This is a genomic window from Streptomyces sp. NPDC102406 (genome assembly GCF_044765725.1).
Lineage (GTDB): Bacteria > Actinomycetota > Actinomycetes > Streptomycetales > Streptomycetaceae > Streptomyces.
This window is the reverse complement of sequence record NZ_JBIWKP010000003.1, coordinates 382,487-838,213: the sequence shown is the minus strand read 5'-3', so window position 1 is coordinate 838,213 and position 455,727 is coordinate 382,487. Positions and strand designations below refer to the sequence as shown.

The window sequence follows — 455,727 nt, the reverse complement described above, 5'->3', positions numbered from 1 at the left end:
GGCTACGAGGCCGTGCACCGCTCCGCCGAGCGGGGCACCCGCGTCGACGAGGACACCGCGCGGGACTACGAGGAACGCGCCGTGATGCTCTACCGGCCGCTGCCGGAGGGCAGGCTGACACCCTGGCGGCTGGCGCGGTTCAGCCTGCGCGCCGCCGCCCGTGACGTGCGCAGGCTGCTGCTGGCGGGCCTGGTGACCGTGGGGCTCGGCGCGCTCGTGCCCGTCGCGACCGGCAAGGTCCTCGGCACGTACGTACCGAACGCGCAGACGAGCCTGATCACCCAGGTCTCCTTGGCGGTGGTGGTCACCAGCGTCGTGTCGGCGGTCTTCATGCTGCTCCAGAACGTGACCGTGCTGCGGGTCGAGGGACGCGTGGAGAGCGTCCTGCAACCGGCGGTGTGGGACCGGCTGCTGCGGCTGCCCACACGGTTCTTCGCGGCGCGCTCCACCGGTGAGCTGGCGAGCGCGGCCATGGGGATCAGCGCGATCCGCAGACTGCTGTCCGGGGTCGGGCCCGTGGCCGTGCAGTCGGTGACGATCGGCGCGATGAACCTGGTGATGCTCCTCCTCTACAGCGTGCCGCTCGCGCTGGCGGCGCTCGGCATGCTGGTGCTCGTGGCCGGGATCTTCCTCACGCTCGGACTGTGGGAACTGCGCTGGCAGCGGCGGCTCGTGGAGCTCGGCAACAAGCTCAACAACCGGGCCTACCAGACGCTGCGCGGCCTGCCGAAGCTGCGGGTCGCCGGCGCGGAGAGCTTCGCGTACGCGGCCTGGGCGAAGGAGTTCGCGCTCAGCCGCGACCTCCAGCGCCGGGCGGGCCGCATCAAGAACGTGACGACGGTCCTCAACGCCGTCTATCTGCCGCTGTGCTCGCTGGTGATGTTCATGCTGCTCGCGGGGCCCGCGCGGGGCAGCCTGTCGGCGGCGGCGTTCCTCACCTTCAACACCTCGGTGACGATGCTCCTGACGTCCGTGACGCAACTGACGGGCGCGCTCGTCTCGGCCGCCGCCGTGCTGCCCATGTACGAGCAGATCAGGCCGGTGCTCGACGCGGAGCCCGAGGTGCGCGGCTCCGCGACCCAGCCGGGCGAGCTGAGCGGGGCCCTGGAGGCGCGCGGCCTGTCCTTCCGCTACACCGACGACGGCCCGCTCGTCCTGGACGACGTGTCGCTGGCGATCCGCCCCGGCGAGTTCGTGGCCGTCGTCGGCGAGAGCGGCTGCGGCAAGTCGACGCTGCTGCGGCTGCTCATCGGCTTCGACGCCCCGACGTCCGGCAGCGTCCTGTACGACGGCCAGGACCTCGCGGCGCTCGACCAGGCGGCGGTGCGGCGCCAGTGCGGGGTGGTCCTCCAGAACGCGCAGCCGCTGACCGGTTCGATCCTCGACTGCATCTGCGGCGCCGAGTCGTTCACGCAGGAGGAGGCGATGGCGGCGGCGGAGATGGCGGGCCTCGCGGAGGACATCAGGCGGATGCCGATGGGGCTGCACACGATGATCGCGGGCGGCGGCGCGATCTCCGGCGGGCAGCGCCAACGCCTCATGATCGCGCAGGCGTTGATCCGCCGACCGCGCGTCCTCTTCTTCGACGAGGCGACGAGCGCGCTGGACAACGAGACCCAGCGCATCGTGATCGACAGCACGCGGGCGCTGCGCGCGACCCGCGTCGTGATCGCCCACCGCCTGTCCACGGTCCTGGACGCGGACCGGGTCGTCGTCATGTCGGCCGGCCGCGTCGTGCAGCAGGGCACGCCCGCGGAGTTGCTGGCGGACACGGGCGGCCGGCTGCACGAGTTGGTGCGGCGGCAGCGGGCGTGAGTGGCCGGAGCCGGGACAGGGGGCACCTCGACCGGTTACGCTCACAGTGAGTGAACTCGCCTATGTACAGGTGGTGTTGATGCTGCGTCGGGGGATCAGCGATGACACAGTGGGTGACGGCCGCGCGCGTCCGGAGCGGGATCTGCGCAGCCGCCCGTTCCCCGCGGTCGCGGGCGGCACCCCGCGGGCGCGGCGCGACGCCCTCCTGGCGATCCGCGCCTGGGCCGAGCAGGAGGCGGAGAACACGGTCGACTGGTACCTGCGCGACCGGCGCCGCAAGCGGCAGGGCTCCCGCTTCATCCGCGGCCTGACGATCCTGCTGGCCATAGCGGGCACGGCCGTCCCCCTCGCGGGTTCGCTGCAGGGCGGCCCGCCGCAGGCGCTGGGGTACGTCCTGCTGGCCCTGGCCGCCGGGTGCAAGGGCTTCGACCACTTCTTCGGGCTCTCCGCCGCGTGGATGCGGGACATGGCGGCGGCGCAGGCGCTGCGCACGAAGCTGAGCGAGTTCCGGCTCGCCTGGTCGCGCGAGGAGCTGCGCGACGGCTCGGCGGAGGGGATCACGCCGGAGCAGCTTGAGCAGCGGATGGATCTGATCGGCGCGCTGGTCGCGGCCGTGCACCGCGAGGTCGAGGGCGAGACCGCGCACTGGCTGACCGAGTTCGCCGCGAGCGAGCAGCAGTTGAGGGCACAGACGACGGCACCCGGCCCCGCGCCGGGGCCGCCCGCGGGGGCCTGATCTTCGGACGGGGGCGAGGGGCATGGGGCGCATCTTCACGGTGGTCGCGCCGGACGGCGGGGAGCGGGACGTCGTGGTGGCGGCGGCCGGGGACACGCCGGTGCGGGCGGTCGCGCGGGCGCTGGGCCGGATGTGCGGGCTCGCGGAGGTGTCGTCCCTGTGCCTGCGCGACGGGCGCGAGGCGGCCGAGGTGGCACTCGACGTCTCGCTCGACGAGTCGCCGCTGCGGGACGGCTGCACGGTCTGGCTCGACCGGTCCCCGGCTCCGTCGGAGGCGGCCGGGCCTGACTTCACGGACCTCCCGCAGGAGCTGCTGGCGCCGGGGAGCGAGGGCACCCTGATGTTCCGCAAGCCTCCCCGGATGCTGCCGCACGAGCTGTCCGCCGAACTCGAACGGGCCCTCACCCGCGGGGTGTCGGGACGGTTCCGGATGCGCCGGACCATGAAGCGGGCGCGCGAACAGCACCAGGCGTACACGGAGTACCTGGTCCCGGGACCGGCCGGCATCCTGAGCGGGTGCTACGGCGAGACGGCCCGGCTCTGGGAGCGCCGGATCACCGACGGCGACCATCTGCGGCTGCGGCTCGGGGTCACCGGCGCGGGGCCGTACGCGGTGCCCGTGCCGATCGACCTGCCGACCACCGGCGTCCTCGGCATCGCCGGGCCCACCCAGGCGACCCGGCGCGTCGCCGCCTGGCTGGTCGCGCAGGTCGCCCTGGAGCACAGCCCGGCCGATGTCGGCGTGCGCGTGCTCACGACGCCCTCCGGCGCCGCCGACTGGCGGTTCGCCCGGTGGCTGCCAGGGCTGCGTTCGTACGACGGGGAGAGCCCGCCCCGCATCAGTTGCGACAGCACCGGCCACCACCGCCAGGTCTCCGAGGCGCTGACGACGCTGCGCGAGCGGCAGCGCGGGCCGGTGCCGTACGCGGACGGCACCCGCCGCAATCTGGTGCTGGTCCTGGACGGCGCCCGCCCGCTCAGCTCGCTGCCCGGCGCGTCGCAGTTGCTGCGCGAGGGCCCCGGCGCCGGGGTGTTCGCCATCTGCCTGGCCCCGGACAGCAGGTCGCTGCCCCAGGAGTGCGCGGCCGTCGTCGAGGTCGAGCAGATCCCGCCGCGGGCCGTGGCGGGGGCGCCGTCGGCCACCGCCTTCACGCTCACCGCGGGCGGGGACGCCGTCCTCACGGGGATCGCCGACACCGTGTCCGACGACTGGCTCGACCGCATGGCGCGGGCCGTCGCACCGCTGCGGGACGCCGCCGCCGACGACCTGCGCCCGCAACCCCACCGCCTCCTGGACCTGATCGGGCTGGGCACGCCCGATCCCCGGGAGATCGCCGCGCGCTGGGAGGCCTCGCCGCGCGGCACCGAGGCGCTGATCGGGCGCTCCACGCCGACTCCCGTCGCCCTCGACCTGCTCAGGGACGGGCCGCACGCGCTGGTCGCCGGGACCACCGGGTCCGGCAAGACGGAGTTCCTGTGCACGTGGATCGCCTCGCTCGCCGTGGCCAACCGGCCGGACGAGATGACGTTCATGCTCGTCGACCACAAGGGCAGCGCGGCCTTCCGCGACCTGGTGCGGCTGCCGCACACCGTGGCCGTCGTCAGCGATGTGGGGCCCGGCCTCGGCGACCGGGTCCTCGAAGGGCTCGGCGCCGAACTGCGCCGCCGCGAGCGGCGGCTCCTGGAAGCGCACGTCAAGGACATCCACGCGTACGCGGATCTGCGCGACGGGGAACCGGAGGGCCCCGAGCCGCTGCCGCCGCCGCTGCCCCGGCTCGTCATCGTCATGGACGAGTTCGCCTCGCTGGCCGCCGAGGAACCCGAGTTCCTGTCCGCTCTGGTCGACATCGCGCGGCGCGGACGCTCCCTGGGGGTGCACCTCGTCTGCGCCACACAACGCCCGTCCGGGGTGGTCAGCCCCGAGATCCGCGCCCTGACCAATCTGCGGGTCGCCCTGCGGCTCCTGGACCCGGGCGAGAGCCAGGACGTCATCGACGCGCCGGACGCCGCCCAGCTCACCAAGTCCTCCCCCGGCCTCGCCCTGATCAGGACCGGCACCTCCGACCCGCTGCTCGTCCAGACCGCCCGCGTCGGCGGCCTGTACCGGCCCGCGGGACGCGAGACGGTCGGCGTGCACGAGATCGCACCGTACGGTTCGCAGCCGCGGACGCCGCTCACCGTGCGGGCCGAACCGGACTCGGTCGGCACGACGGATCTCGCGCTGCTCGTGGACGCCCTGTGCCGCGCCACCGAACTCCTCGCCGTGGAGGCGCCGCCGACCCCCCTGCCGCCGCCGCTCAAGGAGGTCCTGCCGCTCACCGACATCCGGCCGCCGCTGCGCGGCCGGGGGCTCGCTCCCCTCGCCTTCGGCCTGGAGGACGCGCCCGAGGAGCAGACGCAGCGCCCCGCCATCCTCGACCTCGCGCGGGACGGCAACCTCAGGATCGTGGGCGCGCCCCGCACGGGCCGCTCGCAGTTCCTGCGCACGCTCGCCGCGGCGGTGGCCCGCCAGCACAGCACCGCGGACATCCACGTGTACGGCATCGACTGCGGCGACGGCGCGTTGCAGGCGCTGACCGAACTGCCGCACTGCGGCGCCGTCGTGCACCTGGGCCGCCCCGATCACATGGTGCGCCTGCTCGGCATGCTCACCGCCACCGTGCGCCGACGCCAGGAACTGCTGTCGCACGGCGGTTTCGCGGACATCGGCGCGCAGCGGCAGTCCGTGGCGGGGCCGCGCCGCATGCACTACCTCCTCGTCCTGCTGGACGGCTGGGAGGAGTTCTTGACCAGCATGGGCTCCACCGACGGCGGCGGTGCCGTCGACGATCTGTACGCGGTGCTGCGCGGCGGCCCGCAGGTCGGGGTCTGCACGGTCCTCGCGGGCGGCGCCCAGATCCTGAGCACCCGGCGCCTGGTCTCGCTGACCGAGCGGCTCCTGGTGCTGCGCCTGCCGGACCCCGACTGGTACGCCGGGGTGGGGCTGACCCGGCGCCGCGTCCCCGAGGTGCAGCCCGCGGGGCGGGCGCTGAGCGCGGAGAGCGGGCGGCTGCTCCAGATCGCGACGCTGCCGGGGCCGACGACGCGGCAGGGCCAGACCGACGCCCTGGCCCGGTACGCGGCCGAGGCGCGCGGCCGGGACACGGAGGTGCAGGGCAGTCAGCGCCCGTTCCGGATCGAGGACCTGCCGCTGGTGGCCGACCAGTTCCACGTGGGCACGGGCAAGGGGCGACCGGTGGGGCGCGAGGCGGAGCTGGCCTGGCTGCGCGACCGGCACGCCACCGGCGCCTCGGTGGCGCTGCTCGGGCCGCGCAGGGCGGGCAAGACCTGGGTCCTGGAGGAGCTGTGGCGGCGGCTGCGCGCGGACGGGGCGACGGCCGTCCAGCCGATCATGGTGCTGCCGTCGAGCGGGCAGGTCGACACGCCGGACGCGCTGGCGCACCTCCTGGACCGCAGGCTGCACGGGCCGGGCGCGGCCCAACGGCTGATCAACAAGGTGGGCAGGCGCTCGGGCTCCGACCGGATGGCGTTCCTGCTCGACGAGATCGGGCGGCTCGTCAACTACGACCCGGGCGTGGTCTCGTGGCTGCGCGACCTGGGGCAGGCCGGGGCCTGGTTCGTCTACACGGGCACCGAGAAGGACTGGCACCGGGTGGTGCGCTGGGCGCTGACCGCACCGGGTTCCAGCTTCGGCAACGACGTGAACGCCCGCGTCCTCGGCCCGCTGGACGACCAGTCGGCCCTGAAGTTCCTCACCGGCACGGCGGAGAACCTGGGGGTGAACATCGCGCCCGACCGGACCGGGCAGGCCGTCCTGGACCTGGTCGGCACCTGGCCGTTCTACCTCCAGGTCGTCGGTGACGCGGTGGTCCGCGCGGCGCAGGCCAACGAGGTCCGCCCGCTCAGCGACGACCGGGCGCTCGCCGAGCTGGTGGAGCAGCGCCTGATCGTGGAGTGGGACCACCACTTCCGGGCCCGCTGGGAGGAGATCGGCCCCGCCGGGCGGGCCGCGCTGCTCGCCGACCCCGGCGGCATACCGGTGGAGCCGGCCCGCGCCCAGCGCAACGATCTGCGGGAGGTGGGCCTGCTCCGGCACGACAACCGGTGGCTGTCCGACCGGCCGTTCCTCGCCTGGATCGGGCACAGCGAGAGTTCGCTGCGCGACGAGGAGTCCCGGCCGTGACCGCCGCCGTGGCCCCGCCCCCTCGCCCCCTTCGCACCCTTCTTGACGGATCACGGGACTGACGACGATGACCGACTTCCGGCCGAGCCAGGCCTACCGCCACGACCTCGACATCCGCTTCGCCGACGGGGCGGTTCCCGCGTGGGCGCGCCCACTGGTCGAGGGGCGGCAACCCAACAGCACCGCCTGGGTGGTCGTGATGGCGCGGCGCGCGGGCAAGAGCTGGCTGGCCCAGGCGGCCGAGCGGGCGCACGCGCCGGGCGGGGCGCGCCGGATCGATCTGCGGTCCGGTGAGGCGGCCGTGCGCCGGGCGGGCCTCGGCTGTCTCGTCGGCCGCCGTACGGCCCCCGCGGCAGCGCCGGGGACGGTGCTGTTCGTCGACGAGCCCGCGCTCTCCGCCGCGGACGGGCGGGGCCTCGGCGTCGAGCCCGCCGTGCTCGCCGCGGGGCTGGAACAGGCGCGGGCGGCCGGGATCGTTCCCGTGGTGCTGGCCACCCCGGCCGAACACGAGCTGCTCGTCCCGTACCTGGGCGCCGACCACCCCAAGGACGTGGTGCGGCCCCCCGCGCTCACGCCCGAGGAGTGCGCCCGTATGGCCGGACGCGCCCCGGGGTGGGCGCCGCGCGTGACGGAGCTGCTGCGGGAGAGCTTCCCGGGCTGGCTCCAGAGCCCGTTCCTCCTCGAACTCGCCCTGCACACGGCGGAGTCGCGGCCCGATCTGCGCGCGGACGCCGAGGCGCTCGACCGGGCTGCCTGCGACGCGGCCGTGCAGAACCACGCCTATGTCGAGCAGTGGTTCCACAACGGCACCTCGGTCTCGGGCCGTGCGCGGCTGCGTGCCCATCGCTGGCACCGGGCCGGGGTGACCGTCGCCGACGCCGGTGAGGGGGCCGGGCAGCAGCGGGCCGGGGCCGCGGACCCGGCCGCCGATCCGGTGCTCGCCCGCCATCTGCCCGACGTGCTCCGCATCCACCACGTCTCCGACCTGCACCACGGCGGCAGCCTGCGGTCCAACGTCGACGCGAAGGACGTCACCGAGGCGGGCCGCAGGCTGGCCTGCCTCGCGGGTGCGGGCTCCCCCATGGACAGCTATCTGGAGCATCTGCGGCGCCTCGGCGAACTCGGTCGCGCACCGCATCTGCTGGTCGTCACGGGCGATCTGGTGAACCGGCCGCACGACACCTTCGGCACCCTCGCGCTGAACTGGCTGCGGGACGCGGGCAAGAAGCTCGCGGACCATCCGGATCTGCGCCCGGACGATCCCCGCATCGTCCTGGTCGGCGGCAATCACGACGTGTCGTGGGACCTGTCGCTCGATCCCCGGCCCGCGGCGCGGCACGAGTGGTTCGCGCGGACCTTCGCCGAGTTTCCGCACCCCGACCTCCAGGAGCCCCGGCACGAGAGGCGCCGCCTGTACGTGCGCTACCCGGAGGCGGGGCTGCGGATCGCGCTGCTCGGCTCCGCGGAGTCGGGCGGCGAGGCGGCGCGCGACGAGGACCGGCACAAGCTGGAGGCCGCCCAGGAGGAGTTCTCCCACACCCTGGACGAGGCTCAACTGGCGGCGCTCATACAGGATTTCGAGCGGATCGATCCTGGTGTCGTCTCGCGCGGCGTACTGGACCGGCTCGCGCCCGACCGGGGCTGGACCACGCTCGCCGCCCTGCACCATCCGCTCTCCCCCGTGCCCTCGGTGGAGATCGCCCCGTACTCGGGTGTCGTCAACGCGGGGCAGGCCAAGGCGGCCCTCACCGCCGCCGAGACGGCCCTGGTCCTGCACGGCCACACGCATCTGGGGTTCCTGGCCGCCGAGCGGCTGCTCGGCGGCGCGCGGGCGTGGACGACGCGGATCGCCGGGGCGCCCGCGCTCGGCAGCCGGGAGACGGACGAGCACAACGGCTACAACGAGGTGTTCGTGGCCCGGGAGGGCGACGACCACACCCTGGCCCTGCGCACGGTGCGGCTCGCCGGGGGCCAGTGGGTGGCGGACCCGCTCGTCGCGTTCCGGCCGGGCGCCCCGGCCGAGCTCCCGGTCTTCGAGCTGTGCCGGGACCGGGCCCGCCCCTGACCCCGGCGCGGCCCTCGGCGCCTGTCTCAGCGCACGTCTCCGAACTCGCTCAACACTCCTTCCGGCGCGAGCGCGTTGACGTAGTTGCCCGGACCGTGGTCCTCGAAGGAGTACTTGAAGGGGAGCGTCCGGGTCAGCGCGAGCCGCGCCGCGAAGAAGGCGAGCGGGGCGACGACGGCGAGGCCCGCGAGGCTGTCCATCTGGGCGTAGGGCAGCGCCGGGTCGCGGCGCTCGACCCAGCCCCGGGCGCGGGCCCGGCCGGGGACCTCGGCGATCCGGCGCAGGCGGTGCAGCGGGTTGGCGCCGGCGAGCAGGTCGCCCGGGACCGAGACGGCCTCGGCCGCCGTGTCGGCCGCCGCCCCGAACAGGGCGTCCAGGCCCGCGCGGGGCCTGCGGTAGTGGAACTCGCGGCCGAACGCGGCGTAGGGGCCCACGGGGCGCGGCGGCAGGGCGGGCACGATGTCGCGGTCGTGGATGTAGCGCAGCAGCCGGTCGCGCAGCAGGTGCGTACCGTTGGTGTCGGTGGCGTCCTCGCAGGCGCGGGCCAGTTCGGGGCCGCCCAGCATGGGCTGGCCGAAGGTGTAGACGGCGCGCAGACAGCGGGCGATGCGGGCGTAGCGCGGTTCGTGGACGAGGGTGACCGCCATGAGCGCCGCCATGGCCGCGCCCAGGCTGTGGCCGGTGATGTAGAGCGCTTCGAGGCCGCCGCCCCTGGTGCCCTGTTCCTCGGGGTCGACGGACTCGCCGCGCACCGCCCGTTCGAGGGCTTCCAGGACGAGATGGCGGGTGGCGCGCATGTTGCGGTAGAACCCGGCGTGCACGGGGTGGCGGACGCCGTCGAGGTCGACGCGGAGGGTGTCGGGGTGCACGTCGGCGTCGGTGAGGATGCTGATGATGTCCTCGGGCTGGGTGCCGCGGTAGCAGAGGATCGCGACGCGGCGGTCCTTGTCCTGGATGAGGTAGGCGGCCGAGGCGATGTAGAGGGCGTCGACGCGCTGTTCGAGGAGGCGGCAGCGGTTCTCCGCCAGTCCGAGGCGGGTCGCCATCGTGGCCACCGTCCGGGCGTCGCCGCCCTGGTCGAACCCGGCGTACGCGTACGCCGAGCAGGTCGCGAGGGCGTGCGGAAGGACGCCGTCCGGGTCGGGATGGCCCTTGTCGTCCAGGAGCCGGTCGAGCAGGTCGGGGTAGACGGGGAAGGTCGTCCGTCCCGGCTCGACGAACGTCGGTTCCTTGAAGGGGCGCAGTGCGGCGAAGGTGGGGCCGTGCGCGGTCGTGTCCCGCATGGGACCTCCCTGGGCGGGCTGCTGAGCACACCACCGCGGCGGGGCGTCGTCAAGGCGTCGCTGACCGGCCATCGGCGGAGCCGTCGGGTGGGGTGGGTGGGGAGCGGGCGACGCGCGGTGCGTCGGCGCGCCGGAAGCGATTCCGGCATGTGCCCCTGACAGGCCGAAACCCCGTAGAGCGTACGGGAGTTCGGGCCCGGGTCGGGGTCGCGGACATGGCGGGAACGGGCGCTGCGGGGCATGTCGCGGCGCCACTAGCGTCACTGGCCCCTTCCCCTCCGCATCCGAGCACGACCTCCCGACGCACGGCACACGACAGGGACGGCAATCGATGGCCGAGACCGAACGCTTCGCACAGTACGAGCGGTACGAGGGCGGGAGCCCCGAGGCCGAGCGCCTCGTGTTCGAACGCCTCGCCCGAGAGATCATGAAGGTGCAGGTCGCGAACCGGCGGGCCTCCGGCGCCCCCGGGTACGAGCGGGCCTTCCACGCGAAGGCGGCGCTCGGCGTGGAGAACGCCCGGCTGCGCTTCTCCGACGACCTCCCGGACGCTCTGCGCGCCGGCTTCGCCCAGCCGGGCGCCGACTACCCGGCGACGGTGCGGCTCTCCAACGCCAGCGGGATGCGCGGCCCCGACGGCGCGCCCGATCTGCACGGCATCGCCGTGCGCGTCCAGGTGTCGGGCGACGAGAGCCATGACCTCATGGCGACCAGTTTCCCCGTGTCGCACGCCCGTGACGCGCGCGAGTTCGTGGCGTTCGCCAAGGCGATGGCCGGTGCGCGCACCCCGCTGCGGAAGGCCTTCGGGCTGTTCGTGAAGCTGCCGCTCGCGGTGGGGTTCGGCACGGCCGAACGGATGCGGCGCAACGTCCGCGCGGCGACCCGGCACACCGTCAAGACCCTGGCGCGCGAGACCTATTGGAGCCGCGGCGCGATCCTGTGGTCGCAGGCGGGCCCGGTCCGCTACCTGTTCCGGCCCGCCGCGGCCGGTGGGGGCGTCGAGCCGCACCCGGACCGCCGTGATCCGAACTTCCTGCGCGCGGAGCTGGGCCGGCGTCTGTCCCGGGACGACGTCGCCTTCGACCTGTGCGTGCAGCGCTACGTCGACGAGCGCCGCACGCCCGTCGAGGACGGCTCCGTCGAGTGGCAGGAGGCGATCACGCCGCCCGTCGTGGTGGCGCGGCTGACGATCCCGCGGCAGGACATCTCGACGGCCGAGGCCGGTTCGGCGGCGCGGCGGGTCGAGGAGCTGGCGTTCAACCCGTGGTACACGACGGAGGACTTCAGGCCGCTCGGCAACATCAACCGGGCCCGCAAGGTCGCCTACCGGGCGAGCGCCGCGCAGCGCGGCGACATCCGCTTCACCACCGAGGAACCGGTCAGGAACCGTGTCCTCGGCGCGCCGGTCGCGTACGCCTTCCGGGCCCTGAACCGTGTCGTGCCCTGGCACCGGTTGCCGCTGGAGGCGAGCCTGCTCAACCTGGTGTTCCTGCGCAAGGTGCTGCGGCGGTTCAACCTCATCGACACCGATGTGCCCGAGGCGCCGCCGAAGGCCGAGCCGGTCCCGGTCCCGGTCGACGAGCGGCTGCGTACCTCACGCTCGTACGACGGCACCTACAACGATCTGTCGGCGCCGACGATGGGCGCGGTCGGCGCCCCGTTCGGCCGCAACCTCAAGCCGGTGTACCGGCCCGACCTGTTCGACACGCCGAACCCGGTGACGGTCAGCCGCCAGCTCCTGACCCGGGACACCTTCGTGCCCGCGACCTCGCTGAACATCCTCGCGGCGGCGTGGATCCAGTTCCAGGTGCACGACTGGGTGAACCACCGGCGCCACGGCGAGGGCGGCAGGACGGTCGAGGTGCCGCTGCCGCCGGGCGGCGGCACGTGGGCCAACACGCCGGGCGGCCCGCAGGAGAACCTGATGCGGTTCGCCGAGAACGAGGGCATCGAGCTGCCCGGCGACCGGCCGCCGATCCTCTTCGGGAACACCGCCTCGCACTGGTGGGACGGGTCGGAGGTGTACGGCGGCGACGAGGCCACGGCGAAGCACCTGCGGGAACCGGACGGCGGGGCGCGGCTGCTGCTCGACGGCGGGCACATCCCGATCGACCGCGGCGGCATCCCGATCACCGGCTTCAGGGACAACTGGTGGATGGGGCTCAGCTCCATGCACACGCTGTTCGCCCGCGAGCACAACGCGGTCTGCGACGCGCTGCGCGCCGAGTACCCGTCGATGAGCGAGGACCGGATCTACCACACGGCCCGGCTGGTCGTCTCGGCGCTCATCGCGAAGATCCACACCGTGGAGTGGACCCCGGCGATCCTCGCGACGAAGGCGATCGACATCGGGCTGCGCACCAACTGGGAGGGCCCGCCCAGGAACTGGCTCAACCAGCTCGGCCTCTGGCTCCTGGAGGCGCACTCGCTGACCGGCATCCCGAAGACGCTCCCCGACCACCACGGGGCGCCCTACTCGCTGACCGAGGACTTCGTCACCGTCTACCGGATGCACCCGCTGATCCCGGACGACTACGAGCTGCGCGAGCACCACTTCGGGCAGCGTCTGGAGACCGTCGGCTTCCACGACATCCAGGGCGCGGCGGCGGAGAGCCAGATCCGCAAGACCGGGCTGGCCAACACCCTGTACTCGTTCGGCATCGCCCACCCGGGCGCGATCACGCTGCACAACTACCCGAAGTCGCTCCAGCGCTTCCAGCGCGACGGCGAGATCATCGACCTGTCGGTGGTCGACCTGGTCCGCACCCGCAGGCGCGGGGTGCCGCGGTACAACGACTTCCGCGCGGGGCTGCACAAGGAGCGCATCCGCCGCTTCGAGGACCTCACCCAGGAGCCGGAGACGCTGGCGCGAATGAAGGAGGTGTACCGCACGGTCGACGAGATCGACACGGTCGTCGGTCTGTTCGCGGAGAACCCACCGACCGGCTTCGGGTTCTCGGACACCGCGTTCCGCATCTTCATCCTGATGGCGACGCGGCGGCTCCAGAGCGACCGGTTCCTCACCGTCGACTACCGCCCGGAGATCTACACGCCGCTCGGGATCGACTGGGTGGAGAAGGGCGGCATGAAGTCCGTCGTGCTGCGGCACTGCCCGGAGCTGGCGAGCCTGATGCCGCGCGAGGCGAGCGCGTTCGCACCCTGGCGGCCGGTGTCGCCCAGCGGCAACGGAGGACACCACGATGACGTCGGCTGACGCGGGCTCGGGCGGCTCGGGCCACCGGGGGCTCGACGATCTGCTCGCCCGCCCGTTCCTGGAGACGGTCTGGCGGCGGCGCACCCACCGGGTCTCCCGGGGCGCGTCGGTGCCGGCCGGGTCGATGAGCTACGAGTCGCCGCACAAGGCGGAGCCGCTGACCGAGCTGGAGGAGGCGGTGCTGATCGCCGTCACCGGCTCGACCGGCCTGACCATGCCGGACCGCCCGTTCGAGGACCCGCGCGACCACAAGCCCATCATGGCCAAGCCGAACCTGACGATGACGGGCCGCACGGCGGGCAGCCCCGACAACGCGCAGGGCACGTACTTCTTCCTGATCAACGACGAGGGGACGTACTTCCTGCGCAGGCTGCCCGCGGCGCCGCAGGAACCGTTCGACGCGCGGACCCTGATCGAGCGGGCCCGGCGGACCAAGGTCAAGATCCTGGACCACCGGCTCGACGTGGCCGAGGGGCTGCGGGACTTCCCCGCCTACCTGGACTCGAACCGCTTCCTGTCCAATCTGCCGGGCACGACCGTCCTGTTCCCGGTGGTCGACCTGTCGCACCAGTACATCAACGCGCTGATGTATCTGCTGACCCAGCCGGACGGCGCGCGGCCCACCTTCGTCGACGACCGCAATCTGTACCGCCCGGCGGGCGTGAAGAAGTGGATGGCCAACGGGTTCCTCAACAAGGACCTGAAGCTGCCGCTCGGCGCGCTCGGCCCGATGCGCACCCAGATCGAGGCGGACCTGCTGCTCCAGACGGTCATGCTGACGGCGGAGGCGATGGGGCTCGGCGCCTGGATCCACGCCTCGCTCAACCCGCAGATAGCGCTCGGCGACCCGAAGTTCAGCAAGGTGTACGGGCGGATGCTCGGCTTCACGTTCGTCACGCCGCGCTGGCGCCTGGCGGACCTGTGGCGCTGGCACGTACCGCTGCCCAAGTACGCCACGCTGCGCTCGCAGCCGGTGGGCCTGACCGACCCGGCGACCGGTGAGCCCCTGATCGCGGCGGCCTGCCCGCCCGCGCACGCCTCCATGTCGGACGCGGTCGACGCGATCGTCGAGTCGAAGTTCGGCGCCGGTGGCACGTACGGCGACAAGGACGTCTTCGCCCGCATCTACAAGGAGGACTACGGACAGCGCTACCTCGCCGAGGCCAGCGCGTACGACGAGCGGGTCATCGAGTGCGCCCGCGACATCTGTACGTACATCCTGGCCACGCACCGCCGTTTCCCCGCGCACACGGACGCCATCCACGTGCCCGGGATCTGGCTCCAGGCCCACCATGTGGAGGGCGAGTACTACGAGCGGTTCTTCACCGACGGGCTGACGGGCGCGCACCGCGCCCACGACACGCTGTGGGACGGCGAACCGATGAGTTGAGAGCGGTCCGGCGGTCACCCTTCTCGTACGCACGACGCCTGCCGTGCCTGTCCTGGAGGGTGACCCCGATGTCCGAGACCACTGTGCGTGATGTTCTGCTGCCCCATGTCACCAAGGGGCCGGTGCCGGGAGCCGTGGGTCTGGTGGCCCACGGCGACCGCGTGGAGGTGGCGGCCGTCGGGTACACCGACACCGAGGGCACGACACCGCTCGCCCGGGACTCGATCTTCCGCATCGCCTCCCTCACCAAGCCGATCACGGCGGCGGCGGTGATGATCCTGGTGGACGAGGGCCGTATCGCCCTCGACTCACCGATCGGGCACTGGCTGCCCGAGCTGGCCGCGCCGGACGTCGTGCGCGACCCGGCGGGCCCGATCGACGACGTCGTGCCCGCGCTCCGTCCGATCACCGTGGAGGACCTGCTGACGTCCCGGGCGGGCTGGGGCTATCCGTCCGACTTCTCGCTGCCCGCCGTGCGCCCGCTGTTCGCGCTGATGGACCCGCACGGGCCGCAGCGCCTGCCGGAGCCGGACACCTGGCTCGCCGCCCTCGGCCGTATCCCCCTGCTGCACCAGCCGGGCGAGGCGTGGCTCTACAACACGTGCTCCGACATCCAGGGCGCCCTGGTCTCGCGGGTGGCCGGCCGGTCGCTGCCGGACTTCTTCGCCGAGCGGATCTTCGAGCCGCTGGGCATGCGCGACACCGCCTTCGAGGTTCCGGCCGCCAAGCGCTCCCGCTTCACCAGTTCCTACGTACCCACGGCCGACGGCGGCGCCGAGCGCGTCGACACCGTCGACGGCCAGTGGAGCGGCCCGCCCGCGTTCCCCTCCGGCGCGGGCGGGCTCGCCTCCACGGTCGACGACTGGTGGACGTTCGCCCGCATGCTGCTGGGCGGTGGCGGGTCCGTGCTGTCCGCCGAGTCGGTGCGCCTGATGACGACGGACCACCTGACCGCGGCCCAGCGCGCCGCGAGCGAGGTGTTCACGGTGGGGTCGGGCTGGGGCTTCGGCGGTTCCGTGGACGTGGAGCGCCGCGACCCGTGGAACGTGCCGGGCCGCTACGGATGGATCGGCGGCACCGGCACGGCGGCGCACCTGACGCCGTCGACGGGCACGGTCACCGTCCTCATGACCCAGCTCTCCCTCACCGGCCCCTCACCGCTGCCCCCGGTCATGCGGGACTTCTGGGCGTACGCGGCCACAGGCCGCTGACCCGTCCCGCGCGGCGAGCACCTGGGCCCGGCACTCGCCCGGCGTGCCCCACGCGCCGCGCAGCGCCCGCGCCTTCATCAGCCACAGGCTGAGGTCGAACTCGGCGGTGTAGCCGAGGGCGCCGTGCAGTTGCAGCGCCGTGCGCGCGGCGGTGTACGCGGCCTCGCCCGCGGCCACCTTGGCGGCGGCCAGGTCCGCCGGGCGCATCGTCAGGGCAGCGCCGAGCACCAGCGGGCGGGCGAACTCCAGGGCGACGAGGGTGTCGGCCAGCCGGTGTTTGACGGCCTGGAACGCGCCGACCGGCGTCCCGAACTGGGTGCGCCGCCGCACGTGGTCCACGGTCCGCTCCAGCAGGGCCCGGCCGACCCCGAGGGCCTGGGCGGCGGTGGCGAGGCGGGCCAGGGCCGCCGCGTGCGCAGCCGCTTCCCGTACGGCCCGCCCGGTGGCCAGGACGTCGCCGCCCGGCAGGGGCCGCGCGTGGCGGCGGGCCGCGTCGAGGCCGGGGTGGACGGGGCCGTGGCCGGGCGCGGAGCGCAGGGTCCAGGGATCGGCCGGGGCGTTGCCGGCGTCGACCACGAGGAGCGTGTCGGCGGCGTCGGCGTCCAGGAGGTACGGCCCGCCCCCCGGCACGCCGAGCGTGGCCAGGGCATCGCCGGTGAGCAGGCCGCGCAGGAGGTCCTTGGTCGCGCCGGTGCCCGCGAGCGCCGCGCACAGGGCCGCCGCCGCCACCGTCTCCACGTACGGGCCCGGTACGGCATGGCGGCCCAACTCCTCGAAGGCGACAGCCAGTTCGACGGGCCGCTCCCCGACGCCGTCGCACTCCTCGGGGACGGCGAGCGTGACCAGGCCGGTGTCGGCGACGCGGCGCCACAGGGCGCGGGCGGACGCGGGTTCGCCCCCGGCCCAGGCGCGCGCCGCCGCGGGGACGTCCGTGGCGCCGAGCAGCGCGGCGAGGGTGCGGCCGAACTCCCGTTGTTCGGTGTCGAGCAGGAAACGCATCAGCGCCTCCCTTTCGGCAGTCCGAGCAGCCGTTCGGCGATGACGTCCCGCTGGATCTCGTTGGTGCCTGCGTAGATCGGTCCGGCCAGGGAGAAGACATAGCCTTCCGCCCAACGGCCCGCCGCCAACTCCCCTTCGCGCCCTTCCAGTTCGAGGGCCGTCTCGTGCAGCGCCACGTCGTACTCCGACCAGAAGACCTTGTTCAGGCTGGACTCGGCGCCGAGGTCCTGGCCGTCGAGGGCGCGGGAGGCGTGGGCCCAGGTGAACAGCTCGTAGGCGCGGGCGCCGATCACGGCGTCGGCGACCCGGTCCCGCAGGGCGCTGTCGGCGGGGTCGCCCTCCTTGTGCCACTGCCCGGCCAGCCGCTCCGCGCTCGCCAGGAAGCGGCCCGGCGAGCGCAGGGTCAGGCCGCGTTCGGCGCCGGTCGCCGACATGGCGATGCGCCAGCCCTGCCCGGGCGCGCCGATGACGTCGGCGTCGGGGACGAACACGTCGTCGAGGAAGAGTTCGGCGAAGGCGGGTTTGCCGTCGAGGCGCGCGACGGGCCGGACGGTGACGCCCGGTGCCCGCAGGTCGAACATGAGGGAGGTGAGTCCTCGGTGCGGCTTGTCGGTCCCCGCGGTGGCCGGATCGCTCCGGAAGAGGCCGAAGGCCCGGTCGGCGAAGGCCGCGCGCGAGGACCACGCCTTCTGCCCGTTGAGCAGCCAGCCTCCCGTCGTGGGCGTGGCGGTCGACCGGAGCGCGGCGAGGTCCGACCCCGCCTCCGGCTCGGACCAGGCCTGCGCCCACACGGTCTCGCCGCTCGCCATGGGCGGCAGGAGTCGGGCGCGCTGCTCCTCGGTGCCGTGGTCGAACAGGGTCGGCGCGAGCAGGTGGATGCCGTTCTGCGAGACCCGGCCGGGCGCCCCGGCCGCGTAGTAGGCCTCCTCGAACAGCAGCCACCGTACGAGACTCGCGCCCCGGCCGCCGTACCGCTCGGGCCAGGAGACGACGGACCAGCGGTCCGCGGCCAGTTCGCGCTCCCACGCCCGGTGGGCGGCGAAGCCCTCCGCCGTCTCCAGGGAGGGCAGCGGCTCCGCCGGCACGTGCGCGGCGAGCCAGGTGCGCGCCTGTTCCCGGAACGCCGCGTCCGCGGCGTCGATCGTCAGGTCCATCGGGCCCGCACCCCTTCCCACCTAACAAGTGTTTGGTAGATTAGCCTCCGGTCCGACGCCCGTCGAGGGTCCCTGGGAGGTACCCGGATGAGCAGCCCGCCGCCCTACGAACCCGGTCACCGGCTGCTCGCCGGGCGCACCGCCGTGATCACCGCGGCGGCCGGCGCGGGGATCGGCGGGGCCACCGCCCGGCGCTTCCTTGAGGAGGGCGCGCGCGTCGTCGTGGGTGACGCGCACGCGCGCCGCACGGACGAGACCGTGGCGGCGCTCGCCGAGGAGTTCGGCGCCGACCGGGTGGCGGGGGCCCGCTGCGACGTGACCGACGAGGAGCAGGTACGGGCGTTGTTCGCGCTGGCCGGGCAGGTCCACGGCCGCCTGGACATCGTCGTGAACAACGCGGGCCTCGGCGGCACCGCCGAGCTGACCGAGATGACCGACGAGCAGTGGGCGAAGGTCATCAACGTGACCCTGACCGGCACCTTCCGCTGCACCCGCGCGGCGCTGCGGCTCATGAAGGAGGCGGGCCGGGGCGGCGTCATCGTCAACAACGCCTCCGTGCTCGGCTGGCGCGCCCAGGCCGGGCAGGCGCACTACGCCGCCGCCAAGGCGGGGGTGATGGCGCTGACGCGCTGCGCGTCCGTCGAGGCGGCCGAGCACGGCATCCGCGTCAACGCGGTCTCGCCGAGCCTCGCCATGCACCCGCACCTGGTGAAGGTGACCTCGCCCGAGCTCCTGGCGGAGCTGACCTCGCGCGAGGCGTTCGGCCGGTACGCCGAGCCGTGGGAGGTGGCCAACGTGATCGTCTTCCTGGCCAGCGGCTATGCCTCGTACCTGACGGGCGAGGTGCTCTCCGTCAGCGACCGGCACCCCTGAAAGGCCCTCATCCCCTGACCACACCAGGAGGCGACCATGCCCGAGGCGTACATCGTGGACGCCGTGCGCACCCCGGTGGGCCGGCGCGGGGGCGGGCTGTCCGCCGTGCACCCGGCCGATCTGGGCGCGCACGTCCTCAAGGCGCTCATGGGGCGCGCCGGGATCGACCCGGCCGCCGTGGAGGACGTCGTGTTCGGCTGCCTCGACGCGGTGGGCCCGCAGGCCGGTGACATCGCGCGCACCGCGTGGCTCGCGGCCGGGCTGCCCGAGGAGGTGCCGGGGGTCACGGTCGACCGGCAGTGCGGTTCCTCGCAGCAGGCCGTGCACTTCGCGGCGCAGGGCGTGCTGTCCGGCACCCAGGACCTGGTGGTCGCGGGCGGCACGCAGAACATGTCGCTCGTCCCGATCGCGTTCGCCTCGCGGCGGGCGGCCGAGCCGCTGGGCCTGACGCAGGGCCCCTTCGCGGGCAGCGAGGGCTGGCGCGCCCGCTACGGCACACGGCCGGTCGACCAGTTCCACGGCGCCCAGCTCATCGCCGAGAAGTGGGACATCTCGCGGCCCGCCATGGAGGAGTGGGCGCTGCGCTCGCACCGGCGGGCGGTCCGGGCGATCGACGAGGGGCGCTTCGCGCGCGAGACGGTCGCCTGCGGTGATGTCACCGTGGACGAGGGGCCGCGCCGGGACACGAGCCTCGCGAAGATGGCGTCGCTGGCCCCGGTCGTGGCGGGCGGCACCCTCACCGCGGCGTGCAGCTCCCAGGTGTCGGACGGCGCGGCGGCCATGCTCCTCGCCTCCGAACGGGCCCTGCGGGACCACGGGTTGACGCCCCGCGCCCGTGTGCATCACCTCTCCGTACGCGGCGAGGACCCGATCCGGATGCTGTCCGCGCCGATCCCCGCGACGGCGTACGCACTGAAGAAGACCGGCATGTCGCTCGACGACATCGATCTGGTGGAGATCAACGAGGCGTTCGCCCCGGTGGTCCTCGCCTGGCTGAAGGAGACCGGCGCCGACCCGGCGAAGGTGAACGTGAACGGTGGCGCGATCGCCCTCGGCCATCCCCTGGGCGCGACGGGCGTCAAGCTGATGACGACGCTGCTGCACGAACTGGAGCGCACGGGCGGCCGGTTCGGCCTCCAGACGATGTGCGAGGGCGGCGGCCAGGCCAACGTGACGATCATCGAGCGCCTGTAGGCGGCGCGCCCAGCCTCTCCAGTGTCCCGGCCGCCTCCGTCATGATCCGGTCCACCAGCGCCCGGCACGAGGGCAGGTCGTCGATGAGGCCGGCGACCTGCCCGGAGGCCATGACGCCGCCGCGCGGATCGCCGTCCACCATCGCGGACCGCAGCATCATGGGCGTGTTGGCCGCGAGGAGCACCTGGCTCCAGGTCAGCTCCCTGCCGTGCCGCATCGCGAGCCCGTCGCGGACCATCCGGGTCCAGCCGAGGCCGGACACCTCGCGGAACGCCGCGGCGTGCCGCACGGCGCGCAGCAGGCGGGCGGCCCGGCCGGAGCGTTCGAGCGCGGTGACGAGTTCGCTGCGCAGCATGCGGTGCGGGAGCCCGTCGACGGCGGTGGTGACGGTGATGTCCGTGACGCCCGCGGCGAGGTAGCGGGCCTTCACGGCGTCGGGCACGGTCGAGTCGGAGGTGAGCAGGAAGCGGGTGCCCATGGCGATGCCCGCGGCCCCGTAGGCGAGCGCCGCGACGAGGCCGCGGCCGTCGTGGAAACCGCCCGCGGCGATCACGGGGATGTCGACGGCGTCCACGACCTGCGGGAGCAGCACGGTGGTGGCCACCTCGCCCGTGTGGCCGCCGCCCTCGCCGCCCTGCACGACGACCGCGTCCGCGCCCCACGCCGCGACCTTCTCCGCGTGCCGGCGCGCCCCGACGGAGGGGATGACGACGACGCCCGCGTCCTTCAGCTCGGCGATCAGGTCCTTGGTGGGGGCGAGGGCGAAGGAGGCCACTTTCACGCCTTCGTCGACGATGACGCGGACGCGTTCGCGCGCGTCCCCCGCGTCGGCCCGCAGGTTGACCCCGAAGGGCTGGTCCGTGCGGTTCTTCACCTCCCGTACGGCCGACCGGAGCCGGGCGGTGGTCATCGTCGCGGAGGCGAGCACGCCGAGGGCTCCGGCGTTGGCGGACGCCGACACGAGCCGGGGCCCGGCGACCCAGCCCATGCCGGTCTGCACGATCGGGTGGCGCACGCCGGTGAGTTCGGTGAGCGCCGTGCTGAACACGGCGTCCGACGGGCCTGCCGCCCCGGTGCCACCGCTCACCCGGGCACCTCGCGCAGACGCGACCCGTCAGGGTCCAACTCGGTCCGGATCAAGTGGAGTTCATGTGCGCTCGGCGCGCGGGTGTACGGGATCTCGCCGGGCAGGGCCAGCTCGAACCCGGTCGCCTCGCGGACCTCCTCGACCGTGACCCCGGGGTGCAGGGAGGCGAGCCGCATCGTGTGGTCCGGGGTGTCGAAGTCGAGTACGGCGAGGTTCGTGACGACGCGGGGCAGGTGATGGAAGCGGGTCGCGGAGGGCCCGGCCGCGGCGGCGCTGTCGTAGCCGACGCCGCACACCATGTCGACCGTGGGCACGAAGACCCGACGGGAGTGTTTCGGCACCCAGTAACTCGTCGGGTTGTTCAGGGTGTTGACGGGAGCTCCGCGCACCCCGAGCAACTGGCGGGTGGGCCGGTGCCGGTCACCGACGCAGGAGATGTTCTGGTTGCCGAACCGGTCGAGCTGGCTCGCGCCCATCATCACGTGCCGACGCCCGCCCGTCACGAGCTCCAGGTGCTGGCGGTAGGGCAGCCAGCCCTCGGGCTCCCCGTCGGGGCCGATCAGCGTGGCCTCGCCGTCCGTCAGCAGCAGCCCGGGCGCGAACGTGCGGCGGGCGAGCCGCGCCCCGATGCCGGGGATCAGACCCATCGGGCTCGCCAGTAGCTCCCCGCTGCCGCGCCATGCCTCCGCGCAGGCGATCACACAGTGGTCGGCGCGGGTCACGAGCCCGGCCGCGGCGTCGCCCGCCGTGGCGCTCATCGACCCTGCCCGCCGTCCCGCGCACGGCGCCAGACCTCGACCGCGGCCTGGTACGCCTCCTCGTCCCCGTCGAGGAACCGGGCGCGCAGCTCGGCGAACGGCGTCGTCGCGTACAGCTTCTGGAACGCCTCGTCCCGGCCGTGGTCGGGCGCGCAGGACGTGAAGTGCGCCCCGTTCGGCGCCTCGACGACACCGGTGACCAGATGCCGCTTGATCAGCAGCGACTGCGCGGGGCCGCCCTTGGCGAGGTCGGCGCCGCCCACCACACGTTCGCAGGAGACGTACGCCTCCTGGGCCGCCGCGCAGAACAGGTCGTCGAAGTACGGGTCGGGCCCCAGGTACTGGCCGTTTCCCGACCGGTCCGCGCGGTTCATGTGGACGAGGGCGGCGTCCAGGCGCAGCGCGGGCATCGCGACGAACGTCTCCCCGTCCTCGTACGGCGAGGTGACCGTGCGCAGGCCGGGGTTGACGCGCATGACGTCCGAACCGAGGCCCGCCCGCACCGGCAGGAACGGCAGCCGGTTGGCGGCGGCGCGCAGTCCCCACATGAACATCGCCTCGTCGATCTCCGCCAGCTCGATGCGGCCCTGCTCGCGCGCGGCGCGGAAGTGCGGCTCCAGGGGGATGGAGTCGAGCGTGGCGAAGGGCGCCACCACCTTGCGCAGCTTGCCCGCGGCGGCGAGCAGGCCCACGTCCGGGCCCGCGTAGGAGACGACGGTCAGGTCCGTGAGGTCGCTGCGCAGCACCGCCCGCACGAGCGCCATCGGTTTGCGGCGCGAGCCCCAGCCGCCGATGCCGAGCGTCATGCCGCTGCGCAGGCGCGCGGCCACGTCGTCGGCGGTCAGCACCTTGTCGGGCCGGCCGGCCCCGTCGCCGCTCACCTCGCCTCCTGCTGCGGGGCGCCGAAGGTGGAGCGGACCCGGTCGGCGACGCCGCTGAGGTTGGCCTCGAAGGTGAAGCCCTGCTCGAAGCGGTAGCTGCGGCGTACGTCGACGGGGTCGATGCCGTTGAGCGCGGCCTTGGCGAGGCGCAGCAGGGAGCCGTCCTTGCGGGCGATCTCCGACGCCAACTGAACGGCGCAGGCGCGCAGTTCGTCGCGCGGGACGACTTTCCACACCGAGCCGTGCGCGTGCAGTTCGGCGGCGGTCACGGTCCGCGAGGTGTAGTAGAGGGCGCGCATCAGGTGTTGCGGGACCAGCCGGGCCAGGTGGGTGGCGGCGCCGAGCGCGCCCCGGTCCAGCTCGGGCAGACCGAACGTGGCGTCGTCGCTCGCCACGATCGCGTCGGCGTTGCCGACGAGCCCGATCCCGCCGCCGAGGCAGAAGCCCTGCACGGCGGCGACGACGGGTACCTCGCACTCGTACACGGCGGCGAACGCCGCGGCGCAGCCCCGGTTCGCGCCGATCAGCGCCGCGTGGCCGCTGTCGCGCTGCATCTCCTTGATGTCGACGCCCGCGTTGAACCCGCGACCGGCGGCGGTGAGGACGACGCAGCGCACCTCCGGGTCGCGGCCCGCCGCGCGCACGGTGTCGGCGAGGTCGTACCAGCCCTGCACCGGGAGGGCGTTGACCGGCGCGTAGTCGACGTCGACGACGGCGATCGCCTTGCCGGTCGGAGCGCTCTGCGAGCGTTCCGCGGCTTCCGCGAACGAGAGGGAGACAGGCATCAGCGACTCCGCCACCTTCCGACCAAACATTTGTTAGGTGCGAAGGTAGCAGCGGAGCCGCGGGAGCGACAGGCGCCTGGGCGTCGTCAGCGCGCGGACGGGTCCCGCTCGGACTCGTGCCACCCGGCGTGCAGCGCCCGGTACTCCTCGGCGGTCGCCTTCGGCACGTACGTGCCAGGACCGAACATCGCCTTGGCGAGCCGCGCCCGCACCCGCTGCCGCACGGTGAACTTCCGCGCCACCCCGTTCGCGTCGACCGGCGGCCCCAACTCGTACGGAACGGGCTGCTCATGGCAGTTGAGGGTGTACAACTCGGCGCGCGTGAGCGGTTCGTGGACCTCGATGTACTCGCCGTGCGGCAGCCGCTTGATGGTCCCGGACTCGCGGCCGTGCAGGGCCTTGTCGCGGTCACGGCGCTGAAGTCCGTTGCACACGCGCCTGGTGACGACGAAGGCGAGCACCGGGACGACGAACACGCCGATCCGCACGGCCCAGGTGATGGCGTTGATGGACAGATGCAGGTTCAGGGCCACGATGTCGTTGCCGCCCCCGACGAGGAGTACCGCGTACAGCGCCAGCCAGGCGACACCGAGTCCCGTCCTGACGGGCCGGTTGCGCGGGCGGTCCGCGATGTGGTGCTCGCGCTTGTCGCCCGTGACCCATGCCTCGATGAACGGATACACCGCGATCAACGTCATGACCAGCGGGAACAGCAGGAACGGGAGGAAGACACCCAGTTGCAGCGTGTGCCCCCAGGCGTTGATCTCCCATCCCGGCATCACCCGGATCAGCCCCTCGGAGAAGCCGAGGTACCAGTCGGGCTGGGCGCCCGTCGTGACGAGGTCCGTCCGGTACGGGCCGAAGGCCCACACGGGGTTGACCGTCGCGACCGCCCCCATGAGCGCGAGGACGCCGAAGACCAGGAAGAAGAAGCCGCCCGCCTTGGCCACGTAGATGGGCAGGAACGGCGCGCCCACCACGTTCTTCTCGGTGCGGCCCGGGCCCGCGAACTGGGTGTGCTTGTGGTAGAAGACCAGGATCAGATGGGCCGCCACCAGGCCCAGCATGATGCCCGGCAGCAGCAGGATGTGGACCGGGTACAGCCGGGCGATGAAGTCCTCCCCGGGGAACTCGCCGCCGAAGAGGAAGAACGACAGATACGTCCCGACGACCGGCACGGACAGGATGGCGCCCTGCGCGAAGCGCAGACCCGTGCCGGAGAGCAGGTCGTCGGGGAGCGAGTAGCCGGTGAGTCCGGTGATGATGCCGAGCATCAACAGGGTCCAGCCGAAAAGCCAGTTGGCCTCACGCGGCTTGCGGAACGCGCCCGTGAAGAAGACCCGCATCATGTGCGCGAGCATCGCGGCGACGAAGACCAGCGCGGCCCAGTGGTGCATCTGCCGGATGAGCAGACCGCCGCGCACCTCCATGCTGATGTCGACCGTCGACTCGTACGCCCGGGTCACGAGGACGCCCTTGAGCGGTTCGTACGAGCCGTTGTAGACGACCTCGGCGTTGCTGGGCTCGAAGAAGAGGGTCAGATAGACGCCGGTGAGGATGAGGATGAGGAAGCTGTAGAGGCAGATCTCGCCGAACATGAAGGACCAGTGGTCCGGGAAGATCTTGCGCATCTGGGTCTTGGCGAGCTGGTAGAGGCCGAGTCGGCCGTCCGCCCAGTCGGCGAGGCGCTCCCCGCCCCCCGGCGGGCTCGCCCGGCGGCCGTCGTCGTGGGTGCGCTCGATGCCATCGCTCATGCGACTCCCCCTCGAAGCCCGGTGAGGCACAGTCAGGGTAGAACCGCGCGGGCGCCGCCGACAGGGGGCAGCGGACGGCCGACCGGTTCCGGTGGCCACCCGGGCGCCCGGCACGTCCACGCGCTCCCCGGGCCCGCGCGGTCCGGCCGACCGCCGCGCCCCTGATCCGGGCGCCGGGTGAGGGAGGATAGGCTTTCGCGTCCGGTGGTCCGCAGGGGGCCACGGGGGCCGCAGAGGGCTCAAGCGAAGGCGATGTGGCCTGATCCCGGGGGTCTGCCGATGATGTTCGACGTGGGGGCGAGAATGACTGGTCCGCTGGTGCCGATCCGGGCTGCGGCCCGGCAGACGTGGTGACCCCCGTGGAACCCACCCGCAGCGACAGCACGAACCAGGACCCGGCCAAGTCCCCCCTGCCGGTACGCCGCCCCGACGAGACGCGCCGCAACCCGGGGACGGTCCGCCGCACATCACCGGCCAGGACGCCCAGGCAACCCGACAAAGCCCCCGCGCCGAAGCCACAGGAGAAGCCGGAGGCCAGGACTCCCGCATCGGCGACGGGGGTTGCCGCGCCCCGCCCGGAGCCGGGCCCGGTGCCGCAGGAGCCCGGCCCGGGCCCCGAGGTCGCCGCACCGCAGCCCCGCACAACCGTCACCGCACCGCCGTTCACCGGTGACACCACGCCCAGGCCGCTCCCGGCCCCGCCGCGGTCGCAGCCCGAGCCCGGGCCCGGGCCCGAGCCCGAGGACAGCGTGCCCGGGGTTGTGCCCGTCGTCCCCGCGCCGCCGATGCCGTCCACGCCGCCCACGGTGACGGGCGCGGTCCCCGTCGTACGACCCCGGCCAAGCATCGCGTTCCCCGCGCCCGAGCCCGTCCTCACTGTCGACCCGCGCCTCACCCAGGCCGCGGGCAAGCCGCAGCACGGCGACTCGGTGGCACGGCGTTCGGGGCAGTCGCTGCGCCGCATCACCCGCCCCTCGGCCAGGGCCGCCGGCGAAGAGGCGCCCTGGACGCGGGAGTTGCAGCACCCGGTGGCCAAGGGCCGGGTCATCGCCGTGACCTCGATCCGGGGCGGCGTCGGCAAGACCACCACCGCCGCGCTCGTCGCCCGCACCCTCCAGCGCGTCCGGCAGGACCCCGTACTCGCCCTGGAGGCGGACGCCGCGCTCGGCACCCTGGCGGTGCGGCTCGGTGCCCAGTCGGTGCGCTGGTCGTGCGGGGAACTGGCCCGGATCCTCAAGCCGTCGATGCATCTCCTCGACATCACCGGCTACCTGGTGCCGCTCCCGGACGGCGGCTGGCTGCTGCCCGCGAGCCAGGGCAGGGTCGGTCCCCCGCTCGACGTCCCCACCTACCGCACCGTCACCCTGGCGCTGCGCCGCCACTTCGCCATGACGGTCGTCGACTGCGAGACGCTGCCGGGCGATGTCGCGCGTACCGCCATGGACACCGCGCACGCCCGGATCGTCGTCGCCCCGATGACCGCCGAGGGCGTCGGCGGCACCCGCGTCGTCCTGGACTGGCTCGCCGGGCTGCCGCACTCCACGCTGCCGTCCACCGTCGTGGCCCTGACGTCGGGCGCGCCGGACCAGAACCTCGATCTGGCCGCCGCCACCGCCCACGTCCGCGAGACCGGCGTCGGCGTCGTCCATCTGCCCTACGACCGGCACCTCGCGGCGGGCGGCCCGATCCACACGGACCTGCTCGCCTCGGCGACCCGCCGCGCCGCCGCGCAGCTCGCCGCCGAGGCCGTGCAGCGGGCGGTACGGACCCCGTAGGCCGCCACCGGCACGTCCGCTGCCAGGCAGGACACAAAAGTCGACCATTGACGTCCTGACCTCCTACTGCGATCTTGGCAAGCGCTTTCCAGTCGCCTGGCGTCAAGGGGGACGCATGAGGGATTCCACCGCTCAGGACCGCACCACCGCCCCGCCGCACGAGCAGCGCCGCGCCCTGTTCTCCGGGCGTCACACCCACCTCTGGGGTTTCCTGCTCGCGGGCTGGCTGATCAGCTACGCGGACCGCACGGTCACGGGCCCGGTCGTCTCCTGGATGATCGAGAACAAGGCCGGTTTCATCGGCGACGCGTCCCATCCCGCGACGCTGGGCGGCCTCATCGGCTCGATGTTCTTCACCGGTTACATGCTCACGCAGTACGCGGGCGGCCGGCTGGGCGACCGGTACGGGCACCGCGAGATGCTCGTCGTGTCGCTGCTGTGGGCGGGCCTGCTGACGCTGGCGTCCGGGCTCGCCGGTGGCCTGATCGGGTTCGTCGTCGCGCGTGTGCTCACCGGTCTCGGTGAGGGCGTCTTCTACTCCAACGACCGTGTCCTGGTCATCGACCACACGCCCCCGGCCCGCCGCACCATCGGTCTCGGCGTCGTCCTGACGGGCCTGTCCATCGGTCTGACCGTCGGCATCGTCGCCACCCCGCACCTGATCGACCTGGGTGGCACGTGGGGCCTCGGCGACCGGGCGTGGAGCATGCCGCTGTACGTGTTCGGCCTCGTCTCCCTCCTGGTGGCGGCGGCCACGTGGTTCTTCTTCCGGGCGCGCGGCGACCGCCCGCTGCGGCTCGGTCCGCCCACGCTGCGCCTGATCGGCTACTCGGTGCCCGCGGCGGTCGCCGTCGTCGCGCTGTTCGTCCTGGCCGACGAGTTCGGCTGGCCGGACTGGCTGACGGCGATCGGCTCGGGCGTGCTGTTCCTCGCCATGGTGACGCTCGTGATCCGGGGCATCGTGCGCACCGGGCGCTCGCCTCAACTCCTCAACCGGAACGTCTGGTTGATCTACATCGGCTTCGTCGCGGTGATGTGGAACCTGTGGTTCTTCTCGTTCTGGTCGGTGCAGATCGTCGCGGAGAGCGCGCACAGCAGCCTCGGCGCCGCGGCCCTGATCGCCGCGTTCAACGCCGGCGCGGGCATCATCGGCTTCCCGGTCGGCGGCTGGATCGCGGACCGGCGGGTGCGCGCGGGCAAGGGCCGCAAGCCGCTGGCGGTGGCGTGCGCCGCCGTGCACACGGTGCTCGCCGTGGCGTTCGGCGTGAGCCTGCTGAACGGGCGCCCCTCGCTGCTCCTGCTCGGCCTCATCCTGTTCTGCTCGGGCCTGTTCTTCAACGCGCTCCAGCCGATCGTCCACAGCCTCCTCGGCGACCTCGCCGCCGACGAGGACCGGGGCTCGCTGTTCGGCCTGTTCAACCTGGTCGCCGAGATCGGCGCGGTGGCCAGCCCCGTCGTCAGCGGTGTGCTGCGCGACGCGACGGGCAGTTGGGCGCCCGGCGTGTTCACCGCCGCGGGCGTGATGGCCGTGTCGGTCGTGCTGTACGGGATGGTGAAGGAGCGGATACCCCGGGTCGCGTGAGTCCGGGCGCCCTCAGCAGCCCTGCGCGACGGGCTCGAAGGAGACCTTCGCGCGCGCGTCCGCCCCATGGACCTCGCTGTAGGTCGCGGGGCGGACGCGGTACCAGACGTCGTCCTTGCCGGGCGCGCCGTTCACGTCGTCGAGGCGTACGCACCAGCGTTCCCGGCGCACGACGCGCGTGTACGTCTCGGTGCCCCTGCGGACCTTCCGGCACTCCCGGTGCTTCTCGGTGGTGTACCAGGTGGTGGTGCGGCTCCTGCCGCGCCGGGTGTGCTTGACCTTGCGGGTCTCGGCCTCGCACTTCGTCACCAGGTGCGGCCGGGTGCCCCGGGCGGTCCGCCGGGTGACGTGCCGCAGAAAGTCGCGGAGCCCGGCGACCTCGACGGGCCGGTCCCCGTGCCTCTCGGTGGCGGAGCTGTCGCCCTTCGCCGGACCGGCCTGCGCCGACGCGCCCTTGTCCGCGCCGCCGCACGCCGCGAGCACGGCCACGAGCACCATCGTCAGCCCGGCCAGTGCCGGACGCCGCTTCCAGGACATAACTCCTCTTGCCGTACATGCCGTCGGGGACGGGCAGCCTAGCCGATCATGACCGGCCGCCGAGCCGGGGCGGCGTCATCCGGCGGTCGGGGTCCAGTCGCCGAGCCAGTCCGCGACCTCCTGCCCCGCCGCCTGCGCGTCGGTCAGTTGGGGCCGGTCGGCGCTCGCCGCACCGGCGCCCGCCCCGGTGTTCTTGTACTCGGCGAAGCGGTCGTCCTTCCAGGGGAAACCGCTCATGTCCGTCCACGGCGTCGACTTGATCGCGGCGCTCAGTGTCGAGTTCCGGACGGTGGCCTGCGGGTCGAGCGCCGCGTTGCCGCCCGCGTGCCAGTTGCGGCCGAGGTAGAAGCTGCCGTCGGAGACCTCACCGCTGATGGTGGTGCGGTTGATGAGGATGCCCTTGTCGGCGGCGGCGGTGCTCGGCGCCACGACGTATCCGGCGGAGGTGCCGTTCCACCGCTTCTTCAGTGTGATGACGGACCTGTCGACGACGGCGGTGGCTCCGCCGAAGATGAAGTCGACGTTGCCGACGACGTAGGAGTTGGTCAGGTAGACGCGCTTGCCGGAGCCGTCGAGCAGCAGGGTGTCCTGGTCGCCGCTGACGATGACGCTGTCGAGGAAGACCTTGTCGGCGTTGGTGCGCAGGGCGACGGCCTGCTGCCCGGTGACGGACTGGTTCGCGCCCTCGTCGAAGTCGTTGGTGACGCTGAGGTTGCGCAGTTGGGTGTCGGCGCCGAGGACGTGCAGGGTGGCACTGCCGGAGGTGCCGTACGTCGAACCGTCCGGCTTGGTCGATCCGGCGGCGTGCCCCTCGACGATGACGGTGTCCTTGCGGCTTGGACCCGTGCCGCGCAGGGTGACGTGCGGCTTGTTCGCCGGGATGGTCACGGTCTCGCGGTACGTGCCCGGCGCGACGAGGATGTCCACGCGCGCGGTGTTGCCCGCGGGAACGGCGTCGACGGCGGCCTGCACCGTCCGGTACTGCCCGCTGCCGTCCTTGGCGACGGTCAGCGTCGTGGCCGCCGCGGCCTTCACCGGGGTGGTCGTCGTGCCGATCGAACCGCGCGGCCCGGCACCGGACTTGAGGAGGGCGGGCACGTCGGCCGCCTTGTCGAGCGTGTACGGGTAGAACTGCTTCGGGTCGAAGGCCGTGCCCCCGCTCTCGTTCCTGCCGCTGGTCCCGGAGAAGACGCTGCCGCGCTGCACGACGGTGGCGGTCGCGTCCTTGGTGACGGGGTTGTTGACGCCCTGGAAGTAGCTGTTCTCCAGGACCATGCGGGTCCGGCCGCGCGAGTAGTTGCCGTACGACGACGTGATGGCCGTGTTCGGATCGTCCTGGAGGTAGTTGTTGTAGAGGTGCGCGTGGGCGGCGTTGTCGGTGGAGGGATTGCGCTGTTCGGTCTCCCGGATCCAGTTGTGGTGGATCGTGATGTCGGTGACGAGGTTGTCGGTCCAGCCGATGCCGAACGCCTTGTTGTCGTTGCTGAGCCGGTTCCAGGAGACGGTCACGTCCGTGCTGTCCTTGCGCACGTCGATGAGGCCGTCGGCCATGTGCCGCAGGTCGTTGTGGTCGATCCAGACGTGGTGCGCGCCGTCCATCTGGACTGCGTCGAAGTCGTGGTCCTTGTCGTTCCAGGTGCCCTGGTAGGTGTCGCGGATCGTCAGATTGCGGATGATCACGTTGTGCACGCCGGTGCCGAGGAAGAAGCCGCCGCCGACGATCTGCCCGGCGGTACCGGCGCCCACGATCGTCTTGTCGGAGGCGACCTTGATCTCCTTGCCGACGGGGTTCACGGTGATGGCCGCCGCGACGACGATGACGTACGGCTCGCTCGCGGTGGCGTACTTCTCCAGGTCGGCGAGGGTCTTGACGGTCACGGTCCGGCCGTCGCGCCCGCCGTACGTGCCCTTCTGCCCCTGGGAGTCGACGGAGGCGAAACCGTCGGCCACGTCCTCGGCCCAGGCCGCGGCCGTCACGGCCGGGGCGGCGGCGGCCGAGGCGCGGTCACCGCCGCCCGCGCCGAGGAGGCCGCCGCCGTGGGCGAGGGCGAGGGCGGCGGCCACCGCGAGCGGCGCCCCCACGGTGAGGGCGGGCTTGCGCCTGCGGTGCCGGGCCTTGCTGCGGGCGTCATTCATCTGCGACTGCGCTCCGTTACGGGTGGGGGGCGCCCGCGCCGGACGACACGGGCCGGTGTGCAGTCGCCGTAGGCCCCCCGAAAGGTTGCCGCCGCCCGTCAGCCGCCCGAGAGGGCCGAACGGATCGCGTCGTAGGCGGGCTTGTGCCGCAGCTCCTCGTCCCAGGGCAGGGCCGCGCCCTCCTCCGGGAAGACAGCCGGGATCCATGAGTGCCGGTCGGAGTAGCCCCACAGCGTGATGCCCACGCAGCGTCGCACGGCCAGGCACGCCTCGGTGATCCGGCCGTACCAGTCGGCCTGTTCGGCGAGCTTCGTCGCGTCGGCGGGCAGGATCATGCGGATGTCGAGTTCGGTGAAGGCGACGTCGAGGCCCAGGCCCGCGAAGCGCCGCAGGTTCTCCTCGACACCGGCCGGGAACCCGTACTGGAGCGCCAGGTGCCCCTGGAGGCCGAAGCCGTCGATGGGGACGCGGTCCGCCTTGAGCCGCTTGATCAGCGCGTAGTAGGCGTCGGACTTCGCGCCCAGGCCGTCGACGTTGTAGTCGTTGAGGTAGAGCTTGACCGTGGGGTCGGCGGCGCGGGCCCAGCGCAGGGCGTCGGCGATGTAGCCGGGGCCGAGGGTCGTGTAGAAGATGTTCTCCCGGTACGTGCCGTCCTCGTTCATGATCTCGTTGGCGACGTCCCAGGCGAAGACCTTGCCCCGGTAGTGCTTGACGACCTGCGTGATGTGGTTCCTGAGGATGGCGCGCAGCTCGGCGGCGGTCCAGGTGCCGGAGGTCAGCCAGTCCGGGAGCTGGCTGTGCCACAGCAGGGTGTGGCCGCGGACCTTGAGGTGGTGGGCGCGCGCGTAGTCGACGATCTCGTCGCCCGCCGTGAAGTCGAAGTCACCGCGCTGCGGTTCGGTGGCGTACCACTTCATGCCGTTGCCGGGGGTGGTGGTGCCGAACTCGCGGCCGAGGAGGTCGGCGTAGGCGGTGTCGGTCAGTTCGGGGTTGTCGACGGCCGAGCCGAAGTAGCGCCCGTGTTCGCGGGCCAGCTCGTGCAGCGTGGCCGGGCGGTGGTGGCCGTCGGCCGCCGCCCCGGCCGTGGGGGCGGCGGCGAGTCCGAGCAGCAGGGCGGAGGCCGCCGCCAGGGCGGCGGATCTGACGCGGGGGCGGCGTGCGGGTGCGCGCATGGTTCGTCTCCTCGTTCAGGTTGTGCGGGGCGTGTACGGGGTCACTTCACGCGGATCTCGCAGCGCATTCGCCGGTCCCGTCCGACCGTGCGCGCCGGGCCCGTCAGGGTGAGCGGCACGGTGTGGTGGACGTGGCTGCTGGAGGCCGAGACCCGCAGTTCGAGTGCGCCGGGTTCGACGACGCGGCGGCCGTCGGCTCCGGTGTACGCGGCGAGGTCCGCCGGGAACGTGGCGTGGACCTCCGCGCGGGCGCCGGCGTCGAGCGGGACCCTGGCGTGGCCGACGAGCCGGATCTCGGGGCGGGCGACGGTGCCGAGGGGGTCGTGGAGGTAGAGCTGGACGACCTCGGTGCCGGGGCGGTCGCCGGTGTTGCGGACGGTGAGCCGGATGCCGGTCTCGCCGTCGGTGGGCAGTTCGGGCGCGTCGCACTGCGGGGCGGACCAGGCGAACGTGGTGTACGACAGGCCGTGGCCGAACGGGTAGAGGGCGCTGGGGTCGACGTTGCTGGGGGCGCCCCGCAGGCCGAGCGGCGGGGCGAGGTAGGGGGCGGGCTGGCCGCCCGGGGTGCGGGGTACGCCGACGGGCAGCCGGCCCGAGGGCTCGACGCGGCCGGACAGGACGCCCGCGACGGCGGCGGCGCCCTCCTGGCCGGGGAAGAAGGCCTGGACGACGGCGGCGGCCCGGTCCGCCCAGCGGCCGAGCGCGTACGGACGGCCGCTGAGCACGACGATCACGGTCGGCGTCCCGGAGCCGACCGCCTCGTCCAGCAACCGGCCCTGCCCGTACGGCAGTTCCAGGTCCTCGGCGTCGCAGCCCTCCCCCGACGAGCCGCGCCCGAACAGGCCGGAGCGGTCGCCGACGACGGCCAGGCACACGTCGGCCGCCGCCGGGTCGTCGACGAACACGGCGCCCGGCAGCTCGGCGGGCAGCGCCTCGACGAGGGTCGGTACGTGGACACCGGCGGGCAGTTCGGGGTGGTTGACGCCGACGTGCCGGGGGAAGGTGTAGCAGCCGAGCATGGCGGCCCGTTCGGCGGCGAGGGGGCCGACGACGGCGATGCGCGGGCTGTCGCCGAGCGGCAGGACGCCGGAGTCGTTGGCGAGCAGGACGACGGACTCCTGCGCCACCTTGGCGGCCAGCTCCCGCAGGTGCGGAGGGTTCAGGTCGATGGGGGTGTCGTCACCGGCCGGTTCCTCGTCGGCGTCGAGGAGGCCCAGCTCGCATTTCTGGACGAGGACGCGCAGGGCCGCCCGGTCGAGCAGCTCCTCGGGGAGGTGCGCGGCGGTGGTGAAGCAGCGGGCCGTGGGCAGTTCGACGTCCACGCCGGCCGCGAGGGCGAGCCGGGCGGCGTCCGCCGCCGAACCGGCGACCTTGTGCGCGGACTCCAGGAAGGAGAGGCCGAAGTAGTCCGAGACGACGGTCCCCGTGAACTCCCACTCCTCGCGCAGAATGCCGGTGAGCAGGCCGGGGTGGGCGTGGGCGGGCAGGCCGTCGAGGTCGTTGTAGGCGGACATCACGGAGCGGGCGCCGCCCTCGCGCAGCGCCATCTCGAACGGGGGCAGGATCACGTCGGCGAGCTCGCGCGGGCCGAGCGCGGCGGGGGCGTGGTTGCGGGCGGCGCGCGAGGCCGAGTACCCGGCGAAGTGCTTGAGGGTGGCGACGATCCCGGCCGCCTCCAGACCGCGTACGTAGGCGGTGCCGATCGTGCCCACGAGGTACGGGTCCTCGCCGATCGACTCCTCGGTGCGGCCCCAGCGCGGATCGCGTACGACGTCGAGGACGGGGGCGAGGCCCTGGTGGATGCCGACCGCGCGCATGGAGGCGCCGATGCCCCGCGCCATCTCGGTCACGAGGGCCGGGTCGAAGGTGGCGCCCCAGGCGAGGGGGGTCGGGAAGACGGTGGCCTGCCAGGCGCAGAAGCCGGTCAGGCACTCCTCGTGGGCGAGGGCGGGCAGCCCGAACCGGTTGCCCGCGCGGATCCGCCGTTGCAGCGCGGCCAGCTTGGCGGCGCCGTCGGCGGGTTCGAGGGGGACGGTGCCGAAGGGGCGGGTGAGGTGGCCGAGGCCGTGGGGCAGCAGCGCGTCCAGGGCGGCGCTGTGGGCCGCGTAGGCGTGCTGGCCGGGGGCGACCGCGGCGTCGGCGGCGTCGATCTCGGCGCCCAGCCAGACGCTGGAGAGCTGGGCGGTCTTCTCCTCGGTGGTCATCCGGGCGAGCAGGTCCGCCGCCCGGACGTGGGCGGTCAGGGTGGTGTCCTGCCAGGGCTCGGCCATGGAACTCCTCGGGTCCGGGGTGGTCGTCGGGGTGGCTCAGCCCTTGGTGGCGCCCGTGGTGATGCCGCCGATCAACTGCCGTTCGGCCACCGCGTAGAAGGCGAGCGCGGGCACCATGGCGAGGACGAGGTAGGCGAAGACGCGCGCCACGTCCGTGCCGTACTGGCCCTGGAACTGCTGGACGCCGACGGGGATCGTCCACCAGCTCGGCTCGCTGAACACGAGCAGGGGCAGCAGGAAGTTGTTCCAACTGCTGACGACGGCGAGCACGGAGACCGTGCCGAGGGCGGGGCGCGCCATCGGCAGCAGGATGCGCCAGAAGAAGCCGAACGGGGAGCAGCCGTCGAGGGTGGCGGACTCCTCCAGCTCACCGGGGACGGCGCGGAAGAAGCCCCGCAGGACGACGATGGTCACGGGCAGCCCGAACGCGGCCTGCGGCAGGATGACGCCCCACGGGTTGTCGAGCAGCCCGAAGGTGCGCAGCAGCACGAAGAGCGGCAGGATCGCCACGGCGAAGGGGAACATCAGCCCCATCGTGAACAGGGTGAACAGCACTTCCCGCCCGCGGAAGGCGAACCGGGCGAGCGCGAAGGCGGCGAGGGCCGCCGTGCCGACGGTGAGCAGTGTCGTGCCGACGGCGATCAGCGTGGAGGAGCCGAGGGAGCGCCAGAATCCGCTGTCGCCGAGGATCGCCGTGTAGTTCTCCGTCACCCAGGGCGAGGGCGGTCCGAAGGCGTTGTCGGAGAGCTGGTCGGTGGATTTGAAGCCGGAGACGAGTGCGTACAGCAGCGGCGTCACCATGACCACGCCGATGATCCACACGGTCGCGTACAGCGGGACCGAGCGCAGTCGGCGGCGCGTGGCCGCTGTCGCCCTCATCGGGTCGCTCGGGTGTCGGCGCGCATGGTGGTGAGGGCTCCTTCGGTGTCGCGGCGCAGCACGAGGCGCTGGTAGGCGAGGGCGAAGACGAGGCTGATGAGGAACATGGCGATGCTGATGGCGCTGGCGTAGCCGACCTGGTAGCGCTTGAAGCCGAACTGGAAGAGGGTGACGGCCATGGTCTCGGAGTGGTGGTCGGGGCCGCCCTGCGTCACCACCCACACCAGGTCGAACAGTTGGATGGCGCCGATGACGGAGAGGAAGACGCTCATCCGGATCGTCGGTCCGAGCAGGGGCAGCGTGAGGTACCGGAACCGCTGCCAGGGTCCGGCGCCGTCGATGCGCGCGGCGTCGTGGAGTTCGGTCGGGATCCCTTGCAGGCCCGCGAGGTAGAGCATCATGTGGAAGCCGAAGTACTTCCAGGTCATGACGAGGAAGAGGGTCGGCAGGGCGGTGTTCTGCCCGGCGAACCACAGGCCGCCGACGCCGTCGAGGCCGAGCGCTCCGAGCGCCTTGTCGGCGAGTCCCGCGTCGGGCGCGAAGATCATGCTGAACAGGACGCCGGTGATCACCTCGGACAGGACGTACGGGGCGAAGAACAGCATCCGGTAGACGGCCCGGCCGCGCAGCCGCTGGTTGAGCAGGACGGCCATGGCGAGCGCGAAGGGCAGTTGCAGTCCGACGGAGAGCAGGACGAGCAGCAGTCCGCGCCACAGGTCGCCGAGGAAGACGGGGTCGTCGAGCAGGCGGCTGAAGTTGTCCAGGCCCGCGAAGTCCGAGGGCGCGCCGAAGCCGCCCCAGTCGAAGAGGCTGACGTAGAGCGCGTACAGGATCGGGGCGAGGACGAGCAGCAGGAACAGGACGAGGGCGGGCACCGTGAAGACGAAGGCGGTCAGCCAGTCGCGGACCCGGCGGGAGAACGGCGGGGCCGTGGCGGGCGCGGGCGTCTTCGCGGGCGCGGGGCGCGCGGGCGGCGCCGAGGTCGAGGGCGTCGTCATCTACTGGCTCTTGGCGACCTGGGTGACGGAACGGGTGACCTGCTCGGGCGACTTGGAGCCGGCGATGAGCGCCGCCACCGAGTCGTTGACCTCCTGCCCGACGGCCGGCGGGTAGGCCTGGTCGAGGTAGAGCTGGAAGCCGGTGGACTTGTTCAGCATGGTCAGGACGGCCTTGAGGTTGGGGTCGGTGAGCGCGTCCTGGGCCTTCTTGTTCACCGGGATGACGCCGGTGTCCTTGACCAGGATGCGCTGGGACTCGGGGCTGACGAAGAACTCCAGGAAGTCGACGGCCTCCTTCGGCGCGCCCTTGCGCAGGGCGTATCCGCCGCCTCCGCCGAACACGTCGCTGCCCTTGCCCTTGCCGCCCTCGACGGCGGGGAAAGGGAAGAAGCCGAGGTCGTCGCCGATGCCCTTGCCCGAGGCGGCCTGTTCCCTGGGCGCCCACTGGCCCATCAGCTCCATGGCGGCCTTGCCGTTGCCCATAGTGGCGGCCTGGCCGGTCGGGGAGGAGTACGGGGCGCCGAGGAAGCCCTTCTGGAACGGTGCCAGGTCGACGAGTTCCTTGAGGTGTTCGCCCGCCTTGACGAAGGGATCGCCGGTGAAGTCCTTGGCGTCGGCGGCCCGTTGCATGCCGTCGACCCCGGCGAGGCGCATCGCGAGGTACGCCCAGTAGTACATCCCGGGCCACTTCTCCTTGCCGCCGAGCGCGATCGGGGTGATCCCGGCGCTCTTGAGGCCGCGCACCGTGTCGAGGAGGTCGGCCCAGGTGGCCGGGGCGGAGGTGATCTTCGCCTTCTGGAAGAGTGCTTTGTTGTACCAGAAGCCGACGGCGCCGATGTCGTTCGGGACGGCGTAGGTCTTCTTGTCGAACTCGTAGGCCTCGCGCGAGGCGGGCACCAGCGTGTCGATCCAGGAACCGACGGACTCGGTGAGGTCCTCGACGAGCCCCGCGTCGATCTGCTGCTTCAGGACGCCCCCGCCCCAGGTGTGGTAGATGTCCGGGAGCTTCCCTGAGCTGGTCAGGGCCGTGAGCTTCGACTTGAACGCGTCGTTCTCCAGCGTCACGACCTTGATCCGCACGTCGGGGTGGGCCTTCTCGAACGCCTTGGCCCGGGCGTCCCAGCGGCTCCGCGCGGGCTCGGACGTCATGATGTGCCACCACTCGACGACGGTCCGGCCCGAGTCGTCCTTGGCCCCCGAGTCGGAGTCCCCGCAGGACGTGAGCACGGCGACGCCGAGTCCTGCCACCGAGACGGTGCCCAGGAACCTGCGGCGGGACGGCCCGGCCACGGCACCGGAGACGGACAGGTGAGCTCGTTCGGAGGTTGGCATGGGCGCACCTTCCGGAAGGGAACCGAAAAATATCGGGAGCTGGCCACGGAAGTTACGGACGCGCAGCGGGGGTGTCAACGCCCTTGTCAGAAAAGGGCGTTGACGCCCCCGCCGGGAAGAAGACGCGTTACGCCTGGCGCGGCGCGGCCGTACTGGCCCTGACCACCAGCTCTGTCGCCAACTCGACCCGCGAGGAGGCCGGTTCGACCGAGCGCGCCAGATCGAGCACCGACCGCGCCGCCAACTTGCCCATGTCCGCGAGCGGTTGACGGACCGTGGTGAGCGGCGGCGCCGACCACCGGACTTCCGGAAGATCGTCGAAGCCGACGACGCTCATGTCCTGCGGCACGCGCGCGCCGCGCCTGCGCAGCGCCTCGATCGCGCCGAGCGCCATCTGGTCGCTGGCGGCGAAGACCGCGGTGGGCGGTTCGGGCAGGTCCAGGAGGTGGTCGCAGCCCGCGAAGCCGGAGGCGTGGTAGAAGTCGCCGGGCACGATCAGCGCGTCGTCGACCGGCACGCCCGCCACGTCCAGGGCGGCCCGGTAGCCGTCGAGCCGGGCGCGCGAGCACAGCAGCCGGGGCGGCCCCGCGATGAAGCCGATCCGCCGGTGCCCGAGGCCGAGCAGATGCTGGGTCGCGGACATCCCGCCGGCCCAGTTGGTGGCGCCGACGGTCGGCGCCTGCGTGGCGGGCGAACCGGCCGGGTCGATCACCACCAACGGCACGCCCAGGCGCCGCAACTCCTCGTGCAGTCCGGATTCGAGGACCGACGTCACGAGGATCACGCCGTCCGACGCGCGGGCCCGCAGATTGGTCATCCACTGCCGGGCCGCGCCCGCCCGGTCGTGGATCGCGGAGACCACCGTGCCGACGCCCGCGTCGTGCGCGACCTCCTCGACCCCCCGGATGATCTCCACGGCCCAGGGGCTGTCCAGGTCGTTGAAGACCAGGTCGAGCAGGGCCGCCCGGGTGCCGGGCGCGGCCGGGCGGCGCCGGTAGCCGTGCCGGTGCAGCAGGTCCTCGACCCGGGCGCGGGTGGCCGGGGAGACGTCGGAGCGCCCGTTGACGACCCGCGAGACCGTCGGTACGGAGACCCCGGCCTCCCGCGCGATCTCGGTGATCGTCACCTTGGCCGGCCCGTCCGGGCTCCCCGTGGCTGCCTTGCGCTGGACGCCGTCCCGGGCCACGATCCCCACCTCCGTCGACAGGGGCACCCGGAAGTTCTCCGGGGCCCTTCCGGAAAACCGTAGGTCATGCCGGTGCCCGACCGCCGCTCAAGGCGTCTTTTCGTCCGGCCTGCCGAACATCCGGCCCCGCCCCGCCCGGGTCACGCCTGCGCCACATCCAGCGCGCTGATGCCGAACGCCCCCTGTGGTGTGCCCGGTCGGGCGCTGACGAGGTCGATCCGCAGGCGGCGGGTGCGGACCGCGTCGAAGGTGACGACGGTCGGCTCGCCGGAGACCGCGGCCCAGTCGATGTCCGCGTCGGGCACGGGAACATGGCGCTCACCGTCCCACGCCGACACGGTGACCGCCTTGGGCAGGGAGTGCCGGGCGTCGACGGTGAAGGACAGTTCGAGTCGGCCGATCGTCCGCTCCTCCTCCCACGCCACCGACACCCAGTCGCGCGGGCGGGCCCCGTCGAAGGCGGGCAGCAGCGCGGTGGCGGCCTTCTGGAAGGCGTTGGACCACTGGGTCGCCGGGTTCCCGTCGAGCATCGCCGCGGGCAGGGTGTTCGCCGCGCCCGAGTAACCGGCGTCCGCGTGCGGGTACGTGACGGCGGTGCCCGGGTCCGGGGCGAAGGGAGCGGCGGGCGTGACGGGCGCGCCGGCCGGTCCGGTCAGCCGCACGGACGTCTTTCCCGCGCGCAGCCCGTCGGCCCGCGCGGTGACGGTGAGCGCGCCGGGCCGGGTCCCCGAGCGGACCATGGCGAGGGCGAGACCGTGGAAGGCGGTGCGGGTACTGGCCTGGTAGCGCTCGGCGCTCTCCTGACGGCCGTTGTCCACGCCCGCCAACTGCCCTCCGCCGACCGCGAACTCGATGAGGTGCTCGGCGTCGGGCACGACCACACCGCGCGCGTCGACGACCTCCGCCGTGACGAAGACCAGGGAACGCCCGTCGGCCGCGAGCTTCTTCCGGTCGGGCGTCAGGCGCACGGCGTGCGCCGGGCCGGCCGTGCGCAGGACGTCGGTCGCCACGGTCCTGCCCCCGCGCCGCGCCACCGCCTTCAGCTCACCCGCCGCGAACGGCACCTTCCACGTCAGGTGCAGTTTGCCCGCGCTGCCGTTGGGGCTGGTGTAGCTGCCGGGGTAGGCGCCGGTGGTGACGGTCTTGTCGTCACCGGTCGCCTCCGTGGTCTCCAGGTGGACCCGGCCGTCGACGGTCTTCTTCTCGTCGAACGAACGCGAGCCCAGGGAGCGCCCGTTGAGGAACAGCTCGACCTCAGGAGCGTTCGCGTACGCCCACACCTCCACCTCCTGACCGGCCTCGTGCGTCGTCCAGTCCATCGGCAGCAGATGCACCATCGGTTCGTCGGACCACTGGCTGCGGAACAGGTGGTACATGTCCTTGGGGAACCCGGCGGTGTCGACCGCGCCGAAGAACGACGCCTTCACCGGGAACACGTCGTACGGGGTGGGCTCGCCGATGTAGTCGATGCCGGACCACAGGAACTCCCCCGCGAAGAAGCGCCGGTCGCGGTCCTTCTTCAGGCCGTACTCGCCGCTCATCGTCCAGGAGGCGAGGTTGTTGTCGTAACTGGAGGTGGCGCGCCGGCCGGGGGTGTGGTTCTCCCCCGTGTTGAGGTGTTCGGGCTCCTGGTACGTGCCCCGGCTCGACGTCTCCGACGACGACTCGGACTCGAAGAGGAACAGGTGCGGGTAGCGGGTGTGCAGGGCGTCGACGGACGCGGCCGTGTTGTAGTTCAGGCCGAGACCGTCCAGCTTGGCGAGGATCAGGTCGGCGGGCGATCCGACGGCGGGGAGCGAGCGGTACTTGTCGGAGCCGATGACGACCGGCCGCGTCGTGTCGAGGGCCTTGATGTCATCGATGAGGCGCTGCGCGATGGCGATGCCCTCGGTGCGGGTGGAGTCGGGGATCTCGTTGCCGATCGACCACATGAGGACGGCCGGGGAGTTGCGGGCGGCGAGCACCATCTCGGCGATGTCGGCGTCGCTGTGCTCGTCGAAGAACCGCCCGTAGTCGTAGGGGTTCTTGCCGGTGCGCCAGCAGTCGAAGGCCTCGACGAGCATGATGACGCCCAATTCCTCGCAGGCCTCGATCACCTCGGGCGCGGGCGGGTTGTGCGAGGTGCGCAGGGCGTTGACGCCCATGCTCTTCATGATGGTCAACTGGCGTCGCACGGCGTCGGGGTGGACGGCCGCGCCGAGCGCGCCGAGATCGTGGTGGAGGTCGACGCCCTTGATCTTCATGTGGGTGCCGTTGAGCGAGAGGCCCTGCTCCGGGTCGAACACGGCGTGCCGGACACCGAAGCGGGTGCGGTACGTGTCGACGGTGCGGCCGTCCACGCGCAGATCGGTGACGAGGGTGTACCGGTGCCCCGGGGTGTCGATGGACCACAACTGCGGGTCCTTGACGGTGAGCCGGTCGTGGGCCGTCCCCGGGGCGCCCGCGACGCCCTTGAGCACGGACTCGGCGCGGGCGACGCGGCGCCCCTCGGGGTCGCGGACGGTGGAGACGACGGTGACGTCCCGAGCGGCGCCCGCCTCGCCCACGACCGTGGTGCGTACGTCGACCGTCGCGTACCCCTTGTCGAGGGTGGCGGCCAGGTCCGGCGTCGTCACGGACGTGCCCCAGCGCTCCACGTGCACCGGCTCGGTGACCACGAGGCGGGCGCGGCGGTAGATGCCGCTGCCGGAGTACCAGCGGCTGCTGGGCAACCGGTTGCGGACCTCGACGGCGAGCACGTCGGGGGTGCGGCCGTCGGTGTGCACGAGGTCCGTGATGTCGTAGGCGAACCCGGTGTAGCCGTAGGGGTGGTTGCCGACGAGCCGTCCGTTGACGTAGACGTTCGCGTCCATGTAGACGCCGTCGAACTCGACGGAGATCCGCTTGCCCGCGTAGCCGCGCGGCACGGTGAACTTCTTGCGGTACCAGCCGAGTCCGCCCGGCAGGAACCCGGTGCCGCTCGTCGTGTTGTGCGCGGTGGTGGGGGTCTGCTCGATGCTCCAGTCGTGCGGGATCGCGACCGTGCGCCAGTCGGTGTCGTTGAAACCGGGCTGCTCGGCGTCGGCGTAGGCGCCCGTCGGGTCGGTGATGGCGCCCGGGTCGACGAGCGCGAACCGCCAGCCGTCGGTGAGTTCGACGGTGCGCCGGCCGACGGTGCCGGTGCGCTCGGCGGCGTGGGCGACGGGCGCGGCCGACACGCCGACGGCGGAGGCGGCCGAGGCGGCGGCGCCCGCGGCCAGCACGGTTCTACGAGTGACAGGCATGGGCGGATCCCCTCGAAGCGAACACGATTCACCAGAAAGCAACTGGCTTGCGGTAACGGATCCTTCGACTTCGAACACTGATTAGTCAAGGCTCTTACCGAATCGTGTTTCCGGGACCCCTGTGCTTCCTGAGGCTCTCCGCCACCGCGCGCGCAAGCAGCAGATGGCCGCGGTCCCCCGGATGCACACCGTCCACGAGGTGTTCCGCGCCGAGCAGAGGGCCGCCCGGCAGGAGGACGAGCCGCTCGTCACCGCTGTCGACGGCATCGCGCGCCGCCCGCTCGACCGCGTGGCGCAGTTCGGCCAGGGTGGCGCCGAGTGCGTTGGGTGTCGTCTCGGCGTCCGGGCGGAGCACCGGGGAGAGCACGAGCAGCGGGGCGTGCGGATGGCCGGCGCGGACGACGGCGAGGAACGCGCGGGCCGTCTCGTACAGCAGCGGCGCCGTATGCGGCGTACGCGTCCAGCAGTGCGTGCCGAACGCGACGGCCACCAAGTCCGCCTCCAGGGAGGCAAGTTGTTGGGCGGAGGCGAGTTCGCCGCGGGCGGCGCCCGCGTATCCGAGGTTCACGTCCTCGACACCGAGGGCCCGGCCCGCGACGGAGGGCCAGGCGAAGTGCGGGCGGGTCGCGGCCCAGCCCTCCGCGAGGGAGTCGCCGTACACGAGCCAGCGCGGACGGGGCGCGGACGGTTCGATCGCGCCACCGCCGAGCGCCCGCACCTCTTGGACCAACGGCCGCAGCGCCGCCGGGAGTTGCACGGTGTACGTGCCGTCGGGCCGGGGCAGCGGGAGCCGCGCCACATGGGTGCCGACAGCGGCGGGCACGTCCACGCCGCCGACCACGGTGAACGCGGCCGGTATGCCGCGGCGGGCGTCCACCTCCGACGGCTCCGACCCCTCGTAGGCGACCTCGACCGCGGTGACGCCGTGCGCCGTGAACTCCAGGCGCACCCCGGCCGGCACGAGGGCCCGTTCCCAGGTGTCGGCGGGCAGCCGGTCCCGGTCGGCGGGGTCCGCGCGCACGGGCCGGCCGTCCGGCGCCCACCAGGAGGCGCCGCGCACGTACTCCCTCACCGGGCGGCGGCGAGCGTCGGGGGGGGGGAGCCCGGACTCGGCGACCCGGCCGGGCGGGGCGTACTCGACGGCGACCGTGCGCACGAGTGACAACAGGTCCGCCTTCGGAGGGGCTCCCTCCCAGGGTTTCGGTACGTCGGTCTCGTACGGCACGTCGAGGTCCATCGCGTCGCTCCTCCGCAGGGTGCTGGGCGACCATGCGGGAGCCCTGACGAAGTGTCAAGGGAGCCGGACGCGGCCGGGCGGAATCCCCGGTCAACCGGAATGTCCGGCTTGCGGATAGCGTTGACCGCAAGGAGAAATGCGGCGGACACGGAACATCCGCGGCGAAAGGTGGCGCACAGTGCACGGCGAGTACAAGATCCCCGGCGGCAAGCTCGTCGTCGTCGACGTCGGTGTGAAGGACGGCGTGCTCCGCGACGTCCGGGTGGCGGGCGACTTCTTCCTGGAGCCGGACGACGCGCTCCCGGCGATCGACGCCGCGCTGGAAGGCGCCCCGGCCGACGCCGACCAGGCGACGCTCGCCGCCCGCGTGGAGGCGGCGCTGCCGCCCGGCACCACCATGCTCGGCCTGACCACCGACGGGGTCGCCACGGCCGTGCGCCGCGCGCTCGCCCAGGCCACCGACTGGCGCGACTACGACTGGCAGCTCGTCCACGACGCCCCGCAGTCCCCCGTGCTGCACATGGCGCTGGACGAGGTGATGACGGAGGAGGTCGCCCTCGGGCACCGCCCGCCGACCCTGCGCGTATGGGAGTGGGACCGCCCCGCGGTGATCATCGGCAGCTTCCAGTCGCTGCGCAACGAGGTGGACCCCGAGGGCGTCGCCCGGCACGGCGTCACCGTGGTGCGGCGGATCTCCGGCGGCGGCGCGATGTTCGCCGAGCCGAAGTCGACGATCACCTACTCCCTCGCCGTCCCCGAATCGCTCGTCTCGGGCCTCTCCTTCCAGGACTCGTACGCCTACCTCGACGACTGGGTGCTCGGCGCGCTGGCGGACATGGGCATCAAGGCCTGGTACCAGCCGCTCAACGACATCGCCACGGACATCGGGAAGGTCGCGGGCGCCGCCCAGAAGCGCATCGTGGCGGGCGCGGGCGCCGTCCTGCACCACGTGACCATGTCCTACGACATCGACGCCGACAAGATGGTCGAGGTCCTGCGCATCGGCCGCGAGAAGCTCTCCGACAAGGGCACCAAGAGCGCCAAGAAGCGCGTCGACCCCCTGCGCCGCCAGACCGGACTCCCCCGCGAGGAGGTCATCAACCGCATGATCGACTCGTTCCGCGGCCGGTACGGGCTGACCGAGGGCCGGGTGACGGAGGCGGAGATGGCCCGCGCGGAGGAACTGGTCCGCACGAAGTTCGGCACGGCGGAGTGGACGGCGCGGGTGCCGTGACCGTCCACCGCCGGCGTCGGGCTCAGGGGAGCCGGATGTCCCCGGAGCGCGTCGGTACGGCGTCGAGCGCGGCCAGCGTCTCCTCGTCGAGGACGATCGCGCCCGCCTCGACGTTGGCCCGCAGGTGCTCCGGGTCGGCGGTGCCCGGGATGAGCAGCACGTTCGGGGCGTGGTGGAGCAGCCAGGCGAGCCCGGTCTGCGCCGCGGTGGCGCCCACCGTCCGCGCCGCGGCGACGACGGCGGCCTCGTCGGTCACCTTCGGCATGCCGGGGAAGGCGCTGCCGAGCGGGAAGTACGGCACCCAGGCGATGCCCTCGTCCAGGCAGAGCCGGAGCATGTCCTCGTCCCCGCGCGACACGAGACTGTAGGAGTTCTGCACACAGGCGACGCCCGCGGGGAGCGCGGTGCGCAGTTGCTCCGGGCTGACGTTGCTGACGCCGATCGCGCCGATCTTGCCCTCGTCGCGCAGTTCGGTCAGCACGGCGAGCTGATCCTCGATGCCGACGATCTGGTCCCCTTCGGCGCGCAGCCCCGGGCCGATGTCGGCGCGGCGCAGGTTGACGAGCGGGATCCGGTCGAGGCCGAGGCTCTTGAGGTTGTCCTCGACACCGGCCCGCAACTGCTTCGGCCGCTGGGCGAGGCGGAGCGGGACGGGGCCGCCGTGGGCGGGTTCGGCGCCGACCTTGCTGACGACGATGACGTCGTCCTCGGGGCGCAGCGCCTCGGCGATGACCTCGTTGACGAAGCCGTGGCCGTAGAAGTGGGCGGTGTCGATGTGGTCGATGCCGAGTGCGACGGCGCGGCGCAGGAGCGCGACGGCGGCGGCGCGGTCGTCCCGGAGCCGTTCGAGCTGCATGGCGCCGAAGCCGATACGGGAGACGGTGCGCCCGGCGAGCGAACCGGCCCCGCCGGGGCGGGGCGCGCCGGTGGCGGTGACGTCGTCGGAGCGGTCGCCGGGGGTGCGGCCGGCGGAGGAGGCGTGGGAGCTGGTGGTGGCCATGACTGTTCCGCCCTCGTGAGACGATGAGGTAAACGGAGGGACTCCGTTATTGCGACCGTACCTTGAACGGAGGGCCTCCGCTTTGACCGCGTCCGCATCCGCCCGCCCCGATCCCGCGCACCAGCCCCCGGCAGGAGCCGCGCGCCCGGCCCGGGCCGACGCCCGGCGCAACCGGGAGAAGCTGCTCGCCGCCGCCCGCACCGCCTTCGCCGCGACGGACGGCGCCGCCCCCCTCGAGGCCGTCGCCCGCGAGGCCGGAGTCGGGATCGGCACGCTCTACCGCCACTTCCCCACCCGCGAAGCCCTCGTCGAAGCCCTCTACGCCGCCGAGCTCGACGCCGTCGTCACCAGCGCACCGGCGCTGCTCGCCGACCTGGCGCCCGAGGCCGCGCTGCACGCCTGGGTCGACCGGTACGCCGGGTTCCTCGCGACCAAGCGCGGCATGTCCGACACCCTGCGCGCGGGTTGGGCCTCGGGCAGCATCGCGACACCGGCCACCCGCGAACGGCTCACCGCGGCCATCGCGCTGATCCTCGACGCGGGGGCCGAGGCGGGCACGCTGCGCACGGACGTGGAGGCCGAGGAGGTCACGATGATGCTTCTCGGGGTGTTCCTCTCCACCACGGCGAGCAACTGCCCGGAGCGGACGGAACGGTTGCTGCACCTGGTGATCGACGCGCTGCGACCGGCCTGAGCGAGGGTTCCCGCAGGAGCCGTCCCCCGACCGTCGGGTCCGCTCCTCCAGCACGCAAAGATCCCCAGGTCAGCGAGGTGACCTGGGGATCTCAGTGGTGTCCGAGGGGGGACTTGAACCCCCACGCCCGATAAAGGGCACTAGCACCTCAAGCTAGCGCGTCTGCCATTCCGCCACCCGGACAAGGTGTCTGCCGTTCGCGGGGTGTTCCCCGCGGCGACATGGACAACAATACCAAGGTTTCGGAGTGGCTTTCACCTGCGTATCCGGTGCCCGCATCACCGGCCTGAGCTGCGGCTTTGGCGCCTCACCAGGAGTGACGGGCCGGTCACCGCGACGCGGTCACGGCATCAGGTGGTACTCCGGGAAGTTGCCGGGCAGCCGCTCCCCCGCCGGGCCCTCGGTGACGGCCCTGATCAACAGCTCGCCGCCGACGAACGCGCCGCGCCAGGACGCGCCGAACCCGCCGAACAACTCGTCCCGGTCACCGCGCGAGCGCGGCTTGCCGTGGCCGACCTTGAAGGCGCGGATCTGCGGGGCCAGGCGCTCGTACGTCGCGGTGTCGTCGGTGGAGAGGGTGGCGACCAGGGCGCCGTTCGAGGCGTTCATGGCGGCGAGCAGTTCCGCCTCGGTGTCGACCAGGACGATCGTGTCGACCGGGCCGAAGGGTTCGGCGTGGTGCAGGGGTGACGACGGGGGCGGGTTCAGGAGCGTCACCGGCTGGACGTAGGCGCTCGTGTCCTGGCCCGGCAGGAAGCGGTCCGGGTCGGGGGCGGAGCGGTACAGCGGGACGGCCCCGCGGTCGATGGCCTCGGCGACCTGATCGGTCAGCTCCTTGGCCTTCGCCGCGTTGATGAGCGGGCCGAAGTCCAGCTCCGGGTAGGGGTCCTCGGGGGCGGCGACCGCGAGGGGGTGGCCGACGCGCAGGGTGCGTACCGCCGGGAGGTACGCGGCGAGGAACGCGTCGAAGGCGTCACGCTGCACGACGAAGCGCGGGTAGGCGGTGCAGCGCTGCTTCCCGTAGTCGAAGAGCTTGGGGAGGGTCGCGGTGAGCTTGTCCCAGTCCGTGTGGTTCCAGATGCCCCAGGTGTTGAGTCCTTCCTGTTCGAGAATGTGCCGCTTGCCGAGGTCGGCGACGTCCGTGGCGACGGAGGCGCCGGTGTCGCGCCCGCCGACGAAGGAGACGCAGCCGATCTCGGGCGCCCGCACCAGCGCCTGGGACAACTGGCCGCCGCTGCCGCTGACGAGCGTGACGGGGATGCCCTCGCGGGCGGCGAGGGCACACGCCAGGGTGAGGCAGGAGACGCCGCCGTCGGTCGGGGCCTTGGCGATGACCGCGTTCCCTGCCAGTGCTTGGACCAGCATGGCGTGAACGAGCACGCTCATCGGATAGTTCCAGCTCGCGATGTTCGAGACCGGTCCGGCCAGCGGCGTGCGCCCACCGAGCATGGTGTCGATGCCGTCGACGTACCAGCGCACGCCGTCGATGGCGCGGTCCACGTCGGCCCGGGCGAGCCGCCACGGCTTGCCGATCTCCCAGACGAGGAGCAGGGCGAGCAGGTCGCGGTGGTGGGTGAGCGCGTCGAGGGTGGCGGCGACGCGGGCGCGCCGTTCGGCGAGGGGAATGTGCCGCCAGGCGCGGTGCTGGTCGAGGGAGGCGCGGACGGCCTGGTGGGCGGTGGCCGCGTCGAGGCGGGGCGGGCCGGCGATGGGGCTGCCGTCGACGGGGGTGGTGGCGGGCAGGGCGCGGCCGTCGGCGCGCCATCCACCGTTCCAGAGGTTGAGGACGCGGTCGTCGTGGAAGGCCTCGGGAGCGACGGCGAGGCAGCGCTGCCACGCGTCGTCCCAGGAGGTGCCTGCTTTGAGGGTGGTTGCCATTTCGGGGATCTCCGCTCACGGTGCACAGTCGGGGCGGGGCTGAGTCATGGCTGTTTCGTGCTGTGGACGGGAGGTGCCCACGCGGCGCCTCCCGTATGCCCAGGCCGTACGAGGACGGCCACTTGGCGCCTATGAGACGCGTCACTGTCCTTGCGCGAGCCGGTCGAGGACGAGGCGTGCCGTCTCCGTCGGCGTGGCTCCGACGCGCACCCCGGCGGCCTCCAGGGCCTTCCTCTTGGCCCGCGCCGTGCCGGACGAACCGGAGACGATGGCACCCGCGTGCCCCATGGTCCTGCCCTCGGGCGCGGTGAACCCGGCGATGTAGGCGACGACCGGTTTGGTGACGTGGTCCTTGATGTACGCGGCGGCCCGCTCCTCCGCGTCGCCGCCGATCTCCCCGATGAGGACGACGAGGTCGGTCTCCGGGTCGTCCTCGAAGGCGGCCAGGCAGTCGATGTGGCTGGTGCCGATGACGGGGTCGCCGCCGATGCCGACACAGGTGGAGAAGCCGATGTCCCGTAGTTCGTGCATGAGTTGGTAGGTGAGCGTGCCCGACTTGGAGACGAGCCCGATGCGGCCGGGTTTGGTGATGTCGGCGGGGATGATGCCGGCGTTGGACCGGCCGGGGGTGATGAGGCCGGGGCAGTTGGGGCCGATGACGCGGGTGCGCCGACGGCGGGCGTACGCGTGGAAGGCGACGGCGTCGTGCACGGGGATGCCCTCGGTGATGACGACGGCGAGCGGGATGCGTGCCGCGGCGGCCTCGATGACGGCCGCCTTGGCGAAGGCGGGCGGCACGAAGACGACGGTGGTGTCGGCGCCGGTGGCCCCGATGCCTTCCTCCACGCTGCCGAAGACGGGGACGGCGCGGTCGTCGAGGTCGACGGTGCGACCGGCTTTGCGGGGGTTGACGCCGCCGACCACGTCGGTGCCCGCGGCGATCATGCGGCGGGTGTGCTTCATGCCCTCGGCGCCGGTCATGCCCTGGACGAGGACCTTGCTGTCCTTGGTGAGATAGATGGCCATGTCCCGGCTCCTCACAGGGGGTTGGCGGCAAGGGCGAGGTCCGCCGCCTGCCGTGCGGCGCCGTCCATCGTGGCGGCCTGCCGGATCAGCGGGTGGGCGCGGGCGTCGAGGACGGCGCGGCCACGGGCGGCGTTGTTGCCGTCGAGGCGGACGACGAGCGGCTTGGTGAGCCGTACGCTGTCGAGGGCCCGCACGATGCCGTCCGCGACGGTGTCGCAAGCGGTGATGCCGCCGAAGACGTTGACGAGGACGGATCTGACGGCGGGGTCGGAGAGGATGACGTTCAATCCGTCGGCCATGGTGCGGGCGGAGGCGCCGCCGCCGATGTCGAGGAAGTCGGCGGGGCGGGCGCCGCAGGCGGCGACGACGTCGAGGGTCGCCATGACGAGGCCCGCACCGTTGCCGATGACGCCGACCTCGCCGTCGAGCTTCACGTAGTTGAGGCCCTTGGCGGCTGCCTCGGCCTCCAGCGGGTCGTCGTGGGTGACCTCCTGAGCGCCCCAACGCTCGCGCCGGAAGCGGGCGTTGTCGTCGAGGGTGACCTTGCCGTCGAGCGCGATGATCTGTCCGTGCGGGGTACGCACGAGGGGGTTCACCTCGACAAGGACGGCGTCCTCGCGCGTGAGGACGTTCCACAGCCGGACGAGGACGTCGACGGCCCGCGGTGGAAGTCCGGCCGCCTCGGCGATCTGTGCGGCCTTGGCGGTGGTGACGCCCTCGGTGGGGTCGACGGGGATGCGGGCGACGGCTTCGGGCCGGTCCGCGGCGACCTCCTCGATCTCCGTGCCGCCCTCGGCGGAGGCGATGGCGAGGAAGGTGCCGGCCGCGCGGTCGAGGACGTAGGAGACGTAGAACTCGGCGGCGATGTCGACGGGCCGGGCCAGCATCACCGTGCGCACGGTGTGGCCCTTGATGTCCATGCCGAGGATCCGGCGCGCCGCGGCCTCGGCGGCGGCCGGGTCCGCGGCGAGCCTGACACCGCCCGCCTTGCCGCGGCCCCCGGTCTTGACCTGTGCCTTGACGACGACCCGGCCGCCGAGCCCGCGGGCGATCTCCCGGGCCTCCTCGGCGGAGTCGGTGACCTCGGCTTGCGGCACCACGATGCCGTGTTCCGCGAAGAGTTCCCTTGCCTGGTGTTCGTACAGGTCCATTCCGGCTCCTGACTCGAAAGTGCCGCACGCCCCCTGGACACCACCCATCGGATGCGGGATAACAAGGTTCATACAGTATTCGTCGACTGTATGCAATGTACGAACGACGCGTGAGAGCCGTGCCGGAGCCGTGCTCACAGGCCTTCCGACCTGCTCTTTCTCATTCCCCTACGAAGGGACGGGACTTCGTCATGCCCCAGTCCGATGCGGACAACGGCCAGGAACAGATCTCCGGAGGGCATCTGGTCGCCAAGGCACTCAGAGCCGAGGGGGTGGAGGTCATCTACACCCTGTGCGGCGGCCACATCATCGACATCTACGACGGCTGCGTCGACGAGGGCATCGAAGTCGTCGACGTACGGCACGAACAGGTCGCCGCGCACGCCGCCGACGGCTACGCGCGCATCACCGGCAAGCCCGGCTGCGCCGTCGTGACGGCCGGGCCCGGCACCACCGACGCCGTGACCGGTGTCGCCAACGCGTTCCGGGCCGAGTCACCGATGCTGCTCATCGGCGGCCAAGGCGCCCACACCCAGCACAAGATGGGCTCTCTGCAGGATCTGCCGCACGTGGACATGATGACCCCGATCACCAAGTTCGCCGCGACCGTACCGGACACCGCGCGCGCGGCCGACATGGTGTCCATGGCGTTCCGCGAGTGCTACCACGGGGCACCGGGCCCCTCCTTCCTGGAGATCCCGCGCGACGTGCTCGACGCCAAGGTGCCGGTGGAGAAGGCGCGGGTGCCGCGGGCCGGCCGCTACCGGGCCTCCACCAGGTCCGCGGGCGACCCGGACGCCGTCGAGAAACTCGCCGACCTCCTCGTGCACGCCGAGAAACCGGCGATCCTGCTCGGCAGCCAGGTGTGGACGACACGCGGCACCGAGTCGGCCGTCGAGCTGGTGCGCACCCTGAACGTGCCCGCCTACATGAACGGCGCGGGCCGCGGCACCCTGCCGCCCGGCGACCCCCACCACTTCCAGCTCTCGCGCCGCTACGCCTTCTCCAACGCCGACCTCATCGTCATCGTCGGCACCCCCTTCGACTTCCGGATGGGCTACGGCAAGCGGCTCTCCCCCGACGCCACCGTGGTACAGATCGACCTCGACTACCGCACCGTCGGCAAGAACCGCGACATCGACCTCGGGATCGTCGGCGACGCCGGGCTCGTCCTCAAGTCCGTCACCGAGGCCGCATCGGGGCGGATCAACGGTGGCGCGGCCCGGCGCAAGGAGTGGCTCGACGAGCTGCGCGCCGCCGAACAGACGGCGATCGACAAGCGGCTGCCGAACCTGCGCTCCGACGCCTCCCCCATCCACCCCTACCGCCTCGTCAGCGAGATCAACGACTTCCTCACCGAGGACTCGATCTACATCGGCGACGGCGGCGACATCGTCACCTTCTCCGGGCAGGTCGTGCAGCCCAAGTCGCCCGGCCACTGGATGGACCCGGGCCCGCTCGGCACGCTCGGCGTCGGCATCCCCTTCGTCCTCGCCGCCAAGAAGGCGCGGCCCGACAAGGAGGTCGTCGCCCTCTTCGGCGACGGCGCGTTCTCCCTGACCGGCTGGGACTTCGAGACGCTCGTCCGCTACGACCTGCCCTTCGTCGGGATCGTCGGCAACAACTCCTCGATGAACCAGATCCGGTACGGCCAGAAGGCCAAGTACGGCGACGCGCGCGAACGCGTCGGCAACACCCTCGGCGACGTCCACTACGACAAGTTCGCCCAGATGCTGGGCGGCCACGGCGAAGAGGTCCGCGACCCCGCCGACATCGGCCCCGCGCTGCGCCGCGCGCGCGAGTCCGGCAAGCCGTCCCTGATCAACGTATGGGTCGATCCGGACGCCTACGCCCCCGGAACCATGAACCAGACCATGTACAAGTAGTGAGGTGAGTCCCTCATGACCAAGGCTCTCGAAGGCATCCGCGTCCTCGACATGACCCACGTCCAGTCGGGGCCCTCCGCCACCCAGCTCCTCGCGTGGCTCGGCGCGGACGTCGTCAAAGTGGAGGCGCCGACCGGTGACATCACGCGCAGGCAACTGCGCGACATCCCGGACGTCGACTCCCTCTACTTCACGATGCTCAACTGCAACAAGCGGAGCATCACCCTCAACACCAAGACCGAGCGCGGCAAGGAGCTGCTGACCGCGCTCATCCGCCGCTCCGACGTGATGGTCGAGAACTTCGGGCCGGGCGCCGTCGACCGCATGGGGTTCACCTGGGACCGCATCCAGGAGATCAACCCGCGGATCGTGTACGCCTCCATCAAGGGGTTCGGCGAGGGCCCGTACACCGACTTCAAGGCGTACGAGGTCGTGGCCCAGGCGATGGGCGGCTCGATGTCGACCACCGGCTTCGAGGACGGGCCGCCGCTCGCCACGGGCGCCCAGATCGGCGACTCCGGTACCGGCATCCACGCGGTGGCCGGCATCCTCGCCGCGCTGCTCCAGCGGGAGAGCACCGGGCGCGGCCAGCGTGTCAACGTGGCCATGCAGCACGCGGTGCTCAACCTGTGCCGCGTCAAACTGCGCGACCAGCAGCGCCTCGCGCACGGCCCGCTCGCCGAGTACCCGAACGAGGACTTCGGCGACGAGGTGCCGCGCTCCGGGAACGCCTCGGGCGGCGGGCAGCCCGGCTGGGCCGTGAAGTGCGCACCCGGCGGCCCCAACGACTACGTGTACGTGATCGTGCAGCCGGTGGGCTGGCAGCCGCTGAGCGAGCTGATCGGGCGGCCTGAACTGGCCGGCGACCCCGAGTGGGCGACCCCGGAGGCGCGGCTTCCCAAGCTCAACAAGATGTTCCAGCTCATCGAGGAGTGGTCCTCGACGCTCCCCAAGTGGGAGGTGCTCGAGCGGCTCAACGCCCACAACATCCCGTGCGGCCCGATCCTCTCCACCAAGGAGATCATCGAGGACGCCTCGCTCGTCGCCAACGAGATGGTCGTCGAGGTGGAGCACCCGCAGCGCGGCTCCTTCACCACCGTCGGCTCCCCGCTCAAACTCTCCGACTCCCCCGTGGACGTCACCAGTTCCCCGCTGCTCGGTCAGCACAACGAAGAGGTCTTCGTCGGTGAACTCGGGCTCGGCGACGAGGAGTTGCTTCTTCTCAAGTCGAACGGAGTGATCTGATTGATGGCCGAGGACCGTGAGCTGACGGTACGCGCGCTGCTCGACACGGTACGGGCCGAGGGCCGCACGGCGCTCACCGCGCCGGAAGGCAAGGTGATCGCCGACGCGTACGGGATCGCCGTCCCCGGCGAGGCCCTGGCCACCGACGTCGAGGAGGCGGTGGCGGCGGCGGCGCGCTTCGGCAAACCGGTGGTGCTGAAGATCGTCTCCCCGGACATCCTGCACAAGACCGACGCGGGCGGTGTCGTCGTCGGGGTGGAGGGCGCGGCCGACATCCGGGCCGCGTTCCACCGGATCGTCGACAACGCGCGCGCGTACGCGCCGGACGCGCGGATCGCGGGCGTGCAGGTGCAGGAGCTGCTGCCCACGGGGACGGACACGCAGGAGGTCATCGTCGGAGCCGTCACCGACCCGACGTTCGGCAAGATCGTCGCGTTCGGGCTCGGCGGCGTGCTCGTGGAGGTCCTGAAGGACATCACCTTCCGGCTCGCCCCCGTCAGCGCCGACGAGGCGGTCGGCATGCTCGACTCCATCCGCGCGGCGGAGGTGTTGCGCGGGGTGCGCGGCGCGCGCGGCGTCGACCGCTGGGCGCTGGCCGAGCAGATCCGCCGGGTGTCCCACCTGGTGGCGGACTTCCCCGAGATCGCCGAGGTCGACCTCAACCCCGTCATCGCCACACCGGAGGCCGCGGTCGCCGCCGACATCCGGGTGATCCTCGCCGAAGGGGCGCCGCGGACTCGGCGCACGTACACGCGCGAGGAGATCCTCACCTCGATGCGGCGCCTCATGGAGCCACGCTCGGTCGCCGTGATCGGCGCCTCGGGCGAGCAGGGCAAGATCGGCAACTCGGTCATGCGCAACCTTGTCGACGGCGGCTTCCCCGGAGAGATCCATCCGGTGAACCCCAGGGCCGATGACATTCTGGGCCGCAAGGCGTACAAGAGTGTCACGGACGTCCCCGGTGAGGTGGATGTGGCGGTCTTCGCGATCCCCGCCAAGTTCGTGGCAGCGGCCTTGGAGGAGGTGGGACGCAAGGGGATCCCTAACGCGGTGCTCATCCCGTCCGGCTTCGCGGAGACCGGTGAACAGGGCCTCCAGGACGAGCTCGTGGCCATCGGCGAGCGCTATGGCGTGCGGCTGCTCGGGCCGAACATCTACGGCTACTACTCGACGTGGCAGGACCTGTGCGCCACGTTCTGCACGCCGTACGACGTGAAGGGCGGGGTGGCGCTCACCTCGCAGTCCGGTGGCATCGGCATGGCCATCCTCGGCTTCGCGCGCAGCACCAAGACGGGCGTCTCGGCGATCGTGGGGCTCGGCAACAAGTCCGACCTGGACGAGGACGACCTGCTCACCTGGTTCGGTGAGGACCCCCACACGCAATGCATCGCCATGCACCTGGAGGACCTGAAGGACGGACGTGCTTTCGTGGAGGCGGCGCGGGCGACCGTGCCGAAGAAGCCCGTCGTCGTTCTCAAGGCCGGACGGACGGCCGCGGGCGCGAAGGCCGCCGGGTCCCACACGGGCGCGCTGGCCGGCGACGACGCCGTCTACGACGACATCCTCAGGCAGGCCGGTGTCATCCGGGCCCCGGGCCTGAACGACATGCTGGAGTACGCGCGGGCCCTGCCCGTGCTGCCCACCCCGCGGGGCGACAACATCGTCGTCATCACCGGCGCGGGCGGCTCCGGTGTGCTCCTGTCGGACGCCGTGACGGACAACGGCCTGCGGCTGATGGAGATACCGCCCGACCTGGACGCCGCCTTCCGGGCGTTCATCCCGCCCTTCGGGGCCGCGGGCAACCCCGTCGACATCACGGGCGGCGAGCCGCCGTCGACGTACGAGGCGACGATCCGCCTCGGCCTGGAGGACCCGCGCATCCACTCGCTCGTGCTCGGCTACTGGCACACCATCGTCACCCCTCCCATGGTCTTTGCGGAGGTAACGGCCCGCGTCGTCCGGGAGTTCCGCGAGCGTGGCATCGAGAAGCCCGTCGTCGCGTCGCTGGCCGGGGACGTCGAGGTCGAGGAGGCGTGCCAGTACCTCTTCGAGCGCGGCGTGGTCGCGTACCCGTACACGACCGAGAAGCCGGTGGAGGTGCTCGGCGCCAAGTACCGGTGGGCGCGCGCCGCGGGCCTGTTGAGGGGGCGGTCCATGACCTGATCCGAGGCGGGTCCGGGCGGCGGTGCGCGTCGCCTCGACCCAGGTCCCGTGCGCACACGAAAGCCATTTGGACAGGGGGCGCTGGCCAGATCTTTCGACGCAAGGGGTGCGACCGTCATGACAACCACCGAGCTACCCGCCTCCGTCCCGTACAGGGAGGTGGCGGACGTCAACGGCCGGGTGTACCGGGTCGGCGAGAGCGACATCGACATCATGGGCCGCAAGCGCAGGTGGATGGTGATCCTGCCCTGGGTGGGCATGATGGGGATCTCCTCCGCCGAATACGCGTTCGCGTCCGCCGAGGACACCTTGCACACCGCGCACGACTGGAACAGTCTGCACATCTTCTGGATGATGACCGTCTGGGTGTTCTTCCAGGCCGCGGTGGCCTTCCCCGCGGGCAGGTTGCGTGAGAGCGGCAGACTGCCGGCTCGCTGGGCCATGATGATCGGCGCCTGCGGCACCTTCATGGGGTACCTGTCGCTGGCTCTCGCGCCGCATGTCGTCGTCGCCTACCTCGGTTTCAGCATGCTCAGCGGTATGGGTGCGGGCATGGTGTACGCCACCTGCGTCAACATGGTGGGCAAGTGGTACCCGGAGCGCAGGGGCGGCAAGACCGGCTTCGTCAACGGCGGCTTCGCCTACGGATCGGTGCCGTTCGTCTTCCTGTTCACCGGCTTCATGGACCTCACCAACTTCCGCTGGGTGCTGCTGTCGGTGGGTGTCCTGCTCGCGGCGATGGTCGCGAGCGCCGGTTACTTCTTCAAGGACCCGCCGAAGAACTGGTGGCCCGCGACCATCGATCCGCTCAACCCTCCGGAGGACCCGCGCGCGCGGCGTTCCCTGGCGAAGAACCCGCCGGCCGTCAAGCAGTACACCCCCATGGAGGCGTGGCGGACCGGCCGGGTCGCGCTGATGTGGTGCTGTCTGGCGTGCACCTCCGGCGTGAACATCTTCGGTATCGCCTTCCAGGTGGACATCGGTGAGGAGGCGGGGTTCGCCGGCGGGATCGTGGCCACGGCCATGTCGCTGAAGGCGATCGTGAACGGCAGCGGGCGCGGTGTCATCGGCTGGCTCTCCGACCGTTACGGCCGCAAGCAGTGCCTGCTCGCGGTCTGCGCCATTCTGGGCGCCGCCCAGTTCGGCATCCTCTTCTCGGCCGAGGCCAAGAACCTTCCCCTGTTCCTGACCTTCTCCGCGGTGTCGGGCTTCGGCGGCGGCGCCATCTTCCCGATGTTCGCCGCCCTCACCGCGGACTACTTCGGCGAGAACAACAACGCGACCAATTACGGCATGGTCTACAGCTCCAAGCTCGTCTCCGGCCTCGGCGCGGGCATGGGCGCTGTCGTCGTCGGCGCGTGGGGGCATTCCGGCGCCTTCGTCCTGGCGGGCTGCATCTCGTTCTTCGCCGGCTTCATCGCGCTCTTCCTGTCGCCGCCCGGCAGGCCGAAATCCCGTGGCATTCGACCCAACCCGCAACCACTCGGTGAGGAGATGGCTTGATATGACGGCGGAGCCCATCGCCGCAGGAAACACCGCACGGACCACCGGCACGAGATACCGAGAGATCACCGACGAGAACGGCCGCGTCTATCGCGTCGGCGAGACGGACCGCGACATCCTCGGCCATTCCCGTAAGTTCATGGTGTATCTGCCATGGGTCGCGATGATGGCCATCAGCGTCTCCGAGTACGCGTACGGTTCGGCGGAGGACACCCTGTCCAGTGCGCACGGCTGGACGCAGTCGAACACCTTCTGGATCCTCAGTGTCTGGGTGTTCTTCCAGGCGGGCATCGCCTTCCCGGCCGGATGGCTGCGGGAGAAGGGCATCCTGACTGCCAAGAGAGCGACGATGACCGGCGCCTTCCTGTGCTTACTGGGGTTCCTCGCCCTGTCCCATATCGACGACGTGTGGCTGGCGATCCTCGGGTTCGGTGTCATCGGCGGCCTGGGCTCCGGCCTCGTCTACGCGACCTGCATCAACATGGTCGGCAAGTGGTTTCCGGAACGCAAAGGCGGCAGGACCGGCTTCGTCAACGGCGGGTTCGCCTATGGGTCGTTGCCGTTCATCTTCATCTTCAACTACGGCTTCGACACATCGAACTACCACCGGGTGCTCGACATGATCGGCGTGTACGTCCTCGTCGTCGTCCTGGTGTGTGCCTTCTTCTTCAGGGACCCGCCGAAGAACTGGTGGCCGGCCGAGGTCGACCCGATGGCCAAGAGCGGTTCGGGCAAGAGCGAGCGGAGCCTCGCCAAGAATCCCCCCGCGGTACGGCAGTTCACTCCGAAAGAGGCCATCAGGACCGGGATGCTGCCGCTGATGTGGCTGACTCTCGTGCTGACGGCCGGAGTGTCGATCTTCGGCATCTCCTTCCAGGTGGACTTCGCCAAGGAGGTCGGTTTCGGCCCGCTCGTCGCGGCGTCCTCGATGGGTGTCATGGCGGTCATCAACGGGGTCGGCCGTGCGGTCGTCGGCTGGCTGTCGGACATGCTGGGCCGCAAGGAGAGCCTCGTCTTCGTGATCGTCGTCCTGGGGCTCGCCCAGTTCGGCGTGATCTGGGCGGGCGACATCCGCAGCGAATGGCTGTTCCTGTTCTTCGCCTTCCTGTCGGGCTTCGGCGGCGGCGCCTTCTACCCGATGTTCGCGGCGCTGACCCCGGACTACTTCGGCGAGAACTACAACGCCACCAACTACGGCCTTGTCTACAGCGGCAAGCTCGTCAGCGGCCTCTTCGGCGGCGGGCTGGGCTCCATGGTGGTCGCCGCGTGGGGCTACAACGGGGCGTACGCGCTGGCCGGCGGGGTCTCGATGCTGGCGGCGGCCGTCGCCCTGCTTCTGCGCCAGCCGGGCCGGGAGCGGGACACCGCCGCTCAGTAGGTACGGGCGCGAACCGAGTGGGGCCCGGCCGTGAAGGCCGGGCCCCACTCATGCGACATGCGGTCAGCGCCTCTTGCGCAGCGCCGCCAGATTGTCGTAACCGATCTTGGCGTACTTCAGTGACTGGCCGAGGTCCGTGGAGCTCGGTGCGTTGTCCTGCTCGACCATGGGGTTGTGGTAGTTCTTCTCGCCGACCCTGCTGAAGAAGGTGCGGTAGTCGATGACCCCCTCACCGAAGGCCACCATGTCGTAGCCCTCCCCGCTCGTGTCGTTGCGCGTGCCGTCCTTGGCGTGGAACAGGGGGTAGCGCTTGTTGTTGCGGGCGACGAGCCCGGCCGGGTCGAAGACCTTCTCCTGCTGTGTCCCGTCGTGCGCGGTGTAGGTGTGGAACTTGTACTGGGCGACGTGCGCCCAGAAGATGTCCATCTCGAGCCAGACCGTCCTCGGGTCGGTCACCTCGAGGAAGTACTCCAGCTTGCGGATGCCGGAGCTGCGGGTCGGTCGTCCCTGCGCGTCGAGCGGGCCGCCGTCGAGCAGGAAGCCGTACGCCGCGTCGTGGTTGTGGGTGTAGAGCTTGATACCGGCCTTGCGCGCGAGGTCGCCCAGCGCGTTCCACTTGTCGGCGGCCACGTCCCAGTCCGCCTTGTACGCGCTGTTGGTGGGGTCGCCGCCGGTGCCCATGTGGGCCATGCCGAGGATGTTGGCTATCTCCAGGTGCTTCTTGAACGTGTCGGTGTCGGCCTGGGTCAGCGGCCACGACGACGGGATGAAGCCGTGGTTGCCCTGGGCCCGCAGGCCGTACTCGTCGAGCCAGGACCGCAGCAGCTTGGCGCCCGCGACGGATTCGAGGTTGGCGCCGCCCGGGGCGTTCGCGTGCTGTCCGTACCCCGCGAACTCGACCTGCTTGTATCCGTAGCGGGCCAGCTCCTTGAAGACCTCGCGGAAACCGGAGGGCAGGTCGCTGGTGAGCGGGTCGCGGCCCGTCGCGTCGCGCACGGTGTAGAGGATAATGCCGCGCTTGTCCGCGGGGACGAGTGCGCTGCCGCGGCCGTGTCCACCGTGGTCGTGGCCGTGTCCGTGGCCGCCGCCACCCCCGGTCTGCGCATCGGCGAAGGAGGGTGCGGCGCCGAACACGGGCGCGGCGATCGCACCCGCGGCGACGGCGGTGCAGGTGCTGAGGAAGCGGCGGCGGTCGATGCCGAGACGCTGTCGGAGGGCGTCGGCGGCGGGGGTGTCCTGGAAGTCGGTCACAGGTGCCTCTCTTCGACGTGCGGGTGAACGGTGCGGGGACCACTGGCGTGTTGTCAGTGGCGCGTGCTTCACTCTCTGTAACTGGTCCTGGTCAGGAGCGGGTCGGGTCGAGCTCTGTCTCGGCTCAGCTCAGTCCGGCCAGCTCCAGGAGCAGGGATTTCACTTGGGTGGCCGGGACTCGGCCGGGAAGTGCGTGGGGGGTGGAGCTGATGATGAGCGGACCGTCGTCGTCGCTCGTGGGGAGGCGGCCGTGGCTGCCTCGGATAGGTGAGGGGTCCAGGGGCACGACCGCCATGCGGTAGCGCATCCCGAGCTTCTTGCGGGCCAGCGCGCCCGCGGCCTTGACCTTGACGTACGGGTCGAGGGGGTCCATGAACAGTTCGACCGGGTCGTAGCCGGGTTTGCGGTGGATCTCGACGAGCTGCGCGAAGTCGGGCGCGTGGGCGTCGTCGAGCCAGTAGTAGTACGTGAACCAGGCGTCGGGTTCCGCGATCGCGACGAGTTCGCCGGAGCGGGGGTGGTCGAGGTGCTGGTCCTTCTTGCCCTGGTCGTCGAGGAGTTGCTCGATGCCGGGGAGGTCGGCGAGGGCGGCGCGGGTGGCGTCGAGGTCCTCGGGGCGCCGCACGTAGATGTGCGCGATCTGGTGGTCGGCGACGGCGAACGCCCGTGAGGTCATCGGGTCGAGGTACTCCATGCCGTCCTGCGTGTGCACTTCGAGCAGGCCGGCGCGGCGCAGGGCCCGGTTGATGTCGACGGGGCGGTCGACGCGCGTGATGCCGTACTCGGAGAGGGCGACGACGGTGCGTCCTTCGGCCCTGGCGTCGTCGAGGAGCGGGGCGAGCGCCCTGTCGAGTTCGGCGGCGGCCCGGTGGGCGCGGGGGTCGTCGGGACCGAAGCGCTGAAGGTCGTAGTCGAGGTGAGGGAGGTAGCAGAGGGTGAGATCGGGGTGGCGGGTGGCCATGACGTGGCGGGTGGCGTCGATGATCCACTGGCTGGAGACGATGTCGGCGCCCGGTCCCCAGAAGTGGAAGAGGGGGAACGTGCCGAGTTTGTCGGTGAGTTCGTCGTGCAGGGCCGGGGGCCGGGTGTAGCAGTCGGGTTCTTTGCGGCCGTCGGCGTAGTAGACCGGGCGGGGGGTGATGGTGATGTCGGTGTCGGCGCCCATGGCGTACCACCAGCAGATGTTGGCGACGGTGTAGCCGGGGTGGGCGCGGCGGGCGGCGTCCCAGAGTTTGTCGCCGGACACGAGGCCGTTGTGCTGGCGCCACAGCAGGACGTCACCGAGTTCGCGGAAGTACCAGCCGTTGGCGACGATGCCGTGTTCGGAGGGCATGGTGCCGGTCAGGAACGTGGACTGGGCGGCGCAGGTGACGGCGGGCAGGACGGTGCCGAGGGGCGCGCGGGAGCCGGACTGGCCGAGCGACTTCAGGTGCGGCATGTGGTCGAGGAGACGGGGGGTGAGGCCGACGACGTCCAGGACGAGGAGCGGGGTGGGGCCGGTGTTCTTCATGGCAGCTCCTTGAGGCCGAGGTCGGTCAACAGGTCGCGGGCGAGGGAGAGTTCGGCGGCGATGCCGTCGGCGAGCTGGGTCCTGGCGCGGGGCCGCAGTTCGGGGGGCAGCGCCTGCCAGGTGTACGTCTCGACCTCCAGGTGGTGGGTGAGCGGGTGGGCGCCGCCGACGAGCCGGGCCAGCGTGGAGGTGAGGACGGGCAGCGTGGAGGTGAGCGGTGCGGCGGGGGCCGCGTGCAGGGGGACGTGGAAGTGGGCGCGCCAGGGGGTGGCGTCCGGCAGGGCGGCGCCGTCGAGGGCGGGGCCGAGGTCGTCGGTGCCGTGCAGGCCGTCGGCGGTGACGGTGCGGGTCTGGTGCAGGAAGCGGGGTTCGTCGAAGGCGGCGAGCGCTTCGCGGACTTCGGGGAGATGGGGGTGTTCGGCGTGCAGGGCGGCGGAGAGCTGGGATTTGACGACGGGGATGTGGGCGGCTGCGAGGCCGTCGAGCGCGGTGTCCGGGTCCTCGAAGGAGGTGGCGAGGTGGCAGGTGTCGAGGCACAGGCCGATGCGGTCGGCGCGGGCCACGGCGGTGAGCGGGGCGATCGCGTCGGCGGTGGTCTCGACGGTGCAGCCGGGTTCGGGCTCCAGGCCGACGCGGAGGGACTTGCCGCTCAGTTCTTCGAGGGCGTCGAGGCGTTCGGCGAGCGTGACGAGGGCGGTGCGGGCGGTGACGGCGCGCCGGTCGTCGTAGGCGGTGCGCCAGGCGAGCGGCAGGGTCGAGATGGTGCCCTCGGTGACGTCGGCGGGGAGCAGAGCGGCAAGGAGACGGGCCAGGTCGCTGGTGTGGGCGAGGCGCTCGGGGTCGGCCCAGTCCGGCTTGTAGACGCGGTACTTGACCTCTTCGGCGCCGAACCCTTCGTAGGGGAAGCCGTTGAGGGTGACGACTTCGAGGCCGCGCCGGTCGAGTTCCGCGCGCAGGCCGCGCAGCGCGGCCGGGTCGGTGATGAGGGTGCGGGCGGCGTTCCTGGCGAGCCACAGGCCGATGCCGAGGCGGTCGCGGCCGAGGCGTCTGCGGACGGGTTCGCAGTGGTCGCGAAGCTGGGCGAGGACGCCGTCGAGCGTCTCGGCGGGGTGCACGTTGGTGCAGTACGCGAGATGGACGAGGGAGCCGTCGGGGTGGCGGAAGCGCATGGGTCACGCTCCCCCGCGCAGGATGGAGTTGCCCTCGTGGGTGGCTTCCCGGGGCGTGACCGCATCGAGTTGGAGTCGACCGCTCAGGCCGTAGAAGGCGACCGGGTTGCGCCACAGGACCTGGTCGACGTCGTCGTCGGTGAAGCCCGCGGCGAGCATCGCGTCGGCGACCTTGCGGGTCTTGAGGGGATCGCTCCTGCCCCAGTCGGCCGCCGAGTTCACGAGCACCTTCTCGGCCCCGTAGAGGCGCAGGATCTCGACCATGCGGTCCTCGTCCATCTTGGTGTCCGGGTAGACGGAGAAGCCGAGCCAGCTCCCGGCGTCCTTGGCCTCCTTGACGGTGGTCTCGTTGAGGTGGTCGACCAGGACGTGGTCGACGGGGAGCGCGGACTCGCGGACCACGTCGAGGGTGCGGCGCAGTCCGGCGAGTTTGTCGCGGTGCGGGGTGTGGACGAGGGCGGGCAGCCCGTGGTCGGCGGCGAGTTGCAGTTGGACGGCGAGGGCCGTGTCCTCGGCCGGGGTCATGGAGTCGTAGCCGATCTCGCCGACCGCGACGACGTTGTCCTTGACGAGGTAGCGCGGCAGCGCGTCCAGGACGGGGGTGCAGCGCGGGTCGTTGGCCTCCTTGGGGTTGAGGGCGATCGTGCAGTGGTGCGCGATGCCGTACTGGGCGGCGCGGAAGGGCTCCCAGCCGAGGAGCGCGTCGAAGTAGTCGAAGAAGGAGGCGGGCGAGGTGCGGGGCTGACCGAGCCAGAAGGAGGGTTCGACGAGGGCGCGGACCCCGGCCGCGTACATGGCCTCGTAGTCGTCGGTGGTGCGCGACGTCATGTGGATGTGGGGGTCGAAGATGCGCATCAGGACTCCTCCTTCACGGGTGCCGTCAGGGTGAGTACGCGGTGCAGGTCCTCGGGGACGGGCCGGCCCGCGGCGGTGCGCTCCTGGGCGAAGTCGTCGAGCATGCGGGCGAGTTCGGTGTCCCCGTCGGCGCGCCGGCCGAGCTCGGCGACGGCGTTCACGGAGACGCCGGTGAACAGGCATTTGAGGACGGCGTGCCGCCAGTCGTGGGCGGGCAGGTGCTCGGCGCCGTACGGTCCGACGGCGGCGGCGACGAGCCGGGTGTCGTTGGTGCGCAGCGCGTCCTCGACGAGGGGCAGGCCGTCGGGGCCCGGTACGAGGTGGGGCAGCGCCTCCAGGACGGCGCGGCGTTCGGCGGCGGTGCCCTGCGCGTACAGGCGGGTGAGGGTGGCCGTGTCGGCGCGGGCCGCGTGCAGCAGGAGGACGCGGGTGGCGTCGGCGTGGTCCTGGCCGGTGCGGCGACCGGCCTCGGCGAACCGCAGCTCCCATACGGGTGGGGCGTGTTCGTCGCGCGGCCCGGTGTGTGCCGCCGCTTCGGCGAGGGCCTGGTCGAGCCAGGCGCGGGCGGCGCCGGTCAGCGCCGTGTTGAGATGGGCGCGGAGTGCCGCGATGGTGGTGGGGCGGGTCATGCGCTGCCTCCTCGTGCTGCTGCTCGGAGGAACTCCAGGGAGCGGGCGGCCAGTTCGGGGCCCGCGTGGGAGTGCCGGGGCAGTTCGACCACGGTCAGGCCCTGGTAGCCGGTGGCGGCGAGCGCGTCGAGCACCGGTGGGAAGTCGATCTCCCCGTCGCCGAACGGCAGGTGTTCGTGGACGCCGCGGCGCATGTCCTCGATCTGGACGTGCCGCAGCCAGGGCGCCGCCGCGCGGACGCATGCGGCCGGCGGGTCCGGTTCCAGGCACTGGCAGTGCCCGATGTCGAGGGTGAGGCCCAGGGCGCCTGGGCTGCCGAGGGCACGGCGCAGGCGGTGGAAGTCGGCGAGCGTCGCCAGAAGGTGACCGGGTTCGGGCTCGATGGCGAGGGGGACTCCGGCGTCGGTGGCGACCTCCACGACCGCCCCGAGTTCTTCGGTCAGGCGCTTCCACGCGGTGTCCGGGTCGGTGCCGTCGGGGGTGATGCCGCTGAAGCAGTGCACCGCGTGGGCGCCCAGGTCCGCGCCGACCCGCACGGCACGGACGAGCAGCCGGGTGCGGGCCGCGCGGGCGTCCGGGTCGGGATCGAGAAGGGAGGGGCCGTGTTTGCGGCGCGGGTCGAGGACATAGCGGGCGCCGGTCTCCACGGTCGCCGTGAGGTGGTGCCGCTCCAGGGTGCGGGCCACCTGGCGGGTGCGGGCCGCGAGGTCCGGGGCCAGCGGATCCAGGTGCATGTGGTCGAGGGTGAGACCCACACCGTCGTAACCGAGGTCGGCGAGGAGAGCGAGGGCGTCGTCGAGCCGAAGGTCGGTGAGGCCGTTGGTGCCGTAGCCCCAGCGGGGGGCGGTGCGGCCAGCGGAGGCGGGGGCGGTGCGGCCGGCGGGGAGGGGGGCGGTGTGCGGGCTGCTCGGGGTGCTGTCAGGCGCGGCGCTGCTAGGAGCACCACCCGAAGCACCACCCGAAGCACCACCCGAAGCACCGCCCGGGGCGCTGCTCGGCGTACCGCTCCGGGTGTTCCGCGGTGCGTGAGGGCTCATGTCACGCTCACCTTCCTCGCGAAGCGGCGGGCCAAGGGGGCGAGGGCGGCGGTGGTCAGGGCCGTGGCCGGGGATCCCGCGCGGGCGGACAGGGCCGCCTGGAGCGGGATCATGGCGCGGATTCCGGCGCCGACGGCGCGTTGGGTCAGTGGCGGGGACGGGTTCAGGGTGGCGTGGAGGAGGGGGCGGACGGCGGTGGCGGCGTATGCGGTGGGACCCGGCAGGCCGAGGGGGGCTGCTGCGCCTCGGCCCACCGGGAGCTTGAGGAGGTGCACGGTCAGGGCGGCTGTGGTGGTGAGGGCCGCCGCGGGGGCGGCCGGTGTGCCGCCGGTCGTCTCGTTGCGGGACACCGTCGTCACGGCGGCGGTGTGCGTGGCGAGGGTCAGCGCGGAGGGCACGGCGGCCCGGAGCGCCCCGATGGGCCTGAGGCTCGTACCGCCACCGGCGGTCTCGGCACCGGCGGTCTCGGCACCGGCGAAGGCGGCACCGGCGAAGGCGGCACCGGTTCCGGCGGCGCGGGAGGCGGCGGCGCGGGAGGCGGCGGCGCCCAGCAGGAGGTCCAGGCCCCTGGCCGCGCCCATGGCCAGCGGTCCGGCGGGTGTTCGTTTCAGGCCCAGGTCGTACGCCCAGACCGTGGCCGCGAGCGCCGCGCCCAGCGCTCCCGGGACACGACCGGCGCGGCACGCCAGCCCCAGGCCCGCCGCGGTGAACGCGCCGGCGGCGACGAGCGCCGCGGCCGGGCGGATCCGTCCCGAGGGGATCGGGCGGTGGGGGCGGTCGACGGCGTCCTCGGCGCGGTCCGCCCAGTCGTTGAGCGCCATGCCCGCCTCGTACAGGCACAGGGAGGAGCCGAGGGCGAGGAGGGTGCCGCGACCGGGGCGGGCGCCGACCGCGGCGGCACCCGCGAGGGCGTCGCCGGGGACGGTGAACAGGGCGGGCAGGCGCAGGAGTTCGGCCCAGGCGCGTCGTCGCCCGCGGCTCATCGCGCGTCTCGCAGCCGCTGGGCGAAGTCCACCAGCGCGGCGAACTGCTCGCCGAGCGCCGACGAGGAGTCGCCGTCCGGGTCCTTGAAGTAGAACCCGAGTTCCGGGCGCGGGCCGGTCAGTCCGGTCTCGGCCGCGCGCAGCAGCAGCCGCGCCAGGTCGAGGACGAGGGGTGCGGCGAGGGCCGAGTCGCAGCCCTGCCAGGTGGTCTGCAGGACCATGCGGGCGCCGAGGAAGCCGTCGAAGGCGATGTGGTCCCAGGCGGTCTTCCAGTCGCCGAGTGCGGGCACGTCGTCGATGTGGACCTCGCCCTGGGGGGCGGCGCCGAGGGTGTCGACGAGGACGCGTTCCTTGCCGGCGTTCTTGGCGGCGGCAGCGGCGGGGTCGGCGAGGGCGGCGCCGTCGCCGCCGCCCAGGAGGTTGGTGCCGGACCAGGCGCGTACGGCGAGGGCGCGTTGCAGGAACATCGGGCCGAGTACGGAGCGCAGGAGGGTTTGTCCGGTCTTGCCGTCGCGGCCCGCGTAGGGGACGGAGGCGGCTTCGGCCGCGGCGGCGAGCGCCGGGTGGTGCAGGCCCGTGGAGGGGGTGAAGTTGACGTACGGGCAGTCGGCGCGCAGGGCGGCGGCGGCGTAGAGGGAGCTGGGCGGCAGGAGCCCGTCGGCCTCGGGTGCGGGTTCGGTCGAGGCGACGTTCACGACGACGGCGCCCGCGAGGCCCTGGTCGCGTACGAAGTCGCGTATGTCGGTGGCGAAGGTGGTGATCAGCTCGTCCTGTGTGCGGCCGTCGTCGCGGCCGGGCAGGGGGCCACCGGGTCTGATCCGGCGGTCGGCGGCGGCGAGTTCGGCGGCGACGGCCGAGGGCAGGCCGTGCGGCAGGACACCGCCGGCGGCGAGTTGTTCGGCGCGTTTGGGCAGCGGGCAGTCGACGGTGTCGTGGCCGCCGAAGACGAGCGAGGACAACGTTGGCAGACCCGCGTCCGCGAAGGGGGCGGTCTCGGTGACCATGCCGGTCGGTGGGTGCAGGCCAGCGGCGACGGCGGCGCAGCCCGCGACGGCGGTGGTGGCGACGGAGCCGCGTGCTCCGACGAGCCAGACACCGAAGCGCGGGGCCGGGGAAGAGGAGGACGGGGAGGGGGAGGAGAGGGGGGAAGGGGTGGACGGTTCGGCGGACATGGGCAGCCTCCTTGTCGAACACGAACCGGGGTCGTACGCGATACGGGTGCCGGATGTGGCCGGTGGAACCGGTGCGACTGGTGGGACTGGTACGGCTGGTGGGACCGGCATGCGGAGGGAACCGGCATGCCGGGTGGGACGGCGGGCGGAGGTCCGGCGTCCTCCGCCCGCCGTCGTTCTAGTCGCCCGTGGTGGGCAGTTCCTTGAGCTGGATGTCGCGGTAGGTGACGTGGTCGTCGGCGCCGTGGTTCTGGATGCCGATGTAGCCGTCGGTCAGGCTCCGCTCGGGGTCCTTGTTGGTGAAGTCGTTGATCTTGACTCCGTTGAGGAACACCTGGAGGCGTTCGCCCTGGACCTTGATCTCGTAGGAGTTCCACTGACCCGGCGGGCGCAGGACCTGGTCACGGGCCTTGATGTTCGCCGCCTTGAACGTGTAGACGGAACCCGTGGTGCGGTCCGCCGCGTCCGTGGCGTCGATCTGGATCTCGTAGCCCTTGTTCACCGCGGACCAGGGGTCGTCGGAGGCGGGGAAGCCCACGAAGACACCGGAGTTGTCGTCGCCGCGCATCTTCCAGTCGAGCTTGAGCGAGTACGACTTCAGCTCCTTGGCCTGGTACCAGAGGAGGCCCATGCCGCCCTCGGACTCCAGGGTGCCGTCCTTGACGACGAACTTGCCCGGGCCGGCCTGCTTCCAGCCGTCGAGGGACTGGCCGTTGAAGATCGGCCGGTAGTCCTTGCTCGGCTTGCAGTCCGCCTTGGCCTGGCCGCTGGCGTACTTCAGGCCGCCGAGCAGGTGGGCGCGGAAGGCGTCGTCCGCGTAGGACTCCTTGGTGTGGCCGAGGCCGGTGTAGAAGGAGCGACCGCCGCCGTAGCTCTGGCACCAGGCGATCGGGTGGTCGCCCTTCATGGTGCCGCCCTGGTACGTCGTCTCGTCCAGCGAGGCGAGGACGTGCACCTTGTCGCGCGGGTTGGTGCGGTAGTTGTACAGCTCGTCGGTGCGCTCCCAGGCCTTGCCGAGGTGGGCGGTGGCCGGGTTGGCGGAGTCCTCGACGCGCACGGTGGCCTTCTGGATGGCCGGGTGGGAGTCGAAGTAGGCGCCGACGAGGTTGCCGTAGTACGGCCAGTCGTACTCGGTGTCGGCCGCGGCGTGGACGCCCATGTAGCCGCCGCCCTTGGCGATGAACTCCTCGAACGCCTTCTGCTGGGCGTCATTGAGGACGTCACCCGTGGTCGACATGAAGACGACCGCGTCGTAGCGGGCGAGGTTGTTGGTGGTGAACTGGGCGGCGGACTCGGTGGCGTCGACGGTGATGTCGCTGCTCGCGCCGAGTTGCTTCAGGGCCGCGACGCCCTCGGGGATCGCGTCGTGGCGGAAGCCGCCCGTCTTGGAGAAGACGAGGACCCGTTTGGCGCCCTTCACCGGGGGCTCGCCGCTGATCTCGAAGTCGTCGATGTCATAGAGCGCGCCGGCACCGCCCTTGAAGACGAGGTACAGATCGGTGGTCTTCCTCGGGACGTTGCGCAGCGGCACGTCGACGTTCTGGAACGTGTCCCAGCCGCCGGTCACCGGGACCGTGGTGGAGCCGAGGAGGGTGCCGGTCGCCGATCCGGCGCGTACCTCGAGGAAGCCGCCCGCGCCGCCGGAGGAGATCCGGGCGGTGAGCTTCTTGGCTCCGGTGAGGTTGTAGGGGCTGAAGGAGATCCAGTCGCCGTCGTGGATGTCGCCGACGGTCCGGCCGCCGTTGGCCTGGGTCTTGTTCTGGAGCGTGGTGCCCTGCTGCTTGGTGTAGTGCTCGGCCTGGCGGTGGCGCGGCTGGAGCTGGACCTGGTCGTGGGTGGTGAGGGGGGCCTGGCCCCCTCCGCCGCCGTCGGTGTACTCGGCGTCGAGCACGCCGTAGATGTTGGCGTTCGGGTCGTGCTCGGCGTCGGCGGGCGCGGTGATGGTGCCTTCGCAGCCGTTGGCCGAGGTGATGGCGTGGGCGTGGTTGTCGTGCCCGAGGAGGTAGCGCACGGTGACCTTGGAGCAGTCGATCGTGCCGTCCTCCGGGTCGCTCACCGCGACCTTGAAGGGGATGGTGTCGCCGAACTTGAACAGCGCGCCGTTCGGCGGGTTCTGGAACTTCACCGACGGGGCGGTGTTGCCGACGACGATGCGGACGTTGGCGGAGCCGGTGCGTCCGGTCCCGTCGGAGCCGGTGACCGTCACCACGTACGTGCCGTCCGTGCGGTACGTGTGGCTGGGGTTCGCGCCGGTGCCCTTGGTGCCGTCGCCGAAGTCCCAGGCGTACGTGATCGGGTCGTTGTCGGCGTCGGTGCCGGTCGCCGTGAACGTGGTGCGCAGGGGCGACTGGCCGGACGTCCTGGTGGCCTTGGCCTCGACGATCGGCGAGTGGCCTCCGGTGGCGTTCTCGATGCGGTACAGCGCCGAGTGCTCGTCGCCGCCGAACCAGGAGAGGCCGTAGTCGAGGACGTAGAGCGCGCCGTCGGGACCGAAGGCGCTGTCCATGACCTGGGTGCCGGACCACGGGAAGTCGTTGATCTTCGAGACGTTCCCGGAGCCGTCCTGCTCGATCCGCTTGATCCACTGGCGGCCGAACTCACCGGCGAAGAAGTCGCCGTCGTACTCCTCGGGGAACTTCACCGGGGAGTCGAGGTTCGCGTCGTAGCGGTAGACCGGGCCCGCCATCGGCGACTCGGAGCCGGAACCGAACTCGGGCACGGAGGCGTTGTCGTACGGGATCCAGGCGGGCTGGGCCGGCGGCAGATCGGTGAGGCCCGTGTTGTTCGGCGACGTGTTCTTCGGCGCGTCGCAGTCGAAGGCGGCGCCGGACACCTTGGTGGCGAAGTCGTAGTCGACGTAGGCGTCGTTGGCGCCGGTGCAGTACGGCCAGCCGAAGTTGGCCGCCTTGGTGATCTTGGCGAACTCGACCTGTCCGGCCGGTCCCCGCTTGGGGTCGGCGGCACCGGCGTCCGGCCCGTAGTCACCGACGTAGACGGTGCCGGTGGGCTTGTCGACGCTGATGCGGAACGGGTTGCGGAAGCCCATCGCGTAGATCTCGGGGCGGGTCTTCTCGGTGCCGGGCGCGAAGAGGTTGCCGGCGGGGATGTCGTAGCTGCCGTCCGCCTTCACCTTGATGCGGAGCACCTTGCCGCGCAGGTCGTTGGTGTTGCCGGAGCTGCGCTGCGCGTCGAAGGCCGGGTTGCGCTCCGCGCGCTCGTCGAGGGGGCTGAAACCGTCGGAGGCGAAGGGGTTGGTGTCGTCGCCGGTCGACAGGTACAGGTTGCCGTCGGCGTCGAAGTCGATGTCGCCGCCGACGTGACAGCACGTGCCGCGCGAGGTCTTGACCTCAAGGATGTTCTTCTCGCTGGCCTTGTCGAGGGTGCCGTCCTCCTTGAGGACGAAGCGGGCGAGGCGGTTCACGCCGTCGAACTTGGCGAAGTCGGCGGCGGTGCCGGTCTCCGGGGCGTCACCGGCCGGGGTGTTCAGCGGCGGTGCGTAGAAGAGGTAGATGAACCGGTTGTCCTTGAATCCCGGGTCGACGCCGACGCCCTGGAGGCCCTCCTCGTCGTGGCTGTACACGTCGAGCTTGCCGGCGACGGAGGTGGAGCCGCCCGCGTCGGTCAGGCGCAGGGTGCCGTCGCGCGAGGTGTGCAGGACACTGCGATCGGGGAGGACGGCCAGCGACATGGGTTCGCCGGTCTCGTCGGCACCCTTGGCGAGGGTGACCTGCTGGAAGTCGGCGTCGGCGGCGGGCGCGTCGGGTTCCGGGTGCGCGCCGGCCGTGCCGGGCGCCGCCAGCACGAGCGACGAGCCGACCAGCACGGAGCCGGTGAGCACGGCGAGCGTGGTGCGGAGTCTGGAACGCCGGGTGGTACTGCCTTTGCTTCTGCTTCTGTGCACGAAGTCCCTCCGGGAACGGGGTGGGCCGTACGGAACGGGTGCGAAGACGTGCGGTGCGGGCGCCGGGGTGCGCCGTCACCCCGGAGATGCGTGTGACTTCAACGATTCAGTGGTGTGTCGGTGGCATTTCGGTGATGCTCCAGGGACCGTAGCCGCGTTCGTCCGGTGCGAACACCCCTTGCGTCGGCTTTGGTTGAGCTTTTTCCCAACGCAGGACAAAGACGGTCCAGAGACGGTCCCTGGAGTCGTTCACCTGTTGAACGCGGCGTCGAAGGACGCGCTCGGCGGTTCGAAATCGAGCGTGCGCAGGTGGCTGAGTGCCTCCGGAGCGCCCTGGAGGCGGTCCATGCCGGCGTCCTCCCACTCCACCGAGATCGGCCCCTGGTAGTCGATCGAGCGGAGCATCCGGAAGACGTCCTCCCAGGGCACGTCGCCGTGGCCCACGGAGACGAAGTCCCAGCCGCGGCGCGGGTCGCCCCAGGGCAGATGGGAGCCGAGGCGCCCGTTGCGGCCGTCGAGGCGGCGCCGGGCCTCCTTGCAGTCCACGTGGTAGATGCGGTCGCGGAAGTCCCACAGGAAACCGACCGGGTCCAGGTCCTGCCACACGAAATGGGAGGGGTCGAAGTTGAGGCCGAAGGCCGGGCGGTGGCCGACCGCCTCCAGTGCCTTGTGCGTCGTCCAGTAGTCGTACGCGATCTCGCTCGGGTGGACCTCGTGGGCGAAGCGCACGCCCTCCGCGTCGAACACGTCGAGGATCGGGTTCCAGCGCGCGGCGAAGTCCTCGTAGCCGCGTTCGATCATCGCCTCGGGGGCCGGCGGGAACATGGCGACCAGGTGCCAGATCGAGGAGCCGGTGAAGCCGATGACGGTGTCGACCCCGAGGGCCGCCGCGGCGCGGGCCGTGTCCTTGATCTCGGCGGCGGCCCGCTGCCGTACGCCCTCGGCCTCGCCGTCGCCCCAGATGCGGGCGGGCAGGATCGCCTCGTGCCGCTCGTCGATGATGGCGTCGCAGACGGCCTGGCCGACCAGGTGGTTGGAGACGGCCCAGCACTTGAGGCCGTACTTGTCGAGCAGCGCGTGGCGCCCCTTGACATAGTCGGGGTCGGCGAGCGCCTTGTCGACCTCGAAGTGGTCGCCCCAGCAAGCGAGTTCGAGGCCGTCGTAGCCGAAGTCGCGGGCCAGGCGGCAGACCTCTTCGAGCGGCAGGTCCGCCCATTGACCGGTGAACAGGGTGAACTGGCGTGGCACGGTCGTCAGCCTCCTCAAGCCTGGACGGGGGTGTAGACGGAGTTCTTCGCCGCGCTCTCCTCGACCGCGGCGAGGACGCGCTGCACCTGGAGCCCGTCGGCGAACGACGGTGTCGGCGCGGTGCGTTCGGCGACGGCGTGGACGAGATCGCGGGCCTGGTGGACGAAGGTGTGCTCGTAGCCGAGGCCGTGGCCCGGCGGCCACCATGCCGCCAGGTAGGGGTGCTCGGGTTCGGTGACGAGGATGCGGCGGAAGCCCGCGCTGACGCCGGGTTCCGTGTGGTCGTGGAAGAACAGCTCGTTGAGGCGCTCCAGGTCGAAGGCCAAGGAGCCGCGCTCGCCGTTGAGTTCGACCTTCAGCGCGTTCTTGCGGCCGGTCGCGAAGCGGGTCGCCTCGAAGGAGGCGAGGGCGCCGGAGGCGAAGCGGCCGGTGAACAGGGCCGCGTCGTCGACGGTGACCTGGCCGACCCCCCCTCCCCCGGTGGCCGTGAGCCCGCTCGACGCGCCGTCCGGGACGGGGCGCTCGCGGACGAAGGTCTCGGTGAGAGCCGAGACGCCCGCCACCGGCTCGCCCGCGAGGTACTGGGCGACGTCGACGGCGTGCGCGCCCAGGTCGCCGAGCGCGCCCGAGCCGGCGTACCGCTTCTGGAGCCGCCAGGTCAGCGGGAAGGAGGGGTCGACGAGCCAGTCCTGGAGGTAGCTGACGCGCACGTGCCGCAGGGTGCCGACGCGGCCCTCCGCGACCATGCGGCGGGCGAGCGCGATGGCGGGCACCCGCCGGTAGTTGAATCCCGTCATGGCGACGAGTCCGCGTTCGGCCGCCTGCTGGGCGACCTCGGTCATCGCCTCGGCCTCCTCGACGGAGTTGGCCAGCGGCTTCTCGCACAGCACGTGTTTGCCCGCTTCGAGCGCCGCGACGGCGATCTCGGCGTGGCTGTCGCCGGGCGTGCAGATGTCGACGAGGTCGACGTCGTCACGCTCGATCAGCACCCGCCAGTCCGTCTCGGCGGCGGCCCAGCCGAGCCGGTCGGCCGCGGCGCGCACGGCGGCGCCGTCGCGGCCGCAGACCGCGGCGAGCCGGGGGGTGAGCGGCAGGTCGAAGACCCGGCCCACGGTGCGCCACCCCTGGGAGTGGGCGGCGCCCATGAACGCGTAGCCGACCATGCCGATCCCCAGGGTCGGCTTCACCTCTGCGTCGTCGTCGCCCGTAACCCGAGCCGTCGTACCCGTGCTGCTGCCTGCCATGCGGAAGTCCTCCTCGTCCACGCGGTGATCGCCAGGTGCCTCGTGCCGGCGCCCGTCACTTGAAGCCGGTCGGCATGTACTGGTCGACGTTGTCCTTGTCGACGACCGCGGAGAACAGGGTCACGTGTGCGGGGATCTCGAACTCGGCCATGCCGCTGATGCCCTTGCCCTGGCCGAGCGCGCGGGCGAGGTCGATGGCGGACGCGGCCATGGTGGGCGGGTACAGGACGGTGGCCTTCAGGACGCTGTCGTCGGCCTCGATGGCCTGCATCGCGGAGAGCGCGCCCGCGCCGCCGACCATGAGGAAGCCGTCGCGGCCCGCCTGCTCGATGGCGCGCAGGGCGCCCACGCCCTGGTCGTCGTCGTGGTTCCACATGGCGTCGAAGCTCTTCTGCGCCTGGAGGAGCTGCGCCATCTTGGCCTGGCCCGACTCGACGGTGAAGTCGGCGGCCTGGCGGGCCACCTTCTCGATGTTCGGGTAGTTCTTGAGGGCGTCGTCGAACCCTTGCGTGCGCTGCTTGGTGAGTTCGAGGTTGTCGATCCCGGCCAGCTCGATGACCTTGGCGTTCTTCTTGTCCTTGAGCTTCTCGCCGATGTAGTTCCCGGCGCTCAGGCCCATGCCGTAGTTGTCGCCGCCGACCCAGCAGCGGTAGGCCTGCGGGGTGTTGAAGATGCGGTCGAGGTTGACGACGGGGATGCCGGCGCGCATCGCCTTGAGCCCGACCTGGGTGAGCGCCTTGCCGTCGGCGGGCAGGACGACGAGGACGTCGACCTTCTTGTTGATGAGGGTCTCGACCTGGCCGATCTGCGCGGCCGTGTCGTTCGAGCCCTCGGTGGCTTCGAGGGTGACGTCGGAGTACTTCTTGGCCCGCTCCTTGGCGTTCTCGTTGATGGCGTTGAGCCAGCCGTGGTCGGCCTGCGGTCCGGCGAAGCCGATGGTGACCTTCTTGCCGGGCTTGTCGTCGGCGACGGGCTGGTCGGCGGCCTTGCCGCTGTCGCCCTTGTCGCTGGGCTCGTTGCTGGTGCAGGCCGTGAGCAGACCGCCTGTGGTGACGGCCGCGGCCGCGCCGAACAGGAGTCCTCTGCGGCTCGTGATCTCTGGCATGGCGTCGTCCCTTCCCGGGGCGTGAGAGGTCAGGAGTGGGTGTTCGCTGTGCGTCGCTGGACCAGGACCGCGGCGACGATGATCGCGCCCTTGGCGATCTGCTGGACGTCGCTCTGGAGGTTGTTCAGCGCGAAGATGTTGGTGATCGTGGTGAAGATCAGGACACCGAGGACGGAGCCGACGATGGTGCCGCGTCCGCCGGTGAGGAGGGTGCCGCCGATGATGGCGGCGGCGATGGCGTCGAGTTCGTACAGGTTGCCGTTGGTGTTCTGGCCCGATCCGGCCAGCACGATCAGCAGGAACGCGGCGATGCCGCAGCACAGGCCGGACAGCAGGTAGAGGTACAGGCGCTGACGGCGTACGTCGATGCCGGCGAGCCGGGCGGCTTCCGCGTTGCCGCCGACGGCGACCGAGCGGCGGCCGAACGTGGTGCGGTTCAAGGCGAGCCAGCCGATGACCGTGACGGCGGCGAAGACGAGGACCAGCGGCGGGATGCCGAGGATGTAGGAGTCCCGCTCGCCCAGCTCCAGCACGCTGTCGACGGTGACCACCTGCGTCTTGCCGTCGGTGATCTGGAGGGCGAGGCCGCGGCCCGAGGCGAGCATCGCGAGGGTGGCGATGAAGGGCACGAGGGAGCCGTAGGCGATGAGGACACCGTTGACGAGGCCGCAGGCCACACCGACGACGATCGCGGTGAACAGGATGCCGAGGAAGCCGTACTCCTGGGTCGCGACCGTGGTGGCCCAGCAACTGGCCAGGGCGACGATCGCGCCGACGGAGAGGTCGATGCCGCCGGAGATCATCACGAAGGTCATGCCGACGGTGACGACGCCGATGACGGAGGCCTGCGTGAGGATGAGCTGGACGTTGTCGGTGTCCAGGAAGGAGTCGGGCTGGGTGATGCCGCCGATGACGGCGAGGGCGGCGAGGACGCCGAGCAGGGAGAGGGTGCGGACGTCCAGGCGGACGGCCCTGACGTTCTTGGGGGCCGCGGCGCGCTGGGGCTCCGCCGGGCGGGTCGGGGTGGCGGGCTGCGTCATGGCGCCTGGGTCCCTTCTGGTCGGGGTCGTACGTGCGAGAGGGCGGGTACGGCGCTTCGCGTCATGCCGGCGCTCCTTCCATGACCAGGTCCAGGACCCGGTGTTCCGTCAGTTCGCGCGCCGGGGCCTCGTGGACGACGCGGCCCTCGCGCAGGACCAGGACGCGGTCGGCGAGGCCGAGGACCTCGGGGACCTCGCTGGAGACCATGAGGACGGCGAGGCCGTCGTCGGCGAGGCGGCGGATGACGGCGTACAGCTCGGCGCGGGCGCCGACGTCGACGCCGCGGGTCGGCTCGTCCAGGAGCAGGACCTTGCAGCCGCGGAGCAGCCAGCGGGCCAGTACGGCTTTCTGCTGGTTGCCGCCGGAGAGGGTGCGCACGGGGACGGAGGGGTTGTCCGGGCGCAGCGACAGCTCGCGGGTGGCCCGGTGGGCGGCCTCGTTCTCCCGGCCCCGGTCGACCCAACCCCCGTGCGCGAAGCGGGACATGGAGGAGACGGAGACGTTGCGTGTCACCGACTCCAGCATCAGGAGCCCTTGGGCCTTGCGCTCCTCGGGTGCGAGGCCGAGCCCCGCGCGGACGGCGGCGCGGACGCTTCCCGGCCGCAACTGCCGCCCGTCCACGCTGACCTGCCCGGTCGTGGGTTTGCGGGCGCCGTAGATCGTCTCCAGGATCTCGGAGCGGCCCGAGCCGACCAGTCCGGCAAGGCCGACGATCTCACCGGGGCGGATCTCCAGGTCCAGTGAGGCGAACTCGCCCTCGCGGGACAGGTCCTTGACGCGCAGGACCGGCTCGGCCGTCGGCGTGGACGGCGGGCGGTCCGGGAAGACGTACTCGACGTTGCGGCCCGTCATCAGGGCGACCACGTCACGGGTGGGCGTGTCCTTGGCCGGGAGTCCCCCGGCGACGGCCCGGCCGTCCTTGAGGACGGTGACCCGGTCGCCGATGCGCCGGATCTCCTCCAGGCGGTGCGAGATGTAGACGACGGCGACGCCGTCCGCGGTGAGGTCGCCGACGATGCGGAAGAGGTTGTCGACCTCGTCGGGGTCGAGCGCCGCCGAGGGCTCGTCCATGACGATGAGCCGTACGTCGTGGGAGAGGGCCCGGGCCATGGAGACGATCTGCTGCCCGGCGGCGGAGAGGTCCCCGACCAGGGTGCCGGGGGCGATCTCGCCGTGCCCGAGGCGGGCGAGCAGGGCCGCTGTCACCGCCCTGGCGTCCCGGCCCCGTACGACGAAGCCCGCGGCGGTCGGCTCGTGTCCGAGGAAGACGTTCTCGGCCACCGAAAGGCCTTCGACCAGGTCGAGTTCCTGGTAGATGGTGGCGATACCGAGACGCATCGCGGCGATCGGCGAGCGCAGGGTGACCGGTTCCCCGCGCCAGGTGATGGCGCCCGCGTCGGGCTGGTGGGCGCCGGCGAGGACCTTGATGAGCGTGGATTTGCCCGCGCCGTTCTGGCCGAGCAGGCAGTGCACCTCGCCGGGCCGGACGTCGAGGTCGACGCCGTCGAGGGCGCGTACGCCGGGGAACGACTTGGTGATGCCGTTCATGGTGAGCAGCGGTGAATCTGGTGCCGAAATTGCCATGGCGGTTCCCCCAGCAGCGGGTGCGGGCCGGTTTCAGGGCAGGGCAGAGCAGGGCGGGGCGCTGTGCGGTGGTGGTGCGGGTGGTGCTACGCGGGTGAGAACAGGTGGTCGCTGATGAGGCGGGCGCCGCCGATGACTCCGGCGGTGGGGCCCAGCTCGCCCAGGACGATGGGCAGGTTTCCGGTCGCCAGGGGGAGCGACTGGCGGTAGACCTGGGTGCGCAGGGCGGCGAGGAGCGTATGGCCGAGGCCGGTGACGCCACCGCCGATGACGACCAGGCCGGGGTTGAAGAAGCTGACCAGGGAGGCGATGACCTGGCCGGTGCGGTTGCCGCCCTCACGGATGAGGTCGAGGGAGGTTCCGTCACCGGCGGCGGCGGCCACCGCCACGTCGGCGGCGCTGAGCTTTCCGGCCACGTCCAGGCGCCCGGCGAGTTCGGGCGAGCGCCCGTCCCGGGCGGCCTCCTCGGCGTCGCGGGCGAGTGCCGCGCCGCTGAAGTAGGCCTCCAGGCAGCCCCTGTTGCCGCAGGCGCACTGCCTGCCGTCGGGTTCCACCTGGATGTGCCCGATGTCGCCGGCCGAGCCGGTCGTGCCGCGGTAGACCTCACCGCCGACGACGATGCCGCAGCCGATACCGGTACCGATCTTGACGCAGAGGAAGTCGCGTGCGGAGCGGGCGACGCCCGCGTGCTGCTCCCCCACCGCCATCAGGTTCACGTCGTTGTCGACCATGACCGGGCAGCCCAGCTCCTGGCTGAGTGCCTCGCGGACCGGGAACCCGTCCCAGCCGGGCATGATCGGCGGGGCGACCGGGACGCCCTCGGGGAAGCGGACGGGCCCCGGCACGCCGATGCCCGCTCCGTCGAACCCCTCGGCGAGCCCTGACGCCTTCAACTTGGCTGCCATGGCGAGGACTTGCTCGAAGACCGCGACCGGTCCCTCGCGTACGTCCATGGGCTGGGTGATGTGCCCGAGGACCTCCAGCTCGGCGTTGGTGACGGCGACGTCGACCGAGGTCGCGCCGATGTCGACGCCGAGGAAGCGGAGGCCGGGCGCGAGCCGGATGTTGTGGGAGCGGCGGCCACCGCGCGAGGCGGCGAGTCCGTCCGCGACCACGAGTCCGGTCTCCAGGAGGCGGTCCACCTCGACGGCCAGCTTGGAGCGGGACAGATCGATCTGGTCGCCGAGCTGGGCCCGGGAGTTGGGCCCTCCGTCGCGCAGCAGTCGCAGCAGGCGCGCCTGGTGCGCGTTGGCGGGTCGAGCCGTCATACGTCTCACGTGCCCCTCCCCGCCTCTTCGGGCTCCGGTGCCTTCGCCGTTCTTTCGATGGGGAACGTAGCAGTGCCTGCCGGGTGTGGGAAGAAGTTGCGCAGGAATTACCCATGACTTTCTCCAGTCACAGGACAAAGATGCGCCGTCCCGTAGTCTGGCCGCCGCACACGACAACACGGCACGAAGCAGGGGGAGTTCGGGCATGACGTCGCAGACGGCACCACGACAGGACGGGGAGGGGACCGGCCGGGCGGAGCCCGTGGTCCCGCAGCGGGTCACCTCGCTGGAACTCTTCTTCGACCTGGTCTTCGTCTATACGCTGACCCAGCTCACCGTGCTGATCGCGCACGACCTGTCCTGGGCCACCGCGGGCCGCGTCGTGCTCATCTTCATGGTCCTGTACTGGATGTACTCCGCCTACGCCTACCTCACCAACCAGGTGCCGCCCGACCGGCCGTCGCGCCGGACGCTGATGCTGCTCGGCATGGCGGCCTTCCTCGTCTGCGCCCTGTCGATCCCGCATGTCTTCGACCCCCACTCGAACGCGGGCGTCGTCTTCGGTCTCGGGCTGCTGCTGGTCGTCGTGGTCCACAGCGTCCTGTACACCCGCAGCCACGGCCATGACGTGATCTGGTACGCCGCGCCCAACTCCCTCGCCGCGCTCGCCGTGACCGGCGCGGGTCTGTGCACGGGGTTGCTCGCGGACGGGCTGTGGGTGCTGGCGATCGCCCTCCAGTTCGTGACGCCGCTGATGGCCGAGTACGGGCCGACGCGCGGGTCGGGCCGCGCCACCGCGGAACTCCGGGCCCAGATGGGCGCGTTGCACCCCGGGCACTTCGTGGAGCGGCACGGGCTGCTGCTGATCGTGTCGTTCGGCGAGTCGGTCATCGCGATCGGGGTCGGCATCGGCGATCTGCCGTTCACGGTGAGCGTGTTCACCGGTGTCTTCCTGGCGCTCGCCCTCGCCGGGGCGCTGTGGTGGACGTACTTCGTGCGCGACGAGGGCGGGGCCGAGCACGCGTTCGCCGCGACACCGGCCGACCGGCGCTGGCGCCTCGCGATGACCGCGTACTACTACGCGTTCCTGCCGATGCTGCTCGGCGTCGCGTTCCTCGCCGCGGGGATCAAGAAGTCGCTGGGGCACATCGGTGAGGAGCTGCACACCGGTCCCGCGCTCGCCCTCGCGGGCGGGGTCGCGTTGTTCCTGGCGGGGGACGTGGCGTTCCGGGCGGCCATGCGGCTGTTCCCGGTGGGCTACCGGGCGCTCGCGGTGCCGGTGGTGCTCGCGACGGCCCTGCTCGGCCTGCGCGTGTCCGCACTGGCCCAGCTCCTCGCGCTGGTCGTCGCGCTGGTGGCCATGCTCGCCGCCGAGGCACGCCGGTCCCCCGGTGCGGCACGGACCTGATCGCTGATCCGTTCCCGCCCGGCCGGGCGGGGACGGCCACGTGCACGATCCGATTGAGGGAGTGGGATCTTGAGTCCGATCGACGGATACAAACTGCTGGAGCAGGCGCACGACTTCCTACGGGCCGCCGTGCGCGGTGTCCCGGCGGACGGCTGGGACCGGCCGACGCCGTGCACCGAGTGGACCGTGCGCCAGGTGTTGAACCATGCCCGCCTCGACCAGCAGGCGCTGGTGATGCAGGTGGCCCCGATCGCGCCGGCCGGAGACCCGTTCGCGCCCGAGGACTCGCTCGGTCCCGACCCGGCAGGTGAGCTGGAGGAGGTGCTGCGCGCGGTCACGGCGGCCTGGGAGTCCGTCGGCCGGTCGGCGACCGACGTGCCGACGCCCTTCGGGCCCGTCCCGGCCTGGCTGGGCACGGCCGCCGCCGCCCTGGACGCGGGCGTGCACGCCTGGGACATCGCGCGGGCGACCGGTCAGGCCCTTCCCCTGACGGACGAGCTGGCCGCCGGGCTCCAGGTCCCGGCCGACCGGTTCGTCGACTTCGTCCGTGACACCTTCCACAAGTACGCCCCGGCCGTGCCCGTCACGGCGGAGGCGGGCGCGGCGGAGCGGCTGCTGGCGTTCACGGGCCGCGACCCGCACTGGCGGGCGGACGGCTGAGGGGACCGGCCCGCCGCCGACGGGTCTACTCCTGGTTGCGGTGGTGGTACGTCTCGCGGGTGTGTTCCGTGTGCGCCCGCATCACCGCTGACGCCCGTGTCTCGTCGCGGGCCGAGATCGCCGCGATGAGTTCGCGGTGCTCGATCCAGGACTGCTTGCCGCGCTGGCGGGCGACGGGCTGGTAGTACCAGCGGACGCGGGCGTCGACCTGGCCGGCCAGCTCGGCGAGGACCACGTTGCCCGCGAGCTCCATGACCTTCGCGTGGAACTCGGCGTTCGTCGCGACGACCAGGTCGACGTCCCCGTCGGCGACGGCCCTCTCGCCCCTGGCGCAGAGTTCCTCCAGGGCGCTGATGCCGGTCTTGCCCGCGCCGGCCGCGGCGAGCCGGGCCGCCTCGGCCTCCAACAGAGTCCGCACGGTGAGGAGTTGGTCCGCCTCCTCCTCCGTCGGCTCGTGCACGAACGCGCCCTGCGCCGGGCGCAGATCGACCCAGCCCTCGGTGTTCAGGCGCTGAAGCGCCTCACGGACCGGCTGGCGCGAGACCCCGAGGTGCCCGGCCAGCTCGCTCTCGACGAGGTGCTGGCCGGGCTGGAGGGCGCGGGTGGTGATGAGGGCGAGCAGCGCCTCGTAGACCCGCTCACGCAACGGGCCGGGGCGCTCCAGCTTGGGCACCGCCCCCTGCGGCAGTCCTGTGGACAACATCGCGGTCCCCTCCTGGGCTTCGAGCGTCCGGCGCGCCGATTCCGGTCCCGGATCGGGTGTCCGCGGCCCGCAACGGCGTCGGCACGGTGCGGAACACTCGATTGTCTTTGGAATACAGTTTACCGAGCACAATCGCTACCACCAGGGGCAGTCGGCCTCGTCACATCGCACGCGCCTCGGCTCAGGGACAGCGCACGACCTGGCCCGCGTACGAGAGGTTCCCGCCGAAGCCGAAGAGGAGCGCGGGCGCCCCGGTCGCCAGTTCGCCCCGTTCGATCAGCTTGGACAGCGCCATGGGCACGCTCGCGGCGGAGGTGTTGCCGGAGTCGACGACGTCCTTGGCCACCACCGCGTTGACCGCGCCGATCTTCTCGGCGAGGGGTTCGATGATGCGCAGGTTGGCCTGGTGCAGCACCACCGCGGCGAGGTCGGCCGGGTCGAGGCCCGCCTTCGCGCAGGCCTCGCGGGCGAGCGGCGGCAGTTGCCGGGTCGCCCAGCGGTAGACGGACTGGCCCTCCTGGGCGAAGCGCGCGGGTTCGCCCTCGATGCGGACGGCGTTGCCCATCTCCGGGACGGAGCCCCACAGGACGGGCCCGATGCCGGGCTCCTCGCCGTCGGCGCACGGCTCGATCACCACGGCGCCCGCGCCGTCGCCGACCAGGACGCAGGTGGAGCGGTCGGTCCAGTCGGTGACGGCCGACATCTTGTCCGCGCCGATGACCAGGGCGCGGGTGGCGGCGCCTGCGCGCAGCGTGTGGTCGGCGGTGGCGAGGGCGTGGGTGAACCCGGCGCAGACGACGTTGAGGTCGAGTGCGGCCGGGGACGGGACGCCCAGGCGGTGGGCGACGCGGGCCGCCATGTTGGGTGAGCGGTCGACGGCGGTGGAGGTGGCGACGACGACCAGATCGATGGCGTCGGCGGTGAGGCCCGCCGCGGCCAGCGCCTTGGCGGCGGCGTGCGCGGCGAGCTCGTCGACCGGTTCGTCGGGGCCCGCGATGTGCCGGGTGCGGATGCCGACGCGCGAGCGGATCCACTCGTCGTCGGTGTCGACCATGCCCGCCAGATCCTGGTTCGTGAGGACTCTGGCGGGCTGGTAGTGGCCGATGCCGACGATGCGCGAACCGTTCATGGAGGTCCCCTCGTGTAGCTGGCTCGCCCCCGTGCGAGCTGCGGACGTTCAAGTCTGCTCAGCGACCGGCGAGTACGAGGTGACGTAAGCAACAGGATTGTGGGGCCTTGGTTGGAGAGTTCCACCCGATCAGCCGGTGAAGAGCTGTGTCGCCTTTTGCACCAGTTCGTACAGGCCGTAGGCGAGCGGCGCCCCCACCCACAGCCAGGCGAGGGTGATCAGGCCCCGGCGCCTAGGCGGGCTGCTGGTGGTCACGGTCGGCGGTGGTGTCGGCGCTGTCATCGGCGGGCTCCCTGGGGGCGGGGACGTGGTGGCGGACGTGGACGGGGCGGATGAGTTCGTTGGCGACGAAGCCGACGACCAGCAGTCCGATCATGATCGTGAACGACAGGCCGTAGAGGGACGAGCCGTGCTTCCCCGCCTCCTCCTGGCTGTCGGAGACCCGGTTGACGATGAGCGGGCCGAGGACGCCCGCGGCCGACCAGGCGGTGAGCAGCCGACCGTGGACGGCGCCCACCTGGTAGGTGCCGAACAGGTCCTTCAGATACGCGGGGACGGTCGCGAAACCGCCTCCGTAGAAAGAGAGGATCACGAGGGCGCACAGGACGAACAGGGGCTTGGAGGAGTCGCCGTACAGGGCGATGAGGAGGTACATCAGGGCGCCCGCGCCGAGGTAGAGGCGGTAGACGTTCTTGCGGCCGACGAGGTCGGAGGCGGAGGACCAGCCGATGCGCCCGGCCATGTTCGCGGCGGAGAGCAGCGCGACGAATCCGGCCGCCGCGCTCGCGCTCACCGGGGTGTCGGTGTCCTGGAAGAAGTCGGTGATCATCGGTGCGGCCTTCTCCAGAATGCCGATCCCGGCCGTCACGTTCATGCACAGGACCAGCCAGAGGCACCAGAACTGCGGCGTGCGGATCGCCTCCTTCGCCGAGACCTGGGGGCCGCTGGGGGTCTGCCGCTCGGTCGCCCGCGCCTTCGGCGCGGCCTTCGGTACGCGGACCAGGAGCACGCCCAGCGTCATGAAGACCGCGTAGACGAGGCCGTGCACGAGGAAGGCGAGGGCGATGCCGTCGCTGTCCGCGCCGAAGGACTCCAGCATGTGGGCGCTCCACGGCGACGCGATGAGCGCGCCGCCGCCGAACCCCATGATCGCGATGCCGGTGGCCATGCCGGGCCTGTCCGGGAACCACTTGATCAGGGTGGAGACCGGGGAGATGTAGCCGATGCCGAGGCCGATGCCGCCGACGAAGCCGTAGCCGAACACGATCAGCCAGTACTGCTCGGTGGCGGCGCCGAGGGCGGAGAGCAGGAAGCCCGAGGAGAAGCAGACGAGGGCGACGGTCATCGCCCAGCGCGGGCCGTTGCGTTCGACGAGGGTGCCGCCGAACGCGGCGGACAGGCCGAGCATCACGATGCCGAGCTGGAACGGCAGCGCGCTCTGGGTGCCGCTCAGGCCGAGAGCGGATTCGAGGGGCGGTTTGAAGACGCTCCAGGCGTAGGCCTGGCCGATGGAGAGATGGACGGAGAGCGCGGCGGGCGGTACGAGCCAACGACTCCAGCCGGGGGGTGCGACGGGGGGCCTCATGATCGAGAACCGTAGGCAGGGACAGGAGTGTTGGGAAGAGGCAGTGGTTCGGTCCGTACCTGTGCGCGGAGTCTTGTCGACCCAAGTTCCATACTGTAGACAATATTCCATCGACAGTCTCGCTGCTTCTCTCTTCGGACCGCCACTGCCCGTGCGAGCGGGGCGGAGCCGAACCCTCGACGCGGACGGAGCCAGCCAGTGAAGGTCGCAGTCCTCGGCGCCGGAGCGATCGGCGCCTATGTCGGAGCCGCGCTGCACCGCGCGGGCGCCGACGTCCATCTCGTCGCCCGTGGACCGCACTTGGCGGCCATGAGGCACCACGGTGTCCAGGTCGTCAGCGCGCGCGGGGACTTCACCGCGCGGGCCCACGCCACCGACGACCCGGCCGAGATCGGGCCCGTCGACTATGTGTTCCTCGGCCTGAAGGCCAACTCGTACGCGGCGTGCGGGCCGCTGATCGAGCCCCTGCTGCACGACCGTACGGCCGTGGTCGCCGCGCAGAACGGCATTCCCTGGTGGTACTTCCACGGGCACGGCGGCCCGTACGACGGCCGACGGCTCGACAGCGTCGACCCGGGCGGCGCCGTGAGCGCGGTGCTCGCACCCGAGCGGGCCGTCGGCTGCGTCGTCTACGCGGCAACGGAGCTTGTCGCACCGGGAATCGTCCGCCACCTGGAGGGGACACGGTTCTCCGTCGGGGAGCCGGACCGTACGGTGTCGGCGCGCTGCGCCGCGTTCAGCGACGCGATGCGGGCGGGCGGCCTGAAGTGTCCCGTCGAGCCGGATCTGCGCTCCGACATCTGGATCAAGCTGCTCGGCAACATCTCCTTCAACCCGATCAGCGCGCTGGTGCGCGCCACGATGCGGCAGATGTGCCGGCACGGCGGCACCCGCCGGGTCATCGAGATCATGATGGCCGAGACGCTCGCCGTCGCCGCGGCCCTCGGCTGCACGCCCGACATCTCCGTGCAGCGCCGCCTGGCCGGCGCCGAACGGGTCGGCGACCACCGCACCTCCACACTCCAGGACCTGGAACGCGGAAAGCCCCTGGAACTGGACGTGTTGCTGGCCGCGGTCGTGGAGCTGGCGGACATCACCGGCGTCGAGGTGCCGACCCTGCGCACCGTGCACGCCCTCTCGGACCTGCTCGCCCACGGCATGAGGAGGGACGCCGCATGAGCATGAGGCAGCAGCGGCGCGACCGTACCCCGAAGACCTACACCCGGCTCACCCACCCACTCGTGCGCGAGACGCCGGGCGACCGCCGCTCCCCGTTGCGGCGCGCCACCTGGGACGAGGCCCTGACGGCGGCGGCCGACGGCTTCCGGCGCACCCGCGAGGAGCACGGCCCGGACGCCTTCGCGATGCTGTCCTGCGCCCGCGCCACCAACGAGATGAACTACGTGGCACAGAAGTTCACCCGCGTCGTCATGGGCACGAACAACGTCGACTCCTGCAACCGCACGTGCCACGCGCCGAGCGTCGCCGGACTGTCGGCGGTGTTCGGCTCGGGCGGCGGCACCTCCTCGTACGAGGAGGTCGAGCACACGGACCTCATCGTCATGTGGGGCTCCAACGCCCGCTTCGCGCACCCGATCTTCTTCCAGCACGTCCTGAAGGGCATCCGCAACGGGGCGCGGATGTACGCCGTCGACCCGCGCCGCACCTCGACCGCCGAGTGGGCGGAGGGCTGGCTCGGTATCGACGTCGGCACCGACATCCCGCTCGCGCACGCGGTGGCCCGCGAGATCATCGCCGCCGGTCTGCACAACAAGGCGTTCGTGGAGCGGGCGACGACCGGCTTCGAGGAGTTCAGGGCGCTCGTCGAGCCCTGGACCCTGTCCCTGGCGGAGCAGGTGACCGGCGTCCCCGCCGCCGCGATCAGGGAACTGGCGCACGCCTACGCGCGGGCCGAACGCGCCCAACTGTGCTGGACGCTCGGCATCACCGAGCACCACAACGGCACCGACAACGTCCGGGCGCTCATCAACCTGTCGCTGCTGACCGGCCACGTCGGCCGGTACGGCGCCGGGGTGCAGCCCCTGCGCGGGCAGAACAACGTGCAGGGCGGCGGCGACATGGGCGCCATCCCCAACCGGCTCCCCGGCTTCCAGGACCTCCTCGACGACGGGCACCGCGTCAAGTTCGAGCAGGCCTGGGACACCGTCATCCCGCCGCGGTACGGCATGACCCTCACCGACATGTTCGAGGCGATGGAGCACGGGCGACTGCGCGCCGTCTACTGCGTCGGCGAGAACCCCGCGCAGTCGGAGGCCGACAGCGAGCAGGCCGCCCGTCGCCTCGCCGCCCTCGACCACCTCGTGGTCCAGGACATCTTCCTGACCAGGACCGCCGGGATGGCCGACGTGGTGCTGCCCGCGACAGCGGCGTGGGCCGAGACCGACGGCACGACGACCAACAGCGAGCGGCGCGTGCAGCGCGTACGGGCCGCGCTCACCCCGCCCGGCGAGGCCCGCGAGGACATCGACATCATCTGCGACGTCGCCGCCCGCCTGGGCCACGACTGGAAGTACGCGGACGCCGAAGCCGTCTGGAACGAGCTGCGCGCCCTGTCGCCCGACCACTTCGGGATGACCTACGACCGCCTGGAGGAGCTCCAGGGCCTGCAATGGCCCTGCCCCGACATGGACGAGCTGCCCTCCTCGTACCTGCACGGCCGGCTGTGGGAGGCGGACCCGGCGCGGCGCGGGCGGCGCGCGCCGTTCGGGCTCGTCGAGCACGATCCGCCGGTCGACCTGACCGACGAGGCGTACCCGCTCCGGCTGACCACGGGGCGCCGCCTCGACTCGTACAACACCGGTGTGCAGAGCGGGAGTTTCGCCTCGCCGCTGCGGCGCGGCGAGTACATCGAGCTGTGCCCGGAGGACGCCGAACGGTACGGGGTCGCGGTCGGCGAGGAGGTGCGGGTCCGCTCGCGGCGCGGCACGGTCACCGCGCCGGTCTGGGTCGATCCGGGTCTGCGTCCCGGGCTCGCCTTCATGACCATGCACTTTCCCGACGAGGTGGACACCAACGCGCTGACCATCGAGGCGAACTGCCCGATCGCCGGGACGGCGGAGTTCAAGGCGTCGGCGATACGTGTCGAGAAGCTGACCGTGTGAGCGGGGAGGGGCTGAGGAACCGTGGATCTGCGCTTCGGTGACAGCAAGCCGACGGACGAGGAACGGGAGGCGGTCGACGCGCTGCTCGGCCCGCCGGAATCCGCCTGGGAGGGTGCCGAGAGCCGTACCGACGCCGAGGTGCGGTGGGCGCGGGGCGGACGCGCGGCCCGTGAGCGGCGGGATCTGCTGTTGCCGGGGCTGCACGCGGTCAACGACCGGGTGGGCTGGATCAGCGAGGGCGCGCTCGACTATCTGTGCCGGCGGCTGACGGTGCCGCCCGCGGAGGCGTACGGGGTCGCCACGTTCTACTCCATGTTCTCGGTGCGGGAGCGTCCCGCGACGGTGTTGCACGTGTGCACGGACCTTGCCTGTGCCCGGGTGGGGGGTGCGGAGTTGTGTGGCTCGGCGCGGTCCCGGGCCGGGGCTGATGTGCGGGTGGAGGAGTCGCCGTGTCTGGGGGCGTGTGAGCGGGCGCCTGCGGCGTTGCTGGTGCGGGCCGGGTCCGTTGCGTCGGCCGTGCCCCTCGCACCGTTTCGGGGCTCAGCCCCGGACCCCGCTCCTCGATCGCCGGAGGGGCTGGATGCAGCGGGGCTGGATTTCGCGGGGGCGGAGCCCGGCACGGCTGCCGCCGTGCCTCAAGCCGGTACCCCGGGGCTTCTCCTCCTCAAGCGCGTCGGTGTCGTCGATCCCTCCTCGCTCGACGACTACCGGGCCGAGGGCGGGTACTCCGCGTTGCGGCGGGCGTTCTCCATCGGGCCCGCCGCGGTCATCCGGGAGGTGACCGACGCGGGGCTCCTGGGGCGGGGCGGGGCCGCGTTCCCCACGGGACGGAAGTGGCAGGCCACCGCGGCACAGCCGGACGGGCCGCACTATCTCGTCTGCAACGCCGACGAGTCCGAGCCCGGCACCTTCAAGGACCGGATCCTGATGGAGGGCGACCCGTACGCGCTCGTCGAGGCCATGACGATCGCGGCGTACGCGACGGGCGCCCGGCACGGCTACCTGTATCTGCGCGGCGAGTACCCGCGGGCGCTCGCCCGGATGAGCCACGCCGTCGAACAGGCCCGTACGCGGGGGCTGTTGGGGGGCGACATCCTCGGGCAGGGGTTCGCCTTCGACATCGAGATCCGGCGCGGCGCGGGTGCCTACATCTGCGGGGAGGAGACCGCCCTGTTCAACTCCATCGAGGGGTACCGGGGCGAGCCGCGCTCCAAGCCGCCGTTCCCCGTCGAGAAGGGGCTGTTCGGCAAGCCGACCGCCGCCAACAACGTCGAGACGCTGGTCAACGTCCTGCCGATCCTGACCATGGGGGCGCAGGCCTACGCGGCCATCGGCACCGGGCAGTCGACCGGGCCCAAGCTGTTCTGCGTCTCCGGCGCCGTCGACCGGCCCGGCCTCTACGAGCTGCCGTTCGGCGCCACCCTCGGCGACCTCCTCACCCTCGCCGGCACCCCAGGTCCGCTCCGGGCGATCCTGCTCGGCGGCGCCGCGGGCGGATTCGTCCGCCCCGACGAACTGGATATCCCGCTGACCTTCGAGGGCACCCGCGCCGCGGGCACCACGCTCGGCTCCGGGGTGGTGATGGCCTTCGACGACGCGCTGCCCCTGCCCCGGATCCTGCTGCGCATCGCCCGCTTCTTCCGCGAGGAGTCCTGCGGGCAGTGCGTGCCGTGCCGGGTGGGCACGGTGCGGCAGGAGGAGGCGCTGCACCGGATCGCCGGGAAGAAGGGTGTCGCGGCCGACGACGACATCGCCCTGCTGCGCGAGGTGGGCCGCGCCATGAAGGACGCCTCGATCTGCGGTCTCGGCCAGACCGCCTGGAACGCCATCGAGTCCGCCATCGACCGCCTGGGGGCGTACGCGTCATGACCGTCACCGAGCTGGGCATCCCCCGCCGCCTGCTGAAGTTCACGATCGACGGCGAGCCGGTGCGGGCGGCCGAGGGTGCGACGATCCTCGACGCCTGCCGGGCCGCGGGGAGGGACATCCCGACGCTGTGCGAGGGCGACACCCTGACCCCGAAGAACGCCTGCCGCCTCTGCGTGGTGGAGGTGGCGGGCGCCCGGACCCTCGTACCGGCGTGTTCGAGGAAGGCCGAGTCCGGGATGGAGGTGCGCACGGACACCGAGCGCGCCCGGCACAGCCGCAAGGTGGTGCTGGAACTGCTCGCGTCGTCGGTCGACTTGTCGATGACTCCGCAGGTCGCCTCCTGGCTCAAGGAGTACGAGGCGAAGCCGGACCGGTTCGGCCCGGACGCGGCACGGGTCGACGAGGAACCGAGGATCGACAACGACCTCTATGTGCGCGACTACGGCAAATGCATCCTCTGCTACAAGTGCGTCGACGCCTGTGGCGAGCAGTGGCAGAACACCTTCGCGATCGCGGTCACCGGGCGCGGTTTCGACGCCCGGATCGCCGTCGAGCACGACGCGCCGCTGACCGATTCGGCGTGTGTGTACTGCGGCAACTGCATCGAGGTGTGTCCGACGGGCGCGCTGTCGTTCAAGTCCGAGTTCGACAGGCGGGCCGCCGGTACGTGGGACGAGGCGGCGCAGTCGCGGACGACGACGGTGTGCGCGTACTGCGGAGTCGGCTGCAATCTGACGCTCCATGTGCAGGACAATGAGATCGTGAAGGTGACGTCGCCGCACGACAACCCGGTGACGCACGGCAACCTCTGCATCAAGGGCCGCTTCGGCTACCAGCACGTACAGAACCGGGACTGATCAAGACATGGGACGAGTCACGGAACGGCGCAAGGTGATCCGGATCAGGGACGGGCGGGTCTCGACCCGGCCGGACACCCTCGTCGCCGAGGAGCCGCTGGAGATCCGGCTGAACGGGAAGCCGCTGGCCATCACCATGCGCACGCCCGGTGACGACTTCGCGCTCGCCGCGGGCTTCCTGGTCAGCGAGGGCGTACTGGGCGGCGCCGACGACCTCCAAACGATCGTGTACTGCGCGGGCGCGACCGCGGACGGGTCGAACACCTACAACGTGGTCGACGTCAGCACCGCGCCCGGGGTCGTCCTGCCCGACATCACGCTGGAGCGCAACGTCTACACGACCTCATCCTGCGGCCTGTGCGGCAAGGCGAGCCTCGACGCGGTGCGCACCACGGCCCGGTTCCCGATCGCCGACACTCCCCCGGTCCTGCTCACCCCGGAACTGCTCGCCTCGCTCCCGGACCGGCTCCGCGCGGACCAGCGCGTCTTCGACCGGACCGGGGGGCTGCACGCGGCGGCCCTGTTCGACGAGGAGGGCAATCTCGTCGACATACGGGAGGACGTGGGCCGGCACAACGCGGTGGACAAGCTCGTCGGCCGTGCCCTGCGGAACGGGGACCTGCCGCTGTCGCGGTCGGTCCTCATGGTGTCCGGGCGCGCCTCCTTCGAGCTGGCGCAGAAGGCGGTCATGGCGGGCATCCCGGTGCTCGCGGCCGTGTCGGCGCCGTCGTCGCTCGCCGTCGATCTGGCCGCCGAGACGGGGCTCACCCTGATCGGTTTCCTGCGGGGCACCTCCATGAACGTGTACGCGGGTGACCACCGGGTCGCCCTGCCGGCCTCGACGGCCGTTTCGCAGCGGCACGGCTGACCCGGCGGGCCCCGCGGCACGGCGGCGGGGGCCCGGACCGGCGGGGAGCGCCCCCTGCGCCGGCCGGGTCCCTACGCCGAGGTGCCGGACGAGGACGCCGACCGTGTCCTTGGGGTCGAGCCGGACGCTGTGCACCAGGTCGCCTGGTCGACGGGCTCCAGGTCGGCGAGGGCGCCGATGACCACGTGGTGCCACCTCTTCAGCCCCTGCTCGGCCAGTGCCTCGGCGACGAGGGCGCGGCCCCGGGCGGCGGCGCGCTCCAGCAGCCGGCGCGGTGATCGAGGAACCAGCCAACTCCGGCAAGGTGGTCCTGATCCCGTGAGCCGCCGGGTCCGCGATCCCCTGTTCCCGTGATGCGCGGTTCTTGTGGGGTGGCGATCGGCTTCAGTAGCGTCTGCGGCGCATACGTTGGACGTGGGATGTCCTGTTCGTCCCCATATCTTGTCCGTTCACCTGAAGGGTGTAACGCGCCATGCCACGAAGCACGCTCCGCGTACGTCTGAGATCGGTGGTGGCGGCGCTCGCCGTGGCCGCGGCCCTGCCCGCCCCGGTGGCCGCGCGCGCCGCCACCACCGCCGAGCCCCCTCCCCCGTTCGAACAGCAGGTGCTGTTCAAGGCGGACCAGGATCCGGGGTACGCCTGCTACCGGATCCCCGCCGTCGTGGAGACCACCGCGGGCACGCTGCTCGCCTTCGCCGAGGGCCGCACGAACGACTGCTCGGACGCCGGCGACATAGACATCGTGGTCAAGCGGTCCGAGGACGGCGGCCGGACCTGGTCACCGCTCCAGGTCGTCAACGAGGGCGCGGGCGACACCCACGGCAACCCGGCGCCCGTCGTGGACCGGCGGACCGGCCGCATCCTGCTCGCGGAGACCTACAACACGGGCCTGCCGGGCGGCGGGAACTGCCCCGTGCCGTGCGACCGCACCCCGCACCTCCAGTACAGCGACGACGACGGCCGCACCTGGTCCGCGCCGCGCGACCTGAGCGGCGAACTGCTGCCCCCCGACTTCAACTCCTGGTACGCGACCGGCCCCGTGCACGGCGTCCAGCTCACCAGGGGCCGCCACCGCGGGCGCCTGGTCTTCACGGTCAACGCCGAGACGTGGGACGGCAGCCGGATAACGACCAACCACGCCGCCCTGATGGTCAGTGACGACCACGGCGCCCACTGGCGGGTCGGCGCGAAGGACTCGTGGCCGGTCGCGGACGACGGCACGTTCCGCCAGAAGCCCTCCGAGATGACACTCGCCGAACTCCCCGACGGCACGCTCTACGTCAGCGGCCGCGAGCAGGACGGCACCGACCTCGGGCACCGCACGCACGCGGTGAGCCGCGACGGCGGGGAGTCGTTCGCCCGCCCCTTCGCCGCGCTCCCCGACCTGTACACGCCTCAGGTGCAGGGCTCGGTGCTGCGCGTCGGTGGCAGCGGCGGCAGGCGGCTGCTGCTCGCCTGCCCCGGCGATCCGGACCGGCGGCGCACCATGACCGTCCGGTCCTCCTACGACGGCGGGCGCACCTGGGACAGCTTCGACCGGGGCACCGTGGTGACCACGGACTGGTCCGGCTACTCGGATCTGGTGCAGGCCGACGCGGACCATGTGGGCCTGCTGTACGAGGGCGGCGCGGTCGACGCCCGTGACGAGATCCGCTTCGCCCGCTTCACGCTCGGCTGGCTGAAGGAGCGGCGCGGCGCCGATCCGACGACGGCCGACCGGGCGCGTCGTGCGCGGGGCGCCGCGGTGCTCGGCGGGGCGTCGGTGACCGAGGGCGCGGTCGGGCGGGCGCTCTCGTTCGACGGGGTCGACGACGCGGTCCGCTTGCCCTACCGGCCACAACTCCCGCTCGGCACACGGGACTTCACGGCGTCGCTGCGGTTCCGGTACACGGCGACCAGTGGTGAGCAGCCGTTCTTGTGGATGGGCGGGATCGGGACGTCGCAGCCGCAGGTGTGGCTGCGGGGCGAGCCCGCGTCGAACCGGATCACCGGCCTGATCACCGCCCGGGACGGCGCGGGCGCCCCGCGGAGCGTCTCGGTGCGCAGCACGTCCGCCTACAACGACGGCGCGTGGCACGAGGCCGAACTCGGGCGCGAGGGCGGCCAGTTGACGCTGTCCGTCGACGGTTCGGTGGTCGCGAGCGCGGCCGACGTGCCCGGTTCGGTGAGCCGGAACTCGCCGTTCGGGGTGCATGTCGGGCAGCGTATGGACAGCCGGGCCTTCTTCCGGGGCGACCTCGACGAGGTACGGGTCACCTCCGGCGGGCGGCCCGTTCTGTGGCTTCCGCTGGATCGGGTGCGCCCGGGAGGTTAGCGTCACCTCCTGTGGGCGGCCGTGAGGAAGCGCCGGCGTCTCGCGGCCGGTGGGCGCGGGCCGCGCGGTTCCCCGTGCCCCTGGTGGGATTGGTCCTGGTCCTCATCGGCGGGCTCGTGGTGGTGGCCGGCGTCCTTGCCCGGCGGGGGGACGACTCCTCCTGCGCGGCCCGGTCCGTGACGTCCTGGGCGCCGGATTCCGCTCTCGACCAGGAGTTCGCCCGCTACGGCAACGACGCCGCCCGCACCGACGACTGGACCGGGGGCGACGGGACGCACTCCGTGAGGCTGCCGGACGGGCGGGTGCTCTGGCTGTTCTCCGACACGTATCTGGGAGCCGTGCACCCGCCGCCCAACCCCGTGGGAGAGCCGTATTCCTGGCGCGGCCCCGACGCGCCGTTCGTGCGCAACTCCGCCGTTCTCATGGGGCGTTCGGGACGGATCGAGCGGACCGTGGCAGCGCCGCTGTTCCCCGACACGGGAGCCGGTGAGTGGCGGTGGCCGGTCGCCGCGCGGGTGGAGCCGCGCTACCCCGGCTCGCGGGAGCAGGTCGTACGCGTGCTGCTGTGGACGCGTACGGCGGGGACCGGCCCGTACATCTACGGGGTGCCGACGGCGACCGAGATGGCCACCCTGTCCCTGCCGGACCTGCGTCTCGTCGGCATCACGCAGGTCCTGGACCAGCGGCGGGTCCCGGACCCGGCCCGCCGGGTGCTGTACGGCACGACCATGGTGGACGACGCCGACTGGACGTACGTGTTCGGCGGCGACGACGGGCAGGCCGCCGTGCACCGCGCCTATGCGGCCCGGGTCCCCCGCGGGCGGCTCGGCTCCCCGCGCGCGTGGGAGTTCTGGGACGGCGAGCGCTGGCGGGCCGACGCGGGCGCGGCCCGTCCGGTGCTCGGTGACGGGCGGCGGCGGGGGGTGGGGAGCGCGTTCGCGGTGGCGGCGGTCTCGGGGACGTACGTGCTGTTCACGATGGCCGCGGGGAGCGCGGGGCTGACCACGGTGACCTCGTACTGGGCGTGCTCCCCCACCGGGCCCTGGCACGGGCCGGCGCGCGGGTTCGCGCCCGCGCTGCCGGACGGCACGGTCGCCGCGTACAACCCGCAGGTGCACCACAACCTGAGCGACGGCGGGCGGCTGGTGCTGAGCTACGACGTCAACTGGCTGGACGCGGCGCCCGCCACCGCTCAGGCGCACCTCAGCCGGAACGTGGCGCTGTACCGGCCGCGGTTCGTGTCGGCGCGGCTGGGCTGAGCGGCTGCCCGTCCGGCCCCTCGGGGTCCTTCGCGCGGCGCTTGGCGATGACCGCGCACACCATGAGCTGCATCTGGTGGAAGAGCATCAGGGGCAGCACGGCGAGGGAGGCGTGGGCGCCGAACAGGACGCTCGCCATGGGCAGCCCTGAGGCCAGGGACTTCTTCGAGCCGGCGAACTGGATGGCGATGCGGTCGGCGCGGTGGAAGCCGAGGGCTTTGGCTCCGTACCAGGTCGCGGCGAGCATCACCGCCAGGAGCACCGCCTCGACCGCGAGCAGACCGGCCAGGCGGACGGCGCTGACTTGGTGCCAGATGCCCTGCACCATGCCCTCGCTGAACGCGGTGTAGACGACGAGCAGGATCGAGCCGCGGTCGACGTAGCCGAGGACCTTCTTGTGGCGGGCGAGGAAGCCTCCGACCCAGCGGCGCAGCACCTGGCCCGCGAGGAACGGCACGAGCAGTTGCAGCACGATCTTGACGAGCGAGTCGGCGGAGAAGCCGCCGCCGCTGTTGCCCAGCAGCGCCGCCGCGAGCAGGGGCGTGAGGACGATGCCCGCGAGGGAGGAGAAGGAGCCCGCGCAGATCGCCGCCGGGACGTTGCCGCGCGCGATCGAGGTGAACGCGATCGACGACTGGATGGTCGAGGGGACGAGGGTGAGGAAGAGCAGGCCCTCGTAGAGGTTCTGCGGGAGCAGGACCGGGACGAGGCCGCGGGCGGCGAGGCCGAGCAGTGGGAACGCGACGAACGTGCAGACGAGGACCGTGACGTGGAGGCGCCAGTGCCGCAGGCCGTCCATCGCCTCGCGGGTCGACAGACGGGCCCCGTAGAGGAAGAAGAGGAAGGCGACCGCCCCGGTCGAGGCGCCGGAGGCGACGTCGGCGGCGGCGCCGCGGGCCGGGAGGAGCGCGGCGAGGCCGACCGTCGCGATCAACGCCACGATGTAGGGGTCGACCGGCATCCAGCGCGGCCAGTGCAGGCGTTTCATTGGTTCCTTGCTCTCGGTTCACGTCGTGCCCTCTCCATGGTCCACCAGGTCGGCGTGATCGGGAATCCTGCATACCGCTCTGACGGTGATCGTGTGGCGTCGGCCTGCGGCAGTCGACGGTCGGCCAGCAGGTGCGGCACCTGGAGGACACGGCCGGGCGCACCCCGTTCACGCGGGACACGCACTCCTAGGACTTCGTCCTGACCCGGCTCACCGAGATCCTGGAGTCGTTCCGGCACGCACACCCCGGGCACATCCCGCCGAACCTGGTCCGCATCCCCGACCGGGCGGGGCTGCCGGAGCTGGGGGACCGGGGCGGGCGCCGGTCCAGGCGATTCTGGCCGGCGGGGACCGGCTGCACCGGGCGGCCCGATGGTGCCCGTGTGGCGTCGCCCCCGCGCCCGGCGGCTCAGCGGACCGGCGGGCGGTACGTCAGTTGCTTCACCCGGCGCGAGAACGGGGCCGTCTCCACGTGCTCGACGCCCTCCAGGTGGCCGAGCTTTCCGCTGACGTACGCGTAGAGGTCGGCGGTGTCGCGGGCGACCGCGGTGACGACCACGTTCGAGGGGCCCGCGGTCGCGGCGGCGTAGGCGATCTCCTGGTGCTGGGCGAGTGCGCGGCCGACCGTGTGCAGGTGGCGCGGGGCCGCGGTGATCCACAGGACGGCCGCGACGCCGTAGCCCAGGCGTGACGTGTCGTACTCGATGTCGATGTAGCAGGCCCCGGAGGCGAGGAGCTGGGCGAGGCGGCGTTTGACGGCCGACTCCGATCTGCCGGTGGCGCGCTGGAGTTCGGGGTAGGTGGCGCGGCCGTCCCGTTTGAGGGCGGCGAGCAGGGCGGCGTCGTCCGGGGTGGGCAGTGCCGGTTCCGCCGTGGGCGGCGGCGGGCGCAGCGCCTTCGCCTGGGCGGCGGTGAGCAGCCCGTGCTTGCGCAGCCAGCCCTCGGGGCCGCCGAAGTACCGGTGCAGCATCTGCAGGGCACGGATCTCCACGATGTGGGGGGTGCGCGGCAGTTTGCCGAGGAGCAGGTCGTCGTGGTCGCCGGGGGTGCGCGGCACCGTGATGCAGACGACCTCCGTGCCACCGGACGTCAGGCCGATCCATGCCGTGTCCGGGCGGCGGGCCAGGGCCGCCGCGATGGTCTCGGCGCCCTCGGGGGCGCAGCGCAGGCGCAGCATCCAACTGTCGTGGCCGAGCAGGTGGCTGTCCTGGAGGCCGACGACGCGCAGGCCGCCGCTCGCGACGAGCCTGCGGTAGCGGCGGGCCACGGTCTGGTCGGAGACGCCGACGACCTCGGCGATGCGGCTGAAGGGGGCGCGGCCGTCGATCTCCAGGGCTTGGAGGATCTTCAGTTCGAGTGCGTCGAAGGGGGCGGAATCCATCTCGATACCCCCTTCTGTTGTCGGGTTCCGTCGATGCAGGGCTGCCGATCATGGTGTTCGGCCGTCATCGGCCCATCGTACGGAAGCAATGACGGACGAGGGAACGAGACGGAAGGCCGGAATCGAGATGCGTACATGGGGGACCCTGACCGCGGTCTGCCTGGGGACGTTCATGCTGCTGCTTGACGTGTCCATAGCCGTGGTCGCGCTGCCGGACATGGCGGGCGCGTTGCATGCCTCACTCAGCGATCTCCAGTGGGTGATGGACGGATACGCGCTGGCGCTCGCCGCGCTGCTGCTCGGGACCGGCGCGGCGGCGGACATCCTCGGGCGGCGCCGCACGCACGTGGTCGGCGTGGTGGTGTTCGCGCTCGCCTCGCTGGTGTGCGGGCTCGCGAACGGGCCGGGGATGCTCGTCACCGCACGGGTCGTGCAGGGCGTGGGCGCCGCGGCGATGTTCGCGACGACACTGCCGCTCATCGGCTCCGTGTACCAGGGGCGGCGGCGCTCCGTCGCGCTCGGTGTGTTCGGCGCGGTGAGCGGTGGCGCCGCCGCCGTCGGGCCGGTGCTCGGCGGGCTGCTGACCGAGGGGCCGGGGTGGCGGTGGATCTTCTGGGTCAATCTGCCGGTCAGTGTCGCCGCGGTGTGGCTGACGCTGAGGGTGGTGCCGGAGTCGCGCGGGCCGCGGGGCCGGCGCATCGACTGGGCCGGGACCGCGACGTTCGCGGCGTTCGCGGCGGGGGCGACGTTCGGCGTCATCCGGGCCGGGGAGCGCGGCTGGGGCGAGCGGGGCGCGCTCCTCGCGCTGGCGGGGGCCGCCGTGGCCCTGGTGGCCTTCGTGGTCGTGGAGCGGCGCTCCGCGCACCCGATGCTGGATCTGGCGCTGCTGCGCAGGCCCGCCTTCGTGGGGGTGATGGTGGGCGCGTTCGCCTTCAACGCGGCGGCGTTCGGCGTGCTGCCGTACACCTCGCTGTGGTTGCAGACACTGCTCGGGATGGACCCGGTCCACGGCGGCCTGGTGTTCCTGTCGCTGTCCGGGGCGTCGATGGTGGTGGCGATCGCCGGCGGGAAGCTGCTGCACGGGGTACCGGCGCGGATCACGGTCGGCGGCGGGCTGGTGCTGATCGGGGTCGGGCTGTGCTGCCAGGCGGTGCTCGACGCCGGTTCGACCTGGTCCGCGCTGGTCCCGGGGCTGCTGCTCACCGGTATCGGGGTCGGGCTCGTGTCCCCGGGGATCGCGGGCGCCGCCCTCGCCACGGTGGAGCCGGCCAGGGCGGGCATGGCGGGCGGCTCGCTCAACACCTTCCGCCAGCTCGGGTACGCGCTCGGCATCGCGGTCTTCGGCACCGTGGTGATCTCGCGGATGCAGGACACGCTGCCGCGCGGGGCGGCGCACGCGCTCGCCGGCGGCGGGGCGGACGGTCTGCGCGGGCGGCTGCCGGAGCAGGCCCTTCACACGGCCTTCGCACAGGGCCTCAACGCGTCTTTCGTGCTGGCCGGTTGCGTGGCGATCGTCGCGGGCCTGGCCGTGCTCGTCCTGGTACGGTCGCCCGCGGCGCCTCTTGCGGAAGCGACCACTCCGCCCAAAAAGGCGGTCGGCGCGCCTCGGTGACCTCTCCGTACAGATTCCGTGGAGGCCCGTGAAGAGGGCCGGGAGATTACGCCACCGAAACTTACTGGAGCGTAAGTATTCTGTCCCACACCTTCCCTTGTGGCCGCATTTAACCGGCTGACCTGTGCATATTCCGCGCGCTTCCGGCGACTTGCCACCCCTCCCGCCGGGACGCGCGGTCGGGTACCGTCACCGACCTGTGCGGAGCGCCACAAGGAGCAACTTTGCGCGAGTTCACCAACCCCGCCCTGGCGACGGCGCCGCCGGTGGGCGGCCTGGCCGACGCCGTCTTCGAGCACGCCCTGGAGGACCCCTCACACATCTCCTTCGGCCGCAAGGACAAGCAGAACCGGTGGCACGACGTCACCGCGGCCCAGTTCCGTGACGAGGTGCTGGCCCTGGCCAAGGGCCTGCTCGCCGAGGGGATCCGGTTCGGCGACCGCGTCGCGATCATGTCCCCCACGCGCTACGAGTGGACGCTGTTCGACTTCGCGCTGTGGACCGTCGGCGCCCAGGTCGTGCCGATCTATCCCACGTCCTCCGCCGAGCAGGTCTTCTGGATGCTCTACGACGCGCAGGTGACGGCCGCGATCGTGGAGCACGAGGACCATGCCATGACCATCGCCACGGTCATCGACCGGCTGCCGCACCTGCGGCGGCTGTGGCAGTTGGACGCGGACGCGGTCGGCGAGGTGACGGCGGCCGGCACCCACATCGACGACGAGACGGTGCACCGGCACCGCCGCGCGGTCACCCCGGACTCGACCGCCACCATCATCTACACCTCGGGCACGACGGGCCGCCCCAAGGGCTGCGTCATCTCGCACGCCAACTTCATGTTCGAGGCGGACACGATGGTGGCCCGCTGGGAACCGGTCTTCGCCTCCAAGCGGGACCACGTGGCGTCCACCCTGCTCTTTCTGCCGCTGGCGCACGTCTTCGGACGGATGGTGCAGGTCGCCGCGGTGCGCGGCGGTGTGAAACTGGCGCACCAGCCGCAGCTCAACGCGGCGGCGCTGCTCCCCGACCTCCAGGCGTTCAAGCCGACCTTCATCCTCGCGGTGCCGTACATCTTCGAGAAGGTCTTCAACGCGGCCCGCCGCAAGGCCGAGAAGGAGGGCCGGGCGGGCGCCTTCGACAAGGCCGTGGAGTGCGCGGTGAAGTACGCGGACGCGCAGGAGGCCAAGGCGTTCGGTACCGGGCCCGGACCCTCGGCGTCGCTGCGCATGCAGCACTCCGTCTTCGACAAGCTGGTGTACTCCAAGGTGCGCGAGGCGATGGGCGGCCGGGTGCGGCAGGCGATGTCCGGCGGCTCGGCCATGGACCGGCGGCTCGGCCTGTTCTTCGCGGGCGCGGGTGTCGCCATCTACGAGGGCTACGGACTGACCGAGTCGACGGCGGCGGCTGCCGCGAACCCGCCCGAGCAGACCCGCTACGGCACGGTCGGCAAGCCCATTCCGGGCACGACGGTCCACATCGCGGACGACGGCGAGATCTGGCTGTACGGCGCCAACATCTTCCAGGGCTATCTCAACGACCCCAAGGCGACGGACGCCGCCCTGCACGACGGCTGGCTCGCCACCGGTGACCTGGGCGCCCTCGACGAGGACGGTTATCTCACCATCACCGGGCGCAAGAAGGAGATCCTGGTGACGTCCGGCGGCAAGAGCGTCTCGCCGCAGCAGTTGGAGGAGCGGGTCCGTGACCATCCGCTCGTCGCGCAGTGCATCGTCGTGGGCAACGACCGCCCCTACATCGCGGCGCTCGTCACGCTCGACTCGGAGGCCGTCGAGCACTGGCTCGGCATGCGCGGCAAGCAGTTGATGACCCCCGCGGACCTGGTGCGCGACGGTGACCTGGAGATGGAGGTGCGGCGTGCGGTGGTCGCCGCCAACACCCTCGTCTCGCAGGCGGAGTCGATCCGCACGTTCCGCATCCTGGCCCATCAGTTCACCGAGGAGCGCGGGCTGCTCACACCGTCGCTGAAGCTGAAGCGGAAGTCGATCGAGACGGCGTACGCCACGGAGGTCGACGCCCTCTACCGGACGTGACCCCCACATTCACATACGTGACTGGCATGCTGGAAGGAATGCGGGTACGCCTGTGATCATTGACCATGGGAGTACCAACCGACGACTTAAGGATCGACACCTCGTGAGCAAGGTCCCCCCGATCATCCTGAACAACGGCACCGAGATGCCGCAGCTCGGTTTCGGCGTGTGGCAGGTACCGGACGACGAGGCCGAGCAGGCCGTGACGACGGCGCTGGAGGCCGGGTACCGCAGCATCGACACGGCGGCCATCTACGGCAACGAGGAGGGCACCGGCAAGGCGATCGCCGCGTCAGGACTGCCCCGCGAGGACCTCTTCGTCACGACGAAGCTGTGGAACGCCGACCAGGGCCACGACGCGACCCTGCGCGCCTTCGACACCTCGCTCGACAAGCTGGGCCTCGACTACGTGGACCTGTACCTGATCCACTGGCCGCTGCCGTCCAAGGACCGTTACGTGGAGACGTACAAGGCGTTCGAGAAGATCCACGCGGACGGCCGCGCCAAGGCGATCGGCGTCTCGAACTTCCTGCCCGAGCACCTCGACCGGCTGACCGCCGAGACCTCCGTCGTCCCGGCCGTCAACCAGATCGAGCTCCACCCGCACCTCCAGCAGCGCGCCTCCCGCGAGAAGCACGCGGAGCTGGGCATCGCGACCGAGGCCTGGTCGCCGCTCGGCCAGGGCAAGGGCCTCCTGGAGGTTCCGGCGATCGTGGCGATCGCGCGCAAGCACGGCCGTACGCCCGCGCAGATCGTGCTGCGCTGGCACATCGAGCTGGGCAACGTGGTGATCCCCAAGTCCGTGACGCCGTCGCGGATCAAGGAGAACATCGACGTGTTCGGCTTCGAGCTGGACACCGAGGACCTCGGCGCGATCAGCGCGCTCAACGAGGACCGGCGACTCGGCCCGGACCCGGCGACCTTCGACGTGGCCTGAGCCTTCGCCACCACTTTCCGGGGCCACCGGCGAGAACCTGTCGGGGTCTGCGCGCCGGTGGCCTCGTCAGGCGCGTACGGCCGTGTGCACCGTGTGCGCCGTCAGCAGGAACAGGTCGTCGCGTCGGTGCAGGCTCAGGGGGTCCGCAGGGTCGACGAGGCGGTCCAGCACCTCGGCGTCCCCGGGCGTCAGGAAGTCCTCGAAGCCGTCGCGGCGCCGCGTCCACAGTTCGACGAGGAGTGCGCGGGCGTCCGGCGACAACGGCGCGGGCAGATCGAGGAGGAAGGTGCGGCTGCTCGCCCCCGCCAGGCCCGCGTCCGTCAGCAGGGCCGCCCAGTCCTCCGTGTCCCTCCTGGCATCGGGCAGGGCGGACCGCATCCCGGCGAACCGCTCCTCCTCCAGGACGTCCAGGCGGGCCTGGAGGCCGGGCCGGCCGAGGCCGAAGTCGCGCGGCAGGCAGCGCCAGGGCAGACCGCCCTCGACGAGCGCGAGGGTGCCGCCCGGCGCGAGCCGCCCGGCGAGCGCGGCGACCGCGGTCCGCTGGTCACCGACGTGGTGCAGGGAACGGGCCGCCCAGATCAGGTCCGCTTCCGGCAACCGGGCGCTCTGCGCCGGGAGTTCGACCCGCAGGGTGCTGAGCCGGTCGGCGAGCCCTGCCTCCGCGGCGCGTTCGGCCGCGCGGGCCAGCAGTGCCTCCTCCGGATCGGCGGCGACGACCCGCGCCCCGGGGAAGGCCGCGGCCAGTTGCCGGGAGACGGCGCCGGGGCCGCTGCCCGCGTCGACGATCAGCCGGGTGCCGCCCGGCCGCGAGGCGCGCAGCCAGTCGAGGGCCTGCGTGTACAGCGGCGCGTGGACCTCCGCGGTGCGCTCCAGGTACGGGATCATGTCGGCCCAGTCCGGATGGGTAGCTGTGTGCGGGGAGTTCCCCTGCTGGTGGTGGCCGTGTGCCATGCGCCTTCGCCGCCCTTCGAGCCCGCGATGTGGCTCCAGCCTGCGCGGACGGCGGGCGTGTGGGCAAGTCAGCTTGCCGTTCGCGCAAAACGCTCCGCCGGGACCCGGGCGGGAGGCCCGGACCCCGGCGGAGCGCGAGGTGCCTACAGCGCGGGGTAGGCGTTCTTCATGAGCTCCTGGAACTGCGCGGAGAACCAGTGTCCCGCGACCGGCGCGTTCGGCAGCGCCCCGGACATGTTGTTGTTGTTGCGCGCGTTACCGGTGTACGTCGGGTCGCACATGCGGTCGAAGCCCTTGCCCTCGTCGTTGTCGATGGCGGAGCTCGAACCGTCGGACTCCCCCGGCGGCTTCATCCACACGTAGGCGTCGATCCCGGTGGCCGGGCTGGCCTTCGGCCGCTCACCGAGGCCCGCGCCGGACTGGTTGCACCAGTTGCCGAGGTGGATGCGCCGGTCGATGCGCCCGCCGTCGACGTATGTGTCGACCGTGGTCTTCACACCCGGACCGGCGGGCCGGGCGGCGCCGCCCCAGCCGTTGCGGGAGGTGTCGATCAGCATGCCGAGGTTCTGGTCGAAGCCGAGCGAGACCAGCTTGGTGCGCATGGCCTGGGCGTACGACAGCTCGTCCGTGTAGCGGTTCCAGTCGACCCACTTGGACTGGCGCACCGAGGTCCCGTTGACCGAGTCGTCGATGGTGAAGTTGGTTTCCTTGAGGGCGCTGTAGTTGGCCGTGTTCACGATGAAGCCGTGGACGTCGGACAGCTTGGCGCCGTTGCTGGAGGCCGTGCTCTTGAACAGTTCGGCGGAGGCGTTGAAGTTGTCGTCCCAGCCGAGCCAGCCGTGGTGACCGGCGTCGATGTAGTTGTAGACGTTCGGGATGTCCCCGAGCTTGTCCAGGGCGTAGCCGACGCCCTTCTGGTAGTTCCCGTTCGCCTTCATCACATCGCAGTTGGGCGTGGCCGTGGGACGGCCGCTGACGTTGGTGACGAGGTTGGGCAGCGAGTCGATCTCGATCGTCGTGACGATGCGCAGGCCCGCGTACTTCGGGTCCTTGAGGATCGCGGCGATCGGGTCGATGAAGTCGCTCTTGTACTTGTCGATCTCGGTCGGGCCGAGCTCGCCGTTGGAGGCGAGGGCGGCGCAGTCGCGGCCGGGAAGGTCGTAGACGACCAACTGGACGACTTCTTCGCCGCTGCCCTTCTGGCTGAGGGCCGCGTCGAGGTGGTCGCGCAGGCCCATGCCGTCGCCGACGCCGTTGATGGCGGCGATACGGTCGAGCCAGACGCCGGTGGGCTGGTTGGAGATCTTGGTGCCACCGGGTTCGGCGGCGGCCTTCTGCGACCACTCCGGGTTCACGTACACCTTGGCGCCGGCGTACGGGTTGTCGACCTTGGTGCCCGGGTCGGTCGGGTCCGTCGGGTCCGTCGGATCGGTGGCCCCGTTGCAGGTCACGCCGTTCAGCTTGAACGTGGCCGGGACGGCGTTGGTGCCGCTGTAGGACGCGTTGAAGCCGAAGGACGCGGAGGCGCCGGTGGCGAGGGAGCCGTTGTAGGAGGCGTTCTTGGCGGTGACGTTCGCACCGGACTGGGAGAGGTCGGCGTTCCAGCCGTTGGAGACCTTCTGGTCGCCCGCGAAGGTCCAGGTGAGGTTCCAGCCGTTCACGGCGGCGCCGTTGTTGGTGACGGTGACGGCGGTGGTGAAGCCACTGCCCCATTGGTTCTGCACCTTGTAGTCGACGCTGCACGCGGCTGCGGCGGCGCCCACGGCGACATCTGCGGGGAGCGCGGCGGCGGTGCCGGCACAGGCGGCGCCGGTGAGGGTGAGGGCGGCGAGCAGGGTGGTCCCGGCTCGCGTTCTGCTACGGCTCATGGTGTGCGGTGTCCCTTTCTGGGTGGTGAGGGGTTGTTGTGCGGGGATGGATCGGGGGGTCGGAGCGGTCCGTGGGGTGGGTGCGGCCGGTGGGCCGCCGGGTGGTCATCCGGACAGGCCGCGCAGGTGGTCGCGCAGGCCGATCCCGAACGGGGTCGGTGTGCCGTCGTAGGAGCTGATCAGGGACGGCCCGGAGGAGCAGTCCCAGGTGTTCCAGGTCCAGCCGAGGTACGACAGCTTCCGGTCGTCGAACCACTTCATGACGCGGTCGACGAAACCGTGCGAGCAGGTGTTCTCGCCGATCTCCCCCGCCACCAGCGGGACCTGCGCCGCGACGGGCGCGAGCGTGGAGTCCCAGCAGCTCTCGGTGGCGCAGGTGTTGAAGTTGTAGACGTGCCAGGCCGCGGCGAGATGGCCGGCCGGGTCGTCGGGCCGGTGGGCGAGCCACTGCCCGAGGTCGTTGGAGTAGGCGAGGCCGCCCGCGAGGATCACGTTCTTCGCCCCGGTGGCGCGTACCGCGTCGACAAGGTCCTGCATGCCGGCGACCTCGTAGCCGATGCCGGGGCAGGTCCCGCCGTCCTTCCAGCAGGCCCAGGCGTCCGCGAGGTTCGAGGTCGCGCGGTCCGGATACGGCTCGTTGAAGAGGTCGAGGACGACGGCCGGATCGTCCTTGTAGGCGGTTGCCACCGAGGACCAGAAACGGGGCGCGTAGCGGGCGTCCGGCATCGGCTTCTGGCAGGTGGCGTGGAGGTCGGTGCAGCCCGCCGAGTTCCCGGTGTACTGGCCGTAGGACCAGTGCATCTCCAGGATCGGCGTCATGCCGTGGGCTTTGACCTTGGTCACCAACTCCTTGATCGCGTTCTGGTAGTTGACGCCCCCGTACTCGGGCTTGATGTTGTCAAGGCCCAGCCAGCACTCCTCGTTGAGCGGGATCCGGACGGCGTTGGCCTTCCAGTCGGCGATCGCCGCGACGGACGCGTCGTCGACCGGGCCGTCGAAGATCCCGTAGCCCTGTACGCACATGAACTCGGCGCCGGAGCGGTTCACGCCGAGGATCCGGCGGGTGGCGCCGGAGGTGTCGACGAGCTTGTTCCCCGAGACCTTCAGGGCCGGGGCCACGCCGTCGCCACCCGGGTCCGTCGGGTCGGTCGGATCCGTCGGATCCGTCGGATCGGTCGGATCCGTCGGGTCGGTCGGATCCGTCGGGTCGGTGTCGTCGGTGGTGCACGTGGTGCCGTTCAGCTTGAAGCCGGTCGGCGCCGTGTTGGTGCCCGACCACGACCCGATGAACCCGGCGGACACGCTCCCGCCCGAGGGCAGCGCACCGTTCCAGGACTCGTTGGCCGCGGTCACGGCCGTGCCGGACTGGGACCACTTCGCGGACCAGCCCTGGGTGACCTTCTGCCCGTCGGCGAAGGAGAAGGTCAGACTCCAACGGTCTGTGGGCGCACCGTTGTTGACGACCTTGACCGCGCCCTGGAAGCCGTCGGCCCACTGCCCGGTGACGGAGTACTCCACCGTGCAGGCGGGGGCAGCCGCCGAGGCGGCGGTGGTCAGGGGGACGAGCGTGGCCGCCGAGACGGCACAGACGAGCAGAGTTGCACGTAACGCATGGAGCGGGGGGTGGTGCATGAGCGACTCCTTGCAGCTCGGGCGCGACCGGCACAGGCCGGCGCGTCCACTGATGGAACCGCTCCCACTGGTTGCTGCTGGACTGTAGAGAAGGAACTGCCGTCAAGCAACAGAGGAGTTACGAATTCTTGCTGTCGAATTAATTCGACTCTTCAACCCTCTTGACCCCCAATTACCTCGTCCCCATCCTTGGGAGCGCTCCCACTGGTTCACAGGTTGTGACGCCCACGTCACTTCCCGCCCCCTTCCGTCCCCGCTCCCCACGAACCGCAAGGAGGAACCAGGGCATGCCCAAGAGATCGGCCCGGCGGCTGTGGACCGCTGTCGCGGCCACCCTGGCACTACCGCTCGCCACCCTCGCGGCACTGCCAACGTCCGCTGAAGCAGCGGCAGTTGCGTGCAGCATCGACTACAAGACCAACGACTGGGGCTCCGGCTTCACGGCCGAGGTGACGATCACCAACCGCGGCACCGCGGCGATCGACGGCTGGACCCTCAGCTACAGCTACGGCGGAAACCAGAAACTGGCCAACGGCTGGAACGCGACCTGGTCGCAGTCCGGAAAAACGGTCAGCGCGAAAAGTCTCTCGTACAACTCCAAGATCGCGGTCGGCGCCGCCGCCTCGGCAGGCGCGCAATTCACCTACAGTGGCGCGAATTCAGCCCCCACCGATTTCGCGATCAACGGCACGACCTGCGCCGGTGCCCATCAACCCCCGGTCGCGGTACTCACCAGCCCGAAGGCCGGCGCGGTCTACGCGGCGGGGGACACGGTCCCGCTCGCGGCGACCGCGGCGGCGGCCGACGGAGCGACCGTCGACAAGGTCGAGTTCTACGACGACGCGGCCCTGCTCGGCACGGACACGACCGCACCGTACGAGCTGGGCACGAGCGGCCTGGCGACCGGAACGCACTCCCTGTACGCGAAGGCGTACGACAGCCAGGGCGCGGCCGGTGAGTCGACGCCGGTCGGCATCACGGTCGCGGCGGGTCCCGCCGTGGTCGCCACGCCGTCCCAGCTCGGCATCCAGCAGGGCAAGAGCGGCACCTTCGACGTGAAGCTGTCGACGCAGCCGGCGTCGAACGTCACGGTCACGGTGGCCCGCACGAGCGGCAACACCGGCCTGTCCGTCTCCTCCGGCGGGAGCCTGACCTTCACCCCGTCGAACTGGAGCACGGCGCAGAAGGTGACGCTCGCGGCCGACTCCTCCGGGACGGGCGCGGCCACCTTCACGGTGTCGGCCCTGGGCCACACCAAGGCCACGGTCACGGCCACCCAGCTCGCCGGGTCCAAGACGTACGATGCCCGTTTCCTCGACCTCTACGGGAAGATCACCAACCCGGCCAACGGCTACTTCTCGCCCGAGGGCGTCCCGTACCACTCCGTGGAGACACTGATCGTCGAGGCGCCGGACCACGGCCACGAGACGACGTCGGAGGCGTACAGCTACCTCCTGTGGCTCCAGGCCATGTACGGCAAGGTCAGCGGCGACTGGTCGAAGTTCAACGGGGCGTGGGGCCTCATGGAGAAGTACATGATCCCCACGCACGCGGACCAGCCGACGAACTCCTCGTACAACGCCTCGAAGCCCGCGACGTACGCGCCCGAGCACGATCTGCCGTCGCAGTACCCGGCCAGGCTCGACCCGGCGGTCTCCGTCGGCCCCGACCCGATCGCGGCGGAGCTGAAGAGCGCGTACGGCACGGACGACGTGTACGGCATGCACTGGCTCCAGGACGTCGACAACGTCTACGGCTACGGCAACGAACCCGGCAAGTGCGAGGCGGGTCCGACCGCCACCGGTCCTTCCTACATCAACACGTTCCAGCGCGGCGCGCAGGAGTCGGTGTGGGAGACGGTGCCGCAACCGACGTGCGACGCCTTCAAGTACGGCGGCAAGAACGGGTACCTGGACCTGTTCACCGGCGACTCCTCCTACGCCAAGCAGTGGAAGTTCACCAACGCGCCGGACGCCGACGCGCGGGCCGTGCAGGCCGCGTACTGGGCCGACGTGTGGGCCAAGCAGCAGGGTAAGGGCTCGGAGGTGTCGGCGACCGTCGGCAAGGCCGCCAAGATGGGCGACTACCTGCGGTACTCGATGTACGACAAGTACTTCAAGAAGGTGGGGAACTGCGTCGGACCGACGACGTGCCCGGCCGGTACCGGCAAGGACGCCTCGCACTACCTGATGTCCTGGTACTACGCCTGGGGCGGCGCGACCGACACCTCGGCGGGCTGGGCCTGGCGCATCGGCTCCAGCCACACGCACGGCGGCTACCAGAACCCCCTCGCCGCCTACGCGCTCTCCTCGGCCGCCGACCTGAAGCCCAAGTCGGCGACGGGACAGGCGGACTGGGCCAAGTCGCTGGACCGACAACTGGAGTTCTACCGCTGGCTCCAGTCGGACGAGGGTGCCATCGCGGGTGGTGCCACGAACAGTTGGGGCGGCAGCTACGGCACCCCGCCGTCCGGCACGCCCACCTTCTACGGCATGTACTACGACGAGGCACCGGTCTACCACGACCCGCCGTCGAACCAGTGGTTCGGCTTCCAGGCGTGGTCGATGGAGCGTGTCGCCGAGTACTACCAGCAGACGGGTGACGCCGACGCCAAGGTGGTCCTGGACAAGTGGGTCGACTGGGCCCTGTCCAAGACGACCGTCAACCCCGACGGCACGTTCCGTATCCCCTCGACGCTCCAGTGGTCGGGCAAGCCCGACACCTGGAACGCCTCGGCCCCCGGTGGCAACACGGGGCTGCACGTCACGGTCGCCGACTACACGAACGACGTCGGTGTCGCCGCGGCGTACGCGAAGACCCTGACGTACTACGCCGCCAAGTCCGGTGACACGGAGGCGAAGACGACGGCGAAGGCGCTGCTCGACGGCATGTGGGCGCACAACCAGGACGCGCTGGGCATCGCCGTACCGGAGACGCGGACCGACTACAGCCGGTTCGACGACCCGGTCTACGTGCCCAGCGGCTGGACGGGCACGATGCCGAACGGCGACGCGATCAACTCCTCGTCGACCTTCTCCTCGCTGCGCTCCTTCTACAAGGACGACCCCAACTGGCCGAAGGTCGAGGCCTACTTGGCGGGCGGCGCGGCACCGACGTTCACGTACCACCGGTTCTGGGCCCAGGCGGACATCGCGCTCGCCATGGGTTCGTACGCGGAGCTGCTCGAATAACGCCCCGCTGAACAGCGGCTCCGTGCACACGGGCCGGGCGGGCCCCCTCCCCGGGGTCCGCCCGGCCCTCTGTCCTGCTCCCGCTCCTCCCCCCTGGAGACCTCATGCGCAGACCCCGCTTGCTCGTGGCAGGCGTCCTCACCCTCGTGGCGGGCCTGTTGACGACCGGCGCGGCCACCGCGGCCGATCCCCCCGCCGCGCCCCGGGCCGCCGTGGCCGCCGACACGTACGCCTGGAAGAACGCCCGGATCGACGGCGGCGGCTTCGTCCCCGGCATCGTCTTCAACCGCGCCGAGAAGAACCTCGCCTACGCCCGTACCGACATCGGCGGCGCCTACCGCTGGGACCAGCCGACGAGATCCTGGACCCCGCTGCTCGACTCGGTCGGCTGGGACGACTGGGGCCACACGGGCGTCGCCTCCCTGGCCTCCGACGCCGTGGACCCGAACAGGGTGTACGCGGCCGTCGGCACGTACACCAACGACTGGGACCCCGGCAACGGCGCGGTCCTGCGCTCCGCCGACCGCGGCGCCACCTGGAAGAAGACGGACCTGCCCTTCAAGCTCGGCGGCAACATGCCGGGGCGCGGCATGGGCGAACGCCTCGCCGTCGACCCGCACGACAACAAGGTGCTGTACCTGGGCGCGCCCAGCGGCAAGGGCCTGTGGCGGTCCACGGACGCGGGCGTGAGCTGGTCGCAGGTCACCGCGTTCCCGAACCCGGGCACCTACCGGCAGGACCCGTCCGACACGTCGGGCTACGCCTCCGACCTCCAGGGCGTGGTGTGGGTGACGTTCGACGAGTCGACGGGCTCGGGCACGTCCCGGACACAGACGATCTACGCGGGCGTGGCCGACAAGGACAACGCGGTGTACCGCTCGACGGACGCGGGCGCCACCTGGCAGCGGCTGGCCGGCCAGCCCACCGGGTACCTCGCCCACAAGGGCGTCCTGGACAGCGAGAACGGCTACCTCTATCTCGCGTACAGCGACACGGGAGGCCCGTACGACGGGGGAAAGGGCCAGGTCCGGCGGTACGCGACCAGGACCGGCGAGTGGAAGGACATCAGCCCGGTCGCGGAGGCGGACACGTACTACGGCTTCAGCGGGCTGACCGTCGACCGGCAGCACCCGGGCACGGTCATGGTGTCCGGCTACAGCTCCTGGTACCCGGACACGATGATCTTCCGCTCCACGGACAGCGGCGGTACGTGGACGAAGGCGTGGGACTACTCCTCGTATCCGAACCGCACCAACCGCTACACGATGGACGTCTCCTCCTCGCCCTGGCTGACCTGGGGCGCGAACCCGGCACCGCCGGAGCAGTCGCCGAAGCTGGGCTGGATGACGGAGGCGCTGGAGATCGACCCCTTCGACTCGGACCGGATGATGTACGGGACGGGCGCGACGGTCTACGGCACCGAGGACCTCGGGAAGTGGGACACGGGCGGCACCTTCTCCATCACTCCGATGGTGAAGGGGCTGGAGGAGACCGCGGTCAACGATCTGGCGTCCCCGCCGTCCGGCGCGCCGCTGCTGAGCGCGCTCGGTGACATCGGCGGGTTCCGCCACACGGACCTGACGAAGGTTCCGTCGATGATGTTCACGAACCCGAACTTCACCACGACGACGAGCCTGGACTTCGCCGAGTCCAAGCCGGACGTGGTGGTGCGCTCCGGCAACGCCGACTCCGGTGCGCATGTCGCCTTCTCGGCCGACAACGGCGCCACGTGGTCGCCGGGCAGCGACCCCGCGGGGGTCACGGGCGGCGGCACCGTCGCGGTGTCGGCGGACGGCGGTCGGTACGTGTAGAGTCCGGAGGGCGCGGGCGTGCAGACGGGCTCGGGTGGATCGTGGACGGCGTCGAGCGGGGTGCCCGCGGGGGCGGTGGTGGAAGCGGACCGCGCGGACGCCAAGACCTTCTACGCCTTCAAGGCGGGTGTCTTCTACGCCAGTTCGGACGGCGGGGCGACCTTCACGGCGAAGGCGTCGAGCGGGCTCCCGGCGGACGGGCCCGTACGGTTCAAGGCGGTGCCCGGAGCGAAGGGCGACATCTGGCTGGCGGGCGGTTCGGCGCAGGGCGCGTACGGTCTGTGGCACTCGACGGACGGCGGGGGCACCTTCACCAAGCTGCCGGCCGTCGACCAGGCGGACACGATCGGCTTCGGCAAGGCGGCGCCGGGCGCCGGTTATCAGACGCTGTTCACGAGCGCGAAGATCGGCGGTGTCCGAGGGATCTTCCGCTCCACGGACGCGGGCGCGACCTGGACCCGGATCAACGACAGCGCGCACCAGTGGGGCTGGACGGGCGCGGCGATCACGGGCGACCCGCGCGTCTTCGGCCGGGTCTACGTGTCGACGAACGGGCGCGGCGTCATCTACGGGGACTCGGCGGACACGCCGGGGCCGGGCGACGGCGGCTCGGGATCAGGCGCCTGCACGGTCTCGTACAAGGTCACCAACGAGTGGCCGGGCGGTTTCCAGGCGGACGTGACGGTGTCGAACACGGGGTCCTCCGGATGGGACGGCTGGTCCCTGAACTGGACGTTCGCCGACGGCCAGAAGGTCACGCAGGCGTGGAACGCCGGTGTAGCGCAGACGGGTTCGGCCGTCACGGCGAAGAACGTGGGCTGGAACGGCAAGGTGGCGGCGGGCAGCTCGGTCTCCTTCGGCTTCACCGGAAGCCGATCGGCGACGAACACGAAACCCGCGGCCTTCACGGTGGGCGGCAAGGAGTGCGCGGCACGCTGAGCGGACCGTGACCATGACCGGCCGGGCGCCTCGCCGCGACCGGCCGGTCGCGGCCACTGTCACAAAACAGATACCAGTCCTCCATGCTCTCTACACACTTCGCGTGCGGCGCCCTAGGCTCGCTCCCCTCACCACCAGGGGGACACCATGACCGATCCGCACAGACCCGCGCCGAGATGGGCACGCAAGCGCATCGTGCTCCCCGCCCTGGGTGTCGCCATGTTCCTGGGCGTGGGCATCGGCGCCGCCGGTGACGGCGGCGAGGACGGCGACAGCGGCACGGTGGCGGCAGCGGGGGCGAAGCCGAGGACCACCGTCACCGCGACGGCGACAGCGACCGCGACGGCGACCGAGACCGCGACCGGCACTCCCGAACCCGCCCCGACCGTGACCGCCACGAAGACCGTGAAGGTCACGGCCACCGTCACCGCCAAGGCCGCCGCGGGGTCCGGCTCCACGGGCGGCGGCAGCGGCAGCGGCGGTGGCGGTGGCGCCGAGGCCGGGACGTGCTCGATCGTCTCGAACTCCGGCAACTGCTACGCGGCCGGCCAGTTCTGCCGCAACGCCGACCACGGTGCCTCCACCACCACCGCGAGCGGCACCGCCATCACCTGCCGGTTCAGCTCCGGCAGGTGGCGCTGGTCGTAGGGGGGCGCCGGAAGCGGGACGCCGGCGGGTCAGGGCGTCGTGATCGTGGGACGCGGGGCTGTCGGCATGCCCGCGCCGATGAAGAAGCTCGGGTGCGGTGGCTGGTTGTAGGCGGTGTTCTGCCAGGCCAGGGCCGTGCGGTACTGGGTGTCGTGGAGCAGGGTGGTGATGCGGGTCGGGGTCTCGGTCGGGGTCGAGTAGATGCGCAGGGCGGTGTTGTTCGTGGTCGGCCAGACGACCTCCTCGCGCCAGTCGCCGAGGATGTCGCCCGACAGGGCCGGGGTCGCCCTGGTGCCGTTGTTCGCGTGGACGCCGGAGCCGGTCAGCAGGCGGGTGTCGGACGACGTGCCGTACTTGTCGATGTGGGTGGAGTCGAGGAGTTCGCGGGTGGTGTCGCCGTCCCACCAGGACAGGAAGTTGGTGGAGGACGGCTTGCGGGAGGTGACGACCGTGCCCTTGGGGTTGCGGACGCCGGACTCGGACGACGACCAGGACTCGGCGCCCGCGCTGCCGGACCAGATGTCGCCGGAGACCCCGCGGCCGTTGTCGCCGTTGGCGGGTGTCGACCAGATGACGGCGCCGGTCCTCGCGTCGGCCATCCACGACGACGGCTTGGAGCTGTCCTCGTCGACCTTGAACTCCTCCAGGCCCGCCCGGGCCGGGTCGAGGTCGCCGACGTGCATGGCGTCGCCGTGGCCGTTCTTCGTGGTCCACAGGGCCGAGCCGTTGTCGTCGACGGCCATCGCGCCGTAGACGATCTCGTCCTTGCCGTCACCGTCGACGTCCGCGACGGAGAGCTGGTGGTTGCCCTGGCCGTCGTACCCCTTGCCGCTGTTGGTCGAGGAGCTGGTGTCGAAGGTCCAGCGGCGCGTGAACTTCCCGTCGCGCCAGTCCCACGCCGCGATCACGGACCGCGTGTAGTAGCCGCGCGCCATGATCAGGGAGGGCCGGGCGCCGTCGAGGTAGGCCGTGCCCGCGAGGAAGCGGTCCACGCGGTTGCCGTACGAGTCGCCCCAGGAAGAGACCGTGCCGCGCGCGGGGACGTAGTCGACGGTGCCCATCGCCGCGCCGGTCTGCCCGTTGAACATGGTCAGGTACTCGGGGCCCGAGAGCACGTAGCCGCTGGAGTTGCGGTGGTCGGCCGAGGAGCTGCCGATCACCGCTCCCCTGCCGTCGACCGTGCCGTCCGCCGTCTTCATGGCGACCTCGGCCTTGCCGTCGCCGTCGTAGTCGTACACCTGAAACTGGGTGTAGTGCGCGCCCGAGCGGATGTTCCTGCCCAGGTCGGCGCGCCACAGCCGGGTGCCGTCCAGCTTCACCGCGTCGACGATCGTGTTGCCGGTGTAGCCGGACTGGGAGTTGTCCTTGGCATTGGTGGGCTGCCACTTGAGGACGAATTCGAGGACGCCGTCACCGTCCAGGTCGCCTACGGAGGCGTCGTTGGCCTCGTAGGTGTAGGCGACGCCGTCGGGGGTGGTGCCGCCCGCGGGCGGGGTGATCGGTACGTCCTTGTAGCCGGTGCGGAACTGGATCGCGTGCGCCGAGTCGGCCTGCTCGGTGCCGTTGACGATCGCCCGGACCGTGTAGTCGGCGGAGTTCGGGGCGCCGGAGTGGAAGTAGTTCGTGGAGCCGGTGACCGGGGTCGCGTTGACCTTCGTACCGGCGCGGTAGACGTTGAAGGAAACGTTGTCGGGGTCGGTGCCGAGCCAGCGCCAACTGATCAGGTTTCCGGCGTCGGTGTGCACGCTGACCAGGCCGCGGTCCAGTTTCTCGGCCTGCCGGGCGGTGGCCGCGGAGGCCTGGTCGGCGGGCAGCAGGGTCAGTCCCGCGGCGGCGAGGGCGGCGGCCGTGGTGGTGGCGAGCAGGAGACGGCGCGCTCTGCGGCGGGCATGGGGACGCGGGTGCGGTCCGGGCATGTGGGGGCTCCTGGGGGTGGGGACGCGCGGATGGGTCACGTCCGTCAGTCGCCGCCCGGCCGGTGCGGGTTGCCGGTGCGACGCGCTTGACTTCGCGTGCGCTCCAACGCGTTGACTCCTCGCACAGCCCGGCCCGCACCCGGCGGCCGGGCCCCGTGAGGGGGAACTCCGCATGAAGTACCGCACCATCGGCACGGACCCGGCGACGCGCCGCGAGGTCAGCGTGCTCAGCCTCGGCGCCATGCTCTTCGGCACCGTCACGGAGGAGAGGACGGCGTTCGCGATCCTCGACCGGTACGTCGAGGCGGGCGGCACGTTCGTCGACACCTCGGACAACTACGCGTTCTGGCAGACGGGCAGCGTCGGCGGCGAGAGCGAGACGGTCCTCGGCAACTGGCGGCGCAGCCGCGGCATCGGCGACGAGGTCGTCATCGCCACCAAGCTGGGCGCGGCGCCCCTCGCGCCCGGCACCGGCTACGTCGACAACGCGGAGGGGCTGTCGGCGGCGGCGATCCGGTCGGCGGTGGCGGGCAGCACGGCCCGGCTCGGCATGGAGCGGCTGGATCTGCTGTACGCCCACATCCCGGACCCGAAGGTCGAACTCGCCGAGACGGTGCGGGCGTTCGGGGCGCTGGTGGACGAGGGGACGGTCGGGCTCCTCGGGGTGTCCAATCACTGGGCGTGGCAGGTGGAACGGGCCCGGGCGATCGCGCGGGCCGAGGGGCTGGCGGGGTACGAGGTGCTTCAGTACCAGCACAGTTATCTGCGGCACCGCATCGACACCCCCAGCCCGCTTTCCCCGGACGGCGAGCTCGGCACCGCCGACGGCAACCTGCTCTCCATGGTCCGCGCCGAGGAGGACCTCGCACTCGTCGCCTACTCCCCGCTGCTCGGCGGCGCCTACGTACGGGAGGACAAGCCGCTCGGCGCAGGGCACGACCACGGCGGCACACAGCCCCGGCTGGCGGCGCTGCGCGAGGTGGCGAAGTCGTCGGGGGCCACTGTCAACCAGGTCGTGCTGGCCTGGATGATCGGCGCCCAGGTCCCGGCGATCCCCCTCGTCGGGGCGTCGTCCGTGGCGCAGATCGAGGAGAGCCTGGCCGCGGTCGACCTGGAGCTGACGCAGGAGGAGCGGGCCCGGCTGGACGCGGTCTGACCGGGCCCGCTCCGTGGCTGCCGGGTGGGGGTCAGGTCGCGCCGTGCCCGGCGGCCGACGCCTCGACCCGGGTGGCGAGTTCGAAGTCCTTGCGGGTCACGGCGCCGCCCGCGTCGTGCGTGTGCACGGCGAGAGTGACCGTGTCGTAGCCGAGGGTGAGGTCGGAGTGGTGGTTCAGCTCCTCCTGGATCTGGGCGATGTGCACGACGAAGGCCGTCGCCGCGAAGTGCGAGCCCAGACGGTAGCTGCGGATGATGCGGTCGCCGTCGAGTGACCAGCCGGGCAGTTCGGCGAGGCGGTCCTCGATCTCCTTCAGGGAGAGCGGTTCTGTAGGCATGCCCCCAGCCTGCCACCCGCACCGCGTTACGGTCTCCCCATGACATCTGCGACGCGGGGGAACACGTCCGAGGTGGGCCGTCTGCTGCGCGGCTGGCGCGAGCGGCGGCGGGTCAGCCAACTGGAGCTGGCGCTGCGCGCGGACTCCTCGGCGCGGCACATCAGTTTCGTGGAGACGGGCCGCTCGCGGCCGAGCGAGGAGCTGATTTTGCGGCTCGCGGAGCATCTGGACGTGCCGATGCGGGAGCGCAACTCCTTGCTGCTGGCGGCGGGTTACGCGCCGAGGTTCACCCGGACGCCGCTCGACGACCCGTCGATGGGCGCGCTGCGCGAAGGTCTGGAGCGGCTGCTGCGCGGCTATGAACCGTATCCGGCGCTGATCGTCGACGCGACGTACGACGTGGTGGCGACCAACCGCGGGCTGGCGGCGCTGCTGGCCTCCCTGCCCGAGGAGCTGCTCGCACAGCGGCCGTTGAACGCGATGCGGCTGACGCTGCACCCGCGAGGGCTCGCGCCCCGGATCAGGAACCTGCGCGAGTGGCGCGGGCATCTGCTCGCGCAGATGGAACGGCAGATCGCGCTGGCGCGCTCGGCGGAGCTGCGGGCGCTGTACGAGGAGGTGGCGGCGTACCCGGTGCCGGACGAGGCGGCCGACGAGGAGCCGGCCGAGCCGGTGCCGTACTTCGCGCTGCCCATGGTGATCGAGCACGACGGGCATGTGCTGTCGTTCGTCTCGTCGATCTCCACGTTCAACACCCCGATGGACGTGACGGTCGCCGAGCTGGCCGTCGAGACCCTGCTCCCGGCCGACGCCGCGACGGCCAAGTACCTCCGGAGCGAGGTGGGGTGAGTGCGGTGAGCGGGGGCGGTGCGCCGGTTGGGCCGTACGGGTGACCCTCGTACGGCCCTGGTCGGCAGGTGCTCCCGCCCGGTGGCCCCTAGCGTGCGAAGGACGGCGACGCGAGGGAGCACACGGTGACAGACACGACGCACCCCCCGTCCGAGCCGGACGCCGCGCTGCTGCGCGCAGGGCGGTTCTTCCGGCGGGGGGCGGTCTCCGGCGATCTGCACAGTGTGCGGATCGAGGGCGGACGGGACGGGGACGTCTTCTACCGGGACCGGTGGAGCCACGACAAGGTCGTGAACTCGACCCACGGCGTGAACTGCACGGGGTCGTGCCGGTGGAAGGTGTACGTCAAGGACGGCATCATCACCTGGGAGACCCAGCAGACGGACTATCCGAGCGTGGGCCCCGACCGGCCGGAGTACGAGCCGCGCGGCTGTCCGCGCGGGGCGGCGTTCTCCTGGTACACGTACTCGCCGACGCGGGTGCGCTACCCGTACGTCCGGGGTGTGCTCCTGGAGATGTACCGGGAGGCGAAGGCGCGGCTGCGGGACCCGGTCCTTGCGTGGGCGGACATCCAGAACGACCCCGAGCGCCGCCGCACCTACCAACAGGCCCGCGGCAAGGGCGGGTTGGTGCGGGCCACCTGGGACGAGGCGGTGGAGATCTGCGCGGCCGCGCAGGTGCACACCATCAAGACGTACGGGCCCGACCGCGTCGCCGGGTTCTCGCCGATCCCCGCGATGTCGATGGTGTCGCATGCCGCCGGTGCCCGTTTCCACTCGCTGATCGGCGCGCCGATGCTGTCGTTCTACGACTGGTACGCGGATCTTCCGGTGGCCTCGCCGCAGGTCTTCGGCGACCAGACGGACGTACCGGAGTCGGGTGACTGGTGGGATGCCGCGTATCTGATGATGTGGGGCTCGAACGTGCCGGTGACGCGGACCCCGGACGCGCACTGGATAGCCGAGGCGCGTTATCGCGGGCAGAAGGTCGTGGTGGTGGCGCCGGACTACGCGGACAACGCGAAGTTCGCCGACGAGTGGCTGCATCCCCATCCGGGTACGGACGGGGCGCTGGCGTTCGCCATGGGGCATGTGATCCTCAAGGAGTTCTTCGTCGACCGGCGCACACCGTTCTTCACCGACTACGTCAAGAAGTTCACGGACCTGCCGTTCCTGGTGACGCTGGAGGAGAGGGACGGCGGCTTCGTGCCCGCGAAGTTCCTGCGGGCCTCGGATCTCGGGCAGGGCGGTGAGGGAGCCGAGTGGAAGACGGCCGTCCTCGACGAGGCGACCGGGCGGCCCACCGTGCCGAACGGGTCGCTGGGCTTCCGCTGGACCGAGTCGGGCAAGGGCAGGTGGAACCTGGAACTGGGCTCCGTCGCACCGCAGTTGAGCCTGTACGGCAGTGACGTCGCGGCCGGGGTCGAGGTGCTGCTGCCCCGCTTCGACACCGACGGGGGCACGCACGGGCAGGGCCGCGGCGAGGTCATCAGACGCGGGGTTCCGGCGACGCGGCTCGGCGGGCAGGACGGCCCGCTGGTCACCACCGTCTTCGATCTGCTCCTCGCCCAGTACGGCGTCGGCCGCGACGGGCTGCCGGGTGAGTGGGCGGCCTCGTACGACGACGCGGACGCGCCGGGGACGCCCGCCTGGCAGGAGGTCCACACCTCCGTACCGGCCGCCAAGTGCGTCAGGATCGCGCGGGAGTTCGCGGCCACCGCCGAGAGGTCGCGGGGCCGCTGCATGATCCTCATGGGGGCGGGCACCAACCACTGGTTCCACTCCGAGACGATCTACCGCAGCTTCCTGTCCCTGCTCCAGCTCACCGGCTGCCAGGGCAGGAACGGCGGCGGCTGGGCGCACTACGTGGGGCAGGAGAAGTGCCGTCCGGTGACCGGTTGGGCCTCGCTCGCCTCCGCGAACGACTGGTCACGGCCGCCGCGCCAGATGATCGGCACGGCGTACTGGTTCACCAACACCGACCAATGGCGCTACGACAGGTTCGGCGCGGACGTCCTCGCCTCACCGCTCGGAAAGGGCGCCTTCACGGGGATGACGGGCGCCGACTGCCTGGCCCTGTCGGCGCGTTCGGGCTGGATGCCGTCGTACCCGACGTTCAACCGCAGTCCGCTGGAGCTCGGCTCCACGGAGGACCCGGTCGCCGACACCGTCGCCGAACTCAAGGCGGGCACCCTGAAGTTCGCCTGCGAGGACCCCGACGCTCCGGAGAACTGGCCCCGGGTCCTGACGCTGTGGCGGGCGAACCTGCTCGGCTCGTCCGCGAAGGGTGCCGAGTACTTCACCAAGCACCTGCTCGGTACGCACTCCTCGCTGCGCGCCGAGGAGGCGGCGCCCGACGAGCGGCCCACGACGGTGACGTGGCGCGACGAGGCCCCCGAGGGCAAACTCGACCTGCTGCTGTCGCTCGACTTCCGCCAGACGTCGTCCACCCTGCTGTCCGACGTCGTGCTGCCCGCCGCGACCTGGTACGAGAAGCACGACCTGTCCTCCACGGACATGCACCCCTACGTGCACTCCTTCACCCCGGCCGTGGACCCGCCGTGGCAGGCCCGCACCGACTTCGACACGTTCAAGGCGCTCGCGGAGAAGCTCAGCGAGCTGGCCGCCGGTCACCTCGGGGTCGTCAAGGACCTGGTGGCGGCGCCGCTCCAGCACGACACGCCCGGTGAGGTCGCGCAGCCCGGCGGTGTCGTCCTGGACTGGCGCAAGGGCGAGTGCGAGCCGGTGCCGGGGAGGACGATGCCGAACCTCGTCGTCGTCGAGCGCGACTACACGGCGATCGGGGCGAAGTTCGCCGCGCTCGGACCGCTGGTCGAGCGGCTGGGCCTGCCTGCCAAGGGCATCACCCTCATGCCCGACAGGGAGGTCGAGGAGTTGCGCGGGCGCAACGGCGTCGTGCGCGGCGGCCCCGCCGACGGCCGGCCCCGGCTCGACACGGCGGTCAAGGCGGCGAACACGATCCTCGCCCTGTCCGGGACGACCAACGGCCGCCTCGCCACTCAGGGCTTCCACACCCTGGAGGCGCGTACCGGGCAGGAGATGGCGCACCTCGCCGCCGAGCACGAGGGCAAGCGCGTCACGTACGCGGACACGCAGGCCGCGCCCGTCCCGGTGATCACCTCACCGGAGTGGTCGGGCAGCGAGGCGGGGGGCCGCCGGTACACGGCGTTCACGCTCAACACCGAGCACTCCAAGCCCTGGCACACGCTCACCGGGCGCCAGCACTTCTTCATCGACCACGACTGGATGCACGAGCTGGGTGAGGCGCTGCCCGTCTACCGGCCGCCGCTCGACATGAACCGGCTGTTCGGTGAACCGCGTCTCGGCCCGGACGGCGAACGGGAGGTGACGGTCCGTTACCTCACTCCGCACAACAAGTGGTCGATCCACTCCGAGTACCAGGACAACCTGTTCATGCTGGCGCTGTCCCGCGGGGGCCAGTCGATCTGGATGGCGCCGCAGGACGCGGAGGCCATCGGGGTCCGGGACAACGACTGGATCGAGGCCGTGAACCGCAACGGCGTCGTCGTCGCCCGTGCCGTCGTCTCGCACCGCATGCCGGCCGGCACGGTCTACATGCACCACGCGCAGGAACGCACCGTGGGCGTCCCCAGGGCGGAGACCACGGGCAGGCGCGGCGGCATCCACAACTCGCTGACCCGGCTCATCCTCAAGCCGTCCCATCTCATCGGCGGCTACGCCCAGTTGTCGTGGGCGTTCAACTACCTCGGCCCGACCGGCAACCAGCGCGACGAAGTCACCGTCATCCGGCGCCGCTCGCAGAAGGTGGAGTACTGAACCCATGCGCATCATGGCTCAGATCGCGATGGTCATGAACCTGGACAAGTGCATCGGCTGCCACACGTGCTCGGTCACCTGCAAGCAGGCGTGGACCAACCGGGGCGGCATGGAGTACGTCTGGTTCAACAACGTCGAGACCCGCCCCGGGCAGGGCTATCCGCGCCGCTACGAGGACCAGGAGAAGTGGCGCGGCGGCTGGGAGCTGAACAAGAGGGGCGCCCTGAAGCTGAGGAACGGGGGCCGCTTCAAGAAGCTCGCGGGCATCTTCTCCAACCCCAAGCTGCCGGAGATGAAGGACTACTACGAGCCCTGGACGTACGACTACAAGAACCTGACCGAGGCGCCGCTCGGCGACGACTACCCGGTGGCGGAGCCCCGCTCGCAGATCACCGGCAAGCCGATGAAGATCGAGTGGTCGTCGAACTGGGACGACAACCTCGGTGGCGCCACGCAGTACGGCGACCTCGACCCGATGGTGGAGAAGACCCGGCAACAGGCCGCGGACAAGGTGAAGTTCGCGTTCGAGCAGACCTTCATGTTCTATCTGCCGCGCATCTGCGAGCACTGCCTGAACCCGTCCTGCGTGGCGTCCTGCCCGTCCGGCGCGATGTACAAGCGCGCGGAGGACGGCATCGTCCTGGTCGACCAGGACCAGTGCCGCGGCTGGCGGATGTGCGTGACGGGATGCCCGTACAAGAAGGTCTACTTCAACCACCGCACCGGCAAGGCCGAGAAGTGCACGATGTGCTATCCGCGGATCGAGGTGGGCCTGCCGACGGTCTGCTCGGAGACGTGTGTGGGGCGCCTGCGCTACCTCGGGGTGATCCTCTACGACGCCGACAAGGTGACGGCGGCGGCGCGGACGACGGACGACACGGCCCTGTACGAGGCCCAGTTGGGGGTGTTCCTCGATCCTCATGACCCCGCGGTGCAGCGGGCCGCGGAGGAGGCCGACATCCCGTACGACTGGATGGAGGCGGCCCGCCGCTCCCCGGTCCACGCGCTGATCAGTAAGTACAAGGTGGCGCTGCCGCTGCACCCGGAGTACCGGACGATGCCGATGGTCTGGTACATCCCGCCGCTCTCCCCCGTGGTCGACGCGCTCAACGAGACCGGCCACGACGGCGAGGACCACGCCAACCTGTTCGGCGCGATCGACACACTGCGCATCCCCCTCGAGTACCTGGCGGAGCTCTTCACGGCCGGTGACGTGGGACCCGTCCGCGCGTCACTCGAAAAACTCGCGGCGATGCGCTCGCACATGCGGGCCATCAACCTCGGTGACGCGCCCGACGGTTCGATCGCCGAGTCGGTCGGCATGACGGCCACCGAGATCGAGGAGATGTACCGGCTGCTCGCCATCGCCAAGTACGAGGACCGCTACGTGATCCCGACGGCGGCGGTCGGTGACGCGAAGCGCCTGGAGGAGACGGCGATCCCGGACTCGTGCAGCCTCGACCACGCCGACGGGCCCGGCATGGGCGGCGACGGCCCCTTCGGCGGCGACTCCGGGAACACCATGGCGGGCGGGCGCAAGCTGCTGCCCGTCGTCTCCTTCGAGAACTTCCACCTCACCAAGCGCCGGCAGACCGCCGACGACCCGAAGGAGAGCCCGTGAACGGCCCCTCAGCCCTTCTGCACCAGGCGGCGGCGCTCTGCCTCACCTACCCCGACGAGGACCTGTACGAGCGGCTGCCGCTGGTGCGGGCCGCCGCGCCGCGACTGGCCTCCTTCGTCGACCACGCCGAGGCCACGCCCCTGTCGGAGCTCGCGGCGCACTACGTCCAGGTCTTCGACTTCAAGAACCGGCACAGCCTGTACCTGACGTGGTGGCGCGACGGCGACACCCGGCGGCGCGGCATGTCGCTGGTCCGCATGAAGGAGGTCTACCGGGAGCACGGCCTGGAGTTCACCGGCGAGGAGCTCCCCGACTTCCTCCCCGCGGTCCTGGAGTTCTCGGCGCAGGCGGGTCCGTTCCTCCTGACCGAGCACCGCAGCGGTCTCGAACTGCTGCGCCTGGCCCTCACCGAGCACGGCACGCCGTACGCGCGCGTGCTCGACGCCGTCTGCGCCTCGTTGCCGGGCCCCTCCCCCAAGGACCGGGCCGAGGCGCTGGCGCTGGCCCGCTCGGGTCCGCCGCGCGAGGAGGTCGGCCTGGAGCCGTTCGGTGACCTCGGGGGCCGTGACCCCTTGCCGCTGTTCGTGAAGGAGCCGACCCCGTGACCACGCTGATCTGGGGCATCCTGCCCTATGTCGCCTTCGTCCTGCTGGTGGCGGGCACGATCTGGCGGTTCCGCTACGACAAGTTCGGCTGGACGACGCGCTCCTCGCAGATCTACGAGTCGAAGCTGCTGAACATCGCCTCGCCCGTCTTCCACTACGGCATCCTGTTCGTCCTCGTCGGACATCTCATCGGGCTGTTCGTCCCGATGTCGTGGACGGACGAGGCACACGTCAGCGAGCACACCTACCATCTGTTCTCGCTGTACGGCGGCACGCTCGCCGGTGTCCTGGCCGTCTGCGGCATCTTCCTCCTGGTGTACCGGCGCCGCACGAAGGCGCCCGTCTTCCGCGCGACCACCCGCAACGACAAGCTCATGTACGTGGTGCTGCTCGGCTCCCTGGTGCTCGGCATGGTCGCCAAGCTGGCGCACTCCTCGGGCGACGGCTACAACTACCGGGAGACCATCGGTCCCTGGTCCCGCAGCCTGTTCACGCTCAGCCCCGACACCTGGCGGATGGACGGGGTGCCCGTCCTCTATCAGATCCATGCGGTAGTGGGCATGTCACTCATCGCGCTGGTACCGTTCACCCGGCTCGTGCATATGTTCAGCGCGCCGGTGCAGTACCTGTTCCGTCCGTACGTGGTCTATCGCAGCCGCGATCCGCGGCAGTTGGCCTCGCGGCCGGAGCGACGGGGGTGGGAGCGCACCGGCTCCTAGCCGCCGCTCGTCGCGGTCCGGCACGTGGGGAGACGTGACGTGAGTGAAAGACGGCCCGCTCCCACGGTGGGCCAGGTCGTTCTCGGCCGACGCCTGCGTGATCTGCGGGAGGCCGCGGGGCTCAAGCGGGACGAGGCCGCCCGCGCCCTGCGCGTGACCGGGGCGACGATCCGCAGGATGGAGACGGCCGAGGTCGCCCTCAAGATCCCGTACGTCCAGATGCTCCTGGAGCTGTACGCGGTTCCCGAGCGGGAGATCGAGGCGTTCGTCGCGCTCGCCGAGGAGGCGAACCTGCCCGGCTGGTGGCAGCGGTACCACGACGTGCTGCCGGACTGGTTCAGCCTGTACGTGAGCCTGGAGGGCGCGGCCGAGATGATCCGCGCCTACGAACCGCACTTCGTGCCGGGCCTCCTCCAGACCGAGGAGTACGCGCGGGCGGTCTTCGACGCCGGCACCGTGGGCCGCTCCAAGCCGGACGACATAGACCGGCACGTGTCGCTGCGGCTGGCCCGCCAGTCCCTGCTGACCCGGGAGGACGCGCCGCACCTGTGGGTCGTCATGGACGAGACGGTGCTGCACCGGCCGCCCGGCGGGGCCGCGGTGCTGCGCGGCCAGCTCGACCGCCTCATCGAAGTGGCCGCGCTCCCCCATGTGACTTTGCAGATAGCGGAGTTCGCGAGCGGGCCGCACCCCGGCACGTTCGGCCCGTTCACCCTGTTCCGCTTCCCGGTGCGGGAGTTGCCGGACATGGTGTACAGCGAGTACGTCACCGGGGCGCTGTACCTCGACTCGCGCGACGAGGTCGGCATGCACCTGGAGGTCCTCGACCATCTCGTGGCGCAGGCGGCGGGCGCGGAGCGGACCATGGAGCTCCTGCGGAAGTGGCGCGCACGCCTGTGAGCTAGGAGGCCGTCCCCTTCTCGTTCTCGTCGTCGACGATCTCGGCTTCCACCACGTCCTCCCGGGGCTCCTGGGCGGCCTTCCCCGCGCTGTTCGCGTCCTGGTACATGGCCTGGCCCACCTTCTGGCTGACGGTGGCCAGTTTCCGGAGCCCTTCGCGCAGGGCGTGCGTGTCCGGCGGGTCGGCGGCCAGGTCGGTCTTCAACTCCTGCACTGCCGCCTCCACTTCGGAGCGGATCTCGTGCGGGACGCGCTCCTCGTTCTCCTGGACGAACCGCTCCGTGCGGTACACGAGCTGCTCGGCCTCGTTGCGCACCTCGGCGGCCTCCCGGCGTTCGCGGTCCTCCTCGGCGTGCGCCTCGGCCTCCCGCATCATGCGGTCGATCTCCTCCTTCGGCAGCGCCGAGCCGCCGGTCACCGTCATCTTCTGCTCACGTCCCGTGGCGAGGTCCTTCGCCGAGACGTGCATGATCCCGTCGGCGTCGATGTCGAACGTGACCTCGATCTGCGGGACGCCGCGCGGCGCGGGCGGCAGACCCGTCAGGTCGAAGACGCCGAGCTTCTTGTTGAAGGCGGCGATGTCCCGCTCGCCCTGGAAGACCTGGATGCCGACGGACGGCTGGTTGTCGGTGGCGGTGGTGAAGATCTCCGAACGCCGCGTGGGGATCGTCGTGTTGCGCTCGATCAGCTTCGTCATGACGCCGCCCTTGGTCTCGATGCCGAGGGACAGCGGCGTCACGTCGAGCAGCAGGACGTCCTTGACGTCGCCGCGGATGACACCGGCCTGGAGGGCCGCGCCCATGGCGACGACCTCGTCCGGGTTGACGCCCTTGTGCGGGTCCTTGCCGGTCAGCTCCCGCACCAGGTCGGAGACGGCGGGCATCCGGGTCGAGCCGCCGACGAGGATGACGTGGTCGACGGCCGACAGCTCCACGCCCGCGTCCTTCACGGCCTGGTGGAACGGCTTCCTGCACCGGTCGAGCAGGTCGCCCGTCAGCTCCTGGAACTGCGCGCGCGTCAGCTTCTCGTCCAGGTGCAGCGGGCCCTGCGCCGAGGCCGTGATGTACGGCAGGTTCACCGTCGTCTCACTGGAGGACGACAGCTCGATCTTCGCCTTCTCGGCGGCCTCGCGCAGCCGCTGCACGGCCATCTTGTCGGCGCCGAGGTCGATGCCGTGCCCGTTCCTGAACCGCTTGACGAGGTGGTCGACGACGCGCTGGTCCCAGTCGTCGCCGCCCAGTTGCGTGTCGCCGTTGGTGGCCTTGACCTCGATGACGCCGTCGCCCATCTCCAGGAGCGAGACGTCGAACGTGCCGCCGCCCAGGTCGAAGACGAGGACCGTCTGTTCGTCGCCCTTGTCGAGGCCGTACGCGAGGGCGGCGGCCGTCGGCTCGTTGATGATGCGCAGCACCCTCAGACCCGCGATCTCACCGGCCTCCTTGGTGGCCTGGCGCTGCGCGTCGTCGAAGTACGCGGGCACGGTGACGACGGCGTCGGTGACGTCCTCGCCGAGGTACGCCTCGGCGTCGCGCTTGAGCTTCTGCAGGACACGGGCGGCGAGTTCCTGGGCGCTGTAGCGGGCGCCGTCGATGTCACCGCTCGGCGGGAAGTACCAACCGCCGTCGCCCATATGGCGTTTGACGGAGCGCGCGGTGCGCTCCACGTTGGTGACGGCCTGCCGTTTGGCGACCTCACCGACCAGGACCTCGGCGTTCGCCGTCCTGGCGAAGGCGACCACGGAGGGGGTGGTGCGCGCGCCCTCCGCGTTGGCCACGACGGTGGGCTCACCGCCCTCCAGCACAGCCACCACCGAGTTCGTCGTACCGAGGTCGATCCCGACCGCACGCGCCATGTCGCGTCCCCTCTCACATCGCCGGGAAGTGGGCCCGCTCGGATCGCGGCGGACACCGGGTGGTCCGGGTATCCAGCACAGATCTCGGGCGGGCCCACGTCAAGGGAGAGGGCGCGTACGGTCAGGCCAGCTTGGCCGTGAGGGTGATCGTCGTCCCCGTGAGCGCCTGGCTGACCGGGCAGTTCTTCTTGGCGTCCTCGGCGGCGGCGATGAAGCCCTGCTCGTCGAGGCCGTCGACGGTGCCCTCGACGGTGAGGTGGATGCCGGTGATGCCCGTGCCGGGCTGGAACGTGACGTCCGCGGAGGTCACCAGCTTGGTGGGCGGGGTCCCCGCGCCGGTCAGGCCGTTGGAGAGCGCCATGGAGAAGCAGGACGAGTGCGCCGCCGCGATCAGTTCCTCGGGGCTGGTCTTGCCGTTGGCCTGCTCGGCGCGCGAGGGCCACGACACCGGCTGCTCGCCGATGCCCGAGGAGTCGAAGGTGACGACGCCGTTGCCCTCGAACAGGTTGCCTTCCCACACGGTGTGTGCGGAGCGCGTGGTTGCCACGATGGTTCCCTTCCGTGCGGCCCCGTGCGACGGGGCCGTTTCCGATGGTCTTCGAACACCATCCGACCACATGTGACTCCCGCGCACCCGCAGGACCGGGCGGCCATCACGGATCGTGAGCACCATGGCCGGAATGCGCGCTGGGCAAGACGGCACCGCGGTGACACTTTGAGGCCTCCATCACGGGGGTCCGCACGGGGTTTCACAGGGGGTTCGTTCCATGCGCATGATCTATTCGGACCGCGGTCCGTCACCACTGGAGACCGGGAAGCCCGGCGCGGCCGACCGTGACTCGACGTTCGGTTGGTGGGGCGCGTTCAGCATCCAGAAGTTCGTCAACCAGAACCCGCTCTCGCACACCCACGAGGACGCCACCGGCTGGCTCGCGTACCTCCAGCAGTTCTACGACCGCAACTTCTGGTTCGCGGACGCGGGCGCCCAGGTGTGGGCCTACGAGGAGACGTACGACAACTGGCAGGACCGGTACGGCATGGACGCCGTCGTCGCCGTGTACCACTCGGGCCACGGCGGCATGGACGGCAACGGCGTGTTCTTCGCGCCGCTGGGCGCCGCGTGGGACAACCGCTCGGACGCGGTCTCCAACCGGATGGCGTTCGGCAACGAGCGGGCCAACTACGTGTTCTGGTCGACGTGCAGTTCGCTGCGCGTCCTCGACGGGCACTCCCCCGTCCGTACATGGGCGGGGCCCAACCTGGGCTCCCGGATGATCTTCGGGTTCGAGACGACGAGCATCGACAGCGGCGACTACGGCAAGAAGTTCTGGGAAAAGTGGCGGGCCGGCCAGACGTACTGCGACGCGTGGCTCAACGCGAGCTGGGACATCTACCACGGCCAGGCGCCGTCCGTCGCGGCCACCGGCGCGACGCAGGCCGAGGCCACCAACCGCCTGAACGCCGAGCGGAACTTCTACCGCGAGCACGTCTCCGACGCCTGGTACGCGTGGCGCTGGTACTACGCCCGCGAGGGCCTGCGCGATCCGCTGACGCAGGCACCGTCGCAGCCGCAGACCGTGCAGCTCGCGCCGCGCGACCCGAGCCGGGAGCTGACCGGGCTCGGACAGCTCGCGCACTTCCCGCAGGCGGCGCTCCAGGAGGTCCAGGTCGAGCGGCAGGGCGTGCTGAGCGCGAACTCCGGCGACCGCTACATCTCGACGGCGCCGGGGGCCGTGCGCTGGGTGCGGCTGGCCGAGGCCAACCACCGCAACACGCGGCAACTGCCGACGGACCGCGCGGTCGAGCTGGCCCGGCGGTTCGTCGAGCAGCACGGTGACGTGACGGGCGGCGCCGAGCTGGTCGTCGACGGCGTGCACGACCTGATGCAGAACAGCGGCCAGAAGGACGGCTCGCGGATCGGTGAGCCGGTGTCGCTGGAGACGCACGTCACGTTCCGGCAGGCGTTCGGCGGCGTGCCGGTCATCACTCCGGGGCGCGGCGAGTTCCGCGTGGCGCTCGACAACGACGGCACCGTGGTCCAGGCGACGGTGTCGACCCGGCGGCCCACCGGTGAGACCCGCACGCCGAGTTCAGCGGTCACGCCGCCGTCCGGCCAGGGCACGCAGGCCGCGCCGTCGCCCGGCGCGCGCGACCCGCGCCAGGCCCTGGACGAGGCGCAGCGGCGTCGCATCGCGCATCTGACGGCGATGGCGTCGGACAGTGAGCACTCCGCGGCCGACATCGAGGCACGCATGGAGATCAGGGACGTCCCGGGCACCCTGGAGGTCGGTTACGAGATCGAGGGCAACGAGGCCTACCCGGCCGCCCGCAAGCTGATCGAGATCGGCTCGCGGGACAGCATGTACAAGAAGCTGCGCTGGGTGGTCGCTCCGCTCGCCAGGTGACCGGCGGGGGTCGGGTTCAGTGGGTGGCGGTCCGCTTCTTGCGGGCCGCCATCCACGCGTAGACGAGGACGCCGACGAAGAGGAAGAGCACGCCCTGGTAGACGGCCGCGTAGCCCGCGCCGCCGACCAGCCACATGGAGAACCCGAACGCGGCGACGGCGAGGACCATGTCGCGGGCCAGCCGTGAGCGCCGTACCCGGTGGCCCTGCCCGGACAGGAGGAAGTAGATCTGCGCGGCGGTGGCCAGCAGGTACGGGACGGTCGCGGTGAAGGTCGTGACGAGCACGAGCGTCTCGAAGACCCCGCTCGATCCCGCGGTGTAGTTGTAGACCGTCAGGAGCGAGGCGAGGGCGACGGCCACGAGCACGCCGACCGTCGGGACGCCGCGCCGCCTCTTCCCGAACGCCGGGGGGAACAGGCCGTCGCGTGCGGCGGCGTACGGGGTCTGGGCGCTGAGCAGCGTCCAGCCGTTGAGCGCGCCGACCATGGAGACGAGCGCGGCGACGGCGACGGCGGTGCCGCCCCAGGTGCCGCCGAACATCGCGTCGACGGCGTCGGAGAACGGGGCCGTGGAGTCCACGAGTCGGTCGTGCGGGACCGTGCCGAACACCGAGACGGTGCCCAGCAGATAGAGGAGCGCGGCGAGCCCGGTGCCGAGGACGGTGGCGCGGCCGACGTTGCGCTGCGGGTCGCGGACCTCGCCCGCGCTCACGGACGCCGACTCGACGCCCAGGTAGCTGAAGAGGAGGATCGCGGCGGACGCGGAGACGGCGCCGAGCGCGGAGTCGCTGGTGGCGCGGAAGGGGCCCGCGTTGTCCGCGTCGAAGAAGAACAGGCCGCCGACGGCGACGAGCAGCAGCGGCGCGAACTTCAGGACGGTGGAGACCAGTTGGACCGCGCCGACCCAGCGGGTGCCGGCGAGGTTGGCGAGCGCGGGCAGCCACTGGCAGGCCAGGGCGGCGACGATCGTCCAGAACGTCGAGCCGCGGATCGGCAGCAGGACGTCGAGGTAGCCGACGGCGGCGACGGCAAGCGCCGCGTTGGAGACCCAGGTGGTGATCCAGTACGACCAGGCCGCCAGGAACCCGGCGAAGTCACCGAAGGCCTCACGGGCGTAGACGTAGGGGCCGCCGGTCCGCGGGTGCCGGTGCGCGAGGCGGCCGAAGACGAGGGCGAGCGCGATGGCGCCGACGGTGAGGACGCCGAAGGCGACGAGGCTGATCGTGCCGTACGGGGCCACGGAGGCGGGGAGCAGGAAGATGCCGCCGCCGATGATGTTGCCCATGACGAGGGCGGTGGCGATGGGGAGTCCGAATCTGCGGGCGTGCCGGCTGTCCTGGTCGTCGTCCCTGGCCGGAGCCGTGTGTACCGCGGGCCCGGTGTCGTGCATGGGGTGGTGCGCCTCTCGGTCGTGCGGGCGCCGCACGGGATCGCCGGGCGGCGCTCCATGGTCGGACGACGGGGCGGCTCGCTCCAAATCAGGCTGATTTGTCCTGCGCCGGTGGGGGCACGGCCACAAATGCTGCGACGTCGGGGGTCTTCGGGAGGGAATTCTCCAGCGGTATCTGCGGGCCGTGGCTCTCGCGCAGCCAGCGGCGCAGCACGTGGTGGACCTGCTCCGCGCCGACGAGTTCACCGCCGGCCGGGACGGGCTCGGACAGGTCGACGGGCGAGAGGAGGAACGGGCGGCCCTGCGCGCCGCCGAGCCCGCCGTGCGAGCCGATCTGCTCCTCGAAGGCGAGGACCTCGCCGTCCACCGGGTCGTACCAGGAGTTGACCATGATGTCGGCGGTGTGCGGGAAGGAGTCGGTGCGGCGCACGGCCGCGGCGGCCCCCGGTCCGAAGTCGGCGAGCGGTCCCTGTCCGTCGGCCAGGTCGTCGATCGGTACCTCCGCGCCCCGCGCCCCGAGGACGACGGCCCCGTGCTCCTCGCTGCGTACGAGGAGGAAGCCGACGCCGGGATGGTTGGCGAGGGTCGGCAGCAGGGCCGGGTGGCGGGCGTCGATCTCCTCCTTGCTCATCCGGTGGTCCACGTCGGGGAAGGAGACGAGGCCGAGGTTGCCGGAGGCCAGCACGACCGGTTCGTGGTGCCTGCCCTTGCGGGTGGCCTCCGCGGACTCCTCGACGGGGCGGCGCAGCGCGGCCCGGACGGTGGAGCGGGCCTCGGCGCCGCTGTGGGTGCGCCGCGCCTTGCGCGGCACGGGCAGCCCGCAGCCGGCCCGGACGAGGTCCTGGAGGGTCAGTCCGTAGCGGGCGTGGAAGGTCTCGCCCGGGCTCTGGCCGTGGTCGGACAGGACGACGACGTGGTAGGGGCGCGGGGCGTGCTCGACGACCTTCTCGATCAGCGCGAGCGAGCGGTCGAGCCGGGCGAGGACCTTCTGGGCGTCGCGGCTGAACGGGCCCGAGTGGTGGGCCACCTCGTCGTAGGCGACGAGGTCGGCGTAGACGGCGCTGCGCCCGGCCAGCAGGTCGCCGATGACGGCGGCGACGACGACGTCCCGCTCGACGACGGTCGCGAAGGCGCGGATGAACGGGTAGAGGCCGCCGCGGCCGATCCGCGGTCGCTGCTTGCGCAGCCGGGCCCGGGTGGACTGGCCGATCTCGCGGCCGACCTCGGCGCAGAAGGACAGAGCGGTGCGGACCGCGTTCGCCGGGTCGCAGAAGTAGGCGAAGTAACCGGCCCTGGAGCGGTTCTCCCTGCCGCGCCGGGCGGCCACGGACAGGACGAGGGCGACCTGTTCGGCGCCGCCGCTGAAGAGGTTGCCGCGGCTCGCGCCGTCGAAGGTGAGCAGGCCGCCGTCGCCGGTGTGCTCGACGGCGCGGCGCTGGAGTTCGGCGGCGCTGGTGGGCCGGTTGGAGACCTGGATCTCGCCGGTGTCCTTCTCGTACCAGCGGAAGGCGGGGACGTCGTGGTTGGAGCCGTGCAGGATGCCGAGCTGGCTGGCGCCGGTCTGGCTCGACCAGTCGGTGCGCCAGGGCGTGAGCCGGTGGCGTCCGTCGCGCAACCAGGCGCCGACGGTGGGCATGACGTCGTCGCGGGCGGCGCGCAGCAGGATCTCGTGGCCGACGCCGTCGAGCTGGAGGAAGACCGTGCCGGGGGCGGGCGGCCCCACGTCGGCCGTCACCTCCTCCACGGCCCTGCGGCGTCTTCGGTCGGCGAGCCGGTACAGGCGCCGCCGGTAGGCGTCGTCGTCCCGGACGGCGAGGGCGCCGCCCGTCGCCGACGCCACGGCCGACATCACGGCGGCGACGACGACCGCGGTCTCCGGACCGGCCTCACCGCGGCCGTCGGGGACGAGGTGCAGGGCGAACAGGAACAGGGCGCCGTTCAGGAAGAAGACGACGAGGCCGAGGACGAGCGCGGGGACGAGGAGGAGCGCGCGCACCAGGAGCGGCCAGAACAGCGCGGACAGGAGGCCGAAGGCGCCCGCGCCGAGGGCCGCGGTGGTGGCGACGCGGGTGGCGCTGTCGCCGGTGGCGGACTGGAGCTGGAAGTCGGGCAGGAGACCGGCCAGGACCAGCATCGTCAGGGTGCTCGCCGCCCAGACCGTGAGCGAGCGCCACGCGGTGCTCGCCGCCCGCCGCCACCGTCTTCCGGCCACTTTCCGGCTCCCCTCGTCCCCGCGCTGCCTCGTCGACTGTCGGGGGTCAGGGTTTCACACGGTGCTGATGAGGGGTCCGGCGCCGCGTCCCGGGCACTCCGCCGCGGTCAGCAGCCGTCGTAGCCGGCCGTCGGCATCGACAGGCGGCGGTGGACGCGCGCCTTCATCTCCGTGTCGTACGACGGTTCCGCGAGACCCGCCGTCTCCAGGCGGACCCCGCGCCGCGCGCACTCCGCGGAGAACGCGTCCACCGAGCGGAGCGCCGCGCGCAGGACACGGTCGCAAGGGGCGACGAAGACATCGACCAGGCCCGCGTCGACGTCCCCCCACAGCACCTCGTGGTCGGGGCGTACGCCGTGCACGAGCAGTTCCCGGGTGATCACGTAGCCGCGCTCGGCGGCCCAGCGGGCGCACATCTGGTGCTGGCTGCGGGAGTCCACGAGGAAGGGGTCCGCGTCCAGTTCCTCCAGCGGCGTCAGGCTGGCGATCGCCGCGACCCGCACGGCGGCGTCCCCGTCCGGTGCGCCCATGGTGTCCCCTCTCACCTTCGCCCCACCTCACCCTCTCGGCGACGACCCTACCCCTGCACGTACGCTCAAGGCAGTCGCACGTAAGGAGGGCAACGGGTGCCGGTGGAGATCACCTGGTGGGGGCATGCCACCTGCACGATCGAGGACTCGGGCACCAGAGTCCTCACCGATCCGCTCTTCGCGCGGCGCCTGGCGCACCTGCGGCGCCGCCGCGGCGCCCCGCCGCCGCCCAGCGCCGCCCGCGCCGACGTGGTCCTCGTCTCCCATCTGCACGCCGACCATCTGCACCTGCCGTCGCTGGCCGGGCTCGCGCCCGGCACCCGGGTGCTGGTGCCGCGCGGCGCCGCCCGCTCCGTGCCGCGACTGCGCCGTCTGCGGAGCCTGGAGATCACCGAGGTCGAGCCCGGGGACGTCGTCGAGACCGGGAACGTCACCGTCAGGGCCGTGCACGCGGCGCACGACGGGCGACGGCTGCCGGTGGGCCCGCAGCGCTCCCCCGCGCTCGGCTACGTGGTCGGCGGCGAGGCCCGTACGTACTTCGCCGGTGACACCGGGCTGTTCGACGGCATGGCCGAGGCCGTCGGCGAGGTGGATGTCGCGCTGCTGCCGGTCGGTGGCTGGGGACCGCACCTCGGGCCGCACCACCTCGACGCGGCGCGGGCCGCCGAGGCACTGGTCAGGATCGCGCCGCGCAGCGCGGTGCCCGTGCACTACGGCACGTACTGGCCGATCGGGATGGACGCGGTGCGCCCGCACGAGTTCCACACGCCGGGCGAGGAGTTCGTCCGGCAGGCCGCGCTGCGCGCCCCCGACGTGGCGGTGCACTGTCTCGCCCACGGGGAGAGAGTCCGGCCGAAGGTGGCCCGCTGATGTTCGACGCCCTCGCGCAGGTGGTGCCGACCGAGTCGACCCAACAGGCCGCCGGCTACCCGACGTTGTTCCTCCTCGTCGCGGTCGGCGCGCTGGTCCCGGTGATCCCGACGGGCGCGCTCGTCAGCTCCGCGGCCGTCGTCGCCTTCCACCGGACGGCGCCGTTCTCGCTGCTGCTCCTGTTCGGAGTGGCCTCGCTCGCCGCGTTCCTCGGGGACATCGCCCTGTACTGGCTCGGGCGGCGCGGCATGCGGTCGGAGCACGGTTCGCGGTGGCTGGAGGCGCTGCGCTCCCGGGCCCCTCAGGAGCGTCTGGAGCAGGCGCAGGAGAAGCTCGCCGACCACGGCGTGATGGTCCTCGTGCTGTCGCGTCTTGTGCCCGCCGGGCGGATACCGGTGATGCTGGCGTGCCTGATGGCGAAGATGCCGCTGCGCCGCTTCGCCCGCGGGGACATCCCGGCGTGCCTCGCGTGGGCGGTGACGTACCAGATCATCGGGATCCTCGGCGGCTCCCTGTTCAAGGAGCCGTGGGAGGGCGTCGTCGCGGCCGTCGCGCTGACCGTGGTGGTCAGCGCGGCCCCCACGCTGTGGCGCAGGGTGCGGCGGCTGTCAGGCAGTCAGCACGCGTGACCCGCCGACCGGCAGGTCCCAGAGCGCGGCGCGCGGCAGCCCCGCCCGTTCCCAGGCGGCCCGCAGCCGGGTGAGCGGCTCCATGACGGGCTCCGCCGACAGCAGGAACGTGGCCCAGTGCATGGGCGCCATGGCGCGCGCGCCCACGTCCTGCGCGGCCCGCACCGCGTCCTCGGGGTCGCAGTGCACGTCGCGCAGCCACCAGCGCGGCTCGTAGGCGCCGATGGGCAGCAACGCCAGGTCGATGCCGGGGTGGCGGCGGCCGATCTCCGCGAACCAGCGGCCGTAGCCGGTGTCGCCCGCGAAGTAGATCCGCCGGCCGTCGCCGTCGGTGAGGACCCAGCCGCCCCACAGGGTGCGGCAGGTGTCGGTGAGCGAGCGCTTCGACCAGTGGTGCGCCGGGACGAAGTCGAAGCGGACGCCGCCCAGTTCGGCCGCCTCCCACCAGTCCAGCTCGGTGACGCGGGTGAAGCCGCGCCGGGTGAACCAGCGGCCGAGACCCGCCGGGACGAACACCGGGGTGGCGCGCGGCAGCCTGCGGAGGGTGGGCCAGTCCAGGTGGTCGTAGTGGTTGTGGCTGATGACGACGGCGTCGACGGGCGGCAGGGCGCTCCAGGCGACGCCGACCGGGGTGATGCGGGCCGGGGTGCCGAGGATCTTGCGGGACCACACCGGGTCGGTGAGGACGGTCAGGCCGCCGATGCGGATGACCCAGCTCGCGTGGCCCGCCCAGGTGACGGCGGCCGTGCGGGCGTCGACCTCGGGCAGCGGGCCGGGTTCGAACGGCAGGTTCGGGATGTCGACCAGGCCCTCGGGGCGCGGGCGCAGCGCGTTCTCGCGGGCGAACCGGGCGAAGGCGCGCAGCCCCGGCAGGGGCGCGGTCAGACGGTCGGCGAAGGACCGCGGCCAGCGGCGCGGCGGTGCTTCGGTGGTGCTTCCCCCGCCGAGCGGCCGCGGCTCGACGGGGGGTCTGCCGGACGCCGGGGCCTCGGCTCGCCGCGCTGTCGTCGGTTCGGACGCCTGGGTCATCGCTCGGACTCCCATCCTTCGCCTGCCGGTCCGTTGCCGTCGGTCCTCACCGGGCCCGCGTCGTCGCGGAGGTCGTCGAGGACCGACCCCACCCTGGTCAACAACCGCGCCACATGCGGCAATTCCAGGGGCTCCGGCGCGTGGAGAGACGCCCTGCGCTCGTCCTGGGTCGATCCGAGCAGCGGGCCTGTCGACAGACGGACGCGCAGCGCCGCCGGGTCGTCGCCGAACCGGTGGCCGCCGGGGGCGGCCATGCCGAGGCGCTCGGTGAGGTGGTCCTCCAGGTCCTGGGCGTCGGTGACCCCGCGGGCGGCGAGCGCCGGGCGCAGCGGGTCGAGGTCGACGTAGAGGTGGCGGCCCGACCGCGGGGGCAGGGCCAGGCCGCCACCGGCGAGCACGGTGCGGTACGCGGCCCCGGCCACCCGGGCGTGCAGCGCGGCGGCGGCCGTGCGCCGGTCGGCGACGGCCTCCGGTTCGGTCAGGACGTACGTCGCCGCGGCGGCGACCGGCGCCGCGAGGACGGCGCCGGTCGCGGTGAGGAAGTCCAGGACGCGGTCGGCGAGGCGGTCACCGTGCCCGGTTCGCGGGAAGCGCGCGCAGGCCGCGGGCAGCGACGGGGGCAGGTAGCCGCCGGTCAGGTCGGTGACGACCGTGACCTGGGCGGGGAACATCTCGGCGGGGCTGAACAGCACCGTGTCGCTGCCCGGGTGCAGCGTGTCGCGCCAGGTCTCGTCGCTGACCACGTGCAGGCCCTCCCCCGCGGCGGCCTCCACCGTCTCGTGCAGGACCTCGGGCGGTGGCACGGTCGCGGTCGGATCGTCGGCGACGGACAGGACGAGCAGCCGGGGGTCGCCGCCCTCGGCTCTGACCCGCCGGACGGTCTCCAGGAGCGCGTAGGGGTCGGGGACGCCGCCGCACTCGGCGGGCGTCGGCACGTGGAACACGTCGTGGCCCAGGAGGCGGGCCTGCGGCCCCCACCAGGCGGAGCAGGGGCGCGGTACGAGGACGTCGCCGCCGAGCGCCGCCGTCAGGGCGAGGAGCAGCGGGGCGCCGCCCGGGGCGGCGGCGATCCGGGCCCGGTCGTCGGTCAGGCCGCGGCGGTGCCAGTAGCCGCGGGCGGCTTCGAGGAGCGCGGCCGGTCCGCCGGGCGGCTCGGCGCACGGGCGTGCGGCGGCGCCGGCGACGACGCCCGCCAGTTCGGGCAGGACGGGCAGTCCCGGTTCGGGCAGCGGTGGTCCGTACCGCACCGGGCCGCGGCCTTGTGGTGCGGGTCCGCGCGCCTCGTGGGCCGGGTCCGCGCGGGATGCCCGGGCCGTGGGGTCCGATGGCCGCATGCTGCCTCCGTGCCGAGTGTGGTCGCCGTGCCGTCGCGGGTGCGCTGTTCCCAGCGTCACATCACCGCGGGCACCTGCGCGCGCCGTGCGGGTGCCGGGTGTGCACCTCTGCGGCTACCCGCGGGGACGGCCCGACAGACGTGTGACCTGGTACGGGCATTGCGCCGGACGGGTGAGGAGGGGCGTACCGGGGCCGGCGCGGGGCGGCGGGGGCCGGTGGTCAGGGGGTCAGCGCGGCGAACTCCCGCTCAAGACCGTGCCCGCGCCGCTCGACGACGGCATGGGCCACGTCGGCCAGCTTCCGGTTCGTGGTCTGCGAGATGCGGCGCAGCACGCCGAACGCGTCGCCGGGGTCGCAGCCCAGCACGTGCATGACGATGCCGCACGCCTGGTCGACCACGGGTCGCGTGCGCAGCGCCGTGCCCAGTTGGTCCAGCTCGGTCAGGGCCGCCTGGTAGGAGCGGTCCCGCGCCAGGCACGTGGCGGCCAGGTCGCCGAGGGCGCTGACCGGGCCGCGCGGGGCGTCGCGCAGGGCGTCGGCGTGGAAGCTGTAGAGGCTGAGGGTGACGGTGAGTCCGGCGTTGCGGAACGGCATGGTGACGCTGGAGCGCACCCCGGAGTCGAGTGCCAGGGCCCGGTAGCGCGGCCACCGCCCGTCCTTGAGCAGGTCGGCGGTGTCCACGGGGGTCCCGGCCTCCTCGGCCGTCGGGATGGGGCCCTCCCCGGAGCTGAGCTGCACGAGGGCCAGGGCGGCGAGGTCGGGGTGGGTCGCCGCGGACGTGCGGTCGCCGCCGCCGCCGGACGCGGTGGCCACGGCGCCGCAGCAGTCGGGCATGCAGTGGGCCGCGCCCTCGGCGAGTACGGAGAGGCGGCGGCTGGGAGGGGTGGCACCGGTGTCGTGCTCGCCGGTCCTCGCCCGCGCGTCGGAAGGTCGGGGCTGTCGCATCGGTCAACGCCTCCTCCTTCAGCGGGTTCCCCGGGCCGCCCCCGGAAAACGGGTGCGCAGGATAGGTTCTCGGCATGCCGCAGATGGATGCGTTCGGTGAGGAACTCGCGGACTTCGCCCGCCGGGTCGCCGAGCTGAAGGCCGCCCGGTCCGTCCCGGCCGAGGAACTGTCCGCCGTGCTCGACGCGGCGCTCTTCGAACTCGACCACGCGGTACGGGACCTGTGGCCGCGCCAGGAGGACCGGCGGGCCGTCGACCCGGGCGCGGGGCCCAGCCGGTCGGCCGCGGCCGACCGGCAGGAACAGCAGTTGTTGCGCGCCGTCTTCCAGCGGCTGCCGCTGCCGGTGGCCCTCGTCGACCGCGAGTCGGTCGTACGACGCCTGAACTTCGCCGCGACGACGCTCACCGGGGTCCGCACCGGGTACGCGACGGGCCGCCCGCTGACCGCCCTGTTCGCCCACGCCGACCGGGCCGCTCTGCGGTCGCAGGTCGCGGCGGTGGCGCGCGGCGAGGGCGACCGGGGGTTGACGCTGCATCTCCAGCAGAGTCCGCAGACGGCGATCCGTACGACGCTGACGGGTCTGCGCCCCGGCAGTGAGCGCCACACCACGGTCCTGGTCCTGCTGCGGCCCGAGGAGGACACGGCGCTGGTCGCGCCGCCGCGCGCGGGCGGGTCCGTGCCCGTGCCCGACCTCGCCGAGACGACGCACCACACGGCGCTGATGGATCTGGTCGACGTGATGGCCCGGGAGTTGATCGGGGCGCCCGCCGGGGATCCGGCCGAGGCACTGCGCCGCGCCGCGCGGGTGCTGCACGGGCGGTTCGCGGACTGGGTGATCGCGGACCTGGGCGCCGCCCGGCCGGTCCGTACGACCGTGCTCGGCGGCGACGCCGACGCGGTCCGGGACATCGCCGCGCAGGACCCCGCCGCGAGCCCCCTCGTCGTCGAGGCCGCTCGCGGCGGTTCACCGGCGCTGCTGGTCCGCCCGGAGGACGCGGGCGCGCTCGGCGAGGACGCGTGCGGCGCCCCCGTCCTGGTGCGGGCGGACGTCACGTCCCTGTTGTGCGTGCCGCTCGTCCCGGCCCCGGGCGAACCGGTCCAGGGCGTGCTCACCCTGTGCCGGTCCGCGGGCCGCCCGGCGTACTCCCTGGCGGAGGCCAGGGCGCTGGACGTGATCTCCCGTCACCTCGCGCTCGCCATGCGCAGGTGAGGGGCGCCGCCGCGGTCAGGCCGCGTCGGCCAGCACCTCGGCCCGCAGCCGGTGGCAGCACCGGGTGATGAGCCGGGACACGTGCATCTGGGAGATGCCGAGCTGTTCGGCGATGCGGCTCTGCGTCATGTCGCCGAAGAAGCGCATGTACAGGATCTGCCGCTCCCGCTCGGGCAGCGCGGCGATCCGCGGTTTGACGGCCTCCCGGTCGATGACCACGTCGAGCGCGGGGTCGGCGGCGCCGAGCGCGTCGGACAGCGAGTAGCCGTCGTCGCTGCCGGGCGTCTCCGCGTCGAGGGAGAGAGCCGTGAAGCTCTCCAGGGCCTCCAGGCCCGTGTGCACCTCGTCCTCCGTCAGGTTCGCGTGCTCGGCGATCTCGGCGGTGGTCGGGGCGCGCCCCGTGATGGTGCCGGCGAGTTCGTGCTGGGCGAACCGGACCCGGTTGCGCAGGTCCTGGACGCGGCGCGGCACATGCAGGGTCCACATGTGGTCGCGGAAGTGCCGCTTGATCTCACCGGTGACGGTGGGTACGGCGTAGCTCTCGAAGGCGTTGCCGAGCGACGGGTCGTAGCGGTCGACGGCCTTGACCAGGCCCATCGCGGCCACCTGGCGCAGGTCGTCGTAGGACTCACCGCGGTTGCGGAAACGACCGGCGAGCCGGTCGGCCATCGGCAGCCATGCCTCGACGACGTCGTGGCGCAGTTCGTCACGGGCCGGTCCGTCGGGCATGGCGGACAGTTTGGCGAACGCTTCGGCCGTGTCGGGTGCGTCGTCGTGCGGGTGGCGTCGGCCGGGCTTCGCCGGGTTCACGGGCGCGCTGGTAGGCGTACGCATGGATCGCAACTCCCCTGGAGGTGCATGGGGTTCGGTGGTCACCGTGGGAGTCACGCCTCGCTATGGCGTCGGACACACCCGGGGTGGATACCGAGCGGCATCTCTCCCACGGACGTGCCTCCAGTCCGAAGCACTTCACCTACGCCTGCCCCCCGACCGAGGGAGCAAACGCATAGGTCTCGGGGAGAGGGGTACTGCGGCCGGGCATGGTGTCCCCGCCCGGCGCGTCCCAGCAGGAAGGGCCCACGGCCATGGCCGATCTGGTGAGAGAAGTCATGACGCCGGGCGTGGTGGCGGTCCGCCCCGACGCGTCGCTCGTCGAGGCGGCCCAGCTCATGCGGGCGCAGGGCACGGGCGATGTCCTCGTGGCGGCGGACGGCCTTGTCGTCGGGGTCCTCACGGACCGGGACATCACGGTGCGGGCCGTCGCCGAGGGGGCGGATCCGCTGACCGTCAGCGCCGACGCGGTGTGCACGCCCCTGCGGGCGACGATAGGCCCCGACGAGGCGGTGTCCGCCGCGGTGGCGCTGATGCGGGCCCACGCGGTGCGGCGCCTGCCGGTGGTGGAGGGCGGGCGCACGGTGGGCACGGTGAGTCTCGGCGACCTCGTACGGCCGCGGGAGGCGTCCTAGCGCAGGCGCTCCACGCGGCGTTCGTCCCAGACCGGCTCCGGGGTCTCGCGGACGCGGCCGTCCGTGCCGAAGACCAGGTAGCGGTCGAAGGAGCGGGCGAACCAGCGGTCGTGAGTGACCGCGAGGACCGTGCCGTCGAAGGACTCCAGGCCCTCCTGGAGCGCCTCGGCCGACTCCAGGTCGAGGTTGTCCGTCGGCTCGTCCAGGAGCAGGGCTGTGGCTCCTTCGAGCTCCAGGAGCAGGATCTGGAAGCGGGCCTGCTGGCCGCCCGAGAGGCGCTCGAACTTCTGCTCGGCTTGCGCCGTGAGTTCGTAGCGTCGCAGCCGGGACATCGCGGCGCCCTTGTCCTTGGCGTGGTCGCGCCAGAGGATGTCGAGGAGCGTGCGGCCCTGGAGCTCGGGGTGGGCGTGGGTCTGGGCGAAGTGGCCGGGGACCACGCGGGCGCCCAGCTTCCACCGGCCGCTGTGCGCCACCGACTCGTCCCCGGCGAGCAGCCGCAGGAAGTGGGACTTGCCCGAGCCGTTGGAGCCGAGGACGGCGACGCGCTCGCCGTAGAACACCTCCAGGTCGAACGGTTTCATCAGGCCGGTCAGTTCCAGCCCCTCGCAGGTGACGGCCCGCACCCCGGTCCGGCCGCCCTTGAGCCGCATCGTGATGTCCTGCTCGCGCGGTGGCTCGGGCGGCGGCCCGGCCTCCTCGAACTTGCGCAGCCGGGTCTGCGCGGCGGCGTACCGGGACGCCAGCTCATGGCTGACGGAGGCCGCCTGCCGCAGGCTCACCACGAGCTTCTTCAACTGCGCGTGCTTCTCGTCCCAGCGGCGGCGCAGCTCCTCGAACCGGGCGAAGCGCTCACGGCGGGCCTCGTGGTACGTGGCGAAGCCGCCGCCGTGCACCCAGGCGTCGGCACCGCCGGCGGCCGGCTCGACGCTGATGATCTTCTCGGCGGAGCGGGCGAGCAGTTCGCGGTCGTGGGAGACGAACAGCACGGTCTTGCGGGTCTCGCGGAGCCTCTCCTCCAGCCAGCGCTTGCCCGGTACGTCGAGGTAGTTGTCCGGCTCGTCCAGGAGCAGGACCTCGTCGCCGCCGCGCAGCAGCGCTTCGAGGACGAGCCGCTTCTGCTCACCGCCGGAGAGCGTGCGCACCTCGCGGAACTGCGCCTTGTCGTAGGGGACGCCGAGCGCGGCCGTCGTGCACATGTCCCACAGCGTCTCCGCCTCGTAGCCCTGCGCCTCGGCCCAGTCGGAGAGGGCCTGCGCGTACGCCATCTGCGCGGCCTCGTCGTCGACGGTCAGGATCGCGTGCTCGGCCTTGTCGACGGCCTCCGCGGCCTCGCGGATGCGCGGCGGCGCCACGGAGACGAGCAGGTCGCGCACGGTCGTCCCGTCGCGTACGGAGCCCACGAACTGGCGCATCACCCCGAGGCCGCCGCTGACGGTGACGGAGCCGCCGTGCGGCTGGAGCTCGCCGGAGATCAGCCGCAGCAGGGTCGTCTTGCCCGCCCCGTTCGGACCGACCAGGGCCACGACGGCGCCCTCGCCGACGCGGAAGGAGACATCACCGAGCAGCGCCCGCCCGTCCGGCAGGTGGTACTCGAGGTGCGCAGCTTCCAGATGTCCCATGGTTGCGCATTGTTCACGCCCGTGCGGGTGACGGGCAAACCATTAGGGGGCGCGGACCTGGGTGCGGGGCCCGGCCCGGGGTAGTCGTCGTGGCATGTGTGCCGACTTCGACGTCTCCAAGCTGCCGGCAGCCGCGGAAGAAGCGCCCCGGCCCGGCCCCTCCCTGCGCGGCCGGCTGGCCGCGCTCGACATGCGGTTGTTCGAATCCGCGGCCGGGGCGCGCTGGCCCGGCGCCGAACGGATCCTGCCCGGCCTGAGCCGCGCCGCCAACCACGGTGTGCTGTGGTTCGCGGTGGGCGGCGCCCTGGCGGCGACGGGTTCGCCGCGGGCCCGCCGCGCCGCGATGCGGGGTGTGGCCTCGCTGGCCCTGGCCTCCGCCACGATCAACACGCTCGGGAAGCGGTCGGTGCGCCGGTCGCGGCCCGCGCTCGACGCGGTGCCGATGGTGCGCCGGCTGAAGCGGCAGCCGTTCACGACGTCGTTCCCGTCGGGGCACGCGGCCTCGGCGGCGGCGTTCGCGACGGGGGTGGCGCTCGAGTCGCGCGGCTGGGGCGCGGCGATCGCGCCGGTGGCGTTCTCGGTGGCGGCCTCCCGCGTGTACACGGGCGCGCACTTCCCCGGTGACGTGGTCGCGGGCGCGGCGCTCGGGGTGGGCGCCGCGTTCGCCGTCCGCGGGCTGGTCCCGACCCGCCACCAGATGCCCTCGCCGGGGCGTCCGCTGGTCGACGACGTACCGGCGCTGCCGGACGGCGAGGGCCTGGTGATGGTGGTGAACACCCAGGCCGGTACCCCGGAGAGGGTGCGGGTGCTGCGGGACGCGCTGCCGCTGGCCGAGTTCGTGGAGTGCGAGGGGGCCGAGATCCCCGACGCGCTGGAGAAGGCGGCGGCCGGTGCCCGCGCGCTCGGCATCTCCGGCGGCGACGGTTCGGTGAACACGGCCGCACGGGTGGCGCTGCGGCACGGGCTGCCGCTCGCGGTGCTGCCCGGCGGCACACTGAACCACTTCGCGTACGACCTGGGCATCGAGGACGCGGGCGACCTCGTGCGGGCCGTCATCGGCGGCGACGCGGTCGCGGTCGACGTCGGCCGGTTCCGCTCGGGCCGGGCGTCCGGCATCTTCCTCAACACGTTCAGCCTGGGCGCCTACCCGGAGCTCGTGCGCGAGCGCGAGCGCTGGTCGGGGCGGATCGGCGGACGGCTCGCCGATGTCGTCGGGGCGGTGCACGTGCTGCGCCGCGATCACCCGCTGGAGGTCGAACTGCACGGCGAGAAGCGGCCGTTGTGGCTGCTGTTCGCCGGCAACTGCACCTACCGGCGGATGGGCCTGACGGCGGGCAGGCGCGCGGATCTCGCCGACGGGCTCCTGGACGTGCGTACCGTCAGCGGCGGTCGGCTGCCCGGGGTGCGGCTGCTCGCGGCGGCCCTGTCGGGCCCGCTGTCCCGCTCCCCGTTCCACGCGGCGACCCGGCTCACGCAGTTGCACATCGACGGTGTGTCGCCGGGCACGCCGCTCGCGTACGACGGTGAAGTCATCGAGTGCGAGGGGAAGTTGACGATCGACAAGCAGCACGAGGCGCTGCGCGTGTACCGGCCGCCGACCATACTGTGACGCCCTCCGGGCCACACACCCCTCGGTCCACATCGTAAGACGGGTATCTCAGCATCCGGCCGCCCGGCGTACGGTGACGGTCACGCCCGGCGCCACCGCCCCGGGCGTGATGCCGCACCGTGAAGGGGATCGGGCCATGTCACAGGAGACCGCCGTGTACACCCACGGCCACCACGAGTCCGTACTGCGTTCGCACACCTGGCGCACCGCCGCCAACTCGGCGGGCTACCTGCTCGGCTCGCTCAAGCCGCACATGAAGATCCTGGACATCGGCTGCGGCCCCGGCACGATCACCGCCGACCTGGCCGCCCTGGTCCCCGACGGCCAGGTCATCGGCGCCGACCACGCCCCCGGCATCCTGGACACGGCACGGGCCACGGCGGCCGAACGGGGACTGGCCAACGTCGAGTTCACGACCGCGGACGTGCACGCGCTGGACTGGCCGGACGACACGTTCTGCGTGGTGCACGCCCACCAGGTCCTGCAACACGTCGGCGATCCGGTGCAGGCGCTGCGCGAGATGCGCCGCGTCACCAAGCCGGGCGGCATCATCGCCGTCCGCGACTCCGACTACGCGGCGATGACCTGGTACCCGCCGTCGCCCGGCATCAGTGACTGGCTGGACCTCTACCGGCGGGTCGCCCGCGCCAACGGCGGCGAACCGGACGCCGGACGCCACCTGAAGTCCTGGGCGCTGGAAGCGGGGTTCGCGGCGGCGGACATCACGTCCACGGCCGGTACGTGGTGCTACGCGACGCCGGACGAGATCGCCTGGTGGAGCGGGCTGTGGGCGGACCGCACCGTCGCCTCCGCCTACGCCGACCGCGCGACGCAGGGCGGCCACGCGAGCGCCGGGCAGCTCGCGGCCGTCTCCGAGGCGTGGCGGGAGTGGGGCACGCACGAGGACGCGTGGTTCACGGTCCTGCACGGCGAGCTCCTGTGCCGCAAGCGGTCGCGCGCCGACGCCGCCTGAGCGGCACGACGGACGGCCTGTCGCCTTCGCGACAGGCCGTCCGTCGTCAACGGGCCCCGGTCAGCCGGTCCCGCCCTGCGTGCGCGGCTCCTCCAGTTCGTCCAGGCGCCTGCGCAACTCCGCGTTCTCGCGCGCGAGTTCCTTGCGCCGGGCGCCCGACGACAGGGACGGATCGTCCTCCCACCAGTCGATGCCCATCTCCTTCGCCTTGTCGACCGACGCGACGATGAGACGCAGCTTGATCGTGACCAGCTCGATGTCGAGGAGGTTGATGCGGATGTCGCCCGCGATGATGATGCCTTTGTCCAGGACGCGTTCCAGGATGTCGGCGAGGTTGGCCCCGCCGCCGCCCTGGTAGGGCTGGGGCACGCGGCTGGCGGTGGTCATCGACGGGCCCGGCCGGCGGCGGCCGGTGCGGGCTCCTCCGCCTCGTCCCGCTCGTCCTCTTCCTCGTACGCCTCATGCTCATCGGGCTCGTCATGCTCGTCGGGCTCGTCGGGCGTGTCCTCGTACTCACCCTCGTCCGCGTCCGCGTCCGCGTCGTCGGTCTCGGCCTCGTAATCGTCCTCGTACTCGCCCTCGCCTTGGTCCTCGGCGTCGGCGTCGGCGTCGTCGGCGGCGGCTTCCTGGGAGGCTCCCTCGCTCTCGCTCTCGTACGCGTCATCCGACGGTTTGTCCTGGGCCTCCTGCTCCTGCTCGCGCTCCTCCTCTTCCTGCTCCACGGCGTCCTCATGGCTCAGGACGACCTCGCCGTCCCGGATCTCGCCGCGCCAGCCGTCGCTCGCCTCGCCCCGCAGCGTCACGAAGCGGGCGAAGTGCTTGAGGTCGAGACGGGCCCTGCGTCCCTGGGCGCGCCAGATGTTGCCCGTCTTCTCGAACAGGCCCTTGGGGTAGTACTCGATGATCAGCAGGACCCGGGTGAGGCGGTCGGCCAGCGGGTGGAAGGTGATGACGCCCTTCGTCGTGCCCTTGGCGCCCTCGGACGTCCACTGGATGCGTTCGTCCGGCAGTTGCTCAGTTGTGTGCGCCTTCCAGCTCCGGTTGGACCAGAAGATCTTCATCTGCCAGTCGGAGGTGACGTCGTCGGCGCGGTTCGCGTTCTTGACGCCCTTCGCGAAGGTGCTGAACTCCTGGTACTGCGTCCACTGGTCGTACGCGGTCCGCAGGTCGACGCCGACATCGACGAACTCCATGATCACCGTGGGCTTCTGGCCCGCGCCGCCCTTGCGCTTGCCCTTGCCACCGAGGTTCTTGAAGGCCCCGACGACGTTGTCCTTCAGGCGGCCCGCGCCCAGCTCGACCGCGCTGCGCACCGGGCCCTTGCCCTCGGCCAGTTTGCGGCCGCCGTCGAGCGCGAGCTTGGCGAAGCCCGGGCTGTTGCCCTCGGCGATGTCGGTCAGTTTGTTCGTGGTCTCGCCGAGTTTGCGGCCCGTCCCCACGAGGATGCGCTCAAGCTGCGCCGCCACGTAGCTCTGGAACTCGGCCTTGAGATGGTCGGCGGCCTCGCTCTTGGCTATGCCGCCGAGTGCCTTGGTCGGGGAGTCAGCCACGTCCACGGCCCCCCTTCGCGCCGCGCGTCGCGCTGCTCGCGGTCTTCTTGGCGGTGCGGGGCGCCCGCGCGGTGCCCGACTTGGCGCCGCCGGTCGCCTTGCCGTTGTCCGTGCTCTTCGCGGCGGTCTTCCTGGCGGGCGTCTTCTTCGCCGCGGCCGTCCTGGCGGTGCCGGACTTGTCGCCCGTGGCGGTCTTGCGGGCCGTGGCGGTGCGCCGGTTCGACGACGACTTCCCGCTCCGCGCACTCCTGCCGTTCTCGTCGCGGCCCTCACCCCGGGTCTCTTCACGGGCCTCGCCGTCGTTCTCCCCGGCGGCCTCGCGGTCGTCGTGGTCGTCGTCGTCCGCGTCGCGCTCGTCCTCGTACGCCCCGTCGTCCGTGTCGGCGTTCTCGTCCTCGTCGCGGCGTTTGCGGCCCGGGACGAGACCCGTCGCCCGCTCCCCCGCGTCCCGCACGTCCCCGGCGTCGGGGGCGACGCCGGAGATGCGGTCCTGCACCCCTTGCGTCCGCGAGTGCAGCCGCCCGGCCAGGCCCTCGATCTGGCGCTCCACGAGCGCGCCCGTCGCGGCCGTGCCGACGCCGCGCAGGTCCTGCCTGAGCTGGCCGCCGAGCTCCTTGAACTGCGGGTTCTTCTCCAACTGCGTGCTGACCAGTTCGGCCAGCGCGCGGGGGCTCAACTTCAGCCGCTTGCCCGCCACCATCGTGCCGACGGCGAACGCCAGCTTCATCTTCTTCGTACGTCCGAGGACGTAGCCGGCCCCTACCGCGAGGCCGAGAGCTGCTCGGTTCACTTTCCCTCCACCCGGTCGAGGAGCTGGTCCTCGCTACGGTCGATGTCTGCTGCTTCGGTTGCTCCGTGCCGGACCGCCGCCCACGTCACTCCGTGCCGACGGGGGCCGAGGGCCCCGGCTCCACGAAGCTGTACGGCGGGAGCGGTCCGTTGACCTTGAGTTCGAGGTGCGCGTGCTCGCGGCGTGCCGTCTCGACCGCGGCGAGGAAGTGCTCGGCGGACTTCCTGTCGACCAGGAACGAGAGGTTGGCGAGCCAGCCGGTGCTCTCCGGCGCCGCCGACACCGCCTCCGCCGCCGGTTCCAGGAGCTGTCGCAGCGCGACCGCGTCCTGGGCCTCGCGGGCCTGCACCGCCGCCACGACCATCTCGCCGAGCCGCAGCTTCTCCGCGTGACTGCCGCCGCCCGCCTGCCTGTTGGCCTCGGTCAGGGTGCGGACCTCGGCGTTCTCGGCCATCACCCGGTGCAGTACGGCCTCTTCGTCGTGCTGCGCCTTGACGTTGTACTCGACCTTGCCGTCGAGCGCCCGCAGCCGCTCCAGGTAGTGCTCGGCGCGCTCGGCCAGCACCGTCGAGACGGCCTCGTCGTCGGGGGCGAGGCTGCCGAACCGCATGGGGAGCACCGCTCCGCCGCCGCCCGCCTCGGCGAGCACGTTCTGGTGGGCGAGGAGGTCACGCCGCTTGGGCCGCAGGTCCTCGGGGGCGTCGCTGACGATCGCGGTCAGCGCCCCCGCCTCCACGAGCCGGACCTTGCGCGGTGGTTCGCCGATGCCCTCCATGCCGTCGGGCAGAGCGGGGTGGTCGGCGCTCGCGATGCCGTAGACGTACGTGCTGCTCATTCCTGCTCCTCCTTGCGGCGGCTCGGGGCGCGGCGGGCGCGCTGCGGTTCGGACCGGCCTTCCTCACGTGCCTGGCCGAAGGCGCCCGAAAGCGTCTCGGCGGCGCCGGACAGCGCGCCCTTCGCCTTGTTCCCGGAGCCGGAACCGCTCTTGGAGTCCGACTCGTCCGAGCCGCCGAGGAGGTCGGGCAGGCCGGGGCTGCGGTTGGGTCCTGCCTCCAGGTCGAGCCGGTTGCAGGCCTCGGCGAAGCGGAGGTAGGTGTCGACGCTGGCGACGACCACCCGGATGTCGATCTTCAAGATCTCGATGCCGACCAGCGAGACGCGGACGAACGCGTCGATGACGAGTCCGCGGTCAAGCACGAGTTCGAGCACGTCGTACAGGCCGCTCGTGCCGCCACCGCCACCTGATTGCTGTGCAGGGACAACGGTCATGGGTACTGTCCTCCTCTGTGCGTGTACGGCGCGGAACGACCGGGCGGGCCCCGGGCTAGGCTCCGCGCGGCTCCGCCCGCCCCCGCACGTATCGGCGGAGGCGCCGGTAGCCGGTGAGCACGCCCTGGGGGTCCAGCCTCACCTGGTAGCTCCCCAGCAGGTCCGTGGTGTCGGGGACCCGGGCCACTTCGAGCACGTCGATCTCCAACTCCCAGCCGTGTTCGGTCCGTTGGAAGGACGACACGGTTTCTGCCGTCGATCCGGTGAGCTCCGCGAGCTGGGCGCGTGCCATGCCGAGCAGCCGCGCGGGGCTCGGCACGTCTCCCTCCTCGGGGGTCGTGCCGCGGCCGGTCGCACCGTCCTCATCGCTCTTCTGCTTAGCCTTGTCCGTCATGGCAGTCTCGGCCTCCGAGTCACCGCTCAGACCTTCGCCAAACCTTCAACTCCCGTTACATGTGCGGAGATTGTGCGGACACCCGGTCGTGGGCTCAGGGCGCGATGTCCTGTTCCACGAGCAGGGCGACCCCGGCGACGATGCTCGCCGCGTCGATCCCCGCCGCCCGCAGTTGCTCCTGGGGCGTGGCCGACCCCGGCATCGGACGGACGGCGAGCCGGACCAGCCGCGGCGTGGGGGCACCGTCGTCGAAGGCCTCGGCCACGGCGTCCCCGAGGCCGCCCTGCGGCCGGTGGTCCTCCACGGTGACCAGGCAGCCGGTGGCCGCCGCGGCCTCGCGCAGGGTGCGCCGGTCGACCGGCTTCACCGAGTACAGGTCGATGACGCGGACCGGGACACCGGCGTCCGCCAGTTCGTCGGCGGCGCGCAGCGCCTCGTGCACGGTGACACCGGCGGCGACGACGGTGACGCGGTCGTCGGGGCCGGAGCGCAGCACCTTGCTGCCGCCCACCGGGAACTCCTCGCCCGGCGGATAGATCACGGGTGTCTTGCCCCGCGACGTCCGCAGGTACCGGATGCCGGTCGAGTCGGCCATGGAGGCGACCAGCCGGGCGGTCTGGTTGGCGTCGCAGGGGTGGAGGACGGTCGAACCGTGCACGGCGCGGAACATCGCCAGGTCCTCCAGGCCCATCTGCGAGGGCCCGTCCTCCCCGATGGCGACACCGGCGTGCGAGCCGACCAGGTTGATCCCGGCGCCGCTGACGGCGGCCATCCGGACGAAGTCGTGGGCGCGGGTCAGGAACGCCGCGAACGTGGACGCGTACGGGAGCCAGCCGCGTGCCGCGAGGCCGACGCTCGTCGCGACGAGCTGCTGCTCGGCGATGTAGCACTCGACGTACCGCTCGGGGTGTTCCTTCGCGAAGTACTCGGCGCGCGTCGAGTCGCCGACCTCCCCGTCGAGGGCGACGACGTCGCCGCGTGCGGTGCCGAGGGCGGTGAGTGCCCGGCCGTAGGCGTCGCGGGTGGCGACCTCCTCGCCGGTCTCCCAGCGGGGCAGGTCGAGACGGCCGCTGCGCACGGCGTGCAGGGCCCGCGCGGCGGGCGGTGGCGCCACCTCGACGCGGACGCCCCGGTCGCCGCCCAGCTCCTCGATCGCCTCGTCGGGGTCGGGCAGCGGCTTGCCGTGCAGGCCCTCCCGGTCCTCGACGGCGGCGACGCCCTTGCCCTTGAGCGTGCGCGCGAGGACGGCGGTGGGCTGCCCGGCGGTGTCGCGGGCCTCGGCGTACGCGCGGTCGACGGCCGCCACATCGTGTCCGTCGACCTCGATCGTGTGCCAGCCGAACGCCCGGAAGCGGCGCGCGTACGCGTCGAGGTCGTGGCCGTGCCGGGTGGGTCCGCGCTGGCCGAGCCGGTTGACGTCGACGGTCACGGTGAGGTTGTCGAGGTGTTCGAACCCGGCGTGTTCGGCGGCCTCCCACACGGATCCCTCGGCGAGTTCGCTGTCGCCGCACAGGACGTGGACGCGGTGGTCGACCCGGTCCAGGCGCTTGCCCGCCAGGGCGATGCCGACGCCGACGGGCAGGCCCTGGCCGAGCGATCCGGTGGCCGTCTCGACCCACGGCAGGCGCTGCGGCGTCGGGTGCCCTTCGAGGCGGCTGCCCGCCCTGCGGAAGGTCAGCAGTTCCGCGTCGTCGATGACACCGGCCGCCTTGTAGGCGGCGTAGAGCAGCGGTGAGGCGTGGCCCTTGGAGAGGACGAACCGGTCGTTGCCGGGGTGGGCGGGCCGGTCGAAGTCGTAGCGGAAGTGGCGGGCGAGCAGTACGGCCATCAGGTCGGCGGCGGACATCGACGAGGTCGGGTGGCCGGAGTCGGCGGCTGCCGCGGCGCGCACCGCGTCGACCCTCAACTGCTGGGCGAGTGCGCGTATGTCGTCGTCGGTGGGGGTGGTGGTGGTCACGGGGTGTACCTCCTTGTGGACGGCGCCCGCGCGGGAGCTCAGGGCGCCCGGGTCGGCGGGGGTCCGGCGGGCATCGGCGGCGCCGTGGGCACGGACGGCTTGCCGGGGCGCGCGGCCCGGCGCAGGGCGTAGGCGGCGACGCCGAGGACCACGGCGACGACCAGGGCCGCGCCCCAGTCCGGCATGGAGAGGGCGAGCGCCAGGCCGAGGGCGAGGGCCACCGCGGCGCCCGCGTAGAGCGCGGCGGTGGCCGCTCCCGCGTACAGCGTCGCCGTGCGCTTCCTCTTGCGGGCGCTCTCGCGCACGGCCTCGGTCAGTTCGGCCCGCAGCGCCTCGCGGACGGCCCGGGTCACCTGGCCGGTCAGTTCCTCGCTCATTCGCTGGTCGATGCGTTCCATGGCGCCCCGGGTACCCGGGCGGCGCCCCGGGTAACGAACGGGCGCGTCGCCACCGCTCCCGCGCCCGCGGCCCGGTGAAGCGATCACGCCGCGGCGCCTCGTCAACTAGGCTTTCCCGCATGGAGATCCTGGGCACCACGCTGCGCATCTGCGTCGAGGACCTGGAGTCCTCGGTGACGTTCTACGAACAGCTCACGGGCAGCCGGGCGCTGCGCTTCGAACGCGGCGGGGTCTCGGTCGCCGCCGTCGGCTGCTTCCTCCTGATGAGCGGTCCCGAGCAGGAGCTGGAGGTGCTGCGCAAGGTGTCCGCGACGATCGCCGTGCGCGACGTGGACGAGGCCCACACGGTTCTGACGGCGTCCGGCGCGAAGGTTCTCGCGGGCCCGGTCCCGACCCCGGCGGGCCGCAACCTCATCGCCCTCCACCCCGACGGCGCGGTCTTCGAGTACGTGGACCGGCAGGCGCCCGCGGAGTCCTGAGGGGCCCCGCGTCCGCGCGTCGCCCCCCGACCGGTCCTCAGTCGCCGCGGGCGCCTTGAGCCGGGGAGCGCATACGGAAGTCGTACCGGGCCGGCAGGGGCTCACCGGGGGCGATCCGTGCCCACATCTCGCCGATGACCTCCGCGCCCTCCCGCAGGTCCGCGACCTCGAAACCCGCCTCGAACACCGCGCGGGCGGACTCCGTCTCCCCCTCGGCGAGCAGCAGTTGGGCTTCCAGCAGCCGGAACCGGCCGCGCTCCCGGGTGCTCGCGTGGACCCTGTCCCAGACCCGCCGCGCGTCCGCGACCCGGTCCACCGCGAGCAGCGCCTCGATCGCCTCGCGGCCGAGGGCGGCCGTCGCGGCCACCCACGCCTCGCCCTCGTCCCGGCGCTCCGCGCACAGGTCGTCGAAGGCCGCGGTGTACCGGTCGGCGGCCCGCTCCCGGTGCCCGTCCGTCGCGTCGGCCACCGCCAGGCAGCGCAGGAACGGCCAGTCGGACGCGGCGAGTTCGAGCCCGCGCTCCCAGCTCCGCACGGCCTGCGCCCGGTCCCCCGCATGCCACTGCGCCACGCCCAGGTGGTACTCGGACAGCGGCCGGGCCGCCGCCGTCTCCAGCATGTCCCGCCACGCACGGGAGACCAGGGTGGGGCCGGGCGCGCCGACCCGCCGCGGTTCCGGGAACAGCCCCGTCTCCAGCAGCTCCCGCCACGGTTCCTGCTCCGCGCCGAGCGTCGACTCGTCGAAGGGGGTGCCCGTCGGTTTCCAGCCCGTGCGCAGCACTTCGAGGGCGCCCCAGCCGGAGCCGGTGGCGAGCCGCTGCCCGGGTTCGGTGTCGGCGTGCGGCAACCACGCCTCGTACGCCGCCTCGACCGCGGCGCGCGGCAGGGCACGCTCCAGGCGTCCCTCGACCTCGTCGACGACGGCGCTCCAGTCGCCCGTGGAGTGCACGGCCTCCGTGGTGGCGGACAGCGGCCCGTACGCCTCCAGCCAGCTCATCTCGCCCTGTGCCTCAAGCCGCAGGTGTTCCAGTTGGGTGCGGGCGAGCCCTGCCTGGATCTCGGCGTAGCCGCCGGTGCCGGGTTCGGTCAGCCAGTCCTGCCAGCGCCGTCCGCCGCTTCCGGTCCCCCACAGGAACAGCTTCCGGCCGCGCAGCACATCGGTCGAGGTCTGCACGAGCCCGTGTCCGGCCTGGTCGAGCGCGGCGATCCAGCGGCGCCGCCCGTCCTCGACCTCGTAGAAGTAGTCGGCGGCGAACTCGCTGTTCAGCGGGTACGTGCGGTCGGCCCCGTCATACTCCGGCACGGGCACCCGGCGCAGGGCCCGCTCGTAGCCGTAGTGCCATGCCTCGCGGGCGGGCGCGATCACCCGGCGTTCCTCGGGCACGGCGGTGTTGGACCACCAGTACAGCGGGGCGGCCTTCTCGTGCGGGTTGCGGACGCGTACGCCGACGTGGAGGAAGTCGGAGCCCTCCGGCAGCCACAGGTCGACCTGGAAGGGCAGGTCGCGCAGCCGCTCCCATTCCCACAGGCGCAGCATCTGGGTGCCGTCGGGCGCCGTGACGCGGGCGGCGTGCAGGGGTGCGCAGGACAGGGTGGAGTGGCCGGTGGCGCCGATGTTCCATTCGATGCCGCCGGAGAACCAGGCGCCGTTGAGCGCGAACGCGGCGGGCTGCAACACCGGGTTGCGGTAGAGGAGTTCCCGTTCGGTCGGCTTGTGGAACAGGGAGGCGACCCGGCCGCCGAGTCCGGGCAGGACGGTCGCCCGTACCCGGTCGTTCTCCAGGACGATCGCGTCGAGGTCGAGGGGTGTCCGGTCCCGCCCGTACCCGTCGAGGATCCGCGCGGGGAGCACGCTGCGCAGCACCCCGTGGCCGAGCTGCCGAGCCATGTCCAGCGGCAGGCCCTCCCTGGCACGCTCGTCGAGTTCGTGCACCTGGCGCAGGGGCCGCAGCGGGGCCAGCGGGTTCACCGGGCCGAGCTCGGCCCCCGGCAGGGTCAGTACCTCACGTCGTACGACGGTCATGGCGCCTCCCGATGCCCCGGGGGACGCGGCCCGCCCCCGATGACCATGGAACATCGCCGCCGCGGAGCTGACCAGGGGCTGCCCCGGTCAGGATTGCGCAAAGGCGGGGGCTGCCCCGGGATCGGCCGCCTGTTCGGCGGTGAGGGCCCACCGCTCGTGGTCGCGCCAGGCACCGTCGATGAAGAGGAAGTCCGGCGAGAAGCCCTCCTTGCGGAAACCGGCGCGGCGGGCGAGCGCGAGGGAGGCGGTGTTGCCGGGCTGGGCGTTGATCTCCAGCCGGTGCAGTCCGAGCGGTCCGAAGGCGTGTTGGACCACGAGGCCGAGCCCTTCGGACATCAGCCCTCGTCCGGCGGCGTGGGCGAACGCGCCGTAGCCGAGGGCGCCGCAGCGGAAACCGCCGAGCACGATGTTGTTGATGTTGATGAACCCGGCGAGGGCGCCGCTGTCACGCTCGCACACCAGGAAGCCGCGTCTCGTCGGGTCGTCCACCAGCCGCCCCGCGTACGCGGCGAAGGTGTCCGTCCGCAGTGGCGGAAAGAGCCAGGGGTGGTGCAGTTCCTGGCTCTCGCGGGCCCGCGCGACGAACTCGTCGGCGTCGGCGAGCGTGATGTGACGCAGCGCGACACGGGGTCCTTCGGCGAGGTGGGCGGACATCCGGCCGGCCTACGCAGGCCGCCCGGCCGCGAGCGCGGGCCCTGTCACCTGCGCCTGCGCGCCATGAAGTAGCCCCCGCAGACGGCGCCGATGACGGCGACCGCCCCGAGCGCCATGTAGAGGGGCATCGTGACTTCGGGGACGAGCAGCCGGATGCGTACCTCGCGGGTGTTCTCGAAGATGAAGACCAGGACGAGGACGGCCAGGACGAGCACCGCGATCCTGGCCGGCGTGAACGCGCCGGAGCCGTCGCCCTGCGCGGAGCTCGCGGTGTCCTTGGGGCTCATCGGTGCACCTTTCCGTCGTTCCCCCGAAGGCCGTGGCCGCCTCCCCGCCCAGCATGGGCGGGAAGACGGTGCTCGCGCAGCGGCCGAGGGGCCGTACGGGTGACGGCACTACCGGCCGACGACGGGCAGCTCCACGGTCCCGGTGTCCTCGGGCGCGCTGGTGACGGTGACCGGCTTGATCCCCTTGTTGCCGCCGTACGCGTCGTCGCTCGCGGCGATCACGAACTGGATGCGGTGCCCCTGCTCGTAGCGGTGCACGATGCCGGGCAGGGTGACGGTGAAGGGCCGGGTGACGTCCGGGACGCGGACCGGCGCGACGAGCCGGTGCACGAGCGTCTTCGTGCCGTCCGGCGCGACGTCGTACAGCTTCGCGAAGAGGACGAGCTTGTCGGCGGCGTCGGCGGAGTGCTGGACCCGCTCGGTCCTCGGTGAGACCACCTTGAGGGTCGCCCTCGGCGCGCCGACGACGTCGGTGTCCGTGGTGAGCGGCTCGGTGGTCCAGTCGAGGTAGGTGCCGCGCGTGTCGTGCGGGGCGGGGTCGGGCAGGCCGATGAGGCCGCCGAGGGAGGACTCGGAGTGACTGGTGGCGATCAGCCAGTTGCGGTACTCGCGGCTGCCGCGGGCGACCTTCCGCCGGTTGTCGACGAGTTTGCCGTCGCCGGACAGATACAGCTTCCGCGTCAGCGAGGGGACCTGGTCGGCGGTGGCGTAGGCGCGCTCCGGGTCGCTGATCCAGTCCCGGCGGTAGGCGAAGGCGGGGCCGGTGTCGGCGCCCTTGTCGTGGTGCAGGTAGCGGTCGAACCAGGCGAGGATCCGGCGGCCCACGTAGCTCGTCTCCAGGTTGCCCTCGGCCAGGTCGAGTTCGCCGCTCCCCGGGTCGGTCAGGCCGCCGCTGTGCCCCCAGGCCTGCCAGATCATCTTGGTGGGGGTGCCGTGCGCCCGGAGGGTCTCGTAGCTGGCCCTGGCCTCGTTGAGGTTGAACAGGCTGTCTGCCTGGCCCTGGACGAGCAGCGTCGGCGCCTTCACGTCCTTCAGGTACGAGACCGGGGAGACCCCGCGCGCGTAGTCGAGCAGCGCCTTGCTCTTGTCGGCCGGGTAGCGACCGGAGTTGAGGGTGCGGATCGTCGCGCAGGCGTCGTCGACGAAGTGCAGGCAGCTCAGCTTGTTGATGCGCGAGGGGTCGAGCGAGGGCACGAGCAGCGGCTGTCCCTCGCCCATGAGGTAGAACCCGTTGGTCCACTGCCATTTGAAGACGCCGGGCACGTCCCGGTCGGCGGCGTTCTGCGGGTCGAGGGAGTAGGACAGGTCGTTCCACGTGATCAGCGGGACCAGCGCGTCCACCCGGTGGTCCACGGCCGCCGTCGCCATCTGGACGGCGCCGCCGTAGGAGCCGCCGATCATGCCGACGCGCGGGTCGCCCTTCTTGTCGGCGGTGACGTAGTCGATCTCGGTCCCGTCGTCGGCGGCGCGGGTCCCGGCGAGGAAGTCGACGAGCGCGGAGGCCGCCTTGCCGTCGATCTCGGGGTCGTCCAGCGAGACGAGGCAGCCGGATCCGCCGAAGCCGAGCCCGGAGTAGGCGAGTCCGACGTACCCGCGCTGCGCGAACGCCTTGCCGGTGGCGTCCGTGGAGCCGTCCGACTTGCTGCCGCCGAACCCGTTGGTGGTGAGCACGGCGGGCGCGGTGTGCCGGGCGTCGACGCCCGCGGGCCGGTACAGGTCGGCGTCCACGACGCACCGACGCCCACCGGTGTCGACCGTGAACTTCAGGGCGGTGACGGTGTACTCACCGAGGGCGGGGGTGCGGGGGGCCGCGGTCGAGGGGGCGGCGAGGGCGAGCGGGGCGGCCAGGGCCGCCGCGACCGTGGCGACGGCGGTGGCGAGCGTGGGGCGGGTTCTGGGTACGGCTCGGGACACGTTCTGCCTCCACGCGGTGTTGTACCGACCGGTAAGTTTGTGATCGTGGTCATGGTGTGACACGTGTCATGTCGGGGTCAATGGGTGTGCGCGGGCTTTCTTCGGGTGGGCCCCCTCAGCTCAGGGCCGGTTCGTCCAAGGTCAGTGACAACGCCGCCGCGTCCAGTCGGGCCGCCACCCCGAAGGGCACCGTCAGCGCCCCCTCCCCGTGCCCGAACCCGAACTCCTCCACCACCGGGACGCCGAGCCCGCCCAGCCGGTCGGCCAGCAGGTCCGACACCGGATCGCACTCCGCCCAGGACCCGAGCAGCACCCCGCGGACGCCCTCCAGCCAGCCGCCGCGCAGCAGTTGGGTCAGGTACCGGTCGATGCGGTACGCCTCCTCGCCGACGTCCTCCAGGCAGAGCAGCCCGCCCCGCGCCGTGCCCCGGGCGTGCCGGGTGCCGAGATCCCCGGCGAGCAGCGACAGGCAGCCGCCCAGGGTGACGCCCCGGGCCACCCCGGGCACCAGGACCCCGGCTCCCTCCCCCGCGGTGATGACCCGCACCGACTCCGGGTCGAACAAGGTCGCCCGCAGATGGTTCCGCGCCCGTTCGCTCTTCACGAAGTCCGCCGCGGCGACCATCGGCCCGTGCAGGGTGCTCACACCGAGCCGGACGGCGAACGCCTCGTGCAGCGCGGTGATGTCGCTGTACCCGACGAACACCTTGGGGCGCGCGGCCCGCATCGCCGTCCAGTCGAGCAGGTCGACCATGCGCTGCGCGCCGTAGCCGCCCCGGGCGCACAGCACGGCGTCGATCCCGGGGTCGCACCAGGCGCGTTGCAGATCGGCGGCGCGATCGGCGTCCGTGCCCGCCAGGTACCCGAACCGCGGGTGCGCGTCGAGGACATGGGGCACGACGACCGGATCGAGGTCCCAGCCGCGCAGGATGTCGAGGCCCGATCGCAACCGGTCCTCGGGGACGGGTCCGCTCGGTGCGACGACGGCGACACGGGCGCCGGGAGCCAGCCGCTCCGGCCGGAGCAGGGGTCTCACTTGCTGAGCTCCAGGGCGGGGACGCCGGTCGGGTGCAGCCCGAACACCTGGGCGTACAGGGAGAGTTCGGCCTCCAGGGCGCGGATCATGGTGTCCGCCCTGCGGAAGCCGTGGCCCTCGCCCTCGAAGGCGATGTAGGCGTGCGGGACGCGCCGCCCCTCGCTCTCGATCCGGGCGAGGAACCGCTCGCACTGGGCGGGCGGGCAGATCACGTCGTCGAGCCCCTGGAGGAGCAGGAACGGCACGGTGAGCCGGTCGGCGTGCTCGGCCGGGGACCGCTCGACGTACCGCGCGGGGACCTCGGCGATCGGTCCCACCAGCGACTCCAGGTACTGCGACTCGAAGTCGTGGGTCTCGCCGCTGCCCCAGGCGGTGAGGTCGAGGACCGGGTAGATGATGGTGCCGCACGCGTAGACGTCGGTGCTGGTCAGGGATGCCGCGCTGGTCCAGCCGCCGGCACTGCCGCCGCGGATGGCGAGCCGCGCCCGGTCGGCGGTGCCCTCGGCGGCGAGGGCGAGCGCGACGGCGGCGCAGTCCTCGACGTCGACGACGCCCCACTGCTCGCGCAGCCGGTTGCGGTACTCCCGCCCGTAGCCCGTGGAGCCGCCGTAGTCGACCTCGGCGACGCCGATGCCGCGCGAGGTGAAGTAGGCGATCTCCAGGTCGAGGACGAGCGGGGCGTGGCTGGTGGGGCCGCCGTGCGCCCACACCACGTACGGCGGCAGCTCCTCACCGGGGGCGACGTGCGTGGGGCTGTGCGGCGGGTAGACGTGGGCGTGGATGTCCCGGCCGTCGGGGCCCTCGAAGGTGCGGATCTGCGGCTCGGGGTAGTACGCCGGGTCGACGGGGTCGCGGTGCGCGGCGCCGATCACCCGGGCGCGCCCGGTGCAGGTGTCGAGCTCGACGACCTCGGTCGCGGTGCGCGGGCTCGCGGCGACGCCGACGACGCGGGTGCCGTGCACGGCGAGCGACGCGGACCACTCGGTCCAGGGCCCCGCCGTGTCGACGACCTCGCCGGTCTCCGGGTCGAGTACGCCGAGGGAGGTGGCGCCGACGCCGTGCACGACGGCGATCAGCCCGGCCTCCAGCGGCTTGAACCAGCTCAGGCCGATCTTCCACAACGGCCCGCCGAACTCCTCCTCGCGCGGGCACAGCGGCCGGGCGGCGGCGAAGCCGGCAGCGTCCGTGGTGTCCGTGCCGAGCCGGTACAGGTTCCACCAGCCGCTGTCGTCGCCCGCGTACAGGAGCGCGCCGTCGGGGGCCCACTCGACCTGGCAGATCGACTCCTCGGGCCCGCCCGCCACCGTCCGCGCGGGGCCGAACGTGCCGTCCTCGCCGACGGACGCGACCTGCAGCTCCGTGCCGTCCCAGGGCATGCGCGGGTGGTCCCAGGCGATCCACGCGGCCCGGCTGCCGTCGGGCGAGAGGCGGGCGCCGGTGACGAACCGGTGGGCGTCGTCGGTGAGTTCGCGCACGGCGGTCCTGTCCCGCGCGGCCGAGCCGTCGAGCGGGACGGCCGCGACCACGCGCCGCACGTCGGCCGGTCCGTCCCCGGTGAACTCCTCCAGGACGCACCAGATCTCGCCCCGGTCGAGGTGGAGGTGGGGATCGGCCCAGCGCAGGCCGCCGCCGACGGCGGAGAGCGGGGTGAGCGGGCGCGGCCGCGCGCCGGGGGCCTCGGGCTCGTACGCGTACAGCCGCTGGTCGGCGAAGTTCACGAAGACCAGCAGGGGGCCCTCGGGGCGGTCCGCGCCGGCCCAGGGACGGCCGCCGTACTCGATGACACGGCTGCGCACGTTCCACGGCGCGGGCAGCACCGACTGCTCCGTGCCGTCGGGCCTGCGCCGCACCAGGGCGCGGCGGCCCCCCTCCGTGGGCCGTGGCTCGGTCCACCAGGGCTCGTCACCGACGAACCCGACGTACTCGGGTCTGCCGTCGTGCGCCGCGGCCAGCGCGGCGTCGATCGGCGACGGCCAGGAGCCGTAGCCCAGTGTGCACACCATGTCGTCCCCGCCCCCCATTTACTCCGGACCCTCCATGTTCTTCGCGTCCTCCGCTTTTTCCTAGTACGTCGCGTGCCTACGGGGCGTGCCTATGCCGAACGCAAGAACCGGTCGAGTACCCGTACGCCGAAGTGCAGTGCCTCCACCGGGACCCGTTCGTCGACGCCGTGGAACAGGGCCTGGTAGTCGAAGCCCTCGGGGAGCTTGAGCGGCGCGAAGCCGTAGCCGGTGACGCCGAGGCGGGAGAACTGCTTGGCGTCCGTGCCGCCCGACATGCAGTAGGGGACGGTGTGCCCCTCGGGGGCGAACTCCTGCACGGCGGCCCGCATCTTCGCGAAGGCGGGCGAGTCGACCGGTGCCTGGAGCGCGACCTCGCGGTGGGCGAACTCCCAGTCGACGTCCGGTCCGGTCAGCGCGTCGAGCACCGCCCGGAACTCGTCCTCCGCGCCCGGCAGGAAGCGGCCGTCGATGTGCGCGGACGCCTCGCCCGGGATCACGTTGACCTTGTAGCCGGCGGACAGCATGGACGGGTTGGTGCTGTTGCGCACGGTCGCCTCGACGAGCTTGGCCGCCGGTCCGAGCCGGGTGAGCAGCGCGTCGACGTCGAGGTCTGCCGCGTGCACGTCGGTGTCGATGCCGTACAGGGCCGCGAGTTCGGACAGGGCCGCGCGGACGGTGGGGGTGAGCCGGATCGGCCAGGCGTGCTCGCCGATGCGGGTGACGGCGGCGGCGAGTCGGGTGACCGCGTTCGCCGGGTTCACCTTGGAGCCGTGGCCCGCCCTGCCGCGCGCGGTGAGCTTGAGCCAGCCGGTGCCGCGCTCCCCCGCGCCGATCGGGTAGATCTGCCGGCCCGCGCCGTCGTGGAAGGTGTAGGCGCCGGACTCGCTGATGCCCTCGGTGCAGCCCTCGAAGAGGTCGGCGTGCTGGTCGGTGAGGAACCCGGCGCCGTCCTCGGCGCTGGCCTCCTCGTCGGCGGTGAACGCGATGACGATGTCGCGCCGCGGCCGGAACCCGACGCGGGCCCACTGGCGTACGGTCGCGAGGATCATCGCGTCCATGTTCTTCATGTCGACGGCTCCGCGGCCCCACACGACGCCGTCGCGGACCTCGCCGGAGAACGGGTGCACGCTCCAGTCGGCGGCCTGGGCGGGCACCACGTCCAGGTGGCCGTGGACCAGGAGGGCGTCGGCGCCCGGGTCGGTGCCCGCGATGCGGGCCACCACATTGCCGCGGCCGGGGGTGCGCTCCAGGATCGTCGGCTCAAGGCCCGCCTCGGAGAGCAGGGCCGCCGCGTACTCGGCGGCGGGGCGCTCCTTGCAGTCGCCGCCGCCGTGGTTGGTCGTGTCGATGCGGATGAGTTCGGAGGTGAAGGTGACGACTTCGTCGAGCGCCTTCTCGTCGATCGTGGGAAGGTGCCGCTCAGCCATACTGTTCCTCCACCGCGGCCGAGGCGATCGTGGTGACCGCCTTGAAGGTGCGGATGCCTTCGTACATGGTCTCGTGGGTGTACGCGATCTTACGCTCGCCGGTCCGCTCGACCCCGGGCACGACGGTCGAGGCCATCGCGAGGTGTTCGGCGTCGAACTCGACCTCCACCGTGAACGGGCCGCCCCGCGTCGGCTCGTGCCGCACGGCGAGGGAGACGGCGTCCTCGGCGGCGGCCCGGATGTCGGCGGCCGTCCGGGCGGGGGTGCGGCACACGGCCGCGTACCGGGAGACGTGGTCCTTCACGGCGACCTTGCGGGCCTCCGGCGCGTAGCCGAGGGCGTCGTCGCAGGCGTGGTCGTCGCCGGTGACGAGGACGACGGGGACGCCGTACTCGGCCACCACGTGCGCGTTCAGCAGACCTTCGCTCGCCCGTACGTCGTTCACCCAGACGCCGGTGATCTGGTTGGCGAGGTAGGTGTGGGCGAGGACGCCCTCCATCCCGGCGCCCGCGTGGTAGCCGACGAAGGCGATGCCGTCGACGTCGCCGTGCTGGACGCCCTCCACCATGGAGAGTGACTTGTGGCGTCCGGTGAGCATCTCGGCGCGGTCGTCGAGCTGCTCGAGGAGCAGATTGCGCATGGTCCAGTGCGCCTCGTTGATCAGCACCTCGTCGGCGCCGCCGTCGAAGAAGCCGCGCACCGCCGCGTTCACGTCCGAGGTGAACATCGCGCGGCAGCGCTCCCACTGCGGTGTGCCGGGCAGGACGTCGGCGGGCCAGGTCACGCCCGTGGCGCCCTCCATGTCGGCGCTGATGAGGATCTTCATGCCCAGCACCGTACGCGGATCCGGGCGCCCCTCACCAGACCTGTGGATCACTCGCCGAAACTCTCACGGGTATAGACCAATGTCGCACCCGGTCGGCCCTGTTCCCGCTCGTCAGCGGCGTGCGGACCACTCAGAACGGACTCCCCGCCACACGCCCCAGCACCATCCACCGCGACGGCAGCTCGATCCGGCTCCCGTCGGGGGTGAACTCCGTGGTCAGCAGCGGCAGTTCGCCCGAGTCGAGCACGGTCAGGCCCGCCCGCCGGACGTACTCGGGCACCGCCGCGTCCGGGACCTCGCCGGGCGCGAGGCCGTGGGCGAACACCGGTGCGAGCTTCGGGGGCGGGCCCGCCGGGTGCCGCGCGAGGTCCCGCAGAAGGGGCCGGGCCCGCTCGGACGGCTCGACCACGAAGGCGCGGCCCCGCTCGCCGACCAGCGCCGCCACCGCGTCGACGAGCGGCTGCCGGTCATCGGGTTCGCTCTGGTGCAGCACGCCCCGCATGTAGACGTTGGCGTCGCCCAACTCCGCGTGCAGCGCCTGCACTTGATCGGCGGCGGTGGCGTCGAGCTGTCGGTACTGGGCCTGTTCGGCGGGGTCCGCGTCGCGGGCGCGGTCGAGGGCGGCGGCCGACAGATCGGCGCCTATCACCCTCGGAAAGCGGTCGGCGAGGAAGCGGGTCTGGGTGCCGTTGCCGCAGCCGAGATCCACCAGCGGGAGCCCCGCAGCCGTCAACCGCGCCTCGAACAGGGCGAGATGCGGCCCGACGGTCAGGGCCGGCTCGGCGTCCCAGAACACGCTCCCGGGCTCCTCGGGGGCGTCCTTCCAGAACCCTTCCCACGCCGCCTTGTAGCGCTCGGTCACACTCATGGGCCCTCCCCGGAGGGTGCGACGGCCCGCCCGGCCGAAGCTGAAGAGCCTGTCTACCGCGCCGTGGTGCGCCCCACAACAGCGCGGGCCACACCTTCACGGCCTGTGCGCCCCTCGGGCACGCCCGGTGCGCGTCAGATGCCCGCGCGCCGCAGGGCGAGCTCGAACCACACCGTCTTGCCCGTCGTGGTCCGGCTCGTGCCCCACTCCCGCGCCAGGTGCGAGACCACCCGCAGGCCGCGCCCGAACTCGTCGTCCGGCCCGGCGCCGCGCAGCGCCGGCAGGGTGTGGTCGGCGTCCTCCACCTCGCACAACAGGGCGCCCGAGCGCACGAGCCGTAGCTGCACCCGGCCGCTCGCGGCATGCCGCACCGCGTTCGTCACGAGTTCGCTGACCATGAGCCCGGCCGTGTGGTCGACCGCCGTGAGCCCCCATCGCGCGAGCTGTCCCCGCACGAGTGCGCGGGCGCGCGGCACCTCGGACGCGTCCCGTTCGAGCTCCCACTGGGCGACGTCACCGTCCTCGATGCCGCTCATCCGGACCATGAGGAGCGCCACGTCGTCCTTGCGACCGCCGCGCCCCGCGAGGGAGCGGATGATGGTGTCGCAGGCGTCGTCCATGGAGGCGGCCGGGTGGGCCGCCGACTCGCAGAGCGTGGCGAGCCCTACGCCGATGTCCTCGCCGCGCACCTCGACCAGCCCGTCGGTGCACATCACGAGGCGGTCGCCGGGCGCCACCGGTATCCGTACGGACTCGAAGGGCACACCTCCCACGCCGATGGGTGCGCCCGTGGGCAGGTCGAGGAGTTCGCTGCGCCCGTCGGCGGCGCGCACGATCACCGGCGGTATGTGCCCGGCGTTGGCGAGACGCAGTTCACCGGCGATCGGGTCGTAGACCGCGTACAGGCAGGTGGCCAGGTAGTGCTCGCCCAGCCGCTGGGCCAGGTCGTCGAGGTTGCGCAGGAGTTGGGCGGGCGGGAGGTCCAGCGCGGCCATGGTCTGCACGGCGGTGCGCAACTGGCCCATCATCGCCGCCGAGTTGAGCCCGTGGCCCATGACGTCGCCGACGACGAGGGCGGTGCGCGCGCCGGGCAGCTTGACGGAGTCGAACCAGTCGCCGCCGACCCGGCCGAGCAGGGTGCCGGGGAGGTAGCGGGTGGCGACGTCGCAGCCGGGCAGGCGCGGCTCGATGTGCGGCAGCATGCTGTCCTGGAGCGTCTCGGCGACGGACTCCTGGTAGGTGTACATGCGCGCGTTGTCGAGCACGAGCCCGGCACGCGCCGCCAGTTCGGCGCCGGTGACGCGGTCCATGTCGTTGAAGAGGGGCCGCTCCTGGTGACGCAGCAGGATCATGAACCCGAGGACCACGTTCCGCGCCTTCAGCGGGACGACGAGCATGGACCGGTGGGTGATCAGCGGGCGGATGTCGCGCTTCTCGAACTGCGACGCGATCGCGTTGCCCATCTCCTCCGAGATGTACGGGACGAGCACCGGATCCCCGGTGGTCATGCATTGGAAGAACGGTGTGTGCACGGGGAACGGCATGGATTCGCCAACGGGCACGACATCGTCCCAGCGGCCCGGCTCGTCGGTGTGCTCCAGGGCGACGCGGTGCCACATCGTGGTGGCGTCGGGCGGCCCGTCGGGGAACCCCTCGCCCGCCACGACCTGTTCGCGCAGATACGTCCCGGCCACGTCGGTGAAGCGCGGCACGACGGCGCGGCTGACCTCGACGATCGTGCGGGACAGGTCGAGCGAGGAACCGATGCGCCCGCTCACCTCGTTGAGGAATTCCAGGCGCTCGCGCACCGCCACATACTCAAGGTCCTCGGCGTCGTCGGTGTCGTCGGTGTCGGTGTCGTCGGCCGGCGCCCGCGGCGAGGGAACCCCGGACGCGGCGGCGCGGGCCGCCGCCGCCCGCCGCGCCTTGCGCTCGGTACGCCGGGCGATGCCCCAGTCAGCGGTGACCGGAACCCGGTCGTGCCGGCTGAACTCCAGGACCGGGTAGCCGAGTTCGAGCACCTGGGAGACGATGCGGGCGCTCTCCCGCACGCTCATGCTGGGCAGGATCTCGGGCAGGCCCCGGGCGAGCTCTTCGGCGGCGGGGAAGTCCGTGTGCAGGGCGAAGCCGGGGGCTATCCGCTCCCCCGCCGCACCGTCGGGCCCCGCGTCGTCACTGAGCCGCCGGGCGTCCGCGGCGAGCACGAGCAGCCGCTCGGGCCCCGGGCCCACCAGGGGGTACGCCCACCACAGGACGTCGATGCGGTCGTGCGGGCCCGCGCTGGTGTCGAGCCGGGCGCGGCCGGCGGCCGGGTAGGAGGTGCGCCCGTCGAGGGATTCCTCCAGGGCGTGTCCGATCGCGTCGTACGTGCCGTACGCGCCGTGGGCCGCCGGATCGGGCTCCGCACGCTCCTCGGAGAAGGCGCCGGAGACGGGCAGCAGGTCGGTGGCGGGCCGGCCGACCGCTTCCTCGCGGTCGGGGCCGAAGAGGCGGCGGGCGCCGGTGCTCCAGTGCGACACCCGGCCCGCCCGGTCGACGACGACCACGGCCAGCGGAACGCGTCCCTGCGGGGCTCGACGGGTGCCTGGCATCGCCGCGCTCCTTCCCTCCGGGCACGCGCGGGGGGTGCGCACCGCCTCCTTCCACGGTACGCGGGGGGTCTCGGCAGAGGGCGGTTAACGGCTAATCGGGGCCGTGCGCTTGACAATCGGGGTCAGTCCTCGTGGCCGAGCTGGAGATCCCGCTCCGTGCGGCCGCCGCCGGCGACCTGGAGCACCGTGGCCACCGGCGGGTAGCCCGCCGCGATCACCGTGTACTCGCCCGAGGACAGGTCGACGAAGCGGAACGTCCCGTCCGGCCCGGTCGTCAGGGTGTCCACGACATTGCCCGCGGCGTCGAGCAGCGTGACCCGGGCCTCCTCGACGGGCCGCCCGCCGCCGGCCCGCACGGTGCCGCGCAGGACCGCGCCGCCCGCCAGCTCCACGTCCTGGCGGGTCTCGCGCGAGGCCATCACCGTCACGGGCAGGGCCGCCGGGCGGAACGCGGGCGCGCTCGCGGCCAGGGTGTACTCACCGGCCACCAACTCCGTGATGACGTAGGCCCCTTCGCGTCCGCTGCGGGTGGCCGAGACGACCTCGCCGTGCACATTGGTCAGCGTGACGATCGCGTCCCGCACCGGAGTACCGTCGGCGGTGAGGACGGAGCCCGCGAGGCGTCCGGCGCCGCCGAGGACCACGTCGAGCTCGACGGGCCGCTCCCCCACGGTGACCGTCACGGCCTGCGGCTGGTGCCCGCCGGCCGCCGCGATGAGTACGTAACTGCCCGCGCCCGGCGTCGACAGCGCGTACCGCCCGTCGTCGCCGCTGGCGCCGCGCCCGATCTGGGTGCCGCCGACGTCGATGAGGGTGAGCGCGGCGCGCGGGACCGCGGTGCCGTCGGAGTGCTGCACCGTTCCGCAGACCGGGACCCCGGCGGCGTGCGGGACGCGCTCCTGGGCGGGCACGGCGGGGGTGACGGGGTGTTCGGCGGGGGCTGTGCTGGACAACAGGGGAGTCTCCTTGATGAAGAAGGCGAGGAGCAGGCCCAGGACGAGGACCGGGACCAGGTAGAGGAAGATGCGGGGCATCGCGTCCGCGTACGCCTGGATGTAGGGGGTGCGCAGCGCCTCGGGCATCGCGTGCACGAGCTGCGGGGTGATGGACTCGGCGTCGGCCCCCGCGGGCAGTGCGGCGCCGGTGTCGGGCAGCCGGTCGGCGAGGGCGTCGGCGAGCCGGTTCGCGAAGAGCGTGCCGAAGATGGCGGCGCCGACGCTGCCGCCGATCTGCCGGAAGTAGTTGTTGGCGCTGGTGGCGGTGCCGAGGTCACCGGGGCGCACCGAGTTCTGCACGGCGAGGACGAGCACCGGCATGATCAGGCCGATGCCCGCGCCGAGCACGGCCATGTAGGCGCTGTATTCGAGGCGCGGGGTGTCGGCCTCCAGCCGCGACAGGAGGTACATGCCAAGAGCGGAGAGGGCGCTGCCGAGGATCGGGTAGAGCCGGTAGCGGCCGGTGTGGCTGATGAGCTGGCCGGAGAGGATGGAGGCGCCGACGACGCCGCCCATCATGGGGAGCATCAGCAGGCCGGACTCGGTGGCGGTGGCGCCGTCGACCATCTGGAGGAACGTGGGCAGGTAGCTGGCCGCGCCGAACAGGGCGACGCCGACGACCATGCCGACGAACCCGCTGAGGTTGAAGACGGAGTCGCGGAACAGGCGCAGCGGGATGAGGGGTTCGGCGGCGAACCTCTCGGCGACGACGAACAGCACCGCCGAGACGGCCGCCCCGGCGCCGAGGCCGACGATGACCCGGTCGCCCCACGCGTACTCCGTGCCGCCCCAACTGGTCAGCAGGACCAGGCAGGTGGAGGCGGAGGCCAGCAGCAGGGCGCCGAGCACGTCGAGGCGGGGCTTCTTCGTGGGCTTGGGGAGCTTGAGGACGACGGCCGTGACGGCGAGGGTGAGCAGGCCGAAGGGGACGTTGAAGTAGAAGCACCAGCGCCATGACAGGTGGTCGGTGAAGTAGCCGCCGAGCAGCGGCCCCGCGACGGAGGCGAGGCCGAACGCGGCGCCGATGAGGCCCATGTAGCGGCCGCGTTCGCGGGGCGGCACGATGTCGCCGATGATCGCCTGTACGCCGATCATGAGGCCGCCGGCGCCGACGCCCTGGACGGCGCGGAACGCGATGAGCTGGTCCATGGTCTGGGCCCGGCCGGCGAGGGCGGAGCCGATGACGAAGACGACGATGGCGAACTGGAAGACGCCCTTGCGGCCGAGGAGGTCGCCGAGCTTGCCGTAGATCGGCAGGCCGATGGTGGAGGTCAGCAGGTAGGCGGTGATCGCCCAGGACATCTTGTCGAGGCCGTGCAGCTCGCCGACGATCCTGGGGAGCGCGGTGGCGACGATCATCTGCTCCAGCGCCGCGAGCAGCAGCGCGAGCATGAGGCCGACGAAGACCATCCGGACGCGGCGCGGGCTGAGTCCCGCGCCGGGCAACTGCTCGTGCGAAGCGGCCTGTTGCTCCGCCGGAGCGGTGGCGACCGGGGCCGGTTCCCGAACCGCCTCCCGCTCCCCCGCGGGTTCGGTCACCAGCGTCGTCGTGCCCACCTGCTGCTCCCCTCGTCGCCCTTACGCGGCCCATTTCTCGCATTACGCGACAACGGGGGCAAGCGCGACGAGGTGCACGTCACGGGGGTGCGAGCGGCGTATGCGCCGGTAGGAGCCCTACGGCGTACAACGGACGCGAAACGAAAACCACTCGAATCGGTGAGCGGCACAAGGATGTTCGTTTCGCGTCCGACGGGGTCCGCGCGTCACTTCTCCACTTCGGCGGCGAGCTTGGCGAGCACGGCGTCGTAGATGCGCCCGAGGCCCTTGGGCGCGAACGTCTTCTCGAAGAATCCGCCGATGCCGCCCGCGCCGTTCCACACGGTCGTCACGACGACGCGGGAGCGGTTCTCGCCGGCGGGGGTGACGCGCCAGGTCGTCACCATCGAGGAGTTGCGGTCCTTCTCGACGAGTTCGCCGTCGGTGGGCTCGGTGACGTCGAGCAGGCAGTCGCGGATGCGCTTGCTGGTGGCCTGGAGCTTCCAGTGGACGAGGGTGCCCTCGCCGTCACCGCCCTCGCGCACCTCGTACTCGCTGAAGTGCTCGGTCAGCAGCTTCGGCCGGGTGCCCTCGTAGTCGGCGAGGGCGTCGAACACGTCGTCCGGCTTCGCGGCGACGACACGTTCCGTGGTGGCCTCGACCTGCGCCATGACTTTCCTCCAGCACTTGGTTCCTGTGGGCGCCGCCAAGCCAACCACTCCCGCCGCGGACGGCCCAAACCGGGGGTGCGGGTGCGGTCCGCACGATCAAGGGAACATGTGTTCTATTGTGGGCCCCGAGCTACCGAGGAGGCGTCATGCGCTGGGAGAACCTCACGGACGACCGGGCCGAACACGGCCGGGCGCCCGACGCCGCGCTGTTCGGCGCGGACGCGGTCACGACCCGCACCGTCGACACCCCCGAGTTCCGCGGCGTGACCTTCCACGAGATCCGGGCCCGCTCCATCGTGAACCGGGTGCCGGGGGCGTCCCGGATGCCGTTCGAATGGACGGTCAACCCGTACCGGGGCTGCACGCACGCGTGCGTCTACTGTTTCGCGCGCAACACCCACCGCTATCTGGACCTGGACACCGGGCTCGGTTTCGACAGCCAGATCGTGGTGAAGGTGAACGCGCCGGAGCTGCTGCGCCGCCACCTCGCCTCGCGCCGCTGGCACGGCGAGCACATCGCGATGGGCACCAACGTCGACTGCTACCAGCGGGCCGAGGGCCGCTACCGGCTGATGCCCGGCATCATCGAGGCGCTGCGCGACCACGCCAACCCGTTCTCCGTCCTGACCAAGGGCACGCTGATCCTGCGCGACCTCGATCTGCTGCGTCAGGCCGCCGAGGTGACGGACGTCGGCATCTCGGTATCGGTCGGTTTCGTCGACCAGGAGCTGTGGCGCACCGTCGAGCCGGGCACGCCCGCGCCCGAACGCCGGCTCGACGTCGTACGCGCCCTGACCGACGCGGGGATCGGCTGCGGAGTGCTGATGGCCCCGGTGATCCCGTTCCTGGGCGACCGCCCGGAGCAGTTGCGGGCGACTGTGCGGGAGATCGCGCGGGCCGGGGCGACATCCGTGACGCCGCTCGTGCTGCATCTGCGGCCGGGCGCACGGGAGTGGTTCATGGCCTGGCTCGGTGAGCACCACCCGTATCTGGTGCGCCGTTACGAGCGGTTGTACGCGGAGGGCGCGTACGCCCCCAAGTGGTACCAGCGGCGGCTGACGCGCCAGGTCCACGAGCTGGCCGAGGAGTACGGGATCGGGCCCTCGCGCCCGGGGCTGCCGCGGCGGCTGCCCGTACCGGAGCGGGACGCGACGCCCGAGGCGCCCGCGCCGACGCAGCTCACCCTGTTGTGAGGCGTGTCGGGCGGGCGATCGGGTCAACTTCCGGCAGAACGGATTCCGCCTGCCGGGGCGCGCGGGAACATCCCGCAAGGAGCGTGGATCCGCGGTCCTGACCTCCGTCCTGGGAGGACCCCATGAAGAAGCACGCAGTGGCCCTGTGCGGCATCGCCGCGCTGGCCGCCTCCACGGTCGTCACCACCGCCGGTACCGCGGGGGCGGGCGCCGACCCGGCCCGGCCCGATCCGCGCGCCGCCGCCGTCACCTGGAAGAAGTGCGGCACGAAGGAGTACCCGGCGCTCCGGTGCGCGTCGCTGAAGGTGCCGCTGGACCACGACCGGCCGCGCGGAAGGCAGATCACCCTCGCCCTGTCGCGGGTCCCCCACACGGCAAAGGCGTCCCAGGGCCCGCTCCTGGTGAACCCGGGCGGACCGGGCGGCAGCGGGATCACCCTCGCCGGGTTCGTGGCGTCGAACCTGCCGAAGAAGGTCGCCGCGCAGTACGACGTCATCGGGTTCGACCCGCGGGGTGTCGGCAGGAGCAGGCCCGCGCTCGACTGCAAGCCCGGCTACTTCACCCCCGTGCGGCCGGCGAGCGTGCCCAGGACGGAGGCGATCGAGCGGGCCGGCATCGCCCGCGCGACCTCGTTCGCGCGGGCGTGCGGCAAGAAGTACGCGGATGTCCTGCCGTTCATCGACACGGTCAGCACCGTCCGGGACATGGACGCGATCCGGGCGGCGCTCGGCGCGGAGCGGCTGAACTACTTCGGCTACTCGTACGGCACGTACCTGGGCGCCGTCTACGCGAAGTACTTCCCCGAGCGGGTCCGGCGGCTCGTGCTCGACTCGATCGTCGACCCGGAGGGCGTCTGGTACCGGGACAACCTCGGGCAGGACCACGCCTTCACCGCGCGGCACCGGGCGTTCTCGGCCTGGGTCGCCAAGCACGACGCGACGTACAAGCTGGGCAAGGACCCGGCCCGGGTCGAGGCCGCCTGGTACGCGATGCGGGACGCGCTGGCGAAGAAGCCCGCGGGCAAGAAGGTGGGCGCCGCGGAACTGGAGGACACGTTCCTGCCCGGCGGCTACTTCAACGGCTACTGGCCCTACCTCGCCGACGCGTTCGCGTCGTACGTGCGGGCCAAGGACCCGGACCCGCTGGTCGAGGCGTACGAGAACTTCGCGGCGATCGACGCGTCCGGGGACAACGGCTACAGCGTCTACTCGGCCGTGCAGTGCCGCGACGCGTGGTGGCCGCGCGGCTGGGACCAGTGGCGCGAGGACAACGCGCGGGTGCACGAGAAGGCGCCCTTCTCCACGTGGAACAACGCCTGGTACAACGCGCCCTGCGCGTTCTGGCCGACGCGGACCCTGCGTCCGCGGAGCGTGTCGAACACCTCGATCCCGCCGGTGCTCCTCTTCCAGGCGACGGACGACGGGGCGACGCCGTACCAGGGCGGTGTCGCGATGCATCGCCTGCTGCGCGGATCGAGCCTGGTCGTCGAGGAGGGCGGTGGCAACCACGGCATCACGCTCAGCGGCAGCGCGTGCCTGGACGGTCATCTGGCCGCGTACCTCGCGTCCGGCAAGGTGCCGCGCGGCGACGGCGAGGCCGACGCGGTGTGCGCCAAGCAGCCCGACCCCAAGCCCCTGTCGGCCAAGGCGGCGGCACCCTCCTCCAAGGGCGCCTCGCTGCACGGGCTGCTCGGCTTCAGGGGCTGAGCGGCCCGGCCCCTCAGGCTTCGGGGAGACGTGCCAGGGCCGCGGCCGCCGCCATGGCGAGGCGCGGATGTGTGCTCGCCTCTCTGAGGACCTCCCGGGCCCGGGGGTCCGCGAGGCTGCCGAGCCCCTCCACGCAGGCGAGGGCCACCTTGCGGTACGGGTCGTGCGGCGCGAGGCGGCGGCGGAGCGTGGTGATCAGGGCCGGGGCCGATTCGGGGGCCCTGAGCTGGGTGAGCAGGCGGACGGGGTACAGCGCGTAGGCGACCCGCAGTTCGTTCGTGGCGAGGGCCGCCGCCGCGCGGGCGGTGCGCGGGTCGCCCAGGGCCGCCAGCGCCTGCGCCGCCGCCGCGCAGCGCTGCGGATCACGGTGGTTCAGGAGCAGGACCAGGGCCTCGAAGGCGCGGCGATCACCGGCCATGCCGAGCCGGTAGGCCGCCAATTCCCGGGCCCACAGCGGCTGTTGCGGGGCGGTGAGCACCGCTGCCAGCTCGTCCCTGTCGCGCGTGGCGGCGAGCTGGTCGAAGGCGGGCGTCCCGCCGGCTTCCTTCCGGATGCGTTCTGTCACCGTTCGCGACTCTTCGTCCATGACGTCGAGGGTAGACGCGCCGGGCCTGCGGCGACGTAGATCACAGAGACTGGTCAACACCGGGGGCTGGCGCGCTCGTTACTCGCCGGTTAATCTCAGGTGAGCGGGGCACACTTCCCGCAGCACCACTTCCGGCGGCCTGGTGACGCAGCCGCCGGGGGTGCAGTCGGTTCGGTACGCGCTACCGAAGTTCGAGCAGCACGACATGGCTCCGGGACAGGGCCGGTCGGTTCTCGCGTGTGCGGCATGCGTCGGCACGCCACGTTCACTCTCCGTACGCCCTACGCCGTAGGTCTTTCCGGCGTTCCCGCGTACGCCCTCGGTCGTCACCCTCACTTCTGGAGTTCCCGGATGGACGCTCCCCTGTCCCGTATCTCGACCGTGGCCGTCGTCGGCCTCGGCACCATGGGCACCGGCATCGCCGAGGTCCTCGCCCGCGCCGGGCGCGAGGTCATCGGTATCGACATCAGCGAGACCGCCGCCGCGCAGGCCGTCGTGGCGCTGGAGACCTCGACGGCGCGTGCGGTGCGCCGCGAGCACCTCACGGAGCACGAGCGCACGGAACTGCTCGCCCGCTTCCGTACGTTCACCGACCTCCAGGCCGCGGCCGACGCCGACCTGGTGATCGAGGTCGTCCCCGAGTCGTACGAGATCAAGCAGCAGGTCTTCCGGGCCCTCGACGCGGTCGTGCGGCCCGAGACGATCCTGGCCACCGGCACCAACGCGCTGTCCGTGACGCGGCTCGCGGCCGACTCCGCCCGGCCCGAGCGCGTCCTCGGCCTGCACTTCTTCAACCCGGCCCCCGCGATGAAGCTGGTCGAGGTCGTCTCCAGCGTGCTCACCGCGCCCGTCGCGGTCGCCGCCGTCACCGACCTCGCGCTCGAACTGGGCAAGGAGCCCGTCGCGGTGGGCGACCGGCCCGGCTTCGTCGCCGACGGGCTGCTGTTCGGCTATCTCAACCAGGCCGCCGCCATGTACGAGGCCAAGTACGCCTCGCGCGAGGACATCGACGCCGCGATGAGGCTGGGCTGCGGCCTGCCCATGGGGCCCCTCGCCCTGCTCGACCTCATCGGGATCGACACCGCGCGCACCGTCCTGGACGCCATGTACGCGGAGTCGCACGACCGGCTGCACGCGCCCGCACCCGTCCTCAAGCAGCTCAGCGAGGCGGGCCTGACCGGGCGCAAGGCGGGCCGCGGCTTCTACACGTACGAGGAGCCGGGCAGCTCCGTCGTGGTGCGCGACGCCCTGACGCCGTCCGCCGAGGACACCGCGGGCCGGACGCGCCCGGTCCGCTCGGTCGGGGTCGCGGGCTCCGGCACCATGGCGTCCGGGATCGCCGAGGTCTTCGCCAAGGCGGGCTACGACGTGGTCCTCGCGGCCCGCAGCGAGGAGAAGGCCGAGAAGGCCAAGTCCCGTATCGACAAGTCGCTTTCGCGCTCCGTCGACAAGGGCCGGATGACGGCGGAGGCCGCCGCGCAGACGCTCGGGCGGATCACACCCGCCGGGTCCTACGACGCGTTCGCCGACGTCGACCTCGCCCTGGAGGCCGTCGCCGAGGACCTGGAGATCAAGCAGCAGCTCTTCGCGACGTTCGACAAGGTCTGCAAGGCCGGCGCGATACTCGCCACCACGACCTCGTCGCTGCCCGTCGTCGCGCTCGCCCGGGCCACCTCGCGCCCGCAGGACGTGATCGGCATGCACTTCTTCAACCCGGCCCCGGCGATGAAGCTCGTCGAGGTCGTGCGGACCGTGCTGACCACGGACGACGTGCACACCACCGTCCGCGATCTGACCCTGCGCGTCCGCAAGCACCCGGTGGACTGCGGCGACCGCGCCGGTTTCATCGTGAACGCTTTGCTGTTCCCGTACCTGAACAACGCGATCAAGATGGTCCAGGAGCACTACGCCTCGCTCGACGACATCGACGCCGCGATGAAGCTCGGCGGCGGCTACCCGATGGGCCCGTTCGAACTGCTCGACGTGGTCGGCCTCGATGTCTCCCTCGCCATCGAGAAGGTGCTGCACCGCGAGTTCCGCGACCCGGGTCTCGCGCCCGCTCCGCTGCTCGAACACCTGGTGGCCGCGGGCTGCCTCGGCCGCAAGACGGGCCGTGGCTTCCGCGAATATGCCCGGCGCTGAGCCGGACGCGGGGGGCGGAGCCGGCTGGGGCGGGCTGCTCGGAGCACCGGGCGGCCCGCTCACCGGGGAGCGTCCGGGAACGTACATGCAGTACGTTCGGGGCATGACGCCCGCTCATAAGGCCGCCCAGCCCTCCCCCGCTCCCGCCACCTCCGACGCCCCGGAGAGCGCCGCCGGCAACCGGGCGGCCGCTCAGCGGCTCAAGATGCGCCGTGAGCTGGCGGCCGCGGCGATGGAACTGTTCGCCACGAAGGGGTACGAGGCGACGACGGTCGACGAGATCGCCGCGCGGGCCGGCGTCGCCCGCCGCACCTTCTTCCGCCACTTCCGTTCGAAGGAAGAGGCGATCTTCCCGGACCACGACGACACCCTGGTGCGCGCCGAGGCCGTCCTGAACGCGGCGCCGCCGCTCGAGCACCCGCTCGACACCGTGTGCCGCGGCATCAAGGAAGTCATGAAGATGTACGCGGCCTCGCCCGCGGTGTCCGTGGAGCGCTACCGGCTGACCCGGGAGGTGCCCACGCTGCGCGAGCGCGAGATCGCCTCGGTCGCCCGCTACGAGCGCCTGTTCACCCGCTATCTGCTGGGCCACTTCGACGAGCAGGCCCACCACGACGGCAACGACGACCCGCTGCTCGCCGAGGTCGCCGCCTCGGCCGTGGTCACCGCCCACAACCACGTGCTGCGCCGCTGGCTGCGGGCCGGTGGCCAGGGCGACGTGGAGGCCCAGCTCGACCGCGCCTTCGCGATCGTGCGCCGCACCTTCGGCAGCGGCATCGGGGCCGGTCGCACGGCCGCCGCCGCGCCCACCGCGCAGGTCGCGCACTCCGGTGAGGTGCTGGTGGCGGTGGCCCGTACCGACGCGCCGCTCCCCGAGGTGATGCGCACCATCGAGGAAGCCCTCCGCAACCGCTAGAACCCTTTCGCACCACCCGGCCCCTGACCTGGCACGCAGTGCCAGGTCAGGGGCCTTCTGCATGCCCCGGTCCGGGACTCGCGACGCGGACTGATCGATCATCGATCCCTATACGCCCGAGTAACCCGCCTCTGACCTCGAATGATCGATCATCGCTCACCTGTTACGTAAAGATTTCACCTGAGCGAAATTGATGGCACGCAGTGCCTTGCGACCTGTCACCGTGTGCCATACGTTGAAGGAAGTCCGGGCGGCCGGCGTACAGAGAACTTCCGTACGCCGGCTGTCCCCGCACACCGCGACCGACCGTGATGTGCGCGCCCGGACGCCTGCGTCACAGGCAACCTTCCGCGCCACACCGAGCGCTGCCACCGCTCCACCCCGCCGAACCGACGGCACGCACCACCCACCCGCAGCCACAACCCCGACTCAGCGTTCCCCTCAACGCTCTTCGCCGGAGGCAACACCGTGAAGGAAATCCTGGACGCGATCCAGTCGCAGACCGCCACCTCTGCCGACTTCGCCGCCCTGCCGCTGCCCGACTCGTACCGCGCGATCACCGTGCACAAGGACGAGACGGAGATGTTCGCCGGGCTCGACACCCGCGAGAAGGACCCGCGCAAGTCGATCCACCTGGACGAGGTGCCGGTGCCCGAACTCGGCCCGGGCGAAGCCCTCGTGGCCGTCATGGCCTCCTCGGTCAACTACAACTCGGTGTGGACCTCGATCTTCGAGCCGGTCTCCACCTTCAGCTTCCTGGAGCGCTACGGCCGTCTCAGCGAGCTGACCAAGCGCCACGACCTGCCCTACCACATCATCGGCTCCGACCTCGCGGGCGTCGTGCTGCGCACCGGGCCCGGCGTGAACGCCTGGAACCCCGGTGACGAGGTCGTCGCGCACTGCCTGAGCGTCGAGCTGGAGTCCTCGGACGGCCACAACGACACGATGCTCGACCCCGAGCAGCGCATCTGGGGCTTCGAGACCAACTTCGGCGGCCTCGCCGAGATCGCGCTCGTCAAGTCCAACCAGCTCATGCCGAAGCCGGACCACCTGAGCTGGGAGGAGGCCGCCGCCCCTGGCCTGGTGAACTCCACCGCCTACCGGCAGCTCGTCTCCCGCAACGGCGCCGGCATGAAGCAGGGCGACAACGTCCTCATCTGGGGCGCCAGCGGCGGCCTCGGCTCGTACGCCACGCAGTTCGCGCTGGCCGGTGGCGCCAATCCCGTCTGCGTCGTGAGCAGCGAGCAGAAGGCGGACATCTGCCGGAAGATGGGCGCAGAGGCGATCATCGACCGCAACGCCGAGGGCTACAAGTTCTGGAAGGACGAGCGCACCCAGGACCCCAAGGAGTGGAAGCGCTTCGGCAAGCGCATCCGCGAGTTCACCGGCGGCGAGGACATCGACATCGTCTTCGAGCACCCCGGCCGCGAGACCTTCGGCGCCAGCGTCTACGTCACGCGCAAGGGCGGCACCATCACCACCTGTGCCTCCACGTCGGGCTACATGCACGAGTACGACAACCGCTACCTGTGGATGTCCCTGAAGCGGATCATCGGCTCGCACTTCGCCAACTACCGCGAGGCGTGGGAGGCCAACCGCCTGATCGCCAAGGGCAAGATCCACCCGACGCTGTCGAAGACGTACTCCCTGGAGGAGACCGGGCAGGCCGCGTACGACGTGCACCGCAACCTCCACCAGGGCAAGGTCGGCGTCCTCGCGCTCGCGCCGAAGGAGGGCCTCGGCGTGCGCGACCACGAGAAGCGGGCCCAGCACATCGACGCCATCAACCGCTTCCGCAACGTCTGAACTCCCGGGGGAGCAACGTCTGATGACTGAGCGTCAGAAGGACCGGCCGTGGTTGATGCGCACCTACGCCGGTCACTCCACGGCCGAGGCGTCCAACGAGCTGTACCGGCGCAACCTCGCCAAGGGCCAGACGGGTCTGTCGGTCGCCTTCGACCTGCCGACCCAGACGGGCTACGACCCGGACCACATCCTCGCCCGCGGCGAGGTCGGCCGGGTCGGTGTGCCGGTCTCCCACCTCGGTGACATGCGGCGCCTGTTCCAGGACATCCCCCTGGAGCAGATGAACACCTCGATGACCATCAACGCCACCGCCATGTGGCTTCTGGCGCTCTACCAGGTCGTCGCCGAGGAGCAGGGCGCGGACATCGCCACGCTTCAGGGCACGACGCAGAACGACATCGTCAAGGAGTACCTGTCGCGGGGGACGCACGTCTTCCCGCCGGGCCCCTCCCTGCGCCTGACGACCGACATGATCGCCTACACGGTCTCCCACATCCCCAAGTGGAACCCGATCAACATCTGCTCGTACCACCTCCAGGAGGCGGGGGCCACACCGGTCCAGGAGATCGCGTACGCGATGTCCACCGCCATCGCCGTTCTCGATGCCGTACGCGACTCAGGGCAGGTCCCCGCCGAGAAGTTCGGGGACGTCGTGGCCCGCATCTCCTTCTTCGTGAACGCGGGCGTCCGCTTCATCGAGGAGATGTGCAAGATGCGGGCGTTCGGGCGGATCTGGGACCAGATCACGCGCGAACGGTACGGCATCGAGAACGCGAAGCAGCGCCGCTTCCGCTACGGCGTCCAGGTCAACTCGCTGGGTCTGACCGAGGCCCAGCCGGAGAACAACGTCCAGCGCATCGTCCTGGAGATGCTGGCCGTGACGCTCTCCAAGGACGCCCGCGCCCGCGCCGTCCAGCTCCCGGCGTGGAACGAGGCGTTGGGGCTGCCTCGCCCCTGGGACCAGCAGTGGTCGCTCCGTATCCAGCAGGTCCTCGCCCACGAGAGCGACCTCCTGGAGTACGAGGACATCTTCGCGGGCAGCCACGTCATCGAGAAGAAGGTCGACGCGCTGGTCGCCGAGTCGCTCGCCGAGATCGACCGGATCCAGGAGATGGGCGGCGCGATGGCCGCCGTCGAGTCGGGCTACCTCAAGTCGCAGCTCGTCTCCTCGCACGCCGAGCGGCGGGCCCGGATCGAGAGCGGCGAGGAGAAGATCGTCGGCGTCAACATCCACGAGACGACCGAGCCGAACCCGCTCACCGCCGATCTGGACGCCGCCATCATGACGGTCGACCACCAGGTCGAGGCGCGCGTCGTGCGGGCGATCGGCGAGTGGCGCACCACGCGTCAGGAGTCGAGCGACCGCCAGGGCATGGGCGACCCGTTCCACTACCCGACCACCCAGCAGGCCCTGGAGCGCCTGAAGGAGGCGGCGGCCGGCACGGAGAACCTGATGGAGGCCACCCTCGAATGCGCCCGCGCCGGGGTCACGACCGGCGAATGGGCGGGGGCCCTTCGCGAGGTGTTCGGCGAGTTCCGGGCGCCCACCGGGGTCTCGTCCGCGCCGGTCGCCGTGACGGCCGAGGAGGGCACGCCGCTCGCCCTGGTCCGTGAGAAGGTCCGCCGCACCGGTGACGAGCTCGGCGGCAAGCTGCGCCTGCTCGTCGGCAAGCCGGGGCTCGACGGCCACTCCAACGGCGCCGAGCAGATCGCCGTGCGGGCCCGTGACGCCGGGTTCGAGGTGGTCTACCAGGGCATCCGGCTCACCCCGGAGCAGATCGTGTCCGCCGCGCTCGCCGAGGACGTGCACTGCGTCGGCCTGTCGATCCTGTCCGGGTCGCACGCCGAGCTGGTGCCGGACGTCCTGACCCGCCTGCGTGAGGCGGGCGCCCCCGACATCCCGGTGATCGTCGGTGGCATCATCCCGAACGCCGACGCCGAGGATCTGAAGCGGGCGGGTGTCGCCGCCGTCTTCACCCCCAAGGACTTCGGCATCACGGAGATCATCGGCCGTATCGTCGACGAGATCCGGCTAGCGAACAACCTCGACCCGTTGGAGGTCCCCGCATGACCCAGGTGAACCGGCTCCGACCGCGCCGCTCCTGCCTCGCCGTCCCCGGCAGCAACCCCCGCTTCCTGGAGAAGGCCCAGGGTCTGGCGGCCGACCAGGTCTTCCTCGACCTGGAGGACGCCTGCGCGCCGCTCGCCAAGCCGGAGGCCCGGCACACCATCGTCAAGTTCCTCAACGAGGGCGACTGGACGGGCAAGACGCGCGTCGTGCGGGTCAACGACTGGACGACCGAGTGGACCTACCGCGACGTCGTGACCGTCGTCGAGGGCGCGGGCCCGAACCTCGACTGCATCATGCTGCCGAAGGTCCAGAGCGCCGACCAGGTGGTGGCCCTCGATCTGCTCCTCACCCAGATCGAGAAGACGATGGGCTTCGAGGTCGGCAGGATCGGCATTGAGGCGCAGATCGAGAACGCGCAGGGCCTGAACAACGTGAACGCCATCGCGCAGGCGTCCCCGCGCATCGAGACGATCATCTTCGGCCCGGCCGACTTCATGGCGTCGATCAACATGAAGTCGCTGGTCGTCGGCGAGCAGCCGCCCGGCTACGGCGCGGACGCGTACCACTACATCCTGATGAAGATCCTGATGGCGGCCCGCGCCAACGACCTCCAGGCGATCGACGGCCCCTACCTCCAGATCAAGAACGTGGACGGGTTCCGCGAGGTCGCGGGGCGCGCGGCGGCGCTCGGTTTCGACGGCAAGTGGGTGCTGCACCCCGGCCAGGTCGAGGCGGCCAACGAGGTGTTCTCGCCCTCGCAGGAGGACTACGACCACGCCGAGCTGATCCTGGACGCGTACGAGTACTACACGTCCGAGGCGGGCGGCAAGAAGGGCTCGGCGATGCTCGGCGACGAGATGATCGACGAGGCCAGCCGGAAGATGGCGCTCGTCATCTCCGGGAAGGGGCGTGCGGCCGGCATGCGGCGCACGTCGAAGTTCGAAGCCCCGGAGGCGTGACGCACCCATGCAATTCGGCCGCACCTACGAAGAGTTCACCGTCGGGGACGTCTACAAGCACTGGCCGGGAAAGACGGTCACCGAGTACGACGACCACCTCTTCTGTTTGCTGACGATGAACCACCACCCGCTCCACATGGACGCCAACTACGCGGAGCGGACGACGGACTTCGGCAAGAACGTCGTCGTCGGCAACTACATCTACTCCCTGCTGCTCGGCATGTCGGTGCCGGACGTCTCCGGCAAGGCGATCGCCAACCTGGAGGTCGAGTCGCTGAAGCACGTGGCGCCCACCTTCCACGGCGACACGATCTACGGCGAGACGACGGTCCTCGACAAGACGCCCTCGCGGTCGAAGTCGGACCGCGGGATCGTCCACGTCGAGACCAAGGGCTACAAGCAGGACGGCACGCTCGTCTGCGTCTTCCGCCGCAAGGTGATGGTGCCCACCGAGACGTACATCAAGGAGCGCGGCGGCGAACAGCCGGGCCGCCCCCAGCTCAAGGAGCAGGAGAAGTAGCCATGGCGCGACTCGCCCAGACCGCCGGTCTCACCGACGTCCAGCAGGAAATCCTGGCCACCGTGCGGGACTTCGTCGACAAGGAGATCATTCCGGTCGCCACCGAGCTGGAGCACCGCGACGAGTATCCGCAGGAGATCGTCGACGGGCTCAAGGAGTTGGGCCTCTTCGGGCTCATGATCCCCGAGGAGTACGGGGGTCTCGGCGAGTCGCTGCTCACGTACGCGCTGTGCGTGGAGGAGATAGCGCGGGGCTGGATGTCGGTCTCCGGCATCATCAACACGCACTTCATCGTGGCGTACATGCTCAAGCAGCACGGCACACAGGAGCAGAAGGAGTACTTCCTGCCGCGGATGGCGCTGGGCGAGGTGCGCGGCGCCTTCTCGATGTCGGAGCCGGCGCTCGGCTCGGATGTGTCGGCCATCACGTCGAAGGCGGTCAGGGACGGCGACGAGTACGTCCTGAACGGTCAGAAGATGTGGCTGACCAACGGCGGCACGTCCACGCTTGTGGCGGTTCTCACGCGGAGTGACGAAGGTCATCCCGAGGGGACCGCCCCGCACAAGTCGATGACGACCTTCCTGGTGGAGAAGGAGCCCGGCTTCGGAGAGGTCCGGCCCGGCCTCACCATCCCCGGGAAGATCGACAAGATGGGGTACAAGGGTGTCGACACCACCGAGTTGATCATGGACGGCCTACGCATTCCGGCCAATCGTGTACTTGGCGGACAGACCGGCCGAGGGTTTTACCAAATGATGGACGGCGTGGAGGTCGGCCGTGTGAATGTGGCGGCGCGTGGCTGCGGCGTCGCGCAGCGTGCTTTCGAACTCGGCGTCTCCTATGCCCAGCAACGTCACACTTTCGGCAAGCCCATCGCCCAGCACCAGGCGATCCAGTTCAAGCTCGCCGAGATGGCCACCAAGGTCGAGGCCGCCCATGCGATGATGGTGAACGCGGCACGCAAAAAGGACTCGGGGGAACGAAACGACCTCGAAGCGGGAATGGCCAAGTACCTGGCCTCCGAATACTGCAAGGAAGTCGTGGAGGACGCGTTCCGGATCCATGGTGGATACGGGTTCTCCAAGGAGTACGAGATCGAGCGTCTGTACCGCGAGGCGCCGATGCTGTTGATCGGTGAAGGTACCGCCGAAATCCAGAAAATGATCATTGGTCGTCGTCTGCTCGAAGAGTATCGGTTCCAGGGCTGAGCCTGGCGAGATGTCCTAGTTCGGGGTGTTTTCTTCGCGAAGAAGATCACACCCCGTCAACACTCTTCAGCCGCCGACTCGGCTTCCTGGCTTGCCCAGTTGCGGCTCGCAACCGATAGCATTCCTCGGAAAAGCCGCCGTCCCCCCGTAACCAGCGCGGCCTCATCCGCTACGAAGGTCATCCATGCCCCACAGCCAAACCTCTGCACCTCGCGACGGCTTCCTCGGTGGTCGCCTTGCGCGCGGAGCATCGCCGTGGCTTCTCCCGACCGTCGCCACGGCTGCCCTGAGCCTGGCCCGATCGCGCCGTTCAACGAAGGCAGCAGCACTCGCCGTCCCGACCACCGCTCTGGCGGCCGGCATGCTGTGGTTCTTCCGCGACCCCGAGCGCGAGATCGCCCAGGGCCGGGTCATCTCCCCGGCAGACGGTGTGGTGCAGAGCATCATGCCGTGGAAGGACGGCCGCACCCGCGTCGCGATCTTCATGAGCCCGCTGAACGTCCACGTCAACCGCGCCCCCCTGGCGGGCACCGTGACCTCCGTCGAACACATCCCGGGCGGTTACGTCCCGGCGTTCAACAAGGAGAGCGAGAACAACGAGCGCGTCGTCTGGCACTTCGACACCGAACTCGGTGACATCGAGATGATCCAGATCGCCGGCGCCGTCGCCCGCCGCATCGTGCCGTACGTCCCCCGGGGCACGAAGGTGGAGCAGGGCGAGCGCATCGGTCTGATCCGGTTCGGCTCCCGCGTCGACATCTACCTGCCGGAGGGCGTGGAGATCGACGTGGAGGTCGGCCAGAAGACCGTGGCAGGGGTGACTCGACTTGACCGTGACTGACCCCGAGACCCAGGCCGGCTGGGTGCCGGTGCCCGGTGACGGCGCGGACGGCGTGGCGGACGACGCGGAGGAGATGCCGCTCTCCCTGCGCCTGTCGATAGCGGACACCCTCACCCTCGGCAACGCCACGTGCGGCTTCATGGCGGTCTACTTCACGACGACCGGCATTCTGATCCCGCACATCCAGGGCAGCAACGACTCGGGGATGGCCCGCAGCAGCGCGGCGACCGCCGTGATCCTGATGCTGGCCGCCGCGATCTTCGACCTGTTCGACGGTCTGGTGGCCCGCAAGCTGCGTTCGTCGCCGATGGGCGCCGAGCTGGACAACCTCTCGGACCTGATCAGCTTCGGTCTCGCCCCCGCGTACTTCGTGCTCGTCTACGGCATGGTCGCCAACGACGCGCACCAGAGAGTCGCGGCGGTGGGGGCGATCGTGGTGCTCCTGGCGGTGGTGCTGCGCCTCGCGCGGTTCTCGTGCGTGACGGTGAAGGACGGCACCTTCCAGGGCATGCCCTCGCCGTTCGGCGCGCTGACGGTCGTCTCGATCGTCCTCCTGGAGCTGCCCTTCGTGGCGACGCTCCTCGCGATCATCGGCACCGCGTGGCTGATGGTGAGCCGCGTCGAGTACCCGAAGCCGCGGGGCCGCCTCGCCGTCGCGATGCTCTCGTGGATCGTGCTGAGCATGGGCCTGCTGGCCGCCTGGGCGTTCGACGCCCCCGGCGGGCAGCTCCTGCTCCAGACCGGCTGTGCGCTCCAGCTCGTCCTCGGCGCGGTGATCCCGCTGTTCGCGACGGCCCGCCGCGTGAACAACTTCCGGGACAACCGGCGTGAGGCGCGCGCGGCCCAGCCGTAACCCGCCGCGGAACGGACGAAAGCGGTGGGCCCGAGCCGAAAGGCTCGGGCCCACCGCTTTCGCGTACCCCTTCTACGGGTTCTACGGGGCCTGTGTGTACGCCTTCGCCTCCGCGGCCTCCCCGGGCTCACGGACCACCTTCAGACCGCCGACAGCGGCCTTTTCGGGCTGGAGGATGACCGACTTGGCCGAGGACGGGGCCTTCGGGTCGGTGAAGTCCTGGTCGACGCCGAAGCCCATGTCGTAGCCGCTCATGGAGAGCAGCGCCTTGTCGACGCCCTCACGCGTGAGGTCCTTGTTCTCGCACGCCTTCTTCAGGGCCGCGCCGAAGACGCCCGCCGCGGTCCAGCCGGCGACGACGCCGTTGTCGAGCCCGTCCTTCGGATACGCCTTCTTGTAGTCGGCGACGAGCTTCTTCGCCTCCGGGGTGTCCGCGCCGATGGGCAGCGAGGGCGACGCCACGTAATAGTTGGCGAGCAGGGCCGGGGCCGCCTGGGTGCCCAGGAGCTGCGGGGAGTACGCCGAGTTGTTGCCGATGACCGGCACGTTCAGCTTCGCGGCGGCGGCGACACCGACGAGCGAGGCCGCCTGCCGCGGGCCCGCACTGATCACGATGCCCTTGACGCCCGCCTTCTTCAGGGCGGCGACCTGGGCGGTCATGTCGTTGTCGGTCGGCTTGATCTTCTGCTCGACGACGGTCAGACCGGTCTCCTTCGCCATGAACGTCGAGCCCTTGAGGGCGCTCTCGCCGTAGTCGCCCTCGAAGTAGACGTGACCGAGCTTGTCGCCCTTCTTCAGGCCCTTCTCCTTCATCAGGAAGTCGATCGCGTTGATCGTCTCGATGTCGTACGTGGACCCGATGATGCGCACGTAGGGGCTGCCGAGCAGATTCGACGACCAGGCCTGCGGCAGGACGAGGGCCTTGTCCTGGTCGGTGATGCGCTTCTCGACGGCGGCGACGAACGGCGAGCCGATGAACTGGGTGAAGCCGAGCACCTTCGGCGCCAGCTCGGTGTACCCGGCGACGGCCTTCTGCGGGTCGTAGCCGTGGTCGCGGACGGTGAGCTTCAACTGGTATCCGCAGATCCCGCCGTCGGCGTTGGTCTGCTTCACGTAGAGCTGCTGGGCCTGGGTGACGCTCTTGCCGAGGGTCGCGTACACGCCGGTCATGTCGGTCAGGACGCCGAGGTCGATCGTCTTGCCCGAGATGCCCTTGCCGGTCTTTATCCCGTCCGCGCTCTGCTGGTCGTCGTCCCCTCCCCCGTCCTCGGCCTTGGAGCTGCACGCGGCGGTCAGCGCGAGCAGCGCGGCCACGGCGGTCACCGTGAGCGTGCGAGTGCGGCCAGTACGGGCGATCATGACTCCTCCTGAGGGTGTTTCCGAACACGCCGGGCGGCCAGTTGCACGAGGCCGCCCGGAAGGAAAAGGACCACTGCCACGACGGCGGCGCCGTAGAGGTAGCGGGATGCCTCGCCGGGCGCGACGCCTCCGGTGCCGGGGGCGGAGACGAGCGGCAGGGCGTCGCTGTAGCGGGTGAGGATCTGGGGCAGCAGCGAGACGAACGCGGCGCCCACGACCGCGCCCGCCACCGAGCCGAGCCCGCCTATGACGATCATGGCGAGGTATTCGAGCGAGAGCGTGATGCCGAAGTAGTCGGGCACGGTGCGCTGGAAGATCAGCGCGAGCAGCACCCCCGCGAGGCCCGCGTACATCGACGACAGGACGAAGACGGCGCCGCGGTAGCGGGCCACGGGCACCCCGAGAACGCCGGCGGCGATGCGGTGGTCGCGGATGGCGTTCATGGCGCGGCCCGGCCTGCCGCGCAGCACACCGCGGGCGAACAGGCCGCAGCCGAGCGTGAGCAGGAGCCCCAGGTACCAGAGCTTCTCCGCGGAGCCGAACGGCACGCCCGCGACGGTGAGCGCCTCGTCGTCGAAGGTGAGCCCGAACAGGCTCATGGCGGGCACGTCGCGTCCGTTGGCGCCCCCGGTCAGGCTCTCGGCGTTGAACAGGACGTGCTGCCCGATGAAGATGAGCGCGAGTGTCGCGATGCCGAGGTACGCGCCCTGGAGGCGGCCCGCGATGGGGCTGAAGAGGCCGCCCGCGATCCCGGCGACGACCACCGCGAGGACGGCGGCGAGCCATGGCGGCAGCCCGAGACCGTTCAGCTCCTCGCCGCGCTCGCCCGCGAAGACGCAGTATCCGTAGGCGCCGACGGCGAGGAAGAAGGCGTGGCCCATGGAGAGCTGGCCGGTGGCGCCGGTGAGCAGGTTGAGCCCGATGGCTCCGATCGCGGCGGCCATGGCGAACAGGCCCGCCTGGAGCCAGAACCGGTCGAGGTAGAACGGCAGGGCGAGCAGCAGCAGCGCGCAGGCGGCCAGCGCGTAGGTGCGGCGGCGGGTGAACAGCGTCCGGACCGAGGGGTGGGACGCGGGGGGCTGTGTGGCCTTCGCGGCGGCGAGGGTGTCAGACACGGGCCAGCTCCTTCGTGCCGAACAGGCCCGAGGGCCGCAGCAGGAGAATCACGGTCATCACGAGATAGGGCGCGAGATCGCCGAGCCCCCTGCCCATGAAGGCGAGTTCGCTCTGGTAGCCGGTGGCGAGGGACTCGGTGACGCCGACGACGAGGCCGCCGACGAGCGCGCCCGTGGTGGAGTCGAGGCCGCCGAGGATGGCGGCGGGGAAGGCCTTCAGCGCGGCCAGGGAGGTGGCCCGTTCCAGGCCGGGGGTCGGGAACACGCAGAGGAACAGTGCGGCGACGGCGGCGAGCCCGCCCGCCACGGCCCAGGCGCTGAGCGACACCCTGTGCAGGCGTACGCCCATCAGCGCGGCCGTCTCGCCGCTCTCGGCGGCGGCGCGCATCGCGACGCCCCACGACGTGTAGCGGAAGACGAGCAGGAACGTGGTGATGAGCAGGCCCGCGGTGACGAACGCGGCGATCCGGGTGTGGGCGATCGACACCCCGCCGACGGTGAGGACGGCGTCGCCCCACGGGTCGCCCATGGACAGCACGTCGGTGCCCAGGCGCCGGGTGAGTTCGGTGGTGAGCAGGATGTCGACGCCGATGGTGACGATGGCGAGGACGCTGTGGTCGTGTCCGCGGTAGCGCCGCATGACGAAGAACTCCACGGCGGCGCCGACGACGGCCGCCGCGGCGATGCCGACGCCGAGCGCGGGCCAGAAGCCGATGTCGTCGTGGAGCGAGGCGGTGACGTAGCCGCCGGCGAGCAGCAGGGAGGCGTGGGCGAAGTTGACGACCTCGGTGGCGCGGAAGATGACGACGAAGCCGAGGGCGATGAGCGCGTACACCGAGCCCATCGACAGGCCGTTGAGGAGGAGTTCGAGGAACGTGGTCACGCGGAGGCCTCCCCGTCCGTGTCGCCGTCGGCGGGCGCGCCCAGGTAGGCCTGGACGACCGCCGGGTCGTTCTGGACGCGGTCCGGCGGCCCGCCGGCGATCCGGCGGCCGAAGTCCAGGACCGTGACCTCGTCGGCGAGGCGCATGACGACTCCCATGTCGTGTTCGACCAGGACGATGGAGATGCCGAGGCTGTCGCGGACGCCCGCGATGACGGCGGCGGTGCGGCGCCGTTCGTCGGCCGTCATCCCGGCGACGGGTTCGTCCAGCAGCAGCACGCTGGGCTCCATGCACAGGGCGCGGGCGAGTTCGGCGAGTTTCTGTTGCCCGTAGGGCAGCACCCCGGTCGGGGTGGAGAGTTGGTCGGCGATGCCGACGAACTCGGCGATCTCCCGCACCCGTTCGCGGTGGAGGTGCTCCTCGCGGACGGCGGAGGGCAGACGCAGCCCGGCGGCGAGGAAGCCCGTGCAGGTCAGCCGGTGGCGGCCGAGCAGCAGGCTGTCGGCGACCGTGGTGCGCGGCGGCAGGGCGAGGTTCTGGAAGATGCGGGCCACGCCGAGTCCGGCGATGCGGTGCGGGGGCAGCCCGGTCAGCTCCTGGTCGCCGAGGTGGACGGTGCCCGAGGTGGCCCGGTAGACGCCGGACAGCACGTTGAAGCAGGTCGACTTGCCCGCGCCGTTGGGCCCGATGACGGCGTGCACCGTGCCGGGTTCGACGGTGAGGCTGATGGCGTCGAGGGCGGTGAGCCCGGCGAACCGGACGGTCAGGTCCCGCACCTTCAGCGGCAGGACGCGGGTGTCGGTCGCGGTGGTCATCGGGTACCTCCCCAGCGGCGCAGCGCCGGTGCGTGCGAGGCGCCTCCCGAGGCGTCCGCGGCGGCCGTCTCGTCGACGACGCCCAGGTAGCGGCGGCGCACCTCGTCGGAGCCCGCCAGTTCGTCCGCGGGGCCGTGCAGGGTGATCTCGCCGACCTCCAGGACGTAGGCGTACGAGGCGAGGCGCAGGGCGAGCGCCGCGTTCTGCTCGACGAGGAGGACGGAGACGCCCTGGGCGTTGATCTCGCGGATCGTGTCGGCGATCCGGGCCGCCATCAGCGGGGCGAGGCCGAGCGAGGGTTCGTCGAGCAGGAGCAGGCGGGGGCCCGCCATGAGGGCGCGGGCGACCGCCAGCATCTGCTGTTCGCCGCCGGACAGCAGCCCGGCGCGTTGTCCCGCCCGGTCGGCGAGGACGGGGAACAGTTCGTGGACGCGGCGCAGCGCCGCGGCCTTGTCGGCGCGCGATCCCGTCGAGCCGAGCGCGCCGGCCCGCAGGTTGTCGGCGACGGTCATCCGGGCGAACACCCGCCGCCCCTCGGGTACTTGGCAGACTCCCGCGGCCACCACCCGGTCGGCGGAGAGCCCGCTGGTCCGGCGCCCGCCGAACCGCACCTCGCCGGAGGTGACCGTCCCACCGTGAAATCCCAGCGTGCGCGAGACGGCGCGCAGCAGCGTCGTCTTGCCCGCGCCGTTGCCGCCGAGCACGGTGACGACGGAGCCTTGCGGCACCTTGATCGTCACCCCGCGCAGGGCGCGTACGGGGCCGTAGCCGACCGACACGTCGTCGACGGCGAGGCCCTCCCCTTGTGCATCGGTCACTCTGTGTCCCTTCCTGGACCGGTGGCGCTCACGACAGCACCGCGCGAGCGGCCCGTCCACGGGCGGCCCCCGAATCGCTGCGTGGGCCCAGCCCCCGCCCGCCTCGGTTGTGCGCGCGCACAAGACCCCGTGTCAGGGGCCTGCCGGGGACGGCCGCGGGATGGCATCCTCCGGACAGGCGGATGAGTCCTTTGCCGTCGCTTTACAAGCCGTTGGAGGGGCGATGGGTGGGCGCAGGCATCGCACCGGGCAGGACTGGAAGCTGCTGAAGGAGGCGTGCACGACCCTGTTGGAGCGGGTGCCCGAGCTGGTCGACGAGCATCTGCGGCAACTGTTCGCGTACTCCGACGTGTACGCGCGGGTGCTGCCCTACGACGTCCAGTGGCGGGAGGCCGAGGAGGCGATCCGGATCGGCATCGAGACGATCTCGGCGCCGCCGGAGTCAGCGCGCCGGGATCTGGCCTACGCGGAGGAGGCGGGCCGGCGCCGGGCCGGGCAGGGCCTCCCCCTCGATCTGCTCGTGCACGCCTACCGCAACGCGGGTTATCTCGTCTGGGACGCCCTGATGGAGAGCGCGGGCGGCGAACCGGACCGGCTCTCCGCGCTGATGCGTTCCGCGACGATGGTGTGGGCGGCGGTGGACGCGCAGGCCGAGGCGGCGTCGGAGGCGTACCGGGCCACCGAGCTGGAGCTGCGGCGCCGCACCGACGAGCAGATGCAGGCCCTGCTCGACGCGCTCCTGGAGGGCCGCCCCACGCCGGGTCTGGCGGCGCGGGCGGCGGCCGGGCTCGATCTGCCCGAGCACGGCCCGTACACGGTCGTGGTGCTGCGGGTGGAGCGACGGGACGGACGGGAGGCGTTCCACCGGCGCATCCAGGACCCGGGGTTCCGGTTCGTGTGGCGGATGCGCGCGGACTGCGAGGTGGGCGTGGTCGCGCTCGGCGCGGGCCGCACCCTCGACGAGCTGGCGGCGCTGCTCGACGGGCGCTGCCCGGGGCCCGGCGGGCTCAGTCCGGTCGTCACCGGGCTCACCGAGCTCGGGCACGCGCGCCGCCTGGCCGAACTCGCCCTGCGCACCTGCCCGCCGGAGACGACCGGCGTCGTCCGTCTGGACCAGCGCATGCCGACGGCACTGGTCGTCAGCCAGCCGGATCTCGCACAGCGGCTCGTGTCCGGGGTCTTCGGTGAGCTGCTGTCCCTGGAACCGGCGGACCGGGCCGTGCTCCTGGAGACACTGGACGCGTGGCTGGCCTGCGAGGGGTCCGCCGGGCGGGCGGCCGGGCGGCTGTACTGCCATCGGAACACGGTGTTCAACCGGTTGCGGCGGCTTGAGCAGTTGACCTCGCGGTCGTTGTCCCGGCCGCGGGATCTGATGGAGATGACGCTGGCGCTCGACGCGTATCGGCTGTCCGCCGGGTGAGGGGGGTTCTCGCCGTGGGGGGCGGGTCTCGTCGCAGGCCGCGGGCCGGTGGGGGCTGGTCGCGCAGTTCCCCGCGCCCCTGAGGCATGCGGCTTCGCCGCAGCCCCCTGGAGGCGCAGCGGGGAACTGCGCGACCAGCCACGACGAGACCCGCACCCGGTGACGCGCGGGCGCACTCGCTCAGCTCAGGAAGTCGCCCGCGATGCGCTCCGCCACATCCTCCAGGATGGGCCCCGCCTCGGCGATGCACCGGGCCACGTCCGGCTCCAGGTCCGTCAGGGCGTAGGCGCGGCGGATCCCCGCACGGCCGAGGCTCGCGGGGTCCAGGGCGAGGCGTCCGCAGACCGCGACGACCTCGATGCCCGCGGCCCGCGCCGCCGCGGCGACCCCGGCGGGGGCCTTGCCGTGCAGGGTCTGTTCGTCGAGGGAACCCTCACCGGTGATCACGAGCGTGGCCCCTTCGAGGGCGGGCGCGAAACCGAGGACGTCGAGCATGACCTCGATCCCGGGCCGGAAGCTCGCGCCGAGGCCGACCAGGGCCCCGTAGCCGACGCCGCCCGCGGCACCGGCGCCCGGTGAGGCGGCGTGCTCCCGGGCCTTCGGGCCGACGGACCCGCTCTCGCCGAGCACCTTCGCGTAGTGGGCGAGGGCGGCGTCCAGCGCGGCCACGTCCTCGGGCGTCGCGCCCTTCTGCGGGCCGTAGACGGCGGGTGCGCCCTTGGGCCCGGTGAGCGGGTTGTCGACGTCGCTGGCGAGAACGATCTCCACGTCGGCGAGACGGGCGTCGAGGCCGGACAGGTCGGCGCAGGCCAGCGTCGCGAGGGCGCCGCCGCCGGGTCCGACGGGTGCGCCCGCGGCGTCCAGGAACCGGGCGCCGAGCGCGGCCAGCATGCCGGCGCCGCCGTCGGTCGTGGCGCTGCCGCCGACGCCGAAGACGATCGTGCGGGCGCCCGCGTCGAGCGCGGCGGCGATGACCTCGCCGGAGCCGTACGTCGTCGCGGTGAGCGGGGCGAAGACGCCCTCGGGCAGGAGCTGGAGGCCCGACGCCTCCGCCATCTCCACGACCGCCGTGCCCTCGCGCAGCGCGTACGCGGCGGTCACCGGCTCGCCGAGCGGACCGGTGACCCGCACCTCTCGGCGTTCGAACCCGGCGGCGACCGCCGCCGCCACCGTTCCGTCGCCGCCGTCCGCGACCGGCACGGACACGATGTCGATATCGGGCGCGACCCGGCGCAGCCCCGCGGTCACCCGCTGGGCGACCTGCACCGCGGTGAGCGAGCCCTTGAACTTGTCCGCCGCGATCAACACGTGCCGCGCGGCCTGTGCAGCGTCCGCCACCTTGCTCCCCTTGCTGTTCCGGCCTTGCTCGCGTCAAGGCAGTCGCGCCGGTGCGACCATAACCGCAGGAGGCGTCCGCTGCCCATGGCTGTCCGGGAAATGATCGATCACCTTTCGGAGGTCTCCACAAAGCGGATCGTCCCCTTTTGGTCATCTACGCGCGTTGACAACCCGGGTGGCGACCGGTGAGCTTTCCGTGGACAGTTTTTCCAGCCGGAGCGACGGCGCTCCGGAGCGAAGGGGCTCATTCCGTTGGCCAGGAAGATCATTCTCGACTGCGACCCGGGGCACGACGACGCGATCGCCATGCTGCTCGCGCACGGCAATCCCGACATCGACCTGGTCGCCGTGACCACCGTCGTCGGGAACCAGACCCTGGAGAAGGTGACCCGCAACGCCCTGTCGGTGGCGGCCATCGCCGGTATCACCGGGGTGCCGTTCGCGGCCGGCTGCGCGCGCCCGCTGGTGCGCGAGATCGAGACCGCCGCGGACATCCACGGCGACACCGGCCTGGACGGGCCCGAGCTGGCCGAGGCGACCACCGAGCTCGACGACCGTCACGCCGTCGACCTCATCATCGACACCGTCATGGCGCACGAGCCCGGCGAAATCACGATCGTGCCGACCGCGGGCCTGACGAACATCGCCCTGGCCGTGCGCAAGGAACCGCGGATCGTGGAGCGCGTGCGCGAGGTCGTGCTGATGGGCGGCGGTTTCCACGAGGGCAACTGGAGCCCGGTCGCCGAGTTCAACATCGTCATCGACCCCGAGGCCGCCCACATCGTCTTCAACGAGAAGTGGCCGGTCACGATGGTCGGGCTCGACCTCACCCACCAGGCCCTCGCCACCCCCGAGGTGGAGAAGCAGATCGCCGCCGTGGGCACCAAGCCCGCCGCGTTCGTCCTGGAGCTCCTGGAGTTCTTCCGCGAGGCGTACCGGGAGAACCAGGGCTTCGAGCACCCGCCCGTGCACGACCCGTGCGCCGTCGCCTACGTCATCGACCCGGGCGTCATGACCGTACGCAAGGCACCCGTCGACATCGAGCTGCGCGGCGCGCTCACGCTCGGGATGACCGTGACCGACCTGCGCTCCCCCGCGCCCGCCGACTGCCACACCCAGGTCGCCGTCGAGCTCGACCACGCGCGCTTCTGGGACCTCGTCGTGGACGCTCTCGTGCGCATCGGAACCCCCGGTGAGCACGGTGAGCACGGAGAGCACGGAGAGCACGCAGCATGAACGTCGCCGCCTCCCCCCACACCCCCGCCGACGGCTCCCGCACGAGCCGCCCGGCGAGGGTCGGCGCCCTCATGGTCGCGCTCCTCGCGGCCAGCTTCGCCTTCCAGCTCAACGCGTCGATGCTCAGCCCCGCCCTGACCACGATGGCGGACGAGCTGCACACCACCGCGTCGGCGATCGGCGTCACCCAGACGGCCTTCTTCACGGCCGCCGCGTTGTTCTCGCTGTTCCTGCCGCGCCTCGGCGACCTGATCGGCCGGCGCAAGGTGCTCACCGGGATGATGGTCCTGATGGCCGTCGGCTGCGTGATCTCCGCGCTCGCCGGTTCCGTCGGGACGCTCGCCGTGGGCCGCGTCATCCAGGGCGCCTCGGGCCCCACCATCCCGCTGGCGCTGATCATGCTGCGTGTCGAGGTCCCCGACCCGAAGCGGTACGGCACCCTGCTCGGCCTGGTCACGGCGGTCAACGGCGGTATCGCGGGCGTCGACTCGTTCGCGGGCGGCTCGCTGGCCGAGCACCACGGCTACGCCTCGATCTTCTGGGTCATGACCGGCTTCGCGGCCCTCGCCGCGCTGCTGGTGCGGTTCCTCGCGCCCGACTCGCGCGCCGACGAGCGCCCGCCCATGGACTGGCCCGGCGTCGCGCTCCTGGTCGTCTCCGTCGGCGCCCTGCTGATCGCCTTCAACGAGGCGGGCAAGCTGGCCGACGCGAACCGGCCGCTCACCCTCGGCCTGCTCGTCGTGGCCGCGCTCGCCTTCTGGGCGTTCTGGCGCACGGAGAAGCGGGCCGCGCACCCGCTCGTCACCACACACCTGCTCAAGCGCCGCGCCACCTGGTCGATCCTGCTGTCGACGATGCTGACGATGACCGGCGTCTTCGCCATCATGAACGGCCTGCTGCCCGGCTTCGCCCAGGACACCGCCGTCGGCCTCGGCCTCGGCGCCGAGGGCGCCACCTGGTGGACGCTGACGCCCTACGCGCTCGCAGGCCTCGCCATGGGCCCCCTCGCGGGACGGCTCGCTGCGTCCTTCGGCTACGGCCGCGTGCTGCGCATCGGCCTGATCGCCACCGCCCTCGCCACGGTGCTCGCGCTGCTGACCTTGCGCGCGGATTCCCCGGGGCTGCTCCTGGCGGCCTCGATCCTCCTCGGAGCGACCTACGCGGGCACGGTCAACATCATGCTGAACGGGCTCGGCATCCTGCTCTCCCCCAAGGAGAACCCGGGCTTCCTGCCGGGTCTCAACGCGGGCTGCTTCAACCTGGGCGCGGGGCTCAGCTTCGTCGTCCTCTACGCGGTCATGGACGCGGTCGCCCCCGCCGACGGGTCGTCCGTCGGCGGCTACGGCGCCGGTGTCGTGGCGGGCCTCGTCCTCATCGTGGCGGCCCTGTCCACCTCGCTGCTCATCCCGAAGCCGGTGGACGCGGAGGTCCCCGCCGAGGAGGTCTAAAAGAGAGCGGTGCCGCGTTCGAAGTCGAGCAGGCGGCGCTTGCGGTCCAGGCCGCCGCCGTACCCGGTGAGGCCGCCGCTCGCGCCGATGACGCGGTGGCAGGGCACGATGACGCCGACGGGGTTCTTGCCGTTGGCGAGGCCCACGGCGCGGGAGGCGGCCGGGTTGCCGAGCGCCGCCGCCAGCTCGCCGTAGGTGCGGGTCTCGCCGTACGGGATCCGCCGGAGCTGCTGCCAGACGGCGCGCTGGAAGGGCGTGCCCCGCAGGTTCAGCGGCAGGTCGAACGTGGTCAACTCGCCCTGGAAGTACGCCGTGAGCTGGTCGACGGCGGCGCCGAAGGGCCGGTCGTCGCGCGCGCCGAACGTCTCCTCGGCGGGGCGGTGGCGCTGCTCGGTCATGTACAGGCCGGACAGGGCGCCGTCGGTGGCGACGAGGGTGAGCGGCCCGTAGGGGCTGTCGATGACGGTGTGCTGCTTGTGTTCCTTGCGTTCCATGGCCGTACGTCCTTACGCGGGCAGGTGGTTGACGGGGTGGCTGTCGGTGGCCCACAGGTACTGGACGGCGTACGCCCGCCAGGGCCGCCAGGCCGTCGCACGCGCCGTGAGGGCGGCCGGGGTGTGCGGCAGTCCCGACTCCCGTGCCGCGCGCCGCATCCCGAGGTCGGTGGGGACGAAGGCGTCCGGGTCGCCGAGGGCGCGCATCGCGATGACCTCGACGGTCCAGGGCCCGAAGCCGGGCAGTGCGCCGAGCCGCGCGCGGGCCTCGTCCCAGTCGGACTCGGGACCCAACACCAGCGCGCCGTCGGCGAGTTGTCGTACGAGTGTGGTGAGCGTGGTGCGGCGGCTGCGCGGCAGGGCCAGCGACTCGGGGTCGAGGGAGGCGAGCGCGGCCGGGGACGGGAAGAGGTGGGTGAGGCCGCCGTCGGGGTCGTCGATCCGTTCGCCGTGGGCCTGGACGAGGCGGGCCGCGTGGGTGCGGGCGGCGGCGGTGGAGACCTGCTGCCCGAGCACGGCCCGGACGGCGAACTCGGCCTCGTCGACGGTGCGCGGCACCCGGCGGCCCGGCGCCTTGTCGACGAGGGGCGCGAGCAGCGGGTCGGTGCGCAGCCGGTCGTCCACGGCGACCGGGTCGGCGTCGAGGTCGAGCAGGCGGCGACAACGGCTGATGGCGACGGTCAGATCACGCTGGTCGGTGAGGACCAGACGGCAGCCGATGTGCTGGACGCCGGGGGTCAGGGCCACGACGCCGTGGCCGTGGGGCAGGCGGAGCGTGCGCCGGTACGCGCCGTCGCGCCACTCCTCGACGCCCGGTACGGCGGTCGCCGCGAGGTGTCCGAAGAGGTTGTCGGGGTGGAGGGGCGCGCGGAACGGCAGCCGGAGCGTGATCGCGCCCGGTGCGCTCGGCAGGCCCTTGGGGGCCCGTGCGCGCAGCTCGCCCGGGGCGAGTGCGTAGACCTCGCGGACGGTGTCGTTGAAGGTGCGGATCGAGGCGAACCCGGCGGCGAACGCGATGTCGGCCATGGGCAGCCCGGTGGTCTCGATGAGCAGCCGCGCGGTCTGGGCGCGCTGGGCGCGGGCGAGGGCGAGCGGTCCCGCGCCGAGTTCGGCGAGCAGTTGCCGTTCGATCTGGCGCGCGCTGTAGCCGAGGCGGCGGGCGAGGCCCGGGACGCCCTCGCGGTCCACGGTCCCGTCGGCGATGAGCCGCATGGCGCGGGCGGTGAGGTCGGCGCGCTGGTTCCACTCGGGCGAGCCGGGGCTGGTGTCGGGCCGGCAACGCTTGCAGGCCCGGAACCCGGCCTGCTGGCAGGCGGCGGCGCTCGGGTAGAACACCATGTTCCGCGGTTTGGGCGGCACGACGGGGCAGCCGGGGCGGCAGTAGATGCGGGTGGTCAGGACGGCGGTGAAGAACACCCCGTCGAACCGGGTGTCCTTGGCCTGCACCGCGCGGACACACCGCTCGGTGTCGGTGTGCATGGCGGCGGTCCCGGCCTCCGCCGGAGTGCGCGGGTCGCCGGGGGCCGTGTCGAGTTCCTTGTCGAGTGCCTTGTCGGGTGCCGTGTCGAGTTCCTTGTCGGGTGCCTTGTCGGGTGCCTTGTCGAGTGCCTTGTCGGGTGCCTTGTCGGGTGCCTTGTCGGTGGGCATGGTTCAAGGATCATGGATGGTGAGCGGGTCGGCTGGCGAGAATCCGACATGGAGGTCAGCCGGTTCCGTCGCCCTTCCCGGGGGCGGATGCGGGGGCTTCGACGGAACGCAGCGCGGACACCGCACGGGCGGCCAGATCGGTCATCCCGGTGTGCAAGGTGAGCCGCAGCGCCCCCGCCAGCACGCCGACCGCCTCCCGCAGCCGCTCCTGATCGACGTCGTCCGAGGCCCGTGCGAGCACCAGGAGAGCTTCACCGAGGCACACGAAGGCGAGCGCCGGGCCGCGGGGGTTCTCGGTGGACGGCGCGTCGGCCTGCCGGGCGTGCGTCGCGTACAGGTCCACGGCCCGCCGCGCCGCGCTCGCCCTCTCCTCAGGGCGGTGCGGACCGGTCAGCGCCTCGGCTCTGAGCGCCCACAGCAGCGCGGCACGCTCGGTGTTCGGCGGGCTCTGCCCGGCGTTCAGGGCATCGTCGACCACCTCCAGCGCCTGCGCCGGGTGCCCGGTGGCAAGGAGCAGGCCGACCAGGTTGACGACAGCATTGTTGAGATCGAGAGCCGTGGCCCTGCCGTGCACGGCTTCGTCACGCAGGATGCGTACGGCCTCGCGGGCCGGGGCCAAGCCCTGCGCCGCCCGGTCGGGCAGATGCCGGCAGGCGAGATCCGACAGGCTCAGGGCGAGCCGCAGCCTGCCGTCGGGGACGTGCCCGGCGACCTCGCGGCGCAGCCGGACGGCCTCGGCCACATCGGCGAGACCGCCCTCCCGGTCACCGTGCGCGGCACGCCGGTTGCCGCGCCGGTTCAGCAGGTCGGACCGGTCGAGGCCGGGCCGGGCCGTGGAGCGCGCGCCCGCGTCGTACAGCTCCGTCGCCCGGTCGAGGGTGCTGAGGGCCCGCCCGGGAGCACCGAATGCGTCGAACGCCTTCTCCAACTCCAGGAGGGCGTCGAAGAGTTCGTCAGGACCGCCCTGGCCGTCGGGCTCCTCGGCGAGGTCGAGCAGGATCTGTACGGCTCCGTTGGCCGCACGCAGGGCCAGTCGGTACTCGCCCCGGCCACGGCGGACCGCGGTCAGCTTCCTGAGCACCTCGACCAGGCGTGGGCGGATCGTCGCATCGTGCGGAGCGCGGGCGCGGCACCACTGTTCGGCCTCGGCCAGCGCTTCGGCGGCGGCCCCGCTGTCACCGGCCTCCCGCGTGCAGGTGGCGGTCATCTCCAGGAGGCGGACGACGTGGCGGGCGTACGGTTCCGGTGTCCTGCGGGCCAGGGGGCGCAGGCAGCCGAGCGCCTCCTCGATCAACGTCAGCGCGGCGGCGGGCTGTCCGGCGCGCATCCGGACCTCGGCCGCCTGGGTGAGAACGCTGCCGAGTTCGGCGCGGCCGCTGTCCGGGACGGACCGTGCCCGCTGCCGGGCGCGTGGGAGCGTGCGGTCGAACACCTCCGCCGCCTCCTCGGGCCGTCCGGCCAGGTCCAGTTCGCTCGCGAGGTTGCCCTGCCAGCCGTACGACTGGACCGCGGAGATCCGGGCCTCGGGGTCCTTCAGGTGCTCGCCGATCTCTTCGAGCGAGGCCACCGCCTCGTCGTGGCGGCCAAGTCTGCCGAGTACCAGGGCCCGGGTGTTGAGCGCTCCGAGCAGTCGGCTGAGGCCGTCCTGGGCGTCGAGGGCGGTACGTCCTGTGCGGACGGCCTCGTCGGCAAGGGGAAGGGCTTCCTGCGCGCGCCCGGTGTCGGCCAGATTGAGGGCCGACAGGCTGAGCGCGGTCACCAGGCAGGGCGTGTGCTCCTCCCCTTGTTCCCGTACGAGGGTGGCGGCCACCCCCTGCAAGAGCTGGAACAGGTGATCGGTGTTCTCGGTGTCCTGGCGGGCGCGTGCGACACCGCCCTGCGTCAGCCGCCAGGTGAGCTGTTCGAGAGCCACCACGAGGTCGGACAGGAGCTCGCCCCGATCCTCCTCGCCGCTCCCGTCGGAGAGCTCCTTCATCAAGCCTTTGACGAGCACGTACGCGATGTGCAGCGCGGCCCGTCGCAGGGCCTCACTGTGCTCGGGCATGACGTGGAGCATCGCGACGAGCATGTCGTGCGGGAGCTTCGCCGGCGTGAGGAGCAGGTCGACGGCGCGGACGACGGGCGCGGGGTCCGTCAGTTCGGAGACGGCCGCCACCGCGACGGGGCCGAGCCGGGGGCCGTGCGCCGCGATGAGCCGGGTGACGCTCTCGCCGAGGTCGGGCTCCTGCTGCCAGCCGCGGCCGAGCGCGATGAGGGCCTGGTAGGAGAGGCGGGCGGGCAGTGCGGGCAGGAAGGTGTCGAGCAGGTCCGGGAAGACGCGGACCGTCTCGGCCACGTGGTGTTCCGCGAGCCGGTCGGGGCGCGGCGAGTCCCAGGCGAGCGCGGCATCGCCCGGCGGATAGAGAGCGGCGAGCCAACCCGCCACCTCCAGGAGGCGGTCCTCCGACTGATCCCGCAGCCCCTGCATCGCGCGCAGGGCGGTCAACGCGTCGGACTCACCGGCGGGGCGGACGAGGCAGGCGACGACGACCGCCCGGCGCCGCGCCCGCTCGGACAGTGTCAGACCACGCGCGGCGGCGACCCTGTCCCCGTAACGCCACTCGTGGTCGAGCAGGGCCGCTTCGGTGCCATGTCCGGCGCCCGCCCGTTCCGGCACCGGTTCGGGGCCGCTCTGCAACAGGGCGACCAGCAGGTCCCTGTGCCGCTCCAGGGCGGTGGGCGTGCACATGCCGCCCTCTTCGTGGTCCGCAGGACCGTGCAGCGCCTCGGCGAGCGGCGCCCACTCGGTGCCCTCGTACTGGTCGAGGCGGGACAGGGCCGCGGCGAAGGCGTCGACGACCGCGGCGCGGTGGACATCGGCCTGGCCGTCGGTGGGGTCCAGCGCGGGCAGAGTGCGTGCGGGCCGGGCCAGTTCGGCCGCCGTCGGGTGGCGTGCGCGCAGCGTCCCCCACCATTCACCGGAGCCACGGGCCAGCAGGAGCAGACGCAGCGCCCGGCCTCCGCGGCGCTCGGCGAGCGCGGCGAGCAGGGCGCCGAGCGCTCCGGAGCGGCCCTCCGCGTAGTCGACCGCCAACAGGACGGGAGCCTGTGACCGCGTCAGCGCCCGCAGGGTCCGTTCGGTGGGCGTGGTCTCGGCGAGCAGACCGGCGATCCAGCCGTGCGCGCGCATACGCCGGGTCAGTTCGCGGGCGAAGCGGGTCTTGCCCTGACCGCCGGCTCCGGTGAGCAGGAGCAGGGACACGTCCTCGGCGCCCGCGGGCCGTGCCGTGCACCACTCCTCGCCCTCGGCGAGCAGATCCTCCCGCCCGTGGAACGGCACGGTCTCGGCGTCCGCGCGGAGCAACCCCAGCGGTGTGACGGGACGGTAGGGCAGATGCGGGGCGAGAAGAGGTGCCAGTTCCACGGACTCCACGGTCAACGGGGTGCCGGACGCCTCTTCGACCAGGCGGCGGAACTCGGGGTCGGCGGCGAGGAGTTCGACGGGTACGGCCTCGACCCTGCCGTGCCGCCAGTGCGCGGGATCGACGATGATGACGCCGGTCAGGAGATCACCGCAGAACAGGGCGGCGCCCGAGGTACCGGACCAGGGGGAGTCGCCCAGATCGCCCGGAGCGTTCCCGTCGATGACGGCGGCGTAGCGACGACCGCGCCTGCGCCCTCCCAGGTTGATGGTCCCGGAGAGGTGTTCGCAGTCGCGCCGGCCCGCCACGACGGGGGCGATGTCGGGGAAGCCGATGGCCTGCCACGGCTCGCCCCGGTCGCCCCCGGTCAGCCGCCCCCACCGCTGTACGTCACCGACGACGGGGGTACGCCGGGGGTCCGCGGTGACACGGAGCAGGGCCGCGTCGACGGTGTCGTCGTCACGGCGCCAGACCACCTCGCAGGGCAGCCACGAGGTGTCCGTGCCCCCCGCCTGTCCGGTGGACTCGGCGTCGAGCGGCTGCACTTGGACGTGGGGGCCGCCCGCGACGACATGCGCGGCCGTCAGGACGAGCCGCGGCGCGATCAGATAACCGGACCCGTACTGCCCGCCCCAGACGGTCATGACCCGGTCCCCCGCGTCGTACCGCATCACCGCACCCCCCTTTCCTCGCCCCGGCCTTCGTCACCGGGCGCTCACGCCGCGTTCAGGAGACCGGCGGCGGGGGTGGCGGGGTGCCCTTCCGGGAGGCGATGCGGGCAGCCTTGCCCTCCTCGTCCACGGGGTTGAGCGTGACCTTGAGCCGACTCGTGGCGGTACTGCCGCCCGCACCGCCCGCCGACGCGTTCACCACCCATACCTTCACACCGGCCTGGGCGGACCTGTCCTTGCGCACATCCACACCGAACTCCATCTCGATCAGGCCGAGTTCGAAGAGGATGCGCTGATCCTTGCCGTCATCGAGGGCCGCTTCGAGCTCCTGCCGCACACCGCGCACGGCGTCGGACAGACCGACCCAGGGTTCCTGTTCCACGACGGGCTCCGTTCCGGCCGCACCGCCGGGAACGGCCTGTTCACCTGCGGCCAAGGTAATGCAACTCCGGCCGCGGCCGGGGGCGTTCGACCGCGCCGACCCTCAGGGCGCCCACCGGTCACCGGGCCGCCTCCCGCACACGGGCGCGCACACCCCTCCGGGTGACACGAGAGGGGCGCGCGAAGGTGGTTCGCCCGCCCCCCTCGCGCAACGCGCGCCCCTGACCTGCGAGGAATGAGCCAACACGACAAATCAGCCGCGCTGTTGGGACGATATGACTGGTTTTCGGGGTTCTTTTCTGTGCCTACAGTCGTGCCGCTGATTCGTTTCCCCGGCGGTCGTACGCGGCCGTCACCAGGAACAGAGCGAGGTTCGAGTGACCGTAGCCGACCGTCCCGCAGGGGCTCCTTCTGACCGCACGGCCGCGGTTCTGGAAGGGCTCGCGGGCTGTGTGCCTCCGCGCCGGGTCCCGAACGCCGAGCTTCCGGCCGCCTGGGGCGTCGACGACGCCTGGGTGCGGCGGCGTACCGGCGTCGCCACCCGCCATTGGGCGGGGACCGGGGTCCGCACCGGTGACCTGGCGCTGGAGGCGGCCGGCCGGGTGCTGGCCGGCCTGGAGGGCCCCGAGCCGGACACCGTCCTCGTGGCGACCTCGACGCCGGACCGGCCGATGCCCGCGATGGCGCCGCACCTCGCGGCCCGGCTCGGGCTCGGTCCGGTGGCCGCCTGGGACGTCGCGGCGGCGTGCAGCGGCTTCGGCTACGGCCTGGCCGCGGCGGCCGGGGCGCTCGCCGCCGGGCACGCGCGCCGGGTGCTGCTGGTCGCCGCCGAGGTCTACTCGACGCTCGTGGACCCCGCCGACCGGGCCGCCGGTGTGGTCTTCGCCGACGGTTCGGGCGCCGTGCTGCTGCGCCGGGGCACGTACGGCGAGCCGGGCAGCCTGCTCGCGTTCGACCTGGGCAGCGACGGCAGTGGGCACGAGCTGATCCAGGTCCCGGGCGGGGGCGCGGCCGAACGCGCCGGGCCCCTCGGTGACGCCCCCGCCGACCGGCATTTCCGGATGGCCGGCCGTGCCGTGTACCAGCACGCGGTGGTCCGGATGACCGAGTCGTCGCGGCGGGTCCTCGCCCGCACCGGCTGGAGCACCGACGACGTGGACCGGTTCGTCGCCCACCAGGCCAACGCCCGGATCCTCGACGCGGTCGGCGAGCGGCTGCGGCTGCCCGCCGCCCGACAGGTCAGCAACATCGAGCGGGTCGGCAACACCGGCGCCGCCTCCCTGCCGCTGGCCCTCGCCGACGCCGCGTCGCGCGCCGAACTGGACGTAGGGGCGAAGGTGTTGCTCACCTCGTTCGGCGCGGGCCTGACCTGGGCCTCCGCGACGCTGCTCTGGCCGGACCTGCCGGCGGTCGCGCCGGTCGACGCGGGTGTGACACCGGTCGGCACCGACGCCGCGCCCGCCACGGCCTGCCCCTGACACCGCGTCACCATCCGTTTCGCGTAAGGGAGCTGGGCCATGACTCTCGACGCCCGCAACGCCCGCACCGCCCCCAACGCCTCCGAGCCACACCGCGCACAGCGTCCGGCCCCTCCACGCACCCCCATCCGCACCACATCCCCGAGCCCCATCCGCTCGGCCCCCCTCACATCAGTCTGGAAGGTTCGCCATGTCCGCACAGTCCCCGGAAGGGTCCGCCCTCATCGCCTTGCTCACCGAGAAGTTCGAGATCGACCCGGCCCGCGTCCGCCCCGACGCCACCCTGGAAAGCCTGGACCTCGACTCCCTCGCGCTCGCCGAACTCGCCCTCGCCCTCCAGGAGCGCCTGGGCGTGCCGGTGGCCGAGTCCGAGGCCACGAAGCGGACCACCGTCGCCGGACTGACCGCCACCCTCACCGGCAAGCGCACCGCGGCGGGGGCCCGATGACCACACCGGACCGCTGTGTCGCCGTCACCGGTCTGGGCCTGCTCACCCCGGCCGGTGCCGGTCGCGAGGCCACCTGGGACGGGTTGCTGCGCGGCACGTCCACGGCGACCCGCGACCCCCAGTTGAAGGGCTGCCCCGTCGACTTCTCCTGCCGCGTCCCCGAACTCCCGCCCGCCCTGGGCCGGATCGGCGGTGGCAAGGCGTGGCGCATGGGCGACTTCACCCGGCTCGCCGTGCTCGCCGCCCGGGAGGCCGTCTCCGACGCGGGGCTGACCCCGGGGACCGGCTGGGACGGCGCGCGCGTCGCCGTGGTCATCGGCTCGGGGCTCGCGGGCGCCGGGCACCTGGAGGACCAGACGCTCCGCTTCCACCAGGGCGGGCCCGAACTGGTGGCGCCGACGCTCGTGCCGATGCTGATCCCCAACATGGCGGCGGGCGAGGTGGCTCTTGACCTCGCCGCGCGCGGCCCGTCGCTGGCGACGCAGTCGGCGTGCGCCTCGGGGGCCGGCGCCCTGGTCGTCGCCCGTGACCTGCTGCTGAGCGGGGCCTGCGACATCGCCGTCGCCGGTGGCTCCGAGGCGGCCGTGGGCCCGGTCGTCACGACCGGTTTCCAGCGCATGGGCGCGCTGTCGGCGCGGGGCGGCGACCCCGCCGCCGCGTCGCGGCCGTTCGCGGCCGACCGGGACGGCTTCGTCATGGCGGAGGGCGCCGCGGTCTGTGTCCTGGAGCGCGCGGCGGACGCCCGGGCCCGGGGCCGGCGCGGCTACGCGCTGCTCGCGGGGGCCGGTCAGTCCACCGACGCCCACCATCCGACGGCGCCCGCGCCGGGCGGCGTCGTCGCGGAGACGGCCCTGCGCGCCGCGCTCGCGGAGGCCGGCCTGTCCCCCGGCGACGTCGACCACGTCGACGCGCACGGCACGTCCACCCCGCTCAACGACCGGACCGAGGCGGAACTCATCGGCCGGGTCCTGCCGCACGGCCCCAGCGTGACAGCGCCGAAGGGCGTGCTCGGCCACAGCCTGGGCGCGGCCGGGGCCGTCGAGGCGGCCGTCACCGCGCTGACGGTCCACCACGGCACGGTGCCGCCGGTCGCCAACCTGACGCCGGACAACCTCGGGTTCCCCCTCGACTGCGTGACCGGGGCGCCGCGGACGCAGCGGGTGCGGGCCGCCGTCAGCCACTCCTTCGGTTTCGGCGGGCACAACGTCGTGCTCGTGTTCGTCCCGGTGTGACCCCGGCCGTGCCACGCCGCCGACCATGCCGGGCCGTCCGCCGTGTCCTTCGCAGGAAAGAGCGCATCCCCATGACCGCGTACAGTTCCCTCTCCCATGTGGCCGTGCACGTGCCGTCCGGCCGCCAGACCGTCGGCGAGGCGGAGGACCGCTTCCGCGCCCACAGTCCGGACGTCACCCTGGGCCGTGGCGTGCTCCAGCACATGTACGGGTTGCTCGAACGGACCGTCGCGGACGCCGACGAGCAGCCGTCCGACCTGGCCGCGCACGCCGCGCGGACGCTCCTCACGAGGTCGGGTGTGGCCGCCGCGGACATCGATCTGCTGATCTTCACGGGCATCCTCGCCGACATGGAGGAGCCCGCCACCGCCCATGTCGTCGCCGACAAGGTCGGCCTGGGCTGCCCGGTGTTCGACCTGAAGAACGCCTGCAACGGTGTCCTCAACGCCATCGAGGTCGCCGACGCGTTCATCAGGGCGGGCCAGTACCGGCGCGTCCTGATCACCACCGCGGAGGTCTCGACCCGGGAGAGCCGGTGGGCGGTCGACACCCAGGACGACGTCCTGACGGCGCTGCCCAGCCTGAGCACAGGTGACATGGGGTCCGCCCTGCTCATGGAGGTGTCCGAGCGGCCCGGCGTGCTCGGCGCGCGCTTCTTCGCCAACTCGTGGGGCTGGCCCGCCGCCACCCTCCCGAACCCGTACGCCCGTCATCGCGCCCTGGGCCGTCTGCACATCGACTCGGCGCAACTCGTCGCCTCCTTCGCGGGGTTGCCGCAGCGCGTACGGGCCGCCGTGCGCTCCCTCGGGGTGGCCACGGCGGACCTGGACCTAATCTGCATCCATCAGCCGTCCGTCGCGTTCACGAAGGTGGCCTGCGAGTGGGTGGGCGTGGACGTGGACCGGATCCAGCCGACGTTCCCGACCCACGGCAACGTCGCCACGAACACCATCCCGCTGCAGCTCGCCACCGCCTCGGAGTCCGGACGCCTCCAACGGGGCGATCTCGTCGGCCTGTTCGGGTTCGCGAGCGGGGCCAGCGCCGGGGTGGTGGTGTGCTCGTGGTGACGCCGCGCATCGCCCCGCTGCCCCCGCACGCGTGGCCGTCCGCGCTGCGTGAACTGCTGCACGCCTCCCATCGGGACGGGTCCGGCCGCGAGAACCTGTTCGGTACGCTCGCCCACCATCCGCCGCTCGCCGAGGCCTGGCTGCATCTGGCCCAAGTGCTCACCCATCAGGCCCTGTTGGAGCCGCGCCTGCGTGAGCTGGTGATGCTGCGCACCGCGCACCGCCTGCGCTCCCCGTTCGTACGCGCCCGCCACGAGGCCCATGCGCGGGACCTCGGCGTCCCGGAGGCCGCCGTCGCCGCCACCGCCGCCCCGGAACCGGTCCCGGCCGCGGGTGAGGCCCCGTACGGCTGGAGCGCGCGTGAGGCGGTGGCGCTGCGCGCGGTGGACCCGCTCGCGGTGGGCACCCCTCTCCCCGAGGCGATGTGGTGTGAGCTGGCCGGACTGTTCACCCCGCCCGAGCTGCTCGAACTGCTCGTCCTGGTGGGCCAGTGCGCCATGGCGTGTACGACGCTGAACACGCTGCGCACGCCCGGTGACGGGCCCACGGTGCGCGTCGACACGGGGCGTTGTTGCAGCGCCGGTCAGTGCGTGTCCACCGTCCCCGAGGTGTTCGCGCACGACGAGGACGGGCTGGTCACGCTCGTCGACGAGCGGCCCGAGGTGACGGAGCGGCTGCGCCTCGCCGCCGCGCTGTGCCCCAGCGGCGCCATCCAGCTCACCGCTCCCCCTCCCCCTACCGCTCCCGCACCCGCACCCGCACCCGCACCCGCTTCCGCTTCCGTCAGGTCCATGGAAGGCGCTCCCCCGTCATGACCTCCGCCCCGCCCGTCCCGCTCACCCTGCCCGCGCCGTACGGGACCTGCCCGTTCACCCCGCCCCCGGCCTACACCGAGGCGGCCCGGCAAGCCCCGGTCACCCGCGCCGTCCTGCCGGACGGTTCGCCCTGCTGGCTGGTGACGGGGTATCAGGAGGTGCGGGCCGTGCTGTCCGACGCCCGGTTCAGCGCCGACGCGCGGACGCCCGGCTTTCCGTTCCTCTCCGCCGCTCAGCGCCAACTGGCCACCCAGCGACCGAGTTTCATCCGCATGGACGACCCGGAGCACGCACGTCTGCGCCGCATGGTCGCCAAGGACTTCCTGGTGCGCCGCGTGGAGGAGTTGCGCCCCCGCATCCAGCGGATCGTCGACGCACAGCTCGACGCGCTGCTCGCGGGCGGCCAACCGGCCGATTTGGTGCGGGACTTCGCCCTGCCGATCCCCTCGCTGGTGATCTGCATGATGCTCGGCGTGCCCTATTCGGACCACGACCGCTTCCAGTCGCTCAGTCGCACCTTGCTGGACAACACCGCCTCGCAAGGCGAAGTGAGCGCAGCGCACGCCGAGTTGACCTCTTACCTCGAACGCCTCGCCGAGCTGAAGACCCGCGAACCCGGCGACGACATCCTCAGCCGGCTCGCGGCCCGCGCCGACCTCACCGCGCAGCAGGTCGCCTCGCTGGGCTTCCTGCTCCTGGTCACGGGACACGAGTCGACGGCGAACATGACGGCGGTCTCCGTGTACGCGCTGCTCCGCGCCCCCGGGACGGCCGCCCGCCTCCGGGCGGACCCGGCGCGGGTCCCCGGCGCGGTGGAGGAACTGCTGCGGCACCTGACCATCATCCACCTGGGGCTCGCCCGCGCCGCGACGCGGGACGTCGAGATCGGCGGGGTGACCGTCGCGGCGGGCGAGGGCGTACTGTGCATGCTGTCCACGGCGAACCGCGACCCCGGCCTGTTCGGCACGGACGCCGACACCCTCGATCTCGACCGGGACGCCCGCCGCCACCTGGCGTTCGGGTTCGGCGTGCACCAGTGCCTCGGCCAGACGCTGGCCCGCGTGGAGCTGCGGGCGATCCTCGGGACGCTGCTGCGCCGGGTGCCCACCCTGCGCCTCGCCGTCGCGGAGAAGGACCTCGTCCCCACCACGCGGACCATCGTCCTCGGCCTGCGGGAGCTGCCCGTCACTTGGTGAACGGCGTGCACCGCGAGGGGTGGGTGGTCCGGGGAAACACGGGCGGACCGGGAAGACGCGGGCGGACCGGGAAGACGCGGGCGGTCCGGGAGGACGCGGGCGACGCGGGAAGACGCAGGCGGCCCGAGAAGGCGGAGGCGGCCCGGGAAAACACGGGCGGTCCGAGAAGACGCAGGCGACCCGGGAAGGCGCAGGCGGTCCGGGAAGACGCAGGGGACCCGGGAAGGCGCAGGCGACCCGAGAAGACGCGAGCGGTCCGAGAAACACGGGCGACCCGGGAAGGCTCAGGCGGTCCGAGAAGACACCAGCGGTCCGAGAAGACGCCAGCGGTCCGAGAAGACGCAGGCGACCCGAGAAACGCAGGGGACCCGGGAAGACGCAGGCGACCCGAGAAGACGCGAGCGGTCCGAGAAGACGCGAGCGACCCGGGAAGGCGCAGGCGACCCGAGAAGACGCGGGGCTCAGGTGAGATGCCGGGCGAACGCCTCATGGGCCCGGTCGTCGAAGACGACGAACCGCACCTCCTCCACCGTCGGCGAGGCGGTCTCGCGGACCGTCTCGACGGCGATCCGCGCCCCGTCGTCCAGCGGCCAGCCGTAGATTCCGGTGGAGATCGCCGGGAACGCCACCGTACGGGCGTCGAGCCCGGCGGCGACCTTGAGCGACTCCCGGTAGCAGGAGGCGAGCAGCTCCGACCGGTCCTCGGTCGCCGACCAGCGCGGCCCGACGGTGTGGATGACGTGCCGGGCCGGGAGCAGCCCCGCCGTGGTGGCGACGGCCTGCCCGGTCGGCAGACCTTTCCCGTGGTGCGAGGCGCGCAGCGCGCGGCAGGCGGCGAGGATGTCAGGGCCGCCGCGCCGGTGGATCGCGCCGTCGACCCCGCCGCCGCCGAGCAGGGAGGAGTTCGCCGCGTTCACCACGGCGTCCACGTCCTGCCGTGTGATGTCGCCAAGGACGAGGGTCAATCGGGTGCTCATGACGCGCGGAGCCTGCGCCACACGGCCTTCGCCGCGTTGTGCCCGGACATGCCGTGCACGCCGGGCCCCGGCGGTGTCGCCGACGAGCAGATGAAGACGGCCGGGTGGGGGGTCGTGTACGGGGAGAGGGACAGCTTGGGGCGCAGCAGGAGCTGGAGTCCGCCGACCGAGCCGCAGGCGATGTCGCCGCCCACGTAGTTGGCGTTGCGCACGGCCAGTCGGGGCGGGCCCGCGGTGGCGCGGGCGAGCACCAGGTCCCTGAAGCCCGGGGCGAAGCGCTCCAGTTGGCGCTCGACGGCGTCGGTCAGGTCGCCGTCCCAGCCGTTGGGGACGTGGCCGTACGCCCAGAACGTGTGCTTGCCCTCGGGCGCGCGCGTGGCGTCCACGACGCTCGGCTGCACGGTGATGAGGAACGGCACCTCGGGCGCCCGGTTCTCGACCGAGGCGGCGCGCAGGGCCTTGCCGATGTCGGAGCGGTACGGGCCGACCTGCACGGTGCCCGCGACCCTGGCCTCCTTCGCGGTCCACGGGACCGGGCCGTCGAGCGCGTAGTCGATCTTGAAGACGCTGGGTCCGTAGCGGAACCGGTCGTAGTAGCGGCCGAGCCCCGCGATCCGGGCGAGGGCGGTGGGCGAGGTGTCGAAGACGTAGGCGCGCGCGGGCGGCAGGTCGTCGAGCCGCTTCACCTCGTAGTCGGTGTGGACGGTGCCGCCGAGGTCCTTCAGGTACGCGGCGAGGGCGTCGGAGAGGGACTGCGTGCCGCCGTGGACGAGGGGCCAGCCGCGCGCGTGGGCGGCGAGAGCGAAGACGAGGCCGATCGCGGACGTCGCGAAGCCGCTGAGCGGGGCGATGGTGTGGGCGACGAGCCCGGCGAAGAGGGCGGGGGCCCGCTCGTCGCGGAAGCGGCGCATCGCCCAGGTGGCGGGTGGCAGGCCGAGCAGCCCGAACCGGGCGAGGGTGACCGGGTCCCGGGGCAGGGCGCTGAGCGGCAGCGACATGAAGTCCCGCACGAGGGTGTCCCAGCGCGGGAGCAGCGGCTCGACCATGCGCCGGTAGGCACCGGCGTCGCGCGGCCCGAAGGAGGCGGCGGTCTCGGCGACGGACCGGGACAGGACGGCGGCCGTGCCGTCGGGGAACGGGTGGGCCATCGGCAGCTCGGGCTGGTCCCAGCGCAGTCCGTACCGCTCCAGCGGCATCGCCCTGAACGCCGGGGAGTTGACGCCCAGCGGGTGCGCCGCCGAGCACGGGTCGTGGCGGAAGCCGGGCAGCGTCAGCTCCTCGGTGCGTGCGCCGCCGCCGACGGTGGACTCCGCTTCGAACAGGGCCACGGACATGCCCCGCCTGGCCAGTTCGACCGCGGCGGTCAGTCCGTTCGGCCCCGCACCCACGACGACGGCATCGAGCATCGACGGCACCTTCGGACTCCTTCGTCAGCCGACGGCCACTGCCCGCACAGGATATGCCTGAGCACCGACAACGCCGGGCGCGGGTGTCGTCCCGCGCCCGGCGGACGCGCTCAGGCGCCGCCGGCCAGGAGTCCGGCGACGCGGCGCGCCGTCGCCGCGTCGCGTGCCGCGGTGAAGGGCAGCGCGTTGCCCCCGGTGATCGCGAAGGGGACGCCGTCGCGGGTGAGGTGCGCGCCACCGGTCTCCTCGACCAGGAGCAGTCCGGCCGCGTGGTCCCAGGCCAGCTCCCAGCCGAAGGCGACGGCGTCGAGGTCGCCGCGGGCGACGGCCAGGTACTCGAGCCCGGCCGAGCCGCAGGGGCGCGGGGCGACCCCTTCGGTGCGCAGCCCCAGCAGGGTCCGCTTCTGCTCGTCGGTGGTGAAGTCGGGGTGCGAGGTCGCGACGCGCAGGTCGCGGCCGGGCACGGGCGCGCCGGCGGGCAGCACCCTGCCGTTGAGCCGCGCGCCCCGGCCGCGGACCGCCACGGCGAACTCCCCGAGGGCGGGCGCGTACGTCCAGGAGGCGAGGACCACGCCGTCGAGCGCGAGGGCGACGAGGGTGCAGAAGCCGGGGTCGCCGTGGACGAACTGGCGGGTGCCGTCGACCGGGTCGACGATCCAGACGGGGGCCGCGCCCCGGACCGCCTCGTACGTCGCGGGGTCGGCGGCGACCGCTTCCTCGCCGACCACGACGGAGCCGGGCAGCAGGGCGGTCAGCTCGCGGGTGAGGTACTGCTCGGCGCGCTTGTCGGCGACCGTGACCAGGTCGTGCGGAGCGCTCTTCTGCTCGATCTCGTGGGCGGCGAGCTGCCGGAAACGGGGCGTTATCTCGGCGGCGGCAGCGGCGCGGACGGTCCGCTCCACGTCGGTCAGGAGCTGCTGGGTGACATTGCGGGTCAGAAAGTCGTCGATGCTTTCTGTTGCTGTATCGATCATGTCTCCATGAGAACACGCCCCACTGACAACGCGTTCTGCGCAGGTGAACTGTGGGTGGAATCACCATGAAAACAGCGATTCCACCCACCGTCCCACCCCCCGTTCCACCCACCGTCCCACTCACGGTTCCGCCCACCGTCCCACTCACGGTTCCGCCCCTGGACGTCACCTGCCGACGGCGTAGCCCTGCATGCCGCGCGGGTTGGCCGCCGCCGACAGGACGCCGGTGCGCGGGTCGCGGGCCACCGCGCACAGGCGGCCCTCGGACCAGGCGTCGGCGACGGTGACCTCGTGGCCGCGGCGGCGCAGCTCGGCGACGACCTCCTGATCCATGCGCGACTCGACGGTCACCGACCCCGGCCGCATGCCGCGCGGGAAGAAGGAGCCGGGGAACGAGTCGTTGTGCCAGTTCGGGGCGTCGATGGCGCCCTGGAGGTCGAGGCCGCCGCGGACGGACGCGCGCAGCGCCACCGCGAGGAAGAAGTGCGTCTGCCACTGGTCCTGCTGGTCGCCGCCGGGCGTGCCGAAGGCCAGCACGGGGACGCCGTCCCTCAGGGCGAGCGAGGGGGTCAGTGTGGTGCGCGGGCGGCGGCCCGGGGTGAGCGAGTTCGGCAGCCCCTCCTCCAGCCAGGTCATCTGGAGGCGCGTACCGAGGGGGAAGCCCAGCTCGGGCACGACCGGGTTGGACTGGAGCCAGCCGCCGGAGGGGGTCGCGGCGACCATGTTGCCCCAGCGGTCGACGATGTCGAGGTGGCAGGTGTCGCCGCGGGTCAGGCCGTCGGCGTCGACGTCGGGTTCGCCCGGCACCGGGGACGTGGGGCTCTTGGCGACCGTGGGTTCACCCGCGCCCGCCACGCCCATGGCGTCGGAGCCGGGCTCCCCGGCGGCGACGGCGCCGGCGTGGGCGCTCAGGCGCGGCTCGGCGCCGAGGGGGCTGCCGGGCCGCAGCTCGTGGGAGGCCTTGCCGGGGTCGATCAGGGCGCGGCGTGCGGCGTTGTAGTCCTCGGAGAGCAGTTCGGCGACCGGTACGCCGCAGGGGGCGGCGTCGCCGTACCAGGCCTCGCGGTCGGCCATGGCGAGCTTGCAGCCCTCGACGAGCAGGTGGACGTAGTCGGCGGAGCCGTAGGCGGGCAGCTCGGGCGGGAGGAGGGCGAGCTGCTGGAGGAGGACGGGGCCCTGGCTCCAGCCGCCCGCCTTGCACAGGGTCCAGCCGTTCCAGTCGTAGGTCGCCGGGGTCTCGTAGGTCGCCCGCCAGGAGGCGAGGTCGTCGCGGGTGAGGGTGCCGGTGTGGCGTTCGCCGCTGGTGTCCAGGGTGGGCTGCCGGGCCTGGCGGACGAGCGCCTCGGCGATGAAGCCCTCGCGCCAGACGCGCCGGGCCTCCTCGATCTGCGCGGCGCGGTCGGGGCCCGCCGCCTCGGCCTCGGCCACGAGCCGCTTCCAGGTGGCGGCGAGTTTGGGGTTGCGCAGCAGTTCGCCGGGGGCGGGGGCCTTGCCGTCGGGCAGGTAGACCTCGGCGGAGGTGGGCCACTCGGTGGTGAAGAGCTCGCGTACCGTCTCGACGGTCTCGCCGACGCGCTCGACGGGGGCGTGTCCGTCCTCCGCGTAACCGATGGCGTAGGCGAGGACGTCGGCGAGGGCCTTCGTGCCGTGGTCCTTGAGCAGCAGCATCCAGGCGTCGAAGGCGCCGGGCACGGCGGCGGCGAGCGGGCCCGTGCCGGGGACGAGGTCGAGGCCGAGTTCGTCCTTGTAGTGCGCGACGGTGGCGCCCGCGGGGGCGACGCCCTGGCCGCAGAGCACGCGTACGTCGCCGCCCGCCGGGGCGAGGATGATCGGCACCTCGCCGGCGGGCCCGTTCAGGTGCGGCTCGACGACGTGCAGGACGAAACCGGCGGCGACGGCGGCGTCGAAGGCGTTGCCGCCGTCCTCCAGGACCGCCATCGCGGACTGGGAGGCGAGGTAGTGCGTGGAGGAGACCATGCCGAAGGTGCCCTGGAGGGTGGGGCGGGTGGTGAACAAGTGAGCTCCTAGCGGGTGGCGGTGGTGCGGGAGTGCGGCGGCATCGTACGAGGGGTGGCCGCGGCGGCGTCGGGCGCGGTGCCGTCGTCAGTGACGAGGTGGCGGGCGACCTCGCGGGCGTCGTCGAGGGTGCGCAGGGCGGGCACTCGGCGCGGCAGCGGTCGACGGCGAGCGGGCGGCGCGTGTGGAAGCGGCAGCCGGGTGGCGGGGCGAGGGGGCTGGGCAGTTCGCCGCTGAGGACGATGCGCTCGCGGGTCCGCTGGGTGACCGGGTCGGGGACGGGTGCGGCCGACGGCAGGGCCTGCGTGCAGGGGTGCTCGGGGGCGGCGAACAGCTCCTTGGTGGGGGCCTGTTCGACGATCCGGCCCAGGTACCTGACGGCGATGTGGTCCGCCAGGTACTCGACGGCCGCCAGGTCGTGCGTGATGAAGAGGCAGCCGAAGCCGCGGTCGCGCTGGAGGTCGGCGCGCAGGTTCAGGACGGATGCCCGCACGGAGACGTCAAGGGCGGACGTCGGCTCGTCCGCGACGAGGAGGTCGGGGTCGGCGGAGAGGGCGCGGGCGATGGAGATGCGCCGGCGCCGGCCGCCGGAGAGTTCGCGGGGGTGCCGGTCGGCGTGTTCGGGGCGCGGCCCCCCGCGGACAAGGGGGTTGTCCGGATGTCGGGCGGGAATCGGTGAAGTTTGGGATGACCGGACCCGACGTGGGGGATGTGCGAGGCAGAACGCGCGGGGGCCCGGACCGAGGACGGCGACTGCGCCGCATCGGTCCGGGCCCCGGGACGGAGCGGGGAGGGGGACGGGTCAGCTGTCCACCCAGCCGTGCTTGCGGCCGCTCTGCACCAGTTCGCGGCGGACCGCGAGGATCTGCTCGCCGGTCAGGGACGGAGCGGCCCGCAGCAGCAGTTCGGTGACCTCGTTGGTGAACTCGTCGACGCGCAGCACGTCGCACATCACGTCGTCGCCGTCGGCCGCGCCCCGGACGGACACCGGCGCGGACGCGCCCTCGGCGAGCCGCACCGAGGACGCCTTGGGGCCGCGGTCGCCCTCCTCGATGTCGAACTCGACCTTCAAACCCGTGCGCAGATACGACTCCGGGACGAGGAGGTCGTTCACATGCAGGAAGACGTCCTCGCCGCCGTCGTCCGGCGCGATGAACCCGTATCCACGCGCTCCGTCGAAGCGCACCACACGACCAGCGACCACGCCGACCCCCAACCACCACGGCGGACCCAGCGTCCGCGCCCTCAGCAATGTGTCCGAACTTGTCGGGATCCTAGAGCCTCTCCCCCGGCGAAAACGCTCAGGCCCCGCGTCGCGTCGGCGTGGCGGTCCGGCCGGTGCTCCGGTGCGGGTCCGGGGCGCGGGCGGTGACGAGGCCCGACTCGTAGGCGAAGACGACGAGTTGCGCGCGGTCGCGGGCGCCGAGCTTGGTCATGGCGCGGCTGATGTGGGTCTTGGCGGTGAAGGGGCTGATCACCATGTGAGCGGCGATCTCCTCGTTGGTGAGGCCGCGCGCGGCCAGAGCGGTGACCTCGCGTTCGCGCGGCGTGAGGCATTCCAGGCCCGGCGCGGTCGCCCGGTCCGGGGGCCGGGCGACGAACGCGCCGATGAGGCGGCGCGTGACGGAGGGCGACAGGAGTGCGTCGCCGCGCGCGACGACCGCGATGCCGGTGAGCAGGTCCTCCGGTTCGCTGTCCTTGAGCAGGAACCCGGAGGCGCCCGCGCGCAGCGCCTCGAAGACGTACTCGTCCAGGCCGTAGTTGGTGAGCATGACGACGCGGACCCCGGCCAGGGCAGGGTCGGCGGCGATCCGCCGGGTCGCCTCGATGCCGCTGATGCCGGGCATCTGCACGTCCATGAGGACCACGTCGGGTACGTGTTCCCGCACGAGGCCGACGCCCTCGTCCCCGTTCGCGGCCTCCCCCACGACCTCGATCCCGTCCTCGGCGTCGAGCAGGGCGCGGAACCCGGCGCGCATCAGCGCCTGGTCGTCGACGAGCGCCACCCGGATCGTGGGGATCACGGGGCGGCCCCGGGGACGGCGGCCCGAGGCTGATGCCGCCGCGCGGTCGGGATGGCGGCGCCGTTCGGTCCGGTCGCCCCGGTCGCCCCGGTTGGCGGGTCCTGGTCCGCCGCCCCGTCGAACGGCAGCCGGGCCCGCACCTCGAAACCGCCGCCGGTCCGGGGCCCCGCGGTCAGCGTGCCGCCCAGGGCGCCGACCCGCTCGCGCATGCCGGTGAGGCCCGTGCCCTCGGTGACCGGCCGGTCCGGGGACGCCGCGCCCGTGTCGGTCACCTGGACCGTCAACGTCTCCTGCCCGTAGGCCAGCCGGACCTCCGCGTGCGCCTCGGGGCCCGCGTGCCGTGCCACGTTCGTCAGTGCTTCCTGCACGATCCGGTACGCCGCCCGCTCCACCGGGTCCGCACCCTCGCGCTCGGTGCCGGTGACGGTGAGGCCGACGGAGATGCCCGCCGAGCGGGCGCGCTCGACCAGCAGCGCGGGGCTGCCGGTGGGCTCGTCCGTGCGCAGCACGTCCAGCGTCGAGCGCAGTTCGCGCATCGCCTCGCCGCTCGCCTCCTGGATGGCGAGCAGCGCGGCCGGTATCTCCTCGCCGCGTTTGCGCGCGAGGTGGACGGCGACCCCGGCCTGGAGCTTGACGATCGAGATGCTGTGGGTGAGCGAGTCGTGCAACTCCCGGGCTATCCGCAGCCGTTCCTCACCGGCGCGGCGCAGCGCCGCCTCCTCCCGGGTGCGCTCGGCCTCCAGGGCGCGCTGTTCGGTCTGGTGCAGGTACGCCTGCCAGTTCTTGTCGGCGAGCCCCGAGACGACCGCGCACAGGAACCATCCCGCGAGCAGCATGCCCCGGGCGGCGGCGCCGTCCGTGGCGAGCGCGTCCCTCGTGACGTAGAGGGCGAGGAAGGCACCCGCCGTGGCGGCGGCCGGTCCCCGGTGGCCCGCACGGACCGCCGCGCACACCGCGACGAACACGGGCAGCGCCGCCCAGGGCCCGGGGTGCGCGTGCACGACGTAGGCCGCGACCAGGGCGGTCGTGGTGAGCAGGACCGCTCGGGGCGCCGCGCGGTGGCCCGCCAGAGCCACCGCGGACGCCGTCATCAGGGCGTAGTCCAGTGGCGTCGCCCCGCCGTCGCCGAGCGCCGCCACGAGCACGACGACGGCGCCGACCACGACGGCGAGCACCGCGTCGGCCAGGTACGCGCGCCAGGCGGGCGGGGGTGACGCGCCGCCCGCCTCACCGGCCGCCGCTCCCCTGCCCGCTGTCGTGCTCAAGTCCCCCGTCATGCCTGGAAGGTTAGGCGGTGCCACTGACATCGGCGTCCGTCGTGAGGACGGCCGCGGCGGCGCGGCTACTCCCCCGGGAGTAGACCGAGGTGGGCTCCGCCGTACGACGCCCGGGGCCACGGCGCCGGGCGAGCCTGAACGGGTCCTCGGCACCGCCCGAGCCCCGCCCGGAGGAGTCCGTATGTCCGGCCCGTACCGCTACACCCGCCCACCGTCGCCCAAGACCGCCACCGGCACCGCCGCCGCCGTCTACGCGCAGACGGCGACCGACTTCGGCATCCCGCATCCGACGACCCTCGTCGTCCTCGGTTCGGCGCCCGAACTCCTCGCCCCCGCCTGGGCGTTGCTGCGCGAGTCCCTCATCGCGGGCAGCGGCTCGCGCGCCGACCGCGAGCTGATCGCGGCCGGTGCCTCCCTCGCCAACCGCTGCCCGTTCTGTGTCGACGCGCACGCCGTGCTGCTGCACGCGAACGGCGACCACGCCCTCGGTGAGGCGGTGGCCCGTGCCCGGTCCCCGCGCGGCGAGCGGGCGGCCCGGCTCCTGGAGTGGGGGCGCGCCACCCGGGTGCCCGGCTCCCCGGAGCTGACGCCGCCGCCGTTCGCCCGTACCGCTCTCGCCTCCCACTTCGGTACGGCGCTGACCTTCCACTTCATCAACCGGATCGTGTCCGCGCTGTGCGGCGAGAATCTGCTGCCCGCGGGTGCCCAGCGCCTGCGGGCGGTCCGCTCACTGGCCGGCCGGAGCCTGTCCCGCGCCGTCCGCGCCCCGCACCGGCCCGGCGCCTCGCTCGCCCTGCTCGGCTCCACGGGCCCGGGGCCCCTCTGGGCGGCCGGCACCTCGGTCGGACCGGCCTACGACGCCCTGCGCACCGCCGCCACGACCGGCGCGGGTCTCCTCGACGACGCCGACCTCGGCCTCGTGCAGAGCACGGTCGCGCGGTGGGACGGCTCGCACCCCGCCCCCTCCTGGCCCGAGTTGCCGGACCGTGCCGACCGGCCCGGGGCGCGCCTGGCCCTGCTCGCCGCGCTCGCCCCGTACCGGATCACCGACGAGGACGTGGCGGCATGGCGTGTGCCGCCGTTCACCGACCACTGCCTGGTCCGTCTCATCGCGTACGGGGCGTTCGCCGCCGTCGACCGGATCGAGTCGGCGCTGCCCGCGACCGCACTCCTGGAGGCTTCGTGATCACCGCCAATCTCCGTCAACGGCAGGCCTGGAACGGGCCGCTCGGCCACCACTGGGCCGACCACCACCGGCGTTTCGACGCGATGCTCGGCGAGGCCGACGAGGCACTGTTCGAGGCCGCCGCCCTCACGCCCGGCGACCGGGTCCTCGACATCGGCTGCGGCGCCGGGGCCACGACCCGCAGGGCGGCGCTGCTCGCGGCCCCCGGTCGGGCGGTCGGTGTCGACATCTCGCTGCCGCTGGTCGCGCGGGCCCGCGCCCGTACCGCCGAGGAAGGGGTGCGGGGCGCGGTCTACGAGGTCGGGGACGCGCAGACGTACCCGTTCGCGCCGGGCGGCTTCGATGTCGCGCTCAGCCGTGGCGGCGTGATGTTCTTCGAGGACCATGTGGCGGCGTTCGCGAACGTGGCCCGCGCGCTGCGCAGGGGCGGGCGGCTCGCCTTCGTCTGCCCGCGCCGCCCGGGCCCCGGGACCGAGGAGAGCGCGGCGCTGGCCGAGTTCGCCCGGCGTCTCGCGGAGGGCACCAGGGACGCGGCGCCCCTCCCGCCGGACCCCGGCGCGCGGGCGGCGGGCGCCGCCATGGCGTCCTTGTCGGAGCCGTACCGCATCCACGCCGTGCTGCACCGCACGTTCCACCGGATCGCCGTGGACGCGGTCGACGTCCACACCCGCTGGGGCGACACCCCCGCCGACGCGGTCGACTTCCTCCTCTCCCGCGCACCGCGGCGCCGGGTGTCCGCCCGTACGCGGGCCGTCCTGGAGGACTCGCTGCGCCCGTACGCGACCGCGGGCGGCGTACGCATGCGGGCCGGGGTGTGGCTGGTCACGGCCGTACGCCGGGACGATGCCGGTGCGTGACACCGAGGTGACGGAAGTGGCGGTGTCGCCGCAGGGCAACTCGTGTGAGACTGGCGTCCCCGCACCCCCCTGACGCAAGGGACGTACGCCGTGCGTTCTCTCCCCCTCCCGGTCACCCTGGCGGCCCGCCTGCTGCCGGTCGTCGTGCTCGCCTGCGCGGGCTGGGCCTGGTCCACGGGGCCGCTGTCCGACTCCGCCGACACGCGGCGCGAGGAGGCGGCGCCGCAGCCGTCGGCGTCGGCCTCGCACGGGCCCAGCGAGAGTGTGGCGGCGAAGACGTACGCGAAACCGCCGGCGCCCTGCTCCGCTGTCACGGGCAGTACGGTCACCGCGCTCGTCCCGGGTGCGAAGGCGGCGGGCAAGGAGCTCGCGGCGACCGACGAAGCGGTGCGCCGCGGCTGCTCGTGGAGCGCGCTCAAGGGGTACGACTACCGTTGGCTCGACGTCACCTTCGAGGTGAAGGACTCCGACGCCCTCGCGAAGCGGTCCTTCGCGGCGGGGCGTGACGCGGGCGACGCGGCGCGGGACATCGGTGACGAGGCGCGGCTGAGCACGCATCTCGTCACCAAGGACAAGCAGCAGACCCGCGAGGCCGTGCTGACGGCGCGCGCGGCCAACACGCTGGTGACCGTCACCTACAACGGCAGCGACTTCGAGTCGAAGGGCGCGCCGTCCGCCGACACGGTCGGCGAGGGCGCGGCGCGGGCGGCGCGCGACGCCGTCGCCGCACTCCGGGCCTCGCACTAGGGTCTGTCGGTGCCTCAACCGCCGATGAACGGCGGCCAGTTGCGGATCTTCTTCGCTCGTGGGGCGGCGTACGTACGCACCTTGGACGTCGTCAGGCCGAGGCGCACGAGTGATTCGGCGACGGTCACGGCGGCGGTGACGCCGTCGACGACCGGGACCCCGGTGCGCTCCTTGACCCGCTCGGTCAGTTCGGCCATGCCCCCGCAGCCCAGGCAGATCACCTCGGCCCGGTCCTCCTCGACGGCGCGCGCGGCCTGCTCGACGATGGCCTCGATCGCGGCGTCCGGGTCCCGTTCGAGGTCGAGGACGGCCATGCCGCTGGCCCGTACCGAGGCGCACCGGTCGGTGAGTCCGGCCAGTTTGAGCCGGTCCTCGATGAGGGGGACGGCCCGGTCCAGGGTGGTGACGACGGAGTAGCGGTGCCCGAGGTACTGGGCGGTGGAGGCGGCGGCCTCGGTGATGTCGACGACCGGCACGTCGAGGAGTTCCTGCAAGCCCTCGCGTCCGTGTTCGCCGTATCCGGCCTGGACGACGGCGTCGAACGGCTCGGGGTGGGCGCGCACCGTCTCCATGACGGCGATCGCCGCGAGGTAGCTCTCGTAGTTGCCCTCGACGGACTCGGCGCCGAACGCCGGGGTGAGCTCCACGATCTCGGTGCCGGGCGCGGCGACGGACCGTGCCTGGGCGCCGATGGCCTCGGTCATCGTCTCGGTGGTGTTGACGTTGCAGACGAGTATGCGCATGGCGGTGACAGTGCTGCTTTCTGTTCTCTGTGCGGGTGCGGCGCGGAGATCGGGAGGGTTCAGGCGGCGTCGACGGCGATCGTCTCGCCGTCCACGTCGTGCGCCGTCCGGCTGCGGTCGGCGAGGGCCACGTAGAGCAGGGCGGCGAGACCGGCGCCGATGAACCAGGAGAAGCCGGAGACCGGTTCGAAGACGGGCACGAGGGCGACGACGACGGCCACGGCGGCGGCGGGTCCGAAGGCGCCGACGGCCCGCAGGTGGAACCCGGAGCGGTAGTGGTAGTCGCCGTCGGCGGCGTCGGTGTAGAGGGCGGGGACGTTGACGCGGGTCCTGCGCACCAGCCAGTAGTCGGCCATGACGACGCCGAAGGCCGGGCCGAGCAGGGCGCCGAGTCCGCCGAGGAAGTAGTTGACGACGGTCGGGCTGTTGTAGAGGTTCCACGGCAGGATGACGAGGCCGATGACGGCGCTGACCAGCCCGGCGCGGCGGAAGTCGAGCTTGCGCGGGAAGAGGTTGACCAGGGCGTAGATCGGGGCGACGAAGTTCGCGAGGAGGTTCACGGCGATGGTCAGGGTGATGAAGGCGAGCGAGGCGAGCACCATCAGCGGGGTGCTGGGGATGGTGGCGACGATGTCCTCGGGCCCGGTGACCACGCGTCCGTCGAGCTTGAACTGGCCGCCGGAGAGCACCACGACGATCCCGGCGAAGAAGAGCATGTTGAGCGGGATGCCCACGAGGTTGCCGACGACGATGGCGCGGCGGCTCTTGGCGGAGCGGGTGAAGTCGCAGAAGTTGAGGACGAAAGTGCCGTAGATGACGACCCACAGAGCGGCGCTCTCGAAGATCTGCCTCCAGGCGTCGAGGCCGGTCGGCGCGTTGCCGGTGGAGACGGCGACGGACAGGTCCGTCTTGGTGAGGATCCAGGCGGCGAGGCCGCACATCGTGATCAGGATGGCGGGCGCGGCGAACGCCATGTACTTGCGGATCAGCTCCATGCCGTAGCTGACGATCACGACCTGGACCACCCACAGGGCGACGAAGGTGATCCAGCCGAGCGTCGACAGGCCCAGGATCGCGTTGTGGTCGAGAGAGGCGGCGCCCGGCGCGAGTTCCTTGACGACCGCGCGGAGCACGGAGGCGGCGAGATAGGTCTGGATGCCGAACCAGGCGATGGCGACGGCGCCGCGGATCGCCGCCGGGAGCTGGGCGCCCCGGGTGCCGAAGGAGATCCGGCTCATCACCGGGAACGGGACGCCCGTCTTGTGGCCCATGTAACCGGAGAGCGTGAGCAGCCCGAACAGCAGCGCGGAGGCGATCGCGAAGGCGATGAGAATGTGCCAGACGCTCATCCCGAGGGCGAAGAGGCCCATGGCGAAGGCGTAGTTGCCGAGGCTGTGCACGTCGTTGCCCCACAGCGTGAACACGTTGTACGCGCCCCAGCGCCGCCCTTCTCTACGGGTGGGGGCGAGGTCCGGACTGTAGAGGCCGGGGCTGGTCCCGGCCGGTGCCGCGGCGGTGGAGGTCTGTTCGTGCACGACGGCCATGACGCGCTCCTAAGTGTGAATGTGCCCAACTCACCCCGGAAAAAGGGCATTCATGGGCACACTTCCGCGAGAGCGACCCTGCGCTCCGACGCCTTTGGTATACCAATACGGCGTGCGCAGGGCATCCGTCAATGGAATGCGTCCTCCGGATCGGGGCCGCGCGTCAGCGCACCACGTCGAAGACGTTCTTCTGGAGCCCGTTGGCGTACGCCTCGTGCTCGACGAGCCGCAGCTTCTGGGCGTCCTTGTCCGTGGTGCTGAACAGGCGCTTGCCCGCGCCGAGGAGCAGCGGGAAGACCAGCAGGTGGTAGCGGTCGGTGAGGCCCGCGTCCGAGAGGTCGCGGTTGAGGGCGGCGCTGCCGTGGACGATGATCGGGCCGCCCTCCGTCTCCTTGAGCGCGGCGACGTCGTCGAGGGAGCGCAGGATGGTGGTCGGACCCCATCCGTCGACCAGGGCCTCCTCACCGAGGGTCGTCGAGACGACGTACTTCGGCATCACCTTGTAGTCGGCGAATTCCGGCATGCCGGGCCAGACGGGGCTGAACGCCTCGTAGCTCACCCGTCCCAGCAGCATGGCCGCCGCTTCCTTCTGCTCACGGCCCTTGATCTCGAAGGCCTCGGGCAGGAACTCGACGTCCTTGAAGGTCCATCCCGCGTTGCGGTACCCGGACTCGCCGCCCGGGGCCTCCACGACGCCGTCGAGCGAGACGAAGGCGGTGCTGATCAACGTACGCATGGGGGTTCTCCTGGCAGCAGTGAGTCGGAAGTCCGGCCCGGGGTGCCCCGCGGGCCGTTCTTCCTGACAGACCCCGCGCCGCGCGGAAACTCATCGCCGCGCGGGCCCGGGCGGGGTGCGCCGCCCCGCCATCAGGACCGCGTACAGGACGAGCGAGGTACCGAGTCCGACGGCCCAGCCGTAGTCCGCGAGCGGTTTCAGGAACGGGATGATGCCGTCCGTCGGGAAGGGGCCCGCCTTCTCGCCCCGGGCGTCCAGCGTCGAGTACGAGCCGCCGACCGCCAGCACGCCGCCGGTCAGGAAGGCGGCCACCGCCCGGGGGTTCCAGCCGCCCGCGTACCAGTACCGGCCCCCGGCCACGTACAGGTCGGTCACGTCCAGGACGGTCCGCCGGACGATCCAGTAGTCCGCGATCAGGATGCCCGCCACCGTGCCGAGCAGCCCGCCGACCACACCCAGCCACGTGAAGATGTACAGCTCCGGCGTCGACGTCAGCTTCCACGGCATGACCAGGACGCCCACGACGCCGGTGATGACGGCGCCGGTGCGGAAGGTGATGTGTTTCGGGGCGAGGTTCGCCAGGTCGTACGCGGGCGAGACCACGTTCGCCGCGAGGTTCACCGAGATCGTCGCCACGAAGACCGTGACCAGGGCGAACAGCAGCCCGAAGACGTTGTCCGTCTTGCCGGCCAGCGCGACCGGGTCCCAGATCGCCACCCCGTACACCTTCTCCGAACCGGCCGTCACCAGCACGGACATCAGCGCGAAGAGGGTCATCGTCGTCGGCAGACCGAGGCTTTGTCCCAGCACCTGGGCCCGCTGCCCCTTGCCGAACCGTGTGAAGTCCGGGATGTTCAGCGACAGCGTCGACCAGAAACCGATCATGCCCATCAGGCCGGGGAAGAAGACCTTCCAGAAGTCCGCGCCCCAGCCGACCTTCGACGGCTCGTGCAGCAGCGGACCGAAGCCACCCGCCTTGTTCGCGATCCACACCAGGAGCACCACCGCGCCGACGAGCACGAACGGCGCCGCCCAGTTCTCGAAGCGGCGCAGCGTGTCCATGCCCCGGTGGATGATGGCGAGTTCGAGCACCCAGAAGACGACGAAGCACAGCCACAGGGTCCACGGGTAGCCGCCGATGCGCGCCGCGTCGGCCCAGCCTCCGAAGATCTTGCCCAGGAGGACGAAGATGCCCTGGCCGCCGATCCACGTCTGGATGCCGAACCAGCAGCAGGCCACCGCCGCACGCACCATCGCGGGCAGGTTCGCCCCGCGGACCCCGAACGAGGCGCGGGCCAGAACCGGGAAGGGTATGCCGTACTTCGGCCCCGCGTGTCCCGTGAGCAGCATCGGCCCCAGCACGATCACATTGGCCAGGCCGATCGTCAGGACCGCCTGCTTCCAGTCCATGCCGAGCGCGACCAGGCCCGAGGCCAGCGTCCAGGACGGAATGCAGTGGGCCATGCCGACCCACAGGGCCACGAAGTTGTACGTGGTCCAGCGGCGTTCGGCGAGCGGGACGGGGCGCAGGTCCTCGTTGGCGTAGCGGCTGTCCGCCGGGGAGGTGCCCGGCGTCGGATCGGTCGCGGATGCGGGTGGTGGCGCGGTGTCGGTCATGGGCAGTCCGTTCTGCGGAGGAGGACGGGGAACCGGGGGCGACCGTGCGGGTGCCGTGAACTGCCGTGGTGCGGTGCGGATCAATCGGTGAACGCCGGGATGACGTCGCGGCCGTACCGGTCGATCACCGACTCCCGCGCGTCGTGCATGGCGTACACCGCGAACTGGTCGACGCCCGCGTCCCGCAGGGCGCGCACCTTCTCGACATGGGCGGAGGCCGGGCCGATCAGGCAGAAGCGGTCCACGATCTCGTCCGGCACGAACGCCGTGTCCGGGTTCCCCGAGCGGCCGTGGTGCGCGTAGTCGTACCCCTCGCGTGCCTTGATGTACTCCGTCAGCTCGGGCGGGACCAGGCCGGAGTCCGCGCCGTACCGGGCGACCAGGTCCGCGACGTGGTTGCCGACCATGCCGCCGAACCAGCGGCACTGCTCACGGGCGTGCGCGAGGGCCTCCGGGGAGTCGTCGGCGGTCACGTACGCGGGCGCCGCGACGCAGATCGTGACGTCGTCCGGTGCGCGGCCCGCCGCCACCGCCGCGTCGCGCACCGCCTTGACCATCCACTCCGTCAGGAACGGGTCGGCCAGTTGCAGGATGAAGCCGTCGGCCTCCTCGCCCGCCATCCGCAGCGCCTTCGGCCCGTACGCGGCCATCCACACCGGCAGTTCGGCCCCGGGACGCACCCACGGGAAGCGGACCACCGAGCCGCCGCCGAGGTCCGCCTCCGCGCCGCGGCCGAGCGCCCGTATCACCCTGATCGCCTCGCCGGTGCGGGCGAGGGTGTTCGGCGGGCGTCCGGCGACGCGCATCGCGGAGTCGCCGCGGCCGATGCCGCACACCGTGCGGTTGCCGTACATGTCGTTGAGGGTCGCGAAGGTGGAGGCGGTCACCTCCCAGGTCCGCGTCCCCGGGTTGGTGACCATCGGGCCGACGACCAGGCGCCGCGTCTCGGCGAGGACACGGCTGTAGATGACGAACGGCTCCTGCCACAGCACGCACGAGTCGAAGGTCCAGCCGTGCGTGAATCCGGCCTCCTCCGCCCGCTTCATCAACTCCACGACCCGCGAGGCCGGCGGGTCGGTCTGAAGGACGAGTCCGAAATCCATGAGGGGCCCCCTTGGCTCCGTGCGCTGCTCAGTCCAGGTACTGACAGGTGCCGCGCGGGAGGTACGTGCCGTGCCCGGCGCGTCCGGTGAACTCCCGCTCGGTGATGACCGGTTCGCCGCGGGACAGCACCGTCTCCACGCGTCCGGTGAGCCGCTTGCCCTCGTACGCCGAGTAATCGACGTTCATGTGGTGGGTCGCGGCGCTGACGGTCTGCTCGGCATGCGGGTCGTAGAGGACGATGTCGGCGTCCGCGCCCGGCGCGATGGTCCCCTTCCTCGGGTACAGGCCGAACATCCGGGCCGGTGTGGCGCACGCGATCTCGATCCAGCGGCGGCGGGTGAGGTGCCCGTCGACGACGGCCTGATGGAGGAGGTCCATCCGGTTCTCGACGCCCGGCATACCGTTGGGGATCTTCGAGAAGTCGCCGCGCCCCAGCTCCTTCTGGCCCGTGAAGCAGAACGGGCAGTGGTCGGTCGAGACGACCTGGAGGTCGTTGGTGCGCAGGCCCCGCCAGAGTGCCGCCTGGTGGTCCCGGGGCCTGAGCGGTGTGCTGCACACGTACTTCGCGCCCTCGAAGTCGGGCTCGGCGAGGTTGTCCGTCGACAGGAACAGGTACTGCGGGCATGTCTCGCCGAAGACCGGCAGGCCCTCGTCGCGGGCGCGCGCCAGTTCGGCCAGCGCCTCCCGCGCGGAGACGTGCACGACGTACAGCGGCGCGCCCGCCACCTGTGCCAGCTTGATCGCGCGGTGCGTCGCCTCCGCCTCCAGCAGCGCCTTGCGCACCTCGCCGTGGTGGCGGGGGTCGGTCTCGCCTCGGGCCAGGGCCTGCTGTACGAGGACGTCGATCGCGATGCCGTTCTCGGCGTGCATCATGATGAGGCCGCCGTTCTCAGCGGCCCGCTGCATGGCGCGCAGGATCTGCCCGTCGTCGGAGTAGAAGACGCCCGGATAGGCCATGAACTGCTTGAAGGAGGTCACCCCCTCCCCGACCAGCAGGTCCATCTCCTCGAGCGTCTCGTCGTGCACATCCGAGACGATCATGTGGAAGCCGTAGTCGACGGCGCACCGCCCCTGCGCCTTGGCGTGCCAGGCGTCCAGGCCCTCGCGCAGTGTGTGCCCGACGCTCTGGACGGCGAAGTCGACGATGGTCGTGGTGCCGCCCCAGGCCGCGGCGCGGGTGCCGGTCTCGAAGGTGTCGGCGGCGAAGGTGCCACCGAACGGCATCTCCATGTGGGTGTGGGCGTCGACACCGCCCGGGATGACGTACTTGTCGCTCGCGTCGAGGGTGCGCGCGTCCGTCCAGGACGCGGCGATGTCGCTGTCGCCGGCCGCGAGGGCCACGACGCGCCCGTCCTCGATGAGGACGTCGGCGTACATCTCGTCGGCGGCGGTGACGACGAGTCCACCGCGGATGACGGTACGGACGGCGCTCATGCTCTCCTCCAGGGACGCGGGGGCTACGGGAGCTACGGGCGGGTCAGCGGCTCGTACGCCTGCGGGGCGCGGTCGCGGTAGAACTGCCAGCGGTCGCGGACCTCGCGCAGCGTGGCCATGTCGAGGTCTCGGACGACGAGTTCGGGTGCCTTGTCGTCGGCGACCTCGCCCACGAACCGGCCCTCGGGGTCGACGAAGTACGACGTCCCGTAGAAGTCGTTGTCGCCGTAACCCTCCACGCCCACACGGTTGATGGCGCCGACGAAGTACTCGTTGGCGACGGCGGCGGCGGGCTGTTCGAGCTGCCACAGGTAGCGGGACAGGCCCCGGCTGGTGGCGGAGGGGTTGAAGACGATCTGCGCGCCTTCGAGGCCGAGCGCGCGCCAGCCCTCGGGGAAGTGCCGGTCGTAGCAGATGTAGACGCCGATCTTGCCGACGGCCGTGTCGAAGACGGGCCAGCCGGAGTTTCCGGGGCGGAAGTAGAACTTCTCCCAGAACCCCTTCACCTGGGGGATGTGGGTCTTGCGGTACTTGCCGAGGTAGCTGCCGTCGGCGTCGAGCACGGCGGCCGTGTTGTAGAGGACGCCGGGCTGCTCCTCCTCGTACATGGGGAGCACGAGGACGATGCCATGCTCGCGGGCGAGGTCCTGGAAGCGGCGCACGACGGGTCCGTCCGGGATCGCCTCCGCGTACGCGTAGAACTTGGGGTCCTGCACCTGGCAGAAGTACGGGCCGTAGAACAGCTCCTGGAAGCAGAGGACCTGGGCGCCCTGGGCGGCGGCGTCGCGGACGGCCTGCTCGTGCACCTTGATCATGGACTCTTTGTCGCCGGTCCACGCGGTCTGGAAGACCGCGGCGCGGATCACGGGGCTCATCGGGACCTCCTGCTGGGGGCTGCGGGGGTGCGCGGTGTGCCCTCGACGATAGGAAGCCCGGCCGCGCCCGCCGAGTCGCACCGTGTCACGTCCCCGGCCGCAGGGCGTGGCACCGTGTCACGTTCCGCGCTGGGCGTCGTGCGCGAGGAGCGCGATGTGCACGGACGCGGCCTGTTCGAAGTCGTCGAGGGCCACACCGAGCAGCGTCTCGATGGTCTCCAGGCGGCGGTAGAGGGCGGGCCGGCTCATGTGGTGCAGATGAGCGGTACGGGACTTGTTGCGGCCGGTGGCGAGGTAGCTGCGCAGCACCGGCAGGAGCGCGTCGGCGTCGCCGGCGCGGAGCAGGCCGTCCAGTTCCCGCTCCGCGAAGGACTGCACGCGCGGGTCGTCGCGCAGCAGCCGCACCAGTCCGCGCAGCCGTACGTCGCGCAGCCGGACCACGGACGGCGGTCCTGGCGGCGCCCCGGCGACGGCCTCGGCGACGTGCAGCGCCTCGCGCAGCCCGTCGGGCACGTCCTCCCAGGCGGGGCGGGCGGGGCCGGCCGCGACGACGGCCGGGGTCCCCGTCTCGGCGCGCAGCCGGGCGGCGAAACGGGCGGTGAGCGCGTCGGCGTCCTGGTCCCCGGCGAGGCTGAGCAGCACGGTGGTGGCGCCCTCGGCGAGTTCGGCGACGAGCGCGGAGAGTCCCAACAGGCGCAGGACGCGGTCGACCTGGGCGCAACCCACGTCGCGGGCGACGAGCGGGACGAAGGTGCGGCGGTTGACGGGCAGGCCCGCGGCCCGGGCGCGGGGCAGCAGATGCCGTGCGGGGACGACACCGGAGACGAGGTCGGCGAGGAGGCAGCGCGCGGACTGCTCCTCCCAGCTCGCGGTGGTCGCGGACAGCATGTGGTGCAGGACGAGCGCCTCGGCGGCGCGGTCGGCGAGCAGCCGTCCGGAGGCGCTGTCGCCGCGGTAGCCGCACAGCACGACGGAGCCCCAGCGTTCGCCGCGTCCGTCGAGGCCCGCCCTGATCCAGCCCTCGCCGTCGATCTCCCCGGGCCTGCGGGCGATCCGGTCCCAGTCGCGCAGGACGTCGTCGACGGCGGGCCGCTCGCCGCCGGTGGCGAGGACGCGGTGCGCGAGGTTGGTGACGACGACCGGGCAGGCGCTGTGCGCGGCGATCTCGTCGAGCAGTGCCTGGAGCGGGGCGCCCGCGGTGATGAGACCGGTGAGCGCGGTGCGGATGCCCTCGGAGAGGCTGACGGCGGCGAACTTGCGCCGGACGAGCCGTGACTGCACCTCCTCGGTCAACTCGGCGAAGGGGAAGGGGCGGTGGAGCACGACCATGGGCAGCCCGCGCCGTTCGGCGGCGCGCCGCATGTCCTTCGGCGGCGCCGGGAAGGCGCGGCCGAGCCCCAGGACGAGGGCCGCCGCCTCGGCCCGGTACAGGGACTCGATGTACGCGGTCTGGCGGCGGACGTCACCGGCGAGCAGCACGCCGGTGGTGAGGACCATCTCGCCGCCGCTGAGCATCACGCCCACGTCCGCCGCCTCCGCGACGTGGACCCAGCGGACGGGGCGGTCGAGGTGGTCCGCCGCCGCGACCACCTCGGGTTCTCCGGCCGCGATCCTGTCCAGGGCGAGGATCTGGCGGACGGAGAGGGCGTGGTCGAGGGGGAGCGCGAGGGTCATGGCCGTCCTCTCCTGCACGGATACGCGCCGTGGGGCGCCTGCGTCACCGGCCGGCTGCGCACGTCTCCAGGGCGTGCTGCGAAGGTCCTGCCTGCCCGCGCTTCGGGCGGACGACGGGACGTTCGCCACACCCCCTACGCGTGCTCCCGCAGCGCCCGGTCCAGGACGGCGGCGCCCTCCTCCGCCTCCGCCACCGTCAGGGACAGCGGTGGCGCGATCCGCAGGACGCTCGTGTCGTGGCCGCCGCCCTTGCCGATGAGGAGGCCGTCGGCGCGGCACGCCTCCAGGACCGCCGCGGCGGCGTCGGGTGCCGCCTCGTCCGTGCCGGGTTTCGTCAGCTCCACGCCGATCATGAGGCCCCGGCCGCGCACCTCGCGGACGCCGGGGGCCTGCGCGGCGATGGCCCGCAGCCGCTCGATGAGGAGGCCGCCGACCCGCCGCGCGTTGCCCTGGAGGTCGTGCTCAAGGAGGTAGGAGAGGTTGGCGAGGCCCGCGGCCATGGTGATCGGGGAGCCGCCGAACGTCGAGATGGACTGGGCGTCGAGGCTGTTCATGACGGCGGCGCGGGCGACGACACCGCCGATCGACATGCCGTTGCCGATGCCCTTGGCGAAGGTCAGCATGTCCGGCGGTCCGGCCTGCGCGTGTGCCTGCCAGCCCCAGAAGTGGTCGCCGGTACGGCCCCAGCCGGTCTGCACCTCGTCGCTGATCCACAGGATGCCGTGGTCGCGCAGCACCTCGCGGAAGCGGGCGAGCAGGCCGTCCGGCGGTGCGGTGAACCCGCCGACGCCCTGGACGGGTTCGGCGATGAGCGCCGCCACGTCACCGCGCGTCTGGCCGAGCATGTCCCGCAGGTCCGCGACGCACGCCTCGGTGAACTCGGCGTCCGACAGCGCGGCGTACGGGCCCCGGCTGCGGACGCCTCCGTGCACGTACAGCGTCTGGAGCGGGGACAGGCTCGTCGGGGACCAGCCGCGGTTGCCGGTGATGCCGACCGCGGAGAAGGAGCGGCCGTGGTAGCTGTTGCGCAGGGCCAGGACCTGGTTCGAGCGGCGGTGGGCGGTGGCGAGCAGCAGCGCCGCGTCGTTGGCCTCGGTGCCGGACGTGGTGAAGAAGACGCGGGCGTCCGGGATGCCGGACAACTGGGCGACGCGCTCGGCGAGTTCGACCATCGGGCGGTTCAGGTAGAGCGTCGAGGAGTGGATGATCCGGCCGGCCTGTTCGCTCACCGCCTTGGTCACCTCGGGCAGCGCGTGCGCCGTCATGGTGGTGAGGATGCCGCCGAAGAAGTCGAGGTACTTCTTTCCCTCGGCGTCCCAGACGTGCCGGCCCTCGCCGTGGGTCAGCTCGATCGGGTCCGCGTAGTACAGCGCCAGCCACTCCGGCAGCACCGCGCGGTGGCGGGTGTGCAGGTCGGATGTGATCAAGACTTTCGGGGCCATGGGCCGCTCCTTCACCTGATCCTCTACGCCCGTAGACCAAGGCCGTAGAGGGACGAAGGTAAGCCCACGCGGAAGGCTTGCCAAGACCATCGTCGGCAACCCGCTGGAACGATTGTGTTTCACACTCGTGCGGGTGACTCACCCGCCTCGTGCGTGGCCCGCGCCGGGCACGAGACGGGCGGCTCACCCGCGGCCGGCTCAGGCGGGCGGCGAGACGAGCCCCAACTCGTACGCGGTGATGACGAGTTGGACGCGGTCCCGGGCGTCCAGCTTGGTGAAGAGGCGCGCGACATGGGATTTGGCGGTGGCCACGCTGATGACCAGCTCGTCGGCGATCTCCTGGTTCGAGCGGCCGAGCCCGACCAGCGTCAGCACCTCCCGCTCGCGCTGGGTGATGCCGTCGGCGGAGCGCGCCGGGCGGGCCCTGACGGGTTCCGGCCGGGCGACGAAGTCGGCGATGAGGCGACGCGTGACGCCGGGCGCGATGAGGGCGTCGCCCGCGGCGACCACGCGGATCGCGGCGAGGATGTCGTCGAGGCGCATGTCCTTGACGGCGAAGCCGCCCGCCCCGGCCCGCAGCGCCCCGTACACGTACGCGTCCTCGTCGAAGGTGGTGAGCACCAGGACGCGGCTGCCGGTGTCCGCGGCCACGATCTGCCGGGTCGCCTCGATGCCGTCCGTGCCGGGCATCCGGATGTCCATGACGACCACGTCGGGCCGCAGCCGCACGGCCAGCTCGACGGCCTCGGCGCCGTCGCCCGCCTCGCCGACGATCTCCAGGTCGTCGGTGTCGGCGATGAGGACCCTGAGCCCCGAGCGGACCAGCGGCTGGTCGTCGGCGAGCAGCACCCGTACGGTCATCGGGCCGCCTCCGGCAGCGGTATCCGCGCGGCCACCCTGAACCCGCCGCCGGGCCGCGGCCCGGCGCTGAACTCGCCGCGCAGCAGGCTGACCCGCTCCCCCATACCCGTGATCCCCATGCCGGGCACGGTAGCCGACGCGCCGGCGCCCGCGTCCACGATCTCCAGGAAGAGCGCGTCGTCCGCGTAGGAGACGAGGACGCGGCAGGCGTCGGTGGCGGCGTGCCGGACGACGTTGGTCAGGGATTCCTGCACGATGCGGTACGCCGACAGGTCGATGTCGGCGGGGAGCGGGCGCGCCGCGCCCTCGTGGACGACCTCGACGCGCACGCCCGCGTCCCTGGCGGTGGTCTCGGTGAGCCGGCCGAGGTCGGCGAGGCCGGTGGTGGGGGCGAGCGGGGCGGACTCGCCCGGTTCGGCGCCGCGCAGGGCGACCAGGGTGCGGCGCAGTCCGCGCAGGGTGTCGCGGCTGGTCTCCTCGATGGCGGTGAGAGCGGCGCGGGCCTCCTTCGGCTGCGTCTCGATGACGCGGCTCGCGACGCCCGACTGGATCGCGATGACGCCGATGCTGTGGGAGACCATGTCGTGCAACTCCCGCGCGATCCGCAGCCGTTCGGCGGTCACGGCCTCGGCGACGGCCTGCTCGCGCAGCGCCGCGGCGTGCAGGCGCCGCTCCCGTCCGAGCAGGCCGACCATGCAGGCGACGAGCAGCGCGAGCAGGGCGACGACGGCGAACCCGATCAGGTTGTCCGCCTGCACGAACACGAGAACGGCCGCGGCCTGCGCGACGACAGTCAGGGCGATCCCGGCGATCCACTGCCCGCGCGGGCGGCGGGCGACGAGGTAGCCGAGCACCACGTCGGCGGAGACGAACGCGGCCACGGTCGTCTGCCGCGACGTGTCGAAGGGCCCCTGCGCGGGCTGTACGGCGACCGCGAACAGGGTGGCGAGCAGCACCACGGCGAGCGCGAACAGCGGCACCCGGCGGACGACGCCCACCAGCAGCACGGCCGCCAGGGCGACCCCGAGGGCCCGTACCGAGGGCAGTACGGCGGAGGAGCCGAACAGCGGCAGCGCGCCCACCACGGGATAGAGGGCGAGCCCGGCCCAGGCGGCGGCGGAGCGGGCTGTGGAGGATGTGTTCACACAGGTGAGCGTAGGAGGACGGGGGGGCACGGCATCGGCCCGGGGGATGCATCCCGGCGGCCGATGCGCCGGCGGGGCACCGCGCGGGACGGTGTGCCACGTGATCGAAGTCAGCGAACTCACCAAGAGGTACGGCCGCAGGACGGCCGTCGACCAGCTCTCCTTCACCGTGCGGCCCGGTGTCGTCACCGGGTTCCTCGGTCCGAACGGCGCGGGCAAGTCCACGACGCTGCGGGTGCTCCTCGGCCTGGACGCGCCGGACGCGGGCGGCACCACGGTGGACGGTGTGCCGTTCGCCTCGCACCCGCGCGGCCTGCGCCATGCCGGTGCCCTCCTCGACGCGCAGCAGGTGCACGGCGGTCGCACCGCCCACGCCCACCTGGCGGCCCTGGCCCGCTCCAACGGTCTGCCCGGTCGGCGGGTCGCGGACGTGCTGGCCGAGGTCGGTCTCGCGGAGGCGGCACGGCGCCGGGTCGGCGGTTTCTCGCTCGGCATGAAACAGCGGCTCGGGGTGGCGGCGGCGCTGCTCGGCGACCCGCCGGTGCTGCTGTTCGACGAGCCGTTCAACGGCATGGACCCCGAGGGCGTGCTGTGGCTGCGCGGCCTCTTCCGGCGCCTGGCCGCCGAGGGCCGCACGGTCTTCCTGTCCAGCCATCTGATGGCCGAGATGCAGTCGACCGCCGACGAGCTGGTCGTGATCGGCCGGGGTCGGCTCGTCGCGGCCGAACCGTTGCGGGTCTTCGCGGCGCGCGCCGCGCGGCTCAGCGTCGTCGTGGGCTCTCCGCGCGCCGCCGAACTCGCCGCGCGTCTGGCCGCGGTCGGCGCCGAGGCCGTGCCCGAGGGCGCGGAGCGTCTGGTGGTGACGGGTCTTTCCGCCGAACGGATCGGCGCCGTCGCCCTGGAGCACGGGCTCGCCCTGCACGAACTGACCACCCGTACCGCCTCGTTGGAGGAAGCCTTCATGGAACTGACCGCGGACCGCGTCGAGTACCCGGCGGGGGCGGCCCGATGAACACCGTCGCCCCGGCCCGCTTCACGGATCTGCTCGCCGCCGAGTGGATCAAAGTCCGCTCGCTGCGCTCCACCCCCTGGATCCTCGGACTCGTCACCCTGACCGTCCTCGTCACCGCGGCGTTCGCGGCATGGAGCGACTACCAGGACATCCCCCGGCTCGACGCGCAGGCCCGGCGCGAGCACGTCTTCTCCCTGGGCGACGCATTCCCCGCCGAGGGCTATGTGACGCTGATGCTGGCGGCGGGCAGCGTCGGCGCGCTCGTCGTCGTCAGCGAGTACAGCAGCGGCCTGATCCGGACGACGACCGCGGCCGTACCGGCGCGCCGGGCGGTCATGCTGGCCAAGGCGGCCGTGACCGCCCTGCTGTGGGGCGGCACAGGACTCGTCTGCGCCCTGGGCTCCTTCGCGGTGTCGCAGACGATCCTGAGCGGCCGGGACGCGGCCGTGTCCCTCACGGACCCCGCGTCGCTGCGCGCGGTGGCGGCGTCGGCGCTGCTGGCGCCGGTGTGCGCGCTGGTCGGGCTCGGACTCGGCGCGCTGGTGCGGCACACCGCCACGGCTGTCGTCGGGACGGTCTTCCTGCTGCTGATGCTGCCCGTCTTCTTCGGCTCGCGGGAGCCGTGGGTGGAGCAGGTGCACCGGATGATGGTGCAGAGCGCCTGGCAGCGCCTCGTGACGCTGTACGGCTGGGGGCCCGAGACGTACGGCGGCGCGACGGTCGCCGGGGCCTGGGCGGTGTTCGCCGCCTGGCCGCTCGTCGCCGTCGCGCTCGCCCTCCTCGTCGTACGCCGCCGGGATGTGTGAGGGCTCCTCGGGCCCTCGCGTCACCTGGCGGGGCTGACCACCATCGCCGAGCCGCCGCCGCGCCGCACCGTCTCGGCGGCGGCGAGCCACTTGCCGCCGGGCAGCCGCTGCACGCCGGTGGCGGCGCCGATCTCCGGATTCACCTTGAAGGAGTGCCCGATGGCTTCGAGCTTCCCGCGGAGCGGGCTGTCGTAAAGGCCCGGCTCCAGCTCGGTCTGCGCGGCGTTGCGCTGGCTGGCGCGGGGCGCCGCGATGGCGTCGACGAGCGGCAGGCCCCGGTCGAGGAACCCGGTGAGGGTCTGGAGGACGGTGGTGATGATGGTGGCACCGCCCGGCGAACCGACGGCGACGACCGGCTTGTTCGCCTTGTCAAGCACGATCGTCGGCGAGATGGAGGAGCGCGGACGCTTGCCGGGGCCCGGCAGGTTCGGGTCGTGCACGGCCGGGTTCGCCGGGGTGAAGGAGAAGTCGGTCAGCTCGTTGTTGAGCAGGAAGCCGCGGCCCGGCACGGTGATGCCGCTGCCGCCGGTCGACTCGATGGTGAGGGTGTAGGCGACGACGTTGCCCCACTTGTCGGCGGCGGTCAGGTGCGTGGTGTTCTCGCCCTCGAACGTCGTCGGTGCCGCCTTGTCGCCGGGCGTGCCGCAGCTCCCCGGGTGCCGGGGGTCGCCGGGCGCGAGCGGGCTGGTGAGCACGGCGCCGTCCTGGATGAGGCAGCCCCGCGCGTCGGCGAACCGCTGCGACAGCAGCTCCTTCGTCGGTACGTCCTCGAAGGCCGGGTCGCCGACCCAGCGGCCCCGGTCGGCGAAGGCGATACGGCTCGCCTCGATGAACCGGTGCAGGTAGCGCACGTCGGACGCCTTCGCGAGGTCCGTCCTCTCCAGGATGTTGAGGGCCTCGCCGACGGTCGTGCCGCCGGAGGAGGAGGGCGCCATGGAGTAGACGCCGAGGCCGCGGTAGGACGTCTTCGTCGGCGCCTGGAACTTGGCGGCGTAGGCCCTCAGGTCCTTCGCCGACAGCTTCCCGGGCCGGGCGACGTAGTCCGAGCCCGGGTCGACCGGCGGCTTGTCGACCGTCTTCACGACGTCGGCGCCGATGTCCCCGCGGTACAGCGCCCCGACGCCCTTGTCTGCCAGCTCGCGGTAGGTGCGGGCCAGGTCGGGGTTCTTGAACGTGGAGCCGACGACGGGGAGCCGCCCGCCCGGCAGGAACAGCTTCGCCGTGTCGGGGAAATTGCGGAACCGGGCCTCGTTGGCGGCGGTCTGCGAGCGGAAGGTGGCGTCGACGGTGAATCCGGAGCGCGCCAGCTTCTCCGCGGGCCGCAGCACCGAGGCGAGCCGCTTGCTGCCCCACGCGTCGAGCGCGGACTGCCAGGTGGCCGGGGTGCCGGGGGTGCCGACGCTCAGGCCGCTGGTGACCGCGTCGTTGAAGGCGAGCGGCTTGCCGTTCTCCAGGAACAGGTCGGAGCCGGCCGTCAGCGGCGCCGTCTCACGGCCGTCGATGGTGTGCACCGTGCGGGACTTGGCGTCGTAGTAGACGAAGTAGCCGCCTCCGCCGACGCCCGAGGAGTACGGCTCGGTCACGCCGAGGGCCGCCGCGGTGGCGACGGCGGCGTCCACCGCGTTGCCCCCCTCGCGCAGCACCTTGATGCCCGCCGCCGAGGCGTCCGCGTCGACGCTCGCCACGGCGCCGCCGTACCCGACGGCGACCGGGACCTTCGGCGCGCCGCCCGCGAAGCCGTCGGACGCGGACGCGGGGGGCGCCGCCGCCCCGACCGCCATCATGGTCACCGCGACCGCGCACAACGACAGATTCCGCCCAGCAGAATGGCTCATCAGTACCTCCGGTCAACAGCCGTCCGCGCAGCGTAACTTGACTTAGGGAAGCCGTCAGGACCCCCTCGAACACGGGTACGTGCGTTGGCTAGAGTGCGCCCCCATGACTGACGACGTGCGCAACATCGTCCTCGGCGTGATCGCAGCGGGTATCAGCGCCGCGCTGGGCTGGCTCGCCAGGACCTACCTGTGGAAGCGCAGGCTCCGCCGCAAGCAGGGCTTCTTCGGGCTGCCGGACAACTCCGAGTCGCTGCTCGTGGTCAACCGCGACGCGGGCGGCCCCGAGCTGACGGTGAAGCGCCACGACGTCTTCGCGCTCCTCGAACTGTCGGCGCTCATCAAGGACTGCGGCGCGCACGCCCAGGTCGTCGCCCACGACACGGCTCAGCAGGGCTTCGGCGAGCGCACGGAGTTCTGTGTCGGGGGCCCCGCCTCGAATCGGCGCATGGCCGCCCACATGATGAGCCTGCTGCCCGGCATCCGCGTCAACACCGACCCCGAACCGGGCCCGGACCGCGGCGCCTTCCGGATCGGCTCCGAGATCTACCGCCTGGAGCCGGGGATCACCGAGTACGTGATCCTCGCGCGGCTGACCGCGGGCCAGGCCAAGGAGGCCAGACCGGTGTTCCTCTTCTGCGGGCAGCTCCCCATCACCAACCAGGCCGCCACCCGCTATCTCGCCCGCCACCACGAGCGCCTGGCCCGCAAGCACGGCAACACCTCGTTCGTGCTGCTTCTGAAGGTCGTCAACTCGGGCGCGTACGGGCCCGACGTCGTGGAGCTGGTGGCCGATGTGACGCGGGCCGCGCAGACCCCTCTTCCGGTCCCGGTGGCGACGCGCCCCTCGCACCGCGCGAGGTGAGCCGGGCGAGCGGGGCGGAACCAAGGGGAGCGGTGCCCCTGCCGCGTACGAATGCGACAGGGGCCCGCTCGGCCCCGGCAAGCAGGCGCGTCCGTCCCGCGCGCAGCTGACCTTCTCCGCACCGGTCGTGCGGAGTGATCTCCGGCTGCTGGGCGTGGACTGCCCATGCCCCGCCTACTGCACCCCTGGCAGCAGCGTCCCTGGTTCGGCCGCGGCGACGTCCGCGGCGTCCGTCTTGGGATTGCGCCGCTGGCGCTTTGACACCCACTGGGCGAACCACGACAGCACCATGCACATCCCGATGTAGATCGGCGAGATCACCATCACCACGGGGATGAAGGGCAAATCGTAGTCGAGGTTCGACGCGATGAGCTTCCCGGCGTGGAGGAACTCCTCATAGGTGATCAAATAGCCGAGCGAGGTGTCCTTCAATGCCACCACGAGCTGGCTGATGATGGCGGGCAGCATGGCCCGCACGGCCTGCGGCACGAGGACGTGCGTCATGGCCTGCGTCTTGCGCATCCCGAGCGCGTACGCCGCCTCGTGCTGCCCGCGCTCCACGGAGTTGATGCCCGAGCGGAACACCTCGGCGAGCACGGAGCCGTTGTAGAGGGTCAGGCCCGCGACGAGCGCCGAGAGCGGCTCCATCTTGAGGGCCACGTAGATGAAGAAGATCATCACGAGGACCGGCATGGCGCGGAAGAACTCGACGAAGAGCGTGGCGAGCAGGCGGACCGGTTTGTGGTCGGAGAGGCGGCCAACGGCCAGGAGCGTGCCGAGCACGAGCGAAAGCACGGCCGCCAGGGCGAAGGCCTTGAGCGTGTTGCCGAGGCCGCGCAGCAGCAGTTCCTGGATGCCCTTGTACTCGAACGGCATCCACTTCGTGCGCGTGAACTGGTCGGTGTCGAAGAGGAGGTAGAGGACCCAGCCGACGAGCGCGAGCACGAGCAGGGTCGAGATCAACCCGTACAGCCGGTGGCGGCGTTCGGTCTTCGGACCGGGGATGTCGTAGAGCGCGGTGGCGCTGTGGTCGAGGGCTTTCATCGGGCGACTCCCCAGCGCTTCTCCAGGAGGTTGAAGACCGCGCTGATGGCGAGCGTGATCACGAGGTAGCCGACGGCGATCCAGACGAACGTCCAGATGATGTTGTAGCCGAGTTCGCTGAGCGTCTTGTACGTGCCGAGCAGCTCGACGACGCTGAACGCGCCCGCGATCGCGGAGTTCTTGGCGAGCGCGATGAGGGTGGAGCCGACCGGCGGGATGACGGACCTGAACGCCTGCGGCAGGATCACCGTGGTCAGGGTCTGACCGAACGTCATGCCGAGGCTGCGGGCCGCCTCGCCCTGGCCCCGCGGCACGGTGTTGATGCCGGAGCGCAGCGCCTCGCAGATGAATGCCGAGGTGTAGCAGCCGAGCGCGAGCACCGCGAAGACGGTGAAGGGCAGGACGAGTCCGAAGCGCGGCAGGCCGAGCAGCACCGCGAAGAACAGCAGGGTGAGCGGGGTGTTGCGCAGGACGGTGACCCAAGCGGTGCCGAGGGCGCGGAAGGAGCCGACGGGGGCGACGCGGAAGGACGCCATGAGGAAGCCGAGCACGAGGGCGAGGATCGAGGCGTAGACGGTGAGTTCGACGGTACCGAGGAAGCCCTTCCAGTACGTCGAGATGTTGTCGGTCAGGACGTTCACGTGACGCTCCTCAGCTCGCCGGGTAGCGGTCGATGGCGGGCGGCTTCGGCGCGGACTCGCCGGACAGACCGAGCGTGGCCTCGTAGGCCCGCTTCCAGTCCCCGTTCTTCTGCCGGGCTTCGAGGGCGTCGTTCATGGCGGCCCGCAGGGCGTTGTCGCGCCTCGGGACGCCGATGCCGTAGGGCTCCTCGGAGAACGGCTTGCCTGCCAGTCGCAGTTCGTCGGGGGCCTTGGCGGCGAAGCCGAGCAGAATGGCGTCGTCGGTGGTGACGGCGTCGACCTGATAGGTCAGCAGGTTGTCGACGCAGATCGAGTATGTGTCGTAGGCGACGAGGTCGGCCTTCGGGTGGTCGGCCTGGATGCGCTGGTACGGCGTGGAGCCCGCGGCCGAGCAGACGCGCTTGCCGTCGAGGTCGTCCACTCCCTGGATGTCGTCCTCGTCGGTGCGCACGAGCAGGGACTGTCCGGCCATGTAGTAGGGCCCGGCGAAGCCGACGAGCTTCTTGCGGTTGTCGTTGATGGTGTAGGTGCCGACGTAGTAGTCGATCTGACCGTTCTGGAGGGCGGTCTCGCGGTTGGCGGAGGCGATCGTCTTGAAGGTGGTCTTCTTGGGGTCCAGGCCGAGCGAGGCCGAGATCATCTTGGCGATCTCGATGTCGAAGCCCGAGTAGACGCCGTTGGCCGGGTTCTTCTCGCCGAGGTAGGGCTGGTCCTCCTTGGCGCCGACGACGAAGTGCCCGCGCCGCCGGGCCTGTTTCCAGGTGGTGGAGCCGGGCAGCGAGAACGCCTTCGCCACCGCGTACGCGGGCAGTTCGTCGCCCGCCGGGCCCTTGGTGGGCGGGCTGCCTTCCTTGCCGCAGGCGGTGGCGGCGAGCGCCGTCACGGCCAGGGCGGCGAACAGTAGTGCCTTGCGCGTCATACGTGCTGCGCTCCCCCGTCAGTGCTTGAGGATCTTGGAGAGGAAGTCCCGGGCGCGCTCGCTCTCGGGGTGGGTGAAGAAGTCCTCGGGGGCGCGGTCCTCGACGACCTTGCCGTCGGCCATGAAGACGACGCGGTCCGCGGCGGTGCGGGCGAAGCCCATCTCGTGGGTGACGACGACCATCGTCATCCCCTCGCGCGCGAGTTGCTGCATGACCTCCAGGACCTCGTTGATCATCTCGGGGTCGAGGGCCGAGGTCGGCTCGTCGAAGAGGAGGGCCTTGGGGTCCATGGCGAGGGCGCGGGCGATAGCCACGCGCTGCTGCTGGCCGCCGGACATCTGCGCGGGGAACTTGTCCGCGTGGGCGGCGAGTCCGACCCGGTCGAGGAGTTCGCGGGAGCGCTTGTCGGCCTCGTCCTTCTTGCGCTTCCTGACCTTCACCTGGGCGAGGGAGACGTTCTGGAGGACCGTCTTGTGCGCGAAGAGGTTGAAGGACTGGAAGACCATGCCCACTTCGGCGCGGAGCCGGGCGAGCGCCTTGCCCTCCTCGGGCAGCGGCTTCCCGTCGAGGCGGATGGAGCCGGACTGGATGGTCTCGAGCCGGTTGATCGTCCGGCAGAGCGTCGACTTGCCCGACCCCGAGGGGCCGATGACCACCACCACCTCCCCCTTGCCGACGGTGAGGTCGATGTCCTTCAGGACATGCAGCTCCCCGTAGTACTTGTTCACGTCACGCAGCTCGATCAACGGATCGACGGCCATGGCAGTACCTGCCCACTCTCAGCGGTGTCGGTCCGCGCAAACTATCCACGCCGATATGGGACTTAAGAGACGACACGCACTTATGGGCATTAACCGTATTTGCGGCTCAACTGAGTTCGGCGACGCGGGGCGCGGCGCGGGTCAGGACTCGGCCGCCTCCGCGTAGAACCGGGACAGTTCGGGTACGCCGCTCGCCGCCCAGGCGTGCCCCGCCTCCACCACGTCGATCTCCCGGCCCGACGCGAGACGCACCACCGGCTGCCCGTCGGGCCAGATCACCCACGCCGCGCCCGGCACCCGGTGCACCAGCACGGTGCCGAGGTACAGACCGGCGTCGTTGCCGAGCCAGAGCAGCGTCTCCTCGTCCTCCCGCCAGCGGGGCACGAGCTGATCGAGCGCCTCCAAGGACCGTACCGAGTCGTCGAGTTCGACCCCGGACTGCTCGGCCTGGGCGCGCAACAGCTCGCACTCGCCGAGGAGCTCGGCGACACCGTCGGCGTCGGCACCGTCCGGTGAGAAGACGGCGACGGTCGCCGCACCGTGCCTCTTACGCCAATTGCCCACGAAAGGGATCTTCATATCACCCAGCCTCGCATCCGGTCCCGTCCTCGCACCACAGGCGCGCTGGCCTACGTCACGGGCGAGTTCACGCCGCCGTCGGCCGCACCTCGTTGACGTGTTCCCCCCTCCTTCCTACGGTCAGGGCGCACCTCTCACACCAGCCGCAGCACGGAGGGAGCCGGTCTTGCGCCGACGCACCTGGACCACCGCCGTCCTCCTGGCCGTCTGCGCGGGGCTCGCCCCCGCCACGACGGCACGGGCGGCCGGCCCGCACGGACCCGGCCCGCTCCCCCTGGAGCGGCTCTACGACAACCGGGCGGTCAGCGACGACCGCCGCCCCGGGGAAGCCGACTTCGACGGCGCGGGCGGCTCCCTGTCCGCGCAGGACCTGACGGCGGCGGGCTGGGGACCCGGGCGCGGCCTGGAGGTGGAGCGGGCCCGGCTGACCTGGCCGCGCACGGCGGGGACCGGGCCCGACAACGTCCGGGCCGACGGACAGCGGGTCCGGGTCACCGGCCGGGGCGACGCGCTGGCGTTCCTCGTCGCGGGCACGGGCGGCGACGCGCGCGGCACGGGCGTCGTGCGCTACGCGGACGGGTCGCGGTCCGCGTACACGCTCACCGCCCCCGACTGGCGCACCGGGCCGCTCGCCACGAAGTCGGTGGCCCTGCCGCACCGCAACACGCCGGACGGCCAACTCACCGAGAGGACGCGGCTGTACGTGGTGACGGTGCCGGTGCGGGCGGGGCACCGGATCACGTCCGTGGAGCTGCCGCGCGCCTCGGGCGGCGCCGCGCTGCACGTGTTCGCGCTGTCGGTGCGCGCGGCCACGCCGGGGTGGACGGGGACGTGGGCGGCGGCCCCGGCCGGATACACGGCGGTGGGGCCGTGGGCGGACCGCACGGTGCGGCTCGTCGTGCACACGAGCGCGGGCGGGCCGCGGGCGCGGATCCGTCTCGACAACACGTTCGCGTCGACGCCGGTGAGGATCGGGAGCGCGTCGGTGGCGGTGCAGGAGGCGGGGGCGGGCGCGCGGGGGAAGCCGGTGCCGCTGACGTTCCGGGGCGCGCCGGGCACCCGGCTCCCGGCGGGCACCCAGGCGTACAGCGACCCGGTCGGCTTCCGGGTGCCCGCCGACGCGAACCTGCTGGTCAGCTTCCATCTGCCGGAACCGGTGGCGGCGGCGCCCGTGCACAGCCAGGCCTTCCAGACCTCGTACGTCTCCGAGCCCGGGGACCACGCGGTGGAGGCGGCGGGTTCGGCGTACACCGCGACGCTGTCGTACTGGCCGCTGCTCACCGGCGTCGACGTCGGCGGCGGTCCTGGCTCCCTCGTGCTGCTCGGCGACTCCATCACCGACGGCGTGAAGTCGACGCCGAACGCGAACCGGCGGTGGCCGAACGTCCTGGCCGCGCGTTTGCTGGCCCAGTCGGACGTGCCGCGCTACGGCGTGCTCAACGAGGGCATCTCGGCGAACCGGATCGTCGCCGACCGCTACCCGGGGGACGGGATCTCCACGGACACGGGCGGGGTCAGCGCCCTGCACCGGCTGGACCGGGACGTGTTCGCCCAGACCTCGGCCCGCACCGTCGTGGTGTTCCAGGGCGTCAACGACGTGCGGTGGGGCGCCACCGCGGAGCAGGTCGTGGCCGGGTGGCGGGACATCGCCCGGCGGGCCCACGCGCGGGGGCTGAAAGTGGTCGGGGCGACGATCGCCCCGTGCGAGGGCGAGGCCTTGTGCACGGCCGCGGCCGACGCGCAGCGGGTCGCCGTCAACTCCTTCGTGCGCGAGCCCGGTTCGGGGTTCGACGCGGTGCTCGACTTCGACGCGGTGCTGCGGGACCCGGCCCGTCCGGCGCGGATGCGGGCCGAGTTCGACAGCGGGGACCATCTGCACCCGGGGGACGCCGGTCTGCGAGCCCTGGCCGACTCCGTCGACCTGAGCGTTCTCGCGCCGTAGTCCCGCGCCGGGCGGGGGCGGTCGCGCTACACGTCCAGGTCGACCACGACGGGCGCGTGGTCGGAGGCCCCCTTGCCCTTGCGCTCCTCACGGTCGACATAGGCGTCCTTGGCCGCCCCGGCGAACGCGGCGTTCCCGTAGACCAGGTCGATGCGCATCCCGCGGTTCTTCGGGAAGCCGAGCTGGCGGTAGTCCCAGTACGTGAAGGGGCGGTCGTACTTGAGGGGGCGGGGGACGACGTCCGAGAGGCCCGTCCCGCGCAGGGCGGCGAGCGCCGCCCGCTCCCGCGGGGTCACGTGCGTGGCGCCCTCGAAGAGGGAGATGTCCCAGACGTCGTCGTCCGTCGGTGCCACGTTGTAGTCGCCCATGACGGCGAACGGGCGCGAGCCGGCCGCGTCCCCCGCGACGGCCGCCTTCAACGCCTCGAACCACTGGAGCTTGTACGCGTAGTGCGGGTGGTCCACCTCGCGGCCGTTGGGCACGTACACCGACCAGACGCGGACCGGGCCGCAGGTCGCGGAGACGGCGCGGGGCTCCTCGACGCCGTCGTAGCCGGGATCGCCCGGCAGGCCCCTGACGACGTCCTCCAGGCCGACGCGGGAGAGCACCGCCACCCCGTTCCACCTGCCGTCCGCGTGCACCGCCGACTCGTATCCCAGCTCCCGCAGCTCGTCCGTGGGGAACTGCTCCGCCGAGCACTTGGTCTCCTGGACGCACAGCACGTCCGTGCCGCTGGACTCCAGCCAGGCGAGGAGGCGCGGGAGGCGCGCGGTGATCGAGTTCACGTTCCACGTAGCAATGCGCATGTCTCCCAACCTACCCGGCGGCGCTGACAACGGGCCCCGGCGACGACCCGAGATAGACAGGCAACCTTGCAAGTTTTCCTGTCAGACAGGTAACCTGCCCATCATGAGCATCAGCAGCCCCCTCGACGAGCGCCCCGCCCTCGTCCTCATCGACCTCCAGAACGGCATCCTCGGCCTGCCCACCGTGCACCCCGCCGGTGAGGTCCTGAAGAACGGCGCCCGCCTCGCCGACGCCTTTCGCGCCAAGGGCCTGCCGGTCGTCCGCGTCCGCGTGACCTGGTCGCCGGACGGCGGCGACCTGCCGGTGAGCCGGTCACAGGCGCCGGGCCCGACCCAGGCCCCGCCGGCCGAGTTCCCGGCCGAGCTCGGCCCGCTCGGCGACGACATCGTCATCACCAAGCGGCACTGGGGCGCGTTCACCGGGACCGAGCTCGACCTCCAGTTCCGGCGGCGCGGTGTCACACAGATCGTGCTCGGCGGCATCTCGACGTCGATCGGCGTGGAGTCGACCGCGCGCTCGGCGTTCGAGCTGAGCTACCACCAGGTGATCGTCTCGGACGCGACGACCGACACGGACGCCGCGTCCCACGAGCACTCCTTCGGCAAGATCTTCCCGCGCATCGCCGAGATCGGCACGACGGACGAGGTGCTCGGGCTCCTCGGCCGTTAGAACGCCACGGCTCAGAGCCGGGCCGACGCGCCCGGGGCCAGGCGGAGGTGTTCCGCGCCGCCGAGCTCGCCGATCTGGCGGTCGTAGACGGGGCGCGCCAGGTCGGTCAGGAGCGCGTCGTGGATGTCGTAGACGCGGCGCGGCTTCACCTCGCGCACGTAGTCGATGACCTCGGAGATCTTGTTCCACGGCGCCATGACGGGCAGCATCAGCGTCTCGACCGGGTGGTCGGGGACGGTGAGGGCGTCACCGGGGTGGAAGACGGCGCCGCCGTCCACGAGGTAGCCGACGTTCGTGATGCGCGGGATGTCCGGGTGGATGACGGCGTGCAGTTCGCCGTGGACCTGGACGTCGAACCCGGCCGCGGTGAACGTGTCCCCGTGGCCGACCGTGTGGACGCGGCCCGGGAACGCCGCGGCGAGCCGCTCCGCCACCGACCCGAGGGTCCAGATCCGCGCGCCGGGATCGGCCTCCATCGCGGCGCGCAGCCGTACCTCGTCGAAGTGGTCGGGGTGCTCGTGCGTCACCAGGATCGCGTCGGCGCCGAGCGCGGCGTCCTCCTCGGAGAAGCCGCCCGGGTCGATGACGAGGGTCTGTCCGTCCTTCTCCAGGCGGACGCAGGAGTGGGACTTCTTCGTGAACTTCATACGTCCCATCCTGCGCCGCCGACCCGGCATCCGGGCAACCCGAGACGGGTGCTCCGTGTCCCCGGCTGACGCTCACCGCCCCCGGCTGACGCTCACTCCGGCGGGGTCGTCTCCTCGCGGATGACCTGCTGGGCGACCTTGAAGGCGGAGTTGGCCGCGGGGACCCCGCAGTAGACGGCGGTCTGGAGCAGGATCTCCTTGATCTCGTCGGCCGTCAGCCCGTTGCGCAGCGCCGCTCGCGTGTGGGCGGCCAGCTCGTCGAGGTGCCCGCCCGCCACCAGGGCCGCCAGCGTCACGCAGGAGCGCGCACGGCGGTCGAGGCCGGGCCGGTTCCAGATCTCGCCCCAGGCGTAGCGGGTGATGAACTCCTGGAAGTCGCCGGAGAAGTCGTCCGCGGCGGCCAGGGCCCGGTCCACGTGCGCGTCGCCCAGGACCTCGCGGCGCACCTTGAGGCCCGCGTCGTGCGCGTCGGGCCGCACGGCCGCCACGGGCTGCGCGGCGGCGGCGATCTCCGCGACGGGGGCGACCGGCGGGGGCGGCGGCGCGAGCACCGGCTTGACCGGCGCGGCCACGATGGCGTGCTGCCCGGTCTCGTACCCGGGCAGCCAGGCCGAGGAGAAGTGGCGTACGAGGAGGTCGGTGACGGCCGCGGGCTGCTCGACCGGGGCAAGGTGGGAGGCGCCGGGGACCACCGCGAGCCGCGCGTCGGGGATGCCGGCGACGAGGGTACGGGCCTGCGCCGGGCCGGTGACCTGGTCCTCCGAGCCCACCAGGACGAGGGTCGGGACACCGATGGCGGCCAGTTCCGCGCGGATGTCGAAGGCGGCCAGCGCCTCGCAGGCCGCGATGTAGCAGCCGGGGTCCGTGGTGCGGACCATCTGGACGGCCCAGTCGGTGATCGCGGGCTGGGCGGCGGCGAACCCGGAGGTGAACCAGCGCTCGGGCGAGGTCCGCGCGATCGGGTCCAGGCCGTTGCTGCGGACGATGACGCCGCGCTGGCGGAACTCGTCGGCCGTGCCGAACCGCGGCGAGGCCGCGATCAGCGCCAGGGAGGCGACGCGCTGCGGATGGCGCAGGGCGAGCTCGGCACCGATCGCGCCGCCGAGCGAACAGCCCGCGTACCCGAAGCGCTGCACGCCCGCCTCGTCGAGCGTGGCGAGGAGCCGGTTCGCGAGCTCGGCGACCGTGCCGACCGGATGGGCCGGGGCGCCGCCGTGGCCGGGAAGGTCGAAGCGGAACACCCGCCACTGCCGGGCCAGCTCGGGTATCTGGCGGTCCCACATGTGCCAGGTGGTACCCAGTGAGGGGCCCAAGACCAGGACAGGAGCGTCTTCTGGCCCGTCGAAGCGGTATTGCAGGGTGTTCATCGGCGTCTCACTCACCCGCCTGAGCCTCTCACGTCTCACAAGCTCTCACACAGCCGGGTGAATCCTGTGACCCGCTACCTCCGCGGCTCGACTCGTCGGGCACTGCCGACTGGCCTTGTCGATCGAGTCTGACCCTCTCAGCGTGCAGGCGCGCCCCTGACGCGGCATGTCCTGCCGACCGCGCTCTCGCCCGGACAGCGCCACGGGAGACCGTTCAGGCCACTCCGATCAACACCTGCTAGCCACCCCTTTGAATACGCCGCCGGTCTCACGCGGGACCGTTGACCTCACCGTGCAAGCCATTCCATGTGGTGGCGGCTTCACGCAGGTCTTCCACGTCTGGTTTCATCCGGATCCGTCTGGACTGCGAATCCGGCAGGGAGACAGTCGTGACGCGCAGGCAACTCACCGACAGGCAGTGGCAGTTGATCGAGCCGTTCCTGCCGATAGGCGAGTACGGTCCATACCCTGAGCGGCTGCGTGAGCAGTTCGAGGAAGTGATCTGGCGGTTTCGCACCAGCAGTCAGTGGCGGGAGATGCCGGGCGAGTTCGGCCCGTGGCCGACGGTCCAAGGCCGCTTCCGGGTCTGGAGGGACGCCGGCGTCTTCACCGCACTGCCGGAAGGCGTGATCGCTGAGGCCGCCCGCCAGGGGAAGACGGACTTGTCACTGGTCGGCGTGGACTCCACCACCGCCCGAGCCCACCACGACGCCGCTGGGATGTGCATCGGCAAGGAGGTCATGGACGCGCTTGAGGAAGCCGCCGCTGACCAAGAACGGGCCCGGCAAAAGGGGGCGGCCCGCCGGAACAGAACGGACAGGACCTGGGGCTGTCGCCGCGGACAAGGCCTACTCATTCCGGAGAAGAAGGACCAGACCGCCAACCGGAAGAGGAAAGGCAGCCGGGGCGGCCGGCCCACACGTCACGATGCAGGTCTCTACAAGGAGCGGAACACCGTCGAGCGCCTGATCAACAAGCTGAAGGCCTGGCGGGGCATCGCGACTCGATACGACAAGACGCCCGGGAGTTACCTCGCCGGCCTCCACCTCCGCGCCTCAATGATCTGGATCAACGACCTGCTCAAAGCACCTGATTGATCACGACGTCACGCAGGCCTCAAGGGCGGCACCTACGCCACCATGGCCGGCGCTTGGCGGGGGCTGCCGGGCGCCGCGGCATGCCGTCGCGAACACCGGACTGTGCCGTAACCGGTGTACCGTCCGGCACGGGCGGCTCGAGGGACGGGCTCGAAGGACCCGGCAAGGGCGTGCGGTCGATGGGTGCGCCTTGCAACCCTCGGCCCGCCTCCTGGTTGTCGAAATAGAAGGTGATGAGGTCCGCCAACTGCGGCATCTGTTGCCGAAGTCGGTCGGCCACCTCGGGTTCCAGTATCTCGCCGTTGAGGGCGATCCTGCCGTCGTCACGCAGCGACGCACACAGCATCTGACCATCCGGTGTGCGGTGATATCGCACTTTGGCACGGAACTTGGCCTCCCGCCGCTCACACTCCCGCTCGCTCATCCCTCGCTTCGTCGCCCATCGCCGATCGGCGGCGATCTCCTGCTCATGCAGCACCCACGCCCGCACCCGCACTGCGGCGGCGTACTCCTCCACGGTGAGGCGGGCACCGCCTTCCCACGGCTTGGGCAACGCCTCCAACTGGGCGACCTGATGCAGGTACTCACGCTGCAGGACCACGTCTCGGCGGGCGCCGGCAGCGTAGGCGTACTGCTGCAGACCTTCGACCTTCCTCGTGAAGTCCGCCCGCAGCACGCTCGCCCAGTTGATGTTGTCGTCCCTCCGGTCACTGACCATGCATTGCCCTCCGTCAGGCCCAGTCGTGCCGGGCACCTCGGCATCTGCTCGGCGCCGTCACCCCCACGAGGACGGATGCCCATGATGATCCGTGCTCCCGGGCAGCGGCACCAGAGGGCGACGCAGCCCCTGGCAGTGGGCCCGCACCCAGCAGACTGCGACCGCGCCGTGGACGGATCCGCTGCGTCAGGCTTTCCAGGGGCCGGTGCGGTCCAGGCGGCGGAGCTGCTGCGCCGCGGTGGGCGCGTCCAGGCCCTGGCCGCGTTCGGTGAGCCGACGGGCGGTGACGGTGCGCTGCTCGACGGGTTTGTGGTCGTCGTACTTGAACTTCGCGCGGACCTCGGTGACGTCCAGGCGCAGGCCGCGGATCCCGGGCAGCATCCGCCCGTAGGGCGGCTGGTCGGGGTCGATGGGGGCGTGGTCGCCGTCGGGCTGGAAGTGTGCCATCTGCCGGCGCAGCAGTTCGGCCTTGACAGCCGGGTCGTCGACGATGGTGGCCTGGCAGGTGAACTGGACGGCGGCGTAGTAGCTGGTGGGGACGCCGTCGGTGGGCGGGATACCCGGCTTGGCGCGCCAGGGGCCGGGGATGAAGGCGTAGTCGCTGGTGACGGTGAAGGTGACGTTCGAGTCGGCCTCGATCGCCTTCCAGACGGGGTTGGGGCGGGCGAGGTGGATCAGCAGGTCCGCGCCGTCGACGGTGAAGTGGGTGGGCACGACGATCGGTGCCTGGCCGGGCAGGCCGTTGACGCTGAGGAGGCCGAAGTCGTGGCCGTCGGCGATCCAGGTCTGCCACTCGGCATCGTCCAGGGCGGCGTCCCAGGGCTGGATGAACATACGCGGGTCCCCTTTCGGCTTGTGGGGTCAGGTGAGAGCGAGGAGGCTGACGGCGACGGCGGCGGTGCCCAGGCCGATCAGTTGGGTGCGATAAATCCGTTCGGCGAGCACGGTGCGGGCGAGCAGGACGGTGCCGGCCGGGTACAGGGCGGTGATCACGGCGACGACGGCCAGGTCGCCGCCGCGGGCGGCGAGCAGGAACAGCAGGTTGGCCACCGAGTCCAGCACCCCGGCCGCCGCCGACATCGCGTAGGCGGGCTTTTCCGGGCCCAGCCGCCTGAACATCAGCCCGGCCGCGGCCAGGGTGACCGCGGAGGACACGGCGCGGCCGACGATCAGCGGGCCCACCCCGCTGTCGGTCGGCGCCTGGTGCAGGAAGATGAGCTGCAGGGCGATGGCGGCCCCGGCGCCGAAGGCCAGCAGCAGCGCGGTCCGCGACGGACGCACACTGCCGGCCCCGTGTCCGGCGCTGACCAGCACCACCGCCGCGAGCGCCAGCGGCAGGCCGATGAGTCCGGCCATACCCAGGTGCTCGCCCTGCAGCAGTCCGACACCGACCGGCAGCATCGCCGAGATGAGCGCGGTCACGGGCGAGAGCACGTTCATCGGGCCGATCGCAAGCGTGCGGTAGAGCAGCGCGAACGCGGCGGCCGACGCGACACCGGAGGCGGCACCCCATGCGAGGGTCGCGGGGGCGAAGGAGGCGCCGAGTACGGGCCACAGCAGCAGCTCGACGGTGAGCGAGGCCGGAGCGGCGATCATCACGGTGCGCAGAACGTGGGCCTTGCGAGCGCCGAGACCCCCGAGGAAGTCGGCACATCCGTAGGCCAGGGAACTACCCAGGGCCAACAGCAGAGCAATCACGGTGGTACATCCCTTACCATCAATGGAACGACTACACCGTACAACGCACCGACCGTGAGTCGTCAACCGAACGACCGCGCGGAGCAGTGCAGTGATCCACCTATCCAGAGGGGTGACAGCCGATGACCGAGACCGAAGCAGCACTGCGGACGCTCGCGCACAACGTCCGCGCGGCCCGTACCCGCGCCGGACTCTCCCTGGACGAGCTCGGCCGCCGGGCCAAGGTCAGCAAGGGCGCCCTGGTCGCCCTGGAAAAGGCCCAGGGCAACCCCAACTTCGCCACCCTGGTCCGCCTCGCCGACACCCTCGGCGCCTCCGTCTCCGCCCTGATGGAGGGGCGGTCCGAGGAACGTGTCCGGGTAGTGAGCGCCGCCACTGTCATGCCGCTGTGGAAGGGCGAGCGCGGCAGCGAAGCCCGGCTCATGCTGACCACCAGCGGCCCGGCAGCCACCGAGGTCTGGCGCTGGACGCTGGAACCCGGCGAGGAATATCCCAGCCACCCCCACCAGGCCGGCGTCGTGGAGACCGTCAACGTGACCGCCGGGCAGATGGTGCTCGTCGTCAACGGCGCCGACCATCCCGTCGAGGCGGGGCAGACAGCCACCTTCGAGGCTGACGCCCCTCACACCTACCGCGGCTCGGGCACCGAGACCTGCCACCTGATCATGACCGTCCACCTGCCCCCAGGCCCCGCGTAGTCCTGGGCGGGCGGGACCAGGGGGTCCACACCGAACCATCTCTGCTGTCGTCAAACGATGGCGAGCGCAAGCGGTCAGCGCAGCACCGCTGTTCGGAAGGTCAGCGCAGATCTCTGCCGGAGTGCGGTAGCCGTGCGTCTTGCGCGGACGGTGGTCGAGTCGATGAGCGATGGCGTCCAAGTCGTTCTGGTGAGGGCCGTGGTCTGTAGTCGTCGCTGCGGTTCGCAGGCGGGCGGCGACCTGTGGCCCGTACCGCTCGACACAAAAGCGTGACAACCCGGTGGCGAATGCCTCGATGCTGCGCAGCGCATAGTGGTCCGCCCGAGCTGGGCCACCAGCTCCCTCACCAACGGCGGCGTAGGCGGCCACGTTTTCGGGGTTGTGGTACTGATCCGGGCACCACGCGTCCGGATGCACCGTCAGGAGTTCGCTCACCCGCTCGCGGCGGGCCTGCTGCCAGCCGCCGGCCGGGTGCGGCTCGCGGACCATCTGCACGTCCGCGCCGTACGCGGTGAGCAGGCCCGACACCAGCGGTTCCATGCCGGGGTCGGTGACCACGGTGACGGGGTGGCCATAGACGAAGCCGGCCAGCGCGAGCCTCAGTCCCCGTCCCGGTCCCGGTCCCCGTCCCCGTCCCCGTCCCCGTCCCAGGGTGCCGGAAGTGGATTCCACGATCCGCGCCCCAGGCAGCAGATCACCGCGCTCGCGGGCGCGCTCGACCATGTACAGAGCGGTGCGGTCCTTGATGCCACCGGGATTGTGGCCTTCGAGCTTGGCCCAGAAACCGCGGCCGGCCGCCCCGAAGGGCTCACCCACCCACAGAACCGGAGTGTCACCGACCAGGGCGGCCGGTGAGTGGGCCCGCCGCATGGCGCCGACCAGCAACTGGGCCGGGGCCGGAGTAGGCACGAGGGAGGAGTTCATCGCGCGGGTCTCCTGCCGACCGCCGCCGCAACGCCCGGGTGAAGGGCGGGGGCAGGGCCGGATGTTCGGATACGGAACCACCGGGACACGGCCGCCGCCCGGCACGCCTCTTTCGACAAGGCGCGGCAAGCGGCATGGCCCTCTCTCAGGTGCGCCAGATCCCCAGCGCTGCACGCGCACGGCTGTGCTCGGAGGTATGCCGGCCGGCGGAAGCCTCGCAGAGCGCCCGGCCCGGGGCGTCCAGCCACCAGACGCTCTCGGGGAGGACAAAGCCGGTCCCGGCCGGGGGTACGGGCAGATCCGCCCGTGCAGCCGCAGTGGCAGGCTCATCCACGCCGGTGCACCCCACCGTGCCGTCAAGGTCCGCCAGAGCCCGCTCGCCGACCGGAGCGGTTCGGGGAGCGCTCACGGGAACGGGCTGCGCGGCAGCGGCGTCAGTGACGGTGACGGTGACGGTGACGGGAGTATCGATGCGCTGGAGCCCGGCCTGCTGGGACCGTGGGCGCAGCCGAGCAGGTGCAGCAGCCCGGCCAGCACCGTGAGCAGCACAAGCTCCCACGGCACGATCCGGGCACACGAAGCCCGCCCTTATCGACAGGCACGTAGCGCATTCGATCGATTACATAAGTGCTCGTCAGTAACCCTGGTGTACTGGCCCGACCGACTCCGGTGCGCCGCCCCACATACGATGGGCGGGTGACCGTCATCCAGCAGCCGAGTGTGCGCCCCCGGCGCGGCTTCGCCCTGCTGGTTCTGGCGGTCCTGGTTGGGCTCCTGGCCATGCACGCTCTCGCCCCCGCCGCCATGCCCGCGAGCCACACGGCGATGCCGGGCCAGAACGGCGCCCATATGGCCCCTGCCACCGCGGTGCACGTGGCGGGCGACGCATGCGAGCACGTCACCGGCGACGGGGCAGGCGGGCGCATGAACCACGCGGACGCCACCTGTGCGGCCGCAGGCACCAGCACATCGCCCGCCGCGCCGGTCCTGGCGCCGCTGCTCAGCGACCCGGCCATGACCGCGGCACTGCCGGGCTGGCCCCTGACGCCGGCCGCGGCCGGCCGGGCCCCGCCCGACCTAGCGCAACTGCAACTCCTGCGGATCTAGAGGCACCCGCACGGCGCACCTCGGCCGATGGCCGATGTGACGCCGCGCTTCGGCACGCCTTTACTGATCCGCCCGCATCAAGGAGCTGCACCGTCATGACCGCACGCCGTCCCCTGGCCCGCCGGGCCTCCGCCATCGCCGCTACCGCTGCCGCCGCAGCACTGCTGGCCGCCTGTGGCAGCAACGACAAGCCCGCCTCCTCCGGGCACGACATGAACTCGATGAGCTCTACCCCCTCAGCCCCGGCCGCCGCCACTCAAGGCAGCCACAACAGGCAGGACACCGCCTTCGCGCAGGGCATGATCCCCCATCACCGCCAGGCCGTCGCCATGGCCGACCTCGCCCCCAGCCGGGCCAAATCCAGCGACGTCAAGACCCTGGCCACCACCATCAAGAAGGCGCAGGACCCGGAGATCACCACCCTGTCCGGATGGTTGAAGGGATGGGGAGAGAAGGTCCCGGCCGCCGATGGCGAGGACAACATGGACCACTCATCGGGGCATGACATGTCCGGAATGATGAGCGCCGACGACATGACCAAGCTGGAGAAGCTCTCCGGCGCCGCATTCGACACCGCGTTCCTCCACATGATGGTCGGCCACCACCAGGGCGCCATCGACATGGCCAAGACCGAACAGGCCAAGGGCGCCTACGGCCCCGCCAAGAACCTCGCCAAGTCGATCATCGCCTCCCAGACGGTCGAGATCACCCAGATGAACAAGCTGCTCGGAAAGTAACTCCCGCCCGCGGAAAGCCGCCCTGGACAACGGGGCGGCTCTCCCCCCTCGCGGAATACCCCCGGGGGGTATACCGTTGGCACTGCTCCGAGGGGACGCCGTCCCCGTACGGCACTACGGCGGGAGAGCACGATGGACCACCACGCACCAGGCCACGAACACGGCGGCGCCCACGACCACTCCGGACACACCACACGCGGAGGCACGTCCTGGCGGATGGCGGCCCAGGCCACCCTGCACTGCCTCACGGGCTGCGCCATCGGTGAGGTCCTCGGCATGGTCATCGGCACCGCCGCCGGCCTGCACAACGGGGCCACCGTGGCCCTGTCGATCGCCCTGGCCTTCGTCTTCGGCTACGCGCTGACCATGCGCGGAGTCCTGCGCGCCGGAGTGCCCGTACGTCAGGCACTGAAGGTCGCGCTGGCCGCCGACACCCTCTCGATCGCGGTCATGGAAATCATCGACAACACCGCCATGGTCAGCATCCCCGGTGCCATGGACGCGGGCCTCGCCAACGCTCTCTTCTGGGTCTCGCTGGCCGGCTCCCTCGCCCTCGCCTTCGTGATCACGACACCCGTCAACCGGTGGATGATTGGACGCGGCAAAGGCCACGCCGTCGTCCGCGCCTACCACTGACACCATCTGCGCATTCACGTAACGGGCGGGCCGCCGCTCGAGTCGAACAGCGGTCCACCCCGCGATGCCATGGGTCAATCCAGTACTGATGCTGCCGCTGAAGAGCAGGGGCCGCATCTGGCGCGGGTGGCCAAGAGAGCCGCGATGCATCCGACGGAGCCAGCGGCTCGGACAGCCGTAATGGCGCTCCGGACTATCTGAGTATCACCTGGGCAAACCTGGATACGGGGGAGAATTCGGGAGGACCGGTAACCATCTGGAACACGCCGACAGGGCTCGAACCGTAACAAGGCTGCCAGTGACGTAGAAGGTGTGGGCATGGTGTTCTCGGACGACATCTGGGAGATGGTGGACGCCTATGGTTCGATCTCGTTCAACGGGCAGCCGCACCTGAGCCACCCGGCGCCTCACCTCCAGCACAGCCTCGGGGAACGAGATCGGAGGCGCTCTCGAACTCTGGCGCGAGGAAGACATGGACGAGTTTCCTGCCCGATCCGGTGCGAGCGGACCCTGAGAGCCGGCGTGTACTGGTCCGGGAATTCGCCAGCTTCTCCTGGGTCCTCCACGAGATGACGTTCAGCGAGTGGTAGTCCCATGAGGATCGACTGTCGACTGTCCTTCCGGACAAGGGCAGCGGACGCGGCCTGCTCCAGCCAAGGGACCTGATTCCTTGAGCGCGAGCGGGACCACGCTTCGCACCCGCAACAGTCCGCGCGGGCGACTGCGATCGTAGCCACCCCGCGCCTCAATGCCCGCAGTTGTTCGACTGGGTCACCCCGACTACCGGAAGCATCTAGCCCCGAGCCGCAACCGACCAGCGCCGCGCCATCGAGCTCGGGTGGCAGAACCCCGCCGGAATCAGCCGACGGGGGTCAACATCTGTCACGCCCGTATCACCAACGACATTGATGCGCCTGGACAGCGAGCGCCGAACTCGGCCAAACGCTCCCCATCTGGACCACGTGGACACCAGAAGACAGCTCTTCCTACCTGTGCCAGGTGGTACCCAGTGAGGGACCGAGGACAAGGACAGGGGCGTCGGCCGGTCCGTCGGAGCGGTATTGCAAGGGACTCGTCGGTGTCTCGCTCACGCCCAGAACAGTCTTACATCTCACGATTTCTCACGTGCGGGGGCTGTCACCCACGCAAGCCGTCCCACGGTGTGGTGACTTCGCGAAGATCCGTCGGTGCCGGTCACGTGCCGAGCGGATCGGCGGGGTAGGTACGGGGAGGGGGTGAGGCCGTATGAAGGTGTTGCGTCGGCCCCGGATGGGGGAGCCCAAGGTCTCGGTCTCCGAACGGGAGCTGTTCGGGGGGCCGTTGCGTTATGACTCCGGGTGGAGCAAGCACGAGTACGCCCGTCTCGACCTCACGTTGTGGGGGGCGTTGAAGTCGCTGCCCGGTCTGGTGCGGCGGACGCTGGACCTGGCGTGGCGCACCGACCGGCGTTCGTTGCTCACGGTCGCGGTGACGGAGGTCGGCCAGGGCGTGGCCACCGCGGTGAAGCTGCTCGCGGTGAACGCCGCGCTGCACGCCGTCGTCGCCGCAGGCACCGATGTGCGCGGGCTGCGCGACGCATTGCCGGCCGTGGTGCTGATGGCCGGGGTGCTGTGTGTCAACGCCGTCCTCGCCTCCCTGTCGACGGCGGCGGCCGGGAGCCTGGAGCCGAAGGTGGAGCGGGCCGCGTCCGAGCAGTACCTGGCGGCCTGCCAACGCGTCGAGATGGCAGCGATCGAGGACGGCGCGTTCCGGGAGCTGATCGACCGGGCGCAGTACGGGGCCACCGAGGCCCGCCACATGATCGGTTCGACGGTCGCCGCGATCAACAGTGTGCTGTCGCTGATCGCGTCCGGTGGTGTGCTGTTCGTGCTGAACCCGGTGCTGCTGCCGATGCTGGTCCTGATCGTGGCGCCGCGCGGCTGGGGCGTGATGCGCGTGGCCCAGCAGCGCTACTTCTCGACCATGACCTGGATCGAGCACCTGCGCGGCAGCCGGGTGCTGTCCAATCTGCTCACGTCGGTCACGGCGGCCCTGGAGGTGCGGGTCCACGGCGTGGGCGCGTTCCTGCTGCACCACTTCACGATCATGTCGCACACCTCCGAGAGCGAGCAGGAGCGTCTGGCGCGGGACAAGGCGCGTACCGAGCTGGCCGCCTCGGCGCTCCAGGGCCTCGGTTACGCCCTGACGTTCACGCTGATGATCGGGTTGTGTCTCACCGGGCACATGAGCGTCGCCGTGTTCGGCACCGCGACCATGGCCATCAACTCCGGCTCCGCGGGGATCGGCGCCCTCGTGAGCACGATGAGCCAGCTCCACGAGCAGTCCCTGTACGTGCACGACCTGACCGAGTTCCTGGTGAAGGCCGAGGAGCGGGCCATTCCGGACGGCGGTGTCCCGTTGCCCGGGCGGCCCAGGACCATCCGGCTGGAGAAGGTCACCTTCCGCTACCCGGGCCGCGACGAACCGGCCGTGCGGGACATCTCGTTCAGCATCGGCCTCGGCAGCGTCATCGCCCTGGTGGGGCCCAACGGCTCGGGCAAGTCGACGCTGGTCCGGTTGTTGTCCGGGCTGCATCTGCCGGGCGACGGCCGGATCCACTGGGACGACGTCGATGTCGCCGAGGCGGACCGCCACCAGTTGTTCGGCCATGTCAGTCTGCTGACCCAGACCTTCGAACGCTGGCCCTTCACGGCGGCGGCGAACATCCGTGTCGGGCAGCCCGAACGCGCGGCCACCAAGGAGGAGTTGCACGTCTCGGCCGTGTACGCGGGCGCGGAGCGGGACATCATGGCGCTGCCGAACGGGATGCAGACGCTGCTGGGCAAACAGTTCAGGGGCGGCAGCGATCTCAGCGGCGGGCAGTGGCAGAAGATCGGCCTCGCCCGCGCGCACTTCCGGGACGCCTGCATGATCATCGTGGACGAGCCGACGTCCGCCCTCGACCCGGACGCCGAGCAGCGGGCCTTCGACCAGATCCTCGGCCTCGCGGGTCCCGACCGCATCATCGTCCTGGTCACGCACCGCATGGCGGCGGTCCGCCACGTCGACCGCATCTTCGTCATGGACGAGGGGCGCCTGATCGAACAGGGCAGCCACGCGGAGCTGTTCGCCGCGGAGCCGCCCAGCCGGTACGCGCGGATGTACCGCCTCCAGGCCGGCCAGTACGACCATGAGTCCCTGCGTGCGCTCCCCCGCCAGGACCAGCCGACCGTCGCGGAGCCGAACGCGGGCACGCCGTGACCCGTGGGTTGTGGTCGTGCCCGGCCGGTGCCTCAGACGACGGTCACCGCGTGCCGCACCACCGCGTCGAACAGATAGCCCTGGGTGTTGTACGTCGTCGTCGCCGGCTGCGTGCGGCCCGTCGTGTCCGTGGCCCGGGCCAGGAGCTCCGTGGGGCCCGTGGCCGTCGGATGCCAGCGTGCGGACCAGCGGACCCAGTCGGCGCGGCGCGGGGTGTCGTGGAGCTGGGCGGGGTGCCAGGTGCGGCCCGCGTCCGTGCTGACGTCGACGCGGGCGACGGCGCCCGCGCCCGACCAGGAGCGGCCCGTCAGCCGGTGGTGGGTGTGCGCGGAAAGGCTCGCGTTCCAGGGGAGTTCGAAGGCGGACTTCACGGTCTGCCGGGTGAGCGGGGCGCTGCCCCCGGCCGGGTACGCGTCGCCGAACAGGCGGTAGAAGTCCGTGTTCCAGGGCGAGAAGAGGGGTTCCCTGGACACCTCTATGTCGCCCACCCACTTGGTCGACGCGATGCCGACCCAGGAGGGGACGACGACGCGGACCGGGGCGCCGTGGTCCGGCGGGAGCGGCTCGCCGTTCATCTCGTAGGCGAGGAGTACGTCGTCGAGGGCCTTCGCCACGGGCAGGGGGCGGCGTACGTGGCCCAGGTTCGTGCCGTTCGCCGTGACGTACTCCGCGTCGAGGCCGCGCGGCAGCACGTCGACCGCGTCGCGCCGGATGCCCGCGAGGCGCAGGACGTCGGCGAGGCGGGCGCCGCGCCAGCGGGCCGAGCCGATCGCGCCCAGCGTCCAGGCGGTGCCCTCGGCGCCCCGGCCCTGCTGGCTGCCGTAGAAGGCGCGGCCGTTGCCCGCGCACTCGATGAAGGAGGAGCGGGTCACGGCGGGCAGACGCTTGAGGTCGGCGAGGGTGAAGGTCCGCCCCGGTCCCGCGAGCCCGTTGCCCCATACCTGCAACTCCCATGACATGGGGTCGAGTTGCGGCGTCGTGGTGTGGTTGCGTACGAAGAAGTGGGAGACCGGGGTGGAGTGGCCGGTGCCCGCGAGGGAGGCGAAGTTCGTCTCCGCGTTGGTGCCGCGCACCGTGAACCGCTCCGCGGGCAGCGGCTTGACGATGCCGGGCGCGGCCGGGGCGGCGGCGCGGGCCGGGGTCGAGAGCGCGGTGGGCAGGCCCGTCGCGATCCCCGCGGCGGCGAGGAGCTTCAGCAGGTCACGGCGGTCCACCCCGTCGGCGCGGGCCCGGCCCGCCAGCCACTGGCGCAGTCGGCGCCGGTCGTGGGCGGCCTCGTCGTGTGCCGTGTCGTGTGCGTCGTCGGTTGTGGTCACGCGGCGAGTGTAGGAAGCGTCGGGTGCCCGGGCCCAGCTCAACTGCCCTGCCGCAACGCGCTGTTCACACTCCGGGCGTGGTCAGGGGTGGGTGGTCGAGACGACGAAGACCATGGGGTGGTCCGGGTTGGAGCGGTTCACGACGACGCTCTGGGTGGGAGAGGGGTCGGGCTGGGCATGGGTGAGTCCGTACCAGGGGCCGGGGCCCGTGAACTCCCAGCCGGCGACGGACCGGTCCCGTGCGCCGATCGGCAGCTCGCCCTCCTTGAGTGCGGCGGTGTCGGTGTCGATCCTCTTCAGGAACGTGTCCAGGCCGCCGTTGCTGGTGAGGAACTGCGCGTAGAGGCGGCTGACCTTGTAGTTGTTCGTCTCGTAGTAGGCGACGTCGCGGGAGTACCCGGGAATGGGGATCTGGTAGAGACGGCGTTGCACCTTGGAGGGCCAGCCGATGGTGAGGCCGGTCGCCGAGTACTTGGCCTCCTTGTCCTTGCCGCTGTTGCGGCTCTGGTTCGCGGAGATCACGAGGTAGCCGGCGGGGATCCCGATGAGCAGCACGATGGTGAGCAGGGTGAGGGCGCGGCGGCGGATCACCCGGCCGCGGTCCGGGGCCTGCCCGGGCTCCTGGTCCGGGGACGAGGGCTGGCGGGGCACGGTCGTCATTGCTGGCATTCCTGTCGCTCTGGTCGGTCTAACCCTCGGTGGCGCTGCCGGTGTCGCCGCCGGTGCGGGTGCGGGCGTACCGGTCGTAGCGCTCGTAACGCTCCACGCGGCGGCGCTTGGCGCGGCGGAAGCGGCGGGCGACCAGGCGGGCGAGGTCCGCGGCGCCGACCATGCCGGCCTCCGGGCCGAGCTGGGCGCGGGCGATCCGGGCCTCGGGGCGGTAGCCGCGGCCGGTGAGCTGGCGCTTGAAGGCGTCGCGGGCGGGGCCGATGAGCAGGTCGTCGGCGGCGGAGACACCTCCGCCGATGACGAAGCAGGAGGGGTCGAGGGCGGCGGCGAGGTTGGCGATGCCGACGCCGAGCCACTGGCCGATGTCCTGGAGCAGTTCGACGCACATGGCGTCGCCCTCGCGGGCCAGCTCGGTGATGAGGGGGCCGGTGATGTCGGGGATGCTGCCCTGGACCCGGTCGATGATGTTGTACGCGACCGGGGAGTCGGCGGCGGCGAGCTCGCGGGCCTCGCGGACGAGGGCGTTGCCGGAGCTGTACTGCTCCCAGCAGCCGCGGTTGCCGCACGGGCAGCGGTGGCCGCCGGGGACGACCTGCATATGGCCGAACTCGCCGGCGACCCCGAACTTACCGCGCTTGACCTGCCCGTCCTCCAGGATCGCGCCGCCGATGCCCGTACCGAGGGTGATCATGACGAGGTGGTCCTCGCCGCGGCCCGCGCCGAAGCGCCATTCGGCCCAGGCGGCGGTGTTCGCGTCGTTGTCGACGAGGACCGGGACGGAGAGGCGGCCCGCGAGGCGGTCGCGGAGCGGCTCGTTGCGCCAGGACAGGTGCGGGGCGAACAGGACGCGGTTGCGGTCCGCGTCGACCCAGCCGGCCGCGCCGATGCCCACCGCGTGCACGTCGTGCCGGTCGGACAGGTCGAGGACCAGTTCGGTGATGGTGTCCTCGACGACCTTGGGGCTCTTGGACTTGTCCGGCGTCTCGGTGCGCAGCGTCTCCAGGATGACGCCGTCCGCGTCGACGACGCCCGCCATCACCTTCGTACCGCCGATGTCGATACCGACGGTGGGGACGCGGGGGGCCGTCAGGTGCGAGCGGCGCTCCCGCGTGCCGACGGTCCGCAGGACGGTGGCCCGGGCGCTGCCCCGGTGGGCGAGGTCGCGGTAGGTGCTCATTGCGGCGATTCTGCCTCACGCGTCGGCTCCGCCGCATGCCGGGTTTCTCGTGCCCGGGGTCGCGGCGCCCCGGGGGGCTGCTCGGCTCTCGTCGGCGGGTGCGGCCCGGTGGGGCTTCTCGCGCGGTTCCCCGCGCCCTCCTAAGGGCCGCACCCGGCGACGACGCCCGGCACCCGCGGCGGATCCGCGCTACTTCCCGGCCCCGTCGGCCGTGTGCCCGCCGACGTGCGTGGGCACGGGTGCCCGTTCCAGTTCGTGGCGGAGGTCGTCCAGTTCGTTGCCGCCCGCCATCTGGCGCGTCAGCTCGTCCAGGGTGATCTCGTCGCGGGTGTGGCTGCCGGACATGGCACCCCGCTTGAGCAGGACGAACCGGTCGCCGACCAGGTAGGCGTGGTGCGGGTTGTGCGTGATGAGGACCACGCCGAGACCCGCGTCACGGGCCGCCGCGACGTACTTCAGGACGACTCCCGACTGCTTGACGCCGAGCGCGGCGGTCGGCTCGTCGAGGACGAGGACCTTCGCGCCGAAGTAGACGGCGCGGGCGATGGCGACGCACTGGCGCTCGCCGCCGGAGAGGGTGCCGACGGGCTGGTCGACGTCGCGCAGGTCGATGCCCATGCGCAGGAGTTCCTCGCGGGTCGTGCGGCGCATCAGGTCGACGTCGAGGCGCTTGAAGGGGCCCTTGCCCTTCGTCGGCTCGGAGCCGAGGAAGAAGTTGCGCCAGACCGGCATCAGCGGGACGACGGCGAGGTTCTGGTAGACGGTGGCGATGCCCCGGTCCAGGGCCTCGCGCGGGTTGGCCAGCCTCGTCTCCTCGCCTTCGATCGAGAAGGAGCCCGAGTCGTGCCGGTGCAGCCCCGCGATGATCTTGATGAGGGTGGACTTGCCGGCGCCGTTGTCGCCGAGGACGCAGGAGATCTCGCCCGCGTTCACGACGAGGGAGACGTCCTCCAGGGCCCGGATGTTGCCGTAGTACTTGCTGACGCCGTCGAGCTCGACCAGCGGCGTGTGGGCGTCGGTGATCACCTGGTCGGCGCCGACTCGGTCCGTGCTCACTTGATCGCCTCCGCGCGCTTACGGACCCACGCGTTGAGCAGGGTCGCGAGGAGCAGCATCGCCCCCAGGAAGAACTTGAACCAGTCCGAGTTCCACTCGGCGAACACGATGCCCTTGCTGGTCATGCCGAAGATCAGCGCGCCGATGGCCGCGCCGACCGCGGAGCCGTAGCCGCCGGTGATCAGGCAGCCGCCGATGACGGCCGCGACGATGTAGATCAGCTCGTTGCCGACGCCTTCGCCGGACTGCACGACGTCGTACGAGAAGAGCAGGTGCTGGCCGGAGATCCAGGCGCCGAACGCGACACCCATGTACAGGCCGATCTTGGTCTTGTTGACCGGGACGCCGACGGCGCGGGCCGAGTCCACGTCGCCGCCGACCGCGAAGATCCAGTTGCCGACACGGGTGCGCAGCAGGATCCAGGTCGCGACGAGGACCAGGGCGAGCCACCAGAGAATCGTGATCTTGAAGTCGACGCCGCCGACGGTGAGCGTGGAGGCGAAGACGGACTTCGCCGAGGAGAAGCCCTGCATGTCGGCGATGGACTTCGTGGAGACGGTGCCGCTGATCAGCTTCGTGAAGCCCAGGTTCATGCCGGTCAGCATCAGGAACGTGCCGAGCGTGATGATGAAGCTGGGCAGCTTGGTGCGGGTCAGCATCACCCCGTTGAAGACGCCGATGGCGAGGGTGACCAGGAGGGACACTCCGACGCCGACCCAGGTGTTGGCCGTCATCTGGTAGCTGAACATCGACGAGATCAGCGCCGACGACGTCACGAGGACGCCCGCCGACAGATCGAACTCGCCGCCGATCATCAGCAGCGCGACCGGCACGGCCATGATGCCGAGGGTCGAGGCCGCGTAGAGGACGGTCGCGAGGCTGGTCGCCCGCAGGAAGCTGTCCGCGAAGATCGCGAAGAAGACGAAGACGGCGACGGCGCCGACGACCGAGCCGAGCTCGGGGCGGCCCATCAGCTTCTTCCAGGGCGACGTCCTCAGCACGCGCTCGTCGAGCTGTGGCTCGGGGTGCCTCTCAGGAGCGGCCGTCGTCATCGTGTCCCCCGCTTCGCGTAATCCTGGAGCTCGGCGGCCTGGTCCTTGGTGACGATCTGCGGACCGGTGAGGACCGGCTTGCCGCCGCCGAGCACATTGGCGTTGTAACGGTAGAGCCAGAGCAGGTCCACGGCCTGGTAGCCCTGGAGGTAGGGCTGCTGGTCGACGGCGAAGCCGAGCGAACCGTCCTCCAGGCCCTGGGCGACCTTCTCGTTCAGGTCGAACGTGTCGATCTCGGCCTTGCTGCCCGCGTCGTCGGCGGCCTTCACGGCGGTGGCCGCGAAGGGTGCGCCCAGCGTGACGACGGCGTCGACGGAGCTGTCGGACTGGAGCTTCGCCTCGATGGAGGACTGCACGTCGGGCATGTTGGTGCCCTCCACGTACAGGTTCGTCATCGTGCCCTTGAAGGTCTCCTTGGCGCCCGCGCAGCGCTGCTCGTGACCGACGTTGCCCTGCTCGTGCAGGATGCACAGGGCCTTCTTCCGGCCGCGCTTGTTCAGCTCCTCGCCGACGGCCTCGCCCGCGATCTTCTCGTCCTGGCCGATGTGGGTGAGCGCGCCGAACCGCTTGGACTCCGCGGAGCCCGAGTTCACGGTGATGACGGGGATGCCCGCCCTCTCGGCGCGGGCCAGGGCCGCCTTCATCGCGTCCGGCTTGGCGAGCGTGACGATGATGCCGTCGACCTTCTTGTCGATGGCCGCGTCGACGAGCTGCGCCTGCTGGTTGGCCTCGTCGTTGTGCGAGTACAGGAAGTTGATGTTGTCCTTGACGGCCGCCTGTTTGGCGCCGCTCTGGACGATGTCCCAGAAGGTGTCGCCATCGCCCGAGTGGGTGATCATGGCGAAGGTCCAGCGCGGGGTGTTCACCGCGGCCTTGCCCTGAGCGGTCTGCGCCTTCCTGGCGTCCTCCGCCCGCTTGCCGCCGGTGCTGCTGCATCCCGCAAGCGTGAGGCCGAGCGCCCCCGCAACGGCGATGCTCACCCAGGTCCGAAACCGTGCCACGAGGCCGTGCCCTTCTTGGTCTGCTGCGTCGTACACCGGAACCGGCCACGGGCCGGTCCCGGCGGACCTTCCACCGGTCCTTGGGGACCACTTTGCGGTCCCAAACGCACAAGTATGGGTCACGGGGATCATCCAACGGTTCACCGGGTGCCGCGCGCGGTGTACTTCTCCAGTTGCGGTACGTCCTTCTCCGTGACGAGCGCCGGTCCGGTGAGGACGGGCCGGCCGCCGCCCAGCACGTTGCCGTTGGTCTTGAAGAGCCACAGTTCGTCGACGGCGAGATATCCCTGGAGGTAGGGCTGCTGGTCGACCGCGAAGGTGACCTCCTTGGCCTTGAGACGCCGCACGACCTCGGCGTTCAGGTCGAAGGTGGCGATCTCCGCCTTGCTGCCGGCGCCGTCCTTCGCCTTCACCGCGAGGGCCGCGATCGGGGCGCCGAGCGCGACGATCGCGTCGATGTCCTCGTCGGCCTGGAGCTTGGCCTCGATGGAGGACTGGGAGCTGGGGGCGTTGGTGCCGTCGACGTTCAGGTTCTCGACGCTGCCCTCGAAGGTCTTCTTGACTCCGGCGCAGCGCTGTTCGAGGGAGACGTTGCCCTGCTCGTGGATGACGCACAGCACCTTCCTACGGCCTTCCCGCGCCAGCTTGGTGCCGACGGCCTCACCGGCCACGGACTCCTCCTGGCCGATGTGGCCGAGCGCGCCGTACTTCTGTGAGAACTCGGAGCCCGAGTTGATGGAGACCACCGGTATGCCCGCGGCCTTCGCCTTGCCGAGCACCGCCCGCATGGCCTCCGGTTTGGCGAGCGTGACGACGATCCCGTCGACCTTCTTGTCGATCGCGGCCTGGACCAGTTCGGCCTGGCCCTTGGCCTCCTTGTCGTTGGAGTAGAGGAAGTCGACGTTGTCCTTGGCGGCGGCCTGCTTGGCACCGCTGCGCACGATGTCCCAGAAGGTGTCGCCCTCGCCCGAGTGCGTGATCATGGCGATCTTGAGGCGGGGCGTGGAGACGCCCTTGCCGCTCTGCGAGGCGTCCGCCTTGTCCTCGGAGTCCTTGCCGCCCGATCCGCTGCATCCGGCGGCGAGGGCGAGCACGGCGACGAGGGCCGCGGCCGTACGAGCTGTGCGGGGCGTGCGCATGGTGGAGCACCTCTCCTCCGGCCGCGCGGTGCGGCTGGAGGAGTTTGTAGCGGGGTCCCGTCGCAGCGTCAATGAATGTGTCAGAACATACGGACCACACGCCCCCGCGGGAGCCGCTTTGTCAGGACAAAGGATTGACAGTATGTGTGGGGGGCGGCACGTTGGGTCCATGCGCATCGGACTCATCGGAACGGGCCGGATCGGAACTTTTCACGCGGGTGTGCTGGAGCGGTACCGGGAGATCGGCTCGCTCGTCGTCACCGACGCCGAGCCCGCGCGGGCCGTCGCGCTCGCCGACCGGATCGGGGCGAGCGCGGCGCCGGGCGTCGACGAGCTGTTCGCCCGGGGCGTCGACGCCCTGGTGATCACGGCGGCCACCGCGGCGCACGCCGAGCTGATCGGCCGCGCCGCGCGAGCCGGCCTGCCCGTGTTCTGCGAGAAACCCATCGCGGTCGACCTGCCGGGGACCCTGGCGGCGCTGCGTCAGGTCGAGGCGGCGGGCACCGTCCTCCAGCTCGGCTTCCAGCGGCGCTTCGACGCCGGGTACACGGCGGCGCGGGAAGCCGTCAGGTCCGGGTCGCTCGGGCGGCTGCACACCGTGCGGGCCATGACCTCCGACCCGGCGCCGCCACCGGCCGCCTACCTCCCGCTCTCCGGGGGGCTCTACCGGGACTGCCTCGTCCACGACTTCGACATCCTGCGCTGGGTGACGGGGCGCGAGATCGCCGAGGTGTACGCGACCGGTTCCGACGCGGGGCCCCCGATGTTCCGGGAGGCGGGGGACGTCGACACGGCGGCCGTCGTGCTGACCCTGGACGACGGGACCCTGGCGACGGCCACGGCGACGCGGTGCAACGGCGCCGGGTACGACGTGCGGATGGAGCTCGCCGGTGAACGCGACACGGTGATCGTGGGCCTCGACGACCGGACGCCGGTCACCTCGACCGAACCGGAGGGCCCACCGGCTGCCGCCAAGCCGTGGCCCGGATTCCTGGAACGGTTCGCACCCGCCTACGAGGCCGAGCTGAAGGCGTTCGTCGACGTGGTCCGCGGGGAGCGGGCCAACCCCTGCGACGGCCGGGAGGCGCTCGCGGCGCTCCGGGTCGCCGAGGCGTGCGAGGTCTCCCGGGCCGAGCGGCGGCCGGTACGGGTCGCGGAGATCGCCGGGGCGTGACCGTCCCTGCCGCCTAGGGCGTGTTGCGAAAGCCCCTCCCCAGCCTCCGGCCGGGAGGCCCCCCGGCCCCGCGGCGTCTGGTGCGTGCGATCGCAAGGCGCCGGGGCGTCCTCATAGCGGAGTTATGCGGGGGCGTTCCGGCACGCCGCGAGCAGGCGTGCCGGACGCCGCGGGGCAGGCAGGACTTTCGCAACCCGCCCTGGTCCCGCGCGACCGGGCGGCGTCACCAGCGCACGGGCAGGGTGCGCACTCCGCGCATCAGCATGCCGGGCAGCCAGGTGCTCGGCTCGGCGTCCAGGGCCAGGTCCGGGCAGCGCTCCAGCAGGGAGCGGATCGCCGTGCGGCCCTCGATGCGGGCCAGCGGGGCGCCCAGGCAGAAGTGGATGCCGTGGCCGAACGCCAGGTGCCCGCGGGCGTCGCGGCGGATGTCGAAGCGGTCCGGCTCCGGGAAGCGGTCCGGGTCGCGGCCCGCCGAGCCGATGCCGATGAGGACGGGCGCGCCCGCCGGGATCACCGTGCCGTCGATATCGACCGGCTGCGCCGCGAAGCGGTGGGTGGCGGTCTCCACCGGGCCGTCGTAACGCAGCATCTCCTCCACGGCGCCGTCGAGGAGGCTCATGTCCGCGCGCAGCGCGGCGAGTTGGTCGGGGTGGGCGAGCAGGGCGCGCACCCCGTTGCCGATCAGGTTGACCGTGGTCTCGTGGCCCGCGATGAGCAGCAGGAAGGCCATGGCGCGCAGCTCGGACGGGGAGAGCCGGTCGCCGTCCTCGGCGGTGGTCCTGATGAGCGCGCTCAGCAGGTCGTCGGCGGGCTCCGAGGCCCGCTTGTCCTCGATCAACGCGTCGAGGAATGCCGCCAGTTCGGCGTAGACCTCCGATTCGTCGTCGCTGGTGGGCGCGACCACCTGGGTCGACATCCGGCGGAAGCGGTCCCGGTCGATGTCGGGGACGCCGAGCAGCTCGCAGATGACGACGAGGGGGAGCGGGAAGGCCAGCGCGGCGATGAGGTCGGCGGAGCCGCGCGGCACCATGTCGTCCAGCAGCTCGTCCGTGATCTTCTGGATGCGCTGTTCGAGGCCGGCGACCCGGCGCGCGGTGAACTCCCGGGTGACCAGCGACCGGAGCCTGCCGTGCTCGGGCGGGTCGGCGAAGAGCAGGTGCCGCCCGATGAGGTCGCTCTCCACGTCCCATTCCCAGGGCGGGGACTTGACGAGGCGCGGGTCGGTGAACGCGGCCCGGGCCGCCTCGTGGCCGACGATGAGCCACAGCTCCTCGCGGGGTCCGGGGCCCGGTGTGCGCACGTGGTGCACGGCGCCGCGGCGGCGCAGCGCGTCGTAGACGGGGTAGGGGTCGGCGTAGAACGACCGCGCGCCGTTCGCGAAGTGATCGAGGTCGACGGTCTCGCCCAGCTCTGCCATGGTCGCGCACTCCCCGCTCTCGTCCCGGTCGCCGCCGGCGCTCACCCTCTCACCCCATCCAACTCGCCCCGCTCACGATCGGTTCCCGTCCGGCGCCGCCGGTCTCCAGGAACCGGGCGAGCGGCAGGGTCGCCGCGCCGACCGTGACCGCGTCGGCGCCGAGGCGGCCGAGTTCGACGGTGGTCTGCGCGAAGGGGTGGCGCAGCGCGTACGCGGCGGCGGCGCGGCGCACTGGTTCGATGAGGCGCGGGCCGAGGAGCAGTCCGGCCCAGCCGCCGACGACGATCCGTTCCGGGTTGAAGAGGTTGACCAGGTCGGCGATGCCCGCGCCGAGGAACTCCGCCGTCTCGTCCAGGAGTTGACCCGTGCCGGGATCGGCCAGGAGTTCGGCGAGCGCGCCCTCCTCGTCCTGCGAGGTCCAGCTTCCGCCCGCTTCCCGCCACCGTTCGAGGAGGGCTTCGGCGCCGACGTACGCCTCCAGGCAGCCGCGCGAGCCGCACCGGCAGAGCCGTCCGCCGACCTGGAGGACGGTGTGGCCCCACTCCCCCGCGCTGCTGGAGGAGCCCTGGTAGGGCACGCCGTCGGCGATGACGCAGGCGCCGACGCCGGAGCCGATCAGGGTGATCACGGCGTTGCGGGCGCCGCGGCCCGCGCCGAACCACATCTCGGCGCGGCCGAGGGTCTTGGCGCCGTTGTCGACGAACAGCGGGATCTGAGGCGGGAGTTCGCCGGGGGCGCGCAGCATCGCCTCCAGGGGGACGGCCTCCCAGCCGATGGTCTGGCCGTGCACGACGGCGCCGGCCGGGCCGGAGGCGTCCACGATGCCGGGCACCCCGATGCCGACGCCGATGAGGGACGCGGGGGTCACGTCGGTCCCGGCAAGGACCTGGGTGAGGCCGCCCGCGATGAGGCGTACGACCTCGTGGGCATCGTAGGTGCCGTCCGGTGCCGCCTCGGGCAACGGGGCCTCCGCGCGCGCGAGTTCGCGCAGCGACAGGTCGAACAGCTCGACGCGGACCCGGGTCTCGCCGACGTCCACCCCGACGACGTGGCCGCTGCCGGGTGCGACGCGCAGCAGGGTCCGCGGGCGACCGCCGTCGGAGTCGACGGAGCCGGCCTCCTCCACGAGTCCGTCGGCGACCAGTTCGGCGACGACGTTGCTGATGGAGCCCGAGCTGAGGGCCGTGAGCGGGCCCAGTTCCTGTCTGCTGAGCGGTCCGTCGAAGTAGAGCTTGCTCAATACCGCGGCCCGGTTGTTGCGGCGCAGATCGCGCACCGTCCGCCGGCGTGGTCCTGCCATGCCTTGCTCCACCCCTTCACCTCACCTTCGCCCCACGCTCAGAGCCTGGCTTCGATCACGGTGTGAAATTTACCGTGGTCCGGGGGTCCCTCAGCCGTCGAGCAGGCCCGCGTCGTGCACCAGCAGGGCGATCTGCACGCGGTTGTTGAGGCCGAGTTTGGTCATGATGCGGGAGACGTGCGCCTTGACGGTGGCGACGCTGAGGTAGAGGGTCCCGGCGATCTCCGCGTTGGACTTGCCGCGGCCGACCTCGACGGCGACGTCGCGTTCCCGCTCGGCGAGGTCGGCGAGGCGCCGCCGCGCGCCGGCCGTGCGGAGGTCGCGTTCGGAGGCCGCGGCATGGGCCATCAACTGACGGGTCACCGCGGGCGAGAGCACGGGGTCCCCCGCGACGACCCGGCGCACGGCGTCGAGGATGTCGCCGGGGGTGGCGTCCTTGAGCACGAATCCGGCGGCGCCCGCCCGCAGCGCCCGCAGCACCTGTTCGTCGGCGTGGAAGGTGGTGAGGAGGACCACTTCGGGGGCGTCCGGCCGGGCTCGTAGCAGTTCGGTGGCGGTGAGCCCGTCCATGTTCGGCATGCGGATGTCCATGAGGACGACGTCGGGCCCGGCCGACCCCGCGGCCGCGAGCGCTTCCTCGCCGTCGGCCGCCTCACCCACGATGACGATGTCCTGGGCCCCGCCGAGCATCAGGGTCAGGCCGGAGCGGACCAGCGGGTCGTCGTCGACGAGCAGCAGACGGATCGCGTTCATGGGAGCACCGTAACCAAGCGGGGAGCCGCGTCGGGGCGGCGTGTCAGCCGGACCACGGCAACCAGGCGGTGACGACGAAGCCGCCGTCGGGTCCCGGCCCGTGGTGGAGGCGACCGCCGGTGAGGGTGGCGCGTTCGGTCAGGCCGATCAGACCTTGTCCCGAGCCGGGGACGTGCGCGACCTCGCCGGTCGGCGGGGGGTTGGTGACGGTGACGGTGAGTCCGTCGCCGGGGGCGCCGCGGACCGCGACCGTGACCTCGGCGCCCGGCGCGTGTTTGCGGGCGTTGGTCAGGCCCTCCTGGGCGATGCGGTAGGCGGTGCGGCCCACGGAGGCGGGGACGGCCGCGGGGTCGGTGACCCGCTGGTCGAGGGTGACCTTCATGCCTGCCTCGTGGGACTCGGCGATCAGGGTGTCCAGGGCGCCGAGCGTGGGCTGGGGCCGCCCGGGCTCCTCGCCGTGGTCCCCGGCGCGCAGCACGCCGATGATCTCGCGGAGGTCCTGGAGCGCCTCGTGCGCGCTCTCCCTGATGACGCCCGCGGCGCGGGCGATCTCCTCCTGCGAGGCGTCGGGCCGGAACTCCAGGGCGCCCGCGTGGACGCTGAGGAGTGTCAGGCGGTGGGCCAGGACGTCGTGCATCTCGCGGGCGATGGCCTCGCGGGCCAGCCGCTGGGCCTGCTCGGCGCGGAGCGCCGCCTCGGTCTCGGCGCGGTGGGCGCGGTCCCGCAGCGACAGCAGGAGCTGGCGCCGGGAGCGGACGAACATGCCCCAGCCGACGACGGTGACGGTGACGACGACGGTCCACGCCACGGCCGTCAGGTAGGACGCGTCGGGGTCGGGCCGCAGCCAGAAGAAGAGGGGGACGAAGGCGAGGGACACCCCCGCGGTCCAGGCGACGTAGCGGAAGGGGCGGTGCACGGCGAGCGTGTACAGCGCGATCATGCCCGCGCCCGCGGAGCTGTTGGAGATGAAGCCGACCGGGATCATCGCGACGGCCAGGCCGAGCGGCCACCGTCTGCGCAGCCAGACCGCGGCGCAGGCCAGCGCGCCGAGCAGTTGGTCGACCCCGGCGAGGACGTCGGGGGTGTTCGGGTCGTCCCAGACCTGCTCGGCGAAGGCGAGGCCGAGGAAGACGGCGATCAGGAAGCAACTGAAGTCGACGATCCAGTCCCGCGGGGTGCGCCGTCTGCGGCCCGGGCGCCCGTCCGGGTCCAGGTCCAGTTCGTCCAGGACGGCCGAGGGCAGCACCCAGCGGCGCCACGGCAGGGCAGGACCGTCCGCCGGTTGCGGGGTCGTGGTCTGCGGCGATGGCTCCATGACCGACAAATCTACGCACCGGACGTGCCCCGCACCGCCCGGTGCGCCGGGTGTGCGACTTAAGTCGCAGGGGTGTGGACTTCGGTCGTACGGGACCGCTCCCGGCAGCGACTCGTGCCGTACGTGCCTCGCCCCGCGGCCGATGTGCGTGGGGAGTCCGCGGGGCGAGGGTCTCGGGCATGGACAAGAAGCAGTGGTGGCAGATTCTCGAGGTCGTGGGCGCGGTCGCCCTGTTCCAGGGCGCGGCGGGCCTCGTCCACGAGTTCACCGGGTGGCTGGGCTGGGGCCTGGCCGGGCACCTCGCCTTCCTCGACGGCCACGAGGTGTACGGCAGCCTCGCGATGATCGTGCTCGCGATCGCCTTGTTCGCGGCCGCCGAGAGCCAGAAGGGGAATTAGGGCGTCCGGCTCCTGGGCGTCCCCGGCTCAGCAGCCGAAGTCGACCAGGTCGAACGACGCGTAGTGGTCGGACGTGTAGTAGTCCTCCTGGCTCGCCGAGCCGGTGACGATGCGGCGGGCGCCGCGGTCGGAGGAGCCCGGGGTGATGACCGTGTACTCGTGGTAGTAGCCGGTGGTCCTGGACGGCAGGACGCCCTCGCGGTTCTGGAAGACGGTGCCGTCCTGGTCGTACGGGTACGGGCCGCCCCGCGCGATGAGGTCCAGGGTGTCGTGGGCCTGGGAGGGAAGGGCGGAGTAGCAGATGTCACCGACCGCGGCGGCGGAGAGGGGGGAGGCGGTGAGGACGGGGGCCGGGGCGGCCTGGGCGGCGACCGTGGCGGGGCCGCCGACGAAGAGGGCGGCGGCGAGCGCGGCGACGCTGATGAAGCGTGGGGGAATCTTCATACCCCTAGCATGACGCGCGTAGACGGGTACACGTCAACCCCAACTGCGGCATGTTCTCCGGGAGTTAACTCGCCGCTCGCCTGCCCCAGCCGGTCCCGGCCAGCACCAGCGCACCACCCAGCAGGCCGACCACCCCCAGGTGTTCACCGCCGAGCGCGATACCGGTGGCCGCCGCCCACAGGGGTTCGGTGCCGAGGAGCAGGCTGACACGGGACGGCGAACTGCGGCGTACGGCCCACATCTGCACGAAGAACGCGAACAGGGTGCAGAAGACGGCCAGGAACAGCAGCCCCGCCCAGTCGGCGGGCCCGAAGGACGCCGCCGCGTCCCAGGGTGCGGCGCCCGTTCCGGGCAGGGCGCACAGCACGGCGAACACGGTGACGGCCGTGCCGAGCTGGACGGTCGTCAGGGGCAGCGCGTCGGCTCCCCGTACGGACTTCAGCCGCGCCATGACGAGCACGTGCAGGGTGCGGGCGAGCGCCGCGAGGAGCATCAGGAGGTCGCCCGCGGAGGGCGTCGTGAAGCCGCCGCCCTGGGTGAGCAGGACGACGCCGAGCACGGACGTCGCGGCTGCCGCCAGGAAGGTGCGGGAGGGCCGGATGCCGGTGACGGCCGCCTCGGCGAGCGGCGTGAAGATCATGGTGAGGCTGATGATGAGGCCCGCGTTGGTCGCCGAGGTGTGCACGACGCCGTACGTCTCCAGGAGGAAGATCCCGCTGAGGATCAGGCCGAGCGTGCCGGCGCCGCGCCACTGGGCGGCGGTCAGGGACCGCAGCGCCCGCCGTCCGGCCACGGCGAGCACGGGCAGCACGATCCCGAAGCGCAGGACGAGGACCGAGAGCACGGTGGACGGGGTGGTGACGCCCTTGGCGGCGAGGTAACTGGCGCCCCAGACGACAGCGACCGCGAGGAGCGGGGTGTCGGTGAGCCAGGCACGGGGCCGGGGCGCGGGCAGCGCGAGCGAGGTCAAGGGCGTCTCTTTCGGCGGCGTCGGAAGGCTGTGGAGACGTCGTCGGCTCGCACGGGGGCGATCACCGTACTCGATCGCCGCGTCCGATTGCCGCCAGCTTCGGTGCGCGTACGCCGCTGTACTCGAAGCACGACAGCGGACGAGAGCGGGAGAACTGATGACGAACAAGGTGGCTCTGGTGACCGGTGGCAGCCGGGGCATAGGCGCGGCGACGGCGCTGCGGCTCGCGGAGGACGGCTTCGACGTCGCCGTCACCTATGTACGGGGCAAGGAGGCCGCCGACGAGGTCGTGCGGCGGATCGAGGCGCTGGGGCGGCGCGGCGTGGCGGTGCGTGCCGATGCCGCCGACGCGGACGAGGCGGCGGGGGCGGTGTCGGCGACCGTGGAGGGCCTCGGCCGGCTCGATGTGCTCGTGAACAACGCCGGTGTCGGTGTCCTCGGCCCGCTGGAGGGTCTGACCCTGGACGACGTGGACCGGGTCCTCGCGGTGAACGTGCGCGGTGTCTTCCTCGCCTCGCAGGCCGCGGCGTCGGCGATGGGCGAGGGCGGTCGCATCGTCACGATCGGCACGTGCATGGCCAAGCGCGTGCCGGGGCCCGGTGGCACGCTCTACGCGATGAGCAAGTCGGCCCTGATCGGGTTGACGAAGGCCCTGGCCAGGGAGCTGGGCGGGCGCGGCATCACGGCGAACGTCGTCCACCCGGGGCCGATCGACACGGATCTGAACCCGGCGGACGGCCCCTACGCGGCCGGTCAGGCGCAGCTCACGGCGCTCGGCCGGTTCGGCACGGCCGACGAGGTGGCCCGGACGGTGGCCCATCTGGCGGGCCCCGCGGCGGCGTACGTCACGGGTGCCGAGCTGGCGGTGGACGGCGGTCACGCCGCGTAGGGCGAGGCGACGCGGGGCGCACCGGTGCTGTCGGGCCGGCGCGCCCCGCGAGACCGTACGGGACCGCTATCCGCCCAACTCCGCGTGGCGGGCGGTCAGTTCGGCTGTGCCTCGCTCCGTGAGGGAGCCGAACAGGCGCAGGCGGGAGATGCCGCCGTCGGGGTAGATGTCGATGCGGGCGTGGGTGGCGACCGCCGGGGCGTCGAGCACGAAGCGGTGGTTCGTGTCGGGCTGGAGGCGGGTGCGGGGCAGCACCTCGACCCAGTCGCCGTCGCCGCCCTCGGAGACGTCCTTGACGGAGACCGAGGCCCACCCCGCCGAGTTGCCCTTCAGGTATGCCGTGTCGATCTCCAGGGCGCGGATCTGCGCCTGCGCGGCGAGCCGGTAGCTGATCCAGTCGTTGCCGTTGTCGCGGCGGCGCCGGGTCTCCCAGCCGTCGTCCATCTTGCGGGAGTAGCCCGGCTGGATGGTGTTGGAGGCGGGCGAGTAGAAGAGGTTCGAGGCGTCCTCGGCCCGGCCGCCGTTGGCGAGGGCGACGACGTCGAAGGTGCCGAGCGCGGCGAGCCACTTCGGGTCGGGGACGACCTCGCCGTGGACGCGCAGGCGGGCGATGCCGCCGTCGGGGTGCTGGTTGACGCGCAGGTGCGTGAAGCACTGCTCGACGTCGACCGCGAAGCCGTTGGCCGCGTGGCCGCCGACCGCCGTGCGCGGGACGAGCGTCGTCCACTTCACGTCGGGGGCGAGCAGTTCCTCGGGGGTCGGCGCGCCCGGCACGGAGGTGGCCTCGACGGAGACGGCCTGCGGGTAGTTGCCGCGGAAGTGGGCGGTGTCGACGACGATGCCGCGGACGACGCCGGGGGCGCCGAGGCGGACGAGCGCCCAGTCGTGGTCGTCGGCGGTGGGCCAGGGGTGCTCGGGGCCCGTGCCGCGGCGGCGGCGGGTCTCCCAGCCGTCCATGATCTTGCCCTTGTGGCCGAAGTGCTCCGGGTCGAACTCGGCGCGCTCCGCCACGAGGAGGTTCTCGCGCTGGGCGAAGAACTCGTCGTTCGCGGCGATCACCCCGGCGCCGAGGGTGCGCGCGGCGAGGTCGGCGTACCGGGTGAAGGGGAAGTCCGCGGTGCGGTAGTCGGCGTACGGGTCGCCGCCGCCGTACGGGCTGGCGTCACCGGTGAAGCGGGGTGTCTCAGAGGATGCGGCCACGGTGCTACTGGTTCCTTTCGAGCAGCTTGCCCTGCGGGGCGGTGAACTCGCCGTCGGCGGCGATGCGTTCGCCGCGCAGCCAGGTGGACTTGACGACGCCGTGCAGCGTCTTGCCCGCGTACGCGGTGACGCGGTTGCGGTGCTGGAGCGCGGCCGGGTCGACGGTGAAGGTCTCGTCGGGGGCGAGCACCGCGAAGTCGGCGTCGCGGCCGACGGCGATGGCGCCCTTGCGGTCGTCGAGGCCGACCAGCTCCGAGGTGCGTGCCGACATCCAGCGGACCACGTCGTCGAGGGAGTACCCGCGCCGGCGGGCCGCGGTCCAGACGGCGGAGAGGCTGAGCTGGAGTCCGGAGATGCCGCCCCAGGCGGTGGCGAAGTCGTCGGTCTTCAGGTCGGCGGTGGACGGCGAGTGGTCGGTGACGACGCAGTCGATGGTGCCGTCGGCGAGCGCCTGCCACAGCAGGTCCTGGTTGGCGGCCTCGCGGATCGGCGGGCAGCACTTGAACTCGCTGGCGCCGTCCGGGACCTCCTCCGCGGTGAGCGTGAGGTAGTGCGGGCACGTCTCGACGGTCAGCTTGACGCCGTCGGCCTTGGCGGCGGCGATCAGGGGCAGCGCGTCGGAGGAGGACAGGTGCAGGATGTGGACGCGGGCGCCGATCCGCCTGGCGGTGTCGATGAGGCCCTTGATGGCGACGTCCTCGGAGACCCGGGGGCGGGTGGCGAGGTAGTCGTCGTACTTCGGGCCGCTGGTGTGCGGGGCGGCGTCGAGCTCGTGCGGGTCCTCCGCGTGCACGATCAGCAGGCCCCCGAACCCGGCGATCTCGGCCATGGAGGCGGTGAGCCGGTCGCTGTCCAGGTGCGGGAACTCGTCCACGCCGGAGGGCGACAGGAAGCACTTGAAGCCGAAGACGCCGGCGTCGTGCAGCGGGCGCAGGTCCTTGACGTTGTCGGGCAGGGCGCCGCCCCAGAAGCCGACGTCGATGTGGGCCTTGGCGGCGGCGACCTCCTGCTTGACGCGGAGGTTGGCGACGCTGGTGGTCGGCGGCAGGGAGTTGAGCGGCATGTCGACGAGGGTCGTGATGCCACCGGCCGCGGCGGCGCGGGTGGCGGTCCAGAACCCCTCCCACTCGGTGCGCCCAGGGTCGTTCACGTGGACGTGCGTGTCCACGATGCCGGGCAGCAGCGCGTCGTCGCCGAAGTCCTCGAGGCGGGCGCCGGCCGGTATCTCCGCGTCGTGGTCGAGCACCGCGACGATCTTCCCGCCGGCGACGGCCACCGACGCGGGCCGCGTACCGTCGGGGGTGATGACGCGGGTCGAGCGCAGCACCAGTTCGACTTCGACGTCCGACACCCTGGACCTCCTCTATTTCAACGTTCTGTTGAAGGAGTCTTCACTCCTCGTTCGCGGTCCGTCAAGGGTCCGCGGCGCGCACCGGACGTCCTGAGGCAGCTCTAGACGTTTCCACAAAGTGAAATTATGATTCCGGTAGGCAGAATGTAGCTACCGACGAACTTCGGGGTCAAGGGATCACCGCCCAGGAAACCGCCGGTAGGCTGCACCATCGCCTGCTTGTCCTCGAAAGGAACGCGCCGTGCCGACGTCCAACGCCAGCACCTCCGATGCCGCCAAGTCCGCGCCCAGCGGTGGCGTCCAGTCCCTGGAGCGCGCCTTCGACCTCCTGGAGCGGATGGCCGACGCCGGCGGCGAGGTGGGCCTCAGCGAGCTCTCCGCGAGCAGCGGGCTGCCCCTGCCCACGATCCACCGCCTGATGCGCACCCTGGTCGCCTGCGGCTACGTACGCCAGCAGCCCAACCGGCGCTACGCGCTCGGCCCCCGCCTGATCCGCCTCGGCGAGTCCGCCGCGCGGCTGCTCGGCACCTGGGCCAGGCCCTACCTCGCCCGGCTCGTCGAGGAGACCGGTGAGACGGCGAACATGGCGCTGCTCGACGGGGACGAGATCGTGTACGTCGCCCAGGTGCCCTCCAAGCACTCGATGCGGATGTTCACCGAGGTCGGGCGCCGGGTGCTGCCGCACTCCACCGGGGTGGGCAAGGCGCTGCTCGCGCACGCCCCGGCCGGTGAGGTCCGCTCGCTGCTCGCGCGGACCGGGATGCCCGCGGCGACCGAGAAGACGATCACCACGGCCGACGGTTTCCTCGACGCGCTGGAGGAGGTGCGCCGCCTCGGCTACGCCGTCGACGACAACGAGCAGGAGATCGGCGTGCGCTGCCTCGCGGTGCCGGTGCCGAACTCGCCCACGGCGGCGGCCATCTCGATCTCCGGCCCGGCGGGACGCGTCACGGAGGCCGCCACCGACAAGATCGTGCCGGTGCTCCAGCAGGTGGCGCGCGAGTTGTCGGAGGCGCTGGCCAGCTCGGGCCAGCCCGTCACCGGCTAGGCGGCCTCACCGGACCGGCCAGGAAGCCTCACCGGCCCGCGCTCAGTCGGTCCTCGGGCCCGCGAACAGTTCGATCGCGCCGCGCACCTGGGTGAGCGCCGCCGACAGGGCGCTCATCGAGCCGATGGCGCCCGCGACCAGCAGCAGCGACCTGTGCAGCCGCGGCGCCTCGGGGATGCCGACGCTCACCATCGCGTCGAGCGCGGCCAGTTCCTCCTCGGCGATGACGCGGTCGGGGAACTCCGCCGGATGAGCGGCGAGCTCCCGGCGCAACCGGGACACGGCCGCCCGCAGCTCCGCCACCCGCGGGTCCTCCTCGCCGCCCGTCACGCGCCTTCGCTCCTGCCCCTGCTCCGCGCTCCGCAACACAGGTCTCCCCTCGCACGCCCTTGTGCGCCTGTCGTTCCGCTGTCGTACGCCCTTGCCGACCACCCGCGCCGGGCGCTGGTCGGGTGCCCAACTCGGGTTCGAAGGCGCCCAGTTAACGCCACGACCCCGCTTTCGCGCCAGTCCGTTGCGTAAGGCAACCGCCTGCGTTCGGGCGCCGCCCCGGCCCGTGCGGTATGCAGGGGGCATGACGACCAATGCATCGGACGAGGTGGCCGGGCTGCTGCTCGCCGCGGGGGGCGGGCGACGGCTCGGGGGGCGCCCGAAGGCCCTGCTGACGCACCGGGGGCGCCCGCTCGTGGAGCACGCGGTGCGGATGGCGCGGGAGGGGGGATGCGGGCCGCTGCACGTGGTACTCGGAGCGGCGGCCGGTGACGTACGGACACGGGCCCGGCTGGAGGGCTGTGTGCTCGTGGAGAACCCCGCTTGGGAAGAGGGCATGGGCTCGTCGCTGCGCGCGGGCCTCGACTCGCTCGCGGCCACCGGGGCGTCCGCCGCGCTCGTCCTGCTCGTGGACCAGCCGGGGATCGGCGCCGCCGCGGTGGCCAGGGTCCGGGCGGCGTACCGCTCGCCCGCGTCCCTGGTGGCGGCGGCGTACGACGGGGAGCGCGCGCATCCGGTGCTGTTCGGCCGCGACCACTGGGCGGGGATCGCGGCGGGCGCGGCCGGGGACCGCGGGGCCCGCGACTACCTGAAGAAGCACGCGGGCAGCGTGGCCCTGGTGGAGTGCGGGGATGTCGCCGAGGCGTACGACATCGACACGGCGGCGGACCTCCGCCACCTTGAGTGAAAGGGGTGGCACTGAGCGCCACGTTCTGTCGATCCGGAGAATCTCGACATCAACAAACGATTGAACTTCCACAATGAGGAAACTAGTATCCACTGATCAGAAGGGCCGGTCCCCCGCAGAGGGGCCAGCAGCCGTACCCGGGCGCGCCCGGCACCGCGTGCCGACGCCCGCGCCCGCTCGCTGAAGGAAGTGACAGCCTCATGTCCGCACCAGCGCCGTCCCCGCTGGCCATCGTCGACGCCGCGCCCCTGCCCCGGCAGGACGAGGTGCTCACCGATGCGGCCCTCGCCTTCGTGGCCGAGCTGCACCGGCTGTTCACGCCCCGGCGTGACGAGCTGCTCGCCCGCCGCGCCGAGCGCCGCGCCGAGATCGCCCGCACCTCCACGCTCGACTTCCGCCCCGAGACGGCCGCGATCCGCGCGGACGACTCCTGGAAGGTCGCCCCCGCCCCGGCCGCGCTCAACGACCGCCGCGTCGAGATCACCGGCCCCACCGACCGCAAAATGACGATCAACGCGCTGAACTCGGGCGCCAGGGTCTGGCTCGCCGACTTCGAGGACGCCTCCGCGCCGACCTGGGCGAACGTGATCGGCGGCCAGCTCAACCTGACCGCCGCCTACGACCGCTCGATCGACTTCACCGACGAGCGCACGGGCAAGTCGTACGCGCTCAAGCCCGCCGACGAGCTCGCCACGGTCGTCATGCGCCCGCGCGGCTGGCACCTGAACGAGCGCCACCTCGTGGACGCCGACGGCACGGCGGTCCCCGGCGCCCTTGTCGACTTCGGCCTCTACTTCTTCCACAACGCCAAGCGCCTCATCGAGCTCGGCAAGGGCCCGTACTTCTACCTCCCGAAGACGGAGTCGTACCTGGAGGCGCGCCTGTGGAACGACATCTTCGTCTTCGCCCAGGACTACGTCGGCATCCCGCAGGGCACCGTCCGCGCCACCGTCCTCATCGAGACGATCACGGCCGCGTACGAGATGGAGGAGATCCTCTACGAGCTGCGCGACCACGCCTCCGGGCTCAACGCCGGGCGCTGGGACTACCTCTTCTCCATCGTCAAGAACTTCCGTGACGGCGGGCAGAAGTTCGTCCTGCCGGACCGCAACCTCGTGACGATGACCGCCCCCTTCATGCGGGCGTACACCGAACTCCTCGTCCGCACCTGCCACAAGCGCGGCGCGCACGCGATCGGCGGCATGGCGGCCTTCATCCCGTCCCGCAAGGACGCCGAGGTCAACAAGGTCGCGTTCGAGAAGGTGCGGGCCGACAAGGACCGCGAGGCCGGTGACGGCTTCGACGGCTCCTGGGTCGCCCACCCCGACCTCGTCCCGATCGCGATGGCCTCCTTCGACGCGGTCCTCGGCGAGAAGCCGAACCAGAAGGAGCGGCTGCGCGAGGACGTGTCGGTCGCCGCCGGTGACCTCATCGCCATCGACTCGCTCGACGCGAAGCCCACGTACGACGGTCTCGTCAACGCCGTCCAGGTCGGCATCCGTTACATCGAGGCGTGGCTGCGCGGCCTCGGCGCCGTCGCCATCTTCAACCTCATGGAGGACGCCGCCACCGCGGAGATCTCGCGCTCGCAGATCTGGCAGTGGATCAACGCGGGTGTCGTCTTCGAGGACGGCCGCACCGCCACCGCCGACCTGGCCCGCGAGGTCGCCGCCGAGGAGCTGGCGCACATCAAGGCCGAGATCGGCGAGGAGGCGTTCGCGGCCGGCAAGTGGCAGGAGGCGCACGACCTGCTGCTCCAGGTCTCCCTGGACGCGGACTACGCGGACTTCCTGACCCTGCCCGCCTACGAGCGGCTGGGCTGAGCGACCCGCACCGAGGCCCCCCGGCACCGCACAGCGCCGGGGGGCCTCACCCGAGGTGGACCGACCAGTCCTGCTCGGCGCCCGGCTTCCCGTGCAGATCGGGCACGCGCTTCAGCCACGACGGGCGCCCCTTCTCCATGGCGGCGGCCCGCCGGGCGTCCGCGGCGGCCAGTTCGTCGCGGGACGGAAAGTCCGTGGGCAGCCATGCCGCGGAGCTGCGGGCGCGGGCCAGCAGATAGGTGACGTACGCGTCCCGCGCCTCGTCCGGCGTCGCGAAGTCGGTCGTGAGCCAGGCGTCCGGGACCAGGGCCAGCACCTCGCGCAGCAGCTCCTCGGTGACCCGGGGCGCCAGTTCCGCGTCGGCCGCGCGGGTGTCCGGGCCGTGGCCGCCCAGTGCGTGGTGGCTGAAGTCGTACGCCTTGTCGGGCGCGGCCCCGTCCCAGCGGTGGTGGAAGACGAGCGCCGCGCCGTGGTCGATCAGCCAGAGCCGGGGCGGGGCCGTGCCGAACGTGGGCCACACCATCAGGTTCGAACTGTGCACCGTGCGGTCGACGTTGACGGTGAGCGCGTCGAGCCAGACGATCCGGCCGGCCTCCAGCGGGTCGACGGGGAAGGCCGCGGCGATCTCGGGCGTGAAGTCCGCGGCGCCCGGCAGGAAGTCCATGCCGAGGTTGAGCCCCGCGCTCGCCCGCAGCAGGTCCTGGACCTCCTGGTGCGGCTCGTCGGCGGCGACGGCCGGGTCGAAGTGGGCGAGCACCAGCACCGGGAAGCGCAGGCCGAGCCGGCGCGCCAGCTCCCCGACGACGATCTCGGCGACGAGCGCCTTGACGCCCTGGGCGGACCCGGTGAACTTCAGGACGTACGTGCCCAGGTCATCGGCCTCGACCACACCGGGCACGGAGCCGCCGGAGTGCAGCGGGTTGACGTAGCGGGTCACAGTGACCTCGTTCAGCATGTTCTTCGGCCACCCTGCTTCCGGCTTTCGGCCTCCGGCGTCGAATGAGCATGCTAACCGGTGGGGCCCGGGCCTCCTCAGCGCACCGTTTTGGCGTAGAGGGAGAAGCGCCTGTCGCCCGTTGTTCCCTGGGTGAGGCCGAAGTAGAGCCGACCGTCGCTGTGGCGTACGCCGAGTCCTTCCGGTTCACGGGGGCGAAGGTGCGGTGCCGTGCGCTCCGGGAAGACCCGGTGCGAGGTTCCGGTACGCCAGTTCGTGCGGCCCAGGTAGATGGTGCCGCCGAACTCCGGCGGGTCGAAGGGGCCGTAGCCGCTGCCCATGAGTTGGTACAGCGTGCTGCCGTCGAGCGCCATGCCCTGGAACGGCAGGCCGAGGTCGGCGTCGGGCTGGGCGAAGTCGGCGAGCGGCCTGGCACGGCGGGTGCCGAAGCGGGCGAGGTCGTACACCGCGAAGCGCGGCGAGCCCTGGAGCTTGTAGCGCAGCAGGAGCCTGCGGCGGCCCTGGTCGAGGGTGACGCTGTTGCTGGTGGAGCCGGGCACGGGGTGATAGGTGGTCAGGCGGGAGCTGGAACGGGTGAGGACGTGACCGTCGGCGAAGCGGAACCGGCAGATGCCGCGCCCGTAGCCGGAGGCGGGGCCGGCATCCCACTCCGTCCACAGCCTGCTGCCCGCGCCGTGTCGCTCGACGCCCATCGCTCCCCCGTGCCCGAAGCCCTTGAGGTACATGTGGCCGGTGAGGGTGCCGTGCAGGTCGAGCCGGTTGAGGCAGAGGTCTCCGTGGCGGGCCCGTTCGTCGTGCGTGTACGGGCGCTTCTCGCCGCGCAACCGGACACCGCCCTCCACGACCTGGAGCGCGTAGAGGCAGCGGTGTGCCTCGTCGAAGGCGAAGGACTGCATCACGGTGCCGTGGCGCAGCCGAAGGCCCTTGCGCCACGGGGTACCCGGTGCGGAGAGCGGGGATGCGCCGGGCCGGGTCCGTGCCGTGTCGGCCCGCGCCGCCGCGGCGGGCAGCAGGAGGTTCAGGGACGCCATGGCCGCGATGCCGAGTGCGTTCCTGCGGGTGGGTGACGGGGGGACGAACCGGGCCACGGGGGTCACCTCTCGGCTTGTCGACGGGTTGGGGCTGTTCTTCTCTGTCGCAACGAAGCCACATTGTGCAGGTTACGGACATATCGGAAATCAATGACACCGGCGCACGGGCGCGGCGCGGTGTTCGTTTTGGCATGTCCTCTCCTTGATCCATAAGATCCGCCGATGATCACTAGACAACGGCTGGCGGCGGGCGCGGGCGCCCTGCTCGCCGCCCTGGCCCTGGGCGGCCTCGCACCGGCCGGTATCGCGGCCGCCGCCGACGAGCCCGCCGGGGACAAGCCCGCCCCCAAGGTCGAGCTCGTCCTGGACGTCAGCGGCTCCATGCGCGCCCGCGACATCGACGGCGACTCCCGGATGGCCGCGGCGAAGCAGGCGTTCAACGAGGTGCTCGACGCGACGCCCGAGGAGGTCGAGCTCGGCATCCGCACGCTGGGCGCCAACTACCCGGGCGAGGACCGCAAGAAGGGCTGCAAGGACACCGAACAGCTCTACCCCGTCGGCCCGTTGGACCGCACCGACGCGAAGACCGCCGTCGCGACGCTGCGGCCCACCGGCTGGACCCCGATCGGCCCGGCCCTGCTGAAGGCCGCCGACGACCTGGACACGGGCGAGGGCGGCGGCACCCGCCGGATCGTCCTCATCAGCGACGGCGAGGACACCTGCCAGCCGCTCGACCCGTGCGAGGTGGCCCGCGAGATAGCCGCGAAGGGCATCGGCCTCACCATCGACACGCTGGGCCTGGTGGCCGACGCCAAGACCCGCGCGCAGCTCTCCTGCATCGCCGACGCCACCGGGGGCACGTACACCTCGGTCCGGCACAAGGAGGAACTGACCGACAGAGTCGGGCAGTTGGTGGACCGGGCGGCCGATCCCGTGGTCACGCCCGTCGCCGTCGACGGGGCCGCGAGCTGCGCGAGCGCGCCCGCCCTGAAGTCCGGTCTCTACACGGACCGCGAGAAGTTCGGCGAGCACCGCTACTACCGGGTGGACCTCCGGCCGGGCAAGGAGCTGCGCGCCTCGGTGAGCATCGGGGCCGACCGCGCCGTCAACCGCGACTACGGCGTGCTGCTGCGGGCCGTCACCACCCACGGCCGGGAGATCGTACGCGGCCAGGAGTCCGGTGACGGGCGCACCGACGTCATCTCGACGGGGCTGCGCTACCCGAAACCCGAGCAGGACTCGTCCGACGAGGCCCGGCCGGAGACGGTCTGTCTCCAGGTCTCGAACTCCTACTCCGCGCCCGCCTCGGTGAAGACCACCCCCGGCCTGCCGGTCGAGCTGGCCGTCGACGTGGTCGACGGACCCGACGGGGCGTCCGACGTGGCGGCGTTCGGTCTGGGCCACGGCTGGTGGCTGCTGGTCGCGCTGGTCGTGGTCGGCTTCCTCGCGGGTGTGCTGTGGGGCTGGATCTCGCGCTGGCGTGTCGCCGTATGGAGGACCAACTGATGCGACGTACAAGGCTGTTCGTGACAGGGCTGCTGCTGGGCTGCGCGTCCCTGGCCGCGTTCACGGGGTCCGCCGTCGCCGCCGGTGACGACGAGGCGGCGAAGGCGCCGACGGAGGCGGGTACGTCGTTCCGTACGGCGACGCCGATCGCGCAGGAGCAGAAGGCGACGGCGAGCGCGGCCACGGGCGACTACCTGTACTGGTCGTTCCCCGCCGACTCCGGGCAGCGGCCGACGGTGCGGGCCACGGTCGACCTGCCCGAGGCGCAGGCCCGGCACGGCGCGCAGACCTGGCGGATCGACGTGTACGACGGGCTGCGCCGCCGCCAGTCCTGCATGTACGGGACGCAGGCGCGCACGGTGGCCGCCGACGCGGCGCGGGTCGACCTCGCGTGCACGCTGCGCGCGGTGCGGGCCTGGTCCGAGCCGTGGGCGAACGACCCGCTGCCCGGCATGTACTTCGTACGGCTCACGGTGACCGGGCTGGCCGACAGCGATCTCGGGCTGCCGGTGTCGGCGTCGGCCGAGGTGGCGTCGAAGGACATGGGCGGCGCGGCGGCGGTGGACGGTTCGCTGTCGACCCCGCTGGCCGCGGTCTCGGCCCGCACCACCGACGACCAGGACTGGGCGTCCGGCTGGTGGACCAGCCGCTGGCTCTGGACCGGCGCGGGCGCGGTGCTCGCCGCCCTGGCGGGGATCGGCGGTTACGCGCTGACCCGGGGTGCGGGCCGCCCCGGCCGGGTGCCGCCCACCGCCTGAGCCACCGGCTCCGCCCCGCCCCCCTTCGCGCCCCGACCGGCGGTCGAGAAGCGGGGACCGGGCGGAGCCTCTCCCCTTTTCAGGCCCTTTCCTTCTCAGGTCCTCTCAGGCGCCGGGGCCGCGCTGGCGCAACGCCTTGGCCAGCGGACCGTCCCCGGTGACCTCGATCCGCCCCTGCGCGACGGCCTCGGTCAGGCCCACCTCCGCCCGGGCGATCTCATCACCCGTCTCCGCGTCGAACGTCAGCCGCGCGTCGGGGTCACCGCCCGTCCAGGGCCCCTCGCCGTAGCCGCCTTCGCCGCCGACCCGCACATGGAACTCGCCCTCGTCGAGGCGGACTTCGACGACGCCGGTCTCCCCCAGGCCCGCCAGTTCCCGCAGCACCGGCAGCGCGAGCCAGTGCGCCCGCACCGCGTCCGTGGGCCGTCGCTCGCCGAGTTCGGCCGCGCCCCACTCTCCCAGCGCCTGGAGCACGGGCAGCAACCGCCGTCCGCGCGCGGTGAGTTCGTAGACGTAGGCCGAGGCGGGGGCGGGGAGCCTGCGGCGCGTGGCGAGGCCGTCGCGCTCCATGTCCTTCAGGCGCGTGGCCAGCATGTCCGTACTGACGCCCGGCAGATCGGCGTGGAGGTCGGTGTAGCGGCGCGGCCCCGCGAGGAGCTCCCGGACGATCAGGAGCGTCCAGCGGTCGCCGACGGCGTCGAGGGCGCGGGCAGCGGCGCAGTACTGGTCGTAGCTTCGGCGTGGCATGGCTCGCAGTCTATGCAACTTGTTGGACTTTCCAAGCTCCTACTTGGTAAAACCAAGCAACAACGGTCACTGGTACGCACAGACACCCTGGTACGCCTGGAGGGCACGCGCATGGAGTTCCGGCAGTCGAGCAAGCTGAGCGAGGTCTGCTACGAGATCCGCGGCCCGGTGATCGAGCACGCGAACGCCCTGGAGGAGGCGGGCCACAGTGTGCTGCGCCTGAACACGGGCAACCCCGCGCTGTTCGGCTTCGAGGCGCCGGAGGAGATCGTCCAGGACATGATCCGGATGCTGCCGCAGGCGCACGGCTACACCGACTCGCGCGGCGTCCTCTCGGCCCGGCGCGCGGTCGCCCAGCGGTACCAGGCGCTCGGTCTCGACGTCGGCGTGAACGACGTCTTCCTCGGCAACGGCGTCTCCGAGCTGGTGACGATGGCCGTCCAGGCGCTCTTGGAGGACGGCGACGAAGTCCTCATCCCGGCCCCCGACTTCCCGCTCTGGACGGCCGTCACCACACTCTCCGGCGGCAAGGCCGTCCACTACCTCTGCGACGAACAGTCCGACTGGTACCCGGACCTGGACGACATGGCGTCCAAGATCACGGACCGCACCAAGGCCGTCGTCATCATCAACCCCAACAACCCCACCGGCGCCGTCTACCCGAAGGAGATCGTCGAGGGCATCCTCGACCTCGCCCGCCGACACGGCCTGATGGTCTTCGCCGACGAGATCTACGACCAGATCCTGTACGACGACGCCGTCCACCACAGCGCCGCCGCCCTCGCCCCCGACCTCGTCGTCCTCACCTTCTGCGGCCTCTCCAAGACGTACCGCGTCGCGGGCTTCCGCTCGGGCTGGCTGGTGGTCACGGGTCCGCAGCAGCACGCGAAGAACTACCTGGAGGGCCTGACGATGCTCGCCTCCATGCGGCTGTGCCCGAACGCGCCCGCGCAGTACGCCATCCAGGCCGCGCTCGGGGGCCGCCAGTCGATCCGTGAACTCACCGCGCCCGGCGGCCGGTTGCACGAGCAGCGCGACAAGGCGTGGGAGAAGCTGAACGAGATCCCCGGCGTGAGCTGCGTCAAGCCGAAGGGCGCCCTCTACGCCTTCCCGCGCCTCGATCCGAAGGTCCACCGCATCGTCGACGACGAGAAGTTCGTCCTGGACCTGCTGCTCCGCGAGAAGATCCAGGTGGTCCAGGGCACCGGCTTCAACTGGCCGCGGCCCGACCACTTCCGCATCCTCACCCTCCCGTACGCTGACGATCTCGACGCCGCCATCAGCCGGATCGGCCGCTTCCTGAGCGGCTACCGCCAGTGAGGCGGCCCTCGCCGGACCGCCTGGAGAGTCAGTGACAGCCTGCGCCTCGTGCGCGTACCCCAGCCACACGCAGTTCGCCTCGCCCGACCTGGTCGGCCCGATCGTCTCGGGGCGGTTCGACCGGGCCCGGGACCCCGCGTGGCGGGAGTCGGGCGCGGCGACGGTGGAGGACTACGCGCGCTGGTGCGGCCATCTGTGCGGGGTGACCTGCCTGCGCATGGCCCTGGGCACCGAAGCGCCCTCCCTCTTCGAACTCCGCGACGGCGCGCTGAAGTCCGGCGCGTACACGGTGGACACCGACGGCGTGATCCACGGCATGGTCTACGCGCCCGCCGCCGCGTACATGGCGGAGACGCACGGCGTCCGAGCGCGGGTGCACCGCGAGCTGACGACCGACGGGATCGGCGAACTGCTCGACGCGGGGCGCCTCGTCATCGCCTCCGTGCACCACGCGATCCGCCGCCCCCACGAGCCCGCTCCCGGCCGCGGCGGCCATCTGGTCCTGGTCACGTCCCGGACGCCGGACGGTGCGGGCCTCCACTTCCACAACCCCTCGGGCACGGACGCGGCGACGCGGACGGCGGACCTGCCGGTGCAGCGCTTCGGCGACTACTTCGCGGGGCGGGGCATGTCCCTGGTCACGGAGGCGTAGGTGGACGCGGCACTGATAGCGGTGATCGGTACCTTGCTGGGCTCGGTCGTCACCCACTATTTCCAGGGGCGGGCGACGGTCCGCAGCGCCGAGCTGGCCCGGGCGGAGCAGCTCCGGCAGGAACGCATCGCCAGTTACAGCGGGTTCGCGAGCGCCCTCTTCGACTATCGGCGCAGCCAGAACGACCGCTGGTTCCGCGCCCACGAGCAGCCCGGCGCCCCGGAGGCGGAGGCGGCGCGCTTCGCCTCGTACGAGGCCCGGATCACGGCGCGTCAGGCGCTGGCCCGGGTCCAACTGGTCTGCGACGTACCGCGGTTGCGGCAACTGGCGGAGAGCGCCTTCGAGTCGGCGAACTGCCTGCACGAGGCGGTGGACGAGGAGGACCGCGACCGGCGTTCGCAGCGCTGCAAGGACGCGCTGTCCGCGTTCGTGGAGGCGGCGGCACCCAGCGTGCAGTAGCCCTGGGCGCGCGCAGTCAGCCCCGGCCGAGCAGGGAGTCCAGGGCCGCCACGGGGTCGGGGCTCGGGTCGCCGCGGGGCCACCAGTCGTCCCGGCCGGGGTCGGACTCGTAGCCGTACCACAAACCGTCGCGGCCCAGGCGGAGTTGGACGGCCACCGACGACAGGTGGTTGCGGCGGGGGCGGAACTCAGGGGCGCCCGTGGCGAGCAGGGCGGGGCGGGCGCGGTCGAAGGGGCCCGCCGGCGGGTCCCACTCCTCCTCCAGGACGGACAGTCCGGCCGGTCCGCCCTGACGCCAGGCGGCGACCGCGCGGGCGAGGTCGACCGGGGTGCGGCCGGTGCCCCGGGCCAGCGAGGCGTACAGCGCGCGGGTGGCCGCGGTGAGGCCCGAGCCGGGGTGGGCGGCGGCCAGCCGGACGGCGTCCTGCCAGGGGGTGAGACCGGCGAGCGGGTCGGTGCCGGTGGTCAGCAGGGTGTGCGCGCGCACGCCCGCCTCCGTGGCCAGCAGGTCGAGGGCGAGCGGGTCGGGCGCGTCCGGCGCCTGCGGGTACGACGGGGGCCGCTCGGGGTGGACGGGCACGGGGAACTCCGGCGGGAGCGCCGGCAGCCGAGCCGCCCGGGCGAGCGCGTCCCGGGCGGGGACCGAGTCGAGGGCCGGTGCCTGTCCGGTGTGCCGCTCCTGCGCCGTGTGCACCGCGTTGCGGCGCGTGAGATCGGCGAGCAGCTCCTGCTCGCCCCGGCCGCGCAGCAGGAACAGGACGAAGGGGTCCTCGTCGATGAGGCGTGCCGTCTGGTAGCAGAGGGCCGCCGCGTGCTTGCAGAGCTCGGCGGGGTCCGGGCAATTGCACTCGGGGAGCAGGTCGTCGACGGCGGGCAGCAGGTCGACGGCGGCGGCGAGCGCGTGCGGCACGTCCTTGTCGAGCAGGGACGCCATGTGCTCGGGGCGGGCCGCGGCCGTCTCCACGAAGCGGGTCCACTGCTCCTCCGTCAGGGTGCGCAGCCGCAGTTCGGCCCGGTACGGGCGGGGCCGTGATCCGTGGACGTAGGCGAGGACGCGGCCGGGGACGACGGTGATCGCGTCGACGTGGCCGCGGTCGGCGTAGGCACGGCCGCGCGCGAGGCGGGCCGGGTCGAGGGCGGTGTCCTCCAGTGCCTCCACCCACGCGTTGCCCCACCAGGTCAGGGCGGGGGTGGCGCCCGGCCGGGCGCGGGGCGGCAGCGGCGGGAACGTGCGACGCGTGTCCGTGTGCCGGGCCCGCGCCTGCTCGGCGCTCCCGGCCCGGCCGGGGATGTGCGCGCCGCGGCGTCCGCCGCGGTCGGGGCTCATGCCTGCCCCCTGCGCAGCGCGACCAGGTCGGTCAGCTCCCGGTCGGTCAGCTCGGTGAGCGCCGCCTCGCCGGAGCCGAGCACCGCGTCGGCCAGCGCCCGCTTGGACGCGAGCAGTTCGGCGATCCGGTCCTCGACGGTCCCCTCGGTGACGAGGCGGTGCACCTGGACGGGCTGGGTCTGCCCGATGCGGTACGCGCGGTCGGTGGCCTGCTCCTCCACCGCCGGGTTCCACCAGCGGTCGTAGTGCACGACATGGCTCGCGCGCGTGAGGTTGAGTCCGGTGCCCGCGGCTTTCAGCGACAGCAGGAACACGGGGACCTCACCGGCCTGGAAGCGATCCACCATGCGCTCGCGCTCGGCTACGGGGGTGCCGCCGTGCAGCAACTGGGTGGGGATGGACCGGGTGGCCAGATGAGCGGCGAGGAGCTTCGCCATCGCCACGTACTGGGTGAAGACCAGGACCGAGTTGTCCTCGGCGACGATCGTGTCCAGCAGTTCGTCGAGGAGCGCGAGCTTGCCCGACCGGCCCGCGAGGCGGGCGCGCGCCCCGTCGCCCTCGCCCTCCCTGAGGTAGTGCGCCGGGTGGTTGCAGACCTGCTTGAGCGAGGTGAGCAGCTTCATGATGAGACCGCGGCGGCCGATGCCCTCGGCGGCCTCGATGTTCGCCAGGGATTCGCGCACCACGGCCTCGTACAGCGACGCCTGTTCCCTGGTGAGGGGGGCCGGGTGGTCGGTCTCCGTCTTGGGCGGCAGCTCGGGCACGATGCCCGGGTCGGACTTCTTGCGGCGCAGGACGAAGGGGCGGACGAGGCGGGAGAGCCGCTCGATCGCCTCGGGGTTCACCCCGCCCTGGTCCTGGAGGGGCACCTCGCCCTCGACCGCGCGCGCGTGCCGGGCGCGGAACGCCTTGAGCGGGCCGAGGAGGCCGGGAGTCGTCCAGTCGAGCAGGGCCCACAGCTCGGACAGGTTGTTCTCGACGGGCGTGCCGGTGAGCGCCACGCGCGCGGGGGTGTCGATCTGGCGCAACGCCTTCGCCGTGGCCGAGTTCGGGTTCTTCACGTGCTGTGCCTCGTCGGCGACGACCATGCCCCAGGTGTGTCCCGCGAGCTCGGCGGCGCGGCTGCGCAGTGTGCCGTACGTGGTGAGGACGAAGCCGCCGTCGAGGCCGTCCAGGGCGCGGTCGGCGCCGTGGAAGCGGCGCACGGGGACGCCGGGGGCGAACCGGGTGACCTCCCGCTGCCAGTTGCCCAGCAGGGAGGCGGGGCAGACGACGAGGGTGGGCGCCGTCCGGTTCCTGCGCAGGTGCAGGGCGATGAGGGTGACCGTCTTGCCGAGGCCCATGTCGTCGGCGAGGCAGCCGCCGAGCCCGAGCGAGGTCATGAGGTCGAGCCAGGCCAGACCGCGCAGTTGGTAGTCGCGCAGTGTCGCGTGCAGACCGGCGGGCTGCTCGACGGTGTCGACGCCCCGGGTGAGCCGGTCGCGGAGCTCGGCGAGGCGGCCCGTGGGCACGGCGGGGACGCGCTCCCCGTCGACGTCGGCCTCGCCGGTGAGCGCGACGGCCAGCGCGTCGACGGGTTGCAGGAGGCCCAGCTCCCGCTTGCGCGCCTTGCGGACGAGATCGGGGTCGACGACGACCCACTGGTCGCGCAGCCGGACCACGGCACGGTGCGACTCGGCGAGCCGGTCCATCTCCTGCTCGGTGAGCGGGTCTCCGTCGAGCGCCAACTGCCAGTTGAACGCAAGCAGTTCGTCGCTGTCGAAGAAGGTCGTGCCGTCGGTGGCCGAACCGGGCGCGGTCTGCGCGCGCACCACGGCCGTCGCGGTGAGCGAGCGGGCCAGCTCGCGCGGCCAGTGCACCGTGACCCCGGCCCTCGCGAGGCGGGCCGCGCCGGGCCCGAGCAGGTCGATCAGCTCGCTCTCGTCGAGCGCGAGCACGTCCGGCACGTCCTGCTCCAGGAGCCGGCCGAGCGGCGGCCAGGCGGCGACGGCGCGCCGCACGGCGAGGACGGCGTCGATCCGGGCGCGGGGCCCGAAGTGGTCGGAGGCGTCACCGGCCCACAGGTGCGCGGCGTCGACCACGCGCGTGGGGTCGGCGAGGCTGTGCACCTGGACGACGGCGGCCCCGGCGCGCCGTGCCACCGGCTCGTCGGGCGTCCCGGGCTCCTCGGCCGCGTCGAAGAGCGACTGCTGGGAGAGGTCGAGCCGGAGCGACACGCGCACGCCCGCGTCGAGCCCGGCCGCCGCCTCGACGGCCCAGGGCCGGGCGCGCGGGATGTGCTGGGCGGCCGTCGCCGCGAACGGGGCGCCCGCCGCGTGCGCCGCCGCCGGGGTGCGCGGCAGCGCGTCGGCCACCGCGTCGACGAAGGCACGCACCAGGGCCTCGGGGTCGGGCAGCCGCAGCGGTCGGCGGCCGGGCACCGGTGTCGCGTACCCCTCCGGGGGGAGGGCGGCGGCGATGCCCTGGAGCTGCGCGACGTCGTCCGCGTCCAGCGGCCCCGCCCGCCACGCGTCGTGATCGTCGGCGGTCAGTCCGGGCAGCAGCCGGCCGCGTGCGACGAGGTGCAGAGCGTGTGCGGCGGCGGCGCCCCAGGCGGCCTGGGCGGGATGGGCGCCTCGGGTGCGGCGGGCCCGCACGAGCGGCGCCAGCGCGTCGACGACGGGCAGCACGAGCGCCGGCACCTCCCGGCCGCGCACCCCCGGGCCGTGCGACCGCACGACCGTGATCGTCCCGTCGGCGCCGGGGAGGCCGTCCCCGTCCGGCGACCAGAACGCGACCTTCCCCTCGCGCGGCAGGGCCGCGGGCAGGAAGACGGCGGCGGCGCCCAGGGCGACGCCGGAGAGCTCCGGCACGGCCGCGCCACCTCCCTCTCGACTCGCTCGGCCCACACATCTCCGGACCGCTCGTCCGGCCCTCCAGACCTTACGGGCCGGGTCTGACAATCCGTGGTCCGCGGGCGGCGGCCCGGGTCCCGCCGCCCGTTGCGGCGCAGGTCGGCGGGGTCGCGCCCGGGCCCAGGTGTACCGTTCGTTCAAGAATGTTCCCGTCAAGTACCGACCCAGAACAGGCTTGTACCTTGGGTGATCTGCTCCTCGTCCGGCACGGCGAGACCGAGTGGGCGCTGACCGGCCAGCACACCGGTCTCACCGACATCCCGCTCACCGAGAACGGCCGCGAAGAAGCGCGCAGGGTCGCGCCGCTCGTCGGCAGCTACCACATCGGGGCCGTCTTCGTGAGCCCTCTGGGCCGGGCCCGCGAGACCGCGGAACTCGCCGGTCTGCACCGGTTCACCGTCGACCCCGATCTGCGGGAGTGGGACTACGGCGCCTACGAGGGCGTGACGACGCGCGAGATCCAGCGCACCCGCCCCGACTGGTACCTCTTCGACGACGGGGTGCCGCCCGGGCCGCCCGAGCACCCGGGAGAGACCCCGGAACAGGTCGGGGAGCGTGCCGACCGGATGCTGTCCAAGGTCGACGCGGCGCTCGCCAACAACGAGGGCAGCGTGGTGCTGGTCTCGCACAGTCACTTCCTGCGGGTGCTGACCGCGCGGCGCCTTGGTCTGCCCCCTTCGGGCGGTTCGCACTTCCTGCTGGCGACCGGCACGGTGAGCCGGCTGAGCACGGAACACGGCCGACCGGTGGTCTCGGGCTGGAACCTGCGCCCGCCGGGCGACTGACCGGCGGCGGGCCGGGACCCGTTGTCAGTGGCGTCGTGCACCATCGTCGGCAGGAGGTGCACGATGACCCGACCGCCGACCGCCGCGCAGTGGCGCATCATCGAGGCCGCCGATCCGCGGACGGGCCGGATCAGCGGCAGCGAGGCCCAGCTCACCCGGCTCGTCGCGCTGAAGCTGGCGTTCCGGCATCCCCGTCCGCCGCACGACCACTTCCTCACCCCGGCCGGGCACCGGCTCCGCGAGGCCGGGGACGAGCCCGCGGGTCCGGCGCCGACCGCTCCACCGGCGGCCGGAGCCCCGGCGGCCGGTTCCGACGGCGTGTTCACGGCGCGGCTCGGCGGTGAGGCGGACGCCGTGGCCTCCGCGGCGCGGGCCCGGGAGGTGCGTACGGCCTGGCAGGGCCTCCTGGAGATACGCCGTATGACCAGCGCGGACGGCTCCACGGACCGGCCCTGCGCCTGGGAGCGGAGCCGTCTCACGCACGCGGCCGCGCTCGCCCTGGAGGCGGCGGGCTGCCTCCCCGCGACGGGCACGGCGCCCGGGTACCGCGTGACCGGCACCCCGCAGCCCGAGGCCGTCGCCGTGCACCATCCGGAGCCCGCCTCGCTCGCGGCCTGCGCGGTGGCGCTCCAGGAGGCCGGATGGCAGGTCAGCGAGCACGCGGCGACGCGGGGCGGGGGCCGCTATCTGCTGGCGTCACCGAGACGGGCGTAGCCCCACCACTCGCCCGGGAGACGACCGGCCCAGGGGCTGCGACGGGCCCGGGGTGACCCCGCCGTTCACGTGCCTCACCCCGGCCCGTCCGCGCGGCGACATGCGCCGAGCCGTGCGGGCGGGTATGCACTCACCATGTCCCTGGCTCGTCGTACGTTCCTGACCGCGTTCGCCGGATCGGCCGTGGTGTCGTGCACCGGCGCCTCCGCCACCCCGGACGACGCGGTGCCCCGCGCCCCGCGCGCCGCGGCCTGTGCCGCGCGTCGCCTGCTCGGCCACCACGCGCACCAGCTCTCCTTCGGCCCGCTGCCGGGCGCCCGCGACAGCTTCCGCGTCGACGGGCGGCCCGGGCGCATCCGCGTCGCGGGCACCTCGCCCGCGGTGCAACTGGCGGGTCTGCGCCATTACCTGAAGCACGTGGTGCACGCCAACATCTCCTGGGCGGGCGAGCAGCTCGACCTCCCGGGCCTGCTGCCCGCGCCGCCGCACCCGCTCACCGGCACCGCGAACGTCCCGCACCGCTTCGTCCTCAACGACACCAACGACGGCTACACCGGTGCGTACCACGACTGGTCGTACTGGGAGCGGGAGCTGGACGTCCTCGCCCTGCACGGCTTCAACGAGGTGCTCGTGTACGTCGGCGCGGACGCGCTGTACCACCGGGTGCTGAGCCGGTTCGGCCACGGTGACCGGGAGCTGCGGGAGTGGATCCCCTCCCCCGCCCATCAGCCCTGGTGGCTGTTGCAGAACATGGCGGGTCCGGTGGGCGGGCCCGTCTCCACCGGGCTCCTCGCGGAGCGGGCCCGCCTCGGGCGCCGGATCGCCGACCGGGTGCGGGAGTTGGGGATGCGGCCGGTGCTGCCCGGCTACTTCGGCACGGTGCCGCCCGGCTTCGCGGAGCGGAACCCGGGGGCGCACGTGGTCGCGCAGGGTGAGTGGTACGGGTACCGGCGGCCCGACTGGCTGGATCCGCGCGGTGCGCACTTCGCGCGGGTGGCGGCCACGTTCTACCGCGTCCAGCGGGAGATGTTCGGCCCGGCCGACCTCTTCAAGATGGACCTGCTGCACGAGGGGGGCAAGGCCGGTGACGTGCCGGTCGCCGAGGCGGCGCGCGGGGTCGAGAAGGCCCTGCGCACGGCGCATCCGGAGGCGACCTGGGTGATTCTGGGCTGGCGGCGCAACCCGCCGAAGGCGATCGTGAACGCCGTCGACAAGAGCCGCATGCTCGTGGTCGACGGCATCTCCGACCACTTCCCGACGGTGACGGACCGCGACGCGGACTGGGACGGCACGCCCTACGCGTTCGGCTCGATCTGGAACTTCGGCGGTCACACCACGCTGGGCGCCAACACCCGCGACTGGGCGGACCTGTACGACCGGTGGCGTACGCGTCCGGGCGGCGCCCTGCGCGGCACGGCCCTGCTTCCCGAGGCGGCGGACAACAACCCGGCGGCGTTCGAGCTGTTCTCCGAACTGGCTTGGCGCGAGAGCCCGTTGGACTTGCGGGACTGGTTCGATGAGTGGTCCGTCGCGCGGTACGGCGGGCGTGATCCCGAGGCCGTCGCCGCCTGGGACGTGCTGCGGCGCACCGCGTACGGCACGACGCGCGCCGACGGCTGGGGCGAGGGCGCCGACGGGCTGTTCGGGGCCCGCCCCTCCCTCGCGGCCCGGTCCGCCGCGTCCTGGTCGCCGAAGCAACTGCGGTACGACGCGGCCGAGTTCGAGAAGGCACTCGACCATCTGCTGGCGGTGCGCCCGGAGCTGCGGCACTCGTCGGCGTACCGCACCGATCTCCTGGACGTGGCCCGCCAGACCCTCTCCAACCGCAGCCGCGCCCTGCTGCCCCGGATCAAGGATGTGTACGAGGCCGGGGACGCGGCCGGTCTGGACCGGCTGAGCCGCGCGTGGCTGGATCTGATGGATCTGCTGGAGCGGCTGCTCGCCACCGACGCGCGGCATCTGCTGGGGCGCTGGGTCGCGGACGCGCGCGCCTGGGGCGCCGACGACGCGGAGCGCGACCGTCTGGGGTACGACCAGCTCTCCCTGGTGACGTCGTGGGGGACGCGCGCGGGGGCCGAGGCCGGGTTGCGCGACTACGCCAACCGGGAGTGGGCCGGGCTCGTCGGCGGTCTGTACCGCACGCGCTGGGTGACGTACTTCGCGACGCTCCGCACGGCGCTCGACGAGCGGCGAGAGCCCGAGCCGGTGGACTGGTTCGCCCTGGAGGACGCCTGGGTCCGCGCTCCGGGCGAGTTGCGCATCCACCCGACCGGGAACACGTACAAAGTCGCTGTTCAGGTGCGCGAACGGCTGCGCAGGGCCTGAGCGAGTCCGCCGGGGCCGGGGCCGGGCGGCCCCGGCCCGTTGTCGACCAAGCTGACTTGACGGGTATACGTCATCCCCAATCTCTGGTAGGAAACCTTCCTAACAGTCGTTGGCACGACGAACTCCCCTCTAGGAGGCACTGTGTTCACCCCCCACATGCACACCTCCCGTCGCACTCTTCTCACCTTCCTCGGCGCCACCGCCCTCACGGCGCCCTTGCTGTCCACGCGGATCGCCACCGCCGCCCCGTCGGCCGCCGCCGGACTCGACGACCCGGCGAAGAAGGAGATCGCCATGCAACTCGTGTCGAGCGCCGAGAACTCCTCGCTCGACTGGAAGGGCCAGTACGGGTACATCGAGGACATAGACGACGGGCGCGGCTACACCGCCGGCATCATCGGCTTCTGCTCGGGCACCGGCGACATGCTCGACCTCGTCGAGCTCTACACCGCCCGCAAGCCGGGCAACGTCCTCGCGAAGTACCTGCCCGCGCTGCGCGAGGTCGACGGCAGCGACTCGCACGACGGGCTCGACCCGAACTTCCCCCGCGACTGGGCGAGGGCGGCCCAGGACTCCGCCTTCCAGCAGGCGCAGAACGACGAGCGCGACCGGGTCTACTTCAACCCGTCGGTCAGCCAGGGCAAGGCCGACGGCGTGGGCACGCTCGGCCAGTTCACGTACTACGACGCGATCGTGATGCACGGCGACGGCTCCGACCCGACCAGCTTCCGCAGCATCCGCAAGCGCGCCCTCGGCAAGGCGAAGCCGCCCGCCCAGGGCGGCTCCGAGGTGACCTGGCTGAACGCCTTCCTCGACGCACGGGTGTGGGCCATGCGCCAGGAGGAGGCGCACAGCGACACCAGCCGCGTCGACACGGCGCAGCGCGTCTTCCTGAAGAAGGGCAACCTGAACCTGGACCCGCCGCTGGACTGGAAGGTCTACGGGGAGAGCTTCCACATCGGCTGACGCAGCGGCGCGCGGGCGCCCGGCCCACGGCCGGGCGTCAGTGCGCCGTGGCCGCGCTCGCCCCCGTCCGCTGCTCGACGATGGCTCCGCCCGGTTCCATCGGCGAGGTGACGTCGTCCGCGTCGCGGTGGCGGCCGATGTGGTTGAAGACGAGGTTGAGGAGGACGGCGGCGACGCAGCCCGTCGAGATCCCCGAGTCCAGGATGATCTTCGCGGTGTCCGGGAACGCGTGGTAGAACTCCGGTGCCGCGATCGGGATGAGCCCGACGGCGAGCGAGACGGCCACGATGAGGACGTTGTTGTCCTTCTCCAGGTTGGCCTTGACCAGGGTCTGGATGCCGCTGGCCGCGACCGACCCGAACAGCACGACCCCCGCGCCGCCGAGCACCGGGCGCGGCACGACCGCGATCAGCGAGGCCGCGACGGGGCACAGCCCCATCAGGACGAGGAACGCGCCGCCGGTCGCCACCACGTACCGGCTGCGGATCTTCGTCATCGCGACCAGGCCGATGTTCTGCGCGAACGCGCTGCACATGAAGCCGTTGAACAGGGGGCTGATCGCCGTCCCCAGGGTGTCGGCGCGCAGGCCCGCCGCGATGGTCCGCTCGTCGGCGGGGCGCTCCACGATCTCGCCGAGCGCGAGCATGTCGGCCGTCGACTCGGTCATCGAGACGACCATGACGACGCAGAGGGAGACGATGGCCGCCCCCGCGAACTGGGGTGCGCCGAAATGGAACGGCGTGGGGAAGCCGATGATGTCCGCGTCGCCGACCGGCGAGAAGTCCGTGACACCGAACGGGATCGCGACCACCGTGCCGACGACCAGGCCGAGGAGGACCGCGATCTGCTTGACGAACCCGGTCGTGAAGCGGCGCAGGAGCAGCACGATCACGAGGGTGGTCCCGGCGAGGGCCAGGTTCTTCATCGAGCCGTAGTCCGACGCCTTGGTGTCGGGACCCTGCGCCCAGCCGAACGCGACGGGCATCAGGGAGATGCCGATGAGCGTGATGACCGTGCCGGTGACGACCGGTGGGAAGAAGCGGATCGCCTTGGAGAAGAAAGGCGCCGCGACGAAGCCGAGGACACCGGCGACGATGACCGCGCCGAAGATGATCGGCAGCGCGTCGTCCTTGTCCTTCGTCGAGTCGACGACGGCGAGCATCGGGGCGACCCCCGCGAACGTCACGCCGTTCACGAAGGGCAGCCGGGCGCCGATCCGCCAGATGCCGAGCGTCTGGAGGAAGGTGGCGAGACCCGCCGTGAAGAGGCAGGCACCGGTGAGGAAGGTGAGTTCCTTCGCGGAGAGTCCTATGTACGCGCCGACGATGAGCGGGGGCGCGACCACGCCCGCGTACATCGCCGCGACGTGCTGCAACCCCGTCGTCGCCATCTTCAGCGGGGGCAGCGTCTCGTCGACCGGATGTTTGGTATGCCCCGTGTCCTGCTCCGCGGGGGTGGTGCCTTGCTTGGTGAACCTGGGCTTCGTCGCCACTGCGGCTCCTCCGGTTGTTTTCCAGCCCCGGCACGCCGCCGGCACTTTTCGCTTCTGGGAGGTGGTGCAAGGTGGTGCTCGCTATTCGGTTGTCATGCGCCCAGGTAGTACTGACCGCCCCGGCGACGTGAAGCTTCGGGCCACGTTCCGGGGCGGCACCCGAGCAGCCCGCTCGGCTGCTCGGGTCCGGCCGGGGACCGTCCTCCCCGGCCGGAGTTCTGAGGTGCTACGTGATCACGCCTGCGCGGCGATGCGCGCGAGGCGCTGTGCCTCGTCCCGCGTGGAGCGGGCGATGGCGTCCTCGTCGACGTGCAGCAGGCGGCTGTTCTCCACGACCGGCGCGCCGTTGACGAGGGAGAGGGTGACCGGGGCGGCGGCGCCGAGGACGAGCGCGGTCACCGGGTCGGCGATGGAGCTGTGGGCCAGGGTGTCCAGCTTCCACAGGACCAGGTCGGCGAGCTTGCCGGCCTCCAGCGACCCGATCTGGGTCGCGCGGCCGAGGACCTGGGCGCCGCCGTACGTGCCGAGGCGCAGCGCCTGACGCGCGGTCAGGGCGGCCTCGCGGTGCGCGCCGAGACGGTTGATGAGCAGGGCGTTGCGCAGTTCGGTGTGGAGTTCGCCCGACTCGTTGGAGGCGGTGCCGTCGACGCCGAGGCCGACCGGGACACCGGCCGCGAGCATGTCGGGGACGCGGGCGATCCCCGCCGCCAGACGGGCGTTGGAGGACGGGCAGTGCGCCACACCGGTCTTCGTACGGCCGAAGGCGGCGATGTCGGAGTCGTTCATGTGGACGCTGTGCGCCATCCACACGTCCTCGCCGAGCCAGCCCGTCGACTCGAAGTAGTCGGTCGGGCCCATGCCGAACAGTTCGTGGCAGAACTTCCCCTCCTCGACCGTCTCGCTGCCGTGGGTGTGCAGGCGCACACCCAGGCGGCGGGCCAACTCGGCTCCCTGCTTGAGGAGTTCGGTCGACACCGAGAACGGTGAACAGGGGGCGACCGCCACCTGGGTCATCGCGTCGAAGGAGGCGTCGTGGTGCTTCCTCACCGTCTCCTCGGTCGCGGCGAGGGCGCCTTCGAGGGTCTCGACGGCGAAGTCCGGGGGCAGTCCGCCGTCCTTCTCGCTGCGGTCCATGGAGCCGCGGGCCAGGGTGAAGCGCACGCCCATCTCGGAGGCGGCGCGGATGATCGACCCGGAGAGGTCGCCCGACCCTTGCGGGAACACGTAGTGGTGGTCCATGGCGGTGGTGACGCCGCCGCGGGCCATCATGGCGAGCGAGCCCTGCGCCGCCGCGTACGTCATCTGCTCGTCGATCCGTGCCCACGTGGGGTACAGGGCCGTCAGCCAGTTGAACAGGTTGTGGTCCGTGGCGAGGCCGCGGGTGATCCACTGGTAGAAGTGGTGGTGGGTGTTGACCAGGCCGGGCGTGGCGAGGTGACCGGTGCCGTCGACGCGGCGGACCACGTTCTCCAGGTTCTCCGGGGCCTTGCCGGCGCCGATGGACTCGATCTTGTTGCCCGCCACGACGATGTACCCCGAGGCGTACTCGGTGTCGGTGGCGTCGACCGTCGCGATGGCGACGTTCTCGATGACGATGCGGTCTGCCGAAGAAGGTGCCATGGTGCTTCCTTCATTTCCTGAGTGGCGGTTGGGGCACGGCAGGACCCTAGGTGGATTTGAGTGCCGCGGCGGCGTTGGCGCTGCCGCGGGTGCCGAGATGGTGGAAGAACAGGTTCAGCGACACGGCGACGAGCGCGCCGGCGCTGATGCCGGAGCCCAGGACCGTCTGCGCCCAGGCCGGGAAGTCGGCGTAGAAGGTCGGGGCGGCGAGCGGGATGATGCCCGCGCCGAGCGAGACGGCCACGAGGATGATGTTGGAGCTGTCCTCAAGGCCCGCCTCGGAGAGCGTGCGGATGCCGCTGACGGCGATGGAGCCGAACAGGACGATGCCCGCCCCGCCGAGGACCGGCATGGGCACCAGGGAGACGACCGCGCCGAGCATCGGGAAGACGCCGAGGATCAGCAGGGCCCCGCCCGCCACGGCGACCACGTACCGGCTGCGTACTTTGGTCAGCGAGACGACGCCGACGTTCTGGGCGAACGCGGAGGTCGGGAAGCCGCCGAAGACCGGGCCGAGGAAGGTGGCGATGCCGTCGGTGCGCAGGCCGCGGGTGATGGTGCGGCCCGAGGTCTCGCGCTCGCAGATCTCGCCGATGGCCAGCATGCCGGCCGAGGACTCGGTCATGAGGACGAGCATGACCAGGCAGAGCGAGACGATCGCGGCGGGCTGGAAGTGCGGGGCGCCGAAGGCGAACGGCGTCGGGAGCGCGGCGACCGGCGCGGAGCCGAGCGCGCTGAAGTCGGCCATGCCGAACGGGATCGCGGCCAGCGTGCCGACCAACAGGCCGAACAGCAGGGCGACTTGCTTGACGAAGCCTCTGCCGAAGCGCTGGATCAGCAGGATGACGACGAGGGTGAATCCGGCGAGGGCGAGGAAGCGCATGTCGCCGTAGTCGGCGGCGGTCGCGTCGCCGCCCTGCGCCCAGCCGACGGGCACGGGCATCAGGGTCACGCCGATGAGGGTGATGACGACGCCGGTGACGAGCGGCGGGAAGAAGCGCAGGAGGCGCCCGAAGAACGGGCCGATCGCGAGGCAGAAGACGCCCGCGACCATCACCGCCCCGTAGATGGCGGGGAGTTGGTCTCCTTGCGCGTTGGTCTCGGCGATGGCGAGCATCGGTGCGATACCGGCCGAGGAGGCGGCGTTGACGAAGGGCAGCCGGTTACCGACGAAGCCCTTCACACCCAGGGTCTGGAGCAGGGTGGCCACGCCCGCGATGAGCAGGGACGCGGCGATCAGCCGGGTGCGGCCCGCGGTGTCCAGATGGACGGCCTGGCCGATGATGAGGGGAGGGGTGACGACGCCCGCGTACATGGCGGCGATGTGCTGGAGCGCGGCGGGGACGAGCCGCGAGACGTGGAGCTTTTCGTCCACCGGGTGCACCGCGCCGGCGCTCTCCGGTGAGCCGGAAGATTCAGAACACGGGCCCTCGGCCTCAGCCGGCCCCTTTCCTTGCACTGCCATTGCGATGTTCCCTCCGGTGCGGCGCACCCCCGCCGACCGGGGTGGACGGGGGTGCGCTTGCGCGTCCGAGTACGCCTAGAGGCGTCAGAGGTTGGTCATGTCGACCGGGATGCGCTGCTCGGCGCCGTCCCGCAGGATGGTGGCCTCGATCAGGCCGTAGGGGCGGTCGGCGGCGAGGTACACGGCGCCGTCCTTCGCCTCGTTGTCCAGGCCGAAGGGCGACAGGTCCTGGCGGAAGTGGTGCTTGTTCGGCGCGGAGAAGCGGATCTCGTCGATCTCGCTGCGGTTGTTGATGACGCGCGAACCCATCTGGTACAGCGTCTGCTGGAGCGAGAGCGAGTACGTCTCGACGAAGGCCTGGAGGATGTGCTTCTTGGCCTGCTCGTAGGACTTCTCCCACTGCGGCATGCGCTGCTCGTCGCTGGTCCAGGTGTGCCGCCACCAGGAGGACAGCGACGTGGCGAGGATGCGGTCGTAGTCCTCCTTGAGCGTCGTGTACTTGTCCTTGATGTAGCCCCAGAACTCGGAGTTCGTGGTGTTCATCACGGTCAGGTCCTTGAGCCCGGACAGGACCTCGAACCTCCCGCCCTCTTCGGCGGAGTAGGTGATCTGGGCGAGGCGCGTCTCCTGGCCCTTGCGGACGAAGGAGTGCTGCACCTCGTCGGCGCCGATGAAGTTGGAGCCCGCGTCGGAGCCGGCTATGCGCTCCCAGGAGTACTCCTCGATGCGGATGCGGGCCCGGTGGATGGAGGGCTGGCTGTCGACGAAGTGCCGCGCGAGGTGGATGCCGTACTGCTCGGCCGAGTCGATGCCGTATTCCTTGGCGAACGCGAAGCAGGTGTTCTTCGTGGTGTCCGTCGGCAGGCAGTGGGCGTTCGACCCGTTGTAGTGGACGTCGTCGAGGTCACCGCTGAGGGCGACCGAGACGTTCAGGTCCTTGATGTGGTGGGTGTCGCCGTCCCGCGTGATCTTGACAACGCGGTTCTCCGCCTTGCCGTACTGGTTCTGACCCAGAATCGTGGGCATGTCTGCTAGCTCCCTCGGTAAACGGAGTAGCCGAACGGGTTGAGCAGCAGCGGTACGTGGTAGTGCTCGCCCGGCGTGACGGCGAACGTGATCGCCACCTCCGGGAAGAACGCTGCCCTCGCGCCGCTGTCCCGATTCGCGGGGGCGTCCTGCTGCGCATCGGCTTGCTTTGTGTCGAAGTACGTCTCGGTCTCGAAGTCGAGGCGGACGTGGGTGGTGCCCTGCGGCAGGGCCGGCAGGTCCTTGCAGCGCCCGTCCGCGTCGGTGGCCGAACCGCCGAGCGCCACCCAGGCGGCGTCCGAACCGGCGCGCGCCGCAAGGGAGATGGCGACGCCCTCGGCGGGGCGTCCGATGCTGGTGTCCAGGATGTGCGTGGACACCGACGCGGTCGTGTCGGTGCTCATCAGGCGTTGTCCCCTTCTTCTACGAGTCTTCTGCGAGGCGGGTCAGGCGGATCCGGTTGATCTTGCCCAGTTCGGTGCGGACGATCTCCCGCTCCTGTTCGGGCGTGTTGCCGATCCGCGACCTGAGCGCATCGAGCATCTGCTCCGCGCTAGCCCCGGTGGCGCAGATGAGGAAAACGTGCCCGAACCGCTCCTGGTAGGCCAGGTTCTGTTCGAGCATCTCCGCCTTGAGCTCCTCGGAGGCGCCCGCCATCCCGCGCTGTTCGCGCGAGGAGGTCGGGTCACCGGGCTTCGGACGGCCGATCGGCGGGTGGCCGGCCATCGCCTCGGCGAGGTCCTCGGCGGTCAGTTCGGCCATCGCGGCGTCACTGGCCTCGAAGAGGGACTCGGCGGTGGCGAAGGGGCGCTGGGCGACCAGCTTGCTCCCCCACGCCGATGACGCGCACACCTCGTGGAGTTCGGCCAGGGCCGCGCTCTCGTCCGAGGTGTTGAACCGGGTGAGCCCCCGATGAGTGGCTGTCGATCCTGAAGTCACGGGATGCCTCCGTGGCCTTGTGCTGGACGGGCTGCGGATAGCTAACGCCCTCGGAAACATCGCGTCAACACTTTGTTGAAAACTTGGGGTGACAAAAACCGCCGCCCGATATCCGGACGGCGGTGCGGAGGGTCAGGAGATCGCCCCAGGTCAGGACGGTTTTTCGCGGTTCAGGTAGTTGTACACGGTGAATCGGGAGACGCCGAGCGCCCCGGCCACGGTCTCCACGCCGTGGCGCACGGAGAACGCGCCGCGGGCCTCCAGGAGTCGGACGGCCTCCTGCTTCGCCTTGCGGTCGAGCTCGGCGAGGGGCTTGCCCTCCTTGCGCTCCATGGCGGCCAGCAGATGGTCCAGGGAGTCGGCGAGCTGCGGCAGCCGCACGGCGACGACCTCCGCGCCCTCCCAGCTCAGCACGATGTCGTCCTTGGCCGCCTGGTGCGGCGGCAGCATCTCGGCCCCCATCGCGTCCACGAGCGGCTTGACCGCCCGGACGAAAGGCTCGTCGTCCCCGAGACCGGTCACTTATCACCCTCCCCGTCGATCAGGTTGACCTGGAGCGAGACGCGGGTGGCGCCCGCCGCCAGGGCTTGGCGCAGCAGGGTGTCGACCGCGGTGAGCACGCGGTCGGCGTCCCCCTCCGCGGTGTTGCCGAACGGCCCCACGTCGACCGCGTCCAGGTCGGCCCCCTGCACGACCTCGCGGGCGACGACCGCGTGCGGCGGCGCCTCGTCCAGGTCGAAGGGTTCGGTCGTGAACTCCACTCTCAATCGCACGGGCTCAACCTAACGCCGATCCGCCTTTTCCGGCGGCCCCTCTTGACAGCCCCCGGGGCGCCCAGGCAACCTTCCATCAAGCAGAAACAAACTTCCGCAATACGGAATACGATACGGAAGGGAGCGCCAGACCCCATGGGATTCGCAGACCAGCGCTTCAACGTCAACCTGTCGATCCTCTTCACGGAACTCCCGCTCCTGGAGCGCCCCGCGGCCGCCGCCGCGGCGGGCTTCACCGCGGTCGAGCTGTGGTGGCCCTGGGTCGACGCCCCCATCCCCGAACAGTCCGAGCTCGACGCCCTGCGGGACGCGCTCAAGGACGCGGGCACCCAACTGACCGGCCTGAACTTCTACGCGGGGCAGCTCCCGGGCCCGGACCGGGGCGCCCTGTCGATCCCCGGCGAGGAGAGCGAGAAGTTCCGCGCGAACATCGACGTCGCGGCGGACTTCGCCGCCTCCCTCGGCTGCAAGGCGCTCAACGCGCTGTACGGCAACCGCGTCGACGGCGTCGACCCGGCCGTCCAGGACGAACTCGCGCTGGAGAACCTGGTCCTGGCGGCCCGCGCCGCCGACCGGATCGGCGCCGTCCTGCTCATCGAGGCACTGAACGCGCCCGAGTCGCCGAAGTGCCCGATCGTCAGCGCCCCGAAGGCCGTCGAGATCGTCGACAAGGTGAACGCGGCGACCGGCCTCGACAACGCCAAGTTCCTCATGGATCTGTACCACCTGTCCATGAACGGCGAGGACCTGCCGGCCGTCATCGACGCCTACGCCGACAGGACGGCGCACGTGCAGATCGCCGACAACCCGGGCCGCGGCGCCCCCGGCACCGGCTCGCTACCCCTGGAGGAGCTGCTCGACCGGCTCAGGAAGGCCGGCTACGAGGGCTACGTGGGCCTGGAGTACAAGCCGGGCGACGCCCCGAGCGCCGAGTCCTTCGGCTGGCTGCCGCACGCGCACCGCGCGGCCTGAGCATCTGACAGCCGCTCAATTCGTAGACGTACCAACGCTTTTGGAGTCACCCTCATGAGCAACAACCTTCCCAGGGTCGCGTGGATCGGGCTCGGCATCATGGGCTCCCCCATGTCGGAGAACCTGGTCAAGGCCGGTTACGACGTCACGGGTTTCACCCTGGAGCAGGACAAGCTGGACCGCCTGGCCGCCGCCGGTGGCACGGCCGCCACGTCCATCGCCGAGGCCGTCAAGGACGCCGACGTGATCGTGACGATGGTCCCCGCCTCCCCGCAGGTCGAGGCGATCGCCTACGGCCCCGACGGCATCCTGGAGAACGCGAGGTCCGGGGCGCTGCTCGTCGACATGTCGTCGATCACGCCGCAGACCTCCGTCGACCTGGCGAAGGCCGCCGCGGACAAGGGCATCCGCGTCCTGGACGCCCCCGTCTCCGGTGGTGAGGCCGGTGCGATCGAGGCCGTCCTGTCCATCATGGTCGGCGGTGAGCAGGCCGACTTCGACGAGGCCAAGCCGCTCCTCGAGGCGCTCGGCAAGACCATCGTGCTGTGCGGTCCGCACGGCTCGGGCCAGACCGTGAAGGCCGCCAACCAGTTGATCGTCGCGGTGAACATCCAGGCGTGCGCCGAGGCCGTGGTCTTCCTGGAGAAGTCCGGTGTGGACCTGAACGCCGCGCTCGACGTCCTCAACGGCGGGCTCGCCGGCTCCACCGTGCTGACCCGCAAGAAGGACAACTTCCTCAACCGGGACTTCAAGCCGGGCTTCCGCATCGACCTGCACCACAAGGACATGGGCATCGTCACCGACGCCGCCCGCAACGTCGGCGCGGCCCTGCCGGTCGGCGCCGTGGTCGCCCAGCTCGTCGCCTCGCTGCGCGCCCAGGGCGACGGCGGCCTCGACCACTCCGCGCTGCTGCGCTCCGTCGAGCGCCTCTCGGGGAGCTGAGCCTCCCCGGCCACCCAGACTTCCGGGCCGTGGCGGCGCTGACACCTGTCCTGTCGCGCCCAGGCGCCGCCGCGGCCCGGAACCACATCACCAACTTCAACAAACTGTTGACGCGGCTGTTCAGCGGTCCTTACGCTCCGAGCACCTCAGCAGTCACAGCACGGAAGGTCACGATGTCGAAGCGCGTGCTTACGACCGAGTCCGGCGCCCCCGTCGCCGACAACCAGAACTCCGCTACCGCCGGCGTCGGTGGCCCGATCCTGCTCCAGGACCAGCACCTCCTGGAGAAGCTCGCCCGTTTCAACCGTGAGCGCATCCCGGAGCGCGTGGTGCACGCCCGGGGTTCCGGCGCCTACGGCTACTTCGAGGTGACCGACGACGTCACCGGCTTCACCCGCGCCGCCTTCCTCGACACCGTCGGCAAGCGCACCGAGCTGTTCACGCGTTTCTCGACCGTGGCCGACAACCTCGGTGGCGCCGACGCCGTGCGCGACCCGCGCGGTTTCGCCGTGAAGTTCTACACCGAGGAGGGCAACTACGACCTCGTCGGCAACAACACCCCGGTGTTCTTCATCAAGGACCCGCTGAAGTTCCCCGACTTCATCCACTCCCAGAAGCGCGACCCGTTCACGGGCAAGCAGGAGCCGGAGAACGTCTGGGACTTCTGGGCGCACTCCCCCGAGGTCACGCACCAGGTGACCTGGCTGATGGGCGACCGCGGCATCCCGGCCTCGTACCGGCACATGAACGGCTTCGGCTCGCACACCTACCAGTGGACGAACGAGGCGGGCGAGGCCTTCTTCGTGAAGTACCACTTCAAGACCAACCAGGGCATCCGCTGCCTCTCCACCGAGCAGGCCCAGGAGCTGGCGGGCAAGGACCCCAACTCCCACCAGACGGACCTGCTCCAGGCCATCGAGCGCGGCGTGAACCCGTCCTGGACGCTGTACGTGCAGATCATGCCGGCGGCCGAGGCGGCGGAGTACCGCTTCAACCCCTTCGACCTCACCAAGGTGTGGCCGCACGCGGACTACCCGCTCCAGCGGGTGGGCCGCATGGTCCTCGACCGCAACCCGGACAACGTGTTCGCCGAGGTCGAGCAGGCCGCCTTCTCCCCGAACAACTTCGTGCCCGGCATCGGCCCCTCGCCGGACAAGATGCTCCAGGGCCGCCTCTTCGCCTACGCGGACGCCCACCGCTACCGCCTGGGCGTCAACCACACGCAGCTCGCGGTGAACGCGCCGAAGGGCGTCGAGGGCGGGGCCGACAACTACGGCCGCGACGGTCTCATGGCCACCAACACCTACGGCCGCGCCCGCAAGAACTACGAGCCGAACTCCTTCGACGGGCCGGTCGAGACGGGCCGCCCGCTCGCCGCGCCGCTCGCCGTCTCGGGCCACACGGGCACGCACGAGGCCCCGGCCCACACCAAGGACGACGACTTCTTCCAGGCGGGCGAGTTGTACCGCCTGATGTCCGAGGACGAGAAGCAGCGCCTCGTCGCCAACATCGCCGGCGGCCTCTCCCAGGTCTCCCGCGACGACATCGTGGAGAAGGCCGTCGCCCACTTCCACGCCGCCGACCAGGACTACGGCAAGCGCGTCGAGGAAGCGGTCCGCGCGCTGCGCGAGGACTGATCCCACAGACGGCGTACGGAGCCCGACGGGAGGTCGGCTCCGTACGCGCGAGCCCGCGCTTCCTGTGCGACCCGGATGAGGGGTGGCCGCACGGGAGGTCGCGGGAGACTGCGCCGGGACCGCGGCGGCTGGTGCGAGCCAGTGCGGTGGTGAAGGCCCCCCGGCCCCCCTTTCGACCTGAGGGAGGGCGGCCGGGGAGCTGTCGCCCCAGCCATCGCGGTCCCGGGCAACTCCCTTTCCGGGCAACGGACTCCGTCCGGCGGCGCGCATGCATGTCTCGCCAGTCGCGCGCCGTCGGACGGCAACACGGAGATCCTCACGGCCGGAGGGCCGGGTGCGGACGGTCCCGCACTCGGCCCTCCTCCGTGCGCTCAGCCGCCGGCGATGGATCGCTCCGCGTTGTCCAAGAGCTCCTTGTAGGTGAGGACCTCGACGCGAGCCACGTGCGTGTTGAACGTACGCAGCGCCTCACTGATCTCGGCTTCCGGCACGTCCTGCTGCAGGTCGGGGTGGCCGATCAGGACGATGGCACTCGCCCTGCGGGTCTCGATGCCCAACTCCTCGTGCAGACGGCCTCGGTTCTCGTCCAGGCCCACGAGGTAGTTGACCGCTTGGCCCACGGCGTCATGCACCACTGCCGTCGGCACCCATCCCTTGCGGTACCTCTTGACGATCGGTTTCTCCAGGCTCATCGCACGCTTCAACTCCACGATGTGCAGGGAACCGTCGCCGCGGATCAGCGGTATGTCGACCTCGTCCCCGGCGACCAGCCGCCGCTGTGCGGCCTCTCCCACGTAACGGCCTCCGAAGATCCATGGCTGACCCTGGAGGGCCTTCTGCAGGTCGTGCTCCGATGCCGTCGGGTCCTCGACCACCTCGCGCAGGGCCTTCAGGTCGGCGGCACGCCGCCGCAACTCAGCAGCCTGCAGGAGCAGCAGCCCCTTCTCGTCCGCCGCGAGCAGCGCCAGCGCTTCCGGCGAGGTCGCGATCTTCTTCGCCGCTCCGGCGGGGTCCTCGATGTCGATGCGGTCACCGCGCAGCACGCGCTCCAGCCAGAGCGAGGTCTCCGCCATGCCGCGCGGGATGACGTAGCGCCCCGGGCGATCGTCCGGGGCCTGGAGGTACCGGGCGTCCTCGCCCTGACTCCGAAAGTGCTCGACCACGTCCCCGGCGGTGGCGTCGGGGCGCTCTCTCATGAACTCCTCGGCGGCGGACACCATCCACTGGTGCATGGCCACCATCGAACTCGCGAAGAAGTCACGGCTGCGTTCATGGCGCGCCCCTTCCTGGAAGATCCGGTACCGCTCCTCGAATTCGCGCCGGATGATGCGCCCTTCGGCGTAGGCGAGGGAGTCGTGGAGCTGTCGCACCACCTCCCACTCCCCCTTGCAGGCCGCTGCCTCGCGGGCCACGGTCAGTAAGCGGAGCATCTCCTTGCCGCCTCTGCGCTTGCCACTGCGCCCGCTGTGCATGTGCGCCGTCACGGCGGACACGGCCGCCCGCACTTCCTCGTCGGCGATGGATTCCCGGACCTTGCGAAGCTGCCACTCCAGCGTCATGTCCACTCGTGTCCGCATGCGCCGCATTGTGCAGCGCGGCACTGACATTCCCCGTGAACGCCGAAGGGCGGCCCATCCCAGCGGATGGGCCGCCCCGAGGCGGTCGGACGATACCCGGATCAGACCTTCAGCGGGCGGATCGCCGTCGGCGCATGGCCGGGCTCCGTCGCCAGCTCCTCGAACTCCTTGACCGCGCTGATGTCGGCCGTCGGGCTCATCGAGATGTTGGTGATGCGCTCCAGGATCGCCTCGACGACGACCGGGACCCGGTGGTCCTGGGCGAGCTTCTTGGCGCGCTCCAGGGCCTCGCCCAGCTCGTTCGGGTCGGTGACCCGGATCGCCTTGCAGCCCAGGCCCTCGGCGACCTTGACGTGGTCGACGCCGTAGACGCCCAGCTCCGGGCTGTTCTGGTTCTCGAACTCCAGGTTGACCTGGAAGTTGATGTCCAAGCCGATCTGGGCCTGGCGGATCAGGCCCAGGTAGGCGTTGTTCACCAGGACGTGGACGTAGGGAATGCGGTGCTGCGCGCCGACCGCCAGCTCCTCGATCATGAACTGGAAGTCGTAGTCGCCGGACAGGGCCACGACCTGCGTGTCCGGGTCGGCCTTGGCGACACCGAGCGCGGCCGGGATGGTCCAGCCGAGCGGGCCCGCCTGACCGCAGTTGATCCAGTGCCGCGGCTTGTAGACGTGCAGCATCTGGGCGCCGGCGATCTGCGACAGGCCGATCGTCGTCACGTACCGCGTGTCCTTGCCGAACGCCTTGTTCATCTCCTCGTAGACGCGCTGCGGCTTCATGGGGATGTCGTCGAAGTGCGTACGGCGCTGGAGGGTCTCCTTGCGCTCCAGGTGGGAGGCGACCCAGGCGGAGCGGTCGGGGAGCTTGCCCGCGGCCTTGAGTTCGCGCGCGACCTCGACGAAGAGTTCGAGGGCGGCCTTGGCGTCGGAGGTGATCCCGTAGTCCGGGGCGAAGATCTTGCCGATCTGGGTCGGCTCGATGTCGACGTGCACGAACTTCCGCTCGCCGCGGTACACGTCCAGCTTGTAGCCGGTGTGGCGGTTGGCCCAGCGGTTGCCGAGGCCGAGGACGAAGTCCGACGCCAGGAACGTGGCGTTGCCGTAGCGGTGGCCGGTCTGCTGGCCGACCATGCCCGCGTTCAGCTCGTGGTCGTCGGGGATGGTGCCCCAGCCCATCAGCGTAGGGACCACAGGGGTGTTGGTGATCTCGGCGAACTCGACGAGCAGGTCGCTCGCGTCCGCGTTGATGATGCCGCCGCCCGCGACGATCAGCGGCCGCTCCGACGCCAGGAGGAGACCGAGCGCCTTCTCGATCTGGGCGCGGGTCGCGGCCGGCTTGTAGACCGGCAGCGGCTCGTACGTCTCCGGGTCGAACTCGATCTCGGTCTGCTGCACGTCGATCGGCAGGTCGATGAGGACCGGTCCGGGACGGCCCGAGCGCATCAAGTGGAATGCCTGCTGGAAGACGCCGGGGACCTGGGCGGCCTCCAGGACGGTGACGGCCATCTTGGCCACCGGCTTGGCGATGGAGGCGATGTCGACGGCCTGGAAGTCCTCCTTGTGCAGCAGGTGGCTCGGCGCCTGGCCCGTGATGCACAGAATCGGGATCGAGTCGCCGATGGCGGAGTACAGGCCGGTGATCATGTCGGTGCCGGCCGGTCCCGACGTGCCGATGCAGACACCGATGTTGCCCGGGTTCGCCCGGGTGTAGCCCTCGGCCATGTGCGAGGCGCCCTCGACGTGGCGGGCGAGCGTGTGGTCGATGCCACCGCTCTCCTTGAGCTCCTTGTAGAAGGGGTTGATGGCGGCACCGGGCACGCCGAACGCGTTGCTGACACCCTCGCGCTTGAGGATCTCCACGGCCGCGCGGGCGGCGGTCATTCGAGCCATGAGTGCTCCCGACTTCTGCTGTGACTGAGCTCCCGTCGCGCCCCGCGGCGAGCTCTGGCTTCGATGTGACGGACCGTGTTTCCGTATTGTGGAAACTTAGTTCTGCTATATGGAAGCAATGTAGAGGGGGGTCTCGGAGGCCGTCAAGGTGGATGATGAGACGCACGACAAACGGAATCCGCGGGGCCCGAGGGGGTGTGCCATGGCCGAGCCACTGCGCGTACGGTGTCCGTCCTGCCTGCGCGAGCATCTGTACGTACCCGCGGTGCTGCCCTGCGCGTGCGGCGCCCCCGTCGCTCCCCCGCTGCTGCGCGGCGCCGATGCCGAGCCGGTCAGCGACCGCACCTGGGCCGACGACTGGGTCACCCTGCGCTGCCCCATGTGCGGCCGCCGCGACCGCTGGCCCCGGCCCGAACTGGGCTGTCACTGCGGCACCCTGCTGCGCGTGCCCGTCCAGAGCGACCGGGCGCCCACGCCCTCCCACATTCCGCTGCCCCGCACGGCGCCCACGCCGCGGCCCGCGTTCCAGCCGGTCGCCATCCGCACGGCGCGCGACGCGGTGACCGCCGCCGCCCTGTACCTGCGCTGGCTCGGCTACCGGGACGTGCGCCGCGCCGACCAGCGGCCCTCGTCCGGCATCGGCCTCGCCGCGCAGGGTGTCGTCGCGCAGATCGAGCCGTCGGTGCGGCCCGCGACGGTCCGCGACGTGGAGTGCCTGTGGCTCCAGTCGATGGCGGAGTCGGCGTCCTCCGTCTTCTTCTCCCTCGCCGGGTACGCGGACGCGGCCCGCACCCGGGCGGACGAACTGGGCGTCCCCCTGTTCGTCCTCGACCTCGCCGGGGTGCCGCAGCCGGTCAACAGCCCGGCGGACGAACTGATCGCGGGCGGCGCCTGACCCGGCGCCGCGATACTGGCCCCATGATCCTTCGCAGCGCCACCGCGGCCGAACTGCCCCGCCTCCAGGAGATCGAGGTCGCGGCGGGCGCCGCCTTCCGCCCGCTCGGCATGGACGCCGTCGCCGACGACGAGCCGCCCGCCCTGGCGGAGCTGGAGCGCTACCGGCGCGCCGGGAACGCCTGGATCGCGGCGGCGGACGACGGGCCGGTCCTCGCGTATCTCATCGGCCGCGTCGTCGACCGCGCCTTCCACATCGAACAGGTCACCGTGGACCCGGCCGCCGCCCGGCGCGGCGTGGGCCGCGCCCTGATCGCCCGCGCCGCCGACCGCGCGCGGGACCTCGGGCTCTCCGGGCTCACGCTGACCACCTTCGCCGAGGTCCCGTGGAACGCCCCCTACTACGAACGGCTCGGCTTCTCCCGGCTCGCCGACACCGCGCTCACCCCGGGCCTCCGGGAGATCCGGGCGGCGGAGGCGGAGAGTGGGCTCGACCGGTGGCCGAGGGTCTGCATGCGCCGGGAGCTGTGACGAGCGGGTGCTCCCCCGCTACACCTCCCCGTACCCCTCCCGCAGTTCGACCTTGCGGACCTTTCCGCTCACCGTCATGGGGAACGCGTCGAGGACGCGCAGCCGGGTCGGCACCTTGTAGTGGGCGAGCCGGTCGCGGCAGAAGGCGCGCAGTTCGTCGAGGGTGAGCCCCTCGGCCGGGTCCCGCAGGATCACACAGGCCAGCACCTCCTCGCCGTACTTCTCGTGCGGCACGCCGACCACCTGCACATCGGCGATCGCCGGGTGCCCGTACAGGAACTCCTCGATCTCGCGCGGGTAGATGTTCTCGCCGCCGCGGATGATCATGTCCTTGATGCGGCCGACGATCTGCGCGTAGCCGTCCTCACGCAGCACCGCGAGGTCCCCCGTGTGCATCCAGCGCCCGGCGTCGATCACCTCCGCGGTCCGCTCGAACTCGCCCCAGTAGCCGAGCATCACGCTGTAGCCGCGGGTGCACAGCTCGCCCGGCTCACCGCGCGGCAGGGTGACCCCGGTGACCGGGTCGACGACCTTGACCTCGATGTGCGGCAGGGCGCGCCCCACGGTGCCGGTGCGGCGCTCCAGGTCGTCGTCGCGGCGGGTCTGGAGGGAGACGGGGGACGTCTCGGTCATGCCGTAGCAGATGGACACCTCGGCCATGTGCATCTCGGCGACGACCCGCTTCATCACCTCGGCGGGGCACGGGGAGCCCGCCATGATGCCGGTGCGCAGCGACGACAGGTCGTAGGAGGCGAAGTCCGGCAGGTTCAGCTCGGCGATGAACATTGTCGGCACGCCGTACAGCGACGTGCAGCGCTCCTGCTGGACGGCCCGCAGGGTCGCGGCCGGTTCGAAGGAGGGGGCGGGAATGACGATGCAGGCACCGTGGGAGGTGGCGGCCAGATTTCCCATGACCATCCCGAAGCAGTGGTAGAACGGGACGGGCACGCAGATCCGGTCGTGCTCGCTGTAACCGACCGTCGCGCCGACCCAGAAACCGTTGTTGAGGATGTTGTGGTGGGAGAGCGTGGCGCCCTTCGGGAAGCCGGTGGTGCCGGAGGTGTACTGGATGTTGACCGGGTCGTCGCACGACAACTCGGCTTCTCGGTCCGCCAGTTGCCGTGGCTCCACGCGTGACGCGGAGGCGAGGAGGGCGTCCCAGCTCTGCTCACCGATGAAGACCCGCTCCCGCAACCGGGGGCATTGCCCGCTCACTTGGCGGACGAGCGCGCGATAGTCGGTGCCCTTGTGGCCGGGGGACGAGATCAGCACGGAGACCCCGGACTGGCGGAGCGCGTACGCCAACTCGTGTGCCCGGTACGCCGGGTTGATGTTGACCATGATCGCGCCGATCCGGGCGGTGGCGTACTGGACGAGGACCCACTCGGGGCAGTTCACCGCCCAGATGCCGACGCGGTCGCCCTTGCCGACGCCCGAGGCGAGCAGCCCGAGCGCCAACTCCTCGACCGCCGAGCCCAGTTCGGCGTAGGTCCAGCGGCGCCCGCTCGCCACGTCGACGAGGGCGTCCCGGTCCGGCCATGTCTCGACGGCCCGGCGGAGGTTGTCGCCGATGGTGTCGCCGAGGAGGGGTGCGGTGCTGGTGCCGTGCGTGTAGGAGAGTGCGGTGTCGGTCCCGGTCACCGGAAGTCCTCCTCGCGGTACTCGGCGGTCGAGCCCTGCGCGGTGCGCTCCCGCAGCTCGATGCGGCGGATCTTGCCCGAGACGGTCTTGGGCAGCTCGGCGAACTCGATGCGGCGCAGCCGCTTGTACGGGGCGAGGACCGCGCGGGAGTGCTCGAAGAGGAGCTTGGCGGTGTCCGCGCCGGGCTCGAAGCCCTCGGCGAGCACGATGTACGCCTTCGGCACGGAGAGGCGGAGCGTGTCGGGCGCGGGCACGACCGCGGCCTCGGCGACGGCCTCGTGTTCGAGGAGGGCGCTCTCCAGCTCGAAGGGGCTGATCTTGTAGTCGCTGGCCTTGAAGACGTCGTCGCTGCGCCCCACGTACGTCAGGTAGCCGTCGGCGTCGCGGGATCCGATGTCGCCGGTGCGGTAGTAGCCGCCCGCCATCGCCTCCGCCGTACGCTCCGGGTCGCCGTGGTAGCCGGCTATCAGACCGACCGGGCGCGCGGCCAGGTCGAGGGCGATCTCCCCCTCGTCCGCGCCGGGTTCGCCGGTGACGGGGTCCAGGAGCTCCACCTGGTAGCCGGGGCTCGGGCGGCCCATGGAGCCCGGCTTGAGGGGCTGGCCGGGGCTGTTGGAGACCTGGACGGCCGTCTCGGTCTGTCCGAAGCCGTCCCGGATGGTGATGCCCCAGGCGCGTTTGACCTGTTCGATGACCTCGGGGTTGAGCGGTTCACCGGCGGCGACCACTTCCCTTGGCGGGGTGACCAGTTGGGTGAGGTCCGCCTGGATGAGCATGCGCCACACGGTGGGCGGCGCGCAGAACGAGGTGACGCCCGCGCGGTCCATGGCCGCGAGCAGCTTGCCCGCGTCGAAGCGTGTGTAGTTGTGGAGGAAGACGGTCGCCTCCGCGTTCCACGGCGCGAAGAAGTTCGACCAGGCGTGCTTCGCCCAGCCTGGTGAGGAGATGTTCAGATGGACGTCGCCGGGGCGAAGCCCGATCCAGAACATCGTCGCCAAGTGGCCCACCGGGTAGGAGACATGGGTGTGCTCGACGAGCTTGGGGCGGGCCGTCGTGCCGGAGGTGAAATACAGCAGCAGCGGGTCGTCGGCGAGGGTGACCCCGTCGGGCTCGAAGGTGTCCGGCGCGTCGGCGGCGTCCTCGTAGGAGAGCCACCCCTGGACCGGCGCCCCCGCCCCGACGACGATCCGGCCGTACTCCCCCGGCACCTCGGCGAACTTGGCGACGTCCTCGGGCCGGACGACGACGTGCCGGGCACGGCCGCGCTCGACACGGTCGGTGAGGTCGGCGGGGCCGAGCAGCGGCGTCGCGGGGATGACGACGGCGCGCAGCTTCATCGCGGCGAGCATCACCTCCCACAGCTCGACCTGGTTGCCGAGCATCAGCAGGACGCGGTCGCCGGGCCGCACCCCCTGGGCGCGGAGCCAGCCTGCGACCTGGTTCGAGCGGCGGCGCAGCGTGTCGAAGGAGAAGCGGGCCTCGTCGCCGTCCTCCTCGACGATGTGCAGGGCGGTCCGCCCGTTGCCGTCGGCGATGACGTCGAACCAGTCGAGGGCCCAGTTGAACCGGTCCGGGCGGGGCCAGGCGAACCCCTCGTACGCCGCCTCGTAGTCCTGGGCGTGCCGCAGCAGGAAGTCACGGGCCGTGCGGAACTGCTCTGTGGGGCTTTGCGGCGTCGTCATGTGCGCTCCTTGCACTCCTGGTCCGGCGGAACCGTGTCTGCCATCGTGTACGGCGTGACGCGGGTCTCACCACCCCCGAACGGGGGTGAAGGAGCACGACGAGGTGATCAAGGTGGGCGCGGAAGTCGCGGAGGCGGTCGAGGTGCGCGCGGCGCTGGTGCGGCTGCGCCGGGGCACGGGGCTGCCCGTGGCGTTCGGCGGGCTCACGCCGAGCGCGGGCCAGGTGCGGATCGCCGAGCTGAGCGGCGCGGCGACGAACGCGCTGCGCGGTCTCGCCGTGTCGGCGGGCAGCGGCCTGGGCGGCAAGGCCCTCAGTCTCGCCAGGGCGTGCGCCGTCACCGACTACCAGGGCTCACGCCACATCAGCCACGAGTACGACGCCGCTGTCGGGGCGGAGGGCCTGCGCTCGGTCCTCGCGGTGCCCGTGGTCGTACGCCGCCGGGTGCGCGGCGTGCTCTACGGGGCACTGCGCTCGGCCCAGCCGCTGGGTGACCGGGCGCTGGACGCGGCCCTGGCGGCGGCCCGCGACGTGGAGCAGGCGTTGGTGGTGCGGGACGAGGCGCGGACGCTGCTGGCGGCGGCGAACGTCCCGGTGGGTGGGGGCGCCGGGGCGTGGGAGGAGGTCCGCGAGGCGCACGGGGCCCTGCGGGCGCTCGCCCCGAAGATCGTGGACCCGGCGCTGCGGAGCGAACTGCTCGCGGTGTGCGGGCGGTTGGCGTCCGCTTCGGCGCCGCCGGTCAGGGAGGCCGCGCCGGTGCTCGCGCCGCGTGAGGTGGATGTCCTCGTGTGCGTGGCGGCCGGCGCGACGAACGCGGCGGCGGCCGAACGGCTCGGGCTGCGGCCCGAGACCGTCAAGGGGTATCTGCGCGCCGCCATGCGGAAGCTGGGGGCGCACACACGGGGTGAGGCGGTGGTGGCGGCGCGGCGGGCGGGGCTGCTGCCGTAGGGCCCCGACCGGGGCCCGGCCCGGGGCTCACGTCCGTACGGTGCCGAAACCCACGGTGACCGGTCCGGGAGCCTCCAGCACGGCGGCGGTCAGTTCGGCCTCGGCGACCAGTTCCTCGCGCTGGGCGCGGGTGAGGGGGCCGAAGGGTTCGAGGGTGAGGGCGGTGCCCGCCGGGGTTTCGGTGAGCGTCCACAGCCCGGCGAGCATCCCGTCGACGAGGAACGTCAGGTAGGCGGTGTTCACCCGCCAGTTGCGGCCCCGGTCCGTCTCGCGGATCACCCGGGTACGGTCGGCGTGCGACAGGAGCAGGTTGTCGAACTCGGCGAGCAGGCGGGGCGGCGCGGGCGTGTCCTCGTCGGGCCGCGGCGCGTCGGGCAGGTCGAACAGCTCGACGCCGTGCTCGTCGCGGAACGTCACGAGCCGGGGGCGCAGCCGCTCGAATGCGTCCTTGGTGCGGGTCAGCCCGGACCACTGCTGGAAGTCCTTCACGGAAGCGGGCCCGAAGGCACGGAGGTGGCGCAGGACGGTGTCGTCGGGGGCGGGCGCCGGCCGGGTCCGCCGCCCCAGCCAGTGCTCGGCCGTGGTCAGCCGCACGCCGCCGCTCTGGCGCCACAGCCCGCGCGGGGTGACCTGGACGAGGGGCAGGGAGCAGCGGGCGGCGATGGTGAGGGCCTGCGGGTCGGCGTCCGGCCACTCCTTCAGGAGCAGTGCCCTGAGCTGCCCGGGCGTGCGCGGCTCCTCCTCGACGTACGCCCGCGTCAGCTCGGCGAGCCGCTCCAGCTCCACCCCCGTCAGCCCCTTGCGGAACATCCGCACCTCCCGCTCGCGGGCGGCCTGGACGAGCGGGCGCACCACCATGGCGTCCTCGGCGGTGTGCAGGTGGATCGTGGACCGCAGGGTGACGATGCGGACGACGCGCCGCTCCTCCAGCGCGGCCGAGAGGGCGGCGGGCGTGAAGCCGTCGAGGCGGGCGGCGAGCGCGAGGTAGGGCGGCCGGACCTCCTGCGCCTGGAGGCCGACGAGATGGGCGACGGCCTGTTCTGCGGTCATGGAGCTGCGCCGCAGCAGCAGTTGCCGCTCCAGGGTGGCGCGGCCCAGGGCGCGTGCGGTCATCGGCTTCGTCGTCATGGGGGGACGGTAGCGGGGATCCAGGCCAGGCGCTGTCCTCAACGGCGACCGGGGAGCATGGCGAGGGCCCGGGAGCGCTGCGCGACGAGGTCGGCGTAGGTGCCGTCGCGTTCGGCCCAGCGGTGCATGCGGACGCCCTCGACAAGGATCTCGTGCGGGGTGGGGCTCTGTGCGAGCAGGCTCATGACCTCGGTGGCGAAGTCTTCGAGGGGCAGTGCGTGCGGGTTCACCTTCTCCTGGCCCGCCGAGGCGACGGCCGGGGGGACGAGTTCGACGACGCCGACACCGGTGCCGTCGAGCTGCGCGCGCAGCGCCTCGGAGTAGGCGTGCACCGCGGCCTTCGAGGCGGCATAGCTGGGCATGGGCGGGAACGGCAGGAAGGCGATGCCCGACGTGACGGTGACGAAGGTGCCGGCGCCCCGCCCGATCAGGTGCGGGGTGAAGGCGTCGATGACCCGGATGGTGCCGAGCAGGTTGGTGTCGATGGTCGTCGCCGCCGACGCGAAGTGCGCGGGGTCGCGCAGGTCCTCCAGGTGCATGACGCCCGACATGGTCACCACGGTGTCCAGGTCGGGGTGGTGGGTGAGGACGGCGTCCCGGGCGGCGGTGACGGAGGCGGTGTCGGTCACGTCGATCTCGTACGTGCTGACGCCTTCGTCGGCGAGTTCCGCGAGCGCCTTCGGGTTGCGGCCACCGACGGCCACGGTGCTGCCCGCGGCGGCGAACCGCCGCGCCAGTTCCCGGCCGATGCCCGAGGTCCCGCCGACGACGAGGACGGTGCGGTGGGAGAGGTCCATGAGAGCTGCCCTTCGATACGGGGTCGATGAGCCCTGTCCGTCGCGGACAGCGCTCTCGCAGTCTCGGTCGCCTCCACCGGGCCGGACAGAGCCCCCGTTTCCCCTGGTCCTGCCAGGGCCCCCGCTACGGCACCCGCGCCGCCGTACGGTGTCCGTATGAAGGATGACGCTTCCGGCAACCGGCTCGGCAGCTACCTGCGTGCCCGGCGCGAGCTGGTCTCCCCCGCGCAGGCGGGGCTGCCGTCCGGTGGCAGGCGCCGGGTGCCGGGCCTGCGCCGCGAGGAGGTCGCGCTGCTCGCCGGCATCAGCCCCGACTACTACCTGCGCCTGGAGCGGGGGCGGGACAAGAACCCGTCGTCGCAGGTGCTCGCGTCGCTCGCGCGCGTCCTCGGCCTGGATGACGTGGAGCGGACGTATCTGCTGGGCCTCGCCGCCGCGCGGCCGAGGGCCCCGCGCCGCATGCGGCCCGAACACGTGCCGGCGCGGGTGCACGAGCTGCTCGCCCACCTCCAGATCCCCGCGTTCGTGGAAGGGCGCGCCTTCGACGTACTGGCCTCGAACCCCATGGCCCTGGCGCTCTCACCGCGCCTGCGGCCCGGGGAGAACCGGCTGCGCTCCCTCCTCCTCGACCCCGAGGAACAGGCGTTCCACCAGGACTGGGAGCGGGCCACCGCCGATTTCGTCGCCGCACTGCGCACCACGGTCGGCGACGACACCGACGACCCGCGGTTCGTGGAGCTGGTCGGCGAACTCGCCCTGTCGAGCGGGCGGTTCCGTACTCTTTGGGCCCGGCACGACGTGCGGGCGCTCGACGGGGGCACGATCACGGTCCACCACCCCGTCGTCGGCGATCTGCGCCTGCACCGGGACAAGCTGCCCGTCGACGACGTGATCCTCGTCGTCTACTACCCCGACAAGGACAGCGACAGCGACGAGAAGCTGCGGCTCCTCGCCGCGCTCCACGGGACCGCGTCCGACGACGCGGCGCAGGGCAGGCCGGCGGACCATCAGGGCTGATCCGGTCCCCGGATACCGATGATCCATCACACGGATACCGGGACCCCGCGGCACCGCCCCGTCAGGACGGCCCTTCGCCGTCTGCCCGCGTCTCCGCCAGCCGCCTGCCGACCCGGGCCGCCGTCTCGCGGAGCCAGATGTGCGCGGCGTCGTGCGTGTGCACCGGGTGCCACCACATGGCTTCCTGGAGGGGGACGGCCTCGTACGGCGGGTCCAGGACGCGGACCGCGGCGAGCGGGGCCATCAGCCGGGCCAGCCGCGCCTGGATCAGGGCGATCCGCCGGGTGCCCGCGACCAGCAGGGGCAGGAGCTGGAAGCTGTCGACGGAGACCTCGACGCGGGGCTCGACGCCGAGCATGCCGAGCTGGCGGACGGCCGGGGCGTCGTAGGTCCGCTGGTAGGTGACCCAGGGCAGCCGGGCCAGGTCCTGGCGGGTGAGCCGGTCCTCGACGCTCGGGTGGTCGTCGGCGACGAGGAAGACCCAGCGGTCGTCGTACAGGTCGGTGGCGGGGAAGTCGCTGATGACGCCGTGCGGCATGAGCAGTCCGTCGACGGCGCTGAGCAGGGTGGCCGTGTCGTCCACCACGGTGGGCGGGGTCTGCGCGAAGCGGAGCCGGATGCCGGGGGCCTCCTCGTGGACGACGCGGGCGAGTTCGGTGCCGAAGACGGAGACGGCGTAGTCCGACGCCACGAGTTTGAACTCGCGGCTCTCCCGCGCCGGGTCGAAGTCGGCCTGACTCGCGAAGAGGCGCTCCAGGACGTCGTAGGCGGTGGAGGTGCGGTCGAGGAGCACCTGGCCGAGCGCGGTCAGTTCGTAGTGGCCGCCGACGCGCGCGAGCAGGTCGTCGTCGAAGTGGCGGCGCAGCCGGGCCAGGGCGGCGCTCATGGCGGGCTGGCTCAGCCCGACGCGCTGCCCGGCGCGGGTCACGTTGCGCTCCTCCAGCAGGGCGCGCAGCGCGACGACGAGGTTGAGGTCCAGGCGGGCCAGGTTCACGGGCTTTCCTTGGCTTTGCGGCGTGCGGGCGGCGCTGACCAGGAGGAATCTGTCGGCTGGATGGCGCTCATCCACACAATCTATTTCCCTGATCACCGATGGCGGGTCCAGATTAGTCCCACCGCAATCAGGAGGACATGTCCGTGAAACCCGCCCCCGCGTCTCCCCTCTTCGCCGGCCCCTTCGCCCTGGCGACGCTCTCGGCCCCGGACGGGCCGCAGTTCCCCGCTCTCGTCACCCCGGACGCCCACGTCGTCGACCTGCGCCGCGCCCTCGGCGACGAGCGGCTGAGCGTCGGCCGGCTCCTGGCGGACTGGCCGGCGGTGCTGCCGCGGCTGCGCGCCCTGGCCGACGACGGCGGCGTGGCGCGCAGGCCGCTGGCGGAGTTCCGGGTGCACGCGCCGGTCGAGCCGCGTCAGGTGTTCCAGTCCGGCGCCAACTACCGCCAGCACGTGATCGATCTGCACGTCGCGCACCGCGCCCCCGGCGACGACCGGCCGGAGGAGGAGCGGCGGGCGGAGGCCGCGGAGATCATGGACCGGCGTGCGACGGAGGACCTGCCGTACGTCTTCATCGGTCTGCCGAGCGCGATCACGGGCCCCTACGACGACGTGACGCTGCCCGCCTGGGCGAAGAAGCCGGACTGGGAGCTGGAGTTGGCCGCCGTGATCGGCCGTCCCGCGCACCGGGTGTCGGTCGAGGAGGCGCTGGAGTACGTCGCCGGGTACACGATCGCCAACGACCTGACCGACCGCGCCACCGTCTTCCGCCGCGACATGCCGCAGATCGGCACCGACTGGCTGCGCAGCAAGAACGCGCCCGGGTTCACCCCGCTCGGCCCGTGGATCGTGCCGTCCGAGTCGATCGCCGACACCGGCGACCTGCGCCTGGTCCTGAAGCTCAACGGCGAGACCATGCAGGACGAGTCCACCAAGGACATGATCTTCGACGTGGCCCGGATGGTCTCCTACGCCTCGCAGTCGGCCCGGTTGCTCCCCGGCGACCTGGTGCTGACCGGCTCCCCCGCGGGCAACGGCATGCACTGGGGCCGGCTGCTGCGCGACGGTGACGTCATGGAGGGCTCCATCACCGGGCTCGGTACGCAGCGCACCCGGTGCGTGGCCGAGGAGGCGTCATGACGGTGCTGGACCGCGAGGACCCCGAGGGCACGATCGCCGGGGCCGCCAAGGCGTACTCGAACTGGGGCCGTTGGGGCGAGGACGACGTGCTCGGCACCCTCAACTTCCTCGACGAGGCCAAGCGCCGCGAGGGCGCCGCGCTGATCCGACGGGGCGTCAGCTTCTCGCTGTCGCAGCGCTTCGACATGGACGGGCCGCAGAGGGGCTGGCGGCGGCGGACCAACCCGGTCCACACCATGCTGGACACCGGCACCGACGCGGCCCTGGGCAACCAGGGTTTCCCGCACGGGCTCGGCGGCGCCGACGACGTGATCGCCATGCCGCTCCAGTGCTCCACGCAGTGGGACGGGCTCGGCCACATCTTCGACCACGGCAAGGCGTGGAACGGCCGGGCGGCGGCCGAGGTCGTCACCTCCGACGGTGACCTGGTCACCGGCATCGAGCACATGGCCCCGCACGTCGCCGGGCGCGGCGTCCTGCTCGACGTGGGCCGCGTCGTCGGCGAGGACGGCGAACTGCCCGACGCGTTCGCCGTCACCGAGGAGCACCTGGTCGCCACCGCGCGGGCGCACGGGGTGACGGTCGGCCGGGGCGACATCGTGCTGGTCCGCACCGGGCAGTTGACCCGGGTGCGGCGCGAGGGCTGGGGCGAGTACGCCGGCGGTCCCGCGCCCGGCCTGTCGTTCACCTCGGCGGGCTGGCTGCACCACACCGAGATCGCCGCGATCGCCACCGACACCTGGGGCTTCGAGGTGCGGCCCAACGAGTTCACGCACGCCTTCCAGCCCCTGCACCAGGTCGCCATCCCCAACATGGGCCTGCTCATCGGCGAGATGTGGGACCCGGACGCGCTGGCCGCCGACTGCGCGGCGGACGGGGTGTACGAGTTCTGGCTCACGGCCGCGCCGCTGCCCATCACCGGCGCCGTCGGCTCGCCCGTCAACCCCATCGCCGTCAAGTAACCCGCACCACCCCGCGGAACAAGGGAGTTCCCCCATGAGCACACCCCGCACGGTCCTCGTCGTCGGCGGCGGCGCGGCCGGCAACGCCGCGACGATCCTGCTGCGCCGCGCCGGGATCGCGGTCGACCTCATCGAGGCGAAGGACGACTGGAACGCCACCGCCGGCTCCGGCATCACCCTCCAGGGCAACGCCCTGCGCGTTCTGCGCGAACTCGGCGTGTGGGAGCAGGTGCAGGCGTCCGGGTACGGCTTCTCCGCCGTCGGCATCACCGCCCCCGACGGCACCGTCCTGCACGTCGCGGAGGATCTGCGCACCGGCGGCGACGACCTGCCCGCCACCGTCGGCATGCAGCGCCCGCGGTTGCAGCGCATCCTGATCGACGCGGTGCGGGCGAGCGGTGCCGGTGTCCGGCTCGGGGTCCGCGCCACGGCCCTGGAGCAGGAGGGCGACGGCGTCACCGTGACGTTCAGCGACGGCACCAGCCGCCGCTACGACCTGGTGATCGCCGCCGACGGACTCGGCTCCGCCACCCGCGCGGCCGTCGGCATCACGGACAAGCCCGAACCGACCGGCATGGCCATCTGGCGGGTCGCGGCGCCCCGCCCGGCCGGCGTGACCCGTACCGACCTCGCCTACGGGGGCCCGGCCTACATCGCCGGGTACTGCCCCACCAGCGAGGACACGCTGTACGCGTACGTCGTCGAGGCGAACAGGGACCGCAACTCCATACCGACCGGCTCGTACGCCGAGGAGATGCGCTCCCTGGCCCGGCACTACGGCGGTCACTGGCCGGAGATCACCGCGCACATCACCGACCCGGCGCAGGTCAACTACACCTGGTTCGACCGCATGCTGGTCGAGGGGTCCTGGCACCGCGGCCGGGTCGTCCTCGTCGGCGACGCCGCCCACTGCTGCCCGCCCACACTCGCCCAGGGCGCCGCCCTGTCCATGGAGGACGCCTGGGTGCTCGCCCAGATGCTGACCACCTCCGACACCTGGGACGACGTGCTGTTCCAGGCCTACTACGAGCGGCGCGTCACCCGCGTACGCCCCGTCGTCGACGCGTCCGTGCAGATCGGGCAGTGGCAGCTCGACGGGGTCCGCGACGCCGATGTCCCCGCCCTGATGGGCCGCACGATGACCATGCTCAGGGAGCTGCCGTGACCACCACCGAAACACCCACCGTGGATGTGCACGCCCACGTCCTGCTGCCCGAGGTCGAGGCCCTGGTGGACGGCGCCCCCGGGCTCGCCGAGGCCCGCGCCCTGGACGCCCGGCGCAACGGACCCGCCGCCCTCGCCGTCAGCGGCCCGATGGTGCGCGAGCGCATCCCGCGGATGACCGACGTGAGCGTGCGGCTCGCCGCGATGGATGCCCAGGGCGTCGACGTCCAACTGGTCAGCCCCTCCCCCTCGCACTACCACTACTGGGCCGGGGCGGAGACGGCCGAGAAGGTGTACCGGCTCGCCGACGAGGCGACGGCGGCGCACTGCGCGGCGGCCCCCGACCGGCTGCGCGGCCTCGGGCTCGTCCCGCTCCAGCACCCCGACCAGTGCGTCCGGGCCCTCGAACACGCCCTTTCCTGCGGCCTGTTGGGGGTGGAGATCTCCAGTCACGCGCCGGGCCGCGAGTTGTCCGACCCCGCGTACGAACCGTTCTGGGCGAAAGCCGAGGAGACCGGCGCGATCGTCTTCCTCCACCCCTTCGGCTGCACGCTCGACGAGCGCCTCGACCAGTGGTACCTGTCCAACACGGTCGGCCAGCCCACCGAGAACGCCGTGGCGCTGTCGCACCTCATCTTCTCCGGGGTACTGGACCGCCACCCCGCGCTGAAGATCGTCGCGGCGCACGGCGGCGGCTATCTGCCCACCCACATCGGCCGCTCCGACCACGCCTGGACGGCCCGCTCCGACGCCGGTGCGGGCTGCGCCCACCTGCCCAGCAGCTATCTCAGGCGCCTGTACTTCGACTCGCTCGTCCACGACCCCTACGTGCTGCGGGAGTTGGTGCGGGTGGCGGGCGCGGACCGGGTACTGCTCGGCTCCGACTTCCCCTTCGACATGGGCACCGAGGACCCCGTCGGCGCCCTGCGCGCCGCGCGCCTGTCCGACGCCGACCTCCACGCCGTCCGCGGTGGCAACGCGGCGGCTCTCCTCTCGGAAGGACCGACCTCATGAGCAACCGTCTGCTCACCCACCTCCGCCACGTCGACCTGGCCGTGCCGGACTACGACAAGCAGCTCGACTTCTACTCCGGCGTCTGGGGCCTGACCGAGGTCGCCGAGGACTCCGGGATCTCCTTCCTGGCCGCCGAGGGCTCTCCCGAGCAGTACGTGGTGCGGCTGCGCAAGGCCGAGGAGAAGCGGCTCGACCTCGTCTCGTACGGCGCCGCGAACCCGGCCGACGTGGACACGCTCGCCGAGCGACTGCTCGCCGGAGGCGTGCAGTTGATCTCGCGGCCCGGCAAGGTCGACACCCCGGGAGGCGGTTACGGCTTCCGTTTCTTCGACGTCGACGGCCGCACCATCGAGGTCTCCGCCGACGTCGAGGTACGGCAGCACCGCAAGATCGAGGAGAAGGAGGCGATCCCGGTCAAGCTGTCGCACGTCGTCCTCAACTCCCCCGATCTGAACCGGACCCGGGAGTGGTACGAGCGGCACCTCGGCTTCGCGCTGTCCGACACCCTCAGCTCGCCGCACATGGGCGAGGTCATGCACTTCATGCGGATCAGCAATCAGCACCACTCCATGGCGATCGCGCAGGGCCCGCACACCGCCCTGCACCACGTCTCCTTCGAGATGCGCGGCCTCGACGAGTACATGCGCGGCTCCGGCCGGGTGATGCGGGCCGGGTTCAAGAAGATCTGGGGTCCCGGCCGGCACATGGCGGGCGACAACACGTTCACCTACTTCCTCGACCCGCACGGCAACACCGTCGAGTACACGACGGAGCTGGAGCTGCTCGACGAGGACACCTGGCACCCGCACGTCTACGACTTCTCGCAGCCCGAGGTCACCGACCAGTGGGGCACCGCCAACGCGATGAACGAACTCATCGCCAAGGAGTCGTTCAACGACCCCGACCGCGGCGTGTTCGTCGCCCCGCCGGTCTGATCCCACCCCGAGTTCCGGGGGCGCGGCGGCCCTGTCATGCCCTGACTCACACCCCCCGCGCCCCCGGTGCCCCCGCGCCAGGAGCCCGTATGCGATTCGCCACCTACGAACATCACCACCGCACCCGCGTCGCCGTCGTCGAGGCGAGCGAAACGAGATCGGGGTCCCCCCGGCCGGAGGCTGGGGGAGGCACCCTCTACCCCGTGCCCGGCGCCACCTCGCTCACCGAGCTGATCCGGGCCGGCGGCGGACTGCCCGCCCTCCTCGACGCCGGGGCCGCCGCGCTCGACATGCCGCCCGGTCCGCACGTCTCCGAGGTGCGGCTGCTGCCCCCGCTCCAGCCGTCCTCCGTACGGGACTTCGTCGCCTTCGAGGAGCACGTCGAGGGGGTGCGCCGCTCCGTCGACGGGGTGAGCGGCGTGCCCGAGCAGTGGTACGCGGCCCCCACCTTCTATTTCACCAATCCGCACGCGGTGTTCGGCCCGCACGAGGACATCCCGGTGCCGCCGGGCTCCACCGCCCTGGACTACGAGCTGGAGGTGGCCGCCGTCATCGGCCGCGAGGGCCGCGACCTCACCCCCGAGCAGGCCCGCGACCACATCATCGGCTACACCGTCTTCAACGACTGGTCGGCCCGCGACCTCCAGTCCGCCGAGATGAAGGTGGGCCTCGGCCCGTGCAAGGGCAAGGACACCGCGACGACGCTCGGCCCCTACCTGGTCACCGCCGACGAGCTGGAGCCCCACCGCGATGCCGAAGGATTCCTGCGCCTCGCCCTCACCGCCGAGGTCAACGGCCAGGTCACCGGCAAGGACCTGCTCTCCAACATGAGCTGGACCTTCGAGGAGATGGTGGCCTACGCCTCGCGCGGCACCCGCGTCGCCCCCGGCGACGTCCTCGGCTCGGGCACCTGCGGCAACGGCGGCTGCCTCGCCGAGCTGTGGGGACTGCGCGGCGAGCAGAGCCCGCCGCCGCTGAAGCCGGGCGACACGGTCACCCTCACCGTCGAAGGGATCGGCTCCGTCTCCAACACGGTCGTCGCGGGCGCGGCCCCGCTGCCGATCCCGGTGGGGCGCCGCCGCGGCCGGGAGCGGCCGTGAGCGACCCGCGCCCCAAGAGGCTGCTCGGCAAGGTGGTGGTCGTCACCGGCGCGGCCCGCGGGCAGGGCGCCGCCGAGGCGGCGGCGCTCACCCGGGAGGGCGCGCGGGTCATCGCCACCGACGTCGCCGAGGCGGACGGCGTCCGGCACCTCGACGTCACCGACGCCTCGCAGTGGGCACAGCTCGCCGCCGCACTGCGGGAGGCGTATGGGCAGGTCCACGGGCTGGTCAACAACGCGGGCGTCACCTGGCGGGCCCGGATCGGCGACGTGAGCGCCGAGGACTTCGCCCGCGTCCACGCCGTCAACGTCACCGGCCCGCTCCTCGGCATCCAGCACCTCACCCCGCTGATGCCGCCCGGCGCCGCCATCGTCAACGTCGGCTCGTCGGCCGCGCTGACCGCCCACTACCCGGTCGCGTACACGGCCAGCAAATGGGCGCTGCGCGGCCTGTCGAAGACCGCGGCACTCGAACTCGGGCCGCGCGGCATCCGCGTCAACACCGTTCACCCCGGCTTCATCGAGACGGAGATGACCGCGTCCGCGGACCCGGCCTTCCGCGCGAGCAACCTGCGCGAGACCCCGCTCGGCCGCACCGGCACCGTCGACGAGATCACCCCGCTCGTCACCTTCCTGCTGTCGGACGACGCCTCGTTCATCACCGGGGCCGAGATCCCCGTCGACGGCGGTTACACCGCGCACGGCGGCGCCAAGTCGATCTCCGACGCCCTGCAGCAGCAGCCGGACGCCTGAGGCGTCCGCGGCGACTCCCCTTCGAAAGGACCCGTACCACCGTGGACAAAGTCATCGGCAGCGCCGCGCAGGCGGTCGCCGACATCCCCGACGGCGCCTCCCTCGCCGTCGGCGGCTTCGGCCTGTCCGGCATCCCCGACGTCCTCATCGCGGCCCTCCACGCGAAGGGTGCGGGCGGGTTGAGCGTCGTCTCCAACAACTGCGGCGTCGACGACCACGGCCTCGGCGTCCTCCTCTCCGCCGGGCGCATCGCCCGCGTCACCGGCTCCTACGTGGGTGAGAACAAGGAGTTCGCCCGCCAGTACCTCTCCGGTGAGCTGGAGGTCGAACTCACCCCGCAGGGCACCCTCGCCGAACGCCTGCGCGCGGGCGGCGCGGGCATCCCCGCCTTCTACACCCCGGCCGGCGTCGGCACACAGGTCGCGAGCGGCGGACTGCCCTGGCGGTACGCCCCGGACGGCACCGTCGCCGTGGCCTCCCCCGCCAAGGAGACCCGCGACTTCGACGGTCGTCCCCACGTCCTGGAGCACGGCATCCGCACCGACTTCGCCCTGGTGCGCGCCTGGCGCGGCGACCGCCACGGCAACCTCGTCTTCCGGCGCGCCGCCGCCAACTTCAACCCCCTGGCCGCCATGGCGGGGCGCGTCACGATCGCGGAGGTCGAGGAGCTCGTCGAACCGGGCGAACTGGCCCCCGACGCCGTCCACCTCCCCGGGGTCTTCGTCCAGCGACTGGTGCGCCTCACCCCGGAGCAGGCCGCCGCCAAGCGGATCGAGCGCCGCACGCTCACCACGCCCCCGACGCCCCCGACGCCCCCGACCCGAGAGACGGTACGTTCCTGATGTCATGGACCCGCGACCAGATGGCCGCCCGCGCCGCCGCCGAACTCACCGACGGCTCCTACGTCAACCTCGGCATCGGCCTGCCCACCCTGATCCCCGGCCATCTCCCGGCGGGCGTGCATGTCGTCCTCCACTCCGAGAACGGCATCCTCGGCACCGGCCCCTACCCCACCGAGGACCAGGTCGACCCGGATCTGATCAACGCGGGCAAGGAGACGGTCACGGTGCTTCCGGGCGCCGCGTTCTTCGACTCCGCGCTCTCCTTCGGGATGATCCGCGGCGGCCACATCGACACCGCCGTCCTCGGCGCCATGCAGGTCTCCGCCCGCGGTGACCTCGCCAACTGGATGATCCCCGGCAAGATGGTCAAGGGCATGGGCGGCGCCATGGACCTCGTCCACGGCGCCCGCCGCGTCATCGTCCTCATGGACCACACCGCGAAGGACGGCAGCCCGAAGGTGCTGCGGGAGTGCGCCCTGCCGCTCACGGGCGAGCGCTGCGTGGACCGGATCATCACCGACCTCGGCGTCCTGGACGTCACCGACGACGGCCTCGCCCTGGTCGAGACGGCGCCCGGCGTCACCGTGGAGGACATCGTGGCCCGCACCGACGCACCGCTGCTCCTGCGCAGCACCGCGACGGCTTGCTAGTGGCCCGGCTTCAGAAGGCGTAGCGGATGCGCAGCCACGGCGCGTGTTCCGCGACCAGTTCGTGGAGCCGGGTCAGGGCCTGTCGCTTGACCTCCAGGGCGTAGCGGACGTTGAGGGCTCCGTTCTGGGAGCGCTTCGTCTCCTGGAGGTCCGGCTGCCACAGCAGTTCCTCGGCGCGCGGGTGCCAGCCCAGGTTGACCTCGTGGAGGGGTTCGTTGTGGGTCAGCATGATGATCTCGGCCGCCGCCTGTTCCTTCACCCGGGCGGGCAGGACGTCGTCGAGGTGGGTGAGGAGATCGGCCCAGTCGCGCTGCCACCCGGGGCGCAGGACGACGGGCGAGAGGTTGAAGTGGACCTCGTACCCGGCGTCGAGGAAGTCGGCCGCGGCGGCGATCCGTTCGGGGACCGGGCTGGTGCGGATGTCGAGGAGGCGGGCGTCGCCGGGCGGCATGACGGAGAACCGCACCCGGGTGCGCCCCCGCGGGTCGAGGGCGAGCAGGTCGGGGTTGACGAACTTGGTGGCGAAGGACGCCTTGGCCGTCGGCAGGGTGCGGAACGCGGCGACGAGATCCGCGGTGTTGTCGCTGACGAGGGCGTCGACGGAGCAGTCACCGTTCTCGCCGATGTCGTAGACCCAGGCCTGGGGGTCGCACTGGTTGGGTTCCCGCTTGGGGCCCTGGGCCCGTACGTGGCGCCGGACGTGCGCGACGATCGCCTCGATGTTGGTGAACAGGGTGATGGGGTTGGCGAAGCCCTTGCGGCGGGGGACGTAGCAGTAGGCGCAGGACATCGCGCAGCCGTTGGAGGGGCCGGGGGCGATCCAGTCGGCCGATCTGCCGTTGGGGCGGGTGGTGAGCTTGTGCTTGACGCCGAGGACGAGCGTCTCGGTCTTGATGCGGACCCATCGGTCGATGTTGCCGTCGTTGCCGTGGAGCGCGGGGATGCGCCAGTGGTTGTCGACCTCGATGACGCGTACGTCGTCGCGCAGCCGGGCCATGATCTGCCGGCCGCGCGGGGAGTCGAGGGCGGCGGGTTCCGCGTACACCTCGCGCACGTCGAGCATCCGGCGGGCCTGCGGGCTGTCCCGGAACGGGCTGTGCGCCGCCGGTGCGGGGGCGAGGTCCTGCCAGTCGAACAGGGTCTCCTGCCCGGGCTGTTCCGCGGCTGATCCCGTCGGCTGTTCCACGTGCTGTGCCTTCCGTGCCGAAAAGGGCCCGATCTGTCCTCGCCGATCAAAGCGCACGAGGTCGCGCGACCGGCCCCGCACACGCCGGACGCCCGTCCTTCTTCGGGAACACCCGTGCGATCATGCTGCGGCGGCGACCGGCCGAGACAGGACCGGCCGTCGGCCGATGGCGTACAGAGCGGCGGGAAGAGCAGCGTGGACGCGGGTGGGGACAAGGACGGCCCGTCCGTACCGGACGAGGAATGGGGGCGCTTCCTCAGGGAGTCGGATCTGCCCGGGGACATCGGCGCGAGGACCGGCACCGCGGAGGTCTCCGAGGGCGACTCGGACAACGGCTGGCTGGTCGCCCGGCGCGGCAACGTCGCCGTCGCCTGCGTCGTGGAGCAGGGCGTCACGGGCGGCGGCTCGGCCGGCCCGATCCTGCACAGCCCGCTGTCGGCGATGCCGGGCGACCCGTCCTGAGTGCCTGCCTTCGAGGGCCGGGCTCTTGCGGCCGGTGCCGCCCGGCGGGTCCTCAGAGCTGGAGCGCCTGGGCGAGGGCCGCTCCGGTGAAGGCTCCGCCCAGGCCCGCGGTGACGCTGACCACGACGTTGGCCAGCGCGTACAGGCGCGGGCCCGTCTCGGCGAGCCGCAGGGTCTCGTACGAGAACGTGGAGTACGTCGTCAGGGCGCCGCACAGGCCCGTGCCGAGCAGGAGCTGGAGCTGGGCGGGGGCGGCGCCCGCGGCGACCGCGCCCGTGACCAGGCCGAGGAGCAGGGAGCCCGCGACGTTCACCGCCCACGTGCCCCACGGGAAGACCGTGTCGTGCCGGGCCTGGACGACGCGGTCGGTGACGTACCGCAGGGGCGCGCCGACCAGGGCGCCCGCGATCACGAGGAGCCAGTTCACCGGGGCCTCCGTCCGACGAGCGCGCGCGTGAGACGGGTCCCGGCCCACACCGCCGCGAGAGCGACGCACACGGTCAGCACCAGGTAGCCGAGCGCGGTGCGCGCCTCACCGAGGTCGGTCAGTCGTCCGATGTCGACGGCGTACGTGGAGAAGGTGGTGAAGCCGCCGAGGACGCCGGTGCCGAAGAACGGGCGGACGAGACGGTGGCCCTCCCACACATCGCTGATCAGGACCATGAGGACACCCATGAGGGCGCAGCCGACCGCGTTCACCCCGAGGGTCGTCCAGGGGAAGGCGCCGGTCGCCGTCGGCCACAGGAGCGACGCGCCGTAGCGGGCCGAGGCGCCGAGGGCGCCGCCGAGCGCGACGACCCCGAGCACGGGCCCCTGACCGCGCCACGCCACCGGGCGCGGCGCGGCGGTGGCAGTGGCGGCCCGGGCGGGGGCGGGCCGCTCGATGTCGGGGCCTGCGGGTTCGTCTCGCATGGGCGCGCGGGCCCCTTCCACGGGTGCGTCTCGTTCTCGGCGGGGCCTGCCACCCGCGCGGAGCAGCCTACCCGCGCCCCCGCCACCGCACCGGCTCCCCTATTGCCAGACCCTGAGGTAATCGACGTACATCGTGGAGTGCCAGTCGAACGTCTCGTCGTGGACCGAGCCGTCCGCCCAGCCGTCCAGGACCTCGTGCGAGAGGATCGGGAACTCCGCCACCTGGCTGACGAGCCGGGGGTCGGTGACGGTGCGGACCACGGCCCCGTCGTACAGGAACGTCAGTCGGGTGGGGGTCCAACTGAGGCCGAACGTGTGGTACCAGGTGCTGTGCAGCCCGGGCGCCTCGGCGACGGTGCCGGACGACTTGTGGTCGGCGCCGTAGCCGTCGTAGTGCAGCGTCACGGAGTACTTGTCGGCCTGGTAATTGGTCTCCGTGACGTCCATCTCGGCGCCGTCGCGCGCGGTGCCGTCGACCACGCCGCCGGGGGTGAGGCCCGCGTCGGCCTGGAGCCACAGTGCGGCCAGGTGCCCGTTGGTGGCGGCCGGGGTGTGGATCCTGGCCTCGATCGTGCCGTACGTGTAGTCGAACTTGCCCTGGCTGTCGATCCGGCCGCCCGCGTACTGCCCCTCGGCGAGCTGTTTCACGTCGATGGCGAGGGCGCCCGCGCCATCGGTCCGGACTCCGGCCGGTTTGTACCACCAGCGGTCGGTGCCCGCCGCGCCGGAACGTTCCTGGTCACGGGCGGTCCAGCGGGCCGCATCGAGCGTCGCGCCGTCGAACTCGTCGCTGAACACCAGGGTCTGCGCGGCGGCGGTCGCGGTGCCGGTGCCCAGCGGCTGGACTCCCGCGGGGGTCGCGGGGTCGATGAGTCCGGCCGCCTGCCCGGCGTCCTGCCGGGCGGAACCGGCGGCGTGCGCGGGCAGGGCGCCGAGCAGAGCGCTCGCGGCCAGCAGGGCGATCGCCGTCATGGTGGTTCGGTCGCGCATGAGCCCGCCCTCCGCTGTCGCGTTCCCTCCGGCAGAAAACGCTTTCACGGCGAGTCATGGTGCAAGCGGGACGACGACGCGTCAAGGGGCCGCGCACGTGCGGAAGTTGTGCACGTGCGCGGCGGTAACCGATTCCACTCCTGGTGGTGCGTCCTCTCAGAGATCGCCGCCGAGGCCGCTGGTCACCACGTAACTGCATTGCGTGTAGGTGTATCCGGGCTGGATGGTGCCGCCCGCCGCGCGGCTGCGGGCCGTGACCCGGGAGCCGCCCGGCTTGTGCAGGAAGTGGTACGTCCCGGCCGGTAGCCGCAGCGTCTTCTTCGGGTACGACGTGCCCGCCTTGCACGCCTTGCGACTGCCCTCGGCCTCGGTGCGGTACGTCGAGCACGAGTCGCAGCCGCCGATGGTGAGACGTCCGGTGACGGGTCCGGTGTACAGGATCTCCACGGGGTCGGGCCCGTCGTTGCTGATCACCATTTGCATACGGGCGCCGCCGGGCGCGTGGGCGGGCGGCAACCGGTCGCCCGCGGCCGGGCGCTGCGCGGCGATCTCGGCGGCGACGGCGACCTGCCGGGCCCGTGCGCCGCGCTTGTCGTTCTTGTACGTGCCCGCGAAGTCGGTCAGCGTCTTGCGGGCGTCCGCGAAGCTGCCGTCCTTGAACTGGTCGATTCCGCAGGCGTAGTTGCCGTCGCGCACGGCCCGGTCGACGTCGCCGCCCAGTTGCGCGGGGGCGGGCGCGGGCAGGGCCTTCGCGGTGTCGCCGATGCGGCGCAATTCGTCGGTGGCGCGGCACGGTTCGGCGCCGGACAGGTCACCCGTACGTCTCGTGACGGCGGCGCGCACGGCCGGGGCCACCTCGGCCGCCTGCGCCGACTTCGGGAACGTACGCAGGAGTTGACCGAGTTCGCCGCCGCGTCCGTCGCCCCCGGTGGCGCCGAGTCTGCCGGTGCCGCACTTCAGGAGGGACACGGCGAGGGGTTTGTCGGGCCAGGTCGCGAGGGTTCCCAGGACCTCGCGGTCGATGGACCTCGGCACGTCCCGCAGGAAGGCGAGCGGCTGGAGGGCCGCGCAGTGGTCGGCCCTCAGGTACGGGGTGGCCACCGCCTTGTAGTAGGCGTCGAGGCTGTCGTGGACGCGGTGCGCGGCGCGGGAGCCCGGGTGGTCCTCGGTGAGGGAGCGGTAGCGGACCAGGGCCGTGCGGTAGTCGGCGCGCGCCGGGGCGAACTCCTGGGTCGCGGCCCGCTCGACGAGGGCGTCGGTGGCGGCGAGCCGGTCGAGCAGCATCTCCTCGACGGCGTCGTCCCGCAGCCCCGTGTACGCGACCGCGCCCCCGGCGGGCACCGCGAGCAGGACGACGGCGAGGGCGACGATCGCAAGGGGCTTGGTGTGCAGGGTGGTTGAGCGGGTCGGCTGATTCGGCTGATTCGGCTGGTTCGGCTGGTTCACCGGGGCGCGGAAACCGCGGCGGGCGCCGTCCGCCGCCGCGATCAGCAGCAGGGCGAGGTATCCGGCGAGGACCTGCCCCGGTACGCCGTCCGGGTCGGCGGGCAGCGCGACGACGAGCAGCGCGGCCGTGCCCCCGAGGCACAGCGCGGCGAGCAGCCACCGGCGCAGGAACACGTAGCCGAGCCCCAGCCCGGAGAGGTTGAGCAGCCCGACGGCGAGCGCCCGCACCGGATCGCCGGGCCCCGCCGCCGACTCGGGCGGCCCGCCGAGCACGGTCGGCGGCGCGGGAGGCGTACCGGGTGGCGGCGGCGCGCCGGGGGTGTAGGCGGGGGGCGCGGGAGGCGGCGCCTGGAACGGGGAGGGCGGCGGACCTGCGGGGGGCGGCGTCTCGCTCGACGGCGCCGCGACCGGCGGCTCCCAGTGCGGCGGCGCGGCGGGCGGCGGGCCCGCGGGCGACGAAGCCCCGGCCGCCGACGCCGACGCCGTGGACGACATCTCACTCGTCGGCACAGCCCCGCCCGGCGCCCCCGTCCCCGGTGACATCTCCGGCGGCGGCCCGAACCCGGCTTCCGCTCCGGACGGCCCCGCCCCGGCGGGCTTCGCGTCCTCGGTCCGTTCGGCGCCCTCGGTATTTCGCTCCTCCGGCGGGCGGTGGCCCGTGTGTCTGTCCTGCCGCGTCCCGTCGTCGGACGTATCCCCCGGCCACCCCATCGCGGTCCCCCAACCGTCAAGCATCACATGCCGGTTGACACGATCCGGGGCCGCGGCGGACCTGTCAATCGGGCGTCTTACGTCAACTCCCTTTACGTCCGAACACTTGACACCCTCACGAGGCCCCTTTCAACGCAAGTCTTGAATCAAGCACGTCCCGACGCGCCATCGCCACCCGCAACCGGAACCTCCGGAGGGAATCTTGCGTCACTCCACTCACTCGCTCACCCATTCGTCCGCCCGGGGCCGCGGAGGACGGGCCGCGCTGCTCACCGTCTGTGCCCTCGCCGCCGGGCTGCTCCCGCTCACCACCGCCACGGCGCCCTCGGCGACCGGCTCGGCGACATGGACGGGCTCGTCGCCTCCTGGCTGCCGGGCACCGAGGGCGACGACGTGGCCGACGTGCTCGACGGCAAGCGGCCGTTCACCGGGCAGTCGCCCATCAACGTGGGCGACTCCTCCTACGACCCGCAGTTCCCGTACGGCCACGGGCTCACGACCTCGACCAAGGCGCCGGGCGGCGCATCCACCCTCCATGCGCTCGCGCTCGCCACCCGGCACGTGCGGGACGCGGGGCGACAGGATCACGGCCGCCTGGGCCGAACCGTTCGCCGAGGCCGACCATCCGGCCTTGACCGGTGACTACGCGGGAGCGCTCGCCAAGCTGCTCGCCGCCTATCGGGACGCCTGAGCAGAACGGCAAAACCGCAGGCCAAATGGCTACACACCCTGCGTATACGCTATGTGTATAGTGCCGACATGCCTGCCGTATCCAAGAAGATGAAGAAAAGCCGAAGAAGGTTCCGTGCGACCGCCGCGCTGGCGGTCGCCGGGGCCCTCTCCGTCGCCCTGAGTGGCTGTACGCGCTACGACACGACCACCCCGAGCGCCGCCCGCAAGAGCCCGGCCGCGGCCGAGGACGGGAAGGGCGGCGACGCCCGGTTCGGCACCGCCGACTGCCGCAAGGTCAAGTGCGTCGCCCTCACCTTCGACGCGGGCCCGAGCGAGAACAGCCCCCGGCTGCTCGACATCCTCAAGGAGAAGAAGGTCCCCGCGACGTTCTTCCTGCTCGGCAAGAACCACATCGCCGACCATCCCGAGCTGGTCAAGCGCATGGCCAGGGAGGGGCACGAGCTCGCCAGCCACACCTGGGACCACAAGATCCTCACGGACATCGACGACGCGCAGATCCGTACGGAGTTCCGGCGCACCGACGACGCCGTGGAGAAGTTGACCGGCAAGCGCCCCACACTGATGCGACCGCCGCAGGGCCGCACGGACGACCACGTCAGCGCGCTCGCCAAGGAGGAGGGCCTGGCCCAGATCCTGTGGGACGTGACCACCAAGGACTACACGACCACGGACTCGGCGCTGATCCGCAAGCGCGCCGTGGAGCAGACGAAGCGCGACAGCATCATCCTGCTGCACGACATCTACCGCGGCACCGTCCCGGCCGTGCCCGGCATCATCGACGCGCTGAAGCAGAAGGGCTACGTCTTCGTGACGGTGCCGCAGTTGCTGGCACCCGGCAAGGCGGAACCGGGGAAGATCTACAAGCCCTGACCCCGCCGCGACACGCCGCTGCGCCGGTCGTGGTGCGGCCCGCCCCGCGACGGGCCTACTGTCGCGGCGTGGCCCACGTCCTCATCGTCCGAGACACCCCGCTGCCCGCCGCCGAGGCGTGGCGGCGCCTGACCGACTGGGAACGGCACGGCGACGTCGTGCCGCTCACCCGCGTCACCGTCACCACACCGCCGCCGACGGCCGCGGGCACGGTGTTCGTGGCGCGTACCGGGATCGGCCGCCGGTTCGGCTTCGACGACCCGATGGAGCTCGTCGCGTGGCAGCCGCCGCGCCACTGCCGGCTTGTCAAGCGCGGTCGGTTCGTCACCGGCTGGGCCGAGTTCGACGTACGGGCGCTCGGCGCCGAAGGGGCCAGGGTGGAGTGGCGCGAGGAGCTGCGGGTGCGCGGGGTCCCGGCTTTCGCGGACCCGCTGCTCGCGGTGGCGGGGCGCTGGATGTTCGCTCGTGCGCTGAAAGGGCTGCTACGGGACGGAAGTCGCTGAGCCGGTCAACTCGTCGGCGGGGTCTATGAGTTGTATCTTGACCCACTTGGTCACACTCCTCCGTACGGAAGTGAGATCCTCATGGGCATAGCCGTCTACGGCGCCACGGGACACACCGGGCGCCTCGTCACCGCCGAGCTCCTCGCCCGCGGCCAGGACGTCATCCTCGCCGGCCGCACCGAACAGGGCCTGCGCGCCCTGGCCGCCGAACTCGCCGCCCCGGACCGGGTCAGCGTCCATGTGGCACCGCTCGACGACGGCGCCGCCCTGCGCCGTCTCGCCGAGCGGGCCGACGCGGTGAACCACTGCGCGGGCCCCTTCACCACGACGGGCGCCCCGGTCGCCGCCGCCGCGGCCGAGGCCGGGATCCCGTACGTCGACCACGCCATCGAGCCGCACCCCGTCAAGCACCTCTTCGACGCGTTCCAGAGCGTCGCCGAGCGCACCGGGGCCGTGCTGATCCCGCAGATGAGTTTCTACGGCGGGCTCGGCGACCTGCTGGCCTCGGCCGCCGCCGCGGGGCTGCCCGCCGCCGACGGCATCGAGAAGGTCACCGTCGGCTACGCCGTCTCCGGCTGGCGGATGACGCGGGGCGCGGTGAACACGGCGAACCTCCTCATCGGCGAGATCGACCGCATCTCCTACGCGGACGGGGTCCAGCGCGTCGGCCCGGTGGAGGTCCGCAACGCGGTCTTCCCGTTCCCGCCGCCGGTCGGGCCGCGCACCACGATCGTGCCGTTCCCCTCGGGCGAGGTCGTCACCGTGCCCCGGCACGTCCCGGCCCGGGCGGTCGAGGTGCAGCTCACGGCGTCGACGTTCGAGGAGGAGCAGATCTTCAGCAGCGTCGACGCGAGCCCCGAGGAGCGGGCCCGCAGCACGTTCACGGTCGCCGTCCAGGTCGTGCGCGCGGGCGGTGGCGGCGTCAACGCCCATGTGCGCGGGAAGGACATCTGGCGAGCCGGAGCACTGGTCTCCGTGGAGGCCGTGCTCCGGCTCATGGGCGGTGAGGGGCCGCGCAAGGCCGGGGTGTTCAGCCCGGCCGAGGCGTTCGAGGCGGCCCCGTTCCTGCGGTCGCTGGCCGACCAGGAGGCGTTCGAGGCGCTGGCGCTCCCGGAAGGCTGAACGCGCCCTACAGAAGCGGAGGCCGGGCGAGCCGCGCCAGTTCGAGTGCCTGTTGCGGGAACCAGTCCCCCGCCTTCGGGTCGACCGTCCCGCGCTCGGGGTCCTCGGGCCCTTGCGTCCCGCGCAGGCACAGCCCGTCCGACTCCCCCGGCGTCTTGATCCACAGGCGGGCGTCCTGGAGCGGGTCGCCGGTGCGCAGGGTCGGGCGGGCGCCCAGGCCGCGGTCGGGCGGGTTGCACCAGTCCTGCGGGTCGGTGTACTTGCCGGCGGGCGGGGTCCACGGGCCCTTTCCGTTGCGGCTGGAGTCGGTGACGAAGTGCGTCATACGGGAGGCGGGTACGTGGACGTGGGCGTCGATCCAGCCTTGCGTCTCGGCCCGCGGCGCGGACTGGTGCGGGCAGTCGGCGGCGTCGCCGCCGCCGTCGACGTAGGCGATGCAGGAGGAGATGAGCTTGCCGTACCAGGAGTTGGCGTCGTCGCTCTGGTAGTTGGAGGCGTTGGTGTAGAAGCCGGAGGCCCGCTCGACACCGCCCTTGAGGAGTCGCGGCACGATCGAGGAGACCGCGTGCCAGCCGGTGTGCCCGGTGTCGAGGTAGACCCGCGTGCCGCGCAGCGGCTCCAGTGTGTCGACGGCGTAATTCACCTCGGCGTACCGGGCGGCGGTCTTCGTGCCCTCGGCGTCGTCCTGTCCGCAGTCCGCGGGCAGCAGGGCGAGCGCGCTGGTTCCAGGATCACCAGGGCGTCCCGGGTGCCGATGCCGCGGGCCACGGCGTCGATCCACGCCTGGTACTCGGCGGTGTTCGCGGCGCCGCCCGCCGAGTAGTTGGAGCAGTCGCGGCCGGGGATGTCGTAGAGCGCGAAGACGGGGACGGCGTCGGCCCTGCTCGCGTCCCTGACGACGTCCCGGGCGAGTTTCTCGACCTCCTGCGGGCTCTGGTCCCCGAACCAGACGGCTTGCGGGGTGGCGACCATGGCCGTGACGCGGGCCGCGTCCCGGTACTGCCCTGCCTTGGCCAGATCGAGGATCTGCCGGAGGGCATCGGGGTTGGGCTCGGGGGTGTAGAGGCGCGGGGTGTAGAGGCGCGGAGTGCGGGCGGCGGCCTCCGCGGGTCCGTCCGCGGCGGCGACGGGGCCGCCCAGGACCAGCGCCGACAGGGCGAAGGCCCATGCGGTCACGGCAGTCGGGAGACGGCGGGCGCCGCGCCTGCGGGCACCTCTGAGGGGATCTCGCACGGGTTCACTCCAGGATCGCAATGGGGCACGTATGTTGCCTGCGGTGAATGGGAGCGCTCCCAAACGAGGGTCGGGGACGGGGCGCACGGCGTCAAGTACGGTGCACGAGCCGTTCGTTGTCCCGCGCGCCCCGGGTGTCGCGGACCGGCGGCGGCTACGATCTTCGGACGCGCCCCGGGCGAGGGGCGGCCACGAGGAGGCACCGTGCACGAACTGGAGCTGCGCGTCGACGCCGGGCACGGTGCGACCCCCGACCAGGTGGACCGCCAGGTCCGCGCTCTCTTCCAGGACCTGCGCCGGCTCGGCGCGCTGCGCGTGGAGCGCGGGACGCGGCCGGCGCCCGCCGGGGCGATGGCCGGGGCCGGGCACGAGATCGCCGTGCTCGTCCTCAGTGGCGCGTTCTCCGCGGCGACGCTGAAAGCGGTCGGCAACGTCGTCGTCGCCTACGTGAACCGCTCGAAGGCCCGGGCCGTCGAGTGGGAGTTCGACGGGAACAAGGGCTCCTTCACCGCCCTGTCCACCGAGGCTCAGCAGGCCCTCGTGGACGCGGTGACCGCCCGGATCGCGGCGGGCACGGCGGCGGCCGGGGAGGGCGAGAACGGCGGGGACGGCGGGGACGAAGCGGAGGGGACCGATGGCCGGGCGCCGGATCGCACTGCTGGTCGCGACTGACGGCTACCAGGACCCGGGGCTCAACCAGCTACGGGCACCGGCGCGCGGGGCGACCGAACTCGCGGCGCTGCTGCGCGATCCGGCCATCGGTCGGTTCGACGAGGTGCGCGCCCTGCTGAACCGGCCGAAGGAGGAGCTGGAGGGGGCGATCGAGGACCTCCTCGCCGACCGGGAACCCGATGACTTCGTCCTGCTCTACCTGGCCTGCCACGGCGTCCGCAACGACGGCGACCGCCTCTTCTTCGCGACGCTCGGCACCCGCCTGAACCGGCCTGCGGCCACGGCCGTCTCCGCCGCGTTCCTGCACGGCCTGCTCGACGAGAGCCAGGCCGGCACCAAGGTCGTCCTCCTCGACTGCTGCTACAGCGGCCTCTTCCACCGCGGCACGCCCATGTCGCCCGCCCCGGTGGACGTGGAGTCCGCGCTCGCCGGTCGCGGCACGTTCGTCATCACCGCCACGACGGCTCTGGAGTACGCCTACGAGGGCGACCAACTGAAGATCGACAACGGGGTGTCGGCGCCGCGTTTCACCAACGCCGTCATCGAGGGGCTCAGCACCGGCCTCGCCGACCTCAATCGCGACGGCGTCATCACCCCCGACGAGCTGTACGCCTATGTCCACGACGCCGTCCGCAACCAGGCGGGCCCCGACCAGACGCCCACCAAGTCCGGCCACTGCGAGGGTGACGTGGCGCTCGCCTACGCACCGGAGCTGGACGTCACCGCGGGCCCCGCGGGACGCGCCGCGGCCACCCACGAACTGCCGCTGGGCCTGCTGCTCCCACCCCCGATCGAGACCGCCGACCGCGGCTTCATCTGCGACGCCTGGGAGGGCGCGGCCCATCTGCGCACCCCCATCGGCAGGTTGGAGCACTCGGCGCACGGCGAGCTGATGTGCGTCGACTTCTCCGGCCGCGAGGGCAACGCCGCGGTGGTGGGCAAGCTCGGCAGCGGCAAGACCACGCTGCTGCGGGCCCTCGTCCTGTCCCTGGCGCTGACCCACACCCCGGGCGAGGCCGAGTTCGTCCTCCTGGAGGGCGCCGTCAACCGGCTCGGGGTGCTGCGCACGCTGCCGCACGTGCGGGGTGTCGCCGCCCCGCACGAGGAGGACCGGGTGAGCCAGGCGCTCGGCACGGTCAAGGACGCCATCGCCGCGCGCCGCTCCCTGTTCCGCGACCACGACATCGACTCCATCGAGGCGTTCCGCGCGCTGCGTGCCGAGGGCGCCCTCGGCACGGTGGAGACCAGCGACCTGTTCCTCGTCATCGACGGCTGGCTCGACTTCTGCTGGGAGCGCGCCGGGTTCGCGGACGACGTGCACCGGCTGGCGAACACCGGCCTCAACTACGGGGTCCACCTGTGTGTCGCCGCCCGCCGCTGGAGCGATCTCACGCCGGAACTGCTCGGTCTGCTCGGTACCCGTATCGAGCTGGCCCTCGACGACGCCCGGGACTCCCAGGTCGACCCGGTGCTCGCGGCGAGCGTGGGTGTCGGCTGGGCGCTCTCGCGGCGCCGCCGGTTCCGGGTGGCCGTGCCGCGCCTCGACGACGTCACGGGCCATCTGGCCGCGCGCCGCTCGCTGGCCGACACGGTGGAGCGGATCCGGGCGGGGTGGCGCAGGGACCTCGCACCGGACCGGACCGCACCGGCCTGGGTCTCCTTCACCGACCTGCTGGGCGCGGGCCGGACCACCGGCCCGGATCCGGCCCGCCGCCGCCGGGAACGGCGCACCGCCGCCCGGCTCAGCACGCCCTTCGGCACGACGTCCTCGGGTATGCCGGTCGTCCTCGACATCAAGGAGGCGGCGTCCGGTGGCGCGGGCCCGCACGGACTCCTGGTGGGCACGGCCGGTTCCGGCAAGTCCGAGCTGCTGCGCACCCTGGTTCTCTCCTTCGCGGTGACCCACGCCCCGGACGACCTGAACTTCCTGCTGGTCGGCTCGCCGGGGCGGGGTACCTTCCAGGCACTGGCGGCGCTGCCGCACACCTCGGCGGTGCCCGAGATCGGCGGCGAGGACGCCCCGGCCGCCGCCCGGCTCGCCGCGTCCGTGCGGGGCGAGATCGAGCGCCGCGCGACCCTCCTGCGCGACGCGGGACACTACGCGTCACACGCCGACTACCGTCTCGCCAGGGAACGTGACGGCGTCGCCCTCGCACCCCTGCCTACCCTGCTCGTGGTGTTCGAGGACTTCACCGAACTCATCGCCGCGCACCCCGACTTCGTCGAGGCGCTCGTCTCGATCGGCCGGGTGGGACGCTCCGTCGGCGTGCATCTGCTGCTGGGGGCGCGGCGGCTGGCTGACACCTCGCTGCGCGGCCTGGAGGCCCTCCTGTCGTACCGGATCGCGCTGCGCACCGCGACCGCGGCCGAGTCCCGGGCCGTGATCGGGGTGCCGGACGCCAACCGGGTCCCCCTGGACCCCGGTGAAGGCTACCTGCGGACGGGCGCCGACGGCCTCGTCCGCTTCAAGGCCGCCTTCGCCTCGGCGCCCGGCCAGGACGAGACCGGGGAGGACACCTCGGTCCTGGACGCGGTCGTGGCCCGGCTCGCGAAGGGGGGCCACGCGAGTCACCCGGTGTGGCTGCCTCCGCTGGAGGAGTCACCGGCCCTCGACGAGCTGCTCGCACCCGTCGCGGTCGACCCCGAGCGCGGCCTCCAGGCCGGAACCCGGCCGTCGGCCGGGGAGTTGAAGGTCCCCGTGGGGCTGTGCGACGTACCGGAGGAGCAGCGGCACGCGCCCCTTTTCCTCGACTTCTCCGGGGAGCGGGCGCACGCCCTGTTCGTCGGCGGGCCCCGGTCGGGCAAGTCGACGCTGGTGGCCACGCTCATCGCGGCGTTCGCCCTGACCCACACCGCCCAGGAGGCCCGGTTCTACGTACTGGACTTCGGCGGCGGCCAGATGGCGGACCTGTCCGGGCTTCCGCACGTGGGCCAGGTCGCCCGCCGCACGGACGAGGAGCTGGTGCGGCGCACCGTCGCCGAGGTCGTCGAGATCTTGGCGTGGCGAGAGCGCGAGTGCGAGAAACTCCAGGTCGGTTCGGTCCAGGAGTATCGCGAGCGGCACGCGGCCGAGGATGATCCGGCGTCTCGCTGGGCCGACGTCTTCCTCGTCATCGACGGCTACGCCACGCTGCGCACCGAGTACGAGCACCTGGAGCGCGCCGTGCTCGACATCGCGCTGCGGGGCCGCCGCTACGGCATCCACCTGGTGCTGACCGCCGCCCGGTACACCGAGGTACGGCCGACCCTGCGGGAGCATCTCGGCCACACCGTCGAACTGCTCCTCGGCGACCCCGCGGAGTCCGAGATCGACCGCAGGAGCGCCCGGCGTGTACCGACGGGCCGGCCGGGTCACGGGCTGTCCCCCGAGGGGCGTCCGCTCCTCACGGCGCTGCCCCGGTTGCGGGCGGGCGAGAACATGTCGCTCGGCCTGGCCACCGCCGGCCTGGTCGACGGGGTCAGGTCCGCCTGGGGCAGCCGTCCCTCGGCGCCGCCGGTCCGGCTGCTGCCGGCCGTTCTCGACCCGTCCCGGCTGCCGTCCCCGGCGACCACGCCGGACGACACACTGGCCATCGGGATCGACGGGACCCTCATGGCGCCGGTCCTGGTCGACCTCGTCAGGGATCCGCTGCTCCTCGTGCTGGGTGAGACGGGCTCGGGCAAGACGTCGTTCCTGCGGTTCCTGGCGCGCTCGATCGAGGAGAAGTACCCGCGGGGCAGGGCCCTGGTCCTCGTGGCGGACTTCCGGCGGTCCCTGATCGGCGACCTGCCGGAGTCCCGGACCCTGACGCACTGCGTCTCGCGCGAAGGGCTCGGGGTCGCCGTGGCGTCGCTGCGCGAGACGCTCAGCAGTCGGTTGCCCGGCCCGGACGTGACGCCGGAACAGATCCGGGACCGGAGCTGGTACACGGGGCCGCCCGTCCATCTCCTGGTCGACGACTACGACCTGATCGCCACCAGCTCGGGCAACGAACTGATGCCCCTCCTCGACCTGCTGCCCTTCGCCCGGGAGATCGGCCTGCGCGTGGTGCTGACCCGGACGGCGGCGGGTGCCTCGCGGGCCCAGTACGACCCGTTCCTCCAGCGTCTGTGGGAGCTCGGCGACCACGGCGTCGTCCTGTCCGCCGACCCGTCGGAGGGCATGCTCCTGGGCCGGATGCGGGCGACGACGAAGCCGCCGGGGCGCGGCACCCTGGTGAGCCGCAAGGCCACCGGGGAGATCCAACTCGCCTACTCCCCCTCGGCGTTCGAGAGGTAGACGCTCAGGCCACCGAGTCGATCCGGTGGGCGGCGGGTGCCGGCTCGTGGTGGATCGGGGTGTGGGCCCCGGTCAGCGACACCCCGCTGCCGCCCCGTCGGTGCGCGACGATCTCGGAGGCGATGGACAGGGCCACCTCCTCCGGGGTCCGCGCGCCCAGGTCGAGGCCGATGGGGGACCTCAGGCGGGCCAGCTCCAGTTCGGTGACGCCGACCTCGCGCAGGCGTTCGTTGCGGTCGAGGTGGGTGCGGCGGGAGCCCATGGCGCCCACGTAGGCGACCGGGAGCCGTAGCGCGAGCCGCAGCAGGGGGACGTCGAACTTGGCGTCGTGGGTGAGGACGCACAGGACGGTGCGGGCGTCCACGTCGGTGCGTTCCAGGTACGTGTGGGGCCACTCGACCACGATCTCGTCGGCGTCCGGGAAGCGGGCGGCCGTCGCGAAGACGGGGCGCGCGTCGCAGACGGTGACGTGATAGCCGAGGAACTTGCCCATCCGGACGAGCGCCGACGCGAAGTCGATCGCGCCGAAGACGATCATCCGGGGCGCGGGGACGGAGGACTCGACGAGCAGCGTGAGCGGTGCTCCGCAACGTGAGCCCTGCTCACCGATCTCCAGGGTGGCGGTGCGTCCCGCGTCGAGGTACGCCAGCGCCTCGGCGGTGACGGTGCGGTCGAGTTCGGGGTGGGCGCCGAGGCCGCCCTCGGTCAAGCCGTCGGGGCGCACCAGCAGGGCGCGGCCCCTGAGGGCGGCCGGGCCCGACACGATCCGCGCGAGCGCCGCCGCCTCCCCCGTGGCGGCGGCGCCCAGCGCGGTCGCGAGCACGCCGCGTACGGCCTCGTCGGCGGCGCGTACCGGCGTGACGAGGATGTCGATGACGCCGCCGCAGGTCAGGCCCACGGCGAAGGCGTCGTCGTCGCTGTATCCGAAGCGCTCAAGGACGGTCCTGCCGTCCTGGAGCGCCTCGCGGCACAGCTCGTAGACCGCGCCCTCCACGCAGCCGCCGGAGACCGAGCCGATCGCGGTGCCCTCGCTGTCGACGGCGAGCGCCGCGCCCGGCTGCCGGGGCGCGCTGCCGCCGACGGCCACCACGGTGGCCACGGCGAAGTCGCGTCCCTGCTCGACCCACCGGTTCAGCTCGTCGGCGATGTCCAGCATGTGCGGTCTCCTTTGCGGTGACGAGGGAGGGCGGGCGGCGGAGTCAGTGGACGCCGAGCCAGCTCTCGATCGGGTTGAGGGCGAAGTACACCAGGAAGATCACCGTGAGGCCCCACATGAAGGCCCCGATCTCCCGCGCCCTGCCCTGGGCGATCTTGATGGCGACCCAGGAGATGACGCCCGCGGCGACGCCGGTGGTGATGGTGTACGTGAAGGGCATCAGGACCACGGTCAGGAAGACCGGGATCGCGGTGGCGCGGTCGGCCCAGTCGACGTGCCGGGCGTTCATCATCATCATGGCGCCGATGACGACGAGCGCGGCGGACGCCACCTCCTGGGGGACGATCGCGGTGACCGGCGTGAAGAAGAGGCAGGCCGCGAAGAACAGGCCGGTGACGGCGGAGGCGAGCCCGGTACGGGCGCCCTCGCCGACGCCGGTCGCCGACTCGACGAAGACGGTCTGGCCGGAGCCGCCCGCCACGCCGCCGATCGCGCCGCCGGCGCCGTCGATGAACAGCGCCTTGGACAGGCCCGGCATGCGGCCCTTGTCGTCGGCGAGGTCGGCCTCGGTGCCGACGCCGATGATGGTGGCCATCGCGTCGAAGAACCCGGCGAGCACGAGCGTGAAGACGATCATGCCGACGGTCATCGCGCCGACCTCGCCCCAGCCGCCGAACTCGACGTGGCCGAAGAGCGAGAAGTCGGGCGTCGAGACCGCGCCGCCGTGCAGTTCGGGGGCGCCGTTGGCCCACTGCTTCGGGTCGATGACGTCGAGCGCGTTGAGGATCATCGCGACGACGGTGCCGGTGATGATGCCGATCAGGATCGCGCCGGGCGTGTTGCGCGCCTGGAGCATGAAGATCAGCAGCAAGGTGCCCGCGAAGAGCAGCACCGGCCAGCCCGCCAGCTCTCCCGCCGGGCCGAGCGTCAGCGGCGTCGCCTTCCCCGTCTGCACGAAGCCGGACTTGTAGAGCCCGATCAGCGCGATGAACAGGCCGATGCCCATGGTGATGCCGTGCTTGAGCGCCAGCGGGATCGCGTTCATGATCAGCTCGCGCAGCCCGGTGACGACGAGCAGCATGATCACGACGCCGTACATGACGCACATGCCCATGGCCTGCGGCCAGGTCATCTGGGGTGCGACCTGCGAGGAGATCACACCGGAGACGGACAGGCCGGCAGCGAGGGCGAGCGGGACCTTGCCGACGAAGCCCATCAGGAGCGTGGTGAACGCGGCGGCGAAGGCGGTCGCGGTGATCAGGGCCTTCTGCCCGAGCGTGTCGCCCGCGGCGTCCTTGCCGGACAGGATCAGGGGGTTGAGCAGGAGGATGTACGCCATGGCCATGAAGGTCGTGACGCCGCCGCGCACTTCGCGCGCGACGGATGATCCACGGTCGGATATGTGGAAGTAGCGGTCGAGCCAGGATCTGCCGGCGGGCTGGCGCGAACCCGCGCCCGCGTCGTCGGCGGTGGTCCTGGGCTCCACGGACTGCTGGGTCATGGTGCCTCGTTTCCCAAGGTTCAAAGGGGCACCCGCGAACTGCCTCTGCGCGTGCGGGATTTGGGATGGCTGCACGACCCGGGGGACGGCCCGAGACGGACGGCGACTGGGGTCGGGGGGACGGCGTCGGGACGGCGTCCCCCCGGATTCATCGAGTGCGGGCTACGCCGTGGTGGCCGTGCCCGTCAGGTGCTCGGGCCGGACGGGTGTCCGGTCGAGCGCCAGGCCCGTCGCGTTCCGGATCGCCGCGAGGACGGCCGGGGTGGACGACAGGGTGGGGGCCTCGCCGATACCGCGCAGCCCGTACGGGGCGTGCTCGTCGGCAAGTTCGAGCACGTCGACCGGGATGGTCGGCGTGTCGAGGATGGTGGGGAGCAGGTAGTCGGTGAAGGAGGGGTTCTTGACCTTCGCCGTCTTCGGGTCGACGACGATCTCCTCCATCACGGCGATGCCCATGCCCTGGATGGTGCCGCCCTGGATCTGGCCGATCACCGAGAGCGGGTTGAGCGCCTTGCCGACGTCCTGGGCGCAGGCCAGTTCGATGACCTTGACCAGGCCGAGTTCGGTGTCGACCTCGACGACGGCGCGGTGCGCGGCGAACGAGTACTGCACGTGCCCGTTGCCCTGCCCCGTACGCAGGTCGAAGGGTTCGGTGGGCCGGTGGCGCCACTCCTCCTCGACCTCGACGGCCTCGTCCTCCAGTACGTCGACGAGGTCGCCGAGGACCTCGCCGCCGTCGGTGACGACCTTGCCGCCCTCCAGCAGGAGTTCCGCGGTGGCCCACGCCGGGTGGTAGGTGCCCATCTTGCGGCGCCCGATCTCCAGGACCTTCTCGCGGACCAGCTCGCAGGCGTTCTTCACGGCGCCACCGGTGACGTAGGTCTGCCGGGACGCGGACGTCGAACCGGCCGAGCCCACCTGGGTGTCGGCGGGCTGGATGGTCACCTGCGTGACGCCCAGCTCGGTGCGGGCGATCTGCGCGTGGACGGTGACACCGCCCTGGCCCACCTCGGCCATCGCCGTGTGCACGGTGACGACGGGCTCGCCGCCGACGATCTCCATGCGCACCTTGGCGGTGGAGTAGTCGTCGAAGCCCTCGGAGAAGCCGACGTTCTTGATGCCGACCGCGTAACCGACGCCGCGTACGACACCTTCGCCGTGGGTGGTGTTGGACAGGCCGCCGGGGAGCTGGCGTACGTCGGAGCCCTCGCTGGACTCCCACTGGCGCTCGGGCGGCATCGGCATCGCCTTGATGCGGCGCAGCAGTTCGGCGACCGGGGCGGGCGAGTCGACGGGCTGCCCGGTCGGCATGATCGTGCCCTGTTCCATGGCGTTGAGCTGCCGGAACTCGACCCGGTCCATGCCGAGCCTGTCGGCGAGCTTGTCCATCTGCGCCTCGTAGGCGAAGCACGCCTGGACCGCGCCGAAGCCGCGCATGGCGCCGCAGGGCGGGTTGTTGGAGTAGAGCGCGATGGCCTCGATGTCGACGTCGTCGATGACGTACGGGCCGACGGAGAGCGACGAGGCGTTGCCGACGACGGCCGGGGAGGCGGAGGCGTAGGCGCCGCCGTCGAGCACGATCCGGCACTTCATGTGCGTGATCTTGCCGTCCTTGGTGGCCCCGTGCTCGTAGTGGAGCTTGGCGGGGTGGCGGTGGACGTGGCCGAAGAACGACTCGAACCGGTTGTAGACGATCTTGACGGGCTTGCCGGTGCGCAGGGCGAGCAGGCAGGCGTGGATCTGCATGGACAGGTCCTCGCGGCCGCCGAACGCGCCGCCGACGCCGGAGAGCGTCATGCGCACCTTGTCCTCGGGCAGGCCGAGGACCGGGGCGATCTGCTTGAGGTCCGAGTGCAGCCACTGGGTGGCGACGTAGAGGTCGACGCCGCCGTCCTCGGCCGGCACGGCGAGGCCGGACTCGGGGCCGAGGAACGCCTGGTCCTGCATGCCGAAGTAGTAGTCGCCCTCGACGATGACGTCGGCGCGCTCGCGGGCCTCCTCGACGTTCCCGCGCACGATCGGCTGGCGGTGCACGATGTTGGGATGCGGGACGTGGCCGATGTGGTGGTCGTCGCGGTTCTCGTGGACGAGGATCGCGTCCGGCGCGGTCGCGGACGCCTCGTCGGTGATGACGGGCAGGTCCCGGTACTCGACCTTGATCTTGGCGGCGGCGCGGCGCGCGGTCTCCGGGTGGTCGGCGGCGACCAGCGCGACGGGCTCGCCGTGGTGGCGGACCTTGCCGTGCGCGAGGACCGGGGTGTCCTGGATCTCCAGGCCGTAGTTCTTCACGGCGGTCGGCAGGTCGTCGTAGGTGAGGACCGCGTAGACGCCGGGCGTGGCGAGGGCTTCGCCGGTGTCGATGGAGAGGATCTCGGCGTGCGCGACCGGGGAGCGCAGGATCTGGCCCCACAGCATGTCCTCGTGCCACATGTCGGAGGAGTACGCGAACTCGCCGGTGACCTTGAGGGTGCCGTCCGGGCGGAGCGTGGACTCGCCGATGCCGCCCTTGGTCTGCGAGCCCTGCGTCACCTTCGCGGGGATGCCGGTGGTGCGGGTGTCAGCCATGTCCTTCAGACCTCCTGGGACTGGCGCGCGGCAGCGAGCCGCACCGCGTCCATGATCTTCTCGTAGCCGGTGCAGCGGCACAGGTTGCCGGACAGCGCCTCGCGGATGTCCGCGTCGGAGGGGTTCGGGGTGCGCTCCAGCATCTCGTCGGCGGCGACCAGCAGGCCGGGCGTGCAGAAGCCGCACTGGACCGCGCCCGCGTCGATGAACGCCTGCTGGATCGGGGCGAGTTCGTCGCCCTCGCCGGTCTGCGAGTCGGTGCCCTTCGCCGCGTGCGCGTCCTCGTGGCCGCCGCCCTCGTGGCCGCCGCACGAGCGGTTCCTGGCGAACTCGGCGAGGCCTTCGACGGTGACGACCTCGCGGCCCTCGACCTGTCCGGCGGCGACGAGACACGAACAGACCGGGACGCCGTCGAGCCGGACGGTGCAGGAGCCGCACTCGCCCTGCTCGCAGGCGTTCTTGGAGCCGGGCAGGCCCATCCGCTCGCGCAGGACGTACAGCAGGGACTCGCCCTCCCAGACGTCGTCGGCTTCCTGCTTGCGGCCGTTGACCGTGAAATTGACGCGCATTACGCGACACTCCCCTTTCCGATGGTGCTGCCGTCGGTGCCGCGGTAGGACTCCCAGGCCCAGGTGAGCGTGCGGCGGGCCATGATGCCGACCGCGTGGCGGCGGTACGAGGCGGTGCCGCGCACGTCGTCGATCGGGTTGCAGGCGGCGGAGCACAGGTCGGCGAACTGCTTGGCGACCGACGGGGTGATGATCTTTCCGTTGTCCCAGAAGCCGCCCTCCTCCAGCGCCGCGTTGAGGAACTGCTCGGCCTCCTTGGCGCGGATCGGGGTCGGCGCGGCCGAGCCGATGCCGGTGCGCACGGTGCGGGTCTCGGGGTGCACCGCGAGGCCGAAGGCGCAGACGGCGATCACCATGGCGTTGCGGGTGCCGACCTTCGAGTACTGCTGCGGTCCGTCGGCCTTCTTGATGTGGACGGCGCGGATCAGCTCGTCGGGGGCGAGCGCGTTGCGCTTCACGCCGGTGTAGAACGCGTCGATCGGGATGCGCCGGGACCCGCGTACGGACTCGACCTCGACCTCGCAGTCGGCGGCGAGCAGCGCCGGGTGGGCGTCACCGGCCGGTGAGGCCGTGCCGAGGTTGCCGCCGACGCCGCCGCGGTTGCGGATCTGCGGCGAGGCGACGGTGTGCGAGGCGAGCGCCAGGCCCGGCAGCTCGGCCCGCAGGTTCTCCATGATCGCGGTGTACGGCACGGAGGCGCCGAGCCGGACCGTGCCCGAGGGGCCCTCGTCCACCTCCCACTCGCTCAGCTCGCCGATGCGGTTCAGGTCGAGAAGGTACTCGGGCCGCCGGTGGTCGAAGTTGATCTCGACCATGACGTCGGTGCCACCCGCGATCGGCACAGCGGTGGGGTGCTCGGCCTTGGCGGCGAGCGCCTCCTCCCAGCTTGCGGGGCGAAGGAAGTCCATGAGCGGCTCTCTTCATTCGTCGTTCGTGGTTCGTTCGATCGAATCGAGCCACGGATGTGCGGATCACGGGGGCTCGTTCATGTGCTGTTAACGCGGAGTGCGCCCAGTACACCGCCCTGTGCTCCGCCAGGGTCAGTCACGGAAACCATGAAGGAGTTGGCTGACCAACATGGGTGTCTTGTAGATTCGTATGAACGGAGAACATCAGTAACCTCTTCGTTTTCCTGCTGACACCCAGGAAACAGTTCGAGACAGATCGGCGGCGACGACGACATGCGGCTGCGCGCATTGCTGGACACGGACGCGCTGGGCCTCAGGCTCCTCGGCGGCGAGGAGGAGCTGGACCGCACCGTCCGCGGCGTGATGACCACGGACCTGCGGGACCCCAGCCGCTATCTGTCCGGCGGGGAGCTGGTGCTCACGGGCCTCGCCTGGCGCCGGGACGCGGCCGACTCCGAGCCCTTCGTCCGCCTCCTGGCCACGGCCGGGGTCGCGGCGCTCGCGGCCGGCGAGGCCGAGCTGGGCGCCGTCCCCGAGGACCTGGTGCGGGCCTGCGCCCGGCACCGGCTCCCCCTTTTCGCGGTGAACGAGTCGGTGGCGTTCGCGACCATCACCGAGCACGTCGTGCGCCAGGTCTCGGGCGAGCGCGCCGGTGACCTGGCCGCGGTCGTGGACCGGCACCGGCGCCTGATGACGTCGGGCCCCGCGGGCGGCGGCCCCGACGTCGTTCTCGACCTCCTCGGCACCGACCTGGACCTGCGGGCCTGGGTCCTCTCCCCCGCGGGCCGCGCCATCGCCGGTTCGAACGCGGCGGGGCCCGATCTGCCCGCCGAGGTCTGCGCGCGCCTGGCCGCCGAGCACCTGTCGGCGGTCCGCGCGGGGCGCCGGGCCCCGCACCGGGTCACCGTCGGCACCACGACGTACTCGGTGTTCGGCATCCGCTCCGGTGGCCGGAACGCGGTGCCGGCGTCCCGCGACGTCCGCGAGACGGTCCTGTCGGACTGGCTGCTCGCCGTCGAGGCGGACGCGAGCGACTGGCCCGAGGAACGGCTCGACCTGCTGCAGGGCGTCACCCAGCTCATCTCGGTCGAGCGCGACCGCCGCGACGCCGCCCGCACCGTACGCCGCCGGCTCGCCCAGGAGGTCCTGGAACTGGTCCAGACGGGCGCGGCCCCGGCCGAGATCGCCGCCCGGCTGCGCGTGACGGCCCCGGTCCTGCTGCCGGGGCTCGGCGCGGCCCCGCACTGGCAGGTCGTCGTGGCCCGCGTCGAATGGGAGGGCGGGGAGATCGACGGCGGCCCGGTCGCCCAGTCCCTCCTGGAGGAGATCCTGGTCGACCCGCTGTCCGCGGGGTCCGAGCCCTCCGACCGGATCGCGGTGGCGCACACCGGCGACGAGGCCGTGGCGCTCGTCCCGCTGCCCGCGGTACCCGCCGAGCACGACGGCTCCGAGCAGGGCCTCGTCGCGGACGCGCTGCTCGGAACCGTACGGGACCCGCTGGCCGCCGGTCTCGCCGACGACGGGCGCCTGACCATCGGCGTCAGCGCGGCCGTGCACTCGGCCGAGGGGCTGCGCGGCGCCCTGGAGGAGGCCCGGCACGCCCGCCGGGTGGCCGCCGCCCGCACGGGCCGGGTCTGCGCCGCCGGACACCAGGAGCTGGCCTCGCACGTCCTGCTGCTGCCCTTCGTCCCCGACGACGTGCGCCGCGCGTTCACGGCGCGGCTCCTCGACCCGCTGCGCGAGTACGACCGCAAGCACCGCGCGGAGCTGATCCCGACCCTGGAGGCGTTCCTCGACTGCGACGGCTCGTGGACCCGCTGCGCGGGCCGTCTGCACCTGCACGTCAACACGTTGCGCTACCGCGTCGGCCGGATCGAGCAGTTGACGAGCCGTGATCTCTCGCGCCTGGAGGACAAGTTGGACTTCTTCCTGGCCCTGCGCATGAGCTGACCCGACGGCGGCGCCCGGCCGGAACCGGAAGGCCGTCCCTTTGTGAAATCTTTCACCCACCCTCTTGGCCGGGTGCCGCGATCCGTGCTGAGATGCCCCACGACAACTCGGCTCGATGGCGTGCTCGGGGAGGGCAACGTGGCGCATACCGCCATGTCTGGTACGGGAACGAACGCAGGGGACGATCCACTCCAGACCGCGGTATGGCGGCTGCGCTCGCGCGGATGCTGGGCCGACGCCGCCGCACTGCTCGACCCGCACGCGCCGCACGACCCGGCCGCCGCACTGCAACGCGCGGCGCTGCTCGGCGAACGCTGCCTCTACACGGAGCAGGGCTGGGCCGAGGCGGAGGACGCGCTGCGCGCCGCGGAGGCCGTCGCCCACACGGACGACGAGCGCGGGGCGGCGGCCTGCGAGCGTGGCCAACTCGCGTACGCGTCCACGTTGTTGAGGGTGCGGGACCGGGCAGACGAGGCCCGCTCGGCGTTCGGCAGGGCGGCGGCGCTGCTCGCCCCCGGCGCGGCGGCGCGGGCGCTGCTCGACTTCCGGCGCGGTCTGCTGGCGGAGAACCTGGCCGACTCGCCGCAGGCGGCGCGGTCCGCGTACCGCAGGGCCCACGCGGGCGCGACGGCCCACGGCGACCCGCTGCTGCTCTCCTTCACATGGCGCCAACTGGCCGGACTCGCTCTGCGGGAGGGCGAGTTGGCGGAGGCACGGCACGGTTTCGCCGAGTCGCTGCGGCTGCGCGAGGAGCTCGGCTTCCTGGTCGGCACGGCTCCCGCGCTGGTCTCCCTCGCCGAGGCGGAGCCCGAACCGGAGACGTCGGCGCGGCTTCGGGCGGAGGCGGGGCGGTTGTTCCGGCTGCTCGGGGGCGTCCCGACGTGGCTGGCACAGGCGCTGCCCGCGGCGGCGTAGGGCTCCGCCCCGGACCCGCTCCTCGAACGCCGGAGGGGCTGGTTGCGCCGGTGGCGCCAGGAGCCGTGCGAAGACGGGCTCTCAGCCGAAATGCCGGCGGACCACGGCGCCGACCGCGGTCAGGTCCTGCGCCTCAAGGGCGTCGAGCAGGGCGACGTGCTCCGCCGCGTCCGCCCGTAGGTCGCAGCCCGCCCAGACGACGCGGCGGCGCAGGTCGTCGGCGATCCGCACGAGCTGTTCGTTCCCGGCGAGGGACAGCAGGGCCCGGTGGAAGGCCCGGTCGGCCTCGGCGTACCCCGCGAGGTCGCCGCGGGCCGCCGCGGCGACGGTGGCCTCGGCGCTGGGCCGGACCGCGGCCCAGCGCTCCGCCGGGAGCGTCCGGGCGAGCCGCAGCACGATGGGCACCTCGACGAGGCCGCGCACCTCGGCCAGCTCCGCCCGCTCGCGGGGCGTCCGCTCGGCGACCCGGAAGCCGCGGTTCGGCACGACCTCGACGGCGCCCTCCCGGGCCAACTGCTGCATCGCCTCGCGCACGGGCGTCGCCGACACGCCGAACCGCTCGCCCAGGACGGGCGCCGAGTACACCTCGCCCGGCGCCAGTTCGCCGGAGAGGAGCGCGGCCCGCAGCGCGTCGAGGACCTGCCCGCGCACCGAGGTGCGCCGGACCGTCCCGTGAAGCGCGAGGCCGGGCGCGGGCGGCTCGCTGTGCGTGTGGTCGCCGCGGCTCCGCCCGGGGGCGGCGGCCTGCGGCGGCGCCCCGGTCCACGCGGTGGCCGACCGCTGCTCGGGCACCCCGAGAGCCGTCGCGGAGCCATGTGCCGGACGCGGTCTGGCCTGCCCCACCCCGCTCATCCCCTTCGCCGCCGTTCCTGGCCGTTACCGGCCGTTTGTCCCATGCTCAACCAGAACGATAGGCGGCACAGCCCACAGTTCAAACCCCGGATCCATCGGGTAAGGTAAGGCTTACCTGCAAACGATCGTGATTCGGTGGTCACTGCATGACTCTGCTCACCCCGGCGCCCGCCGCGACGGACACCGCGGTCTCGGCCGCGTACGCCCGCCTCACCGAGGTGTTCCCGAGCCTGCGCATCGACGAGTTCGGCCCCCGTGAACCGCTGCCCGAGGAGGCCGGCTGGGTCGGCGCCCGGCAGCTCGCCGAGGGCGGCGCAGCGCTCGACGCCTTCCTCTCCTGGGACGACGCGCAGGTCCTGAAGGACTACGGGCAGCGGGCCCGCCCCGACGTCGTCGCCAGCTTCGGCCTGCACCGCTACGCGTGGCCCGCCTGCCTGCTCATCACGGTCCCCTGGTTCCTGCACCGCCGCGTGCCGCGCTACCCCGCCGCGAACGTCTCGCTCCAGCGGGCGCTCGGCCGGATGGCCGTACGCGTCACCGATTTCGCCTGCCTGCCCGGCGACCCGGCGGCGAGCCTGCCCGGCGCGCACGTCGTCCCCGACGAGGAGGCCCTGCGCGCGGAACTGCGGGCAGCCGTCGCCGAACACCTGGAGCCCGTCCTCACCGGCTTCGGACCCCGGATGCGGCGCGGGCCCCGCGCCCTGTGGGGCATGGCGACGGACGAGATCGTCGAGGGCCTCTGGTACGTCGGCCACCTGCTCGGCGAGGAGGAGCGCGCGATGGCCGAACTGGAGGAGCTGCTGCCCGGCACGACGAAGCCGTACGTCGGTAAGGCCGCGTTCCGCGAACTGACGGGCCCGAACGGGGAGTCGCTGCCCACCCGCGACCGCGCGAGCTGCTGCCTCTTCTACACGCTGCGCCCGGAGGACACCTGCGTGACCTGCCCGCGCACCTGTGACGCGGACCGCGTCGCACGGCTCATGGCATCGTCCGCTGCCTGAGCACCCCGCACGCGACATCGAACCACCCGTACGAGTGACGTAAATCGAACTCAACTCCCGTTTTTGCTGCGGGAGTTCGAGCGTACGGCCACTTTTCACGCCCCCTTGCACTCCTATGGCGTTGTCTTGTCCCGAAACCCCCTGCGGGCTCGGGCGACTGGGCCAATATGGCGCCCGAAACGCCCTATCGCTAGGCAAGGGACCCCAGATGAGACTGACCGACATATCGCTGGACTGGCTGCTTCCGGGCGCCGTGCTGCTCCTGGGCCTGCTGGCGGCGGTTGCGGTGCTCGCGCGCGGCAAGCGCGCCGGGGACGCCGGGAAGAAGGGGGTGTCGTCCGCCGACGCGTCGTGGGAGCGCAGCGAGGAGCGCCGCAGGCGCAAGGAGACCGTCTACGGCTCGGCCTCGTACGTGCTGCTGTTCTGCTGTGCCGCCGTCGCCGCCGCGCTCTCCTTCCACGGCCTCGTCGGCTTCGGCCGGCAGAACCTGAACCTGACCGGCGGCTGGGAGTACCTCGTCCCGTTCGGGCTCGACGGCGCCGCGATGTTCTGCTCGGTGCTCGCCGTGCGCGAGGCCAGCCACGGCGACGCCGCGCTCGGCTCACGGATACTCGTGTGGACGTTCGCGGGCGCCGCCGCCTGGTTCAACTGGGTGCACGCGCCGCGCGGCCTCGACCACGCGGGCGCCCCGCACTTCTTCGCGGGGATGTCCCTGTCGGCGGCCGTGCTCTTCGACCGCGCCCTGAAGCAGACGCGCCGCGCGGCGCTGCGCGAACAGGGCCTGGTGCCGCGGCCGTTGCCGCAGATCCGGATGGTGCGGTGGCTGCGCGCGCCCAGGGAGACCTACAGCGCCTGGTCGCTGATGCTCCTGGAGGGCGTGCGGACCCTGGACGAGGCGGTCGACGAGGTGCGCGAGGACAAGCGGCAGAAGACGCAGGACCGGATGCGGCGGCGCGAGCACGGGAAGCTGGAGCGGGCGCAGCTCCGGGCGCTCAGCCGTGGCAACCGCGCCTTCGGCGGGCGCGGCGGACGGCAGGTGGAGGTGCCCGCCGTGACGGCCTCGGCGGGTGCCGGGCAGAGCGGCACGGACCCTGCCATATCGCCCGGGAACGCGCCCCCGGAGCTCTCGCAGGACCAGCTTCCGCTGCGTTCCAGGCCCTCGCTCCAGGCCGTCAGGGGTGGGACTGAACCGCAGTCGCCTGCCACCGTCGACCTGACGGCGGAGGACGACACGCAGGCGCTGCCCCGGCTCGACTCGCTCGAACGGAAGCTCAAGGACCTTGAGCAGCAGTTCGGCTGAGGCCCCGGCTCCGGCCGCGGGAGGTGCGGCGGCACTGTCGTGACGCGGACGTCACGCGGTGCCGCCGTCCAGTTCGAACCACACCACCTTTCCCGCCCCGCCCGCGCCGAGCATCACCACACCCCAGGCGTCCGCGAGGGACTGCACCAGCACCAGGCCCCTGCCGTTCGTACCGTCGTCGGCGATCGGTACGCGCAGCTTCGGCTTGCGCTCCGCGTCGTCCCGCACCTCGACGCGCAGGCCGCGCGGGCCCACCGTCGCCGTGACTTCCGCGTCGCGGTCGGTGTGCACCAGTGCGTTGGTGACGAGCTCACTGGTGAGCAGTTCGGCGATCTCCGATCTTCCCGGCCTGCCCCAGTGGCTGAGCAGTTCACGCAGCGCCCGCCGGGTCTCCGGCACCGCCTTCAGATCGGCTTTGCCCAGCATGCGCTTGAGCTGTCTCGGCGGTCCCTCCCCCGGTACGGCTCCGTTCGCGCCGGCTTTCTCCGTACGTGTCATGGAGACCCCGCCCCTCGTCGGGCTGCCCCCCGCTGCCTGCCTCTTCATGCCCCCCGCCCACACGCCTATCCCGATGCCTTCCTCGCTCTGGACTCGTGCTGCCCGGTCATTGCCTCGAACGCGTACACGGGGATGCATGCCCAATGGCCATGTCGGCACTCTTGTTGATTCGTCCATCACCCACGGGTGTCCACAGGCCGCGCGGGGAAGGAAGCGTGGGATTCCTTCGGGACGAGCACTGACAAGGAGCCGCCGTGCACGACGACCGACACCTCGTGGAGGGCCGACTGGAACGGGCGATGCGCCAGTTCGTGCGACCGGCGCAGTACGCCGCGCGGTCCCCGCTGACGCTCAGCGCCTGGCACGCGCCGGGTGAGCCGGTGCCCGTGGCGGAGGCGCTGCGAGGGACGTACGAACCCTTCGCGGCCGGTTCCGTCTGGGGAAAGCCCTGGTCGACCAGTTGGTTCCGCCTTGAGGGACAGGTGCCCGCCGAGTGGGCGGGGCGGCACGTGGAGGCCGTGGTGGACCCGGGCTTCTCCGGACAGGGGCCGGGGTTCCAGGCGGAGGGGCTGCTGTACGACGCCTCGGGCGTGCCGCTGAAAGGCATCCATCCGCGCAACCGGCACCTCACGATCGCGGCGCGCGCGACCGGTGGCGAGCCGGTCCGTCTGCTCCTGGAGGCGGCGGCCAACCCGACGGTGCTGCGGGACTTCGAGCCCACTCCGCTCGGTGACGTGCTGACCGCCGGAGATCGCCCCATCTACCGATTCCGCTCTGCCGACTTGGCCGTACTCGACGAGGACGTCTGGCATCTGGTGCTCGATGTCGAGGTCCTCTCGGAGTTGATGCACGAGCTGGACCCGGACCGGGCCGCGCGACACGACATCCTGCGGGCCCTTGAGCGGATGCTGGACGTACTGGATCTGCACGACGTCGCCGGGACGGCGGTGGCGGCCCGCGCGGAGCTGGCCGACGTGCTGCTCCGGCCCGCGCACGCCAGCGCGCACCGGATCTCGGCGGCCGGACACGCGCACATCGACTCGGCGTGGCTGTGGCCGCTGCGCGAGACGGTCCGCAAGGCGTCGCGTACGTTCGCGAACGTCACGGCGCTCGCCCGCGACTACCCGGAGCTGGTCTTCGCGTGCTCGCAGGCGCAGCAGTACGCGTGGGTGAAGGAGCACCAGCCGCACATCTGGGACCGCATCAAGAAGGCCGTGGCGGACGGCAACTGGGCCCCGGTCGGCTCGATGTGGGTGGAGTCGGACGCGAACATGCCGGGCGGAGAGGCGCTGGCGCGGCAACTCGTGCACGGCAAGCGGTTCTTCCTGGACGAGCTGGGCGTGGAGACGGAGGAGGTCTGGCTGCCGGACTCCTTCGGATACACGGCCGCCTTCCCGCAGTTGGCCAAGCTCGCGGGCGCCCGGTGGTTCCTGACGCAGAAGCTGAGCTGGAACCAGACGAACAAGATGCCGCACCACACGTTCTGGTGGGAGGGCATCGACGGCACCCGGGTGTTCACCCACTTCCCTCCCGTGGACACCTACAACGCCCAGTTCCACGCCCGCGAACTCGCGCACGCCGAGCGGAACTTCGCGGAGAAGGGTGGCGCCTCACGCTCCCTCGTCCCCTTCGGCTGGGGCGACGGCGGTGGCGGTCCGACGCGCGAGATGCTGGAGAAGGCGCGCCGGCTGCGCTCCCTGGAGGGCTCGCCGCGCGTCGAGATCGAGAAGCCCTCGGCGTTCTTCCGGGCGGCGTACGAGGAGTACGGGGCGAAGGCGCCCGTCTGGTCCGGCGAGCTGTATCTGGAGATGCACCGGGCGACGTACACGACGCAGGCGAAGACGAAGCAGGGCAACCGGCGCAGTGAACACGCCCTGCGCGAGGCCGAGTTGTGGTGTGCCACCGCCGCCCTGCGCGATCCGTCGTACGCGTATCCGTACGACGCGCTCGACCGGTTGTGGAAGACGGTCCTGCTGCACCAGTTCCACGACATCCTGCCCGGCTCGTCGATCGCCTGGGTGCACCGGGAGGCCCGCGACACCTACGCCCGTGTCCTCGCCGAGCTGGACGCGATCACCGCGGAGGCGGTCCGCCGTCTGGGAGCGGGTGAGGCGTCGGTGCTGAACGCCTCCCCGTACCCGCGCAGTGAGGTGGTCGCCCACGACGGCACGTTGGTGCACGTCGAGGTCGACGGGCTCGGCATCCGCTCCCTGGCCGAGGCCACCGCGCGGACCCGCGGTCCCGGCGCCCATGCCGCGGCGACCCGTGAAGAGGACGCGATCGTGCTGGCCAACGCGTATCTGGCGGTCACCGTCGACAGCGACGGGCTCCTCAGCTCCGTACGGGACCTGACCCACGGCGGGCGTGAGGTGCTGGCGCCGGGGACGCGCGGCAATCTGCTCCAGCTCCACCCCGACCACCCCACCCAGTACGACGCCTGGGACCTGGACGCGCACTACCGACACACCCGCACCGACCTCACGGACGCCGAGTCGGTGGAGCTGGTGGAGGACGGGCCGCTGCGGGTCTCGGTGCGCGTCACCCGCTCCTTCGGCTCGTCGCGGCTCACGCAGGAGTACCGGCTCGCCGCGGACAGCCGCCGCCTCGACGTCGTCACCGACATCGACTGGCAGGAGTCGGAGAAGGTGCTCAAGGCGGCGTTCCCGGTGGACGTGCACGCGGAGCGGTCGGCGGCCGAGATCCAGTTCGGGCACGTGCACCGGCCCACGCACGCCAACACCGGGTGGGACGCGGCCCGTTACGAGATCTGCGCGCACCGCTGGCTGCGGGTGGCCGAGGAGGCGTACGGCGTCGCCCTGCTCAACGACTCGACGTACGGCCACGACGTGACGCGCACGCCGCACGCGCAGGGGGTGGGCACGACCGTCCGGCTGACGCTGCTGCGCGCCCCGCACAGCCCCGACCCGGAGACCGATCTCGGCACGCACCGGTTCACGTACGCGCTGCTGCCGGGCGCCACGACCGGGGACGCGGTGGCCGGGGGCCTCGCGCTGAACCTTCCGCTGCGGATCGCGGAGACGGAGACGGTCCTGCCGCTCGTCACGGTCGACGACCCGGCGGTGACCGTCGAGTCGGTGAAGCTCGCCGAGGACCGCAGCGGTGACGTGGTGGTGCGGCTCTACGAGTCACGGGGCGGACGCGCGACGGCGACGCTCACCGCGTCGTTCCCGGTGGCGGGCGCCGACGAGACGGACCTCCTGGAGCGCCCGCTGAAACCGGCGTCCACCTCGGACACCGGTCTGGCGCTGTCCCTGCGGCCGTTCCAGATCCTGACGCTGCGGCTGCGGCCCGTGTGAGCCGTCTCAGGGGCGGGGGACGTTGCGGAGGTTGGAGCGGGCCATCTGCACCATGCGGCCCACTCCGCCGTCGAGGACGATCTTCGACGCGGAGAGCGCGAAGCCGGTCACCATGTCGGCGCTGATCTTCGGCGGGATGGACAGGGCGTTCGGGTCGGTGACGATGTCGACGAGCGCGGGGCCCTTGTGCTTGAAGGCGTCCTTGAGGGCGCCCGCGAGCTGTTTGGGCTTCTCGACCCGGACGCCGTACGCCCCGGCGGCGCGGGCGACGGCGGCGAAGTCGGGGTTGGTGTTCGTGGTCCCGTACGAGGGCAGCCCGCCGACCAGCATCTCCAACTCCACCATGCCGAGGGAGGAGTTGTTGAACAGGACGACCTTCACCGGCAGGTCGTACTGGACGAGGGTGAGGAAGTCGCCCATCAGCATCGAGAATCCGCCGTCGCCCGACATGGAGATCACCTGGCGGCGGCGGTCGGTGAACTGGGCGCCGATGGCCATGGGCAGCGCGTTCGCCATGGAGCCGTGCGAGAACGAACCGATGACGCGGCGCCGCCCGTTGGGCGAGATGTAGCGGGCGGCCCACACGTTGCACATGCCGGTGTCGACGGTGAACACGGCGTCGTCGGCGGCGAGTTCGTCCAGGACGGAGGCGACGTACTCGGGATGGATCGGCACGTGCTTGTCGACCTTGCGCGTGTACGCCTTCACGACGCCTTCGAGGGCGTCAGCGTGTTTCTTCAGCATCTTGTCGAGGAAGCGGCGGTTGGTCTTGGGCTTCACGCGCGGGGTGAGGCAGCGCAGCGTCTCGCGTACGTCGCCCCACACCGCGAGGTCCAGCTTCGAGCGCCTGCCGAGGTGTTCGGGCCGCACGTCGACCTGGACGATCTTGACGTCCTTCTGCGGCAGGAACGCGTTGTACGGGAAGTCGGTGCCGAGCAGGATCAGCAGATCGCACTCGTGGGTGGCCTCGTAGGCGGCGCCGTACCCGAGCAGTCCGCTCATGCCCACGTCGAAGGGGTTGTCGTACTGGATCCATTCCTTGCCGCGCAGCGCGTGCCCGACCGGTGACTTGATCTTCTCGGCGAACTCCATGACCTCGGCGTGCGCCCCGGCGGTGCCGCTACCGCAGAACAGGGTGACCTTGGCGGCCTTGTCGATCAGCTCGACGAGCTTGTCGATCTCGGTGTCGCCGGGGCGGATGCTGGGCCGCGACGTGACGAGCGCGGTCTCGACGGCCTGGTCGGGGGCCGCCTCGTCGGCGACGTCGCCGGGCAGCGTGACGACGCTGACGCCGGAGCGGCCGACCGCGTGCTGGATGGCGGTCTGGAGGACGCGGGGCATCTGCTTCGGGCTGGAGATCATCTCGCAGTAGTGCGAGCACTCCTGGAAGAGCCGGTCGGGGTGGGTCTCCTGGAAGAAGCCGAGCCCGATCTCGCCGGACGGGATGTGGGAGGCGAGGGCGAGGACGGGCGCCATGGAGCGGTGGGCGTCGTAGAGGCCGTTGATGAGGTGCAGGTTGCCGGGGCCGCAGGAGCCCGCGCAGGCCGTCATGGTCCCGGTGATCTGCGCCTCGGCGCCCGCCGCGAAGGCCGCGGTCTCCTCGTGGCGGACGTGCACCCAGTCGATGGCGCTGTTGCGGCGGATCGCGTCGACGACCGGGTTCAGGCTGTCGCCGACGACGCCGTACATGCGCTTGACGCCCGCGCGGACGAGGATGTCGACGAACTGCTCGGCGACGTTCTGCTTGGCCATGACTCACGTGCCCCTTCGGAACCGATCGCTGCTTGTGGGTTCCATGAGCTCACAAGGGGCGCGGTTACGCCTCCCAAACCGCGGCCGCGGTCCGGTCGTCGGCGTAGCCCTTGACCCGCACCTGGGCGTCGGCGAGGAACGCGGTGAGGCCCGGCGGCTCGTTCTGTGCCCATCTGCTCGCCAGGTGGGCACAGAGGTCGGGCTCGCCGCGCAGCGGCTCGGCCAGGCCCACCGTGCAGAGCAGCAGCGTGTCACCCGGTCGGGCGACGGAGGCCCGGAAGCGGAAGGGGTCGTGGGACGGTTCGGGCGCGGGCTCGTACGGGCTCGGCGGGGTGGTGATCCCCAGGTCCATGGTGAGCCGGTCGCCCTGCGGGGTCTCGGCGGGCGGCAGCGATCCGTAGCCCACGACGGGGGCGCCGCTCCGCTCGTCGGCGCTCGGCACGTCCGGCTCCAGGTTCTGCCACTTTCCGCCCCGCAGCCGGAACAGGCCGCCGTCGCCGACGCCGAAGAACACCCGGGTCCTGCATTCCGGGTCGGCGGGCACGAGCAGGCAGCGCAGCCCCGCCGCGTACTCCTCGGGGTCCAGGCCGCGCTCGGCGGCGACGGCCCGCAGCTTGCCGAGGCTGCGGTCGGTGAGCCGGTGCAGCCCCGACTTGAGGTCGCCGCGGCGGCCCGCCCTGATGTCCTCGGTCAGCCGGGCGTGGCTGCGTCCGACGGCGCGGCCGATCCAGTCGCACGCCTCGGCGGCGGCCCGGTGCGCGCCCGGTGTCGCGCGGGCGCCGGTGGCCATGGCGACGAGGATGAGGGCGCCGGGTCCGCTGCCGAACCGGGCGGTCAGCAGGCTGTCCCGGCGGGGTTCGCCCCGGTAGCGGGCGGAGTCCCCGCGCACGGAGGCGGCGCGCAGGGTGCAGCTTCCGTACCGCGCGCCGTCGAGCACGGTGTCGGCGACGAGCCCGTCGAGCTCGTCCGGATCGGCGACGGGCAGGGCGGTGGGTTCGGCGTCGTAGGTGGGCGGTCCGTCCCCGACGTAGGGGACGGAGGGCGGTGGGGGCGCCGCCACGCTCTCGGGTGCGACGGGGGCGCGGGGTGCGGGGACCGAGCCCGGCGGGGCCGTCACCGCTCCGGCCGAGGCGAAACGGTCGTCCAGGGTGTCCGCGGCCGGGGCCGGTCCGGTGTCGTCGGCGATGTCGGCGGCAGCGTCTTCGTACAGTTGAACCCACCAGTCGTCCGCTCGGTCCTGGCGGCGGGCGGGCCTCTCCCCCTGCTGGCTCATGTCCTCATTGTCCACGGCGCGGGCCGTACGAAAACGGGGCATCGGGAAAATCAGCCGTGCAAAAGGTCCGCCGGGCGGCCCCACCCCCCACGGGAAGGACGCCCGGCGGACCGGTTCAGGTGATCACTCGAACTCACGCACGTCGTAAGCCCGGTTGATCGTGCCGGTGGCCCCCGCGTGGTCCACGGTGGCGGTCCAGGTCTCCCCGCCATCGCCGGGTGGACGTGGAGGTCCTTGCCGTTCTGCCGGGTCTGGAGCACGGGCGCGTCGCCGCCCGCCGGGGGGCAGGGCGGTGGCGGCGCTTGCCACCAGTGCCCCTCCGGCCGGGGCACTCCCCTGTCGTGCCCCGGCCGGAGGGGGCCGCGGTGACGGCGAGGACGGCGGCTGTCGCCGCGCCCAGGACCGTACGCGCTGTCGGGCGCATCGCGCTCCCCCTGTGAAAGCGCAGGTGAATACGGTCCATACGCCATATTCCCGGCGGGTGTCGGTACTGCGGTGACGCCACATTGGCAGAGTGGCGGCCGGTGCGGGGAAGATGGGCGCGGCGGGTTTGTGCCGTGGCCGGTTCCCGCCATCCGGGGGGTCGGAACGGACTGGACGGAACTGCGCGGGAGGGGCATCGCCGCATGCTGGGTGCGATAGGTCTGGACGAGGTGCACGAGTCGGCGTACCGCGCCCTGGTGGCGGTGGGCGCGGCGGACGTGTCCGATCTGGCCCGGCGGCTGACACTCGCCGAGTACGACGCCGAGATCACCCTGCGCCTCCTGGAGCGGCACGGGCTCGCGGCCCAGTCGTCGGCGCGGCCCGGCCGCTGGGTGGCCGCCCCGCCGGGCGTCGCCCTCGGCGCGCTGCTCACCCAGCGCCGGCACGAACTGGAGAAGGCGGAGCTGGCGGCGGCGCTGCTCGCCGAGGAGTACCGGGCGCAGGCCACCGAACCGGCGGTGCACGACCTGGTCGAGGTGGTGACCGGGGCCGCCGCGGTGTCGCAGCGCTTCCTCCAGATCCAGCTCGGCGCGGTCTCCGAGGTGTGCGCGCTGGTCACCGGCAACCCGGTCGCCGTGACCGGCATGGAGAACGAGGCGGAGCCGCAGGCCGTCAGCCGCGGCGTCGGCTACCGCGTCGTCATCGAGCGGGAGGTGCTGTCGCAGCCGTCGGGTCTTACCGAGCTGTCGACGGCGATCCGGCGCGACGAGCAGGTCCGCGTCATGGACCGGGTGCCGACGAAGCTGGTGATCGCCGACGGCGCGCTCGCCCTGGTCCCGCTGACCTCCCGCACCTCGGAACCGGCGGCGCTCGTCGTCCACGCCAGCGGCCTGCTGGAGTCCCTGTCCGGCCTGTTCGAGGCCGTCTGGCGGCAGGCGCTGCCGTTGCGGCTCGGCGAGAGCGGGCAGGTCGAGGAGGCGGAGGGCGCCGGGCCCGACGGCACCGACCTGGAGATCCTCTCCCTGCTGCTGGCCGGGCTGACGGACGTGAGCGTGGCGAAACAGCTCGATCTGGGGCTGCGAACGGTGCAGCGCCGGGTGAAGCGGCTGATGGAGCTGGCCGGGGTGACGACCCGCCTCCAGCTCGGCTGGCACGCCTACGAGCGGGGCTGGGTGTCCCGCTGAGAGCCTGAGCGCCTGTCCTCGATCCCCTTCCCCGGCCCGTCCCCGATCTGCGGGCCCGGCACGTCTGGGGGACCCTTGGGCCATGGGCGCGTGGGAACTCCTGCTGGTCGGGGCCGTGCTGGTGCTCGGTCTGTGCGGGGTGCTGGTGCCGGGTGTGCCCGGGTCGTGGCTCGTGTGGGCCGCGGTGGCCGTCTGGGCGCTGCGTGACCCGAACGCTCTGGCCTGGGGTGTCCTGGTCGGCGCCACCGCCGTCCTGCTCGCCGCGCAGGTGCTGCGCTGGCAGTTGCCGCCGCGCAGGCTGCGACAGGCGGGGGCGACCCGCGCGCTCGCACTCTGGGCGGGCGTCGGCGCGCTCGTCGGGTTCTGCGTCGTCCCGGTGATCGGGGCGATCCCCGGCTTCGTCGCGGGCATCTACGGAGCGGAACGGCTGCGGCTCGGCAGCCACGGGGACGCCGCGGCGTCGACCCGGACGGCCATGCGCGCGGGCGGCACCAGCGTCCTGGCCGAGCTGTTCGCGTGCCTGCTCATCGTGGGGGCGTGGGCCGGAGCCGAGATCTGGGGCTGATCCACCGCGGAGCCGGGCGGGTACGCTGAGCCGAGGCGGGGTGATCCTTCTCGGCCCCGCGCTATCGGGAAGCGTGACTCATGGATTACGTACGGGAGTTGCCTGGCTCCGGGGCGGTCGGGCTGTGGCTGGTTCGGGCGGATGCCGCGGCCGGGGACGGGGTCGGGGTCCTCGACGCGGACGAGCTGCGCCGCGCCGCCGCCTTCGCCTTCGACCGGCACCGGCGGCGCTACCTCACCGCGCATCTGGCGCTGCGCGCCGTCCTGGGCGAGCGGCTGGGCCGCCCGCCCGGCTCGCTGCGCTTCGTCCGCGAACCCTGCCCGGGCTGCGGCGAGCCGCACGGCAGGCCCGCGCTCGCGGACGCCCCGGGCCTGCACTTCTCCCTCTCCCACGGCGGCGACCTGGCGCTGGTGGCGCTCGCCCCCGTGCCGGTCGGCGCGGACGTGGAGGAACTGGCGACGCCCGCGGCCGCCGAGGACGTGACGGCGCTGCTGCACCCCCGTGAGCGCGCCGAACTGGCCGCCCTGCGCGACCCGTCGGAGCGCCGCCTCGCCGTCTCCCGCGCCTGGGTCCGCAAGGAGGCCTACCTCAAGGGGATCGGCACGGGCCTGTCCCGCGCCACCGATCTCGACTACGTCGGCACGCTGGCCGACTCCCCCGGCGCGCCCGGCGACTGGACGCTGCGCGACGTCCCGGTCCCCGAGGGGTACGCGGCGGCGATCGCGGTGAGCCCGGAGGAATCCGGCACCTGATCAGTGCGGCAGGGAACCCTCCAGGGTGAGCAGCCGCACCTTGCGCTCCAGGCCGCCCGCGTACCCGGTGAGGGAGCCGCCCGCACCGATCACCCGATGACAGGGCCGCACGATGAGCAGCGGGTTGGCGCCGATCGCGCCGCCGACGGCCCGCACGGCGACGCCCGAGGCACCGATGCGGGCGGCCACGGCACCGTAGGTGGTGGTGTCGCCGTAGGGCACGGCGTCGAGGACGTCCCACACGCGCCGCCGGAACTCCGTCCCCGTCGGCCGCAACTCCAGGTCGAACTCCTTCAGTTCACCGGCGAAGTAGGCGCCGAGCTGCCGGGTGGCCGCGGCGAGGCGCGCGGGATCGCGCACCCCGTGCCCCTGGAGTTCCTGGACCGTCCGCCCGCCCTTCTGCCCGGGGACGGACAGGGAGGTGAGAGCGCCGGTGGAGTCGCCGGTCAGCAGCAGCTCGCCGAGCGGACTCTCGAAAGTGGTGTAGTACTCGGTCTCGCCGGTCGTGCTCACGACTGTCACAGCTTCTCCAACTGCCTTTCCACAATGAGGTGTTGACGTGCGTACGAGCGCCAGGGCCGCCAGGCGTCCCCGGTGTCGCCGTCGCCGGGGACGGCCACGTCCGGGTCGCCGAGGGCGCGCAGCCGGATCAGGGCGGCGGTGCGCGCGTCCATACCGGGCAGAGCCCGCAGCGCCTGATCGGCGTCGTCGCGGTCGGCGCCCGGGTCGAGCGTCAGGGTGCCGTCCGCGAGGGCGCGGGCGAGCGCGCCGAGCGTGCCCGGCTCGTCGGCGAGGGAGTCCGGCGCGGGGAAGACACGGTGCAGGCCGCCGCAGGGGGCGTCGAGCCGTTTGCCGTACCGCTCGACGAGCCGGGCGGACCGCGCGGGCCCGGCGAGGATCCGTACCGCCAGTTCCTCGGGGTCGGCGGCGCCGGGCGAGCGCAGGCCCGGCCGGGCGGCGACGAGCGGGGCGAGCCGCGGGTCGGCGCCGAGCCGCTCGTCGATCGCGTACGGGTCCGCGTCCAGGTCGAACAGGCGGCGCAGGCGGCCCACGGCCGTGGTCAGGTCCCGCAGATCGGTCAGGTGGATCCGGGCGTCCAGCCAGCCGCCGCGGTGCTCGGTGCGCGCCCCCGGCTGCTCATGACCGGCCTCGTCGACGGAGACGATGCCCGTCCCGTAGGGCAGCCGCAGTGTGCGCCGGAACATGCGGGCGCCCCGCTCACCGGTCATCTCCTCGATGCCGTCGAGGAGTTCGCGTTCGAGCAGGTCGAAGACGGGTCCTGCCGGGTAGGCGCCGCGGTGGGCGAGGCGCAGCGGGATCCCGGCGGTGGCGGCGACGGCGTCGCGTTCCTCGGCCCGGCCGGGCGCGTCGGTGCGCAACTGCGTGGGGGTGCGGGCGTACACCGCGCGCATCGTGTCGTTGAACTGCCGCACGCTGGCGAACCCGGCCGCGAACGCGATCTCGGTGACCGGCAGCGGTGTCGTCTGGAGGAGCACGCGCGCGGTGTGGGCGCGCTGGGCGCGGGCGAGCGCCACGGGGCCCGCGCCGACCTCGGCGGTGAGCTGGCGCTGCACCTGTCGCGCGCTGTATCCGAGCCGCGCGGCGAGCCCGCCGACGCCCTCCCGGTCGACCACGCCGTCCCCGATGAGCCGCATCGCACGGCCGACGACGTCGGCGCGCGCGTTCCACGCGGCGGACCCGGGCACGGCGTCGGGGCGGCACCGGCGGCAGGCCCGGAACCCGGAGCTCTGCGCGGCGGCGGCCGTGGCGTAGAACCGCACGTTGCGCCGTTTCGGGGTGACCGCGGGGCAGCTCGGGCGGCAGTAGATGCCGGTCGTCTCCACGGCGAAGAAGAACTCTCCGTCGAAGCGGGCGTCCCGGCTGCGCACGGCTTCGTAGCGGGCGTCCTCGTCGATCATCACCGTTCCAGTGTGACGCGGGGCGCGCCACCCGGCTGGCGGGAATCGGACATGGCGTTGCCGCCGTCCCCACCGCGGTCGACCGCGGTGGGGACGGCGTCCGTCACATGAGGCGCCCGCGCTTGGCGTCGAGCGCCGCGCGGCCTTGCGCCCCGCGCTGCTTCCAGACCTTGCGCATCTCGATCCGCAGCCTGGCGTCGGTACGGGCGGCGAGCCGCTCGTTCTCCCGCAGCAGCTTGCGGTAGCTGTCCAGCCGCCGCTGGTGCAGCACCCCGTCGGCCAGCGCGGCGAGCACCGCGCAGCCGGGCTCCACGGTGTGGGCGCAGTCCTGGAAGCGGCAGTCCCGCGCCAGTTCCTGGATCTCCGCGAAGACCTGGCCGACCCCGGACTCGGCGTCGTAGAGGCCGACACCGCGCAGCCCCGGCGTGTCGATGAGGACCCCGCCGTCCGGCAGTACGAACAGGTTGCGGGTGGTCGTGGTGTGGCGCCCCTTGCCGTCCAGGTCGCGGACGGCCCGCACCTCCATCAGGTCGGCGCCGAGCAGCGCGTTGGCGAGGGTGGACTTCCCGGCCCCGGACTGGCCGAGCAGCACGGACGTGCCACCGGCCACGACGGCCCGCAGGACGTCGGTGCCGTCACCGTCGTGGGCGCTGACGGGCAGCACCTGGACGCCGGGCGCGGCGGTCTCCACATCGGAGACCAGGTAGGACAGCGTGACCGGATCGGGCACGAGGTCCGCCTTGGTGAGTACGACCAGCGGCTGGGCGCCGGACTCCCAGGCGAGCGCCAGGAACCGTTCGATCCGCCCGAGGTCGAGCTCGACCGCAAGGGACACGGCGATGATCGCGTGGTCCACGTTGGCGGCGAGGATCTGCCCCTCGGACCGCTTGGAGGAGGTGGACCGCACGAAGGCGGTGCGCCGCGGCAGATACGCCTGGACGTAGCGCGGATCGCGGCCTGCCGGGTCGACGGCGCCCCAGTCACCGGTGCAGATGACCTTCATGGGGTCGCGCGGTACGACGTACTCGGTGTCGGCGTGCACGAGCCCGTCGGGCGTGACGAGATCGCAGCGCCCGCGGTCGACGCGCAGCACCCGGCCTGGCACGAGGCCGCGCTCGGCGTAGGGGGCGAACTCGGCGGCCCAGTGCGCGTCCCATCCGTAAGGGGCGAGGACGGGCTGGTCGGAGCCGGAGGACGAAGAGGGCAGAGATGAGGACGAGAGGTGGGACAAGGGGTGACCCTTCGAAGGGCGGCCCCGGCTACGGGTGGAGCACGGATCGGCTCAGCCGGTGGCCACGGAGGTGGTGGTCCTGACGAACTTCCGGATGCGGGCAGCGCCCATCTCGACGACAGTCATCGGTCTCTCCACCTCCTCCTCGCGCACGGCTCTCGGCCATGCCTCACGGCCACGGCTCACGGCTCTCGGCCGGTCGGCCCGGACGGCGACGCCCGGGAACGAGATGACCGTAGCGGGGGGTCGTGGCCACGCGCCACCTGTTTTTCCCGCGCTTGCGCCAGGTTCGGCGGATGCGAGATATTCCTTGACACGAATATTCTCCTGGGGGAATACTAACGCCATGGACGCACTACTCACCGCACTGGCCGACCCGGCCCGCTGGCGGCTCGTGAGCCTTCTGGCCGAGCGGCCCCGCTCGGTCGGCGTCCTCGCGCAGCTTGCGGAGGCACGGCAACCGCAGACGACCAAGCACCTCCAGACGCTCGAACGGGCCGGGGTGGTCATGTCCCGGCGTACGGGCCAGCGCCGTGTCTACGCGCTCAAGCCCGATCCCCTGCGGGATCTGGCGGCCGCGCTCAGCAGACTCGCCGACACGGCGGAGAGGGGCGACAGTGTGCGCGAGGCCTTCGACCGGTACGGGCTCGGCCTGCGCGCGGAGCGGCTCGCCGCGCAGGAGGCGGGGTGGGCGGACGGCCGCTCGTTCCGGTTCCGGCGACCGCTGGCGGTCCACCCTGAGCTGGTGTGGCGCCACCTCACGGACGCCGCCCTGCTGGCCCGCTGGTGGACGCCCGACGACCTCCGCGCCTCCGAGCTGGTCTTCGAGGCACGCCCCGGTGGCCGGATCGTCCAGGAGTACCGCGACGCGGAGGACGCCGACGACTCCGACGTGATCGCCGGGCGCGCGGAGGGGGTCGTCGACGACGTCAGCCCCGGCGAGCACCTTTCCTACCGGCTCTCACCGCGGCTTCCCGACGGCAGCCCCGCGTTCACCGCCCATGTGGACCTGGACCTGCGACCCCGTGACGGCGGCACGGAGCTGGACGTCCACTACCGCGTCACCGACAGCACCGTGGACTCCGCCGACTTCATCGCGGGCATCGAGATCGGCTTCGGTCAGAGCCTCGACAAACTCGCCGCCACCTTCGCGCACGATCCCGGCCCCGGCACGGACACCGAGACCGGCAGCGACAGCGACAGCGACACCGACTCAAGGAGCACGGCATGACGCAGCAGACCGGCGACCGCAGGGTCGTCACCAACATCGCTCTCTCGCTCGACGGCCGTTACGCGAAGCCGGACAACCCGCAGGACATGAGCTGGGTGATGCCCTACGCCGTCACGGACGTCGCCCGCGACCACCTCACCAGCCTGTGGGAGCCGGCGACGACGGCTCTGCTCGGGCGGGTCAACGCCGAGGGCTTCCTCGGGTTCTGGCCGACCGTCATCGGCATGGAAGGTGCCGATCCGCGCGACGAGGGCTTCGCGAAGTGGCTCGTCGACACCGACAAGGTGGTCCTCTCCCGCACGCTCGACGAGGCGCCGTGGGACCGGACGACGCTGGCCGACGGGCCGACCGCCGAGGTGGTGACGGAACTCAGGGCGACCGAGGGCGGCGACATCCTCGTCCTGTCCAGTGCGAGTGTCATCAAGGCGCTGCTCGCGGCCGACCAGGTCGACCGGCTGGCGTTCACGGTCTTCCCCGTCGTCCTCGGCGGCGGCCCCCGACTGTTCGAGGACGGCCTCCCCGCGGGACAGTGGACGCTCGTCAGCCAGACCGCGGGCGACCATGGCACGACGGCCCAGGTCTACGACCGCGTCCGCTGACTCCCGGCTGACTCCCGGCCTCCGCCGACCGGCGGCCCCCGGCCCGTTCGTCACCGGCCCCCGGGCCCGTTCGTCACGCGCTCGGGCCGCCCGGCGCCGGTCACGGTCCGGTCGGCGCGAGAAGGTGCTCGGTCACCCGCCGGACCCGGTCCACCGCCGAGTCGTCGCCGCAGCGCAGCGCCGTGTTCGCGGCGAGGAGGACCGCGTCGAGCTGGAAGGCCGCCAGCTCGGCGTCGGAGAGGGCGGTCGGCGAGGCGTTCGCGTCGGCGGCGTGCAGCAGTTCGCCCGCCAGGAGGGCGCGCCAGCCGCGCTGCCCCGCGAACAGGGCGTCGTGGACCCGGCCGGGGCGACCGTCGAAGGTGGCCTGGTTCGCCGCCCAGAAGCAGCCGCCCGGGAAGAGGGGCTCGGCCGCGTACACGAGCCACGCCTCGACCAGGGCCCGCAGCCGCGTTGCCCCGCGCGGCGCCGTGAGGGCGGGGCGGACGACGGTCTCCTCGAACACGCCGCGCGCACAGTCGGCCGTGGCGACCTGCAGGTTCTCCTTCGTCCCGAACAGGGTCTGCACGCCGCTCTTGCTGACGCCGAGATCGGTGGCGAGCACCCCGAAACTGAGCCCGTCCAGGCCGTCCAGCGAGGCGACATCGACGGCCCGGCGCAGGATCGTCCGCCGAGACCGCTCCCCGCGCAGCAGCCGCCTGTCCGCCGTCCCCTCCACCGCCCCGCCTTCCGCTTCACCCATGGACCTCATCCTGCCAGACCCCTTGCGATATACGTACGTACGACCGTACGTTTTCTTCATGACCTTACTGGACTCCTCCGACTGCCCGGGCTCCCTGGACGCCGCTCGCATGCTGAAGCTGGCGCACGGCCTCGCGGTGGCCAAGAGCCGTCAGGACGTGGCCGCGGCCATGCGGTACCTCCACCACGACATGACCCTGGAGGCGCCCGCCTTCGGCACCGCGGCGCACGGCCCGGAGGCGAACCGGGCAGCCCTGACCTCGTTCTTCACGTCCTTCCCCGACTACGAGATCGCCCTGGAGGGCCACGCCGTCGGCACCGGTGCGCTGGTGTGCTGGGGGACGGCGCTGATGACCATGACCGGTGACCGGTTCGGGGTGACGCCGAACGGGCGGCAGGCCCGGTTGCCGGTGTTCATCCGGTTCGGCTTCCGGGACGGCCTGATCGCGAGCGAGCGGTTCTGCTTCGACCTGGCCGAACTCTGCGCGCAGTCAGGGGTCTCCACGGACACCGTCCGCGCCACGCTGTCCGGCCAGGGCAGCGGAGGGGGGCGGTGAGCACGGCGTTCGACCCGCGGGTGAGGGAGGTCGCCGAGCCGCGCACGGTCCGGCTGTTCGACATGGTGGACGACCTCGCCCCACGGCTGGACATGGGAGCGGGACCGCTGGGGCGCCGGGTGTTCTTCGGCGCGACCGGCGGACGGTTCGAGGGGCCCCGGCTGCGCGGCGAGGTACTGCCCTCGGGCGGCGACTGGGCCCTGTTCCGCTCCGACGGCTCGATGGCGCTCGATGTGCGGCTGACCTTGCGCACCCACGACGGGGAGCTGCTGCACATGACGTACAACGGGCGGCTGATCACCCCGCCCGGGGCCCGGGCCGACGTGGCCGACCTCGCCCGGCGCCACCTCGTCGACCCGGCGCGCTACTACTTCCGCACGAACCCGCTCTTCGAGACGGGCTCCACCCGCTACGCGTGGCTGAACGACATCGTGTGCGTCGCCACCGGCTACCTGGTGGAGGGCGGCGTCGCCTACCGGGTGTCCCAACTCCTCTGACGCCCGCCCCCACCGGCTCTCAGACCGGCAGGCCCCGGGGCTCCTTCACGCGCTTCATGATGATCTGCGAGTTCACCTCGGTGACCCCGTCGAGCGTGGTGAGGCGCTCGATCCACAGCCGTTCGTACGCGGCCAGGTCGGCGACCGCGATCCGCAGCAGACAGCCCGGACTGCCGAAGAGGCGGTACGCCTCGATGACGTCCGGGATGTCCTGGAGGGCGCGTTCGAACGCCTCCACCGCCGCGCGGTCGCGCCGCACCTCGATGGAGACCAGGACCTCGAAGCCGCGCCCCACGGCCGCCGGGTCCACGATCGCGCGGTACCCCTGGATCACGCCGTCCTTCTCCAGTTGACGGACGCGGCGCAGACAGGGCGACGGGCTCAGTCCGACCCGCTGGGCCAGCTCCTGATTGCTCAGCCGGCCGTCGCTCTGGAGCTCGCGCAAGATATGCAGATCGATCCGGTCCATGACGCAATTGTGCGCCACGTCTTCGGCGCCGACCGGGCAGGATTCGCAATCCGATTGCGCCCTTGTCGATTTATCCTTGCTGAAGATCGAACGTGTATGCGCCCCGCCCCGGCGCCGTACCCGTACACCCGCACCTTCGCGAGGCAGCCTCATGGAACGCATCCGCGCCCCCAAGCGCATCACCCTCATCAGCACCGGCGGCACCATCGCCAGCCGCTGGCAGGGCACCGGTTACGCCGCCGACGCCGGCGGGGACACCGTCCTGGCCAGCGCCGCCGTACCGGACGGGGTGGCGGTCGAGGTCGTCGACCTGTTCAACGTGAACAGTTCGCGGATGACCAGCGAGCGACAGCTCGCCCTCCTGCGCACCGTCCGCGAGGTCCTCGCGGACCCGGCGGTCGACGGCATCGTCGTCACGCACGGCACGGACACCCTGGAGGAGTCCGCGTTCCTGCTCGACCTGCACCACGACGACCCGCGCCCGGTCGTGTTCACCGGCGCCCAGAAGCCGCTGGGTGCCACCGACGGCGACGGCCCGGGCAACATGTACGACGCGCTCCAGGTCGCCGCCTCCGTGCGGGACCTGGGCGTCCTCGTCGTGTTCGACGGCCGGGTGCACGCCGCGCGCGGCACCGTGAAGACGCAGACGCTCGCCGCGAACGCGTTCGCCGACCCGTCGGCCGGTCCGCTCGGCCGGCTCGGCTTCGGCCGGGTCGACATCCGCACCGCGCCGCGGCGCCCGGAGCCGCTGCCCGCACCCCGGGACGGGGCTCCCCTCCCCCGCGTCGACGTCGTCATGCACCACAGCGACGCCGACCCGGCGCTCTTCGAGGCCGCGCTCGCCGCGGGCGCGCGGGGCATCGTCCTCGTCGCCACCGGCGCGGGCAACGCGACGCCCGACTTCGTCGACGCGGTCGCCGCGGCCGTGCGGCGCGGTGTCCTGGTCGCCGTCAGCACGCGCGTCCCGGCCGGGCCGCTCGCCGAGATCTACACCGGCGGCGGCGCCGTCGACCTGGTCGCCGCGGGCGCGGTGCTCTCCGGCACGCTGCGCGCGGGCCAGACCCGGATCGCCGTACTGGCCGCGCTCCTGTCGGACGCCGCCCCGGCCGCCCGCCCCGACCTGCTGCGCCGGCTGATCGCCGCGCCGCTCCCCCAGGACGACGCGGCGGCCGAAGAGGCGGCGTGAGCCACCCGGCGCCCGCTCAGACCTCCACGGCCTCCTCGTTGGGCGCGAGGCTGTCCATGAAGGAGCTGACCGAGAAGACGGCTCGGCCCGCACCGGCCGGGCCGTAGCCGGGCGGCGACGAGAGACCGAAGTCGTCCATGGTCGAGCGGTACGCGTCCAGGAGCCGGATGTGGTACTCCAGCGGCGCGCCCTGCGGGTTGGCCTTGCCCAGCGGCGTCGTCGGCTCGGGGCACCACGTCGTGAAGCGCGGCGTGATGCCGTGCGACATGAAGAAGCGCAGGCCCTCGGTGGTGGAGGCGATGGCCTCGTCCACCGTCTTGAAGCCGAACGGCTCGGCCATCTCGACGCCCGCGACGAAGTTCGGGATGACGTTGCGCGCGCCGAAGACCTCGGTGGAGTCGAGGATGCGCTTGTGCCACTCGTCGCGGCCGACGTAGCGCTCCTTGCCGGGGCAGTACATCTTGAACAGGTACTCGTCCCACACCTCGAAGTTGGGGTGGTAGATCTGTACGCCGTAGTCCTTGAAGCGCTGCACGTCGTCCTTGGGCAGCGCCTGCGCGACGACCTTGCCGATCCAGCGGCCGGGGAAGTGCTCCTCGATGGCCTTGGCGTACCGCCCGTAGAAGTCCGCCTCGTCCAGGCCCTGGACCTTCGACGTGATCGCGCCACCGGTCAGCGTGTACGCGGTGGAGGTCTTCGCGGTGTCGTACTGGTCGATGATCGAGAGGGCTTCGAGGACCTCGTCGACGTCCTTGACGCCCGTGTACGGGCGCCCGGCGGCCTTGTGCTGGCGCCAGTTGTGGTTGATGTCGCAGTACTGGCACTCCTCCTTGGCGCCGAAGTACTGGCAGACGCGGAACGCGGTCAGGTAGATCAGGTAGCCCCACTGGATGGTCGGGGCGACCTCCATGACCGACTTCCCGTTGGAGAGCTTGTGCCGGTAGTACTCCGGCATGGGGGGCACGCCCACGTCGGCGATGCGCCTGCCGTCGAGGTAGAGGCCGAGCATGCCGGACTCGTCGGCGGCGACCCGGTAGGGGGAGGCCGGGTTGACGCGGACCGAGACGACCGTGCGGCGCAGGTCGTAGGGGCCGCCGGTGAGGACGATCTCCTCGGGCGGGCGGCGCAGCGCCGCCTCGCCGAGTTCGGGCAGGGTGCCGTGGTCGAAGGAGAAGATGAAGTACGACTTCGGCTTGACCTCGCCGTCCTCGTTGTCGCTCAGCGCCGACGCGTCGAAGGCGACGCCGCCGCGCAGCAGGTCCTCCTTGAAGACCGCCTCTTTGGGAACGTGCGGGAAGCGCTCCATCAGGTCCTCGACGAGTGCCGTACGGCTCTGCATCCCGTTCTCCTTGCTTCTACGACTGGCTGCTGCGACACGCCGCTGCGACCCGCCGCCAGGACGGTTCCGCGACGGTCACAGTTCGACACCTCACGGTATGCCCCCGCTTGTCGCTCCTTTCTGGCGGGTCCCCGCTCCCGGCCGACGCCTCCTCCGGGCGCGGTGATCGTCCGGAGGTCGCGGCCGGGTTCTCAGCGGTGCCGGAACCAGGTCTGGGCGTCCGTGGGGGCGCCGTCGTGGTCGAAGAGGGCCTGGTTCTCCCAGGCGTTGCCGCTCGACGGGTCGGTGGGGTCCCAGCCGTTGCCCGCGACGGCGGTCCAGGTGGCGTCCCACCAGTAGGCGCCCAGGCCGAGGCCGTTCGGGACGGCTTCGACGACGTTCAGCAGGTCGCGGAACCAGGCGGCCTGGCCCGCCTCGGTGGCCGCGTACCCGGGGACCAGCTCGGACTCCTGGTCGATGACGTTCTCCCAGGTGTCGTCGTCACGGAAGGTGAACGGGTACGCGGTCTCGGCGACGTAGAGCGGCTTGCCGTAGCGCGTGGCCAGGTCGTCCGTGTTGGCCTGGAGGTCGGACAGGGCGCCGTGCCAGTAGCCGTAGAAGGACAGGCCGATGACGTCGAAGGGGACGCCGTACTTCACGGCGTTGTCGAACCACGCGCGGTAGAGGGCGTTGTCGCCGCCGTTGGCGAGGTGCAGGGCCACCTTGGTGGACGGTGAGACCGCCTTCGCGGCGTTGGCCCCTGACGTCAGCAGGCCCGCCAGTTGCGCCCAGTCGGAGGTGGATCCGGCCGGCCAGAGCATGCCCGCGTTGAGCTCGTTGCCGATCTGCACCATGTCGGCGGGGGTGCCCTGGGCCTTCAGCGCGTTCAGGACGTCGTACGTGTGCTGGGAGACGTCCGCCTTGAGCTGGGCGAACGAGTGTCCCGACCAGGCCGACGGGATCGTCTGGGCGCCCGGGTCGGTCCAGGTGTCGGAGTAGTGGAGGTCGACGAGGAGCTTCATGCCCGCGGCCTTGACGCGCTTGGCCATGGCGAGGGTGCGGGCCTTGTCGCAGTAGCCGTCGGCGGGGTCGACCCAGACCCGCAGGCGGGCGTGGTTCATGCCGGCTGCGGCGAGGACGGCGACGGCGTCGGCGGTGGCGCCGGAGGCGTTCTTGTAGCGCGCGCCCTTGTCCTCGTTCTTCTTCAGTGACGAGATGTCGGCGCCCTTGACGGTGAGCTTGGTCGAGCCCGCCGTGAGGGTGATGTCGTCGAAGTTGGCCCAGTTGCCGGCCTTCGCGTCGGAGCAGAGGCGGACGGTGACCGTGCCGTCGGTGACGGCGACGGAGGTGACGAGGCGGATCCACCGGCCGTTCGGGGTGGGCGGCAGGTCGGTGCGCTGCTCGCCCGCGGCGCTCTTCAGCGCTATGTACGCGGAGTTCTGGCCGCCGCTGGAGCGGACCCAGGCGGTCAGCTTGTACGTGCCGTTGGTGAGGCCCGTCAGGTACTGGTAGGTCTCGACCTTGTACGCCGAAGCCGCGTAGTGGGCGAGGCGGTACCCGCCGCTGCGACCGCCCGCCTCGTGGTAGGAGGCGGCGGTGGTGCCGTAGGTGGACCAGCCGGTGGTGCCGCTCTCGAAGCCGCCGTTGGCCAGGGTGCTCGCCGCGTGCGCGCGGCTCGGCAGGGCGAGGGTGGCCGCCCCGGCGAGGGCCGCGGCCAGGACGGCTCTGCGTGTCGTGGTGGTCGTTGCCGTGGTGCCCGTGCTCGTGGTGCCGTGCATCGTCGGTGTCCCTTCGACGTCGCTGTCTGTGGGCGGGTGGGGGTGGCGGCGCCGCGCGAAGGCCGTGCGCGGCGCCGCCGTCGACCGGCCGGGCTTCCCCCCACGGGTTCCGGCCGGGGTCTGTTCGGGCGGTGCGCCGGCGCTTACGGCGTCTCGTCGAGCCGCACCACGCGGACGGATCCGCCCGGCACGGTCAACTGCCCCGCCACCCGTTCGCCGGTGAGGAGTTCGGCGCCCCGCGCGGGGACCTTCACCTCGTCCGGGGTGTGGTTGATCGCGAAGCCGTACGTGCCGCGGGCCCCGGTGCGGGTCACCCACTCCACGTCGCGCGGGAGTTCGGGGCGCGGTCGCAGTCCCGCGTCCGCCTCCGCCGCGCCGAGGATCGCGTCGAGCGAGGCCGCGGTCAGGCGCGTCGAGATGTACCAGGCCGTGCCGCGCCCGAACGTGTGCCGGGTGACGGCGGGGCGTCCCGCCGTGAGCCCGTCCTCGTAGGACCAGACCGTCTCGGCCCCGCGCGGGACGACGGACTCCGTCCAGACGTCACCGGGGAGCCGGGCCCCGTCCGGGCCGGACAGGGTGACCGTCTCCCCCGCCAGCAGCGGCGACCACTCCTCCACGGTCAGCCCGAGTACGTCCCTGAAGGCGCCGGGGTAGGGGCCGGGGTGCACGGCGTCGTGTTCGTCGACGATGCCGGAGAAGTAGGAGACGACGAGGGTGCCGCCGTTGTCGACGTACTCGCGCAGGTTGAGTGCCGCCGCCTCCGTCGCGAGGTAGAGGGCGGGCACGACGACGAGGGGGTAGGCCGACAGGTCGGCCTCGGGGTGGGCGAAGTCGACGGTGAGGTGGCGGTCGTACAGGGCTTCGTAGAAGGAGTCCGCGCGCTCCCGGGCGTCGTGGTCCTCGCTCGGCCGCCACTCCAGGTTCTGCGCCCACCAGGACTGCCAGTCCCACAGCATGGCCACGTCGGCGACGGTGCGGGTGCCCTTGACGGGCGCCAGGTCCCCGATGTGGGCGCCGAGTTCGCGGACCTCGCGCCACACGCGTGAGTCCGTCCCGGCGTGCGGCAGCATCGACGAGTGGAACTTCTCGGCGCCCCGGCGCGACTGCCGCCACTGGAAGAACATGGCGCCTTCGGAGCCGCGCGCGACATGGCCGAGCGAGTTCCGTGCCATCTGGCCGGGGGCCTTGGCCGGGTTGCGGGGCTGCCAGTTGACGCCGGACGTGGAGTGTTCGAGGAGCAGCCACGGGGCGCCGCCCGCCACGGACCGCGTGAGGTCGGCGGCCATCGCCAGGTTCACGTGCGTGCGGCGGCCGTCGGTGATCAGGTAGTGGTCGTTGGTGACGAGGTCGACCTCGCGGCCCCAGGCCCAGTAGTCGACGGAGTCGCACTGGCTGAGGGCGGTCATGAAGTTGGTGGTGACCGGGGTGCCGGGGGCCAGGCGGTGCAGGATGTCGCGTTCGCGGACGAAGTTCTCGCGCATCGTCGCGTCGGCGAAGCGGCGGTAGTCGAGCTGCTGGGCCGGGTTGCCGACGGTCGGGGTCGCGCGCGGCGGGTCGATCTCCTCGAACGAGCCGTACCGCTGCCCCCAGAAGGCCGTCCCCCAGGCTTCGTTGACCGCGTCGACGGTCCCGTACGTCGCGGTGAGCCAGCGCCGGAAGTGGGCCGCGCAGCCGTCGCAGTAGCAGGCGCTGACGGGCACCCCGTACTCGTTGTGGACGTGCCACATGACGACGGCCGGGTGCGTGCCGTAGCGGCGTGCGAGCTGTTCGGTGATGCGGCTGGAGGCGTCGCGGTAGTCCTGGTCGCTGTGGCAGATGGCGCCGCGCGAGCCGAACGCGAGCCGGGTGCCGTCGGCCGTCACGGGCAGGGCTTTGGGGTGCAGGTCGTAGAACCATTTGGGCGGCGCGACCGTGGGCGTACCGAGGTCGACGGTGATGCCGTGTTCGTGCAGCAGGTCGATGACGCGGTCGAGCCAGCCGAACTCGTAGGAGCCGGGCGCCGGTTCGAGCAGGGCCCAGGAGAAGATCCCGACGCTCACCGTCGTGACGCCGGCCTCGCGCATCAGCCGGACGTCCTCGTGCCAGACGGATTCCGGCCACTGCTCGGGGTTGTAGTCCCCGCCGAAGGCGAGCCGGGTCATGAGGTACCCCCAGGGGAAGATGCGACAAGTTGGGAACGTGCACACACACGATCGGCGGCACGAGGCCAACATAACCGCAGAGCAACAACCATTGACAAGTGTCCGGGATGTTTCTCTACTGTGAACGCTCACAGAGCCTGAACCATACGGCCACCGCCCAGTTCCCCGGTCAGGGACTTCGGTCAGGGAGACGAACCAGCCATGCCCATCTCGCCCCGCACCTCACGTACGCCCTTCACACCGCGCCGCCGTCGCCTCGTGGCGACCGCCGCGACGCTCACGCTCGGGGCCTGCGCCCTCGCCGCCTGCGGCTCGTCCGACGACAGCGGCGCCCAGGACGCCTCGGGCCCGGCGGACCTGACGTACTGGACCTGGACCCCGAACATGGACAAGGTCGTCGACCTGTGGAACCAGGGGCCCGGCAAGAAGCAGCAGATCAAGGTCACGGTCAAGAAGCAGGCGTCCGGTGACACGCTCGTCACCAAGATCCTCACCGCGCACAAGGCGAAGAAGGCCCCCGACCTCGTCCAGGCCGAGTACCAGGCGCTGCCCACCCTCGTCAGCAACGACGCGCTCGCCGACATATCCGACGCGGCGGGCGACCTGAAGGACGAGTACGCGGACGGCATCTGGCAGCAGGCCACACTCGGCACCGACGCCGTGTACGCGGTGCCGCAGGACGCGGCGCCGATGATGTTCCTGTACCGCGAGGACCTGTTCAAGAAGTACGGGCTGTCCGCCCCCACCACGTGGGACGACTTCGCCGAGGTGGCCCGTGAGTTGAAGAAGAAGGCCCCGGAGAAGGACCTCACCACCTTCTCCGCCAACGACTCCGGTCTCTTCGCGGGCCTCGCCCAGCAGGCCGGCGCCAAGTGGTGGACCACCTCCGGGGACACGTGGAAGGTCGGCATCGACGACGCCGCGACGAAGAAGGTCGCCGACTTCTGGGGCGGCCTCGTCAAGGAGGGCGTGATCGACAACCAGCCCATGTACACCCCGGCCTGGAACAAGGCGCTCGACACGGGCAAGCAGATCGCCTGGGTCAGCGCCGTCTGGGCGCCCGGCACACTCACCACGGCCGCGCCCGACACCAAGGGCAAGTGGGCCATGGCCCCGCTCCCCCAGTGGGACGACCACTCCACGTCGACCGGCAGTTGGGGCGGCTCCTCCACCGCGGTCACGACCGACAGCACGCATCAGGCCGCCGCCGCGAAGTTCGCCACCTGGCTGAACACCGACCCGAAGGCGCTTGCCGCCCTCGCCAGGGAAAGCGGCATCTACCCGGCCGCGACGGCCGCCCAGCTCAGCGGCGCCTTCTCCGAGCCGCCCGCCTTCTTCGCCAACCAGCCCGACTTCTACCCGCAGGCCGCGAAGATCGCCAAGACCACGGCGCCCGCCGCCTGGGGCCCGAACGTGAACGTCGCGTACAACACCTTCAAGGACGCCTTCGCCGCCGCCGCGAAGAACAAGTCGGACTTCGGCGCCGCCCTCACCAAGATGCAGGACGCGACCGTCGCCGACATGAAGAAGCAGGGTTTCGAGGTCGCCGAGTGACTTCCCGCACGGCCCGGCGGTCGTACGGGGTCAAGAGCGCCCCCTACGGCTTCCTTCTCCCCGCCGGCCTCCTCTTCGCGCTCTTCTTCGCGCTGCCCATCGGCTACGCGCTCTGGCTCAGCCTGCACAAGATCGAGGTCAAGGGCCTCGGCCTCGGCAAGGGCGCCCGCTCCGAGACCTGGGCGGGCCTCACCAACTACACGGACGCGCTCGGCGACTCCGAACTGCTCGCCGGTGCCCTGCGCATCCTCGGGTACGGCGCGATCGTCGTCCCCGTGATGCTCGGCCTCGCCCTGCTCTTCGCGCTGCTCCTGGACGCGGACCGGGTGCGCCTGACCCCGTTCACCCGGCTGGCGATCTTCCTGCCGTACGCGATCCCGGGCGTGGTGGCGGCCCTGCTGTGGGGCTTCCTCTACCTGCCGGACGTCAGCCCGTTCTTCTACGTGCTCGACAAGCTGGGCCTGCCGCAGCCCGACCTCCTGGACGGCGGCCCGCTCTACGCGGCGATGTCCAACATCGCGATCTGGGGCGGCACCGGCTTCAACATGATCGTGATCTACACGTCGCTGCGCTCGATCCCGGCCGAGGTGCACGAGGCCGCCCGGCTGGACGGCTGCTCGCAGCTCCAGATCGCGCTGCGCATCAAGATCCCGATGGTGGCGCCCTCGCTGGTCCTCACCGCGTTCTTCTCGATCATCGCGACCCTCCAGGTCTTCAACGAGCCGACGACGTTGAAACCGCTGACCAACGCCCTGTCCACGACGTGGAGTCCACTGATGCAGGTCTACCAGGACGCCTTCGTGAAGGGCGACATCCACTCCGCCGCCGCCACCGCCGTGATCATCGCCGTGGTCACGCTCGTCCTCTCCTTCGGCTTCCTGCGCGCCGCGGGCGCCCGCAACCGGCAGGAGGATCCCCGATGAGCTCCACCCTCGCACTCCGCAAGGCCGCGCCCGCCGCGGGCACCACACCCGGTACGGCGCAGGGCCCGCCGGTCCGGCGCCGCGTCGCGCTCGTCCCCACGGCGGTCCTCCTGCTCGGCGCGCTGTACTGCCTGCTGCCGGTCGCCTGGGTGGTGATCGCGTCCACGAAGTCGGGCAGCGAACTGTTCTCCACCTTCACCTTCCTGCCGGGCTCCGGCTTCACCGACAACATCAAGGACCTGTCGGCGTACCGCGACGGCGTCTACTGGACGTGGATGGCCAACTCGGCGCTCTACTCCGGGCTCGGCGCCCTCCTGTCGACCGCCGTCTCCGCGCTGAGCGGGTACGCGCTGGCCGTCTACCGCTTCCGGGGCCGGGAGTCGATCTTCAACGTGCTGATGGCGGGCGTCCTCATGCCGCCGGTCATCCTCGCCGTGCCGCAGTACCTCCTGCTCGCCGAGGCCGACCTCACCGACTCCTACGCCTCCGTGCTCCTGCCGCTGATCCTCTCCCCCTACGGCATCTACCTCGCGCGGATCTACGCCGCCGCGGCGGTGCCGCCGGACGTGGTCGAGGCGGGCCGCATGGACGGCGCCGGGGAGTGGCGGATCTTCACGCGGATCGCGCTGCCGATGATGGTGCCGGGCCTGGTGACGGTGTTCCTGTTCCAGTTCGTCGCCGTCTGGAACAACTTCCTCCTTCCCTACATCATGCTCAGCGACGACGAGAAGTTCCCGATCACGCTCGGCCTGTTCACCCTCCTCGAACAGGGCGCGAACACCCCCGCGCTCTACACCCTGGTGATCACGGGCGCGCTCCTCGCGATCGTCCCGCTGGTCGCGCTGTTCCTGGTGATCCAGCGGTTCTGGAGCCTCGACCTGCTGTCCGGAGCCGTAAAGTCATGACCATGAGCACAACGGGGACCACGGGGGCGGGCGGTCGTCGCAGGCCGCCGACGATCCATGACGTGGCGCGCGAGGCCGGTGTCTCGCGCGGCACCGTCTCACGCGTCCTCAACGGCGGTCACTACGTCAGCCCGACGGCGCGGGAAGCGGTCGACGCGGCGATCCGCAGGACCGGCTACGTGGTGAACCGGCACGCCAGGTCCCTGATCACGGGCCGCTCCGACTCGGTCGGCTTCCTGCTGACGGAGCCCCAGGAGCGGTTCTTCGAGGACCCCAACTTCAACGTGCTGCTGCGCGGGTGCACCCAGGCGCTGGCCGCGCACGACATCCCGCTGCTGCTGATGCTCGCCGGGACCCCCGACGAGCGGCGCCGCATCACCCGCTACATCACGGCAGGACACGTCGACGGCGTCCTCCTCGTCTCCTCGCACTCCGGTGACCCGGTGGCGGCGCAACTGCGGGACGCGGGCGTGCCGTTGGTGGCCTGCGGCAAGCCCATCGGGCACGGATCGGCGTCGAAGGTCAGCTACGTCGCGGCGGACGACCGGGACGGGGCGCGGGACATGGTCCGCCACCTGCTCTCCCTCGGCCGCCGCCGGATCGCGACCGTGACCGGGCCGCTGGACACCCCGGGCGGTGTGGAGCGGCTCGCCGGGTACCGGGAAGTGCTCGCCGAGGCCGGGATCCCGGGCGACGAGCGGCTCGTGGTCTCCGGTGACTACAGCCGGGCGGGCGGCGAGGCGGCGGCGCTGCGGCTGCTCGACGCGGGGACGGACTTCGACGCGGTGTTCGTGGCGTCCGACCTCATGGCGCAGGGGGTGCTCGCCGCCCTCCAGAAGGCCGGGCGGCGGGTCCCGCAGGACGTCGCGGTCGGCGGCTTCGACGACTCCCCGGCGGCGCTGGCCACCGAACCCGGCCTGACCACGATCCGGCAGCCGTGGGACCGGATCAGCGCGGAGATGGTACGGGTGCTGCTCGCGCAGGTGGGCGGGGAGGACCCGGCGGCCGTCATACTGCCGACGGAGCTCGTGCGGCGGGGCTCCGCCTGAACCGGAGGGGGCCGTGCTCTCCCGTCCCGGGCGTGATCCAATCGGCGGGACGCCCACCTCGCCGAGAAAGGCCGCCCCTCGTGTCCGAAGCCGTGTTCAACTGGGCCCGCAACATCACCTTCTCCGTCTCCGAGCTGCACCGCCCGGCCACGCTCGACGAGCTGCGGGGGCTCGTCGGCAAGAGCCCGCACATACGGGTGCTCGGCAGCGGCCACTCCTTCAACCGGATCGCCGACGTGGACGCCGACCGAGACGGAGTCCTCGTCTCCCTCGCCGCGCTGCCCGGCGGCATCGAGGTCGACAGCGCCGCGCGGACCGTGCGGGTCGGCGGTGGCGTGCGCTACGCCGAGCTGGCCGCCGAGCTGCACGCGCACGGGCTCGCGCTGCCCAACATGGCGTCCCTCCCGCACATCTCGGTCGCCGGTTCCGTGGCGACGGGAACGCACGGCTCAGGGGTGCGCAACCGGTCCCTGGCGGAGGCCGTGCGCGCCGTGGAGCTCCTCACCGCCGACGGCGAGACCGTCACGCTCGCGCGGGGCGACGCCGGTTTCGAGGGCGCCGTCGTCTCGCTCGGCGCGCTCGGGGTCGTCCTGTCGCTCACCCTCGACGTGGCGCCCGCCTTCGAGGTCGCCCAGCACGTCTTTCGTGAACTGCCGTTCCAGGGCCTGGACTTCACGGCCGTCTCCTCCGCCGCGTACAGCGTGAGCCTGTTCACCACGTGGCGCGGGCCGCACTTCGACCAGGTGTGGGTCAAGCGGCGGCTGCCCGACTCCCTCGACTTCCCGTGGGCCGAGCCGGCCACCGAGGCGCAGCACCCGGTGCCGGGGATGGACGCCGTGCACTGCACGGAGCAGTTCGGGGTGCCCGGGCCGTGGCACGAGCGGCTGCCGCACTTCCGCGCCGGGTTCACGCCCAGCAGCGGGGACGAGCTCCAGTCGGAGTACCTGCTGCCGCGCGAGCACGCCGTGGCGGCGCTGCACGCGCTCGACGCGGTGCGGGAGCGGATCGCGCCGGTGCTCCAGGTGTGCGAGGTGCGGACCGTCGCGGCGGACGCGCAGTGGCTGAGCCCCGCGTACGGCAGGGACACGGTGGCCCTGCACTTCACATGGGTGGCGGACACGCCGCGTGTGCTGCCCGTGGTGTCGCTCGTCGAGGACCGGCTGCGGGAGTTCGCGCCGCGCCCGCACTGGGGGAAGGTGTTCACGACCGCGCCCGAGCGGGTCGCCGAGCAGTACCCGCACGCCGCCGGCTTCGCCGCGCTGGCCCGTCGCCTCGACCCGCGGGGGACGTTCGCCAACGCGTTCGTACGGGCGCTGCTGCCGCGCTGAGCCGGTCCGGGCCCTGGGGCCCGGACCGCTGACCGCGGCCTGACGTCTCTCAGCCCCCGAGACGTCGCGGAAGATCCTGCCAGTCCTCCAGAGCACCGACCACGAGAGCTTCGACTCGCGCCTCGCCCTCCCCCTTGAGGACGTCCTTGAAACATGCGCAGTCGTCCATCTTCATGCCCTTGAGCACGCAGACGCAGATACCCGCAATCTGCAAGCCTCGCGCCACCGCTTGAATGTGCGCGTCGAAGGGAAGTGCCATCCGGCCGGCCATCTCTCCGGCGAAGACCGCCATCAGTTCGGAGCCACCGGCATGCCGGACCGCCTCCGCCGCTCCGGTACGCAGACTCCGTCGTAGTGACAGCAACCGGCGGGCGGCTGCGGCAAGATCGTCGCACCCGCCCGGCCGCTGCCGCTGCTCAGTCAGAAGGGACTTCCAGACGGTGTCCGTGACGTAGGTGGCGGCACGCGCGCCGATCGTGTCGACGGCGCCCGCGTCCCACACCTCGGCGCACACCCGGGCGACTTCCGCGGGAGAGCGAACACCATGGCGGGGCACTGACCCGGACGAGTCCGACCGGTGTGACGCCGGGCCCGCGAAACGCGGCATCCCCAGATGCAGGTGGCAGCGCTCCCGGTCACGCCGCACCCGGTTACGGCAGGGGCGGTGCTTCTTCGTCTCCGCGCCACACAGACCCATGGCCGCAGTGTCGACAGCTCACATCGGGGCGGCAACGCCGTCCCCACCGCGGCGTCACCAACAGGCCGCGACCTGCGGTCCGAAAGGTCGCTGCCTTCGCCGACTCACGTGCGCGCTCGCCCCCGGCTGACGCCGAGCGTCACACCGGACGCTCGCGCCCGGTCCCGAGCACACCCGAACCGGCCTCGCATCGCCTCGATGGTTCGACGCGAACCATTCCCCCACAGCGTCGGGCGCTCACCTCGGACTCGGCCCACCGGAATTCATCGGACCCGTTGTGGGTCGGCCGACGCGCGGATGCCGTCGATGATCCGGGTCCAGTTGTCGCCGCCGTGACCCTGCTCGATCGCATGGCGGTAGTGGTGTTGCACCGCCAGCGGGAGCGCCAGGTCCAGGCCGAGCGAGGTGCTGGTCTCCACGATGTGGTCGGCCGTCGCACCCATCATGGTGACCGTGCTGAGGGCGCCCGGGTGCTCACCGGCGTCCAGCGCGGCGCCGGGTGTCTCCTCGCCGGCCCGGAGGACGGCGCCGATCGAGTCGGTGAAGGCGAGCAGGTGCGGGAGTGCCTCCGCGGCCTTCGTCCCGGTGGTGCCCAGCATGGCGGTGGCGTGCATCAGCGCGGACAGGGTGGTGAGCAACACCGTGAGCTGCGCCTGGTACATCATCTGGGCGAGGCCCGGGTCCGCGCCCAGGTACCGGGGGACGCCGAGCGGTGCCAGCGTCTTGTGGTGACGCTCCATCACGTCGTCGGGGCCGCTGTAGTAGACGTGGGCGGCGTCGGTGCCGACCATCGGCGCCGGGACCATGACACCGCCGGTGAGGAAGGCGGCGCCGTGGTCCGCCGCCCAGGACGCCGCCTCGCGGGTGCGGTCGGGGGTGTCGGAGCTGAGGTTGACCAGGGTCCGGCCGGTGAGTGAGGCGGTGGCGCCGTCGAGGACGGCGTACATCGCCCGGTAGTCGGTGAGGCTGAGGAGCACGAGGTCGCTCGCCCCGACCGCCTCGGCGGGTGTCGCCGCGCGGACCGCTCCGTCGGCGACGACGCCGTCGGCCCGGCCGGGAGTGCGGTTCCATACGGTGACGTGGTGTCCCGCGGCGAGGAGGGTGCGGGTCATCGCCTGTCCCATCGGGCCGAGCCCGAGGACGGTCACGGCGCTGTGGTCTTCGCTGGTGCGGTGCTGTCGTTCGTTCACCCCTCCATGCTCGAAGAGGGCCACTAATCTCGGAAGTACCCACTATTTACTGCGGTACTTACCTTTTCGTAAGGGGGGTCAGGGATGGCCAAGGCGCCGAGGAACGGGCCGTACATCTGCGGCATCGACGCCGCGCTCGACGTGGTGAGCGGCAAGTGGAAGGGGCTGATCCTGTGGGAACTCGACACCCATCGCGTACGCCGCTTCGCCGAGCTGCGGCGTGGTCTGCCCGGGGTGAGCGAGAAGATGCTGACGCAGCATCTGCGGGAGATGGAGCAGGACGGGCTCGTGCACCGGAAGGTCCATGCCGAGGTGCCGCCGCGGGTCGAGTACTCCCTGACCGAGCACGGGCGCACCCTCAACCGAGCGCTCGGCCCGCTCGGTGCCTGGGGGTCGGAGCGGATGCGGCGCGAGGGCTTCGACGTGGTCGACGTGGGTGACGCGGGGCTCGGCGCGCAGCGCTCCGGGGCGGTTGACATGATGGAGGGGTGAACTTCCGGTCGATCTATGCTCATGGTTTCGCGCGAGTGGCCGCCTGCACCGGTCAGGCCGTCCTCGCCGACCCGCCCGCCAACGCCGAGGGAATCCTGCGCCAGGGGCGCCGCTGTGCCGAGGAGGGGGTCGCCGTCGCGGTCTTCCCCGAGCTCGGCCTGTGCGGCTACTCCCTGGAGGATCTCGTCCTTCAGGACGCGGTCCTCGATGATGTCGAGCGGGGGCTCGCCACGGTGGTCGCCGGTTCGGCGGACCTCCTGACGGTGCTCGTCGTCGGCGCCCCGCTGCGGCACCGGGGCAACATCTACAACTGCGCGGTCGTCGTCCACCGCGGCCGGATCCTCGGCGTCGCCCCCAAGTCGTATCTGCCGAACTACCGTGAGTTCTACGAGCGTCGGCAGCTCACGCCGGGCGACGACGAGCGCGGCGGCACGATCCGGGTGGGCGGTGCGGACGTCCCGTTCGGGGTGGATCTGCTGTTCGCCGCCGAGGACGTGCCGGGGCTCGTGGTGCACGTGGAGATCTGCGAGGACATGTGGCTGCCGGTGCCGCCGAGCGCCGAGGCGGCTCTCGCCGGGGCGAGCGTGCTGCTCAACCTGTCGGGCAGCCCGATCACGGTGGGCCGCGCCGACGACCGCAAGCTGCTGTGCCGCTCGGCGTCCTCGCGCTACCTGGCCGCGTACGTCTACGCGGCGGCCGGGCTCGGGGAGTCGACCACCGATCTGTCCTGGGACGGACAGACGATGATCTTCGAGAACGGGGTGCTGCTCGCGGAGACCGAGCGGTTCCCGGACGGTGACAGGACCGCGGTGGCCGACGTCGACCTGGACCTGCTGCGCCAGGAGCGCCAGCGGATGGGCACCTTCGACGAGAACCGGCGCACCCATGCCGCGCGGACGGGTGACTTCCGCACGGTGGAGTTCCGCCTCGACCCGCCGACCGGCTCCGACCTGGGGCTGCGCCGCCGCGTCGAGCGGTACCCGTTCGTGCCCGCCGACGCGGAGCGGCTCGCCCAGGACTGCTACGAGGCGTACAGCATCCAGGTCGCGGGGTTGCAGCAGCGCCTCGGGGCGATCGGCGACCCGAAGGTCGTCATCGGTGTGTCGGGCGGTCTGGACTCCACGCACGCGCTGATCGTCGCCGCCCGGGCGATGGACCGGGCGGGCCGGCCGCGCAGCGACATCCTGGCGTTCACGATGCCGGGCTTCGCCACCGGTGATCACACCAAGAGCAACGCCCACAAGCTGATGAAGTCGCTCGGCGTGACCGCGGCCGAGCTGGACATCACCGAGACGGCGCGGCTGATGCTGAAGGAGATGGACCACCCGTTCTCCTCCGGGGAGCCGGTGTACGACGTCACCTTCGAGAACGTGCAGGCCGGGCTGCGCACCGACTATCTGTTCCGGCTCGCCAACCAGCGCGGCGGCATCGTGCTCGGTACCGGTGACCTCTCCGAGCTGGCGCTCGGCTGGTGCACGTACGGTGTCGGCGACCAGATGAGTCACTACAACGTGAACTCGGGTGTGCCGAAGACGCTGATCCAGCACCTGATCCGATGGGTCGTCAGCAGTGAGCTGTTCGGCGACGAGGCCGGGCGGACGCTGACCGCGATCCTCGACACGGAGATCAGCCCCGAGCTGGTGCCGGGCGAGGAGCTCCAGTCGACCGAGTCGAAGATCGGCCCGTACGCGCTGCACGACTTCACCCTGTTCTACGTGCTGCGGTACGGGTTCCGGCCCTCGAAGATCGCGTTCCTGGCCTGGCACGCGTGGCGGGACAAGGACGCCGGTGAGTGGCCGCCCGGCTTCCCCGAGTCCGACCGCGGCGCGTACGGCCTGGCGGAGATCCGGCACTGGCTGGAGTACTTCTGCAAGCGCTTCTTCGGCTTCGCGCAGTTCAAGCGGTCCGCGATGCCCAACGGCCCGAAGGTCTCGGCCGGCGGTTCGCTGTCGCCGCGCGGCGAGTGGCGCGCGCCGTCCGACGGCAACGCGCGGGCGTGGCTGCGGGACCTGGAGCGCTGGGAGTGGCCCACGGACTGAGAGCCGGTGCTCGGCCCGGCCGTCTCAGACGGTCGCGCCGAGGCTGCGGAAGGTGCGCCGGTAGTCCCGCGGGGAGACCCCTATCGCCGCCTGGAGGTGCTGGCGCAGCGATGTGCCGGTGGCGAAGCCGACCTCGGCCGCGATCCGGTCGACGGGTAGGTCGGTGGTCTCCAGGAGGTGCCGGGCCCGGTGCACCCGCTGCTGGATCAGCCAGCGGCCCGGGCTCGTACCGGTCTCCTCCTGGAAGCGCCGGGCGAAGGTGCGCGGGCTCATCCGGGCGTGGTCCGCGAGTTCGCGCAGGGCGAGTGGCCGGTCGAGGTGGGCCAGGGCCCAGGCGCGGGTGGTGGCCGTGCCGGTGTCGCCCTCCTCGGGCATCGGCTGCTCGATGTACTGGGCCTGCCCGCCGTCGCGCCAGGGCGGCACGACACAGTGCCGGGCGACCCGGTTGGCGACCGCGCTGCCGTGGTCGGAGCGCACCATGTGCAGGCAGACGTCGACGCCGGAGGCGGCGCCCGCCGAGGTCAGCACGTCACCGTCGTCGATGAACAGCACGTCCGGGTCCAGGTCGACCCGCGGGAACATCCGGCGGAACACGTCGGCGAGCGCCCAGTGCGTCGTCGCGGGCCGTCCGTCCAGGAGCCCGGCGCCGGCCAGCGTGAACGCGCCCGTGCAGATGGAGACCAGCCGGGTGCCGGGGCGGATCCTGGCGAGCGCGGAGCGCACCTGCGCGGGCGGGTCGGCGGTGATGCGCCGCAGGTCGTAGGGCGGGATGACCACGGTGTCGGCGCTCTCCAGCACCTCAGGACCGTGCTCGACGGTGATCGAGAAGTCGGCGTCGGTCGCCACGGTGCGCTGGTCGGTCGCCGTGCAGGTGAGCACGTCGTAGGCGCCCGGCACCAGCGGGAAGACCCGGTTCGGGATGCCGAGCTCGAAAGGGTAGACGCCGTCGAGAGCGAGGGTGACGACGCGGTGCGGCCGGTCGGCGGGGGGATGCGGAAGGCCCATGGCACGATGTTATCGCTTCATGGCAATCTTGCCATTGCCCAGGTCAGCGCGGAGGGGCACGCTGAATTCATGACCAAGAACACGATGAAGGCCCTCACCCAGACCACCCTCGGCGACCCCGACGTGCTGCACGTGGCCGAGGTCGACCGTCCCGAGCCGGGCATCGGCCAGATCCTCGTCGCCGTCCACGCGGCCGGCCTCAACCCCACCGACTGGAAGCACCGCGCCTCGGGCCTCTTCCTGGGCGAGCCGCCGTTCACGCTCGGCTGGGACGTGTCCGGGGTCGTCGAGGCGGTCGGCCTCGGCGTCTCGCTGTTCACGCCCGGCGACGAGGTCCTCGGCATGCTGCCGTACCCGTACGGTGCCGGTTCGCACGCCGAGTACGTGACCGGCCCGACCCGCGCCTTCGTGCCCAAGCCCGCCGAGCTGAGCCACGTCGAGGCGGGCGCGCTGCCGCTGGCGGCCCTGACCGCCTGGCAGGCCCTGGTGGACAACGCGCGGGTGCGGCCCGGTCAGCGGGTGCTGGTGCATGCGGCGGCGGGTGGCGTCGGGCATCTCGCGGTGCAGATCGCGAAGGCGCGCGGCGCGTACGTCATCGGCACGGCCAGCGCCGCCAAGCACGACTTCGTGCGCGGCCTGGGCGCGGACGAGGTCATCGACTACCGCACCGCCGACTTCGTGGCCGAGACCGGGGACATCGACGTGGTGCTGGACTCGCTGGGCGGCGAGAACTGCCTGCGCTCGCTCGAGGTGCTGCGGCCCGGCGGCATCCTCGTGTCGATCCTGCCCGAGAACTGGGGCCCCGTGCCGGGCCGGGCGCGGGAGTTGGGCGTGCGGGCCCGGTTCATGCTGGTCGAGCACGACCGGGCGGGTATGGCGGCGGTCGCCGAGCTGGCCGCGGCGGGGCGGCTGCGGGCGCACGTCTCGGGCACGTACTCGCTGGAGGAGGCGGTCAAGGCGCACGCGGAGGGCGAGACGGGCCGCGTCACCGGCAAGCTGGTCCTGACGGTCCGCCCGTAACCGGGGGCCTGTTCGCACAGACAGGCTCTCAGCGGAACAACGGGCGTCGCAGCAGCGCCTGTTCGCGCAGGGCGTCGCGGACGAAGGAGGCGTACTCCGTGGCGCCCCGCGCCGAGGTGTGGGTGTTGTCCCGCTTCTCGTCGGAGAGGTACAGGGCCTTGGACGCCTCGGGGCCCAGCTCCTCCACGCGCGCCTTCGTCCGGGCGGTCAGATCGATCAGCGGCACGGACTCGGCGGCGGCCAGCTCCCTGACGACGGCGGGGTGGTCGACGCCGAGCCCGTTCACCAGCAGGGCCGTGGCGTTGTCCAGGGTGCCGTCGGCGTTGAACCAGCGGCGTACGACGGGCGTGACGAGCACCGGGCGCGCGCCCCGCGCCCGCACCCCGTCCACGAGCGCCTTCAGGTTGGCCCGGTAGGTCGGGCCGTCCGTCGTCTTGTCGTTGTGGGCGAGCTGGACGAGGGCCAGGTCACCGGGGTGGAGCAGTGCCTCGACGGTCGGGAAGAGCGCCGGGTTCTCCCGGTACGTCACCGAACTCTCCCCGGAATCGGCGTGGTTGGCGACCGACACCCCGCGTTCGAGGAACCGCGGCAGCTCCTGCCCCCATCCCGTGTAGGGCTCGACCGGCTGGTCGCAGACCGTGGAGTCGCCGATGAGGAAGATCCGGGGTGTGGTGCGCCGGGCGGGCCGTACCCGGACCGAGGTGAGCGCGGGGGCCGACCCGGCGAAGGTGAGGTCGAGTCCGGCGCTGCCCGCGGGTCCGGTCGGCTCGCCCTCGGGGGTACGGACGTCGACGGTGAAGGAGCGCCGGACGGTCCGCCCGGGCCGTGTCGCCGTCTCCGGGAGGAGGGCGCGCCGGGTCTCGCCGCTGACGGCGGTGCTGCCCGCTTCGGTGCCGCCCAGCGTGACGCGGACGTCGTACGTGCCGGGCGCCACGTCGAAGTGGCACGTCACGGGCGCGGTGCCGGTGCAGTGGCCGGGCCCGGCCACAGCGCGGACGGCGGGCGCGGCGTGCGCGGCGTGCGCGGGGGTGAACGCGCCGGTGGCGCCGACACAGGCGGCGACGGCGAGGGCGGCGGCGGCACGTCTCAAGGCTTGCACCTCTTTCCGCGTTCGGGGTTTCAAGGGCCGCGGTGCCACTGCTGGTTGGCGGCGCCGTTGCAGGTGTAGGTGATGACGACGGCGGAGTCGGCGGTGGACGCGCCGTTCACGTCGAGGCATTCGCCGGAGGCGCGGGACGTGAGGGCCGTGTCGGCGCCGGAGGTGGTGGCGCGCCACTGCTGGGTGGTGGCGCCGGTGCAGTACTCCTGGGTCACGTTCGTGGCGTTCTCCGTGAGGCACAGGGAACTGCCCCGGCCGACGAGGGCGTGGAAGCCGCCGCCGACGGGCTTGAACCAGAAGCTCTGGTTGGCGCCGCCGTTGCACGTGTACTGGGTGAGGGCGACGCCCGTGCGCAGCGACCGGTCCGGCACGTCGGCGCACTTGGCGCTGTGCCGGGCGGTCAGCGTCTCGTAGGTGGCGCTGGTGGCGGTGATCGTTCCGGTGGCCGTGTCGACGCTGATCTCCGGTGTCCAGCTCATGGTCATGGACGTCGAGGTGGGGAACGTGAGCGGCAGCCACACGTACCGCGAGTCGTTGACCGTGGCGCCGAAGGAGTTGCCCCAGCGATCGCCCATATAGAGGTAGGAGGTGCCCGCGCTGCCCTGCACGGGCAGGACGTAGGCGGTCTGTGAGCCGTACGCCGTGGCGTCGCCGATGTTCTTCCAGCCCGTCCAGGGCCCGGCCGGGGAGGGGGCGGTGGCGTACTGCTGCTGGTTGGGGTTCCAGCCGGTGGCGCCCGACGTCAGCATGAAGTAGACGCCGTCCCGCTTGAAGAGGGCGGGGGCCTCGCGGTGGCCGCCGGGCCACGGGTCGGCGGCCAGGCTCGCGATGCCGGTGTAGTCGGCGGTGAGCCGGTAGAGGTGCAGGTCGTAGTTGTCGCGGGCGGCGGAGACCAAATAGCCGGTGCCGTCGGTGTCCGTGAAGACGGTGAGGTCGCGGGACATGTGCGCGCCGAGCGGCCGGAAGCTGCCCCGGTAGGTGTAGGCGCCGTCCACGGTGTCGGAGACGGCGACGGCGGCCCGCGCCTCGCCGTAGTCGGTGGCGCCCTCCTTGTGCATCCACATGACGAACGTGCCGGTGGCCGCGTTGTACATGACCTTCGGGCGCTCGATGTTGGCGGCGGCGAGTTCGCCCGCGCTCGCCTGGGTCAGGACGTGGTTCCTGAACTCCCAGTTCTTCAGGTCGCTGGAGCGGTACGCGTCGACGTAGCGGAAGGTGTTGTCGTCGTTGCGGTGTTCGCCGAACCAGTAGTAGTACGCGCCGACCTTGATGACTCCCCCGCCGTGCGCGTGCACGGGATCGCCCGAACCGGTGGTGAACCGCGTGCCGTTGGCGATGGTCTGCGGGGCCGCCTGCGCCGGTGCCGCGGTCAGGAAGGCCGCCGCCAGCGCACAGCACAGGGCAAGGAGCATCACGTACGTACGTCTCGGGCTGCGCATGCCAGTCGCTCTCCTTCGTGGGGGTGAAGAACTCCACGCCGTACGAGATACCGAACGCCCATCGTGATGACGAACAGGGAGAAGGTAGAGGGGTGGTACGAGGAGGTCAACGGGGCGGACGGAACTCGTGCGTCCGCCGCTTCGGCCGGCGTCGGCCGCTTCGGTTAGCGTCCCTTCATGACCAGCGACTGTGCACCGCGCTCCCCCGGCACGCTCACCGACGCCCTGTCCCACGGCACGCTCGTCCTCGACGGCGGCCTGTCCAACCAGCTCGCGTCCGCCGGGCACGACCTGCGGGACGAGCTGTGGTCGGCGCGGCTGCTCGCCGAGGACCCCGAGGCCGTCACCGCCGCGCACCTCGCCTACTTCGCGGCGGGGGCGGACGTCGCCATCACCGCCAGCTACCAGGCGACCTTCGAGGGCTTCGGCAAAAAGGGCTTCGACCAGGACCGCACGGCCGAACTGCTCGCCCTGAGCGTCGGTCTGGCCCGGGAGGCGGCGCGGCGGGCGGACGCCGGACGGCCCCTGTGGGTGGCCGCCTCGGTCGGACCGTACGGGGCGCTGCTCGCGGACGGCTCCGAGTACCGGGGGCGGTACGGGCTGAGCGTCGCCGAGCTCGAACGCTTCCACCGGCCGCGCGCCGAGGTCCTGGCCGCGGCCGGTCCCGACGCGCTCGCCCTGGAGACCGTGCCGGACGCCGACGAGGCGCGGGCCCTGGTGCGCTCGGTGCGCGGGCTCGGGGTCCCGGCGTGGCTGTCGTACAGCGTCGCCGGGGAGCGGACGCGGGCCGGGCAGCCGCTGGAGGAGGCGTTCGCCGTGGCCGCCGACGCCGACGAGATCATCGCGGTCGGCGTCAACTGCTGCGCCCCCGCCGACGTGCCGTACGCCGTCGAGGTGGCGGCGCGGGTGACGGGCAAGCCCGTCGTGGTCTACCCCAACAGCGGCGAGGAGTGGGACGCGCGGGCGCGGGCCTGGCGGGGCAGCCCCACGTGCACCGCCGGGCAGGTGGGCGGCTGGCGACGGGCCGGGGCCCGTCTGATCGGCGGCTGCTGCCGGGTGGGCCCGCCGACGGTGGCCCGGATCGCGGCGACGCTGCGCGAGGCCTGAGCGCCTGACCTGCTCGCTGGGCCGGGTGTCCGTTTCGTACAAGACCCGGCGGTGTACGCGTCTCTACGGTGGCGGCATGACTGACAGCACCGTCCGGATGGACGCCATCGGAATCAGCTCCACCGATCTCGCCGCCTCGCTCGCGTTCTACCGCCTCCTGGGACTGACCTTCCCGGCGGGCGCCGAGAAACTCCCGCACGTGGAGGCCACGTTGCCCGGGGGCATCCGGCTCATGTTCGACCCCGACGACAGCGGCGCGGACAGGGGCCGGGGCAGGATCGCGCTCGCCTTCCACTGCGGTGACGCGGCCGGGGTCGACGCGACGTACGCGACGTTGACCGAGGCCGGGCACCACGGGGAGAGCAAGCCGTGGGACGCGGTGTGGGGGCAGCGCTACGCCGTCGTGCGCGACCCGGACGGCCATCAGGTCGATCTGTTCGCCTGACGGGTCAGCCCGCCGAGCGTGGAGCCCGTCAAGGCCCGCACCTCCCGCGCCAGATGGGCCTGGTCCGTGTAACCGGCCCGGGCGGCGGTCTGCGCGAACGGGACGCCCGCGCGGGCCAGGGCCAGGGCCCGCCGGAGCCGCAGCACCCGGGCGAGCGTCTTGGGCCCGTAGCCGAAGGCGGCCAGCGAACGCCGGTGCAGAAGCCGGGCGTTGAGCCCCGTCATGTCGGCCACCTCGGCCACGCCGCGACCCGCACCCAGGGCCGCCACGACCCTGGCGAGCAGCGGGTCGGGCGGGGCGGCGGCGGCCACCAGGCGGACGGCGGCCCGCTCCAGTTCCGTCGCGGGGTCGGGGGCGGCGTCGACGCGCTCGGCGAGGCGGCGGGCGTCGGCGCCGCGCCACAGGGCCGCCAGCTCCACGCGCCGGTCCCGCAGTTCGTGCGCGGGTACGCCGAGGTAGGCGGGCGCGGTACCGGGGGCGAACCGGATGCCCACGTAGGAACGGGCCGGCGCGTCCGTGCCGGTGGGGTGGGCGCGGGTGTCGGGCCCGGCGACGAAGAGCCGCCCCTCGCTCCAGATCAGGTCCATGCAGCCGTCGGGGAGCACGGCCCCGGCGGCGGGCCCGGCGACGGTACGGGTCCACAGCACCGCCCCGGGCACCTGGCTCGTCCGCTCCGCGTAGGCCCCGGTCATGCGCCGCTACTCGTCCTCGTCCTCGTCCGGGGCGTCCCCGTGCCGGCGTACGTGCGTGCGCAGGCGGGACGTGACGTCCTCGGGGGGCAGGAACTTCGACCAGCGCTCGGGGAACTCCGACGGCATGTCGGGGTCGTCGGGGTCGTCGGCATCGGGGTCACCGGCCCGGGGTACCGGCCGCGCGGATCCGCGGGCCAGGTAGTGCGCGGCGGCCCCCGCCGTCCTGACCCGCTCGTTCGAGGCGCGGGCCGCTGCCGTGGCGACCGACGGCCAGACCCGGTCGATCGCGGCGTTGACCGCGGCGCCGACGAGGACGGCGAACGCCGAGACGCCGATCCACAGGAGGACCGCGACGGGCGCCGCGAGGGAGCCGTAGATCGTGGGCCCCTCGATGGTGTTGGTGAGGTACAGACGCAGCAGGAAGCTGCCGGGGATCCACATGGCGAGGGAGACCAGCGCGCCGGGCACGTCCTCGATCCACGGCGACCGCACGGGGACCGACACGTGGTACAGCGTCGTCAGGAAGGCCACCGACAGGACCAGCACCACCGGCCAGTACAGGATCTGGACGAGCGTCTCCGACCAGGGGACGAGGCCGATCACCGCGTCGGGCCCCGCGATCATCAGCGGCAGCGCCACCGAGCCGACGACGAGACCGATGAGGAAGAGCAGGAAGGCCAGCAGCCGTGTCTTGACGATGCCGCGGACACCGTCGAGGCCGTACATGACGGTCACCGTGTCCACGAACGTCGACACCGCCCGCGAACCGGACCACAGGGAGATGAGGAACCCGATGGAGATGACGTCGGGCCGGCCGCCCTTGATGACGTCGTCCAGGATCGGCTGGGCGATCTCCTTCACGCCCTGGTCGGTGAGGACCGTGCGGGACGCCTCCAGGATGTTGTCGCGCACGCCCGCGATCGTGTCGGCGCCGGTCCACGCGTCGACGTAGGCGAGCAGGCCCACCAGGGACAGCAGCAGCGGCGGGACGGAGAGCAGGGTGAAGAACGCCGCCTCGGCGGCGAGACCCAGGATGCGGTACTCCATGCACGAGTTGACGGTGTCCTTGAGCAACAGCCAGGCGGTCCTGCGCTTGGAGACGTTCTCGTAGAGCACGCGGGCCCGGTGGAGGCGCCCGGACGGCGGTGGAGGGGATTCACTTGCTGGCTGCACGCCCTAAAGGTATCCGCCACCGGAAGGGGTACCGGCCCGAGGCCCGCTGTTCGCGACGGCCCGTGCGCTCGCTCCCTGCGACGCCGCCGCGCGCTTCGCCGGTAGGTTCGCTGTCATGTCGGGCAGCACACACACGGTCACCAATCAGCCTCCGCCCCTGGCGGGATACGACGTCTTCGCCGCCGACCGGGCCCTCACCGAGGGCCTGGAGCGGCATCTGGACCCGGATCTCCTGGACGAGGCCAGGTCCGAACTCACGACCCTGGGCCGCGCGGCGGGTTCCGACCAGGCGCAGGAATGGGGACGCCTGGCGAACGCCCACCCGCCGGTCCTTCGCACCCACGACCGCTACGGCCACCGCGTCGACGAGGTCGACTTCCATCCGGCCTGGCACCGGCTGCTGGGCAAGGGCGTCTCCGCGGGGCTGACGGCGGCGTGGACGCGCCCCGGCGGCCATCTGCGGCGCGCGGCGGCGTTCCTGGTGTGGTCGCAGGTGGAGGCGGGCCATCTGTGCCCGCTGTCGATGACGCACGCGGCGGTGCCCGCGCTGCGCGCGCAGCCCGACCTCGCCGCGGTGTGGGAGCCCCGGCTGACCTCCACCGTCTACGACTTCGGGCTGCGGCCCGCGGCGGAGAAGGCCGGGGCGCTGTTCGGCATGGCGATGACGGAGAAGCAGGGCGGCAGCGACGTACGGGCCGGCACGGCGCGTGCCGTGGCGCTCGCGGAGGACGGGGCGTACGCGCTCACCGGGCACAAGTGGTTCTGCTCCGCGCCCATGTCGGACGGGTTCCTGGTGCTGGCGCGGGCCGACGGGGGGCCGACGTGCTTCCTCGTGCCGCGCATCCTGGGGGACGGGGCGCGCAACCCGTTCGCGATCCAGCGGCTCAAGGACAAGCTGGGCAACCGGTCGAACGCGTCGGGCGAGGTCGAGTTCGACTCCACGTGGGCGCGGCGGGTCGGGGACGAGGGGCGCGGGGTGCGCACCCTCATCGACATGGTCGCGGCGACCCGCCTGGACTGCGTCCTGGGTTCGGCGGCGCTCATGCGGCAGGCGGTGGCGCAGGCGGTCCACCACTGCACGTACCGCGAGGCGTTCGGCTCGAAGCTCGTCGACAAGCCGCTGATGCGCAACGTGCTGGCCGATCTGGCCCTGGAGTCGGAGGCCGCGACGACGCTGGCGCTGCGGCTCGCGGCGGCGTACGACCTCGCGGAGGGCGGCGACGCGCGGGAGCGGGCGTTCCTGCGCATCGCCGTGCCCGCCGCCAAGTACTGGGTGACCAAGCGGTGCACGCCCCACGTGGCCGAGGCCCTGGAGTGCCTAGGCGGCAACGGCTACGTGGAGGAGTCGGGCATGCCGCGGCTGCTGCGCGAGTCGCCCGTGAACTCGGTCTGGGAGGGGTCGGGCAACGTCCAGGCCCTCGATGTGCTGCGGGCGCTGCAACGCGAACCGACGGCGTTCAACGCGTTCCTGCTGGAGGTCGGGACGGTCCGGGGCGCCGACCACCGCCTGGACACGGCCGTGAAGGACCTGCTGACCGAGCTCGGCGACCTGGACGGCATCGAGGCGCGGGCACGGCGTCTGGTGGAGCGCATCGCGCTGGTGCTCCAGGGCTCGCTGCTCGTGCGGTACGCGCCGGCGGAGGTGGCGGACGCCTTCTGCGCGTCGCGGCTCGGCGGGGACGGGGGCGCCGCGTTCGGGACGCTGCCGCACACGCTGGGTCTCGCCGAGATCGTGGAACGGGCCCGCCCGGTGTCCTGAGGGGTTCCCGGGTGCGGGGATGATGCTGCGCCGACACGGCACCATCCCCGCCTCTCAGGCCCCTTGAGGAGCTTGAACGCCGCCGGGGCGGCGTTGGTGTCAGTTTCAATCGCCGTACAGCTGTTCGCCAGGGTTGCAGGGGGTTGCAACGGTGCGGACCACGTCGCTCTTGCCGCGACGCGGAGGCGCACGATAGGTGTAACTCTCCGCAAACCGAGGATTCAGGCATGAACAAGGACTCGACGATCGATCTGGCGCGGTTGACCGCGATGGACACGGCGTTCGCCTCCCGCCTGCTCAAGGGTGTACGGGAGGCGATGCTCGCCGGGCAACGCCCGCCGCTGATGCCGCGCCCGGAGATCGGCGAGTCCTGGCGCCGGATGCTGCGCGTCGGCGTCGATCCGGACCGCGACATCCGCTCGGGGCTGCTCGGCGCCGACGAGGTGGAGGAGCGGCGCCGGTCCTCGCCGCTCCTGTCCGTCCTGCCGGTGCTGCGCGAGGCGCTGGTGACGGTGGCCGAGGCGGCGCAGCACATCATGGTGGTCAGCGACGCCGACGGCCGGCTGCTGTGGCGGGAGGGGCACCCCGGGGTGCTCCGCAAGGGCGACCGGCTCGGGTTCGAGGTGGGCGCGCTCTGGGCGGAGGACGTCGTCGGGACGAACGGGGTGGGGACGCCGCTGGTGACCGGGCGGCCCGTCCAGGTGTTCGCCGCCGAGCACTTCGTGCAGTCGCACGATCCGTGGACGTGCGCGGGCGCGCCGGTGAGGGATCCGCGCGACGGGCGGCTGCTCGGTGTGGTGGACGTCAGCGGCCCGCTGGAGACGATGCATCCGGCGACGCTGTCGTGGGTGCGGTCGGTGGCGCAGCTCGCGGAGGCGCGGCTGCGCGAGCAGCACGTGGGCGCCCTGGAGCGGCTGCGCGCGGTGGCGGCGCCCGCACTCGCGCGGATGGGTGGCCGGGCGCTGGCCGTCGATCGCAACGGATGGACGGCCGCCGTCACCGGGATGCCGCTGACCGACCGGGTGGCGCTGCCCAAGTCGCTCACCGAGGGGCCCTGTTGGGTGCCGTCGCTCGGCCGTTGCGAGGTGGCGCCGCTGCCCGGCGGCTGGCTGCTCCTGGTGGACGCGGCACCGCAGCCCCTCGCGGGGACCCGCATACGCCTGGACGTGAGCCGGCCGCGCCGCTGGACGGTGGAGGTGTCGGGCGCGGCGGGTTCCTGGACGCACCAACTGAGCCCGCGCCACGCCGAGTTGCTGTACCTGCTGGCCTGCCGGCGCGGCGGGCGCAGTGCGGCGGGTCTCGCGGAGGACCTGTTCGGGGACCCGGCGCGGACGGTGACGGTGCGCGCGGAGATGTCCCGCGTCCGCCGCTACCTGGGCGGCCTGCTGTCGCACCGCCCGTACCGCTTCCTGGAGGACGCGGAGGTGGAGGTGGTGCTGCCGGACGACCCGCGGGAGCTGCTGCCGCACTCGGCGGCCCCTGCGGTGGTCAGGGCACGGACGCCACGGGGCTGAGCACCGGTAGGGCATGTTCACACAAGCTCTGGATGGTGTCGTTGAGCGCCCCGGCTACCTCGGCATCGACGGCAGCGGCCACGCCGACGTCGACGAGGCCGCCGCGAACTGCGGCACCGACCGGGCGTACGCCTGCTGGGGCAAGCGCACCGAGTCGATGTCGTACTGGCAGAGCACCGGCAAGGTGTGGACGCTGACCGAGTGGGCGGGGAACTCCGCCGAGGAGTGGAAGGAACCGGCGATCCCGGAGCGCGTGCTGTTCGCGACGCCGCTGTCGTCCATCGATGCCGCGCTGCACAGCCGACGGCCCCGACGCGGCGGGGCCGTGCGGGTGGCACGGCCCCGCGCCTCACCTCACGCCCCGGGAATCCCCCGGTCCGCGAACGCCTCGCGGACCGCCTTCGCCGCGGTCGCCCCGTACATCTCCTGCGCCGTCGCGATCGTCTTCGTGGCGGCGGCGGAGAAGCTGGTGTCCGGCGCGAAGCCGAACTGGGCGTTCACGATGATCCGGTCGGCCGCCCGTGCGCCCAGCGCGCCCCGGATGTCGAACAGGGCCCGCGACCAGATCTCACCGTCCGCGTGCACCTCGCCGACCTTGTCCGCGTACGTCTTGTCGGTGTCGATACGGCGCAGGCAGTGCGGAGTGGTGTTCGTGTACGAGACCGAGTCCCAGTCCGCGACGCAGGCCAGGTCGGTCTTCCTCGGCCAGCCGTACTTGGCGTCGGCGGCGGTACCGACCTCGACCGCGAGGTAGTCGCCGAACGCCTCGCCGATCGACCCCGCCTCCGACGACGTGCCGAATCCGGGGACTTGGGCGTTGTGCACGGCGTGGCCGTACTCGTGGACGACGACCTCGGCGTCCTCCGCGTCGTCGACGCCGCCCTTGCCGAAGCGGATCTCGGCCTTCTTGTCGGTGAAGAAGGAGTTGTCGGCGCCCCACTGGTCGATGCGGACGGGCTGGGCGCGGTCGTTGGCCCCGGGCAGTTCGGTGCCGAAGCCGAGGGACTGGAGGTACTCCTGCGCCTCGTTGACCCAGAAGTACGCCATGACCTGCTCGAACCGGTCGTCGTGGCGGGTGTACGTCCCGGCGGTGGCCACGTCCGCCGAGGCGCCGGTGTCCGATCTGACGTAGGCCCACTTGCCGGACAGGCCGCCGCTGCCGTCGAGGTTGCGCAGCGCGGCCGTGGCGTAGTCCGCGTCCGGGACGGCCGCCGCCGCGTCCTTGGCGTCGGTCAGCGACTGGTCGCCGGACGACTGGACCGGGTTGACCATGAAGATCCGTGCCCGGGGGGCGGCGGGCGCGGCGAGGGCGGGCGAGGCGAGCGTGGCGAGGGCCACGGTGAGGGTGGCCGCGGCGAGCAGGCCGCGGGGTGTGCGGCGGGGCTTCGGGCGTGACATCGGGAACATCCTTCGCGTGAGCCGGATGCGGGGGGTGGCGTCGCGCTGCGGGATCTTCCCGCAGCACCGGCCGACTTGACCAGGCCGCGTCATGACGGAGTTCGCGTTCCGGACGACCTTGGCCGGAACCCGCCCCTCGTGATGCCATGGCCGCATGAGCAGCAACATCACCGTCACCACCTGGTCGCTGGAGCAGACGTCCCCCTCCGACATGCGGCCCGCGACCCCGCCCGCCGGCGACGACGTGCGCGTCGTGCGCGCCGAGGTCCCCTCGCCGGAGTTCAGCCGTTTCCTCTACGCGTCCGTCGGCGGCGACATCAAGTGGATCGACCGGCTCGGCTGGACGTACGCCCAGTGGCAGGAGCAGCTCGGCCGGCCCGGCGCCGAGACCTGGGTCGCGTACGAGAAGGGCACACCGGCCGGCTACGTGGAGCTGGACGCGCAGGACGACGGTGTCGTGGAAATCGTCTACTTCGGTCTCATCCCGGCCTTCCGCGGGCGCCGGATCGGCGGACACCTGCTCTCGTACGGGATCGCCCGCGCCTGGGACCTGGCCGAACGGTGGCCCGAGCGGACGCCCACGAAGCGGGTGTGGCTGCACACGTGCAGCCTCGACGGGGAGCACGCGATGGCCAATTACGAGCGGCGCGGGTTCCGGTTGTTCAGGACGGAGACGGCCGAGGAACCGGAAGCGGCTGCTCCGGGTCCGTGGCCCGGCGCGTTCCCGTCCGCCTGACGCGATTGCGGGCGTAACCGACTTTTCTCCGGCCCGGCGTGTGATCGGCGCCACCAGAGTCCACCATGTGGGACATCTGCGTCCGAATGACGGACGATGGTGGACCGGGCCCAAAGTCCCATGACACGCTTCCGTCATGTCTGAAGCTGGAATCGCCTTGGTGAGTCGACGGCACGTCGACTACGGCCGCATGTCCAGCGCCATCTGTCCGGCGCGCTGAGAGAACCAGCACCGCCGACGTTTCCCCACCTCACCTGATCTCCTGGCGCACCGCCGCGCCCTGCGCGAAGTGTGCTGGTCAGAGCCGCCTGAGCCAGCTTGTTGTGAAGGACGTACATCCATGGCCGCCACCCCGGAAAAGCCTGCTGCCGCCGCGCCCCGCCGCAAGGTGAGCCGTCACCGCGGCGAGGGCCAGTGGGCCGTGGGCCACCACACGCCGCTCAACGGCAACGAGCAGTTCAAGAAGGACGACGACGGTCTCAATGTGCGGACACGCATTGAGACGATCTACTCGAAGCGCGGCTTCGACTCCATCGACCCCAACGACCTGCGCGGACGCATGCGCTGGTGGGGTCTGTACACCCAGCGCCGACCCGGGATCGACGGTGGCAAGACCGCCGTCCTGGAGCCGGAGGAGCTGGACGACGAGTACTTCATGCTGCGCGTGCGCATCGACGGCGGACGGCTCACCACACGGCAGCTCCGGGTCATCGGCGAGATCTCGCAGGAGTTCGCGCGCGGCACGGCCGACATCACCGACCGGCAGAACGTCCAGTACCACTGGATCCGGATTGAGGACGTGCCCGAGATCTGGAACCGCCTGGAGGCCGTCGGCCTGTCGACCGTCACCGCCTGCGGCGACACCCCGCGCGTGATGATCGGCTCGCCGGTCGCGGGCATCGCCGAGGACGAGATCATCGACGCGACGCCGGCCCTGGAGGAGATCAAGCGCCGGGTCCTGAACAACCCGGCGTACTCGAACCTGCCCCGTAAGTTCAAGACGGCCATCTCGGGATCGCCGCTCCTGGACGTGGTGCACGAGATCAACGACGTCTCGTTCGTCGGCGTCGTCCACCCCGAGCACGGCCCCGGCTTCGACCTGTGGGTCGGCGGCGGTCTGTCCACCAACCCCAAGCTGGGGGTACGCCTCGGCGCCTGGGTGCCGATCGACGACGTGCCCGACGTCTACGAGGGCGTCATCTCGATCTTCCGCGACTACGGCTACCGCCGCCTTCGCACCCGCGCCCGTCTGAAGTTCCTGGTCGCCGACTGGGGGCCGGAGAAGTTCCGCCAGGTCCTTGAGGACGAGTACCTGGGCGGGCGCAAGCTCATCGACGGGCCCGCCCCGGCGCAGCCCTCGCAGCAGTGGCGCGACCACATCGGTGTGCACCGCCAGCAGGACGGCCGGTTCTACGTGGGCTTCGCCCCGCGCGTGGGCCGCGTCGACGGCGCCACGCTCACCAAGATCGCCGACCTGGCCGAGGCGCACGGCTCCGGCCGGGTCCACACCACGGTCGAGCAGAAGATGATCGTCCTCGACGTCGAGCAGGACCGGGTCGACTCGCTGGTGGAGGGGTTGGAGGCGCTCGACCTCACCGCCCGCCCCTCCACGTTCCGGCGCGGCACCATGGCCTGCACCGGCATCGAGTTCTGCAAGCTCGCCATCGTCGAGACCAAGGCGCGCGGCTCCCAGCTCATCGACGAACTGGAGCGCCGCCTCCCGGAGTTCGACGAACCGCTCACCATCAACCTCAACGGCTGCCCGAACGCCTGCGCCCGTATCCAGGTCGCGGACATCGGTCTCAAGGGGCAGCTCATGCTCGACGAGAACGGCGAGCAGGTCGAGGGCTACCAGGTGCACCTCGGCGGCGCGCTCGGCCTGGAGGCCGGGTTCGGCCGCAAGGTGCGCGGTCTGAAGGTCACCTCGGCGGAGCTGCCCGACTACATCGAGCGGGTCCTCAAGCGCTTCCAGGCGGAGCGCGAGGACGGCGAGCGGTTCGCCACCTGGACCACCCGCGCCTCCGAGGAGGCCCTGTCATGAGCGAGCGAGCGGCCCCCTTCTACTGCCCGTACTGCGGCGACGAGGACCTTCGGCCGAACGAAGAAGGTCACGGCGCCTGGGAATGCGGCGCCTGCAACCGAGCCTTCCAGTTGAAGTTCCTCGGGCTGCTCGCCCGAGGAGTTCAGCGCAACGACGGTGGAGGGGAACAGATATGACGACAGCTCACGTCACCTCGGACACTGCTGAGTTGAAGGCGCTCGCCGAGCAGGCCGGGCGCGACCTGGAGGACGCCTCCGCCCTGGAGATCCTCCGGTGGGCGACAGAGACCTTCGGTGAGAAGTTCTGCGTGACCTCGTCCATGGAGGACGCGGTCGTCGCCCACCTCGCCTCGCGTGCCATGCCCGGTGTCGACGTCGTCTTCCTCGACACGGGATACCACTTCGAGGAGACCATCGGCACCCGCGACGCCGTCGAGGCCGTGATGGACGTCAACGTCATCACGCTCACGCCCCGGCAGACCGTCGCCGAGCAGGACGCCGAGTTCGGCCCGAAGCTGCACGACCGCGACCCCGACCTGTGCTGCGCGATGCGGAAGGTGAAGCCCCTTGAGGAGGGGCTGGCCAAGTACGCCGCGTGGGCGACGGGGTTGCGCCGCGACGAGTCCCCGACCCGCGCGAACACCCCGGTCGTCGGCTGGGACGAGAAGCGGCAGAAGGTCAAGGTCTCGCCGATCGCCCGCTGGACGCAGGACGACGTCGACGCGTACGTCCAAGAGCACGGCGTCCTCACGAACCCCCTCCTGACGGACGGCTACGGGTCCGTGGGCTGCGCCCCGTGCACCCGCCGCCTCCTGGAGGGCGAGGACGCCCGCGCCGGACGCTGGGCGGGCCGGGCCAAGACCGAGTGCGGAATCCACGGCTGAACCCATGGGCCGTATACAGACTTTGGAGAAGCAAGTGACCGGAGCCACGATCTGGCTCACGGGTCTGCCGAGCGCCGGCAAGACCACCATCGCCTACGCACTGGCGGACACGCTGCGCGCCGAGGGCCACCGCGTCGAGGTGCTCGACGGCGACGAGATCCGCGAGTACCTCTCGGCGGGCCTCGGCTTCAGCCGCGAGGACCGGCACACCAACGTGCGGCGCATCGGCTTCCTGGCCGAACTCCTCGCCCGCAACGGCGTGTTGACGCTCGTCCCGGTCATCGCCCCGTACGCGGACAGCCGCGAGGCGGTGCGCAAGCGCCACCAGGAGGGCGGCACCGCCTACCTGGAGGTGCACGTCGCCACCCCGGTGGAGGTCTGCTCCGAACGCGACGTGAAGGGCCTCTACGCCAAGCAGGCCGCGGGCGAGCTCACCGGGCTCACCGGGGTCGACGACCCGTACGAGGCACCGGAATCGCCCGACCTGCGCATCGAGTCGCACCAGCAGAGTGTGCAGGAGTCCGCGGCGGCGCTCCGCGCGCTGCTCACCGAAAGGGGTCTCGCCGCATGACGACCGTAGTGACCGTCTCCGAGGAGACCGACAGCCCGTACGCGCTCAGCCACCTGGACGCCCTGGAGTCCGAGGCGGTGCACATCTTCCGCGAGGTGGCGGGCGAGTTCGAGCGGCCGGTGATCCTCTTCTCCGGCGGCAAGGACTCGATCGTCATGCTGCACCTGGCGCTGAAGGCGTTCGCCCCGGCCGCGATCCCCTTCTCGCTGCTGCACGTCGACACCGGGCACAACTTCCCCGAGGTCCTGGAGTACCGCGACCGCGTCGTGGCCGAGCACGGCCTGCGGCTGCACGTCGCCTCCGTGCAGGACTACATCGACCGCGGGGTGCTCAAGGAGCGCCCGGACGGCACCCGCAACCCGCTCCAGACGCTCCCGCTCACGGAGAAGATCCAGGCCGAGCGGTTCGACGCGGTCTTCGGCGGCGGACGCCGCGACGAGGAGAAGGCGCGCGCCAAGGAGCGCGTGTTCAGCCTCCGTGACGAGTTCTCCCAGTGGGACCCGCGCCGCCAGCGCCCCGAGCTGTGGCAGCTCTACAACGGCCGCCACGCGCCCGGCGAGCACGTCCGCGTCTTCCCGCTGTCCAACTGGACCGAGCTGGACGTGTGGCAGTACATCGCCCGCGAGAACATCGACCTGCCGCAGATCTACTACGCCCACGAGCGTCCGGTGTTCAGCCGCAACGGCATGTGGCTGACGGCGGGTGACTGGGGCGGCCCCAAGGAGGGCGAGACGGTCGAGACCCGGCAGGTGCGCTACCGCACCGTCGGCGACATGTCCTGCACCGGCGCCGTCGACTCGGACGCGACCACCATCGAGAAGGTCATCGTCGAGATCGCCGCCTCCCGTCTCACCGAGCGGGGTGCCACCCGCGCCGACGACAAGATGTCCGAGGCCGCGATGGAAGACCGTAAGCGCGAGGGGTACTTCTAGACATGAGCACCACCGGCACCACCACCGAAGAGCTGGCCGGACTCTCGGCCACCACGCTGCTGCGGTTCGCCACGGCCGGCTCCGTCGACGACGGCAAGTCCACGCTCGTGGGCCGTCTGCTGCACGACTCCAAATCGGTCCTCACCGACCAGTTGGAGGCCGTAGCGTCCGCCTCGCGTTCGCGCGGCGCCGCCGAGCCGGACCTCGCGCTGCTCACCGACGGCCTGCGCGCCGAGCGTGAGCAGGGCATCACCATCGACGTGGCCTACCGCTACTTCGCCACGCCCCGGCGCCGCTTCATCCTGGCCGACACCCCCGGCCACGTGCAGTACACCCGGAACATGGTCACCGGCGCCTCCACCGCCGACCTCGCCGTGGTCCTGGTCGACGCCCGCAACGGCGTCATCGAGCAGACCCGCAGGCACGCCGCGGTCGCCGCGCTGCTGCGCGTCCCGCACGTCGTTCTCGCGGTCAACAAGATGGACCTCGTCGACTACAAGGAGAGCGTCTTCGCGAAGATCGCCGAGGAGTTCACCGCGTACGCCGTGGGCCTCGGCGTCCCGGAGATCACCGCCATCCCGATCTCCGCGCTCGCCGGTGACAACGTCGTGGAGCCCTCCGCGAACATGGACTGGTACGGCGGCCCGACCGTCCTCGAACACCTGGAAACGGTCCCGGTCAGCCACGACCTCACCGGCTGCCACGCCCGGCTGCCCGTGCAGTACGTGATCCGGCCGCAGACCGCCGAGCACCCCGACTACCGGGGGTACGCGGGGCAGATCGCCGCGGGCACGTTCCGGGTCGGCGAGTCCGTCACCGTACTGCCCTCCGGCCGGACGTCCAAGGTCGCCGGGATCGACCTGCTGGGCACGTCCGTCGACGTGGCGTGGACGCCGCAGTCCGTCACCCTCCTCCTGGCGGACGACATCGACGTCTCGCGTGGCGACCTGATCGTGCCGAGCCACGACGCGCCCGCCACCTCGCAGGACGTCGAGGCGACCGTCTGCCACGTCGCGGACACGCCGCTCGCCGTCGGCCAGCGGGTGCTGCTCAAGCACACCACCCGCACGGTCAAGGCGATCGTCAAGGAGATCCCGTCGCGGCTCACGCTCGACGACCTCTCCCAGCACCCCGAGCCGGGGCAGCTCGTCGCCAACGACATCGGCCGCGTCAAGATCCGCACCGCCGAGCCGCTGGCGCTCGACAACTACGCGGACTCGCGGCGCACCGGCTCGTTCCTGCTGATCGACCCGGCGGACGGGACGACGCTCGCGGCCGGGATGGCCGGCGAGGCGTTCGCCACCGCCGAGACGCCGGCCGCCGTCGTCGACGAGGACGGCTGGGACTTCTGACATGACCTCCATCGACTACTACGGCACGTTCGCGAAAGAGGGCGGTCGCGTCGGCAGCGGCGCCCTCGGCAGCGGACAGGGCGGGGTCGCGCGATGTGCGCGATGACGTACGCGCACCGCTTGCGCGCCCACACCCCCCACGCCGTACGACGAAGACGAAGATCTGCCGACCTCCCGGCCACGCCCTGACCGCGTGACCGCCGGGCCAACGAGGGGAAGACCTCCCGTGCCTGCCAACCGTTCCACCCTTACGCGCCGTGGCCTCCTCGCCGTCGCCACCCTGCCGCTCCTCGCGCTCACCGCGACGGCCTGCGGCTACGGCTCGGACAGCGACGACAGCTCCAAGGAGAACGTCTCCGCCAAGGGCAAGGCCCTCTCCGCGGACACCGTGAAGATCGGTTACTTCGGGAACCTGACCCACGGCACCGCCCTCGTCGGCAACCAGAAGGGCTTCTTCCAGAAGGAGCTCAAGGGCACGCAGGCGAAGTACCAGGTCTTCAACGCGGGACCCTCCGAGATCGAGGCGCTCAACAGCGGCTCCATCGACATCGGCTGGATCGGCCCCTCCCCCGCCATCAACGGCTACACCAAGTCGCAGGGCAAGTCCCTCCGGATCATCGGTGGTTCGGCCTCCGGCGGCGTGAAGCTCGTCGTCGACCCGAAGAAGATCAAGTCCCTGGACGACGTCAAGGGCAAGAAGATCGCCACCCCGCAGCTCGGCAACACGCAGGACGTCGCGTTCCTGAACTGGATCGCCGAGAAGGGCTGGAAGGTCGACGCCAACTCCGGCAAGGGCGACGTGTCGGTGGTCCGCACGGACAACAAGATCACGCCCGACGCCTACAAGTCCGGCTCCGTCGACGGCGCGTGGGTGCCGGAGCCGACCGCGTCCAAGCTGGTCGCCGAGGGCGCCAAGGTGCTGCTGGACGAGGCGGACCTGTGGCCGGACAAGAAGTTCGTCATCACGAACATCATCGTGAAGCAGTCGTTCCTCAAGGAGCACCCGGACGTCGTCGAGGCGGTCCTGCGCGGTTCGGTGAAGACGAACAAGTGGATAAACGAGAACCCGGACGAGGCGAAGGCCGCCGCCAACAAGCAGTTGGAGTCGGACTCGGGCAAGGCGCTCCCGGCGAAGGTGCTCGACCCGGCGTGGAAGTCCATCGAGTTCACCGATGACCCGCTGGCCGCGACCCTCGACTCCGAGGCGGACCACGCGGTGAAGGCGGGCCTCCTGGAGAAGCCGGACCTGACCGGCATCTACGACCTGAAGCCGCTCAACAAGGTCCTCGCGGCCGAGGGCGGCACCAAGGTCGACGACGCCGGTCTCGGCGTCAAGTAGCCCGAGCACGAGCCGAGTTCACGAGATTCCCAGGAGGTGACGACCATGGCGACGACTCTGGCCAAGGCGGGCGACTCCGCCACCGCGACGGGCGGCAGGGCGGCCCGGATCGAGCACGTCTCGAAGTCCTTCGCCACACCGGCGGGCCCCCAGCTCGTCCTGGACGACATCACGCTCGATGTCGCGCCGGGCGAGTTCGTCACGCTCCTGGGGGCCTCCGGATGCGGCAAGTCGACGCTGCTCAACCTGGTGGCCGGGCTCGACCGGCCGTCCGCGGGCACCATCGCGACGGACGGCCGGCCGGCCCTGATGTTCCAGGAGCACGCCCTCTTCCCGTGGCTGACCGCGGGCAAGAACATCGAACTCGCCCTGAAGCTCAGGGGAGTCGCGAAGAACGAGCGGCGCACGCGCGCCGAGGAACTGCTCGAACTGGTCCGGCTGCACGGCGCGTACGGCAAGCGCGTGCACGAGCTGTCCGGCGGCATGCGCCAGCGGGTGGCCCTGGCGCGGGCGCTCGCCCAGGACGCCGGACTGCTGCTGATGGACGAACCGTTCGCGGCGCTCGACGCGATCACGCGGGACGTGCTGCACGACGAGCTGACCCGGATCTGGCGCGAGACCAACGTCTCCGTCCTGTTCGTCACGCACAACGTGCGCGAGGCGGTGCGGCTCGCCGAGCGGGTGGTGCTCCTGTCGTCGCGGCCCGGGCGCATCGCCCACGAGTGGACGGTGGACATCCCGCAGCCGCGCCGCATCGAGGACGCGGACGTGGCCGAGCTGTCCGTCGAGATCACCGAACAACTGCGTGGGGAGATCCGCCGTCATGGCAAGGACTGAACCGACGGCCACCGTCGACGAGGTCGAGAAGACCGGTCCCGCCCGGACCGGCAAGGACGACCTGGCGGGCCTGGAGGCGGGGCTCGACGCCCTGGAGAGCGTGGACACCGGACGTGTCCCGTTCCGCCGGACGTTCCGCGAGAAGATCCTGCCCCCGCTGACGGCGGTCCTCGTCGTGCTCGTGGTGTGGCAGGCGCTGGTCTCCTTCAAGGTCGTCGACGATCCGACGAAGCTGCCCGCGCCGTCCGCGGTCTGGGACGAGGTGCGGACCGCCTGGCTCAAGGGCGAACTGCTCGGCTACATCTGGACGAGCGTCTCGCGCGGCCTGCTCGGCTTCCTGTTCGCGCTGGTCATCGGCACACCGCTCGGTCTGCTCGTGGCGCGGGTGAAGTTCGTGCGCTCGGCGATCGGCCCGATCCTCTCCGGCCTCCAGTCCCTGCCGTCGGTCGCCTGGGTCCCCCCGGCCGTCCTGTGGCTCGGCCTGAACAACTCCATGATGTACGCGGTCATCCTGCTCGGCGCCGTCCCCTCGATCGCCAACGGTCTGGTGTCCGGCGTCGACCAGGTGCCGCCGCTGTTCCTGCGCGCGGGCCGCACGCTCGGCGCCACCGGGGTGCGCGGCCTGTGGCACATCGTCCTGCCGGCGTCCCTGCCCGGTTACCTGGCAGGGCTCAAGCAGGGCTGGGCGTTCTCCTGGCGCTCGCTCATGGCGGCGGAGATCATCGCGTCCTCACCCGATCTGGGCGTCGGCCTCGGCCAGCTCCTGGAGAACGGCCGCAACGCCTCCTCCATGCCCATGGTGTTCCTGGCGATCCTGCTCATCCTGATCGTCGGCATCGTCATCGACCTGCTGATCTTCAGCCCGTTGGAGCGCCGCGTGCTGCGCAGCCGCGGCCTCCTCGTCAAGAGTTGAGCCGGACCGTGCACCACCCGCCCGCCCTCCTGGTCATCGCCCACGGCAGCCGCGACCCGCGGCACGCCGCGACCGTGCACGCCCTCGTGCGCGAGGTGCGGGCACAGCGTCCCGGCGTGCGGGTGGAGACGGCGTTCCTGGAGTTCAACGTCCCTTCCGTGCGGGGAGTGTTGGAGTCCCTGGCGGCGGAGGGCGTCCGCGATGTCGTCGCCCTCCCCCTCCTCCTGACCCGCGCGTTCCACGCCAAGTCCGACATCCCCGCGGTGCTGCGCGAGGCCCCGCGCGTGCTGCGGATCCGCCAGGCCGGCGTCCTCGGCCCGTCGCCCCTGCTCCGCTCCGCCCTGGAGCGGCGCCTGTACGAGGCCGGGCTCACCCCGGGCGACAAGCCCACGACGGGTCTCGTGCTGGCCTCGGCGGGCTCCTCCGACCCGGAGGCGATCGCAGTGATCGCTGATATCGCGCGGGAGTGGCGGCACACCGGTTGGTGCGCCGTGCGGCCTGCGTTCGCCTCCGCTTCCCTGCCCCGCACGGAGGACGCCGTACGGGAGCTGCGCGCCCTCGGCTGCGACCGGGTCGCGGTCGCCCCCTACGTCCTGGCCCCGGGCCGCCTGCCGGACCGGATCGCGCGCGGCGCGGCCGGGGCGGACGTCCTCGCCGACGTGCTCGGCCCGGCGCCCGAGGTGGCGCGGGTGCTGCTGCACCGCTATCAGGAGGCGCTGGTACCGGAGTTGGCGGCGCTCGGGGCCTGAAGGGCCGGTCCGGTCAGCCGCACAGCCGCTCCCCCAGTTCACTGCGTACGTACCGCACGCTCCGCCCGGAGCGGGCCCGTGTCAGCAGCCCCGCGTCGTACAGGACCGACAGGTGCTGGCTGACCGCGCCCGGGGTGACGCCGAGGCGGTGGGCCAGTTCCGTGGTGGACGCCGGTTCCCGCAGGAGGTGCAGGAGGCGGGCGCGGGCGGCGCCGAGGAGCCGGGTGACGGCCTCACCGGTGGCCGGCGGCGGGGTCTCGGAGATGGTGGCACGGCCGCGGGCCGGGTAGCTGAGCAGCGGCGGCAGCACCGGGTCGATGTTGGTGTGCGCGCCCAGGGCGAACATGGTGGGGATCAGGACGAGGCCCCGGCCACCGATCTCGATGTCGGCCTCGGGCCAGGGGTGCCGGTCGAACTTCTTGACCAGGGTGAGGACTTCCCCGCTCCAGCTCAGGCGCGGGTCGAGGCTCGCGAAGAGGCCGCCCGCGCCCTCCTCGGCGAGGATCTTGCCGCGGTGGGCGAGGTCGGCCTCCAGGACGGCGTGCACGCGCGGCCACCAGTCCGGGGCGAGGCAGTCCCGCCAGTAGCCGTCCAGGGCGGCGACGATCCGGGCGAGGAGGGCGGCCGGGTCGGCGAGGCCCCGGCGCACCACGGGTGGCAGGGGCGCGGAGCCGTACGCCGCCGTGAACTGGGCTCCGACGACGTCCGGCGGGGTGCGGCCGAGTTCGGCGAGCTGCCTCTCGACGGCGGGTCTCGGCCGGTCCGGGCGCGGGGTGAGGAAGTCCGGGAGCCACAGGCTCGGCGCGACGAGCGCGGTGAGCAGTTCGGTGTCCTGCCTGCCGAAGGCGGGGCCGAGCCGGCGCAGCCACGGCCGCTGGTGCGGGTAGCGGGCGGGATCGCGCCAGCAGCGCAGGGAGTACACGGCTTCCTGGAGCGGCGAGTACGCGAAGGACGTACGGGCGAGGTCGCCGACGACGAACCGGAACTCGATCATGTCACCCCCTGGCACGTCCCTGGCACGCCCCTGACCCTTTAGCCGCACGCTAAAGGAATGTCGGTGGGCCGCGGAACCCGGGTTTCCTGTGCTCATGACCACTTCGCCGCCCCGGCCGGCCCGGACGACCCGTCTGGCCGGGATGTTGCCCACCGACCCGCTGCTGCTGCGCCTCTCCCTGTTCACGCTCCTCAACGCCTTCGGGCGCGGCCTGTTCTTCCCGGTGAGCGTTCTGTACTTCACCCGGATCGTCGGCCTCGGCGCCACGTCGGTCGGGGTGGGCCTGACCGTGGCGGGCCTGTTCGGGATCGCGGCGGGGGTGCCCGCGGGGTGGGCGTCGGACCGGTGGGGGCGCCGCCCGGTGCTGACCGCGCTGTGGATCGGGTGCGGGGTGATGCTGGCGGCGTACACGGTGATCGGTTCGTACGCCTCCTTCCTGGCGACGGCGATCGGGTACGCGGCGTTGTGCCAGGCGAGCATGGGGGTGCGCAACGCGCTGTACGCCGATGTGCTGCCCGCCGGGACGCGGGTGGAGGGCCGGGCGCATCTGCGGATGGTCACCAATGTGGGGATGGGCGCGGGCGGCGCGTTCGGTGCGCTGGCCCTCCAGGTGGACAGCAGGGCCGGGTACACGGTGCTGATCCTTCTCGACGCGGTGGCGTTCGTCGTGTCCGCGCTGCTGGTGCACCGGCTGCCGGGCGGTGCCGCGCGGTGCCCGGTGGTGGACGACGTGCCCGGGCGGGGCCGGCTGCGGGCGGTACGCGATCTGCCGTACCTGAGCGTGACCTGCCTCAATGCAGTACTGGCGCTCCAGTACAGCCTGTTGGAGGTGGGGCTGCCGCTGTGGATCGTGCGGCACACGGACGCGCCGCGCTGGTCGGCCGCCTTGATCATGGTCCTCAACTGTGTGCTGGTGGCGCTGTTCCAGGTACGGGCGACCCGGGGCGTGGAGGACCTGCCGGGCGCGGTCCGGGCGATGCGCCGCTCGGGGCTGCTGCTTGCGCTGGCGTGCGCGGTGTTCGCGTGCACGGCGGGGCTGTCACCGCTGGGGGCGCTCGTGGTCCTGCTGGCGGGGGCGGTGGTGCAGGTGCTCGCCGAGGTGCTGTCGGCGGCGGGCGGCTGGACCGTCGGCTACGGACTGGCGGACGCCCGCGCGCAGGGCGTCTACCAGGGCGTGTTCAACTCGGGGCAGGCCGCGGCGACGATGGCCGCGCCCGCCCTGGTCACGGTCACGGCGATCGACCACGGGGCGGTGGGCTGGGCCGTGCTCGGGGCGCTGTTCGTCGGGGCGGGCCTCGGGGTGGGCCCCGCCGTGCGATGGGCACGGCGGGACGCGTGGCGCGGCGAGCACGCCGAGCCCGTCAGGGCCTGACGGGCTCGGGGTCGCGGCCGCTCAGCGCGAGCGCCCGCGCGTACACGGACGCGTCGTCCGCCACCTCGACGGGTTCCGCGAATCCCTCGTACCGGCGGTACAGGGCGGCGTTCTTGCCGACCACGTGGAGCAGCAGCGCGGCGGCGCCGTCCGAGACGTGGAACTCCTGGCCGGTGGCGCGGGCCACGTCCCAGCCGTGCAGGACGAGTTCGGCCCAGATGAGGGCGGCGACCTCGGGGGCGGGCTGCTGCGCGAAGCCGAGGTCGATGGTGCCGTCCCAGACCTCGGGTGCGGCCCAGGCGGCGACGGCGCGGTCGAGCTGGGCGGCGTAGCGCGCGGCCCAGTCCTCGTCGGCGGCGAAGTCCCGGCCGGTCAGCTCCTCGGGCAACTCGGCGCGCCGGGCGCGGTGTTCGAGGCCGTGGGAGGTGTACAGCACCCAGTGGTCGACGAGGGCGCGCACGTCCCAGTCGCCGCAGTGGGAGGGCGCGTCGAGCAGGTCGGGGTCGACGCCCGCCGCGACACGGGTGGCCTCGGCGGCGGCTTCGACGAGGTACGGGTACACGGTGTCCATGCGTTCTTCCATGGCTCCGACGCTACGGCCCGGCACCCCGGCCCTTCTTGAACAAACGCGACAGGCCGCTCAGCGGTGCGCGTCGACCGCCGCGGTCAGCTCGGCCACGGACGTCGCGCCCGCCGGACGCCGTTCCCGCGCCGCCCGGTCGGCATACTCCTGGAGGACGTCGTTGACCGGGGTCGGCACGCCGTGCAGGCGGCCGAGGAGGGCGATCTCGCCGTTGAGGTAGTCCGCCTCGATGGTGCCGGTGCCCCGCTGGAGGGACTGCCAGGAGGAGCCGCCGCCGCGCGGCGTCCTGTCGGACGGCTCGAACCGGATCTTGCCGGCCCGCGCCTTGTCCTCCTCGTCGCGCGGCGTGTACGCGATCCCGGCCGCCGCGAGCACGGCCTCGCCCTCGGCGCGGGCCCGCCGGAACAGGGCGGTGCTCTCCTCACTGGTGAGCACGCCGGAGACCGCCTCGATCGCGTTGGCGAGGTTGGCGAGGAGCTTGGCGTACTTCCAGCGCATGACGTCGGCCACGACGGGTGCCTCGAAATGCGACCGCTCCAGGTCGGCGGCGACGGCCCGCGCCGTGTCGTCGCTGCCCTCGGGACAGCGGCCCAGGTGCAGGATGCCGGTGAGGGGGGTGCCGTCGGCGCGTACGACGCCGGGCTCCACGAAGGTGGCGGGCAGCCAGACGCACATCGCGTACACGCGCTGGAAGGTGCGCAGCGCGAGCCGCTCGCTCTCCACGCCGTTCTGCGCGCAGATCAGCGGCAGTCGCCGGGCCGCGGTGCCGCCGCCCGCGACCGGCCGGGGGCCCCAGGCGGCGAGCGCGGCGGCGCTGTCCTGCGTCTTCACTGCGAGGATCAGCACGTCGTCGGCGTGCAGGGTGCCGAGCGCCTCGGGTCCGTCGACGACGGGCAGCCGGTGGGTGTGGGGTCCGTCCGGGGTCCGGAGCGTCAGCCCCTGGTCGCGCAGTGCCTCGTACTGCTTGCCTCGCGCGACGAGGACGACGTCGTGGCCCGCCTGGGCGAGCCGGCCGCCGATGGCGCCGCCGACCGCCCCCGCTCCGATGATGAGATAGCGCATGCTGATGACCTTTTCATGAACACGTCGGTTACGGTCGCGCCATGACACATCCCGCACTCCGGCCAGGCTTCCGCATCGGTCCCGACCTGCCCGTACGCCGTCTCGGCTACGGCACCGTCCACCTGACCGGGCCCGGTTGCTGGGGCCCGCGCGGCACCGACGCGGAGGCGACCGCGCTGCTGCGCCGCGCCGTGGAGCTGGGTGTGACATTGATCGACACCGCAGACAACTACGGCCCGGACGTGGCCGAGGAGCGGGTCGCCGCGGCCCTGCATCCGTACGCCGACGGGCTGGTGATCGCGACGAAGGGGGGTGTCGTCCGCGACTCGGCCGAGTCCTGGCACGTCGAGGGGCGGCCCGAGCGGCTGCGCGCGATGTGCGAGGCGAGCCTGCGCCGACTGCGCCTGGACCGCATCGACCTGTACCAGCTCCACCGGCTCGACCCCGGGGTGCCGGTGGCCGAACAGCTCGGCGCGCTGCGGGAGTTGCGGGACGCGGGCAAGATCCGGCACGTCGGCCTCGACTCGGTCACGGCGGAGCAGGTGCGGGCGGTCCTGGAGCTCGACATCGTCCCGGTCGTCTCCGTGCAGAACCGGTACAACCTCCTGGACCGCGTCTCGGAGCCGCTGCTCAGGCTGTGCGAGGCGCGCGGCATCGCGTTCCTGCCGTGGTTCCCGCTGGGCAACGGGGGTCTCACCGGCCACCCCGTGTGCGCCGAGATCGCGGCGGCGCACGGCGCGACCCCGGCGCAGATCGCTCTCGCCTGGCTGCTGCACCACTCCCCCGTGCTGTGCCCGACGCCGGGCACCGGAACCCTCGCACACCTGGAGGAGAACCTGGGCGCGGTGGACGTGCGGCTCACCGCGGACGACATGGACCGGCTGGACGCGCTCACGCCCCGCTCGTGAGCTCCACCAGTTTGACCACGGTGTTCCAGTTGCGGCTCGTCGCGATCAGGCCCTTGTTCAGCGCGGGCCGGGCGAGTTGGGCGCCCAGCTTCGAGACGCCGAGGCCGCCGGGGGCGTAGAGGTACAGGGCGCGGTCGCCGAGCCGGAACTCCTCAGGGGCGTACGCCGCCGGGTCGAGGCCGGCGAACCGCTCCGCCGTCACCGGCTCCGAGAAGTACGTGCCGTGCACCTGTGTGCCCGGGAGGTCGGCCGCGGGGAAGGGGCACGCCGCCATGACGGCCGCCAGGTACGCGTGGTCCCGTACGACGACGTCCACCGCGAAGCCGAACTCGGCGTGGACGGCCGCCTCGACAGCGCGTGCGAGCGAGGTCTCGTCGCGGTCGTCCGCGGCGAAGGTGACGTTGCCGCTCTGCAGGTAGGTGCGCACCTCCGTGCACCCGAGCCCCTCGACGAGCGGTCGCAGCCGGGCCATCGGCACCTTTTTGTTGCCGCCTACGTTGATGCCGCGCAGCAGTGCCGCGTATCTGTTGGTCGTCATCCGCACACGATAGGCAGGAACGGCAGGACGGCCGCCGTGCCCCGTGGGGGCGGGCGCGGCGGCCGTCGGTCGTGGGGTGCCGCTACTCGACGATCTTCAGGAGCTTGTTCGGGGTGCCGGCTGAGGCGTTCTTGACGGCGTCGGCGGTGGCGCCGCCGGTGAGGGCCTTCGCTACGTCGGCCGGGGTCGCGTCGGGGTGTCCGGCGAGGTAGACGGCGGCGGCGCCGACGACGTGCGGGGTCGCCATCGACGTACCGGAGATGGTGTTCGTGGCGGTGTCCCCGGTGTTCCAGTCGGAGGTGATGTCCGAGCCGGGGGCGTAGATGTCCACGAGGGAGCCGTAGTTGGAGAAGGACGACTGCTCGTCGCCCTTGGTGGAGGAGGCGACCGTGATGGCCTCGGGGACACGGGCCGGGCTGGAGGTCGCGGCGTCCGCCGACTCGTTGCCCGCCGCGACCGCGTAGGTGACGCCCGAGGCGATCGACTTCCGCACCGCCGCGTCCAGTGCCTCGTCGACGCCGCCGCCGAGCGACATGTTGGCGACGGAGGGGCCCTGGTGGTGGGCGGTCACCCAGTCGATGCCCGCGACGACCTGTTCGGTGGTGCCGGAGCCCTCGTCGTCCAGGACGCGGACGGCGACGATCTTCGCCTTCTTGGCGACGCCATGCGCGGTTCCGGCGATGGTCCCGGCGACGTGTGTGCCGTGCCCGTTGCCGTCGTCGGCGCTGTCGTCGTTGTCGACGGCGTCGAAGCCGGAGGAGGCACGGCCGCCGAAGTCCTTGTGGCTGACGCGGACGCCGGTGTCGATGACGTACGCGGTCGCTCCCTCACCCGCGCTGTCGGGGTAGGTGTACTTGCCGTCACCGGCGGTGGCCGTCTGGTCGATGCGGTCCAGGCCCCAGGACGGCGGGTTGTCCTGGACGGCGTCGATGTGGAACTTCTTGTTCTGGACCACCTTGCCGACCGACTTGTCGGCGGCGAGCCGCTTGGCCTCGGTCTCCGAAAGTCCCTGTACGGAGAAACCGTTGACGGCGGAGGCGTAGTTCCGCCTCAGGGTGCCGCCGTACTCCTCGGCGAGGTCCTTCTTGGCGGCGGTGTCCGCCTTCGCGTCGAGCAGCACGATGTAGCTGCCGGAGACGGCGCCCCGGGCGTCGAGGCCGTAGACCTTGCCCTCGGCGGGGGCCGAGGCTCCCGCGAAGCCGCCGGTGAAGACCGTCACGCCGACCGCCGTCGCCGCCGTGGCTATGGCCGCGGTCAGCTTCATCGTGCGTGCACGCTGGTGAAGTGCCATGAAGAGGGGTCTCCTCTTGGTGATGTGGGGGGAAGATGTTCTACGCGCGTGGGGGCGCGTTATTTCGTGCGGCCCCCGGCAATCTCCGGAAGATCTCCGGGGGTTGAGACGAAACCCTGACCGATTGACGCGACCAGATCAAGACCTACATACACCTGTGACTTGTTCAACAAGGTTCTGTAATAACAAACCGGACGGATCGCCTCATCGACGGCGCGACTCCCCGGTGGACGTCCGTGACAGGCGCTACGCCCGGTCGTCGTGCGGGGTGGGCAGTGCGGCCTCGATGAGGTCGGCCGCCCGACGGGTGCCGCCCTCCCGCGCCATCTCCTCGCGGATCGCGGCCAGACGGCGCGCGACCTCCGGGTCGTCGACGAGGGCGAGGACCGCAGCCCGCAGGTTCTGGGCCGTCGCCTCCTCCTTCGGGACGTGCCGGGCGACGCCGAGACCCTGGAGCATGTCGGCGTTGCCGAACTGGTCGACGGCCTGCGGGACGGCGACCATCGGCGTGGCGGTGGCGAGCCCCTCCTGACTGCCGCCCGCACCCGCGTGCGTGATGAACGCGTCGGCCTGCTCCAGGACCGCCACCTGCGGCACCCAGTCACGTACGTCGATGTTCGCGGGTACGGGCCCGAGGTCGGCGGCGCCGACGTGCCTGCCGACCTGGAGCACGACGTGCCAGCCCGGCAGGTCACCGAACGCCTTGACGCACTCGCGGTAGAAGTCGGGCTGCTTGGTGAACGAGGAGCCGAGCGAGACGAGCAGCACCCGCTCCGCGTCGGCCGGTCGCTCCCACGTGCCCTGCGCGCTCCGGTCGCCCTGGCAGGCGCCGACGAAGGTGTACGTCTTCTCGTCGACCCGGTCGGCGTTCGGCTGGAGCGCCCTGGGGATGAGCACGAGGGAGCGGTCGGGGCGGCCCCAGAACTCATCGACGGTCCTGCCCACCCCGTTCTGAGCGAGCCAGGCGGTGAACCTGTCGAAGTACGCCTTGCCGCGCGGCGTCCGGCGGGGCTCCGCCCACATCGGTCCTGCGACCTCCTCCTCGTACCCCTGCCACGCGACGAGGTTCGGCGAGAGGGAGATCGCGGGCACGTCCCAGCGGTGGGCGAGGACGGCCGCCGGGTAGGAGGTGATGTCGTGCAGGACGAGGTCGGGCACGCCCGCTCCGCCCTCCCCTTCGTAGGCTTCGACGAGTTGGGGCAGCGCCTGGATCGCGTCGTCGAGGAACGGCTCGACGTTGTCGAGGAGCGTGGTGCCCCAGGCCGCCGGATCGTCGTCGGGGCCGGGCAGGGTGGTGCGGTAGAGGACCGGTTCGGCGCCGGTCTCGGCGATCTTCTCCTCGAAGAGGTGCGGGATCGCGTACGTGACGCGGTGTCCGCGCGCGACGAGTTCCCTGATCACCTCCAGGCTCGGGTTCACGTGGCCGTGGGCGGCGATCGAGAACATGGCGATGTGGGCGCGGTGGGGGTGCTGGTGGTGGGTCACGCGCTCACACTAAGCGAGACGAGACGTCTCGTGCAATAAGGATTCCTCCTCCTTCACTCTCCTGCGCGGTGCAGTGCCTGCGAACTCCTAGCGCTGGTACCGGGCGAGCACCAGATTCCCGTCGTCGACCAGGCGGCGCCGCAGCTCGGCCAGTCCGATCGCGCCGCTGTAGTACTCCTGGAGCGCGGGGGTGGCCACCTTGTCCTTCCACTCGGGATAGCCCCGCACGGACTGGGCGGGTGCCGAGCGCAGCTGAGCGGCGAGGGCCGTGCCGGTCGCCCAGCCGTTCTCGGGGGTGCGCAGCGCGGGGTCCTTCAGGGCGCGCGTACCGGTGGGCAGCATCCAGTCCCCCAGGGCGAGTCGCACCATGTTGCGCGGTCGGAGCAGGAAGTCGATGAACCGGGCCGCCTCCTTCTTGTGCGGGCTGTCCTCGGCGACGGACAGGGTCTGCGGGCTGACGCCCTGGGTGAGGCCGTCGGCGCCGGCCGGTGCGGGCAGCACCCGCCAGTCGAACCCCTTGGGCGCCTGCTGCACGATCTGCTGCCGGTAGGAGAACCCGAGCGGCACCATCGCGTACTTGCCCGCGAAGAAACCGGGAAGCGTGTCGGAGCCGCCCATGCCGAGCGTCGTGCCGGACGCGCTCCCGTCGACGTTCACCTGGTCGTGCACGGTGCGCGGCATGACCGCGTCCGCCGCCTCGAACCGCACCGTCACCTCGCCGTCCGCGCCCCGGTGGAACATCTGTCCGCCGGTGGACAGGGACAGGTTCAGCGTCGCCGACACCGGTTCCTTCAGCGGCCAGGCCACCCCGTACCGGCCCTTGCCGCTGAGCCGCTCGGTGACCTGCCGGAACTCGGCCCAGCTCCACGGCCGGCGCGGCGTCGGTACGCGTACCCCCGATGCCTTCAGGCGTTTCGCGTCGGCGATGAGCACGCGCGGCTCCTGGAGGAACGGCACCCCGTAGACCCCGTCCCCGAAGGTCACCGTCTCCCAACTGCGCCGCGGGATGTCGGAGGTGAGGCGCGACGGCAGATAGTCGCGCAGGTCGGCCAGGTAACCGCCGTACGCGAAGTCGGCCAGGTCGTCGGAGGCGTCATGGATGATGTCGGGCGCCTCACCGCCCTCGAAGGAGGTGAGCAACTGGTCGTGGACGCTGTCCCAGCTTCCCTGCACGTACTCGACCCGGATGTCGGGGTGCGCCGCGTTCCACTCCGCGACCAGCTCCTTGTTGGCGTCGACGGACTCCTTCTGCCAGGCCAGTGACTGGAAGGTGAGGGTGACGGGGCCGTCGTCGGACCCCCGCCCGGACGAACAGCCGGCGATCAGCAGGGACAGCGCCGCCGCGAGGACGAGCGTCACCGTGCGCGCCCTGGCCAGGGCCGCGTTCCGCATCACTTCACCGCCCCTGCCAGCATGCCGCCCGCGATCCGCTTCTGGATGACGGCGAAGATCACCAGGGAGGGCAGCGTCGCCAGGAATGCGGCTGCGGCGAGCGGGCCGAGGTCGGCGACGCCCTCGGCGCCGAGGAAGTGGGTGAGGATCACCGGCAGCGTCTGCCGCTCCGGCGTCTTCATCAGGACGAGCGCGAAGAAGAACTCGTTCCACGCGCTGATGAACGCGAACAGGCCCGTCGCGACGATGCCGGGCGCGAGCAGCGGCGCCGTCACGGACACCAGGACGCGCAACCGGCCCGCCCCGTCGACCGCGGCGGCCTCCTCCAGCTCCCGTGGCACGGCCCGGACGTAGCCGACGAGCATCCACAGCGCGAAGGGCAGCGCCCACACGACGTAGACCATGGTCAGGCCCGGCAGAGCGTTGATCAGGTGGAGGTTCTTGAGGACGAGGAACAGCGGGATGATCACCAGGACGAAGGGGAACGCCTGGCTGACGACCACCCAGCCGGTCGCCGCGCGTGACAGGAACGAGCGGTGCCGCGCCATGACGTACGCCATCGGCGTCGCGATGACGAGCGCGATCACGGCCGTGCAGACCGCCACGAGCAGGGAGTTGGCGGCGGCGCGCAGCAGGGGCTGCTCGTCGAAGGCCTGCCGGAAGTTGGCGAGGGTGGGGTCCTTGGGGAGCCAGGTGGGGTGCAGGCTCGCGAGTTCGCGGGGCGGCTTGAACGCGGTGGAGATCAGCCACAGGAACGGGAAGACCAGGAAGACGAGGTAGGCCAGGAGCGCGAGGTACTGGCCCGCGCGGGCGGGCCCCGACGGTTTCATCACTGCTCGTCGCCTCCCTTCAGACGGCCCACGAGGTAGAGGGCGAGGAGGATCGAGATGACGGCGACCATGACGCAGCCCATCGCCGCCGCGTAGCCGAACTGGCCGTACCGGAAGGCCTCTTCGTACGCGAACAGCATGGGGAGCCGGGTCCGGCCGCCCGGTCCGCCGTTGGTCAGGACGTAGACCAGGGCGAAGGAGTTGAAGTTCCAGATGAAGTTGAGCGCGCTGATGGCGAGGGCGACGGGCCGGATCGCGGGCCAGGTCACCGTGCGGAACCGGCGCCAGGCGCCCGCCCCGTCCATGGCGGCGGCCTCGTGCAGCTCACGCGGGGTGTGCTGGAGCCCGGCGAGCAGGGCGACCGTCGTCTGCGGCATGCCCGCCCAGATGCCGACGACGATGACGGCGGGCAGCGCCGTGGCGAGTCCGGTGAGCCAGTCGCGCCCGTCGCCGAGGCCGAGATCGCGCAGTGTCTCGTTGAGGACGCCCGCGTCCGGGTGGTAGACGAGGCGCCACATGATGCCGACGACGACCTCCGGCATCGCCCACGGCACGATGGCGAGGGCTCTGGCCGGCCAGCGGAAGCGCAGGTCCTGGTGGAGCAGGAGCGCGAGGCCGAGGGCCAGCAGGAACTGCGGCACCGTCACCCCGACCGCCCAGAGCAGGCCGATGCGGAACGACTCCCAGAAGAGGGTGTCGTCCAGCAGGTCCCGGAAGTTGAGGACGCCGACCCACCGGGTCGCGGTGGTGCGGCCCGACTGGGCGTCGGTGAAGGCGAGCCCGATCCCGTACAGCAGCGGGCCGACGCTCAGGACGAGGATGGGCAGCAGTGCGGGCAGGACCAGGAACCAGGCGCCGTGCTCCTTGCGCGGTCCGGTGGCGGGGCGCTGCCCCGCCCGTGCTGGTGCGGTCGCCGAGGTCACGGATGCGGCTCCTTCGGGCGGTTCGGACGGCTTTCAAAGACAAGCTCCGACGCTTTCCGGCCGCCCCGGCGGCCTCCGTCATCGTCCTGACGTGGTCCTACGGCGTCAAGAAGTGCGGCCGGGGTGGAAGACTGGCCGGGTACAGGCGAAAGCGCGGGAGGCGAGTGATGGACGAGGTACGGGCGCGGGACGTGCTGGCCCGGGCGGATGTCGTGGACGGACCGGCGGACGGCGCCGAGCTGCTCGCGCTCGGCGAGAACGCGGTGTTCGCGTCCGGTGATCTCGTGGTCAAGGTGGGGCGCGACACCGAGCTGGCCCCCGAACTCCTGGACCGGGCCCGCCGGGAGCTGGCCGTCGCCGGATACCTCGCCGAGCACGGTGTCCCGGCCGTGCGGGCGGCGAAGGCCGAGCCGCTGGTCGTCGACGGGCATCCGGTGACGGTGTGGCACCGCGTCCCGGACTCCGTGCGGCCCGCTGAGCCGCGCGATCTGGCGGAGCTGCTCACGCTGGTGCACGCGCTGCCCGCGCCGAGCGGACTCACGCTGCCCCGGCGGGAGTTGCTGGGCGGCGTCGAGCGGTGGCTGCGGCTCGCGGGCGACGCGATCGACCCGGCGGACGCGGCGTACCTGCGGGAGCGGCGCGACGGGTTCGCGACGGCCGCCGCCGCGCTGATCCCGCGCCTCGCCCCGGGCCCGATCCACGGTGACGCCCTGCCCCGCAACGTCCACATCGGCCCCGACGGTCCCCTCCTGGTCGACCTGGAGACCTTCTCCTCGGACCTGCGCGAGCACGACCTGGTGGTGATGGCACTGTCGCGGGACCGGTACGGGCTGCCCGCGGCGGCCTACGACGGGTTCGTCTCCGCGTACGGGTGGGACGTACGGGGGTGGGACGGGTGCGAGGTGCTGCGCGGGGCGCGGGAGACGGCGTCCTGCGCCTGGGTCGCCCAGCACGCGCCCAGCAATCCGGCGGCGCTCGCGGAGTTCCGGCGCCGGGTCGCCTCGCTGCGCGACGGGGATCCGACCGTTCGCTGGTACCCGTTCTGACGCGGGGCCTTCGGCCGCTGTTCCCCGGCCGCGGGCCGGTCCGTCACACGCTGGACGAGGTGTACGCGCGTATCGGCCACGCCGGGTCCACCACCGCCGCCGCGTCCCCCTTCGTGCGCAGGAAGTTCTGGAAGTCCGCCGCCCACCGCGCGTACCACTCCACCTGTCGGTGGTGCAGCTCCGCCACGCCGAGGGAGGCGACCTTCGGATGGCGCTCACCTATGGCGCGGGCGAGCAGCGCCGCGGCCAGGGCGTCCGCCGAGGCGTCGTGCGCGGTGTCGAGCGGGACACCGTACTCGGTGCAGACCGCCTCCAGGTTCCGCTTGCCGCGGCGGTAGCGGTCGGCGGTGCGGTCGATCGTGTACGGGTCGATCACCGGAGCCGGGTCCGTGCCGAGGCGGTCACGGAGCGAGGGCAGCCCGTACCTGGCCAGTTCGGCGCAGAGCAGGGTCAGGTCGAACGCCGCGTTGTACGCGACCACCGGGACGCCGGTGCGCCAGTACCCGACCAGCACGTCGGCGATGGCGTCCGCCACCCGGTCGGCCGGTGCGCCCTCGGCTCTCGCCCGCTCGTTGCTGATCCCGTGCACGGCGACGGCGTCGTCCGGGATGGGTACGCCCGGGTCGGCGAGCCACTGCCGGTGGCCGAGGACCGCGCCGTCCCTGACCTCTATGACGGCGCCGGTGACGATGCGCGCCTCGCGCGGATCCGTCCCGGTCGTCTCCAGGTCGAAGCCGACCAACAGCTCGCGGTGCCAGCCCATGGCAGCCCCCTTCTCGTGGTGCGTTCCCCCGATGACCACCACCCTCGCACGCGCCACTGACAATCCGTCCGGCACCGCCCCGGGCCGCCGAACCGCGCCGGTCAGGAGACGGGGCGGCCGTCCGCCCACGCCTGCTCGAACTCATCCCGGTATGTCACGAACAGGCCGTTCTCCCCGGTATCGGCAGATGAGTCCGTCCTGACCAGGCGTCCGCCGCCGCGCAGCACGAGGACCGGTGCCTCCATGCCACGGGCGCGGCGCAGATAGGACTGGACGACGGCGACCCCGTCGGCACCGTCGCCGTCGACGAGGTACGCGGTGAAGCGGGGCGTCTCGTCGAAGACCTGGATCTCGAACGCTCCGGGGTCGCGCAGGCGGGCCCTGACGCGCCGCATGTGCAGGATGTTCATCTCGACCGCCCGGCTCAACTCGCCCCTTTTGAGCCCGAGTTCCCGTTCGCGCCGCTTGACCGAACTGGAGGCCGGATTGAGGAACAGGAGCCGGGTACGGCAGCCCGACTCGGCGAGGCGCATCAGGCGGCGGCCGGAGAAGTTCTGGACGAGGAGGTTGAGCCCTATCCCGATCGCGTCGAGGCGCCGGGCGCCGCCGAACAGGTCCTCGGCCGGGAACTGGCGCAGCAGCCGCACCCGGTCCGAGTGGACGGCGACGACGTCGGCGAACCGGTCGCCGACCAGGTTCTCGACGGCGTCGATGGGCAGCCTGCGGGCCGAGGGGACGTCGGAGCCCGCGCCGAGCATCTCCAGGAGGCGGGCGGAGGCCCGCTCGGCCTGGGCGAGGACCGTCTCGGACAGGGCGCGGTTGCGGGAGACCACGTTGCGGGTGACCTCCAGCTCGTCGAGGGCGAGCTCGACGTCGCGCCGGTCGTCGAAGTACGGCTCGAAGCAGGGCCAGTGCTGCACCATCAGCTCGCGCAGTTGCGGGAGCGTCAGGAAGGACAGCACGTTGTCGTCGGCCGGGTCGAGGAGATAGCCCTTGCGGCGGCTGACCTCGCGCACCGCGACGGCCCGCTGCACCCACTCCTGCCCGGCGGGCCCGGCGGCGGCGACCACCCAGTCGTCGCCGTGCACGGGCTCGTAGATGGGGCGCAGCACGGCCGCGACGACGGCGCGCAGCCGCTGTTCCACCAGATTCAGCCAGATGTACGCGCGCCCGGCTCGTTGGGCGCGCGTACGGACCTCACGCCAGGCGTCGGTCCCCCAGTCCAGTTCGGGGCCGATCTGCGATCCCATCTCCATGGGCCGTGCCAGCGACACCGCTCCGGGCGGGATGTCCTGGGCGGCCGCCCCGGCGCCCTCCTGGCCCTCGTGACCCTCGTCACCAGGGGGAAGCTCAAGACCTCCCGAGCTCACCCGCTCCGCACCGCCTTCCGCTCCCCCGAGCTTGTCGAGCACTCCCCCAGCAACGATCAAGGAAGGGTACTCCGGGAGCGGTCGGCGGTGCAGCCCGATGGGAAGGAGAGTTTCTCAACTCCCGTTCACGGGAACGCCGTTCTGATCCGCCAGATCGGCGGGAGTGAGCGGGCTCATAGCGGTCACGTCCCTGGGGGCCAGCGAGAAGCCCTGCCAGTGGACCGGCATGGGCTGCTGGTCCTCGTCCCGGGCTATGTGGTGGAACCCTATGTTGACCCAACTGATCGGGTGGCTGAGCGTCTGGCCCGTGACCCACTTGTCCACACTCGTGCCGCCACAGGCGGCCGAGGGGTTGTTGCTCGCGTACTGCTCGCACTTCTTGTACTCGGTGAAGTACACGTCGTGCTTGGTGAAGGAGCGCCCGGGGAACCTGCTGGAGCGGCCGGGCACGAACTCGTAGGACCTGGCGTGCCCGTCCTTGTTCTTGCCGGCCGTGGAGACCACGCGCCACCAGCGCATGTCCTTGGCGTCCCCGGCGAGTTCCTTGGTGACGGGGGTCCTGGTGGTCTTCGTGGTGGGCACACCGTTGCCGCGTGGGGCGGTGACCGTGGAGTCGTACTGCTCGACCTTGTGCTTGGCGGAGCCGTCCAGGCCGAAGTCGAGCCGCCAGAAGACGTTGTGGCTGTGGCTCTCGGCGTAGGCGCTCGCGCCCTTGCCTATGGGCCAGCCCTTGCCGTCGGTGCCCTTGTAGTCGTACGGGGAGAGGCTGCCGGTGGCGCCGACGTTGGAGGTGATGGTGCCGTCGGAGGAGAAGCGCCACTCGGTGATGTACTCGTACCAGGACGCCTTGTTGACCGTGTAGACGAGCAGGTCCTTGCCCTGGGCGCTGTACAGCTTGCCGCTGCCGCCGGTCGACTCGTCGTCGTTGAGCCGGTACGCGTGCCCTCGCGCGCGCGTGGTGGCGCACAGCCCTGTCACATTGCCGCGGTCGGGGACCTTGACCGTCTTGATGGTGCCGCCGGGGCACTCGGCGGGCCTCAGGTTCTGGAGGGCCTGGCCGAAGTCGGTGCCGGTGATGTCGTCGTACTCGTTCTCCCCGTCGTCGTAGGGGACATGGACCTGCGCGAGGCGGGCACTGGTGAGGACACGGATCGGCTTCGGCTCGCTCTTGGGCTGGTAGCTCACATCGTCCAGGACGAGGCCGGAGAGGGTGTTGTAGTGCCAGCACATGCGCCAGGTGGTACCACCGTCGAGGGTCTGCTCGATCGTGTACGCGGCCGAGCAGGCGGGCGCGGCGGCGGACGCCTGGCGTGGGGCCGCGGGGGCGGCCGTGGCGGAAGGAGCGGTGGCGAGGGCGGTGCCGAGCAGCGTGGTGACCGCGAGGCCGGTGAGGACGGCAGCGGGCCGTTTGCGGGCGCGCCGGGCTCTGATGACGTGCATACGGAAGGGCTCCCTTGTGCAGGAGAGAAAGAGGGCGTGGTCGGTGGCGGGACGGCGCTCAGGCGAGGCGGCCGACCTTGCGGTCGCTCAGGTCGACGACGAGGGCGCGGGTGTCGATCCACGGCCCGTTCCGGACCTTGGCGACGACGCGCAGGCAGCGGTGTTCGCCGCAGGCGGTGAGGCCGGCGGGCACCTTCGCGACGGTCTCCTTGCGGAAGACCATGCCGCTGAGTTGCAGTTGGCCCGCGTTCGTGAGCTGCTTGCCCGTGGCGTCCTCGTAGTCGCTCTTGAGGTCGGCGCCGAGCCGGTCGGCGATCAGGAGTCGCGCCGCTTCGGCGAGTTCGTCCTGGCTGGGCGGTGGCTGCACGCCCCGGTCGGTGCGGGTGTCCTCGACCTTGCCCGTGTCGAGGTCGACGGTCTTGGTGACGACGGAGTCGTTGCGGTAGTCGTAGGAGACGACGTCCGCGCGGCGCTGCCGGGCCGCCGCGCCGGTCAGGTTCGGGTCGGTCTCCGTCAGGTTGGTGGACAGGTGCTGCGGTCCCCGGTCGCCCTCGACGTCCCGGGCGTTCCTGCGCAGGTTGTCGTCGGCCACCGCCAGGTGCTCGGCGCGGTCGATCTCGGCGTCGGTGAGCGGGTCCCTGCCGATGCCCCTGGCTCCCTCGTCGGGTGCCGCCTCGACCGTGCCCTGGGCGGCCACCGCGTCCCGCTGGGCCGTGCCCGCCCTCGCCGCGTCGTCGGCGTCCGGGGTGCTCCCCGGCAGGCTCACGCCCACCACGGCGGCCGCACCGGCCGCCGCGAGAGCCGCGGTGGCCACTATTTTCCCGAGGTGGCGTCTTGCTAGCTCGCGCACATCTTCCCCCTGCTTCCCCGGCAGCCACGCGTGTGGGCATGCCGGTATACGTGGTCGTCGTGTAAGAGGGGTCCAACTCGTAGGTGGTTCCGCCACTTTCGGGGGAGAGACTCAACTATGTCGCCCGGGCCCCCGGGCCGGAAGTGGAAGAGTCGTCAGCATGCAGGTGTGGCCTGGACAGGCGTATCCCCTCGGTGCCACGTACGACGGTGCCGGTACGAACTTCGCGGTCTTCTCCGAGACCGCGGACCGAATCGAGTTGTGTCTGTTGCACGACGACGGCTCGGAGACCGCGGTGGAGCTGAGGGAGTCCGACGCGTTCGTCCGGCACGCCTACCTCCCCGGGATCATGCCGGGGCAGCGGTACGGCTATCGTGCGCACGGCCCCTACGATCCCGCGCGCGGGCTTCGCTGCAACTCGGCGAAGCTGCTCCTCGATCCGTACGCGCGCGCCATCAGCGGCCGTATCGACTGGACGGAGGCGGTGTACGGCTATCCGTTCGGGTCGCCGGACGAGCGCAACGACCTCGACTCGGCGCCGCACATGATGGCGTCGGTCGTCGTCAACCCGTACTTCGACTGGGGCGACGACCGCCCGCCGCGTACCGAGTACCACGAGACGGTGCTCTACGAGGCGCACGTCAAGGGGCTGACGATGCGGCACCCGGCGCTGCCGGACGAGCTGCGGGGCACCTACGCGGCGCTCGCCCACCCGGCGATCATCGAGCACCTGACCGAACTGGGCGTGACCGCGCTGGAGTTGATGCCGGTCCACCAGTTCGTCAACGACCACCGCCTGGTCGAGATGGGCCTCAACAACTACTGGGGCTACAACACGATCGGTTTCTTCGCCCCGCACAACACGTACGCGTCGTGGGGCGACCGGGGCGAGCAGGTCCTGGAGTTCAAGTCGGCGGTGCGGGCGCTGCACCAGGCGGGCATCGAGGTCATCCTCGACGTCGTCTACAACCACACGGCGGAGGGCAACGACCTGGGCCCGACGCTCTCCTTCAAGGGCCTCGACAATCCGTCGTACTACCGCCTCGCCGAGGACCCGCGGTACTACATGGACACCACGGGCACCGGGAACTCGCTGCTCATGCGGTCCCCGCACGTCCTCCAGATGATCATGGACTCGCTGCGCTACTGGGTCGAGGAGATGCACGTCGACGGGTTCCGCTTCGACCTGGCCGCCACGCTGGCGCGCCAGTTCCACGAGGTGGACCGGCTGTCGTCCTTCTTCGACCTGGTGCAGCAGGACCCGGTGGTCTCGCGCGTGAAGCTGATCGCGGAGCCGTGGGACGTCGGCGAGGGCGGCTACCAGGTGGGGAACTTCCCGCCCCTGTGGACCGAGTGGAACGGCAAGTACCGCGACACCGTACGGGACCTGTGGCGCGGCGAGCCGCGCGCCCTCGCCGAGTTCGCGGGCCGGCTCACCGGCTCCTCGGACCTCTACCAGGACGACGGCCGCCGCCCGCTGGCCTCCATAAACTTCGTGACCTGCCACGACGGCTTCACCCTGCACGACCTGGTCGCGTACAACGACAAGCACAACGACGCCAACGGGGAGGACAACCGGGACGGGGAGAGCCACAACCGGTCGTGGAACTGCGGCGCCGAGGGCGAGACCGACGATCCCGAGGTGCTCGATCTGCGCGCCCGCCAGATGCGCAACTTCGTCGCCACGTTGATGCTGTCGCAGGGCGTGCCGATGCTCAGCCACGGTGACGAGTTCGCGCGCACCCAGGGCGGCAACAACAACGCCTACTGCCAGGACAACGAGGTGGCGTGGTTGCGCTGGGCGGATCCGGACGCCCCGCCGGAGCCCTTCTTGGAGTTCACGCGCGCGATGGTGCGGCTGCGCCGCGAGCACCCGGTGTTCCGAAGGCGCCGCTTCTTCCACGGCCGTCCGGTGGAGGGCACGCACGACGAGCTGTCGGACATCGCCTGGTTCACCCCGGAGGGCGAGGAGATGACGCAGCGGGACTGGACCGCCTCGCAGGCCCGCGCGCTGTCGGTGTTCCTGAACGGCAACGCGATCTCGGAGCCGGGCCCGCGGGGCGAGCGCATCCTGGACGACTCGTTCCTGCTCCTGTTCAACGCCTCACCCGACAAGCTGGAGTTCGTGGTGCCGGTCGATCACGGCCGACAGTGGCAGGCCGTCGTCGACACGGCGCTGCCGACCGGGCTGCCGCCCGACGACGGCCCGAAGGTGCAGGCGGGCGACCGGCTGACGCTGATCGGGCGAAGTCTGACGGTACTGCGGCGGCCCGCCTGACTACCGGGCACCGCCGTACGCACCGCGCGTCGAGGGGACGCGCGGTGCGCCGTCGGGGTGGGGTGGGCGCACGAAAGGCGGCGCCGGGGGTAAGTACAAGCCCATGACGCCACAGCTCCCGACGGCCACCTACCGGCTCCAGCTACAACCCGACCTCGGTTTCGCCGCGGCCGCGGCCGCCGTCCCGTACCTGGCCTCCCTGGGGGTCTCCCATCTGCACCTGTCACCGGTCCTGGAGGCGGTGCCCGGGTCGACGCACGGCTACGACGTGGCGGACTGGGCGCGCGTACGCGGCGAACTCGGCGGCGAGGACGGACTGCGCGCGCTCTCGCGGACGGCGCGCGAGCACGGCCTCGGCCTCGTCGTGGACATCGTGCCCAACCACATGGCCGCCTCCGTCCGGCACAACCGCCCCCTGTACGAGGTGCTGCGCGACGGGCCGTCGTCCCCGTACGCGCGCTGGTTCGACATCGACTGGCAGGCGCAGGACGGGCGGGTCCTGCTGCCGGTCCTGGGCGCTCCCCTGGGCGAGGAACTGCCCCACCTGAAGGTGGAGGGGGACGTGCTGCGCTACTACGAGCACGAGTTCCCCCTGCGCGAGGGCACCCGTACGCTGCCGCTGCCCGAACTCCTCGACGCCCAGTGGTACCGCCTGGCGTGGTGGCGGCTGGCCCGGACGGAGCTGAACTACCGCCGCTTCTTCACGATCTCCGATCTCATCGGGGTGCGCATGGAGGACCCCGAGGTCTTCGAGGCGACCCACGCGACCGTGCTGCGCCTGCTGCGCGAGGGAGTCGTCGAGGGGCTGCGCATCGACCATCCCGACGGGCTCGCCGACCCGGGCGGCTACTTGCAGCGGCTGAGCGAGGCCACGGGCGGGCGGTGGACCGTCGTCGAGAAGATCCTGGAGGACGACGAACAGCTCCCCGCCGCCTGGCCGGTCGCCGGCACCACCGGGTACGACGCGCTGCGCCACATCGACGGGCTGTTCACCGACCCGGCGGGGGCCGACGAGCTCCTCGGCCTGTTCCGCCGGTTCACCGGCGTCACGGCCGACCGGGGCGGTCACTGGGAGGCGACCGCCCGGCGCGCCGCCCACCGCGTCGTCACGGACGAGCTGGCCACCGAGGTGGACCGGCTGACCCGCGAGGCGTCCGTGCTGTGCGCGCAGACGCCCGCGCTGCGCGACCACGCCCCCTGGGCGCTGCGCACGGCGCTGCGCGAGCTGCTGGTGCGCGTCCCCGTGTACCGGCCGTACGTGAGCGGGGGCGCCGACCCGGAGACGGTCCTGACGGCCGCCGACGCGGCCGATGCGAAGACGGCGTTCACGGTGGCCGAGGAGGCGCGTGCGGTCGACACCGTACGGGACCTGGCGCTCGGCCGGCACGGTGACGACGCCGCGCACCGGGCGTTCCGGGCGCGGTTCGCGCAGACCGCGTCGGCGCTGCGGGCCAAGTCGGTCGAGGACACGGCGTTCTACCGGTACACGCCGCTGCTGTCCGCCCTGGAGGTGGGCGGCTGCCCGCGCAGCCCGGCGGTCCCGGCCACGTCGTTCCACGCGTACTGCGCGCGCGTGCAGCGGGACTGGCCGTACACGTCGACGGTCCTGTCCACGCACGACACGAAGCGCAGTGCGGACGTACGGGCGGGCGTCTCGGTCCTCTCCCAGTGCCCGCAGCAGTGGGAGACGCTGCTCGCCCGGGTCACGGAGCGGACCGCGCACGGCGGCGGCACCAGCTCCCCCGACCCGCAACTGGCGTGGGCGGCCTGGCAGACGGTGGCCGGGCTCGGTCCCGCCGATCCGGAGCGGCTCCAGGGGGCGCTGCTCAAGCACGCGCGCGAGGCGGGCCTCTTCACGACGTGGACGGAGCAGGACCCCGCCTACGAGAGCGCGGTACGGGACTTCGTGGCGTCGGGCCCCTGCGGCCCGCCCGGGGACGAGGTGCTGCGCTTCATGGCGGACCTGGCGCCCCATGTGCGGGTGAACGTCCTGGGCGCGGCTGTGCTGCACCTGACGATGCCGGGCGTGCCGGACGTCTACCAGGGCACCGAGCACGAGTACCGCGCCCTGGTGGACCCCGACAACCGGGCGCCCGCCCGTTTCGACGCGGAGGAGCGGGGCGCCCTGTCCGCGGAGAAGGCGGCGCTCACCAGGGCGGCGCTGCGTCTGCGCAGGGAGCACCCGGAGTGGTTCGGTGGCGCGGCGACCTATGAGCCGCTGTCGGCGCAGGGGCCGGCCGGGGACCACTGCGTCGCCTACGGGCGGTCGGGCCGGGTGGTGGTGGCGGCGACCCGGCTGTCGCTGCGGCTGGCCGACGCGGGCGGGTGGCGGGAGACGGAACTGCCGCTGCCCGACGGCGAATGGAGCGACCTGCTCGCGCCCGAGCGGCGCTTCAGCGGCCACGCGCGCGTCGCGGACCTGTTCCAGCACCTTCCGGTGGCGCTGCTGGTGCGCGCCTAGGGCGGTACGGCCCCCCGGGTTCGCGCGCCGCGTGCGCCCGGGGCGAGCCCATCGTGCGGCATCTTCGTGCACCTCACACTCGACCCGGGACCTTCGGCGTGACGTTCCTGGTCCTTCGGGGGGCGTACTCTGCGTCGGCGATGCGCGGCGATACATGCGTCCTTGACAGGGGAGGCCGGGCGTGGGGTACTGCGGGTGCTGACGTCGGGAGCACCAACGGGGGTGAGTCGTCTGACGGAGCAGCGGTACCCACGAACGGCCGAACTGGCCCAGTCGGCGCGGGAGCTGGCGGTCCGTCGGCCCGACCTGTGCCGTCTACGCCAGGTGGGTACGTCACGCGCGGGACGGCCCCTGCATCTGCTGTCCGTCGGACAGGACCGGCGCACCGTCCTCGTCGTGGCGGGCGCCCACGCCAATGAGCCGACGGGCGGCTCGACAGCGCTGCACCTCGCCGAACAGGCGCTGCTCGAACCGGCGTTGCGTTGCGACCGATCATGGCACTTCCTGTTGTGCGCCGACCCGGACGGCGCGGAGCTGCACCGCACCCCTGCCCCGCGCAGCCTGCTCGACTACCACCGGCACTTCTTCCGTCCCGCGGGCCCCGAACAGCCCGAGTGGTCGCCTTCGGTGCTGCCCCCGGACCGCCTCCCGCCCGAGACGACGACGCTGACCGGCGTCATCGACGAGCTGCGCCCCTACCTCCAGGTGTCGCTGCACGGCACGGAACTGGGCGGCAGTTGGGTGCAGTTGACACGGGACATCCCGGGCCTCGCGGAGGCGCTCGCCAAGTCGGCGGCCGAACTGCACATACCGGTGGAGACCGGCGCCTCGGACGCGGCGGGCTGGCCGATGTCCGGGCCCGGGGTCCATGTGATGCCCGATCCCGACGCGCAGGCCGCGTTCCCGAGCCTGCCCGACGACGCCCGGCACTCCACCTGGCACCACGTCCACCGCTACGGCGGCTCCACGGCGATCATCGAGGTGCCGATGTGGGCCAGCGACCTGGTGGACGACCCGGCGCCGCACCCGGCGCCCGAGCGGGCGCTGCGGCGGATCTCGGCGCGGCTGAGCCGGGACACCCGGCTCGTGGAGGCGATCCTCGCGGAGTCCCTGCCCCGGCTGCCCGACACCACGGGCCCGCTGCTGCGGGCGGCCCGCTGGGCGCTCAGCCTGGTGCCGGGCCTCGCCGACGACTGGGTGCAGCCGCCACCCCCGGACGCGACGATGGCGTACGTGGGCAGCATCGACGCGTTCGCCCGGCGGCTGCCGCTACGGGCCGCCGCGATGCTGCTGCGGGTCCTGGAGGAGGCGGGGGACCCGGCCGCGTCCCGTCTCGACGCCCTCGTCGTCCGCTGGTGCGAGGTGTACGCGGACCGGTTCGGGGCGCGGTGGGTGCCGGTGGCCCACCAGATCGAGCACCAGGCACGGACGACGATCGCGGCGGTCCGCCACGCCCAGGGGTGAGCCGGAAAGGCGGCGCCGCGGTCTCAGTCCGCCGACAGCCGGAACGACATGCGGCCGAAGCCGACCTGGTCGCCGTCCTGGACGATGGCCGCGCCGATGACCCTGCGGCCGTTCACGGACGTCCCGTTGGTGGAGCCCAGGTCGCGCAGCACCCACAGGCCGCCCTGGAGGCTGAGTTCGGCGTGCACGCGGGAGACCGTGTCATGGCTGAGGCGCAGCCCGTTGGCCGGGTCCCGGCCGATGCGCAGCGGGTAGTTGCTCTGCGCGGGCAGCAGCAGCTTCGGCAGCCGCTCGACGGTCCAGGCCCTGCGCATCCGCACGGTGAACCCGGAGACCGCCCCCACGGCGCCGAGCACCGCCCGCGACCAGCGGTTCTCATGGCGCAGATCGGCGGTGAGCGCGTCGAGTTCGTCGGACCTGCGGGCGGCGAGCGCCAGTTCCATCCGGCGTACGAACGTGTCGTGCGAGAGCCGCCCGAGGGCGGCACCGTCCCTGAGCACCTTCAGCGCACGGTCCCGCTCGGCGTCCGACAGCCGGGCCGGGTACGTGTGGTGTTCGAAAGAGGACGTCACGAGTGTGATTGTCGGGCAGCGCGCGCGGGGTGTCCAGAAATCGGGCAGGGCCGTGCGCACGACATGGAGCCAGTACGGGCGAATTCCCGGCGGAACGATCACGCCTGTCGCACCATGGATCCGTTGTCACTGTGGGCAGACATCCGGCTACGAGGGGGAACAATCCGTGCAATTCGAGGTGTGGGCACCAGAGACCGAGCAGGTGACGCTGCACTGCGACGGCGACGCGCGGGCGATGGAGCGTGATCCGCACCGCGCGGGCTGGTGGACCGGGCAGGCCGACGCCCGGGACGGTTCGCGGTACGGGTTCTCGCTCGACGGCGGCCCCGTGCTGCCTGACCCGCGCTCGCGGCGCCAGCCCGACGGGCCCGACGGCCTCAGCGCCGTCGTCGACCACGAGCGGCACGTGTGGACCGCCGGATGGGCGGGCCGGGGACTGACCGGGGCGGTCCTGTACGAACTCCACGTGGGCACGTACACGAAGGAGGGCACGCTCGACGCGGCCGCCGAGCGCCTCGGCCATCTCGCGGACCTCGGGATCACCCACGTCGAGTTGATGCCGCTGTGCCCCGTCCCCGGCCGGCACGGCTGGGGCTACGACGGGGTCAGCCTGTGGGCCGTGCACGAGCCGTACGGCGGCCCCGCGGCGCTGAAGCGGTTCGTCGACGCGGCCCATGAACGCGGCCTCGGGGTCGTGCTCGACGTCGTGCACAACCATCTGGGCCCGTCGGGGAACTATCTGCCCGCCTTCGGGCCGTACTTCACGGACACGCACCACACGCCGTGGGGCAGCGCCGTCAATCTCGACGCGCCCGGCTCGGACGAGACCCGCGCCTACCTGCTCGGCAGCGCGCTGGCCTGGCTGCGCGACTACCGGCTCGACGGTCTGCGCCTCGACGCGATCCACGAGCTGCACGACCGGCGCGCCCTGCCCTTCCTGGAGGAGCTGTCGGCCGCCGTGGACGAGCTCGCGGAGCGGCTGGGCCGCCCGCTGTTCCTGATCGGCGAGTCCGACCTGTGCGACCCGCGCGTCATCACGCCCCGCACCGAGGGCGGACTCGGCCTGCACGCCCAGTGGAACGACGACGTCCACCACGCCGTGCGCGCGGCCGTCTCCGGTGAACGCGGCGGCTACTACGCGGACTTCGCGCGCGAGCCGCTGGCCGCCGTCGCCAAGACGCTGACGCACGGCTTCTTCCACGACGGCACGTACTCGGCGTTCCGCGGCCGCCACCACGGCCGTCCCGTGGACCGCGCCCGGATCCCCGCGCACCGGATGCTCGCCTACACGCAGACCCACGACCAGGTCGGCAACCGCGCGCAGGGCGACCGGCTCGCCGCCGTGGTCTCCCCCGGGCTGCTCGCGTGCGCGGCGACGCTGGTCCTGACGAGTCCGTTCACACCGATGCTGTTCATGGGCGAGGAGTGGGCGGCGAGCACGCCGTGGCAGTACTTCACCGACCACACCGACCCGGAACTCGCCGAAGCCGTGCGCAGGGGCAGGCGGCGGGAGTTCGCGGCGCACGGCTGGGCGGAGAAGGACATCCCCGATCCGCAGGATCCCGCCACGCGCGAGCGGTCCTGCCTCGACTGGTCGGAGCCGGCGACGGGCGACCACGCGCGCGTGCTGGCCTGGTACCGCGACCTGATCGCCCTGCGGCACGCCCGCGCGGACCTCCGGGACCCGGATCTGGCGGCGGTCAAGGTCGCCTACGACGAGGAGGCCCGCTGGATCGCCTACCGGCGGGGCGACCTGCGGGTGGCGGTGAACCTCTCGGAGCGCCCGGTGTCGATCCCGCTGGGGCGTCCGGTGGCGCAGGTGCTCGCGGCCTGGGAGCCGGTGCGACTGCCGGGCGACGAAGGGACGTTGATCGTGCCCGCGGAGTCGTGCGTGGTCGCGGTGGCACCCTGAGAGCCTGCTCTCGGGGCTGACCCGGACGAAGGGGTCAGCCCTCGGACACCAGCTCCAGGAGGATCGGCTCCCAGACCCGTTCGAGACGCGTCCGGGGCAGGCTCCCGGGGCTTTCGGTGTCCGCCTCCTGGAGCCGCTCCGCGAGCCGCACCAGCGCGTCGCAACGGGCCAGCCACAGCCCGCGCAGGCAGACCCGGGGCCCGTACCCGGCGAGGGTCGCGGAGCGTACCGCCGCCCGCGCGCCGACGGCGGCGGCGAGCCCCGCGATGTCCTCGGCCGGGTCACCGATCACCGCGTCGGTCCAGCCGAGGACGCCGCGGACGCGGCCGTCCCGCTCCACGAGCAGGTGCTCGCCCGTGAGGGCGTGGTGGACGAGCACGGGTTCGGCCTGCGGTGCGAGCTGGGCGACGGCGCGTGGGGTGAGCTGGTCGAGGCGCGCCGCGTCGAACTCGTCCCGCGCCCCGAGCTTCCGGGCGGCGGCACCGGCCTGGCGCCGGACCCGCTCCAGCGGGCGCGGGGCGGCCTTCGGCACGCCGAGCGGTACGGCGCGGGCGGGCGGCACCGCGCGCAGGCCGGTGAGCAGCGCCGCGAGGTCCTCCTCACCGGCGGCGGTGACGTCCCTGGTCTCCGCGCGGTCGCCGGGCAGCCGGGTGTCGAGGGTGTGGGCGAGACCGGGCGCCCACTCCCCCGTCGCGACGGAGACGGGCACGGCGACCGTCACGTGGGGGCGCAGGAGGTCGCGCAGACGCAGTTCGCGGCGCAGTCGCCGGGAGGCCGCCTCGTCGGGGGCGAGGCGCAGTACGTACCGTGACCCCACCCACCAGGTGGTGTGTCCGCCGTCGCCCTTGGTGACGGGGCGCACCTCGGCGCCGCCGCCGTCCGGGAGGAGGGTTCCCAGGAGGCGGCGCGCCGCCTCGGCGGTGGGCTGCTCCGGTGTCGGCGGCATGGTCGCTCACCCCACGATCGCCAGGTCCCGCGCGGTGGCGTTGAGGCGCCGGCCGCCGTCCTCGGTGACGGTGACGATGTCCTCGATGCGCACGCCGAAGCGGCCGGGCAGGTAGATGCCGGGTTCCACCGAGAAGCACATGCCGGGGACGAGGGGCTGCTCCTCGCCCTCGATCATGTACGGCGGTTCGTGCGTGGTGACTCCGATGCCGTGCCCGGTGCGGTGGATGAAGTACGTGCCGTACCCGGCGTCGGTGATGACCTTGCGGGCGACCCGGTCGACGTCCTGGCAGGCGATGCCGGGCCGCACGGCGTCGCAGGCCGCGGTCTGCGCCTCGCGCACGATGTCGTGGACGCGCCGTTCCTCGTCGGTGGGTTCGCCGACGTGCACGGTGCGGCTGGTGTCGGAGCCGTAGCCGTGCTTGAGGCCGCCGAAGTCCAGGACGACCATGTCGCCGTCCCTGATGACGCGATCGCTCGCCTCGTGGTGCGGCTTGGCGCCGTTGGGGCCCGAGCCGACGACCGTGAAGTCGACCTGCGCGTGCCCGAACCGCCGCAGCAAATCGGCCAGTTCGCGGGCGATGTCGCTCTCCTTGCGCCCGCCGAAGGTGACTTTCTTGATCTCCTCGTACGTGGCGTCGGCGGCGGCGCCCGCGGCTGCGAGGCGCTCCAGTTCGGCGGCGTCCTTCACGCCGCGCAGCATCGGCAGGGCTTCGGTCAGGGAGACGTACGAGGTGCCGGGCAGGGTGCGCTGGAGGCCGAGCAGGTGCATGGCCCAGGCGTTGTCGCTGACGCCGAACCGTCCGGTGCCGCCCGGGGCCCGCAGCAGGGGGGCGGCGATCTCGTAGGGGTTCTTGCCGTCGGTCCAGTCGCGCAGGGTCATCGCCGCCGCGCCCGCGGCCTCGGCGGCGTCGGGCGCCTCCAGGGTGGGCACGACGAGGGTCGGCTCCTGCCCCGCTGCGAGCACCAGCAGGGTGAGCCGCTCGGTGTCGGCCGGCACGTGGTACCCGGTGAGCCACACCAGATCGGGTCCCGGCGCGACGAGCACCCCCGCGAGCCCGGCGTCGGCCGCGGCCAGCGCGGCTCGCTCCATGCGGGCCCTGTAGTCGGCGGCGGTGAAGGGCGCGGGTGTGCCGGTCGTCATTGGCGGGGCCTCCGTGACGTGGGAACAGCGTGGGACAGCGTGGGGACAAGGGGCCGGCGGCGTACGGCAGCATCCTGCCCGGCCCCGCGGGACGGCGCGAGTCCGCCCCCTCACAACGGACGCCGGCCCGCCACGGCGGTCGCGCGCGCCGTGGCGGGCCAGGGTCTGCCTCGCAGTGTGCCCCAGGGGGCGGGTCGCTAGGCGGTGTGACCGCCGTGGCCGCCGCCGTGTCCCGCCCCGTGGTCGAACTTCAGGGCCTCCTTCGGCATGACCACGAACGGGCGCATCATGCCCATGTCCTCGTGTTCGAGGAGGTGGCAGTGGTACATGAAGCGACCGTACGCCCCGTCGAACTTGCCCATGACGCGCAGCATCTGGCCGGGCAGGGCGCGGAAGACGTCCTTGTACCCCTGCTCGTTGGGCGGCAGCGGGATGACGGTGTCCGGGTCGTGGGTGACCGGTGTGTCCGTACCGCCCACCTCGGTGTCGAAGCCGGAGGCGTCGTACGCGTCGCGGCCGAGGATCTGGAAGTCGGCCAGGTGGATGTGCATGGGGTGCACGACCGGCGGGTTCACCGCGAGGTTGAGGAAGCTCCACTGCTCGTGGCTGCCCTCGGCGACGGTGAAGCCGAGCCCGTCGTTGAAGGTCCGGGAGATCCGGCGGTACGTCTTCAGCTCACCCTTGTCGTTGCGGACCTGGATGACGCCGTCGGCGGGGAGCCGGAGCCCGTCCAGGTCCTCGACCTCCGCCATCTCCCAGATCTCCGGGTGGCCGCCGCCGCCCGTGGTCGCGGGCGGGGTCAGCACGATGAGCCGGTGCCCGTGCTCGATGTCGTGCGTGAGCTTGCGGAAGGAGCCGGAGACCACCTCGGGCAGCGTGAACGGGTCGGGCTCGCGGTCCTCGCCCACCCGGAACTCCAGGACGTGCGGATACGGTACGTTCCCCGGCACGTCCGGCACCCCGGGCGCCTGGTTCGGGCCCTTGTTGACCAGCCGCACCCGGCGTCCGGCGAGCGCCCCGAAGTCGATGAGCAGGTCCATCCGCTCGGCGGGGGCGACGGTCAGCGCCGGCAGCGCGGCGTCGAAGTCGATCGGCACGGGGCGCGGCAGGAGCCCGCCGTCGCTGCCGATCTGGTGGAGCACGCCCGGCACCGGCTGATCGTCCTCGTCGACCAGGACGAGGTCGAAGATGCGGGCGTTCGACGCGTTCACCAGGCGGAAGCGGTGCCAGGCGGCATCGACCCGGGCGTAGGGCCAGATCCGCCCGTTGACGGTGGTGTACGGGCCGGTGAACGGCAGGGAGACGGGCTTGCCGGTCTCCGCGTTCTTCGGGTCGACGACGACCGTCTTGTGCAGCAGCCGGCCGTTCAGCCTGCCGTCGGCGTCGGTGTCCAGGTTCCGGTCGGCGAGCAGCAGCGGTATCTCGCGCTCCCCGCACGGCAGTTGCAGGGCGTCCTCCTCGTCGTCGCGGATGAGGTACGTGCCGTACAGGCCGGTCTGCACGTTCCACCGGGTGATGTTCATGGCGTGGTCGTGGTACCACGGGTTTGCAGGTGGAGGGCTGGCGAAGGGGCTTGACCGGGCGTTTCTTTGGGAGCGCCTTCGAGCACATCCCCCTCAGTCCCCCGTAGCCACCTTCACAAACCCATAGCGTCCGGGGCTTCATCCCCAAAATATCTCCTACGGGGCGGCATCGTCTCTGCAGGTCAGACCCTAGGAACTTGCGAGCAGCCCCCGCGTGAGCCGCAGGGGCCGCCCTTGTGCCGGCCCGCCACCGAGGGGGGCACCGTCCGCGACGGACCGGCACGTACTTGGGATTGGACCTCTCATCAGGTGTAACGGATGCATTCGCTCAAGGTCATTCACTCGTTCGAGTGAACACACGTTCGAATCGAGCAGTCTCCTGCCAGCCCTGCGGCATCGGCGTGAGCCGCAGGGCTGACAGGGGTTGAGGGGCGCGGGGTCCGGGCGCCATGGATGCAGGGTCAGGGCATCCACCTCAAGATCAAAGAATGCCCGGTATACCGGGCTGACATAAGATCATCGGCAACGCAGCGTTTCACGAGTGCCCGATCTTCCCGATGACGACGCCTGGCTGCTGGAGAAGCGCCGCGCCATCGGCAACCGCATCCGCGCCGCCCGCATGGACCAAGGGCTCACACAAGAGAAGATCTTCCTGGCGGTTCCGTTGAGCCGCAGCGTCTATCAGGAGATCGAATCCGGCCAGGGTAATCCGAGGGTCACCACGCTGTACCGCATCGCACGAGTGCTGCGCGTACCCATCACGGACCTCCTGAACTGAAGCTCCAGCCGCCGACGGGGTCCGGGCCGACGACTGGAAGATGTCTGATGCCGAGCATCTAAATGCATATATCCACGCCTGTGAAGACGTGCGCCCCGCTCTTATTGACATTCTGTTCGCACCCCGTGTGAAGCCATCACGCCTGGTGGAAGCCGTGGCCAATGGCTTGCGGGCTAGTTCACGTCCAGTTGGTGCCGCGGCGCCAGCCGTCGATGAGGGGCCCGCTGTAGGCGTGCTTGTGGCCGCCGCTGTGGCCTTTCGGGAGGGTGCACCGGTAGACGCCGCCAGGGTGCAGCGCCCGACACGCAGGCGTAGCCGTGGGCGCCGGCCTAGTCGCGGCCCTACGCATGCGGGTTGCTCACGGGGTTCGTGGGGGCTGGGGAGACGCGTAGCTTCGCTGTCGTCAGTTCCTCGTACTCGCGGTGCCCGGTGGATCCGGTGTGCTTCATCGCCCACCGGTCGACGTCGCCTTGTCGCGCGCTGACCTCGGACTGACTGTCGCAGAGGGTGCAGCGGATGGCGCGTTGCGGGGCGATGAGGTGGCCGTCTGCGTCCCGCTCCGGGCCGATGATCCAGTCGGCGGGCTTGATGACAGAGCGCGTCACGAAGCGGCTCCTTCCTCATGTGCGGGGCAGGCGCGCGGAAACCAGTGGGCCTGGTGTCCGAGCTGCGTGAGTATCTGCGGGCCGAGGTCGACGGCGGTCGCGTTGTCGAGGTGGTCGCCGCACCACACGCAGGCCCGGCCGCGGAGCTGGTCCTCGGTCAGGCCTCCAGTTCTCGGGAGATGCTGCGTGGCCATGTGCGCCCCGTCCTCGTTGATCAGGTCTGAAGAGACCGTAGAACGCGGTACAACAAGGTGGGGCACGCAAAGTGCGTGCCTTGTTCCGGGGGATGCTCATGGACACTTCTCGCATCGGCCGCCGTATCGCCTACTGGCGGGAGCGGCGAGGCTTCACACAGACCGACTTCGGGCGCCACATGGGGCAGACGAAGCGATGGGTGCAAGACCTCGAGGGCGGCAAGCGTCAGACGGATCCTCGGCTGTCGGTGCTGGTGCGCGCGGCTGAGGTCCTGCGCATCCCCCTGGAGCAGCTCTTGTCCGACAGCCCGCCCGAGCCGGCTGCGGTGTCCGCACCTCCTGTTGAGGCTCTTGCCGTCGTCGACGCCCTGTACCGGCCGGTCTCGGAGGACGCGCAGACGCCGACACCCGACTATCTGCGGCGGCGGCTCCTGTATGCCTGTGAGGCGTTCCAGGCCTGCCATTATGCGGCGCTGGCGAGGGAGTTGCCTGCGCTGATTGCGGGCGCCGAGCAGGCCGCCCAGCACGCACCAGTGGATCGTGCGTGTGAGGCGCGGGGCCTGCTGTCGCGGGTGTATCAGCTGGTGACGTCGTATCTGCACAAGTACGGCGCGGCGACGGTGATCCAGGCGGCGCTGGCCGCGGACCGGGCGCTGGCTGCTGCGGAGCGCTCCGGGGATGCGGTGCAGGTGGGTGCCGCCTCGCGGCGTATCGCGAAGTCGCTGGTCTATCAGCAGCGCCCGCAGGCTGCCGTTGACTTCGCGACCGCGGCGGCCCGCCGGCTCGAAGGGGATCTGCAGGCTCGCGGCCCGCTCGGTCTGTCGACGCTCGGGATGCTGTATCTGTCGGCGGCGCTTGCTGCGTCGTCGCAGGAGCGGACAGCGGCTCGCGTCGGTTCGGCGTCCGGTTTCGTGGATGAGGCCGACGATGTTGCGGACCGGCAGGGCTCGGACATGAACGAAGACTGGACAATGTTCGGGCCGACGAATGTGGTTCTGCACCGGGTGGACATGCTGGTGCGTTTCGAGGACGGCTGGTCAGCGCTTGAGGCCGCCGACGATCTCGATGCGGAGGCGGTTGGGAATCTGACGAAAGAGCGTCGTGCGGGGCTGCATGTCAGCAAGGCACGCGCTTCTCTCTTGACACGCCGCAAGGAGCAGGCCGCAAGGGAGTTGTTGGAGGCGGATGCCCTGGCGCCGGAGGAGGTGGAGGGGCGTCCGGATGCGGTGGAGTTGGTGCAGGATGTGGTGGGGGCGACGGCGGCGCCGGGCCGGGACTTGCGTGCGCTGGCGGAACGCTGTGGACTCCGCGCATGACTCGTGTGCTGTATCTGATCGCGTGTGCGGCTGGCCCGGCCGAGTTCGTCGATGACGGCGTGCGGGTGGCGCAGGCGGACGGCTGGGACGTGTGTCTGATCTTGACACCGTCGGCGGCGGCCTGGTGGGAGCCGCGCATGGAGGAGCTGGTCGAGTTGACCGGGCATCCGGTGCGGTCGCAATACAAGCTGCCGTGGGAGAAAGACGCCCTGCCGAAGGCGACCGCGATGCTGGTGGCGCCTATGTCGTGCACGACGTTGAACAAGTGGGGTGCGGGGATCGCGGACACGGTGGCGATCGGCATTCCGTCGGAGGCCGTCCACATGGGGGTGCCGGTCGCGGCGATGCCCTACTTCAACCAGGCGCAAGCCGCTCAGCCAGCGGTGGCCCGGTCGGTGGCGGCGCTGCGGGAGCAGGGCGTGCAGGTGTTGTACGGGCCGGACGGCTACACGCCGCATCCGCCGAAACGGGGGCATCCGCGCGCGTTCCCGTGGGAGAGGGCTGTGGCGGCGCTGTCGCCTTCGGATCAGGTGCCGTAGATCGTCATATGCCGTTGCTGTCGGCTGCTGGGTTGTGTCGTACCCGCCGCCTAGACTGATCGCCATGCCTTCCACTCCCCCGGCGCCGCGGCCTGCTGAGCAGGTGAATGCGGAGATCCGTGCGCTCGTCGAGGCGTGCGGCGGCTGGTTGTACGGGGACTCCCGGCAGCGGTATGAGCTGCTGGTCGCGGAGTGGGCTGTGGCTGTCGCCGCCGAGCAGGGAGACGTCGTCGAAGCGGCGTGACGTGGATGAACGATGAACGACCTATGATCCCGTGGTGGCGACCATCGACTTTCCCGACAACCTGATTGAGCTGGAACGCACCGCCTGGACGCAAATTCAGGCGGGCGCGCTGACCGTGGAGACGGCGCAGGCTGTACAGGAGCGGATCACCGCGTTCGCCGCCGAGGCCGGGATGGAGCGGCTGACGGTGGAGATGGGACTCAAGCGGGTTGTTCGGCACGCGGAGGGCGGCGCGGCCTGACACGCGTGCGCCCCGCCGGTTCCACTCGGCGGGGCGCATTCGAGCAACCAGCCGCAGCGGGGCTGATGGATGCGATCTACCGTACAGGCGGCAACTGACAACGCCGGGCGTCAGGATCGCATCGAGGCAATGCGGCTGTTCATCGTCGTCATGACGCTGGCCGCAGTGGCGTACAGGTTTGCCGCGGTTCTACGGATGCCGTCCGTCATGTCCGCGAAAGACTGCACCTGCGCGGCCGTCAGGTGCACAGACTCCGGCAGCTCTGGCAGATTCCAACCCGGCGGAAGCGTCAAGGGTTCGGGAATCCGCCCACCAGGAGCCCACTCCTCCTCATGCCTAGCGACTTGCCGCCTGGCGCGCCCGGCGTTCGGATACATGCGGTACATAGGGTCTCCTCGCGTCACCGTCAGAATGCCAGAGGTAGCCGCCGTCATGGCCAGGCTTTGAGGACGTCCCCGGTCTCAGTGTCGACGAGTTCGACACGGGCGCCATTGCGACCCTGCTCGCCGACCCAGGCCGTGAACTTCTCCGCCGCCGTCGCGTACAGGTTCCACCAGCCGTCCATGGTCGGGCGGCCGTCGAGGGTGAGGGTCACGCGGTATCTGCCTGCCTGTTCGTTCACGCGCCCACACTCCATCCCGTCGCGGCGAGGAGGTGGCTGCGACACAGGTCGAGCCAGCGGGGTTCTTCGTCCAGCATGACGATGCGGGTCGCGACCGCCATGTCCCCGCAGACCGTGCAGGCGGCTGGCGAGGGCGGGGCGAGGCGGGCCCGGACGAGGTGGGTGGGTGGCCTGCCGGACGGTGCCATATCAAGGTCTGCGGGGTCCACGCCGAGGGTGGCAAGCGGGTCGTTCATGCCGCCTCCCGGGCCCGTGTGGCGCGTGTATACACCCAGCATAGAATCGAACGCATGAGCGATGCTAGTCCTGCGACCCGCCTCGACCTGCTGCGATTCGCCCGCCGCGTCGTCGAACAGCAGGCCCGGCATCAGCTCGCACAGATCGACCGGTGGATCTCCGACGAAGAACGCCGCCAGGTAGAGCAGGAGAATGCGGCGGCGCGACGGCCGCCCATCCCCGACTGGGTCATTGAGCGGGGCCTCAACGCCAGGCACAGCGTGTACGTGCACGTCGGCGGCTGCCCCACGGCAGGAAAACGCTGCAAGGCCGCCACCGAGGGCCAAGCCCGGCAAGCCCTCGCCGCCGGGGTGGACGCGTGCCCGCACTGTCGCCCGGACACCGCACTCGGCGTGCTCGACTAGCCCGGCCCACCCGCCCTGTAGCTACTCGGCGCGCATCGCCGCAGTGAATAGGAGCTCCCGCGCATCGACCTCGCCGGGGAGGGGAACGTCATGCCCGTTCACGCAGGTCAGCGACACAGGGACGCTGTCGTCATCGAGGTCGCCGCCGATCCGGTGCGAGTGAGTAGCGGCGCAGGTGGGGCAGCCCACGGCGGCGTAGTCGACGCCGTAGGTGACCGGCCCGTGAATGGTGATCTCGACATGTCCCATGCGGTGATCCTCGCGCGGATGCGGGCGTGAGGGTAGGCCGCCCACATCCCGCAGTAGGTCAGCGTGCAGTCACGCGGCCGTACCCGCACGCTGGTCGTATGGTCTCCGCCACCCCTGTAGTGATTTACCCGCCCGACGAGTCCGGTGGCCGCCGGGTTCGCATCGACGGCAGCATCCTCGGCCTCGCCTACAGCACCCAGGACGTCGCCCGGTTCATGCAGGAAGCCGGGCTGCAAGAGTGGGACGAGATGGATGTCGTCCGCTCCGCCCTCATCGAATGGCGGGGCGGCGGGCCCGACGACTGGGCGCACTGAATGGACTACCCGCTCGCCGTCGCCCTCGCCGAACCCGCCACCGCGCTGCCCACCGGACCCGGCTGGTGGTACGAGCCCAAGTTCGACGGCGATCGGGCGGTCCTCTGGCGGCGGGACACGGTCCGCATTCAGACCCGGTCCGGACGCGATGCCACTCAGCAGTGGTACGACCTGGCCGCCGCGGGCATGGACCTGCCGGCCGATACCGTCCTCGACGGGGAGGCCGTCGTATGGCGGGACGGGAAGACGGACTTCGGGGCGGTCCGCTCGAGGGCCTCCGCCCGCGGCCGACGCCTCGCCGACCTCGTGGCCCGCTACCCCGCCTCGTATGCCGCGTTCGACATCGTCATGCTCTCCGGCGTCGACCTCCGCGGCAGGCCGTACCTCGAGCGGCGCCAGGCCCTCCTCGATGTGCTCGCCGAGCTGCCGCCGCCGATCCAGGCCGTGCCCGCCACCGACGATCCCGACGTAGCACGCGCGTGGATCGAGCATCTGGCAGGGCAAGGGATTGAGGGGGTTGTGGCCAAGCGGGCCACCTCGACGTACCGGGCGGGGCGCTCCCCGGCGTGGCGGAAGGTCCGGCATTCGGAGACCGTCGATGCCGAGGTGGTCGGCTACACCGGGGCCGCGGCCAGGCCCACGAAGGTGGTCGTCGCGTTGCCGGATGGGCGGCGGATGCTGTCGCAGACCCTCACAGCCGCGGTCAGCCGCGACATCGGCCAGCACCTCGCCGGGGCCGAAGCCGGGCCGCGGGCACGGACGCGGAACGGAGAGACGTACACAACCAGCGCGGGCGGGATCATCGTCGAGGTGCTGGCTGGGACCACCAGGCACGCCGTCTGCACCGTAACCCGGGTGCGGTGAGGCACCGCGTGTGACCGACGGCGTGCAGGTGCACACTGGAAGTAGGAGCGCCGCCAGGAGGCCGCCATGAGTGCTGATGTTCCGTGGACAGCGGTAATGGGCGTGGCCGTCGCATCGGCTTCACTTGCCGCAACTTTGGTTTCGTTTGCCTGGCAGACCGTGATCTGGAAGTGGAGCGGATCCAAGCCGAAGGTGTCGGCCAGTCTTGGCGCGGTCGTCGGTCCGATGTCTGGCTCGCAGGTCGTGGTCATGCTTGAGGCCCGCAACGCAGGAAGAGGAGCGTGCCAGATAACGCAAGTCTTCTTCGCCGCCCCGGACGACATGAAGATTGTTGCCTTGCGCCTCGTAGCTGGCAGCGACAGTCTTCCGATCACTCTAGAAGGACAGCACGCTGCGCGGTGGATCTTCGATGCCGGGCAGGTCCGCGCCACCGTCCGGGAACTAGGGGTCATCAAGATCCGGCCTGTTGTGGTGAAGGGCTCGGGCAAGCTGTGTCGCGGGAAGTGGAGCGAACTGGACAAGTTGTTGCGCACCGCGGAGTGACCTCACAGTCCGATGTCCTCACTCGCCGCATCGGTCCATTTGTCGGCTTCGCGGATGTATCCCCAGAAGGCGGGGCTGTTCTCGGCGTGGCCGGACTGGGCGCGGATCTTCTCCTCGCGCTTGCCTGCTTTGCGGCTGGTGGTGATGAACCCGGACCGCATCGAGTGGCCGGTCAACCGGACGGCGACGCCTGCACGTTCGGCGTTGCGGGCGATGATCTCGCGGACGGCTTCGGCGGAAAGGGCGCGGTTGCCCATGTGGCCCCAGACGTCGATGGGCAGAAAGGCGGGCCCGGCGGTGATGCCTGCGGCTGCTCGCCAGGTGAGCCATGCGCGGACGGGGCAGGTGTCGGCGTTCTTGCCGTAACTGACGACAACGTCCCGGGGCGGGCGGCCTTTGACGGCGGGGACGTGGACTTCGAGGCCCTGGCTGACGTGGACGATGGATTCTGCCCGGAGTTCGGCGACTTCGACGGAGCGTCCTGCGATGCCGAAGGCCATGAGCCAGAGTGCGCGGTCGCGGAGTCCGGCGAGTCCATCGGCGACGGCGGCGTTCATCTGCCGTAGCTGTTCGGGTGTGACGGCCGCCGCCTTGCCTCGGCCGCGCGCCATGCGCTCGGGGTCGTGCTTGAGCGGCTTGAGCGCCTTGCGTGCGGCTTCGGTGGCGCGCTTCGGGACTTCGACCCCGAGCCCGCGCGCGGTGACGGTGACGCCGGTGATCCGCCGGTCGATGGAGGTGGGCGCGGCGAGCTTGATGGTGTCGAGCCACACGACGAATCCCACGAGCGTGCCCTTGGTGACGGCTGTGGACGGCATGCGGTGGCCGGTGCGTTCGGCGAGCCAGTCGTGGAACTGTTCCCAGAGTGCCCAGTCGTTGGCGTATCCGCGCTTGGTGTTGTTGGGGATGTTCCTGTCGAGGTGCTCGTCGGCCGCCTGCTCCATGGCGGCCAGGACGGCGAGGGTCGCAGCGTCGTAGACAGCAGGGGTGGCGTCCGGCTGGCGCGGGGCGAGGTCGGTCATGCGGCGGCCTCCAACTGCTCCCACAGCCACGGGGTGTGGGTGGTGTGACGGTGGCGTCGGCCGCACGCCTTGCAGTGCGACGGACGGATCCGCATAGGGACGACCGCGTGCAGCGGCTTGCGCCAGTCGCCTTCGGCTTGCAGGTGGTCGCCTCGGTGCTGTCCGCAGCGTTCGCAGATCCAGTAGCCGTCCGAGCCGTCGGGCTGGATCGGGCCCTCGCGGAACCAGTGGTCGGTGATCAGTGGCGGTCGAGTGGTCATGCCGCCCTCCGCGCTTTCAGCGGCCAGGACCACCCCGTGCGGGCGCGGTGCTTTCCATTGTGGCCGGTCGGCAACTGGCAGGGGCGAGGGGCGTACTCGGAGGGCACCAGGTTCTCCGGACCGCCGACGTTGCCGCATACCGCCTCGCCGGGCGATGCGAAGTCACGGAACCAGTCCATATGTAGAACCGTGCTGGAGTCGTTGGTGTAGCACTCGTGCGTGGCGCATCCGCCGTCAAGTTCGCACTCGACGCACTCGTCAAGGTGCCATGGATCGATCTTCCCCAAGCACGGGGAGTCGAGGACGGACGTCCACATCAACTGGTCATCATCCATAGCTAATTGTACCGTTTTTTCGCCCGCGATACTGCATGTTATCGCGAGTCGTCCACGCTCAATGGAGCGCGTCTCGCCCGGGGTTGCTGGCCGGCGGGGTGGCGTTCAGTCGTCTCGGAGAGCTTCGTTGCGCAGTGCGCGCAGCAGGGTCAGGGCGTCCTGGTTGTCGGCGTCGGTGAACGCATGGATCGCCAGGAGGATGGATCCGCCGATCCGCTTGGCGGTGACCAGGTCGTCGCCGGCGAGGGCAGCCTGGTGGTGCAGGGAGTCGTTCAGGAGGAAGACGATGCGCGCCATGGGATCGCCGTTGAGCTGCGCCACGCGCTGGCCGGTCTCGTCAAGGGTCATGGCGGCTTCGATGCCGAACGCGGCGATCAGGACACGCTCCAGCGTGTGCTTCCCGTAGGCGGCCAGCAGCGCCGGGAGTGGCCGCTCGCCGGGGTCGCCCGCCAGGACCACCAGGGCATCGTCGTTGTTTCCGACGACGGCCTCCAATGCGGCTAGTGCGCGCAGGTGCTCATCGTTAGTCAGCTCGATGTCCATGGAACCGCAGGGTAGGCCAACGCCCGGACAGCACGGTGGCGTTCGCCGCGAAACCACCCGTCCCGTATCGCTCCAGGGAGCCAGCGCTTAACAAGACGTTATGCGCTACCCATGTGCTCGTTTACGTTGACCTGACTAAAGGCTAGACAGAGGTGCCGCCCCGTCGGTACGGTCTGCTCATCTACCCGACCTTCACTCAGGTCTACGCCACGGGAGGGCACTTGAAAATCACGATCACGGTGGACGAGCCCACAGGTGATTTCCAGGACAGGCTCCTCGCCCTAATCGCCGACTACGCGGGCAACGTCGAGATCGATGCCACCTGGACGGTGCCGCGCGCAGAGAATTACTACCTGCGCCTGCCACCCCGGGCCCGACGCATCGTCCGCGAAGCCGTCGCCCGGGGTGGATACGTGTCCGCTGACGACCTTCGTGGCGATGGCAACGCCAGCTTGCGCGGCCACAGCGGCGCTCTCAGGAAGGCTCTCGTGAGCGGAGCTGGCGGAGGTGACTGGCCAGACGGAATGCCTCTGCCGATCCTGGCCCAGGGGCCGGGCTTCGGAAAGGTGGCTGGCTACCGGATGCCGGATGAGCTCGTCGACATCTTCGGAAGTGCCATCACGAACGTTGACGGACAAGTGCCCACCAAGGAGGACTGACATGCCGATCACTCACTCGGATCGCATGAGCGGCACGATCTACGCCATCAACCTCGACATCCGGATCGCCGACGAGAAGTGAGGACCGATGGGCCAGCAGATCATTCAGCAACCGGACGGGAAACTCGCCGTCTTCTCCAGCATCACCGACACGTTCATCGTCGTCGACGCCACACCGGAGGAACTCGTCGAGTGGCGGGCCGAGGAAGCGGCCGAGCGGGCGCGTGAGCAGACCCGGCGCGAGCTGGGCAAGGTGCTCGCCGGGGACTCGCGGGGCGCGTACTTCCAATACGCCATGACCTACGAGGAGGCTGCCGCAAAGGACCGCGAACACGACGGCGACCTCGCCTAGCCAGAGCGCCGGAGCCCACACAGTGGGGGCGCTCGTCACTCGCCGTCTTCCATCTCCCATTGCAGGGCGAGCTCCCGAAGGAGCGCGGCACTGGCGCCATCGCCCTCAGACTCGTCGTACCGACTTGCGAGTTGGGTGAATGCTGCGCTGAAGCACGCGACGAGAAGTCCAACTCGAGGCTGTATCGCTGCGGTCACCGCATTGGCCACATCCTGAGGTCGGTCCGTGCGCACACCGACGGGCCCCGGCTCTATGGCCTCGAGAACGAACTCGCCGATCATCTCGGCCTCGGGCCTGACCTCGTCTGAGTCCTCGGCACTGCTTTCGTCGTACTGATCGGCAAGGTCGCGCGCCTGCGTGAGGATGGCCACGACCCGCTGCATCATCTCTGCTTCCGTCACCGAAGAAGCGTGGCACAACAAAGGGCGCCCCACTCCCCCGCCGAGGCGGAAGGAATGGGGCGCCGCCGCATCACGACCCGGTGACGGTGTCCACACTTCAACCGCATGCGACGTACCGTGTGGCGGCTAGCTCAACTGTGGGGGGACATGATGCGCGTTCGCGCTACGGCGGCTACGGCTGCTCTGCTTCTGGCTGCTCTGACCGCGTGCGGCGGCGACAAGGCCGAGTCGAAGCCGTCCGCGGCGAAGGAGTCGACGAAGGTCGACTGCACCGACGAGAATCTGAGCCAGGCCGAGTGGATGGAGAACTGCTCCGACGAGGGCGGTGGCGCCAGCGCCGGGCCTGAGGAAGGTGCGGGCACCGGAGGCGACGGGAAGACGAGCGGCCTGAAGTTCGGCGAGTCGTTCACGTGGCCGGACGGGGTGAAGGTGGCGGTGGTGGAGGCTCGTGTCTTCAAGGACTGGGATGCGGAGGCGCTTGAGTCGCCGGATCCGAAGGCGACGGAGTTCCGGCTGAAGCTGCGGGTCACGAACGGCAGTGCCGCGTCGTTGAAGCTGGATGACTTCTCCACGATTGTGGAGGGTGCGGTGAATGGCGGCGAGGCGTCGTCGTCGATCTTTACGCGAGAGTCCGAGCCGCTGGAGGGCCGTCTCGGTTCCAAGGTGACGGCCACGAAGACTGACGACAATACGCTGGAGAAGAAGTACGGGCGGAAGATCGTGGTCACGGTGCAGCGCAGCAATGATGCGGGCGACACATTCGACTATCCCGAGTTCGAGGGCGAGATCGTCGGCTGACTACCGCTCCATGATCTGTATGTACTGCGACCGTTCGTCGATGAGTCCGCCAACGGTGGTGATCTGGCAGGTCACCTTGTAGGTGGTGTCGATGTCGCCGCCCGCGATCCGCTGTGTGACGAGGCCCGCGTTCACGGTCGGCGGCCCGACAGCGGTAAGCCCGGCAGGTACGAGGACCGTCGCTTCGCTGAGGGTGTCGTTGATCTGTGCCAGCCACGGTGCCCAGTTCCAGTGGTAGTCCAGCCGCGAGACGGAGTCTTTGATCGTGCTGATCGAGTCGGTGCTCATGGCCTACCTCACGGTCAGGGTGCGGTTTTCGGCGGCCACGACGAGCAGCCGGGGCTCGGCGGGGATGTGCAGGGTGCGTTCGGGGCTGGGCGTGGTGGTGGTCTGCCGGGTGAACGGGCGTGCCGTGTCCGTCTCTGTGGCCGTGGGCAGGGTGGCGACCTTGCGGCCTGTGAGCAGTCGCGCCATCTCGAGCGTGGTGGCGGTGGGCAGTGTCACGGCGGGGGTGGCGACGGTGAGCGGTTGTGCGGCTTCGATGGCTGCGGCTGTGGTCAGCGTGCTCGTCTTCGTACCGGTGAGGGCTTGGGCGGTGCCGTGCTCGACAGCGGTCGGGAGCGCGGCGGCCTTCATCCCGGCCAGGGGCTGCGCGGCGTCGGTGACTGCGGTGGCGGCGAGCATTGCCGTCTTGACGCCGGCGAGACTCTGCGCGGTGTCCTGCTCGCCGGCGGTGGGCAGTCCTGCGGATTTGTTGCCGGTGAGGGGCTGAGCGGCGCCAGTCTCCGTGGCGGCGGGGAGCGTGGCCGTCCTCGTTCCGGTGAGGGGCTGGGCGGCGTCCGCCTGTAGCGCGGTGGTCATGCTCGCCGTCTTGCTGCCGGTAGGGGCGACTGCGGTGCCGGTTTCGGCTGCGGTCGGAAGCGTCCCTGTCTTGCTGCCAGCGAGGGTGAGCGCCGTGCTGGCCTCCGTGGCGGTGGCGAGGATGGCGGTCTTGGTACCGGCGAGGGGCCTGGCTGTCTCGATGGCGGTTGCGGTCGTGAGGGTGGCGGTGGTGCCTGTGGCCACGTCTGCCGCGGTGAAGTCGTCGAAGCGCAACGCGTTGATGGACTCGGAGCGGATGCCGACGCTGGTGCCGGTGGTGACGGCAGTGTTGACGACCGACACGCGTTCGACGCCGTTGACGAAGCCTTTGATCGTGGAGCCGACGGCCTGCACCTTGGCGACATCCCCGGCGACGGCCGGGGCCGCGTAGGCGCCGAGGCTGGTGAAGCTGCCCCCGGTGACACTGAAGAGGTTCCACGACGATCCGTCGTTGCGCCACAGGTAGCCGGAGGTGAGGGTGGTGGTGCCCCGGCACCACACACCGTGCGACGCCGCCGTGGTGGAGGCGATCCTGGTCTGCGCGTAGTGGTCGTTGCTGGCCATCGTAGTGGCGGCGCGCAGGAGGATGGTGCCGCCCGCCGCGCCTGGGGACAGTTGATTGGAGACGATCGACCAGTCGCCGGATACTTCCACCCAGGCGGCGCCCAGGGCGGTGGTGTCGGCCCGGTTGAAATCGTCGGTGAAGGTCGTCATGGGCTAGGCGGAGGCGGCCCGGAAGAAGTCGTTGATCGCCAGACTGAACGTGTTGCCGTCGGGGGTCCAGGACAGGTCGTGTTTGGTGAGGGGGATGAGGTCGGCGTCGGTTCCGGTGGTGGTGTCGGGGTCGTAGCAGAGGACGAAGGCGCCGATGGGGTTGCCGGTTGGTGTCGTGTAGGTGACGTCGGCGGCGTCAACGTTGATCCGGTCGTTGGTGTCGTCGACGGTGGCCGTGACGCCGCTGAGTGTCTTGCGGGTGACGGTGGTCTGTTCGTTGGTGGTGCCTGCGACGACGGCTGCGAAGTCGTCTTTGTCGCGGAGGACGGCGTCGGTTTCCAGTCCGGCAGCTTCGAGTGCCATGAGGACGAGTGCGTCGTTGGCGGCGGGCAGGGATGCGTAGTAGGCGACCTTGCCGAGGGCGATGTTGAAGGTGAACGTTGCCATGGTCAGTCTCCTGGCGGGGGTTCGCGTTGGGCTTGGAGGAGGAGCCGTGTGCGCTGGATCATGAGGGCGGCGACGGCGAGTACGGCGATGGTGCGGATGCCGCGCAGGATGATCGCGAAGCAGCCGTCGGGGAACAGCGATGCAAGGACGGTGTAGGTGCAGAGGAGGCCGACGGCGGCGGCGAACATCATCAAGTTGCGGCCGATGTCGGAACGCCACCAGGGCGCTTTGGCCTGATAGGTGATCACGAACGCCAGGCAGGCGATGACGGCGAGTGCCGACGCCCCTATGTTGATCCACTGGTCCACGCTGATGTCCCTCATGATGTTGCTCCCTTGAACGCGGCTGCTACGCGTTCACGCAGGTGGTTCTCTCGAAGGGCCCGTCGGAGGGGGGCGACGGCTTCGTCGACGCTGGACTGTCGGGCTTCTGTGGCTTTCCGGTCGGTGAGTGTGCGTTGCAGGGCGGCCTCGGAGGCGCGCAGGTCAGTCTTTTCATGGCGCCTGAGGAGGCGTTGGAGCCATGCGATCACCGGGGTTCACCTCCTCCCGGGCTGCCTGTTGCGGCTGTGGGAGGGCGGCGAGGAGGGGGCCGGTGAGTTTGGCCATGTCGAGTAGTTCGCCGGTTTGGTCGTGCTCGACCTTGCGGAGCGCTTCACTCTCAAGGAAGGCGGACCGCCAGTTGTCCCGGTCGGCGATCAGATCCTCGTGGGTGCGTCTCGGGATGAGTCGTCCGGTGAGGATGAACAGGACGACGAGGGTGAGGAGTGCGACGGCTCCAGCGTCGGTGGGTGCCATGCCAAAGATTTCGTTCACCGGAGCCTCCGCTGGTTGGGGCGCTTCAGGCCGCGGCCTTGATCGGGCTGGACTGCTCGAGCGGCACGTTCGGGACGGGCGCTTCGACTTCGCGGTGCTCGAACAGGGCGAGGATGGCGGCGACGAGGGACATCCATCCGGCCTGCTGCTCGGCGGACAGGTCGAGGCCGAAGCCGACGAAGAGGGCGAGGCCGGCGGAAGCCAACTGCAGGATGGCGGCGCCGAGGGCTCCGGTGCGCAGGATGATGGCGGAGGCGACGGCGACGAGGCAGGCCAGGGCGGTGTTGATGAGGGTCTGTTGGTCGGCGTTGACGTCGAGGCCGTATGCGGCGGCGAGCTTGAGGGCGATGGCGACTGCGGCGAGCAGGTAGACGGGTTCGCGGCCGAAGACCTTCATGGGGTCCTACTTCCAGTA

The 455,727-nt window shown here is 72.0% G+C and carries 391 protein-coding genes, 1 tRNA gene and 9 pseudogenes (2 of these 401 only partly in view); 176 read left to right on the top strand and 225 right to left on the bottom strand.

The genetic code is table 11. The features are described from left to right. The 4 genes from ACIRF8_RS17625 to ACIRF8_RS17610 form a co-directional block, all read left to right on the top strand. On the top strand, nt 1-1,815 hold the 3' portion of the coding sequence (locus ACIRF8_RS17625) for an NHLP bacteriocin export ABC transporter permease/ATPase subunit (RefSeq protein WP_404215733.1). Its footprint begins 1,023 nt before the window's first position; the window shows 1,815 of its 2,838 coding nt (coding positions 1,024-2,838); its start codon lies beyond the left edge, outside the window; the stop codon is at nt 1,813-1,815. 79 nt (nt 1,816-1,894) lie between these two features. Continuing rightward, nucleotides 1,895-2,551, top strand: a complete 657-nt coding sequence (locus ACIRF8_RS17620) for an SLATT domain-containing protein (RefSeq protein WP_404215731.1) — start codon at nt 1,895-1,897, stop codon at nt 2,549-2,551. A 22-nt stretch (nt 2,552-2,573) separates the two neighbouring features. Next, nucleotides 2,574-6,734: an FtsK/SpoIIIE domain-containing protein gene (locus tag ACIRF8_RS17615; RefSeq protein ID WP_404215729.1), complete on the top strand. Its 4,161-nt coding sequence runs from the start codon at nt 2,574-2,576 to the stop codon at nt 6,732-6,734. Nucleotides 6,735-6,801: 67 nt separating this feature from the next. Further along, nucleotides 6,802-8,799: a metallophosphoesterase family protein gene (locus ACIRF8_RS17610; protein ID WP_404215727.1), complete on the top strand. Its 1,998-nt coding sequence runs from the start codon at nt 6,802-6,804 to the stop codon at nt 8,797-8,799. Nucleotides 8,800-8,825: 26 nt separating this feature from the next. Here ACIRF8_RS17610 and ACIRF8_RS17605 read toward each other — a convergent pair whose 3' ends face one another. Beyond that, nucleotides 8,826-10,082, bottom strand: a complete 1,257-nt coding sequence (locus ACIRF8_RS17605) for a hypothetical protein (RefSeq protein WP_404215725.1) — start codon at nt 10,080-10,082, stop codon at nt 8,826-8,828. A gap of 331 nt (nt 10,083-10,413) precedes the next feature. On the opposite strand from ACIRF8_RS17605, the gene ACIRF8_RS17600 reads away from it, so the two are divergent. From ACIRF8_RS17600 to ACIRF8_RS17590, 3 genes are all read left to right on the top strand, one after another. Then, nucleotides 10,414-13,296: a peroxidase family protein gene (locus ACIRF8_RS17600; protein WP_404215723.1), complete on the top strand. Its 2,883-nt coding sequence runs from the start codon at nt 10,414-10,416 to the stop codon at nt 13,294-13,296. Further along, nucleotides 13,283-14,686, top strand: a complete 1,404-nt coding sequence (locus ACIRF8_RS17595; RefSeq protein WP_404215721.1) for a hypothetical protein — start codon at nt 13,283-13,285, stop codon at nt 14,684-14,686. Before ACIRF8_RS17600 ends, ACIRF8_RS17595 begins: the two co-directional genes overlap by 14 nt. A gap of 68 nt (nt 14,687-14,754) precedes the next feature. After that, a complete protein-coding gene (locus tag ACIRF8_RS17590; RefSeq protein ID WP_404215719.1) occupies nt 14,755-15,897 on the top strand; it encodes a serine hydrolase domain-containing protein in 1,143 nt (380 codons plus the stop codon). Here ACIRF8_RS17590 and ACIRF8_RS17585 read toward each other — a convergent pair. Both ACIRF8_RS17585 and ACIRF8_RS17580 read right to left on the bottom strand, forming a co-directional pair. After that, nucleotides 15,841-16,896 (bottom strand): acyl-CoA dehydrogenase family protein, encoded by a 1,056-nt coding sequence (locus tag ACIRF8_RS17585; protein ID WP_404215717.1) that lies wholly within the window; start codon nt 16,894-16,896, stop codon nt 15,841-15,843. The genes ACIRF8_RS17590 and ACIRF8_RS17585 overlap by 57 nt on opposite strands. After that, a complete protein-coding gene (locus ACIRF8_RS17580; RefSeq protein WP_404215715.1) occupies nt 16,896-18,050 on the bottom strand; it encodes an acyl-CoA dehydrogenase family protein in 1,155 nt (384 codons plus the stop codon). Before ACIRF8_RS17580 ends, ACIRF8_RS17585 begins: the two co-directional genes overlap by 1 nt. An 87-nt stretch (nt 18,051-18,137) precedes the next feature. Here ACIRF8_RS17580 and ACIRF8_RS17575 point away from each other — a divergent pair, with 87 nt between their 5' ends. After that, nucleotides 18,138-18,923 (top strand): SDR family oxidoreductase, encoded by a 786-nt coding sequence (locus ACIRF8_RS17575; protein ID WP_404215713.1) that lies wholly within the window; start codon nt 18,138-18,140, stop codon nt 18,921-18,923. Between the two features lie 36 nt (nt 18,924-18,959). Further along, complete coding sequence (locus ACIRF8_RS17570) at nt 18,960-20,117, top strand: acetyl-CoA C-acetyltransferase (RefSeq protein WP_404215711.1); 1,158 nt, start codon at nt 18,960-18,962, stop codon at nt 20,115-20,117. Here ACIRF8_RS17570 and ACIRF8_RS17565 read toward each other — a convergent pair. The 5 genes from ACIRF8_RS17565 to ACIRF8_RS17545 form a co-directional block, all read right to left on the bottom strand. Beyond that, nucleotides 20,101-21,204, bottom strand: coding sequence for an NAD(P)H-dependent flavin oxidoreductase (locus ACIRF8_RS17565; protein ID WP_404215709.1), 1,104 nt, complete (start codon nt 21,202-21,204; stop codon nt 20,101-20,103). The genes ACIRF8_RS17570 and ACIRF8_RS17565 overlap by 17 nt on opposite strands. Continuing rightward, the gene (locus tag ACIRF8_RS17560) at nt 21,201-21,962 is read right to left on the bottom strand and encodes a CoA-transferase subunit beta (protein WP_404215707.1); all 762 of its coding nucleotides are present in this window, start codon (nt 21,960-21,962) and stop codon (nt 21,201-21,203) included. Before ACIRF8_RS17560 ends, ACIRF8_RS17565 begins: the two co-directional genes overlap by 4 nt. Continuing rightward, a complete protein-coding gene (locus ACIRF8_RS17555) occupies nt 21,959-22,843 on the bottom strand; it encodes a CoA transferase subunit A (RefSeq protein WP_404215705.1) in 885 nt (294 codons plus the stop codon). Before ACIRF8_RS17555 ends, ACIRF8_RS17560 begins: the two co-directional genes overlap by 4 nt. Then, nucleotides 22,840-23,628 (bottom strand): enoyl-CoA hydratase family protein, encoded by a 789-nt coding sequence (locus tag ACIRF8_RS17550; protein ID WP_404215703.1) that lies wholly within the window; start codon nt 23,626-23,628, stop codon nt 22,840-22,842. The genes ACIRF8_RS17555 and ACIRF8_RS17550 overlap by 4 nt, the downstream gene beginning before the upstream one ends. Nucleotides 23,629-23,714: 86 nt before the next feature. After that, nucleotides 23,715-25,382, bottom strand: a complete 1,668-nt coding sequence (locus ACIRF8_RS17545) for a cytochrome bc complex cytochrome b subunit (protein ID WP_404215701.1) — start codon at nt 25,380-25,382, stop codon at nt 23,715-23,717. Between the two features lie 359 nt (nt 25,383-25,741). Here ACIRF8_RS17545 and ACIRF8_RS17540 point away from each other — a divergent pair, with 359 nt between their 5' ends. Both ACIRF8_RS17540 and ACIRF8_RS17535 read left to right on the top strand, forming a co-directional pair. Then, complete coding sequence (locus ACIRF8_RS17540) at nt 25,742-27,157, top strand: hypothetical protein (protein WP_404215699.1); 1,416 nt, start codon at nt 25,742-25,744, stop codon at nt 27,155-27,157. Nucleotides 27,158-27,272: 115 nt separating this feature from the next. Next, nucleotides 27,273-28,739 carry an MFS transporter gene (locus ACIRF8_RS17535; protein ID WP_404215698.1) on the top strand — a complete coding sequence of 489 codons (1,467 nt, stop codon included), beginning with the start codon at nt 27,273-27,275 and terminating at the stop codon, nt 28,737-28,739. A gap of 12 nt (nt 28,740-28,751) precedes the next feature. On the opposite strand, the gene ACIRF8_RS17530 is transcribed toward ACIRF8_RS17535, so the two are convergent. The 10 genes from ACIRF8_RS17530 to ACIRF8_RS17485 form a co-directional block, all read right to left on the bottom strand. After that, nucleotides 28,752-29,276 (bottom strand): hypothetical protein, encoded by a 525-nt coding sequence (locus tag ACIRF8_RS17530; protein WP_404215696.1) that lies wholly within the window; start codon nt 29,274-29,276, stop codon nt 28,752-28,754. A gap of 75 nt (nt 29,277-29,351) precedes the next feature. Further along, on the bottom strand, nt 29,352-31,412 hold the full coding sequence (locus tag ACIRF8_RS17525; protein ID WP_404215694.1) for a pectinesterase family protein: 2,061 nt from the start codon (nt 31,410-31,412) through the stop codon (nt 29,352-29,354). A gap of 98 nt (nt 31,413-31,510) precedes the next feature. Further along, nucleotides 31,511-32,584, bottom strand: coding sequence for an endo-1,4-beta-xylanase (locus ACIRF8_RS17520; protein ID WP_404215692.1), 1,074 nt, complete (start codon nt 32,582-32,584; stop codon nt 31,511-31,513). A 41-nt stretch (nt 32,585-32,625) separates the two neighbouring features. Continuing rightward, on the bottom strand, nt 32,626-34,854 hold the full coding sequence (locus ACIRF8_RS17515; protein ID WP_404215690.1) for a glycoside hydrolase family 3 N-terminal domain-containing protein: 2,229 nt from the start codon (nt 34,852-34,854) through the stop codon (nt 32,626-32,628). Between the two features lie 36 nt (nt 34,855-34,890). Next, entirely contained in the window at nt 34,891-35,733 is an 843-nt protein-coding gene (locus tag ACIRF8_RS17510; RefSeq protein ID WP_404215688.1) for a carbohydrate ABC transporter permease, read from the bottom strand. Further along, entirely contained in the window at nt 35,730-36,731 is a 1,002-nt protein-coding gene (locus ACIRF8_RS17505) for a carbohydrate ABC transporter permease (protein WP_404215686.1), read from the bottom strand. The genes ACIRF8_RS17510 and ACIRF8_RS17505 overlap by 4 nt, the downstream gene beginning before the upstream one ends. After that, entirely contained in the window at nt 36,732-38,063 is a 1,332-nt protein-coding gene (locus ACIRF8_RS17500; RefSeq protein ID WP_404215684.1) for an extracellular solute-binding protein, read from the bottom strand. A 127-nt stretch (nt 38,064-38,190) separates the two neighbouring features. Further along, nucleotides 38,191-39,249, bottom strand: coding sequence for a LacI family DNA-binding transcriptional regulator (locus tag ACIRF8_RS17495; RefSeq protein WP_404215929.1), 1,059 nt, complete (start codon nt 39,247-39,249; stop codon nt 38,191-38,193). Nucleotides 39,250-39,389: 140 nt separating this feature from the next. Next, the gene (locus ACIRF8_RS17490; protein WP_404215682.1) at nt 39,390-42,512 is read right to left on the bottom strand and encodes a sugar-binding domain-containing protein; all 3,123 of its coding nucleotides are present in this window, start codon (nt 42,510-42,512) and stop codon (nt 39,390-39,392) included. A 94-nt stretch (nt 42,513-42,606) separates the two neighbouring features. Beyond that, entirely contained in the window at nt 42,607-43,749 is a 1,143-nt protein-coding gene (locus ACIRF8_RS17485) for a GDSL-type esterase/lipase family protein (RefSeq protein WP_404215680.1), read from the bottom strand. 178 nt (nt 43,750-43,927) lie between these two features. Between ACIRF8_RS17485 and ACIRF8_RS17480 the strand changes: the two genes are divergently transcribed. Beyond that, nucleotides 43,928-44,983 carry a biotin/lipoate A/B protein ligase family protein gene (locus ACIRF8_RS17480; protein ID WP_404215678.1) on the top strand — a complete coding sequence of 352 codons (1,056 nt, stop codon included), beginning with the start codon at nt 43,928-43,930 and terminating at the stop codon, nt 44,981-44,983. A gap of 22 nt (nt 44,984-45,005) precedes the next feature. Here ACIRF8_RS17480 and ACIRF8_RS17475 read toward each other — a convergent pair whose 3' ends face one another. After that, the gene (locus ACIRF8_RS17475; protein ID WP_404215676.1) at nt 45,006-45,983 is read right to left on the bottom strand and encodes an aldo/keto reductase; all 978 of its coding nucleotides are present in this window, start codon (nt 45,981-45,983) and stop codon (nt 45,006-45,008) included. 82 nt (nt 45,984-46,065) lie between these two features. Here ACIRF8_RS17475 and ACIRF8_RS17470 point away from each other — a divergent pair, with 82 nt between their 5' ends. Next, entirely contained in the window at nt 46,066-46,677 is a 612-nt protein-coding gene (locus ACIRF8_RS17470; RefSeq protein WP_404215674.1) for a TetR/AcrR family transcriptional regulator, read from the top strand. 95 nt (nt 46,678-46,772) lie between these two features. Here the strand turns inward: ACIRF8_RS17470 and ACIRF8_RS17465 are convergent. The 4 genes from ACIRF8_RS17465 to sucC all read right to left on the bottom strand — a co-directional run bounded on the left by ACIRF8_RS17465 (nt 46,773) and on the right by sucC (nt 50,732). Then, nucleotides 46,773-46,860 (bottom strand) — tRNA-Leu (locus ACIRF8_RS17465). 159 nt (nt 46,861-47,019) lie between these two features. Beyond that, nucleotides 47,020-48,555, bottom strand: coding sequence for an aldehyde dehydrogenase family protein (locus tag ACIRF8_RS17460; RefSeq protein WP_404215672.1), 1,536 nt, complete (start codon nt 48,553-48,555; stop codon nt 47,020-47,022). Nucleotides 48,556-48,696: 141 nt separating this feature from the next. Further along, a complete protein-coding gene (gene sucD, locus ACIRF8_RS17455; RefSeq protein WP_404215670.1) occupies nt 48,697-49,581 on the bottom strand; it encodes a succinate--CoA ligase subunit alpha in 885 nt (294 codons plus the stop codon). A gap of 11 nt (nt 49,582-49,592) precedes the next feature. Beyond that, the gene (gene sucC, locus ACIRF8_RS17450) at nt 49,593-50,732 is read right to left on the bottom strand and encodes an ADP-forming succinate--CoA ligase subunit beta (RefSeq protein ID WP_404215668.1); all 1,140 of its coding nucleotides are present in this window, start codon (nt 50,730-50,732) and stop codon (nt 49,593-49,595) included. Nucleotides 50,733-50,923: 191 nt separating this feature from the next. On the opposite strand from sucC, the gene ACIRF8_RS17445 reads away from it, so the two are divergent. From ACIRF8_RS17445 to ACIRF8_RS17425, 5 genes are all read left to right on the top strand, one after another. Next, nucleotides 50,924-52,618, top strand: coding sequence for a thiamine pyrophosphate-binding protein (locus ACIRF8_RS17445; RefSeq protein ID WP_404215666.1), 1,695 nt, complete (start codon nt 50,924-50,926; stop codon nt 52,616-52,618). 15 nt (nt 52,619-52,633) lie between these two features. Beyond that, entirely contained in the window at nt 52,634-53,863 is a 1,230-nt protein-coding gene (frc, locus tag ACIRF8_RS17440) for a formyl-CoA transferase (RefSeq protein WP_404215664.1), read from the top strand. Between the two features lie 3 nt (nt 53,864-53,866). Then, entirely contained in the window at nt 53,867-56,026 is a 2,160-nt protein-coding gene (locus ACIRF8_RS17435) for an acetate--CoA ligase family protein (protein WP_404215662.1), read from the top strand. Nucleotides 56,027-56,143: 117 nt separating this feature from the next. Continuing rightward, the gene (locus tag ACIRF8_RS17430) at nt 56,144-57,529 is read left to right on the top strand and encodes an OFA family MFS transporter (RefSeq protein ID WP_404215660.1); all 1,386 of its coding nucleotides are present in this window, start codon (nt 56,144-56,146) and stop codon (nt 57,527-57,529) included. A 1-nt stretch (nt 57,530) separates the two neighbouring features. Beyond that, the gene (locus tag ACIRF8_RS17425) at nt 57,531-58,907 is read left to right on the top strand and encodes an OFA family MFS transporter (RefSeq protein ID WP_404215658.1); all 1,377 of its coding nucleotides are present in this window, start codon (nt 57,531-57,533) and stop codon (nt 58,905-58,907) included. Nucleotides 58,908-58,970: 63 nt separating this feature from the next. Here the strand turns inward: ACIRF8_RS17425 and ACIRF8_RS17420 are convergent, their stop codons facing one another. The 15 genes from ACIRF8_RS17420 to ACIRF8_RS17350 form a co-directional block, all read right to left on the bottom strand. After that, nucleotides 58,971-60,158, bottom strand: coding sequence for a sugar phosphate isomerase/epimerase family protein (locus ACIRF8_RS17420; protein ID WP_404215656.1), 1,188 nt, complete (start codon nt 60,156-60,158; stop codon nt 58,971-58,973). 124 nt (nt 60,159-60,282) lie between these two features. Then, on the bottom strand, nt 60,283-61,668 hold the full coding sequence (locus ACIRF8_RS17415) for a nucleotide pyrophosphatase/phosphodiesterase family protein (protein ID WP_404215654.1): 1,386 nt from the start codon (nt 61,666-61,668) through the stop codon (nt 60,283-60,285). Beyond that, complete coding sequence (eboE, locus tag ACIRF8_RS17410; RefSeq protein WP_404215652.1) at nt 61,665-62,837, bottom strand: metabolite traffic protein EboE; 1,173 nt, start codon at nt 62,835-62,837, stop codon at nt 61,665-61,667. Before eboE ends, ACIRF8_RS17415 begins: the two co-directional genes overlap by 4 nt. Before the next feature lie 3 nt (nt 62,838-62,840). After that, nucleotides 62,841-63,692 carry a TatD family hydrolase gene (locus tag ACIRF8_RS17405; RefSeq protein ID WP_404215650.1) on the bottom strand — a complete coding sequence of 284 codons (852 nt, stop codon included), beginning with the start codon at nt 63,690-63,692 and terminating at the stop codon, nt 62,841-62,843. Beyond that, entirely contained in the window at nt 63,692-64,321 is a 630-nt protein-coding gene (locus tag ACIRF8_RS17400) for an EboA domain-containing protein (RefSeq protein WP_404215648.1), read from the bottom strand. The genes ACIRF8_RS17405 and ACIRF8_RS17400 overlap by 1 nt, the downstream gene beginning before the upstream one ends. Then, nucleotides 64,318-65,358 (bottom strand): sugar phosphate isomerase/epimerase family protein, encoded by a 1,041-nt coding sequence (locus ACIRF8_RS17395; RefSeq protein WP_404215646.1) that lies wholly within the window; start codon nt 65,356-65,358, stop codon nt 64,318-64,320. Before ACIRF8_RS17395 ends, ACIRF8_RS17400 begins: the two co-directional genes overlap by 4 nt. Then, nucleotides 65,355-66,341: an SCO3242 family prenyltransferase gene (locus ACIRF8_RS17390; protein ID WP_404215644.1), complete on the bottom strand. Its 987-nt coding sequence runs from the start codon at nt 66,339-66,341 to the stop codon at nt 65,355-65,357. Before ACIRF8_RS17390 ends, ACIRF8_RS17395 begins: the two co-directional genes overlap by 4 nt. Further along, the gene (locus ACIRF8_RS17385) at nt 66,338-67,513 is read right to left on the bottom strand and encodes an inositol-3-phosphate synthase (protein ID WP_404215642.1); all 1,176 of its coding nucleotides are present in this window, start codon (nt 67,511-67,513) and stop codon (nt 66,338-66,340) included. Before ACIRF8_RS17385 ends, ACIRF8_RS17390 begins: the two co-directional genes overlap by 4 nt. A 178-nt stretch (nt 67,514-67,691) precedes the next feature. Continuing rightward, the gene (locus ACIRF8_RS17380; protein ID WP_404215640.1) at nt 67,692-71,414 is read right to left on the bottom strand and encodes a ThuA domain-containing protein; all 3,723 of its coding nucleotides are present in this window, start codon (nt 71,412-71,414) and stop codon (nt 67,692-67,694) included. Nucleotides 71,415-71,663: 249 nt separating this feature from the next. Continuing rightward, complete coding sequence (locus tag ACIRF8_RS17375) at nt 71,664-72,662, bottom strand: sugar phosphate isomerase/epimerase family protein (RefSeq protein WP_404215637.1); 999 nt, start codon at nt 72,660-72,662, stop codon at nt 71,664-71,666. A gap of 14 nt (nt 72,663-72,676) precedes the next feature. Next, the gene (locus ACIRF8_RS17370) at nt 72,677-73,906 is read right to left on the bottom strand and encodes a Gfo/Idh/MocA family protein (protein WP_404215635.1); all 1,230 of its coding nucleotides are present in this window, start codon (nt 73,904-73,906) and stop codon (nt 72,677-72,679) included. Nucleotides 73,907-73,961: 55 nt separating this feature from the next. Then, nucleotides 73,962-75,011 carry a substrate-binding domain-containing protein gene (locus tag ACIRF8_RS17365; RefSeq protein WP_404215633.1) on the bottom strand — a complete coding sequence of 350 codons (1,050 nt, stop codon included), beginning with the start codon at nt 75,009-75,011 and terminating at the stop codon, nt 73,962-73,964. A gap of 29 nt (nt 75,012-75,040) precedes the next feature. After that, nucleotides 75,041-76,051 carry an ABC transporter permease gene (locus ACIRF8_RS17360; protein WP_404215631.1) on the bottom strand — a complete coding sequence of 337 codons (1,011 nt, stop codon included), beginning with the start codon at nt 76,049-76,051 and terminating at the stop codon, nt 75,041-75,043. Nucleotides 76,052-76,112: 61 nt separating this feature from the next. Continuing rightward, entirely contained in the window at nt 76,113-77,600 is a 1,488-nt protein-coding gene (locus tag ACIRF8_RS17355) for a sugar ABC transporter ATP-binding protein (RefSeq protein ID WP_404215927.1), read from the bottom strand. A 122-nt stretch (nt 77,601-77,722) separates the two neighbouring features. Next, nucleotides 77,723-78,904: an ROK family protein gene (locus ACIRF8_RS17350; RefSeq protein ID WP_404215629.1), complete on the bottom strand. Its 1,182-nt coding sequence runs from the start codon at nt 78,902-78,904 to the stop codon at nt 77,723-77,725. 205 nt (nt 78,905-79,109) lie between these two features. On the opposite strand from ACIRF8_RS17350, the gene ACIRF8_RS17345 reads away from it, so the two are divergent. Next, a complete protein-coding gene (locus ACIRF8_RS17345) occupies nt 79,110-80,312 on the top strand; it encodes a low temperature requirement protein A (protein ID WP_404215627.1) in 1,203 nt (400 codons plus the stop codon). A 69-nt stretch (nt 80,313-80,381) separates the two neighbouring features. Then, nucleotides 80,382-80,972: a TIGR03086 family metal-binding protein gene (locus ACIRF8_RS17340; protein ID WP_404215625.1), complete on the top strand. Its 591-nt coding sequence runs from the start codon at nt 80,382-80,384 to the stop codon at nt 80,970-80,972. Nucleotides 80,973-80,997: 25 nt separating this feature from the next. Here ACIRF8_RS17340 and ACIRF8_RS17335 read toward each other — a convergent pair whose 3' ends face one another. The 4 genes from ACIRF8_RS17335 to ACIRF8_RS17320 form a co-directional block, all read right to left on the bottom strand. Next, complete coding sequence (locus tag ACIRF8_RS17335) at nt 80,998-81,675, bottom strand: GntR family transcriptional regulator (RefSeq protein WP_404215623.1); 678 nt, start codon at nt 81,673-81,675, stop codon at nt 80,998-81,000. Nucleotides 81,676-81,856: 181 nt separating this feature from the next. Continuing rightward, nucleotides 81,857-82,804 (bottom strand): beta-ketoacyl-ACP synthase III, encoded by a 948-nt coding sequence (locus ACIRF8_RS17330; protein ID WP_404215621.1) that lies wholly within the window; start codon nt 82,802-82,804, stop codon nt 81,857-81,859. A 129-nt stretch (nt 82,805-82,933) separates the two neighbouring features. After that, on the bottom strand, nt 82,934-83,059 hold the full coding sequence (locus tag ACIRF8_RS17325; protein WP_404215935.1) for a hypothetical protein: 126 nt from the start codon (nt 83,057-83,059) through the stop codon (nt 82,934-82,936). Next, nucleotides 83,037-84,389 (bottom strand): OFA family MFS transporter, encoded by a 1,353-nt coding sequence (locus tag ACIRF8_RS17320; RefSeq protein WP_404215619.1) that lies wholly within the window; start codon nt 84,387-84,389, stop codon nt 83,037-83,039. The genes ACIRF8_RS17325 and ACIRF8_RS17320 overlap by 23 nt, the downstream gene beginning before the upstream one ends. 198 nt (nt 84,390-84,587) lie before the next feature. Here ACIRF8_RS17320 and ACIRF8_RS17315 point away from each other — a divergent pair, with 198 nt between their 5' ends. From ACIRF8_RS17315 to fdhD, 5 genes are read left to right on the top strand one after another with little or no spacing between them, the layout of a single operon-like run. Then, nucleotides 84,588-85,568, top strand: a complete 981-nt coding sequence (locus tag ACIRF8_RS17315) for a 2-dehydropantoate 2-reductase (protein WP_404215617.1) — start codon at nt 84,588-84,590, stop codon at nt 85,566-85,568. Continuing rightward, nucleotides 85,565-87,511 carry a molybdopterin oxidoreductase family protein gene (locus ACIRF8_RS17310; protein WP_404215615.1) on the top strand — a complete coding sequence of 649 codons (1,947 nt, stop codon included), beginning with the start codon at nt 85,565-85,567 and terminating at the stop codon, nt 87,509-87,511. Before ACIRF8_RS17315 ends, ACIRF8_RS17310 begins: the two co-directional genes overlap by 4 nt. A gap of 21 nt (nt 87,512-87,532) precedes the next feature. Continuing rightward, nucleotides 87,533-89,380 carry an NADH-ubiquinone oxidoreductase-F iron-sulfur binding region domain-containing protein gene (locus tag ACIRF8_RS17305; RefSeq protein WP_404215613.1) on the top strand — a complete coding sequence of 616 codons (1,848 nt, stop codon included), beginning with the start codon at nt 87,533-87,535 and terminating at the stop codon, nt 89,378-89,380. Next, nucleotides 89,377-90,237, top strand: a complete 861-nt coding sequence (locus tag ACIRF8_RS17300) for a 2Fe-2S iron-sulfur cluster-binding protein (RefSeq protein ID WP_404215611.1) — start codon at nt 89,377-89,379, stop codon at nt 90,235-90,237. Before ACIRF8_RS17305 ends, ACIRF8_RS17300 begins: the two co-directional genes overlap by 4 nt. A 7-nt stretch (nt 90,238-90,244) precedes the next feature. Continuing rightward, nucleotides 90,245-91,105, top strand: coding sequence for a formate dehydrogenase accessory sulfurtransferase FdhD (gene fdhD / locus ACIRF8_RS17295; RefSeq protein ID WP_404215609.1), 861 nt, complete (start codon nt 90,245-90,247; stop codon nt 91,103-91,105). Nucleotides 91,106-91,195: 90 nt separating this feature from the next. On the opposite strand, the pseudogene ACIRF8_RS17290 reads toward fdhD, so the two are convergent. Next, nucleotides 91,196-91,395, bottom strand: a pseudogene (locus ACIRF8_RS17290) (MarR family transcriptional regulator); the annotation flags it as partial. Nucleotides 91,396-91,577: 182 nt separating this feature from the next. Between ACIRF8_RS17290 and ACIRF8_RS17285 the strand changes: the two are divergent. Together ACIRF8_RS17285 and ACIRF8_RS17280 are read left to right on the top strand one after the other, a co-directional pair. Continuing rightward, a complete protein-coding gene (locus tag ACIRF8_RS17285; RefSeq protein ID WP_404215607.1) occupies nt 91,578-93,419 on the top strand; it encodes an exo-alpha-sialidase in 1,842 nt (613 codons plus the stop codon). A 74-nt stretch (nt 93,420-93,493) separates the two neighbouring features. Next, nucleotides 93,494-94,678: a hypothetical protein gene (locus ACIRF8_RS17280; RefSeq protein ID WP_404215605.1), complete on the top strand. Its 1,185-nt coding sequence runs from the start codon at nt 93,494-93,496 to the stop codon at nt 94,676-94,678. Here the strand turns inward: ACIRF8_RS17280 and ACIRF8_RS17275 are convergent. Then, complete coding sequence (locus ACIRF8_RS17275) at nt 94,623-95,666, bottom strand: bile acid:sodium symporter family protein (RefSeq protein WP_404215603.1); 1,044 nt, start codon at nt 95,664-95,666, stop codon at nt 94,623-94,625. The two genes, ACIRF8_RS17280 and ACIRF8_RS17275, sit on opposite strands and share 56 nt — an antisense overlap. Nucleotides 95,667-95,764: 98 nt before the next feature. Between ACIRF8_RS17275 and ACIRF8_RS17270 the strand changes: the two are divergent. Beyond that, nucleotides 95,765-95,854: pseudogene (locus ACIRF8_RS17270) on the top strand (LysR family transcriptional regulator); the annotation flags it as partial. Between the two features lie 221 nt (nt 95,855-96,075). Here ACIRF8_RS17270 and ACIRF8_RS17265 read toward each other — a convergent pair. Beyond that, complete coding sequence (locus ACIRF8_RS17265; protein ID WP_404215601.1) at nt 96,076-97,047, bottom strand: Lrp/AsnC family transcriptional regulator; 972 nt, start codon at nt 97,045-97,047, stop codon at nt 96,076-96,078. A gap of 127 nt (nt 97,048-97,174) precedes the next feature. Here ACIRF8_RS17265 and ACIRF8_RS17260 point away from each other — a divergent pair, with 127 nt between their 5' ends. From ACIRF8_RS17260 to ACIRF8_RS17250, 3 genes are all read left to right on the top strand, one after another. Further along, entirely contained in the window at nt 97,175-98,659 is a 1,485-nt protein-coding gene (locus ACIRF8_RS17260) for an MFS transporter (protein WP_404215599.1), read from the top strand. A gap of 224 nt (nt 98,660-98,883) precedes the next feature. Further along, complete coding sequence (locus ACIRF8_RS17255; RefSeq protein WP_404215597.1) at nt 98,884-100,710, top strand: AMP-dependent synthetase/ligase; 1,827 nt, start codon at nt 98,884-98,886, stop codon at nt 100,708-100,710. 145 nt (nt 100,711-100,855) lie between these two features. After that, nucleotides 100,856-101,647, top strand: coding sequence for an aldo/keto reductase (locus ACIRF8_RS17250; RefSeq protein ID WP_404215925.1), 792 nt, complete (start codon nt 100,856-100,858; stop codon nt 101,645-101,647). A 66-nt stretch (nt 101,648-101,713) separates the two neighbouring features. On the opposite strand, the gene ACIRF8_RS17245 is transcribed toward ACIRF8_RS17250, so the two are convergent. The 3 genes from ACIRF8_RS17245 to ACIRF8_RS17235 form a co-directional block, all read right to left on the bottom strand. Continuing rightward, entirely contained in the window at nt 101,714-102,598 is an 885-nt protein-coding gene (locus ACIRF8_RS17245) for a class I SAM-dependent methyltransferase (protein ID WP_404215595.1), read from the bottom strand. Nucleotides 102,599-102,741: 143 nt separating this feature from the next. After that, nucleotides 102,742-104,466 carry a glycoside hydrolase family 6 protein gene (locus ACIRF8_RS17240; RefSeq protein WP_404215593.1) on the bottom strand — a complete coding sequence of 575 codons (1,725 nt, stop codon included), beginning with the start codon at nt 104,464-104,466 and terminating at the stop codon, nt 102,742-102,744. Nucleotides 104,467-104,571: 105 nt separating this feature from the next. Next, nucleotides 104,572-106,098, bottom strand: coding sequence for a cellulose binding domain-containing protein (locus tag ACIRF8_RS17235; RefSeq protein ID WP_404215591.1), 1,527 nt, complete (start codon nt 106,096-106,098; stop codon nt 104,572-104,574). 287 nt (nt 106,099-106,385) lie between these two features. On the opposite strand from ACIRF8_RS17235, the gene ACIRF8_RS17230 reads away from it, so the two are divergent. The 3 genes and pseudogenes from ACIRF8_RS17230 (at nt 106,386) to ACIRF8_RS17220 (ending at nt 112,687) form a co-directional block, all read left to right on the top strand. Next, complete coding sequence (locus ACIRF8_RS17230; protein ID WP_404215589.1) at nt 106,386-109,289, top strand: glycoside hydrolase family 48 protein; 2,904 nt, start codon at nt 106,386-106,388, stop codon at nt 109,287-109,289. A 104-nt stretch (nt 109,290-109,393) separates the two neighbouring features. Then, nucleotides 109,394-112,039 (top strand): annotated as a pseudogene (locus ACIRF8_RS17225) (cellulose binding domain-containing protein). A 147-nt stretch (nt 112,040-112,186) separates the two neighbouring features. Next, nucleotides 112,187-112,687, top strand: a complete 501-nt coding sequence (locus tag ACIRF8_RS17220; RefSeq protein WP_404215587.1) for a hypothetical protein — start codon at nt 112,187-112,189, stop codon at nt 112,685-112,687. 29 nt (nt 112,688-112,716) lie between these two features. Here ACIRF8_RS17220 and ACIRF8_RS17215 read toward each other — a convergent pair whose 3' ends face one another. Beyond that, nucleotides 112,717-114,603, bottom strand: a complete 1,887-nt coding sequence (locus ACIRF8_RS17215) for a rhamnogalacturonan lyase (protein WP_404215586.1) — start codon at nt 114,601-114,603, stop codon at nt 112,717-112,719. Nucleotides 114,604-114,775: 172 nt separating this feature from the next. On the opposite strand from ACIRF8_RS17215, the gene ACIRF8_RS17210 reads away from it, so the two are divergent. Beyond that, nucleotides 114,776-115,759, top strand: coding sequence for an aldo/keto reductase (locus ACIRF8_RS17210; RefSeq protein ID WP_404215585.1), 984 nt, complete (start codon nt 114,776-114,778; stop codon nt 115,757-115,759). 31 nt (nt 115,760-115,790) lie between these two features. Here the strand turns inward: ACIRF8_RS17210 and ACIRF8_RS17205 are convergent, their stop codons facing one another. Continuing rightward, the gene (locus ACIRF8_RS17205) at nt 115,791-116,096 is read right to left on the bottom strand and encodes a 4a-hydroxytetrahydrobiopterin dehydratase (RefSeq protein ID WP_404215583.1); all 306 of its coding nucleotides are present in this window, start codon (nt 116,094-116,096) and stop codon (nt 115,791-115,793) included. A 39-nt stretch (nt 116,097-116,135) separates the two neighbouring features. Here ACIRF8_RS17205 and ACIRF8_RS17200 point away from each other — a divergent pair, with 39 nt between their 5' ends. The 6 genes from ACIRF8_RS17200 to ACIRF8_RS17175 all read left to right on the top strand — a co-directional run bounded on the left by ACIRF8_RS17200 (nt 116,136) and on the right by ACIRF8_RS17175 (nt 124,608). After that, nucleotides 116,136-116,945 carry a helix-turn-helix domain-containing protein gene (locus tag ACIRF8_RS17200; RefSeq protein WP_404215581.1) on the top strand — a complete coding sequence of 270 codons (810 nt, stop codon included), beginning with the start codon at nt 116,136-116,138 and terminating at the stop codon, nt 116,943-116,945. Nucleotides 116,946-117,070: 125 nt separating this feature from the next. Next, nucleotides 117,071-120,763 carry a nitrate reductase subunit alpha gene (locus tag ACIRF8_RS17195; protein ID WP_404215579.1) on the top strand — a complete coding sequence of 1,231 codons (3,693 nt, stop codon included), beginning with the start codon at nt 117,071-117,073 and terminating at the stop codon, nt 120,761-120,763. A gap of 4 nt (nt 120,764-120,767) precedes the next feature. Next, nucleotides 120,768-122,384 carry a nitrate reductase subunit beta gene (gene narH / locus ACIRF8_RS17190; RefSeq protein WP_404215577.1) on the top strand — a complete coding sequence of 539 codons (1,617 nt, stop codon included), beginning with the start codon at nt 120,768-120,770 and terminating at the stop codon, nt 122,382-122,384. Continuing rightward, nucleotides 122,381-122,989 carry a nitrate reductase molybdenum cofactor assembly chaperone gene (gene narJ, locus ACIRF8_RS17185; RefSeq protein WP_404215575.1) on the top strand — a complete coding sequence of 203 codons (609 nt, stop codon included), beginning with the start codon at nt 122,381-122,383 and terminating at the stop codon, nt 122,987-122,989. Before narH ends, narJ begins: the two co-directional genes overlap by 4 nt. Continuing rightward, nucleotides 122,986-123,708 (top strand): respiratory nitrate reductase subunit gamma, encoded by a 723-nt coding sequence (gene narI, locus ACIRF8_RS17180; RefSeq protein ID WP_404215573.1) that lies wholly within the window; start codon nt 122,986-122,988, stop codon nt 123,706-123,708. Before narJ ends, narI begins: the two co-directional genes overlap by 4 nt. Nucleotides 123,709-123,747: 39 nt before the next feature. Beyond that, nucleotides 123,748-124,608 (top strand): helix-turn-helix domain-containing protein, encoded by an 861-nt coding sequence (locus ACIRF8_RS17175; RefSeq protein WP_404215571.1) that lies wholly within the window; start codon nt 123,748-123,750, stop codon nt 124,606-124,608. 1 nt (nt 124,609) lies between these two features. Here ACIRF8_RS17175 and dnaK read toward each other — a convergent pair whose 3' ends face one another. Both dnaK and ACIRF8_RS17165 read right to left on the bottom strand, forming a co-directional pair. After that, nucleotides 124,610-126,460, bottom strand: a complete 1,851-nt coding sequence (gene dnaK / locus ACIRF8_RS17170) for a molecular chaperone DnaK (protein ID WP_404215569.1) — start codon at nt 126,458-126,460, stop codon at nt 124,610-124,612. Between the two features lie 121 nt (nt 126,461-126,581). Beyond that, nucleotides 126,582-127,007, bottom strand: coding sequence for an OsmC family protein (locus ACIRF8_RS17165; protein WP_404215567.1), 426 nt, complete (start codon nt 127,005-127,007; stop codon nt 126,582-126,584). Nucleotides 127,008-127,227: 220 nt separating this feature from the next. Here ACIRF8_RS17165 and ACIRF8_RS17160 point away from each other — a divergent pair, with 220 nt between their 5' ends. Then, nucleotides 127,228-128,865, top strand: coding sequence for a DUF6345 domain-containing protein (locus ACIRF8_RS17160; protein ID WP_404215565.1), 1,638 nt, complete (start codon nt 127,228-127,230; stop codon nt 128,863-128,865). A gap of 16 nt (nt 128,866-128,881) precedes the next feature. On the opposite strand, the gene ACIRF8_RS17155 is transcribed toward ACIRF8_RS17160, so the two are convergent. From ACIRF8_RS17155 to ACIRF8_RS17145, 3 genes are all read right to left on the bottom strand, one after another. Beyond that, nucleotides 128,882-130,255, bottom strand: a complete 1,374-nt coding sequence (locus ACIRF8_RS17155) for an amino acid permease (protein ID WP_404215563.1) — start codon at nt 130,253-130,255, stop codon at nt 128,882-128,884. Between the two features lie 88 nt (nt 130,256-130,343). Beyond that, nucleotides 130,344-132,467, bottom strand: coding sequence for a phage holin family protein (locus ACIRF8_RS17150; RefSeq protein ID WP_404215561.1), 2,124 nt, complete (start codon nt 132,465-132,467; stop codon nt 130,344-130,346). 107 nt (nt 132,468-132,574) lie between these two features. Further along, entirely contained in the window at nt 132,575-132,997 is a 423-nt protein-coding gene (locus tag ACIRF8_RS17145; RefSeq protein WP_404215559.1) for a hypothetical protein, read from the bottom strand. Nucleotides 132,998-133,093: 96 nt separating this feature from the next. Between ACIRF8_RS17145 and ACIRF8_RS17140 the strand changes: the two genes are divergently transcribed. Beyond that, complete coding sequence (locus tag ACIRF8_RS17140) at nt 133,094-133,867, top strand: MBL fold metallo-hydrolase (protein WP_404215557.1); 774 nt, start codon at nt 133,094-133,096, stop codon at nt 133,865-133,867. Then, complete coding sequence (locus ACIRF8_RS17135) at nt 133,867-134,496, top strand: DedA family protein (RefSeq protein ID WP_404215555.1); 630 nt, start codon at nt 133,867-133,869, stop codon at nt 134,494-134,496. Before ACIRF8_RS17140 ends, ACIRF8_RS17135 begins: the two co-directional genes overlap by 1 nt. On the opposite strand, the gene ACIRF8_RS17130 is transcribed toward ACIRF8_RS17135, so the two are convergent. The 3 genes from ACIRF8_RS17130 to ACIRF8_RS17120 form a co-directional block, all read right to left on the bottom strand. Continuing rightward, nucleotides 134,476-135,525, bottom strand: a complete 1,050-nt coding sequence (locus tag ACIRF8_RS17130; protein WP_404215553.1) for an MBL fold metallo-hydrolase — start codon at nt 135,523-135,525, stop codon at nt 134,476-134,478. The genes ACIRF8_RS17135 and ACIRF8_RS17130 overlap by 21 nt on opposite strands. Next, nucleotides 135,522-136,859, bottom strand: a complete 1,338-nt coding sequence (locus tag ACIRF8_RS17125) for an aminotransferase class I/II-fold pyridoxal phosphate-dependent enzyme (protein WP_404215552.1) — start codon at nt 136,857-136,859, stop codon at nt 135,522-135,524. Before ACIRF8_RS17125 ends, ACIRF8_RS17130 begins: the two co-directional genes overlap by 4 nt. Before the next feature lie 220 nt (nt 136,860-137,079). Beyond that, nucleotides 137,080-137,805, bottom strand: coding sequence for an ANTAR domain-containing response regulator (locus tag ACIRF8_RS17120; protein ID WP_404215550.1), 726 nt, complete (start codon nt 137,803-137,805; stop codon nt 137,080-137,082). A gap of 74 nt (nt 137,806-137,879) precedes the next feature. Between ACIRF8_RS17120 and ACIRF8_RS17115 the strand changes: the two genes are divergently transcribed. Beyond that, the gene (locus ACIRF8_RS17115; protein WP_404215548.1) at nt 137,880-139,016 is read left to right on the top strand and encodes a PAS domain-containing protein; all 1,137 of its coding nucleotides are present in this window, start codon (nt 137,880-137,882) and stop codon (nt 139,014-139,016) included. 15 nt (nt 139,017-139,031) lie between these two features. Here the strand turns inward: ACIRF8_RS17115 and ACIRF8_RS17110 are convergent, their stop codons facing one another. Continuing rightward, nucleotides 139,032-139,850, bottom strand: coding sequence for an RNA polymerase sigma factor SigF (locus ACIRF8_RS17110; protein WP_404215545.1), 819 nt, complete (start codon nt 139,848-139,850; stop codon nt 139,032-139,034). A gap of 251 nt (nt 139,851-140,101) precedes the next feature. On the opposite strand from ACIRF8_RS17110, the gene ACIRF8_RS17105 reads away from it, so the two are divergent. Continuing rightward, nucleotides 140,102-140,482 carry a CBS domain-containing protein gene (locus tag ACIRF8_RS17105; RefSeq protein WP_404215923.1) on the top strand — a complete coding sequence of 127 codons (381 nt, stop codon included), beginning with the start codon at nt 140,102-140,104 and terminating at the stop codon, nt 140,480-140,482. Here ACIRF8_RS17105 and ACIRF8_RS17100 read toward each other — a convergent pair. Further along, on the bottom strand, nt 140,479-142,101 hold the full coding sequence (locus tag ACIRF8_RS17100; RefSeq protein WP_404215544.1) for an ABC-F family ATP-binding cassette domain-containing protein: 1,623 nt from the start codon (nt 142,099-142,101) through the stop codon (nt 140,479-140,481). The two genes, ACIRF8_RS17105 and ACIRF8_RS17100, sit on opposite strands and share 4 nt — an antisense overlap. 94 nt (nt 142,102-142,195) lie before the next feature. Between ACIRF8_RS17100 and ACIRF8_RS17095 the strand changes: the two genes are divergently transcribed. Beyond that, nucleotides 142,196-143,710 carry a bifunctional phosphatase PAP2/diacylglycerol kinase family protein gene (locus ACIRF8_RS17095; RefSeq protein WP_404215542.1) on the top strand — a complete coding sequence of 505 codons (1,515 nt, stop codon included), beginning with the start codon at nt 142,196-142,198 and terminating at the stop codon, nt 143,708-143,710. Nucleotides 143,711-143,846: 136 nt separating this feature from the next. After that, nucleotides 143,847-144,683, top strand: coding sequence for a class I SAM-dependent methyltransferase (locus ACIRF8_RS17090; RefSeq protein ID WP_404215540.1), 837 nt, complete (start codon nt 143,847-143,849; stop codon nt 144,681-144,683). A 60-nt stretch (nt 144,684-144,743) separates the two neighbouring features. Here ACIRF8_RS17090 and ACIRF8_RS17085 read toward each other — a convergent pair whose 3' ends face one another. The 8 genes from ACIRF8_RS17085 to ACIRF8_RS17050 form a co-directional block, all read right to left on the bottom strand. Further along, nucleotides 144,744-145,070, bottom strand: a complete 327-nt coding sequence (locus tag ACIRF8_RS17085; protein WP_404215538.1) for a gas vesicle protein — start codon at nt 145,068-145,070, stop codon at nt 144,744-144,746. Next, nucleotides 145,067-146,239: an SRPBCC family protein gene (locus tag ACIRF8_RS17080; RefSeq protein WP_404215536.1), complete on the bottom strand. Its 1,173-nt coding sequence runs from the start codon at nt 146,237-146,239 to the stop codon at nt 145,067-145,069. The genes ACIRF8_RS17085 and ACIRF8_RS17080 overlap by 4 nt, the downstream gene beginning before the upstream one ends. Then, nucleotides 146,226-147,023, bottom strand: coding sequence for a DNA primase (locus tag ACIRF8_RS17075; protein ID WP_404215534.1), 798 nt, complete (start codon nt 147,021-147,023; stop codon nt 146,226-146,228). Before ACIRF8_RS17075 ends, ACIRF8_RS17080 begins: the two co-directional genes overlap by 14 nt. Before the next feature lie 85 nt (nt 147,024-147,108). Beyond that, a complete protein-coding gene (locus tag ACIRF8_RS17070) occupies nt 147,109-147,858 on the bottom strand; it encodes a GvpL/GvpF family gas vesicle protein (protein ID WP_404215532.1) in 750 nt (249 codons plus the stop codon). Then, nucleotides 147,855-148,292, bottom strand: coding sequence for a gas vesicle structural protein GvpA (locus ACIRF8_RS17065; RefSeq protein WP_404215530.1), 438 nt, complete (start codon nt 148,290-148,292; stop codon nt 147,855-147,857). The genes ACIRF8_RS17070 and ACIRF8_RS17065 overlap by 4 nt, the downstream gene beginning before the upstream one ends. 55 nt (nt 148,293-148,347) lie before the next feature. Continuing rightward, on the bottom strand, nt 148,348-148,686 hold the full coding sequence (gvpO, locus tag ACIRF8_RS17060; protein WP_404215528.1) for a gas vesicle protein GvpO: 339 nt from the start codon (nt 148,684-148,686) through the stop codon (nt 148,348-148,350). A 94-nt stretch (nt 148,687-148,780) separates the two neighbouring features. Then, nucleotides 148,781-150,643, bottom strand: coding sequence for a transketolase (locus ACIRF8_RS17055; protein WP_404215526.1), 1,863 nt, complete (start codon nt 150,641-150,643; stop codon nt 148,781-148,783). A 38-nt stretch (nt 150,644-150,681) separates the two neighbouring features. Beyond that, nucleotides 150,682-151,041 carry a phage holin family protein gene (locus ACIRF8_RS17050; protein ID WP_404215524.1) on the bottom strand — a complete coding sequence of 120 codons (360 nt, stop codon included), beginning with the start codon at nt 151,039-151,041 and terminating at the stop codon, nt 150,682-150,684. Nucleotides 151,042-151,160: 119 nt separating this feature from the next. On the opposite strand from ACIRF8_RS17050, the gene ACIRF8_RS17045 reads away from it, so the two are divergent. After that, nucleotides 151,161-151,520: a VOC family protein gene (locus ACIRF8_RS17045; protein ID WP_404215522.1), complete on the top strand. Its 360-nt coding sequence runs from the start codon at nt 151,161-151,163 to the stop codon at nt 151,518-151,520. A 37-nt stretch (nt 151,521-151,557) separates the two neighbouring features. On the opposite strand, the gene ACIRF8_RS17040 is transcribed toward ACIRF8_RS17045, so the two are convergent. The 12 genes from ACIRF8_RS17040 to ACIRF8_RS16985 all read right to left on the bottom strand — a co-directional run bounded on the left by ACIRF8_RS17040 (nt 151,558) and on the right by ACIRF8_RS16985 (nt 168,351). Next, on the bottom strand, nt 151,558-153,543 hold the full coding sequence (locus tag ACIRF8_RS17040) for a DUF5107 domain-containing protein (RefSeq protein ID WP_404215520.1): 1,986 nt from the start codon (nt 153,541-153,543) through the stop codon (nt 151,558-151,560). Between the two features lie 87 nt (nt 153,544-153,630). Next, a complete protein-coding gene (locus ACIRF8_RS17035) occupies nt 153,631-154,197 on the bottom strand; it encodes a GNAT family N-acetyltransferase (RefSeq protein WP_404215518.1) in 567 nt (188 codons plus the stop codon). Nucleotides 154,198-154,241: 44 nt separating this feature from the next. Further along, nucleotides 154,242-154,484 (bottom strand): LapA family protein, encoded by a 243-nt coding sequence (locus tag ACIRF8_RS17030; RefSeq protein WP_404215516.1) that lies wholly within the window; start codon nt 154,482-154,484, stop codon nt 154,242-154,244. A gap of 108 nt (nt 154,485-154,592) precedes the next feature. Further along, nucleotides 154,593-156,398 (bottom strand): CocE/NonD family hydrolase, encoded by a 1,806-nt coding sequence (locus ACIRF8_RS17025; RefSeq protein WP_404215514.1) that lies wholly within the window; start codon nt 156,396-156,398, stop codon nt 154,593-154,595. 115 nt (nt 156,399-156,513) lie between these two features. Continuing rightward, the gene (locus tag ACIRF8_RS17020) at nt 156,514-157,434 is read right to left on the bottom strand and encodes an LD-carboxypeptidase (protein ID WP_404215513.1); all 921 of its coding nucleotides are present in this window, start codon (nt 157,432-157,434) and stop codon (nt 156,514-156,516) included. After that, on the bottom strand, nt 157,431-159,437 hold the full coding sequence (locus tag ACIRF8_RS17015) for an LpqB family beta-propeller domain-containing protein (RefSeq protein WP_404215511.1): 2,007 nt from the start codon (nt 159,435-159,437) through the stop codon (nt 157,431-157,433). Before ACIRF8_RS17015 ends, ACIRF8_RS17020 begins: the two co-directional genes overlap by 4 nt. Nucleotides 159,438-159,526: 89 nt before the next feature. Further along, entirely contained in the window at nt 159,527-160,864 is a 1,338-nt protein-coding gene (locus ACIRF8_RS17010) for a M20/M25/M40 family metallo-hydrolase (protein ID WP_404215509.1), read from the bottom strand. Next, the gene (locus ACIRF8_RS17005) at nt 160,857-161,690 is read right to left on the bottom strand and encodes a M55 family metallopeptidase (protein ID WP_404215507.1); all 834 of its coding nucleotides are present in this window, start codon (nt 161,688-161,690) and stop codon (nt 160,857-160,859) included. Before ACIRF8_RS17005 ends, ACIRF8_RS17010 begins: the two co-directional genes overlap by 8 nt. A gap of 130 nt (nt 161,691-161,820) precedes the next feature. Then, nucleotides 161,821-162,558, bottom strand: a complete 738-nt coding sequence (locus ACIRF8_RS17000; RefSeq protein ID WP_404215505.1) for a class I SAM-dependent methyltransferase — start codon at nt 162,556-162,558, stop codon at nt 161,821-161,823. 134 nt (nt 162,559-162,692) lie between these two features. Then, on the bottom strand, nt 162,693-165,149 hold the full coding sequence (locus tag ACIRF8_RS16995; protein WP_404215503.1) for a SpoIIE family protein phosphatase: 2,457 nt from the start codon (nt 165,147-165,149) through the stop codon (nt 162,693-162,695). A 122-nt stretch (nt 165,150-165,271) separates the two neighbouring features. Next, entirely contained in the window at nt 165,272-167,701 is a 2,430-nt protein-coding gene (locus tag ACIRF8_RS16990) for an MFS transporter (protein ID WP_404215501.1), read from the bottom strand. Between the two features lie 206 nt (nt 167,702-167,907). Continuing rightward, a complete protein-coding gene (locus ACIRF8_RS16985; protein WP_404215500.1) occupies nt 167,908-168,351 on the bottom strand; it encodes an SRPBCC family protein in 444 nt (147 codons plus the stop codon). 146 nt (nt 168,352-168,497) lie between these two features. Between ACIRF8_RS16985 and ACIRF8_RS16980 the strand changes: the two genes are divergently transcribed. Further along, nucleotides 168,498-169,544, top strand: coding sequence for an Rv2578c family radical SAM protein (locus ACIRF8_RS16980; RefSeq protein ID WP_404215498.1), 1,047 nt, complete (start codon nt 168,498-168,500; stop codon nt 169,542-169,544). Between the two features lie 122 nt (nt 169,545-169,666). Beyond that, on the top strand, nt 169,667-171,250 hold the full coding sequence (locus ACIRF8_RS16975; protein WP_404215496.1) for an alpha/beta hydrolase: 1,584 nt from the start codon (nt 169,667-169,669) through the stop codon (nt 171,248-171,250). A 13-nt stretch (nt 171,251-171,263) separates the two neighbouring features. On the opposite strand, the gene ACIRF8_RS16970 is transcribed toward ACIRF8_RS16975, so the two are convergent. After that, complete coding sequence (locus ACIRF8_RS16970) at nt 171,264-171,836, bottom strand: adenylosuccinate lyase (RefSeq protein ID WP_404215494.1); 573 nt, start codon at nt 171,834-171,836, stop codon at nt 171,264-171,266. Nucleotides 171,837-172,187: 351 nt separating this feature from the next. On the opposite strand from ACIRF8_RS16970, the gene ACIRF8_RS16965 reads away from it, so the two are divergent. From ACIRF8_RS16965 to pssA, 9 genes are all read left to right on the top strand, one after another. Further along, nucleotides 172,188-173,978, top strand: a complete 1,791-nt coding sequence (locus ACIRF8_RS16965) for a 3-hydroxyacyl-CoA dehydrogenase family protein (RefSeq protein ID WP_404215492.1) — start codon at nt 172,188-172,190, stop codon at nt 173,976-173,978. Nucleotides 173,979-174,063: 85 nt separating this feature from the next. Next, nucleotides 174,064-174,894, top strand: coding sequence for a TetR family transcriptional regulator (locus ACIRF8_RS16960; RefSeq protein WP_404215490.1), 831 nt, complete (start codon nt 174,064-174,066; stop codon nt 174,892-174,894). 468 nt (nt 174,895-175,362) lie between these two features. Beyond that, a complete protein-coding gene (gene ccrA, locus ACIRF8_RS16955; RefSeq protein ID WP_404215488.1) occupies nt 175,363-176,700 on the top strand; it encodes a crotonyl-CoA carboxylase/reductase in 1,338 nt (445 codons plus the stop codon). Nucleotides 176,701-176,722: 22 nt separating this feature from the next. After that, nucleotides 176,723-178,771 (top strand): protein meaA, encoded by a 2,049-nt coding sequence (locus tag ACIRF8_RS16950; RefSeq protein ID WP_404215486.1) that lies wholly within the window; start codon nt 176,723-176,725, stop codon nt 178,769-178,771. Then, the gene (locus tag ACIRF8_RS16945; RefSeq protein WP_404215484.1) at nt 178,768-179,730 is read left to right on the top strand and encodes an HpcH/HpaI aldolase/citrate lyase family protein; all 963 of its coding nucleotides are present in this window, start codon (nt 178,768-178,770) and stop codon (nt 179,728-179,730) included. The genes ACIRF8_RS16950 and ACIRF8_RS16945 overlap by 4 nt, the downstream gene beginning before the upstream one ends. Before the next feature lie 7 nt (nt 179,731-179,737). Then, the gene (locus tag ACIRF8_RS16940) at nt 179,738-180,250 is read left to right on the top strand and encodes a MaoC family dehydratase (protein ID WP_404215482.1); all 513 of its coding nucleotides are present in this window, start codon (nt 179,738-179,740) and stop codon (nt 180,248-180,250) included. 2 nt (nt 180,251-180,252) lie between these two features. Then, on the top strand, nt 180,253-181,458 hold the full coding sequence (locus ACIRF8_RS16935) for an acyl-CoA dehydrogenase family protein (protein WP_404215480.1): 1,206 nt from the start codon (nt 180,253-180,255) through the stop codon (nt 181,456-181,458). 184 nt (nt 181,459-181,642) lie between these two features. Continuing rightward, complete coding sequence (locus ACIRF8_RS16930; RefSeq protein ID WP_404215478.1) at nt 181,643-182,299, top strand: phosphatidylserine decarboxylase; 657 nt, start codon at nt 181,643-181,645, stop codon at nt 182,297-182,299. A gap of 73 nt (nt 182,300-182,372) precedes the next feature. Beyond that, nucleotides 182,373-183,152: a CDP-diacylglycerol--serine O-phosphatidyltransferase gene (gene pssA, locus ACIRF8_RS16925; protein WP_404215921.1), complete on the top strand. Its 780-nt coding sequence runs from the start codon at nt 182,373-182,375 to the stop codon at nt 183,150-183,152. A gap of 81 nt (nt 183,153-183,233) precedes the next feature. On the opposite strand, the gene ACIRF8_RS16920 is transcribed toward pssA, so the two are convergent. From ACIRF8_RS16920 to ACIRF8_RS16900, 5 genes are read right to left on the bottom strand one after another with little or no spacing between them, the layout of a single operon-like run. Then, nucleotides 183,234-184,511 (bottom strand): ABC transporter substrate-binding protein, encoded by a 1,278-nt coding sequence (locus ACIRF8_RS16920; RefSeq protein ID WP_404215475.1) that lies wholly within the window; start codon nt 184,509-184,511, stop codon nt 183,234-183,236. Beyond that, nucleotides 184,508-185,626 carry a branched-chain amino acid ABC transporter permease gene (locus ACIRF8_RS16915; RefSeq protein WP_404215473.1) on the bottom strand — a complete coding sequence of 373 codons (1,119 nt, stop codon included), beginning with the start codon at nt 185,624-185,626 and terminating at the stop codon, nt 184,508-184,510. Before ACIRF8_RS16915 ends, ACIRF8_RS16920 begins: the two co-directional genes overlap by 4 nt. Continuing rightward, nucleotides 185,619-186,509: a branched-chain amino acid ABC transporter permease gene (locus ACIRF8_RS16910; RefSeq protein ID WP_404215471.1), complete on the bottom strand. Its 891-nt coding sequence runs from the start codon at nt 186,507-186,509 to the stop codon at nt 185,619-185,621. The genes ACIRF8_RS16915 and ACIRF8_RS16910 overlap by 8 nt, the downstream gene beginning before the upstream one ends. Next, the gene (locus ACIRF8_RS16905) at nt 186,506-187,324 is read right to left on the bottom strand and encodes an ABC transporter ATP-binding protein (protein WP_404215469.1); all 819 of its coding nucleotides are present in this window, start codon (nt 187,322-187,324) and stop codon (nt 186,506-186,508) included. Before ACIRF8_RS16905 ends, ACIRF8_RS16910 begins: the two co-directional genes overlap by 4 nt. Continuing rightward, complete coding sequence (locus ACIRF8_RS16900) at nt 187,321-188,142, bottom strand: ABC transporter ATP-binding protein (RefSeq protein WP_404215467.1); 822 nt, start codon at nt 188,140-188,142, stop codon at nt 187,321-187,323. The genes ACIRF8_RS16905 and ACIRF8_RS16900 overlap by 4 nt, the downstream gene beginning before the upstream one ends. A 223-nt stretch (nt 188,143-188,365) precedes the next feature. Between ACIRF8_RS16900 and ACIRF8_RS16895 the strand changes: the two genes are divergently transcribed. Further along, the gene (locus ACIRF8_RS16895; RefSeq protein WP_404215465.1) at nt 188,366-189,562 is read left to right on the top strand and encodes a PucR family transcriptional regulator; all 1,197 of its coding nucleotides are present in this window, start codon (nt 188,366-188,368) and stop codon (nt 189,560-189,562) included. Between the two features lie 180 nt (nt 189,563-189,742). On the opposite strand, the gene ACIRF8_RS16890 is transcribed toward ACIRF8_RS16895, so the two are convergent. After that, on the bottom strand, nt 189,743-190,900 hold the full coding sequence (locus tag ACIRF8_RS16890; RefSeq protein WP_404215463.1) for a glycerate kinase: 1,158 nt from the start codon (nt 190,898-190,900) through the stop codon (nt 189,743-189,745). A gap of 252 nt (nt 190,901-191,152) precedes the next feature. On the opposite strand from ACIRF8_RS16890, the gene ACIRF8_RS16885 reads away from it, so the two are divergent. Both ACIRF8_RS16885 and ACIRF8_RS16880 read left to right on the top strand, forming a co-directional pair. Continuing rightward, nucleotides 191,153-192,136, top strand: coding sequence for a nucleoside hydrolase (locus ACIRF8_RS16885; RefSeq protein ID WP_404215461.1), 984 nt, complete (start codon nt 191,153-191,155; stop codon nt 192,134-192,136). Beyond that, entirely contained in the window at nt 192,133-193,584 is a 1,452-nt protein-coding gene (locus ACIRF8_RS16880; RefSeq protein ID WP_404215459.1) for an MFS transporter, read from the top strand. The genes ACIRF8_RS16885 and ACIRF8_RS16880 overlap by 4 nt, the downstream gene beginning before the upstream one ends. Here the strand turns inward: ACIRF8_RS16880 and ACIRF8_RS16875 are convergent. From ACIRF8_RS16875 to ACIRF8_RS16860, 4 genes are all read right to left on the bottom strand, one after another. Further along, nucleotides 193,581-194,078, bottom strand: a complete 498-nt coding sequence (locus tag ACIRF8_RS16875; RefSeq protein ID WP_404215457.1) for a methylated-DNA--[protein]-cysteine S-methyltransferase — start codon at nt 194,076-194,078, stop codon at nt 193,581-193,583. The two genes, ACIRF8_RS16880 and ACIRF8_RS16875, sit on opposite strands and share 4 nt — an antisense overlap. A gap of 12 nt (nt 194,079-194,090) precedes the next feature. Then, the gene (locus tag ACIRF8_RS16870) at nt 194,091-195,557 is read right to left on the bottom strand and encodes an AlkA N-terminal domain-containing protein (protein ID WP_404215919.1); all 1,467 of its coding nucleotides are present in this window, start codon (nt 195,555-195,557) and stop codon (nt 194,091-194,093) included. 223 nt (nt 195,558-195,780) lie between these two features. Further along, nucleotides 195,781-199,797 (bottom strand): trypsin-like peptidase domain-containing protein, encoded by a 4,017-nt coding sequence (locus ACIRF8_RS16865; protein WP_404215455.1) that lies wholly within the window; start codon nt 199,795-199,797, stop codon nt 195,781-195,783. A gap of 55 nt (nt 199,798-199,852) precedes the next feature. Continuing rightward, nucleotides 199,853-200,179: a trypco2 family protein gene (locus tag ACIRF8_RS16860; protein WP_404215453.1), complete on the bottom strand. Its 327-nt coding sequence runs from the start codon at nt 200,177-200,179 to the stop codon at nt 199,853-199,855. A 376-nt stretch (nt 200,180-200,555) separates the two neighbouring features. Here ACIRF8_RS16860 and ACIRF8_RS16855 point away from each other — a divergent pair, with 376 nt between their 5' ends. The 6 genes from ACIRF8_RS16855 to ACIRF8_RS16830 all read left to right on the top strand — a co-directional run bounded on the left by ACIRF8_RS16855 (nt 200,556) and on the right by ACIRF8_RS16830 (nt 206,414). Beyond that, on the top strand, nt 200,556-201,656 hold the full coding sequence (locus ACIRF8_RS16855; RefSeq protein ID WP_404215451.1) for a beta-ketoacyl-ACP synthase 3: 1,101 nt from the start codon (nt 200,556-200,558) through the stop codon (nt 201,654-201,656). A gap of 190 nt (nt 201,657-201,846) precedes the next feature. Next, a complete protein-coding gene (locus tag ACIRF8_RS16850; RefSeq protein ID WP_404215449.1) occupies nt 201,847-202,104 on the top strand; it encodes a phosphopantetheine-binding protein in 258 nt (85 codons plus the stop codon). After that, complete coding sequence (locus ACIRF8_RS16845) at nt 202,101-203,336, top strand: beta-ketoacyl-[acyl-carrier-protein] synthase family protein (protein WP_404215447.1); 1,236 nt, start codon at nt 202,101-202,103, stop codon at nt 203,334-203,336. The genes ACIRF8_RS16850 and ACIRF8_RS16845 overlap by 4 nt, the downstream gene beginning before the upstream one ends. A gap of 71 nt (nt 203,337-203,407) precedes the next feature. After that, on the top strand, nt 203,408-204,403 hold the full coding sequence (locus tag ACIRF8_RS16840) for a 3-oxoacyl-ACP synthase III family protein (RefSeq protein ID WP_404215445.1): 996 nt from the start codon (nt 203,408-203,410) through the stop codon (nt 204,401-204,403). Next, nucleotides 204,397-205,218, top strand: a complete 822-nt coding sequence (locus tag ACIRF8_RS16835) for a 4Fe-4S domain-containing protein (protein WP_404215443.1) — start codon at nt 204,397-204,399, stop codon at nt 205,216-205,218. Before ACIRF8_RS16840 ends, ACIRF8_RS16835 begins: the two co-directional genes overlap by 7 nt. Next, complete coding sequence (locus ACIRF8_RS16830) at nt 205,215-206,414, top strand: cytochrome P450 (protein ID WP_404215441.1); 1,200 nt, start codon at nt 205,215-205,217, stop codon at nt 206,412-206,414. The genes ACIRF8_RS16835 and ACIRF8_RS16830 overlap by 4 nt, the downstream gene beginning before the upstream one ends. Before the next feature lie 461 nt (nt 206,415-206,875). Here the strand turns inward: ACIRF8_RS16830 and ACIRF8_RS16825 are convergent, their stop codons facing one another. The 8 genes and pseudogenes from ACIRF8_RS16825 to ACIRF8_RS16790 all read right to left on the bottom strand — a co-directional run bounded on the left by ACIRF8_RS16825 (nt 206,876) and on the right by ACIRF8_RS16790 (nt 215,088). Then, a complete protein-coding gene (locus ACIRF8_RS16825; RefSeq protein WP_404215439.1) occupies nt 206,876-207,391 on the bottom strand; it encodes an O-acetyl-ADP-ribose deacetylase in 516 nt (171 codons plus the stop codon). Next, entirely contained in the window at nt 207,388-208,797 is a 1,410-nt protein-coding gene (locus ACIRF8_RS16820; protein ID WP_404215917.1) for a phytoene desaturase family protein, read from the bottom strand. The genes ACIRF8_RS16825 and ACIRF8_RS16820 overlap by 4 nt, the downstream gene beginning before the upstream one ends. 110 nt (nt 208,798-208,907) lie before the next feature. After that, nucleotides 208,908-209,771 (bottom strand): inositol monophosphatase family protein, encoded by an 864-nt coding sequence (locus ACIRF8_RS16815; protein ID WP_404215437.1) that lies wholly within the window; start codon nt 209,769-209,771, stop codon nt 208,908-208,910. A 165-nt stretch (nt 209,772-209,936) separates the two neighbouring features. Continuing rightward, a complete protein-coding gene (locus tag ACIRF8_RS16810) occupies nt 209,937-211,787 on the bottom strand; it encodes a gamma-glutamyltransferase family protein (RefSeq protein ID WP_404215435.1) in 1,851 nt (616 codons plus the stop codon). A gap of 8 nt (nt 211,788-211,795) precedes the next feature. Further along, a pseudogene (locus ACIRF8_RS16805) lies at nt 211,796-212,424 on the bottom strand (oligopeptide/dipeptide ABC transporter ATP-binding protein); the annotation flags it as partial. Nucleotides 212,425-212,589: 165 nt separating this feature from the next. Beyond that, nucleotides 212,590-212,991, bottom strand: a complete 402-nt coding sequence (locus ACIRF8_RS16800; RefSeq protein ID WP_404215433.1) for a cold-shock protein — start codon at nt 212,989-212,991, stop codon at nt 212,590-212,592. A 97-nt stretch (nt 212,992-213,088) separates the two neighbouring features. Next, nucleotides 213,089-213,811, bottom strand: coding sequence for a response regulator (locus tag ACIRF8_RS16795; protein ID WP_404215431.1), 723 nt, complete (start codon nt 213,809-213,811; stop codon nt 213,089-213,091). Further along, complete coding sequence (locus tag ACIRF8_RS16790) at nt 213,808-215,088, bottom strand: sensor histidine kinase (protein WP_404215429.1); 1,281 nt, start codon at nt 215,086-215,088, stop codon at nt 213,808-213,810. The genes ACIRF8_RS16795 and ACIRF8_RS16790 overlap by 4 nt, the downstream gene beginning before the upstream one ends. A 181-nt stretch (nt 215,089-215,269) precedes the next feature. On the opposite strand from ACIRF8_RS16790, the gene ACIRF8_RS16785 reads away from it, so the two are divergent. The 3 genes from ACIRF8_RS16785 to ACIRF8_RS16775 all read left to right on the top strand — a co-directional run bounded on the left by ACIRF8_RS16785 (nt 215,270) and on the right by ACIRF8_RS16775 (nt 217,878). Further along, the gene (locus tag ACIRF8_RS16785; RefSeq protein ID WP_404215427.1) at nt 215,270-216,274 is read left to right on the top strand and encodes a carboxymuconolactone decarboxylase family protein; all 1,005 of its coding nucleotides are present in this window, start codon (nt 215,270-215,272) and stop codon (nt 216,272-216,274) included. Continuing rightward, nucleotides 216,271-217,131 carry a class I SAM-dependent methyltransferase gene (locus ACIRF8_RS16780; RefSeq protein ID WP_404215425.1) on the top strand — a complete coding sequence of 287 codons (861 nt, stop codon included), beginning with the start codon at nt 216,271-216,273 and terminating at the stop codon, nt 217,129-217,131. Before ACIRF8_RS16785 ends, ACIRF8_RS16780 begins: the two co-directional genes overlap by 4 nt. 90 nt (nt 217,132-217,221) lie before the next feature. Continuing rightward, the gene (locus ACIRF8_RS16775) at nt 217,222-217,878 is read left to right on the top strand and encodes a hypothetical protein (RefSeq protein WP_404215423.1); all 657 of its coding nucleotides are present in this window, start codon (nt 217,222-217,224) and stop codon (nt 217,876-217,878) included. A 14-nt stretch (nt 217,879-217,892) separates the two neighbouring features. Here ACIRF8_RS16775 and ACIRF8_RS16770 read toward each other — a convergent pair whose 3' ends face one another. The 11 genes from ACIRF8_RS16770 to ACIRF8_RS16720 form a co-directional block, all read right to left on the bottom strand. After that, on the bottom strand, nt 217,893-218,621 hold the full coding sequence (locus tag ACIRF8_RS16770) for an aspartate/glutamate racemase family protein (RefSeq protein WP_404215421.1): 729 nt from the start codon (nt 218,619-218,621) through the stop codon (nt 217,893-217,895). 59 nt (nt 218,622-218,680) lie between these two features. Then, nucleotides 218,681-220,165, bottom strand: a complete 1,485-nt coding sequence (locus ACIRF8_RS16765; protein WP_404215419.1) for an NCS1 family nucleobase:cation symporter-1 — start codon at nt 220,163-220,165, stop codon at nt 218,681-218,683. A 163-nt stretch (nt 220,166-220,328) separates the two neighbouring features. Further along, nucleotides 220,329-220,901, bottom strand: a complete 573-nt coding sequence (locus ACIRF8_RS16760; protein WP_404215417.1) for a dihydrofolate reductase family protein — start codon at nt 220,899-220,901, stop codon at nt 220,329-220,331. 90 nt (nt 220,902-220,991) lie between these two features. After that, complete coding sequence (locus tag ACIRF8_RS16755) at nt 220,992-222,518, bottom strand: NCS1 family nucleobase:cation symporter-1 (RefSeq protein ID WP_404215415.1); 1,527 nt, start codon at nt 222,516-222,518, stop codon at nt 220,992-220,994. Nucleotides 222,519-222,598: 80 nt separating this feature from the next. Continuing rightward, a complete protein-coding gene (locus ACIRF8_RS16750; RefSeq protein WP_404215413.1) occupies nt 222,599-223,621 on the bottom strand; it encodes a TIGR03842 family LLM class F420-dependent oxidoreductase in 1,023 nt (340 codons plus the stop codon). A gap of 28 nt (nt 223,622-223,649) precedes the next feature. Beyond that, nucleotides 223,650-225,056, bottom strand: coding sequence for a dihydropyrimidinase (gene hydA, locus ACIRF8_RS16745; protein ID WP_404215411.1), 1,407 nt, complete (start codon nt 225,054-225,056; stop codon nt 223,650-223,652). A 32-nt stretch (nt 225,057-225,088) separates the two neighbouring features. Then, nucleotides 225,089-225,931, bottom strand: a complete 843-nt coding sequence (locus ACIRF8_RS16740; RefSeq protein WP_404215409.1) for a nitrilase-related carbon-nitrogen hydrolase — start codon at nt 225,929-225,931, stop codon at nt 225,089-225,091. Between the two features lie 117 nt (nt 225,932-226,048). After that, nucleotides 226,049-227,605 carry a PucR family transcriptional regulator gene (locus ACIRF8_RS16735; protein ID WP_404215407.1) on the bottom strand — a complete coding sequence of 519 codons (1,557 nt, stop codon included), beginning with the start codon at nt 227,603-227,605 and terminating at the stop codon, nt 226,049-226,051. A gap of 134 nt (nt 227,606-227,739) precedes the next feature. Then, nucleotides 227,740-229,047 carry an aspartate aminotransferase family protein gene (locus tag ACIRF8_RS16730; protein WP_404215405.1) on the bottom strand — a complete coding sequence of 436 codons (1,308 nt, stop codon included), beginning with the start codon at nt 229,045-229,047 and terminating at the stop codon, nt 227,740-227,742. A 198-nt stretch (nt 229,048-229,245) separates the two neighbouring features. Further along, entirely contained in the window at nt 229,246-229,908 is a 663-nt protein-coding gene (locus tag ACIRF8_RS16725) for a response regulator (protein ID WP_404215403.1), read from the bottom strand. After that, complete coding sequence (locus ACIRF8_RS16720) at nt 229,905-231,053, bottom strand: sensor histidine kinase (RefSeq protein WP_404215401.1); 1,149 nt, start codon at nt 231,051-231,053, stop codon at nt 229,905-229,907. Before ACIRF8_RS16720 ends, ACIRF8_RS16725 begins: the two co-directional genes overlap by 4 nt. Before the next feature lie 100 nt (nt 231,054-231,153). On the opposite strand from ACIRF8_RS16720, the gene ACIRF8_RS16715 reads away from it, so the two are divergent. Then, nucleotides 231,154-232,065, top strand: a complete 912-nt coding sequence (locus ACIRF8_RS16715; RefSeq protein WP_404215399.1) for an ATP-binding cassette domain-containing protein — start codon at nt 231,154-231,156, stop codon at nt 232,063-232,065. Then, entirely contained in the window at nt 232,062-232,871 is an 810-nt protein-coding gene (locus tag ACIRF8_RS16710; protein ID WP_404215397.1) for an ABC transporter permease, read from the top strand. The genes ACIRF8_RS16715 and ACIRF8_RS16710 overlap by 4 nt, the downstream gene beginning before the upstream one ends. A gap of 20 nt (nt 232,872-232,891) precedes the next feature. On the opposite strand, the gene ggt is transcribed toward ACIRF8_RS16710, so the two are convergent. Continuing rightward, nucleotides 232,892-234,706, bottom strand: a complete 1,815-nt coding sequence (gene ggt / locus ACIRF8_RS16705) for a gamma-glutamyltransferase (RefSeq protein WP_404215395.1) — start codon at nt 234,704-234,706, stop codon at nt 232,892-232,894. A gap of 103 nt (nt 234,707-234,809) precedes the next feature. Here ggt and ACIRF8_RS16700 point away from each other — a divergent pair, with 103 nt between their 5' ends. Beyond that, nucleotides 234,810-235,568: a hypothetical protein gene (locus tag ACIRF8_RS16700; protein ID WP_404215393.1), complete on the top strand. Its 759-nt coding sequence runs from the start codon at nt 234,810-234,812 to the stop codon at nt 235,566-235,568. A gap of 174 nt (nt 235,569-235,742) precedes the next feature. Here ACIRF8_RS16700 and ACIRF8_RS16695 read toward each other — a convergent pair whose 3' ends face one another. The 5 genes from ACIRF8_RS16695 to ACIRF8_RS16675 all read right to left on the bottom strand — a co-directional run bounded on the left by ACIRF8_RS16695 (nt 235,743) and on the right by ACIRF8_RS16675 (nt 239,513). Next, complete coding sequence (locus tag ACIRF8_RS16695) at nt 235,743-236,612, bottom strand: amino acid ABC transporter permease (protein ID WP_404215391.1); 870 nt, start codon at nt 236,610-236,612, stop codon at nt 235,743-235,745. Continuing rightward, nucleotides 236,609-237,253, bottom strand: a complete 645-nt coding sequence (locus ACIRF8_RS16690; protein ID WP_404215389.1) for an amino acid ABC transporter permease — start codon at nt 237,251-237,253, stop codon at nt 236,609-236,611. The genes ACIRF8_RS16695 and ACIRF8_RS16690 overlap by 4 nt, the downstream gene beginning before the upstream one ends. Nucleotides 237,254-237,263: 10 nt before the next feature. Further along, nucleotides 237,264-238,172, bottom strand: a complete 909-nt coding sequence (locus tag ACIRF8_RS16685) for a glutamate ABC transporter substrate-binding protein (protein ID WP_404215387.1) — start codon at nt 238,170-238,172, stop codon at nt 237,264-237,266. An 18-nt stretch (nt 238,173-238,190) separates the two neighbouring features. Further along, nucleotides 238,191-238,934 carry an amino acid ABC transporter ATP-binding protein gene (locus ACIRF8_RS16680; protein WP_404215385.1) on the bottom strand — a complete coding sequence of 248 codons (744 nt, stop codon included), beginning with the start codon at nt 238,932-238,934 and terminating at the stop codon, nt 238,191-238,193. A 141-nt stretch (nt 238,935-239,075) separates the two neighbouring features. After that, on the bottom strand, nt 239,076-239,513 hold the full coding sequence (locus ACIRF8_RS16675; protein ID WP_404215383.1) for a DUF6278 family protein: 438 nt from the start codon (nt 239,511-239,513) through the stop codon (nt 239,076-239,078). A gap of 166 nt (nt 239,514-239,679) precedes the next feature. On the opposite strand from ACIRF8_RS16675, the gene ACIRF8_RS16670 reads away from it, so the two are divergent. Then, nucleotides 239,680-241,455 carry an SGNH/GDSL hydrolase family protein gene (locus tag ACIRF8_RS16670; protein ID WP_404215381.1) on the top strand — a complete coding sequence of 592 codons (1,776 nt, stop codon included), beginning with the start codon at nt 239,680-239,682 and terminating at the stop codon, nt 241,453-241,455. A 26-nt stretch (nt 241,456-241,481) separates the two neighbouring features. Here ACIRF8_RS16670 and ACIRF8_RS16665 read toward each other — a convergent pair whose 3' ends face one another. Further along, entirely contained in the window at nt 241,482-242,261 is a 780-nt protein-coding gene (locus tag ACIRF8_RS16665; protein WP_404215379.1) for an exodeoxyribonuclease III, read from the bottom strand. Between the two features lie 103 nt (nt 242,262-242,364). Here ACIRF8_RS16665 and ACIRF8_RS16660 point away from each other — a divergent pair, with 103 nt between their 5' ends. Next, nucleotides 242,365-242,931, top strand: coding sequence for an isochorismatase family protein (locus tag ACIRF8_RS16660; protein ID WP_404215377.1), 567 nt, complete (start codon nt 242,365-242,367; stop codon nt 242,929-242,931). 11 nt (nt 242,932-242,942) lie between these two features. Here the strand turns inward: ACIRF8_RS16660 and ACIRF8_RS16655 are convergent, their stop codons facing one another. Then, nucleotides 242,943-243,578 carry an MBL fold metallo-hydrolase gene (locus tag ACIRF8_RS16655; RefSeq protein WP_404215375.1) on the bottom strand — a complete coding sequence of 212 codons (636 nt, stop codon included), beginning with the start codon at nt 243,576-243,578 and terminating at the stop codon, nt 242,943-242,945. A 92-nt stretch (nt 243,579-243,670) separates the two neighbouring features. Next, a complete protein-coding gene (gene pcaC / locus ACIRF8_RS16650; RefSeq protein ID WP_404215373.1) occupies nt 243,671-244,960 on the bottom strand; it encodes a 4-carboxymuconolactone decarboxylase in 1,290 nt (429 codons plus the stop codon). 374 nt (nt 244,961-245,334) lie between these two features. On the opposite strand from pcaC, the pseudogene ACIRF8_RS16645 reads away from it, so the two are divergent. Beyond that, nucleotides 245,335-246,042: pseudogene (locus ACIRF8_RS16645) on the top strand (transposase). Between the two features lie 19 nt (nt 246,043-246,061). On the opposite strand, the gene ACIRF8_RS16640 reads toward ACIRF8_RS16645, so the two are convergent. The 3 genes from ACIRF8_RS16640 to ACIRF8_RS16630 all read right to left on the bottom strand — a co-directional run bounded on the left by ACIRF8_RS16640 (nt 246,062) and on the right by ACIRF8_RS16630 (nt 248,458). Next, complete coding sequence (locus ACIRF8_RS16640; RefSeq protein WP_404215371.1) at nt 246,062-246,760, bottom strand: hypothetical protein; 699 nt, start codon at nt 246,758-246,760, stop codon at nt 246,062-246,064. A 186-nt stretch (nt 246,761-246,946) separates the two neighbouring features. Next, entirely contained in the window at nt 246,947-247,594 is a 648-nt protein-coding gene (locus ACIRF8_RS16635; protein WP_404215369.1) for an FMN-binding negative transcriptional regulator, read from the bottom strand. Between the two features lie 27 nt (nt 247,595-247,621). Continuing rightward, nucleotides 247,622-248,458 carry an EamA family transporter gene (locus ACIRF8_RS16630; RefSeq protein ID WP_404215367.1) on the bottom strand — a complete coding sequence of 279 codons (837 nt, stop codon included), beginning with the start codon at nt 248,456-248,458 and terminating at the stop codon, nt 247,622-247,624. Nucleotides 248,459-248,580: 122 nt separating this feature from the next. Between ACIRF8_RS16630 and ACIRF8_RS16625 the strand changes: the two genes are divergently transcribed. Next, nucleotides 248,581-249,156, top strand: a complete 576-nt coding sequence (locus ACIRF8_RS16625) for a helix-turn-helix domain-containing protein (protein WP_404215365.1) — start codon at nt 248,581-248,583, stop codon at nt 249,154-249,156. 317 nt (nt 249,157-249,473) lie between these two features. Here the strand turns inward: ACIRF8_RS16625 and ACIRF8_RS16620 are convergent. Beyond that, nucleotides 249,474-250,080: pseudogene (locus ACIRF8_RS16620) on the bottom strand (pyridoxal-phosphate dependent enzyme); the annotation flags it as partial. A gap of 696 nt (nt 250,081-250,776) precedes the next feature. Between ACIRF8_RS16620 and ACIRF8_RS16615 the strand changes: the two are divergent. The 4 genes from ACIRF8_RS16615 to ACIRF8_RS16600 all read left to right on the top strand — a co-directional run bounded on the left by ACIRF8_RS16615 (nt 250,777) and on the right by ACIRF8_RS16600 (nt 255,800). Next, complete coding sequence (locus tag ACIRF8_RS16615) at nt 250,777-251,187, top strand: DUF6153 family protein (protein ID WP_404215363.1); 411 nt, start codon at nt 250,777-250,779, stop codon at nt 251,185-251,187. 95 nt (nt 251,188-251,282) lie between these two features. Further along, the gene (locus ACIRF8_RS16610) at nt 251,283-251,924 is read left to right on the top strand and encodes a DUF305 domain-containing protein (protein WP_404215361.1); all 642 of its coding nucleotides are present in this window, start codon (nt 251,283-251,285) and stop codon (nt 251,922-251,924) included. A 132-nt stretch (nt 251,925-252,056) separates the two neighbouring features. Further along, a complete protein-coding gene (locus ACIRF8_RS16605) occupies nt 252,057-252,560 on the top strand; it encodes a DUF4396 domain-containing protein (protein ID WP_404215359.1) in 504 nt (167 codons plus the stop codon). Nucleotides 252,561-253,805: 1,245 nt separating this feature from the next. Then, nucleotides 253,806-255,800 (top strand): ABC transporter ATP-binding protein, encoded by a 1,995-nt coding sequence (locus ACIRF8_RS16600; RefSeq protein WP_404215357.1) that lies wholly within the window; start codon nt 253,806-253,808, stop codon nt 255,798-255,800. A gap of 32 nt (nt 255,801-255,832) precedes the next feature. Here the strand turns inward: ACIRF8_RS16600 and ACIRF8_RS16595 are convergent, their stop codons facing one another. The 7 genes from ACIRF8_RS16595 to ACIRF8_RS16565 form a co-directional block, all read right to left on the bottom strand. Next, entirely contained in the window at nt 255,833-257,116 is a 1,284-nt protein-coding gene (locus tag ACIRF8_RS16595; RefSeq protein WP_404215355.1) for a sulfite oxidase, read from the bottom strand. Between the two features lie 81 nt (nt 257,117-257,197). Beyond that, a complete protein-coding gene (locus ACIRF8_RS16590; RefSeq protein ID WP_404215354.1) occupies nt 257,198-257,776 on the bottom strand; it encodes a sugar kinase in 579 nt (192 codons plus the stop codon). 28 nt (nt 257,777-257,804) lie between these two features. Then, nucleotides 257,805-258,962 (bottom strand): ROK family glucokinase, encoded by a 1,158-nt coding sequence (locus ACIRF8_RS16585; protein ID WP_404215352.1) that lies wholly within the window; start codon nt 258,960-258,962, stop codon nt 257,805-257,807. A gap of 189 nt (nt 258,963-259,151) precedes the next feature. Further along, nucleotides 259,152-260,018 (bottom strand): ATP-binding cassette domain-containing protein, encoded by an 867-nt coding sequence (locus ACIRF8_RS16580; RefSeq protein WP_404215350.1) that lies wholly within the window; start codon nt 260,016-260,018, stop codon nt 259,152-259,154. After that, nucleotides 260,015-261,070: an ABC transporter permease gene (locus ACIRF8_RS16575; RefSeq protein ID WP_404215348.1), complete on the bottom strand. Its 1,056-nt coding sequence runs from the start codon at nt 261,068-261,070 to the stop codon at nt 260,015-260,017. The genes ACIRF8_RS16580 and ACIRF8_RS16575 overlap by 4 nt, the downstream gene beginning before the upstream one ends. Further along, nucleotides 261,067-262,071, bottom strand: coding sequence for a sugar ABC transporter substrate-binding protein (locus ACIRF8_RS16570; RefSeq protein WP_404215346.1), 1,005 nt, complete (start codon nt 262,069-262,071; stop codon nt 261,067-261,069). Before ACIRF8_RS16570 ends, ACIRF8_RS16575 begins: the two co-directional genes overlap by 4 nt. Before the next feature lie 140 nt (nt 262,072-262,211). Next, nucleotides 262,212-263,210 carry a sugar ABC transporter substrate-binding protein gene (locus ACIRF8_RS16565; protein WP_404215344.1) on the bottom strand — a complete coding sequence of 333 codons (999 nt, stop codon included), beginning with the start codon at nt 263,208-263,210 and terminating at the stop codon, nt 262,212-262,214. Between the two features lie 169 nt (nt 263,211-263,379). Between ACIRF8_RS16565 and ACIRF8_RS16560 the strand changes: the two genes are divergently transcribed. After that, nucleotides 263,380-264,384 (top strand): Gfo/Idh/MocA family oxidoreductase, encoded by a 1,005-nt coding sequence (locus tag ACIRF8_RS16560; protein WP_404215342.1) that lies wholly within the window; start codon nt 263,380-263,382, stop codon nt 264,382-264,384. 223 nt (nt 264,385-264,607) lie between these two features. Here ACIRF8_RS16560 and ACIRF8_RS16555 read toward each other — a convergent pair whose 3' ends face one another. The 4 genes from ACIRF8_RS16555 to ACIRF8_RS16540 all read right to left on the bottom strand — a co-directional run bounded on the left by ACIRF8_RS16555 (nt 264,608) and on the right by ACIRF8_RS16540 (nt 269,169). Next, the gene (locus ACIRF8_RS16555; protein ID WP_404215340.1) at nt 264,608-265,801 is read right to left on the bottom strand and encodes a cytochrome P450; all 1,194 of its coding nucleotides are present in this window, start codon (nt 265,799-265,801) and stop codon (nt 264,608-264,610) included. Nucleotides 265,802-265,850: 49 nt separating this feature from the next. Further along, entirely contained in the window at nt 265,851-267,101 is a 1,251-nt protein-coding gene (locus ACIRF8_RS16550; protein ID WP_404215338.1) for an ROK family protein, read from the bottom strand. Between the two features lie 90 nt (nt 267,102-267,191). Continuing rightward, entirely contained in the window at nt 267,192-267,854 is a 663-nt protein-coding gene (locus tag ACIRF8_RS16545) for a response regulator (protein ID WP_404215336.1), read from the bottom strand. 43 nt (nt 267,855-267,897) lie between these two features. Then, complete coding sequence (locus ACIRF8_RS16540; RefSeq protein WP_404215334.1) at nt 267,898-269,169, bottom strand: histidine kinase; 1,272 nt, start codon at nt 269,167-269,169, stop codon at nt 267,898-267,900. 179 nt (nt 269,170-269,348) lie between these two features. Here ACIRF8_RS16540 and ACIRF8_RS16535 point away from each other — a divergent pair, with 179 nt between their 5' ends. Then, on the top strand, nt 269,349-269,567 hold the full coding sequence (locus tag ACIRF8_RS16535) for a hypothetical protein (RefSeq protein ID WP_404215332.1): 219 nt from the start codon (nt 269,349-269,351) through the stop codon (nt 269,565-269,567). A gap of 27 nt (nt 269,568-269,594) precedes the next feature. Here ACIRF8_RS16535 and ACIRF8_RS16530 read toward each other — a convergent pair whose 3' ends face one another. Next, on the bottom strand, nt 269,595-270,011 hold the full coding sequence (locus ACIRF8_RS16530; protein WP_404215330.1) for a ribonuclease: 417 nt from the start codon (nt 270,009-270,011) through the stop codon (nt 269,595-269,597). 64 nt (nt 270,012-270,075) lie between these two features. Continuing rightward, complete coding sequence (locus tag ACIRF8_RS16525; RefSeq protein ID WP_404215328.1) at nt 270,076-270,981, bottom strand: DMT family transporter; 906 nt, start codon at nt 270,979-270,981, stop codon at nt 270,076-270,078. Nucleotides 270,982-271,138: 157 nt separating this feature from the next. Between ACIRF8_RS16525 and ACIRF8_RS16520 the strand changes: the two genes are divergently transcribed. Continuing rightward, complete coding sequence (locus ACIRF8_RS16520) at nt 271,139-271,870, top strand: SDR family oxidoreductase (protein ID WP_404215326.1); 732 nt, start codon at nt 271,139-271,141, stop codon at nt 271,868-271,870. Between the two features lie 66 nt (nt 271,871-271,936). On the opposite strand, the gene alc is transcribed toward ACIRF8_RS16520, so the two are convergent. Both alc and allB read right to left on the bottom strand, forming a co-directional pair. Beyond that, nucleotides 271,937-273,070, bottom strand: a complete 1,134-nt coding sequence (gene alc, locus ACIRF8_RS16515; protein ID WP_404215324.1) for an allantoicase — start codon at nt 273,068-273,070, stop codon at nt 271,937-271,939. 4 nt (nt 273,071-273,074) lie between these two features. Next, complete coding sequence (allB, locus tag ACIRF8_RS16510) at nt 273,075-274,421, bottom strand: allantoinase AllB (RefSeq protein ID WP_404215322.1); 1,347 nt, start codon at nt 274,419-274,421, stop codon at nt 273,075-273,077. A gap of 241 nt (nt 274,422-274,662) precedes the next feature. Here allB and ACIRF8_RS16505 point away from each other — a divergent pair, with 241 nt between their 5' ends. After that, the gene (locus ACIRF8_RS16505) at nt 274,663-275,469 is read left to right on the top strand and encodes an IclR family transcriptional regulator (protein WP_404215320.1); all 807 of its coding nucleotides are present in this window, start codon (nt 274,663-274,665) and stop codon (nt 275,467-275,469) included. A 42-nt stretch (nt 275,470-275,511) separates the two neighbouring features. Here the strand turns inward: ACIRF8_RS16505 and ACIRF8_RS16500 are convergent, their stop codons facing one another. Continuing rightward, complete coding sequence (locus ACIRF8_RS16500) at nt 275,512-275,799, bottom strand: DUF5955 family protein (protein ID WP_404215318.1); 288 nt, start codon at nt 275,797-275,799, stop codon at nt 275,512-275,514. Nucleotides 275,800-276,043: 244 nt separating this feature from the next. Between ACIRF8_RS16500 and ACIRF8_RS16495 the strand changes: the two genes are divergently transcribed. Together ACIRF8_RS16495 and aceB are read left to right on the top strand one after the other, a co-directional pair. Then, nucleotides 276,044-276,646: an NTP transferase domain-containing protein gene (locus ACIRF8_RS16495; protein ID WP_404215316.1), complete on the top strand. Its 603-nt coding sequence runs from the start codon at nt 276,044-276,046 to the stop codon at nt 276,644-276,646. Between the two features lie 200 nt (nt 276,647-276,846). Next, nucleotides 276,847-278,469: a malate synthase A gene (gene aceB, locus ACIRF8_RS16490; protein WP_404215314.1), complete on the top strand. Its 1,623-nt coding sequence runs from the start codon at nt 276,847-276,849 to the stop codon at nt 278,467-278,469. 46 nt (nt 278,470-278,515) lie between these two features. Here the strand turns inward: aceB and ACIRF8_RS16485 are convergent, their stop codons facing one another. Continuing rightward, the gene (locus tag ACIRF8_RS16485) at nt 278,516-279,424 is read right to left on the bottom strand and encodes a HipA family kinase (RefSeq protein WP_404215312.1); all 909 of its coding nucleotides are present in this window, start codon (nt 279,422-279,424) and stop codon (nt 278,516-278,518) included. Nucleotides 279,425-279,501: 77 nt separating this feature from the next. Further along, on the bottom strand, nt 279,502-280,512 hold the full coding sequence (locus ACIRF8_RS16480) for a teichoic acid biosynthesis protein C (protein WP_404215310.1): 1,011 nt from the start codon (nt 280,510-280,512) through the stop codon (nt 279,502-279,504). Nucleotides 280,513-280,677: 165 nt separating this feature from the next. Between ACIRF8_RS16480 and ACIRF8_RS16475 the strand changes: the two genes are divergently transcribed. Continuing rightward, the gene (locus tag ACIRF8_RS16475) at nt 280,678-281,961 is read left to right on the top strand and encodes a VWA domain-containing protein (protein WP_404215308.1); all 1,284 of its coding nucleotides are present in this window, start codon (nt 280,678-280,680) and stop codon (nt 281,959-281,961) included. Further along, nucleotides 281,961-282,719 carry a hypothetical protein gene (locus ACIRF8_RS16470; RefSeq protein ID WP_404215306.1) on the top strand — a complete coding sequence of 253 codons (759 nt, stop codon included), beginning with the start codon at nt 281,961-281,963 and terminating at the stop codon, nt 282,717-282,719. The genes ACIRF8_RS16475 and ACIRF8_RS16470 overlap by 1 nt, the downstream gene beginning before the upstream one ends. A 105-nt stretch (nt 282,720-282,824) precedes the next feature. Here ACIRF8_RS16470 and ACIRF8_RS16465 read toward each other — a convergent pair whose 3' ends face one another. Beyond that, nucleotides 282,825-283,466 carry a winged helix-turn-helix transcriptional regulator gene (locus tag ACIRF8_RS16465; protein ID WP_404215304.1) on the bottom strand — a complete coding sequence of 214 codons (642 nt, stop codon included), beginning with the start codon at nt 283,464-283,466 and terminating at the stop codon, nt 282,825-282,827. 111 nt (nt 283,467-283,577) lie between these two features. Here ACIRF8_RS16465 and ACIRF8_RS16460 point away from each other — a divergent pair, with 111 nt between their 5' ends. Genes ACIRF8_RS16460 through ACIRF8_RS16450 form a run of 3 tightly spaced genes read left to right on the top strand, consistent with a single transcriptional unit; the run spans nt 283,578 to nt 285,897 of the window. Beyond that, on the top strand, nt 283,578-284,786 hold the full coding sequence (locus tag ACIRF8_RS16460; protein WP_404215302.1) for a pyridoxal phosphate-dependent aminotransferase: 1,209 nt from the start codon (nt 283,578-283,580) through the stop codon (nt 284,784-284,786). 31 nt (nt 284,787-284,817) lie between these two features. Beyond that, nucleotides 284,818-285,438 carry a peptidase gene (locus tag ACIRF8_RS16455; protein ID WP_404215300.1) on the top strand — a complete coding sequence of 207 codons (621 nt, stop codon included), beginning with the start codon at nt 284,818-284,820 and terminating at the stop codon, nt 285,436-285,438. Next, nucleotides 285,439-285,897 carry a hypothetical protein gene (locus ACIRF8_RS16450; RefSeq protein ID WP_404215298.1) on the top strand — a complete coding sequence of 153 codons (459 nt, stop codon included), beginning with the start codon at nt 285,439-285,441 and terminating at the stop codon, nt 285,895-285,897. A gap of 16 nt (nt 285,898-285,913) precedes the next feature. Here ACIRF8_RS16450 and ACIRF8_RS16445 read toward each other — a convergent pair whose 3' ends face one another. Beyond that, nucleotides 285,914-287,224 carry a hypothetical protein gene (locus ACIRF8_RS16445; RefSeq protein WP_404215296.1) on the bottom strand — a complete coding sequence of 437 codons (1,311 nt, stop codon included), beginning with the start codon at nt 287,222-287,224 and terminating at the stop codon, nt 285,914-285,916. Then, complete coding sequence (locus tag ACIRF8_RS16440) at nt 287,221-290,076, bottom strand: DEAD/DEAH box helicase (RefSeq protein ID WP_404215294.1); 2,856 nt, start codon at nt 290,074-290,076, stop codon at nt 287,221-287,223. Before ACIRF8_RS16440 ends, ACIRF8_RS16445 begins: the two co-directional genes overlap by 4 nt. 224 nt (nt 290,077-290,300) lie before the next feature. Between ACIRF8_RS16440 and ACIRF8_RS16435 the strand changes: the two genes are divergently transcribed. From ACIRF8_RS16435 to ACIRF8_RS16420, 4 genes are all read left to right on the top strand, one after another. Continuing rightward, nucleotides 290,301-290,903, top strand: coding sequence for a histidine phosphatase family protein (locus tag ACIRF8_RS16435; protein WP_404215292.1), 603 nt, complete (start codon nt 290,301-290,303; stop codon nt 290,901-290,903). 63 nt (nt 290,904-290,966) lie between these two features. After that, complete coding sequence (locus tag ACIRF8_RS16430; RefSeq protein ID WP_404215290.1) at nt 290,967-291,617, top strand: hypothetical protein; 651 nt, start codon at nt 290,967-290,969, stop codon at nt 291,615-291,617. Between the two features lie 135 nt (nt 291,618-291,752). Then, nucleotides 291,753-293,942, top strand: coding sequence for an alpha-N-acetylglucosaminidase (locus ACIRF8_RS16425; RefSeq protein WP_404215288.1), 2,190 nt, complete (start codon nt 291,753-291,755; stop codon nt 293,940-293,942). Between the two features lie 156 nt (nt 293,943-294,098). Beyond that, complete coding sequence (locus ACIRF8_RS16420) at nt 294,099-294,908, top strand: chitosanase (RefSeq protein ID WP_404215915.1); 810 nt, start codon at nt 294,099-294,101, stop codon at nt 294,906-294,908. 37 nt (nt 294,909-294,945) lie between these two features. Here the strand turns inward: ACIRF8_RS16420 and ACIRF8_RS16415 are convergent, their stop codons facing one another. The 8 genes from ACIRF8_RS16415 to ACIRF8_RS16380 form a co-directional block, all read right to left on the bottom strand. Further along, entirely contained in the window at nt 294,946-296,298 is a 1,353-nt protein-coding gene (locus tag ACIRF8_RS16415; protein ID WP_404215913.1) for a nucleobase:cation symporter-2 family protein, read from the bottom strand. Between the two features lie 336 nt (nt 296,299-296,634). Further along, nucleotides 296,635-298,020 (bottom strand): 8-oxoguanine deaminase, encoded by a 1,386-nt coding sequence (locus ACIRF8_RS16410; RefSeq protein ID WP_404215286.1) that lies wholly within the window; start codon nt 298,018-298,020, stop codon nt 296,635-296,637. Nucleotides 298,021-298,066: 46 nt separating this feature from the next. Beyond that, nucleotides 298,067-299,485, bottom strand: a complete 1,419-nt coding sequence (locus ACIRF8_RS16405) for a nucleobase:cation symporter-2 family protein (RefSeq protein ID WP_404215284.1) — start codon at nt 299,483-299,485, stop codon at nt 298,067-298,069. An 84-nt stretch (nt 299,486-299,569) separates the two neighbouring features. Further along, a complete protein-coding gene (pucL, locus tag ACIRF8_RS16400; RefSeq protein ID WP_404215282.1) occupies nt 299,570-300,511 on the bottom strand; it encodes a factor-independent urate hydroxylase in 942 nt (313 codons plus the stop codon). A 5-nt stretch (nt 300,512-300,516) separates the two neighbouring features. After that, nucleotides 300,517-300,915, bottom strand: coding sequence for a hydroxyisourate hydrolase (uraH, locus tag ACIRF8_RS16395; RefSeq protein ID WP_404215280.1), 399 nt, complete (start codon nt 300,913-300,915; stop codon nt 300,517-300,519). Nucleotides 300,916-300,934: 19 nt separating this feature from the next. Beyond that, a complete protein-coding gene (gene uraD / locus ACIRF8_RS16390) occupies nt 300,935-301,450 on the bottom strand; it encodes a 2-oxo-4-hydroxy-4-carboxy-5-ureidoimidazoline decarboxylase (RefSeq protein ID WP_404215278.1) in 516 nt (171 codons plus the stop codon). Nucleotides 301,451-301,600: 150 nt separating this feature from the next. Then, nucleotides 301,601-301,972: a helix-turn-helix domain-containing protein gene (locus tag ACIRF8_RS16385; protein WP_404215276.1), complete on the bottom strand. Its 372-nt coding sequence runs from the start codon at nt 301,970-301,972 to the stop codon at nt 301,601-301,603. Then, entirely contained in the window at nt 301,969-302,223 is a 255-nt protein-coding gene (locus tag ACIRF8_RS16380; RefSeq protein WP_404215274.1) for a hypothetical protein, read from the bottom strand. Before ACIRF8_RS16380 ends, ACIRF8_RS16385 begins: the two co-directional genes overlap by 4 nt. A 135-nt stretch (nt 302,224-302,358) precedes the next feature. On the opposite strand from ACIRF8_RS16380, the gene ACIRF8_RS16375 reads away from it, so the two are divergent. The 3 genes from ACIRF8_RS16375 to ACIRF8_RS16365 all read left to right on the top strand — a co-directional run bounded on the left by ACIRF8_RS16375 (nt 302,359) and on the right by ACIRF8_RS16365 (nt 305,774). Further along, nucleotides 302,359-303,195 carry a TIM barrel protein gene (locus ACIRF8_RS16375; RefSeq protein WP_404215272.1) on the top strand — a complete coding sequence of 279 codons (837 nt, stop codon included), beginning with the start codon at nt 302,359-302,361 and terminating at the stop codon, nt 303,193-303,195. Between the two features lie 54 nt (nt 303,196-303,249). Then, on the top strand, nt 303,250-304,137 hold the full coding sequence (locus ACIRF8_RS16370) for a 2-hydroxy-3-oxopropionate reductase (RefSeq protein WP_404215270.1): 888 nt from the start codon (nt 303,250-303,252) through the stop codon (nt 304,135-304,137). Nucleotides 304,138-304,310: 173 nt separating this feature from the next. Beyond that, a complete protein-coding gene (locus tag ACIRF8_RS16365; RefSeq protein ID WP_404215268.1) occupies nt 304,311-305,774 on the top strand; it encodes a catalase in 1,464 nt (487 codons plus the stop codon). A gap of 371 nt (nt 305,775-306,145) precedes the next feature. Here ACIRF8_RS16365 and ACIRF8_RS16360 read toward each other — a convergent pair whose 3' ends face one another. Next, complete coding sequence (locus ACIRF8_RS16360) at nt 306,146-307,351, bottom strand: Shedu immune nuclease family protein (protein ID WP_404215266.1); 1,206 nt, start codon at nt 307,349-307,351, stop codon at nt 306,146-306,148. Between the two features lie 101 nt (nt 307,352-307,452). Then, entirely contained in the window at nt 307,453-309,240 is a 1,788-nt protein-coding gene (gene gcl, locus ACIRF8_RS16355; RefSeq protein ID WP_404215264.1) for a glyoxylate carboligase, read from the bottom strand. Between the two features lie 202 nt (nt 309,241-309,442). On the opposite strand from gcl, the gene ACIRF8_RS16350 reads away from it, so the two are divergent. Further along, nucleotides 309,443-310,135, top strand: coding sequence for a hypothetical protein (locus tag ACIRF8_RS16350; protein ID WP_404215262.1), 693 nt, complete (start codon nt 309,443-309,445; stop codon nt 310,133-310,135). A gap of 23 nt (nt 310,136-310,158) precedes the next feature. Then, complete coding sequence (locus ACIRF8_RS16345) at nt 310,159-310,665, top strand: GNAT family N-acetyltransferase (RefSeq protein ID WP_404215260.1); 507 nt, start codon at nt 310,159-310,161, stop codon at nt 310,663-310,665. A gap of 18 nt (nt 310,666-310,683) precedes the next feature. Here the strand turns inward: ACIRF8_RS16345 and ACIRF8_RS16340 are convergent, their stop codons facing one another. Further along, on the bottom strand, nt 310,684-312,306 hold the full coding sequence (locus tag ACIRF8_RS16340; protein WP_404215258.1) for an AMP-binding protein: 1,623 nt from the start codon (nt 312,304-312,306) through the stop codon (nt 310,684-310,686). After that, nucleotides 312,303-313,988, bottom strand: coding sequence for an AMP-binding protein (locus ACIRF8_RS16335; RefSeq protein WP_404215256.1), 1,686 nt, complete (start codon nt 313,986-313,988; stop codon nt 312,303-312,305). Before ACIRF8_RS16335 ends, ACIRF8_RS16340 begins: the two co-directional genes overlap by 4 nt. Before the next feature lie 112 nt (nt 313,989-314,100). Here ACIRF8_RS16335 and ACIRF8_RS16330 point away from each other — a divergent pair, with 112 nt between their 5' ends. After that, nucleotides 314,101-314,934, top strand: a complete 834-nt coding sequence (locus ACIRF8_RS16330; protein WP_404215911.1) for a response regulator transcription factor — start codon at nt 314,101-314,103, stop codon at nt 314,932-314,934. A gap of 27 nt (nt 314,935-314,961) precedes the next feature. On the opposite strand, the gene ACIRF8_RS16325 is transcribed toward ACIRF8_RS16330, so the two are convergent. Next, nucleotides 314,962-316,062, bottom strand: a complete 1,101-nt coding sequence (locus ACIRF8_RS16325; RefSeq protein WP_404215254.1) for a winged helix DNA-binding domain-containing protein — start codon at nt 316,060-316,062, stop codon at nt 314,962-314,964. 38 nt (nt 316,063-316,100) lie between these two features. Further along, nucleotides 316,101-316,859, bottom strand: a complete 759-nt coding sequence (locus ACIRF8_RS16320; protein ID WP_404215252.1) for an SDR family oxidoreductase — start codon at nt 316,857-316,859, stop codon at nt 316,101-316,103. A gap of 156 nt (nt 316,860-317,015) precedes the next feature. On the opposite strand from ACIRF8_RS16320, the gene ACIRF8_RS16315 reads away from it, so the two are divergent. Next, a complete protein-coding gene (locus ACIRF8_RS16315; RefSeq protein WP_404215250.1) occupies nt 317,016-317,876 on the top strand; it encodes a helix-turn-helix domain-containing protein in 861 nt (286 codons plus the stop codon). 61 nt (nt 317,877-317,937) lie between these two features. On the opposite strand, the gene ACIRF8_RS16310 is transcribed toward ACIRF8_RS16315, so the two are convergent. Next, nucleotides 317,938-318,870 (bottom strand): LysR family transcriptional regulator, encoded by a 933-nt coding sequence (locus tag ACIRF8_RS16310; protein ID WP_404215248.1) that lies wholly within the window; start codon nt 318,868-318,870, stop codon nt 317,938-317,940. Between the two features lie 137 nt (nt 318,871-319,007). On the opposite strand from ACIRF8_RS16310, the gene ACIRF8_RS16305 reads away from it, so the two are divergent. The 9 genes from ACIRF8_RS16305 to ACIRF8_RS16265 all read left to right on the top strand — a co-directional run bounded on the left by ACIRF8_RS16305 (nt 319,008) and on the right by ACIRF8_RS16265 (nt 327,428). After that, nucleotides 319,008-320,009 (top strand): fumarylacetoacetate hydrolase family protein, encoded by a 1,002-nt coding sequence (locus tag ACIRF8_RS16305; protein WP_404215246.1) that lies wholly within the window; start codon nt 319,008-319,010, stop codon nt 320,007-320,009. Then, entirely contained in the window at nt 320,006-320,971 is a 966-nt protein-coding gene (locus tag ACIRF8_RS16300; RefSeq protein ID WP_404215244.1) for a cyclase family protein, read from the top strand. The genes ACIRF8_RS16305 and ACIRF8_RS16300 overlap by 4 nt, the downstream gene beginning before the upstream one ends. A gap of 34 nt (nt 320,972-321,005) precedes the next feature. After that, nucleotides 321,006-322,136 carry an FAD-dependent oxidoreductase gene (locus tag ACIRF8_RS16295; protein WP_404215242.1) on the top strand — a complete coding sequence of 377 codons (1,131 nt, stop codon included), beginning with the start codon at nt 321,006-321,008 and terminating at the stop codon, nt 322,134-322,136. Then, complete coding sequence (locus ACIRF8_RS16290; RefSeq protein WP_404215240.1) at nt 322,133-323,149, top strand: amidohydrolase family protein; 1,017 nt, start codon at nt 322,133-322,135, stop codon at nt 323,147-323,149. The genes ACIRF8_RS16295 and ACIRF8_RS16290 overlap by 4 nt, the downstream gene beginning before the upstream one ends. Next, the gene (locus tag ACIRF8_RS16285) at nt 323,146-324,084 is read left to right on the top strand and encodes a VOC family protein (protein ID WP_404215238.1); all 939 of its coding nucleotides are present in this window, start codon (nt 323,146-323,148) and stop codon (nt 324,082-324,084) included. The genes ACIRF8_RS16290 and ACIRF8_RS16285 overlap by 4 nt, the downstream gene beginning before the upstream one ends. An 89-nt stretch (nt 324,085-324,173) precedes the next feature. Then, nucleotides 324,174-325,184: a fumarylacetoacetate hydrolase family protein gene (locus ACIRF8_RS16280; protein WP_404215236.1), complete on the top strand. Its 1,011-nt coding sequence runs from the start codon at nt 324,174-324,176 to the stop codon at nt 325,182-325,184. Further along, nucleotides 325,181-325,936, top strand: a complete 756-nt coding sequence (locus ACIRF8_RS16275; protein ID WP_404215234.1) for an SDR family NAD(P)-dependent oxidoreductase — start codon at nt 325,181-325,183, stop codon at nt 325,934-325,936. The genes ACIRF8_RS16280 and ACIRF8_RS16275 overlap by 4 nt, the downstream gene beginning before the upstream one ends. 41 nt (nt 325,937-325,977) lie before the next feature. Then, entirely contained in the window at nt 325,978-326,778 is an 801-nt protein-coding gene (locus ACIRF8_RS16270) for a CoA transferase subunit A (RefSeq protein WP_404215233.1), read from the top strand. Then, the gene (locus tag ACIRF8_RS16265) at nt 326,778-327,428 is read left to right on the top strand and encodes a CoA transferase subunit B (protein ID WP_404215232.1); all 651 of its coding nucleotides are present in this window, start codon (nt 326,778-326,780) and stop codon (nt 327,426-327,428) included. Before ACIRF8_RS16270 ends, ACIRF8_RS16265 begins: the two co-directional genes overlap by 1 nt. Before the next feature lie 10 nt (nt 327,429-327,438). Here ACIRF8_RS16265 and ACIRF8_RS16260 read toward each other — a convergent pair whose 3' ends face one another. After that, nucleotides 327,439-328,614, bottom strand: coding sequence for a spore photoproduct lyase family protein (locus ACIRF8_RS16260; protein WP_404215230.1), 1,176 nt, complete (start codon nt 328,612-328,614; stop codon nt 327,439-327,441). A gap of 264 nt (nt 328,615-328,878) precedes the next feature. Here ACIRF8_RS16260 and ACIRF8_RS16255 point away from each other — a divergent pair. Continuing rightward, nucleotides 328,879-329,076 (top strand): annotated as a pseudogene (locus tag ACIRF8_RS16255) (penicillin-binding protein); the annotation flags it as partial. A gap of 52 nt (nt 329,077-329,128) precedes the next feature. Here ACIRF8_RS16255 and crcB read toward each other — a convergent pair. The 4 genes from crcB to ACIRF8_RS16235 all read right to left on the bottom strand — a co-directional run bounded on the left by crcB (nt 329,129) and on the right by ACIRF8_RS16235 (nt 332,919). Next, complete coding sequence (crcB, locus tag ACIRF8_RS16250) at nt 329,129-329,503, bottom strand: fluoride efflux transporter CrcB (RefSeq protein WP_404215228.1); 375 nt, start codon at nt 329,501-329,503, stop codon at nt 329,129-329,131. Beyond that, nucleotides 329,500-329,988, bottom strand: coding sequence for a fluoride efflux transporter FluC (locus ACIRF8_RS16245; protein ID WP_404215226.1), 489 nt, complete (start codon nt 329,986-329,988; stop codon nt 329,500-329,502). Before ACIRF8_RS16245 ends, crcB begins: the two co-directional genes overlap by 4 nt. Nucleotides 329,989-330,087: 99 nt before the next feature. Further along, a complete protein-coding gene (locus ACIRF8_RS16240; protein ID WP_404215224.1) occupies nt 330,088-330,978 on the bottom strand; it encodes a family 16 glycosylhydrolase in 891 nt (296 codons plus the stop codon). Nucleotides 330,979-331,134: 156 nt separating this feature from the next. Continuing rightward, entirely contained in the window at nt 331,135-332,919 is a 1,785-nt protein-coding gene (locus tag ACIRF8_RS16235) for a hypothetical protein (RefSeq protein ID WP_404215222.1), read from the bottom strand. Nucleotides 332,920-333,459: 540 nt separating this feature from the next. Between ACIRF8_RS16235 and ACIRF8_RS16230 the strand changes: the two are divergent. The 4 genes and pseudogenes from ACIRF8_RS16230 to ACIRF8_RS16215 form a co-directional block, all read left to right on the top strand. Then, nucleotides 333,460-333,826, top strand: a pseudogene (locus ACIRF8_RS16230) (glycosyl hydrolase); the annotation flags it as partial. An 89-nt stretch (nt 333,827-333,915) separates the two neighbouring features. Beyond that, nucleotides 333,916-334,698 (top strand): polysaccharide deacetylase family protein, encoded by a 783-nt coding sequence (locus ACIRF8_RS16225; protein WP_404215908.1) that lies wholly within the window; start codon nt 333,916-333,918, stop codon nt 334,696-334,698. Between the two features lie 68 nt (nt 334,699-334,766). Continuing rightward, entirely contained in the window at nt 334,767-335,201 is a 435-nt protein-coding gene (locus ACIRF8_RS16220; protein WP_404215220.1) for an SRPBCC family protein, read from the top strand. An 81-nt stretch (nt 335,202-335,282) separates the two neighbouring features. After that, nucleotides 335,283-336,323: a saccharopine dehydrogenase NADP-binding domain-containing protein gene (locus ACIRF8_RS16215; protein ID WP_404215218.1), complete on the top strand. Its 1,041-nt coding sequence runs from the start codon at nt 335,283-335,285 to the stop codon at nt 336,321-336,323. Nucleotides 336,324-336,330: 7 nt separating this feature from the next. Here the strand turns inward: ACIRF8_RS16215 and ACIRF8_RS16210 are convergent, their stop codons facing one another. Then, the gene (locus tag ACIRF8_RS16210; RefSeq protein WP_404215216.1) at nt 336,331-336,966 is read right to left on the bottom strand and encodes a glycoside hydrolase family 6 protein; all 636 of its coding nucleotides are present in this window, start codon (nt 336,964-336,966) and stop codon (nt 336,331-336,333) included. After that, nucleotides 336,963-337,499 carry a glycoside hydrolase family 6 protein gene (locus ACIRF8_RS16205; RefSeq protein ID WP_404215214.1) on the bottom strand — a complete coding sequence of 179 codons (537 nt, stop codon included), beginning with the start codon at nt 337,497-337,499 and terminating at the stop codon, nt 336,963-336,965. The genes ACIRF8_RS16210 and ACIRF8_RS16205 overlap by 4 nt, the downstream gene beginning before the upstream one ends. 261 nt (nt 337,500-337,760) lie before the next feature. Between ACIRF8_RS16205 and ACIRF8_RS16200 the strand changes: the two genes are divergently transcribed. Both ACIRF8_RS16200 and eccCb read left to right on the top strand, forming a co-directional pair. Beyond that, nucleotides 337,761-338,228: a hypothetical protein gene (locus ACIRF8_RS16200; RefSeq protein ID WP_404215212.1), complete on the top strand. Its 468-nt coding sequence runs from the start codon at nt 337,761-337,763 to the stop codon at nt 338,226-338,228. Further along, nucleotides 338,191-342,486 carry a type VII secretion protein EccCb gene (gene eccCb, locus ACIRF8_RS16195; RefSeq protein WP_404215210.1) on the top strand — a complete coding sequence of 1,432 codons (4,296 nt, stop codon included), beginning with the start codon at nt 338,191-338,193 and terminating at the stop codon, nt 342,484-342,486. The genes ACIRF8_RS16200 and eccCb overlap by 38 nt, the downstream gene beginning before the upstream one ends. Before the next feature lie 4 nt (nt 342,487-342,490). On the opposite strand, the gene ACIRF8_RS16190 is transcribed toward eccCb, so the two are convergent. The 5 genes from ACIRF8_RS16190 to ACIRF8_RS16170 all read right to left on the bottom strand — a co-directional run bounded on the left by ACIRF8_RS16190 (nt 342,491) and on the right by ACIRF8_RS16170 (nt 349,185). Then, entirely contained in the window at nt 342,491-343,642 is a 1,152-nt protein-coding gene (locus tag ACIRF8_RS16190) for an XdhC family protein (protein ID WP_404215208.1), read from the bottom strand. Nucleotides 343,643-343,685: 43 nt separating this feature from the next. After that, nucleotides 343,686-345,143 (bottom strand): NCS2 family permease, encoded by a 1,458-nt coding sequence (locus ACIRF8_RS16185; protein WP_404215206.1) that lies wholly within the window; start codon nt 345,141-345,143, stop codon nt 343,686-343,688. 162 nt (nt 345,144-345,305) lie between these two features. Next, nucleotides 345,306-347,708, bottom strand: a complete 2,403-nt coding sequence (locus tag ACIRF8_RS16180) for a xanthine dehydrogenase family protein molybdopterin-binding subunit (RefSeq protein ID WP_404215204.1) — start codon at nt 347,706-347,708, stop codon at nt 345,306-345,308. A gap of 5 nt (nt 347,709-347,713) precedes the next feature. Beyond that, the gene (locus ACIRF8_RS16175) at nt 347,714-348,277 is read right to left on the bottom strand and encodes a (2Fe-2S)-binding protein (RefSeq protein ID WP_404215202.1); all 564 of its coding nucleotides are present in this window, start codon (nt 348,275-348,277) and stop codon (nt 347,714-347,716) included. Continuing rightward, complete coding sequence (locus ACIRF8_RS16170) at nt 348,277-349,185, bottom strand: FAD binding domain-containing protein (RefSeq protein ID WP_404215200.1); 909 nt, start codon at nt 349,183-349,185, stop codon at nt 348,277-348,279. The genes ACIRF8_RS16175 and ACIRF8_RS16170 overlap by 1 nt, the downstream gene beginning before the upstream one ends. Nucleotides 349,186-349,458: 273 nt before the next feature. On the opposite strand from ACIRF8_RS16170, the gene ACIRF8_RS16165 reads away from it, so the two are divergent. Both ACIRF8_RS16165 and ACIRF8_RS16160 read left to right on the top strand, forming a co-directional pair. Next, nucleotides 349,459-351,135: a PucR family transcriptional regulator gene (locus ACIRF8_RS16165; protein ID WP_404215198.1), complete on the top strand. Its 1,677-nt coding sequence runs from the start codon at nt 349,459-349,461 to the stop codon at nt 351,133-351,135. A 138-nt stretch (nt 351,136-351,273) separates the two neighbouring features. Further along, the gene (locus ACIRF8_RS16160) at nt 351,274-352,050 is read left to right on the top strand and encodes a hypothetical protein (RefSeq protein ID WP_404215196.1); all 777 of its coding nucleotides are present in this window, start codon (nt 351,274-351,276) and stop codon (nt 352,048-352,050) included. A gap of 81 nt (nt 352,051-352,131) precedes the next feature. Here ACIRF8_RS16160 and ACIRF8_RS16155 read toward each other — a convergent pair whose 3' ends face one another. Continuing rightward, a complete protein-coding gene (locus tag ACIRF8_RS16155; RefSeq protein WP_404215194.1) occupies nt 352,132-352,902 on the bottom strand; it encodes a GntR family transcriptional regulator in 771 nt (256 codons plus the stop codon). Nucleotides 352,903-353,048: 146 nt separating this feature from the next. Between ACIRF8_RS16155 and ACIRF8_RS16150 the strand changes: the two genes are divergently transcribed. Further along, nucleotides 353,049-353,903 carry a (2Fe-2S)-binding protein gene (locus ACIRF8_RS16150; protein WP_404215192.1) on the top strand — a complete coding sequence of 285 codons (855 nt, stop codon included), beginning with the start codon at nt 353,049-353,051 and terminating at the stop codon, nt 353,901-353,903. Between the two features lie 208 nt (nt 353,904-354,111). Then, nucleotides 354,112-355,203, top strand: coding sequence for a DUF2637 domain-containing protein (locus ACIRF8_RS16145; protein WP_404215190.1), 1,092 nt, complete (start codon nt 354,112-354,114; stop codon nt 355,201-355,203). Between the two features lie 51 nt (nt 355,204-355,254). On the opposite strand, the gene ACIRF8_RS16140 is transcribed toward ACIRF8_RS16145, so the two are convergent. Beyond that, a complete protein-coding gene (locus ACIRF8_RS16140; RefSeq protein ID WP_404215188.1) occupies nt 355,255-355,701 on the bottom strand; it encodes an ATP-binding protein in 447 nt (148 codons plus the stop codon). Between the two features lie 254 nt (nt 355,702-355,955). On the opposite strand from ACIRF8_RS16140, the gene ACIRF8_RS16135 reads away from it, so the two are divergent. Continuing rightward, a complete protein-coding gene (locus ACIRF8_RS16135; RefSeq protein WP_404215186.1) occupies nt 355,956-359,018 on the top strand; it encodes an alpha-mannosidase in 3,063 nt (1,020 codons plus the stop codon). Nucleotides 359,019-359,024: 6 nt separating this feature from the next. On the opposite strand, the gene ACIRF8_RS16130 is transcribed toward ACIRF8_RS16135, so the two are convergent. Both ACIRF8_RS16130 and ACIRF8_RS16125 read right to left on the bottom strand, forming a co-directional pair. Continuing rightward, complete coding sequence (locus ACIRF8_RS16130; protein WP_404215184.1) at nt 359,025-360,770, bottom strand: pyruvate dehydrogenase; 1,746 nt, start codon at nt 360,768-360,770, stop codon at nt 359,025-359,027. 64 nt (nt 360,771-360,834) lie between these two features. Beyond that, nucleotides 360,835-362,043 (bottom strand): protein phosphatase 2C domain-containing protein, encoded by a 1,209-nt coding sequence (locus tag ACIRF8_RS16125; RefSeq protein WP_404215182.1) that lies wholly within the window; start codon nt 362,041-362,043, stop codon nt 360,835-360,837. 626 nt (nt 362,044-362,669) lie between these two features. On the opposite strand from ACIRF8_RS16125, the gene ACIRF8_RS16120 reads away from it, so the two are divergent. The 3 genes from ACIRF8_RS16120 to ACIRF8_RS16110 all read left to right on the top strand — a co-directional run bounded on the left by ACIRF8_RS16120 (nt 362,670) and on the right by ACIRF8_RS16110 (nt 364,967). After that, on the top strand, nt 362,670-363,650 hold the full coding sequence (locus tag ACIRF8_RS16120) for a helix-turn-helix transcriptional regulator (protein ID WP_404215180.1): 981 nt from the start codon (nt 362,670-362,672) through the stop codon (nt 363,648-363,650). A gap of 82 nt (nt 363,651-363,732) precedes the next feature. Next, nucleotides 363,733-364,215: a DUF456 domain-containing protein gene (locus tag ACIRF8_RS16115; protein ID WP_404215178.1), complete on the top strand. Its 483-nt coding sequence runs from the start codon at nt 363,733-363,735 to the stop codon at nt 364,213-364,215. Nucleotides 364,216-364,295: 80 nt separating this feature from the next. Continuing rightward, nucleotides 364,296-364,967 (top strand): 4'-phosphopantetheinyl transferase family protein, encoded by a 672-nt coding sequence (locus tag ACIRF8_RS16110; RefSeq protein ID WP_404215176.1) that lies wholly within the window; start codon nt 364,296-364,298, stop codon nt 364,965-364,967. Here the strand turns inward: ACIRF8_RS16110 and ACIRF8_RS16105 are convergent, their stop codons facing one another. From ACIRF8_RS16105 to rsgA, 3 genes are all read right to left on the bottom strand, one after another. Beyond that, complete coding sequence (locus tag ACIRF8_RS16105) at nt 364,968-365,480, bottom strand: methylated-DNA--[protein]-cysteine S-methyltransferase (RefSeq protein WP_404215174.1); 513 nt, start codon at nt 365,478-365,480, stop codon at nt 364,968-364,970. 5 nt (nt 365,481-365,485) lie between these two features. Further along, nucleotides 365,486-366,886: a bifunctional transcriptional activator/DNA repair enzyme AdaA gene (locus tag ACIRF8_RS16100; RefSeq protein WP_404215906.1), complete on the bottom strand. Its 1,401-nt coding sequence runs from the start codon at nt 366,884-366,886 to the stop codon at nt 365,486-365,488. 103 nt (nt 366,887-366,989) lie between these two features. Then, nucleotides 366,990-368,117, bottom strand: a complete 1,128-nt coding sequence (rsgA, locus tag ACIRF8_RS16095) for a ribosome small subunit-dependent GTPase A (RefSeq protein WP_404215172.1) — start codon at nt 368,115-368,117, stop codon at nt 366,990-366,992. Between the two features lie 346 nt (nt 368,118-368,463). Between rsgA and ACIRF8_RS16090 the strand changes: the two genes are divergently transcribed. Together ACIRF8_RS16090 and ACIRF8_RS16085 are read left to right on the top strand one after the other, a co-directional pair. Next, on the top strand, nt 368,464-369,348 hold the full coding sequence (locus ACIRF8_RS16090) for a metalloregulator ArsR/SmtB family transcription factor (RefSeq protein ID WP_404215170.1): 885 nt from the start codon (nt 368,464-368,466) through the stop codon (nt 369,346-369,348). After that, complete coding sequence (locus ACIRF8_RS16085; RefSeq protein WP_404215168.1) at nt 369,345-369,947, top strand: dihydrofolate reductase family protein; 603 nt, start codon at nt 369,345-369,347, stop codon at nt 369,945-369,947. The genes ACIRF8_RS16090 and ACIRF8_RS16085 overlap by 4 nt, the downstream gene beginning before the upstream one ends. Nucleotides 369,948-370,047: 100 nt before the next feature. Here ACIRF8_RS16085 and ACIRF8_RS16080 read toward each other — a convergent pair whose 3' ends face one another. Continuing rightward, entirely contained in the window at nt 370,048-370,686 is a 639-nt protein-coding gene (locus ACIRF8_RS16080) for a TetR/AcrR family transcriptional regulator (protein ID WP_404215166.1), read from the bottom strand. Between the two features lie 58 nt (nt 370,687-370,744). Between ACIRF8_RS16080 and ACIRF8_RS16075 the strand changes: the two genes are divergently transcribed. Beyond that, entirely contained in the window at nt 370,745-371,242 is a 498-nt protein-coding gene (locus ACIRF8_RS16075; RefSeq protein ID WP_404215164.1) for an ester cyclase, read from the top strand. Beyond that, on the top strand, nt 371,239-371,739 hold the full coding sequence (locus ACIRF8_RS16070; protein WP_404215162.1) for a DUF3237 domain-containing protein: 501 nt from the start codon (nt 371,239-371,241) through the stop codon (nt 371,737-371,739). Before ACIRF8_RS16075 ends, ACIRF8_RS16070 begins: the two co-directional genes overlap by 4 nt. Before the next feature lie 19 nt (nt 371,740-371,758). Here ACIRF8_RS16070 and ACIRF8_RS16065 read toward each other — a convergent pair whose 3' ends face one another. Further along, nucleotides 371,759-372,208 carry an Lrp/AsnC family transcriptional regulator gene (locus tag ACIRF8_RS16065; protein ID WP_404215160.1) on the bottom strand — a complete coding sequence of 150 codons (450 nt, stop codon included), beginning with the start codon at nt 372,206-372,208 and terminating at the stop codon, nt 371,759-371,761. Nucleotides 372,209-372,359: 151 nt separating this feature from the next. Here ACIRF8_RS16065 and ACIRF8_RS16060 point away from each other — a divergent pair, with 151 nt between their 5' ends. Next, nucleotides 372,360-373,394, top strand: a complete 1,035-nt coding sequence (locus ACIRF8_RS16060; protein ID WP_404215158.1) for an asparaginase — start codon at nt 372,360-372,362, stop codon at nt 373,392-373,394. Nucleotides 373,395-373,410: 16 nt separating this feature from the next. Here the strand turns inward: ACIRF8_RS16060 and ACIRF8_RS16055 are convergent, their stop codons facing one another. From ACIRF8_RS16055 to ACIRF8_RS16045, 3 genes are all read right to left on the bottom strand, one after another. After that, complete coding sequence (locus tag ACIRF8_RS16055) at nt 373,411-374,733, bottom strand: radical SAM protein (RefSeq protein ID WP_404215156.1); 1,323 nt, start codon at nt 374,731-374,733, stop codon at nt 373,411-373,413. Between the two features lie 191 nt (nt 374,734-374,924). After that, on the bottom strand, nt 374,925-376,490 hold the full coding sequence (locus tag ACIRF8_RS16050; RefSeq protein ID WP_404215154.1) for a glycosyl hydrolase 53 family protein: 1,566 nt from the start codon (nt 376,488-376,490) through the stop codon (nt 374,925-374,927). A 143-nt stretch (nt 376,491-376,633) separates the two neighbouring features. Further along, nucleotides 376,634-378,631, bottom strand: a complete 1,998-nt coding sequence (locus tag ACIRF8_RS16045; protein ID WP_404215152.1) for a beta-galactosidase — start codon at nt 378,629-378,631, stop codon at nt 376,634-376,636. 201 nt (nt 378,632-378,832) lie between these two features. On the opposite strand from ACIRF8_RS16045, the gene ACIRF8_RS16040 reads away from it, so the two are divergent. From ACIRF8_RS16040 to ACIRF8_RS16020, 5 genes are all read left to right on the top strand, one after another. After that, nucleotides 378,833-380,185, top strand: coding sequence for an ABC transporter substrate-binding protein (locus tag ACIRF8_RS16040; protein ID WP_404215150.1), 1,353 nt, complete (start codon nt 378,833-378,835; stop codon nt 380,183-380,185). After that, a complete protein-coding gene (locus ACIRF8_RS16035) occupies nt 380,182-381,108 on the top strand; it encodes a carbohydrate ABC transporter permease (RefSeq protein ID WP_404215148.1) in 927 nt (308 codons plus the stop codon). Before ACIRF8_RS16040 ends, ACIRF8_RS16035 begins: the two co-directional genes overlap by 4 nt. Beyond that, nucleotides 381,105-382,013, top strand: a complete 909-nt coding sequence (locus ACIRF8_RS16030) for a carbohydrate ABC transporter permease (RefSeq protein ID WP_404215146.1) — start codon at nt 381,105-381,107, stop codon at nt 382,011-382,013. The genes ACIRF8_RS16035 and ACIRF8_RS16030 overlap by 4 nt, the downstream gene beginning before the upstream one ends. After that, nucleotides 382,010-383,062 carry a LacI family DNA-binding transcriptional regulator gene (locus ACIRF8_RS16025; protein WP_404215144.1) on the top strand — a complete coding sequence of 351 codons (1,053 nt, stop codon included), beginning with the start codon at nt 382,010-382,012 and terminating at the stop codon, nt 383,060-383,062. The genes ACIRF8_RS16030 and ACIRF8_RS16025 overlap by 4 nt, the downstream gene beginning before the upstream one ends. 80 nt (nt 383,063-383,142) lie before the next feature. Continuing rightward, nucleotides 383,143-384,390, top strand: a complete 1,248-nt coding sequence (locus ACIRF8_RS16020) for an FAD-binding protein (protein ID WP_404215142.1) — start codon at nt 383,143-383,145, stop codon at nt 384,388-384,390. Nucleotides 384,391-384,439: 49 nt separating this feature from the next. Here the strand turns inward: ACIRF8_RS16020 and ACIRF8_RS16015 are convergent, their stop codons facing one another. Both ACIRF8_RS16015 and ACIRF8_RS16010 read right to left on the bottom strand, forming a co-directional pair. After that, nucleotides 384,440-384,904: a hypothetical protein gene (locus ACIRF8_RS16015; protein WP_404215140.1), complete on the bottom strand. Its 465-nt coding sequence runs from the start codon at nt 384,902-384,904 to the stop codon at nt 384,440-384,442. 446 nt (nt 384,905-385,350) lie between these two features. After that, entirely contained in the window at nt 385,351-386,277 is a 927-nt protein-coding gene (locus ACIRF8_RS16010; protein WP_404215138.1) for an NAD(P)-dependent oxidoreductase, read from the bottom strand. Nucleotides 386,278-386,361: 84 nt separating this feature from the next. On the opposite strand from ACIRF8_RS16010, the gene ACIRF8_RS16005 reads away from it, so the two are divergent. Both ACIRF8_RS16005 and ACIRF8_RS16000 read left to right on the top strand, forming a co-directional pair. Continuing rightward, nucleotides 386,362-386,769: a winged helix-turn-helix transcriptional regulator gene (locus tag ACIRF8_RS16005; protein ID WP_404215136.1), complete on the top strand. Its 408-nt coding sequence runs from the start codon at nt 386,362-386,364 to the stop codon at nt 386,767-386,769. Next, a complete protein-coding gene (locus ACIRF8_RS16000; RefSeq protein ID WP_404215134.1) occupies nt 386,766-388,808 on the top strand; it encodes an NAD(+) synthase in 2,043 nt (680 codons plus the stop codon). Before ACIRF8_RS16005 ends, ACIRF8_RS16000 begins: the two co-directional genes overlap by 4 nt. Before the next feature lie 24 nt (nt 388,809-388,832). Here the strand turns inward: ACIRF8_RS16000 and ACIRF8_RS15995 are convergent, their stop codons facing one another. Next, nucleotides 388,833-389,813, bottom strand: coding sequence for a GlxA family transcriptional regulator (locus tag ACIRF8_RS15995; RefSeq protein WP_404215133.1), 981 nt, complete (start codon nt 389,811-389,813; stop codon nt 388,833-388,835). Nucleotides 389,814-389,882: 69 nt separating this feature from the next. Here ACIRF8_RS15995 and ACIRF8_RS15990 point away from each other — a divergent pair, with 69 nt between their 5' ends. Further along, nucleotides 389,883-390,833: an NADP-dependent oxidoreductase gene (locus ACIRF8_RS15990; RefSeq protein WP_404215131.1), complete on the top strand. Its 951-nt coding sequence runs from the start codon at nt 389,883-389,885 to the stop codon at nt 390,831-390,833. A 28-nt stretch (nt 390,834-390,861) separates the two neighbouring features. Here ACIRF8_RS15990 and ACIRF8_RS15985 read toward each other — a convergent pair whose 3' ends face one another. Then, a complete protein-coding gene (locus ACIRF8_RS15985; RefSeq protein WP_404215129.1) occupies nt 390,862-391,923 on the bottom strand; it encodes a rhamnogalacturonan acetylesterase in 1,062 nt (353 codons plus the stop codon). Between the two features lie 29 nt (nt 391,924-391,952). Next, a complete protein-coding gene (locus ACIRF8_RS15980; RefSeq protein WP_404215127.1) occupies nt 391,953-393,371 on the bottom strand; it encodes an RICIN domain-containing protein in 1,419 nt (472 codons plus the stop codon). Nucleotides 393,372-393,548: 177 nt separating this feature from the next. Between ACIRF8_RS15980 and mmuM the strand changes: the two genes are divergently transcribed. Both mmuM and ACIRF8_RS15970 read left to right on the top strand, forming a co-directional pair. Next, a complete protein-coding gene (gene mmuM, locus ACIRF8_RS15975; RefSeq protein WP_404215125.1) occupies nt 393,549-394,478 on the top strand; it encodes a homocysteine S-methyltransferase in 930 nt (309 codons plus the stop codon). Nucleotides 394,479-394,554: 76 nt separating this feature from the next. Continuing rightward, nucleotides 394,555-394,923 (top strand): VOC family protein, encoded by a 369-nt coding sequence (locus ACIRF8_RS15970; protein WP_404215123.1) that lies wholly within the window; start codon nt 394,555-394,557, stop codon nt 394,921-394,923. On the opposite strand, the gene ACIRF8_RS15965 is transcribed toward ACIRF8_RS15970, so the two are convergent. Both ACIRF8_RS15965 and ACIRF8_RS15960 read right to left on the bottom strand, forming a co-directional pair. After that, nucleotides 394,902-395,615 (bottom strand): DUF6597 domain-containing transcriptional factor, encoded by a 714-nt coding sequence (locus ACIRF8_RS15965; protein ID WP_404215121.1) that lies wholly within the window; start codon nt 395,613-395,615, stop codon nt 394,902-394,904. The two genes, ACIRF8_RS15970 and ACIRF8_RS15965, sit on opposite strands and share 22 nt — an antisense overlap. Before the next feature lie 6 nt (nt 395,616-395,621). After that, the gene (locus tag ACIRF8_RS15960; RefSeq protein ID WP_404215119.1) at nt 395,622-396,788 is read right to left on the bottom strand and encodes a YihY/virulence factor BrkB family protein; all 1,167 of its coding nucleotides are present in this window, start codon (nt 396,786-396,788) and stop codon (nt 395,622-395,624) included. Between the two features lie 115 nt (nt 396,789-396,903). On the opposite strand from ACIRF8_RS15960, the gene ACIRF8_RS15955 reads away from it, so the two are divergent. Together ACIRF8_RS15955 and ACIRF8_RS15950 are read left to right on the top strand one after the other, a co-directional pair. Further along, the gene (locus ACIRF8_RS15955; RefSeq protein ID WP_404215117.1) at nt 396,904-398,547 is read left to right on the top strand and encodes an acyl-CoA dehydrogenase family protein; all 1,644 of its coding nucleotides are present in this window, start codon (nt 396,904-396,906) and stop codon (nt 398,545-398,547) included. Nucleotides 398,548-398,774: 227 nt separating this feature from the next. Next, the gene (locus tag ACIRF8_RS15950; protein WP_404215115.1) at nt 398,775-400,061 is read left to right on the top strand and encodes a GAF domain-containing protein; all 1,287 of its coding nucleotides are present in this window, start codon (nt 398,775-398,777) and stop codon (nt 400,059-400,061) included. 54 nt (nt 400,062-400,115) lie between these two features. On the opposite strand, the gene ACIRF8_RS15945 is transcribed toward ACIRF8_RS15950, so the two are convergent. Next, complete coding sequence (locus ACIRF8_RS15945; protein WP_404215113.1) at nt 400,116-400,343, bottom strand: hypothetical protein; 228 nt, start codon at nt 400,341-400,343, stop codon at nt 400,116-400,118. A 72-nt stretch (nt 400,344-400,415) separates the two neighbouring features. Then, nucleotides 400,416-401,459, bottom strand: coding sequence for a M4 family metallopeptidase (locus tag ACIRF8_RS15940; RefSeq protein WP_404215111.1), 1,044 nt, complete (start codon nt 401,457-401,459; stop codon nt 400,416-400,418). A 154-nt stretch (nt 401,460-401,613) separates the two neighbouring features. On the opposite strand from ACIRF8_RS15940, the gene ACIRF8_RS15935 reads away from it, so the two are divergent. From ACIRF8_RS15935 to ACIRF8_RS15885, 11 genes are all read left to right on the top strand, one after another. Beyond that, entirely contained in the window at nt 401,614-402,195 is a 582-nt protein-coding gene (locus ACIRF8_RS15935; protein WP_404215109.1) for a GNAT family N-acetyltransferase, read from the top strand. A gap of 340 nt (nt 402,196-402,535) precedes the next feature. Continuing rightward, entirely contained in the window at nt 402,536-404,236 is a 1,701-nt protein-coding gene (locus ACIRF8_RS15930; protein WP_404215107.1) for a nitrite/sulfite reductase, read from the top strand. Further along, nucleotides 404,233-404,412: a hypothetical protein gene (locus ACIRF8_RS15925; protein WP_404215105.1), complete on the top strand. Its 180-nt coding sequence runs from the start codon at nt 404,233-404,235 to the stop codon at nt 404,410-404,412. The genes ACIRF8_RS15930 and ACIRF8_RS15925 overlap by 4 nt, the downstream gene beginning before the upstream one ends. After that, entirely contained in the window at nt 404,409-405,119 is a 711-nt protein-coding gene (locus tag ACIRF8_RS15920) for a phosphoadenylyl-sulfate reductase (RefSeq protein ID WP_404215103.1), read from the top strand. The genes ACIRF8_RS15925 and ACIRF8_RS15920 overlap by 4 nt, the downstream gene beginning before the upstream one ends. Before the next feature lie 4 nt (nt 405,120-405,123). Beyond that, entirely contained in the window at nt 405,124-405,690 is a 567-nt protein-coding gene (gene cysC / locus ACIRF8_RS15915; RefSeq protein WP_404215101.1) for an adenylyl-sulfate kinase, read from the top strand. After that, nucleotides 405,687-406,622: a sulfate adenylyltransferase subunit CysD gene (cysD, locus tag ACIRF8_RS15910; RefSeq protein WP_404215099.1), complete on the top strand. Its 936-nt coding sequence runs from the start codon at nt 405,687-405,689 to the stop codon at nt 406,620-406,622. Before cysC ends, cysD begins: the two co-directional genes overlap by 4 nt. A 2-nt stretch (nt 406,623-406,624) precedes the next feature. Continuing rightward, nucleotides 406,625-407,974 carry a sulfate adenylyltransferase subunit 1 gene (locus ACIRF8_RS15905; protein WP_404215097.1) on the top strand — a complete coding sequence of 450 codons (1,350 nt, stop codon included), beginning with the start codon at nt 406,625-406,627 and terminating at the stop codon, nt 407,972-407,974. Nucleotides 407,975-408,200: 226 nt separating this feature from the next. Further along, nucleotides 408,201-409,313: an aliphatic sulfonate ABC transporter substrate-binding protein gene (locus ACIRF8_RS15900; RefSeq protein ID WP_404215095.1), complete on the top strand. Its 1,113-nt coding sequence runs from the start codon at nt 408,201-408,203 to the stop codon at nt 409,311-409,313. A 45-nt stretch (nt 409,314-409,358) separates the two neighbouring features. Continuing rightward, entirely contained in the window at nt 409,359-410,150 is a 792-nt protein-coding gene (locus tag ACIRF8_RS15895) for an ABC transporter ATP-binding protein (protein ID WP_404215093.1), read from the top strand. Then, the gene (locus ACIRF8_RS15890; RefSeq protein WP_404215091.1) at nt 410,137-411,063 is read left to right on the top strand and encodes an ABC transporter permease; all 927 of its coding nucleotides are present in this window, start codon (nt 410,137-410,139) and stop codon (nt 411,061-411,063) included. Before ACIRF8_RS15895 ends, ACIRF8_RS15890 begins: the two co-directional genes overlap by 14 nt. 8 nt (nt 411,064-411,071) lie before the next feature. After that, nucleotides 411,072-411,812 (top strand): sirohydrochlorin chelatase, encoded by a 741-nt coding sequence (locus ACIRF8_RS15885; protein ID WP_404215089.1) that lies wholly within the window; start codon nt 411,072-411,074, stop codon nt 411,810-411,812. A 13-nt stretch (nt 411,813-411,825) separates the two neighbouring features. Here ACIRF8_RS15885 and ACIRF8_RS15880 read toward each other — a convergent pair whose 3' ends face one another. Continuing rightward, nucleotides 411,826-412,806: a helix-turn-helix domain-containing protein gene (locus ACIRF8_RS15880; RefSeq protein ID WP_404215087.1), complete on the bottom strand. Its 981-nt coding sequence runs from the start codon at nt 412,804-412,806 to the stop codon at nt 411,826-411,828. Between the two features lie 94 nt (nt 412,807-412,900). On the opposite strand from ACIRF8_RS15880, the gene ACIRF8_RS15875 reads away from it, so the two are divergent. Continuing rightward, on the top strand, nt 412,901-414,178 hold the full coding sequence (locus tag ACIRF8_RS15875; protein ID WP_404215085.1) for an MFS transporter: 1,278 nt from the start codon (nt 412,901-412,903) through the stop codon (nt 414,176-414,178). On the opposite strand, the gene ACIRF8_RS15870 is transcribed toward ACIRF8_RS15875, so the two are convergent. Together ACIRF8_RS15870 and ACIRF8_RS15865 are read right to left on the bottom strand one after the other, a co-directional pair. Then, nucleotides 414,168-414,761: a TIGR03086 family metal-binding protein gene (locus ACIRF8_RS15870; protein WP_404215083.1), complete on the bottom strand. Its 594-nt coding sequence runs from the start codon at nt 414,759-414,761 to the stop codon at nt 414,168-414,170. The genes ACIRF8_RS15875 and ACIRF8_RS15870 overlap by 11 nt on opposite strands. A 57-nt stretch (nt 414,762-414,818) precedes the next feature. Beyond that, nucleotides 414,819-415,823 carry a ketopantoate reductase family protein gene (locus ACIRF8_RS15865; RefSeq protein ID WP_404215081.1) on the bottom strand — a complete coding sequence of 335 codons (1,005 nt, stop codon included), beginning with the start codon at nt 415,821-415,823 and terminating at the stop codon, nt 414,819-414,821. A gap of 41 nt (nt 415,824-415,864) precedes the next feature. Between ACIRF8_RS15865 and ACIRF8_RS15860 the strand changes: the two genes are divergently transcribed. Then, complete coding sequence (locus tag ACIRF8_RS15860) at nt 415,865-416,731, top strand: aldo/keto reductase (RefSeq protein WP_404215079.1); 867 nt, start codon at nt 415,865-415,867, stop codon at nt 416,729-416,731. Here ACIRF8_RS15860 and ACIRF8_RS15855 read toward each other — a convergent pair. The 6 genes from ACIRF8_RS15855 to ACIRF8_RS15830 all read right to left on the bottom strand — a co-directional run bounded on the left by ACIRF8_RS15855 (nt 416,715) and on the right by ACIRF8_RS15830 (nt 423,190). Continuing rightward, nucleotides 416,715-417,269 carry a DUF1697 domain-containing protein gene (locus ACIRF8_RS15855; protein ID WP_404215077.1) on the bottom strand — a complete coding sequence of 185 codons (555 nt, stop codon included), beginning with the start codon at nt 417,267-417,269 and terminating at the stop codon, nt 416,715-416,717. The genes ACIRF8_RS15860 and ACIRF8_RS15855 overlap by 17 nt on opposite strands. An 82-nt stretch (nt 417,270-417,351) precedes the next feature. Next, nucleotides 417,352-418,560, bottom strand: coding sequence for a S8 family serine peptidase (locus tag ACIRF8_RS15850; RefSeq protein WP_404215075.1), 1,209 nt, complete (start codon nt 418,558-418,560; stop codon nt 417,352-417,354). Nucleotides 418,561-418,806: 246 nt separating this feature from the next. After that, nucleotides 418,807-420,045, bottom strand: coding sequence for a macrolide-inactivating glycosyltransferase (gene mgt / locus ACIRF8_RS15845; RefSeq protein ID WP_404215073.1), 1,239 nt, complete (start codon nt 420,043-420,045; stop codon nt 418,807-418,809). An 87-nt stretch (nt 420,046-420,132) separates the two neighbouring features. Next, on the bottom strand, nt 420,133-421,437 hold the full coding sequence (locus tag ACIRF8_RS15840) for an ABC transporter substrate-binding protein (RefSeq protein ID WP_404215071.1): 1,305 nt from the start codon (nt 421,435-421,437) through the stop codon (nt 420,133-420,135). Further along, nucleotides 421,437-422,267, bottom strand: a complete 831-nt coding sequence (locus ACIRF8_RS15835) for a carbohydrate ABC transporter permease (protein WP_404215069.1) — start codon at nt 422,265-422,267, stop codon at nt 421,437-421,439. The genes ACIRF8_RS15840 and ACIRF8_RS15835 overlap by 1 nt, the downstream gene beginning before the upstream one ends. Continuing rightward, nucleotides 422,267-423,190 (bottom strand): carbohydrate ABC transporter permease, encoded by a 924-nt coding sequence (locus ACIRF8_RS15830; protein ID WP_404215067.1) that lies wholly within the window; start codon nt 423,188-423,190, stop codon nt 422,267-422,269. Before ACIRF8_RS15830 ends, ACIRF8_RS15835 begins: the two co-directional genes overlap by 1 nt. A 167-nt stretch (nt 423,191-423,357) precedes the next feature. On the opposite strand from ACIRF8_RS15830, the gene ACIRF8_RS15825 reads away from it, so the two are divergent. Further along, nucleotides 423,358-424,236, top strand: a complete 879-nt coding sequence (locus tag ACIRF8_RS15825) for a phosphotransferase enzyme family protein (protein WP_404215065.1) — start codon at nt 423,358-423,360, stop codon at nt 424,234-424,236. A gap of 43 nt (nt 424,237-424,279) precedes the next feature. Here ACIRF8_RS15825 and ACIRF8_RS15820 read toward each other — a convergent pair whose 3' ends face one another. The 4 genes from ACIRF8_RS15820 to ACIRF8_RS15805 all read right to left on the bottom strand — a co-directional run bounded on the left by ACIRF8_RS15820 (nt 424,280) and on the right by ACIRF8_RS15805 (nt 428,623). Continuing rightward, on the bottom strand, nt 424,280-424,999 hold the full coding sequence (locus ACIRF8_RS15820) for a 3'-5' exonuclease (RefSeq protein WP_404215063.1): 720 nt from the start codon (nt 424,997-424,999) through the stop codon (nt 424,280-424,282). 101 nt (nt 425,000-425,100) lie between these two features. After that, a complete protein-coding gene (locus ACIRF8_RS15815; RefSeq protein ID WP_404215904.1) occupies nt 425,101-426,369 on the bottom strand; it encodes an SAV2148 family HEPN domain-containing protein in 1,269 nt (422 codons plus the stop codon). A 114-nt stretch (nt 426,370-426,483) separates the two neighbouring features. Next, nucleotides 426,484-427,809 carry a copper amine oxidase gene (locus ACIRF8_RS15810; protein WP_404215061.1) on the bottom strand — a complete coding sequence of 442 codons (1,326 nt, stop codon included), beginning with the start codon at nt 427,807-427,809 and terminating at the stop codon, nt 426,484-426,486. 58 nt (nt 427,810-427,867) lie between these two features. Next, nucleotides 427,868-428,623, bottom strand: a complete 756-nt coding sequence (locus tag ACIRF8_RS15805) for a Tat pathway signal sequence domain protein (protein WP_404215060.1) — start codon at nt 428,621-428,623, stop codon at nt 427,868-427,870. 196 nt (nt 428,624-428,819) lie between these two features. Here ACIRF8_RS15805 and glgX point away from each other — a divergent pair, with 196 nt between their 5' ends. From glgX to ACIRF8_RS15790, 3 genes are all read left to right on the top strand, one after another. Further along, entirely contained in the window at nt 428,820-430,937 is a 2,118-nt protein-coding gene (gene glgX, locus ACIRF8_RS15800; RefSeq protein ID WP_404215058.1) for a glycogen debranching protein GlgX, read from the top strand. A 103-nt stretch (nt 430,938-431,040) separates the two neighbouring features. Further along, nucleotides 431,041-433,398 (top strand): malto-oligosyltrehalose synthase, encoded by a 2,358-nt coding sequence (gene treY, locus ACIRF8_RS15795; RefSeq protein ID WP_404215056.1) that lies wholly within the window; start codon nt 431,041-431,043, stop codon nt 433,396-433,398. A 222-nt stretch (nt 433,399-433,620) separates the two neighbouring features. Beyond that, on the top strand, nt 433,621-434,862 hold the full coding sequence (locus ACIRF8_RS15790; RefSeq protein ID WP_404215054.1) for a M14 family zinc carboxypeptidase: 1,242 nt from the start codon (nt 433,621-433,623) through the stop codon (nt 434,860-434,862). Between the two features lie 23 nt (nt 434,863-434,885). On the opposite strand, the gene ACIRF8_RS15785 is transcribed toward ACIRF8_RS15790, so the two are convergent. After that, entirely contained in the window at nt 434,886-435,434 is a 549-nt protein-coding gene (locus tag ACIRF8_RS15785; protein ID WP_404215052.1) for an FHA domain-containing protein, read from the bottom strand. A 166-nt stretch (nt 435,435-435,600) separates the two neighbouring features. Between ACIRF8_RS15785 and treZ the strand changes: the two genes are divergently transcribed. Beyond that, on the top strand, nt 435,601-437,346 hold the full coding sequence (gene treZ / locus ACIRF8_RS15780; protein WP_404215050.1) for a malto-oligosyltrehalose trehalohydrolase: 1,746 nt from the start codon (nt 435,601-435,603) through the stop codon (nt 437,344-437,346). 34 nt (nt 437,347-437,380) lie between these two features. Here the strand turns inward: treZ and ACIRF8_RS15775 are convergent, their stop codons facing one another. From ACIRF8_RS15775 to ACIRF8_RS15765, 3 genes and pseudogenes are all read right to left on the bottom strand, one after another. Next, on the bottom strand, nt 437,381-438,292 hold the full coding sequence (locus ACIRF8_RS15775; RefSeq protein ID WP_404215048.1) for a phosphotransferase family protein: 912 nt from the start codon (nt 438,290-438,292) through the stop codon (nt 437,381-437,383). 6 nt (nt 438,293-438,298) lie between these two features. After that, a complete protein-coding gene (locus ACIRF8_RS15770) occupies nt 438,299-439,435 on the bottom strand; it encodes a M24 family metallopeptidase (protein ID WP_404215046.1) in 1,137 nt (378 codons plus the stop codon). Nucleotides 439,436-439,632: 197 nt separating this feature from the next. Beyond that, nucleotides 439,633-440,976: pseudogene (locus tag ACIRF8_RS15765) on the bottom strand (multicopper oxidase domain-containing protein); the annotation flags it as partial. A 523-nt stretch (nt 440,977-441,499) separates the two neighbouring features. Here ACIRF8_RS15765 and ACIRF8_RS15760 point away from each other — a divergent pair. Continuing rightward, a complete protein-coding gene (locus ACIRF8_RS15760) occupies nt 441,500-441,736 on the top strand; it encodes a helix-turn-helix domain-containing protein (protein ID WP_404215044.1) in 237 nt (78 codons plus the stop codon). 341 nt (nt 441,737-442,077) lie between these two features. On the opposite strand, the gene ACIRF8_RS15755 is transcribed toward ACIRF8_RS15760, so the two are convergent. Together ACIRF8_RS15755 and ACIRF8_RS15750 are read right to left on the bottom strand one after the other, a co-directional pair. Further along, nucleotides 442,078-442,341, bottom strand: coding sequence for a hypothetical protein (locus tag ACIRF8_RS15755; protein ID WP_404215042.1), 264 nt, complete (start codon nt 442,339-442,341; stop codon nt 442,078-442,080). After that, nucleotides 442,338-442,535, bottom strand: a complete 198-nt coding sequence (locus ACIRF8_RS15750; protein WP_404215040.1) for a hypothetical protein — start codon at nt 442,533-442,535, stop codon at nt 442,338-442,340. Before ACIRF8_RS15750 ends, ACIRF8_RS15755 begins: the two co-directional genes overlap by 4 nt. A 98-nt stretch (nt 442,536-442,633) precedes the next feature. Between ACIRF8_RS15750 and ACIRF8_RS15745 the strand changes: the two genes are divergently transcribed. The 4 genes from ACIRF8_RS15745 to ACIRF8_RS15730 all read left to right on the top strand — a co-directional run bounded on the left by ACIRF8_RS15745 (nt 442,634) and on the right by ACIRF8_RS15730 (nt 444,875). Further along, a complete protein-coding gene (locus ACIRF8_RS15745; RefSeq protein ID WP_404215038.1) occupies nt 442,634-443,851 on the top strand; it encodes a helix-turn-helix domain-containing protein in 1,218 nt (405 codons plus the stop codon). Further along, entirely contained in the window at nt 443,848-444,390 is a 543-nt protein-coding gene (locus tag ACIRF8_RS15740) for a flavoprotein (RefSeq protein ID WP_404215036.1), read from the top strand. Before ACIRF8_RS15745 ends, ACIRF8_RS15740 begins: the two co-directional genes overlap by 4 nt. A 64-nt stretch (nt 444,391-444,454) precedes the next feature. After that, nucleotides 444,455-444,634 carry a hypothetical protein gene (locus ACIRF8_RS15735; protein ID WP_404215034.1) on the top strand — a complete coding sequence of 60 codons (180 nt, stop codon included), beginning with the start codon at nt 444,455-444,457 and terminating at the stop codon, nt 444,632-444,634. Between the two features lie 34 nt (nt 444,635-444,668). Next, complete coding sequence (locus tag ACIRF8_RS15730; RefSeq protein WP_404215033.1) at nt 444,669-444,875, top strand: hypothetical protein; 207 nt, start codon at nt 444,669-444,671, stop codon at nt 444,873-444,875. Between the two features lie 430 nt (nt 444,876-445,305). On the opposite strand, the gene ACIRF8_RS15725 is transcribed toward ACIRF8_RS15730, so the two are convergent. Further along, nucleotides 445,306-445,497, bottom strand: coding sequence for a hypothetical protein (locus ACIRF8_RS15725; protein ID WP_404215031.1), 192 nt, complete (start codon nt 445,495-445,497; stop codon nt 445,306-445,308). Then, nucleotides 445,494-445,733, bottom strand: a complete 240-nt coding sequence (locus tag ACIRF8_RS15720) for a hypothetical protein (protein ID WP_404215029.1) — start codon at nt 445,731-445,733, stop codon at nt 445,494-445,496. The genes ACIRF8_RS15725 and ACIRF8_RS15720 overlap by 4 nt, the downstream gene beginning before the upstream one ends. Before the next feature lie 54 nt (nt 445,734-445,787). Between ACIRF8_RS15720 and ACIRF8_RS15715 the strand changes: the two genes are divergently transcribed. Then, entirely contained in the window at nt 445,788-446,138 is a 351-nt protein-coding gene (locus ACIRF8_RS15715) for a DUF6233 domain-containing protein (RefSeq protein WP_404215027.1), read from the top strand. A gap of 21 nt (nt 446,139-446,159) precedes the next feature. On the opposite strand, the gene ACIRF8_RS15710 is transcribed toward ACIRF8_RS15715, so the two are convergent. Continuing rightward, entirely contained in the window at nt 446,160-446,387 is a 228-nt protein-coding gene (locus ACIRF8_RS15710) for a hypothetical protein (protein ID WP_404215025.1), read from the bottom strand. A gap of 98 nt (nt 446,388-446,485) precedes the next feature. Between ACIRF8_RS15710 and ACIRF8_RS15705 the strand changes: the two genes are divergently transcribed. From ACIRF8_RS15705 to ACIRF8_RS15695, 3 genes are all read left to right on the top strand, one after another. Beyond that, the gene (locus ACIRF8_RS15705) at nt 446,486-446,701 is read left to right on the top strand and encodes a hypothetical protein (RefSeq protein WP_404215023.1); all 216 of its coding nucleotides are present in this window, start codon (nt 446,486-446,488) and stop codon (nt 446,699-446,701) included. Next, on the top strand, nt 446,702-447,565 hold the full coding sequence (locus ACIRF8_RS15700; RefSeq protein ID WP_404215021.1) for an ATP-dependent DNA ligase: 864 nt from the start codon (nt 446,702-446,704) through the stop codon (nt 447,563-447,565). Nucleotides 447,566-447,631: 66 nt separating this feature from the next. After that, nucleotides 447,632-448,108, top strand: coding sequence for a hypothetical protein (locus ACIRF8_RS15695; RefSeq protein ID WP_404215020.1), 477 nt, complete (start codon nt 447,632-447,634; stop codon nt 448,106-448,108). Nucleotides 448,109-448,110: 2 nt separating this feature from the next. Here the strand turns inward: ACIRF8_RS15695 and ACIRF8_RS15690 are convergent, their stop codons facing one another. From ACIRF8_RS15690 to ACIRF8_RS15680, 3 genes are all read right to left on the bottom strand, one after another. Next, a complete protein-coding gene (locus tag ACIRF8_RS15690; RefSeq protein WP_404215018.1) occupies nt 448,111-449,127 on the bottom strand; it encodes a tyrosine-type recombinase/integrase in 1,017 nt (338 codons plus the stop codon). Further along, nucleotides 449,124-449,387, bottom strand: coding sequence for a hypothetical protein (locus ACIRF8_RS15685; RefSeq protein WP_404215016.1), 264 nt, complete (start codon nt 449,385-449,387; stop codon nt 449,124-449,126). Before ACIRF8_RS15685 ends, ACIRF8_RS15690 begins: the two co-directional genes overlap by 4 nt. A 440-nt stretch (nt 449,388-449,827) precedes the next feature. Further along, complete coding sequence (locus tag ACIRF8_RS15680; protein WP_404215014.1) at nt 449,828-450,265, bottom strand: hypothetical protein; 438 nt, start codon at nt 450,263-450,265, stop codon at nt 449,828-449,830. A 221-nt stretch (nt 450,266-450,486) separates the two neighbouring features. Between ACIRF8_RS15680 and ACIRF8_RS15675 the strand changes: the two genes are divergently transcribed. Continuing rightward, on the top strand, nt 450,487-450,924 hold the full coding sequence (locus ACIRF8_RS15675) for a hypothetical protein (RefSeq protein WP_404215012.1): 438 nt from the start codon (nt 450,487-450,489) through the stop codon (nt 450,922-450,924). A gap of 88 nt (nt 450,925-451,012) precedes the next feature. After that, nucleotides 451,013-451,276 carry a hypothetical protein gene (locus tag ACIRF8_RS15670; RefSeq protein ID WP_404215010.1) on the top strand — a complete coding sequence of 88 codons (264 nt, stop codon included), beginning with the start codon at nt 451,013-451,015 and terminating at the stop codon, nt 451,274-451,276. Between the two features lie 35 nt (nt 451,277-451,311). On the opposite strand, the gene ACIRF8_RS15665 is transcribed toward ACIRF8_RS15670, so the two are convergent. Then, complete coding sequence (locus ACIRF8_RS15665; protein ID WP_404215009.1) at nt 451,312-451,677, bottom strand: hypothetical protein; 366 nt, start codon at nt 451,675-451,677, stop codon at nt 451,312-451,314. A gap of 105 nt (nt 451,678-451,782) precedes the next feature. Here ACIRF8_RS15665 and ACIRF8_RS15660 point away from each other — a divergent pair, with 105 nt between their 5' ends. Beyond that, nucleotides 451,783-452,475: a hypothetical protein gene (locus tag ACIRF8_RS15660; protein WP_404215007.1), complete on the top strand. Its 693-nt coding sequence runs from the start codon at nt 451,783-451,785 to the stop codon at nt 452,473-452,475. Here the strand turns inward: ACIRF8_RS15660 and ACIRF8_RS15655 are convergent, their stop codons facing one another. The 7 genes from ACIRF8_RS15655 to ACIRF8_RS15625 form a co-directional block, all read right to left on the bottom strand. Then, nucleotides 452,476-452,763 carry a hypothetical protein gene (locus ACIRF8_RS15655; RefSeq protein WP_404215005.1) on the bottom strand — a complete coding sequence of 96 codons (288 nt, stop codon included), beginning with the start codon at nt 452,761-452,763 and terminating at the stop codon, nt 452,476-452,478. It lies immediately after the preceding gene. 3 nt (nt 452,764-452,766) lie between these two features. Continuing rightward, nucleotides 452,767-454,050: a hypothetical protein gene (locus tag ACIRF8_RS15650; RefSeq protein ID WP_404215003.1), complete on the bottom strand. Its 1,284-nt coding sequence runs from the start codon at nt 454,048-454,050 to the stop codon at nt 452,767-452,769. Between the two features lie 3 nt (nt 454,051-454,053). Beyond that, nucleotides 454,054-454,497: a hypothetical protein gene (locus tag ACIRF8_RS15645; RefSeq protein WP_404215002.1), complete on the bottom strand. Its 444-nt coding sequence runs from the start codon at nt 454,495-454,497 to the stop codon at nt 454,054-454,056. A 2-nt stretch (nt 454,498-454,499) separates the two neighbouring features. Continuing rightward, entirely contained in the window at nt 454,500-454,820 is a 321-nt protein-coding gene (locus tag ACIRF8_RS15640; protein WP_404215000.1) for a hypothetical protein, read from the bottom strand. 171 nt (nt 454,821-454,991) lie between these two features. Next, complete coding sequence (locus ACIRF8_RS15635) at nt 454,992-455,312, bottom strand: hypothetical protein (protein WP_404214998.1); 321 nt, start codon at nt 455,310-455,312, stop codon at nt 454,992-454,994. A 25-nt stretch (nt 455,313-455,337) separates the two neighbouring features. After that, nucleotides 455,338-455,709 (bottom strand): hypothetical protein, encoded by a 372-nt coding sequence (locus ACIRF8_RS15630; protein ID WP_404214996.1) that lies wholly within the window; start codon nt 455,707-455,709, stop codon nt 455,338-455,340. A 6-nt stretch (nt 455,710-455,715) separates the two neighbouring features. Next, on the bottom strand, nt 455,716-455,727 hold the 3' end of the coding sequence (locus ACIRF8_RS15625) for a hypothetical protein (protein ID WP_404214994.1). It continues 1,014 nt past the right edge of the window; the window shows 12 of its 1,026 coding nt (coding positions 1,015-1,026); its start codon lies off the right edge, out of view — the gene reads right to left on this strand; the stop codon is at nt 455,716-455,718.

Bases quoted from the DNA above. Each gene is read 5' to 3' on its own strand.
- ACIRF8_RS16145 (WP_404215190.1), top strand. From the start codon at position 354,112: ATGAGACTGACCGACATATCGCTGGACTGGCTGCTTCCGGGCGCCGTG.
- ACIRF8_RS17510 (WP_404215688.1), bottom strand. From the start codon at position 35,733: ATGAGGGCGACAGCGGCCACGCGCCGCCGACTGCGCTCGGTCCCGCTG.
- ACIRF8_RS15700 (WP_404215021.1), top strand. From the start codon at position 446,702: ATGGACTACCCGCTCGCCGTCGCCCTCGCCGAACCCGCCACCGCGCTG.
- ACIRF8_RS15930 (WP_404215107.1), top strand. From the start codon at position 402,536: ATGGCCGCCACCCCGGAAAAGCCTGCTGCCGCCGCGCCCCGCCGCAAG.
- ACIRF8_RS17230 (WP_404215589.1), top strand. From the start codon at position 106,386: ATGCCCAAGAGATCGGCCCGGCGGCTGTGGACCGCTGTCGCGGCCACC.
- ACIRF8_RS16545 (WP_404215336.1), bottom strand. From the start codon at position 267,854: ATGAACGCGATCCGTCTGCTGCTCGTCGACGACGACCCGCTGGTCCGC.
- ACIRF8_RS16335 (WP_404215256.1), bottom strand. From the start codon at position 313,988: ATGACGACGCCGCAAAGCCCCACAGAGCAGTTCCGCACGGCCCGTGAC.
- ACIRF8_RS15750 (WP_404215040.1), bottom strand. From the start codon at position 442,535: ATGGCCACGCAGCATCTCCCGAGAACTGGAGGCCTGACCGAGGACCAG.
- ACIRF8_RS16125 (WP_404215182.1), bottom strand. From the start codon at position 362,043: ATGAGCCAGCAGGGGGAGAGGCCCGCCCGCCGCCAGGACCGAGCGGAC.
- ACIRF8_RS15680 (WP_404215014.1), bottom strand. From the start codon at position 450,265: ATGGACATCGAGCTGACTAACGATGAGCACCTGCGCGCACTAGCCGCA.
- ACIRF8_RS16920 (WP_404215475.1), bottom strand. From the start codon at position 184,511: ATGATCGCCCGTACTGGCCGCACTCGCACGCTCACGGTGACCGCCGTG.
- sucD (WP_404215670.1), bottom strand. From the start codon at position 49,581: ATGGCCATCTATCTCACCAAGGACAGCAAGGTCCTCGTCCAGGGCATG.
- ACIRF8_RS17300 (WP_404215611.1), top strand. From the start codon at position 89,377: ATGACCGTCACCGAGCTGGGCATCCCCCGCCGCCTGCTGAAGTTCACG.
- ACIRF8_RS16320 (WP_404215252.1), bottom strand. From the start codon at position 316,859: ATGGACCTCTCCCACCGCACCGTCCTCGTCGTCGGCGGGACCTCGGGC.
- ACIRF8_RS17085 (WP_404215538.1), bottom strand. From the start codon at position 145,070: ATGACCACCGCCAGCCGCGTGCCCCAGCCCTACCAGGGCGGCGGCGGG.
- ACIRF8_RS16060 (WP_404215158.1), top strand. From the start codon at position 372,360: ATGGAACGCATCCGCGCCCCCAAGCGCATCACCCTCATCAGCACCGGC.
- ACIRF8_RS17130 (WP_404215553.1), bottom strand. From the start codon at position 135,525: ATGACCCAGGCGTCCGAACCGACGACAGCGCGGCGAGCCGAGGCCCCG.
- ACIRF8_RS16245 (WP_404215226.1), bottom strand. From the start codon at position 329,988: ATGCGAGACGAACCCGCAGGCCCCGACATCGAGCGGCCCGCCCCCGCC.
- ggt (WP_404215395.1), bottom strand. From the start codon at position 234,706: ATGAGCCATTCTGCTGGGCGGAATCTGTCGTTGTGCGCGGTCGCGGTG.
- ACIRF8_RS15870 (WP_404215083.1), bottom strand. From the start codon at position 414,761: ATGGAAGAACGCATGGACACCGTGTACCCGTACCTCGTCGAAGCCGCC.
- ACIRF8_RS17615 (WP_404215729.1), top strand. From the start codon at position 2,574: ATGGGGCGCATCTTCACGGTGGTCGCGCCGGACGGCGGGGAGCGGGAC.
- ACIRF8_RS16185 (WP_404215206.1), bottom strand. From the start codon at position 345,143: ATGACCCAGCAGTCCGTGGAGCCCAGGACCACCGCCGACGACGCGGGC.
- ACIRF8_RS17065 (WP_404215530.1), bottom strand. From the start codon at position 148,292: ATGACCGTTGTCCCTGCACAGCAATCAGGTGGCGGTGGCGGCACGAGC.
- hydA (WP_404215411.1), bottom strand. From the start codon at position 225,056: ATGAGCGCCGTCCGTACCGTCATCCGCGGTGGACTCGTCGTCACCGCC.
- ACIRF8_RS15920 (WP_404215103.1), top strand. From the start codon at position 404,409: ATGACGACAGCTCACGTCACCTCGGACACTGCTGAGTTGAAGGCGCTC.
- ACIRF8_RS16765 (WP_404215419.1), bottom strand. From the start codon at position 220,165: ATGGCCGTCGTGCACGAACAGACCTCCACCGCCGCGGCACCGGCCGGG.
- ACIRF8_RS15950 (WP_404215115.1), top strand. From the start codon at position 398,775: ATGAACAAGGACTCGACGATCGATCTGGCGCGGTTGACCGCGATGGAC.
- ACIRF8_RS16280 (WP_404215236.1), top strand. From the start codon at position 324,174: ATGCGATTCGCCACCTACGAACATCACCACCGCACCCGCGTCGCCGTC.
- ACIRF8_RS17350 (WP_404215629.1), bottom strand. From the start codon at position 78,904: ATGACGGCTCGACCCGCCAACGCGCACCAGGCGCGCCTGCTGCGACTG.
- ACIRF8_RS15840 (WP_404215071.1), bottom strand. From the start codon at position 421,437: ATGCGGAACGCGGCCCTGGCCAGGGCGCGCACGGTGACGCTCGTCCTC.
- ACIRF8_RS15995 (WP_404215133.1), bottom strand. From the start codon at position 389,813: ATGGGCCTTCCGCATCCCCCCGCCGACCGGCCGCACCGCGTCGTCACC.
- ACIRF8_RS16750 (WP_404215413.1), bottom strand. From the start codon at position 223,621: ATGGATTTCGGACTCGTCCTTCAGACCGACCCGCCGGCCTCGCGGGTC.
- ACIRF8_RS17385 (WP_404215642.1), bottom strand. From the start codon at position 67,513: ATGTCCGCCGAACCGTCCACCCCTTCCCCCCTCTCCTCCCCCTCCCCG.
- ACIRF8_RS17355 (WP_404215927.1), bottom strand. From the start codon at position 77,600: ATGAACGGCATCACCAAGTCGTTCCCCGGCGTACGCGCCCTCGACGGC.
- ACIRF8_RS17370 (WP_404215635.1), bottom strand. From the start codon at position 73,906: ATGGCAGGCAGCAGCACGGGTACGACGGCTCGGGTTACGGGCGACGAC.
- ACIRF8_RS16980 (WP_404215498.1), top strand. From the start codon at position 168,498: ATGCGCTGGGAGAACCTCACGGACGACCGGGCCGAACACGGCCGGGCG.
- ACIRF8_RS15940 (WP_404215111.1), bottom strand. From the start codon at position 401,459: ATGTCACGCCCGAAGCCCCGCCGCACACCCCGCGGCCTGCTCGCCGCG.
- ACIRF8_RS15735 (WP_404215034.1), top strand. From the start codon at position 444,455: ATGCCTTCCACTCCCCCGGCGCCGCGGCCTGCTGAGCAGGTGAATGCG.
- ACIRF8_RS17590 (WP_404215719.1), top strand. From the start codon at position 14,755: ATGTCCGAGACCACTGTGCGTGATGTTCTGCTGCCCCATGTCACCAAG.
- ACIRF8_RS17005 (WP_404215507.1), bottom strand. From the start codon at position 161,690: ATGAAGATCCTCATCAGCGCCGACATGGAGGGCGCCACGGGCGTGACC.
- ACIRF8_RS17330 (WP_404215621.1), bottom strand. From the start codon at position 82,804: ATGAACGGTTCGCGCATCGTCGGCATCGGCCACTACCAGCCCGCCAGA.
- ACIRF8_RS16285 (WP_404215238.1), top strand. From the start codon at position 323,146: ATGAGCAACCGTCTGCTCACCCACCTCCGCCACGTCGACCTGGCCGTG.
- ACIRF8_RS15895 (WP_404215093.1), top strand. From the start codon at position 409,359: ATGGCGACGACTCTGGCCAAGGCGGGCGACTCCGCCACCGCGACGGGC.
- ACIRF8_RS17265 (WP_404215601.1), bottom strand. From the start codon at position 97,047: ATGGATTCCGCCCCCTTCGACGCACTCGAACTGAAGATCCTCCAAGCC.
- ACIRF8_RS17285 (WP_404215607.1), top strand. From the start codon at position 91,578: ATGCCACGAAGCACGCTCCGCGTACGTCTGAGATCGGTGGTGGCGGCG.
- ACIRF8_RS16935 (WP_404215480.1), top strand. From the start codon at position 180,253: ATGGCGCGACTCGCCCAGACCGCCGGTCTCACCGACGTCCAGCAGGAA.
- ACIRF8_RS17120 (WP_404215550.1), bottom strand. From the start codon at position 137,805: ATGCGACAGCCCCGACCTTCCGACGCGCGGGCGAGGACCGGCGAGCAC.
- ACIRF8_RS16345 (WP_404215260.1), top strand. From the start codon at position 310,159: ATGATCCTTCGCAGCGCCACCGCGGCCGAACTGCCCCGCCTCCAGGAG.
- ACIRF8_RS16930 (WP_404215478.1), top strand. From the start codon at position 181,643: ATGCCCCACAGCCAAACCTCTGCACCTCGCGACGGCTTCCTCGGTGGT.
- ACIRF8_RS17125 (WP_404215552.1), bottom strand. From the start codon at position 136,859: ATGCGGCCATCGGACCCCACGGCCCGGGCATCCCGCGCGGACCCGGCC.
- ACIRF8_RS17045 (WP_404215522.1), top strand. From the start codon at position 151,161: ATGGAGATCCTGGGCACCACGCTGCGCATCTGCGTCGAGGACCTGGAG.
- cysD (WP_404215099.1), top strand. From the start codon at position 405,687: ATGACGACCGTAGTGACCGTCTCCGAGGAGACCGACAGCCCGTACGCG.
- ACIRF8_RS16405 (WP_404215284.1), bottom strand. From the start codon at position 299,485: ATGGCAGTGCAAGGAAAGGGGCCGGCTGAGGCCGAGGGCCCGTGTTCT.
- ACIRF8_RS17050 (WP_404215524.1), bottom strand. From the start codon at position 151,041: ATGGAACGCATCGACCAGCGAATGAGCGAGGAACTGACCGGCCAGGTG.
- ACIRF8_RS15925 (WP_404215105.1), top strand. From the start codon at position 404,233: ATGAGCGAGCGAGCGGCCCCCTTCTACTGCCCGTACTGCGGCGACGAG.
- ACIRF8_RS16815 (WP_404215437.1), bottom strand. From the start codon at position 209,771: ATGATCGATACAGCAACAGAAAGCATCGACGACTTTCTGACCCGCAAT.
- ACIRF8_RS16305 (WP_404215246.1), top strand. From the start codon at position 319,008: ATGTCCGTGAAACCCGCCCCCGCGTCTCCCCTCTTCGCCGGCCCCTTC.
- ACIRF8_RS17530 (WP_404215696.1), bottom strand. From the start codon at position 29,276: ATGTCCTGGAAGCGGCGTCCGGCACTGGCCGGGCTGACGATGGTGCTC.
- ACIRF8_RS17415 (WP_404215654.1), bottom strand. From the start codon at position 61,668: ATGAAGAACACCGGCCCCACCCCGCTCCTCGTCCTGGACGTCGTCGGC.
- ACIRF8_RS15810 (WP_404215061.1), bottom strand. From the start codon at position 427,809: ATGCACGTCATCAGAGCCCGGCGCGCCCGCAAACGGCCCGCTGCCGTC.
- ACIRF8_RS16830 (WP_404215441.1), top strand. From the start codon at position 205,215: ATGACCTCCGCCCCGCCCGTCCCGCTCACCCTGCCCGCGCCGTACGGG.
- ACIRF8_RS15740 (WP_404215036.1), top strand. From the start codon at position 443,848: ATGACTCGTGTGCTGTATCTGATCGCGTGTGCGGCTGGCCCGGCCGAG.
- ACIRF8_RS16975 (WP_404215496.1), top strand. From the start codon at position 169,667: ATGAAGAAGCACGCAGTGGCCCTGTGCGGCATCGCCGCGCTGGCCGCC.
- ACIRF8_RS16170 (WP_404215200.1), bottom strand. From the start codon at position 349,185: ATGGACTTCCTTCGCCCCGCAAGCTGGGAGGAGGCGCTCGCCGCCAAG.
- ACIRF8_RS16730 (WP_404215405.1), bottom strand. From the start codon at position 229,047: ATGGCCCCGAAAGTCTTGATCACATCCGACCTGCACACCCGCCACCGC.
- ACIRF8_RS16350 (WP_404215262.1), top strand. From the start codon at position 309,443: ATGGCCGAGCCACTGCGCGTACGGTGTCCGTCCTGCCTGCGCGAGCAT.
- ACIRF8_RS16315 (WP_404215250.1), top strand. From the start codon at position 317,016: ATGAAGGATGACGCTTCCGGCAACCGGCTCGGCAGCTACCTGCGTGCC.
- ACIRF8_RS17200 (WP_404215581.1), top strand. From the start codon at position 116,136: ATGACATCTGCGACGCGGGGGAACACGTCCGAGGTGGGCCGTCTGCTG.
- ACIRF8_RS15710 (WP_404215025.1), bottom strand. From the start codon at position 446,387: ATGGGACATGTCGAGATCACCATTCACGGGCCGGTCACCTACGGCGTC.
- ACIRF8_RS17250 (WP_404215925.1), top strand. From the start codon at position 100,856: ATGCCGCAGCTCGGTTTCGGCGTGTGGCAGGTACCGGACGACGAGGCC.
- ACIRF8_RS15980 (WP_404215127.1), bottom strand. From the start codon at position 393,371: ATGCGCAGCCCGAGACGTACGTACGTGATGCTCCTTGCCCTGTGCTGT.
- ACIRF8_RS17210 (WP_404215585.1), top strand. From the start codon at position 114,776: ATGAAGTACCGCACCATCGGCACGGACCCGGCGACGCGCCGCGAGGTC.
- ACIRF8_RS16540 (WP_404215334.1), bottom strand. From the start codon at position 269,169: ATGGAGCCATCGCCGCAGACCACGACCCCGCAACCGGCGGACGGTCCT.
- ACIRF8_RS16625 (WP_404215365.1), top strand. From the start codon at position 248,581: ATGACCGAGACCGAAGCAGCACTGCGGACGCTCGCGCACAACGTCCGC.
- ACIRF8_RS16240 (WP_404215224.1), bottom strand. From the start codon at position 330,978: ATGCGCGACCGAACCACCATGACGGCGATCGCCCTGCTGGCCGCGAGC.
- ACIRF8_RS16575 (WP_404215348.1), bottom strand. From the start codon at position 261,070: ATGACGACGGCCGCTCCTGAGAGGCACCCCGAGCCACAGCTCGACGAG.
- ACIRF8_RS16895 (WP_404215465.1), top strand. From the start codon at position 188,366: ATGGGTGGGCGCAGGCATCGCACCGGGCAGGACTGGAAGCTGCTGAAG.
- ACIRF8_RS16680 (WP_404215385.1), bottom strand. From the start codon at position 238,934: ATGGCCGTCGATCCGTTGATCGAGCTGCGTGACGTGAACAAGTACTAC.
- ACIRF8_RS17515 (WP_404215690.1), bottom strand. From the start codon at position 34,854: ATGGCCGAGCCCTGGCAGGACACCACCCTGACCGCCCACGTCCGGGCG.
- ACIRF8_RS16415 (WP_404215913.1), bottom strand. From the start codon at position 296,298: ATGGCGACGACGGGGTTGCAGCACGTCGCGGCGATGTACGCGGGCGTG.
- gcl (WP_404215264.1), bottom strand. From the start codon at position 309,240: ATGGCTCGAATGACCGCCGCCCGCGCGGCCGTGGAGATCCTCAAGCGC.
- ACIRF8_RS16090 (WP_404215170.1), top strand. From the start codon at position 368,464: ATGGACGCACTACTCACCGCACTGGCCGACCCGGCCCGCTGGCGGCTC.
- ACIRF8_RS17535 (WP_404215698.1), top strand. From the start codon at position 27,273: ATGAGGGATTCCACCGCTCAGGACCGCACCACCGCCCCGCCGCACGAG.
- ACIRF8_RS17100 (WP_404215544.1), bottom strand. From the start codon at position 142,101: ATGGGACATCTGGAAGCTGCGCACCTCGAGTACCACCTGCCGGACGGG.
- ACIRF8_RS15775 (WP_404215048.1), bottom strand. From the start codon at position 438,292: ATGCCGCCGACACCGGAGCAGCCCACCGCCGAGGCGGCGCGCCGCCTC.
- aceB (WP_404215314.1), top strand. From the start codon at position 276,847: ATGTCCGCACCAGCGCCGTCCCCGCTGGCCATCGTCGACGCCGCGCCC.
- ACIRF8_RS17475 (WP_404215676.1), bottom strand. From the start codon at position 45,983: ATGGCCACCACCAGCTCCCACGCCTCCTCCGCCGGCCGCACCCCCGGC.
- glgX (WP_404215058.1), top strand. From the start codon at position 428,820: ATGCAGGTGTGGCCTGGACAGGCGTATCCCCTCGGTGCCACGTACGAC.
- ACIRF8_RS17095 (WP_404215542.1), top strand. From the start codon at position 142,196: ATGTGTGCCGACTTCGACGTCTCCAAGCTGCCGGCAGCCGCGGAAGAA.
- ACIRF8_RS15640 (WP_404215000.1), bottom strand. From the start codon at position 454,820: ATGAGGGACATCAGCGTGGACCAGTGGATCAACATAGGGGCGTCGGCA.
- ACIRF8_RS15970 (WP_404215123.1), top strand. From the start codon at position 394,555: ATGACTGACAGCACCGTCCGGATGGACGCCATCGGAATCAGCTCCACC.
- ACIRF8_RS17115 (WP_404215548.1), top strand. From the start codon at position 137,880: ATGCCGCAGATGGATGCGTTCGGTGAGGAACTCGCGGACTTCGCCCGC.
- ACIRF8_RS16880 (WP_404215459.1), top strand. From the start codon at position 192,133: ATGAACGTCGCCGCCTCCCCCCACACCCCCGCCGACGGCTCCCGCACG.
- ACIRF8_RS16845 (WP_404215447.1), top strand. From the start codon at position 202,101: ATGACCACACCGGACCGCTGTGTCGCCGTCACCGGTCTGGGCCTGCTC.
- ACIRF8_RS16550 (WP_404215338.1), bottom strand. From the start codon at position 267,101: ATGGCAGGACCACGCCGGCGGACGGTGCGCGATCTGCGCCGCAACAAC.
- ACIRF8_RS16115 (WP_404215178.1), top strand. From the start codon at position 363,733: ATGGGCGCGTGGGAACTCCTGCTGGTCGGGGCCGTGCTGGTGCTCGGT.
- ACIRF8_RS16785 (WP_404215427.1), top strand. From the start codon at position 215,270: ATGTCCGGCCCGTACCGCTACACCCGCCCACCGTCGCCCAAGACCGCC.
- ACIRF8_RS16760 (WP_404215417.1), bottom strand. From the start codon at position 220,901: ATGCGTACGTTGATCAGCACCGCCTTCGTCTCGCTCGACGGCGTCGTG.
- ACIRF8_RS16295 (WP_404215242.1), top strand. From the start codon at position 321,006: ATGAGCACACCCCGCACGGTCCTCGTCGTCGGCGGCGGCGCGGCCGGC.
- ACIRF8_RS16065 (WP_404215160.1), bottom strand. From the start codon at position 372,208: ATGGACCGGATCGATCTGCATATCTTGCGCGAGCTCCAGAGCGACGGC.
- ACIRF8_RS16030 (WP_404215146.1), top strand. From the start codon at position 381,105: ATGAGCTCCACCCTCGCACTCCGCAAGGCCGCGCCCGCCGCGGGCACC.
- ACIRF8_RS16420 (WP_404215915.1), top strand. From the start codon at position 294,099: ATGCACACCTCCCGTCGCACTCTTCTCACCTTCCTCGGCGCCACCGCC.
- ACIRF8_RS16460 (WP_404215302.1), top strand. From the start codon at position 283,578: ATGGAGTTCCGGCAGTCGAGCAAGCTGAGCGAGGTCTGCTACGAGATC.
- ACIRF8_RS15860 (WP_404215079.1), top strand. From the start codon at position 415,865: ATGACACATCCCGCACTCCGGCCAGGCTTCCGCATCGGTCCCGACCTG.
- ACIRF8_RS15690 (WP_404215018.1), bottom strand. From the start codon at position 449,127: ATGACCGACCTCGCCCCGCGCCAGCCGGACGCCACCCCTGCTGTCTAC.
- ACIRF8_RS16735 (WP_404215407.1), bottom strand. From the start codon at position 227,605: ATGACCCTCGCGCTCCCCCTCGACCACGCCCTCTCCGTCCGCCAGATC.
- ACIRF8_RS17570 (WP_404215711.1), top strand. From the start codon at position 18,960: ATGCCCGAGGCGTACATCGTGGACGCCGTGCGCACCCCGGTGGGCCGG.
- ACIRF8_RS16865 (WP_404215455.1), bottom strand. From the start codon at position 199,797: ATGCGGTACGACGCGGGGGACCGGGTCATGACCGTCTGGGGCGGGCAG.
- ACIRF8_RS16825 (WP_404215439.1), bottom strand. From the start codon at position 207,391: ATGAGCACCCGATTGACCCTCGTCCTTGGCGACATCACACGGCAGGAC.
- ACIRF8_RS16555 (WP_404215340.1), bottom strand. From the start codon at position 265,801: ATGGCAGAGCTGGGCGAGACCGTCGACCTCGATCACTTCGCGAACGGC.
- pucL (WP_404215282.1), bottom strand. From the start codon at position 300,511: ATGCCCACGATTCTGGGTCAGAACCAGTACGGCAAGGCGGAGAACCGC.
- ACIRF8_RS17400 (WP_404215648.1), bottom strand. From the start codon at position 64,321: ATGACCCGCCCCACCACCATCGCGGCACTCCGCGCCCATCTCAACACG.
- ACIRF8_RS17220 (WP_404215587.1), top strand. From the start codon at position 112,187: ATGACCGATCCGCACAGACCCGCGCCGAGATGGGCACGCAAGCGCATC.
- ACIRF8_RS16325 (WP_404215254.1), bottom strand. From the start codon at position 316,062: ATGACGACGAAGCCGATGACCGCACGCGCCCTGGGCCGCGCCACCCTG.
- ACIRF8_RS16725 (WP_404215403.1), bottom strand. From the start codon at position 229,908: ATGACCGTACGGGTGCTGCTCGCCGACGACCAGCCGCTGGTCCGCTCG.
- ACIRF8_RS16640 (WP_404215371.1), bottom strand. From the start codon at position 246,760: ATGGTCAGTGACCGGAGGGACGACAACATCAACTGGGCGAGCGTGCTG.
- uraH (WP_404215280.1), bottom strand. From the start codon at position 300,915: ATGAGCACCGACACGACCGCGTCGGTGTCCACGCACATCCTGGACACC.
- ACIRF8_RS17335 (WP_404215623.1), bottom strand. From the start codon at position 81,675: ATGTTGTCCACAGGACTGCCGCAGGGGGCGGTGCCCAAGCTGGAGCGC.
- ACIRF8_RS16875 (WP_404215457.1), bottom strand. From the start codon at position 194,078: ATGGAACGCAAGGAACACAAGCAGCACACCGTCATCGACAGCCCCTAC.
- ACIRF8_RS17105 (WP_404215923.1), top strand. From the start codon at position 140,102: ATGGCCGATCTGGTGAGAGAAGTCATGACGCCGGGCGTGGTGGCGGTC.
- ACIRF8_RS17405 (WP_404215650.1), bottom strand. From the start codon at position 63,692: ATGCGCATCTTCGACCCCCACATCCACATGACGTCGCGCACCACCGAC.
- ACIRF8_RS16600 (WP_404215357.1), top strand. From the start codon at position 253,806: ATGAAGGTGTTGCGTCGGCCCCGGATGGGGGAGCCCAAGGTCTCGGTC.
- ACIRF8_RS17505 (WP_404215686.1), bottom strand. From the start codon at position 36,731: ATGACGACGCCCTCGACCTCGGCGCCGCCCGCGCGCCCCGCGCCCGCG.
- ACIRF8_RS17445 (WP_404215666.1), top strand. From the start codon at position 50,924: ATGCCCCAGTCCGATGCGGACAACGGCCAGGAACAGATCTCCGGAGGG.
- ACIRF8_RS17550 (WP_404215703.1), bottom strand. From the start codon at position 23,628: ATGCCTGTCTCCCTCTCGTTCGCGGAAGCCGCGGAACGCTCGCAGAGC.
- ACIRF8_RS16590 (WP_404215354.1), bottom strand. From the start codon at position 257,776: ATGACGACCGTGCCCCGCCAGCCCTCGTCCCCGGACCAGGAGCCCGGG.
- eccCb (WP_404215210.1), top strand. From the start codon at position 338,191: ATGGCCGGGCGCCGGATCGCACTGCTGGTCGCGACTGACGGCTACCAG.
- ACIRF8_RS15850 (WP_404215075.1), bottom strand. From the start codon at position 418,560: ATGGCACTTCACCAGCGTGCACGCACGATGAAGCTGACCGCGGCCATA.
- ACIRF8_RS16870 (WP_404215919.1), bottom strand. From the start codon at position 195,557: ATGCACACCGACACCGAGCGGTGTGTCCGCGCGGTGCAGGCCAAGGAC.
- ACIRF8_RS15835 (WP_404215069.1), bottom strand. From the start codon at position 422,267: ATGAAACCGTCGGGGCCCGCCCGCGCGGGCCAGTACCTCGCGCTCCTG.
- ACIRF8_RS17600 (WP_404215723.1), top strand. From the start codon at position 10,414: ATGGCCGAGACCGAACGCTTCGCACAGTACGAGCGGTACGAGGGCGGG.
- ACIRF8_RS15820 (WP_404215063.1), bottom strand. From the start codon at position 424,999: ATGGGCTGGCACCGCGAGCTGTTGGTCGGCTTCGACCTGGAGACGACC.
- ACIRF8_RS16610 (WP_404215361.1), top strand. From the start codon at position 251,283: ATGACCGCACGCCGTCCCCTGGCCCGCCGGGCCTCCGCCATCGCCGCT.
- ACIRF8_RS15630 (WP_404214996.1), bottom strand. From the start codon at position 455,709: ATGAAGGTCTTCGGCCGCGAACCCGTCTACCTGCTCGCCGCAGTCGCC.
- ACIRF8_RS17485 (WP_404215680.1), bottom strand. From the start codon at position 43,749: ATGGACCTCGACGTGCCGTACGAGACCGACGTACCGAAACCCTGGGAG.
- ACIRF8_RS16110 (WP_404215176.1), top strand. From the start codon at position 364,296: ATGGATTACGTACGGGAGTTGCCTGGCTCCGGGGCGGTCGGGCTGTGG.
- ACIRF8_RS16520 (WP_404215326.1), top strand. From the start codon at position 271,139: ATGACGAACAAGGTGGCTCTGGTGACCGGTGGCAGCCGGGGCATAGGC.
- ACIRF8_RS16655 (WP_404215375.1), bottom strand. From the start codon at position 243,578: ATGAAGTTCACGAAGAAGTCCCACTCCTGCGTCCGCCTGGAGAAGGAC.
- ACIRF8_RS16040 (WP_404215150.1), top strand. From the start codon at position 378,833: ATGCCCATCTCGCCCCGCACCTCACGTACGCCCTTCACACCGCGCCGC.
- ACIRF8_RS15955 (WP_404215117.1), top strand. From the start codon at position 396,904: ATGTCGGGCAGCACACACACGGTCACCAATCAGCCTCCGCCCCTGGCG.
- ACIRF8_RS15655 (WP_404215005.1), bottom strand. From the start codon at position 452,763: ATGAGCACCGACTCGATCAGCACGATCAAAGACTCCGTCTCGCGGCTG.
- ACIRF8_RS16080 (WP_404215166.1), bottom strand. From the start codon at position 370,686: ATGGGTGAAGCGGAAGGCGGGGCGGTGGAGGGGACGGCGGACAGGCGG.
- dnaK (WP_404215569.1), bottom strand. From the start codon at position 126,460: ATGGCGCGTGCGGTCGGGATCGACCTCGGTACGACGAACTCGGTGGTG.
- ACIRF8_RS15990 (WP_404215131.1), top strand. From the start codon at position 389,883: ATGACCAAGAACACGATGAAGGCCCTCACCCAGACCACCCTCGGCGAC.
- ACIRF8_RS16180 (WP_404215204.1), bottom strand. From the start codon at position 347,708: ATGGCTGACACCCGCACCACCGGCATCCCCGCGAAGGTGACGCAGGGC.
- ACIRF8_RS17310 (WP_404215615.1), top strand. From the start codon at position 85,565: ATGAGCATGAGGCAGCAGCGGCGCGACCGTACCCCGAAGACCTACACC.
- ACIRF8_RS16530 (WP_404215330.1), bottom strand. From the start codon at position 270,011: ATGAAGATTCCCCCACGCTTCATCAGCGTCGCCGCGCTCGCCGCCGCC.
- ACIRF8_RS16905 (WP_404215469.1), bottom strand. From the start codon at position 187,324: ATGACCACCGCGACCGACACCCGCGTCCTGCCGCTGAAGGTGCGGGAC.
- ACIRF8_RS16375 (WP_404215272.1), top strand. From the start codon at position 302,359: ATGGGATTCGCAGACCAGCGCTTCAACGTCAACCTGTCGATCCTCTTC.
- ACIRF8_RS16960 (WP_404215490.1), top strand. From the start codon at position 174,064: ATGCAGTACGTTCGGGGCATGACGCCCGCTCATAAGGCCGCCCAGCCC.
- ACIRF8_RS17425 (WP_404215658.1), top strand. From the start codon at position 57,531: ATGACGGCGGAGCCCATCGCCGCAGGAAACACCGCACGGACCACCGGC.
- ACIRF8_RS16965 (WP_404215492.1), top strand. From the start codon at position 172,188: ATGGACGCTCCCCTGTCCCGTATCTCGACCGTGGCCGTCGTCGGCCTC.
- ACIRF8_RS17245 (WP_404215595.1), bottom strand. From the start codon at position 102,598: ATGGCACACGGCCACCACCAGCAGGGGAACTCCCCGCACACAGCTACC.
- pssA (WP_404215921.1), top strand. From the start codon at position 182,373: ATGCCGCTCTCCCTGCGCCTGTCGATAGCGGACACCCTCACCCTCGGC.
- ACIRF8_RS15650 (WP_404215003.1), bottom strand. From the start codon at position 454,050: ATGACGACCTTCACCGACGATTTCAACCGGGCCGACACCACCGCCCTG.
- ACIRF8_RS16410 (WP_404215286.1), bottom strand. From the start codon at position 298,020: ATGGCACCTTCTTCGGCAGACCGCATCGTCATCGAGAACGTCGCCATC.
- ACIRF8_RS17620 (WP_404215731.1), top strand. From the start codon at position 1,895: ATGCTGCGTCGGGGGATCAGCGATGACACAGTGGGTGACGGCCGCGCG.
- ACIRF8_RS17135 (WP_404215555.1), top strand. From the start codon at position 133,867: ATGTTCGACGCCCTCGCGCAGGTGGTGCCGACCGAGTCGACCCAACAG.
- ACIRF8_RS15945 (WP_404215113.1), bottom strand. From the start codon at position 400,343: ATGGACGACAGCGGCGTCGCGAACAGCACGCGCTCCGGGATCGCCGGT.
- ACIRF8_RS16605 (WP_404215359.1), top strand. From the start codon at position 252,057: ATGGACCACCACGCACCAGGCCACGAACACGGCGGCGCCCACGACCAC.
- ACIRF8_RS16235 (WP_404215222.1), bottom strand. From the start codon at position 332,919: ATGTCGTCCACGGCGTCGGCGTCGGCGGCCGGGGCTTCGTCGCCCGCG.
- ACIRF8_RS15705 (WP_404215023.1), top strand. From the start codon at position 446,486: ATGGTCTCCGCCACCCCTGTAGTGATTTACCCGCCCGACGAGTCCGGT.
- ACIRF8_RS16190 (WP_404215208.1), bottom strand. From the start codon at position 343,642: ATGCTGGACATCGCCGACGAGCTGAACCGGTGGGTCGAGCAGGGACGC.
- ACIRF8_RS17155 (WP_404215563.1), bottom strand. From the start codon at position 130,255: ATGCACGACACCGGGCCCGCGGTACACACGGCTCCGGCCAGGGACGAC.
- ACIRF8_RS17500 (WP_404215684.1), bottom strand. From the start codon at position 38,063: ATGCCAACCTCCGAACGAGCTCACCTGTCCGTCTCCGGTGCCGTGGCC.
- ACIRF8_RS15720 (WP_404215029.1), bottom strand. From the start codon at position 445,733: ATGAACGACCCGCTTGCCACCCTCGGCGTGGACCCCGCAGACCTTGAT.
- ACIRF8_RS15890 (WP_404215091.1), top strand. From the start codon at position 410,137: ATGGCAAGGACTGAACCGACGGCCACCGTCGACGAGGTCGAGAAGACC.
- ACIRF8_RS17545 (WP_404215701.1), bottom strand. From the start codon at position 25,382: ATGAGCGATGGCATCGAGCGCACCCACGACGACGGCCGCCGGGCGAGC.
- ACIRF8_RS17215 (WP_404215586.1), bottom strand. From the start codon at position 114,603: ATGCCCGGACCGCACCCGCGTCCCCATGCCCGCCGCAGAGCGCGCCGT.
- ACIRF8_RS17110 (WP_404215545.1), bottom strand. From the start codon at position 139,850: ATGCGTACGCCTACCAGCGCGCCCGTGAACCCGGCGAAGCCCGGCCGA.
- ACIRF8_RS17070 (WP_404215532.1), bottom strand. From the start codon at position 147,858: ATGAGCAGCACGTACGTCTACGGCATCGCGAGCGCCGACCACCCCGCT.
- ACIRF8_RS15965 (WP_404215121.1), bottom strand. From the start codon at position 395,615: ATGACCGGGGCCTACGCGGAGCGGACGAGCCAGGTGCCCGGGGCGGTG.
- ACIRF8_RS15880 (WP_404215087.1), bottom strand. From the start codon at position 412,806: ATGATCGAGTTCCGGTTCGTCGTCGGCGACCTCGCCCGTACGTCCTTC.
- ACIRF8_RS16695 (WP_404215391.1), bottom strand. From the start codon at position 236,612: ATGAAAGCCCTCGACCACAGCGCCACCGCGCTCTACGACATCCCCGGT.
- ACIRF8_RS17460 (WP_404215672.1), bottom strand. From the start codon at position 48,555: ATGGCAACCACCCTCAAAGCAGGCACCTCCTGGGACGACGCGTGGCAG.
- ACIRF8_RS16025 (WP_404215144.1), top strand. From the start codon at position 382,010: ATGACCATGAGCACAACGGGGACCACGGGGGCGGGCGGTCGTCGCAGG.
- ACIRF8_RS15670 (WP_404215010.1), top strand. From the start codon at position 451,013: ATGGGCCAGCAGATCATTCAGCAACCGGACGGGAAACTCGCCGTCTTC.
- frc (WP_404215664.1), top strand. From the start codon at position 52,634: ATGACCAAGGCTCTCGAAGGCATCCGCGTCCTCGACATGACCCACGTC.
- ACIRF8_RS16470 (WP_404215306.1), top strand. From the start codon at position 281,961: ATGCGACGTACAAGGCTGTTCGTGACAGGGCTGCTGCTGGGCTGCGCG.
- ACIRF8_RS16535 (WP_404215332.1), top strand. From the start codon at position 269,349: ATGGACAAGAAGCAGTGGTGGCAGATTCTCGAGGTCGTGGGCGCGGTC.
- ACIRF8_RS17345 (WP_404215627.1), top strand. From the start codon at position 79,110: ATGACGTCGCAGACGGCACCACGACAGGACGGGGAGGGGACCGGCCGG.
- ACIRF8_RS17575 (WP_404215713.1), top strand. From the start codon at position 18,138: ATGAGCAGCCCGCCGCCCTACGAACCCGGTCACCGGCTGCTCGCCGGG.
- ACIRF8_RS16050 (WP_404215154.1), bottom strand. From the start codon at position 376,490: ATGCACGGCACCACGAGCACGGGCACCACGGCAACGACCACCACGACA.
- ACIRF8_RS16660 (WP_404215377.1), top strand. From the start codon at position 242,365: ATGAGCATCAGCAGCCCCCTCGACGAGCGCCCCGCCCTCGTCCTCATC.
- ACIRF8_RS17360 (WP_404215631.1), bottom strand. From the start codon at position 76,051: ATGACGCAGCCCGCCACCCCGACCCGCCCGGCGGAGCCCCAGCGCGCC.
- ACIRF8_RS16755 (WP_404215415.1), bottom strand. From the start codon at position 222,518: ATGACCGACACCGCGCCACCACCCGCATCCGCGACCGATCCGACGCCG.
- ACIRF8_RS17205 (WP_404215583.1), bottom strand. From the start codon at position 116,096: ATGCCTACAGAACCGCTCTCCCTGAAGGAGATCGAGGACCGCCTCGCC.
- ACIRF8_RS16840 (WP_404215445.1), top strand. From the start codon at position 203,408: ATGACCGCGTACAGTTCCCTCTCCCATGTGGCCGTGCACGTGCCGTCC.
- mmuM (WP_404215125.1), top strand. From the start codon at position 393,549: ATGACCAGCGACTGTGCACCGCGCTCCCCCGGCACGCTCACCGACGCC.
- ACIRF8_RS15825 (WP_404215065.1), top strand. From the start codon at position 423,358: ATGGACGAGGTACGGGCGCGGGACGTGCTGGCCCGGGCGGATGTCGTG.
- ACIRF8_RS17015 (WP_404215511.1), bottom strand. From the start codon at position 159,437: ATGGTGTGCACACTGGGCTACGGCTCCTGGCCGTCGCCGATCGACGCC.
- ACIRF8_RS15715 (WP_404215027.1), top strand. From the start codon at position 445,788: ATGAGCGATGCTAGTCCTGCGACCCGCCTCGACCTGCTGCGATTCGCC.
- ACIRF8_RS15660 (WP_404215007.1), top strand. From the start codon at position 451,783: ATGCGACGTACCGTGTGGCGGCTAGCTCAACTGTGGGGGGACATGATG.
- ACIRF8_RS16215 (WP_404215218.1), top strand. From the start codon at position 335,283: ATGGGCATAGCCGTCTACGGCGCCACGGGACACACCGGGCGCCTCGTC.
- ACIRF8_RS16950 (WP_404215486.1), top strand. From the start codon at position 176,723: ATGACTGAGCGTCAGAAGGACCGGCCGTGGTTGATGCGCACCTACGCC.
- ACIRF8_RS17580 (WP_404215715.1), bottom strand. From the start codon at position 18,050: ATGGACCTGACGATCGACGCCGCGGACGCGGCGTTCCGGGAACAGGCG.
- ACIRF8_RS17365 (WP_404215633.1), bottom strand. From the start codon at position 75,011: ATGCCAGAGATCACGAGCCGCAGAGGACTCCTGTTCGGCGCGGCCGCG.
- ACIRF8_RS17040 (WP_404215520.1), bottom strand. From the start codon at position 153,543: ATGACCGTCGTACGACGTGAGGTACTGACCCTGCCGGGGGCCGAGCTC.
- ACIRF8_RS15770 (WP_404215046.1), bottom strand. From the start codon at position 439,435: ATGACGACCGGCACACCCGCGCCCTTCACCGCCGCCGACTACAGGGCC.
- ACIRF8_RS16445 (WP_404215296.1), bottom strand. From the start codon at position 287,224: ATGAGCCCCGACCGCGGCGGACGCCGCGGCGCGCACATCCCCGGCCGG.
- ACIRF8_RS16945 (WP_404215484.1), top strand. From the start codon at position 178,768: ATGACCCAGGTGAACCGGCTCCGACCGCGCCGCTCCTGCCTCGCCGTC.
- ACIRF8_RS16130 (WP_404215184.1), bottom strand. From the start codon at position 360,770: ATGGCCAAGCAGAACGTCGCCGAGCAGTTCGTCGACATCCTCGTCCGC.
- ACIRF8_RS17145 (WP_404215559.1), bottom strand. From the start codon at position 132,997: ATGGGCGCACCGGACGGGGACGCCGCCGTGCGGGTCGCGGCGATCGCC.
- ACIRF8_RS16850 (WP_404215449.1), top strand. From the start codon at position 201,847: ATGTCCGCACAGTCCCCGGAAGGGTCCGCCCTCATCGCCTTGCTCACC.
- ACIRF8_RS16635 (WP_404215369.1), bottom strand. From the start codon at position 247,594: ATGTTCATCCAGCCCTGGGACGCCGCCCTGGACGATGCCGAGTGGCAG.
- ACIRF8_RS16155 (WP_404215194.1), bottom strand. From the start codon at position 352,902: ATGAGCGGGGTGGGGCAGGCCAGACCGCGTCCGGCACATGGCTCCGCG.
- ACIRF8_RS15865 (WP_404215081.1), bottom strand. From the start codon at position 415,823: ATGCGCTATCTCATCATCGGAGCGGGGGCGGTCGGCGGCGCCATCGGC.
- ACIRF8_RS15695 (WP_404215020.1), top strand. From the start codon at position 447,632: ATGAGTGCTGATGTTCCGTGGACAGCGGTAATGGGCGTGGCCGTCGCA.
- ACIRF8_RS17610 (WP_404215727.1), top strand. From the start codon at position 6,802: ATGACCGACTTCCGGCCGAGCCAGGCCTACCGCCACGACCTCGACATC.
- ACIRF8_RS16740 (WP_404215409.1), bottom strand. From the start codon at position 225,931: ATGAGCCCCGTGATCCGCGCCGCGGTCTTCCAGACCGCGTGGACCGGC.
- ACIRF8_RS17320 (WP_404215619.1), bottom strand. From the start codon at position 84,389: ATGAGGCCCCCCGTCGCACCCCCCGGCTGGAGTCGTTGGCTCGTACCG.
- ACIRF8_RS16710 (WP_404215397.1), top strand. From the start codon at position 232,062: ATGAACACCGTCGCCCCGGCCCGCTTCACGGATCTGCTCGCCGCCGAG.
- ACIRF8_RS16045 (WP_404215152.1), bottom strand. From the start codon at position 378,631: ATGACCCGGCTCGCCTTCGGCGGGGACTACAACCCCGAGCAGTGGCCG.
- ACIRF8_RS16120 (WP_404215180.1), top strand. From the start codon at position 362,670: ATGCTGGGTGCGATAGGTCTGGACGAGGTGCACGAGTCGGCGTACCGC.
- ACIRF8_RS16770 (WP_404215421.1), bottom strand. From the start codon at position 218,621: ATGCGCATACTCGTCTGCAACGTCAACACCACCGAGACGATGACCGAG.
- ACIRF8_RS16055 (WP_404215156.1), bottom strand. From the start codon at position 374,733: ATGCAGAGCCGTACGGCACTCGTCGAGGACCTGATGGAGCGCTTCCCG.
- ACIRF8_RS17000 (WP_404215505.1), bottom strand. From the start codon at position 162,558: ATGAGTGTGACCGAGCGCTACAAGGCGGCGTGGGAAGGGTTCTGGAAG.
- ACIRF8_RS16940 (WP_404215482.1), top strand. From the start codon at position 179,738: ATGCAATTCGGCCGCACCTACGAAGAGTTCACCGTCGGGGACGTCTAC.
- ACIRF8_RS17585 (WP_404215717.1), bottom strand. From the start codon at position 16,896: ATGCGTTTCCTGCTCGACACCGAACAACGGGAGTTCGGCCGCACCCTC.
- ACIRF8_RS16820 (WP_404215917.1), bottom strand. From the start codon at position 208,797: ATGCTCGATGCCGTCGTCGTGGGTGCGGGGCCGAACGGACTGACCGCC.
- ACIRF8_RS16300 (WP_404215244.1), top strand. From the start codon at position 320,006: ATGACGGTGCTGGACCGCGAGGACCCCGAGGGCACGATCGCCGGGGCC.
- ACIRF8_RS16100 (WP_404215906.1), bottom strand. From the start codon at position 366,886: ATGATCGACGAGGACGCCCGCTACGAAGCCGTGCGCAGCCGGGACGCC.
- ACIRF8_RS17235 (WP_404215591.1), bottom strand. From the start codon at position 106,098: ATGCACCACCCCCCGCTCCATGCGTTACGTGCAACTCTGCTCGTCTGT.
- ACIRF8_RS16085 (WP_404215168.1), top strand. From the start codon at position 369,345: ATGACGCAGCAGACCGGCGACCGCAGGGTCGTCACCAACATCGCTCTC.
- ACIRF8_RS17035 (WP_404215518.1), bottom strand. From the start codon at position 154,197: ATGTCCGCCCACCTCGCCGAAGGACCCCGTGTCGCGCTGCGTCACATC.
- ACIRF8_RS16175 (WP_404215202.1), bottom strand. From the start codon at position 348,277: ATGCGCGTCAATTTCACGGTCAACGGCCGCAAGCAGGAAGCCGACGAC.
- ACIRF8_RS16365 (WP_404215268.1), top strand. From the start codon at position 304,311: ATGTCGAAGCGCGTGCTTACGACCGAGTCCGGCGCCCCCGTCGCCGAC.
- ACIRF8_RS16685 (WP_404215387.1), bottom strand. From the start codon at position 238,172: ATGACGCGCAAGGCACTACTGTTCGCCGCCCTGGCCGTGACGGCGCTC.
- ACIRF8_RS15855 (WP_404215077.1), bottom strand. From the start codon at position 417,269: ATGACGACCAACAGATACGCGGCACTGCTGCGCGGCATCAACGTAGGC.
- treY (WP_404215056.1), top strand. From the start codon at position 431,041: ATGACGCCACAGCTCCCGACGGCCACCTACCGGCTCCAGCTACAACCC.
- ACIRF8_RS15875 (WP_404215085.1), top strand. From the start codon at position 412,901: ATGACCACTTCGCCGCCCCGGCCGGCCCGGACGACCCGTCTGGCCGGG.
- ACIRF8_RS17390 (WP_404215644.1), bottom strand. From the start codon at position 66,341: ATGAGCCGCGGGCGACGACGCGCCTGGGCCGAACTCCTGCGCCTGCCC.
- ACIRF8_RS15745 (WP_404215038.1), top strand. From the start codon at position 442,634: ATGGACACTTCTCGCATCGGCCGCCGTATCGCCTACTGGCGGGAGCGG.
- gvpO (WP_404215528.1), bottom strand. From the start codon at position 148,686: ATGACGGACAAGGCTAAGCAGAAGAGCGATGAGGACGGTGCGACCGGC.
- ACIRF8_RS16560 (WP_404215342.1), top strand. From the start codon at position 263,380: ATGCGCATCGGACTCATCGGAACGGGCCGGATCGGAACTTTTCACGCG.
- fdhD (WP_404215609.1), top strand. From the start codon at position 90,245: ATGGGACGAGTCACGGAACGGCGCAAGGTGATCCGGATCAGGGACGGG.
- ACIRF8_RS15905 (WP_404215097.1), top strand. From the start codon at position 406,625: ATGAGCACCACCGGCACCACCACCGAAGAGCTGGCCGGACTCTCGGCC.
- ACIRF8_RS16430 (WP_404215290.1), top strand. From the start codon at position 290,967: ATGACCCGACCGCCGACCGCCGCGCAGTGGCGCATCATCGAGGCCGCC.
- ACIRF8_RS16075 (WP_404215164.1), top strand. From the start codon at position 370,745: ATGACCTTACTGGACTCCTCCGACTGCCCGGGCTCCCTGGACGCCGCT.
- ACIRF8_RS17520 (WP_404215692.1), bottom strand. From the start codon at position 32,584: ATGCGCGCACCCGCACGCCGCCCCCGCGTCAGATCCGCCGCCCTGGCG.
- ACIRF8_RS17260 (WP_404215599.1), top strand. From the start codon at position 97,175: ATGCGTACATGGGGGACCCTGACCGCGGTCTGCCTGGGGACGTTCATG.
- ACIRF8_RS16005 (WP_404215136.1), top strand. From the start codon at position 386,362: ATGGCCAAGGCGCCGAGGAACGGGCCGTACATCTGCGGCATCGACGCC.
- ACIRF8_RS16425 (WP_404215288.1), top strand. From the start codon at position 291,753: ATGTCCCTGGCTCGTCGTACGTTCCTGACCGCGTTCGCCGGATCGGCC.
- ACIRF8_RS16225 (WP_404215908.1), top strand. From the start codon at position 333,916: ATGAAGAAAAGCCGAAGAAGGTTCCGTGCGACCGCCGCGCTGGCGGTC.
- ACIRF8_RS16665 (WP_404215379.1), bottom strand. From the start codon at position 242,261: ATGCGCATTGCTACGTGGAACGTGAACTCGATCACCGCGCGCCTCCCG.
- ACIRF8_RS16165 (WP_404215198.1), top strand. From the start codon at position 349,459: ATGCGGCTGCGCGCATTGCTGGACACGGACGCGCTGGGCCTCAGGCTC.
- ACIRF8_RS16495 (WP_404215316.1), top strand. From the start codon at position 276,044: ATGACGACCAATGCATCGGACGAGGTGGCCGGGCTGCTGCTCGCCGCG.
- ACIRF8_RS15645 (WP_404215002.1), bottom strand. From the start codon at position 454,497: ATGGCAACGTTCACCTTCAACATCGCCCTCGGCAAGGTCGCCTACTAC.
- ACIRF8_RS17160 (WP_404215565.1), top strand. From the start codon at position 127,228: ATGCGCATGATCTATTCGGACCGCGGTCCGTCACCACTGGAGACCGGG.
- ACIRF8_RS15685 (WP_404215016.1), bottom strand. From the start codon at position 449,387: ATGACCACTCGACCGCCACTGATCACCGACCACTGGTTCCGCGAGGGC.
- ACIRF8_RS16675 (WP_404215383.1), bottom strand. From the start codon at position 239,513: ATGAAGATCCCTTTCGTGGGCAATTGGCGTAAGAGGCACGGTGCGGCG.
- ACIRF8_RS16360 (WP_404215266.1), bottom strand. From the start codon at position 307,351: ATGCGGACACGAGTGGACATGACGCTGGAGTGGCAGCTTCGCAAGGTC.
- ACIRF8_RS17525 (WP_404215694.1), bottom strand. From the start codon at position 31,412: ATGAATGACGCCCGCAGCAAGGCCCGGCACCGCAGGCGCAAGCCCGCC.
- ACIRF8_RS17430 (WP_404215660.1), top strand. From the start codon at position 56,144: ATGACAACCACCGAGCTACCCGCCTCCGTCCCGTACAGGGAGGTGGCG.
- ACIRF8_RS17560 (WP_404215707.1), bottom strand. From the start codon at position 21,962: ATGAGCGCCACGGCGGGCGACGCCGCGGCCGGGCTCGTGACCCGCGCC.
- ACIRF8_RS17275 (WP_404215603.1), bottom strand. From the start codon at position 95,666: ATGAAACGCCTGCACTGGCCGCGCTGGATGCCGGTCGACCCCTACATC.
- sucC (WP_404215668.1), bottom strand. From the start codon at position 50,732: ATGGACCTGTACGAACACCAGGCAAGGGAACTCTTCGCGGAACACGGC.
- ACIRF8_RS16585 (WP_404215352.1), bottom strand. From the start codon at position 258,962: ATGAGCACCTACCGCGACCTCGCCCACCGGGGCAGCGCCCGGGCCACC.
- ACIRF8_RS16370 (WP_404215270.1), top strand. From the start codon at position 303,250: ATGAGCAACAACCTTCCCAGGGTCGCGTGGATCGGGCTCGGCATCATG.
- ACIRF8_RS16985 (WP_404215500.1), bottom strand. From the start codon at position 168,351: ATGGCGCAGGTCGAGGCCACCACGGAACGTGTCGTCGCCGCGAAGCCG.
- ACIRF8_RS16970 (WP_404215494.1), bottom strand. From the start codon at position 171,836: ATGGACGAAGAGTCGCGAACGGTGACAGAACGCATCCGGAAGGAAGCC.
- eboE (WP_404215652.1), bottom strand. From the start codon at position 62,837: ATGCGCTTCCGCCACCCCGACGGCTCCCTCGTCCATCTCGCGTACTGC.
- ACIRF8_RS17030 (WP_404215516.1), bottom strand. From the start codon at position 154,484: ATGAGCCCCAAGGACACCGCGAGCTCCGCGCAGGGCGACGGCTCCGGC.
- ACIRF8_RS17090 (WP_404215540.1), top strand. From the start codon at position 143,847: ATGTCACAGGAGACCGCCGTGTACACCCACGGCCACCACGAGTCCGTA.
- ACIRF8_RS16790 (WP_404215429.1), bottom strand. From the start codon at position 215,088: ATGACGGGGGACTTGAGCACGACAGCGGGCAGGGGAGCGGCGGCCGGT.
- ACIRF8_RS16265 (WP_404215232.1), top strand. From the start codon at position 326,778: ATGTCATGGACCCGCGACCAGATGGCCGCCCGCGCCGCCGCCGAACTC.
- ACIRF8_RS16700 (WP_404215393.1), top strand. From the start codon at position 234,810: ATGACTGACGACGTGCGCAACATCGTCCTCGGCGTGATCGCAGCGGGT.
- ACIRF8_RS16465 (WP_404215304.1), bottom strand. From the start codon at position 283,466: ATGCCACGCCGAAGCTACGACCAGTACTGCGCCGCTGCCCGCGCCCTC.
- ACIRF8_RS17605 (WP_404215725.1), bottom strand. From the start codon at position 10,082: ATGCGGGACACGACCGCGCACGGCCCCACCTTCGCCGCACTGCGCCCC.
- ACIRF8_RS15935 (WP_404215109.1), top strand. From the start codon at position 401,614: ATGAGCAGCAACATCACCGTCACCACCTGGTCGCTGGAGCAGACGTCC.
- ACIRF8_RS16995 (WP_404215503.1), bottom strand. From the start codon at position 165,149: ATGCCAGGCACCCGTCGAGCCCCGCAGGGACGCGTTCCGCTGGCCGTG.
- ACIRF8_RS16565 (WP_404215344.1), bottom strand. From the start codon at position 263,210: ATGCGCACGCCCCGCACAGCTCGTACGGCCGCGGCCCTCGTCGCCGTG.
- cysC (WP_404215101.1), top strand. From the start codon at position 405,124: ATGGGCCGTATACAGACTTTGGAGAAGCAAGTGACCGGAGCCACGATC.
- ACIRF8_RS17490 (WP_404215682.1), bottom strand. From the start codon at position 42,512: ATGCCTGTCACTCGTAGAACCGTGCTGGCCGCGGGCGCCGCCGCCTCG.
- narH (WP_404215577.1), top strand. From the start codon at position 120,768: ATGCGCATCATGGCTCAGATCGCGATGGTCATGAACCTGGACAAGTGC.
- ACIRF8_RS17595 (WP_404215721.1), top strand. From the start codon at position 13,283: ATGACGTCGGCTGACGCGGGCTCGGGCGGCTCGGGCCACCGGGGGCTC.
- ACIRF8_RS16140 (WP_404215188.1), bottom strand. From the start codon at position 355,701: ATGACACGTACGGAGAAAGCCGGCGCGAACGGAGCCGTACCGGGGGAG.
- ACIRF8_RS17240 (WP_404215593.1), bottom strand. From the start codon at position 104,466: ATGAGCCGTAGCAGAACGCGAGCCGGGACCACCCTGCTCGCCGCCCTC.
- ACIRF8_RS17010 (WP_404215509.1), bottom strand. From the start codon at position 160,864: ATGGCTGAGCGGCACCTTCCCACGATCGACGAGAAGGCGCTCGACGAA.
- ACIRF8_RS17435 (WP_404215662.1), top strand. From the start codon at position 53,867: ATGGCCGAGGACCGTGAGCTGACGGTACGCGCGCTGCTCGACACGGTA.
- ACIRF8_RS17395 (WP_404215646.1), bottom strand. From the start codon at position 65,358: ATGAGCCCTCACGCACCGCGGAACACCCGGAGCGGTACGCCGAGCAGC.
- ACIRF8_RS16485 (WP_404215312.1), bottom strand. From the start codon at position 279,424: ATGCTGAACGAGGTCACTGTGACCCGCTACGTCAACCCGCTGCACTCC.
- ACIRF8_RS16475 (WP_404215308.1), top strand. From the start codon at position 280,678: ATGATCACTAGACAACGGCTGGCGGCGGGCGCGGGCGCCCTGCTCGCC.
- ACIRF8_RS16150 (WP_404215192.1), top strand. From the start codon at position 353,049: ATGACTCTGCTCACCCCGGCGCCCGCCGCGACGGACACCGCGGTCTCG.